Below are 461,373 nucleotides of genomic sequence, written 5' to 3'. Positions count from 1 at the left end.
CCTGACCGGCAAAAGCCGTGGTTTGAGTCGCGGTGAACCGCCGGCGCGCGGCACCACCAAGCAGCGAAGCAATCCGGGGGCTGCCCATGGAGCCCTGGGTTGCCTTCGTCGCAGGCCCCCCGCGCCATGACGAACGCAATTGCCGTTGACGTCGTTCGATCGGCGGTGGCCCCGAAAACCCACGATTAGCCAGTTCTCCGGCTTGATTTGGCGGGCGAGACGCGGCATTGCCTGACCCCAACCCATCCCGCCCTGTTGCAAGGTTCCTGACATGTCCCGCCGCCTGATTTCCACCGGATCGCCGTTCGAGAAGACCGCCGGCTACAGCCGCGCCGTGGTCGACGGCGATTTCGCCTTCGTCTCCGGCACCACCGGCTTCGACTACGCCACCATGACGCTGCCGGAGGGCGTCACCGCGCAGACACAGAATGCGTTCAAGACCATTGAAGGCGTGCTGGTCGAAGCCGGCTTCGCGCTGGCCGATCTGGTGCGGGCGACCTACTACATCACCGACCCCAAGGACGCCGATGCGGTGTTCGCGGTGTGCGGCGAGCATCTCAGCGAGATCCGTCCGGCCTGCACCATCGTCACGGTTGCGGCGCTGTTCAAGCCGGAGATGAAGATCGAGATCGAAGTCACCGCCAAGCGCCGCTCGGCCTGAGCCTCAACACCTTCCCCAATCCCGCGCGGCGACGATCGCGTCGCCGCCAAGTTAGTCCTGGAGATTTCGCCGATGCCCGCCCCCGCCGCCACAATCCACGCCAAGATTTCCGGCCCCATCGTGATGATCGGCTTCGGCTCGATCGGCAAAGGCACGCTGCCTTTGATCGAGCGGCATTTCGAATATGACAAGCAGCGCTTCGTCATCATCGATCCGCACGAGGACGGCGAACTGGCGAAGAAGCATGGCGTGCGCTTCATCAGCTCGGCGGTGACCAAGGACAATTTCCGCGAATTGCTGATCCCGCTTTTGACCGAAGGCGGCGGCCAGGGCTTCTGCGTCAACCTGTCGGTCGACACCGGCTCGGTCGACATCATGACGATGTGCCAGGAAATCGGCGCGCTCTATATCGACACCGTGGTCGAGCCGTGGCTGGGCTTCTATTTCGACAAGAGCGCCGGCCCGGAGAAGCGCTCCAACTACGCGCTGCGCGAGACCCTGCTCGCCGCCAAGGCCAAGGCCGGCGAAGGCGCCACCACCGCGGTCTCCACCTGCGGCGCCAATCCCGGCATGGTGTCGTGGTTCGTCAAGCAGGCGCTGCTCGACATCGCGAAAGACACCGGCACCGAGATCAACGAGCCGAAGAGCCGCGAAGGCTGGGGGCAATTGGCGCAGAAGCTCGGCGTCAAGGGCATCCACATCGCCGAGCGTGACACCCAGCGCTCGAAGAAGCCGAAGCCGATGAACGTGTTCGTCAACACCTGGTCGGTCGAAGGCTTCGTTTCCGAAGGCTTGCAGCCGGCCGAGCTCGGCTGGGGCACCCATGAGAAATGGATGCCGGACAACGGCCGCACCCACACCGAAGGCTGCGGTGCGGCGATCTATCTGCTGCAGCCCGGCGCCAACACCCGGGTTCGCTCCTGGTGCCCGACCCCCGGTGCGCAATACGGCTTCCTGGTCACCCACAACGAGTCGATCTCGATTGCCGACTACTTGACCGTGCGCGACGGCCAGAACGTGGTGTACCGCCCGACCTGCCACTACGCCTATCACCCGGCCAACGACGCGGTGTTGTCGTTGCACGAAATGTTCGGCGCCACCGGCAAGATGCAGCCGAAGTGGCACATTCTGGACGAGAACGAGATCGAGGACGGCATCGACGAGTTGGGCGTGCTGGTCTATGGCCACGCCAAGAACGCCTATTGGTACGGCTCGCAGCTCTCGATCGAGGAAACCCGCGAGGTCTGCCCGTATCAGAACGCCACCGGCATGCAGGTGTCGTCGGCGGTGCTCGCCGGCATGGTGTGGGCGCTGGAAAATCCCAATGCCGGCATCGTCGAAGCCGACGAATTGGACTTCCGCCGCTGCCTCGAAGTGCAGACGCCGTATCTCGGCCCGGTGAAAGGCTTCTACACCGATTGGACTCCGCTCAGCGATCGCCCCGGCCTGTTCCCGGAAGACATCGACGCCACCGATCCGTGGCAGTTCCGCAACGTGCTGGTTCGCTGAGTTCGCTCAGCTTGTATCCCGGACGCGGGGCAGCGCTCTTTGCGCTGCCCCGCGAGCCGGGACCGTTCCAAAGCCAGCACGCGACAAGCGCCGTCCGCGTAACGGCCCCGGCTCGCATCACGCCGCTTACGCGGCGCGCTGCGTCCGGGGCACGTGCAGCAGTCAGTTCGATTGATTACTTCGTTGGAATCGGATCGCCGACTTTCTCGGCCGGGGCCGGCGGCAACGCCGGCTTGGCGCCGGCGTCGATCGCCTCGGCATCGGGCCGCGCCGGCTGCGGCGCGACCTCGTGCGGGCGGCTCCCGGTAGTGCCGGGCTCGTCGGGTGCGGTCGGCTTGGTCTCGGCACCCGGCGTCGACTGCAGCGGCGGCGTGGCCTGCGCCACATTGGGCTGGCTCGCCAATTCCGCGAACGACACCGCGGAGATCGTCAGTCCCGCCGCAACCATCAGTCCGGCGAGAGCTAAATCTCGTTTCAAGGCGCGTGTCCTTTCGAGTTTCGTCATGAGCCTGCACTCGGATGTGCGGGAACAACGACCGACCAATAGCAAAGTTCCGGGCGCCGAAGCGCTCCGGGTCCACAGCTTCAGCAGGCTACAGCGTCAGCAGCCCTGCCTCGCCGTCGTCGGCGGCGAATCCCAATGTCGCGCCATTGCCGCTCCAGGCCAAGGCCGTCACCGCGCCCTTGCCGTTGCGGCGCACCAATATTTCCGCGCCGTCGGTGATCCGCACCATCAAGACGGTGCCGTCGCTATAGCCAGCGGCGAGCAAGTCCTGCTTCGGATGGCAGGCCACCGCCGAAACCCGCGCCTGCAACGGTGCCAGCATCGCCGGCTGCTTGCCCATCGGTCCGTCCTTGGCGGCGAACGGCCAGATGATCACGCTGTCGGCGCCGGAAGTCGCGAGACCCTTGCCGCCGGCGGTCCAGGAGATCGAGCGCACCCGTCCGGGATAGCCGCTCATCCGCATGTGCTGCTGATCGGCGAGCCGCCAGCCGTGCATCGCCGGCTCGTGCATGGTGGTGACCAGAAATTTGTTGTCCGGGCTGAACACCACGCCGAGATGCGAGCCGGCCCATTCCAGCATTTCGGCGTTCGCCGCCATGTTGGGGAACCACAGCGTCACGCCGTTGTAATGCGCGATCGCGAGCCGCATGCCCTTCGGGGCGAAGGCGAGGCCGCCGACCGTGGAGGGCACCTCGAAAAATTTCTCCTCGCCCTTCGGGCTCCGCACAAAGGCGAATTTACCGGCCGACCAGGCGATCGCGCCGTCGGGATGTAGCGCCACATTGTCGATCCAGCGTCGTTTCGGGTCGTTGGCGAGTGCCTGAAGTTTGCCACAAGCGTCGAGCGCGCTCAATTTGCCGTCGTCGGCGCCGATCACCACCCGCTTGCCGTCGCTGGCGGCGCTGAGAATCGCACCACTACTCACCTCGACGCGCGAGCTTTCGCCGGCGGCGTCGAGCAGCGTCACGGTTTCCTCGGCGCCGACGACCACCAGCGTGGTGCCGAGAAAATATGCGGCACTCGCCGGCCCGCCGAGGTCGATGCTACGCACCCGGTCGGTGACCGAGGCGATGGAGTCTGCCGGTCCGGCCGGGTCGAACTCGTCCATCACGCGGCGATGCATTGTTCGAAGCCGTCGCGGATCACCTGCTCGGGCAGGTCGCGACCGATGAAGACGAGCCGGCTTTGCCGTGCTTCGCCGTCCTTCCAGGCGCGCTGATGATCGCCTTCCAGCATCATGTGCACGCCCTGAAACACGTAGCGGTCGTCGTCGCCGGTGAAAGAGAGAATGCCTTTGGAGCGCAGGATCTTGCCGCCCTCGGCGGCGATCAGTTGCTGCAGCCACGGCATGAACTTGGCGGGATCGACCGGCTTGTCGCTCTTCAGCGCCAGCGATTGCATGTCCTCGTCGTGATAGTGCTTCAGGCCGCCATGGTTATGACCATGATCGTGAGCATGGTGGTGCTGATCGTGATCGTGGTGATCATGGTCGTGATCGTCGCCGGCTTCGAGAAACTGCGGTTCGATCTCGAGGATGCGGTCGAGGTCGAAGGCGCCGCGCTCCAGCACGTCGGCGAGCGCGACCTGGCAGCGCTCGGTGCGGTGCAGCTTGGCGTAGGGGTTGATGGCGCGGATCCGCGCTTCGACTTCGGCGAGTTCGGCCTTGCTGACCAGGTCGGTCTTGTTCAGCACGATGACGTCGGCGAAGGCGATCTGATTCTTCGCTTCAGGCGCGTCCTTCAGCCGTTCGCTGAGCCATTTGGCGTCGGCCACCGTCACCACGGCGTCGAGCCGCGAACTCGCCATCACGTCCTCGTCGACGAAAAAAGTCTGCGCCACCGGCGCCGGATCGGCCAATCCAGTCGTCTCGACGATGATGGCGTCGAACTTGCCTTTGCGCTTCATCAGCCCGCCGAGGATGCGCACCAGATCGCCGCGCACGGTGCAGCAGATGCAGCCGTTGTTCATCTCGAACACTTCTTCGTCGGCGCCGATGATCAGGTCGTTGTCGATGCCGATTTCGCCGAATTCGTTGACGATCACCGCGTATTTCTTGCCGTGGTTCTCCGACAGGATGCGGTTGAGGAGGGTGGTCTTGCCGGCGCCGAGATAGCCGGTCAGCACGGTGACGGGAATTTTTGCAGCGGTCGTTTCAGACATCATGACTCCGGCGGGATTCTGGTTGAGTCGCGCCGGAGCCAGGGCAGTCCCTTACTCGGTGGTCAGCGCGCTCGTCAGCGTCTTTATATTGTACCTGACCATATCAATGTAAGTGGGGGCCTCGCCCTTTTCGTCGGTCAGACTGTCGGAATACAGCGAGCCGCCGACCTTGGCGCCGGTCTCGGCTGCGATCCGGCGCATCAGCCGCGGGTCGCTGATGCTCTCCAGGAACACCGCCGGCAGCTTTTCCGCCTTCACCTGTTTGATGATGCGGGCGATGTCCTTGGCGCTGATCTCGGATTCGGTGGAGACCCCCTGCGGGGCGATGAAGGCGATGCCATAGGCCTCGGCGAAGTAGCCGAAGGCGTCGTGGGTGGAGATCACCTTGCGCCGCTCGCTCGGGATTTTCGCCACCGCGGCGCGAATCTCGCCGTCCAGCGCGTCGAGTTTGGCGAGATAGCTCTCGGCGTTGGCGCGGTAGGTGTCGGCGCCGGCGGGATCGGCGCCGCTCAAGGCGTCGCGGATGTTGGCGACGTAGATCTTAGCATTCGGGACCGACTGCCAGGCGTGCGGATCGGCGTGGCCTTCGAGCTTGCGCGGTGTGATGCCAGTGGTGGCGGTGGCGACCTGCGCCTTGCCGCCCGACGATTTCACCAGGCGCGGCAGCCAGCCCTCGAAGCCGAGGCCGTTGATGATCACCAGCTTGGCGGCGGTGATCTTCTTCGCATCCGCGGGCGTCGGCGTATAAACATGAGCGTCGCCGCCGGGGCCCACTAGGGTGGCGACCTGAACCCGATCGCCGCCGACGTTGCGGACGAAATCCGCCAGGATCGAGAAGCTGGCGACCACGTCGATGCGGTCCTGGGCATGAGCGGCGGGGATTGCCGCGGTGAGGGCGGTGAAGACGAGACTCGCGGTTTGCCAAAAGCGTCGCATGGTTTCTCCAATCAGGCTTCGAGGTGACGGCCGGGAAACAGCCGCCGGAGGATGCCGCCGGCAGAGCCGAACAGCACCGAGACGACATAAAGCAGTGCCGCCATCAGGATGATCGCCGGGCCCGATGGCACTTTGGTTTGGAACGACAGCACCAGTCCGGCGTAGCCGGAGGCCATGGCGCTGGCGACCGCGATGCAGATCATCCCGGTGATGTCGCGCGACCAGAACCGGGCGATTCCCGCGGGCAGGATCATCAGCCCGACCGCCAAGAGCGTGCCGAGCGCATGGAAGCCGTTGACCAGATTGATCACCACGAGCGCCATAAAGATCAGATGCGCCGGGCCGCCGGCCCGGCTGACGCTACGCAGGAACACCGGATCGACGCATTCGATCACCAGCGGACGGAAGATCAGCGCCAACACCAGCAGCGTCAGCGTAGCGTTGAAGGCGATCACCAAGAGGGTCTGGTCGTCCATCGCCAGGATGTTGCCGAACAGCACGTGCAACAGGTCGATGTTGCTGCCCTTGATCGACACGATGGTGACGCCGAGCGCCAGCGAGACCAGATAGAAGGTCGCCAGCGAGGCGTCTTCCTTCAATTCCGTCGCCCGCGACACCACGCCGGACAGGATCGCCACAGCGAAGCCGGCGATCAGTCCGCCGAACGTCATCGCGAACAGATTGAGGCCGGACAGCAGGAAGCCGACTGCGGCGCCGGGCAGGATGGCGTGCGCCATGGCGTCGCCGGCCAGCGACATCCGCCGCAACATCATGAAGACGCCGATCGGGGCGCCCCCCAGCGCCAGCGACAACACGCCGGCCAGAGCCCGGCGCATGAATTCGAACTCCAAGAACGGCGCGATCAACGCCTGATACAGCATGTCCATGGGTCAGGCGGCCTCGGGATGCGGGGCCGCGTCGGCGCAGGGCGCCGCGGTGTCGTCGAACGCCTCGCACATCCGCCGCGCCTTGCCGAGATTGTCCGCCGTCAGCACCTGCGGGGTCGCTCCCCAGGCCACCGCGCCGCGCGCCAGCAGCAGGGTCTCGGGGAAATGCGCCTGCACAAGGTCCATGTCGTGCAGCGCCGCCAATACGGTGCGCCGCTCATCGTGCCAGTGTCGCACCAGGCCGACGAGATCGGCCGAGGTCTTGGCGTCGATGGCGTTGAATGGCTCGTCGAGCACGATCACGCGGGCATCCTGCAACAGCACACGGGCAAACAGGATGCGCTGCATCTGGCCGCCCGACAGCGTGCCGATGGTGCGGTTTTCGAAGCCGCTGAGGCCGACCGTTGCCAGCGCATGAATGATGACATCGCGCTCGCGCCGGCCGAGACCGCCGAACATCCCGGTGTGTCGCCACAGTCCGGTGCCGACGAAGTCGAATACCGAGATCGGAAAGCTGCGGTCGATATCGGCAATCTGCGGCAGATAAGCGATATCGCGGACATCGAGGCCGCCGAGATTGATCGAGCCGGTGAGCGGCTTGAGAATGCCGACGATGCCGCGAAACAGCGTCGATTTGCCGGCACCGTTCGGTCCGACCACCGCCAGCAGCGCGCCTGGCGCGACTTCGCCGTCAAGGTGGTGCACCGCCGGATGACGATCGTAACCCAGCGTGACGTTATGAAAGGAGAGCTGCGCAGCCATGCTAGCGCATCGCCAGCAGCACGAAGGCCCACAGCAGCGCGCTGACGGCGAGCGCAATGCCGAGTCGCGACACCACCGTCATGCGCAGGATCGACCACGGCGGCGACTGCGACGGATGCGGCATGATCGCCGCGTGATGGTGGCCACCGGTATCAAGATGGAGATGGTCGTGCGGTTGCGGGGGCGTCATCAGGAACCTTTCAGCGGCGAAGCGTCCGCATGTTACATTATAACATTACAGGATGCAAAGCCGGCGTCGCCGAAAAGCCTGATGAGGGGACAAAATTGGTCAAAAAAGCAGACCCGAATACAGTTGCCCGCCTAGCAGGCAAAGCTAGTTAATGCCCGGTTCCAAGGCGTTCCCGATCTATCGCAATTAAGGCATCATTAAGGTTTGTTTAGGGCTCCATTAAGCACGAAATTTCGTGGCCCCGCATGAGGTTACTTCGAATTCCACTGTGGCGGATGGGTGACAGCATTTTTAGACAAAGGCGTTTATGCATTTCTGGGACGGAGCCAAGGACGGCTCCTCTGCAAGTGAAATTCTGGAGAAACACACTATGAAGAAGTTCCTGCTTGGTACCGTGGCCCTCGTCGCCATGGCAACGACGGTGCCGGCACTTGCCGCCGACCTCGGCGCCCGCACCTACACCAAGGCCCCGGCCTACGTCGCGGCCCCGATCTACAACTGGACCGGCTTCTACATCGGCGGTCACGTCGGCGGCGCCTTCGTTGGCGACGACAGCATCGGCACCGGCGCGACCCGCAGCAGCGACGGCACGTTCCTCGGCGGTGTGCAGGGCGGCTACGACTATCAGTTCGCCCCGAACTGGGTGCTCGGTGTTGAAGCTCAGTACAGCTGGCTCGATCAGGGCACCGATCCGGTTCTCGTCGGCCCCTACTCGTTCAGCGACAAGCAGAAGGGCCTCGGCTCGGTCACCGGCCGCATCGGCTACACCTGGGGTCCGGCGCTGCTGTACGCCAAGGGCGGTTATGCCTTCGCCGACTACGACACCACTGTCACCTTGGGTGGCGTTGGTGCTGCTGTCTCCAGCAAGAGCGACGGTTACACCGTCGGTGCCGGCTTGGAATACCTGTTCGCCCAGAACTGGTCGGGCAAGGTCGAATATCAGTACTATGACTTCGGCAACGTCGATTTCGGCGGCTTCTCGTTCAAGAACGACGAGCACGTCGTCAAGGCCGGCCTGAACTACCGCTTCAACTGGGGTGGCCCGGTCGTCGCCAAGTATTGATCTGAACTCATCGATCCTTCACCGGATCGAACAGACGGAAAGGGTCGGCCTCGCGCCGGCCCTTTTTGTTGTGACATTCCGCATCGCGGCAGATCGGCCTTTTTCTGGCCGAATGCATGGCTCCCATGCTGCCGGCCGCGTCGCGGTGCCAGCAAGAGAGCGAGTTTCGGCTGGCGCAGCCGGCGTTGCACCGCTAAGCCGGTGACGGGAGAAACCGCGATCCAAGAGAATGCATTCAAAAACTGAGCCTATCCCAGAGTCGGTCGACGCCCTGCGCTACCCCTGGGAAAGCCATCCCGGTGCAGACCAGGTGGTCGAAGTCGCGCCCGGTGTGCTGTGGCTGCGGCTCAAGCTGCCGTTTCGTCTCAACCACGTGAACATCTACCTGCTGGCCGACGGCAAAGGCTGGGCGGTGGTGGACACCGGGTTCGGCAATGAGTCGACGATCGAGGCCTGGACCGCGCTGTTTGCAGGACCGCTCGCCAAGGCGAAGATCAGCCGGGTGATCGTGACCCACGCCCATCCGGATCATCTCGGCCTCGCCGGATGGCTGGTGGAGCGGTTCCAATGCCCGTTCTACATGTCGCAGATCGAATATCTGCAAGGCGTCTATCATCAGAATCGCAGAACCGAAGAACGAGTGCAGAACTCGTTGCGGTTTTTCCGCCGCCACGGCATGGACGATTCAATCGCCATGCAGCTGGTCGGTCGCGGACAGGACTATCTGAAGAAGACCGCCGCCATGCCGGCGGCGTATCGCAGGTTGTCGCATGGCGACGAGATCGCGATCGGCTCCCGCAGCTTCCGGATCATCACCGGCGCCGGCCATTCGCCGGACCAGGTGATGCTGTATTGCGCCGCGGACAAGCTGTTCCTGTCGGCCGATCAGGTGCTGAGCAAGATCTCGCCCAATGTGAGCGTCTGGGCCCATGAGCCCGACGAAAACGCGCTCGGCGCCTATTTGCGTTCGTTGAAGAGCCTCGCCGAGACGCTGCCGGACGACGTCTTGGCGCTGCCGGGACACGGCGTGCCGTTCTACGGCGTCAAAGTCCGGATCGCGCAATTGTCCGAGCATCACCAGGAACGCTGCGATCTTATCGCGCAAGCCTGCCGCAAGACCGCGATGACCTCCGCCGATCTGGTGCCGGTGGTGTTCAACAAGCACGTCTTGGATGCGCATCAGACCGGCTTTGCGGCCGGTGAATTGATCGCGCACGTCAACCATATGCTGGCGGAAAATCGGCTAAAGGTGATCGAACGGCGAGACGGTCTGTTGCGCTTCAAGAGCGTCTGATCGCCCGATAGGCAAGGCAAATAATACCTGCTACTGCATTGATATGGGTCAAGTTTTGTCCCGCGACTAGGACAGCCCCTTGGTCGAAGTGTGCATTCCCGAGCAGCCTTTTCGGCTCGACAGCAATCGTGGAAGCGCTCTAAGAATACAAGTGCGACGCTAGGTCGCCTATGTCCCGCATCAGGTCTCATTGTGATGAATTACGAACAGTTTTTCGGTGACGCCCTTGATCGTCTACATGATGAACGTCGCTATCGCGTATTTGCCGATCTCGAGCGAGTCGCCGGCCGATTCCCGCACGCGGTTTGGCATTCACCCGGCGGTCCCCGCGATGTCGTGATCTGGTGTTCCAACGATTACCTCGGGATGGGACAGCACCCGAAGGTGGTCGGCGCGATGGTCGAGACCGCGACGCGGCTCGGCACCGGCGCCGGCGGCACCCGTAATATCGCCGGCACCCATCATCCGCTGGTGCAGTTGGAACTCGAGTTGGCCGACCTGCACGGCAAGGAAGCCGCGCTGCTGTTCACCTCGGGCTACGTTTCCAACCAGACCGGCATTTCGACGCTGACCAAGCTGATTCCGAACTGCCTGATCCTGTCAGACGCGCTCAACCATAATTCGATGATCGAGGGCATCCGGCAGTCCGGCTGCGAGCGCGTGGTCTGGCGCCATAACGATGTCGCCCATCTGGAAGAGCTGTTGAAGACCGCCGGTCCCGAGCGGCCGAAACTGATCGCCTTCGAGAGCCTGTATTCGATGGACGGCGACGTCGCGCCGATGGCGAAGATCTGCGATCTCGCCGAGAAATACGGCGCCATGACCTATTGCGACGAAGTCCATGCGGTCGGCATGTACGGTCCGCGCGGCGCCGGCGTTGCCGAGCGCGACGGCGTGATGCACCGCATCGACATTCTGGAAGGCACGCTGGCCAAGGCCTTTGGTTGCCTCGGCGGCTACATCGCCGGCAGTGCCAAGGTAGTGGACGCGGTGCGCTCCTACGCCCCCGGCTTCATCTTCACCACCGCCTTGCCACCGGCGATCTGCGCCGCTGCGACCGCCGCAATCAAGCACCTGAAGACCTCGAGCTGGGAGCGCGAGCGCCATCAGGACCGCGCCGCGCGCGTCAAGGCGATCCTCAGCGCCGCCGGCCTGCCGGTGATGCCGACCGACACCCATATCGTGCCGGTGTTCGTCGGCGACGCCGAGCGCTGCAAGAAGGCCTGCGATATTCTGATCGAAGAGCACGGCATCTATCTGCAGCCGATCAACTATCCGACCGTTGCCAAGGGCAAGGAACGGCTGCGTATCACGCCGTCGCCCTACCATGACGACGGGCTGATCGACCGCCTGGCCGAAGCGCTGGTGATGGTGTGGGAGCAGCTCGACCTGCCGCTCGGCGCCAAGTCGATGGCGGCCGAATAGGTCGTCGCGCAGCGTTTACCTTTCCCGACGTCCGCAGCTGCGGCAGGCGAAAATGCCTGTCGCCGCCGCTGGCCTGACGCGCTAGATATCATCGGCGCGGCCGAGGCGGTGCCTTGGCGGGCCGACGTCCTCCGGAGGGAGCAACGCGATGCTGCACGATTGGGGCGTGATCGCGGCCGCGTTCGGCTATATCGGCTTTCTGTTCCTGGTCGCCAGCTACGGCGATCGCCTCTCGCAGGCGCAACGCCAGCGGTTCGGCACCCTGATCTACCCGCTGTCGCTGGCGATCTACTGCACCTCGTGGACGTTCTTCGGCTCGGTCGGCGTCGCCAGCCGCTTTAGCGTCGATTTCCTGGCGATCTATATCGGCCCGATCCTGATGGTGGCGTTCGGCGCGCCGCTGCTGCGCCGGGTGATCGATCTCGCCAAATCTCAGAACATCACCTCGATCGCCGATTTCATCGCCGCGCGCTACGGCAAGAGCCAGGCGGTGGCGGCCACCGTGGCAATCATCGCCATCGTCGGCTCGGTGCCCTATATCGCGCTGCAGCTGAAAGCGGTGGCGTCCTCGCTGCAGACCATCCTGGGCGACGACCAAGTGATGTCGAGCATGCCGGTCGCCGGCGACATCGCGCTGATCGTGGCGCTGACCATGGCGCTGTTCGCGGTGCTGTTCGGCACCAGGCAGACTAACGCCACCGAACATCAGCACGGCTTGATGCTCGCGGTTGCCACCGAATCCATCGTCAAGCTGGTTGCTTTCATTGCCGCGGGTGCCTTCGTCACCTTCTGGATGTTCAGCCCGCACGAGCTGATCGAACGGGCGATGAAGACCCCGGAGGCGGTCCGCGCCATCGACTACGTGCCGTCCAGCGGCAATTTCCTCACCATGGTGCTGCTGTCGTTCTGCGCCATCATGCTGCTGCCGCGGCAATTTCACGTCAGCGTGGTGGAGAATTCCAGTAGCGCCGAGGTCAGCCGCGCCCGCTGGCTGTTCCCGCTGTATCTGATCGCGATCAATCTGTTCGTGATTCCGATCGCGCTGGCCGGATTGATCAGTTTCCCGTTCGGCGCGGTCGACAGCGACATGTACGTGCTGGCGTTGCCGCTGGAGGCCAACGCGCCCTATCTCAGCGTCGCGGTGTTCATCGGCGGGCTGTCGGCGGCGACCGCGATGGTGATCGTCGAATGCGTGGCGTTGGCGGTGATGGTGTCCAACGACCTGGTGATGCCGCTGGTGCTGAAACGCGGCGTCACCCCGCGCGACGACGAGCGCAGCTACGGTTCGTTCCTGCTCACGGTCCGCCGGGTGGCGATCTTCGCCATCCTGATCATGGCCTATCTGTATTTCCGCGCGCTCGGCAATACCCAGCTGGCGGCGATCGGGCTGTTGTCGTTCGCCGCCATCGCGCAGTTCGCGCCGGCGTTTTTCGGCGGGTTGATCTGGCGCCGGGCGACCGCGCGCGGCGCCATCGGCGGCATGCTGATCGGCTTCGCGGTCTGGGCCTATACGCTGTTCATGCCGAGCTTCCTCGACGGCAACACCGCAGGCGTGCTGTTGCTGCAGCACGGCCCATTCGGCATCGAAGCGCTGCGGCCGCGGGCGCTGTTCGGCGCCGATCTGCCGCCGCTGCTGCACGGCGTGCTGTGGAGCCTGTCGCTCAACATCCTGGCCTATGTGGTGCTGTCGCTGTGGAAGCAGCCGTCCTCGATCGAACGGCTGCAAGCCGCGGTGTTCGTGCCGGCGGCGCTGAAGCCGATGGCGCCGGCGTTTCGGCGCTGGCGCACGACGGTGACGGTGCAGGACATTCTCGGCGCGGTCGCGCAATATCTCGGGCCGGAGCGGGCCCGCGAAGCGTTTCGAACTTTCGCCGCCAGCCGCCGGATCAACATCGACCCGGCGGCGCCGGCGGATTTCGAATTGCTGCAGCATGCCGAGCACCTGATCGCATCGTCGATCGGCGCGGCGTCGTCGCGGCTGGTGCTGTCGCTGTTGTTGCGCAAGCGCACGGTGTCGGCGGAAGCGGCGCTGAAGCTGCTCGACGATTCCCACGCCGCGCTGCATTTCAACCGCGAGATCCTGCAGACCGCGCTCAACCACGTCCGCCAGGGCATCGCGGTGTTCAATCCGGATTTGCAGCTGATCTGCTCGAACCGGCAGTTCGGCGACATCCTCGGGCTGCCGCCGCATATCGTGCAGATCGGCATTCCGCTCACCGAGATCCTGGAATTCCTCTCGCTCAGCGCGCCCGGCTTCGGCGACAGCGACATGCAGACGCAAATCCGGCTGGCCGCCTATACCACCGAGGGCGCGCCCTATATCGAGCGGATGCAGGATCGCCATCTGGTGATCGAGGTCCGCGCCAACCGGATGCCCGACGGCGGCCTGGTGATCACTTTCTCCGACGTCACCCCGAGCTTCGAGGCCGCCGAGGCGCTGGAGCGGGCCAACGCCACGCTGGAAAAGCGGGTGCGCGACCGCACCGAGGAACTGACAAGGCTGAATTCGGCGCTGGCCTTGGCCAAGAGCACGGCGGAAGAGGCCAATATCTCCAAGACCCGGTTCCTCGCCGCCGCCAGCCACGACATCCTGCAGCCGCTCAATGCCGCGCGGCTCTATGTCACCAGCCTGGTCGAACGCCAGAGCGGCGGCGACGACGCCAAGCTGGTGGAGAACATCGACGAATCGCTGGAGGCGATCGAGGAGATCATCGGCGCGCTGCTGGATATCTCGCGGCTCGACGCCGGTGCGATGACCCCTTCGCTGTCCAGCTTCGTGATCGGCGATCTGATGCGCTCGCTGGAAATCGAATTCGCGCCGATCGCCCGGGCCAAGGGGCTGAAGCTGACCTTCGTGCCGTGCCTGCTGCCGGTGGAGTCCGACCGGCTGCTGTTGCGCCGGCTGATGCAGAATCTGATCTCCAACGCCATCAAATACACCCCGCAGGGCAAGGTGTTGGTGGGCTGCCGGCGTCGCGGCCAGTCGCTGCAGATCGGCATCTACGATACCGGCGTCGGCATCCCGATTCTCAAGCGCGGCGAAATCTTCAAGGAATTCCACAGGCTGGAGCAGGGCGCGCGGATCGCCCGCGGGCTGGGCCTTGGGCTCTCGATCGTCGAGCGGCTGGCGCGGGTGCTGAACCACGGCATCGCGATCGATTCCAACAAGAGCGGCGGCTCGTTCTTCTCGGTCACGGTGCAGATCGCCAACATGGTCAATCACACCGCCGCGGTGACCAGCGCCACGCCGCTGTCGCGGGCGTCGATGGCCGGGATCCTGGTGGCCTGTATCGAAAATGATCCGGCGATCCTCGACGGCATGAAGACGCTGCTCACCACCTGGGGCGCAAGCGTCATCGCGGTGGCCGATCCGGAAGCCGCCATCAAGGCGATCGAGTCCGCCGGGCGGCCGGTCACCGGTCTTCTGGTCGATTATCATCTCGATCGTGGCAACGGCATCGCCGGGATCCGGGATATCCGCCACCGCTTCGGCGAGGAGATTCCGGCGATCCTGATCACCGCCGATCGCAGCCCACGGGTCCGGGCGGCGGCGCGCGACGATAATATCTCGGTGCTGAACAAGCCGGTGAAGGCGGCGTCGCTGCGCGCGCTGCTCGGGCAATGGCGCGCGCAGCAGAACGTTGCCGCCGCGGAATAGCGCCGGCGATCAAGCTCGCTTTGGACCTTAACCGCCATTCACCCCCGTCATTCCGGGGCGCGAGAGCGCAAGCTCGAGCGAACCCGGAATCTCGCCACACGGGCCGCCACTTGCCTGCGGCAGGATTCCGGGTTCGCTCGCCGCAAAGCGGTTCGCGCCCCGGAATGACGTGGGGGAGGGTGTCTTTGCGTTAAACGAACTGAGAATTCAGCCGGCCGATTACTGCGGGGTGTCCTGGCGCCATTGGCTGCCGGAGATCTTGGCGGCGGCGATCACCGCCTGGGTCCGGCTTTCGACGCCGAGCTTCTGCAAAATCGCCGAGACGTGGGCCTTGATGGTGGCTTCCGAGACGCCGAGCTCGTAGGCGATCTGCTTGTTGAGCAGCCCTTCCGACAGCATCATCAGCACCCGGACCTGCTGCGGGGTCAGCGTGATCAGCCGGTCGCGCAGCTTGGTCATTTCCGGATCGGAGGCGGCGTTGAGGTCGATGTCCGGCGGAACCCAGACGTCTCCATCCAGCACCTTCTGGATCGCGTCCTTCAGCTTCTCCACCCCGAAGCGCTTCGGCACGAAGCCGGAGGCTCCGAAATCCAGCGAGCGGCGGATGGTGCCGACGTCGTCGCTGGCCGAGACCACCACCACCGGAATCGCCGGATACTGCGCCCGCAAGTAGATCAGTCCGGAAAATCCGCTGATTCCCGGCATCGACAGATCCAAAAGGACCAGATCGACATCGGCCTCCTGTTCTAGGATCGCCGTCAGTTCCTCGAAGGTTCCGGCCTCGCCGATCTTGGCGGTGGGGACGACGCTTGCGACCGCGTGCCGCAGGGCGTCACGAAATAGCGGATGATCATCGGCAATGATGAGGTGCGTGCTGGGTGTGGGGGTCATTTACTCTGACGGCGGTTGGGAACTGCGCTCGTCCCGCACGCAAGACGCGGGGAAAATCACATTTGTGCAATTCTCGCCTGACCGCAGACGTCTGGCAAGCAAACAATTTTCTACGCTTAACGCGCCGGTCGATGTTCGCGTCTGCAGCGCGGAATCTGTTGCACTGCATCACAACTTTCGATGGCGGTGCAGCAGGCCGAAAGTCTTATTGGGCGAATTTTGGGGAGGATGTTACCTTGCTGGCAATTCTGCGCATCACTCCGGCTGAGATCGGGCGCGCAGAAAGAGCTTTGACTCGGAATACACCAGGGGAGGACGTTCAGAGATGTCGACGATTGCTGTTGCACCAGCCCGTACGGGAGGGATGACGAAGGACGAACGTTTCGTCATTCTCGCGTCATCACTCGGCACGGTATTCGAGTGGTATGATTTTTACCTCTACGGTTCACTTGCCAGCATTATCGGCGCGCAGTTCTTCAGCGCCTATCCGCCGGCCACCCGCGACATCTTCGCGCTGCTCGCCTTCGCCGCGGGCTTCCTGGTCCGCCCGTTCGGTGCCATCGTGTTCGGCCGCATCGGCGATATCGTCGGCCGCAAATATACCTTCCTGGTCACCATCCTGATCATGGGTCTGTCGACCTTCATCGTCGGTCTGTTGCCCAACGCGGCGACCATCGGCATCGCGGCGCCGATCATCCTGATCGGTCTGCGGCTGTTGCAGGGCCTGGCGCTCGGCGGCGAATACGGCGGGGCAGCGACCTATGTCGCCGAGCACTCGCCGCCCGGCAAACGCGGTTACTACACCTCATTCATCCAGACCACGGCGACGCTCGGACTCTTTCTCTCGCTGATCGTGATCCTGTTTACCCGCACCATTCTCGGCGAGCCGGAATTCGCAGCCTGGGGCTGGCGTATTCCGTTCCTGGTGTCGGTGCTGCTGCTCGGCGTTTCGGTCTGGATCCGGCTGAAGCTGAATGAGTCGCCGGTGTTCCAGAAGATGAAGGACGAAGGCAAGAGCTCGAAAGCGCCCTTGACCGAAGCCTTTGCCAACTGGGGCAACGCCAAGATCGTGCTGATCGCCTTGATCGGCGGCACCATGGGCCAGGGCGTGGTGTGGTACACCGGCCAGTTCTACGCGCTGTTCTTCCTGCAATCGATCCTCAAGGTTGACGGCTATACCTCCAACCTGTTGATCGCCTGGTCGCTGTTGTTCGGGACCGGCTTCTTCATCTTCTTCGGCTGGCTGTCGGACAAAATCGGCCGTAAGCCGATCATTCTGACCGGCTGCTTGATCGCGGCGCTGAGCTTCTTCCCGATCTTCCGGATGATCACCTCCAACGCCAACCCGGCGTTGGAAAAGGCCATCGAGACCGTGAAGGTCGAGGTTGTGTCCGATCCTGCGCTGTGCGGCGATCTGTTCAACCCGGTCGGCACCCGCGTGTTCACCGCGCCTTGCGACACCGCGCGGGCCTATCTGGCGCAGTCCTCGGTGAAGTACTCGACCGCCTACGGTCCGGCCGGCTCCGGCGTCAAGGTCGTCGTCAACGGCACCGAGGTACCTTACGTCGACGCCAAGACCTCCAATCCGGCGGTGCTGGCGGCGGTTCAGGGCGCCGGCTATCCGAAGGCGGGTAACGCCGACATCGTCAAGATGTCGAACCCGTTCGACATCTTCAAGCCGCAGGCCGCGGCGGTGATCGGGCTGCTGTTCATCTTGGTGCTGTTCGTCACCATGGTGTACGGGCCGATCGCGGCGATGCTGGTCGAACTGTTCCCGACCAGGATCCGCTACACCTCGATGTCGCTGCCCTATCACATCGGCAACGGCTGGTTCGGCGGCTTGCTGCCGGCGACCGCCTTCGCCATCGTGGCCTCGACCGGCGATATCTATGCCGGCCTGTGGTACCCGATCATCTTCGCCTTGATCACCTTCGTCGTCGGTCTGATCTTCATGCCGGAGACCAAGAACGTCGATATCGGTCGCAGCTAAGTCTTCTCGATCCGGCGGCCCGCCGCCGGATCGCTCCATCGACTATCAACGGCCGCGGCGCAATCCGCGGCCGTTTTGCGTTGAGCGGGTGATCCTAAAATTGGCATCGCACCAGTCATTCCGGGGCGCGAGAGCGTAAGCTCGAGCGAACCCGGACTCTCGCAACTTGCGCGGCCTGTTGTCTGCGCGGCAAGATTCCGGGTTCGCTCGCAGCCAAGGCTGCTCGCGCCCCGGAATGACTGCTTGGTGTTGAATTGTAGGTCTCGCCCCCAATGACGGCGCCGCTTATCTCGCCGCGCCGACGAATTGCAGCACCACCTCGCGGCTGTGCGCGCGGCGGCGATGTTCGATCAGATAGATCGCCTGCCAGGTGCCGAGCGCGAGCCGGCCATCGAGCACCGGGATCTGCAGCGAGGTCGACGTCAGCATGGTTTTGACATGCGCCGGCATGTCGTCCGGCCCCTCGCTGTCGTGCGTCCAGTTCGCGGTCTCCGGTGCCAGCCGCTGCAGCACGGTCATCAGATCGGTGAGCACGGAGGGATCGGCGTTTTCCTGCACCGTCAGCGATGCCGAAGTGTGGCGGATGAAAAGTCCGACGACACCCTCCCGAGCCTCGGCCTCGGCGACGAATTTGGCGACTTCGCTGGTGACATCGACGAAGCCGGCCCCCGGCGTGCGTACCGTCAGCACGGTCGAGGTGACGACAGTGGCGGCGACGCGCGACAGCGGCGCGCGCGAGATGGATTTGGGTGATGACATCGAATGCCTTGCGGGCTCTGTGAGGGGCCGGCTGGTCAAATCTTGCCGTCGCCGCCGACGTCCTTCTGCATGCGGTTGGCGAGGTCGACCAGCTTGCGCCAGGCGTGTTCGATGAACGCCGTCAGCCGGTCGAGGTCGCGGTCGCTCGGCAGCGGAATTTCCAGTTTGCGTTCGCCGTCCTTCGAAGTGACGCCCGGCGTTTTCAACGAATCGGCTTTCGGCAACGCCTCGTCGGTCTTGCCGGCTGGCTCGCGCTGCGCCAGTTGGGCCTTCAGCACTTCGTTGCTCTGCCGCAGCTGTTGGTTATCGCCCTGCAAGGTCTCGAGTTCGGCCTTGAGCCGATCCGCGTCGCGCTGCAGCCGGCCGACTTCGGTATCCAGCGCGGCGCGCTCGTCCGGCATCACCAGACAGGCCCAACCATGACCCTTGTCGGAACAAATCGACGCCGTTCCGGTCCTGGTATCGAGCCGAATCACCCCGTCGCTCGCGGGCTGCAGCGTGTAGCGTCCGTTTTCAGAGTCGGGTGCCGCCTGCGCCCACGCCGCGCACGGCAGCAGCAGCGCGCAGGCCACCGCGGCGTTGTGATACTTTTTAGCCGTGGGCAACCGCGCCAGCGTCGTGTTCGCCGCCATCATCACCACCTCCGCTCGCCCCCGCTTCATCTGTGTCAGCAATCCTGCCAGCGGAAGGGGCCGCGGCCGGATTTCAAGGCGTCGGCCAACAGCTCGATGCGGTCCTGGCCCCAGAACACCTCGCCATTCAGCACATAGGCGGGCGAGCCGAACACGTCGGCGGCGATCGCATCGTGGCGGTTCTGTTCATAGATGGAGCCGATCGCCTCGCTGGCGGCGCGCTCCACCAAAGCCCCGCCAGGCAGGCCGGATTGATCGGCGAGCCGGACCAGCGTCGCCGCATCGGCCAGATCGAGCTCGGCTTCCCATATAGCCGCATAGGCGCGGCGCAGAAAAACATCGGGGTCGTGCCCGGCCTCGCACGCCGCGATCACCACGCCGTCGGCCAGCCGCGCATTGAACGGCCAGTGCTTTGGTCGCAGCTGAAAGTCCAGTCCGCGCTTGGCGCGCCAGCGTTGCAGCTCGACCATCCGGTAGCGCTGCCGGGCCGGGTGGCGCTTGGCCAGCGGCAGCCCGCCGGTTTCCGCGAACAGCTCGACCAGCACCACGGGTTTGTAATTCACCTTGAGATCGTAATCACTTACGACCTCGCGAAACGGCCCGTGGCCAAGATAGGCCCAGGGCGACGGCAACGAAAAATAGTAGTCGACGGCTTGCGACATGTGGGGATCCGGAGTGCTGCAATCGGGGCGCAAGCGCCATCGGAGCAGAGCCGCTGCCAAGGTGCAAGGCGGATACCGTCGCGGGCCAATGGTTGCAGTGCGACGTTTAGCCGGGGCCAATTTTGAATTTTCTGCAATATAATCAACGAAATCAATGCACTAACCAGAGCTCCGGGAATCTTGACTTGGCTTTATGTGGTCAGTATGGTCCGCGCGGCTTTTGAGGGTGAACGGGGCGTTACTTCCATCAACCGCCGCTAGTTTCGGGTCTCCAAAATCATGACGGACGACACGGAGCGCGGCGGCAAACACCACGATGGAAATCCCGACGATCCGTCCTCCGATGAGGCTGCGCTTTCCGCAAGGCTCGGAAGTCTGGAACAACGGTTATCCCAAACCCGGGCGAGCCGAAAAATCCAGGCGGACCAATCCGGAACAGGAAGTGAAAACGCGCAAGCCAGGGCCTCGGCCTTTGCGCGCGGCTTTCAGCTTTCCTCCGAACTGGTCGTGGGTGTTGTTGTTGGGGCTGCGATCGGGTGGGGTTTCGACCGCTTGTTGTCGACCTCGCCCTTCGGACTCATCGTGTTTTTCCTGCTCGGCTTCACCGCCGGCCTGATCAACCTGATACGGTCCGCGGGGCGCGGCTCCTGACCGGATCACGCGCCGACGGACGCGCTGCGAGACGATTGATGTCACTGTGCCGGCCTTGCCGGTGGACCGAGAGATGCCGCGCGGATGATTGATCCGATTCACCAGTTCAATATCGAAAAGATCTTCACCATCGGCCACATCGGCGGCCAGGAGATCGCCTTCACCAATTCCTCGGCTTACATGCTGGTCGCGGTGGCGGTGATCTCGTTGCTGATGATCGGCGGGGTGGCCGGGCGGCAGATGGTGCCGGGCCGCATCCAGTCGCTGGCCGAGATCTCCTACGAATTTGTCGCCGGGACGATCCGATCGACCGCTGGCGTCGAGGGCCTGAAGTTCTTCCCGCTGGTGTTCTCGCTGTTCATGTTCATCATGATCTCGAACATGGTCGGAATCATCCCCTACACCTTCACCATTACCAGCCATCTGATCGTCACTGCGGCGCTGGCGTTGCTGGTGTTCCTCACCGTGCTGATCTACGGCTTCTACAGGAACGGCCTGGGGTTTTTTAAGATTTTCGTGCCCTCCGGCGTGCCGGTGTTCATTCTGCCGCTGGTGGTGTTCATCGAGGTGTTCTCGTTCTTCCTGCGGCCGATCTCGCATTCGGTGCGTCTGTTCGCCAACATGCTGGCCGGCCATATCGCGCTGAAGGTGTTCGCAAGCTTCATTCCGCTGCTGGCGGGCCTCGGCATCGCCGGCTATTTCGGCGCCGTGCTGCCGCTCGGCATGGTGATCGCGCTGACCGCGCTCGAGCTGCTGGTCGCGTTTCTCCAGGCCTACGTCTTCGCCATCCTCACCTGCATCTATCTCAACGATGCGTTGCACGCGGGCCACTAAGCCCGATCTCTCAAGCTGAACCCAACAGGAGCGTTTCATGGATCCGATTGCCGCGAAGTACATTGGTGCTGGTATTGCCTGCATTGGCATGGGTGGCGCCGGCGCCGGCGTGGGCATCATCTTCGGCAACTACCTCGCCGCTGCGGTGCGCAATCCCTCGGCCGCGCAGGGCCAGTTCGGCAACCTGATCTTCGGCTTCGCCGTGACCGAAGCGCTCGGCATCTTCTCGCTGCTGATCGCGCTGTTGCTGCTGTTCGCCCTCTAAGCTTTTGACGGAGAGGCCCGCGAGGGTTTCGATCGTTCGGACAGGAGTATCCCGTGGCTGAAGGTCATGGCGACGCTAATGGCGCCACCGCCCACACCGCAGCGGATGGTGGCCACAAGGCCCCGTTTCCGCCGTTCCAGAAGGACACCTTTGCTTCGCAGCTGGTGTCGCTGCTGATCGCGTTCGTGGCACTTTATTTGATCGTCTCGAAGATCGCTCTGCCGCGCGTCGGCAGCGTGCTCGACGAGCGCGCCAAGCGGATCGAGGACGATTTCGCAGCCGCGCAGCGGTTGAAGGGCGAATCCGACGACGCGTTGAAGGCCTATGAGACCGAACTGGCGCAAGCTCGCGCCAGGGCGCAGGCGATCGGCGCGGAGACGCGCGAGCGCCTCAACGCGGCGTCCGAGGCCGAGCGCAAGTCTCTCGAAGAGAAGCTTGCGGTCAAACTCGCCGAAGCCGAGAAGACCATCGCGGCGACCCGTGAAACCGCGATGAGCAACGTTCGCGGCATCGCCGCCGACGCGGCAGCGGCGATCGTGCAGCAGTTGTCCGGCCTCGTGCCCGACGGCAAGGCGCTCGACCGCGCCGTCGACGCCACCTTGAAGGGATCGCAGGCATGACCGGGATTCTCGCCGAGCCGGAAACCTGGGTTGCCGTCGCCTTCGTGATCCTGATGGGCGTGTTCGCCTATTTCGGGGTGCACCGCACGGTGCTGAAGTCGCTCGACAACCGCCGTGACCGCATCAAGGCCGAACTCGACGAGGCCGCCCGCCTCAAGGAGGAAGCCGCCGCGCTGCTCGCGGAGTACAAAGCTCGCCGCGCCAGCGCCGAGCGGGAAGCGCAGGAGATCATCGCCGGCGCCAAGGACGAAGCCGAACGCATCGCCGCTGAAGCCAAGGCCAAGCTGGAAGATTTCGTCGCCCGCCGCACCAAGACCGCCGAGGGCAAGATCGCGCTCGCCGAGGCCCAGGCGGTGGCGGACGTCCGCTCCGCCGCAGCCAACGCCGCGGTCGCGGCCGCTTCGACCATTCTGTCGCAGTCGGTCAAAGGCCAGGTGGCCGAGGGCCTGCTGCAACGCGGCATCGAGGAAGTTCGCTCCAAGCTGAACTGAGCCGTCACAACTGATTTCACAACAGCCGGCGCGTCCCTCGCGCCGGCTGTTGTCGTTTGCGCCCCGCAGAACCTTCATCGCGCGTGAAAGCACATTGTCGCGGGATGATCGTACCCGCGAGGCTGGCGGTTGCCGCGCATCGTGGTTAGATTGATCCGGCGAGGCTGCGTTGCGCGTCAGGAGCCAATATCCCCGGGGCCTTATCGATCCTCACGGGAACTGTCCCTGGCCGGGTCCGTGGACCCGGTCATATGGTGCCCACCTACTTTCGTAGGGAACTCCGGGATCGAGCGCTTCAACGGCATCTGTGGCTTCGCGCTTCTCTTTCCGGTGGCGGCCCGTCGCCCTGGATTTGGGCGGCCCGAAACAGGGGCGCTGCTTTCGCGAGCGATGGCCGCATCCTATAACGGCGGATGGCTCTGTCCTCCCTCGACCCATCCAAGACCGATTTGCGCACCGCGGCGCTGGCGCGACGCCAGACGCTCGGCCCCGAGCACCGCACAGCGGCGGCGATAGCGCTGGCGGTGCGACCTTTTCCGCTTCAGATCACGCCCGGTAAGGTGGTCGCCGGCTATTTTCCGCTGCGCGGCGAATTCGATCCGCGACCGCTCTTGCAAGCCCTGGCCGGGCAGGGTGCGCGCTTGGCGCTGCCTGCGATCGTCGCGCCCGACCGGCCGCTGGCGTTCCGCGCCTGGCGCCCGGGTGACGATCTGGTGCGCGGCCGGCTCAACATTCCAGAGCCTTCAAGCGACGCTGCGACGTTAATTCCGAGCATCGTGCTGGTGCCGCTGGCGGCGTTCGACCGCGCCGGCCATCGCATCGGTTATGGCGGCGGCTATTATGATCGCAGCCTCGAAGCGTTGCGCCGCGATGGCGCCGTGACCGCGATCGGGATCGGCTTCGCGGTGCAGGAAATCCCGTTGGTTCCAGCGCTGGCGCACGACGCCCGGCTCGATCTTGTGCTAACGGAAGCCGAGACGATCGATTTCCGGAGTTGAGATCTTGCGCATTCTGTTCATCGGCGACGTGGTCGGCAAGGCCGGCCGCACCGCGATCGCCGAGTATCTGCCCGGCGCGATCCGCGACTGGAAACTCGATCTGGTGATCGTCAACGGCGAGAACGCCGCCGGCGGCTTCGGCATCACCGAGGCGATCTACAACGATTTCATCGATATCGGCGTCGACGCGGTGACGCTCGGCAACCACGCCTGGAATCAAAAAGAGGCACTGGTGTTCATCGAGCGCGCGCCGCGGTTGGTTCGTCCGGCGAATTTTCCGCGCTATACGCCGGGCCGCGGCGCCGCCCTGATCGACGCCAAGAACGGCGCCCGCGCGCTGGTGATCAACGCCATGGGCCGGGTGTTCATGGAGCCGCTCAACGATCCGTTCGCCGCGGTCGGCCGCGAGATCGAGGCCTGTCCGCTGGTCGAAGCCGCCGACGCCATCGTGCTGGATTTCCACGGCGAAGCGTCGAGCGAAAAGCAGGGCATGGGCTTCTTCTGCGACGGCCGCGTCAGCCTCGTCGTCGGCACCCACACCCATGTGCCGACCGCCGATCACCAGATCCTGCCCGGGGGCACCGGCTACATGACCGACGCCGGCATGACCGGCGATTATGATTCGGTGATCGGCATGCATAAGGACGAACCGCTGCGCCGCTTCGTCACCGGGATTCCGTCCGGCCGGTTCGAGCCGGCGAACGGGTCTGCGACGCTGAGCGGCGTCGGCGTCGAGACCGACGACGCGACCGGCCTCGCGCTGCGCATTGCGCCGGTGCGGCTCGGCGGCCGGCTGGAGCCGGCGGTGCCGGGGTTTTGGGTCGCGGAGGAGTAGCGCTGCGTCCGATTGGACGGCGGCCGCACTACAAAATTGGGTCGTCATTCCGGGGCACGAGCAGCGAAGCTGTGAGTGAGCCCGGAATCCATAACCACGGCGGGGGTTATGGATTCCGGACTTGCTCGTTCTGACGAACTCGCAATCCGGAATGACGGCCGCGGTTTTGGTCGGGCGCCTTCGGTCGAACAATTACGTCCACCTGCGCGCGGTACTCCGCGACGAAGCCTCACGCCACCGACTTCACCGTGGTCAGTTCCTTGATCTTGCGGGCGTGCTGCACCGCCTGCTGCGCCGCGGCGCTGTGGGTGAACAGCTCCAACTCCTCGGTGTCGCTGTCGTCCACCGGGGTCAGCGCGGTGTCGGTGTAGTTGAGCCGATTCGGATCGTTGCGCACCTTGCGGCGCAGCGCATCGATCCACAGCCAATGCGCGGCGCTGCGATAGAGCTTGATCGCAACCTCGACGAAAAGCTTCGGATAGAACCGCCACACCGGCTCCAGCGGCAGCGTCGAGCGGCGGTCGGTGCGCCGCTTCAGCCGCAGGATGCCGCCTTGCAGCGGGTGCACCTTCTCGATCGCCACCATCGAGGAGAACAGATAGATCATCGACGCCAGCCGCGAGATGCCGCCGCCGGTCGCGGCGGCGCGGCGCAGCATCCGCTCGACGTGTTCACGCGTGTAGTAGGCCGACCACGCCGACAGATAGGCGCCCTCCCATTCCTCGCGGCTCATGGTCGGGTGCGCGGTGACGACGTGTTCGATGTCGTAGCGGTTGAGGTCGGCATCCATCGCGACGCCCTGCTTGAACAATGTCTGGTGATCCTCCGAACCCGGCAACGGCGTCAGGCAAAAGAACTCCAGAATGTCCAGCGGCAGCTCGTTCTGGATGATGGCGATGTCCTCGGCGATCGAGGCCGGGGTGTCGTGCGGGAAGCCGAGAATGTAGCCCGCATAGGTCAGCACGCCGGCGCTCTTCCAGGCCAGCAGCATCGCTCGATACTCGGTGATCTTGTTCTGCCGCTTGTTGGCCGAGGCCAGATTCTGCGGATTGATGCTTTCCAGCCCGAGAAACACCCGCACCACGCCGGCGGCTTTCGCCTTGTCGATGAAGCCGGGGATCTTGTGGCACAGCGTATCGACCTGGATCACCAGCTTGATATCGCGGCCGCCCGCCGCGGCGGATTCGGCGCGCAGCTCGATCAACTGGTCGAGGATCGATTCCCAGTCCTTGTTGCGGGCGAAATTGTCGTCGGTCATGAAGAACCAGTTGACGCCCTGCGCCAGATTCTCGCGCACCAGTCGCGCGATGTCGTCGGTGCTGCGGCCGCGCGACTTGCGGCCCTGCACGTTGATGATGGTGCAGAACGAGCATTGATAGGGGCAGCCGCGGCCGGCGTCGAAACTGGTCTGGGTGTTGTAGGTGCGCGCGAGGAACTGCTTCGGCAGGATCGGCGACGGCGCGCCCTGCAGCGAGGGCAGATCGTTGAGGGTGTTGTAGAGCGGCTGCAATGCGCCGCGCGCGGCGTCTAACAACAGCGCGTCGCAGCGGCCTTCGAGCTCGCCGGCATACAGCGTGATGCCGAGATCGAGCGCATGCTGCAGATCCGGCTGAATCCCCGGCAGCATCGCCAGACACCCCGAGACGTGGAAGCCGCCGATCGCCACCGGCACGCCGGCCTCTCGCAACGGCCGCGCGATATCGAGCGCGCGGGGAAATTGGTTGGATTGCACGCCGACCAGAAACACCAGCCCGAAATTGTCGTGCGCGCGGAACCGCTCGATGATCGCGGCCGGTTTGATCCTGGTATTGATTTCGTCAGCCGCGGTGATGTCGATGGCGATGTCGTCGCCGATCGCGCCGCGCAGCCTCGAATCCTCGACCAGGCTAAAGACCACCGCCAGCGAGTTCGACGGCACGAACGAGCGGAACCATTGGATCACGTAGCCATCGTCGTCGTAATGCGACGGCTTGATCAGCGCGATCTGAAATCGCTTTTGAGTTGGCTTGGGGGACGCGGCGAAAGGCGGCGATGAAATCTGCGATGCGGTCAAACCAATCTCCAATCCGTTCAAAGGGCTGCAGATGTGTTGAAGTGTCGCGGGTCGTGGCCTCGTTCGGTCTTGGTCTTGATGAGTCGGTGCCGCGCGGATTACCCTGCGATCTGCCGACGTGGTCTTTCAAACCTGTTTGGTCAGTCGGACGCGACCGGAATAGATCGGCGTCATCAGCGGCGAGCAAACAGGAGCGCAATGCGGCCGGTTCCAATAGGGCCAGCTGGCACCTGTGCAATCTGACGCAAAGCCGGGAGGGTTTGCAAGCCCCCGGCATGGAGGGGCGGCGAAGGGCTGTCGCTGCGGAGCGATCTGATACGCGGCTGCAACGAGGCCAAGACGAGCGTTCGCCGCCGTGCCAGGTTAGCGACACGGCGGCGAACAGAGCGTTGTGGCCTAAGCGGCGCGTAGCGACTGCAGAAACTGGCCGACTTCGAGCTTCAGCAGGCTGCTGTCGCTCGACAGCGATTTTGCGGCGGACAGCACCTGCGCCGACGCCGAGCCGGTTTCGCTGGCGCCGTGTTGCACGTCGGTGATGTTGGAACTGACCTGCTGGGTGCCTTGCGCCGCCTGCTGCACGTTACGGGAAATCTCCTGGGTGGCGGCGCCCTGTTCTTCGACCGCCGAGGCGATGGTCGAGGAAATCTCCGACATCCGGCCGATGGTGACGCCGATCTCCTGGATCGCTCCCACCGATTCTTGGGTTGCGGCTTGGATGCCTGAGATCTGCTGGCTGATCTCGCCGGTAGCTTTGGCGGTCTGCTCGGCCAGTGCCTTGACTTCGGAGGCCACCACCGCAAAACCGCGGCCGGCGTCGCCGGCGCGGGCGGCCTCGATGGTCGCGTTCAAGGCCAGCAGGTTGGTCTGCCCGGCAATGGTATTGATCAGTTCGACGACGTCGCCGATCCGGGCTGCGGCCTTGGCCAGCTCACCGACCCGATCATTGGTCTTCTTCGCCTGGTCCACCGCCTCATTGGCGATCCGCGCGGATTCCTGCACCTGGCGGCTGATCTCGTTGACCGACGAGCTCATCTCCTCGGTCGCGGAGGCGACCGACTGCACATTGGTGGAGGCTTCTTCCGAAGCCGCCGCGACCAAAATGGTCAGTTCCTGGGCGCGGGCCGCGGTGGCGGTCAGGGTGCCGGCGGAGGCCTCGAGCTCGGTGGACGACGACGACAGCGACTCGACCAGTTCGCCGATCTGCGATTCGAATTTCTGGGTGATGGTATCGACCCGGCGACCGCGTTCGATCTTGGTGTTGGCGTCGAGCATCGCCGCCTCGTCGGCGGCCTTCTTGGCGATCAGCGCCGTTTTGAACACCTGCAACGTATCGGCCATCGAGCCGATTTCGTTGCGTTCGCCCTGATGCGGCACCTCGGCCGAAAGGTCGCCGCGACCCAGCGCCTGCATCGGTTTGACGATCGAGGCGATGCCGCTCGTGACGTCGCGCACCAGATAGATCGCCAGCGCGCCACCTGCCAGCATGGCGATGCCGAGGATGCTCAACAGCTGCATCAAGGCCGATTCATAGGCGGCGCTGGCGGCATGGCCGGCGGCATCGGCGCCCCTGTTGTTGAAGGCGATATCATTGTCCAGAATCACGTCGGCCTTCTTCGAGATCGGATAGGCCTTGGTCTCGTTGAACTCGGTGGCTTCGTGCGGAATTCGGCCGACGCTGTTGCGCGACAGCGCCAGCACCTGCGGGAGGCTGGCGTCGTAAAGCGCCCATTGTTGGCTCCATTCCTTGTAGAACGTGCGTTCCTCGGGCGAAGTGATCAGCGGCTCGTAAGCCTCACGAAACTTCCGCAGCGCTTGCGCCGAGGTTTCGATGCGCTTTTCCACTGCCGCCTTGGCCTCCGCGGTTTCGGACAGGATGTGCAGCCGCACGATGGCCCGATAGGTCACCACTTCCGCGCGCAGATTGCCCAAGGCGCGAACGCTCGGCAGCCAGTCGCTCTGGATCTCGACGGCGGCGGTGTTGATCGCCTGCATCTTGGTGACCGCCAGAAGCCCCATGCCAGTCATCGCGACCAGCAGGACTGCGACGACGACGATGATCTTGGCGCGAATGGAGAGGTGAGTAAACATCGTGAAATATCCCTCGGTCCTAGACCGTTGGTTGGCGACGCCTGGCGTGTATGGGGGACGCGGCGCAGGAACGCTCGGTCAGAACAGACTATGAACCTGGCCGGCGATGACTTTCGCCGGGCACTCTCGTCCTGCGGAATGAATTCCGAGTAAACCCGAACGGTAATTTTTGCCGGAAATGGCCGTCGCGGGCCGCTTGCGGGTCAGTCATGCAAAATCACGCCGTGCGCAGCGCCGCGAGGAATTGGCCGACTTCGCGCTTCAACAGGCCGCTGTCGCTCGACAGCGACTTTGCGGCCGATAGCACCTGCGCCGACGCCGTCTTGTCGTTGCACCGCGGAGGCGATGGTCAAGGATTGGTCGAGGATTCAGCGTGATCCCGAAAAATGCATATCGTTCGGAAAGGATCATGCCCAATCAAAAAGCCGGCGCAGAACGACGATTCGAAAGAAACGTCGTCGGGCTCTACAGCCGGTACGCGGTCCGGAAGCCGCCCCAATGCCGGCCGCGCACCCGGATCGGCACGTCGATCTCGCGCATCATCACGGTGTTGCCGTTGCCCATGTCGCGGGCGTAGCTCTGGATCAGGTAGCTGCGGGTGTTGCGGCCGGCGGCGAGCCCGGCGGGGTCGTTGAAGATCCGCCGGTTGCGGCAGTTCGCGGTGTTGAAGGCGACGTCGCCCGGGCGCTGCGGCTGCGAGTAGATCTTGTTGTGCACCGGCAGGTAGCCGTTGCGATCGATCATCGCGCAGAACGCCATCCGCGAATCCTTGACCAGGAAACTCTCCTGGAACGGCGGCAGCGCGCGATCCGCCCAGTCCAAGATTCCGGTGCGATGCTGCAGCGGATTGGAGCCGGCGATCTCGACATAGTTGTCGTCGAACATCTCCTCGATTGAAATCGCCCCGCTGGCCACGCCCTGTTCGAAGATCTTGGTCAGCGTCACGCCGGCCTGCATCGCCCGCGTGACGAATTCGGTATTCTCGTCGTGCAGCGCCCAGAGCTTGTCCTCGATCTGATCGCGGAGTGTCGCATCCGGCGCATGAAAGCGCGCCCGCACCCCGGCCGAGCTGTGCTCGCCGATCCGGATCTTGCAAGGGCCGACGCCGTCCAGCGTCGCCGCCAAGGTCTCGGACGCCGGCAGCGTCGCCGCGTCGGGCCCGGAGATCAGGATGCCCTCCATCGAGATTTCGTACACCGGCGCCTTGATCAGCACGCCGCGTTTGTCGATCTCGATGCCGAGATGGCAAGGCAGCGGCGTGCGCCCGTGATCGCTGTCGTTGCGGCCGAGCAGCACGGCGGTGCGGGTTTTCAGCTTCTCGGCGAACAGCGTGACGCTGGCGCCGGCTCTTGCGACCTCCTCGCCGTGGCTCTCGGCTTCGCGGGTGGCGCTGACGATTTCGGCGGCGCTGTCGCCGACCGAGACGATGAAGCTGGAGGCCGATGCGGCGTTCGTCGACATGTCGCTGGTGGTGCGGTTCTGTTCGGCCACCGCGCCGTTGACGTTTTCGAACACCGGGCGGATCGCCTCGATCGCCTGCGATATCCGATGCACCGCGGCGACCGAACTGGCGGCATCCTTCTGCAGCGCGTCGATCTTCTGCTTGATCTCCTCGGTCGCGGCCTGGGTCTGCACCGCCAGCGCCTTGACCTCCGTGGCCACCACCGCGAAGCCGCGGCCGGCGGCGCCGGCGCGCGCCGCTTCGATGGTCGAATTCAGCGCCAGCAGCGTGGTTTGCTTGGCGATCTTGGCGATCAGGTCGACGACGTTGCCGATCGCGGCAGAGGATTCCCGTAAGCGATCGACATCGGCGCTGGCCTCGGCGGCGGCGGCGGCGGCCTGGTCGGCCAGCGTCGAGGCTTGTCGCACCTGGGCGCCGATGCCCTCGGCGGAATGGGTGAATTTGTCGGCCGCCTGCGAAAACGTCGTCGCGGTGGATTGCGCGGCGCTGGTCCGCCCGGTCAGCGCGTCGGAGCGCTCGCGGATGGTGTGCAGCGTGGCGGCGGTGGATTGCGCCCCGCCGGCCACCGAACTTGCGGCGCGCTCCAGTTGCCGGATCAGCCCGCCGAGCTCGAGTTCCAGAAGGCCGAGGATATCGCTGGCCGAATCGGCCGCCGCGGTTTCCGGCACGGGCGCGGGCGGCGCAACGATCGATGGTGCCGGCTGGATCTGCGGCACGGGCGGGAGTTGTCGCGGCCGACGAAACACAGCAAACACCATGGCACTCTCTTGATGGGGGGCGTCGACGGTTACCCTGGCATTGCTCCGTGAAATGACGGTTAACTTTTCCCGCCTCGGGCGAGGATAAGCCTAAATACCACCCCGTTCCGGCGGCCGGCGATTTTGATTTTGCACCGGTCGCAGCCTATAACGCCGCGCCGACAATGACATTCCGACGAAACCTGTAGAGAGACCGCATGGCCGGACATTCCCAGTTCAAGAACATCATGCACCGTAAGGGCCGGCAGGATGCCCAGAAGTCCAAGCTGTTCTCCAAGCTGGCGCGGGAAATCACCGTGGCGGCCAAGCTCGGGACCCCGGATCCGGCGATGAATGCGCGGCTGCGCTCGGCGATCATCGCAGCGCGCCAGGAAAACATGCCGAAGGACAATATCGAACGCGCGATCAAGAAGGCGATCGGCAGCGACGGCGAGAACTACGACGAGATCCGCTATGAGGGCTATGGCCCCGGCGGGGTCGCGGTGATCGTCGAAGCCTTGACCGACAACCGCAACCGCGCCGCCTCCGACATCCGCTCCTATTTCACCAAATCCGGCGGCAATCTCGGCGAAACCGGCTCGGTGGCCTTCATGTTCGACCGCACCGGCATCATCGAATTCGACGCCAAGGTGGCGTCGGCCGACGACATGCTGGATGCCGCGATCGAGGCCGGCGCCGACGACGTGCTGTCGTCGGATTCCGGCCATGAGGTCTATGCCTCGCAGGATAGTTTCCGCGAGGTGGCCAAGGCGCTGGAGCAGAAGTTCGGCGAGGCTCGCAAGGCGGCACTGACCTGGAAGCCGCAAAACACCGTGCCGGTCGACGACGAGACCGGCGAGAAGCTGTTGAAGCTGATCGACCTCCTGCAAGAGCACGACGACGTGCAGAACGTCTACGCCAATTTCGAGGTGTCCGACGCCTTGATGGCGAAGATGGGCGGCTGATCAGCGTTCCATAGGGCTCGAAGCGCGGCCACATTCCAACCGTCATCGCCCGCGAAAGCGGGCGACCCAGTATTCCAGAGCGTCCGTGATAGAGCCGCACCGCTCGGCGTACTGGATCCCCCGCTTTCGCGGGGGACGACGGTTTGTTGTGGATCGAACCGCAATGCGTTGGATCGTGGGTCTCCCTAGTTCAGCTTTGGCACGCCCGGCCTTTGTTTCTGTTTCGTTCACTTTGCTGAGGCGTTATCACTCCATCATGAGTGCTCCGCCGATTCGCCAACCCATCCGTATTCTCGGCATCGACCCCGGGCTGCGTCGCACCGGCTGGGGCGTGATCGAGAGCTGTGGCAACCGGCTGGTGTTCATCGGCTGCGGCTCGGTGGAACCGGATAACGACCTGCCGCTGGCGAGCCGGCTATTGGAGATTCACCACGGGCTCGCCAAAGTGCTGGCGGAATTCGTGCCGGCCGAAGCCGCGGTGGAGCAGACCTTCGTCAACAAGGACGCCGGCGCCACGCTGAAGCTCGGCCAAGCCCGCGGCATCGCCATGCTGGCCCCCGCGTTGGTCGGCATTGCGGTGGCGGAATACGCGCCGAACCTGATCAAGAAGACCGTGATCGGCGCCGGCCACGCCGACAAGGCGCAGATCCAGATGATGCTGAAGATCCTATTGCCGAAGGCCGAGCCGAAGACCGCCGACGCCGCCGACGCGCTGGCGATCGCCATCACCCACGCGCATCACCGCGGCGGCGCATTGCTGCGGCTGAAGGCGGTGCAGGCATGATCGGCCACTCGCACGGCGCGCTCTCGCGCCCGAGGCATGGTACGCGCCCTCGCGGCGAATACAGCGCGCTCCCTCCCCCCTTGCGGGGGAGGGTTGGGGAGGGGGGTAACACGCGGCGAGGTCTTGCTTGGAGACCCCCACCCCCGACCCCTCCCCGCAAGGGGGAGGGGAGTTCGGCTGCCACCGGCGCTAGCGCTCACTCCACACCCGAAGCGCTCTGCCCCCGCAAGGTGGAGGAGAGAGTCCCCGCATTGGAGGCCCGATGATCGGTAAGCTCAAAGGCCTGATCGACAGCTACGGCGAGGACTATGTGATCCTCGACGTGCAGGGCGTCGGCTATCAGGTGCATTGCTCGGCGCGCACGCTGCAGGCGTTGCCGCAGGCCGGCGGCGCCGCGGTGCTGTCGATCGAGACGTATGTCCGCGAGGACCAGATCAAGCTGTTCGGGTTTCGCAGCGATCTGGAGCGCGAATGGTTCCGGCTCTTGCAGACCGTGCAGGGCGTCGGCGCCAAGGTGGCGCTGGCGGTGCTCTCGACCTTGCCGCCGGCCGATCTCGCCAATGCCATCGCGCTGCGCGACAAGGCCGCGGTGGCGCGCACCTCCGGCGTCGGCCCCAAGGTCGCCGAGCGCATTGTCACCGAGTTGAAAGACAAGGCGCCGGCCTTTGCCAGCGTCGATCCAGCCGTGGTGGCGCTGTCCGGCGCGCTCGACGAGCGCAGCGCGCCGCGCCCGGTGACCGACGCGATCTCCGCCCTGGTCAATCTCGGCTATGGTCAGCCGCAGGCCGCCGCCGCCATCGCGAGCGCCTCGCGCAGCGCCGGCGAGGGTGCGGAGACCGCGCAGTTGATCAAGCTCGGGCTGAAGGAGTTGTCGAAGTGAGTTTGACCGAAGCCGACCGCGCGCTGATCGAGGCGGCCGCCGCGGCGATCCGGCAGCGCTATCGCAACGACTGGCAGGAGGTCGGCGCGGCGCTGGTGACCCGCAGCGGCAAGACTTTCGCCGGGGTCAATCTCGACGCCTATCTCGGCCGCATGGCGGTGTGCGCCGAGGCGGTGGCGCTCGGCCAGATGATCACCGAACTCGGCGAGGCCGGCATCGCCACCATCGTGGCGGTGCGCCACCCGAAGCCGCAGGAGACCGACCGCAACGTTCATGTGGTGTCGCCGTGCGGCGCCTGCCGCGAATTGATCTTCGATTATGACCGCAACGCCCGCGTGCTGGTGCCCGGTCCCGACGGCGTGGTCGCGGTGACTATCGGCGAATTGCTGCCGAACAAATACAGCCGGGAGCGGAATTTGTGAGCGGCGTGACGCAAGCCTTCGCTGACGGTTGCCACATGCACGGCGCGCTCCCTCTCCCGCTTGCGGGGGAGGGTTGGGGAGGGGGCACGTCACAAGCGCAGTGCTTGCGGCTTCCCCCACCCCCGACCCCTCCCCGCAAGGGGGAGGGGAGAATAAGCGCTGCCGTTCCAGCACGTGCTATCCTGATCCGATGACCACGCCCTCCCGCATCGTCACCCCCGAGCGCCGCGTCGATGACGTCGGCGACACCGCGCTGCGCCCGCAATTGCTGTCCGAATTCGTCGGCCAGCAGCAGGCCCGCGCCAATCTGCAGATCTTCATCGACGCCGCCCGCAAGCGCGGCGAGGCGCTGGATCACGTGCTGTTCGTCGGCCCCCCCGGGCTCGGCAAGACCACGCTGGCGCAGATCGTGGCGCGCGAACTCGGCGTCGGGTTTCGCGCCACGTCCGGACCCGTCATCGCCAAGGCCGGCGATCTTGCCGCTCTCCTGACCAACCTCGAAGAACGCGACGTGCTGTTCATCGACGAGATCCACCGGCTCAGCCCGGCGGTCGAAGAAGTGCTGTATCCGGCGATGGAGGACTTTCAGCTCGACCTGATCATCGGCGAAGGCCCCGCCGCGCGCTCGGTCAAGATCGAGCTGTCGAAGTTCACCCTGGTCGGCGCCACGACGCGCGCAGGTCTGCTGACCAATCCATTGCGCGACCGCTTCGGCATTCCGGTTCGCCTGAATTTCTACACCATCGCGGAATTGGAAAGCATCGTCACCCGCGGCGCGCGGGTGCTGTCGATCGGCATCACGCCGGACGGCGCCAACGAGATCGCGCGCCGCGCCCGCGGCACGCCCCGCATTGCCGGGCGCCTGCTACGCCGGGTGCGCGACTTCGCTTCCGCTGCCGACAAGTCGGCGATCGATCGCGGCATCGCCGACCACGCGCTCTCCGCGCTGGAAGTCGACGCCGCCGGCCTCGACGCGATGGACCGCCGCTATCTCAGCACGATCGCGATGAACTACGGCGGCGGACCGGTCGGCGTGGAAACCATGGCGGCGGCGCTGTCGGAGCCGCGCGACGCCATCGAGGACATCATCGAGCCGTTCCTGATCCAGTGCGGCTATCTGCAGCGCACCCCGCGCGGCCGGCTGCTGACCAGCCACGCCTTCAAGCACCTCGGCCTTGCCGAGCCCGCGCGCGACGCGGCGCAGTTCGGGCTGTTCGGCCAGGGCGGCGAGGAGGGGTAGGCTCGCGATCGGCTCGCAAATGTGTTAAGCTAACATCATGAGTTCAGCTGCCGATAAAGCCCTCGAAGCCCTCGAACTGCTTCCCGAAGAGATGCGGGAGCCTGCGGCAGACTATTTCTTGTCGCAGGCCAGGAAATTTCGCGCGCTGAAAGATGCGGTTGATGAAGGCATCGCCGACGTCGAGGCGGGGCGCGTTCGTCCCTGGGATTTGCAGGAATTTCTGACACGGGCTCGGGCGCAAGCCAAGCGGTAGCTGCCGTGAAAGTCGTTCTCTCTTCACGCGCCGAAGCCGATCTCCTGGCCATCCACGGTTATTTCTCCGAACGAAATCCCGCTGCCGCGGATCGGATCATTACCCGGTTGTTTCATCGGTTCGAGGAACTGGTTGAATTTCCATTTCTTGGGCGGGATCGAAGCGAACTACGCGCCTCATTGCGAGCGCTCGTGGTGGATAGATATGTCGCCTTCTATTTGGTGGAGTCCGCTCAAATCGTGATCGTCCGAGTTCTGGACGGGCGGATGAATATCGATGAGGAGTTTGCCGAGTGATGGCAGGAGCCTCCCTCGCCCCGCCCGCATGGCGAGCGCCGGTTGCGGGGACCGCTGGATAACCCGTTCTTCTGAGGCATGGGATTCGGCATCGAGTGATGCTATATTTGATGCGCAGAACGGAGGTCGGCATGCGCACCACCATCGCGATCGACGACGAGCTTTTTGCAAAAGCTCAACAATATGCTGGCGTTAAAGAAAAGTCGGCGGTGATCAAGAAGGCGCTTCAGGCCTATGTCGAGAGTGAAGCCGCGCGCCGTTTAGCCCGCATGGGCGGATCCGCGCCGGATCTGGTGGCGCCGCCCAGGCGACGTTTCGAGTGATTCTGGCCGACACCTCGATCTGGGTCGATCATTTGGCTCGCGGCGATGAGCTGATGGAAGCGTTGCTGGATGCCAATGCGATCCTGATGCATCCCTTCGTGGTCGGTGAGGTCGCCCTTGGGACGCTTGCACGCCGGGAGGACACGCTCTCTGCTCTCGTCGAAATGCAAATGGCGGTGGTTGCAGAGCCTGCCGAAGTTCTATTTTTCATCCAGCGCAACGACATTTTCGGTAGCGGCATCGGCTACGTCGATGCTCATCTCCTGGTCGCGACGACGTTGACGCTGGAAGCAAGGCTCTGGACCAGGGACAAGAAATTGCGAGCGGTGGCCGAGCGGTTATCGATCGCCGCAGAAGTGGAGTGAGGCTTGACGAATTCTCTCGACGGCGCGATCGGCGACGGGCTGCATCGCATGCAGGTTCGCGTCTATTACGAAGACACCGATTTTTCCGGCATCGTCTACCACGCCAACTATCTGCGCTTCATGGAGCGCGGGCGGACCAACTATCTGCGGCTGCTCGGCGCCGAGCAGAGTGCGCTGTTCGCCGAAGCGCAGGATGAGGCGCCGGGCTTCGCCTTCGTGGTGCGGGCGATGCAGCTGGATTTTCTCAAGCCGGCGAAGATGGACGACGTGCTGGAGATCGTGACGCGGCCGCTCGAGGTGCGCGGCGCCTCGATCACCATGCATCAACAGGTCAAGCGTGGCGACGCGGTGCTGATCGAAGCCAAGGTCAAGGTCGCCTTCGTTGCGCAGGGCCGGGCGCGGCCGATCCCGAAGCCGCTGCGCGTGGCGATGGCGGCCGATCTCGGCTGAGCTACTTGCGCTTCCTTGCGGGGGGCTCCGGCTTCAGGCCCTGCGGATCGAAGCCGATATAGAACACGTAAGCGTCGCCGGCCGCCGCGGACGGCGCCGGATAGACGATGTCCTCAGCCACCAGGGTGAACGGCTCGTTGCCGTCCGCGGTCATCGTCACCCGGGTCTGATAAAGCTTGGTGAAGATCGTCTTCGGCTGCACGCCTTCCTGAACCACGGCGACGCGCAGCGGCACGTCGACGTTGCCCGGCGCGCCGGCCGGACCGGCGATCACCCGGCCCTGGATGCCGATCTTGGCCTTGACCATACCGTCGCCGAGATTGCACTCGCGCGCGGTGCGCCCGATCGTCGCTTGAAATCGCAGATCGTTGCCGGACGCCGGCTTGCCGGGCAGCCCGACCGCGTAGGTCGACGCGCCCGGGCGGATGCTGACCTCAGGGCAGGTGAGTTCGACTTCGGCTTCGGAGGCCGGCGCGGGGGCGCTGGCAGCGCCGCTCGGCGCCGGCTCGGATGAGCCGCCGAACAGACTCTTGAACCTGTCGGTGATGGATTGCGCCGCGGCCGGCGTCGCCAACAGGCTGCCACAAATGCTCAACGCCACCGCGGCGCGCAGCATTGCGCCACGCCGTGACGATGCCGCGCTGGTTGTCGTCAGAGGTTGGTCCCGCATCGAAGATCCCCGGCTTTCCGCATTGTCGTGTTTTGCCGCCGCCTTATACCAAAGCAATGGCGGCGAACCAAAGGCATCGCTGCGCCCGACCGCAGCATCACCCGCGGAAATCCTCGTGCAAGAGCCCGAACAGCAGGTGATCCTGCCAGACCCCGTTGATGCACAGATAGCGCCGCGCCAGTCCTTCGCGGGAGAAGCCGCATTTCTCCAGCACCCGGATCGAGGCGGCGTTGTTCGGAATGCAGGCGGCCTCGACGCGGTGCAGATTGAGTTCGCCGAACAGCGTCGGCAGCAGCACCCGCAACGCCGCGGTCATGTAGCCGCGCCGCGCATGGGGCTGGCCGATCCAATAGCCGATGGTGCCGGCCTGCACGATGCCGCGCCGCACATTGGCCAACGTCACGCCGCCGATCATCTCGCCGTCGGACTCGCGAAACACGATGAACGGATAGGCGCGGTCGCCGGCGATGTCCTCAGCGTAGCGCCGCAGTCGGCGCCGGAAACCCGAGCGGGTGAGGTCGTCGGATGGCCAGATCGGCTCCCACGGCGTCAGGAACGCGCGGCTTTGTTCGCGCAATTGCGCCCATTGCGGAAAATCGCCCATCTGCGGCGCACGCAGCAGCAAGCCGTTGCCGCGTGGCGCCAGTGCCGCCGGCCCGCTCGATGGCATACGAAACAGTGCCATGGACCGAAACTCCCCGTTCCATCAACAGCCCGTCGCCAAGTGTCGCGGCGGTGCTGCTCAGTGATAGCTCGGCTTGGCCTTCCCTAAAGTCAAACCTTCGGCAAAACCGACCGCGGTGTCCAGCCCGCGACCGCTCCCCAACGCCACCACCGCCGGCCGGCTGCGCGACAGCAGCGCGCGCGCCGCCTTGCTGGTCGACTCGACGCTGACGGCGTCGATCTTGGCCACCAGTTCCTCGACCGGCAACGGCCGACCATAGGCCAGCATATGCCGTGCCAGCTGCTCGGCGCGCGAGCTGCAGCTCTCCAGCGCCATCAACAGCCCGGCCTTCATCTGCGCCTTGGCACGGGAAATTTCGGCTTCGGTCAGGGTCTCGACCGCGTCGTTGATGACGTCGACGATCACCTCCATCATCTCCGGCGCGTCGGCCGGATCTGTGCCGGTGTAGAGCCCGAAGAAGCCGGTGTCGGTATAGGGGGCGTGGAAGGTGTAGATCGAGTAGCACAGCCCGCGCTTCTCGCGGACCTCCTGGAACAGCCGCGACGACATTCCGCCGCCGAGCACGTTGGTGAACACCTGCAGGCTGAACAGCGACGGGTCGGTCTGCGGCAGGCCTTCCAACGCCAGCGTCAGATGCGCCTGTTCGAGATCGCGGTGCACCACCTTGGAGCCGCCCGGGCCGAACAGCGCCGGCAATGGCGCCGGCGCCGGTGCGGCGTCGAAGCTCTTGAAGCGGTTCTGCACCTCGTCGACGATCTGCTGGTGATCGACCGCGCCGGCGGCCGCCACCACCATGTCGGGGCCGCGGTAATGTTTCGACAGGTAGCCCTGCAGGGTGTCGCGATCGAAGCCCTTCAGGGTCTGCGGCGTGCCGAGCAGCGAGCGGCCCATCGGCTGCTCCGGATAGCACAGCTCGTTGAGATGCTCGAACACCACGTCGTCCGGGGTGTCCTGCGCCGCACCGATTTCCTGCACGATCACGCTCTTTTCGCGCTCCAGTTCGTCCGGCACGAAGGAGGGGTTGGCGAGGATGTCGCTCAACACGTCGAGCGCCAGCGGCACGTCGTCCTTCATCACCCGGGCGTAATAGGCGGTGGTCTCCGTCGAGGTGCCGGCGTTGAGGTCGCCGCCGACCGCCTCGATCTCTTCGACGATCTCGCGCGAGGAGCGCTTGGTGGTGCCCTTGAACGCCATGTGTTCGAGGAGATGCGAGATGCCGTGCTCGTCGGGCTTCTCATCGCGGCCACCGACCCCGGTCCAAACGCCCAGCGCCGCGGTCTGCAGATGCGGCATGGTGTCGGTGACCACCGTCAATCCGGAGGGAAGCTTGGTGACCTCGACGCTCATCCGGCAACTCCTTGTTTCGCGGCGCGGCTGACCGCAAGCACGTAGTTTTCCACCGTCGCCTGATCGGGCTTCAGGGTGGTGATCTGCTCGGGCCTCGTCATCAGACCCTCCAGCCACAGCGGCAAGTCCGGACGCACGCCGCAGGCCGCTTCCACCGCGTCGGGGAATTTCGCCGCATGGGCGGTGGACAGCACGATGTTGGGAACGCTCGAATCGGTTTGGTCGCGGTCGGCCACCGCCAACGCCACCGCGGTGTGCGGGTCGACCAGGTCGCCGGCCTCGCGCCAGGCGGTGCGGATCGCGGCTGCGGTTTCCTCTTCGTCGGCGCGGCCGGCGTCGAATTGTTCGCGGATCGCCGCCAGCACGCGATCCGGCAGCACGTAGCGGCCGGATTGCTGCAGCGAGGCCATCAACCCGCGCACCAAGGCGGCGTCGCGGCCCGAGGCCTCGAACAGCAGCCGCTCGAAATTCGACGACACCTGGATGTCCATCGACGGCGACGCGGTGGCGTGGACCTCGCGGACCTCGTGGATCCCGGTCTTCAGGGTGCGCGCCAAAATGTCGTTGACGTTGGCGGCGATCTTCAGCTTGCGGATCGGCAGCCCCATCCGCTTTGCGACATAGCCGGCGAAGATGTCGCCGAAATTGCCGGTCGGCACGGTGAAATCGACGCCGCGCCCCGGCGCGCCGAGCGCCACCGCGCTGGTGAAGTAGTACACCACCTGGGCGATGATCCGCGCCCAGTTGATCGAATTGACGCCGGACAGCGCCACGCGATCGCGGAATTTGTGGTGGTTGAACAGCCCCTTCACGATCGCCTGGCAATCGTCGAAATTGCCTTGCAGCGCCACCGCGTGAACGTTACTCGCCGCCGACGTGGTCATCATCCGGCGTTGCACGTCGGAGATCCGGCCGTGCGGAAACAGCACGATCAGATCGACATTGTCGCGCCCGGCGAAGGCGTCGACCGCGGCGCCGCCGGTGTCGCCGGAGGTCGCGACCACGATGGTGATGCGCTGTTGGCGCTTCGCCAGCACGTGGTCCATCAGCCGCGATAATAGCTGCATCGCGACATCCTTGAACGCCAGCGTCGAGCCGTGAAACAATTCCAGCACGAATTGGCTGGGCGCGGTCTGGCGCAGCGGCACCACCGCGGGATGCCGGAACGTGGCATAGGCCTCGTTGGCCATCCGGCCGAGATCTTCGTCGGAGATCTCGCCGCCGATGAACGGGCGGATCACCTCGACGGCGACCTCCCAATACGGCCGGCCGAAAAACCCCGCGATCGCGTCGGGCGCCAATTGCGGCCAGATCTCAGGCACATAGAGCCCACCGTCGCGGGCGAGCCCGGTCAGCATGACATCGCAAAAGCCGAGCTTGGGGGCCTCGCCCCGCGTCGAAATATACTGCGTCAACACGTCCTCCAAAGGCGCGCGTTTTCGCCAAGCCCTTGATAATGTGGAAGTTCCGTCCATCCGCGAAGGATTCAAAGGCACCTTACAAGCTCGCTCGGAGCTTCACAAGGAAGCGCTGCGCAAGCCCGTGTGGATCCCTCAGGCCGAAACCGGCGCGTCGCCCGCGGAAGGCCAATGCCCTCTCCGCGTCATGGCCGGGCATGTCCCGGCCACCCACGGAAACCGGCAAGGCGTCGCTTGTGGGCGTGGATGGCCGCGACGAGCGCGGCCATGACGGGTTGGATGCCGTGCCTTATCGCCGTTGCAGTAATTCGGTTGGGCAGGGTCAGACTCAGCGGGCGATATCATCGCCGCTGCGCCGCCGCCGCTGCCCATTGAGCCAGACCGCGAAGGCGATCGCCACCGCGCCGGCCAGGCCGAACCAGGTGATGGCGTATTGCAGGTGGTCGTCCTTCAGATGCACGCCGAGCGGGCCAGGCTTGGGCACGCCGGAGGCGGGTACCGGCGTCTCCAAGTCGATGTAGAACGGCGCCACCTCGCCCCAGCCGAGCGCCGCCGCCATCGCGGCGGTGTCGCGAGCGAACCACAGCCGCTTGGCCACGTCGGGCGCCGGCGTCAGCGCGCCGCCGGCTTCGGGCAACCGCAGATAGCCGGTCAGCGCCACCGGCTCGCCGCTGCGCAGCGACGCCACCGCGCGGTCCTGCTGGGCGCGGTCCTGCATGGTGTTGGGAACGAAGCCGGCATTGATTATGAGGGTCTGCCCGCCCGGCAGCCGCGCCGGCAGCATCGCCCAGGTGCCGGGGCCGGCGATGTCGTCGCGGATCGCCGAGCCGGAGGAATACACCATCGCGTCGGGCTGGTTGGCGTAGCTCGCGGTGAAAGCGACACGGCGGAATTCGTCCTGCGCCGGAGTGAGCTTCGGCCACTCGACAGCCCGCGGCAACTCGCCGGGCGGCGCCGCCAGCCGCTCGGTCAATGCGGCGATCAGCGCGTGTTTCTGCACCCGGCGCTGCAATTGCCAGACCCCGAGCGACAGCAACACCGCCACCATCAGAGCTGCGATCACGCCGAGGCCGAGCCGGCCGCGGCTCCGCGGGAAGACATTGCTCATTTCGGCGCGCGATCCACCAATTGGCCCTCTTGCGCCTTGTGGTGGAATTGCAGCGCGATCAACAGCGCCTTCATCGACCGTAGCGGCAACAGCGTGGTGGCGAGGATCAAGGGCAGCCACAATGCGGCGTGCACCCAGAACGGCGGTTGGTACTTCACCTCGACGATCAGCGCGCAGCCGACCACGATGGCGCCGGCGATCATGATGATGAAGATCGCCGGGCCGTCGCCGCTATCGATGAAAGCGTAGTCCAGGCCGCACACCGTGCAGGACGGCGCCAATGTGAGAAAGCCGGCGTAGAGCTTGCCCTCGCCGCAGCGCGGGCAGCGGCAGGCGAGGCCGCGCAGCGCGCTCTGCAGGACGGTGGGGGTGGGAATGTCAGGCCGGTGGTCGATCATGCTGTGCGTCCTTGCTGACCTTCAATGTGTGAGTGCCCCGGACGCAGCGCAACGCGCCGCTCTTGCGGCGTGGTGCGCTGCAGATCCGGGGCCGTCACGAAGGCAGCCTATGGGACGGTCCCGGATCTGCGCGCAGCGTGAAGAACGCTGCAGCGCGTCCGGGACACGGGGAGAAAGCCCCGTCTGTATCCGCAACCTCAATGCGCGCCGTGCGCCATGGTCGAGGCGCCGTGGCCCCAGACATAGATGCTGATGAACAGGAACAGCCAGACCACGTCGACGAAATGCCAGTACCAGGCGGCGAATTCGAAGCCAAGGTGCTGGGTCGGGGTGAAGTGCCCGGCATAGGCGCGCATCAGGCAGACGGTGAGGAAGATGGTGCCGACCAGCACGTGAAAGCCGTGGAAGCCGGTGGCCATGAAGAAGGTGGCGCCGTAGATGTTGTCGGCGAAGGAGAACGCGGCATGGCTGTATTCATAGGCCTGCACGCAGCTGAAGGTGATGCCGAGCGCGATGGTGAGGATCAGTCCCCATTTCAGCCCCTTGCGGTCGTTCTGCAACAGCGCGTGATGCGCCCAGGTCACCGTGGTGCCCGAGGTCAACAGGATCAGCGTATTGAGCAGCGGCAGGTGCCAGGGATCGAAGGTTTCGATGCCCTTCGGCGGCCACACCCCGCCGAACAGCGCCTCGCGGGCGGCGTGGACCGGATCGCCGGGAAACAATGCCGAATTGAAATACGCCCAGAACCAGGCGACGAAGAACATCACCTCGGAGGCGATGAACAGGATCATGCCGTAGCGGTGGCTGATCTGCACGACCCGGGTGTGATCGCCTTTGACCTGCGCCTCGCGGATCACGTCGCCCCACCACGCCGCCATGGTGTAGAGCACGCCGATGGTGCCGGCGCCGAACAGGAACGGCGCGCCAGCGAACATGTGGTGCATCCAGGTGACGGCGCCGACCGCCATGACAAAAGCGGACAGCGAGCCCACCACCGGCCAGGGGCTCGGATCGACGAGATGATAGTCGTGGTGCTTGGCGTGCGCCGTGGCCATGGCGGTGTCTCCGTGGGCGGGGCCGGCCAGAGCCGGTGCGTGATCGGAAGCGGGCGTGGTTTGAAGCGGGGTCGGGTGATGGGACGTCGCGGAATCGGGCGCGCCAGGGGCGGCAGCGCTGAGATGGGACGGCGGAGGCGTGTCGTGATCGGTCATGAGCTCACAGCGCCCCCTTGCGGCTGTCCGGCTCGCCAGCGGCCACCGGCTTCGGCGTGGGCGCCCGGACCGGATAGAAGGTGTAGGACAGCGTGATGCTGTTGAGCCCGTCGTTCTCCGGATCGGCGGCGAGCGCCGGGTCGACGTAGAACACCACCGGCATCTCGCGGGTTTCGCCGGCGGCAAAGGTCTGCTCGGTGAAGCAGAAGCAGTTGATCTTCTGGAAATACGCCCCGACCGTCAGTGGCGCGACGTTGTAGGCGGCCTGGCCGGTGGTTTCATGCGCGGAGAGGTTGGTCACGGTATAGAACACCGTCACCACCTGGCCGATCGGGATCTCGATCTCGGTCTGTTCGGGCGTAAACTTCCACGGCAGGCCGTTGACGTTGGAATCGAACCGCACCGTGATCTTGCGCGGCAGCGGCGCAGCAATTGGTGCGGCGGTCGCGACTTGGGTGGTGCCGTTGAAGCCGGTGGCGCGGCAGAACCAGTTGTAGAACGGCACAGCGGCGTAGGACGCGCCGACCATCAGCGCCACCACCAGTCCGCAGATCGACGCCACTGTGGCATCGCGGCCAAGCCCGCGGCGCGGCACGTCGTTGCGGTTGGTCGGCTGCTCGGTCATCGCTGCGCGTGCTCCATCACATCGGCCGGACCAGCACGGCGGCGCCCTTCACCATGGTGACGGCGAAGAACAGCACCACCAGCACGCCGAGCGAAAGCGCGATCGCGATCGAACGCTCGCGCTGCGATTTCTTCTGCGCCGGGGTCAGTACCACGCCGTCGATCAACGGTGCGTTCGGGCGTTGCGAATCAATCATCGTCGCCTCCTTCACGCCAACGCGCCGATCACGCCGCGGACGATGACCTCGAGCAGCAGCACCGCGAACAGCGCGAACAGGTAGAGAATCGAGAACTTGAACAGGCTGCGGCTGGCGCGCAACGCGGCGCTGCCGTGGCGCAGCCGATACACCCGCAGCGTCAGCAGCAGCATCCAGCCGCCCAGCGCCAGCGAGGTGATGCCGTAGATCGCGTCGAAATAGCCCAGCGGCCACGGCGCGAAAGCCACAGCGACAAGCACGATGGTGTAGAGCAGGATCGAGAGCCTTGTGGCGTCGGGTCCGGCGGTCACCGGCAGCATCGGCACCCCGGCATTGGCGTAGTCGCCGGCGCGGAACAGCGCCAACGCCCAGAAATGCGGTGGCGTCCAGAAGAAGATGATGGCGAACAACAGCATCGGCTCGACCGACAGCGAGCCCGCGGCCGCGGCCCACGCCACCACCGGCGGCAGCGCGCCGGCGGCGCCGCCGATCACGATGTTCTGCGCGGTCCAGCGCTTCAGCCAGATGGTGTAGATCACGACGTAGAAGAAGATGGTGAAAGCCAGCAGGGCGGCGGCGAACCAGTTCACCAGAATGCCGAGCGTCACCACCGAGAAGAACGAAAGCACCAGGCCGAAGGTCAGCGCCTCAGGCTTGCTGACCCGGCCGCGGGGGATCGGCCGGTTGGCGGTACGGGTCATCTTGGCGTCGATGTCGTCCTCGTACCACATGTTCAGCGCCCCGGAGGCGCCCGCGCCGACCGCGATGCACAGGATGGACGTGAATGCCAGCACCGGATGGATATAGCCGGGCGCCAGCAACAGCCCGACCAAAGCGGTGAAGATCACCAGCGACATCACCCGCGGCTTCAACAGCGCGATGTAATCGGCAACGCTCGCCTCGGAGATCCGCGGCGCGGCGAACTCGATGTCGTGGCTTTCAACAACCGACAAAGCGCATCTCCCTTTTGGTTATCCGCATCCGCCGCGTCGCCGCGGTGGATGCGTCGTCTTTTTGGCTCAGCGAACCCGCGGCAGAATTTCGAACTGATGGAACGGCGGCGGCGATGACAAGGTCCATTCCAGCGTGGTGGCGCCCGGCCCCCACGGATTGTCGGCGGCCTTTTCCTTTTTGATGAACGCCAGCACCATGCCGTAGAGGAAGATCAGCACCGCGAAGCCGGAGATGTAGGAGCCGATCGAGGACACCAGATTCCAGCCGGCGAAGGCGTCTGGATAGTCGACGTAGCGCCGCGGCATGCCGGACAGGCCGAGGAAATGCTGCGGGAAGAACACCAGATTGACGCCGATGAAGGTGACCCAGAAGTGCAGCTTGCCGATGGTCTCGTTATACATGTAGCCTGTCATCTTCGGGAACCAGTAGTACCAGCCGGCGAAGATCGCGAACACCGCGCCCAGCGACAGCACGTAGTGGAAATGCGCCACCACGTAATAGGTGTCTTGCAGCACGCGATCGACGCCGGCATTGGCCAGCACCACGCCGGTGACGCCGCCGACCGTGAACAGGAAGATGAAGCCGATCGCCCACAGCATCGGCGTGCGGAATTCGATCGAGCCGCCCCACATCGTGGCGATCCAGGAGAAGATCTTCACCCCGGTCGGCACCGCGATCACCATGGTGGCGGCGACGAAGTAGGCCTGCGTCGCGCTCGACATGCCCACCGTGTACATGTGATGCGCCCAGACCACGAAGCCGATCACGCCGATCGCCACCATGGCGTAGGCCATGCCCAGATAGCCGAACACCGGCTTTTTCGAGAAGGTCGAGACGATCTGGCTGATCATGCCGAAGCCCGGCAAAATCAGGATGTAGACTTCGGGGTGGCCGAAGAACCAGAACAGATGCTGGAACAGCACCGGATCGCCGCCGCCTTCCGCGGAGAAGAACGTGGTGCCGAAATTGCGGTCGGTGAGCAGCATGGTGATGGCACCGGCCAACACCGGCAGCGCCAGCAGCAGCAGGAACACCGTGACCAGGATCGACCACACGAACAGCGGCATCTTGTGCAGCGTCATGCCGGGCGCGCGCATGTTGAAGATCGTGGTGATGAAGTTGATCGCGCCGAGGATCGAGGACGCGCCGGCGAGATGCAGCGCCAGGATCGCGAAGTCCACCGCCGGCCCGGGATGGCCGGAGGTCGACAGCGGCGCATACATCGTCCAGCCGGCGCCGACGCCGTTCGACGACGGCTCGCCCTCGACGAAGGTCGAGGTCAGCAGCAGCGCGAAGGAGGCCGGCAACAGCCAGAACGAGACGTTGTTCATCCGCGGAAACGCCATGTCGGGCGCGCCGATCATCAGCGGCACGAACCAGTTGCCGAAGCCGCCGATCATCGCCGGCATCACCATGAAGAAGATCATGATCAGGCCGTGCGAGGTGACGAACACGTTGTAGGTGTGGCTTTCGTGGAAGATCTGCACGCCGGGATACATCAGCTCGATGCGGATCGCGATCGACATCGCGCCGCCGATCAGCCCGGCGACGATCGCGAAGATCAGATACATCGTGCCGATGTCTTTGTGGTTGGTGGAATAGACGTAGCGCCGCCAGCCGGTCGGATGAGCGTGGGCGTGTTCGTCGGCGTGGTCGGAGTGAGCAACCCGTGCAGTTTCCATTACCATTGTTGTTATCCTGCCTTGCGGTCGTTCGAAACGTACGGTTCAGTCGTGCTGCGTCGCGCGGCGGACGCGGCTCATTGCGCGGCGGCGCCTGCCGAGGCGAGCGAAGATTTGGCGGCGGTGGCGGCGACCTGTTTCTTCTTCCAGGCGGCGTATTCCTCGTCGCTGACGACGCTGATCACGATCGGCATGAAGGCGTGGTCCTTGCCGCACAGTTCGGAGCACTGGCCGTAGAACTTGCCTTGCTTGGTGGCCTTGAACCAGGTCTCGTTGAGCCGGCCGGGGATGGCGTCGATCTTGATGCCGAACGAGGGGATGGCGAAGGAGTGGATCACGTCGTTGGCGGTGGTTTGCACCCGCACCACCTTGTCGACCGGCACCACCACCTCATTGTCGACCGCGAGCAGCCGCGGCGGCGTCGGCGTGATCTTGGCGCGCTCCTCGTCGGTCAGCATGATCGAGGTGAAATCGATCTTGTCGTCGGGATAGGAGAACGACCAGTTCCACTGATTGCCGGTGGCCTTGATGGTGAGGTCGGCTTTCGGAATGTCGAGCTGCTGAAACAGCAGCCGGAACGACGGCACCGCCACCGCGACCAGGATCAGCACCGGGACGATGGTCCACGCCACTTCGATCAGGGTGTTGTGGGTGGTCCGCGACGGGATCGGATTGGCCTTGGCGTTGAAACGGACCACCACGATCACCAGCAGCGCCAGCACGAACAGCGTGATGCCGGTGATCAGCCACAACAGGAAATTGTGGAACCAAATGATGTTGTCCATCACCGGACTGGCGGAGTCCTGCAGCTTGATTTCCCAAGGGGAGGGTTGGCCCAATCCGGCGAATGCGACGCCGCTGGCCGAAATTGCAATCGCTGCGAAAACCAGACTGAATACCAGCCGGCCGATCCGGCCCCTCGACATCTTCATGTCGCGCGCACTCCCTGTGATCACGTCTTCAATCTCGCTGAGCCGCGAGAGTTGCGTGTGCGCTCACAAATCGGCGATCTTTGATTATGCGAACGCTTCTTATTCCTGTTCTCAAACCATAATTTCCGTCCCCTCGCAATGCAGGATTGGACTTTAGGCGTAGGATCGCGGAGGTTTGTGCCAAGGCGGGCCGCGACATCGCGGCGCCGCCAGATCGGTACGCCGATGTGTGAACCACGCTTGACAGGCGCGCCGCCCGTTGTAGGCACTGCCCGGGATGCGTCGCCGCGGCCTGATTCGCCGTGGTCGCTATGCGTTGGCAGGTGCCTTGGTGGCGCCGTGTTTGCCGTATCAGTCCATTGACCGGATCGTCATGCCATGGGATCGACCCTGATGGGGCTTTCGAAACTTCAGCGCCAAGATAAGCGCCAGGCCAAACGCCAAGCCATCGGATCGCGCGGCGCGCCGCGTCGGCGGCTTGCCGTCGCGCTCGGTCTGGCGCTCGCCGCCGGTATTGCGGGAGGCTCCGCGGCCCAGGCCCAGGGCGCGGTGCGCTCGGTGCATGGCGATTGGCAGATCCGCTGCGACACCCCGCCCGGCGCGCAATCCGAACAATGCGCGCTGATCCAGAGCGTGGTGGCGGAAGACCGCTCCAACGCCGGCCTCACCGTGATCATTCTCAAGACCGCCGATCAGAAGAGTAAGCTGATGCGGGTGGTGGCGCCGCTCGGCGTATTGCTGCCGTCGGGGCTCGGGCTCAAGCTCGACAACGCCGATGTCGGCCGCGCCGGCTTCGTGCGCTGCCTGCCGAACGGCTGCGTCGCCGAAGTAGTGATGGACGACAAGCTCTTGGGCCAGCTGCGCACCGCCAAGACCGCAACCTTCATCATCTTCGAGACCCCGGAAGAAGGCATCGGCTTCCCGCTCAGCCTGAACGGCATCGGCGAGGGTTACGACAAGCTGCCATAAGGGCGCCGACTTCGCGTCGCCTCAACGCGTCTCGTCGTCGTTCCAGAGATGTTGAATCGTCATCCTGAGGTGCTTCGCCGCAGCGCGTCAGCGCGGCGACGAAGCCTCGAAGGATGCCGCCGCGAGGAGGGTCGTCGGAAGGCCTTGTCCGCAGCCCATCCTTCGAGACGCCGGGCTTCGCTCTGCGAGCTCAACCCGGCTCCTCAGGATGACGCGGGAATGTGTGGCCGCGGGGATGCTGCCGTCCCGCCGTGCTCACGGGGAGCTCTTGGCAACCCCTCGCAGAACGCCGGCACAGCACCTATCTTGGGAGCCAGCCATCAGGGAACAGCGAACATGACCCAATCCGCCACCACCTCGCTCCTCGACCGCGCCAAGCTCGACCGCGACGCCGTGCGCGGGGAAATCGCCCGCGGCTTGCAGGGCGCCGACGATGGCGAGCTGTTCCTGGAATATCGCCAGTCCGAAGCCCTGATGTTCGACAATGGCCGGCTGAAGCAGGCCACCTACGACACCGCACAGGGCTTCGGCCTGCGCGCCGTGAAGGACGACGCGGTGGGCTACGCGCATTCCTCCGACATGTCGCTGAAGGCGTTGATTCGCGCCGCCGACGCGGTGGCGGCGGTGCGCGGCGGCTACAGCGGCAACCTGGCCGCGGCGCCGGCGCACAGCAATGTGCGGCTCTATGGCGACGACAATCCGCTGGAAGCCCCGGGCTTCGAGGCCAAGGTCAAGCTGCTCGCCGAGATCGACGCTTACGTTCGCGAAAAGGATCCGCGGGTGCGGCAGGTTTCGGTGTCGCTCGGCGCCACCTGGCAGGTGGTGGAGATCCTGCGCCCCGACGGCGAGAGCTATCGCGACATCCGCCCCTTGGTGCGGGTCAACGTTTCCGTCGTCGCAGGCCAGGGCGACCGGCAGGAAAGCGGCAGCAAGGGCTATGGCGGCCGCGAAGGCTATGCCCGCTTCATCGACAGCAAGGCCTGGCGCGACGCCGCCGACGGCGCGATCCGCGAAGCGCTTGTCAATCTGGACTCGGTGCCGGCTCCGGCCGGCGAGATGGACGTGGTGCTCGGCCCCGGCTGGCCCGGCGTGATGCTGCACGAGGCGGTCGGCCATGGGCTCGAGGGCGATTTCAACCGCAAGCAGACCTCGGCCTTCGCGGGCCTGATGGGCCAGCAGGTCGCGGCGAAGGGCGTCACCGTGGTCGATGACGGCACCATTGCTGCAAGACGCGGCTCGCTGTCGATCGACGATGAGGGCACGCCGACCAGCCGCACCGTGCTGATCGAGGACGGCATTCTGGTCGGCTACATGCAGGACCGCCAGAACGCCCGGCTGATGAACATGCAGCCTACCGGCAACGGCCGCCGCGAAAGCTACGCGCATCTGCCGATGCCGCGGATGACCAACACCTACATGACCGAAGGTGCGCGCGATCCCGCGGAAATCCTCGCCTCGGTGAAGAACGGCATCTTTGCTGCGAATTTCGGCGGCGGCCAGGTCGATATCACCTCCGGCAAATACGTCTTCCAATGCACCGAGGCCTATCGCATCGAGAACGGCAAGCTCGGCGCGCCCTTGAAGGGCGCGATGCTGATCGGCAACGGCCCGACCGACCTGCATCGCATCTCGATGATCGGCAACGACGTGCAGCTCGATTCGGGCATCGGCACTTGCGGCAAGAACGGTCAGGGCGTGCCGGTCGGCGTCGGCCAGCCGACGCTGCGGATGGACCGCATCACCGTCGGCGGCACCGGTTAGATGAACCTGCAAGCCCACCCGATGATGGCGACGGCGCGGCGCTGGTCATCGCAGTTGGTGCAGCTCACCGCGGTGGTGGCGGTGGTGCTGGTCGCCAAGGGCGCGATCGCCGAGCCGTTCTACGTGCCGTCGGCGTCGATGGAGCCGACGCTGCTGATCGGCGACGCGCTGCTGGCGTCGAAATTTCCCTATGGCTATTCCTCGGCCTCGCTGCCGATCCACGTCGCGGTGCCGCAGACCGGACGGCTGTTCGGCGCCACGCCGCAGCGCGGCGACGTCGTGGTGTTCCGCTGGCCCGGCGACCGCTCCCAGGTCTGGGTCAAGCGCGTGATCGGGCTGCCCGGCGATCGCATCGAACTGCGCGGCGGCCAAGTCTGGATCAACGGCGTCGCTACTGCAATCAAGCCGGACGGCATCGGCGAAGCCGAGGACGACAGCGGCGGCACCGAGCCGGCGCGGCGCTATGTCGAAACGCTGCCGGGCGGCGTGTCGCACCCGGTGTTCAAGCTGTTCGACAACGGCCGGCTCGACAACACGCCGGAGATCACCGTGCCTGCGGGTCGGCTATTCGTGATGGGCGACAACCGCGACAATTCCGCCGACAGCCGGGTGCCGGTGGGCCAAGGCGGCGTCGGGCTGCTGCCGATCGACAATCTGGTTGGTCGCGTGGATTCGGTGGTCGGTTCCTGGGACCCCGGCGTGCGCAGCCAGCCGATCACCACCTGGCTATCCGGCTTCCGCGTCGCACGGTTTTTTACCGGGGTGCATTGAGCGTGGCGTTGCCTCGAAGGCCGCCTTTGTTCGACTGATTCGTTTTATTGATTGCTTCGCTCAATCAAAAACGAGGCGTCATTCCGGGGCGCGAGGGCGTAAGCCCGAGCGAGCCCGGAATCTCGCAACACAATTGGACTTGTCGTCCGCGCTCACTGTGCCCGCAGCAAGATTCCGGGTTCACTCGCAGCTTCGCTGCTCGCGCCCCGGAATGACGGCCTTCTTTGGATGAGCCGCACAGTTCCAATCAAACTCTGCTCTGGATCAACCACAGCTGATCTGCCCGAGCGCCGGATCGGAGCCGTGGATCGCCAGCAGATTGAGCCCCATCGGAAACACCTGGTAGCCGAGCTCGGTGACGAAAGCCCGCAGCTCGGTTTCGTTGGACTTGATCTTCTCGATCATCAGCTGCGGCCGGAACTGGCGCAACGACGCCGCGGCGCCGGTCAGCGCCTCGATCTCCATGCCTTCGATGTCGATCTTGATGAGATCGAGCCGCGGCAGCGCCATGCCGTCGATGCTCACCAGTTTTGTCTCGATCGTCGCCGCATCCGAGTAGTCGATCTCCTGGCCGATATATTCGGTGCTGTCGCGCTGGCGAATCTCCAGGCTGCCGAAGCTCGACGGCACCAGGTAGTTCGGCTTCGGCACCCGGATGTGGCCGTCCTGCGCGCCGACCGCTGCCCACAGCGCGCGCGCGTTCAGGCAATTGTTCAGGGTGATATTGCCGGCCAGCGCGTAGAACACCCGCTCCTGCGCTTCGATCGCGATGACCTCGCCCCAGCCCTGCATCAGCGCCGACCATTCGATGGTGTGGACGCCGATATTGGCGCCGCAGTCGATCGCCACCACGCCGTCGCCGAAATGCTTGCGCCTTGTTTCCAGCAGCCGCAGCGCGATGTCGACCTCGTCCGGGTCGAACGCCGACCGCGTCAAAAGCTGGTAGCCGACCCCGAAGCCGCCGCCCGGCGTCAGCCGATAGTCGAAGCGGTTGACCAGCATCGATCCATGCGCGGTGGACACCATCACGAAGGCGGCGGGGCGGGCGGCGGAAGCGTTCATCGGGTGCGGGACCTGGAATGAAAAGGCGAGGTGACGCCTCGCCGTCGTGACGTGGGAGCGGCGTTGTGCTCGCAGGCGTGCCGTTTCGCGCGTCGTCGATTGATTATACGCGGCGGCCGATCAAATCAGGCGTGGCGCGGGCCGCTTCGGCGGCGGGCTCTCTGCGCTGCCCCGTCTCGATCAACAACGAGGTGTCATTCCGGGCGCGAGCAGCTTTGCTGCGAGCGAACCCGGAATCTCGCAACACAACGGACCGCGGCCCGCGCCGACGGTCGCCGCAGCAAGATTCCGGGTTCGCTCGGGCTTTCGCCCTCGCGCCGCGGAATGACGGCTTTTTGTGTGCGGGGCCGATAACACGACGAAAAACAGCAAGGCGCTGCGAGCGTCGGCAGCGCAGCGAAAACCTTCAGGGCCCTCGCGCCGCTACGGGCAGGTCGGTGGGGTGTCGTCGCTCCATTCCGGCGGCGCGGCGCTGAGGTCGTCGATGCCGAGCAGTCCGATGGCGCGCAGCGCCATGTGGTCGATCATCTCGCTTAAAGTTTGCGGCCGCTGGTAGAACGCCGGCGCCAGTGGCGCGACGATCGCGCCATATTCGGTGACGGCCGCCATCGAACGCAGATGGCCGAGGTGCAGCGGGCTTTCGCGCACCAGCAGGATCAGTTTGCGGCGCTCCTTCAGTTGCACGTCGGCGGCCCGCGTCAGCAGCGTGTCGAGATTGCCGGTGGCGATCGCCGACAGCGAGCCGATCGAGCACGGCGCCACGATCATGCCGGCGGTGCGGAACGAGCCCGAGGCGATCGAGGCGCCGATGTCCCCGATGTCGTGGTGGCGGTCGACCAGGTCTGCGGCGCGTGCCAGCGCGTGGTGGCCGACCTCGTAGGCGATGGTGCGCTCCGCCGCCTTGGTGACGACGAGATGCAGTTCGCAGGCGCCGGTGGAGGCCAACAGTTCGACGATGCGGATACCGACCGCGGCGCCGGAAGCGCCGCTGATGCCGACGACGACGCGGGGAATGCTCATCGCACCATCTTACGTTGCGGCAGCGCCGGTCCCAGCCCGAGCGACGACCACATCGCATCGACCCGCTGCAACACGGCGGGATCCATGGTCAGCACCTCGCCCCATTCGCGCTGCGTCTCGGCGCCGATCTTGTTGGTGGCGTCGATGCCCAATTTGCCGCCGAGGCCTGACTTTGGCGAGGCGAAATCCAGATAATCGATCGGGGTGTCGGAGATCGACACCATGTCGCGCGAGGTGTCGCAGCGGGTGGAGACCGCCCACATCACGTCGGCCCAGTCGCGCACGTCGATGTCGTCGTCGACGATGATCAGCAATTTGGTATAGCTGAACTGCGGCAGCATCGACCACAGCCCCATCATCAGCCGACGCGCCTGGCCGGGGTAGCGTTTCTTGATCGACGCCACCGCGATCCGGTACGAGCAGGCCTCCGGCGGCAGCCAGAGGTCGACGATTTCGGGAAACTGCCGCTTCGCCACCGGCAGGAAGATGTCGTTGAACGCCTCGCCAAGCCGTGACGGCTCGTCCGGCGGCCGCCCGGTATAGGTCGACAGATAAATCGGATCTTTACGCGTGGTGATCGCGGTGACGGTCAGCACCGGAAACTGCTCGACCGAATTGTAATAGCCGGTGTGGTCGCCGTACGGCCCCTCCGGCGCGGTCTCGGTGGCCGAGACGATGCCCTCGATGACGATCTCGGCGTCCGCCGGCACTTGCAGCGGCACGCTGACGCAAGGCACCAGCACCGGCCGCTCGCCGCGCAACAGCCCGGAGAATTTGATTTCGGAAAGATCTTCCGGCAGCGGCAGCACGGCGGAGAGGATCATCGCCGGATCGGCGCCGATCACGATCGCCACCGGCATGTCGCGGCCCTGCTTCTGCCACTGGTGGTGGTGCTTGGCGCCGCCGCGATGCGCCAGCCAGCGCATGATCAGGCGGTCGCGGCCGAGCACCTGCATGCGATAGACCCCGACATTGTCGGCGCCGCCGCTGTGCTCCGGCGGTTTGGTGAACACCAGCCCCCAGGTGATCAAGGGCGCGGGCTCGTTCGGCCACGGGATCTGCACCGGGAGGCGGCCGAGATCGACGTCGGCGCCGCTCCACACCACGCTCTGCGCCGATGCGGATTTCGCAGTCTTCGGCCGCATCGCCAGGGCGGCGCGGGCCATCGGCAATTTGCTGAGCGCGTCGGACAGGCTCTGCGGCGGCACCGGCGCGCGCATTTCAGCCAGCGTCTCGCCGAGGTCGCCCAATTTGTCCGGCGTAATGCCGAACCCGCAGGCCACCCGCTCCACGGTGCCGAACAGATTCACCAGGATCGGCATTTCGGACGGCGTGCCGTCCGCCTTGATCGGGTTCTCGATCAACAGCGCCGGGCCGTTGTCGGCCAACACACGGCGGTGGATTTCGGTGAGATCGTGCACCACAGACACCGGTCTGCGGATTCTGACCAATTGACCGCGGGACTCAAGATACGCCATGAACGCGCGCAAGTCCGGGAAGGGCGGTTTAACGCGGTTCAGCATGTGGTCTCCGTGGGACAGCACTGGTCAGCACGCAGGCCAGGTGCTGTCTTTGATCTTGCGCAAAGAACTTCCTTCCCCGGCGATGGTAACGAGATCTTTCAAAGGTGGCTCATGTCGGTATCCAATTCCTCCGTCACTAGGATGCCAGTGCCGCTTGCGCTGGCGGCGCGCGTCCTGCCGTTGTTGCCATTGCAGGTGTTGCTGAACATCTGCCTCGGCGAAATCCGTTCACGGCATCCCCGCATTTTCGATCGTCTCGGTTCGCACACCAGCAAGCGGTATGGGCTCGAGCCCACCGACCTGCCGATTGCCTTCGTGCTGGAGCCGCGGCGGATGAATCCGCGAATCACCGCGGTGCGCACACTGCCGTCCAATCTTGATGCCCGGATCGCCGGGCCGCTGTCGGCGCTGATCGGCATGACCGACGGCTCCTATGACGGCGACGCGCTGTTCTTCTCGCGCGACATTCACGTCGACGGCGACATGGAGGCGGTGGTCGCGCTGCGTAACGCGATCGACGACTCCCGCGTCGATTTTCTCTCTGAATCGGTGGTCTGGCTCGGGCCGCTCGCAGCGCCGATCGAACGGCTGCTGCGGAGCATCGTCGGCTCCTCGTCGCTCCGCCATGAAATGGGCGCCGGTGGCGGAGGATAATCCATGGAATTGATCTGTCCGGCGGGCACGCCGTCGGCTCTGCGCGATGCGGTCGCGGCGGGCGCCGACGCGATCTATTGCGGCTTCAGCGACGAAACCAATGCGCGGAATTTCCCGGGGCTGAATTTCAGCCGCGCCGAAATGGCCGAATCGATCGCCCACGCCCATGACGAAGGCGCCATGGTGCTGGTGGCGATCAACACCTTCGCGCGCGCCGGCGGCTTCGAGCTGTGGCAGCGCGCGGTCGACGACGCGGTCGACGCCAAGGCCGACGCCTTGATCGTCGCCGATGTCGGCGTGATGGAATATGTGGCGCGCGCCCATCCGCAGCAGCGGCTGCACGTCTCGGTGCAGGCCGCCGCCGCCAATCCGGACGCCATCCAGTTCTATGTCGACCGCTTCAACGCCAAGCGCGTGGTGCTGCCGCGCGTGCTCAGCGTGCCGGAGATCGCGGCGATCGCCAAGGTGGTGAAGTGCGAGACCGAAGTGTTCATCTTCGGCGGGTTGTGCGTGATGGAAGAAGGCCGCTGCTCGCTGTCGTCCTACGCTACCGGCAAGTCGCCGAACATGGACGGCGTGTGTTCGCCGGCGAGCCACATCCAGTATCGCGAAGAGAACGGCATGCTGGTGTCGCGGCTCGGCGAGTTCACCATCAACAAATTCGCCAATGGCGAGGCCGCGGCCTATCCGACGTTGTGCAAGGGCCGTTACCAGACCTCGGAGGGCGCCGGCTATCTGTTCGAGGATCCTTCCAGCCTCGACGCCACCACGATGCTGCCGGAACTGAAAAAGGCCGGCGTGTCGGCGCTGAAGATCGAAGGCCGCCAGCGCGGCCGCGCCTATATCGAGCGGGTGGTGCGCACCTTCCGTCAGGCGCTGTCCGCGCTCGACCAGGGGCTGCCGATTCCGAGCGACGCCTTGCGCGGGCTCAGCGAGGGGCAGTCGACCACGGTCGGCGCCTACAAGAAGACCTGGCGATAAAGACCCGACACCCAATCCCGGCGATTTCGCCGGACCGAGATTTGAGACAATAGAACTGGCGACACGGCGATGGGCGAAGCGAACCAACACAAAGCGGGGCCGGAGATGAAGCTCACACTTGGACCGGTGCTTTACAACTGGAAGCCCGAGGCGTGGCGCGACTTCTATTTCCGGATCGCCGAGGAAGCCCCGATCGACACCGTGGTGGTCGGCGAGATCGTCTGCTCGAAGCGCTCGCCGTTCATCGCCGAGCACATTCCGGCGGTGGTGGAGCGGCTGTCGGCCTGCGGCAAGGACGTGGTGATGGGGTCGCTGACGCTGATGTCGCTGACCCGCGAGCGCAACGCGATGGCCGAACTCGCCGCAGCACCGGAACTGACCATGGAGGTCAACGACCTGTCTTGCCTCGGCATGCTTGGTGATCGGCCGCACGCCATCGGGCCGTTCGTCAACATCTACAACGAGGCCACCGCGAAGTATTTCGCCTCGCACGGCGCCAAGCGGATCTGTCTGCCGCCGGAATTGCCACTGACCGCGATCCGCACCATCGCCGCGGCGTTGCCCGACGTCATCTTCGAGGTGTTCGGCTTCGGCCGCGCGCCGCTGGCGATTTCGGCGCGCTGCTATCACGCGCGGCTCAACAAGCTGTCGAAGGACAATTGCAAGTTCGTCTGCGAACAGGATCCGGACGGGCTGGCGGTGTTCACGCTCGACAACGAGCCGTTCCTGGCGATGAACGGCGTGCAGACGCTGTCCTATGCCTGCACCAGCGTGCTCGGCGAAATCGACGATCTCACCGAGGCCGGGGTGCGCTCGCTGCGGCTGTCGCCGCAGCAATGCGACATGGTCGAGGTGGCCAAGGTGTATCGCGACGTGATCGACGGCAAGCGCAGCGTCGCCGAAGGCGCCGCGGCACTGACGACCATCTATCCGGTTCCGGTCGCCAATGGTTTTCTCTATGCCAAGCCCGGTTCGACGTTCATCACCAACGTCACCGAGGCGCAACGGACTGCCAGGGCGCTCTGATACGCCAAACGCCGCGCCGTGAGGCGGCGGCAGCGGTCGGATCCGAACCCTTGAGGGGGATTAGCGATGGCCGACCCAAGCGCAGACGGCGATTCGCTCGAACTGGTCGAGCGGATGCGGATCGTGATCCAGGGCACCAATATGGACGGCCACTGCCGGGAGATGCTGTCCTCGGCATTCGACCGCTTTCTCACCATGGAAGCGCGCCGGCTGTCGAAGCGGCTGCTGCACCGGGTGCGCGGCCAGCGCGAGCGGATCGCCGCGATCGTGACGCTGCTGTCGGAGCTCGACCAGGTCAACGAGAACGAAAGCGACCGCAGCGTGTTCGCCGAAATGGCATTGTTGTTCGACGAAATCAGCCTGACCGCGGTCGCGGGCTCGGCGGCGCTGCGCGAGATCGACCGCGTCAAGGCCGAGTTTCCGCAGGAGGACCGCGCCGAGCCGATCGAAGAGCCGATCGCGCAATGGTCGCCCGGCTGCGCCACGCCGACGAAGTAGTTCGCCGCCCGGCGGGGTGATCGCAATCACGGCCGCGCAATCGCGAGACGAATCTTGCTTGAGTTTCTTTGGTGGGGATTCGTCAGGCGTTGAGGCCAAGCTTTACAGGCAAAGCACTTCGCCTAACGCAACGGCAGCGCGCTCCCCTCCCCTTGCGGGGAGGGGTCGGGGGTGGGGGGCCGCACATCGACGCGTCGATGCCGTGACGAGACGACGTCGACACGCGTTTCACGCATTCAGCTGGGAAAAATTGGCCGGGTAGGTCGTGCCCGTTGACCCCCACCCCCGACCCCTCCCCGCAAGGGGGAGGGGAGCAAAGGGGCTCGGCGTCGTCGCAGCCGTTATTTCTCGGCGTCGTCGCAGCCGCTACTTCAGCGGCCGCAAGATCCGCGTCAGTTCGCCGTGAACGAATTCGTTGCCGCAGACCACGTTGCCGGTTTTCAATAGATCACCGCCGTCGATCTCGCCGACGGTGCCGCCGGCCTCGCGGATCATCACGATGCCGGCCGCGATGTCCCAGGCCTGCAGGTTGCGTTCCCAGTAGCCGTCGAAGCGGCCGGCGGCGACCGCCGCCATGTCCAGCGACGCCGCGCCGAAGCGGCGGAAGCCCGCCACTTTGGGCTGCAGCGCGCCCATTTCCTTTTGCGCCAGCGCGAAATCGCCGCGGCCGATATGCGGCAGCCCGCAGGCGATCACGCATTCGTTGAGCTGGCGACGGCCGGCGACGCGCAGCCGCTGGTCGTTGAGGAAGGCGCCGCCGCCGCGCTCGGCCATGTACAGCTCGTCATTGGCCGGATTGTAGATCAGCCCGGCGATGATCTGGTCGTCGCGCTGCAGGGCGATCGAGATCGCGAACTGCGGAATGCCGTGCAGGAAGTTGGTGGTGCCGTCGAGCGGGTCGACGATCCAGGTATGGCTCTTGTCGGTGCCTTCGCGGATGCCGCCTTCCTCGCCGAGGAAGCCGTAGCCGGGTCGCGCCTTGGTGAGGTCGCTGTACAGCATCTCCTCGGCGCGCTTGTCGGCCAGGGTGACGAAATTCGCCGGCCCCTTCATCGACACCTGAAGATTCTCGACCTCGCCGAGATCGCGTTTGAGGCTGCGGCCGGCGCGACGCGCGGCCTTGACCATGATGTTCATGAGGGCGGAATGCAGCATGATCTCGCTCGGGACGACCTCAAACGGCCAAATCTACAAACGGCCAGGTCTTTTCGGGGAATGGGACCGATGGGGTGCCCTGCCGGGGGGGCGGCGTCAAGGGCGCATCACTTGGTGCCGAGCCATTTGCGTGCCGCGGCGTCGACTTTGGCGCGATCCTCGGGGGTGAGCTGGGCCAACGCCTCGTCGAGCATCAGGTCGCCCTTGCCGGCGGTTTTCGAGACCACATGCCATTTCAGTCCTTCCAGGCGGTCTTCCGGCGGGCCTTTGCCGGTGAGCAGCACGCGGGCAAGACGGTTCTGCGCGATCGGGTTGTTCTGCCGGGCCGCCTTGCGCAGCAGCGCCACCGCGGCGACCTCGTTCTTCGGCGTGCCGGTGCCGTTGTACAGCGCGATGGCATATTCGACCTCGGCGTCGACGTTGCCGGACAAGGAGGCCGCCTGCAAGAGCCGCACCGCCTGATCGAGGTTCTTCTCGACGCCGGTGCCTTCCTTGTAGAACGTCGCCAGCGCGTATTGCGCCTCCGCGTTGCCGGCGTCGGCGGCCAGCCGCAGCAATTCGGCGGCGCGGCGGGTGTCCTGCGGGAAGGTCTGGCCGTCGAGATAAAGCAGCGCCAGATTATAGGCCGCCTTCGGATTGCCGAGCTTGGCGGAGGAGGCGAGCCAGCGCGCGGCGTCCTCGCGATTGGCCGGGGCGCCGCCGCGGCCGGCCAACCGCAGCATCGCCAGCGCGAACATCGCTTCGCGGTCACCCAATTCGGAGGCGCGCTGATACCACTCCGCGGCCTTGGCGTAGTCGCGCTTGACCCCGAGCCCCGAGGAGTAGAGTTCGCCGAGCATGGTCATCGCCTTGGGGTCGCTGTAGTCCTCGGCGCGGCGGGTGGCGAGATCGAACGCGGTCTTGTAATGCCCGCGCTGATAGGCGCCGAACACCAGGTCGACCCGGGATTCGTCGATCGGCTCAGCGGGCTCAGCCGGCGGCTCGCCGGGTTTCTTGGTGGCGGAGGTCGCCGGTTTCGACGGCGGCTTGGTGGCCTCGGCGGGCTTTGGCTTGGTGGGCGTCGCGACCTGCGGCTTCACCGCAGGTCTTGCCGGTGCGGGTTTCGCCGGAGCGGTCTTGGGTTTTTGCTGCGGTGCGACCGGAATCGGCGCCGGCGGCGTCAGCGAGATCTGCGCCTGCGCCGGTTGCGCCAGCAGCGCACAGCCGAGCAACATCGCCGTCCTCTGCAGCGCCGTCCGCAACCTCATTGCTGACCGACCTTGGCCGGTCCCGCGAGCGACGCCAGCAGCGATTGATAGCCTTGCGCGATCGCGGCGCGGGCGTCGCCCAGCGCGGCATCGGCGCCGCGCGGATCGTCCCAGATCATGTCGCCGACCAGCACGAAATCGGCGCCCGCGGCGGCGAAGTCCTGCGCCTCGGCGAGCGTCGCGGCGTAGCCGACGCAAGGCGGCTCGAACAATTCGGCCCACCATTGCAGCCGCTCGGCGATGGCGTCCTGCGCCGGCCGCTGGCCGTCGGCATCGGGTTCGCCGAACAGCACGTAGTCGGCGCCGGCTTCGCCCGCCAGCATCGAATCATGCCGGGTGCGCAAGCCGCCGACGCCGGCGATGCGGTCGGGCTGCAATTCCGGCAGATGCTCCTGCATCGCCTCGACGCCGGTCAGATGCGCGCCATCGGCGCCGGAGCGCGCCACCAGCTCGGGATGGCCGTCGAGCAACAGCGCCGCGCCGGCATTCTGCACCGCCGGCGCCAGCGTCTTGGCGCGCGAGATCATGCCGCGCTGATCGGTGAGTTTCAGCCGCAGCAACAGCGCGGCCACCTGATGGGTTGCGATCAGGCCGGGCAGCGTCGCGGCCAGCGCCGCGACGTCGTCGAGCATGGCAGTGGCAAGATAGAGCCGCGGAGCCGGCGGCGGTGGGGCAGGTTTGGCGGCCATCGGGGTTCAAGCAGCCTTGTTGTGTTCGAGCTCGGGCGCCCATTCGCCTTTGCTGGCGAGCGAGTTCATCCGGGCGCGATGGGTGAAGGCCTGCTGACCGGCGGCGACGTTGTCCGGCTTGCCGGACCACGCTTGTTGCGGCGCGGCCTGCAGCGCGCGGCCATAGGAGAAGGTCACGGACCACGGCAGGCCGCCGATTTTGTTGATGGCGTCAAGATGCGCGGTGGCGTCCTGGTCGGATTGCCCGCCGGACAGGAACGCGATGCCCGGCACCGCCGCCGGCACGCAAGCCTTCAACAGCCGCACGGTCTTTTCGGCGACCTCGTCGAGTGTGGCCTGTTTGGCGGATTTCTTGCCGGCCACCGCCATGTTCGGTTTCAGGATCATGCCTTCCAACGCGACTTTCTGGAAATACAGCTCCTGGAAGGTTTCCTTGAGCACGAATTGCGTCACCTCATAGCAGCGATCGATGTCGTGGTCGCCGTCCATCAGCACCTCCGGCTCGACGATCGGCACGATTTGGGCGGCCTGACACAGCGCCGCATAACGCGCCAGCGCATGAGCGTTGGCGTGGACCGCGGCATAGCTCGGAATTGCCTGGCCTGAAGAATTTTGGCCGATGTCGATCACCGCGCGCCATTTCGCGAACCGCGCGCCCTGCTTGTAATATTTCGCCAGCCGCTCGGCGAGCTTGTCGAGCCCCAGCGTGATGGTTTCTCCGGGGCAGTTCGGCAAGCCCTGGGTGCCCTCGTCGACCTTGATGCCGGGGATCGCGCCGGCCTGCTCGATCAGCTTGATCAGCGGCGTGCCGTCCTTGCCGTCCTGCCAAATGGTCTCGTCGTACAGGATCACCCCGGAAATGGCCTGTGTCATCGCCTGTTTGGAGCGGAACAGCATTTCGCGGTAGTCGCGGCGGGATTGTTCGGTCGAGGTGACGCCGATGGCGTCGAACCGCTTCTTGATCGTGCCGCCGGATTCGTCGGCGGCCAGCAGCCCCTTACCGGGCTGCACCATGGCTTGCGCCACCTTGTTGAGGTCAGAGAGATTCATTGACGTCTCCTGAAGGGTGTCATGGTCGGAAATGCGACGGATGTCAGACGAAACCCAGGAAAATCGCAAGCGCGCGATTGACCGCGGTCATCTCGGCGTCGGACAGGCGGCCGATCCGGCGCGAGACCCGTCGCAGCGCCACGGCGGTGATCTTATCGACCATCACCTGCGAGGTCTGCATCAAGCTATTGCTCGGATCCGGCTCGATCGGAATCCGCAGCGCCGGCACGTCGCGCAATTCAGTCGTCAAAGGCAGCACTGCGAGGGACGGAATATCCGCGAAGGCGTCCGCTTGAACGACCACCGCCGGCCTCGGCTTGCCAAAGTCTCCTTGCATCACGACAAGAACGATATCGCCGCGGGTCACTTCCAGCCTTCAGCGTCGTGCCAGTGCTCCAGTTCCGCGAGAATCGTCTGCTCCTGCGGATCGTCTTTGAGGCTGAGGCATTGCCGCCGAATATCCGCCTTGAACTCTGGCGAATGGACGTCAGGGACCCAAAGCGTCACCGGCTTCAGGCCCATCGCCTTCATCTTGTCGCGGTGCTTGCGGACCCGCTTGGCGGCGTCGCTGCGCTTCGCGGCCTCGGTCGGCTTGGTCTTGTCCTCCATGGCGGATCTCCCGGGAGCGTTACATGTAACATACTCCCGGGCCGACCCCGCTTCAAGACGCGCGGCTCATTGCGGCCGCAGCACCTCGACGCCGGGCAACGGCTTGCCTTCCATCCATTCCAGGAAGGCGCCGCCAGCGGTCGAGATGTAGGTGAAGTCGCCCGCGACGCCCGCTTGGTTGAGCGCTGCGACGGTGTCGCCGCCGCCCGCCACCGACACCAGCTTGTGCGCCTTGGTGCGCGCCGCGGCGTGCTGCGCGGCCGCCACGGTGCCGGCGTCGAACGGGTGCAGTTCGAAGGCGCCGACCGGGCCGTTCCAGACCAGGGTCGAGGCGTCGTCGATCGCGGCGTTGATTCGCGCCACCGAACGCGGACCGACGTCGAGGATCATGCCGTCGGCCGGGATCGAGTCGAGGCCATAGGCGAAGGCCGGGGCGTTGGGGGCGAAGTGATAGGCGACGGTGGCGTCGACCGGCAGGATGATCGCGCAATTGGCGGCCTCGGCCTTGGCGATGATGCGCAGCGCGGTCGGCGCCAGATCCTTCTCGCACAGCGACTTGCCGACATTGATGCCCTGGGCGTGCAGGAAGGTGTTGGCCATGCCGCCGCCGATCACCAGCGCGTCGACCTTGGTGACGAGGTTTTCCAACAGATCGATCTTGCTGGAGACCTTGGCGCCGCCGACGATGGCGATCACCGGGCGCTTCGGCGCTTCCAGCGCTTTGTTCAGCGCGTCGATCTCAAGCTGCATGGTGCGCCCGGCATAGGCCGGCAGCTTGTGGCCGATGCCTTCGGTCGAGGCATGGGCGCGGTGCGCGGCGGAGAACGCGTCGTTGACCCAGAGGTCGCCGAGCTTGGCCAATTCGTCGACGAAGGCGGGATCGTTCTTTTCCTCGCCTTTGTGGAAGCGGGTGTTCTCCAGGCACAGGATGTCGCCGTCCTGCAGCTTGGCGATCGCGGACGCCGCGACCTCGCCGATGCAATCCTCGGCGAACGCCACCGGGCGCTTCAGCACCTCGGCGAGGGCGGCGGCGATCGGTCGCAGCGATTCCTTGGGATCGGGGCCTTTCGGCCGGCCGAAATGCGCCAGCAGGATCACCTTGCCGCCCTTGTCGGCGATTTCCAGGATGGTCGGGGCGATGCGGTCGAGCCGGGTGGTGTCGGTGACCTTGCCGGCGTCCACCGGCACGTTGATATCGACGCGCAACAGCACGCGTTTGCCCTTCAGGTCGGCGTCATCGAGCGTGAGGAATGATTTTTTCATTTTCTGAGTACATTCAGTGCGAAGATGAGGATCCCGGAGCCGATGCCCCAGGTTGCGAAAATCATGGTGAGCATGGTCCAGGTGGTCGGCAAGCTAGAGAATCGCGCGTCGATGCCGTTGAGCCGGCCGTCAATGCCGGTGAGGCGGCCTTCGAGGCCGGTGAGCCGGCTTTCGATCTTTGCCAGGATGATTTCGATCGATCTCAAAGACGCTTTGACGTCTTTCATATCGTCTTCGAGGCGGGCAACGCGTTGCTCCAATATCGGATCCTCCGGGCCGCCGCTTCCCGGTGGACGACGTTCACCAGGAAACGCGACGACATTAGTCATCGGAAACCACAAGACCGTATTGGTCCGGAGCCGCCCCTAGCAAGGCCGCTTCGGAGAATTGCACCAAATGTCCGCAGTTGGTGCAGACCAGTGTGACTAAGGGTTGGGTCAACTTGATGCCGGCGAGCAGGCCGCTATCGACCTGCCCGCGTTCAAGGTGAGTTCGCTGTCCGGCGCTGGGCTCTTCCAGCAGTCCGAAGTCGCGATGCGCGCAAGCAGAACACTGAAGGTCAGGGACGCGCTTTCGAAGCGCCCGCGCCAATTCGCGGGCCTTCTCATCGCTGCGAACCCTGATCGACAAATCGTTCAAGCGTTGCCTCTCAGATCAGCTTGCCCATCGCCACGGCGGTGTCGGCCATGCGGTTGGAGAAGCCCCACTCGTTGTCGTACCAGGACATCACCCGCACCGAAGTACCGTTCTGCACCTTGGTCTGGTCCATGTGGAAGGTCGACGAATGCGGGTCGTGGTTGAAGTCGATCGAGACGTTCGGAAAGTCGGTGAAGCTGAGCACGCCCTTCAGCTCCTGCTGCGCCGCGCGGCGGATCGCGTCGTTGATCTCGTCCTTGGTGGTGGCGCGGTTGGCGACGATCTTGAGATCGACCACCGAGACGTTCGGGGTCGGCACCCGGATCGCCACGCCGTCGAGCTTGCCCTTCAGTTCCGGCAGCACCAGGCCGATCGCCTTGGCGGCGCCGGTCGAGGTCGGGATCATCGACATCGCCGCCGCCCGGCCGCGGTAGAGGTCCTTGTGCATGGTGTCCAGCGTCGGCTGGTCGCCGGTGTAGGAGTGGATCGTGGTCATGAAGCCGGTCTCGATGCCGACGGTGTCGTTCAGCACCTTGACCACCGGGGCCAGGCAGTTGGTGGTGCAGGAGCCGTTGGAGACCACCAGGTGATCCTTGGTCAGCTTGTCATGGTTGACGCCGAACACCACGGTGAGGTCGGCGCCGTCCGAGGGCGCCGAGACCAGCACGCGCTTGGCGCCGGCGGTCAGATGCAGCGCGGCCTTGTCGCGCGACGTGAAGATGCCGGTGCATTCCAGCGCGATGTCGACGTCGAGCTCTTTCCACGGCAGCGTCGCCGGATCCTTGACGGCACAGACCTTGATCTTGCCGCGGCCGATGTCGATGGTGTCGCCATCGACCGTCACGGTGCCGGGGAAGCGGCCATGCACCGAATCGAAGCGCAGCAGGTGGGCGTTGGTCTCGACCGGACCGAGGTCGTTGATGGCGACGACTTCGATGTCGTCGCGGCCGGACTCATAAATCGCCCGCAGCACATTGCGACCGATGCGGCCAAATCCATTGATCGCGACCCGAACTGCCATTCAACTTCTCCTCAAGGGCAAGACTAAGACTTTGTTGTTTGTAGCTGATGGGTCGGTTTCATGCCCTGAATGACGCCGGCTGGCAATGCGTCAATGTTGGCAGGGTTATTTTCCGGCCGATTTTCCGCGCCATGGCGCTAGTTCCGCTGCAGCCGTTCGGTGGCGGCCTTCACCACGGCCTCCGCGGTGATGCCGAAATGCTTGTAGAGGTCCTTCGCCGGGGCGCTGGCGCCGAACGAACTCATGCCGACGAAGCCGCCGTCCGGCCCGATCACCGCGTCCCAGCCGAACCGCACCGCGGCCTCGACCGCGACTTTGACCCGCGCCTCGCCGATGATGCCATGGCGAACCTCGTCCTTCTGCAGCAGCAGCAGGTCGAGCGAGGGTACCGAGACCACCCGGGTCGGGATGCCGCGCTCCGCCAATAGCTTCTGCGCGGCCACCGCGATTTCCACCTCGGAGCCGGAGGCGAACAGCGACACTTCGGCCGCGCCGTCGGCGGCGACCAGCTCGTAGGCGCCCTGCGCGCAGAGATTGTCCGGGTGGGAGGTGGTGCGAACCGGCTGCAGATTCTGCCGCGACAGCGCCAGCACGGTCGGGCCGGTGGTATATTCCAGCGCCAGCTGCCAGCATTCGGCGGTCTCGACCGGATCGGCCGGGCGGAACAGCCGCAGGTTCGGCATCGCCCGCAAGGACGCCAGATGCTCCACCGGCTGGTGGGTCGGGCCGTCTTCGCCGAGCCCGATGGAATCGTGGGTCATGATGTAGACCACCGGGGTGTGCGACAGCGCCGCGATCCGCATCGAAGGGCGCGCATAGTCGGTGAAACACATGAAAGTACCGCCGGCCGGAGCGAAGCCGCCATGCGCGGAGATACCGTTCATCGCCGCCGCCATGCCCATTTCGCGGATGCCGTAATGGATGTAGCGGCCGGAAAAATCCCCCGGCTTGACGTCCTTGGCGGACTTGACGCGGGTGTTGTTGGACGGCGTCAGATCGGCCGAGCCGAGCAGCAATTCCGGCATGATCGGCTCGATCGCCTCCAGCACCAGTTCGCTGGCCTTGCGGGTGGCGATGGTCTGCGGCTCGGCGACCAGCTTGTCTTTCAGCGCCCGGATGGTGTCGCCGAGCACCTCGGGGCGCTTGCGATCGACCACCCGGCGCTGGAATTCGCTGCGCTTGGTGTCTTCCATCGCCTCGAAACGCTGTCGCCAATCGGCATGGGCGCTGGCGCCTTCGCGGCCGACATTGCGCCAGGCGTGCAGCACGTCCTCGGGGATCTCGAACGGGCCGTAATTCCAGCCCAGCGCCTTCTTGGCGCCGGCCAATTCCTCAGCGCCGAGCGGCTCGCCGTGGGCCTTGGAGGTGCCGGCCTTGTGCGGCGCGCCGAATCCGATCGTGGTCTTGCAGGCGATCATCGTCGGACGATCGGAGCTCTGCGCCTGGGTGATGGCTGCGGCGATCGCCTTCTGGTCGTGGCCGTCGATCTGCACCGCGTTCCAGCCGTGCGCCTTGAAGCGGGCGACCTGGTCGACGCTGTCCGACAACGTCAGCGGACCGTCGATCGAGATGCCGTTGTCGTCGTAGAGGAAGATCAGCTTGGATAGCTTGAGGTGGCCGGCGAGCGCGATCGCCTCGTGGCTGACGCCCTCCATCAGGTCGCCGTCGGAGCACAGCACGTAGGTGTAGTGGTCGACGATGTCGTCGCCGAACTCCGCCGCCAGCAGCCGCTCGGCCAATGCAGTCCCGACCGACGACGCCACGCCCTGGCCGAGCGGGCCGGTGGTGGTCTCGACGCCGGCGGTGATGAAGTTCTCCGGATGGCCGGGAGTCTTGGAGTCGAGCTGGCGGAAATTCTTGATCTGGTCGAGCGTGACGTCCTCATTGCCGGTCAGATAGAACAGCGCGTAGAGCAGCATCGAGCCGTGCCCGGCGGACAGCACGAAGCGGTCGCGATCCGGCCAGCGCGGGTCCTCGGCGTCGAATTTCAGGAATTGGCTGAACAACACGGTGGCGATGTCGGCGGCGCCCATCGGTAATCCGGGGTGGCCGGACTTCGCCTTCTCCACGGCGTCCATCGCCAGCGCGCGGATTGCATTGGCCATACGGGAGGAATCGACCTGCGTCATGAGAGCTACCGCCTGAGTGAGAGGATCATGAACGTTGCGGCCCGCCGTACCGATCGGCTGCCATCGCATCAGATGGTGCGGCCGGGCCTATTCTGGAAGACAAGTCTCGAGTTCTGAAGCCAAGCATGGACCAGCAGGTGAATAGCATCTGCATCGGCCCGAGTCATCGGTGCAGGCCAAAGCGGCGGCTCGCGCGCGTCCGGCGATCGCCGCGGCAGACCCTGCAGGTTGCCGGTTTGCGGTGCATAGTTTTGCCATGACGTTGCGCTTGGCTGGGTTGCTGCGTAAATTTGACCCCTTAAAGGCTTGCTTAGACGCCGCTTTTATCAGGCTTTCGTAGGAAGGCGCGCGCCGCGATGACTGATCGCCCACCCGGTTCCCTGGCTCAGACGCTGTCGTCGGACATCGCGGCGGCGACGCGACGGCTGCAGGCGGCGCTCGAGGCGCTGGAAAGCGCCGCCGAGCGACGCAGCGAGGCCGATCGCGACGAGGACGAACTGGCGTCGCGGATCCACGCGCTGGGGATCGACCGCTCGCGGCTGGCCGACGAACTCGACGGCTCGCTGGTCCGCTCGCGCAAGCTGGAACGCACCAACCGCGAGATCGCCGAAAAACTCGATGCCGCGATCGGCACCATCCGTTCGGTGCTCGATGCCGAGGATCCCGCATGAGCGAGGCCACCAGCCACGTCAACGTCACGATCAACGGCCGGCAATACCGGATGGCCTGCGAGGAGGGCCAGGAGGAGCGGCTGATCCGGCTCGCCGACGACCTCGCGGCCCGCATCGTGCATCTGCGGGAAAAATTCGGCGAGATCGGCGACGCCCGGCTGATCGTGATGGCCGCGCTGATGGTCTCCGACGAGTTGCTCGACACGCAAAGCCGCGTCACCGCGCTGGAACAGGAGCGCGACGCGCTGCGCCAGGGCGGCGCCGCCGCCAAAGTGGTCGAGACCGCGGTGGTCGCGGCGTTGAATTCCGCCGCCGAGCGAATCGAGAAGACCACGCAAGTGCTCAACCGCACCATCGGCGGCGGCATCGCGATCGGCTGAGCATGATCGCTAATTCGGATCCCGGTTCTCGCAAAGGATCATGCGCGATCGGCGAGCGCCCGCGGCGGAGGGCGCTCGATTCCGCCGTCGCCATGCCGGGCGCGTGGCCTCACAGCGCCTCGGCGATGCTCAGCCCCTCGCTGCGCGCCTTGATCATCTGATGGCATTCGCAGGCGCGGGCCTTCAGCCCGGCGGGGTCGACGATCGTCAACAGGCCACGGCTGTAACGCAGGATGCCCGCCCGCTGCAGGGTGATGGCGACCGCGGACACGCTGTTGCGCTGCACCCCGAGCATATGCGCGAGACTGTCCTGGGTGAGCTGCAGGATGTCGCTGCGCGCCAGATCCCGCGCCAGCAACAGGCGCCAGCACAGCCGGGCTTGCACGCCATGCGAGGCGTTGCAGGCCGCGATCTGTTCGGACTGCATCGCCTGGGCGCGTTGCGCGTGCTGCAATGCGGCGCGTAAGCGCGGACTGCGGTTCATGACCTTATGGAAATGCGCGGCGTAGATCATCGACGCCCGTCCGGGAAATCGCACCACGCCGCCCATGGATGAAATCGCGCCGCCGAGCGTGCTGGACCCGCCGAACACGCCTTCCCGGCCGATCATCGCCACGTCGATCTTCTCACCCTCGGCGAAGCTGATGATCTTGGAGATGATGCCGCTATGCGGGAAGTACACCTTGGTCAGCAGCGTGCCGGCCTCGACCAGCACCTCGCCGAGCTTCAGGTCCACGGATCGCAGATAGGGCAGCAGCAGTTCAAAATCGTCGAGCGGGAGCGCAGCGAGGAACTCATTTGGTGACTGGTTCACCGAGCCCATTAAATCCTCCCTTGGAGCGTTCTGCCGCTCCTGATTCGTTGTTTTCATCAATCCCAGACCGCGACTATGAGGGGTAAGCTCCCTAAATCACAGATAAACCGAAAACTTTCCCCCGTTCTGTCCGATTCCGGACATCCCAAAGAAGATACGCCTGTCGCCTGCGGCCAGTTGCGCCGTACACCTCGACATAACTCGATCGTGTAGTCGCGCCGAGATCGGCGGCGAGGCTTGCCGATCAGCGCGTCTTCGCCAAAATCCAGATCGCCGTGATCCGATCGGCCGAGGAGTCCAACGATGCAGGTCAATCCTTATCTGTTCTACGCCGGCAACTGCGAGGAAGCCTTCAATTATTACGCCCGCGTGCTGGGCGGGGTGATCGAGGCGATGCTGACCCACGAGGGCACTCCCGCCGCTCAGCACGTGCCGGCGGATTGGGTGAAGAAGATCATGCACGCGCGGCTGTCGATCGACGGCGAGGTGCTGATGGCCTCCGACGCGCCGCCCGGCACGGCGGAGAGGCCCGCGGGCTTCTCGGTTTCGCTCAATGTCGAGGAGCCGGCCCGCGCCGAGCAGGTGTTCGCCGCGCTGGCGGACGGTGGAGTGATCAAGATGCCGATCGCGCCGACCTTCTGGGCCAAGCGCTTCGGCATGTGCATCGATCGCTTCGGGATTCCGTGGATGATCAACTGCGATTAGGTGCTACGCCCCGTCATCCTGCGTCGCGCGGCCTGATTCCGAATCCGCCTCCAGCGCGCCGTCATCCTGAGGAGCCCGGCGAGCGCGTAGCGCGACGCCGGGCGTCTCGAAGGATGGGCCGCGGGCACGGCGGTGCTGCAGGTCAGCTGCGGCCGCGTCGTTTGCGGCCGCATCCTTCGAGGCCCTCGCTCCGCTCGGGCGCCTCAGGATGACGGCGCTTTGCGTGATGTATCGGATCCCGGAACAGTGGTTCATTGCCAACGAGCGTTCAATTCCTTTATGCCAACGATCTATTACGACGCCTGGTGACTACGCCTGATGTCTCGCTGCGGCGTCGCGCGGCCTGATTCCGAATCCGCCTCCAGCGCGCCGTCATCCTGAGGAGCCCGGCGAGCGCGTAGCGCGACGCCGGGCGTCTCGAAGGATGGACCGCAGGCACGGCGGTACTGCAGGTCAGCGCGGCCGCGTCGTTAGCCGCCGCATCCTTCGAGGCCCTCGCTCCGCTCGGGCGCCTCAGGATGACGACTCTGTGCGAGTTAGTCAGCCGGCGTGGTGTTGAAACGATCAGTCGGCGTGCGGTGTGAGTGCGCCCCGTGTCATCACGAGCGAACGTCTCAATATCCTGACGCCGCGGTGTCACGCTTCGCGGCAAAAACTGTTCCGGTGATGGAACAGCCCTCGGGCTCGCGGCGTTGCGCTGTAGCCCGAGTATCGCCGACACAGGAACAACCGATGAGCAGCTTTGCCAGGAATGCTGTGGTGCTCGGGTTGCTGTCGGCGGTCGGACCGTTCGCCATCGACATGTATCTGCCGGCGCTGCCCTCGATCGCAGCCGATCTGAACGCCTCGACCGCCGCCGCGCAATTGTCGCTGACGGTGTACTTCCTGGCGTTCGGCGTGTTCCAGATCTTATACGGTCCAATCTCCGACATGGTCGGCCGCAAGCCGCCGCTCTATCTCGGGCTTTCGCTGTTCGCACTGGGCGCGATCGGCGGCGCGCTGGCGCCCTCGATCGGCTGGTTGATCGCCGCAAGAGTGCTGCAGGGCGTCGGCGCCGCGGCGGTCACGGTGATCCCCCGCGCCATCATCCGCGACCTGCATACCGGTGCGGAGGCCACCCGGTTGATGGCGATGGTGATGCTGGTGTTCGGCGTCTCGCCGCTATTGGCTCCGCTGTTCGGCAGCGCGTTGATCGGCTTGGTCGGCTGGCGCGCGGTGTTCGTGGCGATGACGATCGCCGCGCTGCTCGGTCTGCTGCTGGTCGGGCTGTTGCTGCCGGAGACCCGGCCGATCGCGCATCGCAGCAAGGGCGGGGTCGGACCGGTGATGGGCAACTTCGCGGTGCTGTTGCGCGACCGACAGTTCGTGGGGCTGGTGTTGATCGGCGGGTTCGGCATGGCGAGCTTCTTCAGCTTCCTGGCCGGCTCGTCGTTCATCTATATCGGCCATTTCGACCTGACGCCGACGCAATACAGCCTGGCTTTCGCGCTGAACGCGATCGGCTTCATCGGCGCCTCGCAATTCGCCGCGCCGCTCGGCGCGCGGCTTGGCATGCGCCGCGTGGTGATCATCGCGGTGTCGCTCTACGCCGGCTTCGCGCTGCTGCTGCTGGCGCTGACCTTGTCCGGGGTCGATCAGTTCGCGGTGTTGATGGCGATGTTGTTCGTGATCTTCGGCTGCCTCGGCGTGGCGTTGCCGCAGACCATGGTGCTGTCGCTGGAAAGCCACGGTCCGATCGCCGGCGCCGCTTCCGCGCTGTCGGCGACGCTGCAGATGCTGATCGGCGCCGCGTTGATCGCGTTGATCAGCCTGTTCGAAAACGGCACCGCGCTGCCGATGGTGGCAGGAATCGCGGTCGCCGCCTGCACGGCGCTCGGCGTCACGCTGGCCACGCTGCGCCGGCGTGAGCCGCTGCCGCAGCCGGCGGAGTAAGGGCCTCCATCGTTGCATCGTGCCCGGGCGAGGGGAAGCTTGTCGATGACGGGACAGGTAAGTTGAGAGGTTGTGAGGCCCGGCCATTGAGCAGGCAATCTCAAGCGGGCAGATTGCGGGCTTATAGTGGAGGGTTTTTGTCTTGCTCGAACAACCGAACCGTTCAGATGCGTTCTGAACTATCGGCCTCACCGCTCCGAACTACTCGGACAAGCTGCCGATATTCGCGGCAAGAAGCTTGGCGCCGCGTGTTACGATCGACCCAGTTCCGTAAGCGTCTCGGCCGGAGCGCTCGTCGCGCTTGCCCTTTCCGCTTGCAGCCAACAACGCAAGGGCAGTGATATGGATGAAGGCAAGAGGATGGACCACGTATTTGTTTTGATTGAGATTCAGGCGGTCGCCGGACATGAAGACCAGATCCGGGAGACCTTCGTCCACACGATCAAGACCTCGCACAAGCCGGGCATCCGCAGCGCGCAGATATTCGAGCATGCCAGTGAGCCCGGACGCTTCTACAGCCTACAGGAGTGGGAAAGCGAAGCGGCCTTCCGCGAGCACATGACCGGCAGCCGGGAGGGGCTCGACAGCCAGATGGCGATGTTGCGCGGGGCTCCTTCGCTGACCATCCTGAAATCACTGGGATGATGCGGCACGCGTCGAAGCTGCTGCCGCAGCGGGCGGAATAGCGATCGACAAGGCGTGACCTTTCCGCGCGGCTCATGTAAAAGCCCTTCACATGAGCTGGCGGAAAGAACCACGGCGCCCGGAGCGCGGCTATCATCACGGCAATCTCAAAGAAGCGCTGCTGCAGGCGGCGCTCGGGCTGATCGCCGAAAAGGGCCCGGGCGGCTTCACCTTTGCCGACGCCGCGCGGATGGCCGGGGTCAGCCCGGCGGCGCCGTATCGGCATTTCCGCGATCGCGATGAGCTGTTGTCGAGCGTGGCGCAGCGCGGCTTCGAGCAGTTCGAAGCGGTGTTGACCGCGGCCTGGGACGATGGCCGCCCGGACACCGTCTCGGCGTTCGAGCGGGTCGGCAAGGCCTATCTGGCGTTCGCCCGCAACGAGCCGGCGTTTTATTCGGCGATGTTCGAATCCGGCGTCCCGGTCGATCTCAATCCGACGCTGATGGCGGCGTCGGAGCGCGCCTTCGGCGTGATTCGCGCTGCCGCAGAACGGCTCGCGGCGCTGACCCCGCCCGGCGTGCCGCGGCCGCCGGCCTTGATGATGGCGCTGCATATCTGGTCGCTGGCGCATGGCGTGGCGTCACTGTTCGGACGTGGCGACGCGGCGCGGCGCAAACTGCCGATGACCCCGGAAGACCTGCTGGAAGCCGGCGTTTTGATCTATCTGCGCGGGCTCGGTTTCTCGCCCGAGATCGGCGCGGCGCAGCCGAAACCGCAAGACGATGACAAGCCGGCCGGGCCGTGGGGCAAGCCGGCGCGCTGATCGCCGCGCCGCTTTGCCGCAGCGCGCCGCCCGTGATCGCCATCGGATCACCATGGCCGCGCGCTTACCTCATTAAGGTCGCGGTGGGTCGTGGTCACAAGTTTTCGTGAGCAACCTGAACTGGAATCCCGCCATCTTGACAAATCCGCGAGACCGTTTAGTTATGTAAATGTTATTTACATTCACAACGGCATGGTGCCGTCATGGAGAGAGGCAAATGGCTAACGCCGCAGATCTCAATCGTTGGGGCGGATCCGCCGACGAACGCTACCCGCCGATGTCGCGGTCGCCGTGGCATCCGGGCTGGATCATCGTGACCGTGCTCGGTTTCATCATCTGGTGGCCGATCGGCCTCGCACTTCTCTTCTTCACTCTCGGGAGCAGAAAAATGGGTTGCTGGGATTCCAACCGCTTTCAGCACAAGATGGAGCGGATGCAGGACAAGATGGAGCGGATGCGCGGCCGGATGGACCGCAGCGGCTTCGGTTTCGGCCCGCCGTCCAGCGGCAACCGCGCCTTCGACGAATATCGTGAGGCCACGCTGCGCCGGCTCGAGGAAGAGCAGACCGAGTTCAAGGACTTCTTGGAGCGGCTGCGTCAGGCCAAGGACAAGGCCGAGTTCGACCAGTTCATGGCGCAGCACCGCCCGCGTCCCAACCCGTCGACCGACGGCCAGCCGCAAGCCTGAGCCGATTGCTGCTGAGCCTGCGGGGCTCGGCGCCCCCCAACGTCGAGCCTCCGCCGCCCGCCTGTCTCACAGGCGGGCGGTTTTTTGCTACGTGCCGGCGATCGACCTGCCGGACTTGGTGGGGAGACGCGCGACCTCGTCGCCGACCGCATTGGCCGCGAGGCGCAGATCGTAGGCGCTTTGCAGATTGAGCCAGAATTGCGCGCTGGTCTGAAACCAATGGCCGAGACGTAGCGCGGTATCGCCGGTGATGGCACGCTTACCCTGAATGATCTGCGAGATTCGATTCGCCGGCACCGCGATCTGTCGCGACAACTCTGTTGGCGAAACCTGCAGTTCGCTGAGTTCGTCGGCGAGGATCTCGCCGGGATGGATCGCGGGTCTTGCCATGATCGGAGCCTTCGATGTGCTCAGTGAAAATCCAGACTAGAGCAGGATGACGTTTCTTCGAATCGTCATCCTGCTCTCGTTTTTTGATTGAGCATGATCTTTTCCGAAAACCGGTATCCACTTTTCGGGATCATGCTCTAGTGATAATCCACGATCTCGACATGCGACGGGCCGCGCGCCGATGCCGCCCATTCGAAGCAAATCCGCCATTGCTGGTTGATCCGCACCGAATATTGGCCGGCGCGGTCGCCCTTCAGAGCTTCCAGACGATTGCTCGGTAACCCCGCCAAATCGGCCAGCGACATCGCGGCGTCGAGGATCTCAAGGCGTTTCCAGCCTTGCCGATCGAAACTTTGAAACTCTCGCACGAATTCGCCTTTGGCAAAGGCCGCGGTTCGTCGCGAAAGCTCAAGATCATGCCGGGGAAGTATAGAAAACCTACGCTGTACGTCAAGCGGATTTCCAGCGGAGCGCGAGGGTTCTGATTCTTCTCACATTCCTGCGATAGACTGGGCTCCGGTAACTTGGCCTTAACCAAGATTAGCGTTTGGTTAGAGCAGGGCCGACGCGTCGATAGCCCTCGTTTTGACACGTTGACAGGGGATGCACAGCACGGCTTCGGACGGGCTCTCCCCTGCGACACTCAAGGCTTTGGCACCGGCGTTTCGCCCGGCGGCCGGTCGCCGCGGAACCGGCGACCGCAAGCCGCAGCCGATCCGGCACGTGTGTTTGAGAGGACCTTTCGATGAATCCCGCCGAAGTGGCGCAGTCAGCCTTGCCGCTGGCCTCCAGCGACGTCTCGCTGATTGCTCTATTCCTGCAGGCCCATTGGGTCGTCAAGGCCGTGATGCTGGGGCTGCTCGGCTGTTCGGTCTGGGTCTGGGCGATCGCCATCGACAAGATGCTGCTCTACTCCCGCACCAAGCGGGCGATGGACCGTTTCGAGCAGGCGTTCTGGTCCGGCGAATCGATCGATGAGCTGTATCGCGCGCTGTCGGCCAAGCCGACGCAATCGATGGCGGCGTGTTTCGTGGCGGCGATGCGGGAGTGGAAACGCTCGTTCGAGAGCCAGGCGCGCTCCTTTGCCGGGTTGCAGATGCGCATCGAAAAGGTGATGAACGTCTCGATCGCCCGCGAGGTCGAACGGCTGGAGCGCCGGCTGTTGGTGCTGGCGACGGTCGGCTCGGCCGGCCCGTTCGTCGGCCTGTTCGGCACCGTCTGGGGCATCATGTCGAGCTTCCAGTCGATCGCGGCATCCAAGAATACCTCGTTGGCGGTGGTCGCCCCCGGCATCGCCGAGGCGCTGTTCGCCACCGCGATCGGCCTTATCGCCGCCATTCCGGCGACTATCTTCTATAATAAGTTCGCTTCCGAGGTGAACCGCCAGGCGCAGCGGCTGGAAGGCTTCGCCGACGAGTTTTCCGCGATCCTGTCGCGCCAGATCGACGAGCGCGCGTGATCATCCGGCGGCGACGAGCAGCGAGTAGCAGATCATGGGGATGAATTCGGCGGGATCGGGAGGCGGCGGCGGACGGCGCGGCCGGCGTCGCGCCGGGGTCATGGCCGAGATCAACGTGACGCCGATGGTCGACGTCATGCTGGTGCTGCTGATCATCTTCATGGTGTCGGCGCCGATGCTCACCGTGGGGGTGCCGCTGGATCTGCCGCAGACCCAGGCCAAGAGCCTCGACCAGGACAAGAATCCGCTGACGCTGTCGGTTAATTTGAAGGGCCAAGTATACCTCAACGAGACCGAGATCGGACTCGAAGAGCTGGTGCCGAAGCTGAAGGCGATCACCGAAGCGCGCAGCGGTCTGGACGAGCGGATCTTCGTGCGCGGCGACAAGAAGGTGGACTACGGCACGGTGATGAAGGTGATGGGCCGGCTGTCGGCGGCCGGGTTCCGGCGGGTGGCGCTGGTGACCGAAGTGGATCAGGGATAGGCCCTTGGTGAAGGTCGATAAGACACTGCTGGCGTCGGTTGCCCTGCACGTTCTCGTGATCGGGTACGGCCTCGTGTCTTTTTCGGCTCGCTCGCTGGAAGCGCCGCCGCCGGAATCGATGCCGGTGGATATCATCTCCTCCGATCAGCTGTCGCAGATCACCGCCGGCAGCAAGACCGGCGCCAAGGACAAGCCGAAGCCTTTGGTCGAGAAGATCGCCGACGCCAAGCCGGTCGACGATCCGGTCGGCAAGATCAGCGAAAAACCGCCGATCGAAACCGCGGTGGCGCCGACCCCGCCGCCGAAGCCGGCGGAAAAGCCGGTCGAGAAAAAGCCCGATCCGCCGAAGCCGGTGGCCGAGGAAAAGCCCAAGGCCGAGCCGAAGCCGATCGAGAAGAAGCCCGATCCGCCGAAGCCCGACAGCATCGCCGAGGCGCTGAAGAAGGACGAGAGCAAGAAGCCGCCGCCCAAGCCCGAGGCCAAGGCCGCGCCGGCACCGCCGCCGAAGCCGAAGCAGGAGCGCACCTTCGACCAGTCGAAGATCGCAGCCCTGCTCGACAAGCGCGATCCGACCCGGCAGGCCGCGACCGGCGCCGCCTTGAATTCGCAGGCCTCGCTTGGCTCCTCGCGCGGCACCGCGGCGACGCTGTCGCAATCCGAGCTCGACGCGCTTCGCGCCCGGCTAACGCAATTGTGGAACGTGCAGGCCGGCACCGAGCGGCCTGAAGAATTGATCGTGGACATCCGGATCCGGCTGACCCCGGAGCGGCGGCTCGCCGCCCCGCCGGAGATCGTCTCGCGCGGCTCCTCGCCGCGCTACCAGGCGGCCGCGGACGCCGCGATGCGCGCGGTGCTGCAGGGCCAGCCTTACGACATGCTGCAGGCCGGCACCTACGATCAGTGGAAAGACATGATCGTGACTTTCGATCCGCGCCAGATGTTTCGCAGCTAATGAATTTTGAAGTGAGTCAGCCATGTCCGTGATGTCGTCCCGTCTTCCCGCTCTGCCGCTGAGCCGTCGCCAGGCCTTGCTCGGCGGCGCCGGCTCCGCCGCCGCCTTGCTGCTGCCCGGTGGCGCGCAGGCGCAGACCAGGCTGCAGATCACCGAGGGCAACGTCGCCCCGATGCCGATCGCGATTCCGAATTTCGTCGCCGGCACGCCGGCCGACAACGAGGTCGGCCTTGGCGTGGCCCAGGTGATCACCAACAACCTGAAGCGCAGCGGGCTGTTCGCGCCGATCGATCAGGCGGCCTTCATCGAGCGGATCAGCAATATCGACACCCCGCCGCAGTTTCAGAGCTGGAAGACCATCAACGCCCAGGCGCTGGTGACCGGCCGCATGACCAAGCAGGGCGACGGCCGGCTGAAAGCCGAGTTCCGGCTGTGGGATGTGGCGGCCGGCCAGCAACTCACCGGCCAGCAATATTTCACCTCGCCGGAATATTGGCGGCGCATCGCCCATATCATCTCCGATCAGATCTACGAGCGGCTGACCGGCGAGAAGGGCTATTTCGACAGCCGTGTGGTGTTCATCGACGAGACCGGCTCCAAGGAACGCCGCGTCAAGCGGCTGGCCTTGATGGATCAGGACGGCGCCAATGTGCGCTATCTGACCCGCGGCGCCGATCTGGTGCTGACGCCGAGGTTCTCGCCGTCGACCCAAGAGATCACCTATATGGAATTCGGCCAGGGCGACCCCAGGGTCTATCTGTTCAACATCGAGACCGGGCAGCGCGAGATCGTCGGCAATTTTCCCGGCATGTCGTTTTCGCCGCGGTTTTCGCCGGACGGCCAGCGCGTCATCATGAGCCTGCAGCAGGGCGGCAACTCCAACCTGTTCGTGATGGATCTGCGCTCCAAGTCCACCACCCGGCTGACCGATACGCCGGCGATCGACACCTCGCCGTCCTATGCGCCGGACGGCAGCAAGATCTGCTTCGAGAGCGATCGCGGCGGCAAGCCGCAGATCTATGTGATGCCCGCCGGCGGCGGCGGCGCGCAGCGGATTTCGTTCGGCGAGGGCAGCTATTCGACCCCGGTGTGGTCGCCGCGCGGCGACTACATCGCCTTCACCAAGCAGGGCGGTGGGCAGTTTTCGATCGGCATCATGAAGCCCGACGGCTCCGGCGAGCGGCTGCTGACCTCCGGCTATCACAACGAGGGCCCGACGTTTGCGCCGAACGGCCGCGTGCTGATGTTCTTCCGCGACCCCGGCGGCAATGGCGGTCCCTCGTTGTTCACGGTCGATATCTCCGGCCGCAACGAACAGAAGGTGCCGACCCCGGGCTTCGCCTCCGACCCGGCGTGGTCGCCGCTGCTGTCCTGAACAGGTTAATAATCCGTCAACAACGAGGGGTTGAACTCGTGCAGCCGCCGCGGGAAGCGGTCGGCAAGCCTTGCCTAGTTGCCTGAAATCATAGCCGAAAACCCGGTCTACGCGACGTCCGAAAGGTTTCGGAAAGGATATTCCCTCAGAAAGGCTTCACTTGAGTTGGGTAAAAATTGACCTCTAAACGGAGGGTCGCGCACCCAATGCAGCTTGCCCCATCTAGCCGGGACATCGATCAGCAAATGTCCCCGTCGATCTACGCCGGGATGGTGGATTCGCTCTTCATGAATCCGCTGCCGATGATCTTTGGCGCGTTCGGCCCTGCAATCGCCGGGGCGGTGATCGGAGCGGTCACCGGCGACATTCCGATCTGGCTCTGCGTGCCGCTGTTCGTCGCGGTGGGCATCGCCCGCGCATTTCAGATGTACCGCTACAAGCAACGTAACGCGCCGCTGTCAGCCGCCGAGGCGGTGAACTGGGAGCAACGCTACCGGGTCGGCGCGATCGTTTACGGCATCGCCTTGGGGATTTGGAGCGCCACGGTATTGTTGCGGACCAGCGACGCCGCCGCGCACATGCTCTGCGTCACCACGGTGGTGGCCTACACCTCGGCCGGCGTCGGCCGAACGTTTGGACGGCCGCGGATCTTTCATTTGCAGGTGCTGCTCGGCTGCGGGCCGCTGATCTTGGCGCTGATGTTCGTCGGCGGCGCCTATCATTTCGCGCTGGCGCTGCTCAGCATCGTGTTCTTCGTCGCGATCCGGCATCTCACCTCGAGCCTGCAGCGGATCTACCTGAACGCCTGGATTGCCCGCGAGCGCGAGGCCGCGATCGCCACCCAGTTCGACACCGCGCTCAACAACATGCCGCACGGCCTGTGCATGTTCAGCGGCAGCGATAGCCGACTCGCGGTGATGAACCAGCGGTTCGCCGACATGATGCGGTTGCCGCACGATTTCATGCACCGCAGCGGCAGCGCCTCGGACATTCTCGCCGCTTGCGTCGCCGCCGGGACGATTTCGCCGTCGAGCGGCCGAATGATCGTGTCGGAAATCGAAAACGCCATCGCCGGCGAGATCATCACGGTGGATTCCGAAACCACCGACGCCCACGCCTTCTGCTGGACGTTCCAGCCGATGATCGACGGCGGCACCGTCGTGCTGGTCGAGGACATCACCGAGCGGCGCAGCGCCGAGGCGCGAATCATCCATCTCGCCCGCTACGACGAACTGACCGGGCTGCCCAATCGGGTGAACTTCCGCGACGAGATCGAACGGCTGCTGATGGCCGTGCACGGCCACGCCGAGACGCGGCCCTCGGCGCTGTTGTTCATCGATCTCGACCAGTTCAAGCAGGTCAACGACACGCTCGGTCATCCCTGCGGCGACCAGTTGTTGTGCGACGTGGCCGACCGGCTGCGCGAGATGCTGCGGCCGGAAGATTTCGTGGCGCGGTTCGGCGGCGACGAATTCGTCGTGTTCCAGCAACACATCGCGTCCAAGGAAGATTCCGCCTTGCTGGCCCGGCGGATCGTCGACCGGCTGAGCGAGCGTTATCTGATCGATCACCACGTGGTCGAAATCGGCGCTTCGATCGGCATCGCGGTGACCGCGCCCGGCGTCAAGGCCGACGTGCTGTTGAAGAATGCCGACATGGCGCTGTATCGCGCCAAGGCCGATGGCCGCGGCACGTTCTGTTTCTTCCGCGAGGAGATGGCGCACACCGTGGAGTCGCGGCGGATCATGGAACTCGACCTACGCCGCGCGCTGGCGAACGAAGAGTTCGAGATCTACTATCAGCCGCTGGTCAACCTGAAGACCGGCCGGATTTCCACCTGCGAAGCCTTGCTGCGCTGGAATCATCCGGTGCGCGGCACGGTGTCGCCGGTCGATATCATTCCGGTGGCCGAGGAGATGGGGCTGATCGTCGATCTCGGCCGCTGGATTCTGCGCAAGGCCTGCATGGAATGCATGCGATGGCCGGACGCCGTCAGCATCGCGGTGAACTTCTCCTCGCAGCAGTTCCATCAGCGCGACGTGATGAACGAGGTGCGCTACGCGCTCGAGGTCTCAGGCTTGCCGGCGAACCGGCTGGAAATCGAGATCACCGAATCCTCGCTGTTGCGCAACACCCAGTGGACGCTCGACGCGCTGTCGCAATTGCACGCCGCCGGGGTGCGGATCGCGCTCGACGATTTCGGCACCGGCTATTCCAGCCTGAGCTATCTGCACAATTTCCCGCTGCAGAAGGTCAAGATCGACCGTTCGTTCCTCGAAGGCATCGACGCCGATCGGCCGCTGACCTTGCTGCGCGGCGTGGCGCGGCTGTCCGCCGATCTCGGCATGTCGGTGGTGGTCGAGGGCATCGAAACCAACGAGCAGCTGGAATTGATCAGCGCCGACGGCACCGTGACCGAGGCGCAAGGCTATCTGTTCAGCCGTCCGGTGCCGGCCGCCCAGGTCCGGCAGCTGTTGGCCGCCTCGCACGGCAGCCAGAGCGACACCCACGTCCAGGCGCGGGCCGCGCGCTCGATCGCCTGAATCCCTCCGCCGCGTCTCGCCAATGATCGCCGCCGGGGACGCCGAGGTCGGCACAATTGTCTTGGTTAACCCTAATGTCTCGATGTTTTTGCCCCGACATTCATAAAGCGTTAACCTCGTAATTGTCCTAGGTTGCGTCGCGAGGAGTCCCGGAATGAGTTCCGCTCAACACAAACAAAAACCCGGCGGCCCTTCTGGCGCCCTGCAGTTGCTCGACAAGGTCGACTACCGGCTGGCCGAGAGCGACGCCGACAAAGAGGCGATCTACCGGCTGCGCTACCGCGCCTATCTGAAAGAAGGCACCATCGAGCCGAATCGCAGCGGCATCATCACCGACCGCTACGACGATCTCGACAATTCCTGGATCGTCGGCGTCTATCTGGAGGGGCAGTTGACCAGTTCGCTGCGCATCACCGTGGCGACCCGGGACAATCCGGTCTGCCCGTCGATGGATGTGTTCGCCGACCTGCTGCAACCGGAACTCGACAAGGGCCACATCATCGTCGATCCGACCCGCTTCGTCGGCGATCCGGAGCGCGCCCATCGCTTTCCCGAATTGCCCTACATGACGCTGCGGCTGGCCTATGTGGCCTGCGAGCATTTCGAGGCGCATCTTGGCTACGCCTCGGTGCGCGCCGAACATCAGGCGTTCTATCGCAAGGCCTTCATGCAGACGGTGTGCCCGCCGCGGCAATATCCCGGGCTGACCAAGCCGATCAGCCTGATGGTGATCGATTTTCCCGCGCTGCACGGCAAAGTGTTCGCGCGCTATCCGTTCCTGCGCTCGACCGCCGCCGAGCGCCGCCAGATCTTCGAACGCAGTCACAGCGCCTCGCCGTCGCTGCATCTGACGGAATTCCCGGTCGAGAGCCCTTCGATCGTCTCGCGGGCCTGATCCGCCGCGCTGCGGCCGAGCCAGCCGCCGTCGTGGCGGGTGTCGCCGCGGCGGCTGCCGCCGCAGCCGTGCGCCACGGCAACACTCGGCGCGAAAAGCCCCGGCAAGCCTGCCTTGGCCGGCCACATTCACCATCGCGCCACATTTACCTCGCATTAACCATGCGGGCGCAATTCGCTAACTGCTGGCATTTGAACGGGTCCGGCAACCACTCATCAAGGTTGACGGAACGTTCGCTTAACCATCGCCCTGTAGACCGGGGGCCAGTCGGACAAACGCGAGCGTGGAGGCTCCGGAATGAATCAGCAAATGCGAATCCTCCAGGGATTTAAACTGGCCGCGGTGCTCGCGGTGGCGCTCTCCATGGGGGCCTGCGCCAACAAGAACCCGCTGGGCGGCGGGGCCGATGGCTCGTTGGCCGGTGCGGCCACGCCGGGCAGCCAACAGGACTTCGTGGTCAACGTCGGTGACCGGGTGTTCTTCGAGAGCGACCAGACCGATCTGTCGCCGCAGGCGATCGCCACGCTGGATAAGCAGGCGCAGTGGCTGCAGAGCTACAACCGTTATTCCTTCACCATCGAAGGTCATGCCGACGAGCGCGGCACCCGCGAATACAACATCGCGCTCGGCGCGCGGCGCGCCCAGTCGGTGCGAACCTATCTCACCTCGCGCGGCATCGATTCCTCGCGGATGCGTACCATCTCCTACGGCAAGGAGCGCCCGGTCGCGGTGTGCAACGACATCTCGTGCTGGTCGCAGAACCGCCGGGCCGTCACCGTGCTCAACGCCGGTTCCTAAGGCGCTTCGCCTCGATTGAAATCTGCCGGCGCCTTCGGGCGCCGGTTTTTTTTCGACTTGGATTCGAATTTGGATTCGAACTTGGATTCGACTTGGCTTTCGGCTTTGCTCCAGTCACACTTTTGGCGTAGTCCAAACCTCAATGTGCTGCGGTTCTGATAGCACGCAAGACCCAATCGTCAGGCAACAATGTCCTCCAGATTTCCAATGTTTGCGGGCGGCGTCGCGATGGCGGCGTTGCTCGCTTTGTCGTCGCAGGCGATCGCGCAGTCCGAGGATATCGATCCGGAAATGCGGGTGCAGCAGCTGGAAAATCAGCTGCGCACGCTGACCGGTCAGAACGAGGAACTGCAGTACCGCAACCGCCGGCTCGAAGAGCAGTTGAAAGCGCTGCAGAGCGCAGCCCCAGTGCCGGGCGCGCCGCCCGCGGGCTATCCGCCGGCGAACGCGCCGCCGCCGAGCGTCGCGGCGGCGCCGCCGGCCGCACGCGCGCCGGTCTATGATCAGCAGCCCGCGCCCTTGGCGCAGGATCAGGCCGGCGTGCCTCCGGCCGCGGCGCCGGCCGGCCGCCGTCGCGGCGATGCCTTCGATCCCAGTCAAAACCCCGGCGCGCCGGGCGTGCCGCGGGCGTTGGGCACCACGCCGCAGTCGAGCCCCGTCGGGGCTCCGGGCGGCCGCGCCGCCGGCGAACCGCTCGATCTCAACACCCCGCGCGGCGCCCCATCGGTGCCGCACGGCGGCGGTCCGTCCGCCGGACTGACCACCTTGCCGCCGTCGGCGACGCCGAAGGATGAGTTCGACCTCGGCATCGGCTACATGCAGCGCAAGGACTATGCGCTGGCCGAAGAGACCATGCGCAACTTCGTCAAGAACCATCCTGGCGACCCGCTGACCGCGGATTCGCAATATTGGCTCGGCGAAAGTTTCTTCCAGCGCCAGCTCTACCGCGACGCCGCCGAAGCCTTTCTCGCCGTGACCACCAAATACGACACCTCGGCCAAGGCGCCGGACGCGCTGTTGCGACTCGGCCAATCGCTGGCGGCGCTGAAGGAGAAGGAAGCCGCCTGCGCGGCGCTCGGCGAAGTCACCCGGAAATATCCGCGGGCCTCGAGCGGCATCAAACAGGCGGTCGATCGCGAACAGAAGCGGGTCAAGTGCTGAGCCCCTGGCCGAAAATGTCCGCAACGAAATCAGGCGCTTAAGTTCGTCATTGCGAGGAGCTCTTGCGACGAGGCAATCCAGGGCCCCCTGCGATGCCCTTTAAGATTGCTTCGCTTCTCGGCCGCCGCTGCGCGCCGTCTTCGGCTCGCAATGACGGGACCTGTCAGCGCCTCGGGATGGGCCTCGAACTGTAAGCATTCTGTTGACGCTTTGTCGCCCGGCAGGCTACACTTCCCGGATGATCAAGACCTTCAAATCGAAGGCATTGGCCGATCTCTGGGCCGGGAAGGCGTCGAAAATCGGCGCCAAAATGCATTCCCGGATCATGCGCCGGCTCGACCAGTTGGACGCTGCCACCAAAGCCGATGACATGAACGTCGTCGGCTTTGCCTTTCACCCGCTCCGCGGCAAGCCGCTTCGCTATTCGGTCCACGTCAATGGACCCTGGTGCATCACTTTCGAGTTTGAGGGAGGCGACGCCTATCGCGTCGATTTCGAGCAGTACCACTGAGGCCGGCAGCCTCCGTTGAACAGGGTTACAATGATGAAGGACTATGTCGCCAAGCGCAGCAAAGATCGCTGCCCCACCCATCCCGGCGCTGTTTTGCGCGAGGACGTGATCCCCGCCGTCGCCAAGAGCAAGACGGAGATTGCCGGCTTGCTCGGGATCTCGCGGCAGCACCTGCACGATATCCTCGCCGAACGGAAGCCGCTGTCCCCCGACGTCGCGGTGCGCGTCGGCAAGCTGTTCGGCGGCGGCGCGGGCGTCTGGGTCCGGATGCAGGCAGCCTATGACACCTGGCATGCCGAGCGGAACGTCGACGTCAGCCATATCGAGCCGCTCGAAGTGGCCTAACCGGGTTCCCCGCGAATATTCCCGGCGCTCGCTCGCCGCTGCAAGATTCTGGATGTGCTCGGCCTGCGGCCTCGCGCACCGGAATGACTTATCAACGGTCAATGCAATGACAAATCCTGAAGACAAACTTGCAGTGATCAGCCGCAACCTGCTCTAGATTGCGGCCATCGCACCGGGACCGCCATGGCTGACGACGACCACACACCGATTACCGCGCAGCAGGCCAAGCAGTTGTTCGCCGACTGGCGCGACGCCAAGGCTGTCGTGCTGGCGGTGTCGGGGGGGCCGGATTCGTTGGCGTTGATGTGGCTGGCGGCGCGCTGGCGCAAAGCGCTGCGGCGCGGTCCGGCCATTTCGGTGATCACCGTCGACCACGGTCTGCGCCCGGAAGCCGCGCGTGAGGCGCGCGACGTCAAGCGCCATGCCGCCGAACTCGATCTGCCGCATCGGACGCTGCGCTGGCGCGGTGATAAGCCGAGTACGGGAGTACCAGCCGCGGCCCGCGAAGCGCGCTATCAGCTGCTGGCGCGGGCCGCCCGCGCGGCCGGGGCCAGCCACGTGATGACCGCCCACACCCGGGACGACCAAGCCGAGACCTTGCTGATGCGGATGTCGCGCGGCAGCGGCATCGCCGGCCTGGCGGCGATGGCGCGGCAGACCGAACGCTTCGGGGTGATCATCGCGCGGCCGCTGCTTGAGGTGTCAAAAGCCCAACTGGTGGCGACGCTGGACAAGGCGAAGATCGGTTTTGCCACCGACCCCAGCAATACCGATCCGCGCTATGCGCGGCCGCGGCTGCGCGGCCTGATCGCGGCTTACGCCGAGGAGGGGTTCGACGCGCGCAATCTGGCCCGGCTGGCGTCGCGACTGGCGCGCGCCAACGCCGCGCTCGAGGTTCTGGCGGACGGCGCCGAACAATTCCTGGCGCTGCGCGATAATGATTCCGCCCAGCCAGGCTGCGATGCGCGGGCGTTTGCCGCCTTGCCGGCGGAGATCAAGGTGCGTTTATTGCTACGCACCATCGATCGCCTCGGTGATGAGGGGCCTGCGGAACTCGGCAAGGTCGAGACCCTGGTGGCTGAAATTGACCGCGCGATCGCCCAAAACAGCGGCGGTCACGGCCGAATCGCGCTGAAACAGACGCTTGCAGGTGCGCTGATCACGCTGGGCCGGGACCGGTTGCGGATCGAAACGGCGCCGCCGCGCAGGCGCCGCAGCGGCTGATTCGCGCCACCTCTCCTTAACCACCGTTGAAAGACCGCAATCAGAGGGGCATTATCGAAGCGTGGTGGGCGCGATGATGCGCTAAATAGTCCTGACTGGTTCCCTTGGCAGCGGCCAATGGCACACCTAGATTGTGTCTTAAGCCAACCCAAGGACACCCCTTGTCACCCAAGGGCACGGGCCGCGATCCGCGCGGCCGAGAAGGAAGATAGATGAACGCCAATCTGCGCAATTTCGCCCTGTGGGTTATTATCGTCTTGCTGCTGCTGGCGCTCTTCACGCTCTTCCAGAATCCCGGCCAACGGGTCGCCTCGCAGGATATCTCGTTCTCGCAGCTGCTGAGCGAGGTCGATCAGAACAAGGTTCGCGACGTGGTGATCCAGGGGCCGGAAATTCACGGCACCTTCACCAACGGCTCCAGCTTCCAGACCTACGCGCCGAACGATCCGACGCTGGTTTCGCGGCTCTATAACGGCAAAGTCTCGATCACCGCGAAGCCGCCGGGCGACAACGTGCCGTGGTTCGTGTCGCTGTTGGTCTCGTGGTTGCCGTTCATCGCGCTGATCGGCGTCTGGATCTTCCTGTCGCGCCAGATGCAGGGCGGCGCCGGCAAGGCGATGGGCTTCGGCAAGTCGCGCGCCAAGATGCTGACCGAGGCGCATGGCCGGGTGACGTTCGAGGACGTCGCCGGCGTCGACGAGGCCAAGCAGGACCTGCAGGAGATCGTCGAGTTCTTGCGCGACCCCGGCAAGTATCAGCGGCTCGGCGGCCGCATCCCGCGCGGCGTGCTGCTGGTCGGCCCTCCCGGTACCGGTAAGACGCTGATCGCACGTGCGGTCGCCGGCGAAGCCAACGTGCCGTTCTTCACCATCTCGGGTTCCGACTTCGTCGAAATGTTCGTCGGCGTCGGCGCCAGCCGCGTCCGCGACATGTTCGAGCAGGCCAAGAAGAACGCGCCCTGCATCATCTTCATCGACGAAATCGACGCGGTCGGTCGCCATCGTGGCGCCGGTCTCGGCGGCGGCAATGATGAGCGTGAGCAGACCCTGAACCAGTTGCTGGTCGAGATGGACGGCTTCGAGGCCAATGAAGGCGTGATCCTGATCGCGGCCACCAACCGTCCCGACGTGCTCGATCCCGCCTTGCTGCGTCCCGGCCGGTTCGACCGCCAGGTGGTGGTGCCGAATCCGGACGTCGTCGGTCGCGAACAGATCTTGAAAGTTCACGTCCGCAAGGTGCCGCTGGCGCCGGATATCAACCTCAAGGTGATTGCGCGCGGCACGCCTGGTTTTTCGGGTGCCGACCTGATGAACCTGGTCAACGAAGCAGCCTTGACCGCCGCCCGCCGCAACAAGCGGATGGTGACCCAGGCCGAATTCGAAGAGGCCAAGGACAAGGTGATGATGGGCGCCGAGCGCAAGTCGCTGGTGATGACCGAGGAAGAGAAGATGCTGACGGCCTATCACGAGGGCGGTCACGCCATCGTCGGCCTCAACGTCATCGCCACCGACCCGATCCACAAGGCCACCATCATTCCGCGCGGACGTGCGCTCGGCATGGTGATGCAGCTGCCGGAACGCGACAAGCTGTCGATGTCGCTGGAGCAAATGACCTCGCGGCTCGCCATCATGATGGGCGGCCGGGTTGCCGAAGAGCTGATCTTCGGCCGCAACAAGGTCACCTCGGGCGCGTCGTCGGATATCGAGCAGGCCACACGGCTTGCCCGGATGATGGTGACGCGGTGGGGCCTGTCCGAAGAACTCGGCACGGTGTCCTATGGCGAGAACCAGGACGAGGTGTTCCTCGGCATGTCGGTGTCGCGCACCCAGAACGCTTCCGAGGCGACGGTCCAGAAGATCGACGCCGAGATCAAGCGGCTGGTGGAAGAAGGCTACAACGAGGCCACCAAGATCCTCACCGAGAAGCGCGCCGATCTCGAAGCGCTCGCCAAGGGCCTGCTGGAATTCGAAACCTTGAGCGGCGACGAGATCCAGGACCTGCTGAACGGCAAGAAGCCGAATCGCGAATCGGTGCTGGAGCCCGCCGGTCCGCGGACCTCGGCGGTGCCGCCGGCCGGTAAACCGCGCCCTCGTCCCGACGCCGGCTTGGAGCCGCAGCCGCAGGCGTAACGCTGCGACCGAACGATCCTATGAGACGACAAAACGCGGCGGCAACGCCGCGTTTTTTGTTGGGGGGATGATTCCCTGCATGCGTGGGCATGTCATGGGGTGAGTCGTCATCGCGAGAGCCCGACCGGGAATACAGCGAAGCCGCCCTGGCACTTCGGCTCAACGCGTCATGGCCGGGCTCGTCGCGGCCATCCACGCCCACGAGCGAAGCTTTGTCTGTTTCCGTGGATGGCCGGGACAAGCCCGGCCAAGACGCGGAGAGGGCGCTCATTATAGATAGGCCAGCAGCTTGAGGGCCGATCAAGAATTTCGGGCTGAGAGGATGACGGCGCGTTGTGGAGCGAATGACGGAGATGGGGCTGGTACTACCGCTTGCGTTTGCCGCCTTCGCGAAACTGCTCCATCACTTCGCTGCCGAGTCGCTTCGGCGCCGCGGGTTTCTCCGGCTGTGCGGCGGCGGCTTTCTTTGCGGTTTTCTTCGGCGGCGGCGAGGGATCGGACAAGTCCTCGGCGATCGCCCGCAACTGCTGGCGTTGCGACGCCGGCTTGCCTTGCTTCAACTCCGGGCAATGCTTGTCGAGCCGGGTCAAAATGCTTTTCACCTCGGAATCCTTGAGGCCGTCGAGCAACAGCGCGAACGGCTCGTCGCCGATGATCGCGCGAATGCTGCGCAGCGCCTCGACGCCGACCGACTTGGCCTTCAGGCACTTCAGCACCAGCGCGCGCGCCGCCTTGTCGGCGTCGACTCGCACCGGCGCGAACAAGTCGGGATGGGCGCCGAGCCGGCACAAAACCTCGAAACCATCAAGCGCGATCGACATCGAGTACCTCCGTGAGTTCATCGACAAGGTCCGCCAGCAGCGGCACCACGACGGGGCCCCATTTTTGGGAGAAGGTCGGAAACTTGGTGGTCTGGCCGAGCGCGTCGGCGATTGTCACGGCCTCGGGAATTTCGGTTTCGAATGTCGCGAAGGCCGGCTGCTCCGCGGTCGCCTCGTTGCGCAGCTGCGCGGCGGTTTCGGCGTGGATCTTGATCTGGCGGCGCCGCGTGATCAGCACATAAGGCGGCCGCGATGGGCGTTTCAGCTGCTCCGACAGCCCGCGGCTCGCCATCGTGATGCAGAAATTCTGCAGCCCGAAGGTCGACAGGAAATCGGCGATGGTCGGCACGATGATCAGGTCGGCGAGCCTGATGCTGACCTCGGTCAGCGCGGAAATTCCCGGCGCGCAGTCGATCAGCACGAAGTCGTAGGTCTTGCGGGCTTTGGCGAGATGCGTGCTCATCACCGCGGTGAGGCTTTTGACGATGTCGGCCCAGCTCATCTTGGCCTGGGTCAGCTCATAGATCAGCATCTGCTCGAAATTGCGCAGCTCCGGGCTCGACGGCAACAGCGAGATCGCGAGCTGCTTGTTGAGATGCGAGACGTTGCTGATGTTGTTGCGGATGCAGTCACCGAGACTCATCTGCCGCTTGCCGAGCAGCCGGTCGTGCAGAAATCCCTCGATCGTCGCCTGCCGCGCCATCAGCATCGCCAGCATGGAATCCCCGGCGAGGCAGATCGAGGCGTTGGCCTGGGCGTCGAGATCGATCACCAGCACGCGATAGCCGCTGGCGGCGAGCGCTTCTGCGAGCGAAACCACGGTTGCGGTCTTGCCGACGCCGCCCTTCATATTGGCGACCGCGATGATTTTCGCGCTCATGCTGCGGTCCCCGCCAACGCGCTCCGCAGCAGCTTCTGCTCGTCTTCGGACAACCGCCGCTCCAGGAAACTGTCGACCGCGGCCGGCGGCGTCGGCTTGCGGATCGGATCGAGCACGGTCTCGAAGCCGTCGTCGGTGGCCGGCTCATGGACGCGGATCAGCCCGATGCCGTGCTGACCACACTGCCCGGTGATGTCCGGAAGCCGCGCTCCGGCCGGCGATCCCTCCGGCAGATGCCAGACCAGATAGCCGAAATGGGTGAAGCGGGTCTGCGCCAGCGCCTCATAGACCGCGAGGTCAGTGGCGCCGTATTCGGCTTTCAGCTCGAAGGAATAGACGTCGAGCTGCGCGCCAGGCATCACCCGAAACCGCATCGCGGTCAGAAGCACGAAGTCCGGCCGCGCCCAGCGCCCGCGCGGCGGTCCCATCTGCGACGTATCCTTGACCAGCCATTCGCCATGGGCCGGGATGTCGAGCTCCTTGCGAAATGCGGTTTTCAGATAGCGCCCGAGATGCGGCATCAGCTCGCTCTCGGATAGTTTCGAGCCGGCATCGGAGGCTGTTGGTTCGGCGACGCCGCCATTGTCGCTCTTGGCGAGAAACACTTGCCCGCCCTGGCCGCGTAGCCGGCCGATCTGCCCCGAGGCGAACAGGCTGTCGCGCGCTTGCTCGTAGAGCGCGTCGCTGATTGACTGGCCGAAATCCCGCGACAGCATCAGCCGCAGCACCCGGTTGAGCACCGGCGTGCCGTCCGGCGGCAGCAAGGCTTTCAGTCGCTCGGTCACGGACCGGACGGATGGCGGCGGCGGCATTCAGGATTCCCAAGCCCGCGCAACTATAACGCGAGTTCGTAGCGGCGGCAATCCGCCGCCGCCGCATGGCACCCAGCGCTTGACCTCGTCGTGCAACGCCCGCATGAGCTTCAGCGGTAAACACGGACGGATGATGACCTCCCATATTCCAAAAGCCCCAGCCTATTGGGCGCGCGACGGCATTTTGCCCGGCGTGATCGCGATCGGGCCGCTGCTGCCCGGGACGCTGGCCTTCGGCATGGCGTTCGGCGCCTTGTGCGCGCAGAAGCATTTCACCTTGGCCGAGGTCGAGGTGATGATGATCAGCGTCTATGGCGGGCTGTCGCAATTCGTCGCGGTGCAGGCCTGGCCGGACCGGCTGACGCCGTCGTCGATCGCCGCCTTGGCGCTGCTCACCACCACAGTCAACATCCGCTTCGTGCTGATGACGGCCACGATGCAGCCGTGGTTCGGCAATCTGCCGCCGTGGCAGGCTTATTCCTCGATGCTGCTGGTCACCGATGGCGGCTGGCTCGCCGCGATGCGCTACCGCGAGCACGGCGGCGCCAATGCCTGGTTCTATGTCGGCGGCGGCCTGGTGCTGTACGCGCTGTGGGTGGTGGCGGCGATCCCGGGATTCCTGCTCGCCGAACAGCTTGCCGATCCGAAGAAATACGGCGTCGACCTGGTGATGCCGGCGTTCTTCGCCGCCATGCTGGTACCGGCCTGGAAGGGGCCGCGGAAGGCGCTGCCTTGGGCGGTCTCCGGCGCCGTCGCGGTGGCGGTGCACGCGCTGGTACCCGGCTGGTGGTTCATCATCGCCGGCGCATTGTCGGGCGCGATCAGCGCCGGGCTGATGGACGATCCGCCGCCGCGCCACGGACATCCGGCATGAGCGAGTTTCTGCGCAGCGACGTCATGCTGGCGTTTGCGGTGATGACCGCGGTGACCGTGGCGTCGCGGCTCGGTGGCTATTGGCTGATGGGATACGTGACCGTGACGCCGCGGATTCGGCGGATGCTCGATGCGCTGCCGGGCTCGATCATCGTCGCCGCGGCGCTGCCGGTCGCGGTCAATGGCGGCCCGGTGGTGATGGTGGCGATCGCCGCCGCGATGGCGGTCACCATCATCCGGCGCAACGACTTCCTCGCGGTGATCACCGGGATGACGGTGGCCGCCTTGGCCCGCGCGATGGGCGTCGCCGGGTAGTTGCTGCAGGTGGTGGCGTTGTGGAAATGCCACTTGTCAGGGTGTCTGAATTGGTGTTCAGTTCTTTGGCAACTTGAGTGAACGATCTTTTGGATTCTTAGCCGTTCGCTCCAAGCCTTGAAAAATCGGCGGTTTGTGCCGCGGCCGACTGAGAGGGAAGAGACCGCCATGGTTTACCGGCGCACCCAGCAAGTCGTCAAACGTCTTGCAGCTCGCCGCCAGGCGATTCTCTCCGCCGCGCGAGAGACCGCCGCCGAAGGCGGTATGGCGGCCGTGCAGATCGCCCCGGTCGCGACCCGGGCGCGCGTCGCCGCCGGCACTGTGTACCGTTACTTTCCCTGCAAGGCCGACCTGATCTCCGAACTGATCGCCGAGGTGTCGCGCGACGAACTGGCGGCGATCCGCCGCGCCGCCGATGCAGCACCCGGACCGTCCTCGGCGCTCGCCGCCGCGGTCACCACGGTGGCGGTACATGTGCTGTCGCATCGCAAATTGGCCTGGGGCATTTTGGCCGAGCCGGTCGACGTCGACGTCACCGCGTCCAGGCTCGCCAGCCGCCGCGAAATCGCCGGCGAGATCGAATTGCGCATTGTCGCCGCGGTGCGCGCCGGGCATCTGCCGGCGCAGGATACGGCACTCGCCGCCACCGCGCTGCTCGGCGCGCTGCATGAATCGCTGGTCGGGCCGCTGGCGCCGGACAATCTCGACGACGCCGGCCGGCTGCGCGACGCGGTGCAGACCGTGACGCTGTTGGCGCTGCGCGCGGTCGGCGTGATGGACGCCCGCGCCCGCGGCCTGGTGGTACAGGCGGTGATGCCGGCGCGGATTCTGGTCGGCGCCTGACGACGAGAACGGCTACTCACGACAAAAGAGTGCGGCGATAGCCCGCGCCAAGCCTGGAGGACGCAGCATGTCGATCAAGATGCCGGAGCCGGATCAGGCCGTGCTGGCGCGCCGCGACGAGATCGTCGCCGCCTTGCGCAAGATCGTGCCGGGCGAGGGGGTGATCTCCTCGGCCGCCGAGATGATCCCTTACGAGTCCGACGGGCTGATGGCGTATCGGCAGCCGCCGATGCTGGTGGTGCTGCCGGACACCACCAAACAGGTCTCGCAGGTGCTGAAATATTGCCACGCCAACGGCATCCGCGTGGTGCCGCGCGGCTCCGGCACCTCGCTGTCCGGCGGTGCGCTGCCGCTCGCCGACGGCGTGCTGCTGGGCTTAAGCAAATTCAAGCGGATCCGCGAGATCGATTTCGACAACCGCGCCGTGGTGGTGGAGCCCGGCGTCACCAACCTCGCGATCAGCCAGGCGGTCGATCACCGCGGCTTCTACTACGCGCCGGACCCGTCGTCGCAGATCGCCTGTTCGATCGGCGGCAACATCGCGGAGAATTCCGGCGGCGTGCATTGCCTGAAATACGGCATGACCACCAACAACGTGCTCGGCTGCGAGATCGTGCTGATCAGCGGCGAGATCATCAAGGTCGGCGGCAAGACCGCTGAGACTTGCGGATACGACGTGATGGGCATCATCACCGGCTCCGAGGGCCTGCTCGGCGTCATCACCGAGGTCACGGTGCGGATTCTGCAAAAGCCCGAAACCGCGCGCGCGCTGATGGTCGGCTTCGCCGATGTCGAGGCCGCCGGCGAATGCGTGGCGCGGGTCATCGGCGCCGGCATCATTCCGGGCGGCATGGAGATGATGGATCGGCCTGCGATCCACGCCGCCGAAGCTTTTGTCCACGCCGGCTATCCGCTGGATGTGGAGGCGCTGCTGATCATCGAACTCGATGGTCCCGGCGTCGAGGTCGACGAGCTGATCAGCCGGGTCGAGAGCATCGCGCTGTCCTGCGGCTCGACCACCTGCCAGATCTCGATCTCGGAGAAGGAGCGGCTGCTGTTCTGGGCCGGCCGCAAAGCGGCGTTCCCGGCGGTCGGGCGGATTTCGCCAGACTATCTGTGCATGGACGGCACCATCCCGCGCAAGCAATTGCCGCTGGTGTTGCGCCGGATGAAAGAGATGTCGGAAAAATACGGCCTCGGCGTCGCCAACGTATTTCACGCCGGCGACGGCAACCTGCACCCGCTGATTTTGTACGACGCCAACAAGCCCGGCGAGATGGACAAGGCGGAAGCGTTCGGCGCCGACATCTTGCGGCTTTGCGTCGAGGTCGGCGGCGTGCTGACCGGCGAGCACGGCGTCGGCATCGAGAAGCGCGACCTGATGCCGGAGATGTTTTCCGAGATCGACCTCAACCAGCAGCAGCGGCTGAAATGCGCCTTCGACAAGGACGGCCTGCTCAACCCCGGCAAGGTGTTTCCGACGCTGCATCGCTGCGCCGAATTGGGCCGCGTCCACGTCCATGGCGGCAGACTGGCGTTCCCGGACATTCCGCGGTTTTGAAACGTCCAGGCCTGCCGCGCGTTCACACCTCTCACAGCAAAGATCTGATCGTGGAAACTCTGAAGCCCCGCGACGCCAAGGATGTCGAAGACGCGGTGCGCGCGGCGATCGCCGGCGAGCAGCCGCTGGAAATCGTCGGTCACGGCACCAAGCGCGCGATTGGCCAGCCGATGGCGACCAATGCGCTGCTCGACCTGTCGTCGCTCAACGCGGTCAAAGACTATGAGCCGAACGAGTTGATCATCACCGTGCAGGCCGGCGCGCCGCTTGCGGACGTCAAGTCGCTGATCGATTCCAAGAACCAGCAATTCGCCTTCGAGCCGATCGACACCTCCGGCCTGCTCGGCACCGCGGCGGACGAAGGCACCATCGGTGGCATGATCGCCGCGGGGCTTGCCGGGCCGCGGCGGATCAAGGCCGGCGGCGCGCGCGACCATCTGCTCGGCGCCCACGCGGTGTCCGGCTTCGGCGACAGCTTCAAGGCCGGCGGCCGCGTGGTGAAGAACGTCACCGGCTATGACCTGTGCAAGCTGCTGGCGGGCTCCTGGGGCACGCTGGCGGTGATGACCGAGGTGACGCTGAAGGTGATGCCGCGCCCGGAGAGCGAACGCACGCTGCTGCTGCGCGGGCTCGACGACCTCAAAGCCAACGCGGCGATGACGCAGGCCCTGGGTTCGCCCTATGACGTCTCCGGCGCCGCGCATCTGCCGGGCTCGGTGCTGCGCACCACCGCCGCGCCGCTCGGCGAGATCGGCGCGCCGGATCAGGCGCTGACCTTGATCCGGCTGGAAGGCATCACCGCATCAGTCGTGCATCGCGCGGCGTCGCTGGCCGCGCGGCTGGCCTCGTTCGGCACGGCCGAGATTCTGGAAGATGCCGCGTCAAGCGCGGCTTGGGCGGCGATCCGCGACGTCGCGCCGTTCGCAGCCAGTGGCCCGCGCGCGCTGTGGCCGGTGTGGCGGATCGTCTGCCCGCCGGCATCCGGCGGCAAGTTCGGCCAGACTCTGGCGCGGGAGAGCCAGGGTGAGGTGGTTTATGACTGGGCCGGCGGGCTGATCTGGGCGGCGCTGCCGCCCTCGGTCGATGCCAACGCCAAGATCCTGCGGCAGCGCGTCGAGGCGATCGGCGGCCACGCCACGCTGATCCGCGCGCCGGAGCCGGTGCGCCAGGCGGTCGACGTGTTTCATCCGCAGGCGGCGGGCCTGGCCGCGCTCGGCCAGCGGGTGCGCGCCAGTTTCGATCCGAAAAACATCCTCAATCGCGGCCGGATGCTGCGCGGAGCCGCGACATGAAAACCGAGTTCAACCTGGCGCAGCTGGCTGATCCGGACATCGCGGTGGCCGACGGCATCCTGCGCGCCTGCGTGCATTGCGGCTTCTGCACCGCGACCTGTCCGACCTATGTGCTGCTCGGCGACGAGCTCGACAGTCCGCGCGGCCGCATCGTGCTGATCAAGGAGATGCTGGAGAAGAACGCGCCGCCGACCGCCGAGGTGGTGAAACATATCGATCGTTGCCTGTCCTGCCTGGCCTGCATGACCACCTGCCCGTCCGGCGTGAACTACATGCATCTGGTCGATCAGGCGCGCGCCCGGATCGAAAAGGACTACACCCGGCCATGGCCGGATCGGCTGGTGCGCGCCGCTTTGGCCTGGCTGATGCCGCGGCCGGCGCTGTTTCGGCTCGGCATGGTGGTGGGGCGTTTGGTGCGCCCGCTGGTCAATCTGCTGCCCCTGCCGCACGATCTGCGCAAGCCGACATTGCTGAACCGGGTCAAGGCGATGCTGGCGCTGGCGCCGGCTCATCTGCCGCCCGCAGGGCCGTCCTCGGGCACTGTGTTTCCGGCGCTCGGACCGCGGCGGGGCCGCGTCGCGCTGCTGCACGGCTGCGCCCAGCAGGTGCTGGCGCCGCGCATCAACACCGCGGCGATCCGGCTGCTCACCCGCCACGGCATCGAGGTGGTGCTGGTGCCCGACGAGCAGTGCTGCGGCGCCTTGATCCATCATCTCGGCCGCGACGTGCAGACGCTGGCCTATGCGCGGGCCAACATCACAGTCTGGATGAAAGAGGCCGAGCGCGGCGGGCTCGACGCCATTCTGGTGACGACGTCGGGCTGCGGCACGGTGATCAAGGACTACGGCTTCATGCTGCGCGAAGACGCCGAATTCGCCGCATCGGCTGCCAAGGTGTCGGCACTCGCGCAAGATATCAGCGAATATGTCGCCGCGCTCGAATTGCAAAACCCCCTGCAGCGCAGCGATCTTGTGATCGCGTACCACTCCGCCTGCTCGTTGCAGCACGGCCAGAAAATCCGCGAGCTTCCCAAAGAATTGCTTTCCAAGTCCGGATTCGTGGTGAAAGATGTGCCGGAGAGTCATCTGTGTTGTGGTTCGGCGGGCACGTACAACATTCTCCAGCCTGACATTGCGGGAAAACTTCGCGACCGAAAGGTCGCCAACATCGCAACCGTCAAGCCGGACATGATCGCCGCGGGCAATATCGGCTGCATGGTGCAGATTGCCAGCGGAACGTCGGTCCCTGTGGTGCACACGATTGAACTTCTCGATTGGGCGACCGGCGGCCCGCGTCCAGGATTGAACTGATCCACAGGGGTCCGTGCTGGACGCGCCTTGCTTGAACGCTCGCTGGCCGGCGCCAGCGCAACAGAGTGATCAGCGCAACAGGAGGACCACGATGGCAAAGAGCAAAAAAGACAAGAAGGGGAAAAAGGACAAACAGCAAAAGAAGGACAAGAAAGCCGCCAAGCTTTTGCTAGCGAAGAAGTCCGCCAAGAAGTCCGCCAAGAAGACCTCCGAGAAGGCCTCCAAGAAGGCCGCGAAGAAAGCCGCCGGCAAGACCGTCAAGAAAGCCTCCAAGAAGGCTGCGAAGAGTTCGGCGAAGACGTCTGCGAAGCGACCGGCCAAGGCCTCGGCCGCCAAGCCGGCCAAGAAGGCCGCAAAGTCGGCCGCCAAGCCCGCCAAGCAGGCTTCCAAGGCGCTTTCCACCGCGGCTTCCAAGTCGATCACCAAGGCGACCAACAGGACGACCAGCAAGGCTTCGGCACCGCCGAGCGCGCCGGCCCCCGTTGCCAAGGCGGCCAAATCGCTGGCCAAGTCGCTGGCCAACTCGCTCGTCGGTTCGGTGACAAAGTCGGCCGCCAAGACCGTCGCCGAGACCGTTGCCAAAACGATCGCCAAGCCGGTCGCAAAGCCGGTCGCAAAGTCGGCGGCCGAGCCGGCCGCGCCGGCTGCTGCGTCGGCGCCGCCGAGGGTGGCGGCGAAGCCATCCCCGCCGCGCAAGCCCCGCCCCCGCAAGCCCGCGACGGTGGCCATCCCGGTCACCGAAGCGCCGTCGGCGGACTGGACTTCGGAGCCGGCCGCCGCCGCCGCGCCGCCGCCCGCCTTCGAGGATGACAGTACCAGCACGGCCACGCCGGACAGTGAAACAGTGCCGGCCAGCGAACCCGCGCCCGATAGTCCGCCGCCGTCCGGCGAGTCTTCGGACGACGAAGAGACCGCCGAGCCTGGCCGTCGGTCGGCGGCCGGCGTGCGCGACGAGACCGATATCGCGCTGGAGTGACATCGCGCTGCAGTGACATTGCACTGCAGTGACACTGCAATCACTCCGCCGAATTGCTCACGCCAAAAGGCCGCGCATCGCGCGGCCTTTTGCGCGACTTGGTCGGCTCTGGCCGCCGGCGATTCGCCTCCGGCTGCGTCCGGTCGGCTAAGCCGATTGGAGCTGCGACTTTCGGGTTACGGACACCGGAGTAACGACTGGCAAGTGCGGTTAGTTTTGTTGTCATAATGCAACACCGCAGGACAACCTTCTTTGAAACGTTCAAAATGCTCAAAAAGTCGGCAGCTGCTTGAGTTTTTCGCTTCACGGATCGCCCGGGCCAAAGCAGATTGGCGTCAAGTTTACGCAATGTGCAGCAGTCGATTGTCGGTCGGGCCTTGGGGCACCGGAATTGGACTGTCTTTCAAGTGATGGGGATCGTCATGAACAAAACTATGTTGTCGGTCGCAGCGGTGCTGGCGATTGGGGTTGGCTCGGCTCAGGCTGCTGATCTTCCCGCGAAGGTCTACACCAAGGCGCCGCCGGTCGTTGCGTTCGACCCGTGGGATGTCGCCTTCGGCGGCGCGATCATGAGCGACTACGTGTTCCGCGGCATCAGCCAGTCCAACCAGAAGCCGTCGGTCACTGCCTATTTCGAGCCGCGCTACAACATCAACCCGAACCTGCAGCTCTACGTAGGCTCCTCGTTCGAGAGCATCTCCTTCACCAACCGCGCCGCTGCTGAAGTCGACATCTACGGCGGTATCCGCCCGACCTTCGGCCCCGTCGCGTTCGACTTCGGCGTCTGGGGCTACCTGTATCCGGGTGGAAAGTGCGCGGACTCGCTGATCGCCCCCGGCGCCTGCCCGCTGGCTCTCGATACCGTTTATGTCGCCAACGGCAACATCATGAAGAAAGACGTGAGCTTCTACGAAGCTTACGGCAAGGTGAACTACACCTTCAACGACACCTTCTCGCTGGGTGCCACCGCGTTCTATTCGCCGAACTTCCTGAACTTCGGCACCGAAGGCACCTACGCCTCGGTGGTCGGCAAGGTGATCGTGCCCCCGACCTGGTTCGGGACCAGCGGGATCGGCGCCTTCGTGTCGGGTGAGTTCGGCCGCCAGTGGCTGGGCCGCACCGATGGGTTCTACGGCAACATCGTGCTGCCGGATTACAACACTTGGAACGTCGGCCTTGGCTTCACCTACAAGGTGTTCACCCTCGACCTGCGCTACACCGATACCGACCTGTCGAAGGGCAATTGCCAGGCGATCACCAGCGATTTCGGTTCCAACGGTGTGGAGTCGAACTGGTGCGGCGAGCGCTTCACCGCCAAGCTGTCGGCTGACGTGACCCTGCAGGCGGTCAAGTAAGTTTCCTCCCGAGACTTCTCAGAAGGGCGGCAGCAATCTGCCGCCCTTTTTGTTGTGTGCCGTCGTCATTGCGGAGCTTGATCCGGTCCGCGGGCTTGCTCGACGCGCCGGAGCCGTCGTCTGAGAACGTGGGTTTCCATCTCTGAGCTTGTCCTATGCGGTCACCCGTGTCCCGGGCCCGATGCGGCACGCAGTGCCGCTTCGCAGAACCGGGACCGTTCCGAGCGCTGCGTTCCGTAACGGCCCCGGCTCTGCAGCGCACCACGCCGCAAGAGCGGCGCGTTGAGCTGCGTCCGGGGCACGCCTTCCATCGACTTCATCTACCGCGGTCGGCCAAAGATCGGCCGCGCTGGCAACGACGAACTCCAACGCCCGCACGCGATGCGCGCATGATGCGGCAGCGTCTTCCCTTCAGCTACACTCTCACGCCGGCAGCCTGACCTGATCCTTCAGCGCGAAGTGGCTGCCGTCGCGGGCCAGCGTCATGTCGCGCTGATGGAAGGCGTTGAGCGTCGAGCGATGCCCGATCGAGACCACGGTGGTGCCCGGCAGCCGCTCTGCCAGCAGCCGGTAGAGCGCGGCTTCCGACGGCTCGTCCAGCGAGGCGGTGGCCTCGTCGAGGAACAGATAGTCCGGCTTGTGCAGCAGGGCGCGGGCGAGGCCGAGCCGTTGCTGTTCGCCAAGCGACAGCATCCGGTTCCAATGGGCGTGTTGCTCGAGCCGCGAAGCCAGCGCCGGCAGCCCGACCGCGGTGATCGCCTCGCTCAGTTGCGCCGCGGCGTAGCTGCCGGTTTCCGCCGGGTAGCTGACCGCCGCGTCGAGCGGCCCGACCGGAAAATACGGCCGCTGCGGCAGCATCATCAGCGTGGCGCCGGTCGGCACCACGACGCGGCCGGAGCCGAACGGCCAGATCCCGGCGATGGCGCGGAACAGCGTTGATTTGCCAGAGCCCGACGGGCCGGTGATCAGCGTGCGCTGGTCGCCGCGCAATTGCACGCCGTCGGCGCTGACCAGCGCGGTGCCGTCCGGCAGCTTGACCGCCAGCTTGTTGAAGGCGATGCCGGAGCTCTCGGCGGTGGCGACGTGAACCAGATCGGCCTCGGCGGCCAGCGCGGTCACGGTCTCGATCGAGCGCTCGAACCCATCGAGCCGCGCCACCACCGCCTGCCATTCCGCCAGCGTGCGGTAGGCGGTGATGAAGAACGACAGCGCGTCCTGCACGCTGCCGAAGGCGGAGGCGGTCTGCATCATCCCGCCGAGCTGCACCTTGCCGGCGAAATACGCCGGCGCCACTAGGATGTAGGGGAAGATGATCGAGGCCTGCGAGTAGCTCGCGGTGAACGCCGTCAGCTTCTTGGTGCGGGTCATGATGCCGAGCCAGTTTTCCACCACCCGGGAAAATCGCACCGCCAGCCGCTCGCGTTCGGCGGGCTCGCCGCGCAACAGCGCGATCTGTTCGGAGTTTTCGCGGGCGCGCACCAGGTTGAAGCGGAAATCCGCCTCGAAGCGCTGCTGTTGGAAGTTCAGTCCGACCAGCGGCCAGCCGATCAGGTGGGTCAGCCAGGTGCCGATGATGGCGTAGATCAAGGCACCCCACACCAGATAGCCGGGAATCGGAATGTCGCGGCCGAACACATGCAGCGGCGCCGCCTCCGACAGCCCCCACAGGATCACCACGAACGAGCCCAGCGTCACGATCGAGCTCAGCAGCCCGACGCCGAGCGCCAGCGTGCGTTCGACGAACAGCTGGGTGTCCTCGGCGATGCGCTGATCCGGGTTGTCGGCGGCGTCGCCCAAGAGCTGCATCTGGTAATGCCGGGCGTCGTGCAGCCAGCCGCCGAGATAGCGCTCGGTCATGAAGCGGCGCCAGCGGATCTGCAGCCACTGGTTCAGATAGAGCTGGTAGACCTTGAGCGCGATGAAGATCGCCGCCAGCACGCAGAAATACCCGATCTGATAGGTGAAGACGTCGAAGTTCTTCTCCTGCAGCGCGTTGTAGAACACGTTGTTCCAGCGGTTGAACAACACCATCAGGCCGACCACGGCGAGTTCGATGGCGATCACCGCCGACAACAGCCCCCAGGCCATCCATTTGTCGTCGGAACGGTAATACGGCGCCGCGATCCGCCAGACGGTCGCGAGGGTGGAGCGGATATTGTTCACCAGGGGCTCTCCGGAAGGGCGGGGGCGAAGCCGCGAATTATAGACGAAAGTCGTACGTATTTTGACGGACGCCAGCTTGTCGCAGGCTTCGACTCAACCCTACCATGCCGGTAACGGCGAGGGGCGGGAGCCTTCCCAATTCGCGAGCTTGTGAGCGGCGCTCGGCACCTGCCGAGATCCCAAGCAAACGTGTCTTGCTGCTCCCCCACCCTGCCACGTCGCCGAACCGGCAAACGGTCGGCGCGCTCAAAAAAGACCATGGGGAGGCCTGCGATGTGGAACCAGCTCTATAATCCGCTCGGCAATGCCGCGTTGTCGACCATTGTGGCGGCGATCCCGGTCGTCACGCTGCTGGTGTTGATCGCCAGCGGCAAGGTCAAGGCGCATCTGGCCGCGATCATCGCGCTGATCCTGGCCAATCTGGTGGCCATCTTCGTCTTCACCATGCCGGCCAACATGTCGATCCGGGCCTCATTGCTCGGCGTCGTCACCGGGTTCTTCCCGATCGGCTGGATCGTGCTCAACGTCATCTTCCTCTACCGGATCACGGTGGAGGCCGGCCGGTTCCAATTGCTGCAGCGGGCGATCGGCGGCGTCACCACCGACCGTCGGCTGCAATTGCTGCTGATCGCCTTTGCGTTCGGCGCGTTCTTCGAAGGCGCCTCGGGCTTCGGCACCCCGGTGGCGATCACCGCGGCGATCCTGATCGGGCTCGGTTTCTCGCCGCTGGCGGCGTCGGGCCTGTCGCTGATCGCCAACACCGCGCCGGTGGCTTACGGCGCGCTCGGCACGCCGATCCAGGGGTTGGCCTCGGTGACCGGCATCGATCCCTATATCCTCGGCGCGATGGTGGGGCGGCAATTGCCGTTCTTCTCGCTCTTGGTGCCGTTCTGGCTGATCTGTGCGTTTGCCGGCTGGCGCGGCATGATCGCGATCTGGCCGGCGATCCTGGTCACCGGACTGTCGTTCGCGATCCCGCAATTCGTGATTTCGAACTACATCAATCCGTGGATCGTCGACATCGGCGCCTCGCTGATCTCGATGGGCTGCCTGATCCTGTTCCTGAAAGTCTGGCAGCCGAGGGAATTGTGGCTGTCGGCAAAGCTGCGCGGCAAGGACGAATCCGCCGCCACCATGGCGGCGCCGAAGCCGATGGACATCACGCCGCTGACCAGCGCGCAATTGTGGGGCGCGCTGCTGCCGTGGATCATCGTCTGCATCGTGATGCTGATCTGGGGCAACGGCGCGTTCAAGACCTGGGCGAATTCGATCTTCACCTTCGCCTATCCGGTGCCGGAACTGCACAACATGATCAACAAGGTGCCGCCGGTGGCGGCGCGGCCGACGCCGGAGGGCGCGGTGTTCGCCTTCACCTATCTGTCGTTCACCGGCACCGGGATGCTGATCGCGGCGATCATCTCCGGCGTGCTGATGGGCTTCTCGCCGTTGAAGATGATCAAGGAATACGGCCGCACCATCCGGCTCTGTGCGATCTCGCTGATCACCATCTCGGCGATGTTGGCGATCGGCACGCTGACCAGGCTGTCCGGCGTCGACGCCACCTTGGGTTTGGCGTTCGCCGCCACCGGCGTGCTGTATCCGTTCTTCGGCACGCTGCTCGGCTGGCTCGGCGTGGCGCTGACCGGATCGGACACCGCCTCCAACGTGCTGTTCGGCAATCTGCAGAAGATCACCGCCGAGCAGCTCGGGCTGTCGCCGATCCTGATGGCGGCGGCCAATTCGTCGGGCGGCGTGATGGGCAAGATGATCGACGCGCAATCCATCGTGGTGGCCTCCACCGCCACCAATTGGTACGGCCACGAGGGTTCGATCCTGCGCTACGTGTTCCTGCACTCGATCGCGCTGGCCTGTCTGGTCGGTGGCTTGGTGACGCTGCAGGCCTACGTCTATCCGTTCACCGCGATGGTGTTGAAATAGTAGATGACGCGGCTGCCGATTGCTTGGTGCGCATCATAGATGCAAAGCTGTCATCCCGGGGCACGAGCGGCGCAAGCCGCGAGTGAGCCCGGGATCCATAACCCCCGCAGGGGATATAGATTCCGGACTTGCTCGTTCTTGCGAACTCGCAATCCGGAATGACGGCTTCGGCGTGGGGTCGCGGCATCGCACCCTCGACGTTCACGCGCAATGCGCTGATCGAATGCTCCCGCGCTAGCCAAGTCCGCCCGCGCTCGGTAGAACGACCGCCCATCGTAAATTGCTTCGAGAGGTCGAATGCCGTCCATCATCACGTCTTTGCAGGCGCTGTCCGTTGCCGCGATCGTCGCGTTGGCGGCGCTGCCGGCGCAGGCCCAGCAAGAGTTCCCGTTCGGCCTGGAGATGACGCTCGAGGCTGCCCCGCAGCCGGGATCGAAGCGGCTGCCTAGCCTGGAGATCGGCGACAATGGCGAGGTCCGGCTGGAACTGTGGTGCAAGGGCGGCAAGGGGCAGTTCTCGGTCGCCGGCAACACCGTGATCTTCGTGCCCGGCCCGCTCGAGCAGCGCGATTGCCCGCCGCCGCGCGCCGCGCTCGACGACGCGCTGGTCGCGGCACTCTCCGAGGTCGCGACCTGGACCCGGCAGGGCGATATCGTCACCTTGCAGGGCGCGCAGCCGCTACGGTTCCGCATCAACACCAACTGACGCCGCGCGCTAACGCGGCTGCGACACCAGGTCGGCGCACAGCGCTGCCGATTGCACCACGCCGCTATAGCCGCCGAACCCCGCATAGGCCGAGGCGAGATACAGCCCCGGCACCACGGTGCGCGGCGAGCGGTCGGCGCCGCTCCCCGGCAGCGGCGCAAAGCCATAGACCGCGCCCTGCGGCGCGTTGAGATATTGCTGCACCGACAGCGCGGTGTTGAACGAGGAATGCGTCACCGCGGCGGCAAGGCCGGGATACTGTGCGTCGAGCGCGGCGACGATGGCAGCCTGCCAGCGCGCCCGCCTGGCGCGATAGGCGTCGGCATCCTGCGCGCTCCAATTCGCGACATCATCCGGGCCGACCACCGACAGCACGTAAGGCGGCGCCGGCACGCCGGAGTCGATCGCGGCGTAATCGACGATCGCCAGCGGCGGCAATTTGCCGGCCGGCTCCCCGGCCATCAGCGCGGTGCCCTGCGCGTAGTCGGCCAGCGACGTCATCCAGTCCGGCAGCAATTGCGTTGAATAGGCGCTGACGCCGAAGTCGCGTGGTGGCTTTGACAGCCCCAGCGTCAGCGCGAACAGCGAGATCGATGACGGTTGCAGGGCGTAGCTTTGTGTCAATTGCTCCCCGGCGTCGGCCGGCAGCATCGCGGCCAATGCGGACGGCGCGGCGTTGCCGATCACTTGCGCGGCCTCGACGGTCTGCGGATCGCTGCCGTCGCGCGCGGTGTGGACCACGCCACTGACCGCGCCGTTCGCATCCAACGTGATGGCGCTGACGACGCGGCGCAACAGCACCTCGCTGCCGGCGCGCATGATGACACGCGCCAGCGCGCTCGATAGCCGTTGCGAGCCGCCCTGCACATAGCGCGCGCCGCTGCGCAGGAAGGCGGCTTGGGCGCCCGCGAATTGCCGCCAGCCCAGCGTCGCCGGGTCATCGTGATAGTAGCCGAGATTAGCCGCGACCGCGCATTTCACCGCCTCGTCGGCGCCGAACAGCTGATCAAGCTTCTGCGCCAGCGACAGCGAGGGGTCGGCTTCGGCTTCGGTTTCGAGTTCGTTGAACAGTTGTTCGATGCCGGCGCGCGCTTCGGGAAAACCCGCCAGCAAAGCGGCGCGGGCCGCGGCCAGATTGTCCGGCAGCACGAACGGCTGCTTGAACGGGCCGCCGCGCACCTCGTAGAACGAACCGGCCGGAACCCATTGCACGGCGTCGAGCACGCCCGCGCGGCTCAGCGCATCATGCTTCGGGTCGCGGGGCTCGTGCGGGTCGGAGGTGGCGTGCAGCGAGCCTTCGACGAACAGGTCGCCGACCTTGTAGCTCGAGGCGGCGCCGCCGACCGAATTGCCGCGCTCGATCACCACGACCTTGCGGCCCTCGCGCGCCAGAATAGCACCCGCCGTCAGGCCGCCCAGCCCGGCGCCAATTACCACAACGTCCATGCGCGCCATCAAACGGAAAACCCTGCCAAGAAGCCTGCCAGGCTCTCTGTCGAGAACGCTGCCGAGACATGTCCAATTTGCAGCGTTCATTGCCGCTCAGCCGCGGCATGTCAAACAGGCAGAATCCGGCGCCGTCGACTTGCGTGATTGCCGTTCACTTCCAGGCGGATTTGTCCGGGTCCCAGCGCTGGCCGCGCAGGTCCCTGGCCAAGGCATCGAGCGAGCCGTTGTCGTCCTTCGGCTCGGCTTCCTCGTCGCTGCTGGTGGCATCGGTGAGCCCGAGTTTCGGCCCTTCGGTTTCGTCGGCGGTGGCGATCGAGGGGCTGGAGACCCACAGCATCATGTGATCGGTGGCGCCCGGCTTGTCGGGTCCGGCCAGCGCGGTGACTTCGATGGTTTCGGTCAATCCCAGCGCCGGCATCACCTGGCTCGGCCGCTTGAAGCTCAGCGTCAGCTTGCCGGTGTCGTCGCTCCACACCGAGGATGCCAGTTTCGCCGACAGCGTCTTGCTCAGCACGTCGGAGATCGCGGTGGAGAGCTTGTCGCGATTGAGCTTGTCGGCGTCGCGCCACTCGGCGGCGGGAAACCGGATGGCGCGGCCCATGTCGATGATGCCGCTGGTCCAGCCGGCCGCGACCACGCCCGGCGTGGCCTTGGCGCGGGCGATCAGCGCCGCGGCGCGGTCGGGGTCGACGCTGATGTTGATCACCTGTTCGCCGGCGCGCAGCGCGTCGCAGCCGACCGTGAGGCTGGCCAGCGACACCGCGACGTTCTGGCCCTTCAGGGCTTTCAGGAACTCCACCACCGTGCCGAGCTTGACCCGCACCGCGATGGCCTCCGGCGAGACCTCGGTGAAGTCGCGCGGCGCCACCGCGATGCTGTCGTCGGTGGCCTGGTTGTCCTGGTATTCCTTTTCGCTGAGATCGGCATTGTCGGTCGACGACACCTCGGTGACGGTCTTGCCGATGCCGACCTGGCCCTTGAACTCGAAAGTATCGCCGGTCGGCTTGCGGGTGAGCTTGATGGTGACCGGCAGCTTGTCGCCGAGGCTTTGGGTGGAACCGGTGAGGGTCTGGCCGCTCACCGCGAGGTCGGCGACGAAGCGGTCCTTGCGGTCGCTGCCCTTCTCGGCGGGATAGCAGACGTCGAGCGTGGCCGCGGTGACGGTCTTGCCCTGGCGGGTTTCCTTGAGGATGACGTCGGCATTGCCGTCCATCAGCCCGTCGAGCGAGGTGAAATACCGCGTCTCGGTGGTCGGCGCCGCCGCCTTGGGTGTGGCCTTGGTCTGCGCCAGCGCGATCTCGGAGGCGGGCATCAGGCAGATCAAACCGAAAACAAGCGCGCGCATGGGACATCCTCGCAGGCTAAAATCAAACCGGGCGGTGGGCGTTGGTGGCGCTGAATGAATCAGACCAACGCCCTCCTACCAAATCCGCTGCGTCAATGGCGAAAAAACCGGCGGCAAAAAAGAAGGCCGCCCGGAGGCGGCCTTCGATCGATCGGGGTTGTGAACGGCGGGGCTTAGAAGCCCATGCCGCCCATGCCACCCATTCCGCCCATGCCGCCGCCGCCGCCCGGCATCGCCGGGGCCGCGTCGCGCGGCATTTCCGCGACCATGCATTCGGTGGTCACCAGCAAGGCCGCGACCGAGGAGGCGTCCTGCAGCGCGGTACGCACCACCTTGGCCGGGTCGACGATGCCCTTGGCGAGCATGTCGACATATTCCTCGGTCTGGGCGTCGAAGCCGAAGGTCTCCGACTTGTTCTCGAGGATCTTGCCGACCACGATCGAGCCTTCGACGCCGGCGTTCTCGGCGATCTGGCGGATCGGAGCTTCCAGCGCCTTCAGCACGATGTTGATGCCGGCCTGGACGTCGGGATTGTCGTTGCTGATACGGCCGACTGCCTTCTTGGCGCGCAGCAGGGCGACGCCGCCGCCGGGGACGATGCCTTCCTGCACCGCGGCGCGGGTGGCGTTGAGCGCGTCTTCGACGCGGTCCTTCTTTTCCTTCACCTCGACCTCGGTGGCGCCGCCGACGCGGATCACCGCGACGCCGCCGGCCAGCTTGGCGAGCCGTTCCTGCAGCTTCTCGCGGTCGTAGTCCGAGGTGGTTTCCTCGATCTGCGCCTTGATCTGGCCGACCCGGGTTTCGATATCGGCCTTCTTGCCGGCGCCGCCGACGATGGTGGTGTTCTCCTTGTCGATCACCAGCTTCTTGGCGCGACCCAGCATCTTCAGCGTGACGTTCTCGAGCTTCATGCCGAGGTCGTCGGAGATCAGCTGACCGCCGGTCAGGATCGCGAGGTCTTCCAGCATCGCCTTGCGGCGATCGCCGAAGCCCGGCGCCTTGACGGCGGCGACCTTGAGGCCGCCACGCAGCCGGTTGACCACCAGGGTGGCCAGCGCCTCGCCTTCGACGTCCTCGGCGATGATCACCAGCGGCTTGCCGGACTGCACCACGGCTTCGAGCAGCGGCAGCATCGACTGCAGGCCCGACACCTTCTTCTCATGCAGCAGCACATAGGCGTCGTCGAACTCGACGGCCATCTTTTCGGCGTTGGTGACGAAGTACGGGCTGAGGTAGCCGCGATCGAACTTCATGCCTTCGACGATGTCGACTTCGGTGGTCAGCGACTTGTTCTCTTCGACGGTGATGACGCCTTCGTTGCCGACCTTCTGCATCGCCTGGGCGATCATCTTGCCGATCGCGGCGTCGCCGTTCGACGAGATGGTGCCGACCTGGGCGATCTCGGCGGAGGAGGCCACCGGCTTGGCGCGCTTGACGAGGTCCTTGATCACCGCGGCGACGGCGATCTCGATGCCGCGCTTGAGGTCCATCGGGTTCATGCCGGCGGCGACCGACTTGGCGCCTTCGCGCACGATCGCCTGCGCCAGCACGGTGGCGGTGGTGGTGCCGTCACCGGCGAGGTCGTTGGTCTTGGAGGCGACCTCGCGCAGCATCTGCGCGCCCATGTTCTCGAACTTGTCCTCGAGCTCGATCTCCTTGGCGACGGTGACGCCGTCCTTGGTGATGCGGGCGGCGCCGAACGAGCGCTCGATCAAGACGTTGCGGCCCTTCGGACCGAGCGTCACCTTGACCGCGTTGGCGAGAATGTCGACGCCGCGCAACATGCGATCGCGCGCGTCGCCGGCAAATTTAACGTCCTTGGCTGCCATTTGAATGTCTGCTCCAGATGCGCCTCATCCCGAGGAGCGGGGCTTGCCCGTGTCTCGAAGGATAAGGCTGAGAAAAGGTTGGGATGTCACCCTCGGAGCCGGCAGCTACGCCGCCGCTCCGGGGTGGGCAGGGCTGCTTAGCTCAGCACGCCCATGATGTCGGACTCTTTCATGATCAACAGCTCTTCGCCGTCGAGCTTGATCTCGGTGCCGCTCCACTTGCCGAACAGCACGCGGTCGCCGGTCTTGATGTCGATCGGGATCAGCTTGCCGGCTTCGTCGCGGCCGCCGGGACCGACGGCGACCACCTGGCCCTCCTGCGGCTTTTCCTTGGCGCTATCCGGGATGATGATGCCGCCCTTGGTCTTGGACTCGGCATCGATACGCTTGACCACGACGCGGTCATGCAGGGGGCGGAAATTGGTCTTGGCCATGGGGCTTCCTTTAAGGCTTGCTTTTGACAAACTCGACTGAGATCGAATGCCGCTCAGTGGATCGGGTCCAATCGACGACCTACCGGTCCGCATTTCTCTTAGCAATCGGGCTGCAAGAGTGCTAATTGCGTCCCGGGAATATGGCTTGAGGCCGATCCTGTCAAGCAACGGCTTAAGAGCTTGGTGAGGTCGGTGTAGGATGTTCGCAGCGCGTCGGGGCGGGACGCCGTCTTAACATACCGCATTGCTCCGGCAGGAGTTTTGCGCTTGTCTGCGACCGCGGGGCGGGCAGCAGGTTTTGGTCGGGGATAAGAATGGTCATTAAAGGCAACGCACGCGCAGTTTTCAATCTTGGGGCCGCTTCGGTTCTGGCGGTCTCGCTGGCAGCGTGCGGGTCGTTCGGCGGTTTCGGTTCCTCGGAACAGACCGTGGCGGAGCCGCCGCCGCCGCCGGAACTGCCCGCCAGCATCCGCGCCGACGAGATCGTCGGCCGCTGGGGTCTCGCCTCGTACATGAATCCGAACGACCGGGTGCGCACTGAAAACGCCGCGCGCGGCCAATGCAAGAACCCCTACGTGATCGGCGCCGGCTCCTCGGGAGGGGTGATCATGCATCTGGCCGACCAGGCGACGCCGCAGGAATTGCGGCTGAAGGGCTCGCCGAGCGGCAAGAACTATATCGGCCCGGCAGGTCCCGCCGGCGGCGAACAGGACCGCGAGATCGTGTCGTTCGACGGGCGCGTGCTGGTCACCCGCTTCATCGACAAGGACGCCGCCACCCGCTACGGCAACATGGTCTATGTGCGCTGCGCGCCGCGCGCGTAGCGTCTCAGGAGCTTTGCGCTGCTTGGGATTGAAGCATCGAACCCAAATGCAGCCGTCATTGCGGGCTCGCTCGCAGCCGTGGCGCGTCGAAGACGCGTGTGAACGCGCTTCTGGCTCGCGCCTCGGAATGACAGTCTGGGAATCTTGAAGCGCAAGCGCCCACGGGACTGGGGATTGCGGCGATCAGCTTGCCGCCGGGCGTCGCCACCCGGCGTTAACGATGGTGATCAGTTGAACAAGGCGTCGATATCGTCCTGCGAGGCGTGGCCCTCGTCGTCGAGTTTCGGCCCGTTGAGCAGCTTGTCGTCGCCTTCGCGGGTGTCGACGATCGGCGGCGCGTGCGCCTTGATGGCGTCGACGCCGCCCCAGATGTCCATCATCGCCATGATGTGATTTTCGATGAATTTCATCGTGGTCATCACCTTGCTGATGCGCTGGCCGGTGAGATCCTGGAAATTGCAGGCCTCGAAGATCGAGATCACCCGCTCCTGGATTTCCTCGCTGATCAATTTCTGCTGGTCCGGCGAGTTGACCTTGGTCAGCGCGCTGGCGGCCTGATCGATCGCCTCGGCGGCTTCGAGGATCAGCTGGGTGGCTTCCTCGGTGCCGCCGACCACGGCGCCGAGTTCGCCGTTGACCTTGGCCATCTCTTCGCCGTCGAAGCTCTTGCCGTGCAGCACCGCGATCTCGCGCTTGGTGCGGCTGATGGCGTCGTGGATCAGGTCGAGTTCGATCTTCAGCTTTTCGCACTGCTCGATCTGCGCACGGTAGCTCTGCAACAGCGCGTTGGCTTCGGCGATCTGTCGCTCGTTGGACGCTGATAGCTCGCTGGTCACGACGTTGCTGGCTCCCTGCGCAATCGGCTTGGCCATCTGCTCGCGAATCGCCCGCAGCTCGCTCATGATCTCGCTGTGCTTGGGAGCCTGTTCGCTCTCCACGCTGAACGAATCAGGCGAGACGCCCAAACTGGTTTCTTCAATGCGGAAGCGCTTGCGCTGAACGGCCATCGTATTGTCTCACCCTCATTCACTATCATGTTGTTAGCGCGATCTGTTTAACGACGCGTTCACAGCCGTGGCATCGCTGCATGGTCGGTGCCGGTAACTCACCGCGGCACGAAGACCTTTGCCGCGCGACGATGCCGGAACGGCGATACCCGCGGTTAACCATGCGCTCGGCGCGTTCATCGAAAATAAACGCTGCCGCAAGGAACGCGGCGAGTTGCGCGACGTGGTGAATCCAAACCCCGGCTCTGTTTACCAAAGCGATGCGATTTTGTTTCTAACTGATCGCGTTCACGCAAGCGCTCCTTCAGGCGCGTTCCCGACGAAACAGTGCAGAGTACGTCGATGTTGAAAAAAGCCACTCTCGCCTTGCTCACCGGCGCGTCATGTCTCGGCGCCGGCTTGTCCCCCGCCGCGGCGATCGAAATCGAAATGCCCGGCGCGCCCTCGGTGATCTACGCCGACGAGCCGCCGCCGCCGATGCGGATGGCGTCGTCGCAACGCCCGCGGATGGGAGGCGGCTTCATCGAATTCCTGTTCAGCGACGGTCCCGCGCAGCCCGGTTACGGCGAGCCGGCGCCGCGCTATCAGGTGCCGCCGGATGACTACGAGCCGCGGCAGCGGATGTTGCTGCCGGCCGAGCCGCAGCAGAGCCTGCGGCCGGACGAGCAGGCGGTCGACCCGCAGCAGCAGCCGTTCGATCCGAAATACGAAAAGCAGCTGGTGGCGTATCACGGCAAGGAAACCCCGGGCACCATCGTGATCGACACCCCGAACAAGTTCTTGTTCTTGGTGCAGGGCGACGGCACGGCGTTGCGTTACGGCATCGGCGTCGGCCGGCCGGGCTTCACCTGGAGCGGCGTCAAGCAGATCTCGGCGAAGAAGGAATGGCCGGCCTGGACGCCGCCGCCGGAAATGCTGGCGCGCCGCCCCGACCTGCCGCGGCACATGGAAGGCGGCCCGCAAAATCCGCTCGGGGCGCGGGCGATGTATCTCGGCTCCACGCTGTATCGCATCCACGGCTCCAACGAACCCTGGACCATCGGCACCAACGTCTCCTCGGGCTGCATCCGGATGCGCAACGAAGACGTCATCGACCTCTACGGCCGCGTCAATGTCGGCGCTCGGGTGATCGTGATCTAGACACTCTTCGAGTTGGATTGCTGCGCTTCAAGAGTCCCCCGGCTGTCATTCCGGGGCGCGAGCAGCTTTAGCTGCGAGCGAGCCCGGAATCCATAACCCCCGCAGGGGATATGGATTCCGGACTTGCTCGTTCTTGCGAACTCGCAATCCGGAATGACGGCTGCATTTGGGTTCGATGCTTCAATCTCAACCGAAAATGCTCCTAGCAAAACGGCCGCCCTTGCGGGGCGGCCGTTGTCGTAGTCGGGAGGTGGCGAAGTGAGGATGACGCCGGTCGAAAGCTCACGCGTAGTCGCTGTCGCCGCCGTCGTCGAAATCGTCGGAATCCATGTCCATGTCGTCGTGATCAGTATCGTCGTTCGACGCCTGATCGAACATGCCCTGGCGGGAGGAGCTGTCGTCGGCGCGCTGTCCGGATGATCCGACGTCGTTCAGCCCGGCGTCCTTGGCGAGATCGCCGCCGGATTGATCGCTGCTCCACGGGCTGCGGGTCTCGCCGCCGTCCTTGCCGAGCCCGGCTTGGTCGCCGAAGCTCTGCTGGCTGCCGCTGCCGCCCATCATGCCGCGAATGCTGGACAGCAGCATCGAGCCGCCGACCACGCCGGCGGCCGCGGCCGCCGCGGTGCCGAGAAACGATCCGCCGCCGCCGCCGAATGCCGGCTGCTGCCCGCCAAAGCCGGGTTGGGCGTAGGGCTGCTGATTGGGTTGGCCCTGGCCATAGGGTTCGCGGTTAAATCCGCCGGCCTGCGGCAGCACCTGCCCGGTGTTCCAGGCCGGGCGACCCGCCGGCTCCGGCGGTCGCACATTCGGCACCGAGCCGCGCGGCTGCTCGTTGCCGAACAGCGCGCCGCGCATCGAATCGAGGAAGCTGCCCGGCCGCTCCGGCTCGTGCGCGGCGCCGCCTTCCAATTCCTGAATCCGGGCATCGGCGCGCTTCAGCGCCTCGTCCTGCACCAGCACGGTCTGCACCAGCGCATAGACCGCGTTGGGGGCGCGGCGCAGCCCTTGCGCAATCGCGTCGGCGGCATTCGGATCGCGCGGCGCGGTTTCGACGCGGGCGAGCCGATCAAACAGATCGTCGACCAACTGGCGTTCTTGCGGTGTCATGATGTTCTCCACGGCAGCGTATCACCCCACCCGCGGGCGCTCGTTTGCGGCCTCGCGGTGGGTGCCGGAGATGTAAGCGGCGTTTATGTCGCAATAAGTGTCGCGGCGGATTAAATTTCGGTATGCGACAAACTGACCGGCGGTGCCGGCGGCGCGAGGCGCTGCAGCGTGACCTGCTGCGTCGCGATCAGCTCGACGAACGCCTCGCTGTGCAGAAACATCCGTTCGCGCTCGCGCTGATCGGTCAACGGATCGAGCGCGATCAGGGTGTCGTCGACATAGCCGGGATGGCACATCACCAGCCCGCCATCGGGCAGGCCGTCGAGAAAGCCGCGCATCAGGCCGGCGAAATCGCTCTGCTTGAGAAAATCATAGGCGCCGGCAAATCCCGGGTTGAAGGCGATGTCGGCGCGCGATGCGCGAGCGCGAAACGGCGTGCTCAACACATCCAGCAGCAGCGCCTTCGGCATCGCGACGCGCTGCGACAGCGGCTGCATGCGGCCGCATTGCCGGACCCAGGCGTCCGGCGTGGCATCCGCGACGGCTTCCAGGAAGGCGTCGCGGATCTGCGGAAACAGCTGCACGTGCTGGTGGCCGTCGACATAATCCGGGGCGCGGCCGAACAGATTGCCGAACGCGGCGAACTGCGCGGCAAGCTCGGTGCGAAAGAAGCCGCGGTCGAGCCGTCGCAGCAGGCTCTGCTGCAACAGCTGCGCAAGCGGCAGGAACAGCCCGCCGTCCAGCGGCCGGAACTGCAGCGTCAGCGGCGAGAACGGCGCGGTCAGCGTGGCGTGCAGCCCGATCGCGCAATCCGGATTGTCGGCGACCACCGCTTTAAGCGCCTCGGCCTCGTCGCGCCCGATCGAAGGTCCCACCATCATCACCGAGGTGGCGTTGATGCGTCGCGCCGCGATCAGTTCGCGGATCGCCCGGTTGACGCCGGGGCTGAGGCCGTAATCGTCGGCGCACAGCCAGATCCGGCGCGGCGCGGCGCTACTCATTCGGCGGCGGTCCGTTCGCCGGTGTTGGTGGTGGTGTCGGCGCGCTTGACGCTGTGTTCGGCGACGAAATAGATCGGCCGCGCCTTCAATTCGGAGAGGATCTTGCCGATATACTCGCCGACGATGCCGATCATGATCAGCTGCACGCCGCCGATCGTCATCAGTCCGACCACCAGCGACGGATAGCCCGGCACCGATTTGCCGCTGACCATGGTCTCCCACAGGATCGACAGCCCGAACAGGAACGCCACGAAGGCGAGCAACAGGCCGAGCAGGCTGGCGATGCGCAACGGCGCCACCGAAAACGAGGTCAGGCCCTCGATCGACAGCCCGACCAGCCGTGCGGCGTTGAACGAGGTGATGCCGTGCGAGCGCGGCTCCGGCTCATAGTCGACGCGGATCTGGCGAAACCCGATCCAGCTCGCCAGTCCCTTGAAGAAGCGGTTGCGCTCCGGCAATTGCCGCAACGCCGCGGCGGCGCGCGGCGACAGCAGCCGGAAATCGCCGGCGTCTTCCGGGATCTTCTGCCGCGCGCCCCAATTGATCAGCATGTAGAAGCCGCGCACCGCGGTGCGGCGCAGCCAGGTTTCGTTGTCGCGGTGCGCCTTGGCGGTGTAGACCACGTCGTAGCTGTCGACGATCCAGTGCTGCACCAATTGTTCGACCAGCGCCGGCGGATGCTGGCCGTCGCCGTCCATGAACAGCACCGCGCCGTTTCCGGCATGGTCGAGCCCGGCCATCAAGGCGGCTTCCTTGCCGAAATTGCGCGACAGCGACACCACCTGGACGTCGAGCGTCGGCGCCGACAGACCGCGCGCCACGCTCAGCGTGGCGTCGGCGCTGCCGTCGTCGACATAGATCACTTCGCAGCCAAGCCCGTAGCGCTGCCGCAGCGTGGCGGCGAGCGCCACCAGCCGGTCGTGCAGCTGCGGCAGGCCCGCCGCCTCATTGAACAGCGGCACCACCAGTGACAGCGTTTTCGCAGCGGCAGCGCCGTTGCCGGCGGCGAGGGCGGACAGGTCAGAACCAAGAATCATCGATCGGTTTCCAAGCGCGCAGTCTGTGCCGCGAACATATGGCACTTGTCGCGCGCTGTCGCCACGGGGCCGAAGCGGTCCCGCGTCGGATTATTGCCGCAGAAAACTCTCCAGCTTGGCGAACAGCGGGTTCTCGCGGTCGAGCACGTAGTCCAACGAGGCGATCGACACGGTGTCGGCGCCGTGGTCGCGCAGGAAACTGCCGAGCGCGTAGAGCTGCGCCGGCGGGCAGTGCAGCGTGATCATGCCGGACGAGGTCGGGCCGCCGAACGGCGACACCACGCCGAAGCGGTTGTGCGCCTCGGTCAGCAATGATGCGTCGCAACCGGCAAAGCGGGTGCGGACTTCCTTGTATTTGTTGGCGCGGGCGCGCGCGGCGATGCGGTCGAGGATGACGCGGGCGGTTTCCAGCGCGTCGGCCGACCAGTCGGCGGCGCGCGACGCCACCAGATTGGCCTGGCTGCGCAGGATCACGCCGTCGTCGAGCACCTTGAGGCCGTTGGCGACCAGCGTGGCGCCGCTCGAGGTGATGTCGACGATCATCTCCGCGGTGCCGACCGCGGGCGCGCCCTCGGTGGCGCCGGCGCTCTCGACGATGCGATAGTCGACCACGCCGTGCGCGGCGAAGAAATTCCGCGTCAGGTTGATGTATTTGGTCGCCACCCGCATCCGGCGATTGTGCTGGGCGCGAAAGCCGGTGGTGACGTCGTCGAGGTCGGCCATGGTGCGGACGTCGATCCAGGCCTGCGGCACCGCGACCACCACATTGGCGCCGCCGAAGCCGAGCCCCTCGATCAGCGCCACCTTCTTGTCGGCGTCGGCGATGCTCTCGCGGATCAGGTCCTCGCCGGTGATGCCGAGATGCACCGTGCCGCGGGCGAGTTGCGCGGCGATCTCGCTGGCCGACAGGTAGGCGATCTCGACATTGTCGAGGCCGGCGATGGTGCCGCGATAATCGCGGGCGCCGCCGAGCTTCGACAGCGTCAGGCCGGCGCGGGCGAAGAACGCCTCGGCGTTTTCCTGCAGCCGGCCCTTGGACGGCACGGCGAGAACGAATGGCGTGGTCATGTCGCGCTCCCGGCGCTGCTGTTTGCGGGGTGGGCGAGGTCGGTGAAGGCTTCGATCCACACCGAGAAGCCGACCGCGGCGATTGGTGCTGTGGCGCCGAGCTGCGACAACAGCCCGTCATAGCGGCCGCCGGCGACCAGCGGCTCGTCGCCATTGTCCTTGCGGTGCAGTTCGAATTCGAAGCCGGTGTAGTAATCGACGCCGCGGCCGAACGAGGTGGAAAACCGCGTCGCCGAGAGGTCGATGCCGCGCGCGGCCATGAAGCCGATCCTGGCTTCGAACTCGTCGATCGCAGCAACAATGTCGAGCTTGGCGTCGGCGGCCAGCGCGCGCAGCTGCAACAGCGCATCGCCGGGGCTGCCGGAGATGGCGAGGAAGCGCTTGATCTTGTCCAGCGCGTCGCGCGGCAGCGCGCCACCCTTCAGCGTCGACTGCTCGAGGAAGCGGTCGGCGATTTCCGCCACCGAGCGGCCGCCGACATTGCTGGCGCCGGCGATCGACATCAGGTCGGTAACCAGCGCCAGCGCCGCCTTGCGGTCGGAGCCGGCCAAGGCGGCCAGCACGCCCTCATATTCGTTGCGCGGGGTCGCGGTCGCCAGCGTCAGCTGTTCCAGATCCTGCGCCAGATCGGATTTGCGGTTGAAGTCCTTGATCAGCCGCCGCCGCCACACCGGGTAGAGGTCGAGCGCGTCGATCAGCGCGGTGAACAGCGCCACGTCGCCGGTGCGGATGTCGAGTTCGGCGACGCCGAACGCCGCGGTGGCTCCCAAAGCCAGCGCCAGCATTTCGGCGTCGGCGGCGGCGCGATCCTTTCGGCCGAAGGATTCGATGCCGGCCTGCAGGAATTCGCTGCGCTTGCCGCCGCGCTGCCGGAACACCGGGCCGAGATAGCAGAACCCGGCGGGTTTTCCGGCGCTGCTTGAGGCCAGATAATCCCGCGCCACCGGAATGGTGAGGTCGGGCCGCAGGCACAATTCCTCGCCGCCGGCGTCGGTGGTGAGATAGAGGCTCTTGCGGATGTCCTCGCCGGACAGATCGAGGAACGGCTCCGCCGGCTGCAGGATCGCCGGTTCGGCCTTGGCGTAGCCGGCCTGCCCGAACGAGGCCAGCAGGGCGTCCGCCCATCCGGCGGACACGGTCGCAGGAGCGGCGGTGTTGGTCATCTTGAAGTCTCGGCTAAGGTGTTTGTGAAGTCGGCGCAGCCCTTAGCATGGCGGCATGACAGATTCGACCGTCGAGTGGGCTAGGGCTGAACCGCGACAGCGATACAACCCTGCCGTGTCATGCCGCTCCGCCCCAATCCCCCAGCACGGTCTGCACCAGGGTCAACGCCGCCACCGCGGCGGTGTCGGCGCGCATGATCCGCGGTCCCAGCGCCAGCCGCAGGATATTGGGCTGGCGCAGCAGCAGCGCGCGCTCCTCCTCGGCAAAGCCGCCCTCCGGGCCGATCACCACGTCGATGCCGGCGGAGGCTCGCTCGCGGGCGCCGCCGAGCGCCGCCACCGGGTCCGCCACTTCGGCGGCCTCGTCGCAGAACACCAGCAACCGCCCGGTGTCGCGGGTCGAAAGGTAGCGCTCAAGCTTCAACGGCTCCTCGACCGCGGCGATCGACAGGATGCCGCATTGCTCGGCGGCCTCGATCACGTTGGCGCGCATCCGTTCGGTATTGACCCGCGTCACCTGGGTGAAGCGGGTCAGCACCGGCTGCAGCGCGCAGGCGCCCATCTCGATCGCCTTCTGCACCATGTAGTCGAGCCGGGCGTGCTTCAGCGGCGCGAACACGTAAGTCACGTCGGGCAAGCCATCCTGCGCGCGGGCCCGCGACAGGATGTCGAGCCGGTCGACCCGTTTGCCGGCGCCGATCATCGCCTGCCATTCGCCGTCGCGGCCGTTGAACACCAGCACGGCGGCGCCGGCGGAAAGTCGCAGCACGTTGCCGAGGTAATTGCCCTGCTCGCGGGTCAGCGGCACTTGCAGGCCGGCTGAGAGGTCGGCGTCGACATAGAGCCGGGGGCTGCGGAATTCGATCTGGGGCATGGTCGGTCCGTCTGGCGGGATGCGGGACGCTGTTCAACCCCAGCAATGGATCGCGATCAACCGCAATCGTTGAGCGGCTCTGCGGCGTCGAAGCGGATACGCCAGCCGCCGGGCTCGCGGCGCAGCCGCAGCTTGCGGTGCGTGACCAGGTAAACCAGCGCCACAAGGGCTGCGGCAAAGCCCGCGGCGGCGCCGACGCCGAGCGCCCAGCGCGGGCCGAAACTATCCGCGACCCAGCCGACGATCGGCGCGCCGATCGGGGTGCCGCCGAGCGCCAGCGCCAGCAGGATCGCCACCACCCGGCCGCGCATCGCAGGCTCGGTCGACAATTGCACGGTGCTGTTGGCGGTGGTGGTGAAGGTCTGCGCCGCCATGCCGACCACGATCAGCGCCACGCCGAACAGCCAGAATTCCGGCATCACCGCCGCCAGCGCCAGGCCCAAGCCGAACATTGCGGCGCCGGTCAGCAATAGACCGATGCCGGGCTTGTCGCGCCGCGTCGCCAGCAGCGCGCCGCCGACCGAGCCGATCGCCATCATCGAACTCAACAGCCCGAACTGGCTGGCGCCGGCGTGAAACACCGTCACCGACATGGTGGAAATGAAGATCGCGAAATTGGCGCCGAAGGTGCCGATCAGAAAAAACATCACCAGCACGACCTTGAGATCGGCGCGGCGCCAGACGTAGCGAAAGCCGTCGATGAAGCCGCCACGGCCGCGCCCGGCCTTGGCGCTGCGATGCAATTGGTCGCGGCGCAGCAGGCTGAGCGAGCCGAGCACGGCGACGAACGAGGCGGCGTTGATCAGGAACACAAAGCCGGTGCCGACGCCGGCGATCAGCAGGCCGGCGAGCGCCGGGCCGATCAGCCGTGCGGCGTTGAACGAGGTGGAATTCAACGCCACCGCGTTGGACAGATCGGCCTCGCCGACCAGTTCGGAGACGAAGGTCTGCCGCGCGGTGGAATCGAACGCGGTGACGCAGCCCTGCAGGAAAGCGAACACATAGACCTGCCAGAGCTGCACCTGCCCGCTGATGGTCAAGAGGCCGAGTCCGAGCGCCAGCAGCCCCATCGCCGCCTGGGTGGCGAGCAACAGCTTGCGGCGGTCGAAATGGTCGGAGGCATAGCCGCTCAGCGGCAGCAACAACAGCAACGGGCCGAATTGCAGCGCCATCACGATGCCGACCGCGGTGGCGTTGTTGGGCGTGAGCTCGGTCAGCACCAGCCAGTCCTGCGCGGTGCGCTGCATCCAGGTGCCGACGTTGGAGACGATCGCGCCGCCGGCCCAGACCCGGTAGTTGAAGCCCCGCAATGAGCGGAACGTGCCGTTCCCCGCGTCGCTCACGAGGCGGCGGCAGACGGCGTGCCGTCGAGCAGCGCGATGATCTGCGCAATGCTGCCGGTTTCGCCCAGCCGCGGAAAGATCCGGCCGACGCTGTTGGCGTGCGCGTCCGAGTTAGTGTCGGTCATGGCGTCGATCGCCAGCGTAACGTTGAAGCCGAGCTCGTAGGCCTGCCGCGCGGTGGTCTCGACGCCGATGCTGGTGGAGACCCCGGCGATCACCAGCTGGGTGACGCCTTGGGCTTTCAGATAGCCGTCGAGGTCGGTGGCGGTGAAGGCGCCCCAGCTGTGCTTGGTGACGACGTGGTCGGTGGGCTGCCGGTTCAGCTCCGGCACCAGGTCGGTCCAGCCCGGCGGCAACTCGCCGAGCCGGCGCGATTGTTCGGTGCGGCCGGGCGCGATGCCTGCGACATTGACCAGCACCACCGGCAGGCGATGGCGACGGAACGCCTCGGCCAGCGCCGCGGCGCGCTGCACGATCGGGGCGACAGGCGCAGCGGTCGGCATCGCCACGATGCCGTTCTGCAGGTCGATGACGACGAGCGCAGAGCGCGGGTCGAGTGCGGTGAGGGCCATTATGTATCCTTCCGTTGCCAGGAGGCGATCCGACGATGCGGGTGGTGCGCGGTCATGACGCCGCCAGGCGCTTCAGCAGCGCGACGGCGCCGGCCAGTTGGGCGGTCTCCTCGGCCGACAGCGTGGTCTGGATCGCCCGCAGCAGCCAATCTTCGCGGGCGGCGCGGCCGGCCTTGATCAGGTCGCGGCAGGCCGCGGTCAGCGACAGGATGGTCTGCCGCCCGTCATCGGGGTCCGGCGCGCCGCCGACCAGGCCGGCCGCCTCCAGCACAGCCACCGTCGCGCCCATCGATTGCGGACGCACCCCCTCGGCCCGCGCCAGCGCCGTGACCGTGGCCGGCCCCTGGCGGTCGAGATGCCCGAGCACCGAGACCTGCGACCAGGTCAGATCGCCGAGATAGGCCTGTTCGCGCAGCCGGCGCTTCAATTGGCCGATCACCAATCTGAGGTCGTGGGCCAGCGCCAGAGCGTCGGTGTCGTCATGTTGGTCCGGATCCAGGCTCATGAGGCGAGCTTAATAGATACGAAGGCAAACTACAAAGCCAAACTTCACACATTATTCGCGAGCGCCGCGACCCCGCGCCGCGCTACCGCCCCATTCGGCGGGTTGTTAAGGCCATCCAGGAATCGTAAAAGGTCTCGATCGCGTTCCGCATCGCGTCGTGTAGGCCGTGCCCGCGTGAGTTTCAGGGCTCAGCCGTGGGGTCAAATTCTGGGGGCCATTCGAACTTTGCCGGAGGACCAGCCTTGATCGCCCGTCGTTTCATCGTGCCGTTGACCGTGGCCGGCTGCGTTCTGCAGGCGGCGTCCGCCTTGGCGCAGGGCGCTTTTCCGGCGCCGCTGCCCAACCAATCGTCGACCCCCAGCGCATCGCCGTTCCCTCCGGTCAACGGGGCGCCCGCCGCCGCGATCGGGGCGCCGAGCGCGTTTTCCACCGGGGCGCCGCCGGTGTCCGGCGGCTTCGCGCCGCCGCAGCCGCAGCAGCAGGCGGGGCCGCCCGACGACTGCATGAAAAAATTCGTGCCGTTGCGCGAGGACGCCGAGAAGCGCGGCAAGGCGATCCAGGCCGCCGGCCAGCGCCGCGCGCCGCCCGACGAGGCCTGCAAGCTGATCGGCAATTTCTCCCAGGCCGAGGTCAAGATGATCAAATTCATCGAGGCCAACAGCCAGAAATGCGGCATTCCCGCCCAAGTGGCGGACCAGCTCAAGACCGGCCACAAGCGCACCGAGCAGATGCAAGCCAAAGTTTGTTCGGTGGCGCAGCAGCAGCAGCAGCGCGCACCGGCCGGACCGAGCCTCAGCGACGTGCTGGGGTCGTCGACCGCGATCCCGGAGGCCACCACCGCCAAGCGCAGCGGCGGCAGCACCTTCGACACCCTCAACGGCAATGTGCTCGCGCGGTGAGTGACGCAACATGAATCTCGCGACAGCGCGGGTCGCGGATGCGACCGGCAACTGGGTTGATAGCTGGGCTCCGTTGTGGTCGCGGCCCTACCTGCGGCTGGCGCGGTTCGACCGGCCGATCGGCTCCTGGCTGCTGTTGCTGCCGTGCTGGTGGTCGGCGGCGCTGGCCGCCGGCGTCGCCCGCGACGTCAGCCAATTGCCGTGGTTCGCGCTGTTGTTCTTCATCGGCGCCTTCGCGATGCGCGGCGCCGGCTGCACCTGGAACGACATCACCGACCGCGATCTCGACGACAAGGTCGAGCGCACGCGGTCGCGGCCGATTCCGGCCGGCCAGGTCACCGCCAAGCAGGCCGCGGCGTTCATGGTGCTGCAGTCGCTGGTCGGCCTCGCGGTGCTGCTGCAGTTCAATGGCTTTGCGATCGCAACCGGCATCGCCTCCTTGATCATCGTCGCCGCCTATCCGTTCATGAAGCGGATCACCTATTGGCCGCAGCTGGTGCTCGGCCTGGCATTCTCCTGGGGCGCCTTGATGGGCTTTGCGGTGACGCTCGGCCGCATCGATCCGGCGGCGCTGTTTCTCTATGCGGGTTCGATCGTCTGGGTGATCGGCTACGACACCATGTATGCGCATCAGGACGCCGAGGACGACCTGATGATCGGCATCAAATCCACCGCGCTGTTGTTCGGCGAACGCACCCACCTGGCCTTGAGCGTGCTGTACGCTCTGGCGGTGGCGCTGATCGGCGTCGCGTTGCTGCTTGGCGAGGTGCGCTGGCCGGCTTGGCTCGGGCTCGCCGCTTTCGCGGCGCATCTGGCGCAGCAGATCGTCCGGCTGCGGATCAAGGATTCGCCGTTGTGCCTGCGGCTGTTCAAGTCCAATCGCGAGGCGGGGCTGTTGCTGACCGCGGGGCTGTTGCTCGACGCAGTGCTGCGGGCGGGCTGAACGGCCTGCGCGACCCGCGCTGTTTGAGCGGTCCTGTTAAGGCCTAGTGAAGATCCGCGGCGTAGGCTGCTTTTTCTTACAGTAAATCGCGTTCCGAAGGACAGCTCATGTCCACCATCAGCAGCAGCAAATCATCCTCGTCCCAGGCGTTGGCGCAGGCGCGGGCCAAGCTCGCCGCCGACCAGGCAGCCAAGGCCGCCGCGGCCACCATCAAGGCCGACCAGGACGCCGTCGCCGCCGCGCAAGCGGCCAGCGCGAAGACCACGAATTCGTCGCAGAGCGCGAATTTGGTCGATATCACGGTGTAGCTGGCCCTTGGCCCGAGCGAAAACCTGGCATTGCGAAACGTCGGCTGCATCATTGCGAGCCGAGGACGGCGCGCAGCGCCGCCCGCAAACGAAATAATCCAGGGCCATCACTTGACGCATCAGGATTGCTTCGTCGCGAAGTGCTCCTCGCAACGACGAACTCAAATGCCTGAATTCGTCGGGTGAGTGAGCGTTCGACGCTTCGACTCGCATGCGAAAATCAATCCCTTGCGATGATCTCGTCTTCGCCCTGGTAGTTGCCGGCTTCGTTGAGCAGGTCGCCGGCCTTGCGGCGCGCCAGGAATTTCGGTCGCCGGTCCTTGATCACGTTGTGGCGGCGACGGCGTTGTGCCGGCTCGCGGGTCTTGTCTTCCGGCAGTTGCGGCAGCGCGAAAATCGCGCTCCATTGCGACGCCGCGGCTTCGATCTCGTCGAAATCGGCGCCGACGCACAACGGAATCGACAGCGACGGATCGCGATGCTGCAACAGTAGCATCTTGCCGTTATCGGTGTTCCGCGATGCGATGCCGATGAAGTCGCAGACCCGGACGTTGACCGCCATCCGCATGCCGCCCACTTCGCGGCGCAAGATCACGCGTTCGCGATGCAATTCGATTTGTCGGATGCCGCCGTCGGCGCGGTTGTCTTGCGCGTCGAACCGGATCGGCAGTGAGAGGGGGTCGAGCCGCAGGCTGCGGCTCGACCCGACGGGAATGATCCCGCTTGTTGCTGTTTGACGCCTCACGATTTTATCTCCCCGCCGGAATTATGCTCCCGGTCGATGTGTGAGAGAGTGCCAGAGCGAGCTCCCAATTCGCTTAAAAAGCCTGGTTAATCGAATCCGACCGGGCTTCGATCGGCCCACATGATTGACAGACCCTTGGCCGACATGATTGACGAGACCTTGCGCAGCGCCGAACAATCCTCGCGAATTTCCCCGCGGATCGGTGCGTCGGTGCTTGAAGTTCGCGTCAAACGCGCACATCTGACAGGGCAGCTGATTTCCCCTCCAAGCATCAGGATTCGTTCGTGAACGCTTCACCGCACACGCTGTCGGCCAACACCCCGTCCACCTCCTCGGATTTGTTCGATCAGTCCGCGCTCTGCGAACTCGCGCAGCGGCTGGTGGACGCCGCCAAGCGCGCCGGCGCCGATGCCGCCGACGCTGTGGCGGTGCGTAGCGTGTCGCAATCGGTCGAAGTCCGCGACGGCCGTGTCGAAGAGTCCGAGCGCTCGGAAAGCGACGATGTCGGTCTGCGGGTGCTGGTGGGACGCCGGCAGGCGGTGGTCTCGACCAACGACATTCACGGCGACAACGCCGCCCAACTCGCCGAGCGCGCGGTGGCGATGGCGCGCGTCGCACCCGACGACAAATACGTCGGGCTGGCCGACCCGGCGCTGTTGGCCCGCGACTTTCCCGATCTCGACCTGCTCGATTCGGCGGTCCCAACGACCGCCGAGCTGGAGCGCCGCGCGATCGCCGCGGAGGCCGCCGCCTTGGCGGTGAAGGGCGTCAGCAAGTCCGGCAGCGCGTCGGCATCGTCCGGCATCGGCGGCATGGTGCTGGTGACCTCGACCGGCTTTCACGGCTCCTATCTGCGCTCCAGCCACGGCGTCTCGATGACCGCGATCGTCGGCGACGGCACCACGATGGAGCGCGATTACGATTACAGCTCGGCGCCGCACGCCGCCGATCTCGATTCGCCCGACAAGGTCGGCCGCACCGCCGGCGAACGCGCGGTGGCGCGCGCCAATCCGCGCAAGGTGGCGACCTGCAAGGTGCCGGTGCTGTTCGATCCGCGCGTCGCCGGTTCGCTGATCAGTCATCTGATCAACGCCGCGAACGGCGCCTCGATCGCCCGCAAGACCAGCTTCCTGAAGGACCGGCTCGGCGAGCGCCTGTTCGACAACGACATCCGCATCATCGACGACCCGCTGCGCAAGCGCGGCTTGCGCTCGCAGACCTTCGACGCCGAGGGCGTCGCGGTTGAGCGCCGTGCCATCGTCGAGGACGGCGTGCTGACGACCTGGTTGCTGGATTCCGCGACCGCGCGCGAACTCGGCCTTTCCACCACCGGCCATGCCCATCGCGGGGTGTCGTCGTCGCCGTCGCCCGGCCCCTACAATCTTCATCTCGAGGGCGGCACCGTCACGCCCGCCGAGTTGATGTCGGATATCAAAGAAGGCTTCTACGTCACCGATCTGATCGGCTCCGGCGTCAACGGCGTCACCGGCGACTACAGCCGCGGCGCCGCCGGGTTCTGGATCGAAAACGGCGAATGCACTTACGCGGTCAGCGAAGTCACCATCGCCGGCCACCTGATCGAGATGTACAAGCATCTGTCGGCGGCCAACGATCTGGAATTCCGCCACGGCACCAACGCGCCGACGCTGCGCATCGAGGGGCTGACGATTGCCGGACGCTAGCACCGAGATCGCGCATCACAATCTGTCGCGCGATATCGCGTTGCTGACAAAGACCGTGCGCGAGGCCGGCGCGCTCGGCCTGTCGATGTTTCGCACCGAGCTGCGCAACTGGACCAAGGGCGCCTCCTCGCCGGTCTCCGAAGCCGACATTGCGGTCAACGACCTGATCCGCGCGCGGTTGCAGGCGCTGACGCCGGATTACGGCTGGCTGTCGGAAGAGAGCGCGGATGATTCATCGCGGCTCGGCAAGGATCTGGTCTGGATCATCGATCCGATCGACGGCACCCGCGGCTACCTGGCCGGCCGCGAAGACTGGTGCGTCAGCGCCGCCCTGGTGGCCGGCGATGCGCCGCTGCTGGCGGCGGTGTTCGCGCCTGCCACCGACGAGTTCTTTTTTGCCGCGCGCGGGCAGGGCGCCTCGCTCAATGGTGTCGTCGTCACCGCCACCGCCGGCACGGCGCTCGATCTGTCGCGGATGGCGGGGCCGAAGCCCTTGGTCGAGCGGCTCGGCCTCGCCGACTCCTCCGTTGCGCCGTACCCGCGAATCGGGTCGTTGGCGCTGCGGTTGTGCCGGGTCGCCGATCGGCGACTCGACGTTGCATTTGCGGGTGGGCAGAGCCGCGATTGGGACCTTGCGGCGGCGGATTTGATCGTGCACGAAGCCAATGGTAGGCTGACCACGCTTGCGGGAGATGCCATCGTCTACAATCGCCCGGAAGTGACGCATGGAGTGCTGGTGGCTGCGGGGCGCGATCGCCATGCACATATCGTTGAACGTTTCCGGAACAGATCGGTCTAGCGTTCGCGATCTCCGTCGGCCGGCGGTAGGGAAAACATAAATGCCAGACAACGAGCAGTTGCTTCACCTCGTCCTCGGGGGCGAGTTGACCAACCTTGAAGGCAATACGTTCAAGGATCTCAGCCAGGTGGAATTCGTCGGGGTGTTTCCCAACTACGCGACTGCCTACGCGGCCTGGAAGGCCAAGGCGCACCAGACCGTCGACAACGCCCATATGCGCTATTTCGTGGTGCACCTGCACCGGCTGCTCGATCCCGATCAAGATCCGAAGTCAGCACGTTGACCATGCGCGTCCGCAGTTTGCCGCGTTCCTTGCGGGACGCCTCCGTGGTTTGCCGTCCGCTGCCGAGGATGTCGCGGTTCGCCGCGCGGGGTGGGGCGATCGAGGCGCCTCATGGCTAGTCGTCTGCCGCTGACGCTTCGCGTCTATCAGAAGCTATCCGCCGCGGCGACGCCGTTGTCGCGGCTGCTGATTGCCCGGCGGTTGCGGCAGGGCAAGGAAGATTCCGCCCGCGTCCACGAGCGCCGCGGCCTCAGCCAAGTGGAGCGACCGCACGGCCCGCTGGTCTGGATCCATGGCGCCAGCGTCGGCGAAGTGCTGGCCGGCGCGGCGCTGATCGAGCGGCTGCGCACGCTGAATATTCGCATTCTACTGACCTCCGGCACCGTGACCTCCGCCGCGGTGGTGGCGCGGCGTTTTCCCCCCGACATCATCCACCAGTTCATTCCCTATGACGCGCCGCGCTATGTCGGGCGGTTTCTCGATCACTGGCAGCCGAGCCTGGCGCTGTTCATCGAGTCCGACCTGTGGCCGAATCTGATCCTGGCCGGCGCGTCGCGACGGTTGCCGATGCTGCTGATCAACGGCCGGATGTCGCACCGCTCGTTTCCGCGCTGGCAGCGCGCCTCGGCGACCATCGCGGCCTTGCTCGGCCGCTTCGACATTTGCATGGCGCAGTCCAGCGTCGACGCCGAACGATTCGCGGCGCTCGGCAGCCGCCGCGTCGTCACCACCGGCAATCTCAAGCTCGACGTGCAGCCGCCGCCGGCCGACGCCGCCAAGCTGGAGCGGCTGCAGGCGGCGACGCGCGGCCGGCCGGTGATCGTGGCGTCCTCGACGCACAACGGCGAAGAGGCGCTTCTGATCGAAGTCCACCGCGCGGTGGCGAGATTTTTCCCCGATGTCTTGACGGTGATCGTGCCGCGGCATCCGGACCGCGGCGAAGGCGTCGCCTGCATGGTGGCCGCCGCGGAGTTGAAGGTCGCGCTACGCTCGCGCGACGAAATGCCGGAGCCCGGCACCGAGATCTACGTCGCCGATACGATCGGCGAACTCGGGCTGTTCTATCGGCTGGCGCCGGTGGTGTTCATGGGCGGCTCGCTGGTCGAACATGGCGGCCAGAATCCGATCGAGGCGATCAAGCTCGGCGCGGCGATCCTGCACGGCCCGCACGTCGCCAATTTCACCGACGTTTACGAGGCGCTCGACAGCGCCGGCGGCGCGATCCAAGTCGATAGCGCCGAGATGCTGGCGCGGCAGTTCATTCGGTTGCTCGGCGACGCGCAGGCGCGGCTCCACGCGGTGGAGGCCTCGACGGCGGTGGTCGGCCGGCTCGGCGGCGCGCTGGAGCGGACGCTCGGCGTGCTCGAGCCCTATCTGATGCAGTTGCGGATCGAAAAGGGCGCCGCCGATGCGTGAGCCGGGCTTCTGGTACCGGCCGCCGTCCCTGCTTTCCAGCCTGTTGCGGCCGCTCGGCGCGATCTACGGCGCCGTCGCCGCGCACCGCATGGCGCAGCCGGGCACCGCGGTCGGTGTTCCGGTGCTGTGCATCGGCAATTTCCACGGCGGCGGCGCCGGCAAGACCCCGACCGCCCTGGCGTTGGCGCGGCTGTTGCTCGAACTCGGCGAGCGTCCGGTGGTGCTCAGCCGCGGCTATGGCGGCAGGCTGCATGGTCCGGTCAGCGTCGATCCCGGCCGGCACGGCGCCGCCGATGTCGGCGACGAGCCGCTGATGATGGCGCGCGACATCCCGGTCGTGGTGGCGCGCGACCGCGTCGCCGGCGCGGCGCTGGCGCGATCGCGCGGCGCCAGCGTGATCTTGATGGATGACGGCTTCCAGAACCCGGCGGTCGCCAAGGATGCCGCGCTGATCGTGATCGACGGCGATCGCGGGCTCGGCAATGGCTACGTCATTCCGGCGGGCCCGTTGCGGGCGCCGCTGCCGCCGCAACTGGCGCGCACCGATGCGCTGATCGTGGTCGGACGCGGCCGCGCGGCGGACCCGGTCGCCGCCGCCGTCAAAGACAACGGCGGGTTGCTGCTGCGGGCGCGGTTTCTGCCCGCCGAGGCGTCGCTGGCCGCATTGTGCGACAGGCCGGTGCTGGCGTTTGCCGGGATCGGCGATCCGGCGCGGTTTTTCGCCACGCTGCGCACCGCCGGCATCAACGTCGCCGCCGAGCGGGTGTTTGCCGATCACCATCCTTATGCCAAGCAGGATCTGGCGGGGCTGACCGAGATCGCCGGGCGCGACGGCTTCACTTTGGTGACCACCGAGAAGGATTTGGCGCGGCTGCGCAGCGATCCGGCGCATGCCGCATTCGCCCGATCGGTGGTGCCGTTCGCAGTCACGCTGGAGTTCGACGATGCCAAGGCGCTGCGGGACTTTGTGATCGAGAAACTGACCCAGGCCCGCGACAAGCATCGCCGCGCCGGACGGTCTTGACCGCGTCAGCCTTTGAGGGCGGCCGGAAAATGCCGCTGCAGCACGGCGGCCGGCGAGGCGTAGGCTTCCTTAAGATCCACGCTCCAGTATTTCAGTTCATCGAGCGGGATCTGCACCCCGGTCACGGCGCATTTTACGTAAGTGCCCGGTGAGGTGACGCGGAAGTCGCCGTCAAGATACTGCACCTGGGCTTCGCCAAGGCCCGAGGGGCCAAATTTATTCAGCACGTCCGGTCTCCTCGTTTAAAATAGTCTATCATAAATGTGACGCTCTGGCGCAAATTCAAACCACCGAGTTGTGATGATTTCCGCGTTCCGCGCCGGCTGGCGTCGCGATCAAATACGGCAGACACTCGTCGGCACAACCCGGCTCGAGAGCTGCCCGACCATGGCCCCCGCGCGCTGCATTCGCAACTCCGGCTCCCGCATGGGCGGACCGCGTGGCCCCCGATCGGGTGTTGCGCTGCTGGCTGTTGCGGCGATGACCTGGTTCGCCGCACCGGCGGCCGCCGCCAATTCGACGCCGGCGGCGCAGACCATCGACCTGCCACGGACGGACGGCGTGCTGCATGCGCTGCTCTACAAGCCGGCGGGCGCCGGCCCGTTCCCGACGGTGATTGCGCTGCACGGCTGCGGCGGGCTATCCGGCGGCGCCGAGCCGCTGCGGGCCCGTTATGTCGACTGGGTCAATCACCTGCTGAAGGCCGGCAGCGCGGTGCTGCTGCCGGACAGTTACGGCTCGCGCGAACTCGGCCCGCAATGCCGGCTCAAGGAACGCCGGGTGTTTGCCAGGCGCGAGCGGGTCGCCGACATTGCCGCGGCGCGGCAATGGCTGCTGCAGCAGCCCTGGGTGGCCAAGCAGCGCATCAGCCTGCTGGGCTGGGCCAACGGCGCCAGCGCCTTGCTGTGGGCGGTGCGGCCGCAATCGGCGTTCTCGAACACCGAGCCGGATTTCCGCGCCGCGGTGGCGTTCTATCCGGACTGCCGGCTGTCGTCCGGGCTCGGCTGGAGCGCGCGGGTGCCGACGCTGCTGCTGATCGGCGGCAGCGACGATCTCAGTTCGCCCTCCGCCTGCCGGCAGATGATCGAGGGCGCGCGTGGCCGCAGCGCGCTGGCCAAGATGGTGGTGTATCCCGGCGCCACCCACAGCTTCGACCGCGTCAACGTGCCGTTGCACGACACCCACGCCAGCGCCAGCACCGACGAGCCGGACAACGGTCATATCGGCTCCGATCCCGCCGCCCGCGCCGACGCGCAAAAACGCGTCGCGGGATGGCTCGGGCGGTAGCGCGTTTGGGCGATCGTGTGGCGCAATGCGTTGACAAATACGAGGCCGTCATTCCGGGGCGCGAGGCCGCAGGCCGAGCGAACCCGGAATCCAGTACTCACCGCCCTGGAATACTGGATTCCGGGTTCACTCGCAGCTTCGCTGCTCGTGCCCCGGAATGACGGGCTGAAATGTTAGCGCCGCGCCGCCTTGTCGGCAGTGTCGCGTAGCATCGCCGCGTCTGCCTCGCCCGCATCGAGCCCGCCCGCTGCTGCCCCGTTCGCATCGAGCCCGCCCGCGTCGTCCATGTTGTCGATCGCCAGCAGCAGCGACGAGACGCGGTGCGCCGAGGAGCGCCAGTCGGCCAGCCGTTGATAGTTGTCGACCAGCCAGTTGATCGCGCCCTGCACCGTGACGAACGCCGCGGCACTCTGCGTCACCTCGCCGAGCGTCATCCCGCCGCTGGCGTATTTCGGCACGCACAGAATGTAGGCGGCGATCGGCGCGAACAAGAAGTTGGTCTGCGACACCAGCGTGGTACGCGCCAATTGCCAGCACAGCTCGCGCCAGCTCGCCAGCACCTTGCCGAGCCGTTGCAGCAGCGTCGCCTTCTTGGCCTGAGCCACGCCGTCGGTGTCGGCGCGGTCGCCGCGCATGATTTCCGCGGCGGCGCGGAATTCCGCTTCGGCCTGGTTCTTGGTTTCGATCACGCCCGGCATCCGCCGCCCCAACAGCAGCATCAGGCTGGTCATCAGCGTCGAATACATCACCACGCCGATCACCAGATAGCCGGGGATCTCATGGTGTTTGCCGAACAGCTGAAACTCGATGCTGCCGCCGACCGTCCACAGCACGCCGAAGAAGGTCGCCGCGGTCAGCCCCGATGAGATGAAGGCGAGGCTGAGGTCGACCGGCGCGTCGGTGGCGACGCGGACGTCCTCGGCGATGCGGTATTCCGGATTCTCCGCGCCGTCGAGGCCGCCCTCGATCTCGCCGTCGTGATTCTTGGCGGCCCAGGTCTCGATGATGTCGCGCGTCATCGCCTCGCGCCATTTGCGCTGCGTGGTCATGCGGCCCCACACCGAGGTGGCGGCGAGCAGGACCGAGGCGGCGGCGAGCGGAAAGAACAGCTCGGCCTGCGCCCACATCGCGTAGCCGTCGCGGCGCTCCAGCGCGTCGAAGAAATTCCTGTTCCACAGATTGAGCGAGACCTGCACCAGCAATTGCAGCAGCACCACGCCGAGCAACATCGCCGCCAGCGCGGTCACCGACCAGCGGCCGCCGAGCCAGAAGCGCCGGGACAATTGCCAGAACAGCACCAGGCGGCGGCCGTTCGATCCGGTGGTTGGAAACAGGCTCATTTACGTTCGACTCAAAGGTGACGCGAATCCGATATTCGCCGCGACATGGCTACGCTGCAAAGCTGAACAGAGCTTTCCCACCACCCTAAATGTCCTGCCGTTCGCTGTGAACTGCACAGTCCGTCTAATCGCAAGGCGCGGCTCGCGGCGTCGTCGGTTTCGTTAATCGCGCGCCCGGGCGCACCGTCCGTCGCATTCGCGGCATCAAGAAAACGTCCGCGTTGCAATACACTTAGCCGCGTTGCGTAGACATTGCCGCAAATCCGCCCGGTAATCGCACGAGGCCTCAATTTAATTTTCGCGTAACACCGCCTTGCTCTACTGCCGGTGAACAAGGAGATCATCCGATGCTGACGCTCGAGACCACCGACCTGAAAGAAGCCCGACGCTCGCGCATCGCGCAATTCAGTGGCCGCAGCGCGACGCTGAGCCTCGGCGGAAAATCCGTCACCGGTCTGGTGCGCGCGGTGCGCGAGGACAAGTCCAGCGCGGTGCCGCGTTGGCTGATCACCATCGTCGCCGACAAGCCGAAGACCAGCACCAAGCCGAACATCATCAGGGCCGAGCCGATCGAAAACCGGGCGCGCGCTTAGTCGCGATCGGGATCGTCGCTGCGACGGTCGCGGCGACTGATCGTCTCGATCGCGCAGGAACGTTTCCGAAAGTCGGTCGGCACCGGGGCCGATCATCCGCTAATGCTTCGCCACGAGGCCCGCCGGCGGCACGAAATACCAGGCGTTGTTGCCGAGCGCGAGCCTGGCCTTGGCGAGTTCGGCGCGCGACACCACGCGCAGATGCACTTCGTCCGGCCCGTCGAGAAACCGCATCGCGCGGCCCCAGGTCCACAGATAGGACAGCGGCGTATCCGGCGTCAGCCCCATCGCGCCGAACACCTGCATGGCGCGGTCGACCACCCGGGTCTGCAGCCGCGCCACCACCACCTTGATCGCCGAGACGTCGATTCGCGCCGCCGCATTGCCGGCGCGGTCCATGCGGTGCGCGGCCTGCAACACCAACAGCCTGGCCTGGTCGATCTCCAACCGGGAGTCGGCGATCCAGTCCTGCAGATTGCCGAACTCGGCGAGATGCTTGCCGAATGCCTTGCGCTCCAGCGCGCGCTCGCACATCAATTCGAGCGCGAGCTCGCATTGCCCGATGCTGCGCATGCAATGATGCACCCGGCCGGGGCCGAGCCGGTCCTGCGCCAGCTTGAAACCCTTGCCCTCGGCGCCGAGCAGATTGGCCACCGGCACCCGGACGTCGCGAAACAGCAATTCGCAATGCCCCTCCGGCGAATGGTAGTGCATGATCGGGATGTTGCGCACGATGCTAAGCCCCGGGGCGTCCATCGGCACCAGCACCATCGAATGCCGCTCGGTCGACCCCGGTTCGAGATCCTCGCCGGTGACGCCCATCACGATCGCCACTTTGCAGTTCGGATGCAGCGCCCCGGTGATGAACCATTTGCGGCCGTTGATGACGTAGTGATCGCCGTCGCGTCGGATCGTGGTGCGGATGTTGCGGGCGTCGGAGGAGGCGGCGTCCGGCTCGCTCATCGCAAAGCAGGAGCGGATTTCGCCGAGCAACAGCGGCTCCAGCCATTGCGCGCGTTGCGCGGGCGTGGCGAACAGCTGCAGCAACTCCATGTTGCCGGTGTCCGGCGCGCTGCAGTTGAACACTTCCGGGGCCCAGTGATTGCGCCCCATGATCTCGGCGAGCGGCGCGTAGTCCAGATTGCTGAGCCGCTGCCCGGGATCGTCGGGGCGAAGCCCCGGCAGAAACAGATTCCACAAATCTTCGGAGAACGCCCGCGACTTCAGCCGCTCGATCAGTTGCAGCGGATAGCGCCCGGCGGCGATCTCGCGGTGCCAGGCGTGGTTGGCCGGCTCGACATGGAAACGCATGAAATCGGCAAGCTGCGCCCGCAGCCGTTCGACCTTGTCGCTGAACTCGAAATCCATCCCGCGGTATCCGTTCCGATCAGGCGAGGGGCCGGCCGATCAGTTGCGCTTCAAGCCGAGGATGTATTGCACGATTTCGTCGGTGTCGCTCGACTCGATGATGAAATTCGGCATCGACGGATGGTTGGAGCGCAGAAACACCTTCAGCGACAGCGCGGTGGTCGAGGGCAGCGCGGCGATGGCGCGAAAACTCGGCGCGTCGTTGCGTCCGCGGCGCATCGCATGAGCGTCGATCGCATGGCATTCGCCGCACCAGGCGGCGGCGAGCCGCTGGCCCTTGCCGGCGTCCGGCAACGCTTTGCCGGAGGCCTGCGGCATCCGCGGCAGCAGCAGCGCGACCGCGATCATGATCGCGGTCACGCTCACACGCCCCCATGCCGCGCCCGACATCGGCGTCACATCAGGGCAGCGCCGGCGCCGGCACTGCGTCGCGATGGGCATCCTGCTCCAGCGCGTCGAGCGTGACGGCGTTGCCGCAATACGCCTCGTAGTGCTCTTTCAACGTGCCGTCGGCGATGTCGTGGTCGCATTCGCTCTTGTGTTTGCACAGCGCGCAGACCCGCTCCAGGTCGCGCATCACCAGCGGCTGGGCGCGGGCGATGGCGGCTTCGTCGATCCCGAGCGCCTTCAACAGATACGGCAGCTCTTCGATCTTGTGCGGTCCCTGGCGGACCAACTCGTCGAGATCGGAGGACGTCACCCCGAGGTCGTGCGCGATGCGGCCGAATTCGGCGGCGTCGAATTGGCACATCTCGGTGATTTCCTGGCGGTGCTTGAGCCAGTCGCCGAACATCTCGATCAGCTTGTCGACGAATGGATATGGCTTGGTATGGGCAGGCATAGCGCCCTCCGGCGTTGGCTGATTGATGCCGGTATCATGACCCATCGCAGCGGGTGCCACATTGCGATAGATCAAGCGCCGCACCGCCGATAACGCTGTGATTTCAGCTATTTACCGCCCTCCGGAATACCCCTGAGGCGGCGCTGGCGAGGGTTAGCGGCGCTGCCCGCTGCTTCGGATCACGCTGGCGCGCGCCGGCTCCGGCAGCCGCGCCGGCGGCGCGGTTCGGGTCTCGCGGCTGATCGCATGCGTCGCCTTCAACTCTTCGAGGAAGATCGGCCGCGAGAAGTAGTAGCCCTGCGCGTAGCGGATCCGCGTCGCCGCCTGCAGGTAGGCGAGTTCCTCGAAGGTTTCGAGGCCTTCGGCGATCACCGTCATGCCGAGCGCCTCGCTCAACGATTCGATCGCCTTGAGGATACCCTGGCTGCGCGGCCGCTTGTGGATGTCGGTGATGAACGAGCGGTCGATCTTGATCTCGTCGGCGGTGATATCGGCCAGCGCCGACAGCGAGGAGTAGCCGATGCCGAAATCGTCGATCGAGATGCCGACGCCGAGCCGGCGCAGCATCGGCAGGATCTCGGTCTGGAAGTGCGATTTCGCCACAAAGGCGTCTTCGGTGACTTCGACGATGAAGCGCTCCGGGCAGCCGGTCGCTTCCAGCGCCTCGCTGAACGAGCGCATGAAGGTCGGATTGCCGGCCTGCTTGGCGGCGACGTTGATGCTGATGCTGACGCCGGCGCCGAAGGTGTCGTTGATCAGGTCGATCGACTTCATGATTTCGGACAGCACCAGGTGGGTGAGTTCGTCGATCAGCCCGAGTTCGACGGCGAGGTCGACGAAGGTGCCCGGCGCCTGGATCACGCCGTTATCGTCGCGCAGCCGGACTAGCGCCTCGATGCCCTTGACCTCGCGGCTGCGGATGTCGACCTTGGGCTGGAACGCGCAGCAGAACCGCTTGTCGAGAATCGCCAGCCGCAGCGCCTGCTCGACCTTCGTCCGCGCTAAGGCCTCGCGCTCCATCGCGACGTCGAACATCGCGGCGCCGCCCTTGGTGGCGTTCTTGATCTGATACATCGCGATGTCGGCGTTCTGCCGCAGCGTCTCGAAGCTGCGGCCGTGTTCGGGATACAGGCTGATGCCGATCGAGGCCGAGGCGAAGATTTCCGAGCCGTCGATGTAGAACGGCGCACGCAGCCGCTGCTGCAGGAATTCGATGTCGTCGATGACTTCGCTCTGGCTCTGCACCGGAGTGAGCAGCATCAGGAATTCGTCGCCGCTGATCCGCGACAGCGTGTCGGAGGCGCGCAGCTGCAGCCCGAGCCGCTTGGCGACCCCGATCAACAGCGCGTCGCCGACGGCGTGGCCGTAATAGTCGTTGATGTGCTTGAAATTGTCGATGTCGAGGAACGCCAGCGCGAAGCCCGCGTCGGGATCGTTCTGCAGCAGCGCGTTGGCGCGGGTCTCGATCACGCCGCGGATCGGCAGGCCGGTGAGCTCGTCGAAATAAGCCCGCTGGAACAGCGCCTGCTCGACCTGCTTCTGGTCGGTGATGTCGACCGAGCTCGACAGCAGCAGGCCGGCGCCGGCGATGTCGAGCCGCCGATGCGCGGTGCGGAAAATCCGCAAGCCGTAGCCGTCGCCGATGTTCTCTTCGCATACTAGGCTTTCGCCGCTGTTCAGCAGGTCGATCGCCAGGCTGCGGCGCTGCTCGAGCGCGTCGGTCGGCAGCGCGGCGGATGGCGACCACGCGCGCAATTGTGCGGCGGAGAGGCCGAATTGCGCCGCGGCGGCGTCGTTCGCCAGCAGGAAGCGGCCTTGCGCATCCTGCAGCGTGACGGCGGCGGGTAGGGCCTGCATGATGTCCCGCAGCGCCGCCAGTTCAGCGCCGGGCGCGGCATCGCCGCCGTACCACGCCTGGCGACGAGCCACTTCGTCTGCGACGTCGGTGGGAGCGGACAACAGCATGCTAGGAGACCGCGCTTGACATGGTGCGGCAGCCTCGCATGCTCTGTTGTAATCTTAGTTAAGTCGCCGCGCCGAACGTCGGCAGACGGCGCCCGCGTCGTATTTGGCGTTGCGCAGTCCCGGAATGTCATTAACAGAGTCTCAACGGCGACGCAGAATGCCGTCGCGCTGCAGGGGGAGAGACGGATGGGACGGTTGGACGGCAAGGTTGCGGTGATTACCGGCGCGACCAGCGGCATCGGGTTGCGCACCGCGGAGGTTTTCGTCGCCGAAGGTGCCAAGGTGGTGATCGCCGGGCGCCGCGTCGCCGAAGGCCAGGCGCTTGCCGCGCAACTCGGCGCGGCCTGCCGGTTCCGCCAGACCGACGTCACCGACGAGGATCAGATGCGGGCGCTGATCGATGAGGCGGTGACCCGGTTCGGCCGGCTCGACTGTCTGTTCAACAATGCCGGCGGCCCGGCGCAGACCGGCGGCATCGAAGGCCTCGAAGTGGCGCGGTTCGATGCGGCGATGGCCACGCTGCTGCGCAGCGTGATGCTCGGCATGAAGCACGCCGCTCCGGTGATGCGCCGGCAAGGCTCCGGCAGCATCATCAACAACGGCTCGATCGCCGGAAGTCTGGCCGGCTTTTCGTCGTCGCTGGTCTATGGCGCGGCGAAGGCCGCGGTGATCCATCTCACCAAATGCGTGGCGATGGAGCTCGGCGAGGCCGGCATCCGGGTCAACAGCATTTCGCCGGGCGCGATCGCCACCGGGATCTTCGGCAAGGCGCTTGGGTTGTCGGTGGAGGCGGCGGAACAGACCGCTTCGACGATGCGCGAGGTCTACAAGACCGCGCAGCCGATCCCGCGCGCCGGCGTGCCCGAGGACATCGCCTACGCCGCGGTGTTTCTCGCTAGCGACGAATCCGGCTTCATCAACGGCCATGATCTGGTGATCGACGGCGCCATCACCGGCGGACGCAATTGGAGCGCCCAGCAGCAGGGCCTCGCGGCGCTGAAGCAGGCGTTCGACAAAGCGGCGGGGTAGCCAGGAGCGGTCGCGCATTCCGCGCGGCGCGCAGCGAGCGAGCGATGAACCCGCGGCTTGAACTGAAAGTACGGGCACTTGCGATCATGCTCACCGGCGGCCTGCTCGGCGGCCTGGTGTTCGTGATCTCGCGCGGCCACACCACGTCCGGCGAGCTGCGCGCCGGGATCGCCTATGGGCTGTTGATCAGCAGCGCCATCGGGGTGTTCGAGCTGTTCGTCGCCAACGGCGTGCTGCGGGAGCAGCTGGGACGGCTGCCGTTCACCCTCAACGTGCTGGTGCGCAGCGCGATCTACGCGGCGATCATCATCCCGATCCAGTACTACGAGTTGGGCGCGGTGCTGGCTGGCCTGCCGGTGGACGACGACCGCGCGTCGTTCTGGAGTGCGACGATCTACTCCGGGCTGTTCTCGATCGCGATGAACCTGCTGCTGGCGATCACCAACCTGATCGGCACCCGCGCCTTGTCCAATTTCATCACCGGGCGCTATCATTCGCCGGTCGCGGAAAACCGTTTCATCCTGTTCGTCGATATCGCCGGCTCCACCGGGCTTGCCGAGCGGCTCGGCGGCATCGCCATCCATCGGCTGCTCGATCGCACCTTCCGGCTGCTGACGCAGGCGGTGGCCGATCATCGCGGCGAGGTGTTGAACTACGTCGGCGACGAGGTGATCGTGACCTGGCCGGAGCGGGCCGGCGCCATCGATTGCCGGCCGCTGCGCTGTTTTCTGGCGATGCGAGAGCGGCTGGCGCGCGCCGCGCCGCAATTCGCGCGCGAGTTCGGCGCCGCGCCGCAGATCCGCGGCAGCTTGCATTTCGGCACCGTGATCGTCGGCGAGATCGGCGACATCAAGCGCGCCATCGTGTTCAACGGCGACGTGATGAACATTGCGTCGCGGCTGGAGCAATCCAGCCGCGACATCGCCGGCGGCTTTCTGGCGTCGCGCGCAGCCTTGCAGCGGTTCGATGCGCCGCCGCCGGTCGAGCTGCGCGACCTCGGCCTGCTGCCGATCCGCGGCCGCGCCGACGGCATCGACGTGCTCGGGCTGGCGGAGCCGGCGGAGTGAGGCGTCAGAGCGCGGGCGGGCGGCGCGCGCGCCGGCATGTTCGGTTGCCGGACTGATAGCTTGCGACAAGAGTGAGACCCGTTGTGTGGACCCCCACCCCCGACCCCTCCCCGCAAGGGGGAGGGGCGATGCGCGGCGGCCTCGCGGTTTGCTGGAAGCGTTGTCCCTGCAGGATGCGCTGAATGGCAACGTCCGAGGATGTGCGTCACGCCTCATGTGTATCACGCCTCACGTGCGTCACGCCGCTTTGGGGTGGTGCGTCGCCACAGCTCTGCTCCCCTCCCCCTTGCGGGGAGGGGTCGGGGGTGGGGGTCCCCAGACGGCAGGCTCGATCATTCTGATCAATCCGCGGCTGTGCCAGCAGCGCCAACCGGTCAGACAAACTAGAGCATTTTCGGTTAGGATTGAATCGTCCGACCAAAATGTCGTCGTCATTCCGGATTGCGAGTTCGAAGAACGAGCAAGTCCGGAATCCCTACTCCCTGCGGGGGCTATGGATTCCGGGCTCACTCGCAGCTGACGCTGCTCGTGCCCCGGAATGACGGCCCGGGACTCTTGAACCGCATCAATCCTAACCGAAAATGCTCTAATCGCGCCGCGGCGTCAGCGTCAGCTTGAGGCCGTCCTTGGGTTTCGGGATCGGCCACATCTGCCACTCCGGCGCGTAGCCGGGCGCCAACGAAACCTCGAGGTTCTGCACGAAATGCCGGGTGAAGCACTTCGCCTGCATGTAGGCGAAGTGCAGCCCGAGGCACATATGCGCGCCGCCGCCGAACGGCACGAAGGCGAAGCGATGCCGCGCCTTCTGCGCCTCCTCGGTGAAGCGCAGCGGATCGAACTTTTCCGGCTCCGGCCAGATCTGCGGCATATGGTGGCTGAACAGCGGATTGACCGCGACCAACGTGCCGGCCGGGATCGCAAAGCCCTGGAAGCTGAAATCCCGCACCGCGCGGCGCGGGATCGACGGCACCGGCGGCTTCAGCCGCATCGCCTCCTTGAACGCCATCTCGGTCAGCGGCATCGCATCGAGCTTGTCGAACGGCAGCGTCTGTCCGTCAGGCACGTCGAGCGCGGCCACCTCGTCGCGCAGCTTGCGCTGCCATTCGGGATTGGCGGCGAGCAGTGCGACGAACGAGGTCAGCGACGAGGTCAGGGTGTCGTGCGCCGCCATCATCAAAAAACTCATATGGTCGATGATGTCCTGGGTCGACAGCAGCGCGCCGTCCTCGTGGGTCGCCTGGCACAGTTGCGAGAACAGGTCGTCGCCGCCCTTGGCGCGGCGGATCGGGATCTGCTCGGAGAAATACCCCACGATGCGCCGCCGGCCGCGCACGCCCTTCGCCATCGCGGTGCCCGGCCACGGCCTGCGGATCGGCGCCACCGCGGCCGCCACCATGTCGACGAAGGCGCGGGTGATGTCGTCGACTTCCGGCCCGATTTCGGCGCCGAGGAACGAGGTGGCGGCGAGGTCGAGCGTCAATTGCTTCATCGCCGGATAGAACAGCATCTCGCCGGGCTCATTGCGCCACTGCGCCACCCGCGTGGCGATACCGGCGTCGAGCGCCGCGAGATAGGATTGCATCGGCCCGGCCTTGAACGCCACCGACAGCGCGCGGCGATGCAGCCGGTGCTCGTCGAAATCCAGCATCATCAACCCGCGCGGAAATAACAGGCCGAGGATCGGCCCCCAGCCGTGCGTCGAGGAGAAATTCTTGGCCTGGTCGAACAGCACCAGCTCGTTGGCTTCCGGGCCGAGCAGCGTAATGCTGGTCTCGCCGAGCACCCGGCTGCGATAGGCAAGGCCATAGGTCGCGGCCATCCGCTCGACCTCGCCCTTGGGGTCGGCCAGCACCTGCAAGGTGCGGCCGATGATCGGCCAGCCCTCGTCGCCGGGAATGTGATTGAGCGCACCGCGCTTCGGCGGCGCCAGCGAAGGACGGCCGGAGCCGTCTGCGATCTGGAGCGACATGGCGGGATCCTTGGCGTTTCCTGGGTCGGCGGTTTGCTGTGCCCGGTCGTTGCCGCGGGATCGCCGCGGCTGCCGCGCTTGTCCCGGAGCGTGTCGCTTTGTGCCGGCGTTGGCAAGACCGCGGCGGCACTGATTGGCAGTCGCAGCCGGCCGCCGGTTACCGCGACGCGCTGCCGCAGCGCGGCATCTTGAGCGCCGATCGTCCGATCACCACCTGTGGAGTGCAGCGCGGAGGATCAACATCCCGCGAGCTGCAGGAGAGGACGATGAGCTATTTCAAGACCGCAATTCTGCTGGCCGGGCTGACCGCGCTGTTCATGGGCGTCGGCTATCTGATCGGCGGGGCCTCGGGCGCCGCGATCGCGCTCGTGGTCGCCGCGGCCACCAACATCTTCGCCTATTGGAACTCGGACAAGATGGTGCTGTCGATGTACGGCGCCCAACAGGTCGACGCGCGCAACGCGCCGGATCTGCTGCGGCTGGTCGCCGACCTCGCCAGCAACGCGCAATTGCCGATGCCGCGGGTGTTCATCATGGACAATCCGCAGCCGAATGCGTTTGCGACAGGGCGCAATCCGGAGAACGCCGCAGTCGCGGTGACCACCGGCCTGATGCAGCAGTTGTCCCGCGAAGAACTCGCCGGCGTGATCGCCCATGAACTCGCGCATGTGAAGAACCACGACACCCTGCTGATGACCGTCACCGCGACCATCGCCGGCGCAATCTCGATGCTGGCGCAGTTCGGCATGTTCTTCGGCGGCAACCGCGACAACAACAATGGCGGGCTCGGCATCATCGGCTCGATCGTGATGATGATCGTGGCGCCGTTGGCCGCGATGCTGGTGCAGATGGCGATCAGCCGCAGCCGCGAATACGCCGCCGACGATCTCGGCGCGCGGATCTGCGGCGAGCCGCGCTGGCTGGCTTCGGCGCTGGCCAAGATCGACAACGCCGCGCATCAGGTGCCGAACTACGAGGCCGAACGGGCGCCCGCCACCGCGCATATGTTCATCATCAACCCGCTCACCGGCCAGGGCATGGACAATCTGTTCGCCACCCACCCCTCGACCGAAAACCGCATCGCCGCGCTGACGCGGCTTGCCGGCGAACTCGCGCCGCGCGGACCGGCGCGCGCCGCCACCGCCGCGCCGCGCGGGCCGTGGAGCGGCCAGCCGCGTAGCCGCGGGCCGTGGGGTTAGTCCGCCTAGGGGGGTGCTCCGCGCGTTGTCCGCAGGGTTAATGAGAGAGCGATCGCCGCTCGGCGTTGTGTCGTTCAATAGGCACGAGGCGGTGCCCCATCGCTCCCTCCCCCTTGCGGGGAGGGGTCGGGGGTGGGGGTCCCCGAGTGCGGCGCCGATGACCATCACGCAGCGCGGGTGACGATGATAGTCTGCCGGTCGCTAAGTCGCGGTCATGGCAAGACCTGTTCACGTCCTCTTATTCAGCACGCGTTGACCCCCACCCCCGACCCCTCCCCGCAAGGGGGAGGGGAGGCCGCGCGGCGACGCGGCCTTAGGTAGCAAATGCACCAAGCCGCGCGAATGCAGCGGCGGTATTATTGCACCTCAAGCGCCGGATCAATATTAGAGGTCCGATATTTACTGAAAAGAAGAAATTATCTACGCGCCAGGCTTCTTGCCGCTACGGTCGCCTGGGTAGCTTGTCTCATGCCAGTTGTACTCTTCGCCGCCGTCAATGACGAAGGCGGTGGCGTTAGGCAGGCCTCTCATCAGGAAGCTGTCGGTATGGCGCGCGCCCGTGGGGTCGTCGTATTCAAGGATGCCGTAGAGCACCAGATTGGTGGCGCGAGCACCTTGGAAGTGATCCCCAACGGGGGCATCGCAAACCCGAATGAATCGGAAGTCTTTGGCAGCAGAGCCGGGCCAAATAATCTCATAGGTTGGTTCGGTTGTAGCCATTGTGCTCTTGAGCGGGAATTCCGGGCTGTTCAGGAGACCAATGGAGATGGAGTGCAAAATAGCCGGCAGCTTACCGTGGTTCCAAAGTTGGTACTGGATGCCAGGTGGAGCCTTGTAGCTGGCGGTTTGGCGGAGCAGAGTGGTTTCCGTGATTTTGATGTACAGGTACGGCCGCTCAAGGCGCCTGAAGGCTTCCTCGGCAACTACGGCGGAACTGTTAGCCGCCTTAGCGGCGACGATCGCGGCCCTAGTCGAGTTTCGAGCGTAAAGGACCGTGAGAGCGAGCCCGAGAACCGTAGCAACGGAAAGGGCGATTTGCCATCTGCTGTAGGAAAGCGTGACGTCAGCAGCATCGGCTACTCTGATTTGTTGGCAAAGGTCTGCTTCATCGTGGGACTTTGGGGTCTTGCAATTTGGCTCATCCCACGCGGTCTCGACACTATTTTCCCGCTCGATTTGGATAGGGTTGGCGATAGTTACAGAAACCGGATTGCTGGTCTCGCTCCGCTCCTTGCGGGCATAATTTGCGTCGGAATCGTTATCGCGGTCATCCTGTTGGGGTGTTGAGGGGAGTGCCAGCAAGAGGGCTAGACATCCTCCAATCGCAATGATGAGCAACCGACTGCTGTAAGACATGGATCAGAAACGCCGCTGTAAACCCGCCGCGGCTGATCTTAATAGCGATATTCCGTTCTGTCTCTGGAATCCCGATGGCAGTTAGTCGCTCTGCAAGTGCTCGGTATGCGACGCTATGGCGCACCAGGTTTCGCGGCGGCGGAAGGGGTATTGGCAGCGTGCGAACTAGCCTGACCAGAAACCAAACATGCGGTTACTATTTCCTGCTGTTGAGTTGTGATGTCGAGGCTTATCAATGCGCAGTCCTGCAGCGGACGAAGTATAGTGTTTTCTATAGTGCAAAGAGGCTTGATCTTCCCATCAAACCTCTTTTTCAGCATATCGCGCGGGCAGAGTTCGTAGAACTCATTTAGACAAACCCAAGTTGATTTTTTGAAATAGCACGACTTTGGCGGAAGGTAGAAGTTATGGAATCTGTCTTTCTCTTGACATCCGTAAGTCGTGCCGCGCCCGTTTTGCTGCGACGTCGTTTTAGCGACTACTGAAATCGACCCGACTGTGCCAAGGACAAGAAATAGTTTTTCTCCTGTCTCGCCATCATGAAATGCGAACTCTTCGTCAAAGAATACCGACCCGGGATTCACATTAGCTTCTCCAGCAGTTCGGCGCGGTCCCTGGCGATCTTCATCATTTGCTCTCGCTCATCGAGTCGGAGCGCTAGTTCGTAAGGAATTTCCTGCTGTTTCTTCCCATCCTTGTTATAGATCTGATCCCAAGGAAGATTTTCGAGATGTGTTGCCTCGATCATGCTATCGGCATCTGCGTCCCGATACTCGGCGGCGAGGTGTTCCAGAATGGCGATTTCACGCTTCGTGAAATGCCGGTCTGAGAACGGTATCTTCGGATTGACGACAAGCATCCAACCGTCGCTAATATCTCGCTTCCCCAACTCAAGGGCTTCAGTCATATCGTCTTTTGGCTGCACGATCTCATTATGAAGGCTCACGGGAACCGGCCCCATTGGCCAAGCGAAATAAGTCAGCCCCGTCACATTTCGACCGGTCTGTTTGAAATGTTCAAAGTCCAAAAAGTATAGAAGTTTGAATAGCTTGACCTTGCCAAGCTTTTTTGTGTTCCGGGCAAAATAGTTGATCGCATGAATCAACTTTTCGCGCTCGTGCGTGACAAGCATTCACCGATCCCCATTCTGTTGGGAGCGACTCTATCAGAGTTCGCGCGGAAATAGAATCCAGCGAGTGTCAACAATTTTATTGACCGGCTTGGAGTCGGGCAAATGGTACAGATGCGGTTACGGGTTAGGCGGGGAGCGCCCATTTGGCGGTAGCCCTATCGCCTATTTTGGCAACAGCCATTTCGCTTGCTCGCCAGATACGTCAGGTTTGCTCGAACCCGCCTTGCCAGCGCCGGCAGCGCCTCAGCCCGTATCCCTTGGTCTCGACAATCGCCGCCGCGATCTCTTGATTTGACAGCGGTCGCCCCTCGGTCCGCCTCAAGGCGTCCAGAATGAGCCGGTTAAGTTGCCCACCGCAGCGTTCTTCCCGGTAGCGAATGCCTTCTTTCATCTTGAGGACTTCCCCCGCCAGCGTGGCGCGTCGATCCTCCAAGGCGTGGATAGCGTAGCGATTTGCGTTCTCGGTCATGCCGACAAGCTCGCAAAATCAGGCCGAAACGGCCATATTCCAGTTGGTGCATTTGCCAACTAGGGCCGCGGCGACGTATACTCCTGCTGATCGTCAGCGCCTGTGGGTGTCAATGCCGAGTGTCGCGTCGCCGCCTGTCAGCGGCAACCTTCACGCCCCCACGCTATCCCCCAAATAATCGATCGCGGCCTCGGTGCCGTGGCCGTGCGGGATTTGCAGCGCGCGCAGTCCCATCTCGATCACGCCGAGCGTGCCGAGGATCATCGGCGCGTTGACGTGGCCCATATGGGCGATCCGGAAGGCGCGGCCGGCGAGGTCGCCGATTCCAGTGCCGAGCACCACGCCGCATTTCTGCTTGCAATAGCGCGCCAGCGCCAACGGATCGGCGCCGTCGATCAGCACCGTGGTGACGGTGTCGGAGCGCTGTTCCGGCGCCGCGATGTTGAAACTGAGCGCGCCGCCCATCGCCCAGCCGGCGACCGCGCGGCGCACCGCCTCGCCGAGCAGCTTGTGGCGCAGGAACGACCCCTCCAGCGTCTCCTCGAACAGCATGTCGATCGCCTGGCGCAGCGCGAACAACAGATGCACCGGCGCGGTGCCGGCATATTTCATGTAGTGCTCGGGGCCTTCGCGCAGCGTCCAGTCCCAATAGGGCGAGCGCAATCCGGCGCTCTGGTGCATCGCGCGGGCGCGCGGCCCGGCGGCGACGAACGACAGCCCGGGCGGCGTCATCAGCCCCTTCTGCGAACTCGCCATCGCGAGGTCGACGCCCCAGCCGTCCATCTGGAACGGCATGCAGCCCAACGAGGCCACCGCATCGACCATGAACAGCGCGGGATGCCCGGCGGCCTTGATGGCGGCGCCGAGCGCTGCGATGTCGTTGACCACACCGGAGGCGGTGTCGATCTGTACCACCACGATGGCCTTGATCTGATGCGCACTGTCCTGTCGCAGCCTGGCTTCGAGTTCGTCCGGCCGGACCGCGCGGCGCCAGTCGCCCTTGAGGATTTCCACCTCGATGCCCATGCCCGACGCGGTGGTGCCCCATCCCAGCGCGAAGCGGCCGCTCTCCAAGACCAGGATCTTGTCGCCGCGCGACAGCACGTTGCTGAGTGCTGCTTCCCAGGCGCCGTGGCCGTTGGCGATGTAGATGTAGCAGTGACCTTGGGTGGCAAACAATCGGCCGAGATCGCGCAGGATGCCGTCGGTGAGCTCGACCATGGCGTCGGAATAAATGTCGAGCGCCGGGCGATGCATCGCCTGCAGCACCGCGTCGGGCATCGTGGTGGGGCCGGGAATCGCCAGAAATTCCCGTCCGGCGCGTACGACCATGGTGTTTGTCCTTGGGCTGAGAGCGGTGGTGACTAAGAGCGATGGCGCGACTCGCGGGCGAGCCGGCGGTGCCCGATGGATGCCGCGCCAGCCGGACGAATTCAAGCAAATCCGGCGCTCTCGCCGAGCCTGGCGGTCAAAGATGTTTGACCGGAGATGGTCGAAGCGGCACAGCCGGCGGGCCGAGCGGAGGCGATGGCGGCGATGTGTGCCCGGCGGTCGAATTGCAGGGCGCGGTGTGCTGCGGACGCGGTGGCCATAAGAGGCAAGTCTGTATCAAGCGGTGGAAGATTCTCAACGAGAACAGGACCCCGCCTCAATGCTCCCCTCCCCCTTGCGGGGAGGGGAGTACCGCCTCGTTGCGGTGATGCTTCAGGGCGACCGGGTAGTTCAGCGCAGGCTCGCTGCGCAAGAGATGTGTTGCCGTCCCCGCGGATGCTGAGCGCGGCCCTCCCCCTTGCGGGGAGGGGTCGGGGGCGGGGGTCTCCGGTGACTGAGGCCGGCTTAATGCCTGACCCTGCTACGATAGCGGCCGGCGGTTCACGCCGCCGCGCCTTACCGCCTGGTCTCGCGGCATCCCGCGGCTTCGGCCTCTTCGACCGAACAGAACCAGCGGGTGCCCTTGCTGACGTGCATCTGGATCTTGGCGTACCAGCGGCTTTGCGGGCGATGATAGATGCAATGCCCGGAGCGGTTGACGTTGCCCTTGATGGTGCACTCCGGCGACGGCGCCACCGGGCCCGACGCCGAGGCCAGCAGGATGGCGTTGGCGGTCGGCGGCGGCTTGACGGCGCCGAGGATGGTGGTGGCCTTGTTGCGCACCCGCCAATCCCACGGCGCGATGAAGGCGCCGGCCCACAACCCGGCCTTGGCGTCGCGCGCCACCTTCTGGTCGGCGTCGTAGTCGTGCGAGATCTTCGCATAGGCCAGCGCCCAGCCGCTCTGCACCAGCCATTTCTGGATGTCCTCGCCTTCGACCTCGCAGCGCCCCACCGAACGGCCGAAGCGGTCGGTGCGCTGGATGTGGCAGCTCCACGACTTGCTGCCGGCGTGGCGCACCAGCTCGTCGCGCGCCGCCACGCCGCAACTCCAGCGCTCGCCCTTCGGGTTGAGGCAGAGCTGATCCAGCGAGGGGGCGTCGATGCCGCCGAGCCGGATGCGGCTGCTGCCGATGGTCACCTGATCGCCTTCGCGGATCTTCGGCACGCCGCTGACGTCGGCGGCCTCGGCCAACACCGGCGACAGCAGCAGCGCGATCGCCAACCCAAATCTCGTCACCATCTCGGCTCACCGTCATTTCAACGCGAGCATCACCACGATCTCGGATTGTGGTGGGAGTTGGGCCGCAGCACCAGCATTGATTTCTGGAGGCAATTCAATTCCCCGGGACTCGTTGCTAATTAGCAGCGGATCGCGGCGTCGTCGCACGGCGCGCCAGCGCCAGCCCCATCAGCGCGAAGGCCGACGTCACTTCGGGCCCGCCGACCAGAATGCGGGTCGGGGTCTTCATCTTATTCCACTCATAGGCCTTGAACGGCGCGCCGCGCGGCCCCTCGCCGAGCGCGTTGAGGATGCAATGGAGCGGCGCCTTGAAGCTGTCCGGCTCGGCGCCGAGATGGCCGAGCGCGATCAGCGCGAGAGCGGCGTCGAACGGATTGATCTCGTGGGTGATCAGCTGCTGCTGCACATAACCCAGCACGGCGTCGCGCATCTCGGCGAACGCGTCGTCGGGATCGATGGCGCGCTGGGCCGACTCCGGCAGCGCCCGCAGCGCGGCGGTGCAGCGGCCGAAATAGGCGCAATACAGTTCAGGCAGATAGTAGATATGCGATTTCTGATCGGTGAATTGGCCGCTGGCGATCAGCCTGCGATGAAAGCCGATGAGCCGCTGCACGGTGTCGAGCCGCGCCGGGGTTTCGATCACCCGCCAGCGCGCGCAATTGCGCAACGTCACCTCGAGCACGTCGAGATTGAGCGTGGGATCGAGATCGTTGCCGAACGGCCGCTCGCCGGACAGGCTGTCGATCCAGGTGACGATGCCGCCGTCGTAATCGATGTGGTCGTTCAGCGGCATGGTGATCGTGGGCGCGCGGCCGCCGTCGCGGATCTGCAGGCCGGCGAACACGTCGATCAGCGGTTGGCGCAGCATCGGGTCGTCGCAGCCGGCCTGGGTCGCGACCGAGACCGCGCTGGCGGTGGTGTCGCAATCCGGCACATAGACGTCGAAGCCGAGCCGCTGTTTGATCTGCCAGAACAACCGGCTGAACCGCGGATGCGGCAGCGGCGCCAGCGCGGTGACGACGTCGACGGTGCCGCCGTCGGGGCCGCGCACGGTCTCGCGGCTGGTATCGAGACAGAACGCGATCATCGCATCGACGGCGTGGCGCGCTGCCGCGCTCTCCTCGGGCGTGGCGAGGCCGCAGCCGAGAAAGCCGAGCAGCGCTTCGCTGAAGAACGCGTCGTAATAAGCCGAGCGATGTCGGATCTGCACCGGCTGCCACATCGGCTCGGCGATCCCGATCCATGGCGGATTGATCAGCCGACCGACCGCGGAGCGGGCGATGAACGCCCGCGCCAGATTGAACATCAGCGTCGAGTTCTTGTAGCCGCGGGCGTTCAGTCCGTTCAGCGCCATCAGCAGTTCGCGACCGCCGCAGTCCGGATCGCCGATCAGGTTGAAGGCGGCGTAGGTCGGAATGAATCCGTTGCGCTCGAACGAGCCCAACAGGTGATTGCCGCAGGCGCGGATCGCGGCGTCGACATCGGCGGGCCGCGGCAGATGCAGCGGCGGGGTCACCCGCTTCGGCTTCGGGTGAGCGAGTTGGATAGTGTCGACGAGATCGGCGACCGGCCGGCCGATTGCGGCCCAGTCCGGCGCGTCCTCGTCGCAGGCCGCGGTCAGCGCGTCGCGCAGCGCGCGAAACCGCACCGGGTCGCGCAATTCCGGCAGTCCGGCGCGGCGCAGCAGCAGGCGCAGCGCGGGATTATTGAGCGCGGTCTGGTAGAATTTCGCCAGATGGGAGTTGCCACAGCTTTGCCGCAAGAATACCGGATCGCAAACATCGTACAGCGAGGGGCCGTCCTTGGCGGCGGTCAGCGCGCGATAGAAGGCGCCGGCCATATAGTGAAGATCCATCGGCGAACTTTCCAAGCGGTATTATCTTCAGGCTCTGCCAAACCACCCCATCGGGGCATCCAAGCAGTATCCGCAAGTCGTTGAGAAATCGCACCAAACTCGGGGAAATACAATTCCGCCAGAGGTCGGGGATGTGGCTGAAGAACTCCTGCGGGCCTGGTTGCCGTGTTGATCGTATAGTTGCGCGGCGGCGAAGCAAAACCACAATGTAACCAGCCACGAAACGCTGGCATTGAGGACAACCGGTTGCTGGGTTGCTGGAAAAGCCGCCGCTCGGTAATGCTGCAGCGCCGCAAATTCAGCGTAATCGCCCGGCAATGCCTGCCTGTTCCAGCAAACCTCTTTCGATCTGCCGCGACATACTTTCGTGCGTCAAGGATGACCAAATGAATTTCGGGCTGTTTCGAATTTCCCGCCGTTCGATGACCACCGCCGCCGCTCTGGTCGGTCTGGTGTCGTTGGGGCTGGGCGCCCATGCCGCGCTGAACAAGCGCGCGCTCGATGTGCCGCCGCCGCCGGCGGCCGACCAACCGGCCGATGCCAAGGGCAACGCTTCGCGGCTCGCGCTGGTGATCGGCAACGGCCATTATCCGGACGCCGGCGCACCATTGGCGCAGCCGATCAATGATGCGCGCGCGCTGACCGCCGCGCTGCGCCGCGACGGCTTCGATGTCGACGTGGTGGAAGACGCTACGCGCAACGACATGGACCGCGCGATCGCGCGGCTGAAGGCGCGGATCACGCCGGAGTCGGTGGTGATGCTGTATTTCGGCGGCTTCGCCATTCAGGCCGGCCGCGAGAGCTACATGGTCCCGGTCGACGCCACGATCTGGAAGGAGGCCGACGTGCGCCGCAACGGCGTCAGCGTCGAATCCGTGCTGACGGCGATGCAAGCGCAGGGCGCCCGCGCCAAGCTTGCGGTGATCGATGCGTCGCGACGTAATCCCTATGAGCGCCGCTTTCGCGGTTACTCGCACGGCTTGGCGCCGATCGATGTGCCGGACAATGCGCTGGTGCTGTCGGCGGCGACGCCCGGCAAGGTCGCCGACGATTCTAACGCCGCGAACAGCGTGCTGATGGCCGAGTTGCTCACCGCGCTGGCCTCGCCGGTCGCCGCCGAAGCCGCCTTCCTCACCACCAAGACCGCGGTGGTGCGCGCCTCCGAGGGCACGCAGGTGCCGGCGCTGTCGTCGTCGCTGCACAGCGACGTCGCGTTCGGCCGCGTCGGGGCGTCTGCCGAAAAGCCCGGCGAATAGCCGACACCTCTATTTCGCCTTCGCGTCCGTTGCGGTCACCGGCCTGACCGGATCGCCTTCGCGCAGCAGCGCGCCGGCCCGCGCCACCACGACGTCGCCCTCGGCAAGCCCTTCGCGAATCTCGATCTGTCCGCCGGACATTAGCCCGGTCTCCACCCGCCGGGTTTCGACCAGCTGCCGCCGCACCACCTGAACCACGGTGCCGGCGCTGCCATACAGCACCGCGGTCAGCGGCACCGAGACGCCGCAGCTTTCGCCGGTCGTGATCATCGCCCGTCCGGACGAATTCGCCAGCAGTCGCTTGCTGGCGTTGACGGTGATGTACACTTGGCCGAGCTGGCTAGGGGGATCGACCGTCGCCGACACCCGTCGGACCTTGCCGGTCAATTCGTCGGCGCCGACGATCTTGATCGTGGCGGTCTGATTGATGGCGAGCTTCGACAGATCGCGCACCGGCACTTGGCCGACCAGATCGAACTTGTTGCGGGCGATGATGCTGAACAGCGGCTCGCCCTTGGCTGAGGCCACCGCGCCGATCACCGCCGACGAAGCGCTCACCACCCCGGCGATCGGCGCCTGCACCAGCGTGGTGCCGCCCTCGGGGAGGTTGAGTCTGGCCAGCGGCTGCCCGGCGGTCACTGTCTCGCCGGGATCGACCGAGATCTCGGCGACCTTCAAACCCGGGCGATCCGGCCGCACCGAGACTTCCTCGCGCGGCAGCAGCAGCCCGAACACCTCGACAATCGCGAAAAAGCAGGCCTTGCCGGCATTGACCACCGTGACGGTGGCGCCTTTGAAGTCCGGCGCCTCGGCCGCGAGACCGGGCGGTGCGATCAGAGCCAACGTCGCGGTGACGATGGCGATCAGGCCCGCATGACGCCGCCGCCGCGCCGCGCGGGCTTCTGCGTGAACCGTGCGCCAAGCCTGGTTCGGGTCTGAACGCGTCATCGGATGTTCCGTATTCCACTGGGTCGGTGTTTCCCGACTCTATTGAAGCTGCGTCAGCGCGCCAAGAGCGCTGTTTCGATGCCGCAGGCCAGGCGCACCGAGCGCCGGCCGCAACGCCAGCGTTATAACCAAAACGATATAGCCAGGTATTCTCGCGGAATCCGTTCGCCGACTTTGCCGCGCGACCGACTTCGTACCAAGAGGTGAGAAATCTCCTGCGAAAATGACATCGCGGTCGAAACGCCGCGGCGTCGCGCACGAAAAACTCTGCAAATTCGCTGATTTTCGCGGTTTTCGTCGGCCGCGCGCGGCTGGCACGGGCCCTGCAATACCAATGCTGAGCTCGCAGCGTTCGCCCGAGCCCGCATCGCGCTGTGAGGCGAACGACGACTATCCATCTGATCAACCCCGGAGGGTTTCAAAGTGACACGCAAGATTGCGATCTACGGCAAGGGCGGCATTGGCAAATCGACCACCACCCAGAACACCGCGGCGGCGCTGGCGCATTTCCACGACAAGCACGTCTTCATCCATGGCTGCGACCCGAAGGCCGATTCCACGCGTTTGATCCTCGGCGGCCTGCCGCAAGCGACCGTGATGGACACGCTGCGCGTCGAGGGCGCCGAGAAGGTGACGCTCGATAAGGTGGTGAAGACCGGCTTCAAGGACATCCGCTGCGTCGAGTCCGGCGGTCCGGAGCCCGGCGTCGGCTGCGCCGGCCGCGGCGTCATCACCGCCATCGACCTGATGGAAGAGAACGAAGCCTACACCGAAGACCTCGATTTCGTGTTCTTCGACGTGCTCGGCGACGTGGTGTGCGGCGGCTTCGCGATGCCGATCCGCGACGGCAAGGCGCAGGAAGTCTACATCGTCGCCTCCGGCGAAATGATGGCGATCTACGCCGCCAACAACATCTGCAAGGGTCTCACCAAATACGCCAAGCAGAGCGGCGTCCGGCTTGGCGGCATCATCTGCAACAGCCGCAACGTCGATGGCGAAAAGGAATTTTTGGCCGAATTTACCAAGGCGATCGGCAGCAAGATGATCCATTTCGTGCCGCGCGACAACATCGTGCAGAAGGCCGAATTCAACAAGAAGACGGTCACCGAATTCCAGCCCGACGCCAACCAGGCGCATGAATACAAGGAGCTCGGCCGCAAGATCATCGAGAACACCGATTTCGTGATCCCGAAGCCGATGGCGATGGACGAACTCGAAGCCATGGTCGTGAAATACGGCCTGATGGACTGAGCCCCCACGCGCGCCGGTCGCCCCGGCGCGCGGTCCCCCAACCCTTTCATGGAGCGAGGCCCATGCCCTATCATGAGTTCGAAGTCAGCAAATGCATCCCCGAGCGCAAGCAGCACGCGGTCGTCAAGGGCCCGGGGGAGGATCTGACCTCCTGCCTGCCGAAGGGATATCTCAACACCATCCCTGGCTCGATCTCCGAACGCGGCTGCGCCTATTGCGGCGCCAAGCACGTCATCGGCACGCCGATGAAGGACGTGATCCATCTCAGTCACGGCCCGGTCGGCTGCACCTACGACACCTGGCAGACCAAACGCTATATCAGCGATAATAACGACTATCAGCTGAAATACACCTTCGCTTCCGACGTGAAGGAGAAGCACATCGTATTCGGCGCCGAGAAGCTGTTGAAGCAGAACATCCTCGAGGCGTTCAAAGCGTTTCCGACTATGAAGCGCATGACCATCTACCAGACCTGCGCCACCGCCTTGATCGGCGACGACGTCAACGCCATCGCCGCCGAGGTGATGGAGGAACTGCCCGACGTCGATATCTTCGTCTGCAACTCGCCGGGTTTCGCAGGCCCCAGCCAATCCGGCGGCCATCACAAGATCAACATCGCTTGGCTGAACCAAAAGGTCGGCACCGTCGAGCCGAAGATCACCGGCGACTACGTCATCAATTACGTCGGCGAGTACAACATCCAAGGTGACCAGGAAGTCATGATCGACTTCTTCAAGCGTATGGGCATCCAGGTGCTGTCGACCTTCACCGGCAACGGCTCCTACGACGATCTGCGCAGCATGCACGGCGCCCATCTCAACGTGCTGGAATGCGCCCGCTCGGCCGAATACATCTGCGACGAATTGCGGATGCGCTACGGCATTCCGCGGCTCGACATCGACGGCTTCGGCCACAAGGCGCTCGGCGACAGCTTGCGCAAGGTCGGCCTGTTCTTCGGGATCGAAGACCGCGCCGAGGCGATCATCGCCGAGGAGACCGCCAAATGGGGTCCCGAACTCGCCTGGTACAAGGAGCGCCTGCAAGGCAAGAAGGTGTGCCTGTGGCCGGGCGGCTCCAAGCTCTGGCACTGGGCCCATGCCATCCAGGAAGAAATGGGCGTCCAGGTGGTCTCGGTCTACACCAAGTTCGGCCATCAGGGCGACATGGAAAAGGGCGTCTCGCGTTGCGGCGAAGGCGCGCTGGCGATCGATGACCCCAACGAACTCGAAAATCAGGAAGCGCTGAAGACCCTGAAGCCGGACGTGATCTTCACCGGCAAGCGGCCGGGCGAAGTCGCCAAGAAGATGCGGGTGCCCTATCTCAACGCCCATGCTTACCACAACGGCCCCTACAAGGGCTGGGAGGGCTGGGTGCGCTTTGCCCGCGACATCTACAATGCGATCTATTCGCCGATGCATCAGCTGTCGGCGATCGACATCTCCAAGGACGACTACGCGACCGACAAGGGCTTCACCACCCGGCGCATGCTGTCCGATGCCAATCTCTCCGACGAGTCAAAGGCGTCGCCGATGACCGGCTATTCCGGCAAGTTCGACCCGATCGCCGCCATCCGCGCCAAGACCGCCGCCGACTATCCGGTGTTTCCGCGTCGTAGCGTCACCGAAGCCGCCGAGTAGGGAGGACCCCATGGCCAAGATCAAGAAACAGAAAGACGTCGCGCGCGCCAATTACCCCAAGCTCTACGACCACGATCCGCTCGCGGACATGGACGCAGAGACCAGGGCGAAGGTGTCGGAGCTGGAGAACTACATCATGAAGAACTGCCTGTGGCAGTTCAACTCCCGCGGCTGGGACCGGCGCAAGCAGAGCGCCGGCGTGCTCGGCAAGACCGCCCAGATCCTGGTTGGCGAGGAGGTGGATAATCCGACCCCGCTCGACAAGTGCTACTGGGTCGACGCGGTGTTGCTGGCCCGCAACTTCACCGAGCGCTGCGCCTGGCTCTCCGACATGGGCAAGGACGAGATCCGAGCCCTGATCGCCAAGCTGCACGCCCGCATCGATTGGCTCACCATCGACGGCTCGCTCAATGAAGAGCTGACGGTCCAGAACTACTGAGGAGATTCCTATGAATTGCCAAGTCAAAGTCAAGGACCGCGTCGGCACCATCAACCCGATCTTCACCTGCCAGCCGGCCGGCGCTCAGTTCGCCTCGATCGGCATCAAGGACTGCATCGGCATCGTGCATGGCGGTCAGGGCTGCGTGATGTTCGTCCGGCTTTTGATCTCCCAGCACCTCAAGGAGAGCTTCGAGATCGCCTCGTCCTCAGTGCACGAGGACGGCGCGGTGTTCGGCGCGCTCGACCGGGTCGAGACCGCGGTCGACGTGCTGTTGATGCGCTATCCGCATGTCAAGGTGGTGCCGATCATCACCACCTGCTCGACCGAAGTGATCGGCGACGACGTCGATGGCCTGATCACTAAGCTGGAGGAGGGCCTGCTCGCCGAGAAATATGCCGACCGCGAAGTGCATCTGCTGGCCATCCATTCGCCGAGCTTCGTCGGCTCGATGGTGTCGGGCTATGACGTCGCGGTGCGCGACTTCGTCAAGAAGTTCGCCAAGAAGGGTGAACCGTCGGGCAGGATCAACCTGTTGACCGGCTGGGTGAACCCGGGCGACGTCAAGGAGCTCAAACACCTGGTCTCCGAACTCGGCATCGAGGCCAACGTGCTGTTCGAGATCGAGAGCTTCGACAGCCCGCTGATGCCCGACGGCGCCGGCATCTCGCATGGCAACACCACCGTCGCCGACCTCGAAGCCACCGGCTCGGCGATCCACACCTTCGCGCTGAACCGCTACGAGGGCGGCAAGGCGGCGCAACTTCTGGAAAAGAAGTTCAAAATCCCCTCGACCATCGGCCCGACCCCGATCGGCATCCGCAACACCGACGCGCTGTTGAAGAAGCTCTCGCAGGTCACCGGCAAGCCGATCCCTGCGAGCCTGGTCAAGGAACGCGGCATCGCGCTCGACGCCATCTCTGACGTCGCGCACATGTTCCTCGCCGATAAGAAGGTGGCGATCTACGGCAATGCGGATCTGGTGATCGGATTGGCGGAATTCTGCCTCGACCTGGAGATGAAGCCGCAGCTGTTGCTGCTCGGCGACGACAATGCCGGCTATGTCAACGATCCCCGCATCAAGGCGCTGCAGGAGAACGTCGATTATCCGATGGAGATCATCACCAACGCCGACTTCTGGGAGCTGGAAAACCGGATCAAGAATGAGGGACTCGAGCTCGATCTGATCCTCGGTCACTCCAAGGGCCGCTTCATCTCGATCGACTACAATATCCCGATGGTGCGGGTGGGCTTCCCGACCTACGACCGCGCCGGGCTCTATCGTCACCCGGTCGTCGGCTATGGCGGCGCCACTTGGCTCGCCGAACAGATGGCCAATGCGCTGTTCACCGACATGGAGCACAAGAAGAACAAGGAATGGCTGCTGAACGTGTGGTGATGTCATGGGCGGTTGTTCCTCATCCTGCGGCGGAGCCTCCGCGCTCCGCCGCGCCCCGGCCCCCGACGGCAAGCTGCGGATCGCAGCCTTCGTCGATGCCGCGGGCGACCTGATCAGCTTCTTCGAGCCGGGCTTCGTTCGGGTCTATGAGCGGGCCGACGGACAATGGACCAGCATCAGCGAAACGCCGCTGGCGCTGCAACGCGATCTCGGCCTCGCGCACCTGAAGAGCCAATTGAAAGGCGCGCTAGCCGATCTCGAGCACTGCGGCATCTTCATCGGCCAGCGATTGCGCGGCATCCACAACGTGCTGCTCGAGGACATGGGCTTCCACAATTGGGAAGGCGAGGGGCCGGTGCTGGCCAAGCTCGACGCCGTGGCGGAGCGCGAGGCGGAAGCCGCTCGGAAGGCCGCGGCGGCCTGCGGTCCTTGCGCGCTCGCCGAGGTAACGGCGCCGATCGACGCCGCGCCGGTCAAGGTCGGCGACGCTCACTTCCGGCTTCACCTCACCGCGGTGCTGAAGAGCCACCCAGAGTTGAATTCGCGTCAGCTGCTGATCCCGTTCCTCAACGCCGGCGGCTTCGAGAGGCTCGACATCGTCTGCGATCATCAGCCGCGCTGGCTAGCGCAGGAGCTGGACCGCCTGCAGCTCGCCGCCGTCGCAGAACCGCTGCTGCAGGGTCGGCGCGAATTCACCATCAGCATCGGCCGGCGTGGTGAGAGCGGTGGCCGCGGCGAGCAACTCAAAGGATGATGACATGCTGGCTTTTGGCGAAAAATCGCATCATCTCTACTTCGTCTATGGCGCCGACATGAACAGCACGCAGATCGCGCTGCGCTGTTACAACCCGATGGCGGTCGCGGTGGCGAGGCTGCCGAACTATCGCATCGGCTTCTACGGCCAATCCAGCAAATGGGGCGGCGGCGAGGAGACCTTTGTCGAAGCCAGCGGCGAAGATCTCTGGGGCGTGGTGTATCGGCTGTCGTTCTACGACGGCGAGCGGTTGGACCGCTGCCACGACGTCCGGCTCGACGGCAACGGCGCCTATTTTCTCTGGCCGTCCGAGGTGACCGACGGCGAGGGGACGAGCTATCCGGTCCTCCTATATAAGAGGGCGCTGCTCGGCATCCAGGAGCCGCCGACCGACGCCTATCTCGCGCACATCGTCAGCGGTGCAATCTGCAATGGGCTGCCGGCCGATTACGTCGAGCAATTGCGGGCCATCCCGACGATCCCGTCCGAAGCCGGCATGCCGTTGAACGACCCGGTGCAGCGGGAGATCAGCTTCGGCGCAGCTTGCGGGAGCTGCGGCTGATTCGCTGCGGTTGATGACGCGCGTGCCGTCTCACTGAGTTCTTGCGGCGAGGCAGCGTTCGACAAAGGCTGTAAATCGCCCGATCAGTTAACCGCGGCCGAAATGCAGAGCTGCATTCGCTCAAAGCATGGCGTCGTATCGACGTCATGTTGCCGTCATCGGCTCAGCGCCGTCCGTTCTGACGACGGCCGGCGCCTCATATTAGAATAGTATTATCAATGATTGCCTGCCGGCTTGAGCCGGAATCATTTGCCTTGCATCGGCTGCGATCCGGCCGTTGCGCGACCCGCTGACGCGCATTGCCCGCGTGGTTCGGCCGTCCCGTAAATCTACGGGTACGAAAATTAACGCGGTTGCAGCACTCTGAGACTACCAGTCGAAGACTACGAGGCGACGGTCGGATCGGATCTCACGCTTTGCCAGTGTGCTTCGCCTTTCCCTTGAATCGTTTTATGCGCGATTAACCCGTCAAAGTTGAATTGGGGTGTTAACGGGACCAAAGAACTACGTAGTTATACCTGTGGCCACTGCGCCGTTCTGCGCGTGTTCAAGACCCTCTCTTCGTTCGACTTGTCCGTGTCATCAACTGGTCATGAGTTCAAAAAATGGAAATCAAGTCGCCGCAGCCTTCGCTTCGCCTTCCCGCGGACTGCAGCATTGCCGGCATCCGCGCGGTCTATGATCTGATCCGTAGTCTGCTCAGCCAGCAACGCGATCTACAGGTCGACTGCTCGGCGGTCGACAAGGCCGACGTCACCTCGGTGCAGCTGTTGCTGTCGGCGACGCGCACCGCGGACGAACAGGGGGGCCGGCTGGACCTGACCGATTTGTCGCAAAATCTCAGGACCACGTTTCAACGTGCCGGCGTGTCCAGTAGCGCGTTCTCCGAGCGGACCGACGCAGAACAGAGCGAGACGAAGTAAATGGCCACCATCCTCACCGTCGACGATTCCCCAAGCATCCGGCAGATGATCAAGGTGGCGCTGGCGCCGCTCGGTCATAATGTCATCGAGGCGGGCGACGGCGCCCAGGGCCTGGAAAAAGCCAAGGCGAGCCGGCCCCACCTGGTGATCACCGATCTCAACATGCCGGTGATGAACGGCATGGAGCTGATCAAGGCGCTGCGGGCGACTCCGGCTTTGACCGGGTTGCCGATCGTGTTCCTGACCACCGAATCCAATGACGCGGTCAAGCAGGAGGCCAAGAAGGCCGGTGCCACCGGCTGGATCACCAAGCCGTTCAGCCAGGATCAGCTGCAGGCCGTCGTCAACAAGCTGGTGCGGTCATGAGTGGGCTGGATCCGGTCGAGGTCTTCCGTCAAGAGGCCAGCGATTTGTTCGAGGCGCTGGAAGGCGCGCTGCTCGATCTCGGATCGCGTCCCGACGACCGCGAACTGATCGACACCACGTTTCGCGCTCTGCACACCATCAAGGGCTCGGGTGCGATGTTTGGCTTCGACAAGGTCGCGACCTTCACCCATGAATTCGAGACCGCGTTCGACCAGGTGCGCAAGGGCGAGATCAAGGCCAGCCAGGACCTGATCTCGGTGGCGCTTTCCGCCAAGGATTACATCCGCGCGCTGATCGAGGCGCCGGAGAGCACCGATTCGATCATCGGCGATGCAATTCTCGACGAACTGCGCCGCTTCGTCGCCCCGACCGCGGATCGCGGGCCGGACGAGGAGCATAGCATCGCATCCGCCGTTACCACCGCGCCGCCTGCGCCCGCCACCGCGGGGCGGGGCTGGCAACTGCACATCGAATTCGATCGCGACGTATTGCGAAACGGCTCGAACCCGCTCGATTATCTCGACGATCTACGCAAGCTCGGCACCGCGTTCGCCACCGCGTTGACCGAGGATGTGCCGCTGCTCGACGAGCTCGAGCCCGAGCTGTGCTTCTTGAAATGGGACGTGACGTTGAACAGCGATTGCGATCGCGCCGCGATCGACGACGTCTTCATGTTCGTGCAGGACGAGATGGTGCTGAGCTGCGAGCCGCTGCCGGAAACGGCCGTGGTCGCACCGCAGCCGATGATCGCCTCGCCGTCGCTTGCCCCGAATCCGACCGTCGCCACCGCACCGCGGCGTGCCGAGCCGGAAGCCGACAAGCCGGCGACCGCCGCGACCAAATCCAAGGGCGACGAACAACGTCGTTTCGACGACAAGGGCATGCCGACCGTACGCGTGCAGGCGCAACGGCTCGATGAATTGATGGACCGGGTCGGCGAGCTGGTGATCGCCCAGGCCAGGCTCAGCCAATTGGCCGCCGCCACCGACGACATTTCCATCAAGGCGATCGCCGAGGAAATCGAACGCCTCGCCGCCGGCTTGCGCGATACCACGATGGGCGCGCGGATGGTGCCGATCGGCTCGCTGTTCGGCCGCTTCCGCCGCCTGGTGCACGACCTGTCGCGCGATCTCGGCAAGCCGGTGGACTTCGTCACCTCCGGTGAAGATACCGAACTCGACAAGACCATGATCGAGCGGCTGGCCGATCCCCTGGTCCATCTGATCCGCAACGCGATCGACCATGGCATCGAAGACACGGCGAGCCGTGCCGCCGCCGGCAAGACCGAGATCGGACGCATCGAAATCGCCGCGATCCACTCCGGCGCCCAGGTGCTGGTCACGGTGCGCGACAATGGCGCCGGTCTCAACGCCGCCCGGATCCGCGCCAAGGCGGAAGAACAGGGCTTGATTCAGCCGGGCGCGGTGTTGTCCGACGACGACGTGCATCAGCTGTTGTTTCAGCCCGGTTTCTCCACCGCGCAGACCATCTCCACGCTGTCCGGCCGCGGCGTCGGGATGGACGTGGTCAAGCGCACCATCGACGCGATGCGCGGTTCGATCGACATCTCGACCCAGCACGGCCGCGGCACCACGGTGACGTTGCGGCTGCCGTTGACGCTGGCGATCATCGAAGGCCTGCTGATCCGCGTCGGCGAAGGCCGCTACATCATCCCGCTGGCGGCGGTCGAGGAATGCGCCGAACTATCCGCCGAAGAGGAGCGGGTGCGCGGTCGCGACTTCCTCAACATGCGCGGCGATCTTGTGCCGTTCCTGCGGCTGCGCGATCTGTTCGAAGTCGGCGGCCAGCCGGATCGTCACCAGAAGATCATCATCGCCTCGTCGGGCGAGACCCGCGTCGGCCTGATCGCCGACCAGATCATCGGCAGCCACCAATCGGTGATCAAGTCGCTGTCGAAGCTGCATTCCGACGTCACCATGTTCTCCGGCGCCACCATCCTCGGCGACGGCTCTGCTGCTCTGATTCTCGACGTCGCGCAGCTGCTGGCGATCGGCCAGTCGCTCGGCGACGGCAAACTCACCAATGAGGCGGCGTGATGGATCAGGTTCTGGAGAAGCGGCCGGAGGCCGAGGTCGAAGACGATCTGATGCAGGCGGTGATGCTTGGGATCGGCGACGAAGTATTCGCGCTCAACACCAAGCTGGTGCGTGAGATCATCGATCCGGTGCCGGCCACGCGGGTCGCCGGGGCGCGGCCCTATCTACCCTGCGTCGTCAACGTGCGCGGCAACGTCATTCCGCTGGCCGATCTGCGCTCGCGGTTCGGCATGGCGAAGACCGCCGACACCGCCGACACCCGGATCGTGGTGCTCGAGATCGAAATCGATCGCGACCCGGTGCTGGTCGGTGTGGTCGCCGACAAGGTCCACGAGGTGACGCAGATCTCGCGCGCCGACGCGCAGCCGACCCCGCGGGTCGGGATGCGCTGGAATCCGGAATTCATCAGCTTCATCACCAAATGGCGCGACGAATTCGTGATCGTTCCGAACATGGAACGTATCTTAAGCTGACGCCAATTGCGAAATTGCGAGAAAATGAGGAACTAAGAGATGCGCTTCACTGTGAAGGCCAAGCTGGCAAGTGCGTTCGGTGTCGTCATTGCGCTGTCGATGGTTACGGGCTTCATCGCCTACAGCAAGCTTACCTTGCTGGATACCTCGCAGCTGCGGCTGGTGGCGCAGGCGGAACGCATGAAGAAGACCGCGAACCTGATGAACAGCATTCAGGGCCAGCTTCGCGCCGAAACTCGGATGATCCTCTCGCTTTCGGACAAGGATTCCGCCGAACAGCAAAAGCTGATGATGGAGCGGCGCGACGCTAGCCTGAAGCTCAAGGACGGCATTTACGGCGCTGCGTCCGAAGCCGGAAAACGGCTGATCGATCAGGCCGCGGTGAAGTTGCAGCGGCTGAACGAGTTGCAGGAACAGGTCGGCAAACTTTCGCAACTGCGGTCGGACACTCGTTCCGCGGAGTTGTGGGCCTCCGAAGGACTGCCGACGCTTCGCGAATTCAACACGGCGGTCGACAATGCCGTCGCCGAAATCGGCAAGGCGCAACCGACGCTGGAGGGGCAGCGCGCGATCACCTCGTTGCAGACCTCGAAATATGAAGCCGCTCGGCTTGCGCGCTTCGCGACCACCACCTTCGGTGCCAGTACGATCGACGAACTCGATGCCGAATACAAAGCCACGCAGCCGGTGAAAGTCGCCTTCAAGGCCGGCGTGACTCAGACCTCGACCCAACTTGCGGCGCTCGGAGTCGCTTCCAGCGCGCTCAATGCGCAGGCCGATCGCTTTGTGCGCTCCGCCGAGAAAGTCATCGATACCGCGCATGAGGGCGGCAAGATCAAGGCGGTCGCGATCACCAATAATGAGGGCCGCAAGGCGTTCAATGAAGCCCAGACGGCACTCGAAGCGTACATCAAGCTCACCGACGACCAGATGGGCGAGCTTGCCGCCTCCGGCTCGGAAGAAGCGAGCGTCGCCAAGACGCTGCTGATCGGCATCATCATCGCCTCGCTGCTGGCCGCAATCGCCTCGGCGACGTGGATCGCTGTCAACATCAGCCGTGGCCTCAGCCGCGCGGTCGGTCTCGCCGACGCGGTCGCGATCGGCGATCTCAGCCAGCGGATCGAGGTTTCCAGCAACGACGAGATCGGCGATCTGGTGAAATCGCTCAACAGCATGACGGTGAACCTCAACGCCACCGCGAACATCGCGGATTCGATCGCATCCGGCGATCTCACCGTCAACGCCAAGCCGCAGTCCGCAAAGGACACGCTTGGCATCGCGCTGGAACGCATGGTCGAGAAGCTGCGGAACGTGGTCACCGACGCGGTCACCGCGGCACAGAACGTCTCCGCCGGCAGCCAGGAATTGTCGGCCAGCGCCGAGCAGCTGTCGCAGGGCGCCACCGAGCAGGCCTCGGCCGCCGAAGAAGCGTCGTCCTCGATGGAAGAGATGGCGGCGAATGTGAAGCAGAACGCCGAGAACGCCGGTCAGACCGAGAAGATCGCGCATCAGTCGGCCAAGGACGCCGAGGCCAGTGGGGCCGCGGTCGGCCGCGCCGTCGAAGCGATGCAGACCATCGCCGGCAAGATCACCATCGTGCAGGAGATCGCCCGGCAGACCGATCTGTTGGCGCTGAACGCCGCGGTGGAAGCTGCGCGCGCCGGCGAACACGGCAAGGGCTTCGCGGTGGTGGCTTCGGAAGTGCGCAAGCTCGCCGAACGCAGCCAGACCGCGGCCGCCGAAATCGGCGCGCTGTCGAGCGAGACCGTCAAGGCGGCGCAGGAAGCCGGCTCGATGCTGTCGCGGCTGGTGCCGGACATCAAGAAGACCGCGCAATTGGTCGAAGAGATCACCGCCGCCTGCCGCGAGCAGGACGTCGGATCGTCGCAGATCAACCAGGCGATCCAGCAGCTCGACAAGGTCGGCCAGCAGAACGCCGCGGCCTCCGAACAGGTGTCCTCGACCTCCGAAGAACTCGCCTCACAGGCCGAACAGCTGCAATCGACCATCGCCTACTTCAAGATCAACCGTCCGAAGGACGGCGAACAGCCCGCGGCGCTCGATAAGGCGGTGGCCCAGCTGCGCAACAAGTCCGCGGCGATGGCGTCGTCGTCCCGCGGAGCCAAGAGCGCAGCTACGCGCCCGGCGCGCGCGCTGAAGGCCGCCGGCGGCGGCGGCTTTGCCCTCGAGATGAGCGACGCGGCCGATGATCGCGACGACGAGTTTCATCGCCGAAATGCCTGAGGCCTTGCCCCGCGGCAAGGCCGGTTCGCAACGCGACGCGTAGCCGGATCGGCTCCATCAATGCAGCAGGGTTCGTCACAACTCCAAGATTCAGCAAACAACTAACTCGATCCGGTTTCGGAATAAGAGGACCAAGAAATGCGTTTCACTGTGAAAGCCAAACTTGCCGCGACGTTCGGCATCGTGATCTTGCTCTCATTGATCGCGGGCGGCGTGGCCTACATGAAGCTCAGCGAAATGGTCGCGACGGCTGAAAACATCGTGTCGGCCGCGGATCGTGGGACGAAGGCCAACGAGATCCAACAGGGCATCCTGCTGCAGATTCGGGCTGAGAAGAACGTCTTGCTGGCTGGCTCCGAAACCCAGGCCGATCAGTACGCTGCCGATGTCATGGAATTGCGGGCTGGCGTGTTAAAGGCCAAGGACGAAGTTTACGCCGCCGCGACCGAAACGGGGAAGCGACTGCTCGAGCGCTTCTCCACCGCCTACGCCGCCATGAACACGGCGCAGGAGCAGTCGATCAAACTCGCAAAGGTCGATCGGGCAAAGGCCATTGAGTTTTCGACGACGGAAGTTCGCAAGGCCGTCGCCGGGGTTACGAGCGCCGCAAAGGAATACCAGGTCTACATCAAGAAATTGATGTCCGACCGGGCCGAACAGGCGCGGGAAGACGGCGCCCGCGCGCAGTTGCTGCTGCTGGTGCTGGTCATCGCGTCCTTGGTGATTGCGCTGGGATCCGCGATCTGGATCGCCTTCAATATCAGCCGCGGGCTCGGCCGCGCGGTCGATCTCGCCGACGCCGTCGCGATCGGCGATCTCAGCAAGAAGATCGAAGTGTCCAGCAACGACGAAATCGGCGACCTGGTGAAATCGCTGAACGCCATGACGGTCAACCTCAACGCCACCGCCATGATCACCGATACGATCGCCAATGGCGATCTCTCCACCGATATCAAGCCGTTGTCGGACAAGGATAGGCTCGGTCTCGCCATGAAGAGGATGGCGGCGAATCTGAAGGCCACGGCAATAGTCGCCGATACCATCGCCAATGGCGACCTCACCGTCGATGCCAAGCCGCTGTCGGACAAGGATACGCTCGGCCTGGCGCTGGAGCGCATGGTCGAGAAGCTGCGCGGCGTCGTGACCGACTCGGTCACCGCGGCGCAGAACGTCTCCGCCGGCAGCCAGGAATTGTCCGCCAGCGCCGAGCAGCTGTCGCAGGGCGCTACCGAGCAGGCCTCCGCCGCGGAAGAAGCCTCGTCCTCGATGGAAGAGATGGCGGCCAACGTCAAGCAGAACGCCGAGAACGCCGGGCAGACCGAGAAGATCGCGCACCAATCGGCCAAGGACGCCGAGGCCAGCGGCGTCGCGGTCGGCCGTGCGGTGGAGGCGATGCAGACGATCGCCGGCAAGATCACCATCGTGCAGGAGATCGCTCGCCAAACCGATCTGTTGGCGCTGAACGCCGCGGTGGAAGCCGCGCGCGCCGGCGAACACGGCAAGGGGTTTGCCGTGGTCGCCTCCGAAGTGCGCAAGCTCGCCGAGCGCAGCCAGACCGCCGCGGCCGAGATCGGCGCGCTATCGACCGAGACCGTCAAGGCGGCGCAGGAAGCCGGCTCGATGTTGTCGAAGCTGGTGCCCGACATCAAGAGAACCGCGCAACTGGTCGAGGAGATCACCGCCGCCTGCCGCGAGCAGGACCTCGGCTCGTCGCAGATCAATCAGGCGATCCAGCAGCTCGACAAGGTCGGCCAGCAGAATGCCGCGGCGTCCGAGCAGGTGTCGTCGACCTCCGAGGAACTCGCCTCGCAGGCCGAGCAACTGCAGTCGACCATCGCCTACTTCAAGATCGATCGTCCGAAGGACGCCGCACAGCCGGCCACACTCGACAAGGCGGTGGCGCAGCTGCGCGGCAAGGCCGCGGCGATGGTGTCGCCGCCCCGCGCTGCCAAGAGCGTCGCGACCCGGCCGACGCGTGCGGTGAAGGTTGCTGGTGCCGGCGGCTTCGCGCTGGAGATGCACGACGCGGCGGACGATCGCGACGCCGAGTTTCATCGCTAACAACACAGGCGGCGCCGTCATGGGCGAGGCGACACTTCGTCCAGCCGTCGCCGCCACCACCATCCCGCAAATGGGATCAAGAGGCTACCCATGAGATTTTCAGTCAAGGCAAAGCTTGCCACTACGTTCGGCGCCGTCACTATCCTGTCGCTTATCACCGGAGGGGTGGCTTATCTGAAATTGGCCTCGCTGGAGAGCGCGCAGCAAGGGCTGGTCCAGCAGGGGCTGCGGATGGAGAAGACCGCGGACGTGATGGGCGAAATCCAGCAGGCGCAACGCGCCGAAACCCGGCTGATCAACGCCGGCTCCGAAAAGGACGCGGCGGACAACTTTCGAGCGATGCTCGAACGCCAGGACAAGGCGTTGAAGATCAAGGACGAACTGGCCGCGATCGCCAGCGAGGAAGGCAAGCGCCAGCTCGGCTTGGCCACTGACAAGCTCAAGCACATGAACGACTTGCAGAAGCAGTCCGGCAAATTCGCCCTGCTCAATTCCAATAACCGCGCGACGCAGCTCTGGGAATCGGACGGACTGACCGCCGCGCGCGAGTTCAACGCCAGCGTCGATGCAGTCTTCACCGACCTCAACAAAGCGCCGGATCGGATCGAAAACGTCCGTGCGCTATTGGCCCTGCAGAGTGCGCGCCTCGAAGCCGCGCGTCTCGCACGGCTGGTGGTGACGACGTTCTCGGCCGCCTCGGTGGAGCAGCTCGAGACCGAATATAAGGGAGCTGTCGCACAGGCGACCGATCTGAAAACCAGCATCGCGCAGGCGACCAACCAGCTCGGCGTGCTCGGCGTGGCGGTGAATAACATCAACCGCGACTACGAGCGGTTTGCCGGCATCGTCGACAAGATTCTCTCCACCGCCCGGGAGGCCGGCAATATCAAGGCGCTGGCGATCACCAACGGCGAAGGGCTCAAGGCGTTTAACATCAGTCTCGATGCCTTCGAGGAGTACATCACGCTGATCAAGAAGCGGATGAACGACTTGGCGGCTGCGGGCGCCGAAGAAGCCGCCTCCGCAAAGACCCTGCTGGCCGCCATCATCGCCGCTTCGCTGCTGATCGCGATCGGCTCGGCGACTTGGATCGCTATCAACATCAGTCGCAGCCTCGGCCGCGCCGTCAAGCTCGCCGATGCGGTTGCGTCGGGCGACCTGACCCAGACCACCACGGTCAGCAGCAACGACGAGGTCGGTGACCTGATCGTCTCGCTCAACGGCACCGTGGAGCGGCTTCGCGGCGTGGTCGCCGACGCGGTCTCCGCCTCGCAGAACGTCTCGGCGGGCAGCCAGGAACTGTCGGCCAGCGCCGAGCAACTGTCGCAGGGCGCCACCGAGCAGGCCTCCGCTGCGGAGGAAGCGTCGTCCTCGATGGAAGAAATGGCCGCCAATGTGAAGCAGAACGCCGAGAACGCCGGCCAGACCGAGAAGATCGCGCACCAATCGGCCAAGGACGCCGAGGCCAGCGGCGTGGCGGTCGGTCGCGCGGTGGAGGCGATGCAGACCATCGCCGGCAAGATCACCATCGTGCAGGAGATCGCCCGGCAGACCGATCTGCTGGCGCTCAACGCCGCGGTGGAAGCCGCGCGTGCCGGCGAACACGGCAAGGGCTTTGCCGTGGTGGCGTCGGAGGTGCGCAAGCTCGCCGAGCGCAGCCAGACTGCCGCGGCCGAGATCGGCGAATTGTCGACCGAGACCGTCAAGGCAGCGCAGCAAGCCGGCTCGATGTTGCTGAAACTGGTGCCGGACATCAAGAAGACTGCGGAACTGGTCGGTGAGATCACCGCCGCCTGCCGCGAACAGGACGTCGGCTCGTCGCAGATCAACCAGGCGATCCAGCAGCTCGACAAGGTCGGCCAGCAGAATGCCGCGGCTTCTGAACAGGTCTCGTCGACTTCCGAGGAGCTCGCGTCGCAAGCCGAACAGCTGCAATCGACCATCGCCTACTTCAAGATCAACCGGCCGAAAGACGGCCAAGCCGATGCGCCGATTGCGATCGACAAGGCGGTGGCGCACTTGCGCAGCAAAGCGGCCGCCATGGCGGCGCCGGACCGGGCGGCGCACAAGCCGGCCGCCCGGCCGGCCCGCGCGCTCAAGGTTGCGGGCGGCGGCTTTGCGTTGGAGATGCATGACGCCGCGGACGAACGCGACGCCGAGTTTCAGCGCTAACTCGGGAGCGGCCTCGCCGTCGCCGGCGAGGCCGTTTTCGCCCCTTACAGGCTCGTTGCGAAAATCCCCGACGCTCTCGTACTTCTCCGTAGTGCGGAATTAACCGGACGTAGAAGGGATCACTCCAAGTTTAAGAACCAGGCGAGGCGTTTCATTTGCGGATCGATCAATTCGGATCCGGGTAGTGAGGCTGACGACTCCGCCACGGTTCCGGCTAGGAACGCACGATATCCGATCCAAATTGAGCTCATGGGGTCCCAATGCGATTTTCCGTCAAGGCGAAATTGGCCTGCACCTTCGGTGCGGTGACGCTGCTGTCCCTGCTCACCGGCGGGATTGCCTACAACAAGCTGACGACGTTGGCTGCATCGCAGGACGATCTTGTCCACCAGGGCGGTCGCATGAAGATGGCTGCCGATTTGATGAATGACATCCAAGGCCAGCAGCGCTCCGAGGCGCGGATGATCCTTTCGGTGTCGGAAAAAGAAACCGCCGAAAATTATCGGCTGTTGATCGAGCGTCAGAACGCGGTGCTCAAGTTGCGTGACGAGATCCACGCCATCGCGACCGAGGCCGGTAAGCGGGTGCTCGATCAGGCAGCGGTCAAGCTCAAGCATTTGAACGAGCTGCAGCAGCAGGCCGGCAAGGTCGGTCTGCTCAATTCCAGCAACCGTGCCGCCGAGCTCTGGCGCGCGGAAGGTTTGCCGGCGCTGCTCGAATTCAATGCTTCGCTGGATGCTGTGGCCCAGGATCTCAACAAGGCGCCGAATCAGCCGGAGTATTTGCGCGCCATGGTGGCGCTGCAGACGACCCGATTCGAGGCGGCCCGGCTCGGTCGCCAGGTGCTGTCGACGTTCACCGCGTCGTCGACGGACGAATTGGAGATTTCGTATAAGGCCGCCGCGGCGCAAGTCACGAGCCTCAAGTCCACCGTGGCTCAGGCCGTTGCCCAACTGAATAGCGTCGCTGTTCCGGCGACCACGATCAGCCAGCTCCATCAAAGATATGCTAACAACGCCGATAAGATCATCAGCATCGCCCGCGAGGGAGGCAACATCAAGGCGCTGGCGATCAGCAACGGCGAAGGTCGCAAGGCGTTCAACGAAACCCTCGAAGCGTTCGAAGACTTCGTCAAACTCGCGAACCAGCGGATGGTCGACCTCGGCACTGCCGCAACAGCGGAGGCGGCGTTCGCCAAGCTGCTGCTGATCAGTATCATCGCCGCATCGTTGCTGATCGCGATCGGCTCGGCGACTTGGATCGCCATCAATATCAGCCGCAGCCTCGGCCGCGCGGTCAAGCTCGCGGACGCGGTTGCTGGCGGCGATCTGACCCAAACCACGGCGGCCACCAGCAACGACGAGGTCGGGGATCTCATCATCTCGCTGAACGGCACGGTGGAGCGGCTGCGCAGTGTGGTGGCCGACGCGGTCACCGCGGCGCAGAATGTCTCCGCCGGCAGCCAGGAATTGTCGGCCAGCGCCGAGCAACTGTCGCAGGGCGCCACCGAGCAGGCCTCCGCCGCGGAGGAAGCCTCCTCTTCGATGGAAGAGATGGCCGCCAACGTCAAGCAGAACGCCGAGAACGCCGGCCAGACCGAGAAGATCGCGCATCAGTCGGCCAAGGATGCCGAGGCCAGCGGTGTCGCGGTCGGCCGTGCGGTCGAGGCGATGCAGACGATTGCCGGCAAGATCACCATCGTGCAGGAAATCGCCCGCCAGACCGATCTGCTGGCGCTCAACGCCGCGGTGGAAGCCGCGCGCGCCGGCGAACACGGCAAGGGCTTCGCGGTGGTCGCCTCCGAAGTGCGCAAACTGGCGGAGCGCAGCCAGACCGCCGCCGCAGAGATCGGCGCGCTGTCGACCGAGACCGTCAAGGCGGCCCAGGAAGCCGGCTCGATGCTGTCGCGGCTGGTGCCGGACATCAAGAAAACCGCGCAATTGGTCGAGGAGATCACCGCCGCCTGCCGCGAGCAGGACGTCGGCTCCTCGCAAATCAACCAGGCGATCCAGCAGCTCGACAAGGTCGGCCAGCAGAACGCCGCGGCCTCCGAGCAGGTGTCGTCCACTTCCGAGGAACTCGCCTCGCAGGCCGAACAGCTGCAATCGACCATCGCCTACTTCAAGATCGATCGTCCGAAAGACGGCGCGCAACCGATTGCCTTGGACAAGGCGGTGGCGCAACTGCGCGGTAAGGGTTCGGCAATGGCTAGCGTGCATCGTGCGAAGAAGCCTGCGGTCCGATCGGCCCGCGCACTCAAGGTTGCCAACGGCGGCGGCTTCGCGCTGGAGATGCACGACGCTGCCGATGCGCGCGACGCCGAGTTTGGTCGCTGATCACGTCGGTCGCGCCGGGTCGGCGCGTCCGAACTTCGCTGCAAAAGAGTATTTTGAGGAGTAAATCATGGCCGAAACGACGCAATATCTGACGCTGGGTCTGGACGGTGAGACCTTCGGCATCGGCATTCGCAACGTCCGTGAGATTCTCGACATGCGGCCGATCTCGAAACTGCCGCACGCGCCGAATTTCCTACTCGGCATGATCGACGTGCGCGGCTCGAGCTATCCGATCGTCGATCTGCGGATCAAGCTCGACCTGCCCAGTGTGCCGGCGACCGAGGCGACCCGCATCATCATCCTCGATGTCCCGATGGGGAATCAATTCGTCGGCGTCGGCTTCGTCGCCGATTGCGTGTTCGAGGTCACCGGGATCGACGAAAGCCAGATCGAGCCGCCGCCGACCGTCGGCGGGCGTTGGAAGTCGGATTATCTCGCCGGGATCGGCAAGAAGGGCGAGAATTTCGTCATCATCTTCGATCTGGCGAAGCTCATGACGTCCGGCGAAATATTGCAGAGCGGTTCGGCGGAAGCCGAGGCGGCCTGAGCCGATGCAGCCTTTGATGATCGAACCGTTACCGCGGCTGTCCGACCGGCACTTTCGCGCGATCGCCGAATTGGTCGAGCAGCAAGTCGGGATTCGGCTGCCCGAAAACAAACGGTTGATGCTCGAAGGCCGATTGCAGAAGCGCGTCCGCGCGCTGGGCTATGACGATATCAACGAGTATGTCGATCGGCTGTTCGACGAGGATCTGTTCGATGCCGAACTGATCCATCTGATCGATTGCGTGACGACCAACAAGACCGATTTCTTCCGCGAACCGTTCCATTTCGACTTCCTGTGCGACACCGCGGTGCCGGAGTTGTTGCGCAAGATCCGGGGCAGGCCGCTGAAGATCTGGAGCGCGGCCTGCTCGACCGGCATGGAGGCCTATACCATCGCCATCGTGCTCGACGACCTGCAACGAAACGGTGGCCCCAGCTTCCAATTCCGCATTCTCGGCACCGACATTTCCACCGGGGTGTTGCAGCTCGCCGAGGAAGGCATCTACACCAAGGAAATGATCGCGCCGGTGCCGGAGGCGATGGCCAAGCGCTACTTCTTGTCCTCCAAGGACAAGTCGCGTAGCGAAGTTCGGATCGTGCCCGAGCTGCGCCGCTCGGTGGCGTTCATGCGCATGAACCTGATGGACGCGGTGTATCCGGTGGATCGCGACGTCGACGTGATCTTCTGTCGCAACGTGCTGATCTATTTCGACAAGCCGACCCAGTGCAAGGTCGTCGAACGATTGTGTAGCCATTTGCGGCCCGGCGGTTATCTGATCGTCGGGCATTCCGAATCGATGATTCAGAACCAGTCGATCAAGCTGAAACAGGTGCAGCCGACGATTTTCAAGGTCTAGACGGTCATGACAAATCCAATGCTGAGGCCAAAGATTCGTGTGCTGATCGTCGACGATTCCGCATCGGTGCGTCAGATCCTGACCACAATCCTGAACGCTGACCCGGATATCGAGGTGATGGCCTCGGCCGCCGATCCATTCGCGGCGGCGCGCCGGTTGCAGGACGAGATCCCCGACGTCATCATTCTCGATATCGAGATGCCGCGGATGGACGGCATCACCTTCCTGCGCAAGATCATGGCGCAGCGGCCGATCCCGGTGATCATCTGCTCGACGCTGACCGAAGAGCGCTCCGACGTGATGTTCGAGGCGTTCGAGGCCGGCGCCTTCGATATCGTGCCGAAACCGCGGATCGATACCACCCATGCGCTGCTCGAAGCCTCCGCGCGGATGTGCGATGCGGTCAAAGCCGCGGCGCGCGCGCGAATTCGACCGCGGCGTCCGCCGCGGATGGTCGTGGAAGCCAAGCTGACGGCGGATGCGATCATGCCGCCGCCGGTCAGCGGACGCGCCCGCCCGACCACCGAGCGGCTGGTCTGCATCGGGGTATCGACCGGCGGTACCGAGGCGTTGCGTGATGTGCTGGAATGCCTGCCCGCCAAGGCGCCGGCGATTCTGATCGTGCAGCATATGCCGCAGGGATTCACCGCGGCATTCGCCAAGCGGCTCGACAGCCTGTGCGAGATCGAGGTCCGCGAGGCCCAGGACGGCGACGTCGTGGTGCAGGGCTGCGCCTACATCGCACCGGGTGGTCGCCACATGCTGCTGCAACGCACCGGCCAGCGCTATCATATTGCGATCAAGGACGGTCCGCCGGTGTCCAGGCATCGGCCCTCGGCGGATGTGTTGTTCCGCTCGGCGGCGCAATATGCCGGTCCCAACGCGCTCGGCATCATCATGACCGGGATGGGCGACGACGGCGCGCGCGGTCTGCTGGAGATGCATAAGCTCGGCGCCACCACGCGCGCGCAGGACGAAGAAAGCTGCGTGGTGTTCGGGATGCCGAAGGAAGCCATTGCGCTCGGCGGTGTCGACAAGGTGGTGCCGCTGGCGCAGATCCCGCGCGAAATCATGCTCTGGCAGGATGCCAAACAACCGGTTCCGACGGTCTGAGCCCATGGCTGGAGCGCTTCCCGCAACGATCGAAACCGAAGCCATCACGTCGATCGAGAATGTCGGCAGTCGGATCGAGGACGTGTTCGCACGGGTCGGCGCCGATCTTGGACGGGCGCATAGCATCTTCGATGGATTGAACTCCGACCTCGGCTTGCTCGGCGGAGAATTGTCCGGCGCCAACATCGCCAACGCGTCGAAGGCGTGCAGGGACATCGCCTCGCGCTTGCGCAGCCTGGCCGATGCGTTGCCGGCGGAAACCGGTCTGCTCGGCGAGATCTCCGGCAGCGCGACCAAGGCTTCGGTCTATCTCAAGGATATTCTCAAGCATATCGACATGATCACCATCATCGCGCGCAGTTCTCGCATCGAGGCGGCGTCGCTGGATGGCGACCGCGGCGGATTTTTGAGCTTCACCCGGGAGGCGTCGGAGCTCGCCAAATCGGTGCAGCGCTCGATCGTGGCCTGCGCCAAGGACCAGGAACAGCTGGCCGGCGCGATCGCCGCGGCGCTGAAAGGCCAATCGAATTTCGAGGCGCATTACCGGGGCCAGCTGCTCACCGCCAGCGCCGAGCTGATGTCGGCCTGCGGCGAGATCACCGACCGCCAGGCCGAGAGCACGCGGCTCGCCGCTTTGGCGAGAGCCAGCGCCGGCAACATCGGCGCCGCCGTCGGCAACGCGATCGTGTCGCTGCAGGCCGGCGACAGCACGCGGCAACGGCTGGAACACGTTTGCCGGGCGTTGTGCCAGGTGCAGCCGAACGGCGGCATCGCCCCCGCCGCCGGACGCGACGCCGGCGATCTGGCGATGGTGGCGCCGTTCGTACACGCCCTGCAGGCTGTGCAGCTCAAGGACGCGATCACCGGATTCGCCCAGGACGTCAGCACCATCGAGCGATCATTGACCGCGCTCGGGCTCGACGCCGCCAAGATGGTCGGCCACGGTCGCACGCTGTGCGGCGGTCAGGGCGACGACATGAGTTCGTTCCTGGCGGTGATGAAGACCAGGCTCAGCACCGCGCTGTCGCTGATCGCCGCCTGCGGCTGCGCCAAGATGGCGGTCGATCAGTCGATCTCGGTGCTGGAAAACATGCTCAGGGAATTCCGCGCCGCGATCTCCTCACTCGGCGACACGGTGATCGACATCACCCTGATCGGCATGAACGCCGGATTGAAGGCGAGTCATCTCGGCGAACGCGGCCGCGCCTTCGTGGTGATCGCCAACGAACTGAAGACCACGGCCGATCGGATCTCGGCCGCCGCGAAATTTCTCTGTCCGGTGGTCGACGCGATCGAACAGGCCGCCGATCGGCTGAAGGCACTGCGCGAAGCCGAAGAGGCGCTGCACGTCGATGAGATGCAAGGCTCGATCGGCCAAGCGCTCGAAGAGATCGAGGCCGGCAACGGTCACCTCGCGACGCTGATGGACAACCTCACCCGCGAGAGCGCGGTGTTCGAAACATTGGTGGTCGGCGCCAAGGGCGCGATGGCGGAGCTCGGTGTGAAATTCGCCTCGCTCTCAGAGGTCGCGCTGCGGCTCGAAGAACGGCGCCCGCGCAGCGAGCAGTTGTCGGGGGAGATCGGCGAGGCCGTGGACACGCTGTTCGACGATTTGTATTTGCAATACACCATGGTCAAGGAACGCGACGTGCACCGCAAATTTGCCGAACGCTTTGGCTTCCTGAAGGCTCAGGCCAGCGTCGCCGAACCGTGCGCGCAAAGCACCGACGACATCTTCTTCTGAGTTGATGCGGCGGCGGTCAGCCGGCGCGGGTGGCGTCGCATTGCGATGCAGTCTCGGCATCGATCATGCTGTCGATCGCCGTCCGGATCAGGGTCTGCAACTCGCCGCCTTCGGCCTCTTGCAGAGCCGCCACCCCGAGCACGCTACGCAGAATGCCGACGCCGGCCAGCAACGCGGCGATCAGCGCCGCCCGGCTCGCCGCCGGCGATCCTAGTCTGCCGGCAATCGGCTCGATGAAATCCTTCAGCATCACCGCGCGCAACACCCGCGACGCCTCGGGACTGGACAGCGAGTGGATCACGATGTCGAGCGGCCCGGTCTGATCGGGGCCCTGGCTCGCCTGGTTTGCCAACGCCTGCTGCGACAGCGTCGCGGCAAGATCGTCGCCAGGGCCGGCGAGGAATCGCTCGGGCTTGATGGCGGCTTGCACGGCTGCGGCGAACAGCCGCTCCTTCGAGCCAAAGCAGCGGTGCACATAGGCGACGTCGACGCCGACATCGGCGGCGATATCGCGCAGCCCGGTCGCCTCATAGGAATGCCGGGAGAACCGCGCAATCGCCGCTTCGAGGATCCGGTCGCGGGTGAGCGGTTTGGTCCGCGATCCGGTTTCGCGACGCATCGAGCCTCCCGATCGCTCCAATCAAGCCGAGCGACATTCTGGTGGTGCAATGGTCAACAGTCGTTGATCAAAATCAAGGTCGATGCCAGGCCAAAGCCGTTAGTCTCGACGCCAGCGCCAGCAGACCGGCGGGAGACCATGGTTCGATGACACAGACTTGGAATCGCTGGCTGATCGCCGCGCTGGTGGTGGCCGCCGCCGGCGGCGGTTATTTCGCTTGGAAGGTTTTGGGAAAGAGTGATCTGCCGCCGGGGATCGCCAGCGGCAACGGTCGCATCGAGGCCACCGAGATCGATATCTCGACCAAGTCGCCCGGGCGCATCCGGGAGATCCTCGTCGCCGAGGGCGATTACGTCACCGCCGGTCAGGTGCTGGCGCGGATGGACACCGACCAGCTGGAAGCGCAACGCCGCCAAGCCACCGCGCAACTGCGCCGAGCCGCGATCGGCGTCGACACCGCGAAGAGCCTCGTCACCCAGCGCGAGGCCGAGCGCACCGCGGCGGTCGCGGTGATCGCGCAGCGCGAGGCGCAGCTCGATGCGCTGGAGCGCAAGCTGGCGCGCGCCGAGACCTTGATCAAGACCAGCGCGGTGTCGCAGCAGGTGCTCGACGACGATCGCGCCAACGAGCAGGGCGCCAAAGCCGCGGTCGCCGCGGCGCAGGCGCAACTCGCCGCCACCGAGGCGGCGATCAGCGCCGCCAAGGCGCAGGTGATCGATGCCGGCGCGGCGGTCGACGCCGCGCAGGCCGCGATCGAGAGCATCAGCGTCGAGATCAACGACAGTACCTTGAAATCGCCGCGCGACGGCCGCGTGCAATATCGCGTGGCGCAGCCCGGCGAAGTGATCGCCGCCGGCGGCCGGGTGCTCAACCTTGTCGATCTCGGCGATGTCTACATGACCTTCTTCCTGCCGACCGCGCAGGCCGGACAGATTGCGATCGGCAGCGATGTGCGGCTCGTGCTCGACGCCGTGCCGCAATACGTCATTCCGGCGAAGGCCACCTTCGTCGCCGACGTCGCGCAGTTCACGCCGAAGACGGTGGAGACCGAGGAAGAGCGGCAGAAGCTGATGTTCCGGGTGAAAGCGCATATTCCGCCGGAGCTGCTGCGCAAATACATCCAGCGGGTCAAGACCGGGCTGCCCGGCATGGCCTACATCCGGCTCGATCCGAAGGCCGAATGGCCGGCGCGGCTCAACGGAACGCTGGTGCAATGAGCGAGCCCGCGGGTCCGGCCGCGGCGCCCGTGGTGCGGCTGCAAGGCGTCGGGCTGCGTTATGGCAAAGCTGTGGCACTCGACGACGTCACGCTGGACCTGCCGGCGGGCTGCATGATCGGGCTGATCGGCCCGGACGGCGTCGGCAAGTCGAGTCTGCTGTCGCTGATCGCCGGCGCCCGCGCCGTGCAGCAGGGTCATGTCGTGGTGTTCGGCGGCCAGATGTCGGACCCCACCCATCGGCGGCTCGCCTGTCCGCGGATCGCCTACATGCCGCAGGGGCTCGGCAAGAATCTCTACCCGACGCTGTCGGTGTTCGAGAACGTCGACTTCTTCGGCCGGCTGTTCGGCCAGGGCGCGCGCGAGCGGGCGCGGCGGATCGGGCAGTTGTTGCAGGACACCGGGCTGGCGCCGTTCGCGAACCGCCCGGCGGGCAAACTCTCCGGCGGCATGAAGCAGAAGCTCGGCCTGTGCTGCGCGCTGATCCACGATCCCGATCTGTTGATTCTCGACGAGCCGACCACCGGCGTCGATCCTTTGTCGCGGCGGCAGTTCTGGGAACTGATCGACGACATCCGCGGCCATCGTCCCGGCATGAGCGTGATCGTCGCCACCGCCTATATGGAAGAGGCGGCGCGGTTCGACCATCTGGTGGCGATGAATGCCGGCAAAGTGCTGGCGGCCGGCTCTCCCGCCGAACTGCTACAAAAGACCGGCGCGGCGACGCTGGACGCCGCCTTCATCGCGCTGTTGCCGGAGGCCGAACGCCGCGGCTATCGCGAGGTGGTGATTCCGCCGCGCGTAGCTGCGGGCGTCGACGACGTCGCCATCGAGGCCGAGCATCTCACCATGCGGTTCGACGATTTCACCGCGGTCGACGACGTCTCGTTCCGGATCGGGCGCGGCGAAATCTTCGGCTTCCTCGGCTCCAACGGCTGCGGCAAGACCACCACGATGAAGATGCTGACCGGATTGCTGGCGGCGAGCCAGGGCAAGGCCCGGCTGTTCGGCAACGAGGTCGATCCCAACGACATGGCGGTACGCCGCCGCGTCGGCTACATGTCGCAGGCATTCTCGCTGTATTCCGAACTCACCGTGCGGCAGAATCTCGATCTGCACGCCAGGCTGTTCAGCATGGCGCCGGCGGCGATTCCGGCACGGATTGCCGAGATGGAGCAGCGCTTCGATCTCGCCGAGGTGAGCGATCAACTGCCCGATGCGTTGCCGCTCGGCATCCGGCAGCGGCTGTCGCTGGCGGTGGCGATGATCCACTCGCCGGATATTCTGATTCTCGACGAGCCGACCTCCGGCGTCGATCCGGTGGCGCGCGACGGGTTCTGGCAAATTCTCTCCGACCTGTCGCGCAAGGACAACGTCACCATCTTCGTCTCGACCCATTTCATGAACGAGGCGGAGCGCTGCGACCGCATCTCGCTGATGCATGCCGGGAAGGTGTTGATCAGCGACACCCCGCGCGCCATCGTGCAGCGGCGCAACGCGCCCAATCTCGAAGACGCCTTCGTCGCCTATCTGGAGGACGCGATCGGCCCAGCCTCTGCGGATGCGGCGCCGGCGATCGCGTCGCAACCGGCGGTCACGACGGCCAGCGCGCCAGCACTCGGCGACGTCGCGCCGCGCAAGCCGTCGCATCGCTGGTTCGATCCGCGGCGGATGTTCGCCTATACGCGGCGCGAGGCGCTGGAGTTGCGCCGCGATCCGATCCGCGCCACCATGGCGATGCTCGGCAGCGTGCTGCTGATGTTCGTGCTCGGCTACGGCATCAATCTCGACGTCGAGAAGCTGTCGTTCGCGGCGCTCGACCGCGACGATACCACGATCAGCCGCGACTACGTCCTGCAGATCGCCGGGTCGCGCTATTTTCAGGAGCAACCGCCGATCGCCGACTACGCCGATCTCGATCGTCGGATGCGCGGCGGCGAATTGACCTTGGCGATCGAGATTCCGCCCGGCTTCGGCCGTGACGTCGCCCGCGGCCGCAATGTCGAGATCGGCGCCTGGATCGACGGCGCGATGCCGGCGCGGGCGGAGACCGCGCGCGGCTATGTGCAGGCCATGCATCTGAGCTGGCTGACGCAGAAGGCGCGCGAACTGTACGGCGCCGCCGCGGTCGCCGGCAAGTTCCAGATCGAGTTGCGCTACCGCTACAACCCCGACATCAAGAGCCTGGTGGCGATGGCGCCAGCGGTGATTCCGCTGCTGCTGCTGATGATCCCGGCGATGCTGGCGGTGCTGAGCGTGGTGCGCGAAAAGGAGCTGGGCTCGATCATCAACTTCTACGCCACCCCGACCACGCGGCTGGAATTCCTGATCGGCAAGCAAATTCCTTACGTCGCGCTGGCGATGCTGAATTGCGTGCTGCTGACCGCCTTTGCGATTTTCGTGTTTCAGGTGCCGTTCACCGGCAGCTTCCTCACTTTGGCCTGCGGCACCTTCCTTTACGTCGTGATCGCCACCGCGATCGGGCTGTTGCTGTCGACCTTCATGAGCAGCCAGATCGCCGCCATTTTCGGTACCGCGCTGATCACCTTGATCCCCGCGATCCAGTTCTCCGGATTGATCGACCCGGTGTCGTCGCTGCAGGGCTTCGGCGCTCTGATCGGCCGGATCTATCCCACCACCTATTTCGTCAACATCACCCGCGGCACCTTCTCCAAGGGCCTCGACTTCGTCGAGCTGTGGAATTCGTTCGTGCCGTTGCTGATCGCGGTGCCGCTATTGCTCGGGCTCGGCGCGGCTCTTCTCAAGAAACAGGCGAACTGAGATGCGCCTGAGCAACATCCTGCAGCTCGGCGTCAAGGAACTGCGCGGCCTGCTGCGCGATCCGATGCTGCTGGTGCTGATCGCCTACGCCTTCACGCTGTCGATCTACACCGGCTCCAAGGCGATCCCGGAGACGCTCAACCAAGCGGCGATTTCGGTGGTCGACGAAGATCGCTCGCCGGTGTCGTCACGCATCGTCGCGGCGTTCAACCCGCCGTATTTTTCGATCCCGAAGCTGATCACCCCGCGCGAGATGGACACCAGGATGGACGCCGGGCTGGATACTTTTGCGCTCGACATTCCACCGCAATTCCAGAGCGACCTGTTGGCCGGCAAGTCGCCGACCATCCAGCTCAATATCGACGCCACGCGGATGACCCAGGCGTTCAGCGGCGGCGGTTATATCCAGTCGATCGTCAGCGGCGAGGTCAACGAATTTCTCAGCCACCATCGCACGCCGGCCGTCGTGCCGGTCGATTTGGCGATGCGGGTGCGGTTCAATCCGCAGCTCAACAAAGGTTGGTTCGGCGCGATCCATGAGCTGATCATCGCCATCACCATGCTGTCGATCATCCTCACCGGCGCCGCGTTGATCCGCGAGCGCGAGCACGGCACCGTCGAACATCTGTTGGTGATGCCGGTGACGCCGTTCGAGATCATGGCGAGCAAGATCTGGTCGATGGGGCTGGTGGTGCTTTTGGCCTCCAGTGCTTCGCTGGCGCTGGTGGTACAAGGTTGGCTGGCGGTGCCGATCCAGGGCTCGCTGTTGCTGTTTCTGCTGGGCACCATGCTGCATCTGTTCGCCACCACCTGCATGGGCATCTATTTGGCGACGGTGGCGGGAAGCATGCCGCAGTTCGGGCTGCTGCTGATGTTGATCCTGATTCCGCTGCAGGCGCTGTCCGGCGGGCTGACGCCGCGGGAGAGTATGCCGGAGCTCATCCAGACCATCATGCTGGCGGCGCCTAATACCCATTTCGTGATACTCGCGCAGTCGATCCTGTTTCGCGGCGCCGGCCTCGACGTGGTCTGGCCGCAGCTCGCGGCCTTGCTGGGCATCGGATCGCTGCTGTTCGTGCTGGCGCTGCGTCGATTTCGGCAGTTTCTGCGTTAGTTCTCGTGCAGCGCCCGCCGATTGCAACCGACGGTGACGGATTTCATGTCACGGTTGTGCAGGTCCATCGCCGGCGCGCAACGAATTATGAGAGGTAATTGCAAGTAACAGCTTTGAACGTAACATAGAGAAATGGTGTTGTTGCGGCTTTCTTAACGAAGCCGATCGTAAGAATGCGGCGATTGTTCTCCAATCGGAATATCCGTCGTGTCAGCTGCGGTCATGCCAACAAACGTCGAATTGTTCTTCGACGCCGACGACATCATCGTCTCCAAGACCGACCTCAAGGGCCGGATCACCTATGCCAACAGGGTGTTCTGTGACCTCGCCGGCTACAGCGAGGCCGAGTTGCTCGGCCAGCCGCACAGCATCATCCGCCATCCTGACATGCCGCGCTGCGTCTTCAAGCTGTTGTGGGACAGCTTGAACGAGGGCCGCGAGATCTTTGCTTATGTCAAGAACATGTCGCGACGCGGCGACTTCTACTGGGTGTTCGCCCACGTCACGCCGTCGTTCGATGCTAAAGGCCGCGTTGTCGGCTTTCATTCCAATCGCCGCGTCCCCGAACGTCGGGTGATCGCCGTGCTGCAGCCGGTCTACGCCGCGCTGCTGCGCGAGGAGCAGGGCCATCGCAACGCCAAGGACGGGCTGGCCGCGGGCTATCGCCACCTGACCGACTTCGTCACCGCAAAGAACATGCCCTATGATCAACTCGTCTTCTCTCTTTAGAGCCGCGCTCGGGCTCGGCGTCGCAGCGGCGGCGCTGCTCATCGCACTCGCCGGCGTGCTGGTTGAATCCCACGCGGTGGCGCTTGGTGGGTCGCTGACGGCGCTGCTGGCGCTTGGCGTTCTCGGCGTGGCGCTGGCACGGCTGAACGGCGTGGTGGACGATCTCACCCAGGTCTGCCGGCGGCTGCGTGATGGTGATTTCGAGGCGCGGGTTCTGAACATCCGCGAGCGCGGCGCGATCGGCGCGCTGCAGCACGAATTCAATGACATGACCGACCGCTGCGACGCCTTTGTCCGCGAGGCCAGCGCGGCGATGGGAGCGATCCGCGACGACAAATATTATCGCCACATCCTGCCGCAGGGGCTGCGCGGCTCGCTGCTGATCGCCAGCCAAACCATCAACGAGGCGATGGAGGCGATCGAGCGGCGCGTCGCGGCGTTCAACGCCAACACCGCGCATTTCGAAGGCGCGGTCAACGCCGTAATCGAGACGGTGTCGTCGGCGTCCGGCAACATGGGCGAAACCGCGGGCAGCCTCGGCCGCGGCGCCACCGCCACCCGTGAACGCGCGAACGCGGTCTCCGCGGCCTCGCATCAGGCCTCCGCCAACATGGAAACGGTGGCCGCGGCCACCACCGAATTGACCGCCTCGGCCAACGAGATTGCGCAGAACGTCGCCCGTTCGGCCGCGATCGCCAAGACCGCGGTGGCGCGGGTCGAAGAAGCCCGGCTCACGGTGGCAAGCCTCTCGACCGCCACCGAGCGGATCGGCACCATCGTGCAACTGATCGATGAGATCGCCGCGCAGACCAATCTGTTGGCGCTCAACGCCACCATCGAGGCGGCGCGCGCCGGCGACGCCGGCCGCGGCTTTTCGGTGGTGGCGCAGGAGGTCAAGTCGTTGGCGGCGCAGACCGCGCGAGCGACCCACGATATCTCGCTGAGCATTGCCGAGGTGCAGTCGACCACCAAGGCGGCGGTGGAAGCCATATCGACCATCGGCGGTGCGATCGGCGAGGTCGACGAGATCACCAGCAACGTCTCGCTCGGCGTGCAGGCGCAGACCGCCGCCACCGGCGAGGTGGCGCGTAACATCGAGCAGGCGTTCGCCGGAATGCGCGACATCTCCGGTAACATTCACGTGGTCAGCGCCGACGCTGGCCAGACCGAAAAGCACGCAGACACGACATTGCGCGCCTCCAGCACGCTGGCCGAGCAATCGGCGACGCTGGGCCATACGGTGCGCGAGTTCCTGCAGTCGTTGCGGCGCGGCCAGCTCGAGCGCCGCGCGGCGTAGCCGCGGCTTTCCCGGTGCGGTTGATCTCGATCAAGATCGACGCCGCCGAACCCCGGCAAGCTGCGGAGGCCGCCAGGGCTTTGCAAATCCGGCGCGTTATGAGAAACTGACCGCGTGAACAGCTTTGTCACCATCCGTTGGCTGCTGGCGATCGTCATGATCGTCGGCATCGCTATGGCGCCGCTGTCCCGGCCGGCGATGGCCGATGCGTCGTCGCACGGCGCTATCCACGCCCAGTCGATGGTCGCAGATCACCCCGCTGCCGCGCTTCGCGGCCAGGACCTCGCCATGGATACGATCGCCATGGATACGGTGGCCCTCGACACGGTCGCCACCGCCGAAATGGCGAGCGAAATGCCCTGCTGCCCGTCGCAGGCGCCGGAGCCATCGGGCTGCGACAAATGCGTCGCGATGATCAACTGCATGTCGTCGGGGTTCATTGCGATGCCGGTTGCGCTGCTGCAGCCGGATTTCGTGATGCCCGGCAATGTGCTGCCGCGCCACGCCGATGCCCACGCCAACGGCATGGGCGATTCCCCTCCGGAACATCCGCCTCGAACCCTGGTCTGAACGGCCTTTTTCGCCGTGTGCTGCCGCGCGAGCTGATCGCGCGGTCCGACATGCCGCTTTGCGGCTCGACCATCATTTCGAGGATTTTCAGATGACCACGCTTCGCTCGCGCGCGCTCGCCGCCGCGCTCATCGGCCTTGGCCTGTTCGCCACCGCAGGCTTCGCCCGCGCCGACGTCAAGGACTACGAATTCAAGCTGCTCGATCCCGTCATCACCGCCGGCAAGGACAAGATCGTCGCCGTCAAGCTGGTGAACAAGACCACCGGCCAGCCGGTGTCCGACGCGGTGATCTTCGCCACCCGGCTCGACATGGCGCCGGAAGGCATGGCCGAGATGGCGACCAAGATCGCGCTGCAGCCGGGCAGCACCGAGCCCGGGGTATACAAGTTCAAGGCCACCTTCGGCATGGAAGGCAAGTGGCTGCTGTCGCTCGGCGCCAAGCTGCAGGGCGAGACCGGCACGGTCGAAGGCAAGCTCGTCATCTCGGCGAACAAGTGAGCCGCGCAGGCCTCGCCTGCGCCACCGCCGCCGCTGTGATAGCGGCGGCGGGGGGCGCGCTGTCCGGTGGCACCGGACATCTAACCCATGCACGCGACATCGTCGCCACGTTGGTGTCGCCGGCGGCGGCGCAGAGCGCCGAGGAGCCGATCTATTACCAGGACCCCGACGGCAAGCCGGTGTATTCGCCGACGCCGAAGACCACCGCCGACGGCCGGGCGTTTCGCGCGGTGCCGCCCTCCGCCGATCTCAATTTCGACGACGTCGAGGAGGCCGCGGCGCCTGCCGCGCCGGCGCCGACGCCCGCGACCGCGAGCGGTGAGCGCAAGATTAAATTCTATCGCAATCCGATGGGGCTGCCCGATACGTCGCCTGTGCCGAAAAAAGATCCGATGGGGATGAACTACATCCCGGTCTATGAGGGCGAGGAGAGCGACGACGGCTCGGTGTCGCTGTCGCCGCAGAAGATCCAGCGCACGGGGGTCAAATCCGAGCGCGCGGCGATGCGGCTGATCCGCACGACGATCCGCGCGCCGGGCGCGATCCAGCTCGATGAGCGCAGGGTCTCGGTGATCGCGATGCGTTCGGAGAGCTTCATCCAGAGCGTGGCCAACGTCACCACCGGCAGCAAAGTCGCCAAGGGCGAGCCGTTGATGCAGGTCTATTCGCCGACGGTGTCGTCGGCGGCGGCCGAATACGTCGCCACCATCAACTCCAAGACCGTCGGCGGCGTCGCCACCTACGGCCGCGGTTCGCGGCAGCGGCTGGTCAATCTCGACGTCCCGGAAGCCGCAATCGTCGCGATAGAAAAAGGCGGCCCGGTGCCGACCGTGCTGCAATGGTCGGCGCCGCGCGACGGCATCGTGCTGGAGCGCAACGTCATCGAGGGCGCCCGCGCCAATCCCGGCGACGTGCTGTTTCGGATCGCCGATATCTCCCAGGTGTGGGCGCTGGTCGACGTCGCCGAGCGCGACCTCGGCGCGCTGTCGGTCGGCCAGGCGGTGAGCGTGCGCGCGCGCGGCTATCCCGGCCGGGTGTTCGAAGGCCGCGTCAGCGTGATCTATCCGCAGGTCAATCGCGACACCCGCACCGCGCGGCTTCGCATCGAACTGCCGAATCCGGACATGGCGCTGTTGCCCGAGATGTATCTCGACGCCGAGATCGACACCGGCAATCCGCAGCCGGTGCTGGCAGTGCCGGACAGCGCGGTGCTGGATTCCGGCGAGCGCCAGGTTGTGCTGGTGCAGCAGGGCGAGGGCCGCTTCGCGCCGCGCGAGGTCAAGCTCGGCCATCGCGGCGGCGGCTATGTTGAAGTTCGCCAAGGCGTCAGTGACGGCGAGGCCGTGGTGGTCTCGGCGAATTTCCTGATCGATGCCGAAAGCAATCTGAAGGCCGCGCTGAAAAGCTTCTCCGACGCCGGAGCGATGAAATGATCGCCCGTCTGATCGCCTGGTCGGCGCGGAACTTGTTGCTGGTGCTGTTCGGGGCCGGTTTCGCCGCCGCTGCCGGGCTCTATGCGCTGGTGCATCTGCCGCTCGATGCCATTCCGGATCTCTCCGATACCCAAGTCATCGTCTACACCGAATATTCCGGCCAGGCGCCGCAGGTGATCGAGGATCAGGTCACCTATCCGCTCACCACCGCGATGCTGACGGTGCCGAAATCCAAGGTGGTGCGCGGCTTCTCGTTCTTCGGCGTGTCGTTCGTCTATGTGATCTTCGAAGACGGCACCGACATCTATTGGGCGCGCTCGCGGGTGCTGGAATTCCTCAACGGCGCCGCCTCGCGGCTGCCGGCCGGCGTCACCCCGACCATCGGCCCGGACGCCACCGGGGTCGGCTGGGTCTATCAATATGCGGTGATGTCGAAGGAGTTGAACCTCGCCGACACCCGCACGCTGCAGGACTGGAATCTGAAATTCGCGCTGGCCAAGGCCGAAGGCGTCGCCGAGGTCGCGAGCGTCGGCGGCTTCGTCCGGCAGTATAACGTCGTTCTTGATCCGCAGCGGATGCGCGACCTCGGCATTCCGATGCAGAAGCTGCGCGACGCGATCCGCGCCAGCAACGCCGACGTCGGCGGCCGCACCGTCGAACTCTCGGAGTTCGAATATGTCGTGCGCGGCAAGGGCTATCTGAAGAACATCAACGACCTCGGCAATGTGGTGCTGAAAAGTGCCGGCGGCACGCCGGTGCTGCTGCGCGACGTCGCCCGCGTCGAGTTAGGCCCCGACGAGCGCCGCGGCCTCACCGAATTGAACGGCGAGGGCGAGGTGGCGAGCGGCATCGTGCTGCAGCGCTTCGGAGTCAACGCGCTCGACGTCATCGACAACGTCAAGCAGCGCTTCAAGGAGATCGCCTCAAGCTTGCCGGCCTCGGTCGACATCGTCGCGGTCTATGACCGCTCCAACCTGATCAAGGCCGCGATCGCCACGCTGAAGCACACGCTGATCGAAGAAAGCATCGTGGTGGCGCTGGTTTGCATCGTGTTCCTGCTGCATGTGCGCAGCGCCTTGGTGGCGATCATCATGCTGCCGGTCGGCATCCTGATGGCGTTCGCCACCATGAAGCTCTTAGGCCTCGGCGCCAACATCATGAGTCTGGGCGGCATCGCCATCGCCATCGGCGCGATGATCGACGCTGCGATCGTGATGATCGAGAACGCCCACAAGCATCTGGAGCGCGCGCCGCCCGACAAACCGCGCATCGAGGTGCTGATCGAGGCCGCGGCCGAGGTCGGGCCGGCGCTGTTCTTTAGTCTCCTGATCATCACCGTGTCGTTCATGCCGATCTTCACGCTGGAATCGCAGGAAGGCCGGCTGTTCAGCCCGCTGGCTTTTACCAAGACCTTCTCGATGGCGGCGGCGGCGATCTTGTCGGTGACGCTGGTGCCGGCCTTGATGGTGCTGTGCGTGCGCGGCAAAATCATTCCGGAGCACAAGAACCCGATCAACCGGCTGCTGATCTGGATCTATCGCCCGGCGATCAAGGCCGTGCTCAAGGCCAAGGTGCTGGTGATCGTTTTGGCGCTTGCGGTGCTGGCGGTGACGGTGTGGCCGGCGCGGCAGCTCGGCACCGAATTCATGCCGGCACTGGACGAGGGCACGCTGCTGTACATGCCGACCACGCTGCCGGGGATTTCCGTCACCAAGGCGGCCGAGCTGTTGCAGACCCAGGACAAGATCATCCGCTCGTTCCAGGAAGTCGCGTCGGTCTACGGCAAGGCCGGCCGCGCCTCGACCGCCACCGATCCGGCGCCGCTGGAGATGTTCGAGACCATCATCAACCTGAAACCCAAGGAGCAATGGCGCCCCGGCGTGACGCTCGACAGCCTGACCGCGGAGATGGACCGCGCGCTGCAGTTTCCCGGCGTTTCCAACGCCTGGACCATGCCGATCAAGTCGCGGATCGACATGCTGTCGACCGGGATCCGCACCCCGATCGGCGTCAAGGTGATGGGCAGCGATCTGGTCGAAATCGACAAGCTCGCCAAGCAGATCGAGCAGGTGCTCAAAACCGTGCCCGGCACCTCGTCGGCCTATGCCGAGCGTGCGCTTGGCGGCTACTATCTCGACGTGGTGCCGGATCGCGCGGCGCTGGCGCGTTACGGCATTGCGGTGCAGGACGTGCAGGACGTCATCGCCACCGCGCTCGGCGGCCAGACCGTGACCACCACGGTGGAAGGTCGCCAGCGTTTCAGCGTCAACATGCGCTATCCGCGCGACCTGCGTAGTAGCGCCCAGGCCATCGGCAGCGACGTGCTGGTGGCGATGCCGGCCGGCGGCGCGGTGCCGCTCGGCGAGATCGCCAGCATCACGCCGTCGCGCGGCCCGACCGCGATCCGCACCGAGAACGGCCAGCTCGCGGTCTATATCTATGTCGACATCCGCGACCGCGACCTCGGCGGCTATGTCGCCGACGCTAAGGCCGCGGTGCAGGCCTCGATCGCGTTTCCGGCCGGCACCTATGTGATGTGGAGCGGGCAATACGAATATCTCGAACGCGCCGCGGCGCGCTTGAAGGTCGTGGTGCCGGTGACGCTGACCATCATCTTCCTGCTGCTGTATCTCAACTTCCGGGCGATTTCCGACACCCTGATCGTGATGGCGTCGCTGCCGTTCGCATTGGTCGGCGGGATCTGGCTGATGTGGGCGCTCGGCTTCAACCTCTCGGTGGCGGTGGTGGTCGGCTTCATCGCGCTGGCCGGGGTCGCGGCCGAAACCGGCGTGGTGATGCTGATCTATCTCAATCACGCGCTGGCCGAGATCACCGCGCAGCGCGCCGCGGAGGGAACGGCGCTGAGCCGACAGGATCTCACCGACGCCATCATGAAGGGGGCGGTAGAGCGGGTGCGGCCGAAAATGATGACGGTGGTGGCGATCATGGCCGGCCTGCTGCCAATCCTGTGGAGCACCGGCACCGGCTCGGAAATCATGCAGCGGATCGCGGTGCCGATGATCGGCGGAATGATGTCCTCGACGCTGCTGACGCTGATCGTGATTCCCGCGATCTACGGACTGATCAAAGGCGCCCGGTTGCACCACGCCGAGGATGCGACCAAACAGCGCACAGCGGCGGAACTACGCGCCTGACGGCACGTGGTTGCCGCTGTTGCGTGCCATGTGCAATTTCCTGTCATGACTTGGCCAGATGCCCATGGCATAAAATCGCCAAAGCCAACTTCATGCTCGGGAAATCTCATGACCACCATCGACTCCACCGGCAAAGCCTCCGTCGGTTATGACGGCGTGTCCGTCGCGCTACACTGGATCATCGCGCTGTTCATCGTCGTGTTGTTCGTCGGCGGCGAATGGCACGAAGCGGTGCCGCAGGCGCAACGCGGCATGGTGATGGATTGGCACAAGGCCGGCGGCGTCGTCGTGCTGGCGCTGGTGCTGCTGCGCACACTGTGGCGCGTCACCCATCCGGCGCCGGAACTGATCCACACCTCGCGGCTGCTCGACATCACCGCCAAGGCGGTGCACGGCCTGCTGTATCTGCTCTTGATCGCGATGCCGGTGACCGGCCTTGCGATGGTGATCGCCGCCGGCCGCGGCGTCACCCTGCTCGGCATTCCGCCGCTGATGGAGAAGTCGCCCGAGCTCGCCAAGGCGTTCAGCAACGCGCACGGCGTGATCATCAACGCGATCCTGGCGCTGGTGCTGCTGCACGTCGCCGCCGCATTGTGGCACCAATACTTCCGTCACGACGGCACGCTCGCCCGGATGGCGCCGTGGCTACGCGTGCGCAGCTGAACTCTCGGCGGGATCAGGCTCTTGCCGACTCCCGCCTTCGGTTCTGCGTCGATGGTCCGGAGGCTGCGTTTGCGTCCGGACCTTGGGCTGGCAGACCGTGCGCCCGTAAGGCTACGAGCGGGCAAATTAACTGGTGAATAGCAAAGCCGCGCCACACTGCGGGGGCGCGTGCCGGAGCGACGCCCGAAGCCGTCGGGCGCCCGATCGAGGCGGTGCGCGAGCGCCTCAGAAAGGGAGCCAGCCGATGATCAGCATCAATCTCGTGGTCGGATTTTCCGCGGTTCGCTCTGCCGCCGCGGCGATCGTCGACGCCACGGTGGATCGGCTGCTCGACGCCGCAGCGACGGCGCTGCGGCTGATGGACGAATACCGATGGCTCGCCGCGGCCGCCGCAGCCGCAATTCCGCTGCCCGGCCATCGCAGGGTCGGCGGCGCGCTGCAGGTCGTCCGCATCCGCCGTAAGCCTTGATCACAACGACGTTTTTTGCTGGATTTGGGCTTCCCGCGGCGATCGCGTAAGCTGTCGGCAGGCGGTAGGAAACATCGGGAAACCAAAAACCCCTTTGCATGCGGCGCGAAATCGCGAAAAGGGAACGAATGGTTGCCATTCCCAATATCCTGGTGGTCGAAGACGATCGCGAAACCCGGGCGCTGATTGCGAAATATCTTCGCGCCAACGGCTGCCACGTCACCGCGGCGGCGGACGGCCACGAGATGCACAAGGTGATGGCCGATCGCCGCGTCGATCTGATGATCATGGACGTGATGCTGCCGGACGAGGACGGCCTCAGCCTGTGCCGCAAGGTGCGCGCCAAATCCCAGCTGCCGATCATCATGCTGACCGCGCGCGGCGAGGACGTCGACCGCATCGTCGGCCTCGAGATGGGCGCCGACGACTACATGGTCAAGCCGTTCAATCCGCGCGAGCTATTGGCCCGCATCAACGCCGTGCTGCGCCGCCAGGCCTCGGCGCTGAACGCCAGCTCGGCCGCGACCGCCGCCGCCACGGCGTTCGCCTTCGACGGCTGGCGGATCGATTTCCGGCTGCGCGAACTGCGCAATCCGGCCGGCGCCCGGGTGGCGCTGACCAGCGCCGAATTCGATCTGTTGCGCGCCTTCTGCGAGCGCGCCGGCCGGGTGCTGTCGCGCGAGGTGCTGCTCGACCTGACGCAAGGCCGCAATTCCGGTTCGTTCGACCGCAGCATCGACGTGCTGGTCAGCCGGATCCGCCGCAAGATCGAGATCGATCCGCAGGACGCCATGCTGATCAAGACGATTCGCTCCGGCGGTTACATGTTCACGCCGGTGGTCGAGCCGCTGCTCGCAGCCCCCACCGCGGAGCCATGAGACGGCTCGGCTGGATCGTCCCAAAGCGGATCAGCGGCCAGATCGCCGCGATCGTGGTGATCTCGATCATCGTGATCCACGCCATCATCGCGGTGACGTTTTTCGTCAATCGGCCGGGCGAGCAGGAACCGTTCGCGCACGGCCGCGGCGAACTCACCGCGCTGGTTCAGATATTGGGCAAAGCGTCAGCCGACGAGCGCCCGGCGCTGCTGGCGGGGATGGCGCGGTCGTTTCCACAGTTCGAGATCGTGCCCGGCGCGCCCGGCCCGCTCGTCGCGATCGAACCCGGCGCAGGGCCGTCGCCGTCGCCGCCGCTGCGTCATCTCGGCCGGGACTACCGTCAGCTGCGTCTCGAGGGGACCAGCGACGAGCGCATCGGCGTGGCGCTGCCTGACGGCGAAACGATTTCGGTGCGGGTACCGGAGGACTGGCGGCCGCCGTTCTTTCTCGGCGGGCCGGGCATGATCACGCTCTTGTTCGTGGTGGTCAGCCTGACCCTGCTGGGGCTGTGGGCGGCGCGGGCGCTGTCGGCGCCGCTGTCGTCCTTCGCCAAGGCGGCGGAGAATTTCCGGCTGGACAATGCCGCGGCTTCGCTGCCGGAGCGCGGCCCGGAGGAAATCCGCTCGGTCGCCCGCGCGCTCAACCACATGCGTGCCCGCATCGCCGCCCTGGTCGACGACCGCACCAAGATGTTGGCCGCGATCAGCCACGATCTGCGCACGCCGATCACCAGGTTGCGGCTGCGCTGCGAATTCATCGAGGACGAGGCCTGCCGCAACCACATGCTGGGCGACCTCGACCAGATGCGCTCGATGCTGGAGTCGGTGCTGTCGTTCCTGCGCAACGGGCGCAACCGGGAGGCGATGACGCTGACCGACGTCGCGACTACGCTGCAACTGATCGCCGACCAGTTCACCGATGCCGGCCAGACCGTGAGCTATCATGGGCCGGCGCACGCCACGGTGATGGCGCGCCCCGACGACCTGCACCGCGCGGTGACCAACCTCGTGGAAAACGCCGTGCGGTTCGGCGCCGAAACCTCGATCGGTCTCGCCGTCACGCCGGATGCGGTGAAGATCGACGTCGCCGACGATGGTCCCGGGATTTCCGACGCGCAGAAAAGCGCGATGCTGGAGCCGTTCGTGCGCGGCGACGACGCCCGCAACATGGACGAGGCCTCCGGCTTCGGGCTCGGATTGTCGATCGCCCAGGCGGTGGCGCTCGCGCATGGCGGCGCGCTGTCGCTCAACGACCGCAAGCCGCACGGCTTGATCGTCCGCATCACGCTTCCGTCGCCGTCGCGGCGCGCGCAACCCGGCGCCGCGAGCGCAAGCTGAGATCGTCCGGGACGATCGGCTTCGCCATGCTGACACTGCGGCGGTCCCGCAAGAAATAGACCCCGTAGCATAGCTGAATACCGGCGCCCTCCTCACCAAAGCATGTCTCGGTATTTCTATCAGCTTGTGCCGACTGCCGGATCACGCATCGCTCAGCTGCGGCGAACAGGGGTGATTCGGCATGCTCAGCATCACGGCTATTCGGGTCGTTCGGCGACGCGGCGACCGGCGCGGCGGCGTCACGACACCGCGTGTCAAACGCGCCGCGGCGGCCACGGCAGTAGCGGTGCTGTCACTCGGCGCAACGCTCGGTTCGGCGCAGGCGCAGTTCACGCGCGTCTATGGCTTCGGCGACAGCTATGCGGATACCGGCACCGCGCCGGGCGGCGCGTTTCGGCTCGGTCACGAGCCCTGTGTTTATCCGGGCGTTTGCTCCTTCACCGGCAGCACCACCTTCGTGCAGACGCTGCAATCGCTGTATGCCGCGCCGGAGATGGTGAATTATGCGATCGGCGGCGCGCGGACCAGCAACTCCAACACCCTTGGCTTTCTCGGCAGCAATTACGGCTTCCCGTATGAACTCGCCCGGCTGGCCCATGACGGCGTCCGGTTCACCGATCGCGACCTGATCGCGCTGTCGATCGGCGGCAATGATTCATCGCAGCTCGTCAACGACGTCGGCGCCGCCAGGACGTTGGGAACACAGGCCGCGGCGCGCGCCGTCAACGGCACCGGCGTCGGCACTATCACCGGCACCTTCGATGGGGTCACCTACAACGACGTCGCGACCTATGGCGTGCAGCAGCTGGTCGCCGCCGGGGCCCGCAACATCGCCTGGTTCAGCGCCGGCAATTCGAAGTATTTTCCCGAACCGGAGGGCGGTGCTGCGGTTCAGGCCCCGGCGCGCGACGCGTTTGCGCATACCTATTATCAGGAACTGCAGACCTTGCTGCGGCCGATGGCGCAGGCCGGCGTCCGCATCTTCCTGTTCAACTATGAAATCCTGCAGCGGCGGATCTTCGAGAATGCGGCGATCTACGGTTTCAGCGCCGTGCCGGGCTGCGAGGCCAATGGCGGCGGCTCCATCCCTCAGGTCACAGGCTGCTTCTACGAAAACTCGGTGCATCCGACCGGCGCGGCGATGGCGCTGATCGCCAGCTATATGGCCAACCAGATCGACGCGCCGACCACCGTGGTGCCGCAGGGCAGCATCTCCACCGCGCTGGCGACGGGCTTCACCGGGTCGGTGTTCGGCCGGCTCGACGCCCAGCGTAGCCTCGCGCCGTTCGGCTTGGGCTCCGCGCTGGCCTATGCGGGACCGCCGAAAGCGGCGCCAGCGGCCAACCCGGCGGATCGTTGGTCGATCTATGGCGCGGCCAGCTACGCCAACGGCAGCCGCGACCGGCAATTCTACGGCTCCGGCTACGACTACAATTCGGTCGGCGGTATCTTCGGGGCGGAGTATCGCCTCGACCAGAACTGGCGGGTGGGCGGGGTGTTCGGCTATTCGCAGCCGGACGTCGAACTCGGCGTGCAGAACGCGCGAGAGCGCATCGATGCCTATCAGTTCGCCGGCTACGCCTCCTACGCCGACGCGCATTGGTTCGCCGACGGCCTGCTCGGCTACGGCCGCCATGACTTCGCGCTGCAGCGGCAAGGCATCATCGATACCATTCGGGGCAATACCAGGGCCGACGTGTTCACCGTCGCCGGAAAGGCCGGATACCTGTTCGATGTCGGCCAGCTCCGCGTCGGGCCGCTCGCCAGCCTGACTTATAGCAACGCGCAGATCGACGGCTACACGGAAACCGGCGACGTGCTGCTGACGATGACGGTCGATCGCCAGCGCGTCGAAGCGCTGACCGGCGATACCGGCGTGCAGCTGCGCTACCCGCTGCTGATCGGCGGCGGGATCTACAGCCCGTTCGTCAACCTTACCGCCGCGCATGATTTCATCGGCGAGGGCCGCACCATCACCACCATGCTGGTGTCGGCGCCGCTATTGCCGATCCTGACCCCGGTTGCGGGCGATGGCCGAACCTATGGCAGGGTCGCTGCGGGTGTCTCGGCGTTGGTGTCCGGCAATGTCTCGGCGACGCTGACGGTCGGGTCGACCTTCGCGCGCAGCGGCGGCGACGATCTGGCGCTCAGCGGTGGCGTCAAGCTGGCGTTCTAGCCGCGCCGCCGCTCGGAACTACGCAGCGGGCAATTATGACGGTTAGATGACAGTGATGTGCGTCGCCGCGCATATCACGGTCGGTCCATCGCCGATCCCAGCAGATCCTTGAAAATTATCCCCAACCGGTGATAATTGATATCGGCGGCGGGTATCTGGCCCGGTGGTAACCACCGGCCGAAGGTATTCGCGTCGTCGATATCTGGCGTGCGGCTGAGTTGCCGGCCATTGGTGATGATCGTGACGAGATGGCTAAGGCGACCGTAGGCCGTGCACCCAAATCCAACGGCAGGGTTGCGCCCCGCCGTGCGGCCGTGGTGTTCAAATCGAGCGAGGCCAGCAAGGCCGAGAAGATTGTGCTGCCGCGCGGCATCGCCACGGTCGATGCCTTTCGCATGATCGCGAGGTCGGTGCTGCGCCACGTCGTCGGCAACGAGGCCGCGGTGCGCGTCGCCAATCCCGATGGCGTGCACCAGATGCGGATCGGGCTGCGGCGGCTGCGCGCCGCCATCGCGACGTTCGGCGAATTGTTGCAGGACGCCGAAACCGAGCGGCTCAAGCGCGAGTTGAAATGGCTGACCGGCCGGCTGGGGCCGGCGCGCGACCTGCATCTGCTGGAACTGCGGATCAAGCGCCAGCGCACGGCGGATCGCGCCGAATGGCTCGCCGAGATCGCCGCGCGGCGGAGCCGGGCGTTCGCCGGGGCCAAGGCGGCGATGCAGTCGGCGCGTTACCGCGCCTTGCTGCACGACATCCGGCACTGGATCGAGGCCGGGCCGTGGGCGGAGCGGCCAACGCTGAGGCCGGCGCACCGAGAAGCCGTGGACTTCGCCGCTGATGTGGTGGCGCGGCGCGCCCGCAAAGTAATGCGCAAGGCCGAACGGCTGCACGACCTCAATGTGGAGCAGCGCCACCGGCTGCGGATTTCAGCCAAGAAGCTGTACTACGCGATCGGCTTCTTCGAGACGCTGTTCGAGGGCCGCAAGGCGCGCGATCGGTTGGGCACGTTCCAGTCGACGTTGAAGGAATTGCTGGATCGGTTGGGGGCGCTGAACGATATTGCCGTGCAGCAGCGGTTGGCGATTTCGGTGGCGGCGCCGAACGGCAAGCGCCCGCATGGCGCCGCGACGCAGCTGCCGCCACCACCGCCGCGCGATCGCATCAAGATCGATCATTTGCTGCAATCCGCCGTCGCGACCGGCGCCGAACTCGCAACCGCCAAGCGATTCTGGGATTGAACGGTGGTCAGTGCGTATTCGGCTGATTGAGCGCGTCCAGCCAACCAAAGCGTCATTCCCGGGGCGAGCCTGGAACCGATAGCGTGTCGCGGGCGCGGAGCCGCGCCTTGGCGCTGGTCCGCAGAACCGGGACCGTTACGAATGCTGCGTTCCGTAACGGGCCCCGGCTCTGCAGCGCACCACGCCGCAAGAGCGGCATAGTGCGCTGCGTCCGGGGCGCAGCTTCCTTCGATTTAACCGGCGCAGGTCGGCTAACGGGCCGGCGATGAGCTCGCGCCCCGGAATGACGGCGTCGATCGGATCGACCGGTGTCCGCGCCTACTAGCCGAGATCGCGGATTGCCTGGTTCGCCGCCTTCACCGCATCTTCTTCGGTGTCGCAATCCTCGGCGGTGACGAAGCCGAGCATGGTCTTGCTGTGCCGGGGCCCATTGGGCGCCGCCAAAGGCGTGACATTGGCGCGCCAACGCCCCGGTTTGCGCTGAAAGGTCAGAATGCTGTAGTCGGACGCCTTCGCCACTACTTGCTCGCTTTGGCGATCTTCTTTTCCAGATGCCCCGGTCCATGGTCATGCCGCAGCTGGCTCAACGATGTCTCGTTGAGTTCGAGGAGGATCTCGCTGAGCTTGGCCGAATCCGGATGCCCCGCGGCGAAGCCGCGGCCATAGATCTTGCGCAGCGTGCCGACCAAGGTGTTGCCGTGTTTCTTGGAGATTTCGCCGTCCTGATCGCGGTGGCGACCGTCGAGATCGTGTTTCATCTGCCCCTCCGTGCCGTCTGCGCGCGCTCAGCTTGCGCCGAACGGCCGGCCTTGGCAACGGGCTGCAAAACCCGCGGCGGCCGAGCGGCCGTCGTCCGCAACCCGAGCGCGACGCTGAGCCTCACCGCTGTGCGCTGCAGCGCGGCGCCCTCAAGTCTTACTTCTTCTTGCCGGATCCCAAAGTCGGCTGCCAGCTGCCGCCGCTGCCCTTTTGGCTCGGCGCCGCGGCGATGGTCTTGACCTTCTCCTTCTTGGGCTTCTTGGTTTCCCGATTGCCCTTTTGCTCGCCCTTGGCCATGTCGTTCTCCTGTTGTTGTTATGCGCACGCTAGCACGCATTGCCATCGCCCCGCACGGCTTATCCCTGGCCGATGCCGGTTGGACGCTGAAATCGATGTGAGACGGCGTTTCGGGCCGGCCGCTGTCAAGCCGTCTTGACGACGAGCTTTGCAGCGGCCCGCACCGGACGGCATCAGGTCACCAGCGCCGCGGCGCAGCGATCGCGATAGAAAATAGCCGGCCGGTGAAATACAGTTCGATCCAAAGCAGCGCCTTCAACTAATCAAAAAACAGCCGGGGCAGGAATTGATCGACAAGCTCGAATTGTTATTGGCGCTGGCCAAGGAGCGCCATTTCGGCCGGGCCGCGGAATCCTGCGGCGTCACCCAACCGACGATGTCGACCAGCCTGAAGCAGCTCGAAGAGATTCTCGGCGTGATGCTGGTGCAGCGCGGCTCACGCTTTCAGGGCTTCACTCCAGAAGGCGAGCGCACGCTGGATTGGGCGCGGCGCATCGTCGGCGACGTCCGCTCGATGCGCCAGGAGATCAAGACGCTGAAGGACGGGCTGTCCGGCGAAATCCGCATCGCCGCGATCCCGACCGTGCTCGGCATGGTGGCGGCTTTGACCACGCCGTTTCGCGCCCGCCATCCCGACGTCAAGTTCCGCATCGTGTCCTGCACCTCGGCGGAAGTGCTCGGGCTGTTGGAAAATCTCGAGGTCGACGCCGGCCTGACCTACATCGAAAACGAGCCGCTCGGCAAAGTGCGCTCGGTCCCGCTGTATCATGAGAGCTACCGGTTGCTGACCTCGCCGGATGGTTTGTTCGGTGACCGCGACGAAGTGACTTGGCGTGAGGTCGGCCAAGTGCCGCTCTGCCTGCTGACGCCGGATATGCAGAACCGCCGCATCATCGATCGCGCGTTGAAGGCGGTGGGCACCGAGGCCAAGCCGACGCTGACCTCGAATTCGATCATCGTGCTCTATACCCATGTCAAGACCGGCCGCTGGGCCAGCGTGATGCCGGCAAAACTGGCGGAAACGCTGGGGTTTTCCGATGCGGTGCGGAGCATCCCGATCGTCGATCCGGTGGTGAGCTACTCGATCGGCCTAGTGGTTCCGCCGCGCGAGCCGCTGACCCCGCTGATCGCCGCGCTGGTGCAGGTCGCCCGCGAAGTGGCGCCGACGCTGGAGAGCTGAGTGGAGGGCCGGTTGCGGCCTCGTGTCCCGGACGCCGAGCAGCGCTCTTGCGCTGCGAGGTGAACCGGGACCATTACGAAGGCAGCATTTGTAACGGCCCCGGCTCTGCAGCGCACCACGCCGCAAACGCGGCGTGCTGCGCTGCGTCCGGGGCAGGCCTCCCCTCATTTCACCTCCGGCCCGGCGCGCCCCGGCTGACGATACGGTTTCCGTATCGCAGCATCGGACAGCTTTATTGACCTTTGGATAGATTCTCATTTTGATGGCTTCAAAATACCAATCGAGGAAGCGTCGGGAGAGCAATGGCCTTGGCCTATGAAGCATGGGATTCCGAGCGCGCGGCGGAAATCATCGCCGAACTGAAGAGCCACGAGGGCGCCACGCTGGTGATCCTGCACGCGTTGCAGGAGGCGTTCGGCTACGTGCCGCAGGACGCGATCCCGATGATCGCATTGGCGCTCAACCTGTCGCGCGCCGAAGTCCATGGCGTGTTCACCTTCTACCACGATTTCCGCAAAGTCCCGGCCGGCCGCCACGTGCTGAAGCTGTGCTTGGCCGAAGCCTGCCAGTCGGCCGGCGGCGATGCGTTGGCGGCGCGGGCGGAGACGACGCTCGGCATGGCGGTGGGCGAGACCCGTGGCGACGGCGTGGTCAGCCTGGAGCCGGTGTATTGCCTCGGGTTATGCGCGACCGCGCCATCGGCGATGTTGGACGGCCGGCTGATCGGCCGGCTCGACGCGACGCGGCTCGATGCCTTGCTGGCGGAGGCGCAGCGATGAAGCTCAAGATCTTCATTCCGCGCGATGCCGGCGCGATTGCGGTCGGCGCCGACGAGGTCGCGCTGGAGCTGGAACTCTGCGCCCGCAAGCGCGGCGTCAGCCTTGAGGTGGTGCGTACCGGATCGCGCGGGCTGTATTGGCTGGAGCCGATGCTGGAGGTTTCAACCGGCGCCGGACGGATCGCATTCGGGCCGCTGACGCCGGGCGACGTGGGCTCGGTGCTCGACGCCATCGCGGCGGATGGGCCGCATCCGCTGCGGCTCGGCCTCACCGAGCAGATCCCCTGGCTGAAGCGGCAGACCCGGCTGACGTTTGCGCGCTGCGGCGTGATCGATCCGCGCTCGGTCGAGGATTATCGCGCCCATGGCGGCTATGAGGGGCTGGAGCGGGCGCTGGCGCTGACCTCCGAGGCGATCATCGACGACGTCATCAAGTCCGGGCTGCGCGGCCGCGGCGGCGCCGGTTTCCCGACCGGCATCAAGTGGCGCACGGTCGCGCAAGCCGCCGCTGCGCAGAAGTATATCTGCTGCAATGCCGACGAGGGCGATAGCGGCACCTTTGCCGACCGCATGATCATGGAAGGCGATCCCTATATGGTGATCGAGGGCATGACCATCGCCGGCATCGCGGTGGGTGCCACCCGCGGCTACATCTACATCCGCTCGGAATATCCGCATGCGGTGGAGGCGATCAACGCGGCGATCGCCGGCGCGCGGCGCGCCGGCTATCTCGGCCCCGGCATCGGCCGCTCGCGGCACGATTTCGACATCGAGGTGCGGGTCGGCGCGGGGGCTTACATCTGCGGCGAAGAGACCGCGATGCTGGAGAGCATCGAGGGCAAGCGCGGCGTGGTGCGCGCCAAGCCGCCGCTGCCGGCGCATAAGGGGCTGTTCGGCCAGCCCACCGTGATCAACAACGTGCTGAGCTTCGCGGCAATTCCCTTCATCCTCGCCGGCGGCGCGCAGGCCTATGCGGATTGCGGCATGGGCCGTTCGCGCGGCACCAAGCCGATCCAGCTCGGCGGCAATATCAAGCACGGCGGGCTGTTCGAGGTGGCGTTCGGCATCACGCTCGGCGAACTGGTCGACGACATCGGCGGCGGCACCGCCTCGGGGCGGCCGGTGCGCGCGGTGCAGGTCGGCGGCCCGCTCGGCGCTTACTTCCCGCGCGAACTGTTCGACACGCCGTTCGATTACGAAGCCTTCGCGGCGCGCAGCGGTTTGGTCGGCCATGGCGGCGTGGTGGTGTTCGACGACACCGTCGATATGGCCAAGCAGGCGCGTTTTGCGATGCAGTTTTGCGCCATCGAGTCCTGCGGCAAGTGCACGCCGTGCCGGATCGGCTCGCAGCGCGGCGTCGAGACCATCGACAAGATCATCAATGGCGATCGCGCCCCGCAGAACATCGCGCTGTTGGAAGACCTCTGCCAGACCATGAAGCTCGGCTCGCTGTGTGCGCTCGGCGGCTTCGTGCCGTACCCGGTGCTGAGCGCGCTGACGCATTTCCCGGAAGACTTTGGACTAGCGCCGCCGCGTCTGCAGGCTGCGGAATAGGAGCCCATCATGTCGCTGATTCACGAAATCGATTTCGGCACGCCGCGCTCCACCTCAACGACCATGGTGACGCTGTCGATCGACGGCCAGAGCGTCACGGTGCCGGAAGGCACCTCGATCATGCGCGCGGCGATGCAGATCGGGACGCAAATTCCGAAACTCTGCGCCACCGACATGATGGACGCGTTCGGCTCCTGCCGGCTCTGCCTCGTCGAAGTCGAGGGACGCAATGGCACGCCGGCGTCCTGCACCACGCCGGTGGCGGAAGGAATTTCCGTCCGCACCCAGACCGAGCGGCTGAAGGCGCTGCGCAAGGGCGTGATGGAGCTCTACATCTCCGATCATCCGCTGGACTGCCTGACCTGTTCGGCCAATGGCGATTGCGAATTGCAGGACATGGCGGGCGCGGTCGGCCTGCGCGACGTGCGCTACGGCTACAAGGGTGAGACCCATCCCAATCCGGGCGTCGACGACTCCAATCCCTATTTCACCTTTGACGCCTCGAAATGCATCGTCTGCTCGCGCTGCGTGCGCGCCTGTGAGGACGTGCAGGGCACCTTCGCGTTGACCATCGCCGGCCGCGGCTTCGGCTCGGTGGTGTCTGCCGGGATGCAGGAAAGCTTCCTCGGCTCGGAATGCGTGTCCTGCGGCGCCTGCGTGCAGGCCTGCCCGACCGCGACGCTGAACGAAAAGTCGATCATCGAGATCGGCACCCCGGAACATTCGGTGGTGACGACCTGCGCCTATTGCGGCGTCGGCTGCTCGTTCAAGGCGGAGATGCGCGGCGAGGAAGTGGTGCGCATGCTGCCCTACAAGGACGGCAAGGCCAATCGCGGCCATTCCTGCGTCAAAGGCCGCTTCGCCTGGGGCTACGCCACCCACAAGGAACGCATCCTCAACCCGATGATCCGCGACAAGATCACCGACCCGTGGCGCGAAGTGTCGTGGGACGAGGCGTTCTCCTACGCCGCGTCGGAGTTCAAGCGCATCCAGGCCAAATACGGCCGCGACTCGGTCGGCGGCATCACCTCGTCGCGCTGCACCAATGAAGAGACTTTCCTGGTGCAGAAGCTGATCCGCGCCGGCTTCGGCAACAACAACGTCGATACTTGCGCGCGGGTCTGCCACTCGCCGACCGGCTACGGGCTGTCCACCACCTTCGGCACCTCGGCGGGCACGCAGGATTTCGACTCCGTCGAGCACACCGACGTGGTGCTGATCATCGGCGCCAATCCGACCGACGGCCATCCGGTGTTCGCCTCGCGCTTGAAGAAGCGGTTGCGCGCCGGCGCCAAGCTGATCGTGGTCGATCCGCGCCGCACCGACATCGTGCGCTCGGCGCGGGTCGAGGCGGCGCATCACCTGCCGCTGCAGCCCGGCACCAACGTCGCGGTGCTGACCGCGATGGCGCATGTCATCGTCACCGAAGGGCTGGTCGACGAGGCGTTTGTGCGCGAGCGCTGCGACTGGGACGAATATGAGGGCTGGGCGAGTTTCGTGGCGCTGCCGCAGAACAGCCCGGAGCAGACGCAAAGTGCGACCGGCGTCGATCCGACCGAATTGCGGCAGGCGGCGCGACTGTTCGCCACCGGCGGCAACGGCGCGATCTATTACGGGCTCGGCGTCACCGAGCACAGCCAAGGCTCGACCACCGTGATGGCGATCGCCAATTTGGCGATGGCCACCGGCAATATCGGCCGGCCGGGCGTCGGCGTGAACCCGCTGCGCGGCCAGAACAACGTGCAGGGCGCCTGCGACATGGGCTCGTTCCCGCACGAATTGCCGGGCTATCGGCATATCGGCACCGATTCGGTGCGTGAGAGTTTCGAGGCGCTGTGGGGCGTGCATCTCAACAAGGAGCCGGGCCTGCGGATTCCGAACATGCTGGATGCCGCGGTCGACGGTTCGTTCAAGGCGCTCTACGTGCAGGGCGAAGACATCCTGCAATCCGACCCCAACACCAAGCACGTCGCCGCCGGGCTTGAGGCGATGGAATGCGTCATCGTCCACGACCTGTTCCTCAACGAGACCGCGAACTACGCGCATATCTTCCTGCCGGGCTCCACCTTCCTGGAGAAGAACGGCACCTTCACCAATGCCGAGCGCCGCATCCAGCGGGTGCGCAAGGTGATGACACCGCGCAACGGCTTGGAGGACTGGCAGGTCACGCTGGGGCTGGCCAAGGCGATGGGCTATCCGATGAGCTATGAGCATCCCTCGCAGATCATGGATGAGATCGCGGCGTTGACGCCGACCTTCGCCGGCGTGTCCTACGCCAAGCTCGACGAACTCGGCTCGATCCAGTGGCCGTGCAACGACAACGCGCCGGAGGGCACCCCGGTGATGCACATCGATCACTTCGTCCGCGGCAAGGGCAAATTCGTCATCACCGAATATGTCGCCACCGACGAGCGCACCGGGCCGCGCTATCCGCTATTGCTGACCACCGGGCGAATCCTCAGCCAGTACAATGTCGGCGCGCAGACCAGGCGCACCGCCAATGTGGTGTGGCACGACGAGGATCGGCTCGAGATCCATCCGCACGACGCCGAGCAGCGCGGAGTGAGGGATGGCGATTGGGTGCGGCTGGCGAGCCGCGCCGGCGAAACCACGCTGCGCGCGCTGATCACCGAGCGCGTCGCGCCGGGCGTGGTCTATACCACCTTCCACCATCCGGATACGCAGGCGAACGTGATCACCACCGACTATTCCGACTGGGCAACCAATTGCCCGGAATACAAGGTCACCGCGGTGCAGGTGGCGCCGTCGAACGGCCCGTCGGAATGGCAGAAGGCCTATGACGAGCAGGCCCGCCAGGCGCGCCGCATCGCCTCCACCATCGAAGCCGCGGAGTAATTGGTGCACGATCCCGTTCAACACGTCTCCCGACAGATCTGGCGCGAGGCCGGCTTCAGCCAAGGCAGCCGCGCGGTGCCGGAAGAGACCGCGGTGGCGTTGACCTACAACGCCGGCAGCTACGCGGTGATGATGGCAACGCCGCGCGATCTGGAAGACTTCGCTGTCGGCTTCAGCCTGAGCGAAGGCATTGTGAGCTCGGCTTCGGAGATCACCTCGCGGGAAGTCGTCGAGCTCGACAACGGCATCGAACTGCGGATGTGGCTCGCGGGCGAGATCGCGCAGCGGCTCAGCGCGCGGCGGCGCAATATCGCCGGCCCCACCGGCTGCGGGCTGTGCGGCATCGACTCGATCACCCAGGCGCTGCGGCCGGCGGCGATCGTGGCAACGCAGCGGCAGTTCTCACCGCACGAGATCATGGCGGCGATGCAGGCGATGCCGCCGCTGCAAGCGCTCAACACCGAGACTCGCGCGGTGCACGCCGCAGCGTTCTGGTCGCCGGCGCGCGGCATTGCAGCATTGCGCGAGGATGTCGGCCGCCACAATGCGCTCGACAAACTCGCCGGCGCGATGGCGCGGCAGAATATCGCCGCCGCCAACGGCATGGTGGTCTTGACCAGCCGGGTATCCGTTGAGATGGTACAGAAAACCGCGGCGATCGGCGCGCCGGTGATTGTCTCGGTCTCGGCGCCGACGGCGCTGGCGATCCGGATGGCGGAGAGCGCCGGCATCACGCTCGCCGCGATCGCCCGGTCCGACGGGTTCGAGGTGTTCACGCATCACGACCGCATTGCGACGGGAGAAGCCGCCGATGTCGCCTGATCGACTGGTCACTATGGCCAACCAGATTGGCACGTTCTTTCGCAGCCAGGGCCACGACATGGCGGTGGCGGGCACCGCCGAACACATCCGGAAATTCTGGGATCCGCGGATGCGCCAGGCGATCCTCAAGCACCTGGAGGCCGGCGGCGTCGGCTTGGATCCGCTGGTGCGCGACGCGGTGGAGGCTTTGAAGCCGCCACCGACCTAACGACGAACAACAGACCGGCCCATCAAGGGCGGCTGCAGGGGAGGGGTTACATGACGACGATCGAAGGTGCCGGCAAAATTTCCGGCGTAAGGCCGGGACTACTCGACCGCGAACGCATCATCGCGCAGGCCGGCTACAATCGCTGGCTGGTGCCGCCGGCGGCGCTGTGCATCCATCTGTGCATCGGCATGGCCTATGGCTTCAGCGTGTTCTGGCTGCCGCTGTCGCGCGCGGTCGGCATCAACGCGCCGAAGGTCTGCACCGACATGAGCATCTTCCAGGAGCTGGTCACCACCAGCTGCGACTGGCGGGTGGCGAGTCTGGGCTGGATGTACACGCTGTTCTTCGTGCTGCTCGGGGTCTCCGCGGCGATCTGGGGCGGCTGGCTGGAGCGTTCCGGCCCGCGCAAGGCCGGCTTCGTCTCGGCGATTTGCTGGTGCGGCGGCTTGGTGCTGGGCGCGATCGGCATCTACACCCATCAATTGTGGCTGCTGTGGCTCGGCTCCGGCGTGCTCGGCGGCATTGGGCTCGGGCTCGGCTACATCTCGCCGGTGTCGACGCTGGTGCGCTGGTTTCCGGACCGCCGCGGCATGGCCACCGGCATGGCGATCATGGGCTTCGGCGGCGGCGCGATGATCGGCGCCCCGCTCGCCAACATGCTGCTGAATTACTTCAAGTCGCCGACCGACGTCGGGGTCTGGCAGACCTTCCTGGCGATGGCGGCGATCTACTTCGTGTTCATGATGATCGGTGCGTTCAGCTACCGGATCACGCCGGCGAACTGGCGCCCCGACGGCTGGACCCCGCCGGAAAAAGCCAACGCCTACATCACCGCGCATCAGGTGCATCTGCGCGACGCCCACAAGACCCGGCAGTTCTGGATGATCTGGGCGGTGCTGTGCCTCAACGTCTCGGCCGGCATCGGCGTGATCGGCATGGCGTCGCCTATGCTGCAGGAGATTTTTGCCGGCAAGCTGATCGGATTGCCGGACCTGAGTTTCAACCAGCTCTCGGTCGAACAGAAGACCGCGATCGCGGCGATCGCCGCCGGCTTCACCGGGCTGTTGTCGCTGTTCAACATCGCCGGAAGATTCTTCTGGGCCTCGCTGTCCGATCATATCGGCCGCAAGAACACCTACTACACCTTCTTCGTGCTCGGCATCCTGCTCTATGCGGCGATTCCAACGTTTGCGGCGATGGGCAGCAAGGTGCTGTTCGTAGCTGCCTTCGCGGTGATCCTGTCGATGTATGGCGGCGGCTTCGCCACGGTGCCGGCCTATCTCGCCGATATCTTCGGCACCCAGTTCGTCGGCGCCATCCACGGCCGGCTGCTGACCGCCTGGGCGACCGCCGGCATTATCGGCCCGGTGGTGGTGAACTACATCCGCGAGGCGCAGATCAGTGCCGGCGTGGAGCGCGCCCAGGTCTACGACTTCACCATGTACATCCTCGCCGGGATGCTGGTGCTGGGGCTGATCTGCAATGCGCTGGTACGGCCGCTCGCCGACAAGTGGTTCATGAAGCCGGAAGAGGTGCTGGCGCTGCAGGCCAAGGGCGCAACCGTTGCCAGCGGCGGCTCGCATGGCATCGGCAAGGGCGGCTTCGATGCCCGCGCCGCTGCGTTCTGGGCCTTCGTTGGCCTTCCGCTGGCCTGGGGCGTCTGGATCACGCTGCAGAACGCGATCAAGATCTTCTGATCGGAGCGAGACGGCCGGGCCGGCGGCAGCGCTGGCCCGGCGCGACGGCAGCCGGCAACTCAATCATAAGCCAGACTCCAACCCGGGGCGCGGACCCAGCAGCGCTGGTCCGGGATCTCGTCGGATCGATGGAGCCTGGTTATTCTGGCAAGATCGCCGCTCTCGAAGCCGCCGTTCTCGAAAGCGACCCTGAGCGCCTTCTCGGAGGCTTCGTCCCGCAGGCCCGCGCAAGGGTAAATATGCACGCCGGACACACAACGCGCCGCGTACCCGCTGCGATCGCGGGTAATCAGAAAGACCGCGCCGCGCGTCATCGCATGTCCTTGTTCGGTGATATACCTCACGGTCAAAGGCAGGATCATGCGACCGCCGGGCCTCAAGGCGTCGAGCCAAATTCCGGCCGGGCGCGACGCCCCCGCGTTCACAAAGATCACATCGGCAGGCTGCAGCGGCGCCGTCGAACCATCTCCTTCGATGATATCGACATTGCAAAATCCGGCGAGATTGGCGCGTGCGCGCGCGGCCAATTCGGGTTCGAATTCGATCCCGATGACCTGTCCGCTTCGACCGGCCAAACGGCTCATCACAGCCGTGTAGTAGCCGGTGCCGGTGCCGATATGCACCGCGCGCTCTCCCTCACGCAATGCGCCGACCGAAACAAGCGACGTCAGGAACGAGGGTTGGCCGTTGTTGAGCCCTTTCGCGGGGATGATGGCCACCGGCACATCTTGATAGAGATAGACCGGGTCGTCGTCCGGGGTCATCTGATAACCGCCGGGAAAGCGCATCAATTCCCAAGGCCCGAGGCCAAGAAAATCCTCTCGGCGCAGTTTAGCCAACGCGTCCTCGAGCCGAGGATCGCTTGCCCGGGCGGCATGGACGATTTGCTTGGCATAGGCGCGACGTAGAATTTCAAGCTCGTCTTCTCGCGGCATCGCGTTCAACATCTTTGCTCGATCGCCGCCAAAGCGGCCTGCCGTATTTGGAAACGAGCCTTTTGATTACATGATTACAACCCCAAGCCGGCGGATCGCAAGGCCAAGCCGGCGTTCGAGGCGACCGCGAAGCTCATGCCAAAAGCTTGTCGAGCGTAATCGGCAGATCTCGGACCCGTGTTCCGGTCGCATTATACACGGCATTTGCGACGGCAGCAGCTGTGCCGGTGATCCCGATTTCGCCGACGCCGCGCGCGCCCATCGGGGTGTGCGGATCGGGAATGTCGGTCCACATCACCTCGATCTGCGGCACATCCATGTGCACCGGGAGGTGATACTCCGCGAGGCTCGGATTCATAATTCGCCCGTTGCGCTCGTCGAACTGCGTCTCCTCCATCAGCGCCAGCCCGAGCCCCATGATGATGCCGCCGCGAAACTGGCTGGCCGCGGTCTTGGCGTTCATGATCCGCCCGCAGTCGAACGATCCCAGAAACCGGCTGACCCGGATCTCGCCGGTGATCGCGCTGACGCGAACTTCCGCGAACATCGCCCCATGGCTGTGCATCGACCAATGCATCGTCTCCAACGGATCCGGCGGCGTGGCCTCGACGCGAACCTCGTCGCGGTGGGCGCGGCCGAGGATCGACACGTAGCTTTCGAACCGGTCCGGCTCGTCAAGCTTGCACAGCCCGCCGTCGCGGCTGGCGATCTCGTCGGGCTTGAGGCCGGCCAGCGGACTGTCGTTGCCGGCAAGCTTCAGCAATTCCGCGACCAGCGCGCGATGCGCCGCGATCACCGAGGCGCCGATCGCGGCGGTCTGCTGCGACCCGCCGGCAAGCACCACGCCGGGCAAGGTGGAATCGCCATAGTTGAAGCTGATCGCATCCAGCGGCAACCCGAGCCGCTCGGCGGAAATCTGAGTTTGCGCCGTCGCGGTGCCCATACCCATTTCATGCGCGGCAATGTCGATCGTCGCCTTGCCGTCCGCGCTCAGCGTGATCCGCGCTGCGCCGCCGGGCATGCGGTAGTATGGATAAGTCGCGGTGGCACAGCCAAGGCCGACCAGCCATTCGCCGTCGTGTCGGGCGCGTGGCGTCGCCTTGCGTCGGTCCCAGCCGAATTTCGCGGCACCGGCGCGCCATGCTTGATCGATATGGCGAGCGGAGAACGGCAGACCCGACAAAGGATCGTTCTCCGGCTCGTTGAGCAGACGCAACTCGATCGGATCGATGCCCAGTTGCTCGGCGAGTTCGTCGATGGCGCATTCCAGCGCAAAGGTGCCGACCGCTTCACCGGGCGCGCGCATGAAGGTGTTGGCGAGCATGTCGAGTTCGACCGCCTGCACGTCGAGCAGCAAGGTCTCGGAGGCGTAGGCGCTGCGTGTCGGCAGGATGAACGGCTCGGGCATCAGATTGCCGTCGGTCTTGGCCGTCGTCCCGCTGTGAATTAGCGCGGCCAGCCTGCCGTCGGCTGCTGCCCCGAGCGCCACCCGCTGTTCGGTGAGGCTGCGGCCGCCGACCAGACGGTAGACACCCTCGCGCGACAGCACCAGCCGTACCGGTCGGCCCACCAGCTTGGCGGCCGCCGCGGCGAGCACCTGATGTTGCCACAGACACTTGCCGCCGAAGCCGCCGCCGACGAACGGCGAGGTAACGATCACCTGCTGCTCGTTCAGCCCGAACATCTGCGCGATCGACCAGGCGGTGTGCGCGACGAGCTGCGAAGCGTCGTGGATCCGCAGCGTGTCGCCTTGCCACGCGACGGTGACACCGTGGAGCTCGATCGCATTATGGTTGTGCCGCGGGGTCGTATAGAGGGAGTCGATGCTGGTCGCAGCGGCAGCCAGCGCCGCTTCGGCATCGCCCTTCTCGTTGTGCAGCGGTCCGCCCATGAACTGCGCCGACTTCGTTCCCTTGGCGATCGCCGCGGCGAACGAGGTCAGCGCCTCCGCTTGCTCGTAGCGCACCGCGACCAGCGACGCGGCGTGGTCTGCCTGCTCCTGGGTCTCGGCGAGGACCACCGCGACCGGCTCGCCGTTCCAGCGCACGGTGGCATCCTGCATCACCGGCCAGTCGTCGCCGCCGGCGGCTTTGGCCGCCGACATGAACACCGGCGGCGGCTTGAGCCGCGGCGCATTCTCGTGGGTCATCACCGCGACCACACCGGTCGCGGCTTCGGCGTCGGTCGTATCGATTCCGGCAATCTTGCCCTTGGCGATGCTGGAATGAACGAGCGCCGCGTAAACCATACCGTCGATCGGAAACTCGGCTGCGAAGCGCGCTTTCCCGGCGACCTTGAGAGGCCCGTCGATGCGCGACAGCGGCTTGCCGATATGGCCGTGCTGGTGGCGGATCAGCGGGTCGGGCTCGCCGCCGGGAAGCCAACTGTCCGGCGCCAGCGCCACGGCCTTGGCCACCGCGCCTTGCACCAGTCCTTTCATCGCCAGCTTGGCGTCGTCGACGATGCTCATGGCTGCGCTCCCGAGGCGTGCGCGAGATCGGCCAGCACCGCGGCAATGCTGCGCTTGGCCAGTTCGACCTTGAAGGCGTTGAGCGGCAGCGGAACCGCTTCCGCAAGTTCAGCATCGGCTGCGGTACGGAAGCTGACCTCGCTCGGCGGCCGGCCGATCAGCGCGGCTTCCGCCTTTGCGGCGCGCCACGGCTTGTGCGCGACGCCGCCCAAAGCGAGCCGGACATCGGTGATACGGCCGTGCTTCACCTCGAGCGCGGCGGCAACGGAAATCACCGCGAACGCATAACTCGCCCGATCGCGAACCTTGCGATAAGCCGAGTTGCGGGCCAGCGGCAGCGGCGGCAATTCGATCGCAGCGATCAGTTCGCCGGGCTCAAGCACCGTCTCGATGTCCGGTCGCTCGCCCGGCAGCAGATGCAGATCGCTCAGCGCGATCGATCGCGCTCCGCCGCGGCCCTGCAAATGCACCACCGCGTCGAGCGCGGCCAGCGCGACCGCCATATCCGATGGATGGGTCGCGATGCACTGCTCCGACGCACCGAGGATCGCGTGATAGCGATGGAATCCGTCGCGGGCGCCGCAACCCTGACCGGGCGACCGCTTATTGCACGCCGATCCGGCATCGTCGTAGAAATAGGTGCAGCGCGTACGCTGCAGCAGGTTGCCGCCGACCGTGGCCATGTTGCGGATCTGCGCGCTCGCACCGGCGAGGATCGCGCGGGTCAGCATCGGATAGTTCGCGCGCACCCGCCGATCGGCCGCCAATGCCGAATTCCGGACCGCCGCGCCGATGTAGAGGCCGCCATCGTCGGTGTCGAAGATGCGAGCGTCCAGGGCCGTCACATCGACCAGCGCCACCGGACGCTCGATCGTCTCGCGCATCAGGTCGACCAGGTTGGTCCCCCCGCCGAGATATTTCGCACCAGGACCAGCGCCAAGGCGAACGGCGTCGCCGGCATTGGCCGCGCGGTTGTAACTGAACGGCGTCATGCGGCTGTCTCCACGGCCAGGGGATCCTGCGTTTGCGCTTCGTCCGCATAGGTCGCCCGGATCGCCGCGATGATGCCGTTATGCGCGCCGCATCGGCACAGGTTGCCGCTCATCCGCTCGCGCAACTCGTCGTGGCTGAGCGCGAAATGGTCGGCCAACAGATCGTCGGACACGTGGCTCGGCATGCCGGCGCGGGCTTCTTCGACCATCGCCACCGCCGAGCAGATCTGGCCGGGGGTGCAGTAGCCGCACTGAAATCCGTCATGCTCGACGAACGCCTGCTGCAGCGGATGCAGATCGGTTGCGGTGCCGATCCCCTCGATGGTCGTGATCTGTTGGCCATCATACTGGACCGCGAGTGCAAGGCAGGACAGGATGCGCTGGCCGCCGGCCAGCACGGTACAGGCCCCGCAGGCGCCTTGATCGCAGCCTTTCTTGGTGCCGCTGAGATGCAGCGTCTCGCGCAGATGGTCGAGCAGCGACACCCGCGGGTCATCAGGCAATGCGACGTCGGCGCCGTTGACGGTGATAGCCATGGATCCTCGCTTTCGAGCCGGCCGCTGCACGCTTTGACGAAGGACAGGCCCGCTGACGTAACTCCACACCGGGAGATTTGTGCCAGCTCGTAGCAGTCGACGGCACATCGGCAGCGATCAATCATCAATCGATTGCGCGGCGTCGCCGAGGCAGAAATTTGTCGTTTGACAGCGTCGCACTTGACCGACCGCTACCGCGGGAATTTGGCCGAGACCGGGACGGCGACTTCAAGTTTGCGTGACGTGCGCATCATCGGCAGTTCGGGGCGAACGGTTGCGTGCGGGGCGCTAACGTTGCGAAGCTCAGAGCATGATCGCGAAAAATGCATCCTGGGTTTCGGAACACAGCGTCCGCGATCAAAGCCGAGGGCGGGTCCGCGGGCGCCCTCGCCAGCGTCTGCCCTGGCCTTCATAGAGGTCTGCTGCTCGGTGCGCCGATCGCTGCCGCAGACCCAGGGCGGTATCACGAAAAACCAGTTGATTTCGTCCCAGCGATCCGGATCCGGATCGAACCGATGGCGCGCTCTTGCTAGACTGCGTTGGGTCGTGCGCGATGCGGCCGCCACATGAACCCAAGACGCGGGCAGGAAAAATGGGTAGCAAGCATTTGCTCGAAGGACTGGTAAAGCTATCGACGCGTGAGCCGTGGGTCGACCGCTTCGAGGAGGTTCTGCAAGACCATCTGATACCCGCCTGCGACGAAACCGGCCTTGAGATCGACGATGTCCTCGCCACAATCGGCGAAGAATTGTTCATGAGCATGGTTTGGGCCTGCGCTTTCGAGGACTTTCTGACCCGGGAATTCGACGACGGCGAAAACGCGATCGACAGCTATCTGAAGCGCCGGGGGTGGAAAGAATCTGCGTCGGTTCGGGCCTACATGGCGGCACTGCGACCCTCGACAATGAGCCTCTATGAAGTGAGCGATATTGTCCCCGGCACCTCGTTTCGGGCGCGCGACCTGATCCGCGGCGGCGAGCCGGTGCTGATCAGCGAGCGGAGCGCGACCCTAAGCCTCAGGCCCTGGGATCACCTTGCCGCCCGTGTCGTTCAGATCGGGTCGCGAATGCAGATCGCCGGTGGCGCGCTGGCATTCAACCGCGAGACGTCGGAAGCTTTTATTGAAGCCGTGCAGGAGCTCGACTCGCTCAGCATCGAGGAAAAGCGGGAGATCATGGAAGCGGAGGGACTGGAATTCGACGAGGTGAGCGTCTCGGCGCAGTCTCCGACCGAGAGGCTTCGCGCGATCACTCCGATGTTCACCACCTTTTGGCTCGTCGATGTGATTCATCGACTCCAAGCACCGGACACTCCCGAATTGCACAACTCCGAAGGCGATGAACTGATGTTTTGCGAGGCGTGGTATCCGCTCGCCGCTGGGGCCACCGGTGACGACATCGGAGCCATTCTGCAGGCGCGACCGGAGCTTCGGCAGACGGGCACGATGTCGTGGAGTTGGATCGACCTGGGAAATCCGGCGGCGGCGGGATCGGAGGACGACGAGCCGTCGGAGCAAGCGCTGGCCGTCGAAACCTGGCTGAACGGCGCGCTCGTGCTCGGCGATATCCGGTTGGAGGACCAGTCACTGGTGCTCAGTGTCAACTCGCGGCAACGTGCCGACCGTGGGTTCGCGCTGCTGGCCGACATCCTCGGCCTGCGCCTCGGTCCACCTTTGGTCAAGGCGGAATCGATCGAGCAAATCATGGCGTCACACGACCCCGGCATGCTGGACCCGCCCGATATTCCCGAGCAGCAGCAATGCGCCATCATCCATGGCTACATGGACCGGCACTATCGCGAGGCGCTCGATCTGCCGGTTAGCATGCTTGGAGGAGAAACGCCGCGCGCCGCGGTCAAGACTGACAGCGGACGGAGCAAAGTCGTCGAATGGTTGAAGACGATGGAGAACCAGGCCGCGAAATCCGCTGACCCAAACAACCCGATAGCCAAGTACAATTTCGGTTGGCTGTGGACGGAACTTGGAGTGAGCGACCTGCGCCGGTGAGCTACGAGGGCAGACGACCTGAGATGGTGACCAGGTTTCACGATCCCGCAGCGCGTCGGCTAATGCCCGCGGCTCGAACAGCACATCTTGTCCCGGCATCTGCCGAATTCGCAGCTTCATTCTGAATGGGGGAGTCCTACCGGCATCCTTGTGGGGATTCGCGCGGCAACACCATGCTCGGCGCCCGTGTCGTCTCCGGCTCTGCCGGTCAATGATCGGGCGGCTGTGGTGGAGACCGGCTCAAGGTGGCGGACATCGTGTCGCACTTTAGGCGTTGCGCCTGTTGGAACCGACGCGATCGGTTCAGGTTGCCTGATTATCGCGCGTACCTTTCGCAGACGTTGCTACACGCGTCGGGCCAATCCGTTGGCTGATCTTGGTGGGGTCCGGCAGCTTGAAGGTCGTTGGTGCGAATGAAATCAGCCGGTTTGGTCTTTGCCCTCATCGTTGCACTTGCACTCGGCGCCGCAGGCTATTTCTATTTCGGCGATCCGCAGCAAGTCGCGCAAAAGGCCGCCCCCCCGCCGGTCGAGGTAGCGGTGATCGAATTGCGCCGCGCAGACGTGCCCTTGCCGCTGACCAATGCCGGCCGCGTCGCCGGATTCCGCAATGTCGAGGTGCGGGCGCAGGTCGGCGGCACCATCCTGAAGCGCGAATTCGTCGAAGGCGCCACCGTCAAGCAGGGCGACGTGCTGTTTCGCATCGATCCGCGCAGCTACCAGGCCGCGCTCGACCGCGCCAATGCGCAGGCGCTGCAGGCCCGTGCCACGCTGGTGCAGGCCGAGGAGAATTTCGACCGCATTGAGCAACTGGCGCAGCGCCAGGTCGCGACCGACAAGCAGCTGGAGGACGCCCGCGCGGCGCGCGATCTGGCCCGTGCCGCGCTGCTGAGCGCGCAAGCCGACATCGAGACCGCCAAGCTCAATCTTGAATTCACCACCGTCACCGCGCCGGTGTCCGGGCCGACCAGCCTGTCGTCGCCGCCGGAAGGCGCGCTGGCGCAGGCGCAGCAGACCGTGCTCACCACCATCACCCAGCTCGATCCGGCCTATGTGAATTTTTCGCTCAGCGAATCCGAATTCGTCGAGCTGCGCGGCATCAATCAGGCACGCGACCAGCCGCTGAAACGCTCCGACATTGACGTCACGCTGCAGTTCGGCGACGGCTCGCTCTATCCGGCAAAGGGCCAGATCAACGAGGCCGCCTCGGTGGTCGATCCGCGCACCGGCACCCTGCAGATCCGCGCGATCTTCCCCAATCCCGACGGCGCGCTGCTGCCGAACCAGTTCGTCCGCGTCAGGCTCTCCGGCGTGGTGCTGCAAGGCGTTTTCGTGGTGCCGGAACGGGCGGTGTCGCAGGGGCCGCAAGGCGCCTTCGTGTATGTGCTCAATTCCGGCAATGCCAGCGTCATGTCACGGCCGATCAAGCTCGACCGCAAGGTCGAGGGCGGCTGGGCGGTGAAGGAGGGATTGAACGACGGCGAGAAGCTGGTGGTCGACGGACTGCTGCGAATTCACCCCGGCGCCAAGGTCAAGCCGGTGCCGGTGAATCCCGACGGCGAAGCCAATGGTCGGACCCGGGCAGAAGCGGCGGAGCCGGCCGCGTCGTCCGGCCAGGCGAAGTAATGTTTTCGCGCTTCTTCATCGACCGGCCGGTGTTCGCCGCGGTCATCTCGATCGGCATCGTGCTGGTCGGGTTGATCTCGATGCGCGCGTTGCCGATCGCGCAATATCCGGCGATCGTGCCGCCGGAGGTGCGGATCAGCGCGACCTATCCCGGGGCTTCCGCCGAAACCATCGCCGAGACGGTGGCCGCGCCGCTGGAGCAGCAGATCAACGGCGTCGAGAACATGCTCTATATGCGCTCGACCTCGACGGGGTCGGGCACGCTGTCGATCTCGGTGACGTTTGCGATCGGCACCGATCCCGACCAGGCCACGATCAACGTCAACAATCGGGTGCAGCGCGCGACGCCGCTGCTGCCGGCCGAAGTGGCGCGCCAGGGCGTCGTGGTGCAGAAGCGCTCCAGCGATATCCTGCAGGTGCTGACGATGTCATCGCCGGGTGAGCGCTACGATACCGTCTTCATCGGCAACTATGCGCTGATCAACGTCATCGATGAATTGCGCCGCACGCCCGGCGTCGGCGATGCGTCGCTGTTCGGCGCGTCCGACTATTCGATGCGGATCTGGCTGCGTCCGGATAAGCTGGCGCAGTTCAGCCTGACGCCGGGCGACATCGCCGCGGCGATCCGCGAGCAGAACGCCCAATTCGCCGCCGGCCGGTTCGGCGAGGAACCGCAGACCAAACCGAACGCCTTCACCTATTCGGTGACGACGCAGGGCCGCTTCGCCGATCCTGCCGAATTCGAGAATATCATCATCCGCTCCGACGAATTCGGCGGCGCACTGCGGGTCAAGGATGTCGCCCGGGTCGAGCTCGGCGCGCTGAACTACAGTTTCGCGGCGACCTATAACGGTGCGCCGACGGTGCCGATCGGGGTCTATCTGCAGCCCGGCGCCAACGCGCTCGAGGTCTCGGCCAACGTGCTTGCGACGATGGACCGGCTGCAGGCCCGGTTCCCCGAAGGTCTCGAATATCGCAATCCGTTCAACACCACGCGCTTTGTCGAGGCATCGATCGAACGGGTGGTCCGAACCTTCATCGAGGCGATCGTGCTGGTGACCTCGGTCGTGTTCCTGTTCATGCAGAACCTGCGGGCGACGCTGATCCCGGTGATCGCCGTGCCGGTTTCGGTGATCGGCACCTTTGCCGGCATGTACGCGCTGGGGTTCTCGATCAACCTGCTGACGCTGTTCGGGCTGGTGCTGTCGATCGGCATCGTCGTCGACGACGCCATCGTCGTGCTGGAGAACATCGAGCGCATCATGCGCACCGAAAAGAGATCGCCCCGCGACGCGGCGATCAAGGCGATGGACGAGGTGAGCGGGCCGGTCATCGCGACCTCGCTGTCGCTGTGCGCGGTGTTCGTTCCGGTGTCGTTTCTCGGCGGACTTGCCGGCGAATTGTACCGCCAGTTCGCGGTGACGATCGCGGTGTCGGTGGTGATTTCCAGCATCGTGGCGCTGACGCTGACGCCGGCGCTCGCTGCGCTGATCCTGAAGCCGCAGCATCAGGAGCCGGCGCGGCCGTTCCGGATTTTCAACCGCGGCTTCGAATGGCTGACCGACCGATACGGCGCCATGGTCGCGTTCTTCATGCGGCGGGTGGTGGTCTCGCTGGCCGTCGTCGGCGTGATGCTCGCCGCGACCGCCGTGCTGTTCAACACGGTGCCGGGCAGTCTGGTGCCGGAGGAGGACCAGGGCCGCGTGCTGATGGTGACGTCGCTGCCGCCGGCCGCGTCGCTCAGCCGGACCCGCGAGATCGGCCAGATCACAGCCAACACCATCAAGGACATGCCCGAAGTATCGGGCGTCGTCACGATGTCCGGCTACGACATCCTGTCGAGCGCGCAGAAGACCAATGCCGGGGTCTCCTTCATCACCCTGAAGGACTGGGCGGAGCGCACCACGCCAGAGTCGGATGCCCGGCAGTTCGCGCCGGCGCTGAGCCGGCTCAATGCCCTGTTTCGCGACGGCGTCGTGATCGGTTTCAATCCGCCGGCAATCCAGGGCATCAGCACCACCGGCGGGTTCGAATTGTATTTGCAAAATCGTTCCGGCGTCTCGCTGCAGGAATTAGCCGATGCGGCTAACCGGGTGGTCGCCGAGGCGGCCAAGCGACCGGAACTGGCCGGGGTGCGCTCGCAATTTTCCACCTCGGTCCCGCAATACCGGATCGACGTCGATCGCGACAAGGCGAAGACGCTCGGGGTGCCGATCGACAGCATCTTCCAAACCATGCAGAGCGGGTTCGGCAGCCTCTACGTCAACGATTTCACGTTGTTCGGACGCACCTACCGGGTCAGCCTGTCGTCGGAATCCGACTTCCGCAGCGAGCCGGGCGACCTGCGGTTCATCTACGCCCGCTCGGAGACCGGCGCGATGATTCCGCTGGATGCGGTGGTCAAGGTCAAGCGCGTGCTCGGCCCGGACTCGGTCGATCGCTTCAACATCTTCCCCTCAGCCAAGATTCTCGGCAATCCGGCGCCGGGATTTTCTTCGGGGCAAGCGCTGGCCGCGATGCGGGAGGTGGTTAGCAATACGCTCGGGTCGGACTATTCGATCGGCTGGACCGGCTCGGCCTACCAGGAGATCTCGACCGAGGGCACCGGCTATCAGGGGTTTCTGTTCGGCCTGCTGATGGTGTTCCTGATCCTGGCCGCGCAATACGAGCGCTGGTCGCTGCCCTTGGCGGTGCTGACCGCGGTGCCGTTTGCGCTGTTCGGTGCCATCTTGGCGATCTGGCTGCGCGGTCTGGAGAACAACATCTATTTCCAGATCGGGCTGGTGACGCTGATCGGACTGTCAGCCAAGAACGCGATTCTGATCGTGGAGTTTGCCGCGCGGCGTCACCGCGAGGGACTGTCGGTGGTGGACGCGGCATTGGAAGCCGCGCGGCTGCGGTTCCGGCCGATCATCATGACGTCGTTGACGTTCATTCTCGGCGTGATGCCGCTGGCGATCGCGAACGGCGCCGGCTCCGCCAGCCAGCACTCGATCGGCACCGGCGTGATCGGCGGCATGATCGCCGCCACCGCGCTCGCCATCATCTTTGTGCCGCTGTTCTTCCGCCTGTTGACCCGGAGCAGGGTGAAGGCCGAAGTGATTGCGACCACAGAGAACAAGGTGCCGACCAAATCACTCTAAAATTGTCATGCTGCCGCATTCGAAATCAGTAGGCGCACGCCGAAGGCGCCGGTGAGCACCACCGGATCGTCTGCGGACGCGCAGTCGGAAGAGTCCACGATCGGAGTTCGGTCCATGAAAGTCGCGGTGTTCAATACCAAGCCCTACGATCGGCGGTTTCTGACCGCGGCCAATACCAAGGACGGCGACAGGCATGATCTGCATTTCCTCGAGCCGCGCCTGGGGCCGGACACAGCGCAGCTGAGCGGCCAGGCCGAGGCGATCTGCGCGTTCGTCAACGATGGGCTCGACCGATCCGTGCTGCGAATGCTGAAGGCCAACGGCGTGCGACTTGTGGCGTTGCGTTGCGCCGGCTTCAACAATGTGGATCTGATGGCCGCGCGCGATCTTGGAATCGCGGTGGCGCGCGTGCCGGCCTATTCGCCGGCAGCCGTGGCGGAGCACACGGTCGCGCTGATCCTGTCCCTCAACCGGAAGATCCATCGCGCTTACGCGCGGGTCCGCGAAGGTAACTTCGCTCTGGAAGGATTGCTCGGGTTCGATCTCAAAGGGCGTTGCATCGGAATTGTCGGCACCGGAAATATCGGTCTGTCGGTCGCCGGCATCATGGCCGGATTCGGCTGTCGCGTGCTGGGTTTTGATCCTCACCCCAATCCCGCCTTCGCGGCGCTCGGAGCACGCTATGTCGGCCTGCAGGAGTTGCTGTCGCAGTCCGACATCGTCACGTTGCATTGCCCACTGACCCCGAACACCCATCACGTGATCAATGCGACGGCGATCGCTGCGATGAAGCCGGGCGTGATGCTGATCAATACCGGACGCGGCGCGCTCATCGATACGCGGGACGTGATCCAGGGATTGAAGAGCAAGACGATCGGCTATTTGGGTCTCGACGTCTATGAGGAGGAAAGCGAGCTCTTCTTCGAGAACCTGTCCGGGCAGATCATTCAAGACGATGATTTTGCCCGACTGCTGACGTTCCCCAACGTTCTGATCACCGCTCACCAAGCCTTCTTCACGCAAGAGGCGTTGACGGCCATCGCCGAGACCACCATCCGCAATATCTCGCAGTTCGAATCGGCCGGCGAGGCGGCGCATCCGGTCGCCTTGGAATGGCGCGGCTGAGCGTGGCAGAGCGCCTTGCGCTGTTTCCGATCTTTGATCCTGCCGTCTTGCATGATCGTCTTCAGGGAAACGGACAGCCTGCGGACAAGCCGCCGGCGGCTTCCGGTGCCCTTGCCGAGAGCTGGGCTGAAGGCAGCAAGTCGTTGTTTTTATTGGTGCACCCGTCGCGATTCGAACGCGAGACCTTTGCCTTCGGAGGGCAACGCTCTATCCAGCTGAGCTACGGGTGCTTCGCTGGTTGATGTAGCCGATTGGGCGGGCGTCGGCAACGGCCGGCCGGGGCGATTTGGGCGATAAATCGCTCGTTTGGCGGTGGCGCGGCCTGCCGTCAGGCGCGGGTCGCAATTGCACGGCCGTCGGGCGGCCGAAGCCGGTGCCGGGTGTGCCGTTGCCAGGGCGGCCCGGCGTCGCCGATTCAAGGCGGGCGCACCGCCGCAGCAGCGACCGTCAGGCCTGAACGATGACCTTGCCGATCGGCCAGAGCGCAATTCCGGCCAGCTTCAGATGCGCCCAGGCAAACGGGATGCCGATAATCGTCACGGCAAGCAGCACCGCCGTGATCAGGTGTCCGAGCGCCAGCCACCAGCCGGCGAACAGCAGCCAGATGATGTTGCCGAGCATCCCCAACGGGCCGGTGCCAAGGTCCTCGCGTCCGGTCAGGGCGTCGCGCGGAACGGCCATTTGGCCGAACGGAAACAACGTGTAGGCGGCGATGTTGAAGGATGCGCGCGCCCACGGCAGACCGATGATCGTGATCGCCATGATGACCGCGGCAATCACCCACCCCGCGGCCATCCAGAAGCCGCCCAGGGCGATCCACAAAATGTTCAGCAGCAACGACACCGGCGACATGGCACTTCTTTCCTGTGAGGTTCGGGCAGGTTATCACCGAGTAGAGAAAGAGTCGCCGTTGTCACGGCCAATCATGAGCCTTCGTAGGCCCTCCTCAGCAGCGGTTGCGCCTTGGCGAAATCGTCCATCGTCTTCAACGACAGCTCGAGATTGCCGGTGCCGACAGCGCCAAGCTTGGTGCGGTCGCGGGACGAAACTCCGCCGGCTCACGCCTCGCGTCCATAATGCGCCAGCCGGGCCTGCAGCGTCTGCAGCATCTCGTCGCGCATCGGATCGCGGGTGCCGCGGGTCCAGGCCGCCGCCAGCGGCAGTCGGTTCATGTCGGAGGTCGCAAGCCGCACGTAGCGCACGCCGCGCGTCGCCATCCGCGAGGTCCATTTCGGCACGATCGCGACGCCGAGTTCGGCCGACACCAGGTTGACGATGGTCTGCTTCTCGTCGGCGATCTGCGCGATGTGCGGCTCCAGCCCGGCTTCGGCGAACAGCTTGGCGGTGAGATCGTGGCTGTGCGGTCGCGAGCGGCGATCCGGCACGATCAAGCGCTGCTCCGCCAGATCGGCGATCGTCACCCGCTTGCGCGCGGCGAGCGGATGCCGATCGGACACCGCGACCACCGCGGTCTCGTGCAACAGAAACAGAAGCTCCAGCCGTTTGTCGGGATGCTCCGGCGGCCGCACGATCGCCAGATCGAGCCGGCCGGACAACAACCGCGGCAACAGCCGGATGGTCTTGTCCTCGATCAGTTGCACGGTGACGTCCGGACAGCGCTGGCGAAAATCCTGCAGCAGCATCGGCACCAGGCCCGCGGCGGCGCTGTCGATGGCGCCGAGCCGGACGGTGGCGGCCTGCTTGCGCCCCGAAGAGCGGAATTTGGCGGCGAGGTTGTCAGCCTGGGCCAAGAGGCCACGCGCTTCCCTCAGCAGCAAGGCGCCGTCGTCGGTCAGCGTCACGCTGCGGGTGGTGCGCGCCATCAGCCGTGTGCCGAGATCGTCTTCCAACAGCCGGATGAAACGGCCGAGCGCCGAGGGCAGCATCTGCAGCCGCTGCGCCGCCTTGCCGAAATGCAGCTCTTCGGCCGCCGCCACGAAACAGCGCAATTGGTGAAGGTCCATCGGGCGCTCCTCGCCCGGCATTATATCATTTTTTTGTATAAACCAACGTCCCTTGAGCCCGCCCCTGCGCCGGTCGAGGGTGCCGCGGTCAAAAACGTCGGGGCTGACGTTCCAATCAAAAGCAAATCAAATCTGGGCGAGGAGCCTTCCATAATGAGTGCCGAACTGGAAAAACGGACGCTGCGCAAGGTGTCGATGCGCATCGTGCCGTTCGTGATGCTGCTGTATTTCGTCGCCTTCATCGACCGCGTGAACATCGGCTTCGCCGCGCTGACGATGAACAAGGACCTCGGCTTCTCGCCGACGGTCTTCGGCTTCGGCGCCGGCATCTTCTTTTTCGGTTATTTCCTATTTGAAGTGCCGTCCAACCTGATCCTCAACAAGGTCGGCGCCCGGATCTGGATTGCCCGGGTGATGATCACCTGGGGCTTGATCTCCGGCGCGATGGCTTTCGTGCAGGGCTCCACCAGCTTCTACACGCTGCGTTTTCTGCTCGGCGCCGCCGAAGCCGGGTTCTTCCCAGGCATCATTCTGTATCTCAGCTTCTGGTTTCCGGCGCGCCAGCGCGCCGCGATGACCGCGATCTTCATGGCGGCGGCGCCGCTGTCGACCGTGCTCGGCTCGCCGGTGTCGGGCGCGCTGCTGGAGATGCACGGCCTGATGGGCCTCAGCGGCTGGCAATGGATGTTCATCATCGAGGCGATTCCGGCGCTGATCCTCGGCGTGGTGGTGCTGTTCTACATGACCGACCGCCCCGAGCAGGCGAAATGGCTGAAGGATGACGAGCGCAATTGGCTGGTCGGCACCATGGACGCCGAAACCGCCAAGAAGGCCGGCACCGCCAGCCATAGCATCTGGCGCGGGCTCGCCGATCTGCGGGTGATCGCCTTGGCGATGGTGTATTTCGGCACCTCGGCCGGGCTCTACACGCTCGGGATCTGGGCGCCGCAGATCATCAAGGAATTCGGCCTCACGTCGATGCAGGTCGGCTTCCTCAACGCCATTCCGGGCGTGGTCGCGGTGATCGCCATGGTGCTGTGGGCGCGACATTCCGATCGCAGCGGCGAACGCACCTGGCACGTGGTCGGCGCCTGCCTGCTGGCGGCGGGCGGTCTGGTGCTGGCCGGGTTCGCCGGCACGGTGATCGCGGTGCTATTGGCGCTGTCGCTGGTCAATATCGGCATCAGCTCGGCGAAGCCACCGCTGTGGAGCATGCCGACCATGTTCCTGTCCGGCTCCGCCGCCGCAGCCGGCATCGCCACCATCAACTCGATCGGCAATCTCGGCGGCTTCGCCGGCCCGGCGATGATCGGCTGGATCAAGGATCTCACCGGCAGCTTCAAGGGCGGGCTGTTCTTCGTCGCCGCTCTGCTGGTGCTGTCGGCGCTGCTGACGCTGATCCTGGCGCGCTCGCAGCGCAACACCGCGAAGGCCGAAGCCGCTGCCGCAGCGGCGGCTCATCGCTAAACTCAACAATCAGTTCGGAGACTTCAGATGCGTGAATATTCAATCGCGGCGATCCCGGCAGACGGGATCGGCCCCGAAGTGATTGCCGCCGGCACCACGGTGATGGCCGCCCTGCAGAAGCGGCTCGGCGACGTCAAATTCAACGTCGAGACCTTCGACTGGGGCTCGGACTATTATCGCAAGCACGGCGTGATGATGCCGGCCGACGGACTTGAGACTTTGAAGAAATTCGACGCGATCTATTTCGGCGCGGTCGGCGACCCGGTGGTGCCCGACCACATCACGCTGTGGGGGCTGCGGCTGCCGATCTGCCAGGGCTTCGATCAATACGCCAATGTGCGGCCGACCAAGATCCTGCCCGGCATCACCTCGCCGCTGCGCAATGTCGGGATCGGCGATCTCGACTGGGTGATCGTGCGCGAGAACTCCGAAGGTGAATATGCCGGCTGCGGCGGCCGCGTGCATCGCGGGTTGCCCGAGGAAGTCGGCACCGAGCTCGCGGTGTTTACGAGGGTCGGCGTCGAGCGTATCATGCGCTACGCCTTCAAGCTGGCGCAGTCGCGGCCGCGCAAGTTCTTGACCGTGGTCACCAAGTCGAACGCGCAGCGCCACGGCATGGTGATGTGGGATGAGATCGCCGCGGAAGTCTCCAAGGATTTTCCCGATGTCAGTTGGGACAAGATGCTGGTCGATGCGATGACGGTGCGGATGACGTTGAAGCCGCAAAGCCTCGACACCATCGTCGCCACCAATCTGCACGCCGACATTCTGTCGGATCTGGCCGGCGCCTTGGCCGGCAGCCTCGGCGTGGCGCCGACCGCGAACATCAATCCGGAGCGGCGCTTCCCGTCGATGTTCGAGCCGATCCACGGTTCGGCCTTCGACATCACCGGCAAGGGCATCGCCAACCCGGTCGCCAGCTTCTGGACCGCGGCGCAGATGCTCGATCATCTCGGCGAGGCCGATGCTTCGGCGCGGCTGATGCGCGCGGTGGAACAAGTCACCGGCGCCGGCATCGTCACGCCCGACGTCGGCGGCACCGCGACGACGCAGCAGGTCACCGACGCCGTGGTGGAGGCGATCCATAGCTCGAATGTCTGACACCGCGTCAGCCCTACACTGGACCGAGGCCGAAGCGCGCAACGCGCTTCGGCGGATGTTTGACGCCGCCGTCGCCAGCGCCGAGCCGGGTGCTGCGGTGCTGCGGCATCTGCCCGAGAAGCCAAAAGGCCGCTGCGTGGTGGTCGGTGCCGGCAAGGCCGCGGCGGCGATGGCGGCCGCGGTCGACGCGGCGTGGCCCGACGTCGCGCTCTCGGGCGTCGTCGTTACCCGCCATGGCCAAGGCCTGCAGCAGGGCGCCGCGCGCGGCCGCATCACGGTGCTCGAAGCCGCGCATCCGACGCCCGATGCAGGAAGCGAACAGGCCGCGCGGAAAATCCTGGCGGCGGTGCAGGGGCTCGGCCCCGACGATCTGGTCATCGCGCTGATCTCCGGCGGCGGTTCGGCGCTGATGGTGCTGCCCGGCGGCGCGATGACGCTGGCCGAGAAGCAATCGGTCAACAAGAGTCTGCTGGCCAGCGGCGCGGCCATCGTCGAGATCAACGCGGTGCGCAAACATCTGTCGGCGATCAAGGGCGGAAGGCTGGCACTCGCCGCGCATCCGGCGCGGGTGGTGACGTTGGCGATCAGCGACATCCCCGGCGACGATCCCGCGGCGATCGCGTCCGGCCCGACGGTGGCCGATCCCAGCACGCTGGCGGAGGTGCGCGACATCATCGCGCGCTACCAACTCGATCTGCCGGCCAGCGCCTTGGCGATCCTCGACGCCGGCACCGAGACGCCGAAGATGCTTGCCGCGCAGAACAGCGTGCAGGTCATCGCGGCGCCGTCGCTGGCGCTCGCCGCTGCGGCCGAAGCCGCAACCCAAGCGGGGCTGACGCCGCTGATCCTCGGCGATGCGATCGAGGGCGAAAGCCGCGAACTCGGCATCGTGATGGCCGGCATCGCCCGCTCGGTGCGGCTGCACGGGCATCCGCTCAAGGCGCCGGCGGTGCTGCTGTCCGGCGGCGAAACCACGGTGACGATCGGCAAGGGACCGGCGGGACGCGGCGGCCGCAACACCGAATTCCTGCTCGGCTTTGCCATCGCGATGGCCGGCGAAGCCGAGGTGTTTGCGCTGGCCGGCGACAGCGACGGCATCGACGGCACCGAGGACGCCGCCGGCGCCATCGTCACGCCCGATACGCTGGCACGGGCCCGTGCCGCGGGCTTTCAGCCGCGCGTCGTGCTCGCCGCGCATGACAGCTTCAGCCTGTTCGACGCGATCGGCGACCTCGTCCGCACCGGCCCGACCGGCACCAACGTCAACGACATCCGGGCTGTACTGATCGGACGGGGTTCTCGACCGGCCGAATGAGGCTGCAACCGCGGGCCGCGGTGCTCGGCAGCAATCCGCCCCGCTTGGTGCCCGAAGGGAATATGCGCGTTCGCAGTTGCACAATTTCTTGATTGGCAGCCTCCCGGTTGAACCCCCACTTCGGACGGATGTCTCACTGTCGAGCGGCTCACCCGAAGCCGGACCGCAGTGCATGCATGGCGCCGGCCAATGTCGGATGCCGTGATGGGCATCGGGTGGAACTCAGAAGGGAAAGCAGCAATGGCGACCTCCGTGAAGTCATCGAGCGCTTGGATCTCGGCATTTCAGGCCGGCCCCAGTCCAACTCCTACCACTGCAAACGGCTTCGACCGTTCACGCGCAAGTCGGCTTGCCCATGTCCTGGAGCGGAGCGGCCTGGCGATGATGGGAGCGGCGGGCGGCCTGTTCGTCGCGGCGCATCTCGGCCGCGCCAGCGTCGAGATCCTCACCTTTCCGGTGGTGATTTTGGCGATGATGATCTACGCGATCGTCGGCTTCTACCTGGGAATCGATCTGCCGCCCGAGGCCGCGCAAAGCGCCGACAGCCGGGCGACGTCCCGCGTGAAATGGATCGAGCGGCTCAGCGCCACCGGCACGTTCTTTGCGGCGCTGGCGGTGTTCGTGTCGGTCTGGAATATCATTCTGGACGGACACCCGCATCCGTTATGGACGCTGCTGGTGGGCGGCGGGTTTGTGGCCGGCGTGACCATGCAGATTGCCGCGGGCTCGATCGCCCGGGCGCGCGCGTGACGGCACTGACCGCCCACCCCGGGGCGCATTCAGCCGCTTAGAGCGTGATCCCGAAAAGTGGTCCCGGTTTTCGGAACCGATCATGCTCAATCAAAAAGCCAGAGCAGGATGACGATTTGCGGACATGTCGTCCTGCTCTAGCGCAACGTGTCGTGACCGGACACGTCGGGCTGCGACGCAGAGCGGTGGGCGCGTTATCGGCGGAAAGCCTGCGAAACGCCGAGGGCATTGTGAATCAAACCAACTAACTCGGCGCGGCGCCCGGGATGGTGAAGCGGAAAGCGGTGCCGCCACCGGGTTGAGGTTCGGCCTGAATGCCGCCGCCATGGGCCGTCACGATGGTGCGACATAACGAGAGTCCGACGCCCATGCCGGTGGACTTGGTGGTCATGAACGGCAAAAACAATCGGTCCGCCAGTTCCGGATCGATGCCCGGGCCATTATCGGCGACGGTGACTTCGATCATGCCGTCGTCGCAGCGCGTGCTGGAAATCTTCAGCTCTCTGGGAGTCTGGTGCTCCATGGCCTCGAGCGCGTTGCGGATCAGATTGAGCAGCAATTGCTGGATCTGCACCTTGTCGACCAGCACGTGCTGCGCGGACGGATCGAGGCTGAGCGAGACCGCGACCGCGCGATCCTTGGCGACCACCAGTGCCAGCGCCAAGGCGTCGTCGACGATGCGATCGAGTCGCTCGTTGGACTTTTCGGTTTCGCCGCGGGAGACGAATTGACGCAAACGCTGGATCACCTCGCCGGCGCGCAGCGCCTGCTCGGCGGCTTTGTCGAGCGCGTTGCGGATGCGCTCGGCGGACTTGTCGGAACTGTCCTGCAACAGCCGACGCGACCCCTTCAGATAGTTGGCGATCGCGGCCAACGGCTGGTTGAGCTCGTGGGCGAGCGCCGCCGACATTTCTCCCATGGTGCCGAGCCTGGCGACGTGGAGCAACTCGGTCTGCAGTTCGCGAAGCCGATTGTCGCTCGCCTGTTGCCGCGCCATGGTGCGCTGGCGCTCGATCAGGAATGCCCCGACGCACCCGGAAGCCAGCGCCAGAATGACCAGGCAGGTGGCGACCGCCGCGGCGGTGAAGTTCGAGCGCTCGAAGTTGCGCTGACGCTCCTTGAGCAGCGCCTGCTCGAGCTTCGTCATCGTCGAAAGACCTTGCTCGATCCGCTGGGTCAGCAGATCGACGCGCGCCTGTTCGAGAATGGCCAGGGAGGTTTGCAGATCGTCCTGCGCCAGTTCGACGACGCGCTGCAACTGGGCGAGCCGCATCTCGATGCTGCTGCGCACCGTCGCCAGGTTGTGCTGTTGCTCGTCATTGTCGCCGATCACCGTGGCGAGTTCGTCAATCGCGTGCGGCAGCGCGGCCTTCGCGTTTTCGTAGGCCTCGCGATATTCGCCCACATGGGTCAGCAAGTAGCCTCGTTCGCCGGATTCCGCCTGCAGAACGGCGCGTTCGATCCCGGCAATCAGCCGCAGCACATCGTTGGTGTGCCGTACCCAAGAGGAATTGTCGCGGATCTGCATCAGGCTGTAGGCCAGCGCGACGGTCGCGACCACGCACATCGCGAGCGCGGCCGCGAGCAGCCAGGCCGCCCATCCGGTCGCAGTGTGGGACCTTAGACGCATGGACTTGAAACGATCTCCGCTGTTCAGATTGGCTGAGCAGATCGCCGTCGCTCTTTCAAGTCCGCTCGGGTGCAACTCGCGAAAGAATGTTGCGACGCGTTATGTTGTCCCCGATCGAATCGGCGCCGTCGCAGCGCGAATCAACCACGTGTGATCGGCATCGGAACCAGCCTTACAGGGCTGCGGCGACCATCGCCAAATTGCCTCGTTGCCGGCGAATTGCAGCCAACACCATGGGCCACAACGCTTGGTCGATCGATCTGGAGTCGGAAAGTTTGGCCTATAAAATCACCGCGCAACGCGACAACGAGACCATGCGAAGCAGCCGAATCAGCGCGCTGATCGCCATCGCCAAGGCACGGATCTGGGCGAGCGAGGGCTGGCGCGTGGTCATTACCGACGAGCAGGGGCGCGACTACATTCCGTCGCAATTCGAGGAACTGGCGCCGGCGCCGCGGCGAGCGGGGGCTGCGGCCTCGACATGAGCGGTTCGCTCATCGCCGAGCTCGGTCGGCGCGCGATCGCCGCGATCCGGCGGCATTGCCGCCCCCCGCGAACAGCTGCCTGACCGTGTCGGGGGCGATCGCCGGGCTGAACAGATAGCCCTGCATATGCGTGCAGCCCAAGCCGCGCAGCAGGTCGCGTTGCTCGGCGGTTTCGACGCCCTCCGCGGTGGTGGTCATGTGGCGCGCGGTCGCGATGTTGACCACCGCCTGCACGATGGCCGAGGCGCCGTCCGGCCTGGCGATGCCGTCGATGAAGCAGCGGTCGATCTTGATCTTGTCGAACGGAAAGCGCTGCAGATAGCTGAGCGACGAATAGCCGGTGCCGAAATCGTCCAACGCGATGCGAACGCCGAGCGTCTTCAGTTCATGCAGCACGCTCAGTGCCGTTTCGTCGTCGTCGATCAGCACCGCCTCGGTGATCTCGAGCTCCAATCGGCTCGCGGGTAGTCCGGAGGCGGCTAGCGCTGCCGCGACCTTGAGGGGCAGGGTTCGTGATTTGAACTGCACCGGCGACACATTGACGGCGACGCTCATCTCCGCCGGCCAGTTCGCCGCCTCGGCGCACGCCGTGCGCAACACCCATTCGCCGAGCTCGTTGATCAGCCCGGTCGCTTCGGCCACCGGGATGAACTTGGCCGGCGAGATCATGCCGCGCTGCGGATGGCGCCAGCGCAGCAAGGCTTCGCAGCCGATCACGTCGCCGTTCCGAAGCTCGACGATCGGTTGGTAGTAAATCTCGAAAGCGCAATCTGCGATCGCTTTCCGCAGCTCGAGCTCCAGGGTGCGGCGCTCCTTGGCGCTGGCCTCCATCCGCGGTTCGAAGAAGCGGCAGGTCCGGCGTCCGTCCGCCTTGGCTTGGTACATCGCAAGATCGGCGTTCTTGATCAATTGATCGGTGTCGGTGCCGTGGGGCGGCGCCAAAGCGATGCCGATGCTGGCGTCGGTGGAGATCTGGTGCCCGAGGCATTCGCACGGGGCACGAATTGTTTCGAACAGCCGCGCCACCAACTCGGTGACCTCCTGGACATCGCGGGGCGCGGTTTGCAGAATGGCGAATTCGTCGCCGCCCAGTCGCGCCACGAAGTCGGTTTCGCGAAGGCAGGCCTTCAGCCGCGCGGCCACGATCTTGAGCAACGCGTCGCCGACCGGGTGGCCCAACGAGTCGTTGATGGCCTTGAATTCGTCGATGTCGATGTAGAGCAGCGCCAGCGTGCCGCCGCGCGCGACACGCTCGAACTCGTCCTCGATCCGCTCCCGAAACGAGGTGCGATTGGGCAGGCTGGTCAGTTCGTCGTAATGCGCCAGATAGGCGATGCGCTCTTCGGAGCGTCGCCGGTCGGTGATGTCTTCGTGGGTGGCAACCCAGCCCCCCTCGGGGGCGGGCTCGGTTGCGATCTGAATCGAACGGCCGTCCGGGGTCACGGCGACCGTGACATTGCGGGCCGCGACGTGGCTCAGCGTGTCGGCGCAATAAGCGTCGATGTCGCCTTCGAAAGAACCGGCGGCCTTGCGTTCGGCCAGGATCTGTCGAAGCGAGCAGCCCGGCTTCACCACCTCAGCCGACAGCCCGTACATCTCCATGTAGCGTTGATTGCAGACCACCAGCCGCGCCGACGAATCGAACAGCAAGAGCCCTTGCGTCATATTGTTGATCGCCGTGCTGAGACGTTGCTTGTCGCGCGTCAGCTGGCGTTGCGTGGCACGGTGCTGCCGGGTCAGCTGCCTTATGATCAGGAACAGAATGGCCGCGATGATCATGGTCGAGCCGGCGGCGACGATAATCAGGAAGCGGGTCTGTCGATACCAGTCGGCGAGCGACGAGGAGACCGTGGTGGTGACCACCATCAGGAGCGGGAAGTCGGTCAAAGCGTGCGAGGCCACCAGCCGCTCCTGACCATCGATCGGGCTCGGCAGTCGCGCGAGCCCCGGCGTTTCGAACAGCCGCCTTTGGTCCTCCCGCCCGGTCTTGAAATTCTTCCCGAGCAACTCTTCGACGTGGGGATGGCGAGCCAGCAAGGTGCCGTCGCGATGATGCATCACGACCGCGGAGTCCTTGGCGAGCGCCACCGAGGCGAAGAACTGCTCGAAGCGGTCGGGTGACATGCCGCGGGTGAGCAACCCGACGAATTCGCCGTTCGGGCCGTTCAATCGGCGCGACAGCACCAAGGACCACCCCTGCGACAACCGGCCTTGCACCAGTTCGATGGCCGACTGCTCGCGCGTCTCGCCGGATGCGAGGGTCCCGAAATACGCCCGGTCGGCGATCGAAACGTCCGGCACCGGCCAGCGCTCCGAGGAATTGATCAAGATGCCGCGGGCGTCGAACAGATTGATGCCGGAGACGTCATGTGCTCCGCTCAACTTGGCGCGCAGCAGCTCGTGGGCGTTCAGTGTGCCCATTCCGGCAAACCCGCCCGGCGAGCTTAACTGAAGCTGTGTGGCGATGTCGTCTTGGACCGCCGCCACATCGTCGAGCTCGCGATCGAAATGGCGTGCCAGCAGCAGCGCCGTATTGCTGAGTTCGCGTTCGCTGTTCTGCAGCGCGCGCTCCCGGAATTGATCGATGATCAGCGCGGTCGCAATCACGATCGAGGAGATCAACAGAACGCCGCACAGCATCAGCCATCGGGTCGGATCGCGGCGGGTGATTGAGTTCGGGTCGATCGATTGGTCGTCGCACGGGGCGATTGCGTCTTTGCCAAGATGAATCGTCGGATGCGAAAATATCGATGGCATGCCGGTCCTCCCGTCCGGACAGTGACCCGCAATAGATGGAAGGCCAGTTAGTAAACGGAGTTAGGGATGGTTTAAGAGCCGCAATTTCCGGTTGCGGAACTCGCGGTCGTTTCATTGTCCTCGTAGCGCTACGGTGATCGCCAAGCTATCTGACGTCGCCGCCGTCCTACGCCGCGGGTGACCCGCAGGCGGATCCGTCAAGCCGCCGGTCGCGCCGCCACGGCCTTGCGATGGATGCTCTCCGCCGCCGCATTCAACCGGCTCATCGATGCCGTGAGTTCCGGATAGACCTCGTCTTTGATCGTCACCGTGCCGTAATTGCAGTCCTCGCCGTCGAAGCGGCCTTCGGCCGGCTGATCGGCATGCTCGAACCAGTGGTAGCCGACCAGATTCGGCTTGATCAGCGCCGCGGCGACATAGCGCTCGAAGGCGTGGGCGCGGTCGGCCTGGGTGGCGACCCGCGGACCGCCGCCGCAACTGTTCGGCAGGCCTGCATCGTCGCCGCGAAACGAAAACTCCGTGATCAGGCAGGGCTTGCCGGTCACCGCATAGGCGTCGAGCAAGGCCGATGGGTCGAAGCCGTAGCAATTGAACGAAATCACGTCGAGATGGCGGCCGGCGGCGGCGACCACGCCGTCGTGCGGCAGCGCGCCGAGCCTTGCGCCGAGCACCAGATGGTTGGGATCGGCGGCCTTGATCGCCGCCGTGCAGAGTTCGAAATAGCGGTCGGCCACCACCGCGGCAAAGGCGTCGCAATCGGCGGCGAACGCCGCGCGCCGCGGGTTGCGGTTGGCCTCCGCTTCGAGCACGGCATAATCGCCGCCCGGCGCCGCGCGCACAAACGGCGCCGCGATGGTCTCGAGCGCATGCAGTGCCTCCCAGGACCGCACCGGCGTGTGCCAGATCACGTTGAAGTGGGCGAACTCGCCATAGTGCTGCTGCAGCGCGGTGATCGCGGTGACGCGGCCGGCGCGTCCGGGCGGAAAATTCAAGAACGTGGTCAGCAACTCGTCGTGGCCGCGCCAGTCAGGCGACCAGTACAGCTCGTTGTCGATGAAGGTGCCGAGCAATTCCGGAGCATTGCGGCGCGGCGTGCACAGGTCCTTGGCGCGTTGCCGGATGTGATTGTCGAATTCGGCGTCGAACACGTCGGGAAAGCGCTGGCCGTGACGATGCAGCCAGAACGAAGCGCCGAGGTCGACGATCGGCGCGGTGGCCAGCGGCAAGGCGCCTGCGCCGGCGACGATCTCATCCGACCAGCAGCCCAGCGTGTTGAAATCCCAGCCGGTCAATCGCTCCGCCGCCGCGCGACGCCATTCGTTGCGGCTGCCGTATTTCGCCAGGCAGGCCTCGGCATAGGGCGTCCGATCGGTGCCGCGAATCTGATCCGGAGCGAACTGGACGTTGTTGACGCCCTTGGACAGAAACCGGCCGCCATCGGGATCGACGAACCAGAATACGCCATCGTCCTGCTCCACCCGAAAGAAGCCGCTGGGTTCGAAACAGCCATCGGCAAGGCCGCCCCATTTGGTTCGTCGCACCCATCTATCTCCTTGTTCACAGCGCATCTTCGCAGTCGCGGTCGGCAAGATCTTTGATATAACACAACACCTTATTGGGTCCGCGGGACTATCGAGAAGCTCCGCATTGGAACAGCCGGAGGACGACAGATTGGCGGTATCGATCCCTGAGGCGACAACCACCGGGGCGTCATGCAACCGGCTCTCCCGGAGCGCGCTGAAGCAGGATACTCCGAAAACCTCATGCTGCGGCGAGGCTTTCAAGGCGGCGCGGCAGGGATGACGGCACAGCTGCAAGCCGCTGGCCAGCCGGTGCTGCTGGCCGACATCGGCGGCACCAATGCGCGGTTCGCGCTGCTGCGCGGCGGCGCGATCGGTGCCGTCATGCATCTGGTGGTCAGCGATTATCCGAGTTTTGCCGAGGCCATGGCGGCCTATCTGCGCAAGCAGTCGGATCTCGGCACGATCGGTGCCGCGCATCTCGCGGTCGCCGGCACGGTGGAGAACGGCCGCTGCGTGATGACCAATTCGCCATGGGTGATCGACGCCGCCGAACTCAGCGCGGCGTTCGCGATTCCTGCGGTGCGGGTGATCAACGATTTCGCGGCGGTGGGATGGTCGCTGTCGGCGATCCCTAAGGCGCGGCTGCGCCAGCTTGGCGGTGGCCACCCGGTCCCGGGCGCGCCGTTGTTCGCGCTGGGCCCCGGCACCGGGCTAGGCATGACCACCAACGTGCCGCTGCCGCACGGCCGCGCGGTGCTGCCGAGTGAAGGCGGCCATGCCACGCTCGCCGGCGTCAATCCGCGTGAGGATGCGGTGATCGGCGTGCTGCGGCGCAAGTTCGGTCACGTCTCCGCCGAGCGCGCGCTGTCCGGCAGCGGGCTGGAAAATCTCTACGACGCGCTGGTGTCGCTCGATGGTCTTTCGCTGCCGCCGCGCGCCGCGCCGCAGATCACCAAGGCCGGGGTCGAAGGTTCGTGCGCGACCTGCCGCGAAGCGGTCGACATGTTCTGCGCGCTGCTCGGCAGCGTCGCCGGCAATCTGGCGCTGGTGCTCGGCGCCAAGGGCGGCATCTATGTCGCCGGCGGCATCATCCATCACATGATGGAGCACCTGGCGGGGTCGCAATTCCGCGCCCGGTTCGAGGACAAGGGCCGATTTCGCAGCTACCTCGCGGCGATCCCGGTCTATCTGGTGCTGGAAGAGGACGTCGCTTTCATCGGGCTGAAGCAGTTCACCGAGGTGGTGGGGGTGGGCTAGACTCGCACGGTCGTGCTGTTCGCGCGCAACCGAATACGACGCTGTCATTCCGGATTGCGAGTTCGCAAGAACGAGCAAGTCCGGAATCCATATGTGGACGGCCCCCGAGCCACAAGAGTTTTTGATGTCGGATCGGATCGCTTGCATCCATATGTCCGGCCTGTTGATGCGGTCGCTTTGGACCGCTGGCCAAGATGGTTTCCGCGACGCGAGCTCCACACATAGTCACGACCTTTACGTGCCAATGGATTCCACGGACTGTCTCGCCTCTCGGATCGATCGATCGCGCCATCTGTCTCCTCTTGCAGCTCCGGCCCGGCCGGCGGGCGAATGCCTGCCGGCCGATCTCTCAGGCGGCGTGCGGCGATGCGTTCAGCATCCGCGCGCCGTCGTAATTTTCTCCGGTCAGCATCAGCTTCCAGGCGATCCGGGCGATCTTGTTGGCGAGCGCTACCGCCGCGAGCTTGGGCGGCTTGCGCGCCAGCAGCGCCAGCAACCACGGCGACGCCCGGCCGCGGCCACGGCGCACCTGCTGGATCACCGCGGTCGCTCCCGCCACCAACAGGCTGCGTAGCAGTTCATCGCCGGCGCGGGTGATGGTGCCGAGCCGAAGCTTGCCGGCGGTGGAATGATCCTTCGGCGTCAAGCCGAGCCAGGCCGCAAAGGCCCTGGCCGAGGCGAAGGTCTGCGGCACCGGCGTTTTCATCACCAGCGCACTGGCGCCGATCGGTCCTACTCCGGGAATCTGCGCCAGCCGCCGGCTGCAGGCGTCGGCGCGATGCCAGGCCAACAGCTTGGCGTCGATCACCTTCAGCTCATTCTGCAGTCGCGCGTAGTCCTGGCCCTGCAGCGCGAACAGCTCGCGCGCCAGCGTCGGCACGGTGTCGTCCTGCGCGATCCGCAACAGCAGCGGCTCGATCTTGTCGAGACCTCTCGGCGAGATCAGGCCGAATTCCGCGGCATAACCGCGAATCGCATTGCTCAGCTGGGTACGCCTTGCGATCAGCTGCTGCCGCAGTCCCATCAGCATCAGCGCCGCCTGCTGCTCCGCGGTCTTCACCGGCACGAACTCCATCGTCGGCCGGCTCATCGCCTCGCACAACGCCTCGGCGTCGCGCCCGTCGTTCTTGTTGCGCTTGACGTAAGGCTTGACGTGCTGCGGCGCCAACAGCTTCACCACGTGGCCGAGTTTGCCCAGCTCCCGCGCCAGGTAGTGCGCCGCACCGCAGGCCTCGATCCCGATCGGCGTCGGCGGCAGCTTGGCGAAGAACGCCAGCATCTCCTTGCGCCGCAGCTTCTTGCGCAGCACCGGCTTCTCGGCGGCATCGACCCCGTGCAGCTGGAAAAAATGCTTCGACGTATCCATCCCAATGCGGATAATCTGCTCCATGGACGGCTCCCATGTTTGAGTTTGCGACAACCTCATTCTGGCACAAAGCGATGCCGTAGGGGGCCGTCCACACCATCATAACCCCTGCGGTGGTTATGGATTCCGGGCTCACTCGCAGCTTACGCTGCTCGTGCCCCGGAATGACGGCCTCTTAATTGTGAGGCACTCCGACCCGACGATAGATCCCGTCTCTAAAACAAACTGCCCTGATCGACCGATTTCGACACTCGCTTCGCCGTCGTCGTGCTGGCCGGCTTCGCCGTCGCCGGCTTTGCCGCGGGCTTACTACGCGGCGCAGCCGCGCTCTCGCCATCCGCGGTGGCGCCGATCCGGCCGTCGGCAAACTCCAGGCTGAGCCTCGCGCCGGGATCGATTGCCGCCGCGGCATGCACCGCCAGCCCCTGCGCATCGCGCACCAGCGCGAAGCCGCGTGCCAGCACGCCGCGATACGACAGCGCACCAAGCAACTGTCCGCACGACGCCACCCGGGCCTGCTGGCGCTGCAACGCAATCAGCAGCGCGCGGCGTGCCCGCTCGGCGAGCCGCTGCGTGCGTTCGCGGTCGCGCGCCAAGGCTTTGCGCTGCGCCTGCACATTGGCCAGCTTCGACGCCTTGAAGCGGGCATCGAGCGCCGCGAACCGATCGCGGCGATGCCGCAGCCCGGCCCGCGCGCAATGCTTCAGCCGTTCGCCATTGACGGCGAGCCGCTGCGTGGCGTGCGCGACCTGGGCGCGCAACACCTTCAGCGTCAGCCCGGCGCAGGCGGTTGCGAAGCGGCGGTGATGCGCATGGCTGTTGGCGCGCAACGCGCGTGGCAGCGCCGCCGCCGCTCCATCAAGACGCTGTCGCGGAATGGCCAGCAGTGCCGCGGCCGACGGCAGCGCCCTTGTGGCGGCGCGCAGCTCGCTGCGGCGCCGCTCCTGGCCGCGCTGGAAACAAAGCATGGCGCGGTGGCCGAGCTGGCCGACCTCGACGAACAATTCGGCGCGCACCGGCACCGCCATTTCGGCCGCCGCGGTCGGCGTCGGCGCGCGCTTGTCGGCGGCGAAATCGATCAGCGTGATGTCGGTCTCGTGGCCGACAGCCGAAATCAGCGGGATCATGCTGTCGGCGGCGGCGCGGACCACGATCTCCTCGTTGAACGACCACAGATCCTCCAGCGAGCCGCCGCCGCGCGCCACGATCAACAGATCGGGCCGCGGGATCGATCCGCCTTCCGGCAGCGCGTTGAAGCCGTGGATCGCGGCGGCGATTTGTTCGGCCGAGCCGTCGCCCTGCACCTTGACCGGCCACACCAGCACGCGGCGCGGGAAGCGGTCCTGCAACCGATGCAAAATGTCGCGGATCACCGCGCCGGTCGGCGAGGTGACGACGCCGATCACCTCCGGCAGATACGGCAACAGCTGCTTGCGGGCCTCGTCGAACAGCCCTTCGGCGCCGAGCTTGCGCTTGCGCTCTTCCATCAAGGCCATCAGCGCGCCGATCCCGGCGGGCTCGATGGCTTCGATCACGATCTGATATTTCGACGAGCCGGGATAGGTGGTCAGCTTGCCGGTGGCGATGACCTCGAGGCCTTCCTGCGGCTTGAAACGCATCCGGCCATGCACGCCCTTCCAGATCACCGCCTCGATCTTGGCGCCTTCATCCTTCAGCGCGAAATAGCAGTGTCCGGAGGAATGCGGGCCGCGAAACCCGGAAATCTCGCCGCGCACCCGGACATGACCGTAGGCGTCCTCGACCGTCCGCTTCAGCGCGGAGGAGAGTTCGGTGACGGTGAATTCCGGCGAGTTCGGCAGCGCGGCTGTCGTTGGCGGCATCGAATCTGATCTCTGGTGTGGACCAAAGGTAAGGACTTCGGCGGCCAACGCCAAACGGCAATTTCGCGGCGCTTGAGTTCTCAGGCTTTCTCGGTCTGGGCGCCGAACAGTTCCAAAAAGCTGCTCCAGCCGCCGTCCATCGGCGCGCGCATGAAATGCGCGTTGGCGCCGTAGTTTTCCAGCAGCCGATGTTCGAACTCGATTCTCGTTTGCTTGGCGCCGACCGGCACGAAGCGGACGTCGACCTCGGTGACCAGGGCGTCGTCGTGCTTCCAGTCGCCGTTGATTTCCCAGGTCATCACCAGATGCTGCGGCGGCTCCCACACCAGCACCCGGCCCCAGAGATGTTCGGTGCCGTCGGTCGAGCGCTCGAACCAGCGGCCGCCGGCCTTCGGCTCGATGATCGCGGTTTCCGCCGGCTTGTCGCCGACGTGATGGGTCTCGAGCGGCCACCAGGCGCCGTGCTGCTCGGTGAACACCCGGAACGCGCGGTCGGGTGGGGTGTCGACGACAATCTGCTTGCGGATCGGTTCGATGCTGGTCACGGGAGCCTCGTTACGCCCAGAATACTCTCGCCGTCGGTTAAGTCAGCCCCAACGTTAAGTCAAACCGGACCAATGGGCCAGAACCGGGCTTGAGCGGCCCGATCAGGGGCCTTAAACAAGCGATCTTTGCGGGCCAGGATTCTCACAGCGTGAACATTCTCCTTCTCGGTTCCGGCGGGCGCGAACACGCGCTGGCCTGGAAAATCGCGGCGTCGCATCTTGTGGCAAACTTGTGGTGCGCGCCGGGCAATGCCGGCATCGCCAAAATCGCCGAATGCGCAGCGCTCGACCTTGCCGACCACGCCGCGGTGATCGGATTTTGCCAGGCGAACGGCGTGGATTTCGTCGTGGTCGGCCCGGAGGCGCCGCTCGCCGCCGGCATCGTCGACGATCTGGCTGCCGCCGGCATCAAGGCGTTCGGTCCGAGCAAGGCCGCGGCGCGGCTCGAGGGGTCCAAGAGCTTCACCAAGCAAATCTGCGCCGCGCAAAATATCCCGACCGCGGCCTATGGCCATTTCCGCGACATCTTGGCTGCGAAAGCGCATCTCGCCGCCCACGGCGCGCCGATCGTGATCAAGGCCGATGGGCTGGCCGCCGGCAAGGGCGTGGTGGTGGCGATGACGCTTGCCGAGGCGGAAGCCGCGCTCGAGATGATGTTCGAGGGCGGATTCGGCCAAGCCGGCGCCGAGGTGGTGATCGAGGAATTCATGCAGGGCGAGGAGGCCTCGTTCTTCGTGTTGTGCGACGGCGCGCACGCGCTGCCGCTCGCCGCGGCGCAGGACCACAAGCGCGCCTACGATGGCGACCAGGGGCCGAACACCGGCGGCATGGGCGCCTATTCGCCGGCGCCGGTGATGGACGAGGCGATGATCGCCCGCACCATGGACGAGATCATCAATCCGACGTTGCGGGAAATGGCCGCGCGCGGCACGCCGTATAAAGGCGTGCTGTTCGCAGGCTTGATGATCACCGCGCAAGGCCCGAAGCTGATCGAATACAATGTGCGGTTCGGCGATCCGGAATGCCAGGTGTTGATGCTGCGGCTCGCCTCCGACCTGGTGCCGGCGCTGCTGGCGTCCTGCGACGGCGGGCTCGATCGCATCGCACTGAATTGGAGCGCCGATCCGGCGCTCACCGTGGTGATGGCGGCCAACGGTTATCCCGGCGACTATGCCAAGGGCAGCGTGATCGAAGGGCTCGATGACGCCGCGCAAGTCGAAGGCGTGCAGATCTTCCACGCCGGCACCAAGGCCGATGGCGAAAAAATTCTCGCCAATGGCGGGAGGGTGCTCAACGTCACCGCGTCGGGCAAGACGGTGGCCGAGGCGCAACGCCGCGCCTATGCGGCGGTCGATTTGATCCGCTGGCCGCAGGGGTTCTGCCGCCGCGACATCGGCTGGCAGGCGATCCGGCGCGAGCAGGCGGAGGATTGAACCGGGCGGCGCAGCTACGCGCGGCGCATCCTTCGAGACACCCGGCTTCGCTACGCTACGCCGGGTTCCTCAGGATGACGGCGATTGCGGAGCGGGCGCCGGATAGCTGCTGCGGATAGATCGCTGCGATACCCCGCGCCGTCATCCTGAGGTGCGAGCCGAGCCACGGCAGGGGCGCTACGCTGTAGGCGAAGGCGAGCCTCGAAGGATGACGCCGCAAGGCCGAGCGTCGAACGTTGCGGCGTTCCCCTGCATTAGCTAGCAAACGCCACCAGCCATGCGATCAGCACAGCGCCTCGGAGCCGCCGATTCATAGAATTGACTCCCGGTCTCGGCGGCATAGCGGACGTGGCCGGCTTGTCGCCGATCAACGTCGGTCGCGAATGGCCCACAACGGTCATCGGTCGGATAGTCCCTCGCGGCTTGCCCGAGGCTGCATCTGCGTAGACTTGCCGCCGCTCACTGTGCCGAGCGCGATGCCGCCGATGATCAAGGCCATTGCTATGAAGAGCGATGGCTCAAGGGTCTCATTCAGGACGATGGCGGCGCTGACGATCCCAAGGACCGGCGTGGCAAGTAATCCTAGCGATGTGGTCACCGCTGGCAGGCTGCGATTGACCATCGACATTGCCCAATGGGCAAGCGCCGTACAGATGACCCCGCTATAGAGCAACAATCCGACGAGACGCTGGCTCCACTCGATGTGGGGCACCCCTTCGGTGGACATCGCAAGGATCGACAATACAATTGCTGCAATGAGCACCTGCCAGAACACGAGCTGGAACGGCGTCGAAATCCACTTGTGCGCCCTGACATAGACGATATTTGCGGCCCAGCAAAACGCCGCCGTGAGGATCAGGCTGCTTCCAAGCAGTGATTTGCGGTCGCCCCAATCCAGCGCTCTGGAATCGAATATCACCGCTAATCCGGCGAGGCCGATGGCAATGCCGATGGCGCGCCTCGTCGTGATAGCTTCTGACAAAAAGATCCGCGCGCCGACCGCAACCCAAATCGGCGTGGTGTAGCCGAGAACAATTGCTCGGCCGGCCGGCACGAACTGCAGACCCGCTGCGACCAAGGCAGAAAACGCCACCATATGCAGCAGTGCCGTGCAAAACACGACCGGAACATCTCCGCGTTTGGGAATTATGAAATTCCCTTGCGCCCAAAGCAGCGGCCCCAGGGTCGCCGCAGCAATCCCGCAGCGCAGCGCCGTCGACCAGACCGGCGACATGTCTTGCACGATCAGCTTCGTCACCGGCCAATTCGTTCCCCATGCCACGACAACGATCGCGAGGAGCGCAACTGCGCTGCGTGGTGATAGGCCTTGATGCATCTGGAAACTTCGGGTTCTGGAAGCACATTGATGGGTATTGCCTACGTCACCATCTGGATCTAACTAAAGATCCAAATCTTAAAAAATCGCAGAGCCAGTTGATGGGCGACCTTCTATCCGGTTTGATCAAATTGTCGCCGGACAGCGACGAGACATTGTTGCGACAGCTCACGCAACAATTGAGATCACTCATCACGAGCGGACGTTTGGCACCAGCTCAGCGCTTGCCTTCAAGTCGCGATCTGGCTCAATCACTGAGTGTCGGCCGCAACACAGTCTCGTTTGCGATAGAGCAGCTTGCAGCCGAGGGTTATTTGACGACTTCGCCTGGCCGACGGGCAGTCGTGTCAATTGGAGCCTCGCTTGATGCAAGGAAGCCGCAGCGAATAAAGACCGATCAGCGTACCGTGGAACTCAGGGTGTCGCCTTGGGCACGCAGTCTCCATAACGCGAGTTGGCCGCCAATCTATAGGGGGCGACCGCGCGCGTTTCAGCCGGGATTGGCTGACGAGCGGGAGTTTCCTCACGATATCTGGGCCCGCTGTCTGCGGCGTGCAGCCCGTAGCGCCCGTGTACGCGGAGACAGTTCCCACAACAGCGCCGCACTGCGGAAAGCATTGCAGCAGCATCTGGCGGAGCATAGGGGCGTCAAGGCGACACCTGACCAAATCATGATTGTGCCTTCCGCACAGGCGGGGATTGCGTTGATCGCCAAAGTGATGATCGGTACGGGCGATCTCGCCTGGATTGAAAGTCCAGGGTATGGCGGGGCGTTCGCCGCATTGCAAAGCGCCGGCGCTATCGTCGCTGGAGTGCCGCTCGATGAGTTTGGTATGGCTTTGGGCGAACGCAAGGACATTCCTCGCCTGATTTTTGTAACCCCGTCCCATCAGTACCCGACGGGACGGCTGATGCCTGCCGGTCGTCGGCTGGAGTTGCTCCGATTCGCAGCATCCGTTGGGGCTTCGATCGTCGAGGATGACTACGACAGCGAATTTCATTATGAGGCGCGCCCAGTGTCTGCATTACAGGGGATGGGTCTTTCGACAACAGTCCTTTACGTCGGCACGTTTTCGAAATCGATGTTTGCGGATATTCGGATTGGCTACATCATCGTTCCCGAAAGACTCATCGAGATATTCGAATTAGCGCAGCGCCATATGGGATTGTCGGCAGCGATACCGATGCAGGACGCGTTGGCCGAGTTCATTCGTAATGGAATGTACCTCGCTCACGTCCGAAAAATGACCCGCCTCTACAAGGAACGGCGCGACCAATTGCTGAAGGCCCTCGCATCCGAGACGGGCGATCGGCTGTCGATCGAGATCCCAGCGGGGGGGATGCAACTCTTGGCTCGATGTGGTGCTTTTGCGAGAGACGATCAGCTATCGGCGCGGCTTCTTGAAGCGGGAGTCGTCGCCCGCCCCTTGTCGAGCATGGTCTTTCACAAGACTAAGGCGCAGGGGCTCTTTCTCGGCTTCGCCGCGTGGAATGACGTCGAGATCGAGCGGGCTGCTCGCATCCTTGGCAGGATTGTCCGTTGATGGCACGAAACGTAAGTCCCGGAACGGAGGAGATATTTCTACTCGGTGGCGCCGTCAGCGCATCTAGGACCGTCTGGGTGCTCGCAGCCCATCCTTCGAGACACTCGGCTTCGCCCTGCGGGCTACGCCGGGTTCCTCAGGATGACGGTGATTGTGGAGCGGACGTTGGATTAAATTGGCAAATAGAGGCCAAAAGCCGAGCAGCGGCTCACGCCCCAAGTAGCAAGCCGCATCGCCTCACCCCTTGGAGTCCTGCTTCTCCGAGGCGGTGGCGGGCTTGGCTGACTTTGGCCCGGACACCACGCGCACCGGGTCGCCGTCGTTGATGCCGTCCGGCGGCGCGGTGATGATGCGATCCTCAGAAGCCAGCCCCGAGGCGATCTCGATGTCGCGGCCGAGATCGCGGGCGATCGCCACTTTCTTGAACAGTACCCGGTCGTCGGGGCCGACGGTGGCGACCCGCAGGCCGTTGCGGCCGAACACCAGGGCGCTCGCCGGAATGTGCAGCGGCGCGCCGTCGTGCGACAGGTTGAGCCGCACATTGGCATAGCCGCCCGGCATCAACTCGCCGCGGGAATTGTCCAGCGCCAATTGCATCCGCGTGGTGCCGGAGCCGACATCGACGGCCTGCGAAGAGGCTTCCAGCGTCGCGGTGAAGGCGCGGTTGGGATAGTCCGGCAGCGTCAGCTCGGCCTTGGCGCCGATCTTGATCGCCGGCACGTAGCTCTGCGGTACGTTGACATAGACCCTGAGCTTGGTGATGTCGGACACCACGAACATCGCGGGGCCAGTGCCGGCGCCGCCGGAGATCAGCGCGCCGACGTCGGTGTTGCGCTCGGTGATCACGCCGTCGAACGGCACGGTGATGTTCTTGTAGCCGGCCAACGCCTCCAGCCGTTCGACATTGGCCTGGCCGGAATTCACCGCCGCCTTCTTGTTGGCGAGGTCGGCGGTGCGCTCGTCGATTTCCTGCGCCGAGACGAAGTTCGACGCCACCAGCGTCTTGCGGCGGTTCAAGGTGGCTTCGGAGAGCCGCGCGGAAGCTTGCTGGCTGGCGAGATCGGCGCGGGCCTGCAGCAATTGCTGATCGAGATCCGGCGCCTCGATCTCGGCGATCACCTGGCCGGCCTTCACTTTGGCGCCGATATCGGCGCTCCAGCTTTTCAGATAGCCCGAAACCCGGGCGAAGATCGGGGCGCGCGAATACGCCTCCAGCCGGCCGGGCAAATCGAGCGTGGCGGTGAGCAGCTTGGCGTCCGGCAACGCCACCGCGACGCTGGGGATCGCCTGGGCGTCGGTCCAATCGCGCAACTCGGCGTTGCTCTTGTCGCGCGCCATGATCCCGGTGACCACGATCACCGCGGCGACGCTCACCCCGAGCAGCCCGGCGAGGCCGAGCTTGCGGCGCGACACCCGCGGCGGCGGCGCGTCCGGCTCGGGCGCGATCAGCTCCGGCTCGCGCGGCTCGGGCTCAATGGACATGCGACATCTCCGGCGAGGACTGCGGCGCGGTGGCGGGTTGTTTGTTGTGGACCATGCTGAACAGCACCGGGACGAACATCAGCGTGGCGATGGTGGCGAAGATCAGTCCGCCGATCACGGCGCGGCCGAGCGGCGCGTTCTGCTCGCCGCCTTCGCCGAGACCCAGCGCCATCGGCGCCATGCCGATGATCATCGCCAGCGCGGTCATGATCACCGGGCGGAAGCGCACGAAGCCGGCTTCCAGCGCCGCCTTGATCGGATCGCCGAGCACGGCGTAGCGTTCGCGCGCGAACGAGATCACCAGCACGCTGTTGGCGGTGGCGACGCCCATGCACATGATGGCGCCGGTCAACGCCGGCACCGACATGGTGGTCTTGGTGGTGAACAGCATCCAGACGATGCCGGCGAGCGCCGCCGGCAGGGCGGCGATGATCACGAACGGATCGGCCCAGGACTGGAAGTTGACCACGATCAACAGATAGATCAGCACGATCGCGGCGAGTAGCCCGAACAGCAGCCCGGCGAAGGCGCTGTTCATGGTCTGCACCTGGCCGAGCAGCACCACCGAAGAGCCCTTCGGCACCTCCTTGGCGGTCTCGTCGATCAGTTTGCGGATGTCGGCCGCCACCGCGCCGAGGTCGCGGCCTTGCGGCGTGGCGAAAATCTGCACCATCGACTGGATGTCGTATTGCGAGACCACGGCGTTGCCGGCGCCGCGGGTGATGTCGGCAATGCCGCCGAGGATCGCCTGCGACGTGGAATTCACCGCGGTGATCGGCAGGGTCTGCAGCGCGCCCAGCGAATCCATCTGATATTGCGGCGTCTGCATCACGACCGAATACGACACGCCGTTGTCGGGGTTGAGATAATAGGTCGGCGCCACCTGCGAGGATCCCGCCAGATTCACCACCAGGCTGTTGGTGACGTCGCGCGCGGTGACGCCGACATATTGCGCGCGGGTGCGGTCGACGTCGATGTTGAAGGCCGGGCTGTTCGGCGATTGCTGGATCCGCGCATCGGCGACGCCGGGGATGCGGCGGACCTTGGCGAGCAGCCGGTTGGCGTAGGTGAAGTTCTCCGCCAGATTGGCGCCGCGGATCTGCAGGTCGATCGGCGCCGGCGCGCCGAAATTCAGGATCTGGCTGACGATGTCGGCCGGCAGAAACGCGAAGCTGACGCCGGGAAACAGCCGCGGCAACTGCTCGCGCAGCGCCTGCACGTAGTGTTCGGTTGGCCGGTGGCCTTCCTTCAGCTTGATCTGGATGTCGGCGTCCTGGGTGCCGATCACCCCGGTGTTGTTGTAGGTCAGATTGATGCCGGAGATCGGCATGCCGATATTGTCGGCCACGGTCTCGATTTCTTGCGGCGGGATGATCTTGCGGATCGCCTTCTGCACCTCGGCGAACTGATTGGCGCTCTCCTCGATCCTGGTGCCGACCTGGGTGCGGGCGTGCAGCAGGATCTGGCCGGCGTCGACCGCCGGGAAGAAGTTGCGGCCGAGATACGGCACCAGCGCGAAGGAAATCCCGACGAAGCAGAGGAAGCCGATCACAAACACTGGCCGCCGCGCCATCGCCAGCGTCAGCAATTCGCTGTAGCCCCAGCGGATCCGCGCGAACACCGCCTCGAAGCCGTGCTGGAACGCGACCAAAGGATTGCGCGAGCGGCGCTTGCCGGCCGGCGAATGCTCTTCGTGCGGATGCAGCAGATATTTCGCCATCGTCGGCACCAGCGTGCGCGACAACAGGAACGACCAGGCCATCGCGAACATCACCGCCTCGGCCATCGGCACGAACAGGAAGCGGGCGATGCCCTGCAGGAAGAACATCGGCACGAACACGATGCAGATGCACAGCAGCGACACGAAGGCCGGCGTCACGATCTGGTTGGCGCCGTCCATGATCGCGGTCTCGACGTCCTTGCCCTGCTCCAGATGCCAGTTGATGTTCTCGATCGTCACGGTGGCGTCGTCGACCAGGATGCCGACCGCGAGCGCCAAGCCGCCCAGCGTCATGATGTTCAGGGTTTCGCCGATCAGCGACAGCATCACGATGGCGCCGAGCACCGACAGCGGGATCGACACCGCGATGATCACGGTGGAACGCCAGCTGCCGAGGAACAACAGGATCATCACGCTGGTCAGCAATGCTGCGATGATGCCCTCATAGGCGACGCCGGTGATGGCGCCGCGCACGAACACCGACTGGTCGCCGATGAAGTTGATCTTCAAGGCGTCGGGCAGCGACGCCTTGACGTCGATCACCTTCTGCTTGATGCCGGAGATGATATCCAGCGTCGACACCGCGCCGGCCTTCAGCACCATCATCAGCACCGAGCGGTTGCCGTCGACATGGACGATGTTGGTCTGCGGCGGGTTGCCATCGCGGACCTGGGCGACGTCGCGGACATAGACCATCGCGCCGTTCACGGTCTTGATCGGCAGGTCGCCGAGCTCTTCCATCTTCAACGGCGAGTTGTTGAGGTTGATGGTGTATTCGAAGCCGCCGATTTTCTGGGTGCCGACCGGGGTGATCAGGTTCTGCGCCGCCAGCGCGTTGGCGACGTCCTGCCCGGACAGACCGCGGGCCTGCAAAGCCTGCGAGTTGAGGTCGATCTGCACCTGGCGCTGCTTGCCGCCGAACGGATAGGGGATCGCCGCGCCCGGCACCGTCACCAGCGGGGTGCGCAACTGGTTGATGCCGATGTCGGCGAGGTTCTGCTCGGTCAGCCCGTCGCCGGACAGCGCCAGCTGGATGATCGGCACGGTGGAGGCCGAGTAGTTCAGGATCAACGGCGGCGTGGCGCCTGCCGGCATCTGCTTCAACAGGGTCTGCGAGATCGCTGTGACCTGGGCGTTGGCAGTGCGGATGTCGACATTGGGCTGGAAGAAGATCTTGACGATGCCGAAGCCAGCATAGGAATTCGCCGCGATGTGCTCGATGTCGTTGACCGTGGTGGTCAGCGCGCGCTGGAACGGCGTGGTGATGCGGCCGGACATCTGGTCCGCCGGCAGGCCAGTATATTGCCAGATCACCCCGATCACCGGAATGCGGATTTCCGGGAAGATGTCGGTCGGAGTTCGCAGCGCGGCGAGCGGCCCGACGATCAACAGCAGCAGGGCCAGCACCACGAACGTGTACGGTCGGCTCAACGCAATGCGAACCAACGCGATCATGGAATAGGGTTTCCTCCGGCAACGATTCGAGAGCAGCCGATTGCAGCAGCCAACGGATCGCCGCCTGCCATGGTCTTGGCAACAGCCAGCCCGCGGTGCACGCCACGGATGACACGGTCGGTTCTAGCCGTTGTTGCACTGCAATTGAAGCGCTGCCGCCATCACCTGTGTGTGACAGTGCGGGTTACAAAAAATTAACCTCACCGACGTCGTTCATTGGCGCCGGCGCTCTGGGCGATGTTGCTAACGAAATCGCCGATCAGCACGCGCAACTCGCCGAACGACGGGATGTCCATCACCAGCGCGACATAGCCGCTGATCGGCTTGTGGCTGATCTCGAAATTGATGTGGAGGAACAGGATCAGGCTATCCGGTCGGCCGGGACTGTCGAACATCTGTCGGCCGTCGCCGCGCACCACCACCGGCAGCGACATCCGCAGCGCGCGTTTCAATATGTTGGCGATCGTCGCCACCCAACTGTTGAGGATGATGTTGCCGGTCTCGGCGAGCGCTTCGTCCTCGAGATCGACGATGTCTTCCAGCGTCATCTTCGGTCCGACCACCGCGCGAACCAGTTCGAGGCTGTTGGCCTCGGAAAAGATCAGCAGCGCACGGCCGGAAAACGCGCCGCTGAAATCCTGCCGCACCGCGACCAGGCTGGCGCGCTCCGGCATGGCGACGATTTTGGCCGCGGCCGCCTGGGTCAGCACCTCCACCGCCGGCACCGACAGCAGCACCTGATGCTGCACCATCTGCCGCAGACTGGAGGCGGCGCGGGCCATGGCGATGTTGGACAGTTCGGCGAGCGCATCGCGCTCGAGGTCGGTCAGCGGATTGAAGTCGTCGCTCGCCATCGACGTGATCTTTCCGAGTCGTGGATCTTTCCGAGTCGTGGTCTTCTGAGTCGTGGTCTTTCTGATCTGGCCGTGGCGGCGCCCCGGCAGTGACCGAGCCCCGCATCCGAGGCAGCGCCGCGACCGCTATCAGAGCGATTATTACTGCGGTCGTCCATGTCTTTGTGTCCGCGCACCCTTGCACGTCAATTCTTTATTGTGTCTTCTCTGCCGACGAAGTTTCGGCCTGTCAGCAAGGCCACCGCGGCCCTCGGCCGTGGTTTACTCGATGGGTACGTGTCGATGCGGAAGAACGGCAATGGCAGCAAGCGTCGGGGTCATGTCGGGGATGTGACGGGGCGGGGGCGGGCCAGGACGCCGGTCGGCGCGGGGAGCCTGGCCGCTGCCGGTGACCCTGCGACGCAGCCGTCCGCCCGGCCGGTGCCGTCGCCGGGGCCGAAATCGCTGATGAAAACCGCCGATCTCGCCACCAAGGGCGCGCCGCGGCGCGGCGCGGCGTCGCAAGTGGCCGACGTCGTCTCTGCCAAGACCCCCGCCGCGCGGCCGGGTGGACGCAAGCCGGCGCCCGCCGACACCGCCAGCCGTAAGCAGAAGATCGAGGAGCGCATCGCGGCCGCCAGCGAGGAGCTCGCCGGGGGCATCGTCGAGGCCACCTCGGCGGCGGAGGAATTGCGCCGCGCCATGGAGCAGATCGCCAGCGGCGCCGAGGAGGCGGCCAGCGCCTCGCAGGAGACCTTGGCGGTAGCGAATTCCGCCACCGCGGCGCTGCAGCAGGCCCGCGAGCGGGCCGACACCACCCGCCGCGGCACCGAGCGGCTGCAGAGCGTGCTCAGCGATGCATCCAGCCAGATCGCGCTGTGGGCCGGCAATATCAAGCATAATGGCGAGCGGCAGGCCGGCTCGGTGGCGGTGATCGAGCAGCTCAGCGAGCAGGCGGTCAGCATCGGCGACGTCACCAAGACCGTCGGCCACGTCTCCGACCAGACCAACCTATTGGCGCTCAACGCCGCGATCGAGGCGGCGCGGGCCGGCGACCATGGCCGCGGCTTCGCGGTGGTCGCCGACGAGGTGCGGGCGCTGGCCGAAACCTCGGAGAAGAGCGCGCTCGACGTGCAGGAGCTTGCCGGCCAGATCCACGAGCAGGTCAAGCTGATCGCCAGCATGATCAAGGGCGCCGCCGACGGCGCCGCCGCCGAAGCGCAACGCAGCCAGACCGTGATCCTGGCGCTCGGCGACCTGCGCAAGGAGGTCGGCACGCTGGCCGACAGCAGCCAGTCGATCGCCGCCGCGGCGGCGCAGGCCGAGACCTCGTCGCGCGAGGCGCAGAAGGGCGCCGAGATCATCGCCTCCGCGGCCGAAGAACAGGCGGCGGCCGCCGCCGAAGCGCTGCGTAGCGTCGAACAGCAGACCGCCGCGCTGGAGCAAAGCCACGTCGCCACCCAGGCGGTGGCGGCGCTTGCCAGCGAGGCGCTGTCGGGCACCGGCAAGGCGGCCGAACTCGCCTCCTCGGCGGAAGAACTGTCTACCGCGGTGCAGGAAATCTCCGGCGCCGCGGCGCAGATCATGATTGCGCTCGACGAGATCAGCCGCGGCGCCCAGCAGCAGGCCGCAGCGACCCAAGAGGCGAGCGCGGCGATGACCCAGATCGAGGCCACGGCGCTGGCCGCCAAGGCCCAGGCCGCGAACTCGCTGGAGCGCACGCTGCGGATGCGCGACATGCTGGGCGAAATCCGCACCACGATCGGCGAGCTGTCGAACGGGGTGGCGCGCTCGCTGCAGACCACCCGCAAGAGCCGCGAGATGATCGGCGGGCTGGAGAGCGTGAGCCGCCGCGTCGACAAGATCGTCGACGGCATCGGCATGGTGTCGATCCAGACCAACATGCTGGCGGTCAACGGTTCGATCGAAGCAGCGCGCGCCGGCGAATTCGGCCGCGGCTTCGCCGTGGTATCGCAGGACATCCGCAACCTGGCGCGGGATTCCGGCGACAATGCCGGCCGCATCAAGGATACGGTGCAGGCGATCCAGGATCAGATCAAGGCGGTGCGGGCCGAACTGGAGCAGATCGTCGCCGCCGCCGAAGCGGAAAACCAGAAGACCGCCGCGGTGCTGGCCGGCATCGGCGTGGTGGAGACCGACATGACCGAGGTCGCCGCCAGCACGCGGCAGATCGTCGCCAATGCCGAGGCCATCCTGTCGTCGATGCAGGAGGCTTCGCGCGGCGCCCAGCAGGTCGCCAGCGTCGCCGAACAGGCGGGCAGCGCCGCGGCGCAGGCGGCGTCGGCCGCCAAGCAACAGGCCCGCGGCGCCGAGGATCTGGCGGCGGCGATCGAGGAAATCGCTTCGCTCGCCGAAGACATCCAGCGCCAGCATGGCTAAGCGCGCGCAGCACGCCGCCGCCACCAGCAGCAGCGCCGCGCCGGCGGCCGCTCCGGCCGGCGATGCCGCGCGAGCGCCGAGCGCGTCGCATGTGGTGGTGTTCGGCGTCGCCGCGGAACGGCTCGGGCTGCGGCTCGAGCAGGTCGCCGAGATTATCCGCCCGCCGAAGCTGGCAAAGATGCCGATGGCGCCGCCGAGCCTGCTCGGCCTCGCCAATCTGCGCGGCACGGTGCTGCCGGTGCTGTCGTTGCGCCGGTTGCTCGGCTGGCCGGACGCATCCGCCGGCGACACCGCGCGCGTCATCGTGATCGATCGCGCCGCGCCGTTCGGGTTGTTGGTCGACCGCATCGATCGGCTGCTGCGGGTGGCCGACGACGCGATCGCGCAGGACGATGCCGGCGCCGGGCAGCTCGATCCCGGGCTGCTGGAGGGCGTGATCAAGGGCGGCGAAGGCCGCGACACCATCAAAGTCGTGCATCCCGATCGGCTGTTGCGCGATCAGTTCGCCCGGCTGAGTAGCGCCGGTCCGCGCGCGGCCGCCGGGGTCGCGGTGATCGCCGGCGCGGCGGGGCGCAACGAAGCGGCTCAGCACCGCCTGGCGCTGCTCAGCTTCGATCTCGGCGCGCAGGAATACGCGCTGCCGCTCGAGCGGGTGCTGGAAATCATCGCGCTGCCGCCGCATGTCTCCGAAGTGCCGCGCCCGGAAACCGCGGTGCTCGGCGTGGTGACGCTGCGCGACCGGCTGCTGCCTCTGGTGTCGCTGCGCACATTGCTCGGATTTCCCGACGATCTCGTTCGCGACGGCCGCGCCAAGGTGATCGTGCTGTCGCTCGGGCAGGGCGCGGTCGGCGTCGTGGTGGATCGCACCCGCGACATCCTGCGGGTCGATCCGGCGCTGATCGACCCGGCGCCGGCGCTGTTGACCCGCGGCGAGGGCGACGCCGAGATCGCCGCGATCTGCCGGCTCGACCATGGCCGGCGGCTGGTCGGGCTGCTCAGCGCCGACCGCCTGTTCCGCTCCGAACTGGTCAGTCGGGTGTTGTCGCAACAGCAGGAGCAGGGCAGTGTGGCGGGGCATCAAGCCGGCGGGGATGCGGTGGCCGACGAACAGTTCATTGTCTTCAGGCTGGGCGAGCAGGATTACGGCGTGCCGGTGGCGGCGATCGACGAGGTCGCGCGGGCGCCCGAGCGGGTGACGCGGCTGCCGAAGGCGCCGGCCTTCATCGACGGGGTGATGAATCTGCGCGGCCGGGTGATGCCGATCGTCGATCTGCGGCGGCGGTTCGAACTGGCGGCGAACCAGGCCAAGACCGCGCAGCGCGTCTTGGTGCTCGACAGCGGCGGCGGCAAGACCGGCTTCCTTGTCGACAGCGTGTCGGAACTCATCAGACTGCCGGCGCACGCCATCAGCGCCGCGCCGGAGGTCTCCGCCGACCAGGCCCGGCTGATCCACCGCGTCGCCAATCTCGAGGCGGACGGCCGCATCATCCTGTTGATCGATCCCGCGCAATTGCTGGATCGGGTCGAGGCCGACGTGCTGGCCAAATTCGCTCGCAGCAGGCCCGACGCAGCGTTGCCGGCATCGTGATCAGGCTGCTGATCGCCGACGATTCCGCTTTGGTGCGCAAACTGCTCGAAGGCGTCTTCCTGGAGGAAGGCGATTTCGAGATCCGCACCGCGCGCACCGGCCTCGAGGCGCTCGACATGGTGCGCGCCTTCGATCCGCATGTGGTGACGCTCGACGTGCAGATGCCCGGCATGGACGGGCTGACCTGCCTCGGTCGGATCATGCTCGAAGCGCCGCGCCCGGTGGTGATGATCTCCTCGCTCACCGAGCAGAACGCCGACGCCACGCTGTCGGCGATGGCGCTCGGCGCGGTCGACGTCATCGCCAAGCCCGGCGGCACGTTCTCGCTGGAACTCGACCGGCTGCGGCCGCTGCTGGTGGCGACGATCCGCAGCGCCGCGCAGGCCAAGATCCGCCCGACCCACCGGCTTGCCGACCGGATCCGGCATCAGTTCCGCGACGCCGCGTCGAGCCCGCGGGCCAAGGCGGCGCGGCGCGGCGCGGCGCGGCAGCGCGCCAAAGCGGAGCCGGCGCCCGGCCTGGTGCTGATCGGAACCTCGACCGGCGGGCCGGCGGCGCTCAATATTTTGTTGCCGCAGCTGCCGGCGGATTTCCCCTGGCCGGTGTTGATCGCCCAGCACCTGCCGGCGACCTTCACCGGCGCCTTCGCCAAGCGGCTCGACCGCGAATGCGCGTTGAACGTGGTCGAGGTCGACGTGCCGCGGCAGCTGGAGCCGGGGACGGTGTATATCGGCCGCGGCGACGCCGACGTCATCGTGGCGCCGCGGCCGTCCGGGCTGATCGCGCTGTCGGTGCCGGCGCGCCGCGACTATCCGTGGCATCCGAGCGTCGAGCGGATGGTCGATAGCGCGCTCGAGCATTATGACGGTAAGAGATTGCTGGGGGTGCTGATGACCGGAATGGGCGACGACGGCGCCACCGCGATGACCCGGCTGCAGGCGCTGGGCGGACGCACCATCGCCGAGGCGGAGTCCACCGCGGTGGTCTGGGGCATGCCCGGCGAATTGGTCAGGCAGGGCGGCGCCACGCTGGTGCTGCCGGTAGAGGAGATCGCCGCCGCGGTGATCGAATGGGGGAACGCCGATGCCGCTGATTAGACGCGACGATCCCAAGCCGGCCGCGGCGCGCCAGCCCGCCGCGGATCTCGCGGCGTTGACCGCAGCGCTCGGCGATCCCGATCCGGATCGCCGCTGGCAGGCGGCGCGCGGGCTCGGCAGCGACCCCGGCGCGGTGCCGCAGCTGGCGGCGGCGTTCGCCGCCGAGCAGGTGCCGCAGGTCCGCGAAGCCATCATGACGGCGTTGCTGCGGATCGGCGACGCCGGCGCGGTGGCGGCGCTGCTGCCGGCGCTGCGGGTGCAGGACGCCGCCTTGCGGGCGTCGGCGATCGAGGCGCTGCAGGCGATGCCGGAGGCGACCTTGCCGTTCATGACGGCGCTGCTCGCCGACGCCGATTCCGACGTGCGCATTCTGGCCACCGAACTGGTTCGCAACATGCCGGCCGAGACCGCCACCGCGCTGCTGAGCGATCTGTTGGCGCGCGAGCCGCATCCCAACGTCTGCGGCGCCGCGATCGACGTGCTGGCCGAAGTCGGCACGCCGGCGGCGATCCCGGCGCTGCAGGCCTGCGCCGCCCGGTTCGCCGACGTCGCGTTCCTGCGCTTCGCGGCGTCGGTGGCGATCGATCAGATTTCCGGCGCCGAGGGTTGAGCCGGCCATGACTCGAGCGGACGGCGAACCGAGCGTTGCGATCAGCCAGCAGGACGTCCGCCGGCTGTGCGAATTCCTCTATCGCCGCACCGGCATGTCGTTCGCCGACAACAAGCGCTACTACATCGACCGCAGGCTGGCGCAGCGGATCGCCGCCACCGGCTGCGGATCGTTCGCGGCTTACTTCGCGATGCTGCGCGCCGACGCCGAGCACGAGATCGAGCATCTGGTGAATTCCTTCACCGTCAACGAGACCTATTTCGATCGCGAAGAGCATCAGCTGCGCTGCATGACGCAGAGCCTGCTCGGCGAATTGCTGACCCGGAAGGGCCCGGACGAGGCCTTGCGGATCTGGTCGGTGCCGTGTTCGACCGGCGAGGAGCCGTATTCGATCGCGATCTGGCTGATGGAGCATTGGCGCGAGGTCGACAAGTACAACATCGAGATCGTCGGCTCCGACATCGACACCCGCGCGCTGCAGCAGGCCGAACAGGGCATCTATGGCGAGCGCGCCTTGATGCGGCTTTCCCGCGACGTGGTGGCGCGCTACTTCAAGCCGCTCGCTGCCGGCCAGCACCAGATCGATCCCGGCTTGCGGGAGTCGATCCGCTTCACCCGCGCCAACCTGGTCGACGCCGCCGACATGGCGCAGTATCGCGATTTCGACATCGTGTTCTGCCGCAACGTGCTGATCTATTTCGACGACGCCTCGCGGCGCATCGCCGCTGAAAATCTCTACGACTGCCTGCGCCCCGGCGGCTTCATCTGTCTCGGGCATTCCGAAACCATGAGCCGGATCTCGCCGCTGTTCCGGATCCGCCGGTTTCCCGACGCCATCATCTATCAAAAGCCCGAGGCCGATCATGACGAGCAACGTTGAGAGCGACGTGTCGGCGCTGCGACGGATCCTGGTGGTCGACGACTCCTCGCTGGTGCGGCTGTATTACCGCGCCGCGCTGGAGAAGGCCGGCTTCGCGGTCGAACAGGCGATCAACGGCCTCGAGGCGATGGAGAAGTGCCTGGCGCAGCGCTTCGACCTGGTGATCGTCGACGTCAACATGCCGCGGATGGACGGGCTGTCGTTCCTGCGCGCGCTGCGCGGCTCGGCCGCCGAAATCGCCTCGCTGCCGGCGCTGATGATTTCCACCGAAGCCGGCCAGCAGGACCGCGACGACGCCCGCGCCGCCGGCGCCAATTTCTATCTGGTCAAGCCGGTCTCGGAAGCCGATCTGCTCAGCCACGTCGCGTTGCTCGCCGGAGCGCCGTGATGAATGCGCTGCACGAGCAATTCGTCCTCGAGGCCCGCGAACTGGTGCAGCAGGCCGGCGACGACCTGATCGCGCTGGAGCGCGACGGCGGCTCGGCGCCGCGGATCGAAGCGGTGTTTCGTGCCTTCCACACCTTGAAGGGCGCCGCCGGCCTGGTCGATCTGCCGGCGATGGGATTGGCGATGCACGCCGCCGAGGATCTGTTGGCCGAGGTGCAGGCCGGCCGGCTCGGCGTCACGCCGGCGATCATCGACGGCGCGCTGCAGTGCCTCGACCAGGTGTCGCGCTGGGTCGATGCGTTCGAGGCCGAGGGCGCGCTGCCCGACGACGCCGGCGAGGCGGCGCGGCTGCTGGCGGAAGCGTTGCGTTCGCTGCTGGCGCCGAGCGGCGCGGCGGCGGCGGGCGTGTCAGCGAGCGCGCTGCCGGACTGGGTGGCGGGGCTGCTCGACGATGCCCGCGCCGATTTGCCCGACGCGCCGATCGCGACATTGTCGGCGGTGGACTACCAGCCGCATCCCGGCTGCTTCTTCAATGGCGACGATCCGCTCGGGCTGATGCGCAAGATCCCGCAGCTGTTGGCGTTGCGAATCATGCCGCGCGAGCCGTGGCCGGCGCTCGCCGAAATCGATCCGTATGCCTGCAACCTGCGGCTGCAAGCGGTCGCGGCGGTCGACCGCGCGACGCTGGCGGCGCTGTTTCGGCTGCAGCCGGATCAGGTGCGGATTGTCGCGCTTTCGCCGCAGATGCTGGTGCCGGCGGCGCCGAGCCAAGGCGCCACCCGGGTCTCCGATCTGGTGCGCGGCATGATCGAGGAACAAGCCCGCGTGCTGGCTGCGCCCGCCGAGGCCGCCGATCTGGTCGGCCGGATCGGGGCGGCGTCGCGGGTCGCCGCCAATGCGCTGCGCCATGACGGCTTGGGCGACGCCGCCGCGCAGGTTGAAGCGGCCGCGGCGGAGGCCGCCGCGCAAGCCGACGCCGCGCCGCTGCAGCGCTGCCTCGCCCGGTTTCTCGCCGCCGATACGGCGCCCGCGGCGGCCGCTGCGTCTCAGCCCGAGCCGGTCGGCGAGAGCGCCGCCGGCGGCCGCGGCAGCCGCACGCTGCGGATCGACGAGGCGCGGATCGACGCGCTGGTCAATCTCGCCGGCGAACTCACCTTGGTGAAGAATGGCTTTGCGCATCTCGCCAAGCGCGCCGCGACCGCGAGCGGCACCGAGACCGCGCGGCTGCTGCGCCACCAGGTCGAGGCGTTCGAGCGGCTCGACGCCGAGCTGCGCTCTGCCATTCTGCAATTGCGCATGGTGCCGGTGGCGCAATTGTTTCGCGCGTTTCCGCGGCTGGTGCGCGATCTGGCGCAACGGCTCGGCAAGTCGGTGACGCTGATGACCGAAGGCGAGACCACCGAATCCGACAAGACCATCGTCGACCTGTTGTTCGAGCCGATGCTGCATCTGGTGCGCAACGCGCTCGACCACGGCATCGAGGCGCCGGAGCAGCGCGTGGCCTCCGGCAAACCGCAGGCCGCGACGCTGACGCTGCGGGCGTCGCGATCCAGCGACCGCTTCGTCGTCGAGGTGATCGACGACGGCCGCGGCATCGACCCCGCGATGGTGCGCCGCCGCGCCGCCGACAAGGCGTTGCTCGGCGCCGCCGAATTGGCCGCCCTGACGGAAGCCCAGGTGATCGACCTGGTGTTTGCCGCCGGGTTCTCCACCGCGTCGGCGGTCTCCGACATTTCCGGCCGCGGCGTCGGGATGGATATCGTGCGCTCGACCATCGCGCCGATCGGCGGCCGGGTGTCGCTGCAAAGCCGGGTCGGGGCCGGCACCACGGTGCGGCTCGATCTGCCGTCCTCGATCGCGATGCTGCGGATCATGGTGGTGGAGGCCGGCAACCAGCAGTTCGGCATTCCGATGGATGCGGTGTGCCGGACGGTGCAATTGCCGCCGGAGCGGATCACCCGGTTCAAGGCCAATGACGGCTTCGTCCTCGACGACCATGTGGTGCCGATCTGCGAATTGGCCGAGCTGATGCATCTGCCGGCCAAGCCGCAGGCCGCGTCCGGCGACCGGCTGGTGGTTGTCGCCGAGGTCGGCGGCAAGCTCGCCGGGCTCGCCGTCGACGCCATCCGCGACCGGCTGGAGGTGGTGCTGAAGCCGATGCAGGGCGTGCTGGCCACGGCGCGGGGCTTTGCCGGAACCACGCTGCTGGGCGATGGCGGGGTGTTGCTGGTGCTGGATCTGCAGGAGATCGTGCCGTGAGCGTGGTGCGCAACGCGGCAGGAACCATCGTGCTGTCCGGGGCTTGCCCCGTGGACGAAGCCGAAGCGCTGCTGCGGCTGCTGCAGGAAACCCCCCAGGCTGCGCTCGATTGGACGCAGTCCAGCCATCTGCACTCCGCCGTCCTGCAACTCATCCTGGCCACCGGGCCCGACTTGGTCGGGACCTGCGGCGATCCCTTCGTGGCCCGGTGGTTCCACAAGGCTTTGTGAAAAGGCCGAAAACCGTGCTATTTCGAACCCAAGGTTTCCGTGGGAGGTCACTCAGGCGGGCCCGGGAACCAGAATGCGGCCGCGCGCCGCGCGAGATCGAGCGACATGCAACACAAGGTTCTGATCGTAGACGACAGCAAGCTCGCCCGAATGGTGATGGCGAGCGCCTTCCGCAGGTTGCGGCCGGACTGGGACCTCGTCGAGGCGGGCAATGCCGAGGCGGCGCTGCAGGCGCTGTCCGACGCGGCACCCGACATCGTGCTGGTGGACTTCAACATGCCCGGAACCGACGGGCTGGAATTGCTGGCCCGGATCCGCGTGGCGCAGCCGGGGATGCCCGCCGCGGTGGTGTCGGCCAATGCGCAAGACGAAATTATTGCGCGAACGCGGGAACTTAATGCTGCCTTTATCGCTAAACCCCTGACCGACGAGACGCTCGATGCGTTTCTCGCGGGGGCAGCGCTGCGACTGAAAACGAAGGCGAAATGAGCATCGAACGCGGCGAACTTACCGACATCGAACAAGACGCGCTCGCGGAGATCGCCAATCTCGGTGTCAGCCGTGCCGCCGCGAGTCTCCGCCAGATGGTTGGCGAACAGGTGCTGCTGTCAGTGCCGGCGGTCCGCATCGTCGCGCGGGACATTGCCGCCCAGCTGGTCGAAGGTGACAACGCCCAGCAGTTGGTGGCGGTGAAGCAGTCGTTCGACGGACCGTTCGCCGGTAAAGCGCTACTGATCTTTCCCCAGGCGCAGAGCCTGGAACTGGTGCGCTCGATCGTCGGTCATGAGCATAGCCTGGAGGACGTGATCGACCTCGAGCAGGAAGCGCTCGCCGAAACCGGAAATGTGATCCTCAATGCCTGTCTGGCGACCATCGCCAACCTGTTACGGCGCACCATGCGGATGTCGTTACCGTCAGTGATCCGTGGCGACGGCAAGACGCTGTTCGAGGTTGACGGCTCGGCCGACGATGGCAACCTAGTGCTGTTCCTTTATATCGACTTCACCATCAAAAATCGCGACATTCGCGGCTTCATCGCGCTACTAATGGATCTGCCGTCGATTACCGCGCTGAAGCACATCGTCGGTGAGTTCATAGAGGGCGTCGAGAACCAAACCGCGTAACAATGTCAGAAGGCAACTCCGAATTCGACGTCGCGGCTGTGGTCGATGCCCTTGACGTCGGCGTTATCGTGCTGGACGAGCGCAGCGGCATCGTCGGTTGGAACGATTGGATCGCCCGGGTCAGCAAGCTGCCGCGGTCCGATGCGCTCGGAAGCAACCTGATCGCGCTGTTTCCCAATCTCGGCGGCACCCGGCTGCCCTCGGTGATCGCGGATTGCCTGCAGACCGGTAGCTCCAGCATTCTCACCCATTCGCTCAACAAGTTGCTGCCGTTGCAGAACGAGAGCGGCGAAGAACTGCTGCACAACATCGTGGTGCGACCGGTGTGGTCGAACGGCGCGCCGCGTTGCATGTTGCAGATCAACGATGTCAGCGTTCCGGTGGCCCGCGAGCGGGTGCTGCGCGAGCGGCAGAACGCGCGCTACCACGCCATCGTCGATTCCGCGCCGGATGCGATCATCACCATCGGGCTCGACCGCACCATCCAATGGGCCAACGGCGCGGCCGAACAAGTGTTCGGCTACGAACTCTCCGAGCTGTTGGACCACAAGCTCGATATGCTGCTGGAGCACGATGATGATGGGCTGGTGCAGGCCTTCGTCGACCTGCAGCATTCGAACTCCTGCACGCTGCAGGTCAACGGCCGCCGCAAGTACGGCGAGTTGTGCCAGTTCGAGGTGTCGCTCGGTCGCTGGAAGGCCGACGAGCGGGTTTTCATCACCACGATCTGGCGCGACGTCACCGAACGCACCACCGCGGAAGCCGCCTTGCGCGACAGCGAAGGCCGCCACCGCGCGCTGCTGGAGGCGTTGCCGCAGCTGGTGTGGACCTGCGACCAGCACGGCGAATGCGATTACTTCAATCCGCAATGGCAAGCCTACACCGGCGCGCCTTTCGGCGAGCATCTGGGCTCCGGCTGGCTCAAGGCCATCCACAAGGACGACAGCGCCGCGTTCACCGAATCCTGGGCCGCGGCGCTGGCCGATGGCGGGGTATTCGACGTCGACGCCAGGCTTTGCCGCAAGGACGGCAGCCACCGCTGGTTCAAGCTGCGCTCGATCCCGGTGCTGACGCCGGACGGCAGCATCAGCCGTTGGTTCGGCACCGCGACCGACATCACCGACCACGTCGAGGCTCGCGAGTCGCTCCGCCGCAGCAACGAAGAGCTCGAGGCGCTGGTGCAGGAACGCACCCGCGAGCGCGAATTGGCGCTGAACCAGCTGCACGAAGCGCAGAAGATGGAGACCATCGGCCAGCTCACCGGCGGCGTCGCGCACGATTTCAACAATCTGCTGGCGGTGATCCTCGGTAGCCTGTCGCTGCTGAAGAAATGGCTGCCGGACGATCCGCGCACCTCGCGGCTGCTCGACGGCGCGCTGCAGGGCGCCGAACGCGGCGCCACGCTGACCAAGCGGCTATTGGCGTTCGCGCGGCGCCAGGAGCTGAAGCTCGAAGCGGTGGAAATCCAGAAGCTGATCCCCGACATGATGGACTTCCTGCGCCAATCGCTGGGACCGAACATCAACATCAGCATCGACATCCCCCCCGACGTCGAGCCGGTCAAGATCGACGCCAACCAGCTCGAACTGGCGTTGATGAATCTGGCGGTGAACGCCCGCGACGCGATGCCGTCCGGCGGCGCGCTGGTGATCACCTGCCGCAACGACGGCGCCGCCTCCAGCGAACGGCCGAAGGGACTGCCGGACGGCGACTACGTCTGCATCAGCGTTGCCGATACCGGCGAGGGGATGGATCAGACCACGCTGGCCAAGGCGATGGAGCCGTTCTTCACCACCAAGGGATTGGGCAAGGGCACCGGGCTCGGGCTATCGATGGTGCAAGGCCTGACCGCGCAGTCCGGCGGCGCGATGACGATGAGCAGCGAACTCGGCGACGGCACGGTGGTGAACCTGTGGCTGCCGCGGGCGCGGCGCGAGGACATGATTCATCCGGCGACCGCGCTGGCGCCGCTGGCCCGCGATGCCGCCAGCCAACAATTGCGCATCCTGCTGGTCGACGACGACCCATTGGTGCGGATGAACACCGCCTATCTGTTGATGGATCTCGGCCACAGCGTGATGGAGGCGCAGTCCGGCGCCCAGGCGCTGCAGCTGCTCGGTTCCGACGCCCGGTTCGACGTGCTGCTCACCGACTACGCGATGCCGGGCATGACCGGGCTCGACCTGGCGACCAGGGTGAAGATCGTCAAGCCGAAGCTCCCGATCGTGCTGGCCACCGGCTATGCCGAATTGCCGCCGGACGCGCTGCTCGGTTTCCCGCGGCTCGGCAAGCCCTACACCCAGGAGCAACTGGCGGAATCGCTGGAAGCCGCGATCCGCGAGCGGGTGAACTAAGCGGCTTCGGTGGGTCGATGCGGTCGCTGCTCTCTCTCACTGTCATTCCGGGGCACGAGCGGCGTGAGCCGCGAGTGAACCTGGAATCTCGCCACGCGGGCAAGTGCCGAACTTGCCGCGAGATTCCGGGTTCGCTCGTTCTGACGAACTCGCGCCCCGGAATGACGTAGTCTTGTAACCGAAGCGTGCCCCGGACGCGGTGCAACGCGCCGCTGTTGCGGCGTGGTGCGCTGCAGATCCGGGGCCGTTCCGACGGCAGCGCTTGGAACGGTCCCGGCTCGCGGAGCAGCGTAAGAACGCTGCTCGCGTCCGGGACACGAAGCCCAGGGCGACCAAGCTCACGACGAGCGAGCTACCCCTCGCCATGCGCGGTCTTGACCGCGGCGCGGTCGATCGCGCCGGTCGCGGTTTTCGGCAGGCTGTTCACGAACACCACGTGTTTCGGCTTCTTGAACCGGGCGATTTGCCCGGCGACGAAATCGGCGATCTCCGCGGCTGAGGGAGCGGCGCCGGCGCGGCGGACGCAGACCGCCTTGATCGCCTCGCTCCATTGCGGATCCGGCACCCCGATCACCACCACCTCGGCGATCCCCGGATGGGCGCGGATCGCGCTCTCGACCTCGGCCGGATAGACGTTCTCGCCGCCGGTCTTGATCAGTTCCTTCTCCGGCGCGCGGCCGGCGTACCACAGATAACCATCCGCATCGAACCGGCCGATGTCGCCGGTGTGATGCCAGCCGTTGCGCAAGACGTGCGCGGTGGCGGCCTCGTTGTTCCAGTAGCCTTTGAACACGGTCGGGCCGCGCAGCACGATCTCGCCGGTCTCGCCGCAGGGCAGCGGCCGGTCGTCGGCGTCGACCACCGTCATGCGGCGCCAGAACAGCGGCCGGCCGGCCGATTTCGGCCGTTCGCGATAGCGCGACAAAGTCGCGAGCCCCGCGGTTTCGGATTGCCCGAAGGTCGACCAGAACCGCGCGTGAGGGCAGGCGGCCTCGAAGCGTTCAATGGTTTCCGGGCTGTCGAGCCCGGTGACCGCGCGCAGGCTGGCGAGCTGATCGCCGCCGGCGTGATCCAGGATATTGGCCAGCATCGGCGCGAAACTCGCCAGCAGGGTCACCTGTTCGGCGGCGATGTCGCGGACGGCCTGCGCCGGATCGAACTTGGCGGCGAGGACGCTCGCGCCGCCGACCTGTTGCGCCGTCAGCACCAGGCCGAGGCCGGTGATGTGGAACAGCGGCAACACGCCGAGATTGACGTCGCGCTCGCCCAGGTCCCAGGCCTGGATCAGCGAACTCTGCGCGATCAGCAGATTGCGCTGCGACAAAACCGCGCCGCGTGGCCGGCCGCCGACCGCGGCGGTGTGGATGATGACGAAGCCGGCGTCGGCATCGACGTCACGCTCGGGCGCCGGGCCCGCGGGGTGGCGAAGTTCGGCGAACGGCGAGAACGGCGGGGCGGCGTCGCCGAGGCCGAACCAGCGCCGCACCGAGGGCAGCGACGGCATCAGCGATGCGGCGAGTTCCTGATAGTCGCGGCCGACGATCAGCACCACCGGCGCGCCATCCGCCAGCACATAGCCGATCTCCTCAGCCCCGAGCCGGAAATTGACCGGCAGCAGGGTGGCGCCAAGCCATGCCACCGCGCCGATCAGTTCGATCACGTCCAGCGCGTTCTGCGCCAGGACGGCGACGCGGTCACCCGGCGCGACGCCTTCGCCGGCCAGCCCGGCGGCCAGCCGCTCGACCCGCCGGAGATAGTCGAGATGGCTGACGCGCTGGCCCTCGTGCAGGAAGGCGGTGCGCTCAGGGAACAGCGCGGCATTGCGGCGGTAAACGTCGGCGAGGGTGAAGTCATCGAGCGCCATGGCAAGGTCCTATTCGCTGCAGGAGGCTCAGTATTGCGGAGCGCTGCGCAAGGTCCAGTCGCCGTGTCGATGCGCGATCACGATCCGCCCGCCAGTGCCAGAAACCGCTTGGTTCACGGAACATAGCCGAACTTGCCGAGTTCACATGCACGCCTTCCAATCAACACGGAGTCCACCGATGGCCCAAGCCGATTCTCGATCCTTGGAAGAGATACGTCGCGACGCCGAACTCGCGCGGGCGGGCCTGACTGCGACCGTCGATCAGCTGAAATCCACGGTGACGGACACCGCGCAGGATTTCCGCGAACGCTACTCGCCGGACGCCATCAAGGCCGAGGTCTCCGGCTACATCAAGAGCCGCGGCGAAGCCATGATCGACAGCGTGACCGACGCGATCCGCAATAACCCGCTGCAGGCGCTGGCGATCGGCGCCAGCATCGCGGTGCCGCTGCTGCGCGTGGTGAGGACGATTCCCGCGCCGGTGCTGATGGTCGGCGCCGGGCTTTATCTGGCCGGGACCAAGCGCGGCCAGGATGTGGCGCGTCAGGCCAATGACGCCGCCATGGAGCTGGCCGGCGAAGTCGGTCGCCGCGCCCGCGACATCGGCGCCGAGGTCGGCGAGGCTGCGGCCGCCACCCGCGATTACGCCGCCGATCGCTACGCCGCCGCCAGCGAGGCGGTTGCGGTCGGCACCGAACAGCTCAAGGGCAAGGCCGCGGAACTCGGTGCGACGATCTCGTCCACCGTCGACGGGCTGCGTCACCAGGCCAACGACGCCGGCGACCGGATTTCCGACGAGGTGTCGGAGTTGTCGGAGCGCGGCTCGCGCAGCGCCGCCGAGGCGGTCGACTCGGTCCGCGACTCCGCCTCGACGGTGCGGCAGGCCGCCGCGTCGATGCGCGAAACCGCCGCCGAAGCCGCGGCGCGTTTGCGGCAGACGGCCTCGGCTTCGGTCGACGCCGGTCGCGACGCCGCAGCCATTGCACGGGATCGCGCCGCGGATCTGGCGCATCGCGCGGCCCGAGCCGGCGATCGGGCCGGGCGCACGCTGATGGACACGGCGACGCAGAACCCGCTTCTGGTCGCCGGCATCGGTCTGGTGCTGGGTGGACTGATTGCCAGTGCGTTACCGCGCTCGCGGATCGAAGATCGGCTGGTCGGCGGCACCGCCCGCGGCCTCAAGGAGCGGGCGCGCGATGTCGCGGCGCAGAGCGTCGAAGGCGTCAAGGAGGCGGTGAGCGGCGCTTATCAGGAAGTCAGCCGCGCTGCCGAGCAGGAAGGGCTGACTCCGGACGGTGTTGCCGGGGCCGCCGGCGATCTCGGGCAGCGGGCCCGCAAGGTGGCGGAGGCCGCGACCGGTTCGTTCGACCGACCATCGTCGCACAACAAGCATTGAACCAGACAGCGTTGAACAGACAGCGAAACATCTAAATCCGGGAAGGAAAGATAATGGCTGAACAGAGCTTCAAGAGCACCACTCCGTCGAATTCCAGCGTCGGCAACTCGACGAAGCAGTCAGGCTCGGCGCCGCAGAGTCTGCGCGGCGTCACCGAGCAGACCGTGGCCGCCGGCCGGGATCTCAAGGAGGCCGGCAAGGACGCCGGTCGCGACATCAAGGACAAGGCCGGCGACTTCAAGGACAAGGTCAGCGAGCTGGCCGGCTCTTCGGCCGAGACCATCAAGCATCAGGCCGCCGAGTTCACCGAAGCGGCGAAGGATTTCGCCGCGCAGGCCGGCGACAAGATCAAGGAACGCGTGCACGACCAGCAGGGCGTCGGCGCCGACTATGTCGGCAATCTCGCCGAAACCATGCGGCGCGCCGCCCGCGAGTTCGATCAGGATCTGCCGTTCGCCGCGAGCTACATCCGCAAGGCCGCGTCCAAGGTGGAAGGCGTGTCCGACAGCGTCCGCAACGGCGATCTGCAGGACTTGGTCGCCGGCGCGCAATCCTTCGCGCGGCGCCAGCCGACCGCATTCCTCGGCCTCGCGGTGCTCGCCGGCTTCGGCGTGGTGCGGTTCCTGAAGAGTTCGGGCGATAACGCCGGCGGCTCGGCCGACACCGGCCGGGGCACCTCGCAGCGCGCGACGTCCGACGACAACAGGGGGTATCGCGATGAATTCACCAGCTAATCGGTCGATACCCGAACTGTTCAGCGACGCCTTCGGCCAGCTCGCCAAACTGCTGAGCAACGAAATCGATCTGGCGCGCGCCGAATTCTCCGAAAAGCTCGGCCAGATCGGCCGGGCCGGCGCGATGATCGGCGCCGGCGCGGTGATCTTCATGCCGGCATTGGTGCTGATCTTGTTCTCGATCGCGGCGGCGTTGACGCAGGCCGGCTTCACCCCGGCGATGTCCTATCTGATCACCGGCGGCGGCGCGGGCGTGCTGGCGCTGATCCTGATCAGCATCGGCATCAGCCGGCTGTCCGGCGACGCCTTGAAGCCAACCGTGATGATCCAGGAAATCGAGCGCGACAAGATCGCCGCCAAGGAGATGGTACGATGAGCGTAAACTCGGCCTACGAAACCATGGGCGCGGATTTCGTCCGCAATCTCGGCCAGGCGGTGCGCCGCAATCCGGTTTCCACCGCATTGATCGGGATGGGCGTGCTGTGGCTGTTCAGCGGCGGCAAGACCGTCGACGCCGCGCAGCGGCTGGCCCGCCGCGGCGGTCTCGACCGCTTGCCGGACGCCGCCGCCGACGCGTTGTCGTCCGGTCGCGCTGCGGTGCAGAGCCGCGTCAATGCGATCGGAGAGCAATTGTCGGAGGCCGGCGAAAGCGCCGGCGCGATGGTCGGGGCGGCGTCGCAGACGGTTCGCGACACCGCGTCAGGCGCGCTCGACCGCGCCTCGCGGCTCGGCTCCGAGGTGGCGGAATCGGCGTCCGGATTGGCGCATGCGATTCCGGAGCGCAGCGCCGATCTGTTGGCTTCGGCGCGGTCGCGGCTCAGCGACATGTTCGAAGAGCAGCCGTTGCTGCTCGGCGCCGTCGGTCTGGCAATCGGCGCCGGCATCGCGGCGTCGTTGCCGACCACCAGGCTCGAGGCGGAGTATTTCGGCGACAGCAGCGACGAGCTCAAAGCCCGCGCCTCGGAGTTCGTCGGCGAGCAGGCCGGCCGGGTGCAGGAATTCGCCAGCGATGCGGTCGATGCGGCCGGCGACGAAGCCCGTCGCCAGGGGCTGACCCCGGAGCAGCTGAAGGCCGAGGCCGGCGAGGTCGGGGACAAGATCAAGCGGGCCGCGGATCATGCGGGCAGCCGGATCCAGTCTGCGGAGCAACGTTGATCATGGCTGACAATTCAGATTCCGGCACCAAGCACGATCCGCACACCAAGCACGATCAGCAGAAGAGCGGGACCGACAAGCCATGGCAAGACCCCGGCCAGAGCGCTCAGAGCCCCAATCAGAAGCCGACCAAGCCGGATCTGGAGCGTTGGCAGGACTCCGAGACTCATTAGCCGACGATCCGCCGCCCCGCCGGGCGGCGGATCACCAAACCGCGCCCGATGGGCCGGCCTCGCTGCGGTCGTGGGCCGCCTGGAAGACCATCCTCGTCACGCTCTATCACCGCACCAACGACGACCGGCTGCTGGCGGTCGCGGCCGGCACGGTGTTCTACGGGCTGCTGGCGCTGTTTCCGGCGATCACCGCGCTGGTGTCGTCCTACGCGCTGTTCTCCGACGGCAACACCATCAATCAACACCTGTCGCTGCTCGCCGGCTTGGTGCCCGCGGGCGCCTTCAGCATCATTCAGGACCAGGTCGGCCGGGTGCTGGCCAAGGGCGACGTCAAACTCGGCACCGCCTTCCTGTTCAGCATGGCGCTGGCGCTGTGGAGCGCCAATGGCGGCATGAAGGCGATCATCGATTCGCTCAACGTGGTCTATGGCGAGCAGGAGAAGCGCGGCTTCTTCAAGCTCAACGCGGTGTCGCTGGCGTTCACCTTGGGCAGCCTGGCGGCGGTGTTGGCGGCGATCGGGCTGGTGGTGGCCGCGCCGATCGTGCTGTCGATGGTCGGCCTCGGCGCCACCGCCGACGCGCTGATCCGCTACGGCCGGTGGCCGGCGCTCGCCGTGCTGGTACTGTTCGGACTGGCGGTGCTGTATCGCTACGGGCCGAGCCTCACCGCGCCGCAATGGCGCTGGATTTCGCCGGGCAGCGTCGCCGCGGCGCTGAGCTGGCTCGCGGGGTCGGCGGCGCTGTCTTATTACCTGGCCAATTTCGCCAACTACGACGCCACCTACGGCTCGCTCGGCGCCGCGATCGGCCTGATGGTGTGGATGTGGATGACCACCATCGTGGTGCTGCTCGGCGCGCAGCTGAATTCCGCGATCGACCAGCAGCTCGGCACGCCCGGCGCCCGCCGCGGCGCCTCCCCGAAGACAATCCGCCGGGACCCGCAATTGGTCGGCCGGAACAGCTAGGATCCATGCCCATGACCGCCGCTGCTCCCGACCACGTCGACTGCCTGATCGTGGGCGGCGGCCCCGCCGGGCTGACCGCGGCGATCTATCTGGCGCGTTATCGCCGCAACATCGTGGTGGTCGACGACGGCTGCAGCCGCGCCGCGCTGATCCCGGAGAGCCACAACTATCCGGGCTTTCCGGATGGCGTCTCGGGCCGCGGGCTGTTGGCCAATCTGCGGCGACAGGCCGAGCATTATCGGGTGCCGATCATCGCCGAGCGGGTGAGCGACCTCGCGCGCGACGGCGACGGCTTCGTGGCGCGCACGCCGGGCCGGCGGATCGCCGCCCGCATCGTGCTGTTGGCCACCGGCATCGTCGACGACGGTCCCGAGCTGCCGGGGCTCGACGACGCGGTGCTGGAGGGCAGCGTCCGCTATTGCCCGGTGTGCGACGGCTACGAGGTCACCGACCAGCGCATCGCCGTGCTCGGCCATGGCAACGACGCCGCCGCCAAGGCCAAATTCCTGCGCAGCTACTCCAAGGACGTCACGTTGCTGACTATCGACGGCAAGGCGGCGTCGGAGCAATGCCGGGTGGAGCTCGACGCCGCCGGCATCGCGGTCGCCGGACCTTTGATCGGGCTGGAGCGCGACCAGGGGCGGATCCGCGCGCGGCTGGCGGACCGCGCGCTGCCGTCGTTCGACGTGGTGTATCCGGCGCTGGGCTGCGAGGTGCGCTCCGATCTCGCCGCCGCATTGGGCGCGGCCACCAATCCGGTCGGCTGCCTAAAGGTGGATGACCATCAGCGCACCACCGTGCCCGGTATCTATGCCGCGGGCGACGTGGTGTCGGATCTGCACCAGATCGCGGTCGGCACCGGACATGCGGCGATCGCCGCGACCCACATCCACAAGACGCTCGATCACAATTTTCGCTGAGCGAATGCGGCCCCGCATCTGCGGGCGAAACGAGCTCGGCGTCATGCTGAGTGTCTGACCGAAGCGATCAATGAAGTCCGGCGTCAGCGCGTCATTGCGAGCCGCTCTTGCGACGAAGCAATCCGGGGCTACGCACTCCGCAAAAAAAACGCGGATAGCAATCCCCGCTTTTGCGACGTCGCTTATGATCACTCCGTCCTCGCTCACGAGGGGCGCTTCTCGAGGGCGCTCATGAGGCGGAGCGAGGATGCGGTGTCCTGCGCGCGCGGTTCGCACCCGCAAGCCCGGGACGCCCCGGGTCGCCGTCCGGGCCTACTACGAGGCTCTGCCACTTGCTGGTTGGCTGGACGCGGGACAGGTGAAGGCGGGGAAAGCCCGCCGGATCGGCGGTGCGGAGTGCATCGCGCCTGTCCCCGGAAGCACGGTCCTGGGGTCGACAAATCCCGCGATGGAGCGCCGCAAGGCGTGCGCGGCCTTTCGCTGCTTGCGAGCAGCGCCGGGCAGCGCCACTCAATCACGGTTGCGCCTTGCGGCGCTCCGTCCCCCTCACCTGGCGAGGGGGGAAACTACCGGCTCCACTCGCGCAAGGCGTTGCGCGAGAGCGATGGCGCGTGGGCGGATCGTTATCGGACGTGGCTGTTTGACAATTTGCATGGCGATGGATGGCGCGCGAGACGCGTCGCAACCCCGTCATTGCGAGGAGCTGTTGCGACGAAGCAATCCAGGGCCACGCAAGAAGCCCCTGGATTGCTTCGCTCTTCGGCCAGCGCACCGCGCTGTCCTCGGCTCGCAATGAAGACGATATCCCTGATTTGGCTCGCTGCTCGTTCGGTCAGCCTCTGAGGAGCCGGGCAGCTCAGGATGACGGCGTCGCGGTGTCGTTCTATCAATCAGGCGAGGCGCGCCTTCCCTCGAACGCATCGCGTGCAAAAGGACTCACCGCTTGATGAAGTCCGACATTACGCGCGCCGCGCGGATGAAGGCCAGCGCGGCGGGATGGTCGATCCCGTCGCGATGCGCCAGCGCCACCTCGGAAGGGCGGATGCCCTGCAGATCGCGGATCACCAGATTCGGCAGCCGATAGTTCTGCAGCGAGGCCGGCGCAATGGCGATGCCGACCCCGGCGGAGACCAGCGAGATCAGCGAGTACATATCGCTGGCCTCATGGGTGGCGGCCGGCCTGATCCCGGCCTGCAGCATCACCGTGGCCAGCGTCTCGGCGAAGCCCGGCGCATTCAGCTTCGAATAGGTGACGAATTCGGCGCCGTCGAGATCCTGCAGCTCGAGCCGGGCCTGCGAAGCCAGCGGATGCGTTGCCGGCAGGAACAGCTTGTACGGTTCTTCGTGAACCAGAATGGTCGACAAGCCGCGCGGCTCGCGCAGCGGAATACGCAGGAAGCCGATATCGAGTTCGCCGCCGCACAGCAGGTTGACCTGCTGGGCGGTCAGATAGTGGCGCAGGTCGAGTTCGACATTCGGCGCCTGCTTGCGGAAGTCGGAGACCAGCTGCGGGATGACGTAGGCCGCCGCGGTGGAGATGAAGCCGATCCGCAGCCGACCGATCTGGCCGGCCGCCGCCTGCCGCGCCCGCTCGACCGCGCGGCTGCCGAGTGCGAGGATCTTTCGAGCCTCCTCGCGATACAGCGTGCCGGAATAGGTCAGCGTGGTCTTCTTGTGCGAGCGCTCGAACAGATCGACGCCGAGCTCACGTTCGAGCTTCTCGATCTGGGTGCTGAGCGCGGGTTGGCTGAGATGCAGCCGCTCCGCCGCACGGGTGAAATGCAGCGTCTCCGCCACTTCGAGAAAGCACCGCAACTGGCTGGATTCCACGACCTCACTCCTTTTCCGCGGCGTCGCGCCGCGTCAACGCCGCCGCGGCAGGCGAACTCGGATCGGTCGGCGCCTCGTCCTCGCTGGCGGCTTCATTCTCCCGTCGGGTGCGCAACGCAAGATCGATGAACAGCCGGCTTGCCGGTCTGCTGTCGTCCTTGCGGAAGGCGAGACCGATCTCGGCGGCCGGCAACCAGCTGGCCTCGCGAAGGACCACCCCCGGAAGATTGTAGTTGCGCGCGGAAATCGGCGCGACGGCGATGCCGATGCCGGCCGCCACCAGCGCCACCAGGGTGTACATCTCGCCGACCTCCTGGGCGATCGTCGGGTTGATGCCGTTGCTGTTGAGGGTGCGCATGATCAGGTCGTGATATCCGGGCGCGTTGCGCCGCGAATACATGATGAACGGCGCATTCTGCAGATCGCGGACCCGCAGCGAGGGCTGTTGCGTCAGCGGATGGTCGGCCGGCAACAGCAGCACGTGGCGTTCCTTGTACACGCTGGCGATTTCGACCCGATGCGGCGTCACCAGCGGCAATCGGATGAAGGCGACATCGAGCGCCGCCGACTCGATCATCGCCAGCAGGTCGACGTTGACGTGGTTCTGCAGACCGAGCTCGACCTGAGGATGAATCCGGCGAAACTCGCTGATCAGCCGCGGCATGAAACGCGCCGTGGTGGCGGTCGAGATGAATCCGATCTTGAGATAGTTGAACATGCCGGCGGAGGCGCGGCGGACGCGCTCGGCGGCCTGTTCGGCGCTCGCCAGCATCTCGGTGATATCGCCGCGGAACACCTCGCCGGCGAATGTCAGCTTGGTGTCGTGGCGGTCGCGCTGCAACAGCGGCACGCCGATCTCCTCCTCGAGCGCCTGGATCGCCAAAGTCAGCGCCGGCTGGGTCAGCCCAAGCCGCTCCGCCGCCTTGCGAAAATGCAAGTCCTCGGCGACCGCCAGGAAGGCTCTGATCTGTCGGATTTTCATCGCTCAAAGTCCTCGGGCGGCGTTCGATCGCCGCGTCTGCCGAATGACTAGCTGAAAATTGTTCATTTGTCAGATTTATCAAGACTCGCATGATTGCAGATCAATCAGTCATACTTTTACGTTCATGCGCTATTTTACCTTCCATCAGAGGATGTATTTCAGAAACTCAATTTGAAAAACTAATCAAGCAAAGGAAAAAATACGATTTCTCAATTGGCTGTGACGAGCGCAGGTTCCCGCCGTCATCAGTTGCGCGGCGCAGTCGGTGCAGGTCGCGCAATCCTTCCAATGGAGAGATCAACGATGGACGTCGCAACAAGCGAAGTGGCCGGTGCTCGGTCCTGGGCAACACGCCGCGAAGGCAAACAGCGTCGCATGGCACTCGTCAGCCCATGGATGAACGGCAAATTCCTGCCGCAAAAGAAGATCGTCGAAGCGCTCGAGACCCTCTTGGTCCCCGGCGATCGGGTGATCATCGAAAGCGTGCAGAAGCAGGCGGATTTTCTGTCCCGCTCGCTCGCCAAGGTGAACCCGAAGAAGATTCATGACCTCAAGGCGGTGATCTGGGCGATCGCGCGTCCCGATCACATGGAGATCTTCGAGCTCGGCATCGCCAGCGAAGTCGACTTCAGCTTCGCCGGTCCGCAGAGCCTGCGGTTGGCGCAGATGCTCGACGACGGCCAGATCAAGGTCAATTCGATCAACACCTATGTCGAGCTGTCGGCCCGGATGTTCGTCGATCTGATCCCGAACGCGGTGCTGGTCTGCGCCGACATGGCCGACCGCGAGGGCAACCTCTACACCGGTGCCAACACCGAAGACACGCCGTCGATGGTGGAAGCCGCGGCGTTCCGCGACGGCATCGTCATCGTCCAGGTCAACCAGATCGTCGACAAGCTGCCGCGCATCGACATTCCGGGCGGCTGGATCGACGTCATCGTCGAGGGCGATCGTCCCTACGCCAAGGAGCCGATCCAGACCCGCGACCCGAAGGACATCAAGGAGCTGCAGATCCTCACCGCGATGATGGTGATCCGCGGCGTCTACGAGCGGCATCAGGTGACCTCGCTCAACCACGGCGTCGGCTTCGACACCGCGGCGATCGAGCTCTTGCTGCCGACCTATGGCGGCAAGCTCGGGCTGAAGGGCAAGATCTGCCGCAACTGGATTCTCAACCCGCAGCCGACCTTGATCCCGGCGATCGAGAGCGGTTGGGTCGAGAGCATCCACAGCTTCGGCAACGAAGACGGCATGGAGAAGTACGTCGCGGCGCGCCCCGACATCTACTTCACCGGTGCGGACGGCAGCCTGCGCTCCAATCGGGTGTTCGCGCAGCTCGCCGGCCACTACGCGGTCGATTTGTTCGCGGGCTCGACCCTGCAGATCGACGCCCAGGGCAACTCCTCGACGGTCACCAAAGGACGTATTGCCGGCTTCGGCGGCGCCCCCAACCTCGGCAGCGACGCGCGCGGCCGCAGGCATCCGTCGGCCGCCTGGTTGTCGCTGATCACCTCCGACGACGCCATCGTGCGCGGCCAAAAGCTCTGCGTGCAGGTGGTGGAGACCTTCAAGGCCGGCGGCGTGCCGCTGTTCGTCGAAACCCTCGACGCGGTCCAGGTCGGCAAGGACGCCAAGCTGCCGATCGCGCCGGTGATGATCTACGGTGAAGACGTCACCCACGTCGCCACCGAAGAAGGCATCGCCTACCTCTACAAGGCAGACGGCATCGAAGAGCGCCGCGCCGCGGTCGCAGCGGTCGCCGGCGTCACCAAGGTCGGCCTCAAGTCCACCGCCAAGCAGGTCAAGGCGCTGCGCGAAAAGGGCGTGGTGGCTTATCCGGAAGATCTCGGCGTGCGTCGCACCGACGCCAACCGTTCGTTGCTGTCGGCGCGCAGCATGAAGGATCTGGTGACCTGGTCCGGTGGACTTTACGAGCCGCCGGCACGCTTCAGGAGCTGGTGATGCACTCAGCTCTTGCACAACCTGCGCAGCAGGCAAGAAGTCGCGAGGAGTCGTCGTTCTCGGCGCCGATCTACGCGCTACCGACGCGGATCGCCACCTTGGCGGTGCAGTCGATGATCGCAGAAGCCAGCCTGACGCCCAAGCCAGGGCTGGTCGATGCTCGCGGACCCGGCGCCCATGCCGACCTCGACATCGCGCTGATGCATCGCTCGGCACGTTCGCTGTTTCCCTGCTTCAGGGACATGGCCCGCGCGGTCGCAGGCGCTGCACCGAGCCGGCAAGTTCGTGAAAAACTTGCCGCGATCGGCCGGGAAGGCGAAGCCGCGATGTTCGCGGCGACCGCCGGGGTCAACACCCACAAGGGTGCGATCTGGTCGCTCGGTCTGCTGGTCGGGGGGGCAGTGATGTCGTCCCATCCCGCGGATGCGGTGGAGATCGCGTCGATCGCCGGAAGTATCGCGCGCTACAGCGATAGCCGGATGCCGACCGACGCAACCAACGGCAGTCGGGTGGTCGAGCGCTACGGCGTGCCCGGCGCCCGAGGGGAGGCTCAAGACGGCTTTCCTCACGTCGTCGGCGTCGGCTTGCCGGCGCTGCAGCAGGCACGCTCACGCGGCGTCGCCGAGACCTTCGCCAGACTGGACGCTCTGTTGGCGATCATGGCGGCACTCGACGACACCTGCCTGCTTCACCGCGGCGGCCATAAGGCACTCGAGACCGCCAAGAGCGGCGCTGCCGAAATCCTGCGACTGGGCGGCACCTCGACCAAAGCCGGTCTCGATGCCCTCGATCAGTTGGACATCGATCTGCTCGAGCTGAACGCCTCTCCAGGTGGCAGCGGGGATTTGTTCGCCGCCACCCTGTTCCTGGACTCTCTCAATCAACTGTCGTCGGGCGCGCCTGTCGACATCGATCAAAATGGAGATTTTTCGCAATGGAAATCCTGAACTTCGAATTCCCTTCATCGAAGGTGAAAGCGCGACGCGCCCATGTCGGGGTGGTCGGGTCCGGCGATCTCGAGATCCTGATGGAGCCGTCGGTGGACGGCGAGACCCGCGTCACCATCCAGACCAGCGTCACCGGCTTCGTCGACACTTGGAAAGCGGTCATCGAGCGCTTTCTGCAGCAGCATCCGGAAGCTGCAAACATCGAAATCCACGATTTCGGCGCCACTCCGGGAACCGTGGCGCTGCGTCTTCAGCAAGCTGTTGAGGTGAGCAAGTCATGACCTTCGAAACAACACTTTCCGACGAAGTGCTCGCGCTCGCCGCGCGCCGCAGCTACATCGAGCTCAACGCCCGTGCGCGCGCTCAGCAGCTGCTCGACCAGGGCAGCTTCCACGAATTGCTCGGTCCGTTCGACCGGGTGGAGTCGCCCTGGTTGCCGATGCAGGGCATCGTCACCCAATCCGACGACGGCTGCGTCGTCGCCAAGGGCAAGATCGACGGCAAGCCGGCCGTGGTGATCGCCATGGAGGGCAAATTCCAAGGCGGCTCGATCGGCGAAGTCTGCGGCATGAAGATGGCCGAAGCCTTCCGGCTGGCCCGGCTCGACAACGAGAAGGGCATTCCGACCCGCGCGGTGTTGTCGCTCGAGAGCGGCGGCGTGCGGCTGCAGGAAGCCAACATGGGCGAGCTGGTGATCGCCGAGATCTACGCGGAGATGGTGGCGCTGCGCAAGCACACCCCGCTGATCGTGGTGATCACCGGACCGACCGGCTGCTTCGGCGGCATGTCGCTCGCCGCGGGTCTGGCCTCCTACGTGGTGATGACGCGGCAGGCCCGCCTCAGCATGAACGGTCCCGAAGTCATCGAGCTGGAAGCCGGCAAGGATGAATTCGTGGCTGCCGACAAGCCGTTCGTCTGGGGCGTCAATGGCGGCGCGCAGCGTTTCGCCACCGACTTCGCCGACGTGCTGCTCGAGGACGATGCGGATGCGGTGACCAAGGCCGTGACCGACCTGTTCCGCAAGGGCCAGCCCGCGCAATTGCGGACCGACAAGTACGAACTCTTCATCAAACGCCTGAAGTTTTTGGACCCCTCCAAGCAGTGGGTCGCCGAAGACATCCGTAACGCATGGAAGGCAGTAGCGAAATGACCGATCCCCTGAACAATCGCGGCCGCAAGTGGTTCGAAGCCCTCACGGGTAGCAACGGCAAGGTCGACGGCAATCCCGGCTCGCTGATGGTGGCCGAGGCCGTGCTCGGCGGCGAGAAGGCGGTGTTCGTCGGCGTGGCGCCCGACGCCAATGCCCGCTTTCCGCGCACCGGCCACACCGAGGTCGGGCTGGAAGAAGGCTGGTACGGCACCAAGAACCTGCGCGCCGTGATCGAAGCCGACAAGAACGGCACCAAACGTCCGATCATCACGGTGTGCGATACCAAGAGCCAGGCCTACGGCCGTCGCGAGGAGCTGTTCGGCATCCACGTCGCCGCCGCCGCGATCATCGCCGCTTACGCCGATGCCCGCACGGCCGGTCATCCGGTGATCGCGTTGATCGTCGGGCGTTGCGTGTCCGGGGCGTTCCTGGCGCTCGCCGGCCAGGCCAACCGGATGATCGCGTTCGACGATCCGGAAGTGCTGATCCACGCGATGTACAAGGACGCCGCCGCGCGCATCACCAAGCGCAGCGTCGCCGAACTCGACAAGCTCGGCGAGACCATCGTGCCGATGGCCTACGATATCGGCTCGTTCAACAAGCTCGGCGGTCTGCACAAGCTGCTGAAGATCGCCGGTCCGGACACCCCGACGCCGGCGACCATCGATCAGGTGAAGTCGACCTTGATCGAAGCCATCGCGGATGCCCGCAAGTCGTCGCGCACCCTCGACGTGCGGCTCGAATCCGATGGCGCCAAGGCGTTCCGCAAGGCCTCGATCAAAGTCCGCAAGATGATGACCGAGCAGTGGGCGGCCTGCTGATTTCGACAACGCGCTCGCCCGCCGCAAGGTCGGGCGAGCGCAACTTCCCCCCGCGTTCAAAGGACGCCCTCGCGTCTGGCGTGCATCATGTCCGATCCCCTCATTCCGCTGCCGCTTCGTCCGCACGACCTGTTGTGGATCGATGAACCGCGGACCCTCATTTCAGATTCGTCGACGCCGGCATGGGTGTTCGCCGCGCTCGACGCCGCGCCCGTCGTGGTGGTGCGCCGCGGCCGCGCCGCAGCCGGGTTGATTCCGGTCGGCATTCGCGGCGCCGCGCGCTGCGAACGATTTGCCGGCGCGATTTCGGTCGGCTCTGTCACCAAGCGCATCAACCCGAGTGATTTGCTGATCGCCCGGCACGAGCCGTCGGCGGCGCGGTTCGCCGCGATCCCGGCGTTGCGCGGCTTCAGCGCGGTCGAAGCCGCCTGGTCCGAACTGCGATTGCCGTGGGGCCCGGTCGGCAGCGTCGGCTTCGAACTGGCCACCGGAATTCCGGCCGCGACGGTTTCCAGCGATCTCGATCTCGTCATCTACGCCGTGTCGCCGCTCTCGGAGCGCGACGGCGGCGCGTTGCTGCAAAGCGTCGACGCGGTCGATGGCGTCGCCGACATCCAGGTCGAGACCCCGCAGGGATGCTTTTCGCTGCGCGAATATTGCGACGGCCGCTCGCTGCGCCGTCGGCTGAAGACCTGCGACGGATCACGACTGGTTCGCGACCCGTGGAGCATCACAGAGGGAGACCTGCAATGAGCATCGCCTTTCTATTCCCGGGCCAAGGATCGCAGCGCGCCGGCATGCTGCACGAATTGCCGGCGCATCCCAGCGTCGCGCTGACGATCGACGAGGCAAGCCAGGTGCTCGGCCGCAACGTGCTCGAGCTCGACGAAGAGAAGATCCTCGAATCGACGGTGTCAACGCAGGTGGCGATCTACGTCGCCGGCGTCGCTGTGGCGCGGGCGCTCGCCGCGGAGGGGGCGTTACCCAGCGCCGTCGCCGGTCTCTCGGTGGGCGCCTACGCCGCGGCCACGGCCTGCGGCGCGCTGGCGTTCCCCGACGGGCTGCGTCTGGTGCATCTGCGCGCCTCGTTGATGGAGCAGCAATTCACCACCGGCTACGGGCTCGCCGCCATCGTCGGGCTCGACGAGGAGCAGGTCACGGCGCTGGTGGCCAAGGCCACCACCGAGCAATTTCCGGTCTATGTCGGCAATCTCAACGCGCCGCGCCAGATCGTCGTCGCCGGCGCGCTGCCCGGCGTCGACCGGGTGGTCGAATTGGCGATCGCAACCGGCTGCAAGAAGGCGGAGCGGCTCGCGGTCAGGGTGCCGTCGCATTGCCCGCTGCTGCAGGGCGTCGCCGACGTGCTGCTCGACAAGCTGAAGACGCTCGAACCGGGAACGGTGCGGGCGCAGTACATGACCAATCGGCGGGCGCGCCCGACCAGGGTGCTGGACCGGATCCGCGAAGACGTCGCCACCAACATCGCGCATCCGGTGCGCTGGCACGATTCCACCGAGATCCTGGTGGGCCTGGGCACCACCTTGTTCGTTGAAATCAATCCCGGGCAAGTGCTGTCCAAACTGACGACGGAGGCGTTTCCGCAAGTGCCATCGATCGCCATGGTGGCGATGCCGTTCGACTACGCGGTGCGTCAGATCCGCGACGCCATGGAGGTGCTCGACTGACCGATGCGGCCTCGCCGGCTTACTGAATTTTCCCGCCTCCCCTATCCCTCATCCAACACCCCAAACGGAGACTGACATGGCCATTTTCGAATCCCTCAGTGGGGTCTTCAGCTGCATGCTGATGATCCTGCTCGGCTACTACCTCACTCAGATCAAGTGGTTCAACAAAGAAATTGGACAGCTGTTCTCCAAGTTCGCGATGACGGTGACGATCCCTCTCTACATGATCGTCAGCATGATGAAGTCCTACAAGAAAGAAGATCTGCTGCAGCTCGGCGTCGCGGTGATCGTGCCGCTGTGCTCGATGTTCACGCTGTGGCTCATCGGCATCGTCGTCTCCAAGCTGTTCAAGGTTCCGGATTATCGCCGCGGCGCGTTCCGCGCGATGTTCTTCGTCTCCAACAGCGCCTTCATCGGCTTCCCGGTGAACATCGCGCTGTTCGGCGACAAGGCGCTGCCGATCGCGGTGATGTACTATCTGGTGCAGTCGCTGCTGTTCTGGACCATCGGCGCTTACGGCCTCAGCATTGACGGACCGAAGTTCGCGCGGCTCGAGGGCGGCGACAACGCCGACGTCAGCGTGCCGAAGGTGCTGAGCCTGAAGACCATCAAGAACATCATGTCGCCGCCGCTGATCGGCGCCGTGGTCGCCATCTCGCTGATCTTGCTCAGCGTCAAATTGCCGACCTTCGCCACCAGCACCATGACCTACCTCGGCAGCATGACCACGCCGTTGGCGATGTTGTTCATCGGTATCGCGATCTACATCGCCAACCTGCGCAGCGTGCGGATTACCTTGGACATGGGAATCCTGATCGCGGCACGCTTCCTGATCGCGCCGGCGGTGACGGTCCTGGCTTGCTACCTGTTCGAAGTTCCGAGCTTCATGCGCAACGTCCTGATCATCGAATCGTCGATGCCGGTGATGACCCAGGTCTCGATTGCGGCCCGGGCCTACAAAGCCGACGCCAACTACGTGGCGGTCATGACGGCACTCACCACGGTGCTCGCGCTGTTCACGATCCCGACCTACTTTATCCTTCTGACCTTCGGCATTCTCTGATCAACCATCGAAAGGCCGGCACCGCATCGGTGCCGGCCTTTCACTTCTGGAAAGACATTGACGACCGTCCAAGCCCCGGATTTCGCGTCCGCGGATCCCAGGTTCGGACCCGAGCATCACCAAGAACCTTTAGGAGAAGCAAGTGACCGAACAAGCAACGGCTCTCCGACCGACTCACTGGAGTAAATCGATCTTCTCGGCGCCGAATGTGGTCCTCGGCCTGCTGTGTATTCTGTATTTCTCGGCCTACGTCGATCGCGTCAACATCAGCACCACCGCCAGCATGATGCGCAAGGAGTTCGACATTTCCAATGTCGAGATGGGCGTGGTGTTCTCGGCGTTCGCCTACCCTTACGTGCTGTTCATGGTGTTCGGCGGCTGGTTGGCCGATCGCTTCGGCGCCAGGCGGGTGTTGATGGTCTGCGTCACGGTCGCGGCGGTGGCGACGTTCTGCACCAGCCTCGTCAGCGGCGTCGTCGGCCTGTTCATGTGCCGGCTGCTGCTCGGCTTCGGCGAGAGCGTGATGTTTCCCTCCGCCACCCGCGGCATGCAGGCCTGGATCCCCTCCGACCGCTACGGTTTCGTGCAGGGCATTACCCATTCCTTCTCGCGGCTCGGCAATGCGGTGACGCCGCCGATCGTCGCCGCGCTGGTGATCCTGTGGGGCTGGCGCGGCTCGTTCGCCGTGATGGGCGTGCTGACGCTCGCCTGGGTCGGCTTCTGGGTCTACTACTATCGCGACGACCCGCGTGACCATCCGAAGATTCGCCCGGAGGACCTGATCGGGCTGCCGGAACGCGCGCCGGCCAAGGCGCGGAAGATCCCGTGGCTGCGGCTCGGTTGGCGCATGGCGCCGGTGACGTTCACCTATTTCTGCTACGGCTGGTCGGCCTGGGTCTACCTGAATTGGCTGCCGTCGTTCTTCCTCGAAGGCCAGGGTTTCGATCTGAAGAAATCCGCGGCGTTCGCCTCCGGCGTGTTCTTCGCCGGCGTGGTCGGCGACACCGTCGGCGGACTGATGAGCGACGCGATCAAGCGGCGGACCGGCAACGTCAAGCTCGCCAGGCTGTCGGTGCTGTGGATCGGTATGCTCGGGTCCGCGGTGTGCCTGACGGCGATGATGTATCTGCACGACATCATGTGGATCACGCTGGCCTTGGCCGCCGGGTTCTTCTTCCTCGAGTTGGTGATCGCGCCGGCCTGGGCGGTCCCGATGGACATCGCTCCGCAATATGCCGGCACCGCCAGCGCGATGATGAACATCGGCTTCGCCTTGGCCGGCATCCTGTCGTCGGTCACCTTCGGCTGGATCCTCGATCTCACCGGCAATTGGTATCTGCCGTTCCTGTGTTCGATCGCGCTGATGCTCGCCGGCACGTTGACCAGCCTGTTGATGCACCCGGAGCGACAATTCGTCGACCAACCGACCTGATCCAGCGCTGCGCGCGCGGTCCCGCTCGGCGGGATCGCGCGGCGCGGCCGAGCCGCATCGCAGTGGAAACAGCCGTCAACATTTGAGGTTTCGACATGTCACGGAAGAAGATCGTCCTGGCCGGTGCCGGCCAAATCGGCGGAACGCTCGCCCACCTGGCGATGCTGCACCGGCTCGGCGACGTCACGCTGCTCGACGTCAACGCCAATCCGCCGAAGGGCAAGGCGCTGGATCTGTCGCATGCCGCCGCGGTGGAGGGATGCGACGCGGTGCTGACCGGCACCGCCGATCAGGCCGATATCGCCGGCGCCGACGTCGTGATCGTCACCGCCGGCGTGCCGCGCCGGCCCGGCGTCGACCGCGATGCGCTGCTGGCGATCAACCTGCCGGTGATGGAATCGATCGGCACCGCGATCGGCCGCTATTGTCCCGACGCGTTCGTGATCTGCATCACCAACCCGCTGGATGCGATGGTCTGGGCGCTGCGGCGGTTCTCCGGCCTGCCGCCCGCGCGCGTCGTCGGGATGGGCGGCGTGCTCGACAGCGCGCGGCTGCGCAGCTTTCTGGCCGAAGCGCTCGGCGTCTCGGTGACCGAGGTGCAGGCGATGACGCTCGGCGGCCACGGCGACGACATGGTGCCGCTGGTGCGCCAGGCCACCGTCGGCGGGGTGCCGTTGCCGGCGTTGGTGAAGATGGGCTGGATCACCCAGCAAGCCATCGACGACATCGTGCAGCGGACCCGCACCGGCGGCGCCGAGGTGGTCAACCTGCTGTGGACCAGTTCGGCCTACTACGCGCCGGCGAGCGCCGCCATCGCCATGGCGACGAGCTATCTCGGCGATCAGAAGCGGGTGTTCGCGGCCTCGGCGGCGCTGAGCGGCCAATACGGCGTCGACGGTCTCCATGTCGGCGTCCCGGTGATGATCGGCGCCGGCGGCATCGAAAAAATCATCGAGCTGGAATTCGACGACGAGGAACAGCGTCAGTTCACGCGGTCGGTCGCCGCCGTCGCCGCCCTGGTCGAGGACTGCAAGCGGCTGCATCGCGGGCTGGCGTGATGGGGAGCGCGGCAATGCCGACCTCGTGGCCGCGTGAAGGTGGACATCCAACGATGTGGACAGGGCCGATGAGCGACGCCGACGAACGCGTCTTCCTGCTGAGCAGCCTGATCGGCCGCCCCGTCGTCGTCGGCGACCTGCGCTGCGGCCGGCTCGCCGACCTCACGGTTCTCAAAGTCGGCACCCGGCTGTGGGTCGACGGCGTGATGGTCCATACCGCGGAGGGCCTCAAGGCGGTGGCGTGCGGCGATGCCGAGACGCTCGATGCCAAAGCGCTGGTGTTCGCCGCGAGCCGCGGCTCGCGGCCCGAGATCGCGCCGCATCCGGATCGGTTTCATCTCGGGCAGTTGGTGTTCGGCAAGCGGATGCTGGATCGCCGGAGCGGCAGCGTGCGGGTCGCCCGCGATGCCCGGCTGGCGCTGCGCGGCGGCGAATTGACCGTGGCGGCGTTCGATTTCGACGCGCTGGAGCAGCCGTTTCGCAACGTCGTCGACTTCGTCGAAACCCGGCTGAAACGTCTGGTGCATCCGTCGGCGCTGCGCTGCAGCGTCAGCATCGAAGACATCGTCGTGCCGCGCTTGTTTGCGCATAATCATCAGGTCGGCGACGACGAGATGCCGGCGGTCGATCTCGCCGAGATTCTGTCGGAAATGGAGCCGGCCGAACGCATCGCGGAGTTCAGCCGGCTCGGCGCGTCCGATGCCGCCGCGGTGCTGGAATATGAGACGCCGCTGTTTCGACGCGAGCTGATCTCGGCGATCGGCAGCGCCCGCATGGCGCAACTGATCGCCGTGTTGACGCCGGCGCGCGCCGCCAGCCTGTTGTGGGGACTGCCGCTGTCGGAAATCCAATCGGTTCTGGAAAACCTCGGCCGGCCAGAGGTCGAACGGGTGAGCACGCTCCTGTGGAACAAGACCGACGAACTGGCGCACTTTGCGACGCCGTGCCGGATCGAGCGTCGCGCATCCGATACGGTCGAACAGGCGATCGCCGACTTTCGCGGGGTCGACGGCAAGGCCAGCCGGGTGTCGTTCGTCTACGTGGTCGATGCCGAGCGGCACCTGCTCGGCGTGGTGTCGCCGTCGGCGTTGATCCGCGGCCGCGCCGAGGCGCAGCTGTCCGACGTCATGACCGCGCAGCCGGCCCGGCTGCAGCAGTCCGATCTGGTGCAGACCGCGGCGCGGATGTTTCAACGCTATCCGTTCCCCGCGCTTCCGATCGTCGATGGCTCCGATCGGCTGGTCGGCCAGATCGCCCGCGAAGAAGTCGAATTCATTCTCGGCAGGTTCAAGGAGCTACGCAATCAGTACTGACGACCCGCCGCCGGCCGGCGCCGGGCGAGAGCCCGAAGGAGGATAGACCTGATCGATCAATTTCACCGGCGCTGCCGCCCGGTCGGGATGCGCATTGGTCCCCCGGGTGTCGCTTTGCGCCTGGCTGCTCGGCGCGACGAGGTCGGGCAGTCCGGCGTCGCGCGCGGCGAGCAGGCCGAGCGCGGACCAATCGAGATCGGCCCAGCCATGCGCCACCATTGCGACCAGGCGATCACGCACCAGACTGGTGGCCGGCATCGGCACGCTGTTGGTCTCGGCTTCCGCCAGCGCCAGCCGCAGGTCCTTGACCGCGAGCGGCACCGTCATGCCGGGCGGGCTGTAGCGCTCGTCGACGATCTTGCCGCCATAGGTCCGATGCACCCGGGAGTCGAACAGCGAATTGGTGAAGATGTCGAAGCCGACGCGCGGATCGATGCCGCTCTTGCGCAGCAGCGCCAGCACTTCGCCCATGCTCTGCAGCGTCAGCGCGGTCAGCACATTGCCGGCGAGCTTGACGAGGTTGGCGGCCGCGGCGTCTTCGCCGATCACAAACAGCTTCTGGCCGAGCCGATCGAGCAGCGGCCGCGCCTTCTGCATCGCGGCGTCGGGGCCGGCGGCGAGAATGAACAGCGTGCGCGCGCGCGCCAGATCCGGATTGCCGAGCACCGGGGCGGCCACATAGCCCTGGCCGCATTCGCCATGCCAGGCGGCGAGACGGCGCGACATCGTCGGGCTGATGGTGCTCATCGAGATATGGACCGCGCCGGCCTTCATGATTTTCACCAGCCCGCCGGCTCCGGCGGCGACGGCGGTCACCGCCTCGTCGTCGGGCAGCGAGGAAAACACCACGTCGCACTCGGCGAGATCGGCGAGCTTGGTCGCCGCCACCACGCCCGGCCGCGCCATGGCGTCGATCTGCGTCTGGAATGCGTCCCACACCACGATCGGATGGCCGTCGGCGAGCAGGTTCTCGGCGAAGGCGCGGCCCATTCGGCCAAGTCCGACGACGCCGACAAGGCATCGAGGCGACGGCGTCGCGGGCGAAGTTTCGGGCGCGGAGGCGGCGGGGGCGGAGGTCATGGCGTTTCTCGCAACGTCGAAGTGAATTGACGAGATGATGATGGCGCCAAAATCGCAGCCGGCGAAAGCGCTTCGGCGGCAAATGACTTTTGCGCAGATGGGAAGTAGGCGATGGACTATCTGATGGCGATGCGCGCCTTCATCCGCACCGTCGAGCTCGGCAGTTTTTCGCTGGCGGCGACCGAACTCGACGTCAAAGTGTCGACGATCTCGCGGCATATCACCGCGCTTGAGAGCGACCTCGGCGCGGCGCTGCTCAACCGCTCGACGCGGCGGCTGCATCTGACCGAGGCCGGCACGCTGTTCTTCGACCGCGCCACGCAGATCCTGCTCGCCGTGGAAGAGGCCCGGGCGGCGACCGCGTCGCTGAACGAGAGCCCGCGCGGGGTGTTGCGGATCAGCATGCCGACCGCGTTCGGGCGGCTGCACGTAATGCCGCATATCAAGGATTTCGTCGCGGAGTATCCCGAGATCCGCATCGCCGCCACGCTGACCGACGCGACCGTGGACCTGATCGAGACCGGCGACGACGTCGCGGTCCGGATCGGTTCGCTCACCGATTCCAGCCTGGTGGCGCGGCGGCTGGCGTCGCATCGCCGCATCCTGGTCGCCAGTCCGGGCTTTCTGCGGCAGTGCGAACCAATCAGTCGTCCGCGCGATGTCGCGCGCCAGCAATGCCTGATCTTCACCCTGCAATCCGGCGACTGCTGGTATGCGCGGCGCAGCGACGATTCCAGCACAGAGCCGTTGCAGATCGCGGTGAGCGGCAACATGCGCGCCAACGATTCCGAAGCTCTGCAGGGCGCGGCGCTGGCCGGGCTCGGCATCGCGCTGCTGCCGTCGTGGCTGGTCGGCGACGATCTGCGCGCCGGGCGCCTGGTCGTGCCGTTGGCGGGCTGGGATTGGTTCGCCGCGCGCGGTCCCGAGCCGGCGATCTGGGGTGTCTATCCGCCAAAGAAGATCGTCTCGCCGAAGGTGCGAAGCTTCATCGATTTTCTGGCGCGCCGATACGGTAGTCCGGCCTATTGGGATCGTCGGAGCGAGGCCGCGGTCGGCTGATCGCCGAAAGTCATCTGCGCTGTTTGTTGCGCTGGACGCAAAGCATATTTGCGAGCTGCAAACTTAATACTTCGGCAAGTTGCGCGGACCTAACAATTGATGCCGCGATACGATCGTAGGCCGCCCCGATCTGGCGAGCGCCACCGCTTGCCATGGTTGCTTCCAAGGATCTTCAACATGCTGACAAACCTATCCATCCGCGCCAAGATCACGATCGTGGTCTCGTTCTTGCTGATCACCTCGACGGCGATGGGCATTCTCGCCGTCATGAAGATGAGTTCGATCAACGCCAGCACCGTGGAGATCCAGAGCGTCTGGCTGCCGAGCGTGCGCGCGCTCGGTGACCTGCGCGCCGCCGCCGCCAGCTATCGTGGCATCGTGCGACTGCACGTCTTGAGCGAAACGATTGAGACCAAGGCCGCCGCGGCGAAGCGACTGGAGGCCGCCTCGAAGGCGATGACGGACATTCGCGAGAATTATCTGAAGTTGATCCAGGCGGAGGACGAGCGCACGCTGTTCAAGAACTGGACGCAACAATGGAATAACTACGAAGACGCCGTGCAGCAGGTGCTGGTGCTGTCGCGCGAGGGCGCCGGCCGGGTGCCGCACGAGGCGTTCGAATTCAACGAGACCAAAGCCTACCCGATCGGCAAGACCGCAGATCTGACCCTGGATCGCGCGATCAACATCAACAAAGGCGCGGCGGATGCCGCCGGGGTCTCCAGCGCCGAACATTTCAACGCGGCGTTTTTGCTCATCGCGGCGATCTTGGCAGGCTCGGCGGCGATCGGGATCGGCCTGGCGATCTATCTGGTGCGCAGCGTGTCGAGCGGGATCGGCTCGATCGTCTCGCCGATGCAGGCGCTGGGCAAGGGTGACCTCGGTGTGATGGTGCCGCATCAGGGCGAGCGCACCGAGATCGGCGTGATGGCCGACACCTTGCAGGTGTTCAAGCAGGCGCTGATCGACAAGCAGGCAACCGACGAGGCGGCGGCGCGCGAGGCCGAAGCCAAGATTCTGCGCGGCCAGCGGGTCGACAGCATCACCCGGGATTTCGAGGCGATGATCGGCGAGATCGTCGAGACGGTGTCGTCGGCCTCCACCGAGCTGGAAGCCTCGGCGAGCACGCTGACCTCGGCGGCCGAGCGCGCGCATCAACTGACCAACACCGTCGCGGCGGCGTCGGGCGAAGCGTCCAGCAACGTGCAATCGGTGGCCTCGGCCACCGAGGAATTGAGCTCCTCGGTCAACGAGATCGGCCGTCAGGTGCAGGACTCGGCACGGATCGCCAACGCCGCCGTTAACCAGGCGCAAAAGACCAATCATCGCGTCGGAGAGCTGGCCAAGGCCGCAGCCCGGATCGGCGACGTTGTCGAACTGATCAACACCATCGCCGGACAGACCAATCTGTTGGCGCTGAACGCCACCATCGAAGCCGCCCGCGCCGGCGACGCCGGCCGTGGCTTCGCGGTGGTGGCCTCGGAAGTGAAGGCTTTGGCCGAACAGACCGGCAAGGCGACCGGCGAGATCAGCCAGCAGATCAACGGCATTCAGATCGCCACCCAGGAGTCGGTCGACGCCATCAAGGAGATCGGCGAAACCATCGGGCAGATGGCGGAGATCGCATCGACGATCGCCTCGGCGGTGGAGCAGCAGGGCGCGGCCACCCAGGAAATCTCCCGCAACGTTCAGCAGGCCGCGCGCGGCACCGAGCAGGTGAGTGCCAATATCGGGCAAGTGCAGCGCGGCGCCAGCGAAACCGGTTCGGCCTCCTCACAAGTGCTGTCGGCGGCGCAGTCGCTGTCGCACGACAGCACCAGGCTGAAGGACGAGGTCGGCAAATTCCTGACCTCGGTGCGGAGCGCCTGATCGGCGGCGCGGAGACGGCGCCCGTGCAGAAGAACCAGTCCCGGTTCGGTGCCGGCCGCAAGGCTGAGCACCGGCCTAGCGCAGTTTCGATTAGGATTGAATCATCCAACCAAAATGTCGTCGTCATTCCGGATTGCGAGTTCGAAGAACTGGCAAGTCCGGAATCCATACTCCCTGCGGTGGTTATGGATTCCGGGTTCACTCGCAGCTGACGCTGCTCGTGCCCCGGAATGACGGCCCGGGACTCTTGAACCGCATCGATCCTAACAAAGCTCTAGCGCAGCATAACTGATTTTTTGAGTGAGTATGACCGGGTTCCGAAAGCCGGAATCGCCTCTTTGGGATCATGCGACGGGCGAGCGTCGCGTCGGATCAAGCGGCTTGGCCGGTGATCTCCATCTCGACGAGGCGCATCTGGGTGCCGCCCGCGGCGTCAAGTCGTGCGCTGCCGCAGGACGGGCAAACGTCGGTGCGGCTGGAAACCGCGGCTTCGGCGCCGCAGTCCAGGCATTTCGCCTGGCCGGGCGGTCGGTCGATCTCGAGGATCACACCGTCGAGGAAGGTTTCCCGGGTGGTGATTTCAAAGGCATAGCGCAGTGCGTCGGGGTCGAGGCAGCTCAACAGCCCGATTTCGAGACGCAGCCGTTTTACCATGTCGAAACCGCGGCGGCGACGCTCGTCCTCGAGCTGGCTGACGATCGCTTCGCAAATGGTCATTTCATGCATGGCGCACTCCCTGGCAGTGGTGGAAACCGCGGCCACCGGGACATCCGATGCTTTGTCTGCATCGGACGCCCCGGCGGTCGAGGCTCAGGAGGTAGCTTTCAACTTAGGCCGGCTGAACCACCTTCGCGGCGACCGGATTGGCCGCCGCGGCAAGGCGCTTCTTCAGGTTGGTATAGTCCTGCTGAACGTGCGACTCGGCCCACACCTGATCGGCGATGGCCTCGACACGCACGGCGGCGAACTTGTATTCCGGCGTCTTCGAGATCGGATCGACGTGATGGATGGTCAGTTCGTTGCACGCGCCGATCCACCACTGGTAGGTCATATAGACCACCCCGAGGTTGGTCCGCTCGGTGATCTTCGCACGCGAGATCACCTTGCCGCGACGTGATGCGACATAGACCAGCTGCTCGTCCTTGATTCCGAGCTTGGCGGCGTCGACCGGGTTCATGGTGACGTAGCCCGGCTCATCCGCAAGCGCGGTGAGGGCGGAGCAGTTGCCGGTCATCGAACGGCAGGAGTAATGCCCGACTTCGCGAACCGTGCAGAGACCGAGCGGGTATTCCGCATCGACCTTCTCCAACGGCGGACGCCATTCGGACGCGAACAACAGGCCCTTGCCGCTCTTGGTCTGGAACTTGTTGCCTTCGTAGAGGTAGGGCGTGCCGGGATGGCCTTCTTCCGGGCAGGGCCACTGAATGTAGCCGAGGCCCGACAGACGCTCGTAGGTCGCTCCCTTGTAGAGGTCGCACAGCGAGATCAGCTCCGCCCAGATTTCGTCGGTGCTGCTGTACTTCATGGGATAGCCCATCGCGGTGGCGAGCAGGCCGTAAATCTCCCAATCGTGCTTGACGTCGCCCTTGGCATTCACCGCCTTGTAGAAGCGCTGGAAGCCGCGGTCGGCCGACGAGAACACGCCGTCATGTTCGCCCCACGAGGTCGCCGGCAGGATGACGTCGGCATACATCGCCGTCTTCGTCATGAAGATGTCCTGCACGATGATGAAGTCGAGCGCCGCAAAGCCCTTGCGCACCGAGTCGAGGTCGGGCTCGGTCTGAGCCGGATCTTCGCCGAAGATGTACATCGCCTTCAGCTTGCCTTCTTCGGCAGCGTGCGGCACGTCGGTGATCGACATGCCGATCTTGTCCGGCAGGCTCGGCACGCCCCAGGCCTTGGCGAACTTCTTGCGGGCTTCCGGATCGGTGACGTACTCGTAACCCGGGAACACGTTCGGCAGTGCACCCATATCGCAGGCGCCCTGAACGTTGTTCTGGCCGCGCACCGGGCCGACGCCGACGTTCGGACGGCCGAGGTTGCCGGTCAGCAGTGCCAGGCCGGACAGACCCTTCACCACGTCGACCGCCTGACCCCACTGCGTCACGCCCATGCCCCACAGGATCGTCGCCGACTTGGCGGCGGCATAGACGTGCATCGCTTCACGGATCTGCGAAGCCTTCAGGCCGGTGATGCTTTCAACGTATTCGGGAGTGTATTTCGCAACAGTTGCTTTGTATTCTTCAAAGCCTTCAGTGTATTTCTCGACGAAATCACGGTCATAAAGGCCTTCGGTGATCAATACATTGGCGAAAGCATTGACCAGCGCCATGTTGGAGCCGTTCTTCAACGAGAGCCACATGTCGGAAATACGGGCGGTTTCGATGAAGCGCGGGTCGCAGGTGATGATCTTGGCGCCCTTTTCTTTGGCCTTCAAGATCCGGCGCGCGACGATCGGATGGCTGTCCGCGGCGTTGTAGCCGAAGCACAGGATGCAGTCGGTGTCTTCGATCTCGCAGATCGAGTTGCTCATCGCGCCGTTGCCGAGCGTGACCATCAGTCCCGAAACCGACGGGCCATGGCAGACCCGGGCGCAGCAATCGACGTTGTTGGTTCCGATCACCGCGCGGGCGAACTTCTGCGCGATGTAATTGGATTCGTTGCCGGTGCCGCGCGAGGAGCCGGTCAGCATGATCGAGTCGGGGCCATGCTTCTTCTTGATGTCGCCGAGCCGCTTGGCGGTGAAAGCGATCGCCTCGTCCCAAGACACCGTCTCGAATTCCGATGTGCGGGTGCGGCGAATCATCGGCTGACGCAGACGCGGGGTGAGGATCTTGGTGTCGTTGATGAAATCCCAGCCGTAGTAGCCCTTCAGGCAGAGCTCGCCCTGGTTGGTGACGCCGTTCAGCGGCTCGGCGCCGACTACCTTGTCGTTCTCGACGAGCAGGTTGAGCTTACAGCCCGATCCGCAGTACGGACATACAGAGATGTGTTTTTCCATGATTTTACCTCGTAAGTGACTTCGGTTAAGCTGTTAGTTGGCGTTGATGATGTCGCCGGCGGTGCCGGTCAATCCGCCGCTGACGGCGGAACGCAGCCGCCGCTCGCGCTGCAGCTCGGCCATCTTGGCTTCGTCCATGACGTGCAAGGCGGCGGTCGGGCAGACCTCGACACAGGCCGGGCCCTTTTCACGGTTGATGCAGAGGTCGCATTTGTGGGCTTCGGCCTTGAGGCCGTCGGCCACCGTGACGCCGGCAAAGGTGCGGTAGGTCGGATGGGTAATCACTTCCATCACGCCGAACGGGCAGGCGACGACGCAGGTCTTGCAACCCAAACAATGCGACTGATCGACCTGGACGGTGCCGGCTTTATAATAGATGGCGCCGCTCGGGCAGGCTTTCAGGCACGGCGCTTCTTCGCAATGGTGACAGGTCACGGGGGTCGACACCGTGAGGGTCTGCATCAGCCGAATGCGCGGCGCGAAGTTTGAGGGCGTGAGCGCGTCCACGCTCTGCGACGCCTCGTGCGCAAGCGCGCACGCCACCTCGCAAGTATGACACCCAATACACTTGTTGGGTTCGCTGACGATGAATCGATTCATTCTCCACATCTCCACTTAGGCGACGTCCGCAGGTGAAGGCCGCGCGGTGAAGTCCGCGTGGCCCGCTTCGCGTGGCGGCTCGGTTGCCCGCACGTCACCCCGCCCATCATCATGATTGGTTATCGCTCAATAAAACCAAGATATGGGCGCGTGTGTTGCAGGTAAACGGCATGTACATCGCGTCTTACAACAATAGAACTGATCTAGATCAAAAAAACAAAACATGAGAGCTGCGCAAAAATAGCTGATCAAGATTCCGTTTTTCGGTGTAGGTGTCCTACAGAGACAGCGAATACTTCGATTTACTTCTCTTGTTAGGTCATTCTTCTTGGATCATCAGTTCTGCTTATCGAAATCCCCAGGACCTGACGCACCGTCAGGCCGTGGCACGCGGTGGAGCCATTCACCGTCGGGGCCAGCCATCAACGTGGAGAGATGGACATGAACCGTTTTGTCATCGCAGACCCGGGGCGATGCATCGGCTGCAATACCTGTATGGCCGCATGCTCGACGGTCCATCGTGCCGTGGGGTTGCAGGCGCACCCGCGGCTGACAGTGACTCGCACCTACGAGATCACCGCGCCGGTGCAGTGTCGGCACTGCGAGGACGCGCCGTGCGCCCGGGTCTGCCCGGTCGACGCGATCAAGCTCACCGACGGTCAGGTGGTGCTCAACGAACAGACCTGCATCGGCTGCAAGATGTGCGCGATCGCCTGTCCGTTCGGCGCGATCACGCCCTCCGGCACGCCGATCGAAGGCGTCGCCGGCATTAGGGTCGGCCACCCCACCGAATCCGCCGCGCTCGATCCGCTGCTCGCTTGGAGCCTCGGGGTGCGCTCGGTCGCGGTGAAATGCGATCTGTGCAGCTTCCAAGAGGCCGGCCCCGAATGCGTCCGCGTCTGTCCCACCGCTGCTCTGCATGTGGTGAACGCGCAGTCGCTCGACAGCGCCAATGCCGCGAAGCGTCTGGCCAGTGCAACGGCCAGCGCCACGCTCAACACGGTCGGCTTTGACGCTCCGTCACAAGCCAACACTCCATCGATTGAGGAGCGCGACTGACATGACCCCGATCCAGCTTCTATGTGCCTCGCTCGCCTGCTCCGTCGTTGCCGCGTTCGGCAGCCTGTTGCTGTCGCGCGCTGAAAACTGGGCGATCCGTTTCGCCGGCCTCGGCGGCCTGGTGGCCGCGGTGCTCGGCGGCGTCGCCGGCGCTTCGGTGCTGAGCGGCGCGCCGCTCGTGCTCGACGTCGCCGGGCCGTTTTCCTTCGCCCACTTCATCATCCGGCTCGACGCCTTGTCGGGCCTGATGGTGTTGGTGATCTCCACGCTCGCCGCCGTCGCCTCGATCTACTCATTCTCTTACGTGCGTGAGTATGGCGGGCGCGGCGTCGGGCCGATGGGCTTCTTCTTCAACCTCTTCGTCGCCTCGATGGTGTTGGTGGTGGTCGCGGACAACGCCTTCTGGTTCCTGGTGTTCTTCGAAATGATGTCGCTCGCCTCGTACTTCCTGGTGATCTTCGACCAGGACGAGGAAGCGGTGTCGGCCGGGTTCATCTACTTCCTGGTGGCGCACGCCGGGTCGGTGGCGATCATGGCGGGCTTCTTCCTGATGGCCAACGCCGCAGGCTCGCTCGACTTCGCCGCGTTCCGCGCCACGCATCCCTCAGGGCTGGTGGCGTCGATCGTGTTCGTGCTGTCGCTGCTCGGGTTCGGCGCCAAGGCCGGCATGATCCCGCTGCACGTCTGGCTGCCGCGCGCCCATCCGGCCGCGCCGTCACATGCATCCGCGCTGATGTCCGGCGTGATGATCAAGATCGGCGTGTTCGGTATCCTCAAGGTCAGCGTCGATCTGCTCGGCGGCGACGTGTTGTGGTGGGGCATCGCGGTGCTGGCACTCGGCGCGATCTCGTCGGTGCTCGGCGTGATCTACGCGTTGGCCGAACACGACATCAAGCGGCTGTTGGCCTACCACTCGGTGGAGAACATCGGCATCATCATGCTGGGTATCGGTACCGGCATGATCGGCATCGCTACGCATCATCCGCTGGTCGCGATGCTCGGCCTGCTGGCCGGTCTCTATCACCTGGTCAACCACGCGATCTTCAAGGGCCTGTTGTTCCTCGGCGCCGGCGCCGTGATCTTCCGGATGCACACCAAGGACATGGACAAGATGGGCGGGCTCGCCCGCACCATGCCGTGGACCTCGGCCTGCTTCCTGGTCGGCGCGCTGGCGATCTCCGCGATCCCGCCGCTCAACGGCTTCGTCTCGGAGTGGTTCACCTATCAGGCGCTGTTCGCCGCCGCGCTCGACGGCACCTTCCTGGTGCAGTTCTCGACGCCGATCGCCGCCACCGCGCTGGCCCTGACCGGCGCGCTGGCCGTGATGTGCTTCGTCAAGGCCTATGGCGAGATGTTCTCCGGCCTGCCGCGCAGCAAGAAGGCCGAGCAGACCACCGAAGTGCCGGTGCCGATGATCATCGGCATGGTGCTGCTCGCCGCGGCCTGCGTCGGCCTCGGGCTTGCGGCGCCGTTGGTGGTGCCGGTGATCGGCGGCATCGCCGCTGCGATCCTGCACATGCCGCCGGCGGTGTTCGCCAACGGCAGCATGGTTCTGCCCGGCGATCCCGCCCACACCCTGCTGTCGACGCCGTTGCTGGCCATGCTGCTGGTCGGACTTGCGACGGTGCCGCTGGCGATCAGCGCGGCGTTCTCCGGATCCCGCGCCAACCGCCGCCAGGCCGCCGAACCGTGGGCCTGCGGCTATCTGCCCGACGCCCACATGACCGTCACGGCGCACTCCTTCGCGCAGCCGATCCGGATGTTCTTCGCACCTCTCTATGCGGTGCGCCGGACCGCCGCGGCGGCCTCGGAGGGCATCGAGCGGCAATTCGTCAAGCTCGTCTCGCTGGCCCGTCGCGGTGAGCCGATGCTCGACCGCGCGCTGGTCGGTCCGTCGATCGACTTCGTCGGCGGCGTCGGCAAGCGCCTGCAGGTTCTGCAAAGCGGCGCGCTGTCGACCTACTGCCTCTACATCGTCGCGGCGCTCGCGATCCTCCTCCTCATTACGCTTCGCTAGGAGAGAAACAGTCGTGCCCACTCTCACCCAAGTCTCATTGGCATTCGTGCAAGCCCTGTTGCTGCTCGCTGCCGCACCGTTGTTCTCCGGCATTACCCGCGTGATGCGCGCCAAGATGCACACCCGGCGCGGGCCGGGCGTGCTGCAGGACTACCGCGACGTCATCAAGCTGCTACGGAGGCAGAATCTGCAGCCGCCGGCCGCCGGCTTCGCGTTCCGCGCGATGCCGACGGTGATGATCGCCGCGCTGTTGACCATCGCCATGGCGGTGCCGGTCTTGACCCGCGCGGTGCCGATCCCCGGCCTCGGCGATCTGATCACCGTGATCTACCTGTTCGCCATCGTGCGGTTCTTCTTCTCGCTGTCGGGCCTCGACTCCGGTTCGTCGTTCGCCGGGATCGGCGGCAGCCGCGAACTGACGCTGGGCGTGCTGGTCGAACCGACCTTGGTGCTGTCGTTGATGGTGTGCGCGCTGCTGGCGGGCACCACCGACATCGGCGCGATGGGCGAAGCGATCGCCACCGGGCATGTCCGCTCGGCGGGGGCGGTGCTGCTGGCCGGTGCGGCGGCGATCTTCGCCTGCTACTTCGAACTCGGCAAACTGCCCTACGACATGGCGGAAGCCGAGCAGGAACTGCAGGAAGGCCCGCTGTCGGAATATTCCGGTCCGTCGCTGGCGCTGCTCAAGGTCGCGATGGGGTTCAAGCAACTGCTGATCCTGGCCTTCGTGTTCGCGATCTTCGCGCCGTTCGGCAGCTCGTCGGACACCAGTCTGCTCGGGCTCTCGATCGGCCTCGTCGCCTTCGTCGCCAAGATCGGCGTGGTCGCCGTGGTGCTCGGCGTCGTCGAGAACAGCGTGGCCCGGGCGCGTTTCCGCCTGACGCCGCGGCACAGCTGGTTCGGGCTCGGCATCGCCTCGCTCGCCTTCGTCTTTTACATCTCTGGCCTGTGAGCCGAGGAGCAAAGCCATGATCGCCCTTGCGCTAGCAAGCATCCTACTTCCCACCGTCGGAGCCGCTCTCATCGCGCTCTCGCCGCGGTCGGCCTCGAAACGCCTCGGCCAGGTCTTCGCTGGCCTCGCCACCGCCGTGCTGCTCGTGCTCGCCTACCAGTTCGCCATCGGCGGCAAGGTGGCGAGCGAATATTCGGTAATCAACTTCGGCGGCGTCGAGATCCTCGGCTTCGGCGTCGACACCGTGTCGGTATTGGTCGCCTGCGCGGTGGTCGGCATCGGCTTCCTGATCTCGATCTACTCCGGCGGCTATCTCGACGCCGGCAATCGCGAGCATCCGGATATCGTGCGGCGGCGCTACTTCGCCTTCCTTTCGCTGTTCATCGGCGCGATGGCGGGCCTGGTGTTCTCCACCACGGTGATCGGCCAGCTGGTGTTCTTCGAAATCAGCGGCGTCTGCTCCTGGGCGCTGATCGGTTACTACGAAAAGCCGAAGTCGCTGTATTCCGCCGCCAAGGCGCTGATCATCACCCATATCGCCTCGCTCGGGCTGTATGTCGCGGCCAGCGTCATGTTCCTGGAGACGCACACGTTCGCGCTGTCGGCGATCGGCGGGCTGTCGGACAGCGCCAAGACCATCGTGCTGCTGGCGATTCTGGTCGCCGCCTGGGGCAAGTCGGCGCAGCTGCCGTTCCACATGTGGCTGCCCGACGCCATGGAAGCGCCGACCCCGGTCAGCGCCTACCTGCACGCCGCCTCGATGGTCAAAGTCGGCGTCTACATCTTCGCCCGCGCGCTGATGTCGTCGAACGGCGCGCCGGAACTGGTCGGCTACGTCTGCACCATCATGGCGACCATCACCCTGGTGTACGGCTTCATCATGTATCTGCCGCAGTGTGACATGAAGCGGCTCTTGGCCTACTCCACCATCACCCAGCTCTCCTACATGTTCCTCGGTCTCGGGCTGTCGGTGTTCGGTTCGCAGATGGCCTTCAACGGCGCCATCGCTCACTTGTTCAACCATGCCTTCGCCAAGACGCTGTTCTTCTTGGTCGCCGGCGCACTGAGTTACACCACCGGAACGCGCATGTTGCCGCTGTTGCGCGGCGTCCTGTCGAAATCGCCGTTGCTCGGCATCGCCTTCGTGGTGGCGGCCTTGGCGATCGCCGGCGTCCCGCCGTTCAACGGCTTCTTCTCGAAGTTCGCGATCTTCGCCGGCGGCTTTGAGGTCGCTCAACAGCACCCCTTGCTGATGGTGCTGTTGGTGATCGCGTTGCTTGAATCGGTCGGCAGCTTCGCCTGGTTCCTGAAATGGGTCGGTTGGACAGTGCCGGGTCGTCCGTCGGAGGCGGTGGCCGCAGCGTCCCCGGTTCCGCTCTCCATGCAGATCGTGCTGATCACGTTGATCGTCATGGCGGTCTGCTCAAGCTTCATCGCCGCTAGCTGGCTCGGTTGAGGACAACAAGATGTCTGGATTACAGATCGTAAATGGGCTTGCGGGCCTGCTGATAGTCACCTCGCTGCTGGTGGTGGTGGCGCGCAAGCCCTCACAATCGGCCAAGTTCTACGCGCTTCAATCGTTGGTGCTGGTGGCGGTGTTCGTCGCCCTCGGCTCGGCCACCAACGCGCCGCAACTCTATATCTGGGCCGCGGTGGCGTTCGTCACCAAGGTGGTGCTGGTGCCGGTGATCATGGCGCGCAGCTTCGGCCGGCTGTCGGACGAACGGCTCGGAACCGGCGAGCGGATCTCGCCCGCCGTCACCGTGTTGCTCGCCGCCGTCGTCGTCCTGCTCTGCACGCTGATCATCTCCGGCGTGACGCTGCCGGCGGCCGCGGGGATCAAGCCCGCGCTCGCCATCTCGCTCGCCCACTTCTTCTTCGGGCTGGCCTGCATCGTGACCCAGCGCAACATCCTCAAGCAGGTGTTCGGCTATTGCCTGATGGAGAACGGCTCGCACCTGACGCTCGCCCTGCTGGCGGGCAGCGCTCCCGAACTGGTCGAGATCGGCATCACCACCGACGCCGTCTTCGCCGTCGTCATCATGGTCATCCTGGCCACGCAGATTAACCGCAAGCTGGCAACGCTCGACGCCGACCAGCTCACCACCTTGAAGGGATGATCGCCATGGTCGCCTCGGACCTGCCTCCCCTCCTGCTGATCTCCCCTCTGGTCGCCGCGATGCTGATCTTCGCGATGCCCATCAGCGGACGAACTGCCAGGCGTATCGAACTGCTGCACCTTGCCTCGCTCGTCGTCGTGTTGGTGCTGGCTCTTATGACCGTCGGTCATGTGTTGTCGTCCGGCAACCTGATGGCGTTCGGCGACTGGCTGATGGTCGATCCGTTGGCCGCGATCTTCGTCGGTCTGATCGGCGTCGTCGGCTGCCTCACCGGATTTTACTCGATCGGTTATATCCGGCACGACGTCGCGCACGGCGAACTGACGCCGTGGAAGCAAAAGCTGTATTACGGCTTCTTCAACCTGTTCCTGTTCACCATGCTGCTGGTGGTCACCGCCAACAACATCGTGATGATGTGGGTCGGGATCGAAGCGACGACCTTGGGGTCGGCGTTCCTGGTCGGCATCTACGGCAAGGGCACCTCGCTGGAAGCCGCCTGGAAATACCTGATCATCTGCTCGGTCGGTGTCGCCTTCGGCCTCTACGGCACGGTGTTGACCTTCGCCAATGCCGCGGCCTCGATCGATCCGCACCAGGCCGTGCTGTGGACCAGCATCATGGCCCACGCCCAGGAGCTCGATCCGACGCTGATCAAGATCGCCTTCGTGTTCGTGCTGATCGGCTTCGGCACCAAGGCCGGCATCTTCCCGATGCACGCCTGGCTGCCCGACGCGCATTCCGAAGCGCCGAGCCCGGTTTCGGGTCTGCTGTCCGGCGTGTTGCTGAAGTGCGGTCTGTTCGTCATCATTCGTTACTACGCCGTCACCATCAAGGCGATCGGCCCGGAGTTTCCGCAGTCGATGCTGCTGGTGCTCGGCGTGCTGACGGTGGCGATCTCGGCCTTCCTGGTGTTCGTCCAGCACGACTTCAAGCGCAAGCTCGCCTACCACTCGATCGAGCACGTCGGCCTGATCGTGATCGGTCTCGGCGTCGGCGGCCCGCTCGGCATCGCCGCGGCGCTGCTGCACACCATCAACCACAGCTTCACCAAGGCGCTGCTGTTCTGCGGCTCGGGCAACGTACTGCAGAAATACGGCACCCGCGATCTGCGCTCAGTGAAGGGCATCCTGCGCACCGCGCCGGTGACCGGGCTGTTCATCATGGCGGGTGCGCTCGCGCTGGCCGGCTTCCCGCCGTTCAACGTGTTCGTCTCGGAGTTCATGGTGTTCGCCGCCGGCCTCGACGCCGGATATCCGAAGCTGATGATCCTGGTCGCGCTGCTGTTCACCATCACGGTTGCGGCGCTGGTCGACATCATCGCGCATTCGGTGCTCGGCAAGGCGCCCGAGAACATGGAGAAGAGCGACTCCAGCTGGCTGTCGCTGGCGCCGATGGGGGTGCTGCTGGCGCTCATCATGGTGTTCGGCGTCGCGATGCCTCGCCCGGTCGGCGAGATCCTGCGCCAGGCCACCGGCATCGTCATGGATCAAGGACATGCGACGGCGACCGCCACGCCGATCGAACACGTCGCGGCGAAGAAATAGCCGCCGGCCCCAACGGAGAACTGACATGAACATCAATGTAGCAGACCGGGTCGGCGCCTCGCATATCGAATATTTGCGCCAGAAGTTGCCGCATGCCGTGCTCGAAGAGCGCTGGCAGACGGACAAGCAGGTCACCGTCACCGTCAAGCTGAACCAACTCCCCGAGGCCGTCTCGACGCTGTATTACGGGCGCGAAGGCTGGCTCTCGGTGGTGGTCGGCAACGACGAGCGTTCGCTCAACGACAGCTTCGGCCTGTACTACGTGCTGTCGATGGAAGGCGAGGAGAAGTGCCACGTCGTCGTCCACGCCGCGGTGCCGAGCGACAACGAGGAATTCCCCTCGGTGACGCCGAAGGTTCCGGGCTGCGTCTGGGGCGAGCGCGAAATCCGCGACATGTACGGCCTGCGCCCGGTCGGTCTGCCGGACGAGCGCCGCCTGGTGCTGCCGGACGATTGGCCGGACGGGTTGCACCCGCTGCGCAAGGACTCGATGGACTATCGGCTGCGTCCGCCGCCGACCAGCGACAAAGAGAACTACCAGTTCCGCAACGACGCGGCCGGCGAGACCACCGTGGTGCCGCTCGGGCCGTTGCACATCACCTCGGACGAACCCGGCCATTTCCGGCTGTTCGTCGACGGTGAAGACATCGTCGACGCCGACTACCGGATGTTCTACGTGCATCGCGGCATGGAGAAGCTCGCCGAAACCCGGATGGGCTACAACGAGGTGACGTTCCTCGCCGACCGGGTCTGCGGCATTTGCGGCTACGCCCACTCGGTGGCCTATGCCAACTCCGTCGAAAACGCGCTCGGCATCATCGTGCCGCAGCGCGCCCAGGCGATCCGCTCGCTGCTGCTGGAAACCGAGCGGTTGCACAGCCACATGCTGAACCTCGGCCTGGTCTGCCATTTCGTCGGCTTCGACTCCGGCTTCATGCAGTTCTTCCGGGTCCGCGAAAAGGCGATGACGCTGGCGGAGATGCTGACCGGCGCCCGCAAGACCTATGCGATCAACCTGATCGGTGGCGTGCGCCGCGATATCCTCGGCGAGCAGCGCACCCGCACCCTGCAATTGGTCGGCGAACTGCGCGAAGAAGTGCAGCGGCTGTTGGAAATGCTGTTGGCGACGCCGAACTTCGGCCCGCGCGTGGCCGGCGTCGGCCTGCTCGATCGCAAGATCGCGCGCGATTATTCGCCGGTCGGTCCGTTGGTGCGCGGCAGCGGCTTTAAACGCGACACCCGCGTCGACCACGCCTTCGCCGGCTATAAGAACGTCAAGCTCGGCGTTCACACCGGCGACGGCTGCGACGTGCTGTCGCGAACCATGGTTCGTGCCGCCGAGATCTTCGACAGCCTCTCGCTGATCGAGCAGTTGCTCGAAGGCACCCCGGAAGGCCCGATCATCAACGAGGACTTCACCTACAAGCCCCACCAGTTCGCGCTCGGCTTCACCGAAGCCCCCCGCGGCGAGGACATCCACTGGTCGATGACCGGCGACAACCAGAAGCTCTATCGCTGGCGCTGCCGGGCCTCGACCTACGCCAACTGGCCGGTGCTTCGCTACATGCTGCGCGGCAACACGGTGTCCGATGCGCCACTCATCGTAGGTTCGATCGACCCTTGCTACTCCTGCACCGACCGCGTCACCGTGGTCGATGTCAAGAAGGAGACCAGCAAGACGATTCCCTACAAGGAAATGGAACGCTATTGCCGCGAGCGCAAAGACTCGCCGTTGAAGTAGGGAAGACGTCAATGTTCAAACTGCTAAAGGAAGTCTTCCGCACGGGCGAAGCCACGGTGAAATATCCGTTCGCGCCGCTGGAAATCTCCAAGGATTTTCGCGGCAAGCCCGAGCACAACGCGGAACAGTGCATCGCCTGCGCGGCGTGCACCGTCGCCTGTCCGGCCAACGCCTTGACGATGGAAACCGACCTTGTTGCGGGCACGCGCACCTGGTCGATCTCGTACGGCCGCTGCGTGTTCTGCGGCCGCTGCGAGGAGGTCTGTCCGACCCAGGCGATCAAGCTGACGCCGGACTTCGAGCTTGCGGTCGCCAACAAGGCGGACCTCACGGTCAAGGCGGTGTTCAAGCTCGCCAACTGCGTCTGCTGCGGCGAGCCGTTCGCGCCCGCCAAGGAGATCGCCTACGTCACCGCGCTGATCGAGGCGGCCACCGTCAAGGACGGCGCCGAAGTCACGGCGACGGCGTCCGCGGAAATCGAGCGCCGGCGTCGGATGCTGGCAACTTGCCCGAGCTGCAAGCGCGTCAATGACCTGGTGCAGATCGCCCGCATCACCGATCAGCAGGAGAAACGTCGATGAAAATGGACACCCCCGCCGACATCAAGCGGATGAAATCCTCGCTGCTGTCGAATATCCGCCGCTCCGCTTATGTGTATCGGGTCGACTGCGGCGGCTGCAACGGCTGCGAGATCGAGATCTTCGCCGCCATCACGCCGATCTTCGACGCCGAACGGTTCGGCATCAAGGTGGTCGCCTCGCCGCGTCACGCCGACATTCTGCTGTTCACCGGCGCGGTGACCCGCGCGATGCGGATGCCGGCGCTGCGCGCCTACGAGGCCGCTCCGGATCCGAAGATCGTGGTGTCGTACGGCGCCTGCGGTTGCACCGGCGGCATCTTCCACGATCTGTACTGCGTCTGGGGCGGCACCGATCAGGTGGTCCCGGTCGACGTCTACATTCCGGGCTGCCCGCCGACGCCGCCGGCCACGATCTATGGCTTCGCCGTCGCGCTCGGCCTGTTGGATCAGAAGCTGAAGGCCAAGACCCACATCGAAGGCGAGGACGAGCAGGCCGGAATCAACCACGCGGCGATTCCTTATAACTTGCGCGTTCACGTCGAGCGCGAGGCCCGCCGCATGGCCGGCTACCGCCAGGGCCGCGATATCGCCGATCGTTTCCTCGCCATGATCGAACTCGGCGGCACCACGCCGCTGCATCAGCGCATCGCCAGCTTCGCGGCCGCCGAGAGCGACCCGCGGCAGGCCGAGATCTTCCTGCGGCTCGGCGAAGCATTGGTGCAAACGGAGTTGCGGTGATGAGCGGCGACGTCATCTTCTACCGCCTCAATGCCAAGATCATGGAGCGCGACGGCGACATCCCGGATGACGCCAAGCAGGTGATCTACTACTCGCTGGCGATCGGACATCACGTCGGGGTGTTCGATTGCTTCAAGCCGGTGCTTCGCTGCAAAGCCGAATTCTTCGAACGGCTGGTCGCGGCGATGCCCGAGGGCGAGGCGAGGCGCAAGCTCGACGGCCTGCATCGCTTCGGTGAGATCACCATCGACCGTTCGCACACCGAGCTGCTCGGCGCTGCGATCGATCAAGTCTCGCCGTCGCTGGACAGCGAATCCGCCGATTGGCTGCGCGAACTCGGGGTCTCGCTGGCGGCGATCGAGGCGGAGCCCGCCATCTATCTGATGGGACGACGGCTATGACCGGAATGGTGCTGACGGTCGGCAACACGCTGATGGGCGACGACGGGGCAGGGCCGCTGCTTGCGGAGCTGCTCGAAGCCAATCCGGCGACGGGTTGGAGCGTGCTCGACGGCGGCGCCACGCCGGAGAACGTCACTTATGTGGTCCGCGCCGAGGCGCCCGAGCGGGTGCTGTTGGTCGACGCGGCCGACATGCAGCTTCCCCCCGGCACGGTGTGCCGGATCGAAGAGGCCGACGTCGCCAAGCAATTCCTGATCACCACTCACGCTATCCCGCTCGACGTGCTGATCGCCTCGCTGCGGGAGACCGTGCCGCGGGTGACGTTCGTCGGCATTCAGCCGGCCGTGGTGACGTTCTACGGCGACATGACGCCGGCGGTTAAGGCTGCGGTGGAGGGTCTGCACCGAAGCCTCTTATTGGGTACGGACCCTGACGATCTGCCGACCGTGGCCGAACGCCACGACCAGACAGCAATGACTTAGTGACTCAGTGACTTAGTGACTTAGTGCCACATTGAAGGAGACACGCCGTGGCTGATAACGCAATATTGGGCTCAGACGCCTACTCTCCAGCTGAAATTCAAGACAAGGTCGAAAAGCTCGGCGTCAAGAAGGCGCGGATGCCCTTCCTGCCCGAGTTCATGCTGTCGATGATCGCCGGCGGCTCCATCGGGATCGGCGGCATGTTCTTTATCATCGTGCTGGCGGATCCGACGCTCGGCTTCGCGCCACAGCGCTTCCTCGGTGGCATCGCCTTCTCGCTGGGGCTCAGCATCGTGATGATCGGCGGCGCCGAGCTGTTCACCGGCAACTGTTTGATCGTTATGGCGTGGTGGAACGGTCAGATCCGAACCGGCGAGGTGTTTCGTAACTGGACCGTCGTATGGGTCGGCAATCTCGTCGGCGCTCTTGGCCTGGTCTTCATGTTGTACATGGCCCACTTCGCCGATCTCAACAACGGCGCGGTCGGGACCGCGATCCTCAAGCTTGCGGCGAGCAAGATCCAACCCGACATGGTGACGATCTTCTTCAAGGGCATTCTGTGTAACTTGCTGGTCTGCCTCGGCGTCTGGCTTGCTTATGCGGGTCGCTCGGTCGCCGACAAGATGGCCGGCATGGTGCTGCCGGTCGCGGCATTCGTTGCTGCCGGGTTCGAGCATTGCGTCGCCAACATGTTCTTCCTGCCGATGGCTTGGGTGCTGGTGGAAACCGGCCATGTGCCGGCCGGCATGGATGTCTCCGTGATCACCACGCTCGGCATCGTGCATAACCTGATCCCCGCGACGCTGGGCAACATCGTCGGCGGCGCCGGCTTTGTCGGTTTCATCTACTGGGCGATCTACCGCAAGGGTCTCGGTGGCTTGACGCCGCTGCCGCCGCGCGCCGCCAAGCAGGTGGCGCCCTCCAATGGCAAGCGGGCGATGCCGGCTGAGTAATCCACACACGGCCGTCCGTGGCCGGCAGCGTCGGCCACGGACGGATACTTACGATGAGATCCAGTACTTCCGGGGAATCTCCCATGTCCATCCGTCACGACGTTTCTACTCGCGGCACGCTGATCGACCCACACGGTCGCCACATCGACAGGCTGCGGGTCTCGGTGACCGATCGCTGTAATTTCCGCTGCAGTTATTGCCTGGGCGCCCATCCGGTATTTGCGCCGCGCGCCGAACTGCTCACGCTCGACGAACTTGATCGGCTGTGTTCGGCCTTCGTCGGCTGCGGCGTGCGCCGCGTCCGTCTGACCGGCGGCGAACCGCTGGTCCGCCGCAACCTGATGTCCTTCGTGCGCGCGCTGTCGCGGCACCTGGTCTCCGGCGCGCTCGACGAAATCACCATGACCACCAACGGCGCGCTGCTCGGCCGCTACGCCCGCGAACTCGCCGATGCCGGGCTGAGCCGCATCAACGTCTCGGTCGACACGCTCGATCCGGTTGAATTCAAGTCGATCACGATGGGCGGCGACGTCGACGTGGTGCTGGACGGCATCGCGGCGGCGCGCGCCGCCGGATTGCCGGTGAAACTCAACACCGTGGTGCAGGCCGGGGTGAACGAAGCTGCGATCCCGGCGCTGATCGAATACGCCCACGCCCGCAACATGGATCTGACGCTGATCGAAGTCATGCCGATGGGGCTGTACGCCGGCAAGCGCCCGGCGTCGTTCGTGTCGCTGCAGAAGATCCGTGCCGATCTCGAGACCCGCTTCACGCTGACCGATCTGCTGGATCGCTCCAGCGGTCCCGCGCGCTATGTGCGGGTGGCGCAGACCGGCGGCCGGGTCGGCTTCATCACGCCGATGAGCCGCGGCTTTTGCGAGTCATGCAACCGGGTCCGCATCACCTCGACCGGCCAGTTGGTGCCCTGCCTCGGCCATGTCGAAGGCCTCGATCTGCGCGCCGCGCTGCGCAGCAGCGAAAGCGAGGCGCCGCTGATCGATGCGATCCATGCCGCGGTCGCGCACAAGCCCGACGGCCACGATTTCGCGACCGCCAACCGTTTCCCGGTGACGGTCGAGCGCAGCATGAATGTGACAGGCGGCTGATCGTGGCAGACCCGCTGCAGCCCGGTTGCGTCCGCATCACGGCCGATGTGGCGGACGCACGGGTGGTCGCGCGCAGCGTGTTGAGCGATCGACCGCGCGGCCTTGCGGCCGCGATTGCACGGCACCGGCCGGTCGCCATTCCCGATCTGACGCGGCGGCTGTTTGCGTTGTGCGGCACCTCGCATTGGCTCGCCGCGATCAATGCGCTGGCGATGGCGGGCGCTGCGATGGAGGCGCCGTCGCCGGACACCGCGGTTCGCATGCTGGCCGCCGAGCGCGTCGTCGCGCATCTGCAGGCGACGTTCATCGATTGGGGCAGCACGGTGCGGCCGACGCCGATCGAGGCTGCGGCGCTGTCGTCGGCGTTGACCTTGGCCAAGGGGTCGCACATCGACGGCGAGGCCTTGCTCGGCGCCGTCGGCGCGCTCGGCATGGCGACCCGGGATCGCAACACAACCGCGGCCGGCTCCTGGGTCGAGCGGCTGCTGATCACCGCCGGCGCCGATAGCATCGGAGCGCCGACCGTCGACGTTCTCACGGCGAACGACGATGAGCAGGTGCTGGCTGCGCTCGACGATCAGGAAGAGACATTCGCCGCGGCGCCGTGGCTGCCGGGGCGACGTCCGGAGACCGGACCCGCGGCGCGCGCCGCGTTGCGCGGGCTGCGCCCTGCCTCGCCGGCGGAGCGACTCTGCGCGCGGCTCGCCGAGGTGGCCGAAGCGGCCGATCTGATTGCCGGCACGCAGCGGGCCGACGGTTCGGAATGGCTCTCCACCGCCTCGCTTGGCCCGGGCGTCGGGTTCTGTGCGGTGGAAACGCCGCGTGGGCGGCTGCATCATCTGGTGCGGCTGGCCCCGCAAGGAACCGTGCAGCGCTATCTGATCCTGGCGCCGACCGAATGGAATTTCGCCGCCGACGGTCCGTTCGCCGCCGCGCTCGACAAGTTTCCGGTCGGCGAGGACGGCGACGCGGCGAAATCCGCCATCGCACGGCTCGCGTCGCTCTACGATCCCTGCGTCGGTTGCGCCATCGAAGTGCGCCAGCTTGCGGACCGCCCCGCCCCGCATCAGCGCGGGATTTCGGCTGATGCAATCCGCGGCGCGCCGTAACGGCAGGCGCCAGTTGGGAGATCGCGATGTTGGACAATTCGGGATTGGAACTGCTGCCGGCGTCGGTGCGCACGTCGTGTGAAATCGCGGTGCAGCCGCTCGGTCGCGGCAAGTCAACGGCGATGGTCGCCGAGGAGGTGCCGATCGGCGTGTTGTACAGCGGCATCCCGCACGCGGTGATGATGGCGTCGCCGGCCGATCTCGAGGATTTCGCGATCGGCTTTTCGGTGACCGAGGGCATCATCAAGGCGGCATCCGACGTTCGCGAGATCTCCGTGCAGCAAACCTGCGACGGCGTCGAAATCAATCTGGTGCTGGTGCCGGAGCGGTTTCAGGACTTTCTCTCGCGGCGTCGCACGCGCAATCTGCGCGGCCACACCAGTTGCGGTCTGTGCGGCGTCGAGGAAGTTGCCGACACCCGCGCCGACACGCCGCAGGCGCCCGCCGGGCAGCCGTTTTCGCAGGCCGCCGTGCGCCGCGCGTTGGCTGCGCTGACGAACCACCAAGAGTTGCATCGGCTGACCCGCGCCGCGCACGCCGCGGCATGGGTTGCAATCGAAGGCGACATCCTGCTGGTGCGCGAAGACGTCGGCCGGCATAACGCGCTTGATAAGTTGATCGGCGCGGCAATGCGTCAGGGCTTCGATCTCGGCGCCGGCTTCTGCCTGATCACCAGCCGCTGTTCATACGAGATGGTGCAGAAAGCGTTGATGGCGTCGATGCCTGCAATTGTCGCTATTTCCGCACCGACCGGGCTCGCTGTGCGAACGGCAGCGGCCGCCGGACTGACGCTCGTCGCGCTGGCGCGAGACGAGGGACAGAACGTCTATGCAGGCGCGCACAGGATCGACGGCCCGTAGCCGAAACCGGCCGCTAATCGTCAAGCTTCTTGATTTGGATCAAGTCTAAAGACGGGCTACAAGTATTCGTACGAGCGTCGGTTTGCTGGAGATTGCGACCATGTTTCGTGCTCTGAACTGGATCGCAGCCGTTGCAATCGTCGAATTCACAACCTGCGTTTACCTCCTTCTCAAGCCGCTGCCGTCATCGGCCGCGGATGAACAGGGGAATATTCACGCCATTACCTGATCGTCGCCATGTGCATCGCTCTACCATGTAAGATTGTGGCCGTTGCCGATTCCGCGCTGATGCTTGTCGCCGTGGCTGCCGAAGGAGAGTCCGCGCATGAGATCGTCTCGGCCGCCCTTCTGGTGAGCCCGCAGCGACCGGTCGAGGATTTGGTCGGCGCATTCGTTCTGATCCACGCAGGATTCGCCATTTCTCGGATCGACGAGGCCGAGGCGCGATCGCGCCAGCAGGTCTTCGCGGCGCTGAGAGGCGGAACGGACGCCATCGATCTGGACGATTTCTACGCATCCACGACGGATGCTCCGGCTCTGCCCGGATTTTGCGCTGAGAGACGCCCGCTCCCCGACACTGCCTCGTGATTGTTCCGTAGGGTCTTTGCAGCATGTACGAGAAGTTCGAATATCTCCTGGCGCTCGGACGCGAGAAACACTTTGGCCGCGCCGCGCAAGTCTGTGGCGTTTCGCAGCCCAACCTCTCGGCGGCCATCAAGCAACTGGAGATTCAGTTCGGCGTGATCCTGGTCGATCGCGGCGCGCGTTTCATGGGCTTCACGCCCGAAGGCGAGCGGGTGCTGGATTGGGCGCGCAGCATCGTCGGCGATTTTCGCGCGATGACCGCCGAAATCGAATCGATGAAACAGGGCTACGCGGGGAATTTGCGGATCGCGGCGATTCCGACGTCGTTGCCGATCCTGTCGCGGCTGACCGCGTCGTATTGGGAGCGGCATCCCGGCGTGCACGTCTCGATCTCGTCGTGCAATTCCGCCGAGATCCTGGCCCGGCTGGAGAATCTCGAGACCGATATCGGCATCACCTATTTCGATCGGGAATCGCTCGGCCGCAACGCCGAAGTGCCGCTGTATCATGAGCGTTATTGCCTGATCGCCTGCCGCGACATGCCGCTGATGGACCGCCCGACGGTGACCTGGGAAGAGGTGGCGACGCTGCCGTTGTGCCTGCCCTCGACCGACATGCAGAATCGCCGGATCTATGATCGCATCTTCAAGGAGGTCGGCGTCACCGTGCAGCCGGCGATGGAGTCCAACGACTTCATCGTCCGCATCGCGCATCTGCGCGCCGGACGGCTGGCCACGGTGATGCCGCGGATCATGGCGGAAGACTGGTCGGTGCCGCCGGAATTGGTGTCGATCCCGATCGTCGCGCCCGAAGTGAGCGCTCTGGTCGGCTTGCTCTACCCCAAGCGCGATCCGATTCCGCCGTTGACCGCGGCGCTGATCCACGAAGCCCGCCAGTTGGTCCCGGTGCTGACCGCGATGGCCTGAGACGGCGGCTTGCAGACCCTAACCGATGCCAGGCGGTCGCCGTGGCGAATGGAGACGACGTGATGTGTACCACATGCGGATGCGGCGGAACCGAAGCCACCATCGAGGGCGCCGATGCCCATGGGCATGCGCACCACCATCCGCATGATCACGACCATGCCCACGACCACGACCATCACGACCACGATCATGCCCATGGTCACGGCGGCGAACACGGCCACGCCCATGACCATGCCCACGACGGTCATCATCATGATCACCATCATCATCACGACCATGCCGCATCGGTGGCGCCGCCGGCGCCCGGCGCCGTCAGCTCGCGAACCATCGTGCTGGAGCGCGATATTCTCGCCGAGAACGATCGCCTCGCGGCCCGCAACCGCGCCCGCTTTGCCGAGGCCGGCGTGCTGGCGCTGAATCTGGTTTCGAGTCCCGGCTCCGGCAAGACCACGCTGTTGACCCGCACCATCGCAGCGCTCGCCGGCAGCGTGCCGGTCGGCGTCATCGAGGGCGACCAGCAGACCAGCAACGACGCCGACCGGATTCGCGCCGCCGGCGCGCCGGCGGTGCAGATCAACACCGGCAAGGGCTGCCATCTCGACGCGCATATGGTGGGCCACGCTTGCGATCAGCTCGAGCTTGCCCGCGGCGGCGTGTTGTTCATCGAGAACGTCGGCAACTTGGTTTGTCCCGCGGCATTCGATCTCGGCGAAGCCGCCAAGGTCGCTATCGTCTCGGTCACCGAGGGCGACGACAAGCCGCTGAAATATCCCGATATGTTCGCCGCCGCGCGCTTGGTGCTGGTGAACAAGATCGATCTGTTGCCTTACGTCGATTCCGATATCGCCGTGCTCACCGCCAACGCCAGGCGCGTCAATCCTGCGGTCGAGGTGCTGGTGCTGTCGGCGCGCAGCGGCGAAGGCATGGATGCCTGGATCGCCTGGTTGAAATCCCGATTGGCCACATAGGACGGACGCATCATGTGCCTCGGCATTCCCGTACAAATCATCGCCGTCACCGATGCGGACAAGATGCTGGCGCTCGCCGAGGTCAAGGGCGTGCGCCGCGAGATCAACGTGATGCTGGTCAGCGATCCCGCTGAACCGATCGCGGCGTTGATCGGGCGCTGGGTGCTGCTGCATGTCGGCTTTGCGGTGTCGCGGATCGACGAGGACGAGGCGCGGATCACGCTCGACCTGCTCGACGCCACCGGCGCCGTGGAAGAAGAACTCGCCGTGATGGCGCCGCAATGACCGCGACCCAAGCCAAGAACTTTGCCGACGAATTCCGCGATCCGGCGCATGCCCGCGCCGAATTGACGCGGATCGCAAGGCTCGCCGCCGCGCTCGGCGCCACCCACGACAAGCCGGTCTCGATCATGGAGATCTGCGGCGGCCATACGCACACGATTTTTCGCCATGGCCTCGATCGCTTGATCGATGACGGCATCGAATTCGTCCATGGCCCGGGCTGCCCGGTCTGCGTGCTGCCGCAGGCGCGGATCGACGAATGCATCGAGATCGCCAGCCGTCCCGGCGTGGTGCTGGCAACCTTCGGCGACGCGGTGCGGGTGCCGGGCACGCAGGGTTCGCTGCTGGTCGCTAAGGCCAAGGGCGCCGACGTGCGCATCGTCTATTCGCCGCTCGATGCGCTGGCGCTGGCGCGCAAGCTGCCGGACCGCGAAGTGGTGTTCTTCGCCATCGGTTTCGAGACCACGATGCCGGCCACCGCGCTGACGCTGCTGCAGGCCGAACGCGAGGGCATCAAGAATTTCTCGCTGTTCTGCAATCACATCACGGTGCCGCAGCCGCTGCGCGTGCTGCTGCAGGACCCGATGATGCAGATCCACGGCTTCGTCGGCCCCGGCCATGTCAGCATGGTGATCGGGCTGGAGCCGTATGAGTTCATCGCCGAACAATTCCACCGCCCGGTGGTGGTCGCGGGCTTCGAGCCGGTCGATCTGTTGCAATCGGTGGCGATGGTGCTGACGCAACTGGTCGAAGGCCGCGCCGAGGTGGAAAATCAGTACGCGCGGGTGGTGCGCAAGGCCGGCAATCCGCAGGCGCTGGCGGCGATCGACGCGGTGTTCGAGCCGCGCGCCAGCTTCGAATGGCGCGGCCTCGGCGAGATCGAATGGTCGGGCATGAAGATTCGCGGCCGCTACGCCGCGTTCGACGCCGAGCAGAAATTCGGCGTCGGCTATGGCGGCACGCGGGCGGCGACCGCGCCCGAACTGGCGGATTGCCGCTGCGGTGAAGTGGTGAAGGGCGCGGTGAAGCCGCCGGATTGTCCGCTGTTCGGCACGGTGTGCCGGCCGGAAACGCCGGTCGGCGCGCTGATGGTGTCGTCGGAAGGGTCTTGCGCGGCGTATTGGCAATATGCCGGGCGGCGCGTCGCCACGGCGGAGGCTGCGGTATGAGCAAGTTGATTGGGACGGTGGTGACGCTGGCGCATGGCGGCGGCGGCAAGGCGATGCGCGACCTCGTCGCCGAAGTGTTCATGCCGGCGTTCGACAATCCGATTCTCGGCGTCATGGAAGATCAGGCGCGGCTCGAGCTCGGCGCACTGTCGGTGCCTGGCGCGCGGCTCGCCTTCACCACCGACGGCTTCGTGGTGCGACCGCTGGAATTTCCCGGCGGCGATATCGGCAAGCTCGCGGTGTGCGGCACGGTGAACGATCTCGCAGTCGGCGGCGCCACGCCGCTGTGGCTGTCCTGCGCGGTGGTGATCGAGGAAGGTTTTGAATTCGAAAAGCTGCGCCGCATCGTGGCGTCGATGCGGGCCTCGGCGGCCGAGGCCGGCGTGCTGATCGTCACCGGCGACACCAAGGTGGTGGAGCGCGGCGCGGCCGACGGATTGTTCATTACCACCGCCGGCGTCGGGGTGTTTCCGCCGGGGCGCAATCTCGCCGCGGTGAATGTGCGGCCGGGCGACGTGGTGCTGGTCAATGGCCCGATCGGCGATCACGGCGCCGCGGTGATGGCCGCGCGCGGCGATCTATTGCTGGAAACCAAGTTGATCAGCGATTGCCGTCCGCTCAACGGCCTGATGAATGCGCTGCTTGAGGCCGCGCCCGCCACGCGTTGCGCGCGCGATGCGACCCGCGGCGGCGTCGCCGCGGTGCTGAACGAAATCGCGGCGGCCGCCAAGATCGGCGTCGCGATCGACGAGGCGAAGATTCCGGTGCGTCCCGAAGTCGACGGCGTCTGCGAAATTTTGGGCCTCGATCCCTTGTATCTCGCCAATGAAGGCACCTTGGTCGCGGTGGTGCCGGCCGATCAGGCCGACGCCGCGCTGGCGGCGTGGCGTGCCCGCGCCGATGGAACTGATGCTTGCGCGATCGGCGAGATCACCGCGGGGCCGTCCGGCGACGTGGTGATGCGCACCCGGTTCGGCAGCGAGCGACTGGTCGATCTGATGATCGGCGATCAATTGCCGCGGATTTGCTGAGAGCTTCCGTCGGAATCGGTCCTACCAGTTCAAGCACCCGCAATACGCCAGCGTGCCCCGGACGCGGCGCAGCGCGCCGCGCTTGCGGCGTGGTGCGCTGCAGAGCCGGAGCCGTTACGGAATGCAGCGCTTGGAACGGTCCCGGCTCGCGCAGCAGCGTGAAGAACGCTGCAGCGCGTCCGGGACACGGGCCGCATTGCTTTGACAACGCGGCGCCAGCCGAACGCGCTACGCCAGCGCCCGCGCGGCGGCGATGATCGCCTGGCCGTAAGCCAGCCCGCCGTCATTGGCGGGGATTTGTGCCGGCGACAGCACCGGCAGCGAACTTGCACTGAGCCGCGCGAGACAAGCCTGAAGTAACAGACCGTTCTGGAACACGCCGCCGCCGAGCGCGATCGCTTGCGCGTCGTTGGCCTTGGCGATCTTTAGCGCGCAATCACAGAATGCGTCGGCGAGCCCGAAGTGAAACCGTGCCGCGATAGCGGCGATCGGCACGCCGGCCGCAAGGTCGTCTAACAGCGCCCGCCACATCGGCGCCGGATCGATGCTCCAGGGCGTCGTCGCGGTGTCGAGCGCAAACGGATAGCCGCGCGTATCAGCGCTGCCGCTGGCCAACGCCTCCAGCGCCATCGCCGCTTCGCCCTCGAAGCTTAGTTGCGCCGGCGCCAGCGCGAGGGCTGCAGCGACCGCATCGAATAGCCGGCCGCAGGACGACGACGGCGGCGAATTGATGCCGCGCGCCATCGCCTGCCGCAGCACGCCAAGTTGTTGCGCGGCGAGGATCGCGCCGCCCGGCAATGCCGGCAGGCACGCCGCGGTGCCCTCAGTGCCGAACGCCGCGTCGAGCTGCGCCAGCAGATTGCGCCACGGCTGCGTCACCGCGCGGGCGCCGCCCGGCAGCGGCACCGGTTTCAAGTGCGCCATCCGGGTGAAGTCCATGTAGTCGCACAGCAGAATCTCGCCGCCCCACACCGTGCCGTCGCTGCCATAGCCGATGCCGTCGAGCGCGATGCCGACGACGCGGCCGCCGTCGCGCGGCCAGCCCCGCTCCGCCATCGCGGACGCGATATGCGCGTGATGATGCTGCACGCGCGCAAGCGGCAGAGCACGCTCGGCGGCGGCTTGCTCGGCCCAGGCTGAGCTGCGATAGGCCGGGTGCAGATCGGCCGCGAGCAGAGAAGGGCGATGGTCGAACAGCTGCGCGTAGTCGTCGATGGCGCGGACGAATTCGCGATAGGTCAACGGCTCTTCGAGATCGCCGAGGTGATGCGACAGCAGCGCCTCGTCGTTGCGCGTGAGACAAATCGCGCCTTTCATTTCGCCGCCCAGCGCCAGCACCGGCGGCGCCGCAGCGAACCCCGGCGGCAGCGTGCGCGGCGCCGGCGCGTAGCCGCGGGCGTGGCGCAACAGCCGCGTTTCGCCGCCGACCACGCGCGCCACCGAATCGTCGAGCCGCCGCGCGATCCGCCGGTCGTGCATCAGGAAACAGTCGGCGAAGCCGCCGAGCTTGCGCTGCGCGTCGGCATTGTCGATCACTTGAGGTTCGCCGGAGACGTTGCCGCTGGTCATCACCAGCGCGCCGCCGAATTCATTCAGCAGCAGATGATGCAGCGGCGTGGTCGGCAGCATGAAGCCGAGTAGCGACTGGTTCGGCGCCACCGCGGCGGCCAGCCCCTCATGGTGTCGCCACGGCAGCAGCACGATCGGCGCCGCCGGGCTCAAAAGCAGCGCGGCTTCCTGCGCATCGGCCCGGCAGAAGCGCCGGATAGCTTCGAGATCCGCCGCCATCAGCGCGAAGGGTTTGGCGGGGCGACGTTTTCGCGCGCGCAAGGCGTCGACCGCGGCTTCGCTGCCGGCGTCGCAGGCCAAGTGAAATCCGCCGAGGCCTTTCAGCGCGAGGATTTTTCCCTGCCGCAAGGCGTCGACGGCGGCGGTGAGTGGATCGTCGGCGGCCACCCGCGCGCCGGCGGCGTTCTCCAGCCACAGCTGCGGGCCGCAATCCGGGCAGGCGATCGGCTGGGCGTGGAAGCGGCGGTCGGCCGGGGAGTCGTATTCGCTGCGGCATGGCGCGCACAGCGCGAAGTCGCGCATCGTGGTGTTGGGTCGGTCGTAGGGGATCGCGTCGATGATCGAGAACCGCGGACCGCACGCGGTGCAACTGGCAAACGCATAGCGATAGCGGCGCTCGCCGGGCGTGTCGATTTCGGCGGCGCAGGCGGCGCAGATCCGCGCATCCGGCACCACGCCCGCGGTGTTGCGACCACCGTGCTCGGCCGGCGAGGACGCGATCGCAAATGTCACGAGGCCAGAGGGCGCGCTCCACGGCGCGCGCTCGATCGTGACCACATGGGCCAGTGCCGGCGCCTCATCGCTGATCGCCGCGACCAACGCCTCGATTGCGGCGCGTTCGCCGGCGACGTGAATCAGCACGCCTTCGCTGTCGTTGTGCACCGAGCCCAGAAGCGCCAGGCGCTGCGCCAGCGCGTGCACGAAGGGGCGGAAGCCGACTCCCTGCACCAGGCCGCGGACGCGGATGCGTTCGCCCACGCTCAGCGGCGCATCGCGGTCGCCGCGATCTATCGTCATTTCGGCCGGAATGCGGCAATCACCGAGGCGTCGGTTTCGATCCGCCCGGCGCCCATCAGGTCGAGACAATACGGCACCGCGGCGAACACCGCTTCCAGGCACACCGCGATCGAGGCCGGCTTGCCGGGCATGTTGATGATCAGCGTCTTGCCGCGGGTGCCGGCGAGTTGCCGCGACAGGATCGCGGTCGGCACGTGTTGCAGGCTGGCGAGCCGCATCGCTTCGCCGAAGCCGGGCATCAGCCGTTCGATCACCGCCTCGGTGGCTTCCGGGGTGCAGTCGCGCGGCGACGGGCCGGTGCCGCCGGTGGTCAACAGCAGGTCGACCTTGTCGACGTCGCACAGCGCGATCAGCGCCTCGCGCACGCTGTCGACGCCGTCCGGAATGACGCGGCCGACCGCCTCCCAGGGGCTGGTGATGGCGCGGCTGAGCCAGGCGACCACGGCGGGGCCGCCGAGATCCTCATATTCGCCGCGTGCGGCACGGTCGGAGACGGTCAGAACGCCGATGCGCACCATACGCCAATTCCCACTCTCGAGATGTCAGCCGCCGAAGTCCGACGGTTTGCTGCCGGCGATGATAGCACGGGGCTTTTGCGCGGCATCAGCGAATGTTGACTTCGATGTCGTCGTCGCGGTTTCAGCCGCGGAAATCACCAACAGACGGTCTCGGTGGCGGTGCGCAGCGCCACACCCCGCTTATTGTCCGCACAACGGGCGGCGAATTGCGCCGCTGCAATCCTGCGTGGTGCGCGGGTGTCGCTGCATCTGCGTCGTTGCGTAAGGCGGCCCGGACAGCGATCAACGGTTGCTGCAGCGCCGGCGCGGTGACGTCATCATCCCAATTGCCGACATGGCGGGGCTCTCGCGCATGTTATGTTTGGCGCGAAGCAAGGGAACACGAGATGAGTTGGTACGTAGACGCGATCGTCGTCGGGGTCATTCTGCCGTGGATCATCATGACCTATCGGCTGATCGCGGCGTTTCGCCGGGGCATTGCGGCCGGGCTGCTGAAATGGCTCACCTATTGCGCGATCAGCGTGCCGGCGATGCTGCTGATCATGTGGGCGATCCAGTTCACGCGATAACGCGAACGCTCGTTCTCAGCCCCGGTTCGGCGCAACGCAGCAATCCGCGGTCGGAGGGTCGATCGGATCGAGGCTGCCCGAGCCTTGTTCCGCCGCGGTCGACTGCGGAAGGCGATCAGCCGGGGCGCCGGGTGCCGACAGCAACGATTTTCCGCCTTCGATGATCACGAAGTTGCGTTGCGGCCGCGCCGAGCGCTGACGCTCGGAGTCGGGCGCCGCAGGGGACGCCGGCGAATTCGCGACGGCTGTTGTGTCGGCCATCTCAGCCGAGGCCTCGGCGGTGGGCACGGCAGAGCGCGGCGCGTCGACGTTTACAACCTCAATGGTCGACAGCAGTTCGCGGCCGGCAGCGGTCACTTCCCAGCCGTGGGCATTCCGAACCACGAGGCGTTGACCGAAGATGTCGAGCTGCGGGGCGCGCGCCAACATCTGATTCATCCGGTCGGTCCAGTCTTTGCCGCTGGCGCCCAGAATCGCGAGGTCGGCTTTGAGCATGTCAACGGTCGCGCATCCGTTGGGATAGCTCGACAACACCTTCAGAATGGCCACTTGCAACGACACGATTACGCTCCGACTCAGCCGACTCAAAAGACCGGGTCCCGCCCATTATCGCTTCGGGATGACGGCTGTCCAGCAAACCACCAGTTATCCCCAGTCTCGCCGGCGAGGCGGCGCGGGGCTTGCTGTTTGGAGTAGTAGGATACGGTCTAGCGGCGATGGATCGCGGAATCGGCGGCCGCCTTCGACCGGCGGTGCTTGGCATCACGCGCGGTTGGCGACCATGCGGCCTTCGCGGAAGAACCAGCGGCCGCGATGTTTGCGAAACTCCGATCGCTCGTGGTGCTTTTGCTCGGGGCCGGTGCCTTGCCGGAACCAGGCGATGAATTCCACCTCGCCGCGGCTGCCCTGCTGCGAACTGCTCAAGATATCCAGCCCGGTGAAAGTCGAGCCGTCCATCCAGGCGCGATTGGCGTCGTGGTCGAGTTCGTCGCGGACCTGCGGATCGGTGGAGTTGAGGATATAGTCGAAGTCCTTTCGGACATAGGCCGCATAGCGCGACCGCATCAGCGCTTCCGGAGTTGCCGCCGGCGTGGTCCCGGCGAGCAGCGGCCCGCAACATTGATCGAACGGTTTGTCGGCGCAGCACAGGCACTTCATTAGGCGAACCCCGTCTTTCCGTGAACGGCGAGAGGCATAGCGCTATCGCCGGCGCGAAGCCAAGGCCGCAATTGGGGGCCGCAATTGGGCGGCGTCGGTTCCGCAGGCCGGCCTTTATGAGATTCCTATAAGTCCGCTGCCGCTGCCGCCTCGAAAACCTATGCCGGCAGGCGCACCTGATCACTCGGCCGGGATCTGATCCGCCGGCCAAGATCACCGCGCAACGGAGCATCTCATGCTGGACATTCTCATGCTGGGCCTCGGGCTTGGATTCTTCGCGCTGTCGGTCGGCTACGCCTACGGCTGCGACCGGCTTTGAGGAGCACACCCATGACATTCGATCTCACCCTCGCCGGCATCGTGACAGTCGGGCTCTTGATCTACCTGACCTACGCCTTGCTGCGGCCTGAGCGTTTCTGAAGGGCGAACACCATGACACTCATCGGCTGGATTCAAATCGCATTGTACTGTGCCATCGTGGTCGCGCTGGCCAAGCCGCTCGGCTGGTACATGACGCGGGTGTTCACCGGCGAATGGACGCCGCTGTCGCCGCTGCTGCGGCCGGTCGAGGCCGGGCTGTACTGGCTCGGCGGCGTCGACGCCAAGCGCGAGCAGCATTGGCTCACCTATACGGTGGCGATGCTATTGTTTCACGTCGGCGGCTTTCTCATTCTCTATGCCGTGCTGCGACTGCAGGCGGTGTTGCCGTTCAATCCGCAGGAGCAGTCGGCGGTGGCGCCGGATCTCGCGTTCAACACCGCGATCAGTTTCCTCACCAATACCAACTGGCAGAACTACGGCGGCGAGAGCACGCTGTCCTATCTGTCGCAGATGCTCGGCCTGACGACTCAGAATTTCCTCTCGGCGGCGACCGGCATCGCGTTGGCGGTCGCCCTCATTCGCGGCTTCGCGCGTTCCTCGATGCGCACCATCGGCAATTTCTGGGTCGACGTCACCCGCTGCGTGCTCTACGTGCTGCTGCCGATCTGCGTCGTCTACGCGCTGTTCCTGGTGTGGCAGGGCATGCCGCAAACGCTGAATGCCTATGTCGACGCCACTACGCTGGAAGGCGCCAAGCAAACCATCGCGGTCGGCCCGGTGGCGTCGCAGGTGGCGATCAAGATGCTCGGCACCAATGGCGGCGGCTTCTTTAACGCCAACGCGTCGCATCCGTTCGAGAACCCGACCGCGCTGTCGAATTTCGTGCAGATGCTGTCGATCTTCGCGCTCGGCGCCGGCTTCACCAACGTGTTCGGTCGCATGGTCGGCAATCAGCGGCAGGGCTGGGCGATCCTCGGCGTGATGGGCGTGCTGTTCATCGCCGGCGTGGCGATCACCTATTGGGCTGAAGCCAGCGGCACCACCGGCCTCAACGCGCTGCGGCTCGCCGGCGGCAACATGGAAGGCAAGGAAGTCCGCTTCGGCATCGTCGCCTCCAGCCTGTTCGCGGTGATCACCACTGCCGCGTCGTGCGGCGCGGTCAACGCCATGCACGACTCGTTCACCGCGCTCGGCGGCATGATCCCGCTGATCAACATGCAGCTCGGCGAGATCATCGTCGGCGGCGTCGGCGCCGGGCTCTACGGCATGCTGTTGTTCGTGGTGCTGGCGATCTTCGTCGCAGGCTTGATGGTCGGCCGAACGCCGGAATATGTCGGCAAGAAGATCGAGGCCCGCGAGGTCAAGATGGCGATGCTGGCGATCCTGGTGCTGCCGTTGATGTATCTCGGCTGGACCGCGGTGGCGGTGGTGCTGCCGTCCGCGGTGGCGTCGATCGCCAATCCCGGCCCGCACGGCTTCAGCGAGGTGCTGTACGCCTTCACCTCGGCGACTGGCAACAACGGCTCGGCGTTCGGCGGGCTCACCGGCAACACGCTGTTCTACAATCTGACGCTCGCCACCTCGATGTTGGTCGGCCGCTTCTTCATGATCGTGCCGGCGATGGCGCTGGCCGGATCATTGGCGGCGAAGAAATCGATCCCGGCCTCGGCCGGCACGCTGCCGACCACCGGCGGGCTGTTCATCGGCCTGGTCGTCGGCGTCATCCTGATCATCGGCGGTCTCACCTTCTTTCCGGCGCTGGCGCTCGGCCCGATCGTCGAGCACCTCGCGATGACCGCCAACACCCTGTTCTGATCGACCACATTCGGAGTGACCTCAATGGATAAACTCAAAACCAGCAGGCGGGCCAGCCGCTCGGCGATGATCGATCCGGCGATCATGCTGCCGGCGGTCGGTCAGGCCTTCGTCAAGCTCGATCCGCGGCTGATGATCAAGAACCCGGTGATGTTCGTGGTCGAAGTCGTCGCGGCGTTGACCACGGTGATCTTCGCCAAAAACGTGGTGCAGGGTGGCGCCGATCTCGGCTTCACCTTCCAGATCATCCTGTGGCTGTGGTTCACCGTATTGTTCGCCAACTTTGCCGAAGCGGTCGCCGAAGGCCGCGGCAAGGCGCAGGCCGACACGCTGCGGCAGACCCGCTCCAACACCAAGGCCAAGCGGCTGCTGATCGAGGACAACTTCGAACTCTACGAAGGCGTCGCCGCGGAGCAGCTGGAGCAAGGCGATCTGGTGCTGGTCGAAGCCGGCGATATCATTCCCGGCGACGGCGAAGTGATCCGCGGCGTGGCCTCGGTCAACGAGGCGGCGATCACTGGCGAATCCGCCCCGGTGATCCGCGAATCCGGCGGCGACCGTTCGGCGGTGACCGGCGGCACGCTGGTGATTTCCGATCGCATCGTGGTGCGGATCACCGCATCGAAGGGCACCTCGTTCCTCGATCGCATGATCGGCCTGATCGAAGGCGCGGCGCGGCAGAAGACACCGAACGAGATCGCGCTGAACATTCTGCTGATCGGCCTCACCATCATCTTCATCTTCGCCACCGTGACGATCCCGAGCTACGCCGCCTATGCGGGCGGTTCGATCTCGGTGGTGGTGCTGGTGGCGCTGTTCGTGACGTTGATCCCGACCACGATCGGCGCGCTGTTGTCGGCGATCGGCATCGCCGGCATGGACCGGCTGGTGCGCTTCAACGTGCTGGCGATGAGTGGCCGCGCGGTGGAGGCCGCCGGCGACGTCGACACCTTGCTGCTCGACAAGACCGGCACCATCACGCTCGGCAATCGCGAGGCCACCGAATTCCGCCCGGTGCACGGCGTCAGCGAACTTGAACTGGCTGATGCGGCGCAGCTGGCCTCGCTGGCCGACGAGACGCCGGAAGGTCGCTCCATCGTGGTGCTGGCGAAAGAGAAGCACGGCCTGCGCAGCCGCGACATGGCGGAGCTCAACGCCGCCTTCATTCCGTTCACCGCGCAGACAAGGATGAGCGGCGTCGATGCCGGCGCGTCCTGGGTGCGTAAGGGCGCGGTGGATGCGATCCTCAACCATGTCGAAGGCGGTGGGCGGTCGCGCGCCATCGCATCAGGCAACGCGGCGCGCGCGATGGCGTCGATGTCGGAGCCGGCGCGGGAGATCTTCGCGATCGCCGACGAGGTGGCCAAGGCCGGCGGCACGCCTTTGGCGGTCGCCAAGGACGGCCGGCTGCTCGGCGTTGTTCACCTCAAGGACATCGTCAAGGGCGGCATTCGCGAGCGCTTCGCCGAATTGCGGCGGATGGGCATCCGCACCGTGATGATCACCGGCGACAATCCGATGACCGCAGCGGCGATCGCCGCCGAAGCCGGGGTCGACGACTTCCTGGCGCAGGCCACGCCGGAGGACAAATTGAAACTGATCCGCGACGAACAGGCCAAAGGAAAACTGGTAGCGATGTGCGGTGACGGCACCAACGACGCCCCGGCGCTCGCGCAGGCCGACGTCGGTGTGGCGATGAACACAGGAACGCAGGCGGCGCGCGAAGCCGGCAACATGGTCGACCTGGATTCCAACCCGACCAAGCTGATCGAGGTGGTGGAAATCGGCAAGCAGCTGTTGATGACGCGCGGCGCGCTGACCACGTTTTCGATCGCCAACGACGTGGCGAAGTACTTCGCCATCATCCCGGCGATCTTCCTCGCCTTCTATCCGCAGCTGCAGGCGCTCAACGTCATGCAGCTGGCGAGCCCGCAGAGCGCGATCCTGTCGGCGATCATCTTCAACGCGCTGATCATCATCGCGCTGATCCCGCTGGCCTTGAAGGGCGTCGCCTACCGCGCCATCGGCGCCGGCGCGCTGCTGCGCCGCAACCTGCTGGTCTATGGGCTCGGTGGCTTGATTATCCCGTTCGTCGGCATCAAGGCGATCGACCTTGCGGTCAACGCTTTGCATCTGGTTTGAGGAGAACGATCATGTTGAAAGAAATCCGGCCCGCCATCGTGCTGTTGCTGGCGCTGACGCTGCTCACCGGCCTGGCTTACCCCTTGGCGATGACCGCGCTCGCCGGCGTGATCTTCCCGAAGCAGGCGCAAGGCAGTCTGATCGAACAGGACGGCCAGGTGATCGGCTCGGCGCTGATCGGCCAGCCGTTCACCGAAGACAAGTATTTCCATGGCCGCCCCTCGGCGACCACGGCCGCCGATCCGCAGGATTCCAGCAAGACGGTGCCGGCGCCGTATAATGCGGCGAACTCCGCCGGCTCCAATCTCGGCCCGACCAACAAGGCGCTGATCGACCGGGTCAAGGACGATGTCGACAAGCTGAAGGCGGAGAATCCCTCCGCCGCGGTGCCGGTCGATCTGGTCACCACCTCGGCGAGCGGGCTTGACCCCGACATCTCGCCGGAGGCCGCGCTGTTCCAGGTGCCGCGCGTCGCCAAAGCGCGGGGACTGTCAGAGGAGCGGCTGCGCCAGCTGGTGAGCGATCACAGCAAAGCCCGGCTGGCCGGGCTGCTCGGCGAGCCGCGGGTCAACGTGCTGGCGCTCAATCTGGCGCTCGATGCGGCGAAGTAGCCAACACTAGGCCGGCCGCCGGGCAGAGGCTATGATGCGATATGGCCGATCACCGCCGCAACGCTGACCAACGACCCTCGCCCGACGCGCTGCTCGACGCCGCGCGTCGCGAGGACGATGGCCGCGGCCGGCTGAAGATCTTCGTCGGCGCCGCGCCCGGCGTCGGCAAGACCTTCGAGATGCTGCAAAGCGCCCACGCCAAGCGCAAGGCCGGCGTCGACGTCGTGGTCGGCGTGGTCGAGACCCACGGTCGCTCCGAGACCGAGGCGCTGCTCGCAGGCCTCGAAGTGATCCCGCGCCGCCGGCTCGACTACAAGGATCACGTGCTCGACGAGATGGATCTCGACGCGCTGATCGCGCGGCGCCCGCGATTGGCGCTGGTCGACGAATTGGCGCACAGCAACGCGCCCGGCAGCCGCCATCCCAAGCGCTATCTCGACGTCGAGGAACTGCTCAGCCACGGCATCGACGTCTACACCGCGGTGAACATCCAGCACATCGAAAGCCTCAACGACGTGGTGGCGCAGATCACCCACGTCCGTGTCCGCGAGACCGTGCCGGATTCGATCTTCGACCGCGCCGACGCCATCGAGCTGGTCGATCTCACCCCGGACGATCTGATCCAGCGGCTGCGCGAGGGCAAGGTCTATGTGCCGAAGCAAGCCGAGCGCGCGCTGGAGCACTACTTCTCGCCGGGCAATCTGACGGCGCTGCGCGAATTGGCGCTGCGCCGCACCGCCGAGCGGGTCGACGAGCAGTTGCTCAACCACATGCAGGCCAACGCGATCGCCGGGCCGTGGGCGGCCGGCGAGCGCATCCTGGTCTGCATCAACGAGGACACCCGCTCCGCCGGCCTGGTACGCTACACGCGACGGCTGGCGGACCGGCTGCACGCGCCGTGGAGCGCGATCTGCGTCGAGACCAGGAGCGCGCAGCGGCTGACCGAGGTCGAACGCGACCGGCTCGCCGACACCTTGCGGTTGGCCGAGGCGCTGGGCGGCGAGGGGATGACGATCCCGGGCAGCGGCCGCCACGTCGCCGACGACGTCATCAGCTTCGCCCACAACAACAACGTCACTCAGATCGTGGTCGGCAAATCCACCCGCTCGCTATGGGTGGAATTGTTGCGCGGCTCGGTGGTGCACGATCTGATCCGGCGTGCCGGCAATATCAGCGTCCACGTCATCGCCGGCGAGGAACTTGCCGCCGATCCGGTGGCCCGCAAGACCGTGAAGACGCTGGAGCGGAACGACTCGTTCGATCCAAGACCTTATCTGATGGCGGTGCTGATGGTCGCAGCCGCGCTCGGCCTCGCTATCTTGATCGAGCCGACCTTCGGCGTCGTCAACGTCGATCTGGTGTTTCTCACCGCAGTGGTCAGCGTCGCGGTGCGCTACGGTCTTCTTCCGTCGCTGCTGGCCAGCGTCACCGCGTCGTTGTGCTACAACTTCTTCTTTCTGCCGCCGTTCTATACCTTCACGATCGCCGAGCCGACCAATATCGCGGCGTTCCTGTTCTTCATGCTGATTGCGCTATTGGTCTCCAATCTCGCCGGCCGGGTGCGCAGCCAGGCGGTGTCGGCGATCGGCCGGGTGCGCACCACGGAATCGCTGTACGCCTTCAGCCGCAAGCTCGCCGGCACCGCGGCGCTCGACGACGTATTATGGGCCACCGCCTATCAGGCGGCGTTGATGCTGCACGTCCGCGTGGTGCTGTTGTTGCCGGAGGACGGCCGCATCGTGGTGAAGGCCGGCTATCCGCCCGAGGACCAGCTCGACGACGCCGACCTCGCGGCGGCGAATTGGGCGTGGAGCAATGATCGGCCGGCGGGACGCGGCTCCGAGACGCTGCCCGGCGCCAAGCGGCTGTTTCTGCCGATGCGCACCGGCCGCGGCCCGATCGGCGTGATCGGCATCGACGACGATCGCAGCGGGCCGCTGCTGACGCCGGACCAGCGCCGGCTGCTCGACGCGCTGGTCGATCAGGGCGCGCTGGCGATCGAGCGGGTGCAATTGGTCGAGGACATGGACCGGGTCAAGCGCTCGGCGGAATCCGATCGGCTGCGCCAGGCGCTGCTGACCTCGATCTCGCACGACCTGAAGACGCCGCTCGCCGCCGTGCTCGGCGCCGCCTCGACGTTGCGCGATCTGTCGCCGAAACTGTCGGATGCGCAGCGCGCCGAACTAATCGGCAGCATCGTCGAAGAATCCGAGCGGCTCAACCGCTTCATCGCCAACCTGTTGGACATGACGCGGCTCGAAGCCGGCGCGGTGGTGCCGAATGCGGCGCTGCACGACCTCGGCGACGTGGTCGGCAGCGCGCTGCGCCGCGCCGCGACGATTCTCGCGCACCACAACGTCCAACTCGATCTCGAGGCCGAGCTGCCGATGCTGCAGATCGACGCCGTGTTGTTCGAGCAGGCGATCTTCAATCTGTTGGACAATGCCGCCAAATATGCGCCGCTCGGCACCACCATCACCGTCCGGGCGGCGCGCCATGGCGACGCGGTGCTGCTGCAGATCATCGACGAGGGCGAGGGCATTCCGCCGGAGGATTTGGAAACGGTGTTCGACAAATTCTATCGGGTGCGTAAATCCGATCAGGTGCGCGCCGGCACCGGGCTTGGGCTCGCCATCTCGCGCGGCTTCATCGAGGCGATGCAGGGCTCGATGACGGCGGCCAATCGCAGCGATCGCAGCGGCGCGGTGCTGAGCATCCGGCTGCCGGTGCCGCCGGCGCGCGCAGCATTGGACACCGCGGCATGAGCGGCGTTCCGATCAAGGTGCTGGTGATCGACGACGAGCCGCCGATCCGCAAATTGCTGCGGATGGGGCTCGGCACCCAGGGCTACGACATTCTCGAAGCCAGCAACGGCAAGCTCGCGCTGGAGCTGTTGGCGCAACAGCCGGCCTTGATCATTCTCGATCTCGGCCTGCCGGACATCCAGGGTCACGAATTGCTGCGCATCATCCGCGCCCGCGACGCCCACGTGCCGGTCGTGGTGCTGTCGAGCCGCGGCGACGAGGCCGGCAAGGTGCAGGCGCTCGATCTCGGCGCCGACGATTATCTCACCAAGCCGTTCGGTATGGAGGAATTGCTGGCGCGGATGCGCGCGGCGCTGCGCCATCAATTGCAGGTGCAGGGCGAACGCCCGGTGTTTCACGCAGGCTCGCTGTCGGTCGATCTGGTGCGCCGCCTCGTCAAGGTCGGCGAGAAAGATATCAAGCTGTCGCCGAAGGAATACGACTTGCTGCGGGTGCTGGTGCAGCACGCCGGCAAGGTTCTGACCCATCGTTTTCTGCTGAAGGAATTATGGAACGAACTCACCGACGCGCAATATTTGCGGGTCTATGTCCGGCAGCTGCGGCAGAAGATCGAACCCGACCCGGAGCGGCCGCAATTCCTGCTCACCGAAACCGGCATCGGCTATCGGTTGCGGGCGCCGGATTAGTTTGTATCGGGCAAGACGCCTGTTGGTGGATCGGCGCGCCTGGAAATTGGTTGATCGGTGCGCCGGCAAAATAACAGGCCTTCATTCCGGGGCGCGAGGGCGTCAGCCCGAGCGAACCCGGAATCTCGCAACAGCTGCGGCGCTGCGCGGCCGCTTGGCCGTGCGGCAAGATTCCGGGTTCGCTCGCAGCTTCGCTGCTCGCGCCCCGGAATGACGGGAGAGGCGTGGTGCGACCTCTCAATGCGTCGTCCCTGCGAACGCAGCGACGACGGGCGCTCGCTCAATGCCGCGAGAACAGGTCGCGCAGGCGGCACAGCGTGGTGGTGATGTCGAAGCGCTGATCGGGCAAGGCTTCGCCGGCGATCAGGCGGTTGATCGCGAGCACCGGATCGGTCTCGCCGGTCAGCAGCACGTCGGCGCCGCGCTTCTTCATGTGGCGGATGAAGCCGTCGCCGGCGCTGCCCGCCAGCATGATCTCGACGCCGTCGAGCGGATGCGGGCCGTCGTCCTTGAAATAATGCGGCAGCTGCTCTTTGGTCAATTCGACGCGGGCGGGGGCCGGCAGCGCCTGGCCGGCGGACTGGTCGGTCAGATCATAGACCAGCCAGCAGTGCGACTGCCCGGCGTGGCCGCTGACGGTAGCCCAGTCTTTGGTGGGGACGGCGATCTTCATGTCCAGTCTTTCCAACGCATTCAGACTGGCTCGCATACAACATCAGGCGGCGTCGCGGTCAAGCCGGAGCCGCTCTGGCGGCGTGACCGAACGAGCAGCGACGAGCGTCGTCATTGCGAGCCGCGGGCGGCGCGTAGCGTCGGCCGAGCAGCGAAGCAATCCATCAGCCTCGCGGGGGAGCCCTGGATGGATTCGTCGCAAGAGGTCCTGCAACGACGGCTGAAGCGCCTGACGCGTGGCGTTACAGCGGCTCGGCGGCGTCGGACGACGGCGCGCGGCGCGACGGATTCCACCGCGACACGGTCCACCACAACGGCGCCACCACAGCGGCTGCAATTAGCAAGATCAATACCAGGAACATCGCCGATCGCTCCAGGAAGGCGATACCGGGGACGGCCAGCGCCAGCAGCACCCCGACCAAGCCGATCTTCCAGGCCTTGAGGTGGACGCCCGCGGTGAACGTGCCGAGCGCCAGCACCGTGAGCACCGACAGCGCGCCGGCTTCGGCGGTCATGATCCGGGTCACGTCGGAGACATAGACCAATTCCATCGCCAGCAGCACCGCAATCCAATGTAGCGCCTGGGTCCAGATCAACCGCACCCGGTCTTGCCGGCTGGCGGCATCGCCCCAGCCGGCGGCGACGCAGATCGCGCCCACCAGCGGCGTCAGCACCATCCAATAGGCACGGATCGGCTCGTCGGATAGGCCGGTGTAGGCCACTCCGAACAGTACCAGCACCAGCATCGACAAATACTGCCATTCCTGCCGTACGAAGCCGAAAATGCTTGATCGCCAGCTCGCCGCGGGGGCGACCTCCGGCGCGGCTGCGATCGCCGGGTCCGCCGCGATCTCGGATCGCAATGGAGTCACAGGATCGGGGGACTCGGGAGAAAAGTCGGCGGCGTCCGGCGGCAATCCGGCAGCGCCGCGACGCAGTTCGGCGGGGTCCGGGCGCTGCTCGGCCGGATGCAGATCGACATCGTGCGGCGGCAGCTTGTCGTTATCGTGCGGGAGGCTGGTCATGGGATCGCTCGCCATCGTCAGGGAACCTAAAATAAGCGGCAGGGAACAGTTTGGTTCCCGCGACCCGCTCGGCCACGGTGTTTGTGATTAGGATACCGTCGGCGAATGGCCGATCGATGATGCGAGCGAGCTGCGCTCGGGCCCAAGCCGCATCGCATGCGCGGTCACCTCGTGGCGGAATTCGCGCGCGAGCAATTCGAACAGCGCAAAGGCTTCGATCTGGAATTCGGCGATCAGCTTGTGCTGCGGCAGCCGGCGGTCGCCGATCCGCCGCTTCAGATGCTCCAGCCGCCGGCCTTGGCGATGATACGGGCCTCGTCTGCGTGGTGGCGAGCGTGCAGCACGGTGAAGGTTCTTTCGCCATCGCCTTGGCTCCAGCCGTGCGCGGCAAAATACGCCGCCACCGCGTCGCAGTGCTCGATCGAGGGCGTGCCGATCAGCACCGGTTGGCCGCGTCTGTGCGCCTCTTCCACCGCCACCACCAAGGTTGCGGTCAGCGTCTTGCCCTCTCCGGTCTGCATCTCGGCGACGCAACCGTCGCGCAACGCCAAGCCGCCGATCAGCTGCTCGGCGACGTGGGCTTCCGCCAGCGTGCGCCGCGCCGCCTCGCGCACCAGCGCGAACATTGGCAGCGCGAGTTCGTCGAGCGGCGTGCCGGCCGCGCGCTGGCGCAGGCATTGTGCACGCTCGCGCGAGGCCGCGTCGGACAGCATTGCGTGCTCTGGGCCAAGGCTGATGATCTGCTGGCCACGGCGCGATAGCGCGCCAGCCTGCGGCCGGCGCGCGAGCCGAACGCGGCGCGGGCCAGCCGCGGCATCATTTCAATTGGAACAGGATCGGCACCGAGAACGCGAACTGGGGGCCGCCGACCTCGGCGGGCGGCACCGGCAACGGCTGCGCGCGCTGTAACAGCGCCAGCGTCTCGCGGTCGAGCGCCTCCGAGCCGCTGCCCTTGACGATCGAACTCGACATCACGCGGCCCTGGCGGTCGACCACGAACGACACCTTGGCGACGCCGCTCTCGCGCCGCGCCTGGGCGTCCGGCGGGTAGCGCTTGTTGCGCTGCAGATGCAGCGCCAGCTGCCGCTTCCAGCTCACCAGCATCGCAGTGCGCGCGGCCGACGCCGTTGGCGCCGTGGTGGCGGAGGCCGCGACCACCGGCGGCGCCGCGTTCGGAGTCTTCTCGGCGTCGTCTTTCTTTTCTTCTTCTTTCTTTTTCTCCGGCGGCGCCGCGGTGTCGAGCGCGACGTCGGGCTCGGCCACCGCCGGCAACGGCGGCGTCGCTATCGGTTCGTCGGGCGTCGGCTGCGGATCCTTGACCGGCTCGGTCTTGTCCTCGGCCTTGAGTTCGGCCTTCTCCATCGGCGGCGGAGCGGCGTCGGTCTGCATCTGCTCCTCGCCGGGAGCGACGTCGCGGGCTTGGGAGTCCTTGAAGGATTCGGTGGTGAAATCGACATCGATCGCGGTGACGGAATCCTGCGTATCGCCTTCCGCTGGCGGCTTGGCCAGCAGCGCCGCGGCGACCGCGCCGTGCAGGCTCAGCGTCACCACAAAGCAGAGCCCCCAGCGCGCAAAATCCTTGCGGGTGACGCCGCGATAGGAGGCCACACTCATGGCGTGGCGCTCTCCAGCCCGACCAGCGCGATCTTCAGATAGCCGGCGCCGCGCAGATCGTTCATCAGCGTCATCACGTCGCCATAGGGGATGGTCTTGTCGGCGCGCACGAACAGCCGCTTGGTGCGGTCCGACGACGTCACCTGATCGAGCGCCGCCGCGAGGCTGTCGCGCGACAGCGGATTTTCGCCGACCGCCAATGAGCGATCCGCCTTCATGGTGACGAAGATCGGCTTCTCCGGCCGCGGCTGCCGCTTCATCGTCGAGGCAGGAAGATCCACGGCGATATCGACGGTGGCGAGCGGGGCTGCGATCATGAAGATGATCAACAGCACCAGGATCACGTCGATGAACGGCGTGACGTTGATTTCGCTGAGCTGCTGCATCTCGTCGTCGGCAGATGCGGTCTGAAGCTGTCCGGCCACGCGCTCTTCCCCCGGCTATTCGGCGGCGTGCCGACGCGGCATGTAGGAGACGCGGTCGAGGTCGCGGCTCACCATGCGCATCAGTTCGGCCGAGCCGTCATTCAACAGGCCGCGATAGCCCATGATGGAGCGCGCAAACATGTTGTAGATCACCACCGCGGGGATCGCCGCGACCAGGCCGAGCGCGGTGGCGAGCAGCGCCTCGGCGATGCCCGGCGCCACCACCGCCAGATTGGTGGTCTGCGATTTCGAAATCCCGATGAAAGCGTTCATGATGCCCCACACGGTGCCGAACAGCCCGACAAACGGGCCGATCGAGCCGATGGTCGCCAGGATGCCGGTGCCGCGCGTCATCCGCCGCGCCGCGCCTGCCTCGATGCGGCTGAACAGCGAGCCGACGCGTTCCTTGATGCCGTCGTGATTGGCGGTGTCCTGCGAGCGTTGCAATTCGCCGGCCGCGGCGCGCGCCAGCACCGCGATGTCGCTGTCGGCGTCCTGCAGCTTGGCGCAGGCCTCGCGCAGCGTCTGCGAGGCTTCGACGATGCCGAGATCGCGGCCTAAACGGCGGCGCGCGGTGGCGAGTTCGATGGTCTTGGTGAGCCACACCGACCAGGTCAGGACCGACGCCAGCGCCAGACCGATCATCACCATCTTGACGATGGAATCGGCGGCCATGAACATCCCGATCGGCGTCAGATCGTGCGGCAGCACCGGCGCCAATTCGGAGGCCGTGGCAAGCTCGGTGGCGGGCGGCGGCGATGCGGAGTCGGAGACTGCGGGCGGCTGGGGCGCCGGCGCCTGCGCCATCATCAGAGTCGGGGTGAGACAAAGCGTTGCCGCCAACAGCAGCGCCGCGATCCGGGATCGGCCAGCGCGATCGCGCGAGCGCGGCATGCGTCCGTGAAGTGAACTCACTAACATACGTTGGTTTCTTTTGTCGTTGTTGGCCGAGCGACGTCCGCGCAATCCAGCGCGCCGAAGGCATCAGCCGCGCCCCTTGAGTGGTCTATCGCTACCGCTTCGCGATTGAAAGAAACAAGCCGTGTGTCATTTTAGAATCGCTAAAAGACACGATTTGGAATCTCTCTAGAGTGCGCGGCGACCGCTGTCGTATTCCAGACATGGCCCTGAAGCGCGCCGCGCATCGGGTGTCCTTCATGCAGCATTCAACGAGAGATTTATAAGTCTGTGGTTGCGGGGGACTGTTGCGACGAAGTAATCCAGGGCCGCCGGTGTGGCGCTGGCTTGCTTCGCTTTCACGCGGCGCTGCGCCGAACTCCGCTCGCCATCACGAACTTGAACGACGAAGCCGCCGGACCAACCGCTGGCGCTTGGCAGCAAATACGCCCCGTGAACGCAGCAAGATTAGAACATCTATAAACCCGCGTGTTGAGCGCTTTGATCCGTTGCAGCGACGTAGTCGCAAAGCCAAGAGAAAATTGGGGCGTCGCCTGCGTGTCCTCTGCAAGTTCGCGGCAAATCATCGCGAGCGGGGGAGTTCGGGCTGATGAGCATCATTTCGCTGGGGCAGGCGGCGTCAGAACATCTAATGGCGTGCTGTCACGCGGCCCTTCCAAGCTGGCCTGGAGCAAGACCACGATCGGCATCGCCTCGGTGATGCTGATGCCAGACTCCGCGGATGCCCAGCCGGTGTCGAGCAGCGATGATCTACCCCAAGTGGCGTCACCGCGCCGAAACGCCAGCAGGCCAAGGCGCATGGCCATTGTTACAGATGGAGATATTGGAGCGGTAATCAGCGGCCGCTGGGTCGCGTAACCACATCGATCCAAGTTTCGCTACAGTTGCAATTTTGGTTCGCTCCAAACTTCGCCAGACGAAGTCATCGCGCGTCGGTCGGTCGCGGCGCGCTGTTGAAATTGTGGAGGCTTACAATGAGTGCGTGCCCCGGACGCAATGCGAAGCGCCGCACTCGCGGCGTGGTGTTGCAGATCCGGGGCCATGACGACGCTGCCTCTGCGCCGGTCCCGGATCTGCGGAGCAGCGCGACGCGCTGCGCCGCGTCCGCGACCGGATGGCGCAACTACGGAGAGCCTGTTACTTGCCGGCCGCGCTGCGCCGGGCGATCGCGGCGTCGATCGCGAGCATCAATTTCTGATTGACGTCGTTCATGCCGTCGAGGAAGGCTTCGGCGGGAAGCTGGCCGTCGACCAGCGTGGCCTCGTCGACCTCGTCCTCGACCACGTCGGTCTTCAGCGCGGCGGGGTCGGGGTGGGTATTGATGAGCAGCACGACGATATTGAACAGCGCCTTGAGTTGGCCGTCGATGAATTCGAGCTTCTGGTCGGTCATTGCAAAGGCTCTCGCGGATCGTGGCGGAAACTAACTGCGCGGCAAATTAGATGTGGCCCCTCGACGGTGCAAGGCGTCCTGCGAGACGCATCGTTGTGGATCCTGAGGCGCGACGTCGCAGGCGATCCGATGCGAAGGCCTCGCAAAAGCCGCGGACAAATGCCGCCTCGCGCGAGCGCGGCCTATCCGGCGAGGAATTTGTAGGCGGCGATCAGCGCGACCATACCGGCGAAGATCAGCAGCGCCGGGATCGGGCGCTTGGCCGCACTGGGAGCCGCGGCTTTGGCCGGCTTCTCCGGCTTGCGCGGCTTCTGAAACTTGACGACGTTGTCGTCGGTCGCCGATTTCGACACCGGTCGCTGCTCCGGCTCCGGCGCCGTGCCGGTGCCGCCCATCTCTCTATAGTACGTCAGATAGATTTCGCTGACCGCGACGGTCTTGGATTTGGCTTCGCTCATCTCGCCGAACCGCGCCCGATAGCGCGACAGGAACTCCTGGGCGTTGGCGGGCAGATCCTCGAAGCTGCCGAGCTTGGCCATCATCAGCCAAGTGGCAAAATCCGCCTCGGCTTTGGCGCGCGCCTTCTTGGCAATGTTGGCGTTGGTCTTGGCCATGGTTTTCCAATTGCTTCAGTGATTCATTCACCTGGGCCTGAGCGGATGATCATCACAGTCGCCTGGGTGAAGCCGTTTTATGTCCCCTTGCCGCGCCGCGCCACAACAACAGCATTGCTCTGTTAATATAGCGATGGCGGCTGCGCAAATGTTGGGCAAATGCCCCAGCGGCCGCCGTTCCGAACAACCGGCCGCCGCGACGGCATCCGGAAAGCGGTTTCATTTCAACGGTTGCCAGCATGGCACGGCTCCTGCATTATGCAGCTGGAGTTGGCTGCTAGGGTTCCGGCCTTGCGTGATGCAGGGTGCTGGTCCGAGAGCGGCCGCTTGCGGGGGAGACATCCTCGCAGGACACGGCGGGACAAAAGCCCGGGAGACCTCGTTGGCCAAGGGATTGGCGAAGCGATGGTCTATCGCCATTCCCTTTTTGTATTTTTTACAAGAGGGATCGCAATGAACAAACTCAGCTCCATTCTCCGAAACATGGCTCTGGCGTCGGCAATGATCGCCGTAGCCGTGTCGAGTGCCGACGCCGCGCCGAAGAAGGATTTCAAGGTCGCTTGGTCGATCTATGTCGGCTGGATGCCGTGGGGCTATGCCGCCGACACCGGCATCGTCAAGAAATGGGCCGACAAATACGGCATCACCATCGAGGTCAAGCAGTTCAACGACTACGTCGAATCGATCAACCAATACACCGCCGGCTCCTATGACGCGGTGACCATCACCAACATGGACGCGCTGTCGATCCCCGCCGCCGGCGGCGTCGACACCACCGCGCTGGTGATGGGCGACTTTTCCAACGGCAACGACGCGGTGATCCTGAAGGGCAAGTCGGATCTCGCCGCGATCAAGGGCCAGAAGGTCAACCTGGTCGAGTTCTCGGTGTCGCATTATCTCTTGGCGCGCGCGCTGGAGACCAAGAAGCTCGCCGAAAAGGACATCAAGGTCGTCAACACCTCCGACGCCGATCTCGCCGCCGCCTACAAGACCCCCGAAGTCACCGCGGTGGTGACCTGGAATCCGATCGTCGCCGAAATCCTCACCGCGCCGGACGCCAAGAAGGTGTTCGATTCCTCGCAGATCCCCGGCGAGATCATCGACCTGATGGTCGCCAACACCGCGGTGGTGAAGGACAATCCGGACTTCGCCAAGGCGCTGGTCGGGATCTGGTACGAGACCATCGCCAAGATGACCGCGGCCGGCGCCGACGGCAAGGCCGCCAAGGAAGCGATGGCCAAGGCCTCCGGCACCGATCTCGCCGGCTTCGACAGCCAGCTCGCCTCGACCAAATTGTTCGACAAGCCGGCCGACGCCGAAGCCTTCACCAAGAGCGCCACGGTCGGCAAGACCATGGACCGGGTGCGCAAATTCCTGTTCGAGAAGGAACTGCTCGGCAAGGGCGCGAAGTCGGCCGATGCGGTCGGCATCGAGCTCGGCGACAAGACCGTGCTCGGCGACAAGGCCAATGTGAAGCTGCGCTTCGACGCCAGCTACATGGACCTCGCCGCCAAGGGCAAGCTGTAAGCGGCGCGACCAGACTCGGAGCACGGCGATGCGCCTCATCAACATCAGACCCGGCAGGCAACTGGCCCTCTACATGGCCGCGCTGCCGTTCGTGCTGGTGGCGATCGGCTATGTGCTGGGCTCCGAGGCGCGGCTTGCGGAAAACCCTAACGACAAATTGCTGCCTGCGTTGTCCAGCATGGCGCAGGCGGTGAAACAGATGGCGTTCCAACTCGACGCCCGGACCGGCAGTTATCTGATGCTGTCGGATACGTTGGCGAGCCTCGGCCGCTTGCTGTCGGCGTTGGCGATCTCGACCACGGCGGCGCTGCTGTTCGGCATCGTGATCGGGCTGTTGCCAGCGGCGAACGCGATGCTCGGTTCGTTCGTCTCGGTGACGTCGATGGTGCCGCCCTTGGCGCTGCTGCCGATCCTTTTCATCGTGATGGGGCTCGGCGAAAATTCCAAGATCGCGCTGATCGTGATCGGCACGCTGCCTTGCCTGATCCGCGATTTGTCGATGAAAGTTCTGGAGTTGCCGCGCGAACAATTGATCAAAGCGCAGACGCTCGGCGCCTCGAGCTGGCAGATCGCGCTGCGCGTGGTGCTGCCGCAGATCCTGCCACGGCTGATCGATTCGCTGCGGCTGCAGCTCGGCCCGGCGTGGCTGTTCCTGATCGCCGCCGAGGCGATCGCTTCCGATTCCGGGCTCGGCTATCGGATCTTCCTGGTGCGGCGTTATCTCGCGATGGACATCATCATTCCCTACGTGATCTGGATCACGCTGTTGGCCTTCCTGATGGATTTCGCGCTGCGGCTGCTGCAGCGCAAGGCGTTCCCCTGGTTCGCGTCGGTGAGGGCGGAATGAGCGCAATCCGCTTCGACGACGTCTGGAAGGAATACGACGCGCATATCGTGCTGGAGCGGATCACGCTCGAGGTGGCGCCGCGCGCCTTCCTGGCGCTGGTCGGCCCTTCCGGCTGCGGCAAGACCACCTTCCTGCGCATGCTGCTCGGCGAGGAGCGCCCGACCCGCGGCCAGATCCTGATCGACGGCGTGCCTTTGCAGCCGGAGCCCGACGCCGATCGCGGCGTGGTGTTTCAACGCTATTCGGTGTTTCCGCATCTCACCGTGCTGCAGAATGTGCTGCTCGGCCGCGAATTGCAGCATTCGAAATTTCTCGGTCGGCTGTTCGGCGCGGCGAAGCGCGCCGCCACCGACGAGGCGATGGCCCTGCTCAACGAAGTCGGCCTCAAGGGCCATGAGGACAAATATCCGGCCGCGCTGTCCGGCGGCATGCAGCAGCGCCTGGCGCTGGCGCAGGCGATCATGCGCGGCCCGAAGATTCTGTTGCTCGACGAGCCGTTCGGCGCGCTCGATCCCGGCATCCGCGCCGATATCCACGTGTTGATGAAGCGGTTGTGGAACGAGACCGAACTCACCGTGGTGATGGTGACGCACGATCTTTCTGAGGCGTTTCGGCTCGCCACCCGGGTCATCGCTTTTGAGCGCAACCGCGATCGCCCGGAGGAGCGCGAGCGCTACGGCGCCACCATCTCCCGCGATTTGGAAATCTATCCGCGGCGTACCGCACAGGCGCGCGCGCACGCCCCCATTCGCTCCGGCCGGGACGACCCGGCCGAACAAGGAGCATGAGCCGGGACGGCCCGGCGCATTGTCTTTCAGAAAGGGCAATCCATGATCCTCACCGCGGAGCAACAGGCCGAAATCGCCGCCAACCGGCAGCGCTACGACCAGCACAAGGCGCTCGGCCAGCAGCAGGCGCCGAAGGCGCTGCCGCCGCCGACGCCGCGCGACGGCGCGCCGATCGCGGCCTCGTCGATCATCCATCGCGAGACCGTGCCGGGCGGCTGGTACTTCGTCACCAAGCTCAACCGCGGCGAGGCGCTGCGCATCGTCAACAGCTCCGGTAAGTCCTGCGTCAGCCTGCTGGCCTGGAACGCAGCTGATACCAGCGAGCGGCTGAACCACGCCGACACCATCAAGGTGCAATGGGCGGCTTCGTTGCGCAAAGGCCGCGTGATCCTCTCCGACATGGGCCGCGCGCTGCTCAGCATCGTTGAAGACACCAGCGGCGCGCATGACACGCTGGCGGGCTGCTCCAACGCCGCCACCAACGCCGCGCGCTATGGCGAAGGCTTCCGCAACAGCCGCGACAATTTCCTGCTCGCCGCCGGCAAGCTTGGCCTCGCGCGCCGCGACGTCCACCCCTGCGTGGCGTTCTTCGCGCCGGTCAGCGTCGATGCCGACGGCCGTTTCGAATGGCACGGCGAACGTCGCACCGCCGGCGATTTCGTCGATCTGCGCGCTGAGATGGATCTGTTGCTTGCGCTGTCGAACTGCCCGCATCCGCTCGACCCGTCACCTGCTTACGCGCCCGGCGATGTCGAACTCATCCGCACCCAGGCGCCGCCTGTTGCCGCCGACGATCTGTGCCGCAGCGCCAGCCTCGAAGCCAAGCGCGCGTTTGAAAACAACGCCACCTGGCTCAACTCAAGCGTGGCGGGGTGAACGTCATGACCGATTCAATTCCCGCATCCGCCCGTATCGTGCTGCAGACCGCGATCGCCGCGCGTGTGCCGTGGTCGGCGATCATCCGCAAGGGCCAGCGTCTACGCATCATCGACAGCCACGGCCAGCAGGCGGTCGATACGCTGTTCTACGCCGCCGACGATTTTCAAGAGCGCTACAGCGGTCAGGACACGCTGCGCGCGCAGGGCTCGGCCTATGTGTCGACCGGCACGCGACTGATGTCGAGCGAGGGCCGGGTGATGCTGCGCGTCACCGCGGATAGTTGCGGCCTGCACGACACTTCCGCCGGCGCCTGCTCCTGCGAGAGCAACACCGTGCGGTTCGGCCATGCGACCAAATTTCTGCACGCCTGCCGCGAGAATTTTCTGATCGAGGCCGGCAAATACGGCCTCACCAAGCGCGACATCGTGCCGAACCTGAACTTCTTCATGAACGTGCCGATCGATCCTTCGGGAAATTTCACCGTGGTCGATGGCGTCTCCAAGCCCGGCGACTATGTCGAGATGGTCGCCGAGATCGACGTGCTGTGCCTGATCTCCAACTGCCCGCAGATCAACAATCCCTGCAACGGCTTCTTCCCGACGCCGATCGAAGTGGTGATTTACGAGACGGCAGAGGGCTAGCGCATGTTCGACAAGGTCTTGATTGCCAACCGCGGCGAAATCGCCTCGCGGATCGGCAAAACGTTGCGCCGCATCGGCATCGCTTCGGTGGCGGTGTATTCCGACGCCGACCGCTTCACCCGCGCGGTGCTCGACGCCGACCAGGCGGTGCGGGTCGGCGCTTCGCCTGCGGCGGAGAGCTATCTCAACATCGATGCGATCATCAAAGCGTGTCGAGAGACCGGCGCGCAGGCGGTGCATCCTGGCTACGGCTTTCTCTCCGAGAACCGCGGCTTTGCCGAGCGCCTGGCCTCGCACGGCATCGTCTTCATCGGGCCGCGGCCGGAGCATCTCGATGCCTTTGGCTTGAAACACAAGGCGCGCGAATTGGCGCAGCACAGCAACGTGCCGCTGCTGCCGGGCTCCGGCCTGTTGGAGACGATCGATGAGGCGATGCGCGAGGCCGAGCGCATCGGCTTTCCCCTGATGCTGAAGAGCACCGCGGGCGGCGGCGGCATCGGCATGCAGCTGTGCCACGACGCCGACACGCTGCGCGAGCGCTTCGCCACCGTGCAGCGCACCGCAAAGGCGAGCTTCGGCGACGCCCGAGTCTATCTGGAGCGTTTCGTCGCCGAGGCGCGCCACATCGAGGTGCAGATATTCGGCGACGGTCAGGGCAAAGTGATCGCGCTCGGCGAGCGCGACTGCTCGCTGCAGCGGCGCAACCAGAAAGTGATCGAGGAGACCCCGGCGCCGGGCCTCAGTGACGAACTCCGTACGCGGCTGCATCGCGCTGCGGTGGCGTTGGGCGAGAGCGTCGCCTATCAGTCCGCCGGCACCGTCGAATTCATCTACGACGTCGCGCGCGAGGACTTCTATTTTCTCGAGGTGAACACAAGGCTGCAGGTCGAGCATCCGGTGACCGAAGCGGTGTTCGGCGTCGATCTGGTGGAATGGATGGTGCGGCAGGCGGCTGGCGACAGCCCGCTTGCGAACTACACGCCGCGCCCGCCGCAGGGCGCCGCGATCGAGGTGCGGCTCTACGCGGAAAATCCCAACGCCGGCTTTCGCCCCAGCGCCGGCCGGCTGACGGATGTGGAATTTCCGGACGGCGTGCGGGTCGATGGTTGGATCGAGACCGGCGTCGAGGTGACGCCGTTCTACGATCCGATGCTGGCCAAGCTGATCGTGCATGCCGACAGCCGCGATCAGGCGATTGATAAACTACGCGACGCGCTGCAGCAATCCCGCGTCGCCGGCATCGAGACCAATCTGGACTATCTGCGCGCCATCGCCGGCTCCGAGCTGTTTCGCTCTGGCCGCGTCGCCACCAATGTACTTGCGAGTTTCGCGTTCGCACCCCGCACCATCGACGTGCTGGCGCCCGGCGCGCAGTCCGGCTTGCAGGAATTGCCGGGGCGGCTGCATCTGTGGCACGTCGGCGTGCCGCCGTCGGGGCCGATGGACGAGCGCTCGTTCCGGCTTGCTAATATCATTGTCGGCAATCCCGAGGTCACCGCCGCGCTCGAACTCACCGTCAACGGGCCGACGCTGCGTTTCAACACCGACGCGGTGATCGGGCTGGCGGGCGCCCACATGCTGGCGAAGCTCGACGGCGTCGCGATCGCGCATCACGCGCCGGTAGCTGTGAAAGCGGGGCAGACGCTGCAAATCGGCAAGATCGACGGCGCCGGGCAGCGCTGTTACCTCGCGGTTCGCGGCGGCTTCGACGCGCCGCAGATTCTTGGCTCACGCGCGGTGTTCATGCTGGGCGCGTTCGGCGGCCATTCGACCGGTGCGCTGAAACCCGGCGACGTGCTGCATATCGTTGCGGAGAGCGACGCTCTCGCCGCACCCCGCGCGGCTACGCCTGACGAGATCCCGCCGTTCACCCGCGCCTGGCAGATCGGCGTGATCTACGGCCCGCACGGCGCGCCGGATTTCTTCCGCGACGACGATATCGCGACGTTGTTTTCCACCGACTACGAGGTGCATTTCAATTCCGCGCGCACCGGCGTCCGGCTGATCGGGCCGAAGCCGCAATGGGCGCGCGCCGACGGCGGCGAGGCGGGCCTGCATCCCTCGAATATTCACGACAACGCCTATGCGGTCGGCTCGCTGGATTTCACCGGCGACATGCCGATCATTCTCGGTCCCGATGGCCCGAGCCTCGGCGGCTTCGTCTGCCCTGCGGTGGTGGCGCGTGACGAATTGTGGAAGATCGGCCAGCTCAAGCCTGGCGACAAGGTTCGCTTCGTGCCGCTGCCGCGCGATGACGACCCGGTCGCCGGCCCGACGGTGCTCGCCGGGCCGCGCGAGCTTGGCTCGGCGATCGTGGCGGGGCGCGACGACGGCGCCATGCCAGTGGTCTATCGCCGCGCCGGCGACGACAATCTATTGGTCGAATACGGCCCGATGGAATTGGACATCGCGCTGCGGTTGCGGGTGCAGCTGTTGGCCGACGCGGTGGCCGCGGCGAAATTGCCCGGGCTGATCGATCTCACCCCAGGTATCCGCTCGTTGCAGATCCATTACGACGGCGCCACGCTATCGCGCCGCAAACTGCTCGACGCGCTGGCCGCCATCGAAGGCGAACTGCCGGCGGTCGATGCCATGCGCGTGCCGAGCCGCGTCGTGCATCTGCCGCTGTCGTGGAACGACCCGCAGGCGGTCAAGGCGATGCACAAATATCAGGAACTGGTGCGGCCTGATGCGCCGTGGTGCCCGTCGAACATCGATTTCATCCGGCGCATCAACGGGCTCGACGATGAGGCCGCGGTGCAGCGCATCGTGTTCGACGCCAGCTATTTGGTGCTTGGCCTCGGCGACGTCTATCTCGGCGCGCCGGTGGCGACCCCGGTCGATCCGCGGCATCGGCTGGTGACCACGAAGTACAATCCAGCGCGGACCTGGACGCCGGAAAACGCCGTCGGCATCGGCGGCGCCTATATGTGCATCTACGGCATGGAAGGGCCGGGCGGTTATCAACTGTTCGGCCGCACCATCCAGATGTGGAATTCCTGGCGCTCGACGCCGGAATTCACCCCCGGCCATCCGTGGCTGTTGCGGTTCTTCGACCAGATCAGATTCTTCCCGGTCAGCGCCTCCGAATTGCTGGAGGCCCGCGAGGCGTTTCCGCACGGCCAATATCCCCTGCGCATCGAGGAAACGGTGTTTTCCTATGCGGACTACGCCAAGGGGCTGGCGCGGGATCAGGATAGCATCGCGGCGTTCAAGCAGCGCCAGCAGGCGGCGTTCGAGGCCGAGCGGCAGCGCTGGAAACAATTGCGGCTCGACGCGGTTCAGGATGATGAGTCGGCCGGTGCAGAAGCCGCGCCCGACGACATCCCCGACGGTGCGACCGGGGTGTTTTCCGAAGTGCCGGGCAACGTCTGGAAGATTCTGGTCGACGAAGGCGCCATGGTCGCGGCCGGCGACACGCTGGCGATCATCGAATCGATGAAGATGGAGATCAGCGTGCCGGCGCCGGTCGCCGGACGCTTGGCGTCGATCCGCATCAAGCCGGGGCAGACGCTGCGCGCCGGAGACGTGGTGGCGGTGATTGCGGAGGGGTGAGTTGTCGACGCGTTCGATACCCAAGAGGCCGTCATTCCGGATTGCGAGTTCGTAAGAACGAGCAAGTCCGGAATCCATAATCCCTGCGGTGGTTATGGATTCCGGGCTCACTCGCAGCTAAAGCTGCTCGTGCCCCGGAATGACGGCTTATTTGTTGAATCGCAGTCGTGCTTCACCCCGCCGCGGTCACCGCGCGCTGCGCCATCACCTTGATCAGATTGGCGCGATAGTCCGAGGTGCCGTGGATGTCGGCCATCAGCCCTTCTTCGGAGATGGTGATGCCGTCGAGCGCCGCGGCCGACCAGTCGTTGCTGAGCGCCTGTTCGATCACCGGCACCCGCATCACGCCGTCCTGCGAGGCGCCGGTGGCGGCGACGCGGATTTCGCCGGATTTCAGCTTGGCGACGAACACCGCGGTCAGCGCGAAGCGCGACGCTGGGTTGCGCATCTTGGCGTAGCCGGCGATCTGCGGAATCGGAAACGCGATCGCGGTGATGATCTCGTCGTTCTCCAGCGCGGTGGTGAACAGCCCTTTGAAGAACTGGTCGGCGGGAATCTCGCGCTTGTTGGTCTTCACCGTAGCGTTCAGCGCCAGCACCGCGGCCGGATAGTCCGCGGTCGGATCGTTGGTGGCGACCGAGCCGCCGATGGTGCCGCGATAGCGCACCGCTGGATCGCCCAGCACCGAGGTCAGATGCGCGACCGCCGGGATCGTCCGCTTGACGTCGGCGCTGCTGAGGATGTCGTAATAGGTGGTGGCGGCCTTGATGGTCAGCGTGTCGGCGCTGGCCTCGATGCCGATCAGCGTCGGAATCCGCGCGATGTCGATGACGTCGCTGGGCGCGGCGAGCCGCTGCTTCATCACCGGAAGCAGGGTGTGGCCGCCGGCGAGATATTTGGCGTCGCTGCCCTTGGCGAACAGCGCCACCGCTTCGTCGACCGTGGCCGGGCGGTGATAATTGGTGGAATACATCGCGGGTCTCCCTCAGAGATGAATTTGATTTCGGGGCATGGTGTCCCGGGCAAAGTGCGGCGCTCTTGGCGCTGCGACGCCGACCCGGGACCGTTCCAGGTGCCGCGTTTCGTAACGGCCCCGGCTCTGCAGCGCAGCACGCCGCAAGAGCGGCGTGCTGCGCTGCGTCCGGGGCACGGCGCTCATCAGCGACACCGCGACCATGGGCCTCGCTTGATGCGTCGCCCTCGTCATCACTACTCCGCCGCCTGCTGCAGCGATGCCTGCATCGCGTGCCAGACCCGGTCCGGGGTCGCCGGCATGTCGAGTTTGTTGTTGCCGATCGCGTCGGTGATGGCGTTGATCACCGCCGCCGAGGCGCCGATCGCGCCGGCCTCGCCGCAGCCCTTGACGCCGAGCGGATTGCCCGGGCACAGCGTCGTGGTGTGCGAGATGTCGAAGCTCGGCACGTCGTCGGCGCGCGGCATCGCGTAGTCCATGAACGACGCGGTGATCAACTGCCCGGTGTCGTCATAGATCGCCTGCTCGAGAATCGCCTGGCCGATGCCCTGCGCCAGCCCGCCATGGACTTGGCCATCGACGATCATCGGGTTGATTAGCCGGCCGAAATCGTCGACCGCGACGAACTTGATGATAGTGCTCTTGCCGGTGCCTTTGTCGACTTCGATTTCACAGATGTAGCTGCCGGCCGGGAAGGTGAAGTTGGTCGGGTCGTAGAACGCGCCTTCCTTGAGGCCCGGCTCCATGCCGTCGGGCAGGTTGTGCGCGGTGTAGGCGGCCAGCGCCACCATCGGCAGCGCGATCGACTTGTCGGTGCCGGTGACCTTAAACTCGCCGTTCTCGATCACGATGTCGTCTTCCGAGGCTTCCAGCTGATGCGCGGCGATCTTCTTGGCCTTCTTCTCGACCTTCTCCATCGCCTTGAAGATTGCCGACATGCCGACGGCGGCCGAGCGCGAGCCGTAGGTGCCCATGCCGAACTGCACCTTGTCGGTGTCGCCGTGGACGATCGAGACCTGGCTGATCGGAATGCCAAGGCGATCGGCGACCAGTTGCGCGAACGTGGTCTCGTGGCCCTGGCCGTGGCTGTGCGAGCCGGTGAGGATCTCGATGGTGCCGACCGGATTGACCCGCACCTCGGCGGATTCCCACAAACCGACGCCGGAGCCGAGCGAGCCCACCGCCTTTGACGGCGCGATGCCGCAGGCCTCGATGTAGCAGGAGAAGCCGAGCCCGCGCAGCTTGCCTTCGCTCTTTGCCTTCTCGCGGCGCGCCGGGAAGCCGGCATAATCGATCGCCTTCAAGGCGGCGTCGAGCGAGGCGCCGAAATCGCCGATGTCATAGGCCATGATCACCGGGGTCTGGTGCGGGAAGCTGGTGATGAAGTTCTTGCGGCGCAATTCCGCCGGATCGACCTTGAGCTGCCGCGCCGCGGTCTCCATCAGCCGCTCCAACAGGTAGCAGGCCTCCGGCCGCCCGGCGCCGCGATAGGCGTCGACCGGCGTGGTGTTGGTATAGACGCCGATCACCTCGGCATAGATCGCCGGGATGTTGTACTGGCCGGACAACAGCGTGGCGTACAGATAGGTCGGCACCGAGGAGGAGAACAGCGACATATAGGCGCCGAAATTGGCGTGGGTCTTCACCCTGAGCCCGAGGATCTTGTTGTCGGCGTCGAACGCCATCTCGGCTTTGGAGATATGATCGCGGCCATGGGCGTCGGTCAGGAACGCTTCGTTGCGGTCGCCGGTCCACTTCACCGGGCGGCGGACTTTCTTCGACGCCCACAAAGCCACCATCTCTTCCGGATAGATGAAGATCTTGGAACCGAAGCCGCCGCCGACGTCCGGCGCCACTACCCGCAGCTTGTGTTCCGGCGCGATGTTGTAGAACGCCGACAGCACTAGGCGCGCGACATGCGGGTTCTGCGAGGTGGTGTGCAGCGTGAAGTGTTCTTCGGCCTCGTTGTATTCGGCGAGTGCGGCGCGCGGCTCCATCGCGTTCGGCACCAGGCGGTTATTGACCAGCTCGAACGTCACCACATTGGCGGCCTTGGCAAACGCCTCGTCGACCGCCTTCTCCTCGCCGATCGACCAGTCGTACACGATGTTGCCGGGCGCCTCGGGATGCAGCTGCGGCGCGCCGGGCGCGATCGCCATCGCGATGTGGTGGGCGCTCGGCAGTTCTTCGTAATGCACCACCACGGCTTCGGCGGCGTCGCGCGCCAGGTTCCGGCTCTCGGCGATCACCACCGCGACCGCTTGGCCGACGAAGCGCACGGTCTCCGGCGCCATCGCCGGCCAGGCGCCCATCTTCATCGCCGAGCCGTCCTTGGAATGCACCGCCCAGCCGCAGATCAGATTGCCGACCTTGTCGTCGACGATCTGCTGGCCGGTCAACACGTCGACCACGCCGGGCATCGCCTTGGCGGCTTCGACGTCGATGCTGATCACCTTGGCGTGGGCGTGCGGGCTGCGGACGAAATAGGCGTGGGTCATGCCCATCACCTTGATGTCGTCGACATAGCGGCCGCGCCCGGTGATGAAACGGCGGTCTTCCTTGCGCACCACGCTCGCGCCAATGCCTTCAACGCCCATGACATCTCTCCCTGTCGGTCTGCGCGCGCGAATTCTTTGACGACGCGGATCGCAGCCTGTTATTTGGTTCGCGGTAGTCGGAGCGCGGAAGTACTATTCCGCCGCCTGCGCCAGCTTCATCCGTGAGGCCGCGTCGAGCACCGATTTGACGATGTTGTGATAGCCGGTGCAGCGGCAGATGTTGCCTTCGAGTTCGTGCCGCACGGTGTCCTCGTCGAGGTCGGCGCCGTAGCGGTTGACGATGTCGATCGCCGACATGATCATGCCGGGCGTGCAATAGCCGCATTGCAGGCCGTGATTGTCGCGGAACGCCGCCTGCATCGGATGCAGTTCGTCGCCCCTGGAAATGCCTTCGATGGTGGTGATGGTCGCGCCGTCGACCTGGCCGACCAGCGTGGTGCAGGATTTCACCGCGCGGCCGTCGATATGGACGATGCAGGCGCCGCACTGGCTGGTGTCGCAGCCGACATGGGTTCCGGTCAGCCCCAGGTGATCGCGCAACAATTGGACGAGGAGCGTCCTGTCCTCGACGTCGGCGGACACCGCCTTGCCATTGACCGTTAATCTGACGTTAGCCACCCGAACCTCCCGCTACTTTTTAATTAGTCTGATTAGAAGCACTGCGCGGCGACTTTGCAACTGGGATTTTTCCCCGGCGCCGTCGCAGCGGCGTCATCAAGGCTTGCTCCGGGCTTGGCCCCGGAGGCGAGCAGGGACGTCGCCGACAGTGCAGAAAGCGTAACGGGCGGTATTGCGTTGCCCGCGGTGAATCGACGCCGGTGCGATTCCTCGCCCACAGGGCGCCGACGCTTCGCAGCGCAACCTGCGCTTTACGACCCTTTAGCCATTGTCACCTAACGTTGCGCCGATACTCCGGTCGTTTCCGGAGATGACGACTGCTGGGAACCGGGGAGCGCGACGTGACGGAGCAACATCTGGGCGGTGCCGCGAGGTCCGCGATGCTTCCGACGCTGCGGTTTCGCGGCAAGGTCACGCTCGGCTTTGCGGTGGTGCTCGGCATCACCGCCATCAGCATGGGCCTCGCCTATCTCGGCTTCGAGCGGGTCTCCGCGGTGGTGGTCGGCTATCGCACCAGCGTGCAGGAGTCCGATCTCGCCCGCAACATCGATCGCGAACTGATCTCCTACCAGGCGCTGGCGCGGTATTACGTGGTCACCGGCAAGGACGACGACGCCAAGGCGGCGCTGGCCGCGGAAGTCGCGTTGAAGGACGCCATCGACGCCTCGCTGAAGGCCACCAGCGACGCCGCGCGACGCGACAAGGTGACCAGGCTATCGGCCGAGTTCGCCACCTTCACCAAGGTGTTCGCCGACATTCTCGCGGTCAAGACCGATAGCGCGAGCGTGACGCAGAACCAATTGACCCGCGGCGGCACCAGCCTGCGCTACAAGCTCGACGATCTGGCCAGCATCGCCGCCGACGAGGATCTGCCGGCGATCGAACTCGGCGCCAAGCAGGTGTCCGGGCAATATCTCGCGGCCACCACGCTGGCGAACACTTTCGTGATCAATTCCGACCGCACGGTGGCCGATAGCGCGGTAGCGCGGCTGAAATTCGTCGAGAATTCGCTGCGCGCGATCTCTACCAACAACCAGTCCGTCATCGACAAGCTGAAGGAAATCACCGAGCTGCTCGACGGTTACAAGCAGGCGCTGGCCAAGCTGATCGAGAACTCCAAATCGATCGACGCGCTGCTGGCCAAGATGGTGGCCTCGGCGAGCGCGATCACCCAAAGCTCGGCGGCAATGAAGGCCGACCTGCTGGCGGATCAGCAGCGCTTGGAAACGGAGTCCGATGCCAGCGTCAGTTCCACCGAGCGGCTGGTGGCGATGCTCGGCATCGGCGGTTTCCTGCTCGGCGGCGTGCTGGCGATCCTGCTCGGCCGCGGCATCTCCCGGCCGATGACGGCGATGTGCGTGGCGATGCGCAAGCTCGCCGGCGGCGATTTCGAGGTGGTGCTGCCGGGGCTCGGCCGCAACGACGAGATCGGCGAGATGGCCGCCGCGGTCGAGGAGTTCAAGGTCCAGGCGGTCAGCAAGGCCGCGCGCGACGCCGAGGCTCAGGAAGCCCAGAGCACGGCCGCCGCCGCGGCGCGGCGCGCCGAACTGATCCGGTTCGCCGACGAATTCGAATCCGCGGTCGGCGCCATCGTGGCGCACGTCTCGGCCTCCGCCGAGCAACTGGAGACCGCGGCCGGCACCTTGACCCGCACCGCGGAAACCACGCAGAGCCTGTCCGGCGAGGTCGCCGGCGCGTCGTCGGAGGCGTCCTCCAACATGCAGTCGGTCGCCACCGCCACCGAACAATTGTCCGCCTCGGTCGGCGAGATCGGCCGCCAGGTCACCGAATCCAGCCGGATCGCCGACGGCGCGGTGAGCCAGGCCCGCGAGACCGACAGCCGGATCGGCAAATTGAGCCACGCCGCGCAGCAGATCGGCGACGTGGTGAAACTGATCACCGCGATCGCCGAGCAGACCAATCTGCTGGCCTTGAATGCAACCATCGAGGCCGCCCGCGCCGGCGAGTCCGGACGCGGCTTCGCCGTGGTGGCCTCCGAAGTGAAGTCGCTGGCCAGCCAGACCGCCAAGGCCACCGAGGAGATCTCCGCGCAAGTCGCCGAAATGCAGAGCGCGACGCAGGAATCGGTGGCGGCGATCAAACAGATCGGCGACACCATCGGACAGATTTCGACCATCGCCTCGACCATCGCCAGCGCGGTGACCGAGCAGGGCACCGCGACCCGCGAGATCGCCTCGAGCGTGCACAGCGTGGCGCAAGGCACCCAGCAGGTCGCCGGCAACATCACCGCGGTCAACCGCGGCGCCGCCGAGACCGGCGCCGCCTCGGCGCAGGTGCTGAATTCGGCGCAGAGCCTGTCGGCGGAAAGCGCGCGGCTGCGCGCCGAGCTCGACCGCTTCATGGCCACGATCCGCGCGGCGTAGTTGCCTGTCGCGGCGCTCAGGAGGGCTCACTCCTGGTTGCGTGGCTACGGGTGTGGCGAACCTATCGGGCACTGCCTCCAACACGTCATGGCCGCGCTTGTCGCGGCCATCCACGCCCACAAGCCGCGCCGTATCCGTGTCCGTAGATGGCCGGGACGAGCCCGGCCATGACGCGGAGAGGGCGGTGGCCTACTTCAGTTCGGAATGTGTTGAGATGCTGTCGCCCGGACGAAGTTTGTAGTTTGTAGCCTGGATGGAGCGAAGCGAAATCCGGGAATCACGAGGGAGCGTCTCGTCGTGGTTTGGCTCTGTTCCCGGGTATCGCTGCGCTCACCCGGGCTACTTCGTTGAGCCGCCGCAATCGAGGCGAGTGGCCTACTTCAATTCGGAATGTGTTGAAAGGCTGTCGCCCGGACGAAGCCTGTAGCCTGTAGCCTGGATGAAGCGAAGCGAAATCCGGGAATCGCGAGGGAGCGCCTCGTCGTGGCTTGGCTCCGTTCCCGGGTGTCGCTGCGCTCACCCGGGCTACAGCTTGTGGCTGTTACTCCCGGCCGAACTGCCGCTTCAATTCGTCCTTGGCGCGCTCCAGCCGTTCACGCTGCGTCTTGGGCAGCGTCTTGCCGGCGCGGTTGACGTAGAACGTCAGCATCGACAGCGCCGAGCGGTAGGCGCCGGTCTTGCGCCGCGAACTCTGTTCCGCCGAGCGCTTCAACGACGCCGCGATCTTTCTCGGGTCGTGCAGCGTGAACACGCCTTGCTTCAAGTCCAGCGCATCGCTCTCCTCGGTGACGTGTTGCGACCAACGCTTTGGGGTCGCCGTCTTGCGCTTCGCCGTCTTGCGCGCCGAGGATTTCTTCGCAGTGGTCTTGCGTGCGGTCTTCTTGGTCGCTCCGGATGCCGTTGTTCGCGCCATGACGTATCTCCAGGTTTTATCGGGCAACGGCTGCAGATAGAGTGCGTTCCTCGGATGAGCGTGCCCGGACGCTGCTCAATGGATGAGCGTGCCCCGGACGCAGCGCAGCGCGCCGCGCTTGCGGCGTGGTGCGCTGCAGATCCGGGGCCGTTACGGAACGCAGCGCTCCCGGCTCGCGACGCCGCGTGAAGAACGCGGCCTCGCGTCCGGGACACAAGGCTTCACCTTATGGTACGGGGAACCGATGCCGGCCCGCCCGGTTGACCGTCCATCAGCTGCGACAGGACGGCCTGCGCATCGCTGGCGCTCTCGGGGGTGAGGTCGAATGGCCGGAGTGAGCAGCGTCGCAGGCGCCGAGCCGGTCGGCACGCCGGTCCCGGCTGAGGGCGCCGATCGCATCATCGAGACCGATATTCCGGCGCGGCTCGACCGGCTGCGCTGGGGCACCTTTCACACCCGCGTCGTGGTGGCGCTCGGCATCACCTGGATTCTCGACGGCCTCGAAGTCACGTTGGCGGGTGCGCTGTCCGGCGCGCTGAAAGAGAGCCCATCGTTGCAGTTTTCCAATTTCGACGTCGGGCTTGCCAACAGCGCCTATCTCGCCGGCGCGGTGCTGGGCGCGCTCGGCTTCGGCTGGCTGACCGACCGTATCGGCCGCAAGAAACTGTTCTTCATCACGTTGGCCTTGTATCTCACCGCCACCGCCGCCACCGCCTTTTCCTGGAGCGTCGGCAGCTACGCGCTGTTTCGCTTTCTCACCGGCGCCGGCATCGGCGGCGAATACACCGCGATCAATTCGACAATCCAGGAGCTGGTGCCGGCGCGCTACCGCGGCTTCACCGATCTCGTGATCAACGGCAGCTTCTGGGTCGGCGCGGCACTCGGCGCGGTGGCGGCGATCGTGCTGCTCGATCCGGCGGTGATCGGCCCCGACTACGGCTGGCGGCTGGCTTATCTCACCGGAGCGGTGCTCGGCCTGGCGGTGTTGTTCATGCGGCTGTGGATCCCGGAGAGCCCGCGCTGGCTGATGATCCACGGCCAGCCCGAGCGCGCCAACGCGATCATCGCCGACATCGAGCGCACCGCGCAGGCGCCGCCGGTGACGACGCTGCTGCCGACCATCCGGCTGCGGATGCGCAGCCATACCCCGCTGCGCGAGGTCGCCCATACGCTGCTCACGCTGTATCGGCAGCGCTCGCTGGTCGGGCTGTCGCTGATGACCGCGCAGGCGTTCTTCTACAACGCGATCTTCTTCACCTATGCGCTGGTGCTGACCGATTTCTTCGGCATCGCCTCCAATCAGGTCGGCTGGTACATTTTGCCGTTCGCCGCCGGCAATTTCCTCGGCCCGCTGCTGCTCGGGCGGCTGTTCGATACGTTGGGCCGCCGGGTGATGATCCCGCTGACTTATGGAACCTCCGGCGTGCTGCTGGCTTTATCCGGGTATCTGTTTTCGATCGGCGCGCTCAGCGCCCAAACCCAGACCATCGCCTGGATGGTGATCTTCTTCTTCGCCTCGCCGGCGGCCAGCGCTGCCTATCTCACCGTCAGCGAAACCTTTCCGCTCGAAGTCAGGGCGTTGGCGATCGCGCTGTTCTATGCCATCGGAACTGGGATCGGCGGCGTCGCCGGTCCGGCGCTGTTTGGCGCGCTGGTCGATACCGGCTCGCGCAACAGCGTGTTCGCGGGCTATCTTCTCGGCGCGGGCCTGATGATCGCTGCGGCGGTGATCGCGCGTCGCTACGGCATCGCCGCCGAACGAAAATCGCTTGAGTCAGTGGCGCGCCCGCTGGCCACCGTGGAGTAGTGTGAATGAAGCAAGATCTCGCCCAAAAAGACCTCGCGCAGCAAGAGCCCGCCGCGCAGGCGCGTTCGCAGGACAATGTCGACGCGCTGCGGTTCGATCCGGTGCCGTATTCGCTGCTGCCGCAGCTGTCGGACTGCGCGATCCTGCTCGACATCGACGGCACGCTGCTCGATCTTGCGCCGACGCCGCGCGAAGTCTGGGTTCCGCCGGGGCTCGAAGCGACGCTCACCGGGCTGAAAGCGCGCACCGGCGGCGCGATGGCGCTGGTCAGCGGCCGCTCCCTGAACGACATCGATCTGATTTTTGCGCCGGTGCGGTTTCCCGCGGTCGGCGGCCACGGCGCCGAGATGCGGCTGACCGGGGACGGCGATCTGGTGGCAGTGCAGGCGCCGCCGTTGGATAAGGATCTCAAAGGCCGGCTCGCCGCGATCGCCAAGCTCAGCCCCGGCATTCTCCTGGAAGACAAGGGTTACTCGCTGGCGCTGCATTATCGGCTGGCGCCGCATGCCGAGCAGGCGATCTACGAGGCGGTGGCGCTGATCCGTGCCGAACTGCCGAGCGCGCCGATCGAGGTGCTGCCCGGCAAATCGGTGTGCGAGATCAAACACGCCGGTTTCACCAAGGCGACCGGCGTGCTGGAACTGATGCAGCACGCCCCCTTCAAGGGCCGCCACCCGGTGTTCATCGGCGACGACGTCACCGACGAAACCGTGTTCAACATCATGCCCGATCTCGGCGGCCTGGCATTCTCGGTCGGCCGCCACAGCCGCGGCGTCGCCGGGCATTTCGAGCAGCCGCGCGACGTGCGGGCCTGGCTCGCCGGCCTGTTGGGAGCGTCATAGCTGAAACTATTCAGCGAATTGTCGCGCCTGACGCATCAATCTTTCCGGTTCCCGCCGGAATCGAGACTTGAACCCGCCGCAATGCCTCGCGAAGTTCCCGGAACGATATTGATGAACGGCTGTTTATCTTTCCGAACTCTACTGTGTTACGGAAGGCCGGGAGGGGACCCCTGTGAAGCTCATCGTCGTTTCGAATCGGGTAGCGCGCGCTGCGGCCAACGAGCCGATGACCGGCGGGCTGGCCGCGGCGCTGCTTCCAGTCGTTGAAAAATCCGGCGCGATCTGGGTCGGTTCCAGCGGGCGGGTGCGGGACGGCGCCCACAAGGATCCCTTCGCCGAGGTCGAAGCGCTCGGCACCGGCGCCCTCGCCATGGTCGATCTGCCGTCGGCGCATTACGCCGGTTATTACGAGGGCTTCGCCAATTCGGCGCTGTGGCCGGCGCTGCATTCCAGGCTCGATCTGGTCCGCGTGACGCAGGACGATTACCAATCCTATCGCGAAGTGAACGCCTTCATGGCCCGCGCGCTGCTCCGGTTCCGCAAACCGGACGCGGCGTTCTGGGTGCAGGATTATCACTTCCTGGCGCTCGGCGCCGAACTGCGCGACCTCGGCGTCACCGAGCCGATCGGTTTTTTTCTGCATACGCCATGGCCCGCCGCCACCATCATGAGCGGCGTGCCGCACCACCGCGAACTGATCGAAGCCATGCTGGCCTACGATCTGCTCGGCTTTCAGACCGAGGACGATCTCGACAATTTCATCGGCTATGTCGGCACCGAACTCGGGCTTGACGTCACCGGCCGCGCCATCACCTCGAGCAACGGCACCACGCGCTGCGGCGTGTTCCCGATCGGCATCGACGTCGACAAATTCGCCCAGCAGGCCGCCAAGGCGGCGTCGCATCCCGACGTCTCGCGGCTGCGCAAGAGCCTGAACGGCGAGAAGCTGATCATCGGGGTCGACCGGCTGGACTACTCCAAAGGCCTGGTCAACCGCGTCACCGCGTTCGACAAGATGCTGACCAGCCATCCGGCGATGCTGCGTGCGGTGTCGCTGCTGCAGATCGCCACCCCGTCGCGCGGCACCATCGAAGCCTATGGCACGTTGCAAAGCGAACTCGCCCGGCTGGTCAGCGATGTCAACGGCCGCCACGGCGAGGTCGATTGGACCCCGATCCGCTATCTCAACAAGGGCTTCAATCAGACCGTGCTGGCCGGCCTCTATCGCACCGCGCAGGTCGGCCTGGTGACCCCGATGCAGGACGGCATGAATCTGGTCGCCAAGGAATACGTCGCGGCGCAGAACCCGGGCGATCCCGGCGTGCTGGTGCTGTCGAAATTCGCCGGCGCCGCCGACGAACTCGACACCGCGCTGCAGGTCAACCCGCACGACGTCGAAGGCATGGCCCGGGCGCTGGCGACGGCGCTGTCGATGCCGCTGATCGAACGGCGGATGCGCTGGGAAGCGATGATGGAGAAGCTGCGCACCGGCTCGATCCACAACTGGTTCGCGGACTTCCTCGCCGCCTTGCAGAGTTCGCATGCCGTCAACGAACAGGCCGGCCGGGCGATCGAAGTGGTTGACCCGGATCTATGGCCGGTGCGCTCGATCGGCGGTCACGACATCATCCGCTATCATTAGCTCGGTTTCGCTCGGCCCCGGTCGCTCGGTCTCGCCCGAAACGATCGGCAGGCCGCGCCGGCGGTGGCGCAGGCCGCCCGGCCGCTGCGCAACGCTCGCAGGGAATCGCCGTGCATTGCGGCGATGATGCCCGGCGGCCGCCGGGCACCTCCCGGAGGGAGCCGAGACGGTCGCCCGCAGAGCCCGGATTTTAACGATAAACCATAGGCTTATGGAAAACCGCGCGATCCCGGTCGGCATCCCTTGCCAAAATCGCCGCGCCCCGTCATGAGAAGGCGCACGGAGAGATGGCCGAGTGGCTTAAGGCGCACGCTTGGAAAGCGTGTGTGCGGGAAACCGTACCGTGGGTTCGAATCCCACTCTCTCCGCCAAAACACTGTTTCAGAACGTTCCATTTAATCCAATTTCCGCCATAAAGCGCAGTAGTATCAGCCATATACAGCGGGTTTGGCGTGCCACTCCGCTCCACCTTGTATCGCCAAATCTCACGCCTAAGTGTATGTAAAGGTGTATGTAGCTAAGGTGCCAGCTTATGGCGCGGGGATTCGGAAAACTGACCGTCAAAACGGTCGAGCATTTGTCTCGGCGAGGAATGCACGCTGACGGCGGCGGGCTTTATCTGCAGATCGCCGAGGGCGGCTCAAAAAGCTGGCTGTTTCGATACAAGCTCCACGGCCGCACACATTGGCATGGCTTGGGTTCGCTGCGTGACGTGGGCCTTGAAGAGGCGCGAGAGAAGGCGACCGGAGCGCGCAAGGTCCGCCGCAATGGCGGCGACCCCATCCAGGCAAAGCGCCAAGCGGAAGCCGCCGCCCGCATCGAAGCGGCCAAGGCGATCACGTTCGGAGAGGCGGCCAAGCGGTTCATCAAAGCCAATCGGTCAGGCTGGAAAAACGCCAAGCACGCCGACCAATGGGTGATGACGTTGCTCGGCATCGACCAGAAGGGCAAGCCGAGCAAGAACGACTACTGCAAGACCATCCGTGATCTTCCCATCGGCGCGATTGATACGACGCTGGTCCTGCGGATCATCGAGCCGATCTGGGCGAGCAAGACCGAAACGGCCACCCGTATTCGCAGTCGCATCGAGTTGGTGATCGACGCCGCCAAGGCGAAGGGCGAGTTCAACGGCGAAAACCCGGCACGTTGGAAGGGGCATCTCGATAACCTGCTCCCAGCCACCTCGAAGGTTCGCAAGGTCCGCAATCATCCGGCGCTGCCTTACAGACAATTGCCCGACTTCATGCGCAAGCTCCGCGAGCGTGACGGTGCCGCTGCGGCGGCTCTTGAGTTTCAAATCTTGACGGCCGTCAGGCCGGGCAACGCAGTAGCGGCAAAATGGGACCAGATCGATCGGCGGACATCAGTCTGGACCATTCCGTCCGCACTCATGAAGAGCGATGCCGAACACAGAGTGCCATTGAGCAAGGCAGCGCTCGCCGTGCTTGATCGCATGGAAGCCACGAAGGATGACAGCGAGTACATCTTCCCCAACACCAAGGGCAAGCCGCTGAGTGACGCTTCGATGGCCGCGGTGATCGACAGGATGAATGAGCTGAAGCGGCACTGGATCGATCCCAAGCTTGACCGCGGAATCGTTCCTCACGGATTCAGGTCGTCGTTCCGCGATTGGGCTGCAGAGCACGGCTATGACGATCCCGTCGCCGAAGCTGCGCTCGCGCACAAGGTCAGCGACGAAGTGGTCGCGGCCTATCGGCGCACGACGTTCCTCGACCTGCGCAACCGGATGATGGAGGACTGGGCCGACTATTGCGCCCGACCTTTCAGCAGCGGTGACATCGTCGTGGCGTTCCGGGCGTAGTCATGAAACCGGAGAAGCAGGGCGTCAGATAGAACGCGGCGATTTGGTTTGGTTGCGGAGTCTGAAGGGCCTGCGAGGACATGGTACAACCACCGACCTCACCGGGCATCGTCGAACTCGTGTTTCGGCCGCCACGCCACGGGGTCTGCGATCCATCGGTTGATGTCGGATTCCCGCCAGCCTGCGCCGTTGACGCTGATCCTGATCTGGGCCGGGAATGTCCCCTCGGTGATCTTGCGGTAGATGGTGGACCGGGACAGGCCGGTCCGGGACAGAACGGTTTTCAGGCGGATGATACGATCTGGTTCTGGCATCGTTGCGCCGCTTCCTGCTGACTGCTCCTGATCCAGTCAGAGCAAGCAGTCGCGCGCGTGCAAGAGTATTTTTTGCGTCGTCGTAGTGGGGTGTACAATCGGCGGCAAATACTTCTGATCGGCGGACTCGAAGCGTGCCAGTCAAAAGGCTTGGCGAGGTTTTGGGACAACGACATGCAGCAAAATCAGAGCCCGATGCCCCGGCCTTTGCCGAGATCGATGCCGTGGGTGAATGCCAATTCCTGGCCGAGCCGGCGGCCTGTTTCGAACGCGATGCCGAGCTGCTGCTTGCGGCCTGCTAGAATGGATTCAAGCTGCGGATCGCGCTCTAAGCTCTTGGCCATGGAGCCCATGGCCGCTCGCGTGGATTTGTAGCCCGACATGTCGCCCGCCTGATACTGGCGCTGGCTGGTCCGGTCGAGCTTCTGCCAACGCTCTACGAAGCGGTCGGCGCGCCGGGCGGGGTCGGTGCGCAGCTCGGTTTCAAGTTGGAGGGCGCGGATCGCGCGGGCGGGATTGCCCGAAGCGGCTAGCTCTACGAGTTCCGGGTTCGTCTTGTAGGCGGCTTCAGCGTCGTGCGAGCCATAAGGCCGTACCCCCTCGAATTCCTTGCGGGCCTCCTGCAATTCCTTCACCTGCTCCGAGCTGGCCTTGCCGCCCTGCTGCTGCATCTCGAAGATCGCATTCACGGCGCGGGCGTGGCGGATGAGCGCCTTGGTGCGAGCTTGACGCAGTGCCACGTCCGTGTCCGCTGCCACGGTCCTTTCCGGCGCATCCGTCCTTCGCCGGACCGCCGCCGTGGCGCTTTCCCTTTCCGGCGTTTCCCGCTCCGGCCTCCGTCCACCATCGTGGCCGGGCACATCTCCAGGAAAGCGCAGGCCGTCAAACATACCGCGCAGCTTCTCCGGCACGATTTTCTGGACGATTTCGGCGACACGCTCGCGGAAAGTGATGCCGCGCCGCTCGGCGTAGCGCTGCACCGGATCGGCGCGATCGTAATCCGACGCCATGTCCTTGGCCCGGTCGCGCGACAGGGTGCGAACCAGCCGGTCCTGACCGGCGAAGTCCTCACGGCCATAATGCAAGTCGGTGCCGTCGCGATGCCGCGACAGCGCGACATAGCTGCTATGGGCGTCCATGCCCGGCGTCGCCAGCACATGGGTCCGGTCCACCGTCATGCCCTGCGCCTTGTGGATGGTCGCGGCATAGCCGTGGTCGATGCGGTTGTAATCCTTCAGGTCGAATTCAACGGAACGGCCATCGTCAATGCGCGCCGACATGGACAGCGCGCTGACCCGTTCGATGGTGCCGAGTGTGCCGTTCTTCACGCCGAGACTGCGCTCGTTTTGCAGGAACATGATGCGGTCCCCGCTGGCGAAGCTGCGCGCGCCGCGTTCGACCGTGACACGTACATCCTCGCCCAGATCGCCCGCCGCCCGCATCCGTTCCCGCGCGGCGGCGTTGAGCGCATGAACCTCGTCATTGGTGTGGGTGAGGATAATGCGGCTGTGGTCCGGCGATGCCTGTCGGTCGCGATCCCAGCGGTCGATCAGATCGACGCGCGCCTGCTCGCGGGAAGCCGCCACATGCACCATGCCGCCTCTCGCATAGGCTTGGATCGCTGCGCCGGTCTTGCCGGTCGCCAGGTCGCGCGTGGCGTCGCGCTGCCAATCCTCGCGTTGGCGGCGCACCTCGCCGATCGCGACGCCGCCGTGGCGCTCATGGATCGACCGAAACGCCGCGCCGGCTTCTATTGCTTGCAACTGTTGCGGATCGCCGACCAGCACGACCTTGGCGCCGGCCTCGGCAGCATGGGACAGCACGCGCTCCAATTGCCGCGTGCCGACCATGCCGGCCTCGTCGATCACCAACACATCGCGCGCGCTGAGCAGGTCGCGGCCTTGGCCCCAGCCATGTTCCATGCTGGCGATGGTGCGTGACGCAATGCCCGATCCGCTCTCCAGATTCTCGGCGGCAATGCCGGACAACGCCGCGCCCCGGACCTCGTAACCCGCCGCCTCCCATGCCTCCCGCGCCACGCCCAGCATCGCGCTCTTGCCAGTTCCGGCATGGCCAACCACGATCCCAAGATCGCGCCCGTCCGTGACATGCGCCAGCGCATCGGCCTGCTCGCCGGACAGGACAAGGCCGCGCTGTTCGGCGCGAGCCAAGGCAGCTTCGCGATCTGCGTCCTCCACGGCATGGCGTTCCCGCTCGGCCATGAGTTGGGCCGCGCGGTGCAGCCGCTGTTCGGTTTGGATCATGTCGCGGGTGGTGAAGCGGTCCTCGCCGCGAGCGTCCTGTCCGAGTTCGACCAGATCGGGCGCGCCGCGCATCGCGCCCATCACGGCGTTGAACTGGTCAATCCCGTCGCTGTGCCGGTGCGCGAACTTCGCCATGTCGCGCGGCGTGAAGGTCGATTGCTGATGCGTGATCGCGTCCAGTGCGATGGAAGGATCGGCGATGATCCTTTCGCCGTTGTTTCGCGCGATCTCGCGGTGCATCTCGGCGCGGTCGGCGGCCTCGACCCCTTCGCCTTCGATGCGCTGCGCGGAGGCGCCGATCTGGCTTTGCGGCTCCAGCCCGATGCCCTGCGCCTCAAAGTTGCGATGGTCGATGTGTGCGTCGATGTCGAGCTCAGCCAGACGTTCGTTGGCAAGCTCAGCCCAACGTTCGCGCCAGCGCTCGACCATCTGCGTGCGGTTCCAAGCCCGCACCTTGGGGCCGAAGCCATTCTCGTCAACTGACCGCATCGTCAGCATGACATGGGCATGAGGTTTGGGCATGCCGTCCTTGCCGATATCCCAATGCACATTGAGATCGGCGATCATGCCCCGACCCACGAACTCCGACTGCGCGAAGTCGCGGGCCAGTTCGATGCCCTGCGCCTGCGTCATCTCGCGCGGAATGGCGAACTCCACCTCGCGGGCAAGCTGCGCATCCTTGCGGATCTCGAAGGCCTCGACATCGTTCCAGAGGCGCTCACGGTCGCTCCATGCCTGCGGCGCATTTTCCGGCAGCATCACCTCCGAATGAACGACGCCGCGCTTGGCGGAGAAGTCATGGCTGCGATCGAGGCGCTCGTCGCGCAACCGCGAGCCCGAGCGGTAGGCGGCCGCCGCCACCACGCTGGAGCCGGATTTGCGGCCAATGACTTTGACGTGAAGATGATAGATCGCCATCGCGACCGGATCATTGACGCGGCGAAGCGCACGTCGGAACGACGTATAAGCGCGCCCTCCCTCGAAAATTTCTCGTACGGGACTATGCCGTCTCAAACCGTCCCGGCGAGCTTACAGCTTTGTGCCCACGGCTCAACTATCATCAATCCATCAACATTGCTGGAGGACATGATGCGCAAGCCGCGGGACTTTGATGCTGAACTGAAAGCGCTTCAGGACAAGGCGCGAGAACTGAAAACCCGCAAGGTGCAGCAACTCGGTGAGCTGGTCATCGCCACCGGGGCGGACGAGCTCAGCGCCGACGAACTGGCCGGCGCGCTAATCGTGCTGGCGGAAACAAAAGATGCCGGAAAGAGGGAGGCATGGGCCAAGCGCGGGGCCGCGTTCTTTCAGAGCCGGGCGCGGCGAAATGCACCATCAACTGACCGCAACACGGACGGCGCTCCTGCGCAGCCGAGCGGCGCGTAACCGGCATCAGGCCGCAAGGGCGCGACATGACATGCGCACTTGGCAGGTCGAGCGCCGCAAGCGCACGCGGCATCTGATCGAACTCGGCGGCCTTATCGCCAAGGCCGGGATTGTGGAGCTGACCGGCGACGACCGCGCCACGATTTACGGCGCGCTGCTCTGGATGGCAGACAAGCTGCAAAGCGATCAGGGCGAACACGCGCGCGAGCTATGGGCCGCAAAGGGAAAGCAGGCATTCGCTGTGGAACGAGCCACAGACGCGCCCACCATCTCGCAGGAAAGGCCATGGGATCGGGCTTGACTGATGGCGGACGGCGCGGAGACTCCAAATGTCGTAGCGCTGCCCGCCATCGCACGGCTTGGCACGTGTGAATCGGCACGCCGGCGTCGATCGGCACGTTAAGCTATTTGAGTCAATTTGCGGTGGTCACTCTCGGGGCTTATTCACACTCAAGCGTCCTGACAGAACCTCCCCCGTGACGACCGGAGAATTCCGCCTGGGGGATATCCGATTTATTATCGCCGATTCGTCGAAGCTGCGTACGCTGGTTGACTGGAAACCGATCGTCGGGTTCGAGGATGGGATACGGGAATTGACCAGTGCAACTACAATCTCGGCGCTACCAGCCGTTTGGCTCAACTGACCGACCTTGCGGCGGTGCTTCGCATGCCGGCTCGCGTAACGCATTGCACGTGCTTGCGGCGCAATGCGATCATGGCGCCTCGCCGAGTCCCCGACACCGAACGGCGCACGGCCCGATGAAGGGGTCAAGTTAGCGAATTTACCAGCTTCGGCAGATCAGCCAGGCTCTTGATACGGTAATCGGGTTCGAGCCCAAGCTCATCCATCTGCATCCGGATTGCCAGCACCGAAGTGGAACTCCGCAATTCCTCAGTATAAATCGTTGAATTAACTGAGAAAGATCGCATTTGGCAGGGGGGCCGATCGGCGCCGATCGGGACCCCTGCTCAAACGAATTGTCACTCAGAAATCAACTACTTAGTCGGACCTACGAGAGGGGCACACTTCGGTGCTGATTTGCATTCGGTTGCGGCGAGGATGTTGAGGATGACGTCGGCGGAATGAACGCCGTGTTCAATGGCCTCGGCGCAGCCGGCTTCAACCGCCGGCAGCCCGTCGATCAGCACCGCATTGAGGATGTCGACCATCTGCCGATTGCCGTGAACGCGGTCGGACGCCCGGTCGAGGCGCATGCCTATTCTGACCGCATCGTCATCCGCCAGGGCGGCCTTGGCGCGCCAGCGTGACCCCACGCCGCCAGCCAACATCCTCACGCCGGCCGCGCTGATACTGCGCCACGCGCCGATTGCCGATTGTGCCCGTTACGACAACTGCGGAGAACCGTCTGATGGAACGCACTCCACTGTTCGACCTGATGGGCGAGCTCAAACTTTACGGCATGAAGGTCGCCGGAGCCTGTGCTGGGGCGGGCGAAGCCCTGCCCGGGCACGAGATCATGACCACGGCGGTCAAGCGTCAGCATGGACCTCAACGTATCGTCGGTGATTTGCTCAGCGCCGAGATCAACGAGAAGCACGCCCGCTCGATCAAATACCAACTCACCATCGCCAAATTACCGCTCGACTGTCGCGGACGATGCTATGTAAGAGCGTAGCTATTATTGTCCGCGGCAGTAAGGTGCCAACAATTGTTCAGAGCCGCTCTCGATCGGACTTGCCGATTTTCATCGTAGCAACACCTGGGTAAATTACTAGTTGCGCGCTGTGCCATGCCGGCGTTTACGCTTGATCAACGCGTCCATGGGAGTTCTTTGACCGGGTCGGATGTCACACTTCGGCTTCCGCAAACTCATGGGGTGCGCAGTGTTCGGGTTTAACAGCAAGAGAGTGAAGCACGCGCTGGCGGAGGTCGAGGCACTCGACCGCTTGCAGGCTGTCATCGAATTCGACCTCGATGGTACCATCCTGAACGCCAACGAGAACCTCCTGAAGATGAGCGGCTACACGCTCGCGGAGATCAAGGGCAAGCATCACAGCATCTTCGTCAGCCCGGCCGAGCGCGAGAGCGCCCGCTATCGCGACTTTTGGAAGAGCCTGAACCGCGGCGAATTCCAGACCACCCAATACAAGCGCTTCGGCAAAGACGGCAAGGAAGTCTGGGTCCACGCCTCCTATGCGCCGCTGCGCGACGAGACCGGCAAGGTCGTCAGCTTCATCAAGTTCGCGACCGACATCACGGCGTACAAGCTTAGGACCATGGAGGACGCCGGCAAGATTGCCGCGATCAACCGTGCCCAGGCTGTGATCGAGTTCGAGATGGACGGCACCGTCATCACCGCCAACGAGAATTTCCTGGGCGTGATGGGCTATTCGCTCGCCGAGATTCAAGGCAAGCACCACAGCATGTTCGTGACGGTCGAGGATCGCGCGAGCGCCGGCTATGCCGAATTCTGGGCGCGGCTCAACCGCGGTGAGTTCATGGCCGCCGAATACAAACGGATCGCAAAGGGCGGCGGCGAAATCTGGATTCTCGCGACCTACAACCCGATCCTCGACGAGACCGGCAAGCCGCTAAAGGTGGTGAAGTTCGCAACGGACGTCACCGCGCAGAAGATGAAGGCGGCGGACAGCGACGGCCAGCTCGCCGCGATCCAGAAGTCGCAGGCCGTGATCGAGTTCAACATGGACGGCACGATCCGTACAGCGAACCAGAACTTTTTGAATGCGATGGGTTATTCGCTCGCGGAGATCAAGGGCCAACACCACAGCATGTTCGTCGAGCTACGCGATAAGAACTCGGCCGCCTACCGCCAATTCTGGGAAGCGCTCAATCGCGGCGAATACCAGGCCGCCGAATACAAACGGATCGCCAAGGGCGGCCGGGAGATATGGATCCAGGCCTCCTACAATCCGATCTTGGATCTCAACGGAAAGCCCTACAAGGTGGTGAAGTACGCCACCGACATCACCGCGCAAGCGATCGGCCGCAAGAAGGCGGACAATGCGCGTGGGCTCATCGAGGCGGTTGCGGCCGGCAGCGAGCAGATGAGCGCATCGATTCGCGAGATCTCCGAAACCATGGCGAAGTCGCGCGAGACCTCGAAGGGCGCGACCGCCCGGGTCGACGCTGCCGACGGCCAAGCGCAAAGGCTGAACGCGGCCGCGCAGGCGATGAGCGGCATCGTCGAGATGATCGCCGGCATTACCAGCCAGATCAATTTGCTCGCGCTCAACGCCACGATCGAATCCGCGCGCGCGGGCGAATCCGGTCGCGGCTTTGCGGTGGTCGCCTCCGAGGTGAAAAACCTCGCCGGTCAGGCCAAGCAGGCGACCGACACGATTACGGCGGAAATCGAAGCGCTGAACGCCGTCTCCAGCGGAGTCGCGAGCTCGCTGACCGCGATCAAGGCCGCGATCGCCGATGTCAACGAATTCATCGCCTCCACCGCCGCAGCGGTCGAGGAACAGAGCGCAGTGACGGCGGACATGTCGGCCAACATGCAGCGCGCATCGGCGGAACTGGCTTAGGTCCTTCGCCGCTCTTTGCGCGGGAGCTTCCTGTCGGCAGCCAATATTGGGCAGTACCCGGCACGAAATGTTCTGGGCTGCGCGGCCATGCGCGGGCCGCAACTGCGGCTGCGCTCTTGTCCGCGCATCTTTGTTCCGAGGCATTCGGTCGCAGGCCGTCGGAAGGGCAGCAACATCCAGGGCAATAGCTTCGCCAGGGTGATCGAGCGGCAACAAATTGGTCGCCGGACAAACTAATCAAAATGCCCGCATCAGGCGTCCAAAACTTCTCGAAAAGTAGTTGTTCTAAAGATGCGCTCAATTGCTGCGCGGCTTGGTCTGCGAGGTCAGTAACGTCTGCTCTGCGAGCCAAGTAACTGGTGAATCTACGAGGTCAAAAGTAGCGAGCGATCAAGGGTTAATTAGCGAATGGTCGATTAACGTCGTCGCAATGATGAGACGTTCGTTCGTTTTGGAGGTTCGCCATTTTTAGAAAAGAGAACGTCACGACCGCGCCGACGGTGTGTCGCCGAACTGCACCGCAGCGCAAAAGAGGCGGATTTCTACTAAATCGGCGCCGCGTCGCGAGACATGGCGAAACTTAATCACAGAAGAAACGTAAGCCAACAGGAAGATAGAATTAGGCCTCTGAGCAGGTTCACAGGAGCGTTTCGAGATGGCTGCTGAAAATCAAACGACGACGTCTATGTTGGACTCGAAATTGTACGAGGCGTTCGATCAGTTCTCCGGTCTCGGTCCGGCGGATGCCGTATCCAAGACGACAATGCCGCAGGTCAATTCGGTTCAGGATACGACGCCCAATGGATCGCGTATCTTGACCGGAGACAATCTCATCGGCGCAACGGGCTCGCTTGCTAACAGCGTTCAGACACAAACGAATCTGTTTTCTTCCTCGGTTGATCCAGGCGTCGTCGCCGGTGACAGTGAATCCAGCCTGAGCACGGGCTCGCTGGGGCGCACGGCGCAGGTGCCGGTGAATCCGGAGGCCGCCGACGCCAACCTGACAGCGGCGTCCACTGCCGCGCAAGGGGCGGGTGTGGCGACAGGCGGTGTGGGTGGCGCTGCGACAGCGCCCCAGGTGGTGGCGCCACAAGCGGCCGCGGCACCGCAAGGCGCAGCGGCGCCGGCCGCCGCTCCGACAGATGCCGGCGCGGCCGTGCCGACCAACAGCGGCGGCGTGACCACCGGCGGTGGCATTATCACAACGCCGGCACCCATCGTGAACCCCGCCACCACTGCCCCGGTGACACCTGGCGGCACGCCGGACACGCCGGACACGTCGGGAGCGACGGGCTCTGTCGTCCCGACCGGCACAACGACCGATCCGGGGTCCCCGGGGGCCGGAGGGCAAACCAATTCCACTGGCGGTTCGACCACCCCGCCGGCCGGGCCGGCGACGCCGGACACCGATCTCAACGTCGCGCTCGGTGCGGCCAACGTGCCGCTGCTGAACACGGTCGGCTCGACTGCCGCCGTCTCGCTCGATCCGGTGGAGACGCTGCTCGGGCGCGATATCGACATCGATCTCGGCGCTGCGATCGATCTGGCCCCGGTGACCGCGACCGTGGCCAATATCGGCAACGGTCTCGGCGATGTTGTCGGCAACCTCGACAACCTCGGCAATCTCGTCGGAAGTAATCTCCCGACAACGCCGCCGGCCGGGCCGGCGACGCCGGACACCGACCTCAACGTTGCGCTGGCTGCGACCAATGTGCCGCTGCTGAACACGCTCGGCGCCGCCGTTGCGGTGCCGCTCGATCCGGTGGAGTCGTTGCTCGGCCGCGACATCGACATTGATCTCGGTGCCGCGATCGATCTGGCGCCGGTGACCGCGGCCGTGGCGAGTCTCGGCGATGTTGTCGGCAGCTTGGGCAACCTCGTCGGCGGCAATCTCCCGACCCCGCCGCCGGCCGGGCCGTCGACGCCGGACACCGACCTCAATGTTGCGCTGGCTGCGACCAACGTGCCGCTGCTGAACACGCTCGGCGCCGCCGTTGCGGTGCCGCTCGATCCGGTGGAGTCGTTCCTCGGCCGCGACATCGACATTGATCTCGGTGCCGCGATCGATCTGGCGCCGGTGAATGCGACCGTGGCGAATGTCGGCGATGTTGTCGGCAGCTTGGGCAACCTCCTCGGCGGCGGCAATCTCGCGAACACCCCGCCGGCCGGGCCGTCGCCGTCGGACACCGACCTCAACCTCTCGCTCGGCGCGACCAACGTGCCGCTGCTGAACACGCTCGGCGCCGCCGTTGCGGTGCCGCTCGATCCGGTGGAGTCTTTGCTCGGCCGCGACATCAACATTGATCTCGGTGCCGCGATCGATCTGGCGCCGGTGACTGCGACCGTGGCGAATGTCGGCGATGTTGTCGGCAGCTTGGGCAACCTCCTCGTCGGCGGCAATCTCGCGAACACCCCGCCGGCCGGGCCGTCGCCGTCGGACACCGACCTCAACCTCTCGCTCGGCGCGACCAACGTGCCGCTGCTGAACACGCTCGGCGCCGCCGTTGCGGTGCCGCTCGATCCGGTGGAGTCGTTGCTCGGCCGCGACATCGACATTGATCTCGGTGCCGCGATCGATCTGGCGCCGGTGACCGCGGCCGTGGCGAGTCTCGGCGATGTTGTCGGCAACCTCCTCGGCGGCGGCAATCTCCCGACCACCGCGCCGGCCGGTCCGTCGACGCCGGACACCGACCTCAATGTTGCGCTGGGTGCGACCAACGTGCCGCTGCTGAATACGCTCGGCACCGCCGTTGCGGTGCCGCTCGATCCGGTGGAGTCGTTGCTCGGCCGCGACATCGACATTGATCTCGCTGCCGCGATCGATCTGGCGCCGGTGAATGCGACCGTGGCGAATGTCGGCGATGTTGTCGGCAGCTTGGGCAACCTCCTCGGCGGCGGCAATCTCGCGAACACCCCGCCGGCCGGGCCGTCGCCGTCGGACACCGACCTCAACCTCTCGCTCGGCGCGACCAACGTGCCGCTGCTGAACACGCTCGGCGCCGCCGTTGCGGTGCCGCTCGATCCGGTGGAGTCTTTGCTCGGCCGCGACATCGACATTGATCTCGGTGCCGCGATCGATCTGGCGCCGGTGACTGCGACCGTGGCGAATGTCGGCGATGTTGTCGGCAGCTTGGGCAACCTCCTCGGCGGCGGCAATCTCGCGAACACCCCGCCGGCCGGGCCGTCGCCGTCGGACACCGACCTCAACCTCTCGCTCGGCGCGACCAACGTGCCGCTGCTGAATACGCTCGGCGCCGCCGTTGCGGTGCCGCTCGATCCGGTGGAGTCGTTGCTCGGCCGCGACATCGACATTGATATCGCTGCCGCGATCGATCTGGCGCCGGTGAATGCGACCGTGGCGAATATCGGCGATGGTCTCGGCGATGTTGTAGGCCGCCTCGTCGGCGGCAATCTCGCGAACACCCCGCCGGCCGGGCCGTCGCCGTCGGACACCGACCTCAACCTCTCGCTCGGCGCGACCAACGTGCCGCTGCTGAACACGCTCGGCTCGACTGCCGCGGTCTCGCTCGATCCGGTGGAAACGCTGCTCGGGCGCGACATCGACATCGATCTCGGCGCTGCACTCAACTTGGCGCCGGTGACCGGGACCGTGGCCAATATCGGCAACGGCCTCGGCGATGTTGTCGGCAATCTCGGCAACCTCGACAACCTTGTCGGCGGCAATCTGCCGGCCGGTCCTTCGGCCCCGGACACCGACCTCAACGTTGCGCTCGGTGCGACCAACGTGCCGCTGCTGAATACGCTCGGCGCCGCCGTTGCGGTGCCGCTCGATCCGGTGGAGACTCTGCTCGGGCGCGATATCGACATCGATGTCGGCGCTGCGAGCGATCTGGCGCCGGTGACGGCCGCCGTGGCGAGTGTTGGCGATGGTCTCGGCGGTCTGGTCGACAACCTGGGCAGCCTCGGTGGCAGCACCCCGCCGGCCGGTCCGTCATCGCCGGACACCGACCTCAACGTTGCGCTCGGTGCGACCAACGTGCCGCTGCTGAACACGGTGGGCTCGACTGCTGCGGTGTCGCTCGATCCGGTGGAGACGCTGCTCGGGCGCGATATCGACATCGATGTCGGCGCTGCGATCGATCTGGCCCCGGTGACCGCGACCGTGGCCAATATCGGCAACGGTCTCGGCGATGTTGTCGGCAACCTCCTCGGCGGCGGCAATCTCCCGACCACCGCGCCGGCCGGTCCGTCGACGCCGGACACCGACCTCAATGTTGCGCTGGGTGCGACCAACGTGCCGCTGCTGAATACGCTCGGCGCCGCCGTTGCGGTGCCGCTCGATCCGGTGGAGTCGTTGCTCGGCCGCGACATCAACATTGATCTCGGTGCCGCGATCGATCTGGCGCCGGTGAATGCGACCGTGGCGAATGTCGGCGATGTTGTCGGCAGCTTGGGCAACCTCGTCGGCGGCAATCTCGCGAACACCCCGCCGGCCGGGCCATCGCCGTCGGACACCGACCTCAACCTCTCGCTCGGCGCGACCAACGTGCCGTTGCTGAACACGCTCGGCGCCGCCGTCGCGGTGCCGCTCGATCCGGTGGAGTCGCTGCTCGGCCGCGACATCGACATCGATGTCGGCCTTCTTGCCAATCTCGATGTGCTGTCTTCTGGCCTCATTCCCTCTTCAGCCGCGGCGATCTCCGCGGCCGACTTGGATTCTTCCGCGACCATGGCCGCCACCAGCGTCCCAGTCGCAGCCCCGCTGCTCGCCACGGCTGCCGCACCGATTGCAAGCATCGTCGATATCGCAAGCGGACTGACGTCGGCCACACCGTCGTCGGCCGGCATCGGTGCGGTGACGCCTGCAGCCACATCGACGATCGCCTCGTCGGTCCTAACCAGCATCGCGCCGATGTCACCGTTCGCGGCAACGTCCTCCGCGACGACCGCAACGACTGACGTGCTCGCGAAGGTCGTCTCCGGAGCGATCGAGACCATGAGTGCGATCGACAGTCACGTGGCGAGCACGACAAGCGTCTTGTCGTCGTCGCTGTCGAGCACGCTCTCGACCCTGAACGGAGGCAATTTCTCCATTTCGGGGTTGTCCCTCGTGGCGCCGTCGATCTCGACGCCGTCGGCGATTGCAACGACGGACACGCATTCCGTTCTGGGAAGCAGCTCGGTGATTGCGGCCAGTACCAGCCTGCTGACGAGCAGCCACAGCCCCACCACGTCGACGCCAAGCGTGTCGGTGGCGCCGGTCATCTCGATGCCCACCGCTCCGACGCCGACAGGATCGACGTCGCTGCTCGCTGCACTGACCGCGAAGACGGTGAGCAGTTTCGGTTTTCACTTCTGATGGGATGAAGCCCGAGTGACATGATCAGCGCCCACACCAAGGAAAGGAGAGTCATCGGAATTTATTCGACGCTCATCGCAACGACGTTGGCGCTGAACGTCCTCGGACTATGCGTGCCGTTGACGGCGCAGATCATCTTCAACCGGATCTTGCCGGCGCCGAACACGACCACCCTGCCGGTGATCGTGTTCGTGGCGCTCGCGGTCACGTTGCTCGAGGCCTCGCTACGATTTGCCCGCAATATCCTGTCTATCGAAGAGACGCTCAAGTATAATCAAACGCTTATCACGCCGGTGTTCGAACAGCTCGTCCGTGGCGGAGCCGCCGGATCAGCCAAGGCCGGGGCGGCGCAGGCGATCGTCTATTTCGGTCGGGTCGGCCAGGTCGCCGAGGATCTCGGCGGCAAGACCGTCATCGCGCTTGCTGAACTTTCGTTCGTTCCCGTGGTCCTTGGGCTCATCTTCTTTATATCGCCGCTCTCCGGGGTGGCGGTCACGGTGAGCGTCGCCATTGGACTTGCCATGACCATGGCAGACGGATGGAAGATGAACCGGCTGGCGCGGATCGTTTCGCGAAAGACCGAGCGCCGTTACAGTTTTCTTCTCAGCGTGCTGGGTGCGATCCACTCCATCAAGGCGCTCGGCGTCGAGGGACGGGTGGCGCGCCAATACGAGGTGTTCCAGGCCGACCTCGCGCGATGCAACTACAGAATGGCGATAGCCATGGGACGCCTGATGAACGAGGTGGCGGTCTCCAATCAATGGCTCACCATCGTCGCCCTGCTGTGCGGCGCCTATGGCGTCGCTGCCGGGTCGATGTCGATTGGCGCGGTTGCGGCGGTGATTTTGCTGTCGGGCCGCCTGATGGCGCCCCTGCAGCGGGCAGTCTTCTTGTACATTCAAGCCAAGGATCTATGCGAGAGCCGCGACGTCGTCGCCGAACTGCTGGGCAGGGAGGCGGGACGATCTGTCGCCGAGGGGCCGGAGCTGTCTCGCGACGGCAAACTGGACGCGGTGGGACTGTCGTTCCAGATCGAGAGCCGGCTGTCGACCGAGCGCTACACGGGTCTGGACCTGCAGTTGCGGAAAGGCGATTTCGTCGCCATTGCCGGCTCTTCGGAAAAGGCGTTGACCCACCTGATGCGCATCCTCGCCGGCGTCGAGAAACCCGCCTCGGGTCATGTGGCGTTGGAGGGAATACCGGCTGAACAAATCTCCTGCCGCGCTCTCAATGCGGGCGTCGCATTGGTGACGTCGACCGCGATCATGTTCAAGGGCACGATCCGGGACAACATCACGCGCTTCGGCGAGGTCACGATCGATCAGGCGCTTGCCGTCGCTGCGATGCTTGGCGTCGAAGCCCAGATCAATCAACTCCCTCAAGGGGTCGAGACCGCGGTCTCCGGCGACGTCGTGGAATCCATCTCGGCTTCGCTCTGCCAGCAGATCGCCATCGTCCGAGCTCTGGCTCATCGCCCGCGGGTCATTCTTCTCGACAACGCCGACCGCGGGCTCGACCAGCTTGCTTACGCAAATCTCCATCGATTTCTTGCGCAGGTGCGGGGCAGGGCCACGGTGGTCATCGTGTCCGAAGATCGCAATCTCACCGGCGGCGCCTCGCGTCACTACGTGCTGCGGCCGGACGGTCTGCAATTGGATCGGTCACAGGCCTCCGAAGAGCTCACGACCTACCGCGGACTGAAGCTATGACAGCGCGGGATTTGCTGAAGCGCCTGGAAACGTTTGCGGCCTCGGATGACCCGAAGAAGGGGGGCGTCGAGCCAGCGACGCCGGCCCCCTCAAGCATCCGCGAGAAGTGCGCAGTCAGCGTTGCCGCCGCGGCGATCATTGCGCGCAACGGCGTCGACATCCAGACGGCCGAAGTCTTTGCTTCGCTGGTCATATTCAGCGGCCAGGAGTTTCCGCTCAAGAACGTCCTCGGGGCATTGCCGCGCAATTTGCCGTCGGAAGCCCAAACGGTCGTCACCATCGGGATGGCAAATCTCGGATTTTTCGTGGTCGATCGGCTGGCGTCGCGGGATGCCATCGAAAACGGCGGGCCGGCTGTTCTCGTCAACGACCGTGGCGGGAAGTATGTCGTCGTGACCGATAGTCGGACCGGACAGCTGTTCCAACTGACGGCGAATGCCGAGCCGGTTCCATACGACCTGAAACGGCTCTCGTCATATGCGCGGGTCGCGACGTTCGAATATCGCAGCGCGATTGATCCGTTGTCGGCAACGCGACGCGGGCATACCGGGCTGCGCTGGATCGCCGCGCTGTCGAGCCGTTTTCAAGGCGTTTGGCTGACGCTTGCCGGCATCAGCTTTCTGCTCGCCGTGCTCGGCGTGCTCTCCGCCGCGGCCATATCGACGATTTTCTCGGAGGTGATCACGCGGGCCGCGCTCGGCACCTTGCCGCTGCTCGCGGTCGGTCTGATCCTGATCGTCGTCGCCGACGCCAAGCTCTCCGACCTGCGGTCGAACATCTTGTCGTGGGTCGCCAACCGGCTGGAGTTCATCGTCAACGCCGCCTCATTCGAACACATCCTGAGGCTTCCGCCGTCTCTGTCGGAGCGGGCGTCGCCAGCGGCGCAGGCGGCGCGCATGCGCTCATTCGAGGGGATTCGGGATTTTCTCGTCAGTCCCGCCTGTCCGGCGGCGATGGATATCGTGCTGGCGCCGTTCTACGCTGTGATCGTCGCCTTGATCGACTGGCGCAGCGCGCTGGTCCTGGTTGGCGCGATGTTGGTGTTCGCACTGGTGTTCCTGATCGGCCTGCGCGCCGCGAGGATCTACATCTCGGTGGTGGCGGACGCGGCAACCGAAGCGCAGCGCATCGCCATCGAAACCTTCGACCGATTGCAGACGATTAGCGACGTCGGGCTCCAGCATGTCTGGGCGACGCGGCTCAGCGCCAGCCTGGTGCGCGATCAGGCCGCGCAGGCCCAATTGCAGAAGCTCGGCGCAGCCATCGAAGCCGTCTCATCGAGCGTGTTTTCCGGGTCGATCATCATTCTGATGGTGATGCGAGGGCTCGCCGTTCAGTCGAGCATTACCGGTGGGGTCGAGGTTCTGGCGATGACGATCCTCGGCCTGCGGTGTCTGCTGCCCTTCCACACGTTCTGTCTCTCGATCCTGCGCATCGAGCAGATCCGCAAGAGCGTGGCTCAGGTCAACGAGCTCAAGGAAATGCCGACCGAACTCGAGAGGCTGAAGGGCCGCGAGCGGATGGAGGATCTTGCGGGCGCGCTCAGTCTCGTCAACGTCGGATTTCGCTCGGCGGATACCAGGCCGGTGTTCGTCGCCCTCGATCTCGATGTGCGACCGGGCGAGGTCATCGCCTTGTATGGGCCGGCAGGAACCGGCAAATCGATCATCCTCAAGATGATTCTCGGGATGATGGAGATCGGCCTCGGGGTGATCCGGCTCGATGGGGTCGATATCAGGCAGTTCTCGGTCGAGGAGCTGCGCAGGCGCGTGTCCTATGTGCCGCAGCAGCCGGCGCTGCTCCCTGGCACGCTTCGCGAGAACCTGTTGCTGGCCAATCCGCTGGCTTCCGACGCGAGCCTGCAGGAGATACTGAAGGTCGTAGGCCTCGATGAAGATGTCAGGCAACTGCCGAACGGATTGGACTATCACATCGCGGCCGACGAGGCTCGCGGCTTCAATGACGAATTTCGTCTGCGCGTCGCGTTCGCGCGGGCGTTCCTCACCAACAGCAAGCTCATTCTGATCGACGAGCTTCCCAACAGCCTGATGGAGGGCTCACTCGGCGAGCTGTTGCGGCGCATCATCTCCGACTTCCGCGGCGAGCGGACGATCGTCTTCGTGTCGCACCGGGCGGACTTCCTGAGCCAGGCGGATCGGATGGTTGAACTTTCCTATGGCGGCGTTCCCCGGATCGTGGCGGTCAGTCGAGCGAAAAGCGAGAAGCGCGCATGAAATTCGCGGCAGGCATTCAGAGTTTCAGGCTCGCCTTCGAACGCGACAAGCGTCTGATGGATGCAATCACCCTGCCGCCGATGGGCAGGGAGAGCGCGGCGTTTCGATTTGCCCGAAGCTTCGGCCTGATTGCATCGGCAGGGACTGCGGCTGCGATCATCTGGGCCAGCTTCGCCGAACTGAACGAAGTCACGCAAGCCGTCGGAAGCTTCACGCCGGTCGGATCGGAACAGGTGGTTCAGCATCTCGAGGGCGGCTTGGTCGAGCGCATCGCGGTTCGCGAGGGGGCGACGGTTCAGAAAGGGGATACGCTCATCGTGCTTCGCGACGCCGGAACGGCGGAGGACGACGTCGCGCTGGAACGGCAAAGGGTCGATCTGTTGGCGCAGATCGAGACCCAAGTGGCTCTGTTCGAGGGACGCGAGCCGGCTTTCACGAGTTCAAACGGCCGCTATGCGGTCGAGGAAATCGCCAACACCAATGCCTTCGCTGCCGCCAAGACCCTTGAGAAGAACGAGTATTCCCGCCTTTCGAGCCAGATCGCGCAGGCCAGATACAATCGCGAGGCCACTGCCATCCAGTTGAAGGGAGCGCTCGACGAGGTCGAGAACGCCGAGCGCGTGTCGAAGCGCTTCGCGGATTTGATGCGGATCGGCGTGGCGACGGGGCTGCAAGCCGAGGAGCGCCGTCAGGCGGTGGTCCGCGCGCGGTCGGCGGCGGACGCTGCGGCGTCGCGCGAGCAGGGAGCGATCGAACGCCTGGGCGAGGTCGAAAAGCAACTGGTGAGCTACGGAGCGGAATTGCGCTCGAATCGGGCCCAGAAGGTTCGCGATCTCGAGGCCAGTCTCAATGTCGTCGATGCCAACATCGCGAAGAAGAACCAACGCAAGCAGCGCCTCACCATCACCGCGCCCGTCGCCGCGCTGGTGAAATCGATCGAGGTCAATTCCATCGGTCAGGTGGTCGGGTCCGGCCAGGCGCTGGCGACGCTGGTCCCTCTCAATACGCCGCTGGTCGCCGAAACCAGCGTTCGCTCGTCAGAGATCGGTTATCTCCGCGTGGGACAATCGGCGCAGATCCGCGTCGGCGCTTACAATTTCACACGCTTTGGAAGCCTCGAAGGCGTCGTCGAGTCCATTTCGCCCTCGTCCTTCCAGATTGGCGGCCAGTATTATTATCGCGTCAAGATCAAGCCGGTCGACATCCGAATGCCCAAGGCTCCTGGAGCGGTGATCCAGCCGGGCATGGAGGTGACCTGCGAGATCATCACCGGGCGCAAGACGGTCATGGAATATATTCTTACCCCCTTGCAAAGGACGTTGGGCTCTGCCTTCAACGAACGGTGATCAATGCCACATCCTGCCGTTCAAACCGGCTCAGCGCCGACACGGCTGCTGATCGTCGACGACGACCGGTTCTCGCTTGCGATTTTCGAAAAGATGGCGTCGTCGCTGGGGTTCATTACCGAGACCTCGAGCGACGGCGCCGAAGCCTTCGCCATGCTCCGCGAAAATCCCGGCCGCGCCGACGTCGTCATCACAGACCGGATGATGCCGGTGATGGACGGCTTCGCGCTGACCCGGCGATTGAAGCGCGAGCCGTCGACCCGCGGCATCCCGGTTATCCTGCTTACCGGCTCCAACGTCGCGGAAGACATCGCCGCCGGTCTCGACGCCGGAGCATTCTACTATCTGACCAAGCCGCCCTCGGTCGACCTCGTGCGTTCGGTGGTGGACTCCGCGCGCAAGGAAGTCGACCGTCAGCGCAACGTAGCCTCCAAGCTCTCGGTCCATCAGTCCGCGTTTGTCAACGTGACGGTGTTGCGCACGTTGCTCAAGCGGCCGGACGAGGTCGAAGGCGTCTGCAGCCTGCTCGCCAGCCTGCACGCCGAACCCGAGACGATCATCCAGGGCATTTACGAGCTGGTTCAGAATGCCGTCGAGCACGGCGTTCTGGGCTTCGGCCTCGAACAGAAGGCCGCCTTGCTCGCGGCCGGCCGCTGGCAGGAGCAACTCTCCAGTCGCTGTGCCGATGCGGCCTACAAGGGCGAGGTGGAGGCGACGATGGTTCGCCGCGAGGGGCATCTGGTGCTCTCGGTCAAGGACACCGGGGCCGGCTTCGACTGGCGTCCGTTCCTCGCTGCCGATCCGTCGCGCGCCGGCGCGCTCAATGGGCGCGGCATCTCGCGCGCCAACAGCTATGCATTCAGCAAGCTCGCCTACAATGAGGCGGGAAACGAGGTTGTCGGCGTCATTCAAACGACGCGAACGGTCGGGTGGTAATGATGTTGATCGTTCACAAAGACAAGACCATCCGCGTCCCGCTGGCATGGATCATCGGCGCGATTTTCGCGTTGACGAGCGGCCTGATCTATTTCTACGCCGCAAGCTCGATCGAACTCAATCACCAGAACTTCAAGCTGGAATCCGATGGCATCGCACGCCTCGCTTCCGCGGAGGGCGATGTGGCGCTCGTCCGCATCAAGGACCTCATCGGCCTGGTGGCGAGCGGCGGGGAGGCGCTGATCGATGGCAAATTGAGGAGGGCCGCCAAGAAATCGGCGAACATAAGGGAAATTGGCTACGTCCGCCTCGGCGGCGATTTCAGCCAGAAATATTTCCTGACGGATCGGACCGCGCTTTCGATCGACAGACAAGAGATGGCCTCGCTCAACCTCGAGCTCAAGCGCAATTTAGCGCTGACCCGCGGCGTCGTGACGTCCGCTTATCCGCGCACATTCGCAGCGATATCAAAGGATCTCGTCGTCTTCGTTCAGGGCGTTCCCGACGATACTGGGCCGGACCAGGACTTCATCGCCTACGTGATTCTGGATTTGAAAACGGCCGTCTCACAGGCCGCCTCGAACTTTGCAACCAGCACCCTCGTCACCGCAATTCGGGTCTATATCGACGGCAAGGTATCGGAGCTGTCGGTCGATGCCGTCGTACAAAAGGCGGGACTGATCGTCGAGCCTCATACGTCGAGCCGAACGGTGACGCTCAGCAGCGATGTCGAGCTCGAAATCGAATTCGCCGAACAATTTCCGGCGACGCGAAGCCTCATCATCTTCGCGTTGGGCTTGATCGGGATCTTCGTGATTTCCTGCACTCTGTTTACGATGTTTGCGCGGTCCGCGCGAGCGCAGAACAGGATTCTGAAACACGCCGTCAGGCGTGCCGAGGCCGCCAATGAGGCGAAGAGCGAATTTCTCGCCAACATGAGCCATGAGATCCGGACACCCTTGAACGGCGTTCTCGGAATGGCCGACGTGCTGATGCGGACCGATCTGACGCCGGTTCAGCGCAACTACGCCCAGTTGATCGTGACATCCGGGTCGTTGCTGATGACGATCCTGAACGACGTCTTGGACATGGCAAAGCTCGACAGCGGGCAATTGGCGATCAAGCCCTGCAAGGTGGAATTGCAGTTGCAGCTCAAGGAGGCGGCCAGCTTCTATTTCGCCCAGGCACGTGAGAAAGACCTGGAGCTGGTTCTGGATGTAGCGCCGGATGTGCCGCGCCATGTGCAGCTCGATCCGATGCGGTTAAGGCAGATCCTGGGCAACCTGATCGGCAACGCCCTCAAATTCACGTCGAAGGGTGGCGTCGCCGTCATCGTGTCGTACCAACACCAGGACGAGAAGTCGGGACGGCTTCACATCTCGGTCGTGGACACCGGCATCGGACTGACCGAGGAACAGCAGGGAAAGTTGTTCGGTCGATTCGTTCAGGCGGAGGACGACGGACAGAGGCATCGCGAAGGGACCGGCCTCGGGCTGGCGATTTGCAAGAAGCTCTGCAACGCGATGGGGGGCGAGATCGGGGTCACGAGTGAGAAGGGCGTCGGCTCGACATTCTCGTTCTGGATTCCGGTCATCGAGGAGCGAGCCGACAGCGAGGACGATGCGCGGGGCCAGTGCATCGGCGTGGTGACGGGATCGGAGGCGCAGTTCAAGGCCATCGTCCATGCGCTTTCGGATGCTGGAGTCCATTGCCGGAAATTCGAATACGGTCCGGATTGCTTGCCGCGCATCCTGGCCGCGATGAAGGCTGCGCCGATGCGCGCGCTGATCTTCGACGAGGACCGGAATATTCAGCGCGCAAGCGACCAGTGGCAGGCCCTGCAAGCGGAGATCGGTCCGGGCCTCCCGGCGTTGATTCTGGGCGAGTCGCAATTCAGTCCGCATTACGAGAAGTTCAGTGGCTTCCTGGTGAAGCCGTTCATCGCGGTGGATCTGATTGACGAACTCCGGTCGATCAGTGCGGAGGCGGCGGCACCGCCGCTGCCGTCGGGCGGCGTCTTGCGCGGGGCGTCCGCCGAGGCGATGGAGCTGCCGAAATTTTCCGGCTCTTCCGTTCTTCTGGTCGATGACAACCAGATCAATCTGATCATCCTCGAAGAGATCATGAAAGAGTTCGGCTTCGCGGTCGAGGCGACGACGGAAGGGGCAAGCTCGATCCGGATGGCTGAGGCGGGGTCGTTCGATCTCATGCTGATCGATTGCCAAATGCCGGTCATGAATGGGTTCGTTGTCACCGGCAAAATGCGCGAGCTGATGGCGGCGGGCGAGATCAAGAGTTGCCCGATCGTGGCGGTGACGGCGAACGCGCTCAAAGGCGACCGTGAGGCCTGCATCGAGGCCGGCATGGATGATGTCGTGTTCAAGCCGATCTCGATCCGAATTATCGCCGATGCGCTGGATCAACTCGTCAAGTCCGGGCTGCTCAAGGCGCCGTCGGCTCTCGGTTCGGAGCGGGCGACGGCGGCGAGCCGCGCGACCGCCGCGGTGCCGCGACCTGCGGTGCTCGATCTGGCGCAACACGACGCGCCGGCGGCTCCGGCGCCGGTGGTTGCGGCGCCGCTGGTTCCGCCGCCGCCCGTCGTCGCGGCGCAGCCCGTTGCTCCCGCGCCGAACGTCCCTGCTGCGGCAACGGCCAAGCCGAATCCGCCGGCTCCCGAAACCCCGGCAGGCAAGGTGCCGCTGATGGATCTGGCCGTGTTGAAGCAGACCCGCGACCTCGTTCGAAACTTGGATACCCTGCTATCGCTCTACCGCGCCGACACCCGAAACTATCTGAACGTGCTGCGCGAGCAGATCGACGAGGATGAGCTCGACGAGGCCGTGCTGCCAGCCCACACCATCAAGAGCTCCAGCAAGATACTGGGTGCCTCCGGCATGGCGGCGCTCGCTGGCTTGATGGAGACGCGGCTCAGAACCGGTGAAGGCTGTTCTCCCGCGGAATTGCGAAAGCTGCTGCAGAGGATGGAGGACATTTTCGCGCACACGCTCCGACAGCTGGATGCGCTCGAAGCTCAGGGGCTGCTCAAGCAGCCGGTCGCGGCGGCTTCTTGACGGTCGTCGGTTGCGGAGCCGGCGAGCCGTCGCGCTGCGCGACGTTCGCAGCGGGAGCAGCGGGCGTCGTCGCAGCGACAACCGGCACCGGAGCCGATACCGGCGCGTCGGCGCCTGCTCCGATCGCAATTTGCAGCGATATCTGAAACCGGGCGAGCTGGCGCTGGCTCTGCGCCAGTGCCAGGCGGGACCGATTGAGCGAGCGCTGGGCGTCGATCACGCCGAGTAGGATTCCAGTGCCGCCGGTCATTGCGGCGCGGGTCAGGCTGAGGCTCTTTTCGTTGGCGGCGACGCTGTCGCGCAATGACGCGAGTTCACGCTGGCCGCGCTTGATCGAGGTGAGCAGGTTCTCGACTTCCTCGACCGCCACCAGCACGTTCTGCCTCCAGTCCAGATAGCGCAGGTGGCAGTCGGCTTGGGCGAGCCGGATCGTCGCCTGACGCCGCTCGCCGTCGAACACCGGGGCGAGGATGGAAGAGGCGAACGCCCAGGTGCCGCCACCGAGCATCCCGTAGATCGTCGGCGACAGCGCCGCATTGATCGTCCCGTTCAACGTCACGCTGGGCAGCAGATCCGCCCGCGCCACACCGATGCGCTCTGCGGCCGCGTAGAGCAGTTGTTCTTTGACGCGGATATCGGGCCGGTTGCGGATGAGATCCGCGGGAATTCCAGCTCCAACATCGGCGGAGAGAAGCGGCTCAAGACTCCGGCTTCCCTGTAGCGTCAGGCTGCCCGCAGCGACGCCGATCAACGTCGCGATGTGATTGGCTGCGATGGTCCTGTCGCGCTGTAGTGCGGGCAGCGAGGCACGCAACGTCGCGAGATCGGCTTGGGCCTGGGCGATGTCGAGTTCGCTGGACGTCCCCAATTCCTTCATGTTGCGAACCAGCGTTACGGTGTCCTCGGCGTTCTTGATCGATCCCTCGGTTACCGCGATCGTCCGCGCGAAGTAGTTCATGTCGATATAGGTTGCGATCAGATCGGCCAGATAGGCCAACCGGACATTGGCGAAGTCGTAACCCGCGGCCCGCAGCTCGGCTTCCGAAGCCGACTTCTGCTTGGCGATCTTGCCGTTGAAGTCGAGCAGCCAGGAGACGTTCAGGCCGGCGGAATGAGTTGATGTGGTCCCGGTCACGCCGGCAGGTATGGTACCGAACGATTGCGTTGTCGCTCCGACGCCGACCTGAGGGAAAGCGTCGGCGCCGGCGATCGTCACGCGTTGACTTGCCACGTTGATGCGGTCGACGGCTCTTGCGATATCAAGGTTGTTGGCGAGGCCGCGCTCGATCAGTTGGCTCAGTTCGTGGTTTCCGACCCGCCGCCACCACGTCTGGTACGGGTTCGGCACAGGATTGACCGACCCGGTGGTGAAGCGATCAGGCAGTCGGAACTCCGGAGGATGACGTCCGTCGCTGGTCTTGCACGCCGCGAGTGCGCAGACGGTTAGCAGCGACAGATGACGAAATCTCCTGATGTTGAGACGCGACATGTGATACCTTGAAGCATTGTTACTCTCCCTAAGAGATGCTGGCTTATAGTTAAAATTGCGTTTTGAATGCGTGACTCGGCTGCAGTCGATAGGAAGTGCTTTGCGCGAAAACGCTCTGTAATGCGGATTATTCGCGGGAATCTTCGCGCCACAATTTGCGGCATCCGTAGTCTTACGAGTTCGACTCGATGGCATTTGTCGCCGTCTTCGCCGCATGAACGGCTCCCAGTGAAATCGTATTAGTACGGATCAGGCGACGGTCGCCAATTTCGACCTCCCGGCACGCATCAGCAGCAAGGACCAAAGGGGGCGCCTGATTGGAATGGTGGCGGTCTCCATGCGGGGGGGCATGGCAAGGGAAATGCCGCAGCAAAAATACTGCCTGTTGCGGGGTTGTCGCGTGCGACGAAAATGATGCCGCATCCGTCGCTGATGCTGCCGCGGGAAAGACTTTTTCGCCTCTCCCAATTATAATACGTAGTTGGTCCGCGGAGCTCGCATGTGTGGATCAGCACCGAATTAACTGAGAAAGATCGCATTTGGCAAGGGTCCCGATCGGCGCCGATCGGGGCCCCTGCTCAAACGAATTGTCAATGAGAAATGAGTCGCGCCGAGGTGCGAGCGCTTCAGCTTGATGGCTTGCGCCGCGTTCCTGCAGCCAGCGACAGCAGCCGCCGGCTTTGGTTGTTGTCCTTCTTGGGTGCATCTCTCAACAATCTCAGTATTGGTGCCAGTCGTCAGTCAACGATTGGGTCTCCTGCGATTTCGAGTTGGGGGCGTTTGGCGGTCAACGGAACGTTGTCGCTGCCGACGCAGGTATATGACGCGCTCGCTAGCATAACCAGGAGGCCCCCCCGGCTCTGCCGGGGAGGCAGCAAAAGTTTGACATTTACGGCGGTCGCCCATTGCCGAAACTTCTGATCGTGAGCCACCACGCACACGAGAGGAAGTTTGACGATGGACGAGTACGAGAGCCTAAGCCACAGCAAATGGGAGTGCAAATATCATGTTGTGTTCATTCCCAAATGCCGGAGAAAGACGCTTTATGGGGAGTTGCGACGTCACCTTGGGGAGTTGTTTCGCAAGCTGGCGCAGCAGAAGGAAAGCCGGATCCAAGAAGGTCACTTGATGCCGGACCATGTCCACATGATGATTTCGATTCCACCGAAATATGCGGTGTCGCAGGTGGTCGGGTTTATCAAGGGCAAGAGTGCCATCCACCTGGCCCGTGTCTATGGAGAGAAGAAGCGCAATTTTGTAGGGCAGCACTTCTGGGCGAGAGGGTACTTCGTCTCGACCATAGGTCGGGACGAAGCGGTGATCCGGGAGTACATCAGACAGGAGGACAGGCGCCTGGAGCAATTGAATTTGTGGCGTTGACTGCCACCTTCAGGTGGCCAAATGACCGCAGGGTCGCGTCAGCTTCCCTGGAAGCCGCTTCGAGCGGCCCAATCCCTAAAGCCCCCGGCTCTGCCGGGGGATATTTACCTTGTCGAGCTCTGGCTTTCTGGTGTTTCGTCCATTCGAGGATGGTGGCGCATGGTGTATGTGTAGGTGTATGTAGCCAAAATTCGTGCACTTTCGATAGCCGTAAAACGGACGTTTCTCTCATTTCTGGGCGGACACTCTCTCCGCCACTGAAGCAGTAAGGCTTTCATATCCTTACGCTTTTCCGAGCGCGAAGCTGGCCGTTTCCGACCCCTGGTACAGAATCTGGACCAGCGGAGCGCCATTTTGCAGCTTCTTCCTCGACTCGTCCGTCGTGACGCGATCTTCTATTTCCGGATGGCGGTGCCGCGCCAACTCGTACCGCGCGTGCGGCGGAGCGAGATCAAAGCGTCACTCCGGACCAGCGACCCTTTGACCGCCAAAGTGCGCAGCCGCCTCCTGTGCAATACCTTCGACGTGCTCTCAAAGACGCTGGGGGGCCATGCCGCAATTTACCACGGCGACGATCAATGAGCTCGCGCGGGGCTATTTAGGCAGACCTCATCTTCGAGATCGCAACCCGGATCGGCGGGCAGACGCATCGCCTGCTCCAGCGACTTGTTGAGACAGACCTAGAGCAGGCATGGAGCCTACCGGCCGTCCTCCCATCATCGGCGAGGCGCCCCACGTAGCTCCGCAGCAGCCCTCGCCAAAGGAGGTTGGCGAGCTCTATTGCGCATTCAAAGCCAAGAGCGATTGGGCAAACAAGACCGCGACTGACGTCAGGCACGTGCTGAGCTTGGCCGAGGAGGCCATAGGGGCCAGCAAACCAATGCGATCCCTTGATGTCGACGACGTCAAAGCTGTCCGCGATCTCATCTCGGAGCTCCCGCCAAACTATGCCAAGTGCAAGGAAAATAGCGGAATGACGGCAAAGGCCGCGGCTGCAAAACGCTCGAACGGCCCGACGCTCTCGATCAAGACGCAGGACAAATACTTCAAGCTGTTCAAATCATTCCTGCGCTGGGCAACGAACGAGAACTATCTCGACAAGCCGCCGGGGCCGAACATCAATGTCGCGGGTGCAGCCAAGCTGACACCGTTCGACAGACGCCTGCCCTATTCAGCAGATCAGCTGAAGGCCAGACGGTTCTCCGCAGGTTGTCCGAACGGGTGCAATCGGCAATCGGCGCGTGGCGCAATGGACTGCTCACGTGCCGAGCCGCCTGATTCTCGACCTGGCCCTTTCTCCCAGCCCGACGCCGATGTGCAAGCCACCGGCTCACTGCGCTGCTCGACCGCGCCTCCCGATAATTTCCGATTTGTCCGCTGTCTGACGGAATTGACCGCCCATTCGGCCTATTCACCGCCGATCCCTGCGCGGCAGGCAAGAAGGACGGATGCGGTCCATGGCTCATATTTCACTTCTCGGCTGGCTTGGACTGTTGCTGACTCTGGCTGGCGAGGTCACCGCGCTGATGCAGATCCGCGACCTCAAGCGGATGCTGATCGCCTCCTGCATCGCCGAACTCGGCTATGTTCTCATGGGGTTCGGGGTTGGAACCTTGACCGGCGACACCGGCGCGGTGATGCACCTCGGTTACCAGATGGTGATGCGCGCGCTGCTGCTGCTGGCGGCCTGGCATCTGATCCGGCGCACCGGATCGTCGAAGCTCGACGATCTGGTCGGCAGCGTCGAACGGTTCCCGTTCGTGTCGCTGATGTTCGGCTTCGGCATGTTCTCGGTGATGGGGCTGTCGCCGTTCAAGGGCGCGTTCTCCAAATTCATTATTCTCTATGCCGCGATCGAAAACGGCGACTGGCTGCTCGCGGTCGGCGGCACCATCGCCAGCATCATCGCCGCGGTTTACTTCATCCGCACCGTGCAGGTGGTGTGCTTCCAGCGCCAGAGCCACGGCATTCTGAAGGACAAGCCGATCTCGTTCTTCGCCATCACGCCGCGCGACGCGCCGATGGTGGTGCTGGCGCTCGCCACCATCGTGATGAGCCTGTATCCCGACCCGTTCCTGGCGATGGCGGCGACCGCGGCCGGCATGGCCGATCACTCCGCGCTGCCGGAATTCGAGACCGCTTGGAGCGCGCCGGTGCTGCTGCCTTACGTCGGCGGCTTCCTGCTGTTCGTGCTCGGCCGGTTCTCCCCCTCGCTGCGCAGCGTCGGCGCCGCGGTGATCGCGGCTGCGACCTTCGCGCTGGTGGCCTTCACCTTGAAGAGCGGCGACGTCGGCGATTATTTCGCGCTGATCTTCGCCGGCATCGGCCTCGCCGTCACGGTCTATTCGATCCGCTACATCGCGCATTCGCACGCCATCAACCGCTATTTCTTCTTCCTGTTCGTGATGATCGGCTCCCTGATCGGCGTCGCCACAGCGAACCATCTCGGTAATTTCTATCTGTTCTGGGAGCTGATGACCTGGAGCTCGTATCTCCTGGTGATCCACGAGCAGACCGACAAGGCGCTCAAGGCCGGGATGAAGTACTTCCTGATCTGCAGCTCCGGCGCTTACGTGATGCATCTCGGCATCCTGTTGCTGCACACCCAGCTAGGCACCTTCGAACTCAGCGAAATCGCCGAGCGCGCGCCGCAATTGTCGCCGGCGATGGGCTGGCTGATCGCCGCGACCTTCCTGGTCGGGCTGGGCGCCAAGGCCGGGCTGTTTCCGCTGCACAGCTGGCTGCCGGATGCCCATCCGGTGGCGCCGTCGTCGATCTCGGCGCCGATGTCCGGGATCCTGACCAAGGCCGGCATTCTCGGCATTGTGAAGCTGTTGTTCGCGGTATTCGGCGCGGCGAGCTTCGTCCACCTCGATGTGTTCGGCGGGCTGACCGCGCCCGGCGTGGTACTGATCGTGCTGGGCAGCGTCACCTTCCTGATCGGCGAGATCCAGGCCTATCGGCAGACCGACATCAAGCGGCTATTGGCCTATTCGACGTTGGCGCAGGTCGGCGAGATCACCATGGTGATCGGCGTCGGCACCTATCTGGCGCTGGCCGGCGCGCTGGTCCACGTCGCCAACCACGCCATCATGAAAACGCTGCTGTTCTTCTGCGCCGGCGCGCTGATCATGCGCGCCAAGGGCCAGACGCTCGACGCCTTGAAGGGCATCGGCCGCAAGATGCCGTTCACCGCGTTCTGCATGGGCATCGGCCTTTTGGCGATCATGAGCGTACCGCCGTTCGGCGGCTTCGTCGGCAAGTTCTTGATGATCTATGCCTGCGTCGAGGCCGGCCAAATCCCGGTGGCGATCGTGATGCTGCTCGGCGGCGTGATCGGCGCGATGTATTACGCCCGCATCCTGCGCGTGGTGTTCTTCGCGCCCTATAGCGGACCCGCAATCGCCGAGGCGCCGTTGTCGATGCGGATCGTGCTCGGCGCGCTCGCGGCACTCTGCGTGGTCAACGGGCTGTATCCGGACGCCGTGCTGCACTTCGCGCTGCCGGTGGTGGATCGTCTGGCTGCGCACAGCGAGCTGGCGCGTGCGGCATTGCCGCCGTTGACGATGCAATGGTCGCTCGCCGCCGCGATCGCCGCGCTCGGCGCCATCGCGGTCTATCTGCTCGGCCGCGGCCGTCCGCTGCGCGCCGGCGTGTTGTCGGTCGGCGTGATGGCGGCGGCGTTGGCCGGCGTGCTGCTGCAGGCGGCGAGCTACGATGCGCTGTCGTTCTGGTATGCCGCGGCGATCGTGGCGATGGCTGGCGTCAACCTGTGCTACTCGATCGGCTACATGGCGCATGGCCATGCGCAGAACCGGTTCTTCTTCTACTTCCTGGCGATGATCGCCGGATTGCTCGGCGTCGCCGCCAGCGGCAACCTGTTCTCGTTCTTCGCGTTCTGGGAGCTGATGAGCAGTTGGACGCTGTATCTGGTGATCAGCCACGACGAGACCGCCGAGGCGCTGCGCGAAGGCACCAAATATTTCATCTTCAATTTCGTCGGCGCCAGCGTGCTGTTTCTTGGCGTCACCATGCTGGCGGCGACGACCGGCACGTTCCAGATTGCCGAATTGGCCGCAGCCGTCGGCAAGCTGCAACCTGCCGCGCTGCTGGTTCCGATCAGCCTGATCTTTGCCGGCTTCCTGATGAAGGCCGCGCAATTGCCGCTGCGGATCGACTACCAGATGCACACCGTGCCGGCGCCGACCCCGGTCTCCGGTTATATTTCGGCGGTGCTGTTGAAGGTCGGCCCCTACGGTATTCTGAAATTCTTCGTGGTGCTCGGGGCAGGGACGACCTTCGCAAAGCTCGCCGCCATTTCGCCGTGGATGCCGAACCTGATGCAGGTGGTCGCGGTGGTCGCCGCGATCACGCTGCTCTATGCCGGCGCGATGGCGGTGGTGCAGACCGGGATCAAGCGGCTGTTGATCTACAGCACCGTCAGCCAGCTCGGTTACATCCTGCTGGGGATTTCGCTCGGCAGCTCGCTCGGCGTCGCCGGCGGATTGATGCACGCCGCCAACCACATGATGCTGAAGGACCTCTTGTTCCTGGTCGCCGGCTGCATCCTGGCGCAGGCCCATATCACCAGCCTCGACGAACTGGGCGGCTTGGGACGGAAAATGCCGATCACCTTCGGCATCTTCCTGTTCGCCGGGCTGTCGCTGGCCGGGATTCCGCCGCTCAACGGCTTCGGCTCGAAATGGCTGATCTATCAGGCGGCGTTCGACAGCGGGCACTATCTGCTGGCGCTGGCGGCGCTGATGTCGAGCCTGTTCACCTTGGCCGCGGTGCTGAAATTCGCCCACACCGCTTTCATGGGGCAGTTGTCGCCGGTCGCGGCCGGGATGAAGGAAGCCCCCGCGGTGATGCTGGCGCCGATGCTGCTGCTGGTCGCAGCGAGCGTCGCGGTCGGGGTGTTTCCAGGCCTGTTATTGGTGCCGATCGCGGGGATTCAGGCGAGCCTCGGGCTCGAGCCGATCGCGGCGAGCTGGCTTGGCGGGCTGCCGGGATCGAGCCCGTTCAATCCGCTGGTGCTCAGCCTTGCGCTTGTCGCCGTCGGCCTGATCGGCTGGCTGTACTACCGGGTCGCCGGCAGCACCAAGGTCGCGAGCTACGTCCACACCGGCGGCGTGATGAATATCCCGAACGCTCGGATGCACATGCCGGCGTCGGCACTCTACGAGACGCCGGAGCGCCTGATCCGGCTGGCGCTTCGGGCCGAACCCGCGATTGAAAGTCCCCGCCATGATTAAGGACACGCTCTGGACTCTGCTCGCCGTCGTGGTGTTTCCCGGCGGGTTGTTCGCGATGGCCTTGGGTCTGGCGCTGAAAGGCGTCGAGCGCCGCGCCATCGCCCGGTTGCAGCGCCGGGTCGGGCCGCCGCTGGTGCAGCCGTTCTACGATCTGGTCAAGCTGATGCGCAAACGCACCCTCATTCCGGACACTGCCAACCGCTTCGTATTCCTGACGGTGCCGCTGATCGGGCTCGCCGCGATGGGCGTCGCCGCGGCGATGATCCCGATCCCCGGCTTCTACCAGCCGAGCCCGCTGCTCGGCGACCTGATCGTACTGTTCTATCTGGTCTCGGTGCCGGCGGTGGCGCTGATGCTGGCCGGCTCGGCCTCGGGCTCGCCCTATGGCGCGATCGGCTTCTCCCGCGAGATGGCGATCGTGCTGGCCTATGAGGGGCCGATCCTGCTGTCGCTGGTCGCGGTGGCGCTGCACGCCGGCGCCGCGATGGGCCAGCCGATCGCGCTCAGCCTGTCCGACATCGTCAACTATCAGCAGAGCCACGGCGCGTTCCTGTTCGATCCGTGGCTGCTGCCGGCATTCCTGACCTATCTGAGCTTCATCCCGGCCAATCTCGGCATCGCGCCTTTCGACATTCCGGAGGCCGAGGCCGAGGTGCTGGAAGGTCCGCTGGTGGAATATTCCGGGCCGCCGCTCGGGCTGTTGAAGCTGACCTCGGCGATCAAGAGCGTGGTGGTGATCGGGCTCGGCGTTGCGCTGTTCTTCCCCAACGGCCCGGATGGTATCGCCGGCCTCGTGGTGTTCGCGCTGAAATGCGTGGTGATGGTGCTGGCCGGGGCGCTGCTGAAGGCCGCGGTCGGCCGGATGCGGATCGATCAGGCGGTGCTGTTCTATCTGAAGTGGCCGGAGCTGCTCGGCATCACCGGGTTGGTCCTCGTCGCGGCGCGGCTTTAGGGAGCGATGGTGATGAACTTCTTTTCGACCGCGGCGAAGAAATCGCCCTGGCTCTATCGGATCAACGCCGGGTCCTGCAACGGCTGCGACGTCGAGCTCGCCACCACCGCCTGCATTCCGCGCTACGACGTCGAGCGGCTCGGCTGCCAGTATTGCGGCAGCCCGAAGCACGCCGACATCGTGCTGATCACCGGCCCGCTGACGGCGCGGGTCAAGGACCGGGTGCTGCGGGTGTTCGACGAGATCCCCGATCCCAAAGTCACCGTCGCGATCGGGATCTGCCCGATCTCCGGCGGCGTGTTCCGCGAAAGCTACGCGATCGAGGGGCCGATCGATCGCTATCTGCCGGTGGACGTCAACGTCCCCGGCTGTCCGCCGCGGCCGCAGGCGATCATCGAAGGCATCGCCATGGCCATCGAAATCTGGGCCAAGCGGACATAGGAGTTCATCGTGACGTTCCTCAAGATCCTCTGGGACAATCTGCGCAAGGGCCCTTCGACCGAAGCGTTTCCATTCGGCGAGGCAACCACGCCGGCCGGTTATCGCGGCAAGGTGACGTTCGACGAAGCCACCTGCGTCGGCTGCAACATGTGCGAGCACGTCTGCGCCGCCGGGGCGATCCGCTTCGCAGAGGCCGACGATGGCCTGCATTTCGTGATCTGGCACAACACCTGCGTGTCCTGCGGGCTGTGCGCCTATTACTGCCCGACCAAGGCGATCAAGCTCAGCAACGACTGGCACCTGTCGCATCTGCAGCAGGACAAATACACCCAGCTCGATCACGGGGTGGTCGCCTACAAGCGCTGCACCTCGTGCGGCGACAAACTGCTGCCGACCGGCAGCGTGCTGACGCAGCTCGCCTACAAGGGGCCGAATCCGCGCGCCGAGCGGCTGATGGATCTGTGCCCGGAGTGCCGGCGCAAGGCGAGCTACAGAGGAGAGGCGATATGACCGACGCGTCCACCATCAAGGATCGGGTGATGTCCATCGCCCGCATGATCCGCGGCGAATTCTCGATCAGCGAGAATCGGCACGGCCGGGTCACCGCCTGGATCACGCTGGCCGACAAGGACGACCTGGTCGCCACCTGCCGTGCGCTGAAAGCCTTCGAGGCAAGGCTGAGCATGATCACCGCGCTGGCCGATCGGAACGCCGGCTTCAACCTGCTCGCCTATCATTTCGACATCGAGGGCAGCACCGTCACCGTCAAGGTGAAACTCGCCAGCGGCGCCAGCGTCGACACCATCGTGCCGATCTTCCGCAATGCCGACTGGCACGAGCGCGAATTCATGGAGTTCTACGACATCAAGACCAACGGCCGGACCGACAACCGCCGGCTGTTCCTCGACGAAAGCGTCGACGGCAGGGTGATGGAGCGGCTGATTCCGCTCTCCGTGATTTCCAACGCCGCCAGCACCAATATGCTGTTCGAGCGGCTGATTACCGATCGGGAGAAGCTGTGATGAAATCCTTCAACATGCCGGTCGGCCCGCTGCACGTCTCGCTCGAAGAGCCGATGTATTTCCGCATCGACGTCGAGGGCGAGAAGGTCGCGGGGCTTGAAATCACCGCAGGCCACGTGCATCGCGGTATCGAATATCTCACCGCCAAGCGCAACATCTACCAGAACCTGGCGCTGATCGAGCGGGTCTGCTCGCTGTGCTCGAACAGCCATCCGGAAGCCTATTGCATGGCGCTGGAGACCATCGCCGGCATCGAGGTGCCGGAGCGCGCGCAGTATCTGCGGGTGTTCGCCGACGAGATCAAGCGCGTCGCCTCGCACATGTTCAACGTCGCGATCCTGGCGCATGTCGTCGGCTTCGAATCGCTGTTCATGCACGTCATGGAAGCCCGCGAGATCATGCAGGACACCAAGGAGACCGTGTTCGGCAACCGCATGGATCTTGCCGCCAACATCATCGGCGGGGTGAAATACGATATCGACGCCACGCAGTCGGCCTACATCATCAGCCAGCTCGACCGGCTGGAGCCGCTGCTGTTGAACGAGATCATTCCGGTCTACGAGACCAATGCCACGATCCAGTCGCGCACCCGCGGCATCGGCCGGATCAGCCGCGAGCACTGCATCGAATACGGCCTGATGGGCCCGGTGGCGCGCGGCGCCGGGCACGGCTATGACGTACGCACCGCGGCGCCCTACGCGGTCTATGACCGGATGGACGTCGAAGTGATCACCTATCCGGACGGCGACGTCTGGTCGCGCGCCATGGTGCGGCTGAAGGAGGTGGCGGCCTCGATCCGGCTGCTGCGGCAGTGCCTGCGCGATCTGCCGGATGGTGCGACCGACGCCGGCCCGCTGCCGTTCATTCCGGCCGGCGAGGCGGTGACCAAGGTCGAGGCGCCGCGCGGCGAACTCGTCTACTACGTCAACACCGACGGCACCGACATTCCGGCGCGGGTGAAATGGCGGGTGCCGAGCTACATGAACTGGGACGTGCTGCATCTGATGATGGTCGGCGAGGGGATCTCCGACATTCCGTTGATCGTCAACAGCATCGATCCCTGCATTTCATGCACCGAGCGTTGAGGCACTGCGATCGAAGATCGCTTCAGAGCTCGGCTCAGAATGTGTTCAACGAAACCAGGCACAAAGCTCGGCATCGCGACGACGCAGTCCAGGGGCACCAAGAGGCCATGGATTGCTTCGCTGTTCGGCTAGCGCAGCGCGCCGTCGTCGGCTCGCAATGACGAGGAGGCACTGCGTTTCGGCGATTTCGCAGCGTTCTAAATCTTTTTCAGAATTGTCATTTGGCGGACAGAACCACCCACGGCTTCGGCCTAATCCACCGCCACGAGATGGCTCTGGGGTCCCCGAGATGCACGAGATCACGATCACTTGTGCCCTCATGCGGGTGGTGAATGAGGAAGTCCTGCGCCGCGGTGGCGGCAAGGTTTCCGAGATCACGATGACGATCGGAGGCCTCCAGGGCATCGAACCCCGCGTGCTGGAATCATCGTTCAACCTGCTGGCCGAAGACACCAACATGGCCGGCGCGCTGCTCAAGATCAACCGTCGCCCTGTGCGGGTGTTCTGCAGGGATTGCGAAGACGAGCGGGTGGCCGACCACCGCTTCCGATGCGGCTCCTGCCAAGGGAGCGACGTCAGCGTGCTGCCGTCACAAGGAATGACCGTCGATGAGATCGTGGTCTGCGCCTAGCGGCGCGCAGCCAGCGTAACAGGCCTGGAGGCCGACAGATGTCGCAAACACACGCTAAAGAAAACGTCATCATCTATGCCGAGCCGGATCGCTGCTTGGCCTGCCATTCCTGCGAACTGGCCTGCGCCGTCGCGCACGGCGACGGCCACGACATCATCAGCGCGGTCGCCGCGCACCTGCCGTTACACGCGCGCAACCAGGTGGTGTCGGTCGACGGCGCCACCATGCCGATGCAGTGCCGGCAATGCGAGGACGCGCCTTGCACCATGGTCTGCCCGACCGGCTCCTGCCGCCAGGCCAACGGCCAGATCGAGATCGTCGAGCAGCAATGCATCGGCTGCAAGCTCTGCGTCATGGTCTGCCCGTTCGGCGCCATCACGGTGCGCTCCGAGGCCAAGCTCGGCCCGTCCTCGATCACCAACCGCGGCGTCGCCAAGAAGTGCGACCTGTGCAGCGATTGGCGCGCCGCAAACGGCAAGGCCGACCCCGCCTGTGTCGAGGCCTGCCCGACCAAGGCGATCAAGATGGTCGATCTGATCGCCTACCGCGATGCTTTGCGATTGGCCCGCGCCCGCGAGCTCGCCCAAGCCCACCGTTCACTCCGTATTTCGCTCTAATTGAAGAGGTTCTCCTGTGGCCTGCCTCGATTGTAACACCTGCTCGTCCGATCCGGCCGCCGTCCAGATGCTGGCGGTGGCCGAAGCCAACAACATCGGCACGGCATGGAGCCGTCATGCTCAGCAGCAGCCGCAATGCGGCTTCGGCACCACCGGGCTGTGTTGCCGGATCTGTCTGAAGGGACCGTGCCGGATCGATCCGTTCGGCCAGGGCCCGCAATTCGGCATCTGCGGCGCCGACCGCGACACCATCGTCGCGCGCCACCTGGTCCGCATGATGGCCGCCGGCGCCGCGGCGCATTCCGAGCACGGCCGCCACATCGCGCTGGCGATGCTGCATCTCAGCCAGGGCCACCTGCACGACTATTCGATCCGCGACGAAGAGAAATTGTTGGTGGTCGCCAAGCGGCTTGGCGTCGCGACCGAGGGCCGCGATCTGATGACCATCGTGCGCGAACTCGCCGATCTCACGCTGCACGATTTCCAGAATCAGAACTACGACGAGCCGTGCCATTGGCTGGCGGCGTCGCTGCCGGCGCCGCGGCTAAAGAAGCTCGGCGATCTCGGACTGTTGCCGCACAATATCGATGCGGCGGTGGCGCAGTCGATGTCGCGCACCCATCTCGGCTGCGACGCCGATCCGACCAATTTGATCCTCGGCGGCTTGCGCGTGGCTTTGGCCGACCTCGACGGCGAGATGCTGGCGACCGAACTGTCGGACGCCTTGTTCGGCACGCCGAAGCCGATCGTCACCACGTCGAATCTCGGTGTCATTAAGCGCGACGCCGTCAACGTCGCGGTCAATGGCCACAACCCGCTGTTGTCCGACATCATCTGCGACATCGCCGCCGATCTGAACGACGAAGCGATCGCCGCCGGCGCCAAGGACGGCATCAACATCATCGGCATTTGCTGTACCGGCAACGAGGTGATGGTGCGCCACGGCATTCCGCTCGCCACCAACTATCTGTCGCAGGAACTGCCGATCCTGACCGGCGCGCTCGACGCCATGGTGCTGGACGTGCAGTGCATCATGCCGTCGCTTCCGCGGGTTGCGGAATGCTTCCACACCAAGATCATCACCACTGACAAGCAGAACAAGATCGCCGGCGCAACGCATATGGATTTCCAGGAAGCCAAGGCCTCGGAAAACGCCAAGTCGATCGTGCGGATGGCGATCGAGGCGTTCAAGCACCGCGATCCGCGGCGGATCCAGATCCCCAACATCACCCAGCAGGCGATCGTCGGATTCAGCACCGAGGCGATCGTGGCGGCGCTCGCCACCATCAACGCCGCCGATCCGCTGCAGCCTTTGGTCGACAACATCGTCAACGGCAATATCCAGGGCGTGGTGCTGTTCGCCGGCTGCAACAACACCAAGACCCAGCAGGACAGCGCCTATATCGCGATCGCCCGCTCGCTGGCCAAACGTAACGTACTGGTGCTGGCGACCGGCTGCGCCGCCGGCGCCTATGCCAAGGCCGGCATGATGACGCAGGATGCCACCCGGCAATATGCCGGCGAGGGCCTGAAGAGCGTGCTGACCGCGATCGGCGAATCCGCCGGCCTCGGCGGGCCGCTGCCGCTGGTGCTGCATATGGGCTCCTGCGTCGACAACAGCCGCGCCGTGGCGCTGGCCACCGCGCTCGCCAACAAGCTCGGCGTTGATATTTCCGATCTGCCGCTGGTGGCCTCGGCGCCGGAAGCGATGACCGAAAAGGCCGTGGTGATCGGCAGCTGGGCGGTCGCGCTCGGCATCCCGACCCATCTCGGCACGGTGCCGCCGATCGTCGGCTCCGACGTCGTCAGCCAGCTCGTCACCACCACGGCGCGCGACCTGCTTGGCGGCTACTTCATCGTCGAGACCGATCCGGAACTCGCCGCGGACAAGATGTTCGCCGCGATCCAGGAGCGTCGCGACGGCCTCGGCATCCAGACCCTGGCGGTGGCGCCGATCGCCGCGCTGGCCGCAGCGAAGCGCCCGGTGCTGCCTGCGAGGTTGACATGAAGATCGCGGTCACCGGAAAAGGCGGCGTCGGCAAATCCACCATCGTCGGCATGCTGGCCCGCGCGCTCGCCGACGACGGCTGGAAAGTGCTGGCGATCGACGCCGATCCCGACGCCAATCTGGCTTCGGCGATCGGGGTGTCGCAGGACCGGCTGGCCGGCGTCACCCCGATCTCGAAGATGATCGATCTGGCGCGCGAACGCACCGGCGCCCACGCCGGGATGGGCAGCCACTTCATCCTCAACCCGAAGGTCGACGATATTCCCGATCAGTTCTGCGTCGAGCACGCCGGCGTCAAGATGCTGCTGATGGGGACCGTGGACCATGCCGGCACCGGCTGCGTCTGTCCGGAGCACGCGCTGGTGCGCACCTTGCTGCGGCACATCCTGACCCGGCGCAAGGAATGCGTGCTGATCGACATGGAGGCCGGCATCGAGCATTTCGGTCGCGGCACCGTCGAGGCGGTGGACATGCTGATCATCGTCGTCGAGCCCGGCGCGCGCAGCTTCCAGACCGCGCGGCAGATCGAGCGACTGGCCGGCGAGCTCGGCATCAAGCAGATCTGCTACGTCGCCAACAAGGTGGCTTCGGACCAGGATCGCGCTTTCATTGCCGAGCAATCGCGGCGCTGCGATCTGTTGGCCTCGTTGCCATTCGACGCCGCGGTGCAGGCCGCCGACCAGGCCGGCGTGTCGTTCTACGATCTGGCCGAGGTGGGACGCGAACGCGCGCATGCCCTGGAGCTGACGCTGCTCGATCGCATCGCGCCCGAGCAGCCGAAGGAGCAAATGCAATGTGCCTAGGAACCGTCGTCGTCACGCGCACCGCCTCGGCCAGCGCGGTCGAAGTCAAGGACGTCACCGCGATCAGCTTCGAGCCCGGCGCAGTGCGGGTCTCGACCCTGTTCGGGGACGAGCAGTTGTTTTCGGGCGTCTCGATCCAGCGGATCGATATGCAAAAAGGCGTAATCGTCACTCTCATCGAGGAGAACATCACATGACGCCGCAGGACCAGGCCAAGGCGCGGCTGCGCGCTTATCTGGCGCATTTCATCGATCATGCGCAGGACCATGTCGCCGAGATCGAAGCGCAGCGCGGCGCCATCGGCGCCAGCGCCAGGCTCGATCAGCTGCTCGACCAGGCGGTGGCCGACGTGCAACTGGCGCGTCGCTCGCTCGAAGCCGCGCTGGAAGCGATCGGCGGCAGCCCGGCCCGCGATGTATTCTCGCAGCACGCGCATTCGCATCAACCACACCTTCACCACTCCCACGAAAGTGTAGTGACACCCGGCGGCGCTGATGTGACTGAGCACCATAAAGCTAACATTGGAGGGCCGCGCCCAACCGCGTGACGACTGGACTCGACCCGCGTTCGATCGGCGCGGTCAGAGCCCAATGTCGGACAACTGGCGCCCGAGGCCCCTTTGCGTGAGGGAAACGAAATGCCGCCGCGCTTCAATATCGCCGATGTCTTGACCAGCCCTTCGGGAGAGGGATTCTTCAATGGCTTCAACGTGCGCAAGCACGACAAGGGAAGCATGATCTGCACCGGCGAGGGCGACGAGAACGGCGTCTTCGTGGTGATGGGCGGCAGGCTGAAAGTCTATCTGGTCGGCGACGAGCGGGAAATGACGCTGTTCTACCTGGTCCCGGGCGACATCTTCTGCATGCATTCCGGCTGCCTGATCGAGGCCGTCGAGAAGAGCGAATTGCGCTTCACCGATATCCGCACCTTCAGCAAGAAACTGGAGCAGTGCCCGGCGATCGCCTTCGGACTGGTTTCGATTCTCGGTCGCGCGATCATGTCCTGCATGCGCACCATCGAGGACCTGATGTTTCACGATATCAAGCAACGGATCGCGTGGTTCTTCGTCGACCGTGCTTCGAGCGAGGGAAAGGCCACCGGAGCCGGGATCACGCTGTCGGTCGAACTCACCATCGAGGAGATCGCCAACCTGATCGGGTCCTCGCGCCAGACCACCTCGACCGCGCTGAACAGCTTGATCAAGGAGGGCTACATCAGCCGCAAGGGTCGTACCGACTACACGATCCTCGACATGCCGCGGCTGACCACCGCGGCGGCCGGCCGGTTGCCGGCGGAGGAGTGGTCGAGCGTGGGCAAGAAGATCCGCCCGGTCTAGAGCGTCACAGCGAACAGGAGACGGGCCATGTGTGCGGTTTGCGGTTGCGGTCAGGGGACCGTCGAAGGACAGCCTCTTCACGACCATGACGACCTCGACGAGGCCGCGCACGCCGCGCTGCATGCCGCCGGCACGCCGCATGGCCATCATCACGAACATCCGCACGACCATCATCATGCCGATCACGATCATCACGATCATGCGGCCGTGCATTACGGCGTCGGCGAAGCCGGGGTCTCGGTGCCGGGATTGGACCAGCGCCAGATCATCAAGCTGGAGCGCGCGGTGCTGGCGCACAATGACGGTCTTGCCGAAGCCAATCGCGCGCGCTTTGCGCAGGCCGGAATTCTCACGCTGAACTTGCTGTCGAGCCCAGGCTCCGGCAAGACTACGCTGCTCTGCGCCACGATCACCGCGCTGGCCGGCCGATTGCCGGTGGCGGTGATCGAAGGCGATCAGCAGACCAGCTTCGACGCCGACCGGATTCGCGAATCCGGCGCGCCGGCGATCCAGGTCAACACCGGCAAAGGTTGCCATCTCGACGCCGCGATGGTGGCCGACGCCTTCGCGCGGCTCGATCTGGCCGCGGGTGGCGTGTTGTTCGTGGAGAACGTCGGCAATCTGGTCTGCCCTGCCGCCTTCGATCTCGGCGAGGCTGCCAAGGTGGTGATCCTCTCGGTCACCGAGGGCGAGGACAAGCCGCTCAAATATCCCGACATGTTCGCCGCCGCCGACCTGATGATCCTGAACAAGATCGATCTGGCGCCCTATGTCAGCTTCAATGTCGAACGCTGTCTGGAACTGGCGCACCGGGTCAACCCCCGCCTGTCGGTGCTGCAGCTGTCCGCCACCACCGGCGAGGGACTTGCGGCCTGGGTGCAATGGATCGAAGCCCGGCAGCGCGCCATCGCAGCGAGCGTCGCGTCATAGCGGCCACGTCGCTCAAGCCGACCCGATTGAGGATCAAACGGAGTCTTCAATGCCATACGAGTTCGCAGTTTTGTTCTGAATGGCGTACCCGACACGATTCGAACGTGTGACCTTTGCCTTCGGAGGGCAAGACTCTACGGCACCAATCGCGGAGCACCAGCACTGCTGGTGTTTGTCTGAGGCGAAACCCGATTCTCCGGCCGTTGGTCAAACGGTGGGTCTTGGTCTAGGAAAGTCGGAAATGCTTTCCCTTTCAATAGGGATTGACTGACACTCTCTCCGCCAGCCTGCTGTTAATTGGAGATTATATATATTTTACAGAAGCTTAGATGCGCATGGCAGTTGGCCGTCTGACCACGTTCTGACCAAAGTTCTGACCAGCGCAACAGCATGCTTTAGACTTCCATGGTTGGCAGGCAGAGCGCGTGCCGGGAGGCGCTGTTGGGGGATATCTGACCATCCCTCAGCGGGGCAGACCAGGGCTTTGCTTTAGAGGCCGGGCTTGATCGCGCCGACATCAGCTAGGTGGACCGCGGGAAGCGGAACGTTACGGTGATCGTGCTGGCTCGCATTGCGGGTGCCCTGAAGACGACCCCGGACAAGCTGTTGATTGCCCCGCGCAAGGCCCGAAGTTAGCCCCCGGATCGCGAACAGCCTAACGATGGCCGCTCATTGGGACAAAGTAGGCAGACCACGGAATGGCTTACATCATTCACGGAATGTACGGTAAGTCGGAAATCGGATATTCCGAGGACGACCGGAAGGTTCTGCGTGCGTTTTTCGACCGGACCGATGCCTATCCCGGCACGATCACTAGTGCATCCTGGGTTACCGGAACCTGGATTCCGCCCGAGGTAGTGCCCCGCCGGGTGCGCCTCACCCGGGCTAAAACAATGTGCGACTGGATGCTGTTGCTTGGCGGCGGAAATCTGGTCAGTTCGCGGCTCAGGGACGCGGTCGAGGAGCTCGACCCCGGGCGGCATCAATTTTTCCCGGTCGTTGCCGAGGACAAAAACGGCGTCGCCAAGCCCGGCGATTTCTTCATCTTCAATGTCGTCGGGCGGATCGATTCGATTATTGAAGACCGGAGTAATCTCAGGGCGAGTGGGCGCGGCGATATCCAAAACTGGAGTTACGAGCGCCGCGTCGGGCCTTGGCAATGCGCGCTGGACGCGGCTGTCATCGGCGGTAGGGCGTGCTGGGTCGAACATCGCTATAGCGGGTGCTGGTTCATTTCCGACCGGTTGGCTGCGTTGCTGCAAAAGCGCAAGCTGAACGCGTACCGGCTGGACCATCATTGCGACGAAGTCTCACTCTGATTCCGGGATAGGGGTCTCTGACATGAGCAACAATGTCCGTTACTGGCCCAACACGAACCTGCCGTCCCTTAGCCATTGAATCGGGTCCGGTATCTGCCAGGTCACTTCAAACGCCTGACTTCAAGCCCATCCCTGAAGTCACTGCGATGCTGGCGCTAGGAAGCTCGTTGAGTCCGGTGATGATGTTGGGCATCAATCCCCATCGCTACCGAAAGAGCGCATGGTGGCCCCGCTGAGAGTCATGGAGGCGGGCTTTAAGCGGTGCAGTCGGGTCCCCGCATGGAATTGCACATCGCACCTCTTTGCAGCCACCCCACCGTCTGCTGGAACCTTAAGTTTCAACGCTTCTAGGAGCAAAAACATTCAGCGTTGAACCGGGACGATAAGCATCTTCGCTTCCTTCGGTCGTTCGTCAAGGAGCCTAGCGCTAGCAAGCAGCTTTTCGCCAATGCGCGCCAAGTGTTTGCAGCTCTATTTAGGAGGGCCATAGAGGGCTATGGAGTAGACGTAGTTCTCCGTTTCTTCGTTCTCGGCCCGCCAGCCACTTCCCGACCCATGATTGCTTGTAGAGTGACAATTACGATGGCCGGTCGGCGACAACTAGGATGGCCGGTTTTGGCGGTCGCCTCTGAAGCGATTTGAGGGTGCAAGGAGTTGAGCAACGACGCAAGATCTAATTGGCGCGATTGCGACGATTAGATCGTTTTGGTTACAGGCTTTTGCTTTGAGTTTTCCGAGGCCTTCCGATCGGTCATTCGCGTGACTGCGGCCTTGCGACGATAACTGTCGGTGTTCATTTCCAGAATGACGGCGTGGTGCACGAGGCGGTCGATGGCGGCCACGGTCATTGCCTTGTCGGGGAAGATTTCCTCCCAGCCCCCGAATGGCTGATTAGCTGTAATGAGCAAGCTGCGACGCTCGTAACGGGCGGAGATGAGTTCGAAGAGCACGCTGGTTTCGGCCTGATCCTTGCGGACGTAAGAGAGGTCATCGAGGATGAGCAGGTCGTATTTGTCGAGCTTTTCCATGACGTTTTGCAGCGTTAGATCGCGGCGAGCGGCCTGAAGTCGTTGCACCATGTCGGTCGTGCGGGTGAACAGAACACGATAGCCGTTTTCGATGAGAGCCTGGCCGAGAGCTGCGCCGAGATGCGACTTGCCAACGCCTGGCGGGCCAAAGGCCAATAGATTGGCGCCTTTGTCGAGCCAAGAACCGCCGGCCGCGAGCGCGGTGATCTGGCTCTTGTTGATCATCGGGACGGCGGCGAAGTCGAAGGTGGCGAAGCTCTTCCCCGCCGGCAGGTGAGCGTCCTGCATGTTGCGCTGGATTCGACGTTGATAGCGTTCGGCAAGCTCGTGCTCGAGCAAGGCCGCAAGATAGCGAGCGGCCGGCCAGCCTTCGCGGTCTGAACGCTCGGCGAGGTCCGCCCACATTTGGCCGATGGTCGGCAGCCGCAGGGAGGTCAGCAGCATCGGCAGGCGAGCGAGATCGACCGTGATGGGCGCTGGTGTGTTGTCGCGCGTCAGCATGACGACACCTCGCCGTGGACGCTGGACAGCAGCACGTCGTAGATCAACGCGGCCGGCATCGTGACGGCCACCGTGGGCAATGCCGCCCCGCCGTTTTGAGCCGCGGCATCGCGGCTGAACACAGCCCGCAGGGCGTTGGGATCCGGCAGGTGGCCGAGATCGAGCACGCTGTCGATATGCGCGGCGAGTTCTGCTTCGCAACCGCTGCAATAGGCGATGTCGAGCAACGCCACCATGGTGCGACAAGCCCGGTCGATCGGGCCTCGCTCGACCAGCGTGTCCCAGGCCCGGCGGAACGCCGGCCGCGGGAACAGCGCGTCACGCCATACCAGGTTGCGCAAGGCCTGGGGTTTGCGCCGAAGGCTCGGCAGCACGTGCCGGTAGTCGGCGACGTGTCCGCGTTGGGCCCCCCGCGGCACCCGGCCGCGCGGCAGCACGAGCACCTGCGTCGAGCCGAGGAAGCAGTCGAGCCGATCGTCGTAGAGGTGCACCTTGAGGCGATGGCCGATCAAACGCGACGGCACCGTGTAGAACACCTTGCGCAGACAGAACATGCTGGAGGACGTGACCACCACGGCAGCCTCGCTGAAGTCCGTGGTGCGGCGCGGCGGCAGCGCCCGCAGGGCGGCGCGGTCGGCTGCGAAGGCCTGGTCGCGGGCGGCATTGCGTTGGCCGACGATGTCGTCGGTGAATGCCTGATAGGCCACCCGAGTATCGAAGTCACGGCTACCGCGCAGCGTCAGCGCCTGATCGAGCGCCTTCTTGAGGTGGCGATTCGGGCTTTCGATCGAGCCGTTCTCATGACTGACACCGCGATTGTTGCGGGTCGCCGCCATGCCGTAATGGTCACAAAGTTCACGATAGGCGCGCGTGAAGTCCTCCTCCTCCGAGAGGTTCTTGAACGCAGCCGAGAGGCTGTCGGTGCGATGCTCGCGCGGGGCCCCCCCGAGCAGCCAGAGCGCGTTCTGGAGCCCCTCGGCAAGCGCCGAGAAGCTTTCCCCGCCCTCGACCACGCGGGCGTACTCCCACTGCGAATGGGCCAGCGCGAAGTGATAGAAGCGATGCGGAAAGGCGAGCCCAACCATCGTCACACCAAGCTCGCCCGCATCGGTGAAGTCGGAAAGGCCCTGCGCACCGGGCGGATGCTCCTGACGGAAGATGACGTCGCGCTCGGGGCCGGCGAGTGCGCTCCACCGCCGCATGTGGCGCTGCAGGGTTCGCAAATGGCTGTCGGGAAAGCGGCCGGGATGACGCCGCTGCAGCTCGCGCAAAATGGTGATGGCCTGCAGCGACGGCATCGATTGCAGCAGCGGCACGATATCGGCTTCCCAAACGCCGTCGAACGGGTTGGGACGGGTCCGATAACCTCGGGGTGTCTTGCGCTGCGATGGCAAGGTTGGATCGCGATCGATCCGACGAGCCGAGCGTTCGCTGATTCCCGCTTTGGCGGCGGCAGTGTGCTGAGGATGGGTTCGACGATGGTCCATGTACGTTCTCACCTGGTGGTCGTTGAGGTGGCTGCCTGGCACGAACGGCCCTTTCCATTGAGGAAAGAACCGCTTGCACCACCTCAGAAACGACCGCCAGTGACGTCAAATGACCCCACAAAACGGCGCAGCCGGTGTGGCCGGACTCTGGTCGGGCTACGCCCTCCCGCCGTCCGGCCACACCGGCCAAGCTAGTTGTCGTCCGCCGGCCAAGATAATTGTCGTCACACAATTGCTGTTCTAACGGGGCGACCCTGCGCCGCCATACGCGTGCGCCTCTTCCAATGACATGGCACCGTTATCTCCAAACGAGACGAGAGCAGGCCGGCCCAGATTTCGGATGCGCATCGATCGGGTCTGGAAAGGCTGCGGCGAGCGGCGCGCGCTGGTCCGATGATTGCCGATGTGAGGAGTGAGATTTCCGGCGCAGGAAGATAGCCATTTTGCGCCTGGCGCGTTTCACGGCTGGCCGAGTTCAGCCGAGCCAAAGCCGACTGACAGATCAAATGAATCCCCCCGTCACGTTTCCGTAACGGGGGTAATCCTTCGTAACGAAAACCGAGGTTTCCGTTACTTGCCGTGGCTTTCCTACCGATTTCCCACCGCATGATTGCCGAAATACACAAGACGGTCAATAATCGATTTTTGATTGTGTGCAATCTTGGTGGCGTGATGAGTGAGCGTGTTGTCCGGCGTATTCTCGGAATTGACCTCGGTATAGCATCGTGCGGATGGGGGGTCGTCGACATAAGCGGGGCCGGGGGAGGTATCATCGCTACCGGCGTCCGCTGTTTCGACGCCCCTCTGATCGACAAGACCGGCGAGCCAAAGAGCGCAACGCGCCGCACCGCGCGTGGGCAGCGGCGGATCGTTCGCCGCCGCCGGCAGCGCATGAATGGCGTCCGCCGCTTGCTTTGCGAGTTTGGTCTGCTTCCCGATCCGCGACCGGACGCTCTCAATCAGGCGATGCGCCGAATTTCGACAGCTTCGGCAGCAGCGCAAGTCACGCCGTGGACGCTTCGCGCCGCCGCACATCAGCGTCTTTTGAGCAACGAAGAACTCGCGGTCGTTCTTGGTCATATCGCTCGGCATCGCGGCTTTCGGTCGAACGCCAAGAACGAGGCCGGCGCGAATGCCGCGGACGAAACCTCCAAGATGAAAAAGGCGATGGAGGCCACGCGCGAGGGGCTCGCAAAGTATCATGCTTTCGGCGACATGATCGCCAACGATCCAAAGTTCGCGAACCGCAAGCGCAATCGCGACAAGGACTACTCGCACACCGCGAAACGCTCCGATCTCGAGGACGAGGTTCGCGCAATCCTTCGCGCTCAGCTTCGATTTGGCAGCGCGGCCGCTACCGAGACGCTGGCGCAAACATTTGCGGACGTCGCATTCTTTCAGCGTCCGCTGCAGGACAGCGAAGACAGGGTGGGCGATTGCCCGTTTGAACCGGGACAGAAGCGCGCCGCGCGGCGCGCACCTTCGTTCGAGCTGTTCCGTTTTCTCTCCCGACTGGCGAATCTCAAATTGGCCGTGGGCCGATCGCCGGAGCGGCGACTGACCGCGGAGGAAATCGCGTTGGCCGCCAAGGGCTTCGGCGAAACCAAGAAGACCATCACGTTCAAATCGCTGCGCGAGGCGCTCGACCTCGATCCGAACGCGCGGTTTTCCGGCATCGGCAAGGACAAGGAAGCATCGCTCGACGTCGTCGCGCGGACCGGCGGTGCAGCCTATGGAACGAAGACGTTGAAGGATGCGCTGGGTGATGCGCCGTGGCGATCGCTGTCGCGAACGCCAGAAACACTCGATCGTATCGCCGAAATCCTGTCGTTCCGCGAGGACATCACATCGATCCGCAATGGGCTTGAAGACCTCGGTCTCGATAGCCTCGTCGTCGAGGCCCTGATGCAGGCGGCGGCCAATGGCGATTTCAAGGAGTTCACCCGGGCCGGGCACATCTCGGCGCGCGCGGCACGCAATATCATCCCCGGACTTCGCGAAGGGTTGGTCTATTCGGAGGCCTGCGCGCGCGTTGGCTACGATCATGCCGCGCGGTTGTCGGTCCCGCTCGATCAGGTTGGCAGCCCGGTGACTCGGAAGGCGCTGAGCGAGGCTCTTAAGCAAGTGAGAGCGGTGGCGCGCGAATACGGACCGATCGACTACTTTCATATTGAACTCGCGCGCTCGGTCGGAAAAAGCGCCGAGGAGCGCAAGCAGCTCACGGATGGCATCGAAGCGAGAAACGTCGAGAAGGCGAAGCGGCGCAAGCAAGCTGAGGAACACCTCGGCCGCGCCCCCAGCGACGACGAGCTCTTGCGATACGAACTCGCCAAGGAACAGAACTTCAAGTGCATCTATTCCGGCGATGCGATCGATCCCGCAGGGGTCGCGGCCAACGATACCCGCTATCAGGTCGACCACATCCTGCCGTGGAGCCGGTTCGGCGACGATTCGTATCTGAACAAGACGCTCTGCACCGCGAGGTCCAATCAGAACAAGCGCGGGCGCACGCCGTTCGAGTGGTTCGAGGCCGACAAAACCGACGTCGAATGGATGGAGTACGTTGCGCGCGTCGAAAACCTCCAGGAGGTCAAGGGGCGCAAGAAGCGAAACTACAGCATCAAGGATGCGGCGGCGATCGAGGACAAATTCAAGGCCCGCAACCTCACCGATACGCAATGGGCCACTCGGCTGCTCGCCGACGAACTCTCGCGAATGTTCCCGCCGCGCGAGTGCGAGCGGGCGATTTGCGGTCGGGCGGACGGCGGCAACGACGGATTGACGATCGTGGAGGAGCGGCGGGTGTTCACCCGACCGGGGGCCATCACCTCCAAACTGCGGCGGGCCTGGGGCCTGGAGGGCCTGAAGAAGCAGGATGGCAAGCGGGTCGAGGACGACCGGCATCACGCCGTCGATGCGCTGGTGCTGGCCGCCACCACCGAGAGCCTGCTGCAGCGCCTGACGGTCGAAGTCCAAAGGCGCGAGCGCGAGGGCCGCCCGGACGACATCTTTCATTGCGCCGAGCCCTGGCGGGGCTTCCGCGCCGATGTTCGACGCACGGTCTATGGGTCGGAGACCATGCCCGGGATTTTCGTCTCGCGCGCCGAGCGTCGGCGCGCGCGCGGCAAGGCGCACGACGCCACCATCAAACAGATTCGCGAAATCGAAGGCGAGAGGCTGGTGTTCGAGCGTAAGCCGGTCGAAAAACTGACGGACAAGGACCTGGAGAAGATTCCGATTCCGAAGCCGTACGGGCAGGTGAGCGATCCCAAGCGGTTGCGGGATGAACTGGTGGAAAGTCTGCGCGCGTGGATCGCGGCCGGCAAGCCGAAAGACAGGCCGCCGCTGTCTCCGAAGGGCGATGTCATTCGCAAGGTTCGGATACAGACCAACGACAAAGTATCAGTCGAGATCAATGGCGGCACCGTCGATCGCGGCGACATGGCGCGCGTGGATGTTTTCAGGAAGAAAAACAAGAAAGCTGTTTGGGAATATTATGTTGTGCCGATCTATCCGCATCAGATCGTTGCACTGAACGATCCGCCGGACCGCGCCGTGATCGCTTATGCGGAGGACAAGGATTGGAAAGAGATCGACAGCAGTTATGAGTTTCTTTGGTCGCTGTTCGGGTTGTCCTATGTCGAAATATCGAAAGCGAACGGGGAGTGCATCGACGGTTACTTTCGTGGTCTTCATCGCGGCACGGGAGCAGCAAGCGTCTGCAAGCATATCTCGCTCGGCAAAGATGCAACGGTCAGCGGAATCGGACTGAAAACCCTTGCATCGTTCAAAAAATTCACCATCGACCGGCTCGGACGAAAATTTGAAATTCCGCGCGAGGTGCGTACATGGCGTGGCGAGGCCTGCACCTGACGCAGGCGGCAAGGCTGTCGCTTGCCGACGGTCAGGTTTGCGTCAGACAGGATGCGGGCGAAGTGCGGCTCGCACTGGAAGATATTGCCTGGATCGTGATCGACACGCCGCAGGCGACGCTGTCGAGCGCGCTGATGAGTGCGTGCATGGACGCCGGCGTCGTGCTGATCTTTACCGACGAGCGGCACACGCCATCGGGCGTTGCCTTGCCGTTTCATCGTCACCATCGCCAGGGCGCGATCGCGAAGCTTCAGTTCGACGCCAAGGACGGCGTGAAGCGGCGGCTGTGGCAAGCCATCATTCGCCGCAAGATTCTCAATCAGGCGGCTTCGCTCTCGGTTCTTAACCGCCAGAATTCAGAGACTCTCGCGGAGATTGCGCGTCATGTCGAGCCGGGCGATCCGGAGAACGTCGAGGCCCGCGCGGCGCGCTTCTATTGGGGCCGTCTGTTTGGGGATTTCGTGCGCGACGACGAGGGTGATCTTCGCAACAAAATGCTGAACTACGGTTATGCCGTCATGCGCGCCGGCGTTGCGCGGGCGCTGGTCGCCTGCGGATTTCTTCCGGCGTTCGGTTTGAAGCACGAGAGCGCGGCCAATGCTTTCAACCTCGCGGACGATATCGTCGAGCCGTTCCGGCCGTTTGTCGATGGTCTCGCATGGACGACTCTCGGTGATCGCGTGGCCAAGAACGGCGATCTCACGCTGGATGACCGTCGCGCCATGGCCGGCGTGCTGCTGATGAATGGCCGGGTCGGGGACGCCAAGGTGTCGCTTCTGGTTGCCGCGGAAATGGCCTCCGCCAGCCTCTGCCGTGCGCTGGAGTTCGAAAAGCCGGCGTTGCTCGAATTGCCGGAATTGGAGCGCATTTCATGAAAAGCGAGGAGGTCCGATTCGTGTGGATGTTCGTCTTTTTCGATCTTCCGGTGGGCACGAAGACCGATCGCCGTCACGCGACGCGGTTTCGGAAATTCCTGAAAGACGATGGATTCATGATGCTGCAATGGTCGGTGTACTCCCGAGTTTGTCGGGGCGACGACGCCGCGGATAAACATGGTCATCGCGTAGTTAAAAACTTGCCGCCGCGCGGCAGTGTCCGTACCCTTCAGGTCACGGATCGCCAGTACGCGCGTATGAGGCTGTTGCTTGGGGAAGCAACGTTCAATGAGAAGAAAGCACCGCAACAACTGGTCCTGCTCTGATTTCCGCCTCGCGGTTCAGGCGGAAATCAGAGCATTTTCAGTCGTTTGTGCCGCTCGTAGCCTACCACGGGGAAATCGGTAGGGAAGCCACGGCGGTCGGTGACGGCGGCTCGCAGCATCGCGAAGCCTACCACGGGGAAATCGGTAGGGAAGCCACGGCGTCTCTCTTACGAACGTGCGGGTAAACACCAGCCTACCACGGGGAAATCGGTAGGGAAGCCACGGCGCGACCGATAGCCTATCGGTGCCCCCGCAAAGCCTACCACGGGGAAATCGGTAGGGAAGCCACGGCACGGTTTGCGAGCCGTCAACAGATTGGCTGAGCCTACCACGGGGAAATCGGTAGGGAAGCCACGGCTGGTGTAGCCGAGCAGCGCCAGGTCATCGGAGCCTACCACGGGGAAATCGGTAGGGAAGCCACGGCTTCCGCTGTTATTGCTCGCTGCAACACGCCAGCCTACCACGGGGAAATCGGTAGGGAAGCCACGGCGATCGCCGTTGGCGTAGCGGCTTATTCGTTAGCCTACCACGGGGAAATCGGTAGGGAAGCCACGGCCCGCGCGCTGCAGCCCGGTCTGTTCGGGCTAGCCTACCACGGGGAAATCGGTAGGGAAGCCACGGCAAGCTTAGCCATGGTGGTTCCCTTTGAGCTAGCCTACCACGGGGAAATCGGTAGGGAAGCCACGGCTACAAGTCAGCCGGTATGAAGCCCAGCGCCAGCCTACCACGGGGAAATCGGTAGGGAAGCCACGGCCCGTTGCCGTCGTGGCAACGATACTGCCATAGCCTACCACGGGGAAATCGGTAGGGAAGCCACGGCACTCAGAGCGATCACGTCGACGCCGTCGGTAGCCTACCACGGGGAAATCGGTAGGGAAGCCACGGCCCAAAACGTAAACACGAACGCGAAGTCATTAGCCTACCACGGGGAAATCGGTAGGGAAGCCACGGCCGTTATCGCGATTTCGGAAATGACCGGGTGAGCCTACCACGGGGAAATCGGTAGGGAAGCCACGGCCTTGATCAGAGAGCACCGCCACATCTTGCGAGCCTACCACGGGGAAATCGGTAGGGAAGCCACGGCGGGCGGTGCTGCAGTGCTTCGCGACCAAACAGCCTACCACGGGGAAATCGGTAGGGAAGCCACGGCGCGAAACGCATGCACCCCGGTGAAGGTCGAAGCCTACCACGGGGAAATCGGTAGGGAAGCCACGGCCCACTCTCAGCGGCATCGCCGGCATTCTGAAGCCTACCACGGGGAAATCGGTAGGGAAGCCACGGCCCCAGTCATGGTCATCCAGTCACCGAATCGAGCCTACCACGGGGAAATCGGTAGGGAAGCCACGGCTGCCCACCTCATGTACGACGCATGGGGCGCCAGCGATCCGAAGCGCCGGATCGCATTGGCGAAAAAAGCGCTCGGACTATCTCCGCTCTGCGCCGACGCTTATGTCCTGCTGGCGCAGGAAACCGCCAGCAACTTGGATCAAGCAATCGAGCTCTATCGCCAAGGCGTCGAGGCCGGCGAAATGGCGCTCGGGAAGGCCGCGTTCCGCGACGACGTCGGGCATTTCTGGGGCTTGCTGGAAACCCGTCCGTATATGCGCGCTCGCCACGGTCTTGCGCAGACATCTGGGAGAAAGGCCTGCGTGACGAGGCCGTGACGCATTTCAAAGGGCCGACGCCGCCCGCTTCTTCCCGAAGTCGTTGCGCGGGCGGCGGATGCTGTGCGGCTCTGGAACCGAATTAGTGCGCAACCAGACCGCGAAATCCGGGCGACAACGTTGCTTTTGAAAGTCGTTTGCGTTCACCGGCCGCCATGATAAGCGAGGTCTGGGGGGCGCTGTGGGCAAATCGCGACAAACGCATGCGGTGGGACTGACGGCCAGCTTCATCGCGGCCTATGCGTTGGTGCTCAATGTCGTGCTGTCCAGCCTGTTGCTGGCAGCGCTGTCGCCCACCGCGCAAGTTGCGAGCGCCGCGATTTGCGTCACTCATCCCGATCAAACGACGGGGGTGCCGGGCGACGACAAGCCGACCGGCATCGCCGTCGTGCATTGTCCGGCCTGTATCGGAAATCATGCGCCGGGTGCACCGCCGGCGATCGCGTCGTTCGCCATCACGCGTATTGCCGTCGCCATCGAAGCGGTGGTTCCCGCCGCCAACGATCGTCGCCCGCGGCAGGTCGCTGCCGGACACCGCGCCCGAGCCCCGCCGCAGCTGAGCTGATTGTCGCGTTCTCCCGCTTCTCAGTTCAAAATGGTGGACTCTCCCATGCGATCCGTCTCATCACGGCTGCGCCGCGCTCTGCTGGCATCCGCGGCCACGCTCGTCACCGGCGCAGCGTCGGCGCAATCAGCTTCAACGTCGCTGCCAACCATCACGGTGGAGTCCGCGGCGCCGCAGCGCACGGTCAGCGCGCGCAAACCGCGGCAAGTCACGGGCGGCGGCCGCTCGGCACGCCAAGTCACACCAGCGGCGCCGTCGCCCAATTCGGCGGGGCAGGGAACGCGCGCGCCTGGCTCTCTCACGGTTCCGACCGCGCAGCAGGCGCTGAAAGAAATCGATCGGACTCCGGGCGCGGTCGCCGTGGTGCCCGATACGGCGTTCAAGAACGGCCCGGCCAACACCGTGAAGGACATCCTCGGCTGGGTGCCGGGGGTGTTGATTCAGACCCGATGGGGGCCAGACGGCCGGGTATCGATCCGCGGCTCGGGTCTGTCCAGGAACTACGGCAATCGCGGCATCAACATCTTCATGGACGGTCTGCCGCTCAACACCTCGGACGGGCTGTTCGACCTGTTCGAGGTGGATCCCAGCGTCTATCGCTACGTCGAAGTGTTCAAGGGCGCCAACGCGCTGCGCTATGGCGCCAATTCGCTCGGCGGCGCGATCAATTTCGTGATGCCGACGGGACGCGACGCGCCGGCGTTCGACGCGCGTGTCGATGGCGGCAGCTTCGGCTATGTCAAGACCCAGAGCAGCATCGCCGGCGTCAATGGCCCGGCCGACTATTTCATCACCGCCTCGGCGCAGCGCGAGGACGGCTACCGCGAGCACAGCCGAACCGATACCGAGCGGCTCAACGCCAATTTCGGCTATCAATTTTCTCCCGATGCCGAGACGCGGTTTTATCTGAACGCCGGGCGGTGGCGGGCGGAGTTGCCGGGCGAAGTGACCAAGCAGGCGGCGCTGAACTCGCCGCGCGCCGCCGACAGCGAATTCCTGCGGCAGGATCAGCAGCGCAATATCGACACGGTCCGGATCGCCAACAAGACCACGCTCAGGTTCGACGACACCACCGTGGATCTCGGCGTCTTCGGCCTCGCCCGCCACGTGATGCATCCGATCTATCAATGGCTGGACTTCACCGCGCAAGACTATGGCGGCTTCGTGCGCGCCACCGACGAACGCTCGCTCGGCGGCTTGCGCAACCGGCTGACCGCTGGCGTCAACGTGCTCAACGGCACCATTGATATCAACCAGTATCAAAACCTCACCGGCGCGGTGAAGGGCGCGCTGGCGTCGTCCAACCTGTGGAAATCCGACAACGTGACCGCCTATGCGGAGAACTCGCTCTATGTGCTGCCGAACGTCGCCTTGATCGCCGGCGCCCAGTTCCTCCACGCCTCGCGCGAACAGCAGGACCGTTTCCTGTCCGACGGCAATCAGTCCGGCACCCGAAACTGGGACCTGGTCAGTCCGAAGGTCGGCGTGCTGTGGGACGTCGATCCGACATGGCAGGTGTACGGCAACATCTCGCGCAACGCCGAGGTGCCGACCTTCGACGTCAACAGCTTCTCGTCGCCAGCGAGTTCGAACGTCGAGGCGCAGACCGGCACCACCTACGAGATCGGCACGCGCGGCCGCCGGCCGGACGTCACCTGGGACCTGTCGGCGTATCGCACCGATCTGCGCAACGAGTTTCAGTGCCTGACCACGTCGCCGTTCAGTCCCTGCACCGTGGTCAATGCCGACCGCACCGTGCATCAGGGCGTCGAAGCCGGCCTCGGCGTGGCGTTGCTGAAATCCAGTTTCGCGCAGGATGACCGCTTCTGGTTCAACGTCGCCTACACCTACAGCGACTTCCGCTTCGACCGCGACGCGACCTGGGGCAACAACCGGCTGCCGGGTCTGCCGCCGCACTACCTCCGCGCGGAAATTCTCTACAAGCATCAGAACGGCTTCTATGCCGGCCCGAACGTCGAATGGATGCCGCAGGCGTTCTTCGCCGACAACGCCAACAGCCTGACCATCGACCCCTACGCGCTGTTGAACTTCAAGGTCGGCTACGACCACGGCATCGGCTGGTCGGGCTATGTCGAAGGGCGGAACCTGCTCGACACCCGCTACATCTCCAGCACCATCACCGCCGGCGTGGCGACGGCGACGTCGGCGTTGTTCAACCCAGGCATGGGGCGCGCGATCTATGGCGGCATCCGCTATCGGATGTGAGGTACGGAGTCTGGACCGGCGCGATCACCTCGCGGGCAGTCGCGGGGACGATACTGCCGATCTTCGGACTCTCCATCGCGGGGATTGCCGGGCTGACATGGCTGCGTCGGCGGCCTCTTGGTGCGCCCGCCATCCACCGGTGAGGGCCGATTGCCACGGCGTTTGGCGGCGCGTGCTGCGCCTGGACCCGACCATGACGACCTCCGCGCTTAATGCCGCAGCGGCTTGCGGAATTTCAGCACGAAATTGTCGGCTTCGCCGATCGCCGCGTATGTGTCGCGGTCGACATCGCCGAGCGAGAAGGTCGGCGGCAGCGTCCAGACGCCTTTCGGCCAATTCGCGGTGTCCTTCGGGTTGGCGTTGATCTCGGAGGAAGCCACGAATTCAAAGCCGGCGCGTTGCACCAAGGCGATCGCGTAGTCCTGCCGGACATAGCCGTCCAGCGCGCGCGGGTCCTGCGCGACGTCGCGCTGGCCGCGATGATCCTCCAACCCCAAGATGCCGCCAGGCTTCAGCGCGCGATAGAACGTCGCCAGCGCCTGGTCGGCGTTGCCCTGTTTCAGCCAGTTGTGCAGGTTGCGAAAGGTGAGAATGACATCGGCCGAGCCATCGGGGGCGATCGGCGCAGGATTTTTTGGCGCAAATTCGGTGAGCTTGACGGCGCCATAGAGCGCCTTGTCGGCGTCGAGCTTGATTTGAAACGGCGTCTTGGCGTCGGGCGAGGTTTCGCTGCCGGCACTGCGCGGCTCGATCGCGGCGTAGTACGTGCCATGGTCGTGCAGATAGGGCGCGAGAATTTCCGTCCAGTAGCCGGCGCCGGGCCAGATCTCGATCACCGTGGCGCGCGGCGTGATCTCGAAGAAGGTCAATTCCTGCGCCGGGTGCCGCACCGCGTCGCGCGCGATGAAGCGGGCGCTGCGCTGCGGTCCATCGATCGCGGCCTGCAGCGCGGCGGCGTCGCCCGGCTGCGGTTCGGCGGCGTCCGCGCGTGAGGCCAACGTCACGCCGATCAAGCAGGCGGCTCCGAGCAGAAAAAACCGTGCAGTCGTTCGCGGCATTGAGCGCCTTCGGTTGGATGGCAACGGAACCCGGCGCGTCGCGCCAAGCGAAGCGTGCTGCGCAAGCTAGCGCGAATCCACAGCGCCGGCCATGGCCGCTCGACGCGCCGCCTCCTGGTTGATAAGCCCGCTCTCCGCAGGGAGGTTTTGAGTCGACATGACGGTTGCGATCGAGATGGGACACACCGCGGCAGGGGCCGCGGCGACGCTGGACCTTGAGGAACTGCTGGCCACCCGGCTGTTGGTGCAGGGCAATTCCGGTTCCGGGAAATCCCATCTGCTGCGCCGGCTGTTGGAGCAGAGCGCGCCCTGGGTGCAGCAGACCATCATCGATCCGGAGGGCGACTTCGTGTCGCTGGCCGACAGCTTCGGCCATCTGGTGATCGACGCCGAGGTGCATACCGAACGTGGCCTGCAGGTCGCCGGCGAGCGCGCCCGCATCCATCGCGTCTCCACGGTGCTCAATCTCGAGGGGTTGGATGCCGAGAACCAGATGCGGCGCGCCGCGGCCTTCCTCAACGGACTGTTCGAGGTCGGGCGCGATCACTGGTATCCGATGTTGGTGGTGGTGGACGAGGCGCAGTTGTTCGCGCCCGCCGTCGCCGGCGAAGTCTCCGACGAGGCGCGCAAACTCTCGCTCGGCGCCATGACCAATCTGATGTGCCGCGGCCGCAAACGTGGCCTCGCCGGCATCATCGCCACTCAGCGCCTCGCCAAGCTCGCCAAGAATGTTGCCGCGGAAGCGTCGAATTTTCTGATGGGCCGCACCTTCCTGGACATCGACATGGCGCGCGCCGCCGATCTGCTGGGCATGGAGCGGCGGCAGGCCGACGCGTTCCGCGATCTGGAGCGCGGCCAATTCATCGCGCTCGGCCCCGCGCTGTCGCGCCGCTCTTTGGCGCTGCGCATCGGTCCCACCGCCACCCAGCCGCGCAACGCCACGCCGCGATTGATGCCGCTGCCGGAAGCCTCCAGCGAAGCCCACGCTATCATCCTCGCCGCGCCGCCGCCCGAGCCGCAGCGGCCGCAGCGCCGCTCCCAGCCCGACCTGCTCGGGCAATTGATGGCGGCGAAGTCCGCGGCGCTGGAAAGCCGCGCCGAGGCGGCGGAGCAGCCGGTCAGCGCCGAGCAATTGGCGGAGCGGCAGGAGCGCGTCGACCGCGTGCTGCGCGCGGTGATGGCCGAACCCGACGCCGGGTTCCGCCCGATCGGCGTGCTGTATCAGGAGTTCGTGGTGCGCTGCCGGATCGACGGTCTGGGGTCGGACGTGCCGGATCTGGCCGGCTTCCGCCACATGCTGACGCGCGCCCGCGCCGGGCTCGGCTCCGACATCGCGGACGACGATGCCTGGCAGGACGTTGCGGTCCGCGCCTCGATCCTGCCGGAGGAAATGCAGGGCGTGTTCATGATGATCGCGCGCGCCGCGAAAGAAGGCTGGCCGTGCCCGGGCGACGCGGCGATCGCGCGGGCCTATGGCTCGCACTCGCTGCGCCGGGCGAGGCGGCTGTTGAGCTACATCGAGGAGCAGGGGCTGATCGTGTGCCAGCTCGACGGCACCGGCCGGCGCATCGTGACGCTGGTCGAATTGGCCTGGGCCACGGCGCCGGGCGATCCCAATGCCGACGAGCCCGCGGCGGAGCAAGGCTGCGACGCCCCCTCGGTGTGATGCGATCTTGATGTCGCCGTCATCCAGGGTGTGAAATGCCAACGCCCGGCGATGGATCGCCGGGCGTTGAATTCTTTGCGGCCTTGCAAGGGGCCGAGGGCCTTCGGCTATTCCGCGGCGTTCGCCGTCGCCACCGACAATGTCACGACCTCGTCTTCCTCGTGCGCCTCGCTGAAGGCACGGCCGTAATAGCTGTCGAGCAGGATAGTCTTCAGTTCCGAGACCAGCGGGAAGCGCGGGTTGGCGCCGGTGCACTGGTCGTCGAACGCTTCCACCGCGATGTTATCGACCTTGGCCAGGAAGTCGGCCTCGGACACGCCGGCTTCCCGGATCGACGCCGGGATGTCGAGTTCGCGCTTCAATCCTTCGAGCCACTCCAGCAGCCGATCGATGCGGGCGGCGGTGTTGACGCCGTCCAGCCCCAGCGCGATGGCGATCTCGCCGTAGCGATGCCGCGACTTCGGCCGGTCGTATTGCGAGAACGCGGTCTGCTTGGTCGGATTGTCGTTGGCGTTGTAGCGGATCACGTTGCAGATCAACAGCGCGTTGGACAGGCCATGCGGGATGTGGAACGCGGCACCCAGCTTGTGCGCCATCGAGTGGCAGACGCCGAGGAACGCATTGGCAAACGCGATGCCGGCGATGGTGGCGCCGCTATGCACCCGTTCGCGCGCCACCGGATCCTTGGCGCCGTTGACATAGGCCGACGGCAGATTCTCTTTCAACAGCTTCAGCGCCTGCAGCGCCTGGCCGTCGGTGAACTCGCTGGCCATGATCGACACATAGGCTTCCAGCGCGTGCACCACCGCGTCGATGCCGCCGAACGCCGTCAACGACTTCGGCAGATGCATCACGAAGTTGGCATCGACGATCGCCATGCTGGGGGTCAGTTCGTAGTCGGCGATCGGGTACTTGATGCCGGAGGCGTCGTCGGTCACCACCGCGAACGGGGTCACTTCGGAGCCGGTGCCCGAGGTGGTGGGAATCGCCACCAGCTCCGCCTTCTGGCCGAGCTTGGGGAATTTGTAGATCCGCTTGCGGATGTCCATGAAGCGCAGCGCCAGATCTTCGAATTGCACGTCGGGGTGCTCGTACAACACCCAGATCAGCTTGGCGGCATCCATCGGCGAGCCGCCGCCGAACGCCACGATCACGTCGGGCTTGAAGGCGTGTGCGATCTCGACGCCCTTGTTGATGATCGACAGCGTGGGATCGGCTTCAACCTGGAAGAAGGTTTCGACCTCCATGCCGTTCTTTTTCAAGAGCCGGATGACGTCGTCGGTGTAGCCCTTGCTGAACAGGAAGCCGTCGGTGACGACCAGCGCCCGCTTCTTGCCGGCGAGATCCTTCAGCGCCTCGCTGGTGGCGCCGCGGCGGAAATAGATCGATTTCGGCAGCTTGTGCCACAGCATGTTCTCGGCTCGCTTCGCGACGGTTTTCTTGTTGATCAGGTGCTTGGGTCCGACATTCTCGGAGATCGAATTGCCGCCCCACGATCCGCAGCCCAGCGTCAGCGACGGCGCCAGGCTGAAATTGTACAGATCACCGAGGCCGCCATGCGACGACGGGGTGTTGATCAGGATCCGCGCGGTCTTCATCTTGGTGCCGAAATCGGCGACGCGCTCCGGCTGCAGGTCCTGGTCGGTGTACAACGCCGAGGTGTGGCCGATGCCGCCCAGCGCCACCAGCTCCACCGCCGCCGCCACCGCCTGCGTGTAGTCGGCGCGACGATACATCGCCAGCGTCGGCGACAGCTTTTCATGCGCGAAGGGTTCCGAGGTGTGGGTGAGTTCGACCTCGCCGATCAGGATCTTGGTGTCGTGCGGCACCGAGATGCCGGCGAGTTCGGCGATGCGTGCGGCCGATTGCCCGACGATATCGACATTGACGTTGCCGTTGACCAGCAACACCCGGCGCACCGCGTCCAATTCCGCGGGCTTCAGCATGTAGCCGCCATGGGTGGCGAAACGCTGGCGCACCGCGTCGTACACTTCGTCGACGACGATGATCGATTGCTCCGAGGCGCAGACCACGCCGTTGTCGAAAGTCTTCGACATCAGGATCGACGCTACCGCCCGCTTGATATCCGCGGTTTCGTCGATCACTACCGGGGTGTTGCCGGCACCGACGCCGATCGCCGGTTTGCCTGAAGAATAGGCGGCCTTCACCATGGCGGGACCACCGGTGGCGAGGATCAAGTTGACGGCTGGGTGGTGCATCAGCGCGTTGGACAGTTCCAGCGTCGGCTTTTCGATCCAGCCGATGATATCCGGCGGCGCGCCGGCGGCGACGGCGGCGTCCAGCACCAGCTTGGCGGCGGCGTTGGTCGAGCGCGCGGCACGCGGATGCGGGCTGAAGATGATACCGTTGCGGGTCTTCAGGCAGATCAGCGCCTTAAAGATCGCGGTCGAGGTCGGGTTGGTGGTCGGCACGATGCCGCAGATCAGTCCGATCGGCTCGGCGACGACCATGATGCCGGCTTCGTCGTTTACTTCGATGATGCCGCAGGTCTTATCGTCCTTATAGGCATTGTAGATGTATTCGGAGGCAAAGTGATTCTTGATCACCTTGTCCTCGACGACGCCCATTCCGGTTTCCGCGGTGGCCATCTGCGCCAGCGAGATCCGGGCGTCGGAGGCCGCCAAAGCGGCGCTGCGGAAAATCAGGTCCACCTGTTCCTGAGAATAGGTAGCGAAGATCAATTGGGCGGCTTTGACGCGCGCTACCAATTTGTCGAGGTCGGACGGGGTAGATAAGGTCACGGTCAACCGCCATTGTGATTGCAGGGAAGAGTGAATACGAATCTGGAACTTGGTCCAGGATGATTGTCACACTTGTTATATAACAAAATGACGTTTCGGTTATGATTGAATTCTAGACGCCTTCTCGACGGCGGAATTGATCGAAGTCAATCGGGCGGCCTCGGGATACCACTCCTCGGATGGCCAGCGGTAATTCCGTGGCCTAGCCGCACAGCAGCGGCGACGCGAGCAGGCGCTGCTCGAGAAATCGTGAGGATTGCCGCCGCGCCAGATCGAGCGCCTGAGCCATGATCGCCGCGGGCGGCTCGGCACCGGCCGCGCCATCCAGCGCGCGGGCCGAGGCCAACAGCCGCAGCAATTCCGGGATCCACCAAGTCTCGCCCTTGCGCTGCGCGGTGGCGATGGCCTGGCGCGCAATGGTTTCCGCGCCGACGGCGTCATGGTCGCGCAGATGCGCCTCGATCAGCAGTGAGGTGTAATACGCATGAAAGGCGATCGCGCCGAGCCGTTCCCAGCTGTCGACCGCTTGGGTCATCATCTGAATACCTGCGGCGCGGTCGGTTCCGGTGGCATGCAGCCACCAGCCCTGCATGATCAGGCCGCCGGTCTGCCAGAATGGAAAGCGATAATGCGCGGTCAGCGCGCTGACTCGCTCCGCCAGCGTCTTCACGTCGTCGGTCCGTCCGGCCAGTTGCAGCTGCACCAGCGCGTAGTTCAACGCCCAGCACAGCGTGAACGGATGGCCGAGTTCCTCGCTCTTGGCGACGCCGCGGGCATTCAATTGCGTGGCAGTGCCGGCGTCGCCGAGCAGCAGCGCGTTCATCGCCGCCATCGACGAGGCGCCGACGAACGGATCGACGCCGAAGGTGTGGCGATGCGACGCATGCTGCCGATCGTCGTACAGGCTGAGGCTGATGTCGAAATGGTTGGCGGCGCGGCGGAACTCGGCCTTCTGGAACGCGCAGTTGGCCGCTGCGCGATGGGCCTCCAGCCGCAGGCCGGGATCGCCGCTGGTCTCGGCGATCGACAGCAGTTCAACGGCGAGTTCGGAGGCGTCGTCGAGATCGGCGCGGACGAAATAGTAGCGGTACAGCCCGTGCAACGCCGGGAATAGCCCGACCGACAGATCCAGCCCGCGGCTGAGTTCGCGCGCCTGCTCGAAGCTGTGACCGACCTCCGGCGAGGCATAGCCGCCGAGCGCGGTCTGCACTACGCCGGCCTGCAACAGCAGCTGCAGTTTCTGCGCCGCGGTCTGCGTGCTCGCCGGCATCGCGGCGACGATCTTCAGCGCCGCGTTGAGGTGATGCGCCGCTTCGCGGTGCGCCGAGCGCTGGATCGCCTGTTCGGCGGCCTTGCGCAGGAACGGGAAGGCGTTGGCCTGCATCCGCGCTTCAAGATAATGGTGCGCCAGAATTTCCGGATTGTCGGCGGCGATCGCCGGCAGCCGGGCCTCGATCGCGGCGGCGATCTTGGCGTGCGCCGCGCGGCGGTGCGCCGAGAGCCCGAACTCGTAGATCTTCTCCTGGATCAGCGCGTGGCGGAACAGCCATTTGCGCCGCGGCGGTAGGCCCGAGGGCTCCAGAATGCCGGCCTCGGTCAGCTTGTCGAGTTCGGACGACAGCAACCGCGGATCGCCGTCCCACACCGCGGCGATCATGTCATGGTCGAACTCGCGGCCGATGGTAGCGCACAGCCGCAGGATTTCGCGGTTGGCGCCGGCGCGGTCGATCCGGGCGTTGAGCGATTGCTGCAGCGTCGCCGGCAACGTCAACGGCAGCGGCTGTTTGCCCTCCGCGGCCTCGGCGAGCTCGCTCTCCACCACCAGCCGGGTCATCTCCTCGATGAACAACGGCACGCCGTCGGTTCGTGCGCTCAGCGTTTCCAGCATTTCGCTGCTGAGCGAGCGGCCGTGCGCGATCTCCAGGATCAGGTCCGTGGTCTGGTGCGGGTCGAGCCGTTGCAGCGGGATCAGCCGCGGCTGCAGCCGGTCGATCCAGGTGCGGTCGCAATCGTCGCGGAACGTCATGATCGCGCAGGTGCGGGCGTTGTTCAGCTTGGGCAGGATCGCCGTCAGCAATTCGATCGACGACGGATCGGCCCAGTGCATATCCTCGACCACCAGCAGCACCGGCTGGGATTCGGTCTCGCGCAGCAGCCAGGCGGTGAGGATTTCCTGGAACCGGGCCTTCTCCTGCTGCGGCGTATAATCCCGCGCCGGCACATAGCCTTCCGGCAGCGGCACCGACAGCACGTTGGCCAGGATGGCGATGTGCTCGGACGGGTCGGCGAAGCGCAGCCGCAAGGCGCCCGTCAGTCGATCGAACTTTTCGGCGCGAGGCACCCGCGACAGGCCGAGCGTGTCGGTGAGGTAGTGCACGAACGGATGCAGCGCGGACTGCTGATAGAGCTGCGAACATTTCAGCACGATGCTGAGGAATTTCTGGTCGCCGAGCGCGGCGAACAATTCCCGCAGCAAGCGCGATTTGCCGACGCCGGCTTCTCCGGCCACCACCACCAAGGTGCTTTCGCCGGTCAGCGTGCGCTGCCACAGGTGTTCCAGCCGGGCGATTTCCTTTTCGCGGCCGATCATGCGGCCGGGCGCCGGGCCGCGCCGCAGCTCTTCGCCGGCTTCGGCGACGTGCACTTCGTAAATCTTGATCGGGCGTTCGACGCCTTTGAGGGCCGGCGCGCCGAGATAGCGGCAATCGAACCGGGCGCCGACCAGATCGTAAGTGTCCTGGCTGATGATGGTGGAGCCGGGATTGGCAAGGCTCTGCAGTCGCGCGGCGATGTTGGCGGCCTCGCCGACGATCGCCATCTGTTCGCGCGTGGTTTCCGACTGGATGTCGCCGGCGATCACCGTGCCGGTGTGCACGGCGATGCGGATCTGAAAGAAGTCGCCGGCGCCGATCGGCCGGTAGCGCTCGTTGAGCACGCCGACCGCCTCCTGCAGATCGAGCCCGCTTTGCACCGCGCGGAACGCGTCGTCCTCGCGCGCGATCGGAAAGCCGAAATGGATCATCATGCCGTCGCCCTCGAAGCGGGCGAGCTGGCCTTGATACTGGTTGACGATCCGCGCGGTGATCTCGCGGAAGCTGCGCAACAATTCGCGATAGGTCTCGGCGCCCAGCGTCGCCGTCAAGGTGGTCGAGCCGACGATGTCGGAGAAGATCAGCGTCAGCTGCCGGTGTTCGGCAATGTCCGGCGTCGCGGCGGGTCTGGCCGCCGGTTTGGCTGCGGACAGCGCGATCCCGCAATTGGCGCAGAACCGCTGCGTGGGCTGCACGGTCACGGCACAGTCTGGACAAGTCAGCATGTCGAAACGGCTCCGGCCTGGCGCGCAACGCACCAGGGTCGCTCAGGCGTCTGTTCGAACGATGGACAGGTTCAATGATGCACCGGCTTCGCGTCGCGCGGGTTCCGCCGATCGTCGGTGCGGTTCAGGCTTTGACGGCGTTCTTCTCGGCAAACTCCCTGAGTTGTTCGCGGATGTGGGCGACGTCGCCGCTGGAATAGCCGAGGATCGCTTCGATTTTCAAAGCCTCGCCCATCGACTTGCCGACCACTTCGAGCACGGTCTCCTTGATCGAATGCAGCGCGACCTGACTCTTTTCGACCAGTCTGGCGGCGTAAGCCTGCGCGGTCGCCAGCAGTTCGCCTGGCGGCACCAGCTGCGCCACCAGGCCGATGGCGTGGGCTTCCTGCGCGCTGACTTCGCGGCCGGTGTAGAGAAGATCCATGGTGCGTGACACGCCGATGCTGGCGACCAGCCGCACGATGCCGCCGTCGCCGTGATGAAAGCCGCGGTGAATCTCGAAGCTGCCGAACCGCGCGGTGGCGCTGGCGATGCGGACGTCGCAGGCCAGCGCCAGTTCGAAGCCGCCGGCCAGCGCCCAGCCGTTGACCGCGGCGATCACCGGCTTCTTCACCCGGATGCCGCGGGTGATGCCGCCGAGCCCGTCATCGACATTGTCGCGGATGTCCTGAAACGACCGCGTCAGCCATTGCGGGATGTACTCCTTGAGATCCGCGCCGGCGCAGAACGCGTCCGGCCCGGCGCCGGTCAGGATCGCCACGTCGAGTTCGGGATCGTGATCGAACGCCGGCCAGAACGCCTTCAACTCCTGATGCATCGCGCCGTTGATGGCGTTGCGCGCTTCCGGCCGGTTGAGCGTGACCGTGGCAATTCTGCCGGAGCGCGTGACCAGGATCGTATCCATCGGTGCTCCTTGGCGGTCCCTGCGATTAGTCTCTGGCCGCGATGCTGTGGCTATGATGCGCGCGGGTCCACAGGCTGGTGCGCAGTCCGAGCGGTGTCAACACCGCTCGTCGGCGCGCCAGGCGGGCGATGTGCGCCGGATCGAGCACGCTGCCGACAGCGTAGTCCTGCTTCTGCTGCATGGTCAAAGCTTTCGAACGCGCCACCCGGTAACGTTTGACGTCGGCGCGTGTGGTGCAGATGGCGCGCTCGAGCAGAATCCAGAGCGGCCGCCAGCGAAACCGCCGCGCCACCGGCGAGCCGGCAAAGGCTTGGCGCAACGCATGAAACGACAGGTTCTCGCGCACGGTGTGGAAGAACGACTTGCCGCTGCGCTGCTCGGCGCGGTCGTCGACCAGGATGCTCGACAGGTTCCAGTCGTGGTAGAACATGTCCTTGGAGACGGTGTCGGCCTCGGCGTGCTGCGCGAACAGGGCGCTGCCGCGCAGCGCCACCAGGTCGGCGGTGAACTGATAGTCGCAGACGATCCCGGTCGGCTTGACGTAGCGCGCCTTGCCGCGTTGTGCCGGGATGATGAACAGCCCGACCACGAAGATGCCCTGCGCCCGCAGCGTCCGGTAGATCTTGTTGTACATGGCGATCGCATCATGGGCGCGCACGCCCTTGCGATGGCTCTTCAGCCATTCGGCATCGAGGGTTTCGATTCCCATCATGCAGAACCGCATCCCGGCCTGGTGCGCGAGGCGGGCGAAATCCGGGTTGCGATGCACGGTGTCGCCGCGCAGGAAACAGCCGAACCGCAAATCGAGCCGGTGGGCGATCATCTCCTTGAGCAGCGCCACGGTCTTGCGCTCGTCGCCGCCGAAATTGTCGTCGGTGAAGATGAACTCGCCGACGCCGGCCGCTTTCAGCGCCTGCAGTTCGGCGATCACCTTGTCGACCGACTTGTAGCGCTGCTTGTAGTTCCAGAAGGTGTTGATGTTGCAGAAATCGCAGCGATGCGGGCAGCCGCGGGAAATCTCCACCGCGGCGCCGAACCCATTGCTCATGCCCAGGCCATAAGGCCGCAGGTCAAAACCGCTCCAGTCCGGCATCGGCGCGGCTTCGAGGTCGGTCGGCTCGGCCTTCAGCGGCGAGCGCCGGCACACGTCGCCGTCGCGCCAGCACAGGTTGGGGACGGCGTCGAACGCAGCAGCCCCGACGATCAGCGCCTCGATCAGCGCCCGGAACGCGGCTTCGCCTTCGCCGGTCACCACGAAATCGACACCGGCGTCGATCCAACGGTCCGGCCAGGCGGTGGCGTGATTGCCGCCGACCACGATTTTCACCGCGGGATTGACCTCGCGCGCCAGCTTGATGGTGAGTTCGGTATCGAGCGCCTTCAGCGGCGACATGCAGGAAATCGCGATCACGTCGGCCCAGCGCAGCCGCGCGCGATACTCCGGCAGCGAGATCCGCGCCACATAGCCGTCGAGGAATTTTGTCTCGACCGCGAGATCCTTGATGGTGGCGGCGAGCACCGGATAGACCGCGCTGGGAAACTTGACGATTTCGCCCAACGTGTCGATCGGGACCGGCCAGGAATCCACCAGCGTCTTCGGATGCAGGAACAGGATTTTCAGCGGCTGTGCGGCCCCGACCTGCGGCCGCGGCTCCGCCTTGCCGAAACCGGCAGTGACGCTCCCCCCCATGGCGAACTCTCTTTATGACGCCTTATGACGCCAACTGCTGCGGTCTGTTAGCAGACACTGACGATAGCGTAGCATAGCGCCGCGCGGCTGCAAGTCGCTTGCAATCTGTCGGTACCGGCGGTTTGTCGGTTCCACCCGCCTACCGTGGTAATAAATAGCAGTGATACGCGAAGTCGGCGGTCAGACCGCGGGATGCGAAGCGGCGGCGGCGATCAGGGCGCGGGGCCGTTCGCTGCGCAGCTGCACGGCGTCCAGCACCGCCTTGGCAATGCTCCGTCCGCGCTCGTCGATCCCGGTCCATTGCGCGTGGCGGCCGCGCGGATCGATCTCCAGCAGCCGGGCCCCGGCCGGCACGTCGCTGTCGTCGCGGATCAAGCCGCGCACCACGCCATCGCATGGCGCGCGATGCGGGTTGCCTGTCAGCAGGCCGAGCACGGCGCCGCGCAGCACCGGCGCACCGATCTCCACCGCGGTGCGCCAGCGGCCGGCGCTCGGCGCATATCCGAAGCGTTGGTTCGCAGCCTCGGCGGCGTCGGCCGAGGTGGCGCCCGCGGTCCAGCCGTCATGCAGCACCCCGGCGCAGCGCTCGGGCGGGGCGTCGACCGCGACGTCGCAATTGGTGCTGCCCGAAAAGCCGGCGCCGATTCCGATCGTCAATTTTGCCAGCCGATGCAGGTCGGGGGTGGTGCGGTGCTGCTGCAGCCGGGCGTCGACCAGGACGTCCATGGCGCCGACCGGCAGCAGGTCAGCGAGGCCGAGCCGGGTCACCGATACGCGGTCGAATGTGCGCAGACCCTTGAATACCTGCATACCGTCGTCGGCCCGCTCACCGCGGACCTCCTCGACCTTGACGTCGTCGCGATACAGCGCATCCGCGAAGGCCATCTTGCGACGGATCACCGGAAAGTCCGGGTCGTTGGACAGCACCACGCCGAAATCCGCGCGATGCAGGTACACCGCCACGGCGGAGGCGACCTCATTGGTCCCGAGGACGATGGCGAAGCGCTTTTTTCTGTGGTCGGCTGGTCGATGCATTCGCGTCACCCAAGGCCCATTCCAACTTCCGCAGCGCTCAAAGCAAGACACGGACCAGCCGTCACAGGACCGTCAAGATGCCCCCGGGGGCCGCCCAGCACCTTTCCGGCCGAACGGCGCGGCGAATTTGTCGAGAAAGCAACGCCGGCAATGTTTCGGACGCGCCACTGACTGTCGAACAGACGACATTGCAGGCGCTGTGATTGCGACAATCAGTCTGAACAGGCCTGGCCCATTTCCTGCAAGCCCGATGTGGCCATCCAAGCCCGATGGCGATGGAGACTTTCATTGCGAAGCGTCAGCGGGTCTTCGACGTCACAGTTGCACCATCCCGGGTCTGCGGAGTTCGGCCACCCGGGATCTGCGGAGCTTCAGCACCCCGGTGCGACCGAGCTGCGCCACCCCGGCGCGCCGCCGGCCGCAGGGATCGGGGCTTGCCCGTTCCATAACGATCAGCGCGACAGTCGCAGCGGCAAGCAGAAGACCCTGGTGCTGACCGGCGCCTCGCGCGGCATCGGCCACGCCACCGGCAAATTGTTTTCGGAGGCCGGCTGGCGGATCGTTACCTGTTCGCGGCAGCCCTTCAACGACGAGCGCTGTCCGTGGGCGACCGGCGTCGAGGATCACGTCGAGATCGAGCTCGGCGATTACCGCGCCTTGCCGCGGGCGATCGCCGCGCTGAAGGAGCGGCTCGGCGGCGCGCCGCTGCACGCGCTGATCAACAACGCCGCGATTTCGCCGAAAGGTCTGGAAGGCGAGCGGCTGACCTCGCTGAACACCCCGGTCGAGACCTGGATGGGCGTGTTCCACGTCAATCTGCTGGCGCCGATCCTGTTGGCGCAGGGGCTGTTCGACGAGCTACGCGCCGGTTCCGGCTCGATCGTCAACGTCACTTCGATCGTCGGCTCCCGGGTGCACCCGTTTGCCGGCACCGCTTATGCGACGTCGAAAGCCGCTTTGGCCTGTCTGACCCGGGAGATGGCCCACGACTACGCGCCTTATGGTATCCGGGTGAACGCGATCGCGCCGGGCGAGATCAAGACCGATATCCTGTCGCCGGAAACCGAGGCGCGGCTGGCGCCGACCATCCCGATGCGGCGGATTGGTACTCCCGACGAAGTCGCCAAGGTGATGTTCTTCCTGTGCTCGGATGCTGCGAGCTATGTCACCGGCGAGGAGATCCACATCAATGGCGGGCAGCACGTGTGACGTTTTGCTCCTAGTGAGTGGTAATAGAACGCCGGCGCTTATTTGCTCGTGAATATTTGCGCTAAATCAATGCGTTCCAAAACCCGTGTCGCGCACTACGTGTTTTCATTGTGCTGCAGCACGCTCCGGTTGGGTAAATAGTGGGCATGTAGCGCTGTGAACTTCCTCAGCATTGCGGTCAAGTTGTGCACGACATCTGCTTGAACCCAAGGCACTATCCATTAAAAGCTCCTACTTAATAGGCGGGGAAGGTCCGGAGCATGGAGACAGCACGATGGTCTATCGCGAAGCGCACGTCGCCGATGCCGAGGAATCGCGCCCGACCACTCTGATACCTCTGAGCGAAATTGCTCTGACTGGTATCTTTGAGATCTCGAAGATCCTCACCGCGCCGGCGCGTCTCGAAACCACGCTCGCCAATGTCGTCAATCTGCTGCAGTCGTTCATGCAGATGCGGCATGGCACGGTGTCGCTGCTGGCCGACGATGGGGTGCCTGATATTACCGTCGGCGCCGGCTGGAACGAAGGCACCGACGACCGCTACCGCGCCCGCCTGCCGGCCAAGGCGATCGACCAGATCGTCGCGACCTCGGTGCCGCTGGTGGTCGAGAACGTTTCTTCGCATCCGATGTTTTCGCGCGCCGATGCCGACGCGCTCGGGGCCTCGCCCGAGGTCCGCGTTTCGTTCATCGGCGTGCCGATCCGGATCGATTCCCGGGTGGTCGGTACGCTGACCATCGACCGCGTCCGCGACGGCCGCTCGATCTTCCGGCTCGACGCCGACGTCCGCTTCCTCACCATGATCGCCAATCTGATCGGCCAGACCGTCAAGCTGCACCGCGTGGTGGCGCGCGACCGCGAGCGGCTGATGGCCGAGAGCCACCGGCTGCAGAAGCAATTGTCCGAGCTGAAACCGCCGCGCGAGCGCAAGAAGGTCCGCGTCGACGGCATCATCGGCGAAAGCCAGGCGATCCGCGGGCTGCTCGCCAAGGTCGGCATCATCGCCAAATCGCATTCGCCGGTGCTGCTGCGCGGCGAGTCCGGCACCGGCAAGGAGCTGATCGCCAAGGCGATCCACGAATTGTCGTCGCGCGCCAACGGCCCGTTCATCAAGATCAACTGCGCGGCGTTGCCCGAATCGGTGCTGGAATCCGAATTGTTCGGCCACGAGAAGGGCGCCTTCACCGGCGCCATCGCGTCGCGCAAGGGACGCTTCGAACTCGCCGACAAGGGCACGCTGTTCCTCGACGAGATCGGCGAAATCTCGCCGTCGTTCCAGGCCAAGCTGTTGCGGGTGTTGCAAGAGCAGGAGTTCGAGCGGGTCGGCGGCAACCACACCATCAAGGTCAATGTCCGCGTGGTGGCGGCCACCAACCGCAATCTCGAGGAGGCGGTGGCGCGCAACGAATTCCGCGCCGACCTGTACTATCGCATCAATGTGGTGCCGATGATGCTGCCGCCGCTGCGTGATCGCGCCAGCGACATTCCGCTGTTGGCCAGCGAGTTCCTGAAGAACTTCAACAGGGAAAACGAGCGCGACCTGGAGTTCGATCCGGCCTCGATGGAGCTGCTGCAGGGGTGTTCGTTCCCCGGCAACGTGCGCGAGCTGGAAAACTGCGTGCGCCGCACCGCGACGCTGGCGCCCGGTCCGGCGATTCACCAGGACGACTTCGCCTGCCATCATGACGAGTGCCTGTCGTCGATTCTTTGGAAGAGCCATTCGGAGCGCACCGCGCAGCGTCCGCCGCCGGAAATTCCGCTTGCAGTCGCACCGATCGGCCGGGCCGACGGCCCCCGCGGCAACGTTGCAGCACCGGCGCCCACCGTGCCGACGCCGCAGCCGCCCGCCCGCGTCGAAGCGGCCTCCGACGCGCAGATGTCCGAGCGCGAGCGGCTGGTCGACGCCATGGAACGCTCGGGCTGGGTGCAGGCCAAGGCGGCGCGCATCCTCGGGCTGACGCCGCGGCAGATCGGCTACGCGCTGAAGAAGTACGACATCGAGGTCAAGCACTTCTGAGCGGCTGCGACGCGCGCGGCTTATCTGGGAGTTGCGCCCTCTCCGCGTCATGGCCGGGCTCGTCCCGGCCATCCACGGAAACAGGGAAGACATCGCTTGCGGGCGTGGATGGCCGCGACGAGCGCGGCCATGACGCGTTGGGGCGAAGTGCCAGATCGCGTCACATCATTTGCGGCCGGATCTTACGAACGACGCATTGCTGCCGGGATTCAGCGCCGACGCATTGCTGCCGGTACGCAGCGTCGACGCGTTCCTGCCGGGACGCAGCGGCGATGCATTCCTGCCGCAACGGAGTGCCGTTGCAAATCACTCGCGTAGTCCGCCCGAATGATCGCGACGCGGCTTGTCTCAGTTGCGACGCGATGTCAGCGGCAACACTTGCCCCGCGGCTTGGGACATCGCGCAAAATTGCGTTAGATCAAATATTTGCCGATTGGCACAAGGTTTGAAAGGCGTGGCATCATCCGCCAGCTAAGGAGTTCTCTATGGCCTACAAAATTGTCGCCTCGCAGTGTTCGGTGTGTGGTGCGTGCGAGTTCGAATGTCCGAACGCCGCGATCGTCCTGAAGCGCGATATGTACATCATCGAAGCCGCCAAATGCACCGAGTGCGAAGGCCAGTTCGACAAGCCGCAATGCGCCTCGGTCTGCCCGGTCGAGAACACCTGCGTTCCGGCCTAAATCTCTGCCCTGGCGCGCTATTGCCGCCAGCCACACCGACACCACCGGCGACCGCGGCGACGCCGAGGTCCGCATCGTTGATCCGAGCTCAGCAACGCGCATCACCTTGACGATGCGCAGTTGCGGCTCGTGAAGTTCTGCATCGCCTGCCCGGCGTCCCGCGATGCGATTCAGCACCACCGCGTGCGCTATTCGCCGCTTTGCACGTTCCGGAAATCCGACATTGCCGCGCGCGTACAATGTCACCTTTGTAACAGCGCCGGATCGCGTGGCCCCCGCCGTTGTCGGCATCGTGACACCCGGCGCGCCTTCGAAATCATCATATTTTCAAAGCGCTACTGCTTGCCCACGGGCTGGCACGTTAGTTGCGTAACTGTCGTGGCGGAAGGCTAGGCTGCGGCCCGGCCTGATGCATCGAGACACACCGGCGCGCCCGCACCATCATCGCGCGGCAAACAGCGAGGACGACATGCAGAAGCTGGTACAACTGCTGGAGTTTGGGGCGCCCGGCGCGAAGTCGCTCGAGGAAATTCGGCAGCAGGTCGCCAGCGCAGGCTGCAGTTCGAAGGGCGGCAGCGGCAAGTCGAGCTGCGGCTCGGCAGCCGGGCAGGGCGATCTCGCCCCCGAGGTCTGGGAGAAGGTCAAGAACCATCCCTGCTACAGCGAACAGGCGCATCATCACTTCGCCCGCATGCATGTCGCGGTGGCGCCGGCCTGCAACATCCAGTGCAACTACTGTAATCGCAAATACGATTGCGCCAACGAATCGCGCCCCGGCGTGGTCAGCGAGAAGCTGACTCCCGAACAGGCGGCGAAGAAGGTGCTGGCGGTCGCCTCCAGCGTGCCGCAGATGACCGTGCTCGGCGTCGCCGGCCCCGGCGATCCGTTGGCCAATCCGCAAAAGACCTTCAAGACCTTCGAACTGGTGTCGGCGACTGCGCCGGACATCAAGCTGTGCCTGTCCACCAACGGCCTGATGCTGCCCGACCACGTCGATCGCATCCAGGCGATGAACGTCGACCACGTCACCATCACCATCAACATGATCGACCCGGAAATCGGCGCCAAGATCTATCCGTGGATCTTCTACAACCACCGCCGCTACGAGGGCGTCGAGGCGTCGAAGATCCTCAGCGAGCGGCAATTGCTTGGGCTCGAAATGCTCACCGCGCGGGGCATCCTGGTCAAAGTCAATTCGGTGATGATCCCCGGCGTTAACGACAAGCACCTGGTCGAGGTCAACAAGGCGGTGAAGTCGCGCGGCGCCTTCCTGCACAACATCATGCCGCTGATCTCCGAGCCGGAGCATGGCACGGTGTACGGCCTGTCCGGGCTGCGTGGCCCGTCGGCGCAGGAATTGAAAGCGCTGCAGGACGCCTGCGAAGGCGAGATGAACATGATGCGGCATTGCCGGCAGTGCCGCGCCGACGCCGTCGGCCTGCTTGGCGAGGACCGCAGCGACGAATTCTCCAACGAGAAGGTCGCGGCGATGGAGGTCACCTACGACCTCGAAGCCCGCAAGGCCTATCAGGCCAAGGTCGAGCTGGAGCGCGAGGCGATCGCCAAGGCCAAGACCGCCGAGCTGGTGAAACTCGCCGACGAGACCAGCGCCATCAAGATCCAGGTGGCGATCGCCACCAAGGGCGGTGGCCGGGTCAACGAGCATTTCGGCCACGCCCACGAATTCCAGATCTACGAGGTCTCCACCGCCGGCGCCAAATTCGTCGGCCACCGCCGCGTCGATCTGTATTGCGAAGGCGGCTACGCCTCCGCCGACGGTGCCGCCACCATCATCCGCGCCTTGAACGACTGCACCGCGGTGCTGGTCGCCAAGATCGGCATCTGCCCGAAGGATTCGCTCGCCGCGGCTGGCATCGAGGCGGTGGAAACCTACGCCTTCGAGTTCATCGAGACCTCGGTGATCGCCTACTTCAAGGACTACCTGCAGCGCGTCGAGAAGAAGGAAATCAGCCACGTCGCCAAGGGTGACGCCGACATTCGTCAGGGGGCATTCACCGAGGCCTGAACCGGGCCTTAGCATTTGGTTCGCCGATTTCGACCAGTCGCCGCGCGGATGTTCCGCTCGGCCGTGAAGGATGGAAGACGAAGGACGGAAATAGCATGGCTTACAAGATCATCTCCTCCCAGTGCACCTCGTGTTCGGCCTGCGAGCCGGAATGCCCCAATGTGGCGATCTTCGAAAAGGGCGGCACCTTCCACATCAATCCGAAGAAATGCACCGAATGCCTCGGGCATTTCGACATGGCGCAGTGCGTCGCGGTGTGCCCGGTCGAAGGCACCTGCGTGATCGACAATTCGGTGCCGCGCTATCAGGCGCCGGCGTAAGGGAGGCGCGCATGAGCTTCACGCTGACGCCTTCCGCCGAAAAGTTCATCCGCCGCATGTTGCGCTTCAGCCCCGGCGCCGGCGGCTTCCGCCTCAATGTGAGCGCCGGCGGCTGTGCCGGCCTGTCGGCCGAATTCGACGTCGAGCCCGCGGTGCGCCCGGGCGAGGTGGTCGAAACCATCGGCGACATCTCGTTCTATCTGCCAGTGGCGAGTCAGAAGCTGCTCGACGGCGTGGTGGTCGACTTCGTCGAAACCCCGACCTCGAGCGGCTTCGTGTTCCACGATCCGAAGCGCAGCGCCTGCGGTTGCGCCACCGACAGCACGCCGCAGCCGACCGTCACCCTGCACCAGTTGCGGGAGATCTGACATGGCGCCGGCCGCGGGCAACGAACCGCCGATGTTCGGAGCGGAGCCGTCGTTGCTTGCGGACGCGTTGCTCGGCGCCGGCCTGCCGGCCGCGGCGGAGCGCCATCTCGATCAGGCGGCGTCGCTGTATCACCGCGCCGAACTCGCCGAACAGCATTTGTACGAGGCCAAGGCGTTGGCGCCGGATCACGCCGCGGTGCTGATCGGGCTGTATCGGTTCTACTTCTACAAGGGCCGGCTCGAAGAGGCGCTGGACGTCGCCTGCCATTGCCTCGGCAAGGCCGCGCGCGACAACAGCCTCGTCGCCGACTGGCATTGCGTGAAGCCAGGCGACGCTGATTTCAGCAACTACGCCGCGGTGCTGCCGCGGTTCTATCTGTTCACGCTGAAGGCCTACGCCTATCTGCAGATGCGGCTCGGCGACGTCGACGAAGGCCACGCCGCGGTGCAGAAGCTGCTCGAACTCGACCCCACCGACAAGGTCAATGCCGGGCTGTTGCTCGGCGTCTGGCAACGCATCGGAAAATCCGATGACGATTGATATCAGCATGACGATGGAGAGACGCCGATGAGCAAGATCAGCCGCGACAGCGACATCGTCGAGCTCGACGGCCCGCCGGAGTTTGAGTACGGCGAGAAGGTGCGCTCGCGGCTCAACATCCGCAACGACGGCACCTTTCCCGGCAAGGAGATCGGCGAGGTGCTGGTGAAGAAGGGCGACGAGGGCTACGTGGTCTCGATCGGCACCTTCCTGCAGCAGTTCTACATCTACGGCGTGGATTTCGTATCGCAGGGCCGCAAGGTCGGCATGAAGGGCAGGGAGATCGAGCCGGTGGAACAGGCCGAGTCGGTGATCGAGAAGGACGTGGCGTGATGGCTGAGCCGAAATATCAATGGGGTCAAAGGGTCAAGGCCGCGATCGACCTGTTCAACGACGGCTCGTTTCCGGAGCAGCCGGAGGGCGCCTTGTTGGTGCAGACCGGCGATGCCGGCGAGATCGTCAAGATCGGCAGCCATGTCGAAACCGACACGCCGGTCTATCTGGTGGAATTCGGGCCGAGCCGCGTGGTCGGCTGTCTGGAAGATGAAATCGCAAGCTTCTAGCCGCCGCCTTCGGCGGCCAATCAAGGAATCGAAATTATGAAGATCATGATCCGCAAGGGATCGCAGGGACAGCTCTCGGCCTATGTTCCGAAGAAGGATCTGGAAGAGCCGATCGTGTCGATGGAAAAGCCGGAAATGTGGGGCGGCCACATCACGCTGGCCAATGGCTGGCAGTTGGAATTGCCGGCGCTGGCCGCCGACACCAAGCTGCCGATCACCGTCGAAGCACGGAAGATGTAGCCATGGCGCTGTCGGCAGAGGAGCTCAGTGAAATCGGCGCGCTGCTCGGCGCGCCCGAGGCCGACCCGCAGATCGTGGCGGAGCTGCGCCGGCAGTTTCCGAAACTGTCGCTGACCCGCTGCGACGCGTCCGACATGGCCGACGAGACCGCGTTTCGCGAATATCCGCTGTTCGACCTCTATCTGGTCGACGGCATGGAGCATTGCTGGAAGCTGACATCCGATCCCGCGCGCGCCACCGGTCTGGTGGTGGTGCCGCACAGACTGGCGGCGTAATCGCGCAGCCGGCACAACGAGGTTGAAACCATGACGGAAGCGACCTTCGCAGACATCAAAGCCCGGTTCGGTGCCGGCCAGGTGATCCCCTATCTCGGTCCCGGCGTGCTGGCGCTCGCCGGCGAGGCCTGCGCGGTGCCGGACTCGCCGCTGGCGCTGGTCGGTAAGCTCACCGCCAAGATCAAGGTGCCGCACAAGGTCCGCAACAACGTCACCGGCGCCGCGCAATACATCGAGAACTTCAAGCATCGTTCGACGCTGACCAAGGCGATGATCGAGGCGTTCCGCTCCGACATGCAGCCGACCGCGCTGCATCGCTTTCTGGCGGCGCAGCCGAAGCTGCCGCTGTGGGTCAACGCCTGGTACGACGACCTCGCGATGAAGGCGCTGGCGGGCCGCGCCGATTGGGGCATGGCGCAGGGCGTCAGCCAGACCGAGCATTTCGGCCGCTGGGTGCATTACTTCCGCGCCGACGGCGCGCTGGTGCCGGAAGACACCCCGAGCATCGTCGCCGAGCCGGCTGAGATGCCGCTGTTCGCACCGGCGCCGGCCGAGGCCGCCGCATGGTCGACGCTGCTGTATCAGCCGCTCGGCTCGGTGGCGCCGGCGGCGAATTTTTTGGTGTCGGACAGCGACTTTGTCGAAGTGCTGACCGAAATCGACATTCAGACCCCGCTGCCGGAGCCGGTGCAGAAGATCCGCAGCGGCCGCAACTTCCTGTTCCTCGGCTGCCGCTTCGCCGAACAGCTCGACCGGCTGTTCGCTCGCCAGATCATGAAGCGCTCGTCGGATCGGCATTGGGCGGTGCTGCCCGATCCCTTGACCAAGAACGAAGCCAAGTTTCTCGAAGAACAGAACATCACCCGGATCGACCTGCCGCTGTCGGAGTTCTGCGCCGCGCTGGCGCAGCCCCAGCCCGAGCCGGCGACGGCGTAACAAGGCGCTGGCGAATAGCCAACGAACTGAGGCCGGCGCTAAGCTTCGTCGCTATTCCTCTCAAACAAATCGGCGTTGCTCGAAGGTCTCGTGTCCCGGACGCGGGCCGCGTTCCTCACGCGGCGCCGTGAGCCGGGGCCGTTCCAGACGCCGCGCTCTGTAACGGCCCCGATCTGCAGCGCACCACGCGCAAGCGCTTGGAGCGCTTTCGTCCGGGGCACGATGCTCCCCTGGTCGCGGCGAAACATCGAACACCGTCGCTTCGAAAGCGCAGTCCGATTTCGGCTGTCGCAACGCATTCTCACGACATGCAGTTGTCGCACAGCGCGCCGCGCCGCATCGGTTGTTTTGTTTCATACAGGAGCGGCCGCCGATGTCGGCCCGAACCATTCGATGTCGGGTTTGAAACAACACCCGGGTAGCGCCGGACGAACGCGTTATCTCCAGGTAATCAAAGAGTTTTTCTTATTCTAAACGCGTTGGCACGGTCGTTGCAAAACACTGGTCAGCAAGGCGATGGGTTGTTGTCTGAGCAGTGAATGCAAGGAGCAACGTCCGCATCTGAGCCGTGCGACGGTTTTTGGACGGAAACTCACTGCGCAGCCGCGCACATCGATCAAACGGTTCAAGGCAACGGAGAGAAAACATGGCGGCACTTCGGCAAATCGCGTTCTACGGCAAGGGCGGCATCGGCAAGTCCACCACTTCACAGAACACGCTCGCGGCACTGGTCGAGATGGGTCAGAAGATTCTGATCGTCGGCTGCGACCCCAAGGCGGACTCCACCCGTCTGATCCTCAACACCAAGATGCAGGACACCGTGCTCAGCCTCGCCGCTGAAGCCGGCTCGGTGGAAGACCTCGAACTCGAAGACGTGATGAAGATCGGCTACAAGGGCATCAAGTGCACCGAAGCCGGCGGCCCGGAGCCCGGCGTCGGTTGCGCCGGCCGCGGCGTCATCACCGCGATCAACTTCCTGGAAGAGAACGGCGCCTATGAAGACGTCGATTACGTCTCCTACGACGTGCTCGGCGACGTGGTCTGCGGCGGCTTCGCGATGCCGATCCGCGAGAACAAGGCGCAGGAAATCTACATCGTGATGTCCGGCGAGATGATGGCGCTGTACGCCGCCAACAACATCGCCAAGGGCATTCTGAAGTACGCCTCCTCGGGCGGCGTCCGCCTCGGCGGCCTGATCTGCAACGAACGCCAGACCGACCGCGAGCTCGACCTCGCCGAAGCGCTGGCCGCCCGCCTCAACTCCAAGCTGATCCACTTCGTGCCGCGCGCCAACATCGTGCAGCACGCCGAGCTGCGCCGCCAGACCGTGATCGAATACGCGCCGGACAGCCAGCAGGCCAAGGAATATCGCGCGCTGGCCGAGAAGATCCATGCCAACTCCGGCAAGGGCACCATCCCGACCCCGATCACCATGGAAGAGCTGGAAGGCATGCTGCTCGACTTCGGCATCATGAAGACCGACGAGCAGGCGCTCGCCGAACTCGCGGCCAAGGAAGCGGCGAAGGCCGCCGCCGAAGCCACGGCCTGATTAACACGCGTCTGACGGGGCCGGCTGCCTCATGGCAGTCGGCGCCCAGATCAGCGGTCCCGCGAAACGAGGTATGACCATGAGCTCTGCGATCGCAGCCACCACCGAAGACACCAAGGCGCGCAACAAGGAATTGATCGGGGAGGTCCTCAAGGCCTATCCGGAAAAGTTCGCCAAGCGTCGCGCCAAGCACCTCGGCACCTACGAGTCCGAGAAATCCGAATGCGGCGTCAAGTCCAACATCAAATCGATCCCGGGCGTGATGACGATCCGTGGTTGCGCCTACGCCGGCTCGAAGGGCGTGGTGTGGGGCCCGATCAAGGACATGGTCCACATCAGCCACGGCCCGGTCGGCTGCGGCCAGTATTCCTGGGGGTCGCGCCGTAACTATTACGTCGGCACCACCGGCGTCGACAGCTTCGTCACCATGCAGTTCACCTCCGATTTCCAGGAAAAGGACATCGTGTTCGGTGGCGACAAGAAGCTCGGCAAGCTGATCGACGAAATCGAAGTGCTGTTCCCGCTCAACAAGGGCATCTCGATCCAGTCGGAATGCCCGATCGGTCTGATCGGTGACGACATCGAGGCGGTCTCCAAGGCCAAGTCGAAGCAGTATGACGGCAAAACCATCGTGCCGGTGCGTTGCGAAGGCTTCCGCGGCGTCTCGCAGTCGCTCGGCCACCACATCGCCAACGACGCGGTGCGGGACTGGGTGTTCGACAAGTCGGCCGACAAGCCGGCGCGGTTCGAGCAGACCCCGTACGACGTCGCGATCATCGGCGACTACAACATCGGCGGCGACGCCTGGTCGTCGCGCATCCTGCTCGAAGAAATGGGTCTGCGGGTCATCGCGCAGTGGTCCGGCGACGGCTCGGTGGCCGAACTCGAAGCCACCCCGAAGGCCAAGCTGAACATCCTGCACTGCTACCGCTCGATGAACTACATCACCCGCCACATGGAAGAGAAGTTCGGCATTCCGTGGGTCGAATACAACTTCTTCGGTCCGTCGAAGATCTCGTCGAGTCTGCGCGAAATCGCCAGCCATTTCGACGACAAGATCAAGGAAGGCGCCGAGCGCGTCATCGCGAAATATACCCCGCGGATGGAAGCGGTCATCGCCCAGTACAAGCCTCGCCTGCAGGGCAAGAAGGTGATGCTCTATGTCGGCGGCTTGCGTCCGCGCCACGTCATCGGCGCCTACGAAGATCTCGGCATGGAAGTGGTCGGCACCGGCTATGAATTCGGCCACAACGACGACTATCAGCGCACCACGCATTACGTGAAGGACTCCACGCTGATTTACGACGACGTCACCGGCTACGAGTTCGAGAAGTTCGTCGAGAAGGTGCAGCCCGACCTGGTCGGTTCCGGCATCAAGGAGAAGTACATCTTCCAGAAGATGGGTGTGCCGTTCCGGCAGATGCATTCCTGGGATTACTCCGGTCCGTACCACGGCTACGACGGTTTTGCGATCTTCGCCCGCGACATGGACATCGCGATCAACGCACCGGTCTGGAAACTGAACAAGGCTCCCTGGAGCTAACGTTAGAGCTCCCGGTCAAGCCGCTTCTCATTGTTCCCGCGACTTGCCGGGAGCCCAGAACTCTTCGGAAAGAAAATGTCATGAGCCAGAACGCAGAAAAGATCCTCGACCACTTCGACCTGTTCGCCAAGCCAGACTACAAGGAAATGCTGGAAGGCAAGCGCAAGAACTTCGAAAATCCGGTCTCGGACGCCGAACTCGACCGCGTGCGCGAATGGACCAAGACGCCGGAATATCAGGAAAAGAACTTCGCCCGTGAAGCCCTGGTGATCAACCCGGCCAAGGCCTGTCAGCCGCTCGGCGCCGTGTTCGCCGCGGTCGGCTTCGAGAAGACCTTGCCGTTCGTGCACGGCTCGCAGGGCTGCGTCGCTTACTATCGCAGCCACTTCTCCCGCCACTTCAAGGAGCCGACCTCGTGCGTCTCCTCGTCGATGACGGAAGACGCCGCGGTGTTCGGTGGCCTCAACAACATGGTCGACGGCCTGGCCAACGCGCACGCGCTGTACAAGCCGAAGATGATCGCGGTCTCCACCACCTGCATGGCCGAAGTGATCGGCGACGACCTCAACGCCTTCATCAAGGGCGCCAAGGAAAAGGGCTCGGTCCCGGCCGATTTCGACGTCACCTTCGCCCACACCCCGGCCTTCGTCGGCAGCCACATCACCGGCTACGACAACGCGATGAAGGGCATCGTCGAGCATTTCTGGGACGGCAAGGCCGGCACCGCGCCGAAGCTCGAGCGTCAGCCCAACGGTTCGATCAACTTCATCGGCGGCTTCGACGGCTACACCGTCGGCAACATGCGCGAGATCAAGCGTCTGTTCGACCTGATGGGGATCAAGTACACCATCTTCGGCGACAACAGCGACGTCTGGGATACCCCTGCGGACGGTGAATTCCGGATGTATGACGGCGGCACCACGCTGGAAGACGCCGCCAACGCCATCCACGCCGTCGGCACCATCTCGATGCAGGAATTCTGCACCGAAAAGACCCTGGCGACCATCGCCGCCCACGGCCAGGAAGTCGCCGCCTTCAACCATCCGATCGGCCTGTCCGGCACCGACAAGTTCCTGCAGGAAGTCTCGCGGCTGACCGGCGTGTCGATCCCCGACGCGATCACCAAGGAGCGTGGCCGGCTGGTCGACGCCATCGGCGACTCCAGCGCCCACATCCACGGCAAGAAGTTCGCGATCTTCGGCGATCCGGATCTCTGCCTCGGTCTGGCGGCGTTCCTGCTCGAACTCGGCGCCGAACCGACCCACATCGTCGCCACCAACGGCAACAAGGCGTGGGAAGAAAAGGTCAAGCAGCTGCTCGCCTCCTCGCCGTTCGGCGCCAACTGCAAGGCCTATCCGGGCAAGGATCTGTGGCACCTGCGCTCGCTGCTGTTCACCGAACCGGTCGACTTCATGATCGGCTCGACCTACGGCAAGTATCTCGAGCGCGACACCAATACCCCGCTGATCCGCATCGGCTTCCCGATCGCCGATCGTCACCATCACCACCGCTACCCGGTGTGGGGTTATCAGGGCTCGCTCAACGTGCTGGTCAAGATCCTCGATAAGATCTTCGACGAAATCGACAAGAACGTCGTCGCCGGCAAGAACGACATCAGCTTCGACATCATCCGCTGAGGTCTCTGAGATAGGACGCACGAAAATGAGCAGCCTGGCCGACAAGATCCAAGACGTCTTCAACGAGCCAGGCTGCTCCACCAACACCGGCAAAGCCGCCAAGGAGCGCAAGAAGGGCTGCAGCAAACCGCTGCAGCCCGGCGCCGCTGCCGGCGGCTGTGCCTTTGACGGCGCCAAGATCGCGCTGCAGCCGGTCACCGACGTCGCCCATCTGGTGCACGGCCCGATCGCCTGCGAAGGCAGTTCGTGGGACAACCGCGGCGTCAAGTCGTCGGGCTCCAAGCTCTATCGCACCAGCTTCACCACCGACATGAGCGAGAACGACGTGGTGTTCGGCGGCGAGAAGCGGCTGTTCAAGTCGATCCGCGAAATCATCGAGAAATACGATCCGCCGGCGGTGTTCGTCTATCAGACCTGCGTGCCGGCGATGATGGGCGACGACATCGCCGCGGTCTGCAAGGTGGCGAGCGAGAAGTTCGGCAAGCCGTGCATCCCGATCATCTCCCCGGGCTTCGTCGGGCCGAAGAATCTCGGCAACAAGCTCGCCGGCGAGGCGATGCTGGATTACGTGATCGGCACCCAAGAGCCAGATTACACCACGCCCTACGACATCAACATCATCGGCGAATACAACGTCGCCGGCGAACTCTGGCAGGTCAAGCCGCTGCTCGACGAACTCGGCATCCGCATCCTGTCGTGCCTGTCGGGCGACGCCCGCTACCACGAGATCGCCCGCTCGCACCGCGCCCGCGCCGCGATGATGGTGTGCTCGACCGCGATGATCAACGTCGCCCGCAAGATGGAAGAGCGCTACGGCATTCCGTATTTCGAAGGCTCGTTCTACGGCATCACCGACACCTCGGATTCGCTGCGGCAGATCGCCAGGCTCTTGATCGCGCGCGGCGCCGACGCCGAGTTGATGGACCGCGTCGAAGCGGTGATCGCCCGCGAGGAAGCCCGCGCTTGGGAGGCGCTCAAGGCGTTCACGCCGCGCCTGCAAGGCAAGAAGGTTTTGTTGATCACCGGCGGCGTCAAATCCTGGTCGGTGGTGGCGGCGCTGCAGGAGGCCGGGCTCAGCATCGTGGGCTCAAGCGTCAAGAAGTCGACCAAGGAGGACAAGGAGCGGCTCAAGGAGATGAGCCCCGACGTCCACCAGATCGACGACCTGCGGCCGCGCGAAATGTACAAGATGCTGAAAGAGGCCAAGGCCGACATCATGCTGTCCGGCGGCCGCTCGCAATTCGTGGCGCTGAAGGCCAAGATGCCCTGGCTCGATATCAACCAGGAGCGGCACTACGCCTATGCGGGCTATGTCGGCATCATCGAGATGGTTCGGCAGATCGATAAGGCGTTGTCCAATCCGGTGTGGCAGCAGGTCCGCATGGCGCCGCCGTGGGACGAGGTCAGCTGGGAAGACCGCGCCGACGCCGCCAATGCGGCGGATGCAGCAGCGCTCGCCGCCGATCCGGAGCGCGCCGAGGCCGAGCGCCGGGCGACCATCGTTTGCAAATGCAAGGAGATCAGCGTCGGCACCATCGAGGATGCGATCCGCAGCCACGACCTCACCGTGATCGCGCAAGTCACCCAGCTCACCCAGGCCGGCGGTGGGTGCGGTTCTTGCAAGGAGACCATCGCGGCGATGCTGGCGCGCGAAGCGGCGACCGCCACGGGCGCGCCCTCCGTTCAGGTCGCATGAGGTCGGCAATGGCAAAGATCAAGACGTCCACCAAATCCTGCACCGTCAACTCGCTGAAAATGAGCCAGCCGCTCGGCGGCGCCCTGGCGTTCATGGGCGTGCGCAACTGCATGCCGCTGCTGCACGGTTCACAAGGATGTACTTCGTTCGGTTTGGTACTGTTCGTGCGTCACTTCCGGGAATCCATCCCGCTGCAGACCACCGCGATGAGCGAAGTCGCCACTGTGCTCGGCGGCTACGACAATGTCGAACAGGCGATTGTCAACATTGTCGGACGTACCAAACCCGACATCATCGGCATCTGTTCGACCGGCGTCACCGAGATCAAGGGCGACGACGTCGACAGCTTCATCAAGACCATCCGCGGCAAGCATCCTGAACTCGCCGACGTGGCGCTGGTCAATGTCGCCACACCTGACTTCAAGGACGCCTTCGAGGACGGCTGGTCGAAAGCCACCACGCGGCTGGTCGAAGCTTTGGTGCTGCGGCCGGCGTCCGGCACCTCGCGCCGCCAGGGCCGGCTCAACGTGCTGCCGGGCAGCCATCTCACCCCGGGCGATCTCGACGAACTGCGCGATATCATCGAGGCGTTCGGGCTGCAGCCGACCTTCCTGCCGGATATCTCCGGCTCGCTCGACGGCCACGTGCCCGACGATTTCACGCCGACCACCCATGGCGGCGTCTCGGTGTCGCAGATCGCCGCGATGGGCTCGGCGATCCACACCATCGCGATCGGCGAACAGATGCGCCCCGCGGCCGAAGCGATGGAAGCCCGCACCGGCATCCCGTTCACGCTGTTCCGCCGCCTGACTGGCTTGGCGCCGAACGACGAATTCATCGCTTGCCTTGCCAAGATCAGCGGCAAGCCGGTGCCGGCGAAATATCGCCGCCAGCGCAGCCAGCTGATCGACGCCATGCTGGACGGCCATTTCTACTTCGGCGGCAAGCAGGTTGCGATCGGCGCCGAGCCCGACATGCTGCTGAACATCGGCGGCTGGCTCGCCGATATGGGCTGCCGGATCACCGCGGCGGTGACCACCACCACCTCGCCGGTGCTCGACCAGATTCCCTGCGACGAGGTGCTGATCGGCGACCTCGAGGATCTCGAGGCCGGCGCCGAGGGCTGCGATCTCCTGGTGTCGCATTCGCACGGCCGCCAGGCCGCCGCGCGGCTCGCGGTGCCGTTCCACCGCATCGGGCTGCCGATCTTCGATCGGCTCGGCGCCGCGCATCAATTGTCGGTCGGCTATCGCGGCACCCGCGACCTGATCTTCACCGTCGGCAATCTGTTCATCGCCGACCTCCATGAACCGGATGTCGGCACCTGGCGACAGCCGGCCACACCCACGGATTCCGTCAGTGCGACGCCTGCGACTCATTAAGAGTCCAGCAGGCGGCACACTGGATGCCAAGCAAAGGAGAGCCAGCATGAAGGTCGCGTTCGCCACCCAGGACATGAAGCGCGTCGACGCGCATTTCGGCTGGGCCAAGAATATTGCGATCTACGAGATCGCGCCGGAGGGCTCGCGCTTCCTCGAAGCGGTGCAATTCGGCGACGACATCGAAGACGGCAACGAAGACAAGCTCACCGCGCGGATCGACGCGATCCGCGATTGCGCGATCCTCTACGTCGCCGCGATCGGCGGCTCCGGCGCCGCCCGCGTGGTGGCCGCCAACGTCCATCCGATGAAGGTCGCCGAGCCGCAGCCGATCGCCGAGCTGTTGGAAAAGCTCTGCGCCGTGCTGAAGGGCAATCCGCCGCCGTGGCTGCGCAAGGCGTTGCTGAAGGGCGAGGAGCGCAAGTTCGATTTCGCCGAGGAGGTGGAGCATGGTTGAGGCATCGGTCGCCGAACGCGATCCCGCGCTGGACTCGGTCTTCGTCAAGGAACTGATCAAGCAGTGGCGCGCCCAGGACACCCACGGCGCCTGGGAGGGCAAGAGTGACTTCACCCTGATCGAGCCCTACATCATCACCAAGGAGATGCGCCGCGAGATTCCGATCGTCGGCGATCCGGATCCGGAAACGCTGTGGCGGCTGGAGCTGTTCTACAACGCGGTGTGCCTGGCGATCGAACGCGAGACCGGCCTGATGGTGTCGCCGATGATGAAGATGCACCACGAGGGCTTTGGCCGGATGATCCTCGCCGCCGGGCGGCTGATCGTCGTCAACAAGCAGCTGCGCGACGTGCATCGTTTCGGCTTCGACAGCCTCGCCAAGTTGGCCGAGGAGGGCGACAAATTCGTCACTTCCGGCATCGAGATGATCCGCAAATATCCCGAAGTCGCCGCGTATTGAAGCCAGCCGGAGCCCGCTGATGTCCGACATCGAGACGCTGAAAGCCGAAATCAAGAAACTGTCCTCGCGCGCCATCAACGCGAAGATGAATCTGCACGATCTGTCGGAGGAACTGCCGGTGAACTGGCAGACCATCATGGCCGTCGCGCAGGACACCCACGACGCCTATGCGGCGCTGGAAGCCGCCCGCAAGACCTTGAAAGAGCTGGAAGCCAAGGCCGCCTGAGCGGCGGACTGGCCCCACAGGCATGGATTTCGCGCAGCCCAAGAAAGGCTGCGCCGCAGGAGAACGAGATGAGCATATTTTCCACCCGCGACGGTCAGGCGTGGGAGCCGACCTACATCACCGCGATCGACGGCACCAAATGCATCGGCTGCGGCCGCTGCCACAAGGTCTGTTCGCGCGACGTCATGCACCTGATGGGCGTCAACGAGGACGGCGAGCTGGTCGGCTGCTCGCTGGAGAACGACGACGATGACGACGAGGAATTCGTCCGCAAGGTGATGGTGCTGGACAAGGCCGGCAATTGCATCGGCTGTTCGGCCTGCAACCGGGTCTGCCCGAAGGATTGCCAGACCCACGTCAAGGCCAGCGAACTCGGACTCTGAAGGAGTTTTGCCGTGATCGGCGTAGCATCCCAGCACAATTCGGTCGCCCCGGTGCGGCTCGCGCCGCAGCTGGTCGTCATCGATGATTGCGACGAGGTGTCGCCGGCGGCCGCGATCTATCGCGTGCTGACCGGGCGCGACGCGGCGAATGCCCGGATCGACGACGATCGCGACTTCGACCGCCACGTCCTGGCGTCGATCCTCGCGGTAGCGTTGACCGAACGGGGGGCGGTCACCGAGCGCAGCGGTGTTGCGGCGGACGATCTGGTCGTGCTGCTGGGGCGCTGGTTTCCGCATATCGCCAAACTGTTCATCCCCTCGATCGCCGGCGAACCGCTCGACGACGACGAGGCCGGCATGGTGCGCGACTTGCTCCTCGCCAATCGCTCCAGCGACGGCGATATCGGCCGTTGGCTGGCGGCGATGGTGGCGCGCCGCGCCATGGAGCCGAACCATCTGTGGGAAGACCTCGGGCTGCGCGACCGCAGCGAATTGTCGCGGCTGCTGACCCGGCATTTCGGCCCGTTGGCGCTGAGCAACACCGGCAACATGCGCTGGAAGCGGTTCTTCTATCGCAAGCTCTGCGAGGACGACGGCATCGTGATGTGCTCGACGCCGGTGTGTACGCATTGCGGCGATTTCAGCCGCTGCTTCGGCGACGAGAGCGGCGAAAGCCGAATGGCCGACCGCCGCCGCACCGCCGCGCTGCAGGCGTCGTAGTTCCTACTCGTACAAACCAACACCAAGCCGTCATTCCGGGGCGCGAGCCAGAAGCGCGTTCACGCGCGTCTTCGACGCGCTCTGGCTGCGAGCGAGCCCGGAATCTATAACCCCTGTGTTGGCGGCTGTTCGCAGACGGCAACACCGGGCCTTATTCCGGAGGCCGGGCGTATGGATTCCGGGCTCACTCGCCGCTCACGCGGCTCGCGACCCGGAATGACGCTCATTGAAAACCGTCGTCATTGCCCCGTCGTCTTTGCGACGCTGTCGCAATCAGCTCACCTTGTCGCAATCCCGACATTCCGGCCGACAGCGAAAAACCCCCGCGTTTCGTAGGCTTATGGGCCTGCGGCCGCGATGGCACGGCTGTTGCTTAGTGATGGTCACAAGCGATGCAGAGGAGCGTGCGACATGATCACCCTGAGCGAAGAAGCCGGTAACGCCGTCAAGGCTGCGATGTCCCGCGCCGGCAAGTCCGACGGCGGCTTGCGCGTCATGGTCGAGACCGGCGGCTGCGCCGGCTTCAAATATCTGATCGGGCTCGACACCGAGCCGCGCGCCGACGACGCCGTGATCGACGCCGGCGGAGTGAAAGTGTTCCTCGATCCGGACTCCCAGCCGCTCTTGACCGGACTGAAGATCGGCTTCGTCGAAAGCCTGGAAGGCTCCGGCTTCACCTTCGACAATCCCAACGCCGGCACCAAATGCGGCTGCGGCAAATCCTTCGGCTAACTGAGCGCGAGGCCGCCTGATGCCGACGATGCAGCACGACAGGTTCGGCGAACATTTTGCCAACCCGCGCAATGTCGGCGTGCTGGCGCAGGCCAATGCGGTCGGCTCGGTCGGCACCATGGGGTGGGGCGACGCAGTCAAGCTGATGCTGCAGATCGATCCGGTCACCGACCGGATCGAGCAGGCCCGGTTCCAGACCTTCGGCTGCTCATCGGCGATCGCCTCGTCCTCGGCGATCACCGAGCTGATCACCGGCAAGACCACCGACGAGGCGCTGGAGATCTCCGCCGCTGACGTCGTTGAATTCCTCGGCGGGCTACCGGCGGAGCGGATGTACTGTTCGGTGATGACGTACGAAGCCGTACAAAATGCCATCGCCGACTATCGCCGGCACGGCGCGCCGGCCCCCGCCACGGACTCCGCGGTGATCTGCAAATGCTTCGGCGTCACCCAGGCGATGGCCGAGCGCACCATCCGCATCAATCATCTCACCGATCCGCACCAGGTGACGTTTCATACCAAGGCCGGCGGCGGCTGTTTCAGTTGCTACAAGCAGATCGAAACCGTGCTGGCGCGGGTCAATGCCGACATGGTCGCCGAAGGCCATCTTTCGCCGCGGCAGGCCTACCGGCTGGGCTCGGTGCCGCCGTCGAGCGAAGCATTGAAGCCGCGCGGCGACGCGCCGCCTCCCTTGGGCTCCGGCGCCCGCGCCAATATTCCCGGCCATATCGCGATTCCGCCGCGCCCGGCGCCGACTTCGGCAGCACCCCGCCCGGTGCTGCCGCCGTCGGAAAATCGCGACCGCGGCACGCCCGAACAATTCGAACTGATCAAGCAGGCGGTCGAAGCGTTGCGCCCGCATCTGCAGCGCGACGGCGGCGATTGCGAGCTGGTCGATGTCGACGGCAACACCATCTATCTGCGGCTGTCGGGCAATTGCGTCGATTGTCAGTTGGCGTCGGTGACGCTGTCCGGCGTGCAGGCGCAGCTCGCCGAGAAGCTGCAGCGCCCGGTGCGCGTGGTGCCGGTGTCATGAGCGGAGTAGCCCCCATGGTCTATCTCGACGCCAACGCCACCACCGCGGTCGATCCGCGCGTGGTCGAAAAGATGCTGCCGCTGTTCACCGAAACTTACGGCAATCCGTCGTCGAAGCACGGCTTCGGCGAGGCCGCAGGCGTCGCGTTGCGGCGCGCCCGCGAGCAGGTGAAATCGCTGCTCGGCGCCGAACAGGCCGCCGAGATCGTGTTCAATTCCGGCGGCACCGAAGGCGCTAATGCTGCGATCATGTCGGCGCTGGAAGCCTCGCCGCGACGGCGCGAGATCATCATCAGCGCGGTCGAGCATCCCGCGGTGCTGGCGCTGTGCGCCTGGCTGGAAAAGAACAAAGGCATCCGCATCCACATCATCCCGGTGGACCGCGAAGGCTGGCTGGATCTTGCCGCCTACAAGGCGGCGCTGTCGGAGCGGGTCGCGGTGGTGTCGATCATGTGGGCCAACAACGAGACCGGGGTGATCTTCCCGGTGCCGGAATTGGCCGAGCAGGCCAAGGAATTCGGCGCGCTGTTTCACACCGACGCGGTGCAGGCGGTCGGCAAGCTGCCGATCGACCTGAAGTCGACCGAGATCGACATGCTGTCGCTGTCCGGCCACAAGTTTCATGCGCCGAAAGGCATCGGCGCGCTGTATCTGCGCAACAGCGTGCGGTTCAAGCCGCAGCTGAAGGGCGGCCATCAGGAACGCGGCCGCCGCCCCGGCACCGAGAACATGCCGGGCATCGTCGGCCTCGGCGCCGCCGCGGAGTTGGCCGCGGCGCATCTGGAAGAGGAAAACATCCGGGTCCGCGCGCTGCGCGACCGGCTGGAGCAAAGCATCCTCTCGCAGGTCGGCAATTGCGTTGCGGTGGGTAGCGGCGCCGAGCGGCTGCCGAATACGTCGACCATCGCGTTCTCCTACATCGAGGGCGAAAGCATCGTGCTGTTGCTCGATCGCGCCGGCATCGCGGTGTCGATGGGTTCGGCCTGTTCGGTCGGCTCGTTCGAGCCGTCGCACGTACTGACCGCGATGCACGTCGCCAAGGAAGCGGTGCGCGGCGCGGTGCGGTTCTCGCTGTCGCGCGACACTACCGATGCGGACATCGACCGGGCGATCGCCGCGGTGCCGCCGATCGTCGCCAAGCTGCGGGCGATTTCGCCGTTCGGATCACAGGGGGGGGCGCCGCAGGCGCTCGATCAGGCGCATGTTTAGAGATTTCGGCTTTGACGTGCCGCGCACCCGTCCGGCGGCGAACGTTGTCCCCGCGACGCCGCTTCCCGCCATCGTGCTGAACGACACCACGCTGCGCGACGGCGAGCAGGCGCCGGGCGTCGCCTTCACCACCGCCGAAAAGCTCGCCATCGCCCGCGCCTTGGCGCTGGCCGGTGTGCCGGAAATCGAAGCCGGCACCCCGGCGATGGGCCGCGAAGAGATCACCGCGATCCGCGCCATCGTCGAGGACGGCTTGCCGCTGACCACCATCGCCTGGTGCCGGATGCGCACCGAGGACGTCGACGCAGCACTCGCCGCCGGCGTGGCGATGGTCAATCTGTCGGTGCCGGTGTCCGACGTGCAGATCGCCGCCAAGCTCGGCGGCAAGCGCTCTAACGCCATCGAAATGTTGAAGCGCGTGGTCGGCTACGCCCGCGACAAGGGGCTCGCGGTCGCGGTCGGCGGCGAGGATTCCTCGCGCGCCGATGTCGGCTTTCTCACCGAGATCATCGCCGAAGCCAAAGCCGCCGGCGCCCGCCGCTTCCGCATCGCCGATACGCTCAGCGTGCTCGATCCCGACGCCGCCTTCCAGCTGATGGCGGCGCTGCGCCGCTCCACCGATCTCGAACTCGAATTCCACGGCCACGACGATCTCGGCCTTGCCACCGCCAACACCCTGGCGGCGATCAAGGCCGGCGCCAGCCACGCTTCGGTCACGGTGATCGGGCTCGGCGAACGCGCCGGCAACGCGCCGCTCGAGGAGGTCGCGGTGGCTTTGAAGCAGCTCTACGGCCGCGACACCGGCGTGGTGCTGTCGGAACTCGGCCGCGTCGCCGCGATCGTGGCGGCGGCGGCGTCGCGCACCATCCCGCTCAACAAGGCGATCGTCGGCGAGCACGTCTTCACTCACGAGTCCGGCATCCACGTCGACGGCCTGCTGAAAGATCACCGCACCTACCAATCGCTCGACCCGCGGCTGTTCGGTCGTTCCAACCGCATCGTGATCGGCAAGCATTCCGGGCTGTCGGCGATCACCTCGACGCTGGCGGCGCTGAACCTGCCGGCCACGCCGACCGAGTTGCAGGGCATTCTGGCCCGGGTGCGCGAACACGCCGTCGCCAACAAGGGGCCGGTCGAGGCCGAGACGCTGGCGGCGATTTGGCGCGAGGTCTGCGACCAACCATTGCCGAATTGCGCCTGAGGCCGCGCCGCGGTCCACCGCCAACAGAAGGACGCCGAAATATGTGCTCGCCCACCCAACCCACTCTCGCCGCCGGCAACGTGGTCGACCAGCTCAAGCGCGCCGGCTCGGCGGAGGAGTTCTTCACCCTGCTCGGGGTCTGCTTCGATCCCAAGGTGCTCGACGTCGCGCGGCTGCACATCCTGAAGCGGATGGGACAATACCTCGCCAGCGAAGATCTCGAAGCGATGCCGAATTCGGTCGCCGCGGCGCGCTGCAAGGCGGTGCTGGAACGCGCCTATGAGGACTTCCTCACCTCGACGCCGCTCGATCAGCGGGTGTTCAAGGTGTTGAAGGACGCGGTGGCGCCGAAGAAAACCCATTTCGTCCCGCTCGAGACCCTGAAGTAACATCTTCGCGATCGTACCCGCGCGAACAGCGGGTTCGGTTTCTGACCTGAATGAACAGCCACGAGCGGCGCGGCAACGCGCCGCTCGTGGCGTTTCGGCGCACGACGTGCGGCCCGCACGGTCCGAGAAACCCTGCCGCAGCGCTGGTTGATTGTCCCCATTCCCCCGCGGCGCTGTCATCTTCCCGACAAGTGTCGGACTTGCGTTGTCGCAGGTCATTTTGTTGCGCGCCGGCCGGCGCCTCGACGTTTCGGTAAGTCATTGTCTCGGCGTGATAAATCGGTCCGAGGAAAAGTTGGTATGAGGCTTGCTGTTAGCAAGCCAGATGAAAGCTTCGGAGCCGCACATGCATATCGTCGTATGTATCAAGCAAGTCCCGGATTCGGCGCAGATCCGCGTCCATCCGGTCACCAACACGATCATGCGCCAAGGGGTGCCGACGATCATCAACCCGTATGATCTGTTCGCCCTCGAAGAGGCGATGCGGCTGCGCGACAAGTTCGGCGGCGAGGTCACGGTGCTGACGATGGGCCCGCCCTCGGCCGAGGACTCGCTTCGCAAGGCGCTGACCTTCGGCGCCGACCGCGCCGTGCTGTTGACCGACCGGTTCTTCGCCGGCGCCGACACTTTGGCGACCAGCTATGCGCTCGCCGCCGCGGTGCGCAAGATCGGCTCGAGCATCGCTCCGGTCGATATCGTGTTCACCGGCAAGCAGACCATCGACGGCGACACCGCCCAGGTCGGCCCCGGCGTCTGCAAGCGGCTCGGCTTCCTGCAGCTCACTTACGTCTCCAAGGTCGTCAACCTCGACCTGCAGGGCCGTAGTATCGAAGTGGAGCGTCGCTCCGAAGGCGGCGTGCAGGTGCTGCGCTCGACGCTGCCGGTGCTGATCACCATGCTGGAGGGCACCAACGAGGTGCGTCGCGGCTCGATGGTCAACGCGCTGAGTGCGGCGCGCGCCGAAATCGTCAAATGGAGCGCGCAGGATGCCGGCGTCGAGGATATCGGCAAATGCGGCCTGCGCGGTTCGCCGACCGTGGTGAAGCGCGTGTTCGCGCCGACCCCGCGGGCGGAGAAGGCGGCGCTGGTCGATCCGGCCGGCCGTCCGCCCGCCGACGCGCTGATCGAGGAGATCTTCAAGCTCAGGCCGAAGCTCGAAGACGACATGTTCCAACTCGCCCGCGGTTTCTGAAACACCAACGAAAGCTGCTTCCGATGGCACAGCCGACCAAAACCCCGACCCCTGCACCCGCCGGCCGCGCGGCTGCGAAGAAGGAGCTGTCCGAGCACTTCAAGCAGTACAAGCACGTCTGGGTGTTCATCGAGCAAGAGCGCGGTCACGTTCATCCGGTCTCCTGGGAGCTGATGGGCTCCGGCCGCAAGCTCGCCGACAAGCTCGGCGTCGATCTCGCCGCGGTGCTGATCGGCGCGCCCGGCGAGGCCTTGAACGCCGCGGTCGCCGAATCGTTCTGCTACGGCGCTGATCTCGCTTATGTCTGCGCCGACCCGGTGCTGCAGGATTATCGCAACGAGCCCTACAGCAAGGCTTTGACCGACATGGTCAACACCTACAAGCCGGAAGTGCTGCTGCTCGGCGCCTCGACGCTCGGCCGCGACCTGGCCGGCGCGGTGGCGACCACGCTGTTGACCGGCCTCACCGCCGACTGCACCGAGCTCGAAGTCGACACCGACGGCTCGCTGGCGGCGACCCGGCCGACCTTCGGCGGCTCGCTGTTGTGCACCATCTACACGCTGAACTTCCGGCCGCAGATGGCGACCGTGCGTCCGCGCGTGATGCCGATGCCGGATCGCGTCGAAAAGCCGATCGCCCGCGTCATCGAGCACACCCTCGGCATGGTCGAGGCCGACATCGTCACCAAGATCCTGGCCTTCGTGCCGGACCGCGACAAGGCGACCTCCAATCTCGCATTCGCCGACGTCGTCGTCTCCGGCGGCCTCGGCCTCGGCTCGCTGGAAAACTTCCAGCTGGTGAAGCAACTCGCCAGCGTGCTCGGCGCCGAATATGGCTGCTCGCGGCCGCTGGTGCAGAAGGGCTGGGTCGCCGCCGATCGCCAGATCGGCCAGACCGGCAAGACCATCCGGCCGAAGCTGTACATCGCCGCCGGCATCTCCGGCGCGATCCAGCATCGCGTTGGCGTCGACGGCGCCGATCTGATCGTGGCGATCAACACCGACAAGAACGCGCCGATCTTCGACTTCGCCCATCTCGCCCTTGTCACCGACGCCATCCGGCTGTTGCCGGCGCTGACGGAAGCCTTCCGCAAGCGGCTGTCGCCGCACACCCGCGACCGGATCGCAAGCTAAAGGAGATCGCCATGATTGACGAACGTTTCGACGCGATCGTTGTCGGTGCCGGCATGGCCGGCAACGCCGCCGCGCTCACCATGGCCAAGCGTGGCTTGAAAGTGCTGCAGATCGAGCGCGGCGAATACCCCGGCTCGAAGAACGTGCAGGGCGCCATCCTGTACGCCGACATGCTGGAAAAGCTGGTGCCGAACTTCCGCGAGGACGCACCGCTGGAGCGCCACCTCGTCGAGCAGCGGTTCTGGATCATGGACGAGCGCGCCCACACCGGGCTGCATTATCGCTCCGACGATTTCAACGAAGAGAAGCCGAACCGCTACACCATCATCCGGGCGCAGTTCGACCGCTGGTTCTCCTCCAAGGTGCGCGAAGCCGGCGCCATCGTGCTGTGCGAAACCACCGTCAAGGAACTCGTGAAGGACGCCTATGGCAAGGTGATCGGGGTGTTGACCGATCGCGAAGGCGGCCAGGTCCATGCCGACGTGGTGGTGCTGGCCGAGGGCGTCAACGGCCTGCTCGGCACCCGCGCCGAATTGCGCGATCGTCCGACCCCGCAGAACGTGGCGCTGGCGGTCAAGGAAATGCACTTCCTGCCGCGCGAGACCATCGAAGCGCGGTTCAACCTCAAGGGCGACGAAGGCGTGGTGATCGAGGCCGCCGGCACCATCTCGCGCGGCATGACCGGCATGGGCTTCATCTATGCCAACAAGGAATCGGTGTCGCTCGGCATCGGCTGTCTGGTGGCGGATTTCCAGAAGACCGGGGAGACGCCGTACGATCTGCTCGACCGCTTCAAGAAGCACCCGTCGGTGGCGCCGCTGATCGAAGGCTCGGAAGTCAAGGAATATGCCGGCCATCTGATTCCGGAAGGCGGCTACAACGCCATCCCGAAACTGTTCGGCGACGGCTGGGTGGTGGTCGGCGACGCCGCCCAACTCAACAACGCGATGCACCGCGAGGGCTCGAATCTCGCGATGACCTCGGGGCGTTTGGCGGGCGAGGCGATCTTCCAGATCAAGTCGCGTAAGGATCCGATGACCGCGGCCAACCTCGCGCTCTACAAGAAGATGATCGACGACTCCTTCGTGATCAAGGATCTGAAGAAGTACAAGGATATGCCGGGTCTGTTGCACATCCAGTCGCAGAACTTCTTCCTGACCTATCCGCAACTGGTGTCGAAGGCGCTGCAGAACTTCGTCCGCGTCGACGGCACGCCGAAGGCGGAGAAGGAAAAGCTGACGCTGAAGTCGTTCGTGGCGGCGCGGTCCTGGACCGGGCTGTTCGGCGATGCCATCCGCTTCGCCCGGGCGTGGCGCTGAGTCGCGTCGCAAGCGCAACTGATTGATCGAATTATTCGGAGGTCGAAACCATGACAACGGAACCGGGCGTGCGGGTCGAGGACAAGCTGTTCCAGAATCGCTATCTGGTCGACGCCGGCCAGGCGCATATCAAGGTCAAGCCGCATACCAAGCCGTCGGCGGCCTTGCTGACGCTGCTCAAGGTCTGCCCGGCGCATTGCTACGATCTCAACAGCAACGGCCAGGTCGAGGTCGCCCCCGACGGCTGCGTCGAATGCGGCACCTGCCGGGTGATCGCCGAAGGCAGCGGCGAGATCGAGTGGAACTACCCGCGCGGCGGCTACGGCGTGCTGTTCAAATTCGGCTGAGCGGGTTGGCGCTGGTAAGCATTGGCGCGGTGACTCGTGTCCCGGGCGCGGTGCAGCGCGAAGCGCTGCGCCGCAGAACCGGGACCGTTACGAGTGATGCCATGAGAAGCCGCGGTCCGTAACGGCCCCGGCTCTCAGCGCACCACGCCGCAAGTGCGGCGCGCTGCGCTTTCGTCCGGGGCACGTCGCGTCGCAGATTTCGTACGCGCTTCTCACCAAATACAAGGCCGTCATTCCGGGGCGCGAGAGCGATAGCTCGAGCGAACCCGGAATCTCGCAACGCGCCGCGGACTCCTGCATCCGCAGCAAGATTCCGGGTTCGCTCGCAAGTGCTCGCGCCCCGGAATGACGGCGCGTAGTGTGACGGTTGCAATTGCGGTCGATCGCTCCGTATCAAAGAAAAAGCCTCCCGGCATCGCTGCCGGGAGGCTTTTGAGTGACATAGGTTACGTGTTTCGGACTATTCCGCCGCCATCGCCAGATCAGCGGCGCCGGCCTCGATCGACACCGCGACCGATTGGATGATCGCGGCGAACCGCACCGCGGTCTGGATCGCCGCCGTGCTCACCCCGGCCGCAAGCAGCACCTTTTCATGCGAATCGATGCACATGCCGCAACCGTTGATCGCCGACACCGCCAGCGACCACAATTCGAAGTCGGCCTTGTCGACGCCGGGATTGGCGATCACGTTCATCCGCAGCCGCGCCGGCATCGTGGCGTAGTCCTTGTTCGACGCCAGATGCACGAAGCGATAATAGACGTTGTTCATCGCCATGATCGCCGCTGCGGATTTCGCCGCCGCGATCACCGCAGGCGCGACGTTGTCGCGCGCCACAGCCTGCATCGCCGCGATCACGTCGGGGTTGCGCGTCGCCACCGCGGCGGCGACGAACAAGCCGTATTTGGTCTGCGGCGCCAGCGTTTCGTCGCTCGCCATCGATGAGAGGTTGAGCCTCACATCCTTGGCGAAGTCCGGAATCCGCTCCTTCAATGCATCGATCGACATGCCGCGTTACGCCACCTTGAGGGTTTCGCCGCCGACTTCGCGGTTGCACGGGCACAATTCGTCGGTCTGCAACGCGTCGAGCACCCGCAAGGTGTCCTTCGGGCTGCGGCCGACATTGAGGTTGTTGCCGTAGACGTGCTGGATGACGTTGTCGGGATCGACGATGAACGTGTAGCGATAGGCGACGCCGTCGGGCGAGCGCACGCCGAGGCCATCGACCAGCGAGCCCTTGGAATCGCCGAACTGCCAGATCGCCAGCTTGTGCAGATCCTTGTGGTCGCGCCGCCACGCCAGTTTGCAGAATTCGTTGTCGGTCGAGCCGCCCAGCACGACCGCGTCGCGATCGGCGAAATCCTTCGACAGCCGGGCGAATTCGGCGATTTCAGTCGGGCACACGAAGGTGAAATCTTTCGGATAGAAGAAGATCACCTTCCACTTCCCTGGAAAGCTGGTCTCCGTCAGCGTCTCGAACGCGCTTTGTCCGTTTTCCTCCTGCACATGAAAGCCGGGCTTCACGCCGACGACTTCGAAGGACGGCAGGTGGTCACCAATTCCGAGCATTTTATCGATTCCTTGTGGTTCTGTATCCGGCAATAACGACGCCGCTCAGCTAGATGCAAGCGATATGCCATTGCAACAAGACGAAAAGCCCAGATGCCGGCGTTGTAAATGGCCTGTCAGCATCGCCGCTATGCATGTGACGGCGTCAGCACAGATATCCCTTGCAGACTTGGACTTCGCGGTACGATTCGTGTAGTAACGCGATCCCCAGGGAAAACCATTCCCGCAGCCATGGATTTCAGATGAAGCTGAGTGCTCGCAATATTCTTCCCGGTAAAGTTGTGGCGGTTACCAAGGGATCGACCACCGCGCACGTCAAGGTCGAGCTCGCCTCCGGCCTGACCATCATGTCGGCGATCACCAACGAAGCCGTCGACGATCTCGCCATCAAGGTCGGCGATACGGTGTCGGCCGTGGTCAAGTCGTCCGACGTGATGATCGGCAAGTAGGATTTCCGCCATCAATGCTCTGGATCGCGTCGGTTGCTTCCGGCGCGGATCGGGCAGGGAGGCTATTCTGTCATTGCGCGCCGAGATCGGCGCGCCGCGCCGAGCGAACTGCGAAGCGATCCAGGGGCGTCGCGCGTGATGCCCTGGATGGCTTCGTCGCAACAGTCCTCGCATGACGGACTGCGAGGTTCGGTCTCGTTGCGGCAATGCACCGAGACTGGAAACGCGGCTCAGCCGGTGGCGCGAATCGTCGGCATCGCTGGCGCCACCGCGATCTCGCAATCCAGGATCATGCGGTGCGCGGCGAGCCATTGGTAGAGACGCGTCGAGCCGATCGAGATTTCTTCCGCGAGACCTTTGGTAAAGGCGCGCCACGGCGCCAGGTTGCGCCGCGGCACTCCGGCGATCAGCGGCGTGCCGAGCAGGATCGCCTCGGCGATGATTTCGCGCAATCCGCCGCCCTCGGCCTCGAGCCGTCCGAACTTGTTCAGAATCACCACGTCGGGGTTCTTGCGCAGCGCGGCTGCGATGAGCGCGGCGGCTTCGGCCAGCGCTTCGGGATCGATCCGGCATCCGAACGGCTGATCGGCTTCGTCCTCGGACAATTGCAGCACGAATCGCGAGCTCAGCTCCTCGACCTCGATGGCGCAACGGCTTGGCCGCGGCAGCGAAGATTTGTACTGCACGATTCCGGCGACGGACGTGCCGACCTCACGAAGTCGGTAGCCGAGTTCGGCGATGTAAGGGCTGGCGACCCCGCCGTCCGTATAGACGATGGCGAGGATCTTGGGAGTGGCCGAGATCCTGTTCACGCGAAACATTCGCTGTATCCGTTGCAGACCCGCGACATATTCTTACGGATTTGTGTCAGACCGCGAGGCTTTATGCTTTGCGGCAAATCAATCTCAATATCGCAGCGCGATCACGCGGCCATCGGAGGCCGTCAACTGGCCGCGGTGAGGAGCGATGTGTTCTGGCGGTGCAGCAACTGAGCTTTGGCGGAGAATGACGTCGCGGCCGCCGAGATCGCGCAGCAAACGACGCTAGAGCATTTTCGGTTAGGACCGATGCGGTTCAAGAGTCCCGGGCCGTCATTCCGGGGCACGAGCAGCGTCAGCTGCGAGTGAGCCCGGAATCCATAACCACCGCAGGGAGTATGATGGTGTGGACGGCCCCCTACGGCATCGCTTTGTGCCAGAATGAGGTTGTCGCAAACTCAAACATGGGAGCCGTCCATGGAGCAGATTATCCGCATTGGGATGGATACGTCGAAGCATTTTTTCCAGCTGCACGGGGTCGATGCCGCCGAGAAGCCGGTGCTGCGCAAGAAGCTGCGGCGCAAGGAGATGCTGGCGTTCTTCGCCAAGCTGCCGCCGACGCCGATCGGGATCGAGGCCTGCGGTGCGGCGCACTACCTGGCGCGGGAGCTGGGCAAACTCGGCCACGTGGTGAAGCTGTTGGCGCCGCAGCACGTCAAGCCTTACGTCAAGCGCAACAAGAACGACGGGCGCGACGCCGAGGCGTTGTGCGAGGCGATGAGCCGGCCGACGATGGAGTTCGTGCCGGTGAAGACCGCGGAGCAGCAGGCGGCGCTGATGCTGATGGGACTGCGGCAGCAGCTGATCGCAAGGCGTACCCAGCTGAGCAATGCGATTCGCGGTTATGCCGCGGAATTCGGCCTGATCTCGCCGAGAGGTCTCGACAAGATCGAGCCGCTGCTGTTGCGGATCGCGCAGGACGACACCGTGCCGACGCTGGCGCGCGAGCTGTTCGCGCTGCAGGGCCAGGACTACGCGCGACTGCAGAATGAGCTGAAGGTGATCGACGCCAAGCTGTTGGCCTGGCATCGCGCCGACGCCTGCAGCCGGCGGCTGGCGCAGATTCCCGGAGTAGGACCGATCGGCGCCAGTGCGCTGGTGATGAAAACGCCGGTGCCGCAGACCTTCGCCTCGGCCAGGGCCTTTGCGGCCTGGCTCGGCTTGACGCCGAAGGATCATTCCACCGCCGGCAAGCTTCGGCTCGGCACCATCACCCGCGCCGGCGATGAACTGCTACGCAGCCTGTTGGTGGCGGGAGCGACCGCGGTGATCCAGCAGGTGCGCCGTGGCCGCGGCCGGGCGTCGCCGTGGTTGCTGGCGCTGCTGGCGCGCAAGCCGCCCAAGCTCGCGGCGGTAGCGCTCGCCAACAAGATCGCCCGGATCGCCTGGAAGCTGATGCTGACCGGAGAAAATTACGACGGCGCGCGGATGCTGAACGCATCGCCGCACGCCGCCTGAGAGATCGGCCGGCAGGCATTCGCCCGCCGGCCGGGCCGGAGCTGCAAGAGGAGACAGATGGCGCGATCGATCGATCCGAGAGGCGAGACAGTCCGTGGAATCCATTGGCACGTAAAGGTCGTGACTATGTGTGGAGCTCGCGTCGCGGAAACCATCTTGGCCAGCGGTCCAAAGCGACCGCATCAACAGGCCGGACATATGGATGCAAGCGATCCGATCCGACATCAAAAACTCTTGTGGCTCGGGGGCCGTCCACATATGGATTCCGGACTTGCTCGTTCTTCGAACTCGCAATCCGGAATGACGACGACATTTTGGTTGGATGACTCAATCCTAACCGAAAATGCTCTAGTCGATTGCCGACGGCAAGCGACGTTCCCAGTCCAAGGCGTGGCGGACGATGGTCTCGAGATCGTTATAGCGCGGGGTCCAGCCGAGCCGCGAGATCGCCCGCTGGTTCGAGGCCACCAGGCTGGCGGGATCGCCGGCGCGCCGCTCGCGCAGCCGCACCTCGAAATCGACGCCGGACACGCGCTTCACGGTATCGATCACTTCGAGCACCGAGAAGCCCTGCTGATAGCCGATATTGCAGGCCAGGCTGGGTTTGCCGCCGCGCAAGTAGCGCAACGCATCGAGATGGGCCTGCGCCAGATCGGCGACGTGCACATAGTCGCGGATGCAGGAGCCGTCCGGCGTCGGATAGTCGGTGCCGAACACGTCCATGCCGGCGCGCTTGCCGAGCGCCGCCTGCACGGCGATCTTGATCAGGTGGGTGGCGTTGCGCGCCGATTGGCCGGCGCGGCCCTGCGGGTCGGCGCCGGCGACGTTGAAGTAGCGCAATGCCGCGTAGCTGATCGGATGGGCTTTCGCAGTATCTTCCAGTATCCACTCCACCATCAGCTTGGAGCGGCCGTAGGGATTGATCGGCGCGGTCGGTTGCTGCTCGTCGATCGGCACGCGGTCGGGCTCGCCATAGACCGCCGCGGTCGAGGAGAACACGATATGCGGCACGCCATGCTCGACCGCGCAGGCGATCAGCGCGCGGGCGTTCACCGTGTTGTTGGCGTAGTAGGCCAAGGGGTGCAGCACGGAGTCCGGCACCACGATGCTGGCGGCGAAGTGGATGATCGCCTCGATCTGGTAGCGCGCGATCAGGCCGCCGATCAGCGCGGCGTCGCCGCTGCTGCCTTCGAACAGCGGCACCCCGGCCGGCACCGCGGAGCGAAACCCGGTGGACAGGTCGTCGACCACGATCGGCCGTTCGCCGGCCTCAAGCAGCGCCAGCACCATGTGGCTGCCGATATAGCCGGCGCCGCCGCTCACCAGGATGTGTCGTGGTTCGCTCATCTGACGATTGCCTCGGCGTGTTGCGCGCGCGCTCGCGCTGTCATGTCGTGGGTGCGGCCGCGCGAAAGCCGCTGCTGACCACCGCCAGTCCCCAGGTCAAGCCGAGCAGCATGAAATAGTGCCGCCAGTGGTCGGTGTCGATGATGAAGCTCTCCAGCATCGTCACCAGCAGCGTCGAGATGACCAGGATGTAGGCTTTTTGCCAGGGCGTTCGGACGAAGGCGAAACGCAGTCCGTAGCCCGCGGTGGTGAAGATCAGCGCCGGATAGAGGGTGCCGCTGATCCAGCCGCCGGACATGAAGGCGTTGAGAAACGAATTATGGGTGTCTTCCGGGAAGAACCGCCTGAACTGCAACGGGCCGATGCCGGTCGGATAATCGAGCGCCATGCCGGCGCCGAGCAGATGGCGGCCGAACCGGCCGAACCGGCCGCTGTCATAGGGCTGGTGGAAACTGGCGCGCTCCTTGAACAAGGCCGCGACCTGGTCGAGCGACAGCAGCACGGCGATCGCCGCGGCCGCCAGCAGCAGCGCGACCACCGCCAGCATCACGATGCGCAAGCGCGCCTGCTGCGACGGCGCGGTGATGAACATCAGCGCCACCATCAACAACGCGGCGCCGCCGAAAGTGCCCCAGGCGGCGCGCGAAAACGCCAGAAAGATCGCCAGACTGAGGATGCCGAACGCCACGCCGTTGCGCAGCGCGCTCCAGAACGAGCCTTCGATGATCCGCAGCAGCGTGTAGAGCGCCGGCAGCACCAGGAAGGCGCCGAGCACGTTGGGGTCCTTGAAGGTGCCGCGGGCCCGGCCGGCAAAGGTCAAAAGCTCGTCGGCGCCGGGGATCACCCCGAAATAGCCGGCGATGCCGGCCAGCGCCGCGACGATCGCGCCGAACAGATAGCCGCGCAATAGCGCGTCGATGCGCGCACTGGTGTCCTGCAGCGCCAGCATCGCGAAGAACATCGCGGTGGTCGCCATGTACCAGGAGGTCAACAGCCAGGTCAGAATCTCGGGATCGTCGATCAGGTCGATGGCCCCGATCGCGTAACCCAGGCAGATGCCGATCAGCAGCGTCAGCGGCACCAACAGTGGCGGCGCCATCCGCAATCCGGTGGCGGCGAACACCACCACCGCGATCACGATGGCGATCTCATAGGGGCTCGGTTCGATGAACACGATGGCGCCGCAGGCGCCGACCAGCCACAACAGCCGCAGCTGCAGCGCTTTCAAGCCGGGCGCCGCCGTTGCCGGCAATTCGGGACGCGCCGCAAGGGCAAAATCGGTCATGGTCGAACCCTGCGTCGCCGATGCGCCGCCGCCCCCGCGCTGCCCTGATGATGGTCGGCGGATGGTACGAAAACGAGATTAACAGGGCATTATCGCCGTTTGCGCGAGTTCCCGCGCCGCATCGCGGCGTCGGCGACGGGGATCCATCGCGCGCGGACTGCGTTTTAACTTCGGTGCAGGGTTTCTCCGTGCAGGCCGGATCCGGGGGACGAAGGAGCGTTGCGGCGCAAATGTCGTCCCACTGTCATAAACCTGGCGTAGCTGCAGTGAAGGAGCCAGCGGGTCGCCAGGCGACAGGACCGGCGGGCTCGCAGCGACGGTGGTTTCAAGTGCGGTTTGCCGGACATGCAATCGGCAAGTGAGATCCTCTGAAAAGCGCGATGGAAATTCTGGCGCCGGGTTTGTTCGTCGGGTTTATCTGCATGCCGACCCTCCGCGACTGGATCGGCAAGCTCAGGGACTGAGACCATTTGGCCAGGATGAGGTCATGCGCCGCATGATGCTCGCTGGCTCGATGGAATGGAGGTCGATCGCATGAAAATGTTCGATATCGAATGCCAGTGCGGCGCGCAGTATCGCTGCGCCGAGTCCGAGACTCTGGCCGGCCGGCCGGGCAGCTTCGTCTGCACCACCTGCGGACAGACCGTCGAGCGATGGCAGACCGCCACCACGCGGGTCTATCGCTGCATGCTCAGCCCGGACCGCGCGTATATGAAGGTGGCGCCGCCGCCGGCGCCGTGAGTCGTCGTCGATCCCGCTGACCCGACCCGTCATCCGTCGCAATTCGCTTTGCTCTGCCGCGACGCAGAGCGCATCATGGCGGCCAATGCGGACGGCACAGGGTCATGAAATCGGATCGGCGAAATTTGGCGGAGCCGTCGTTGGCGGCAGGCGGCATCGTGCTGCAAAGCTGCGCCGTGCCCCGGCTCGCGATCGTGCGGCTGCGCAAGCGCAACCAATGGGTGTTGCCGAAGGGCAAACTCGACGCCGGCGAAACGCCGCGTCAGGCGGCCGAACGCGAGGTGCTGGAAGAGACCGGCCACCGCGTGTTGGTGCACGAGTTCATCGGCACGCTGGCCTACAACACCGGCGGACGCTCCAAGGTGGTGCATTTCTGGCGCATGGAAGCCACCGCGGAGCCCACGCTGCCGTTGATGGACGACGTCAAAGAAGTGGCGTGGCTGCCGCTGGAGGTCGCGGTCGAGCGGCTGTCGCGCGGCCATGAGCAGGCGTTCCTTACACACGTCGGGCCGCTGGCGCTGCAGGCCGCGGCCGACGCCGCCGGCGATCGCGATGGCCCGCGGCGCGAACCGCCCGCGCCGGTTTCGCCCGCCCGGATGCCGCTAACTGCGCTGCAACGCTTCTGGCGCTGGCTCAGGCGAGCCTGAGTTCCGGTCCGCAGCCGATCGCAGCGCGAATTCTCCGATCACCTCAAACCGCTCCGCGGCGTCGCACTGGCGAAACAGCGCGATGCGGTCGATCGCAAGCTCCGACAACGCCAACGTCGCAAAGCGCTGCTGCAGCAGCGCGAGGATCGGCTCCTGCCGATTCGCCGGCAGCCGGCCGGTCAGCGTCATGTGGAAACGGAATTGCTCGAACACGTAAGGATAGCCCCAACGGTCGAGATAGCCGACTTGCGCCGGCGACAGCGCCGCCGGGTTGCGCCGCGCGCGATCCTGCTCGGTCAACGGCGCGCGGAAGCCATCGAACGTGGTAACGCAGGCCTGCGCCAATGCGATGAGCGCTGGCGACGGCACAGCCGGCACCACGGCGATGAAGCCGCTGATTGCCGCGACCGTGGGCTTGATCACAGGGATCGGCGGCGCGGTGGCGACAAAATCTTCGCAGGCCTTGCGCAGCGCCGCTTCGGTGGCGCCGGGCGCCAGCGAGAACGGCGCCTTGAGCGTGGCGTGGAAGCCATAAGCCCGCGGGTCCGCGGTCAGTTCGCGCCAGTCGTCGACGAGGGATGCGAGATCCGCGGGGAATTCGACATCGCCGCCGCGATGGACGTCGTAACCGAGCAGCGCGGCGCCGAAGCAGGCAAGTGCGCTGTCGGCGGCCGGCACATAATAGATGGCGTAACGGGGAAAGCGGGACATGGCTGCAGAATAGCTCGCTCTCACGCCGCTGCAAACGCCGTGCGCAACGCCGGCTGTTCGCCGCTGAGACGTTCGGCCTCGCGGAGATAGACCAGCCGGCCGGCGGCGATCGCCGCGACCAGCCGCGGCCGCAGCGCCACCGCGTCGTCGACCAGGATCAGATCGGCGCGGCGGCCTTCGGCGATCACGCCGCGGTCGGTGAGGCCGACCGCCTTGGCCGGCGCCGACGACACCAGCGTCCACGCCTCGGCCAACGGCAGAACGCCGTCGGCGACCAGCCGGAACGCCGCCAACAGCGGTGCCGGATAGTAGTAATCCGACGCCAGAATCGAGCACAGCCCGTTGGCGATCATGTCGGCGGCCTTGGTCCAGCCGGTGTGGCTGCCGCCGCGCACCACATTCGGCGCGCCGAACACGGTGACGTCGCCGCCGTCGATCGCCGCCCGCGCGGTCGGTTCGTTGACCGGGAATTCGGCGATCGCCACGCCCTGGTCGCGAAACGCTTGCCGCAGCTCGGGGGTGTCGTCGTCATGCGACAGCATCTTCAGCTGCACCGCGCGCGCGGTTTCCGCCAGCCGTGCGATCGAGCCAGGCACCTCGTGATGCCGCGCCACGACGTGCGAGACGATCCTGTCGAACTCGTCATGGCTGACGCCGGAGCGCTCCACCATGCGGTTGCGCTTGGCCGGCTTGTCGAGAGCCGCGACGGTGGACTCGGTGTGATCGTTGAACGCCAACAGATCGATCCGGCCGGCGGCGATCCAATGCTTGATAGTGTGTTCGGCGTCGAGATTGTAGGTCTCATGGCGCAGGTGGAAGCGGGTGTCGGCGGCGAGCTGTGGCCGCAGCGTCTCGATCGCGTTGAGCAGCCGCTCGGCGTTGGCGCCGCTGCGCAAGCCCGGCTCCCACGACCAGGTCGCGGCGTGAAACACCGTGGTGATGCCGTTGCCGATCGCCTGGCGGTCGCTTTCGCACAGCGCAATGTCGATCGGGAAATCGACGCCCGGCCGCGGCATCATCTGCCGCTCGAAGGCGTCGCCGTGGATATCGACGATGCCGGGCAACAGCTTCAGCCCGCGCGCGTCGAGCGTCGCGCCGGCGGCGGCCTTCAGGTCGATGGCCGCGATCCGGCCGTCGCCGAGTTTGACGCTGACATCGTGGAATTGATCGCCCAGCAGCACGCTGCCGCCTTCGATGCTCAATGCGCTCATGCGTGCTGGCTCCGCTCGTTGTTGTCTTGCGCCGGCGCCCCGGCGTGATGTTGATACGTGTCGAGAAAGTCTTCGATCGCAAGATTGCGAAAATCCGGCAGCGCGCGGCGCAACGCGGCGTGATCCCAGTCCCACCAGGCGAGCTCGATCAGCCGTTCCGCGATGGCTTCCGAGAATCGTTGCCGGATCGGCTTAGCCGGATTGCCGCCGACGATGCTGTAGGGCGCGACGTCCTTGGTGACCACCGCGCCGGCCGCGATCACCGCGCCTGTGCCGACGTTGCGGCCCGGCAGCAGAATCGCCCCATGGCCGATCCAGACATCGTGGCCGATCGTCACGTGATGCTGCCGCCGCCACGCGAAGAACTCAGCGTCGTCGGGCTCGCCGTCGAAGTAAGCGCTGGCGCGGTAGGTGAAATGTGCTTGTGCAGCGCGCTGCATCGGGTGATTGCCGGGATTGATCCGGGTCATCGCCGCGATCGAGCAGAACTTGCCGATCGTCGCATAGGCGATCTGGCTGTCGTTGACGACATAGGAGTAATCGCCCATCGCCACTTCCAGCAGCGAAGTGCGCGCGCCCACCTCGCAATAAGCGCCGAGCGTGCAATCGTGCACGCTGGCGGATGCGGCGATGCAAGGAACCAAGGAGAGATTTTTGTCAGCCATCAGCACATCCATTGCGGATGCACGCGCATCCAGTTGAGGTCGGCCTTCCTTCGATAGGTTTCGTGACGAATGAATGACGCGCCTGCGATGAGCTGCTCTGCGGTGCGTCGTCGAACAACCGTCACACGACTGTAAATGAGCGGCGGTACCGATGTGCCGTCTTATCAGGAGTTACTCATGCTGGTTGTCGAAGGGCTCACATGCCGTTTCGGAACGAAGGCCGCCGTCGATGATGCGTCGTTTGCGGTTGCGCCAGGCGGATTTGTCGGCGTCATCGGCCGCTCCGGCGCCGGAAAATCCACGCTGCTGCGGATGATCAACCGGCTTGCGGAACCGACCGCGGGTCGCATCCTGTTCGAAGGCCAGGACGTCACCGCGTTGCGCGGCCGCGAGCTGCGGCAATGGCGCGCCCGCTCGGCGATGATCTTTCAGCAGTTCAACCTGGTCGGCCGGCTCGACGTCTTGACCAACGTGCTGATGGGCCGGCTCGCCGAGATGCCGCCGTGGCGCTCGCTGGTGCAGGCCTGGCCGGAGCGCGATCGCGCGCTGGCGATGTCGGCGCTGGAACAGTTCGACATGGGCGGCGTCGCGGCGCAGCGCGCCGACTCGCTGTCCGGCGGCCAGCAGCAGCGCGTCGCCATTGCGCGCGCGCTGGTGCAGCAGCCCGACATCATCCTCGCCGACGAGCCGATCGCCTCGCTGGATCCGCGCAACACCCGAATCGTGATGGATGCGCTGCTGCGCATCAACAAGCATTTCGGCATCACCGTTTTGTGCAACCTGCACTCGCTCGATCTGGCGCGCACCTATTGCGACCGGCTGATCGGCATGTCGAGCGGCCGGATCGTGTTCGACGGCGCGCCGGCGTCGCTCACCGAAAACATCGCGCGCGAACTCTACGATCTCGAAGCCAACGAGGTGATGGGGGCGGCTTCGGCGCCGCAGCCCGCAGGGCGGATGCTGCCGGCGCTCGGCACCGCAGCCGCGGCGTAAGCCGCGTCACGCAGACGATGGTTGCCAACGCGCAACCGAACACACCACAACCACAGGGATGTCACCATGATCAACCGTCGTTCGATGCTTCTGGCCGCCGCCGCGCTGGCGATCACCGCCTCCGCCGCCGCGGCGCAGGACTACAAGACCAAATATCCCGAACTGACCTTCGCGGTGGTCCCCGCCGAAAACGCCTCCGGCGTCACCGAGCGCTGGACGCCGTTCGTCGCTTATTTGTCCAAGGAACTCGGCGTGAAGGTCAATCTGCGGATCGCCAACGACTACGCCGCGGTGATCGAGGGCCAGCGCTCCGGCAACATCCAGCTCGCCAGCTATGGTTCGGCGTCGTTCGCCCGCGCCCGGCTGACCGGCGTCAAGACCGACGCCTTCGCCAACGACATCAATGTCGACGGCTCCACCGGCTATTACTCGGTGTTCTTCGTCAACGCCAAGACGCCGTTCAAGAGCATCGACGATCTCAAGGGCAAGAACCTCGGCCTGGTCGATCCGAACTCCACCTCCGGCAACAACGTGCCGCGCTTCGAGCTCGACAAGCTGGGCATCTCCGACGCCGAAGCTTACTTCGGCAAAGTGGTGTTCACCGGCAGCCATGAAAACGCGCTGTTGGCGCTGGCGCAGGGCACCGTCGAGGTCGCCGCCAACCAGTGGACCAATGAAGACGACTCGACGTTGGCCCAGATGCTGCACAAAAACATGCTGAAGCACGCCGACGGCACCCCGTTCAAGAAGGATGAGTTCCGCATCATCCACAAGTCGGCGCCGATCATCAACGGCCCCTATGCCTACAACTCGGATCTGCCGGCCGATCTCAAGGCGGCGATCGCCAAGGCGTTCATGGATGCGCCGAGCAAGGACAAGGCCGCGTTCGACCGGCTGTCGGACGGCCAGAAGAAGGGCTTCCACACAGCCACCACCAAGGATTGGGACGGCACCATCGAGTTGATCAAGTTCGTCGACGCCCTGCGCAAGAAGAAGGCGTCGTAACGCCGCGCGCCACCAGGGAGCCGGGTCGCAAGATCCGGCTCCCTTTTTTTGCAACGTAGAAAGTCGGATCTGATGGCGGTTGCGGTTTCCGTTCTGCCCGAGCAGCAGCTCGCAGCGCTGAACGACGCCTATCGCCACGCGGTGGCGCGCAAGCGGCTGCGCTTCGCGATCGGCGCCGCGATCGCGGTCGCCGCTCTGCTGGCGGCCGCGGTCGGCGCCGAGGTCAATCTTTCCACCTTCATTGCCAAGATCGGCAATTTCGTCAGCTATTTCGATCGCATCTTCACGCTGGAGAGCGGCGCCCGGGTGTGGTCCGATCCCGGCGAATGGTTCTGGGGTTTTCATAAGTGGCTGGCGCTGCTCGGCGAGACCGTGCTGATCAGCTATGTCGGCACGCTGAGCGGCGCGGTGCTGGCGCTGCTGTTGAACTTCGTCGCCGCCAAGAACACCGCGCCGCAGCCATGGCTGCGCATCGTCGCGATGCGCTACCTGGAATTCTGCCGCACCGTGCCGGACATCGTGTTCGCGCTGATCTTCGTCATTGCGTTTGGATTGGGGCCGATGGCCGGCGTGCTGGCGATCGCGATCCATTCCACCGGGGCGCTCGGCAAGCAGTTTTCCGAGATCGTCGAGAACGTCGACATGAAGCCGGTCGAGGGCGTCCGCGCCACCGGCGCCGGTTGGTTCTCCTGCATGCGCTTTGCGGTGCTGCCGCAGGTCGCCGCGGGCTTCGCCGGCTACGCGCTGTTGCGCTTCGAGATGAATGTGCGCGGTGCCTCGGTGATGGGCTTCGTCGGCGCCGGCGGCATCGGCCAGGAGCTGGTGGTGGCGATCCGCAAATTCTATTACTCCGACGTCAGCGCGATCCTGCTGTTGATCATCGCCACCGTGTTCGTGATCGACATCGGCACCGGCGTCGTGCGCGGCCGATTGTTCGGCGGACAACGCGCATGAGCGAGTTTCCGAATTCCGATCTGCGCGGGTTGAAAGCGCGCTATCCGGCGGTGTTCGCGCGCCCGGCGTCGTCGCGGCTCGGCCCGCCGACGCTGATCCTTGCGGCATTGGCGCTGTTCATCTTCGGCCTCAACGAGCTGGAATTCTCGCCGCAGCGGATGTGGGCGGGGCTCAACCAGCTCGGCTGGTTCGTGCTGTTGATGATCCCGCCGGATCCGGGATCGTCGCTCATGACGTACCTCGCGGCGATGGGCGAGACGCTGTCAATCGCGCTGCTCGGCACCACGCTCGCGGCCGTTCTGGCGCTGCCGGTCAGTCTGCTCGCCGCGCGCAACATCGTGCCGACCAATTTCGTGCGGTTTCCGGTGCGCCGCTTTCTGGATTCGATCCGCGGCGTCGATACGCTGATCTGGGCGCTGGTCTGGATCAACGTGGTCGGGCTCGGCCCGTTCGCCGGCGTCTTGGCGATCGCGCTGTCGGATTTCGGCGCGTTCGGCAAATTGTTCTCCGAGGCGTTCGAGAGCGCCGATCGCAAGCAGGTTGAGGGCGTCCGCGCCTCCGGCGGCAATGCGCTGCACGAGATCCGCTTCGGGCTGTTGCCGCAGGTGTTGCCGGTGATCGCCGGGCAGCTGTTGTACTTCATCGAGTCCAACACCCGCTCGGCCACCATCATCGGCATCGTCGGCGCCGGCGGCATCGGCCTGCAGCTCGCCGAACAGATCCGGGTGCTGGAATGGCAGAAGGTGTCGTTCCTGATCCTGATGATCATGGTCGCGGTGGCGGCGATCGACGCCATCTCCAGCCGGCTGCGCTTCGCCATCATCGGCCGCCGCGCGGTGGTGTGAGGGAAGGGGAGCTCCTTGCAACCTTCCTTCCGGCGAAGCCCGGAGTCGCGAGCCGCGTCAGGCCCCATGCCTAACGAACTCTGCTAGCTGTCCTAACTCATCGCTCAAGATTAAACCGCAGAGCCTGCAACAACGGCGGCGCGCTCCCCTCCCCCTTGCGGGGAGGGGTTGGGGGTGGGGGTAGCTGCGGGATCCGCGCCGTCAGGATCATCCAGGGCGAACCACACTCAGGCCATCTGCAAGTGGTGAGCGAACCCGAACGCCGTGCTTGTTGACCCCCACCCCCGACCCCTCCCCGCAAGGGGGAGGGGAGAGGCTCGCAGCAACGCGCCTCGGCCCCGAATCACACCGAGGCCGCCTGCGCGCGCATGACACGATTGCGCAGAATATTTGCGTAAACTGCGCAAAGATGCTTGCGATTTGCGCATCCTAAGCATAAATAGCCCCATCAGGCGCGGTTGCCGACATAAAATTGCGCAAACTGATCAAAAAAGCGCGGGGCGCGGGAAGGTCACAACATGCAGATTCCGATTAAGCGAGCGATCGAGAAAGTGCCCGGCGGGATGATGACGGTGCCGCTGTTGATCGGCGCGTTGATCACCACCTTCTTCCCCGGCACCCCGCAATTCTTCGGCTCCTTCACCGGGGCGCTGTTCTCCGGCGCCCTGACCATTCTGGCGGTGTTTTACGTCTGCATGGGCGCCAGCATCGATTTCCGCTCCACCCCCTACATCGTCAAGAAGGGCGGCACGCTGCTGTTCGTGAAGGTCGGCGTCGCGGTGATCCTCGGCGTGGTGTTCGGCCGCATTCTCGGCGAGAGCCCGGTCACCGGCGGCATGTTCGCCGGGATTTCGACGCTCGCCATCGTCGCGGCGATGAACGACACCAATGGCGGCCTCTACATGGCGCTGATGGGCCAATACGGCCGTCCGAAGGACGTCGGCGCCTATACCATCATGACGCTGGAGAGCGGCCCGTTCCTCACCATGGTGACGCTCGGCGTCGCCGGGCTGTCGGCGTTCCCCTGGCAGACCCTGGTCGGCGCCATCCTGCCGCTGATCGTCGGCATGATCATCGGCAATCTCGACCGCGAGATGCGCGCGTTTCTCAGCCGCGCCGTGCCGGTGATGATCCCGTTCTTCGCCTTCGCGCTCGGCACCGGCCTTGACCTCACCAAGGTGTGGCAGGCCGGCCTGCTCGGCCTCGGCATGGGTGTCGCCGTCGTGGTGGTGACCGGCATTCCGCTGTTCTTCGCCGATCGTCTCACCGGCGGCACCGGCATCGCCGGCGTTGCCGCGGCCTCGACCGCGGGCAATGCCGCCGCCGTCCCGGCGATCGTCGCCGCGGCCAATCCGGCCTATGCCGACGCCGCGCGGCCCGCGACCATTCTGGTTGCGGCCTGCGTCGTGGTCACCGCGATCCTGACCCCGATCGTCACCGCCTGGCTCGCCGGCATTGTCGGCCGCGGCGCCGACGAACCGGAAGAGGCGTTGGTGGTGGCCGACGACATCGCGCCCACCGCGCCGGTGGCCCCCGTCGCGCCCGTGACCGGCCGCTGACCATGGCGCATGGCTGGTTGATCCTCGCGGACGATCTCACCGGTGCCGCGGACTGCGCGATCGCCTTCGGTCGAAGGGGACGCGCGGCTGCGGTGACCTGGGGAGAAGCCGACGCCGCGCAGGATCACCAGCTGCCGGTGCTGGCCTATGACGCAGCGAGCCGCGGCCTCAGCGCCGCGGACGCCGCCCGCCGCCACGCCGAGGTGCTGACGCAGTTGGCCGCGGCGGAGCGTATCCTGTTCAAGAAGATCGACTCGACGTTGCGCGGCCAGCCCGCCGCGGAAACCGCGGCGACGCTGTCCTATCTGAAGTCCCGCCTGGGCGGCGCGTTCGGCGTGTTCGCGCCGGCGTTTCCGGCCACCGGCCGCACCACGATCGACGGCCGTATCGTGGTCGGCGGCCAGCCGCTCGAGCAGGCCGAAGTCTGGCAGCGCGATCACTCCTATCCGACTGCCGATCTGGTCGACGTGCTGGCGAGTGCCGGCGTGCGCGGCGAGAAAGTAACGTTGGCTGCCATCCGCGGCGGCGAGCTGCGCGCGGTGTTCGCGAAGCTTTCGCGCCAGGGCGACGTCGTCGCGGTGTGCGATGCCGAGACCGACCAAGATCTGCATCTGATCGCGGACGCGAGCCTGCCGGCGTCGCCATCCACCTTCTTCATCGGCAGCGGCGGGCTGGCGCACGCGCTGGCCGGGCTCGAGGCCGAGCATGCGGTTGCGCCGTTGCGAATCCCGACCAGCGCCCACGGCACCCTGA

415 protein-coding genes, 3 tRNA genes, 1 other RNA gene, 1 pseudogene, 1 CRISPR repeat array and 1 riboswitch (2 of these 422 cut by a window edge) are annotated in these 461,373 nt (G+C 65.1%); of the genes and pseudogenes, 278 read left to right on the top strand and 142 right to left on the bottom strand.

All coding sequences use genetic code 11. From position 1 onward, the window contains the following. From RPC_RS24255 to RPC_RS24245, 3 genes are all read left to right on the top strand, one after another. Positions 1 to 5 carry the final stretch of a hypothetical protein gene (locus tag RPC_RS24255; RefSeq protein WP_041802244.1) on the top strand. Its footprint begins 181 nt before the window's first position, so only the last 5 of its 186 coding nucleotides appear in the window; its start codon lies off the left edge, out of view; the stop codon is at positions 3 to 5. Between the two features lie 266 nt (positions 6 to 271). Further along, the gene (locus RPC_RS24250; RefSeq protein WP_011475233.1) at positions 272 to 661 is read left to right on the top strand and encodes a RidA family protein; all 390 of its coding nucleotides are present in this window, start codon (positions 272 to 274) and stop codon (positions 659 to 661) included. Between the two features lie 72 nt (positions 662 to 733). After that, positions 734 to 2,170, top strand: a complete 1,437-nt coding sequence (locus RPC_RS24245) for a homospermidine synthase (protein WP_011475232.1) — start codon at positions 734 to 736, stop codon at positions 2,168 to 2,170. Between the two features lie 175 nt (positions 2,171 to 2,345). On the opposite strand, the gene RPC_RS24240 is transcribed toward RPC_RS24245, so the two are convergent. From RPC_RS24240 to RPC_RS24210, 7 genes are all read right to left on the bottom strand, one after another. Beyond that, positions 2,346 to 2,675 (bottom strand): hypothetical protein, encoded by a 330-nt coding sequence (locus RPC_RS24240; protein ID WP_011475231.1) that lies wholly within the window; start codon positions 2,673 to 2,675, stop codon positions 2,346 to 2,348. A gap of 88 nt (positions 2,676 to 2,763) precedes the next feature. Next, a complete protein-coding gene (locus RPC_RS24235) occupies positions 2,764 to 3,783 on the bottom strand; it encodes a WD40 repeat domain-containing protein (protein WP_041803275.1) in 1,020 nt (339 codons plus the stop codon). Further along, on the bottom strand, positions 3,783 to 4,835 hold the full coding sequence (locus RPC_RS24230; protein WP_011475229.1) for a CobW family GTP-binding protein: 1,053 nt from the start codon (positions 4,833 to 4,835) through the stop codon (positions 3,783 to 3,785). The genes RPC_RS24235 and RPC_RS24230 overlap by 1 nt, the downstream gene beginning before the upstream one ends. A gap of 51 nt (positions 4,836 to 4,886) precedes the next feature. Then, positions 4,887 to 5,771 (bottom strand): metal ABC transporter substrate-binding protein, encoded by an 885-nt coding sequence (locus RPC_RS24225; protein WP_011475228.1) that lies wholly within the window; start codon positions 5,769 to 5,771, stop codon positions 4,887 to 4,889. A gap of 11 nt (positions 5,772 to 5,782) precedes the next feature. Further along, entirely contained in the window at positions 5,783 to 6,652 is an 870-nt protein-coding gene (locus tag RPC_RS24220; protein WP_041803274.1) for a metal ABC transporter permease, read from the bottom strand. A gap of 9 nt (positions 6,653 to 6,661) precedes the next feature. Beyond that, positions 6,662 to 7,420, bottom strand: coding sequence for a metal ABC transporter ATP-binding protein (locus RPC_RS24215; RefSeq protein WP_011475226.1), 759 nt, complete (start codon positions 7,418 to 7,420; stop codon positions 6,662 to 6,664). A gap of 1 nt (position 7,421) precedes the next feature. Then, positions 7,422 to 7,610: a hypothetical protein gene (locus RPC_RS24210; protein WP_011475225.1), complete on the bottom strand. Its 189-nt coding sequence runs from the start codon at positions 7,608 to 7,610 to the stop codon at positions 7,422 to 7,424. A 370-nt stretch (positions 7,611 to 7,980) separates the two neighbouring features. Between RPC_RS24210 and RPC_RS24205 the strand changes: the two genes are divergently transcribed. The 4 genes from RPC_RS24205 (at position 7,981) to RPC_RS24190 (ending at position 15,050) form a co-directional block, all read left to right on the top strand. Further along, the gene (locus tag RPC_RS24205) at positions 7,981 to 8,673 is read left to right on the top strand and encodes an outer membrane protein (RefSeq protein ID WP_041802243.1); all 693 of its coding nucleotides are present in this window, start codon (positions 7,981 to 7,983) and stop codon (positions 8,671 to 8,673) included. A 229-nt stretch (positions 8,674 to 8,902) separates the two neighbouring features. Beyond that, complete coding sequence (locus RPC_RS24200) at positions 8,903 to 9,967, top strand: MBL fold metallo-hydrolase (RefSeq protein ID WP_011475223.1); 1,065 nt, start codon at positions 8,903 to 8,905, stop codon at positions 9,965 to 9,967. A 195-nt stretch (positions 9,968 to 10,162) separates the two neighbouring features. Next, positions 10,163 to 11,392, top strand: coding sequence for a 5-aminolevulinate synthase (gene hemA / locus RPC_RS24195; RefSeq protein WP_011475222.1), 1,230 nt, complete (start codon positions 10,163 to 10,165; stop codon positions 11,390 to 11,392). A gap of 148 nt (positions 11,393 to 11,540) precedes the next feature. Beyond that, a complete protein-coding gene (locus RPC_RS24190) occupies positions 11,541 to 15,050 on the top strand; it encodes a PAS domain-containing hybrid sensor histidine kinase/response regulator (RefSeq protein ID WP_011475221.1) in 3,510 nt (1,169 codons plus the stop codon). 219 nt (positions 15,051 to 15,269) lie between these two features. On the opposite strand, the gene RPC_RS24185 is transcribed toward RPC_RS24190, so the two are convergent. After that, on the bottom strand, positions 15,270 to 15,941 hold the full coding sequence (locus RPC_RS24185; RefSeq protein ID WP_011475220.1) for a response regulator: 672 nt from the start codon (positions 15,939 to 15,941) through the stop codon (positions 15,270 to 15,272). A 325-nt stretch (positions 15,942 to 16,266) separates the two neighbouring features. Between RPC_RS24185 and RPC_RS24180 the strand changes: the two genes are divergently transcribed. Further along, positions 16,267 to 17,931 carry an MFS transporter gene (locus RPC_RS24180; protein ID WP_011475219.1) on the top strand — a complete coding sequence of 555 codons (1,665 nt, stop codon included), beginning with the start codon at positions 16,267 to 16,269 and terminating at the stop codon, positions 17,929 to 17,931. Between the two features lie 285 nt (positions 17,932 to 18,216). On the opposite strand, the gene RPC_RS24175 is transcribed toward RPC_RS24180, so the two are convergent. The 3 genes from RPC_RS24175 to RPC_RS24165 are packed head-to-tail and all read right to left on the bottom strand — an operon-like array spanning position 18,217 to position 19,984. Then, entirely contained in the window at positions 18,217 to 18,690 is a 474-nt protein-coding gene (locus RPC_RS24175) for a secondary thiamine-phosphate synthase enzyme YjbQ (protein ID WP_011475218.1), read from the bottom strand. A gap of 35 nt (positions 18,691 to 18,725) precedes the next feature. Beyond that, positions 18,726 to 19,352 carry a hypothetical protein gene (locus tag RPC_RS24170; protein ID WP_415914772.1) on the bottom strand — a complete coding sequence of 209 codons (627 nt, stop codon included), beginning with the start codon at positions 19,350 to 19,352 and terminating at the stop codon, positions 18,726 to 18,728. Positions 19,353 to 19,357: 5 nt separating this feature from the next. Next, a complete protein-coding gene (locus RPC_RS24165) occupies positions 19,358 to 19,984 on the bottom strand; it encodes a 2-hydroxychromene-2-carboxylate isomerase (protein WP_011475216.1) in 627 nt (208 codons plus the stop codon). A gap of 279 nt (positions 19,985 to 20,263) precedes the next feature. Here RPC_RS24165 and RPC_RS24160 point away from each other — a divergent pair, with 279 nt between their 5' ends. The 8 genes from RPC_RS24160 (at position 20,264) to RPC_RS24130 (ending at position 24,678) form a co-directional block, all read left to right on the top strand. Then, positions 20,264 to 20,635, top strand: a complete 372-nt coding sequence (locus RPC_RS24160) for an AtpZ/AtpI family protein (RefSeq protein ID WP_011475215.1) — start codon at positions 20,264 to 20,266, stop codon at positions 20,633 to 20,635. 84 nt (positions 20,636 to 20,719) lie between these two features. After that, the gene (locus RPC_RS24155; protein ID WP_011475214.1) at positions 20,720 to 21,469 is read left to right on the top strand and encodes a F0F1 ATP synthase subunit A; all 750 of its coding nucleotides are present in this window, start codon (positions 20,720 to 20,722) and stop codon (positions 21,467 to 21,469) included. A gap of 37 nt (positions 21,470 to 21,506) precedes the next feature. Next, positions 21,507 to 21,734: a F0F1 ATP synthase subunit C gene (locus tag RPC_RS24150; RefSeq protein WP_009796340.1), complete on the top strand. Its 228-nt coding sequence runs from the start codon at positions 21,507 to 21,509 to the stop codon at positions 21,732 to 21,734. Between the two features lie 53 nt (positions 21,735 to 21,787). Further along, positions 21,788 to 22,354, top strand: coding sequence for an ATP synthase subunit b 2 (locus RPC_RS24145; protein WP_011475213.1), 567 nt, complete (start codon positions 21,788 to 21,790; stop codon positions 22,352 to 22,354). After that, the gene (locus RPC_RS24140; protein ID WP_011475212.1) at positions 22,351 to 22,845 is read left to right on the top strand and encodes an ATP synthase subunit b 1; all 495 of its coding nucleotides are present in this window, start codon (positions 22,351 to 22,353) and stop codon (positions 22,843 to 22,845) included. The genes RPC_RS24145 and RPC_RS24140 overlap by 4 nt, the downstream gene beginning before the upstream one ends. Positions 22,846 to 23,003: 158 nt before the next feature. Beyond that, a non-coding RNA gene (gene ssrS / locus RPC_RS25760) (6S RNA) lies at positions 23,004 to 23,163 on the top strand. Between the two features lie 95 nt (positions 23,164 to 23,258). Next, positions 23,259 to 23,843, top strand: a complete 585-nt coding sequence (locus RPC_RS24135; protein ID WP_011475211.1) for a 5-formyltetrahydrofolate cyclo-ligase — start codon at positions 23,259 to 23,261, stop codon at positions 23,841 to 23,843. 4 nt (positions 23,844 to 23,847) lie between these two features. Continuing rightward, positions 23,848 to 24,678 carry a TIGR00282 family metallophosphoesterase gene (locus tag RPC_RS24130; RefSeq protein ID WP_011475210.1) on the top strand — a complete coding sequence of 277 codons (831 nt, stop codon included), beginning with the start codon at positions 23,848 to 23,850 and terminating at the stop codon, positions 24,676 to 24,678. A gap of 229 nt (positions 24,679 to 24,907) precedes the next feature. Here the strand turns inward: RPC_RS24130 and RPC_RS24125 are convergent, their stop codons facing one another. The 3 genes from RPC_RS24125 to RPC_RS24115 form a co-directional block, all read right to left on the bottom strand. Beyond that, complete coding sequence (locus RPC_RS24125) at positions 24,908 to 26,731, bottom strand: B12-binding domain-containing radical SAM protein (protein WP_011475209.1); 1,824 nt, start codon at positions 26,729 to 26,731, stop codon at positions 24,908 to 24,910. Between the two features lie 396 nt (positions 26,732 to 27,127). Continuing rightward, the gene (locus RPC_RS24120; RefSeq protein WP_011475208.1) at positions 27,128 to 28,819 is read right to left on the bottom strand and encodes a methyl-accepting chemotaxis protein; all 1,692 of its coding nucleotides are present in this window, start codon (positions 28,817 to 28,819) and stop codon (positions 27,128 to 27,130) included. A gap of 465 nt (positions 28,820 to 29,284) precedes the next feature. Next, positions 29,285 to 31,039, bottom strand: coding sequence for a methyl-accepting chemotaxis protein (locus RPC_RS24115; RefSeq protein ID WP_011475207.1), 1,755 nt, complete (start codon positions 31,037 to 31,039; stop codon positions 29,285 to 29,287). 197 nt (positions 31,040 to 31,236) lie between these two features. Between RPC_RS24115 and RPC_RS24110 the strand changes: the two genes are divergently transcribed. The 10 genes from RPC_RS24110 to ybgC all read left to right on the top strand — a co-directional run bounded on the left by RPC_RS24110 (position 31,237) and on the right by ybgC (position 36,996). After that, a complete protein-coding gene (locus tag RPC_RS24110; RefSeq protein ID WP_011475206.1) occupies positions 31,237 to 31,983 on the top strand; it encodes a YebC/PmpR family DNA-binding transcriptional regulator in 747 nt (248 codons plus the stop codon). A 256-nt stretch (positions 31,984 to 32,239) separates the two neighbouring features. After that, complete coding sequence (ruvC, locus tag RPC_RS24105; RefSeq protein ID WP_011475205.1) at positions 32,240 to 32,767, top strand: crossover junction endodeoxyribonuclease RuvC; 528 nt, start codon at positions 32,240 to 32,242, stop codon at positions 32,765 to 32,767. A gap of 262 nt (positions 32,768 to 33,029) precedes the next feature. Then, entirely contained in the window at positions 33,030 to 33,647 is a 618-nt protein-coding gene (gene ruvA / locus RPC_RS24100) for a Holliday junction branch migration protein RuvA (RefSeq protein ID WP_011475204.1), read from the top strand. Beyond that, complete coding sequence (locus RPC_RS24095) at positions 33,644 to 34,069, top strand: cytidine deaminase (protein WP_011475203.1); 426 nt, start codon at positions 33,644 to 33,646, stop codon at positions 34,067 to 34,069. Before ruvA ends, RPC_RS24095 begins: the two co-directional genes overlap by 4 nt. A gap of 190 nt (positions 34,070 to 34,259) precedes the next feature. Continuing rightward, complete coding sequence (ruvB, locus tag RPC_RS24090) at positions 34,260 to 35,309, top strand: Holliday junction branch migration DNA helicase RuvB (RefSeq protein ID WP_011475202.1); 1,050 nt, start codon at positions 34,260 to 34,262, stop codon at positions 35,307 to 35,309. A 37-nt stretch (positions 35,310 to 35,346) separates the two neighbouring features. After that, on the top strand, positions 35,347 to 35,562 hold the full coding sequence (locus tag RPC_RS24085; protein WP_041802242.1) for a hypothetical protein: 216 nt from the start codon (positions 35,347 to 35,349) through the stop codon (positions 35,560 to 35,562). Positions 35,563 to 35,567: 5 nt separating this feature from the next. Next, positions 35,568 to 35,858 (top strand): type II toxin-antitoxin system RelE/ParE family toxin, encoded by a 291-nt coding sequence (locus tag RPC_RS24080; protein WP_011475201.1) that lies wholly within the window; start codon positions 35,568 to 35,570, stop codon positions 35,856 to 35,858. Between the two features lie 131 nt (positions 35,859 to 35,989). Further along, positions 35,990 to 36,181, top strand: coding sequence for a type II toxin-antitoxin system VapB family antitoxin (locus RPC_RS24075; RefSeq protein WP_041803271.1), 192 nt, complete (start codon positions 35,990 to 35,992; stop codon positions 36,179 to 36,181). After that, complete coding sequence (locus RPC_RS24070; protein ID WP_041802241.1) at positions 36,178 to 36,546, top strand: type II toxin-antitoxin system VapC family toxin; 369 nt, start codon at positions 36,178 to 36,180, stop codon at positions 36,544 to 36,546. Before RPC_RS24075 ends, RPC_RS24070 begins: the two co-directional genes overlap by 4 nt. A 48-nt stretch (positions 36,547 to 36,594) precedes the next feature. Continuing rightward, positions 36,595 to 36,996 carry a tol-pal system-associated acyl-CoA thioesterase gene (gene ybgC, locus RPC_RS24065; RefSeq protein ID WP_049766233.1) on the top strand — a complete coding sequence of 134 codons (402 nt, stop codon included), beginning with the start codon at positions 36,595 to 36,597 and terminating at the stop codon, positions 36,994 to 36,996. Between the two features lies 1 nt (position 36,997). Here ybgC and RPC_RS24060 read toward each other — a convergent pair whose 3' ends face one another. The 12 genes from RPC_RS24060 to coxB form a co-directional block, all read right to left on the bottom strand. Next, complete coding sequence (locus RPC_RS24060) at positions 36,998 to 37,612, bottom strand: hypothetical protein (protein WP_041802240.1); 615 nt, start codon at positions 37,610 to 37,612, stop codon at positions 36,998 to 37,000. A 151-nt stretch (positions 37,613 to 37,763) separates the two neighbouring features. Beyond that, positions 37,764 to 38,351, bottom strand: coding sequence for a GNAT family N-acetyltransferase (locus tag RPC_RS24055; protein ID WP_011475196.1), 588 nt, complete (start codon positions 38,349 to 38,351; stop codon positions 37,764 to 37,766). A gap of 57 nt (positions 38,352 to 38,408) precedes the next feature. Continuing rightward, on the bottom strand, positions 38,409 to 39,698 hold the full coding sequence (locus RPC_RS24050) for a M16 family metallopeptidase (protein WP_011475195.1): 1,290 nt from the start codon (positions 39,696 to 39,698) through the stop codon (positions 38,409 to 38,411). Further along, positions 39,695 to 41,113: a threonine synthase gene (thrC, locus tag RPC_RS24045; protein ID WP_041803270.1), complete on the bottom strand. Its 1,419-nt coding sequence runs from the start codon at positions 41,111 to 41,113 to the stop codon at positions 39,695 to 39,697. Before thrC ends, RPC_RS24050 begins: the two co-directional genes overlap by 4 nt. A gap of 331 nt (positions 41,114 to 41,444) precedes the next feature. Further along, a complete protein-coding gene (locus RPC_RS24040; protein ID WP_011475193.1) occupies positions 41,445 to 42,224 on the bottom strand; it encodes an SURF1 family protein in 780 nt (259 codons plus the stop codon). Then, positions 42,221 to 42,622: a DUF983 domain-containing protein gene (locus RPC_RS24035; RefSeq protein WP_011475192.1), complete on the bottom strand. Its 402-nt coding sequence runs from the start codon at positions 42,620 to 42,622 to the stop codon at positions 42,221 to 42,223. Before RPC_RS24035 ends, RPC_RS24040 begins: the two co-directional genes overlap by 4 nt. Positions 42,623 to 42,819: 197 nt before the next feature. Continuing rightward, positions 42,820 to 43,677: a cytochrome c oxidase subunit 3 gene (locus RPC_RS24030; protein WP_011475191.1), complete on the bottom strand. Its 858-nt coding sequence runs from the start codon at positions 43,675 to 43,677 to the stop codon at positions 42,820 to 42,822. Positions 43,678 to 43,837: 160 nt separating this feature from the next. Next, positions 43,838 to 44,458 carry a cytochrome c oxidase assembly protein gene (locus RPC_RS24025; RefSeq protein ID WP_011475190.1) on the bottom strand — a complete coding sequence of 207 codons (621 nt, stop codon included), beginning with the start codon at positions 44,456 to 44,458 and terminating at the stop codon, positions 43,838 to 43,840. A 16-nt stretch (positions 44,459 to 44,474) separates the two neighbouring features. After that, positions 44,475 to 44,654 carry a hypothetical protein gene (locus tag RPC_RS24020; RefSeq protein WP_011475189.1) on the bottom strand — a complete coding sequence of 60 codons (180 nt, stop codon included), beginning with the start codon at positions 44,652 to 44,654 and terminating at the stop codon, positions 44,475 to 44,477. Between the two features lie 11 nt (positions 44,655 to 44,665). Next, a complete protein-coding gene (locus RPC_RS24015) occupies positions 44,666 to 45,607 on the bottom strand; it encodes a heme o synthase (protein ID WP_011475188.1) in 942 nt (313 codons plus the stop codon). A 66-nt stretch (positions 45,608 to 45,673) separates the two neighbouring features. Next, a complete protein-coding gene (gene ctaD, locus RPC_RS24010) occupies positions 45,674 to 47,290 on the bottom strand; it encodes a cytochrome c oxidase subunit I (protein ID WP_041802239.1) in 1,617 nt (538 codons plus the stop codon). 77 nt (positions 47,291 to 47,367) lie between these two features. Further along, the gene (gene coxB / locus RPC_RS24005; RefSeq protein ID WP_011475186.1) at positions 47,368 to 48,222 is read right to left on the bottom strand and encodes a cytochrome c oxidase subunit II; all 855 of its coding nucleotides are present in this window, start codon (positions 48,220 to 48,222) and stop codon (positions 47,368 to 47,370) included. 393 nt (positions 48,223 to 48,615) lie between these two features. Between coxB and RPC_RS24000 the strand changes: the two genes are divergently transcribed. The 3 genes from RPC_RS24000 (at position 48,616) to lepB (ending at position 51,723) form a co-directional block, all read left to right on the top strand. Next, complete coding sequence (locus tag RPC_RS24000) at positions 48,616 to 49,191, top strand: invasion associated locus B family protein (protein WP_011475185.1); 576 nt, start codon at positions 48,616 to 48,618, stop codon at positions 49,189 to 49,191. 336 nt (positions 49,192 to 49,527) lie between these two features. Further along, positions 49,528 to 50,952: a metalloprotease TldD gene (tldD, locus tag RPC_RS23995; protein WP_011475184.1), complete on the top strand. Its 1,425-nt coding sequence runs from the start codon at positions 49,528 to 49,530 to the stop codon at positions 50,950 to 50,952. Then, positions 50,953 to 51,723, top strand: a complete 771-nt coding sequence (gene lepB / locus RPC_RS23990) for a signal peptidase I (RefSeq protein WP_011475183.1) — start codon at positions 50,953 to 50,955, stop codon at positions 51,721 to 51,723. 264 nt (positions 51,724 to 51,987) lie between these two features. Here lepB and RPC_RS23985 read toward each other — a convergent pair whose 3' ends face one another. From RPC_RS23985 to RPC_RS23975, 3 genes are all read right to left on the bottom strand, one after another. Beyond that, the gene (locus tag RPC_RS23985; protein WP_011475182.1) at positions 51,988 to 52,785 is read right to left on the bottom strand and encodes an FkbM family methyltransferase; all 798 of its coding nucleotides are present in this window, start codon (positions 52,783 to 52,785) and stop codon (positions 51,988 to 51,990) included. Positions 52,786 to 53,208: 423 nt separating this feature from the next. Further along, positions 53,209 to 53,805, bottom strand: a complete 597-nt coding sequence (locus RPC_RS23980; RefSeq protein ID WP_011475181.1) for a UbiX family flavin prenyltransferase — start codon at positions 53,803 to 53,805, stop codon at positions 53,209 to 53,211. Then, complete coding sequence (locus RPC_RS23975) at positions 53,802 to 55,328, bottom strand: UbiD family decarboxylase (protein ID WP_011475180.1); 1,527 nt, start codon at positions 55,326 to 55,328, stop codon at positions 53,802 to 53,804. Before RPC_RS23975 ends, RPC_RS23980 begins: the two co-directional genes overlap by 4 nt. A gap of 111 nt (positions 55,329 to 55,439) precedes the next feature. Between RPC_RS23975 and ubiT the strand changes: the two genes are divergently transcribed. From ubiT to RPC_RS23955, 4 genes are all read left to right on the top strand, one after another. Beyond that, entirely contained in the window at positions 55,440 to 55,982 is a 543-nt protein-coding gene (ubiT, locus tag RPC_RS23970) for a ubiquinone anaerobic biosynthesis accessory factor UbiT (RefSeq protein ID WP_011475179.1), read from the top strand. Between the two features lie 3 nt (positions 55,983 to 55,985). After that, entirely contained in the window at positions 55,986 to 56,963 is a 978-nt protein-coding gene (gene ubiU / locus RPC_RS23965) for a ubiquinone anaerobic biosynthesis protein UbiU (protein WP_011475178.1), read from the top strand. A 105-nt stretch (positions 56,964 to 57,068) separates the two neighbouring features. Next, positions 57,069 to 57,989, top strand: a complete 921-nt coding sequence (locus RPC_RS23960; protein ID WP_011475177.1) for a U32 family peptidase — start codon at positions 57,069 to 57,071, stop codon at positions 57,987 to 57,989. 66 nt (positions 57,990 to 58,055) lie between these two features. Continuing rightward, positions 58,056 to 58,487 carry a hypothetical protein gene (locus tag RPC_RS23955; protein ID WP_011475176.1) on the top strand — a complete coding sequence of 144 codons (432 nt, stop codon included), beginning with the start codon at positions 58,056 to 58,058 and terminating at the stop codon, positions 58,485 to 58,487. A 366-nt stretch (positions 58,488 to 58,853) separates the two neighbouring features. On the opposite strand, the gene RPC_RS23950 is transcribed toward RPC_RS23955, so the two are convergent. The 11 genes from RPC_RS23950 to tkt all read right to left on the bottom strand — a co-directional run bounded on the left by RPC_RS23950 (position 58,854) and on the right by tkt (position 68,286). Beyond that, positions 58,854 to 59,642: an inositol monophosphatase family protein gene (locus RPC_RS23950; RefSeq protein ID WP_011475175.1), complete on the bottom strand. Its 789-nt coding sequence runs from the start codon at positions 59,640 to 59,642 to the stop codon at positions 58,854 to 58,856. A gap of 107 nt (positions 59,643 to 59,749) precedes the next feature. Further along, positions 59,750 to 60,889 carry a Sel1 repeat protein gene (locus RPC_RS23945; protein ID WP_041802238.1) on the bottom strand — a complete coding sequence of 380 codons (1,140 nt, stop codon included), beginning with the start codon at positions 60,887 to 60,889 and terminating at the stop codon, positions 59,750 to 59,752. After that, complete coding sequence (locus RPC_RS23940; protein ID WP_011475173.1) at positions 60,886 to 61,578, bottom strand: thiamine phosphate synthase; 693 nt, start codon at positions 61,576 to 61,578, stop codon at positions 60,886 to 60,888. The genes RPC_RS23945 and RPC_RS23940 overlap by 4 nt, the downstream gene beginning before the upstream one ends. A gap of 6 nt (positions 61,579 to 61,584) precedes the next feature. After that, complete coding sequence (locus tag RPC_RS23935; protein WP_011475172.1) at positions 61,585 to 62,628, bottom strand: class I fructose-bisphosphate aldolase; 1,044 nt, start codon at positions 62,626 to 62,628, stop codon at positions 61,585 to 61,587. Between the two features lie 43 nt (positions 62,629 to 62,671). Further along, entirely contained in the window at positions 62,672 to 62,995 is a 324-nt protein-coding gene (locus RPC_RS23930) for a type II toxin-antitoxin system PemK/MazF family toxin (RefSeq protein ID WP_041802237.1), read from the bottom strand. Further along, the gene (locus tag RPC_RS23925; RefSeq protein ID WP_011475170.1) at positions 62,992 to 63,237 is read right to left on the bottom strand and encodes an antitoxin MazE family protein; all 246 of its coding nucleotides are present in this window, start codon (positions 63,235 to 63,237) and stop codon (positions 62,992 to 62,994) included. The genes RPC_RS23930 and RPC_RS23925 overlap by 4 nt, the downstream gene beginning before the upstream one ends. Before the next feature lie 66 nt (positions 63,238 to 63,303). Continuing rightward, the gene (locus tag RPC_RS23920) at positions 63,304 to 64,500 is read right to left on the bottom strand and encodes a phosphoglycerate kinase (protein WP_011475169.1); all 1,197 of its coding nucleotides are present in this window, start codon (positions 64,498 to 64,500) and stop codon (positions 63,304 to 63,306) included. Further along, complete coding sequence (locus RPC_RS26645) at positions 64,497 to 64,829, bottom strand: hypothetical protein (protein WP_011475168.1); 333 nt, start codon at positions 64,827 to 64,829, stop codon at positions 64,497 to 64,499. Before RPC_RS26645 ends, RPC_RS23920 begins: the two co-directional genes overlap by 4 nt. Next, complete coding sequence (locus RPC_RS23910; protein WP_011475167.1) at positions 64,822 to 65,139, bottom strand: hypothetical protein; 318 nt, start codon at positions 65,137 to 65,139, stop codon at positions 64,822 to 64,824. The genes RPC_RS26645 and RPC_RS23910 overlap by 8 nt, the downstream gene beginning before the upstream one ends. A 10-nt stretch (positions 65,140 to 65,149) precedes the next feature. Further along, on the bottom strand, positions 65,150 to 66,157 hold the full coding sequence (gene gap / locus RPC_RS23905) for a type I glyceraldehyde-3-phosphate dehydrogenase (RefSeq protein WP_011475166.1): 1,008 nt from the start codon (positions 66,155 to 66,157) through the stop codon (positions 65,150 to 65,152). A 137-nt stretch (positions 66,158 to 66,294) separates the two neighbouring features. Further along, complete coding sequence (gene tkt / locus RPC_RS23900) at positions 66,295 to 68,286, bottom strand: transketolase (protein WP_041802236.1); 1,992 nt, start codon at positions 68,284 to 68,286, stop codon at positions 66,295 to 66,297. Between the two features lie 356 nt (positions 68,287 to 68,642). Here tkt and RPC_RS23895 point away from each other — a divergent pair, with 356 nt between their 5' ends. Continuing rightward, the gene (locus RPC_RS23895; protein ID WP_011475164.1) at positions 68,643 to 68,957 is read left to right on the top strand and encodes a DUF4164 domain-containing protein; all 315 of its coding nucleotides are present in this window, start codon (positions 68,643 to 68,645) and stop codon (positions 68,955 to 68,957) included. Then, a complete protein-coding gene (locus tag RPC_RS23890) occupies positions 68,954 to 69,337 on the top strand; it encodes a cell division protein ZapA (RefSeq protein ID WP_011475163.1) in 384 nt (127 codons plus the stop codon). The genes RPC_RS23895 and RPC_RS23890 overlap by 4 nt, the downstream gene beginning before the upstream one ends. A 109-nt stretch (positions 69,338 to 69,446) precedes the next feature. Here the strand turns inward: RPC_RS23890 and RPC_RS23885 are convergent, their stop codons facing one another. After that, the gene (locus tag RPC_RS23885) at positions 69,447 to 70,160 is read right to left on the bottom strand and encodes a Crp/Fnr family transcriptional regulator (RefSeq protein WP_011475162.1); all 714 of its coding nucleotides are present in this window, start codon (positions 70,158 to 70,160) and stop codon (positions 69,447 to 69,449) included. Positions 70,161 to 70,454: 294 nt separating this feature from the next. On the opposite strand from RPC_RS23885, the gene RPC_RS23880 reads away from it, so the two are divergent. The 5 genes from RPC_RS23880 to RPC_RS23855 all read left to right on the top strand — a co-directional run bounded on the left by RPC_RS23880 (position 70,455) and on the right by RPC_RS23855 (position 74,923). Continuing rightward, a complete protein-coding gene (locus tag RPC_RS23880) occupies positions 70,455 to 70,856 on the top strand; it encodes a VOC family protein (protein WP_011475161.1) in 402 nt (133 codons plus the stop codon). Between the two features lie 732 nt (positions 70,857 to 71,588). Next, positions 71,589 to 72,788 (top strand): multidrug effflux MFS transporter, encoded by a 1,200-nt coding sequence (locus RPC_RS23870; RefSeq protein WP_011475159.1) that lies wholly within the window; start codon positions 71,589 to 71,591, stop codon positions 72,786 to 72,788. A gap of 342 nt (positions 72,789 to 73,130) precedes the next feature. Next, positions 73,131 to 73,433, top strand: coding sequence for a putative quinol monooxygenase (locus RPC_RS23865; RefSeq protein ID WP_011475158.1), 303 nt, complete (start codon positions 73,131 to 73,133; stop codon positions 73,431 to 73,433). Between the two features lie 91 nt (positions 73,434 to 73,524). Then, on the top strand, positions 73,525 to 74,235 hold the full coding sequence (locus tag RPC_RS23860; RefSeq protein WP_011475157.1) for a TetR/AcrR family transcriptional regulator: 711 nt from the start codon (positions 73,525 to 73,527) through the stop codon (positions 74,233 to 74,235). Positions 74,236 to 74,452: 217 nt separating this feature from the next. Next, positions 74,453 to 74,923, top strand: a complete 471-nt coding sequence (locus RPC_RS23855) for a DUF2852 domain-containing protein (RefSeq protein WP_011475156.1) — start codon at positions 74,453 to 74,455, stop codon at positions 74,921 to 74,923. A gap of 87 nt (positions 74,924 to 75,010) precedes the next feature. Here RPC_RS23855 and RPC_RS23850 read toward each other — a convergent pair whose 3' ends face one another. Together RPC_RS23850 and RPC_RS23845 are read right to left on the bottom strand one after the other, a co-directional pair. Next, positions 75,011 to 75,313 (bottom strand): HigA family addiction module antitoxin, encoded by a 303-nt coding sequence (locus RPC_RS23850; RefSeq protein WP_011475155.1) that lies wholly within the window; start codon positions 75,311 to 75,313, stop codon positions 75,011 to 75,013. Between the two features lie 137 nt (positions 75,314 to 75,450). Continuing rightward, complete coding sequence (locus tag RPC_RS23845; protein WP_011475154.1) at positions 75,451 to 75,681, bottom strand: type II toxin-antitoxin system RelE/ParE family toxin; 231 nt, start codon at positions 75,679 to 75,681, stop codon at positions 75,451 to 75,453. Positions 75,682 to 76,058: 377 nt separating this feature from the next. Between RPC_RS23845 and tolQ the strand changes: the two genes are divergently transcribed. From tolQ to ftsH, 12 genes are all read left to right on the top strand, one after another. Beyond that, positions 76,059 to 76,772: a protein TolQ gene (gene tolQ, locus RPC_RS23840; RefSeq protein WP_011475153.1), complete on the top strand. Its 714-nt coding sequence runs from the start codon at positions 76,059 to 76,061 to the stop codon at positions 76,770 to 76,772. 34 nt (positions 76,773 to 76,806) lie between these two features. Beyond that, positions 76,807 to 77,256, top strand: a complete 450-nt coding sequence (gene tolR, locus RPC_RS23835) for a protein TolR (RefSeq protein WP_011475152.1) — start codon at positions 76,807 to 76,809, stop codon at positions 77,254 to 77,256. Between the two features lie 7 nt (positions 77,257 to 77,263). Continuing rightward, positions 77,264 to 78,208, top strand: a complete 945-nt coding sequence (locus RPC_RS23830; RefSeq protein WP_011475151.1) for a hypothetical protein — start codon at positions 77,264 to 77,266, stop codon at positions 78,206 to 78,208. Between the two features lie 31 nt (positions 78,209 to 78,239). Further along, on the top strand, positions 78,240 to 79,583 hold the full coding sequence (tolB, locus tag RPC_RS23825) for a Tol-Pal system beta propeller repeat protein TolB (RefSeq protein ID WP_041803268.1): 1,344 nt from the start codon (positions 78,240 to 78,242) through the stop codon (positions 79,581 to 79,583). 206 nt (positions 79,584 to 79,789) lie between these two features. Beyond that, complete coding sequence (locus RPC_RS23820; protein WP_011475149.1) at positions 79,790 to 82,126, top strand: putative bifunctional diguanylate cyclase/phosphodiesterase; 2,337 nt, start codon at positions 79,790 to 79,792, stop codon at positions 82,124 to 82,126. Between the two features lie 154 nt (positions 82,127 to 82,280). Next, positions 82,281 to 83,021, top strand: coding sequence for an N-acyl amino acid synthase FeeM domain-containing protein (locus RPC_RS23815; RefSeq protein ID WP_011475148.1), 741 nt, complete (start codon positions 82,281 to 82,283; stop codon positions 83,019 to 83,021). A 297-nt stretch (positions 83,022 to 83,318) separates the two neighbouring features. Beyond that, positions 83,319 to 83,819 carry a peptidoglycan-associated lipoprotein Pal gene (pal, locus tag RPC_RS23810; protein ID WP_011475147.1) on the top strand — a complete coding sequence of 167 codons (501 nt, stop codon included), beginning with the start codon at positions 83,319 to 83,321 and terminating at the stop codon, positions 83,817 to 83,819. 189 nt (positions 83,820 to 84,008) lie between these two features. Then, positions 84,009 to 84,980: a tol-pal system protein YbgF gene (ybgF, locus tag RPC_RS23805; protein ID WP_011475146.1), complete on the top strand. Its 972-nt coding sequence runs from the start codon at positions 84,009 to 84,011 to the stop codon at positions 84,978 to 84,980. Between the two features lie 238 nt (positions 84,981 to 85,218). After that, positions 85,219 to 85,491, top strand: coding sequence for a type II toxin-antitoxin system RelE/ParE family toxin (locus RPC_RS23800; RefSeq protein WP_011475145.1), 273 nt, complete (start codon positions 85,219 to 85,221; stop codon positions 85,489 to 85,491). Positions 85,492 to 85,524: 33 nt separating this feature from the next. Then, positions 85,525 to 85,836 (top strand): HigA family addiction module antitoxin, encoded by a 312-nt coding sequence (locus tag RPC_RS23795; RefSeq protein WP_041802234.1) that lies wholly within the window; start codon positions 85,525 to 85,527, stop codon positions 85,834 to 85,836. Positions 85,837 to 86,019: 183 nt separating this feature from the next. After that, on the top strand, positions 86,020 to 87,060 hold the full coding sequence (gene tilS, locus RPC_RS23790) for a tRNA lysidine(34) synthetase TilS (RefSeq protein ID WP_011475143.1): 1,041 nt from the start codon (positions 86,020 to 86,022) through the stop codon (positions 87,058 to 87,060). A gap of 212 nt (positions 87,061 to 87,272) precedes the next feature. After that, complete coding sequence (gene ftsH / locus RPC_RS23785; protein WP_011475142.1) at positions 87,273 to 89,189, top strand: ATP-dependent zinc metalloprotease FtsH; 1,917 nt, start codon at positions 87,273 to 87,275, stop codon at positions 89,187 to 89,189. Between the two features lie 365 nt (positions 89,190 to 89,554). Here the strand turns inward: ftsH and RPC_RS23780 are convergent, their stop codons facing one another. Genes RPC_RS23780 through RPC_RS23770 form a run of 3 tightly spaced genes read right to left on the bottom strand, consistent with a single transcriptional unit; the run spans position 89,555 to position 91,675 of the window. Next, positions 89,555 to 90,010 (bottom strand): hypothetical protein, encoded by a 456-nt coding sequence (locus tag RPC_RS23780; RefSeq protein WP_011475141.1) that lies wholly within the window; start codon positions 90,008 to 90,010, stop codon positions 89,555 to 89,557. Next, a complete protein-coding gene (locus RPC_RS23775; RefSeq protein ID WP_011475140.1) occupies positions 89,994 to 90,890 on the bottom strand; it encodes a ParA family protein in 897 nt (298 codons plus the stop codon). The genes RPC_RS23780 and RPC_RS23775 overlap by 17 nt, the downstream gene beginning before the upstream one ends. After that, positions 90,887 to 91,675 (bottom strand): hypothetical protein, encoded by a 789-nt coding sequence (locus RPC_RS23770; protein ID WP_415914771.1) that lies wholly within the window; start codon positions 91,673 to 91,675, stop codon positions 90,887 to 90,889. Before RPC_RS23770 ends, RPC_RS23775 begins: the two co-directional genes overlap by 4 nt. A 160-nt stretch (positions 91,676 to 91,835) precedes the next feature. On the opposite strand from RPC_RS23770, the gene RPC_RS23765 reads away from it, so the two are divergent. The 8 genes from RPC_RS23765 (at position 91,836) to RPC_RS23730 (ending at position 100,227) form a co-directional block, all read left to right on the top strand. Further along, entirely contained in the window at positions 91,836 to 92,576 is a 741-nt protein-coding gene (locus tag RPC_RS23765; RefSeq protein WP_011475138.1) for an AzlC family ABC transporter permease, read from the top strand. Next, positions 92,573 to 92,890 carry an AzlD family protein gene (locus RPC_RS23760; RefSeq protein ID WP_011475137.1) on the top strand — a complete coding sequence of 106 codons (318 nt, stop codon included), beginning with the start codon at positions 92,573 to 92,575 and terminating at the stop codon, positions 92,888 to 92,890. The genes RPC_RS23765 and RPC_RS23760 overlap by 4 nt, the downstream gene beginning before the upstream one ends. 168 nt (positions 92,891 to 93,058) lie before the next feature. After that, the gene (locus RPC_RS23755) at positions 93,059 to 93,733 is read left to right on the top strand and encodes a TetR/AcrR family transcriptional regulator (protein WP_011475136.1); all 675 of its coding nucleotides are present in this window, start codon (positions 93,059 to 93,061) and stop codon (positions 93,731 to 93,733) included. A gap of 67 nt (positions 93,734 to 93,800) precedes the next feature. After that, entirely contained in the window at positions 93,801 to 95,294 is a 1,494-nt protein-coding gene (locus RPC_RS23750) for an FAD-linked oxidase C-terminal domain-containing protein (protein WP_011475135.1), read from the top strand. Between the two features lie 50 nt (positions 95,295 to 95,344). Next, positions 95,345 to 96,586, top strand: coding sequence for an FAD-binding protein (locus RPC_RS23745; RefSeq protein WP_011475134.1), 1,242 nt, complete (start codon positions 95,345 to 95,347; stop codon positions 96,584 to 96,586). After that, a complete protein-coding gene (glcF, locus tag RPC_RS23740; RefSeq protein ID WP_011475133.1) occupies positions 96,583 to 97,896 on the top strand; it encodes a glycolate oxidase subunit GlcF in 1,314 nt (437 codons plus the stop codon). The genes RPC_RS23745 and glcF overlap by 4 nt, the downstream gene beginning before the upstream one ends. Before the next feature lie 91 nt (positions 97,897 to 97,987). Then, entirely contained in the window at positions 97,988 to 98,872 is an 885-nt protein-coding gene (locus RPC_RS26405) for a hypothetical protein (RefSeq protein ID WP_011475132.1), read from the top strand. A gap of 422 nt (positions 98,873 to 99,294) precedes the next feature. Beyond that, complete coding sequence (locus RPC_RS23730; RefSeq protein WP_011475131.1) at positions 99,295 to 100,227, top strand: TorF family putative porin; 933 nt, start codon at positions 99,295 to 99,297, stop codon at positions 100,225 to 100,227. 423 nt (positions 100,228 to 100,650) lie between these two features. Here the strand turns inward: RPC_RS23730 and RPC_RS23725 are convergent, their stop codons facing one another. Then, the gene (locus tag RPC_RS23725; RefSeq protein ID WP_011475130.1) at positions 100,651 to 102,390 is read right to left on the bottom strand and encodes an ABC transporter ATP-binding protein/permease; all 1,740 of its coding nucleotides are present in this window, start codon (positions 102,388 to 102,390) and stop codon (positions 100,651 to 100,653) included. 273 nt (positions 102,391 to 102,663) lie between these two features. Between RPC_RS23725 and RPC_RS23720 the strand changes: the two genes are divergently transcribed. Together RPC_RS23720 and RPC_RS23715 are read left to right on the top strand one after the other, a co-directional pair. Beyond that, entirely contained in the window at positions 102,664 to 104,328 is a 1,665-nt protein-coding gene (locus RPC_RS23720; RefSeq protein ID WP_011475129.1) for an L-lactate permease, read from the top strand. A 297-nt stretch (positions 104,329 to 104,625) separates the two neighbouring features. Then, complete coding sequence (locus RPC_RS23715; protein ID WP_011475128.1) at positions 104,626 to 105,033, top strand: META domain-containing protein; 408 nt, start codon at positions 104,626 to 104,628, stop codon at positions 105,031 to 105,033. Between the two features lie 9 nt (positions 105,034 to 105,042). Here the strand turns inward: RPC_RS23715 and RPC_RS23710 are convergent, their stop codons facing one another. The 4 genes from RPC_RS23710 to RPC_RS23695 all read right to left on the bottom strand — a co-directional run bounded on the left by RPC_RS23710 (position 105,043) and on the right by RPC_RS23695 (position 110,090). Continuing rightward, positions 105,043 to 106,488 carry a phytoene desaturase family protein gene (locus tag RPC_RS23710; protein ID WP_011475127.1) on the bottom strand — a complete coding sequence of 482 codons (1,446 nt, stop codon included), beginning with the start codon at positions 106,486 to 106,488 and terminating at the stop codon, positions 105,043 to 105,045. A gap of 145 nt (positions 106,489 to 106,633) precedes the next feature. After that, positions 106,634 to 107,827 carry a hypothetical protein gene (locus RPC_RS23705; protein WP_011475126.1) on the bottom strand — a complete coding sequence of 398 codons (1,194 nt, stop codon included), beginning with the start codon at positions 107,825 to 107,827 and terminating at the stop codon, positions 106,634 to 106,636. A 173-nt stretch (positions 107,828 to 108,000) separates the two neighbouring features. Next, positions 108,001 to 109,656: a chaperonin GroEL gene (groL, locus tag RPC_RS23700; RefSeq protein ID WP_011475125.1), complete on the bottom strand. Its 1,656-nt coding sequence runs from the start codon at positions 109,654 to 109,656 to the stop codon at positions 108,001 to 108,003. Between the two features lie 137 nt (positions 109,657 to 109,793). Further along, on the bottom strand, positions 109,794 to 110,090 hold the full coding sequence (locus tag RPC_RS23695) for a co-chaperone GroES (RefSeq protein ID WP_011475124.1): 297 nt from the start codon (positions 110,088 to 110,090) through the stop codon (positions 109,794 to 109,796). Between the two features lie 314 nt (positions 110,091 to 110,404). Between RPC_RS23695 and RPC_RS23690 the strand changes: the two genes are divergently transcribed. Further along, positions 110,405 to 110,914: a hypothetical protein gene (locus RPC_RS23690; protein ID WP_011475123.1), complete on the top strand. Its 510-nt coding sequence runs from the start codon at positions 110,405 to 110,407 to the stop codon at positions 110,912 to 110,914. Positions 110,915 to 111,141: 227 nt separating this feature from the next. Here RPC_RS23690 and RPC_RS23685 read toward each other — a convergent pair whose 3' ends face one another. After that, positions 111,142 to 111,921: a protein phosphatase CheZ gene (locus RPC_RS23685; RefSeq protein WP_011475122.1), complete on the bottom strand. Its 780-nt coding sequence runs from the start codon at positions 111,919 to 111,921 to the stop codon at positions 111,142 to 111,144. Positions 111,922 to 112,263: 342 nt separating this feature from the next. Here RPC_RS23685 and RPC_RS23680 point away from each other — a divergent pair, with 342 nt between their 5' ends. Next, positions 112,264 to 113,061: a L,D-transpeptidase gene (locus RPC_RS23680; RefSeq protein WP_011475121.1), complete on the top strand. Its 798-nt coding sequence runs from the start codon at positions 112,264 to 112,266 to the stop codon at positions 113,059 to 113,061. Positions 113,062 to 113,343: 282 nt separating this feature from the next. Here RPC_RS23680 and RPC_RS23675 read toward each other — a convergent pair whose 3' ends face one another. The 9 genes from RPC_RS23675 to RPC_RS23635 form a co-directional block, all read right to left on the bottom strand. Beyond that, the gene (locus RPC_RS23675) at positions 113,344 to 114,168 is read right to left on the bottom strand and encodes a DUF2076 domain-containing protein (protein WP_011475120.1); all 825 of its coding nucleotides are present in this window, start codon (positions 114,166 to 114,168) and stop codon (positions 113,344 to 113,346) included. 110 nt (positions 114,169 to 114,278) lie between these two features. Continuing rightward, positions 114,279 to 115,169, bottom strand: coding sequence for a ChbG/HpnK family deacetylase (locus tag RPC_RS23670; RefSeq protein ID WP_011475119.1), 891 nt, complete (start codon positions 115,167 to 115,169; stop codon positions 114,279 to 114,281). Beyond that, positions 115,166 to 116,206: a glycosyltransferase family 2 protein gene (locus tag RPC_RS23665; protein ID WP_011475118.1), complete on the bottom strand. Its 1,041-nt coding sequence runs from the start codon at positions 116,204 to 116,206 to the stop codon at positions 115,166 to 115,168. Before RPC_RS23665 ends, RPC_RS23670 begins: the two co-directional genes overlap by 4 nt. A 90-nt stretch (positions 116,207 to 116,296) precedes the next feature. After that, complete coding sequence (gene hisG, locus RPC_RS23660) at positions 116,297 to 117,274, bottom strand: ATP phosphoribosyltransferase (protein ID WP_011475117.1); 978 nt, start codon at positions 117,272 to 117,274, stop codon at positions 116,297 to 116,299. Beyond that, positions 117,271 to 118,437 (bottom strand): ATP phosphoribosyltransferase regulatory subunit, encoded by a 1,167-nt coding sequence (locus RPC_RS23655; RefSeq protein WP_011475116.1) that lies wholly within the window; start codon positions 118,435 to 118,437, stop codon positions 117,271 to 117,273. The genes hisG and RPC_RS23655 overlap by 4 nt, the downstream gene beginning before the upstream one ends. A 118-nt stretch (positions 118,438 to 118,555) precedes the next feature. Next, positions 118,556 to 119,311 (bottom strand): 16S rRNA (uracil(1498)-N(3))-methyltransferase, encoded by a 756-nt coding sequence (locus tag RPC_RS23650; protein ID WP_011475115.1) that lies wholly within the window; start codon positions 119,309 to 119,311, stop codon positions 118,556 to 118,558. 56 nt (positions 119,312 to 119,367) lie between these two features. Next, positions 119,368 to 120,654, bottom strand: a complete 1,287-nt coding sequence (locus RPC_RS23645) for an MFS transporter (RefSeq protein WP_011475114.1) — start codon at positions 120,652 to 120,654, stop codon at positions 119,368 to 119,370. Beyond that, positions 120,651 to 121,226 (bottom strand): isochorismatase family protein, encoded by a 576-nt coding sequence (locus RPC_RS23640; protein WP_011475113.1) that lies wholly within the window; start codon positions 121,224 to 121,226, stop codon positions 120,651 to 120,653. Before RPC_RS23640 ends, RPC_RS23645 begins: the two co-directional genes overlap by 4 nt. Before the next feature lie 52 nt (positions 121,227 to 121,278). Continuing rightward, the gene (locus RPC_RS23635) at positions 121,279 to 121,731 is read right to left on the bottom strand and encodes a MarR family winged helix-turn-helix transcriptional regulator (RefSeq protein WP_011475112.1); all 453 of its coding nucleotides are present in this window, start codon (positions 121,729 to 121,731) and stop codon (positions 121,279 to 121,281) included. Positions 121,732 to 121,973: 242 nt separating this feature from the next. On the opposite strand from RPC_RS23635, the gene RPC_RS23630 reads away from it, so the two are divergent. The 3 genes from RPC_RS23630 (at position 121,974) to RPC_RS23620 (ending at position 123,881) form a co-directional block, all read left to right on the top strand. After that, positions 121,974 to 122,630 carry a hypothetical protein gene (locus RPC_RS23630; RefSeq protein ID WP_041802232.1) on the top strand — a complete coding sequence of 219 codons (657 nt, stop codon included), beginning with the start codon at positions 121,974 to 121,976 and terminating at the stop codon, positions 122,628 to 122,630. A gap of 10 nt (positions 122,631 to 122,640) precedes the next feature. Next, positions 122,641 to 123,573: a 4-hydroxybenzoate octaprenyltransferase gene (ubiA, locus tag RPC_RS23625; protein WP_011475110.1), complete on the top strand. Its 933-nt coding sequence runs from the start codon at positions 122,641 to 122,643 to the stop codon at positions 123,571 to 123,573. 107 nt (positions 123,574 to 123,680) lie between these two features. After that, positions 123,681 to 123,881 (top strand): hypothetical protein, encoded by a 201-nt coding sequence (locus RPC_RS23620; RefSeq protein WP_041802231.1) that lies wholly within the window; start codon positions 123,681 to 123,683, stop codon positions 123,879 to 123,881. A gap of 220 nt (positions 123,882 to 124,101) precedes the next feature. Here RPC_RS23620 and RPC_RS23615 read toward each other — a convergent pair whose 3' ends face one another. Then, positions 124,102 to 124,626 (bottom strand): DUF6101 family protein, encoded by a 525-nt coding sequence (locus RPC_RS23615; protein WP_011475108.1) that lies wholly within the window; start codon positions 124,624 to 124,626, stop codon positions 124,102 to 124,104. 284 nt (positions 124,627 to 124,910) lie between these two features. On the opposite strand from RPC_RS23615, the gene RPC_RS23610 reads away from it, so the two are divergent. The 5 genes from RPC_RS23610 to lpxK all read left to right on the top strand — a co-directional run bounded on the left by RPC_RS23610 (position 124,911) and on the right by lpxK (position 129,830). Beyond that, on the top strand, positions 124,911 to 126,308 hold the full coding sequence (locus tag RPC_RS23610) for a TldD/PmbA family protein (RefSeq protein WP_011475107.1): 1,398 nt from the start codon (positions 124,911 to 124,913) through the stop codon (positions 126,306 to 126,308). Then, entirely contained in the window at positions 126,295 to 127,107 is an 813-nt protein-coding gene (locus RPC_RS23605) for a 3'(2'),5'-bisphosphate nucleotidase CysQ (RefSeq protein WP_011475106.1), read from the top strand. Before RPC_RS23610 ends, RPC_RS23605 begins: the two co-directional genes overlap by 14 nt. Positions 127,108 to 127,147: 40 nt before the next feature. After that, entirely contained in the window at positions 127,148 to 127,390 is a 243-nt protein-coding gene (locus RPC_RS23600; RefSeq protein ID WP_011475105.1) for a DUF4170 domain-containing protein, read from the top strand. A gap of 111 nt (positions 127,391 to 127,501) precedes the next feature. Then, a complete protein-coding gene (locus RPC_RS23595) occupies positions 127,502 to 128,806 on the top strand; it encodes a 3-deoxy-D-manno-octulosonic acid transferase (protein ID WP_011475104.1) in 1,305 nt (434 codons plus the stop codon). After that, positions 128,799 to 129,830, top strand: coding sequence for a tetraacyldisaccharide 4'-kinase (lpxK, locus tag RPC_RS23590; RefSeq protein WP_011475103.1), 1,032 nt, complete (start codon positions 128,799 to 128,801; stop codon positions 129,828 to 129,830). Before RPC_RS23595 ends, lpxK begins: the two co-directional genes overlap by 8 nt. Positions 129,831 to 129,835: 5 nt before the next feature. Here lpxK and RPC_RS23585 read toward each other — a convergent pair whose 3' ends face one another. Next, the gene (locus RPC_RS23585) at positions 129,836 to 130,057 is read right to left on the bottom strand and encodes a DUF2093 domain-containing protein (protein ID WP_011475102.1); all 222 of its coding nucleotides are present in this window, start codon (positions 130,055 to 130,057) and stop codon (positions 129,836 to 129,838) included. A 253-nt stretch (positions 130,058 to 130,310) separates the two neighbouring features. Here RPC_RS23585 and RPC_RS23580 point away from each other — a divergent pair, with 253 nt between their 5' ends. Beyond that, complete coding sequence (locus tag RPC_RS23580; RefSeq protein WP_041802230.1) at positions 130,311 to 131,117, top strand: dienelactone hydrolase family protein; 807 nt, start codon at positions 130,311 to 130,313, stop codon at positions 131,115 to 131,117. 173 nt (positions 131,118 to 131,290) lie between these two features. Here RPC_RS23580 and RPC_RS23575 read toward each other — a convergent pair whose 3' ends face one another. Continuing rightward, entirely contained in the window at positions 131,291 to 132,457 is a 1,167-nt protein-coding gene (locus tag RPC_RS23575) for an SbmA/BacA-like family transporter (RefSeq protein ID WP_011475100.1), read from the bottom strand. Between the two features lie 347 nt (positions 132,458 to 132,804). On the opposite strand from RPC_RS23575, the gene RPC_RS23570 reads away from it, so the two are divergent. Continuing rightward, entirely contained in the window at positions 132,805 to 133,050 is a 246-nt protein-coding gene (locus RPC_RS23570) for a hypothetical protein (protein ID WP_011475099.1), read from the top strand. Positions 133,051 to 133,149: 99 nt separating this feature from the next. Here RPC_RS23570 and RPC_RS23565 read toward each other — a convergent pair whose 3' ends face one another. From RPC_RS23565 to RPC_RS23550, 4 genes are all read right to left on the bottom strand, one after another. Next, on the bottom strand, positions 133,150 to 134,418 hold the full coding sequence (locus RPC_RS23565) for an acyl-CoA dehydrogenase family protein (RefSeq protein WP_011475098.1): 1,269 nt from the start codon (positions 134,416 to 134,418) through the stop codon (positions 133,150 to 133,152). Positions 134,419 to 134,457: 39 nt separating this feature from the next. Further along, positions 134,458 to 134,778 (bottom strand): cytochrome c, encoded by a 321-nt coding sequence (locus RPC_RS23560; protein ID WP_415914770.1) that lies wholly within the window; start codon positions 134,776 to 134,778, stop codon positions 134,458 to 134,460. 40 nt (positions 134,779 to 134,818) lie between these two features. Next, complete coding sequence (locus RPC_RS23555; protein ID WP_011475096.1) at positions 134,819 to 135,259, bottom strand: hypothetical protein; 441 nt, start codon at positions 135,257 to 135,259, stop codon at positions 134,819 to 134,821. A 153-nt stretch (positions 135,260 to 135,412) separates the two neighbouring features. Further along, positions 135,413 to 137,224, bottom strand: coding sequence for a putative bifunctional diguanylate cyclase/phosphodiesterase (locus RPC_RS23550; protein ID WP_011475095.1), 1,812 nt, complete (start codon positions 137,222 to 137,224; stop codon positions 135,413 to 135,415). A 186-nt stretch (positions 137,225 to 137,410) separates the two neighbouring features. Here RPC_RS23550 and RPC_RS23545 point away from each other — a divergent pair, with 186 nt between their 5' ends. Both RPC_RS23545 and RPC_RS23540 read left to right on the top strand, forming a co-directional pair. Then, positions 137,411 to 138,253, top strand: coding sequence for an SDR family NAD(P)-dependent oxidoreductase (locus RPC_RS23545; RefSeq protein ID WP_011475094.1), 843 nt, complete (start codon positions 137,411 to 137,413; stop codon positions 138,251 to 138,253). 44 nt (positions 138,254 to 138,297) lie between these two features. Beyond that, positions 138,298 to 139,320 carry an adenylate/guanylate cyclase domain-containing protein gene (locus tag RPC_RS23540; RefSeq protein WP_011475093.1) on the top strand — a complete coding sequence of 341 codons (1,023 nt, stop codon included), beginning with the start codon at positions 138,298 to 138,300 and terminating at the stop codon, positions 139,318 to 139,320. A 586-nt stretch (positions 139,321 to 139,906) separates the two neighbouring features. Here the strand turns inward: RPC_RS23540 and RPC_RS23535 are convergent. Further along, positions 139,907 to 141,289, bottom strand: a complete 1,383-nt coding sequence (locus RPC_RS23535; RefSeq protein WP_011475092.1) for a cytochrome P450 — start codon at positions 141,287 to 141,289, stop codon at positions 139,907 to 139,909. Positions 141,290 to 141,555: 266 nt separating this feature from the next. On the opposite strand from RPC_RS23535, the gene htpX reads away from it, so the two are divergent. Next, a complete protein-coding gene (gene htpX / locus RPC_RS23530) occupies positions 141,556 to 142,488 on the top strand; it encodes a zinc metalloprotease HtpX (RefSeq protein WP_011475091.1) in 933 nt (310 codons plus the stop codon). Positions 142,489 to 142,908: 420 nt separating this feature from the next. Here the strand turns inward: htpX and RPC_RS23525 are convergent, their stop codons facing one another. The 8 genes from RPC_RS23525 to RPC_RS23500 all read right to left on the bottom strand — a co-directional run bounded on the left by RPC_RS23525 (position 142,909) and on the right by RPC_RS23500 (position 149,913). Further along, positions 142,909 to 143,790: a hypothetical protein gene (locus tag RPC_RS23525; protein ID WP_080507378.1), complete on the bottom strand. Its 882-nt coding sequence runs from the start codon at positions 143,788 to 143,790 to the stop codon at positions 142,909 to 142,911. After that, complete coding sequence (locus RPC_RS26960) at positions 143,756 to 143,968, bottom strand: DUF6471 domain-containing protein (protein WP_415914769.1); 213 nt, start codon at positions 143,966 to 143,968, stop codon at positions 143,756 to 143,758. The genes RPC_RS23525 and RPC_RS26960 overlap by 35 nt, the downstream gene beginning before the upstream one ends. After that, on the bottom strand, positions 143,958 to 144,428 hold the full coding sequence (locus tag RPC_RS25745; RefSeq protein ID WP_208855627.1) for a hypothetical protein: 471 nt from the start codon (positions 144,426 to 144,428) through the stop codon (positions 143,958 to 143,960). The genes RPC_RS26960 and RPC_RS25745 overlap by 11 nt, the downstream gene beginning before the upstream one ends. After that, the gene (locus tag RPC_RS23520; RefSeq protein WP_011475089.1) at positions 144,425 to 144,976 is read right to left on the bottom strand and encodes a Panacea domain-containing protein; all 552 of its coding nucleotides are present in this window, start codon (positions 144,974 to 144,976) and stop codon (positions 144,425 to 144,427) included. Before RPC_RS23520 ends, RPC_RS25745 begins: the two co-directional genes overlap by 4 nt. 202 nt (positions 144,977 to 145,178) lie before the next feature. Further along, the gene (locus RPC_RS23515; RefSeq protein WP_041802229.1) at positions 145,179 to 145,445 is read right to left on the bottom strand and encodes a hypothetical protein; all 267 of its coding nucleotides are present in this window, start codon (positions 145,443 to 145,445) and stop codon (positions 145,179 to 145,181) included. A 150-nt stretch (positions 145,446 to 145,595) separates the two neighbouring features. Continuing rightward, the gene (locus tag RPC_RS23510) at positions 145,596 to 146,777 is read right to left on the bottom strand and encodes a pyridoxal-phosphate-dependent aminotransferase family protein (RefSeq protein ID WP_011475088.1); all 1,182 of its coding nucleotides are present in this window, start codon (positions 146,775 to 146,777) and stop codon (positions 145,596 to 145,598) included. Between the two features lie 555 nt (positions 146,778 to 147,332). Next, positions 147,333 to 148,058, bottom strand: a complete 726-nt coding sequence (locus RPC_RS23505; RefSeq protein ID WP_011475087.1) for a thermonuclease family protein — start codon at positions 148,056 to 148,058, stop codon at positions 147,333 to 147,335. A gap of 115 nt (positions 148,059 to 148,173) precedes the next feature. Beyond that, positions 148,174 to 149,913, bottom strand: a complete 1,740-nt coding sequence (locus RPC_RS23500) for a hypothetical protein (RefSeq protein ID WP_011475086.1) — start codon at positions 149,911 to 149,913, stop codon at positions 148,174 to 148,176. 386 nt (positions 149,914 to 150,299) lie between these two features. Here RPC_RS23500 and RPC_RS23495 point away from each other — a divergent pair, with 386 nt between their 5' ends. Next, the gene (locus tag RPC_RS23495) at positions 150,300 to 151,169 is read left to right on the top strand and encodes a caspase family protein (RefSeq protein WP_011475085.1); all 870 of its coding nucleotides are present in this window, start codon (positions 150,300 to 150,302) and stop codon (positions 151,167 to 151,169) included. A 9-nt stretch (positions 151,170 to 151,178) separates the two neighbouring features. Here RPC_RS23495 and RPC_RS23490 read toward each other — a convergent pair whose 3' ends face one another. Beyond that, positions 151,179 to 152,117: an efflux RND transporter periplasmic adaptor subunit gene (locus RPC_RS23490; protein WP_011475084.1), complete on the bottom strand. Its 939-nt coding sequence runs from the start codon at positions 152,115 to 152,117 to the stop codon at positions 151,179 to 151,181. Between the two features lie 423 nt (positions 152,118 to 152,540). Between RPC_RS23490 and nifH (RPC_RS23485) the strand changes: the two genes are divergently transcribed. The 18 genes from nifH (RPC_RS23485) to RPC_RS23400 all read left to right on the top strand — a co-directional run bounded on the left by nifH (RPC_RS23485) (position 152,541) and on the right by RPC_RS23400 (position 175,051). Then, the gene (nifH, locus tag RPC_RS23485; RefSeq protein WP_011475083.1) at positions 152,541 to 153,368 is read left to right on the top strand and encodes a nitrogenase iron protein; all 828 of its coding nucleotides are present in this window, start codon (positions 152,541 to 152,543) and stop codon (positions 153,366 to 153,368) included. Positions 153,369 to 153,430: 62 nt separating this feature from the next. Further along, on the top strand, positions 153,431 to 155,005 hold the full coding sequence (gene anfD, locus RPC_RS23480) for a nitrogenase iron-iron protein, alpha chain (protein WP_011475082.1): 1,575 nt from the start codon (positions 153,431 to 153,433) through the stop codon (positions 155,003 to 155,005). A gap of 10 nt (positions 155,006 to 155,015) precedes the next feature. Next, entirely contained in the window at positions 155,016 to 155,444 is a 429-nt protein-coding gene (gene anfG, locus RPC_RS23475) for a Fe-only nitrogenase subunit delta (RefSeq protein ID WP_011475081.1), read from the top strand. 10 nt (positions 155,445 to 155,454) lie between these two features. Further along, entirely contained in the window at positions 155,455 to 156,843 is a 1,389-nt protein-coding gene (anfK, locus tag RPC_RS23470; protein ID WP_011475080.1) for a Fe-only nitrogenase subunit beta, read from the top strand. Positions 156,844 to 156,847: 4 nt separating this feature from the next. Then, positions 156,848 to 157,597 carry a Fe-only nitrogenase accessory protein AnfO gene (gene anfO / locus RPC_RS23465; RefSeq protein WP_011475079.1) on the top strand — a complete coding sequence of 250 codons (750 nt, stop codon included), beginning with the start codon at positions 156,848 to 156,850 and terminating at the stop codon, positions 157,595 to 157,597. A gap of 4 nt (positions 157,598 to 157,601) precedes the next feature. Then, positions 157,602 to 158,159, top strand: coding sequence for a gamma-glutamylcyclotransferase family protein (locus tag RPC_RS23460; protein WP_011475078.1), 558 nt, complete (start codon positions 157,602 to 157,604; stop codon positions 158,157 to 158,159). A gap of 605 nt (positions 158,160 to 158,764) precedes the next feature. Further along, positions 158,765 to 159,082 carry an STAS domain-containing protein gene (locus tag RPC_RS23455; protein WP_011475077.1) on the top strand — a complete coding sequence of 106 codons (318 nt, stop codon included), beginning with the start codon at positions 158,765 to 158,767 and terminating at the stop codon, positions 159,080 to 159,082. Then, positions 159,083 to 159,448, top strand: coding sequence for a response regulator (locus tag RPC_RS23450; RefSeq protein ID WP_011475076.1), 366 nt, complete (start codon positions 159,083 to 159,085; stop codon positions 159,446 to 159,448). Then, complete coding sequence (locus tag RPC_RS23445) at positions 159,445 to 161,505, top strand: chemotaxis protein CheA (protein ID WP_011475075.1); 2,061 nt, start codon at positions 159,445 to 159,447, stop codon at positions 161,503 to 161,505. Before RPC_RS23450 ends, RPC_RS23445 begins: the two co-directional genes overlap by 4 nt. Beyond that, positions 161,505 to 161,978, top strand: coding sequence for a chemotaxis protein CheW (locus RPC_RS23440; RefSeq protein ID WP_011475074.1), 474 nt, complete (start codon positions 161,505 to 161,507; stop codon positions 161,976 to 161,978). Before RPC_RS23445 ends, RPC_RS23440 begins: the two co-directional genes overlap by 1 nt. 39 nt (positions 161,979 to 162,017) lie before the next feature. Further along, a complete protein-coding gene (locus tag RPC_RS23435; protein WP_011475073.1) occupies positions 162,018 to 164,222 on the top strand; it encodes a methyl-accepting chemotaxis protein in 2,205 nt (734 codons plus the stop codon). A gap of 138 nt (positions 164,223 to 164,360) precedes the next feature. Next, positions 164,361 to 166,283 carry a methyl-accepting chemotaxis protein gene (locus RPC_RS23430; protein ID WP_011475072.1) on the top strand — a complete coding sequence of 641 codons (1,923 nt, stop codon included), beginning with the start codon at positions 164,361 to 164,363 and terminating at the stop codon, positions 166,281 to 166,283. Positions 166,284 to 166,373: 90 nt separating this feature from the next. After that, positions 166,374 to 168,455, top strand: coding sequence for a methyl-accepting chemotaxis protein (locus RPC_RS23425; RefSeq protein WP_011475071.1), 2,082 nt, complete (start codon positions 166,374 to 166,376; stop codon positions 168,453 to 168,455). 260 nt (positions 168,456 to 168,715) lie between these two features. Continuing rightward, positions 168,716 to 170,791, top strand: coding sequence for a methyl-accepting chemotaxis protein (locus tag RPC_RS23420; RefSeq protein ID WP_011475070.1), 2,076 nt, complete (start codon positions 168,716 to 168,718; stop codon positions 170,789 to 170,791). A 67-nt stretch (positions 170,792 to 170,858) separates the two neighbouring features. Beyond that, positions 170,859 to 171,338 (top strand): chemotaxis protein CheW, encoded by a 480-nt coding sequence (locus RPC_RS23415; protein ID WP_011475069.1) that lies wholly within the window; start codon positions 170,859 to 170,861, stop codon positions 171,336 to 171,338. Between the two features lie 16 nt (positions 171,339 to 171,354). After that, entirely contained in the window at positions 171,355 to 172,194 is an 840-nt protein-coding gene (locus RPC_RS23410) for a CheR family methyltransferase (RefSeq protein ID WP_415914768.1), read from the top strand. A gap of 18 nt (positions 172,195 to 172,212) precedes the next feature. Continuing rightward, positions 172,213 to 173,307, top strand: a complete 1,095-nt coding sequence (locus RPC_RS23405) for a protein-glutamate methylesterase/protein-glutamine glutaminase (protein ID WP_041802228.1) — start codon at positions 172,213 to 172,215, stop codon at positions 173,305 to 173,307. A gap of 4 nt (positions 173,308 to 173,311) precedes the next feature. After that, on the top strand, positions 173,312 to 175,051 hold the full coding sequence (locus RPC_RS23400; protein WP_041802227.1) for a chemotaxis protein: 1,740 nt from the start codon (positions 173,312 to 173,314) through the stop codon (positions 175,049 to 175,051). 16 nt (positions 175,052 to 175,067) lie between these two features. On the opposite strand, the gene RPC_RS23395 is transcribed toward RPC_RS23400, so the two are convergent. After that, on the bottom strand, positions 175,068 to 175,670 hold the full coding sequence (locus RPC_RS23395) for a TetR/AcrR family transcriptional regulator (RefSeq protein WP_011475065.1): 603 nt from the start codon (positions 175,668 to 175,670) through the stop codon (positions 175,068 to 175,070). A 146-nt stretch (positions 175,671 to 175,816) separates the two neighbouring features. Here RPC_RS23395 and RPC_RS23390 point away from each other — a divergent pair, with 146 nt between their 5' ends. The 15 genes from RPC_RS23390 (at position 175,817) to RPC_RS23320 (ending at position 195,225) form a co-directional block, all read left to right on the top strand. Next, complete coding sequence (locus tag RPC_RS23390; protein ID WP_011475064.1) at positions 175,817 to 176,887, top strand: HlyD family secretion protein; 1,071 nt, start codon at positions 175,817 to 175,819, stop codon at positions 176,885 to 176,887. Then, positions 176,884 to 179,667 carry a ribosome-associated ATPase/putative transporter RbbA gene (rbbA, locus tag RPC_RS23385; protein WP_011475063.1) on the top strand — a complete coding sequence of 928 codons (2,784 nt, stop codon included), beginning with the start codon at positions 176,884 to 176,886 and terminating at the stop codon, positions 179,665 to 179,667. The genes RPC_RS23390 and rbbA overlap by 4 nt, the downstream gene beginning before the upstream one ends. 1 nt (position 179,668) lies before the next feature. After that, positions 179,669 to 180,781 carry an ABC transporter permease gene (locus tag RPC_RS23380; RefSeq protein WP_011475062.1) on the top strand — a complete coding sequence of 371 codons (1,113 nt, stop codon included), beginning with the start codon at positions 179,669 to 179,671 and terminating at the stop codon, positions 180,779 to 180,781. 222 nt (positions 180,782 to 181,003) lie between these two features. After that, entirely contained in the window at positions 181,004 to 181,510 is a 507-nt protein-coding gene (locus RPC_RS23375) for a PAS domain-containing protein (protein ID WP_011475061.1), read from the top strand. Continuing rightward, complete coding sequence (locus RPC_RS23370; RefSeq protein WP_011475060.1) at positions 181,485 to 182,807, top strand: methyl-accepting chemotaxis protein; 1,323 nt, start codon at positions 181,485 to 181,487, stop codon at positions 182,805 to 182,807. The genes RPC_RS23375 and RPC_RS23370 overlap by 26 nt, the downstream gene beginning before the upstream one ends. 114 nt (positions 182,808 to 182,921) lie before the next feature. Then, complete coding sequence (locus RPC_RS23365) at positions 182,922 to 183,377, top strand: hypothetical protein (protein ID WP_011475059.1); 456 nt, start codon at positions 182,922 to 182,924, stop codon at positions 183,375 to 183,377. A 91-nt stretch (positions 183,378 to 183,468) separates the two neighbouring features. Further along, entirely contained in the window at positions 183,469 to 183,876 is a 408-nt protein-coding gene (locus tag RPC_RS23360; RefSeq protein ID WP_011475058.1) for a FixH family protein, read from the top strand. Then, positions 183,873 to 185,309 (top strand): efflux RND transporter periplasmic adaptor subunit, encoded by a 1,437-nt coding sequence (locus RPC_RS23355; protein ID WP_011475057.1) that lies wholly within the window; start codon positions 183,873 to 183,875, stop codon positions 185,307 to 185,309. Before RPC_RS23360 ends, RPC_RS23355 begins: the two co-directional genes overlap by 4 nt. Continuing rightward, positions 185,306 to 188,464, top strand: a complete 3,159-nt coding sequence (locus RPC_RS23350; protein WP_011475056.1) for an efflux RND transporter permease subunit — start codon at positions 185,306 to 185,308, stop codon at positions 188,462 to 188,464. Before RPC_RS23355 ends, RPC_RS23350 begins: the two co-directional genes overlap by 4 nt. 108 nt (positions 188,465 to 188,572) lie before the next feature. Then, positions 188,573 to 189,127 carry a cytochrome b gene (locus tag RPC_RS23345; protein ID WP_011475055.1) on the top strand — a complete coding sequence of 185 codons (555 nt, stop codon included), beginning with the start codon at positions 188,573 to 188,575 and terminating at the stop codon, positions 189,125 to 189,127. Between the two features lie 244 nt (positions 189,128 to 189,371). Beyond that, positions 189,372 to 189,596 (top strand): hypothetical protein, encoded by a 225-nt coding sequence (locus RPC_RS23340; protein WP_041802225.1) that lies wholly within the window; start codon positions 189,372 to 189,374, stop codon positions 189,594 to 189,596. A 128-nt stretch (positions 189,597 to 189,724) separates the two neighbouring features. Then, positions 189,725 to 190,474: a response regulator gene (locus RPC_RS23335; RefSeq protein ID WP_011475053.1), complete on the top strand. Its 750-nt coding sequence runs from the start codon at positions 189,725 to 189,727 to the stop codon at positions 190,472 to 190,474. After that, entirely contained in the window at positions 190,471 to 191,811 is a 1,341-nt protein-coding gene (locus RPC_RS23330; protein WP_011475052.1) for an ATP-binding protein, read from the top strand. The genes RPC_RS23335 and RPC_RS23330 overlap by 4 nt, the downstream gene beginning before the upstream one ends. Before the next feature lie 286 nt (positions 191,812 to 192,097). Beyond that, positions 192,098 to 193,987, top strand: coding sequence for an autotransporter domain-containing protein (locus tag RPC_RS23325; protein WP_415914767.1), 1,890 nt, complete (start codon positions 192,098 to 192,100; stop codon positions 193,985 to 193,987). 248 nt (positions 193,988 to 194,235) lie between these two features. Continuing rightward, entirely contained in the window at positions 194,236 to 195,225 is a 990-nt protein-coding gene (locus RPC_RS23320; RefSeq protein WP_011475050.1) for a CHAD domain-containing protein, read from the top strand. Between the two features lie 321 nt (positions 195,226 to 195,546). Here RPC_RS23320 and RPC_RS23315 read toward each other — a convergent pair whose 3' ends face one another. The 3 genes from RPC_RS23315 to RPC_RS26585 form a co-directional block, all read right to left on the bottom strand. After that, the gene (locus RPC_RS23315; RefSeq protein WP_041802224.1) at positions 195,547 to 195,744 is read right to left on the bottom strand and encodes a hypothetical protein; all 198 of its coding nucleotides are present in this window, start codon (positions 195,742 to 195,744) and stop codon (positions 195,547 to 195,549) included. Beyond that, complete coding sequence (locus RPC_RS23310) at positions 195,744 to 195,983, bottom strand: hypothetical protein (RefSeq protein ID WP_011475049.1); 240 nt, start codon at positions 195,981 to 195,983, stop codon at positions 195,744 to 195,746. The genes RPC_RS23315 and RPC_RS23310 overlap by 1 nt, the downstream gene beginning before the upstream one ends. Before the next feature lie 157 nt (positions 195,984 to 196,140). Continuing rightward, positions 196,141 to 196,281: a hypothetical protein gene (locus RPC_RS26585; RefSeq protein ID WP_011475048.1), complete on the bottom strand. Its 141-nt coding sequence runs from the start codon at positions 196,279 to 196,281 to the stop codon at positions 196,141 to 196,143. Between the two features lie 286 nt (positions 196,282 to 196,567). Between RPC_RS26585 and RPC_RS23305 the strand changes: the two genes are divergently transcribed. The 7 genes from RPC_RS23305 to RPC_RS23275 all read left to right on the top strand — a co-directional run bounded on the left by RPC_RS23305 (position 196,568) and on the right by RPC_RS23275 (position 205,376). After that, positions 196,568 to 197,461: a LysR family transcriptional regulator gene (locus RPC_RS23305; protein ID WP_011475047.1), complete on the top strand. Its 894-nt coding sequence runs from the start codon at positions 196,568 to 196,570 to the stop codon at positions 197,459 to 197,461. A gap of 302 nt (positions 197,462 to 197,763) precedes the next feature. Then, a complete protein-coding gene (locus RPC_RS23300) occupies positions 197,764 to 198,240 on the top strand; it encodes a formate dehydrogenase subunit gamma (protein ID WP_011475046.1) in 477 nt (158 codons plus the stop codon). Further along, complete coding sequence (locus RPC_RS23295; protein WP_011475045.1) at positions 198,237 to 199,793, top strand: formate dehydrogenase beta subunit; 1,557 nt, start codon at positions 198,237 to 198,239, stop codon at positions 199,791 to 199,793. Before RPC_RS23300 ends, RPC_RS23295 begins: the two co-directional genes overlap by 4 nt. Before the next feature lie 9 nt (positions 199,794 to 199,802). Continuing rightward, the gene (gene fdhF, locus RPC_RS23290; RefSeq protein ID WP_011475044.1) at positions 199,803 to 202,649 is read left to right on the top strand and encodes a formate dehydrogenase subunit alpha; all 2,847 of its coding nucleotides are present in this window, start codon (positions 199,803 to 199,805) and stop codon (positions 202,647 to 202,649) included. 3 nt (positions 202,650 to 202,652) lie between these two features. Beyond that, the gene (gene fdhD, locus RPC_RS23285) at positions 202,653 to 203,471 is read left to right on the top strand and encodes a formate dehydrogenase accessory sulfurtransferase FdhD (RefSeq protein ID WP_011475043.1); all 819 of its coding nucleotides are present in this window, start codon (positions 202,653 to 202,655) and stop codon (positions 203,469 to 203,471) included. Then, a complete protein-coding gene (locus tag RPC_RS23280; protein WP_011475042.1) occupies positions 203,461 to 203,679 on the top strand; it encodes a formate dehydrogenase subunit delta in 219 nt (72 codons plus the stop codon). The genes fdhD (RPC_RS23285) and RPC_RS23280 overlap by 11 nt, the downstream gene beginning before the upstream one ends. 50 nt (positions 203,680 to 203,729) lie before the next feature. Beyond that, positions 203,730 to 205,376 (top strand): OFA family MFS transporter, encoded by a 1,647-nt coding sequence (locus tag RPC_RS23275; RefSeq protein ID WP_011475041.1) that lies wholly within the window; start codon positions 203,730 to 203,732, stop codon positions 205,374 to 205,376. A 59-nt stretch (positions 205,377 to 205,435) separates the two neighbouring features. Here RPC_RS23275 and RPC_RS23270 read toward each other — a convergent pair whose 3' ends face one another. From RPC_RS23270 to RPC_RS23255, 4 genes are all read right to left on the bottom strand, one after another. Next, positions 205,436 to 206,323 (bottom strand): protein-L-isoaspartate O-methyltransferase family protein, encoded by an 888-nt coding sequence (locus tag RPC_RS23270; RefSeq protein ID WP_011475040.1) that lies wholly within the window; start codon positions 206,321 to 206,323, stop codon positions 205,436 to 205,438. Positions 206,324 to 206,444: 121 nt separating this feature from the next. Beyond that, positions 206,445 to 208,751 carry a xanthine dehydrogenase family protein molybdopterin-binding subunit gene (locus RPC_RS23265; protein WP_415914851.1) on the bottom strand — a complete coding sequence of 769 codons (2,307 nt, stop codon included), beginning with the start codon at positions 208,749 to 208,751 and terminating at the stop codon, positions 206,445 to 206,447. Positions 208,752 to 208,777: 26 nt separating this feature from the next. Beyond that, positions 208,778 to 209,773, bottom strand: a complete 996-nt coding sequence (locus RPC_RS23260; RefSeq protein WP_011475038.1) for an FAD binding domain-containing protein — start codon at positions 209,771 to 209,773, stop codon at positions 208,778 to 208,780. Further along, entirely contained in the window at positions 209,770 to 210,309 is a 540-nt protein-coding gene (locus RPC_RS23255; RefSeq protein WP_011475037.1) for a 2Fe-2S iron-sulfur cluster-binding protein, read from the bottom strand. The genes RPC_RS23260 and RPC_RS23255 overlap by 4 nt, the downstream gene beginning before the upstream one ends. 592 nt (positions 210,310 to 210,901) lie before the next feature. Between RPC_RS23255 and RPC_RS23250 the strand changes: the two genes are divergently transcribed. From RPC_RS23250 to RPC_RS23235, 4 genes are all read left to right on the top strand, one after another. After that, entirely contained in the window at positions 210,902 to 212,314 is a 1,413-nt protein-coding gene (locus RPC_RS23250) for a hypothetical protein (RefSeq protein WP_041802222.1), read from the top strand. Between the two features lie 413 nt (positions 212,315 to 212,727). Next, positions 212,728 to 213,939 (top strand): efflux RND transporter periplasmic adaptor subunit, encoded by a 1,212-nt coding sequence (locus tag RPC_RS23245; protein WP_011475035.1) that lies wholly within the window; start codon positions 212,728 to 212,730, stop codon positions 213,937 to 213,939. Beyond that, positions 213,939 to 217,082, top strand: coding sequence for an efflux RND transporter permease subunit (locus RPC_RS23240; protein ID WP_011475034.1), 3,144 nt, complete (start codon positions 213,939 to 213,941; stop codon positions 217,080 to 217,082). The genes RPC_RS23245 and RPC_RS23240 overlap by 1 nt, the downstream gene beginning before the upstream one ends. 114 nt (positions 217,083 to 217,196) lie before the next feature. After that, positions 217,197 to 218,207, top strand: coding sequence for a 2-hydroxyacid dehydrogenase (locus RPC_RS23235; protein ID WP_011475033.1), 1,011 nt, complete (start codon positions 217,197 to 217,199; stop codon positions 218,205 to 218,207). Between the two features lie 153 nt (positions 218,208 to 218,360). Here the strand turns inward: RPC_RS23235 and RPC_RS23230 are convergent. The 3 genes from RPC_RS23230 to RPC_RS23220 all read right to left on the bottom strand — a co-directional run bounded on the left by RPC_RS23230 (position 218,361) and on the right by RPC_RS23220 (position 220,171). Beyond that, positions 218,361 to 218,437, bottom strand: a tRNA-Arg gene (locus tag RPC_RS23230). 217 nt (positions 218,438 to 218,654) lie between these two features. Further along, positions 218,655 to 219,059, bottom strand: a complete 405-nt coding sequence (locus tag RPC_RS23225) for a YccF domain-containing protein (RefSeq protein WP_011475032.1) — start codon at positions 219,057 to 219,059, stop codon at positions 218,655 to 218,657. A gap of 206 nt (positions 219,060 to 219,265) precedes the next feature. Further along, positions 219,266 to 220,171: a LysR family transcriptional regulator gene (locus RPC_RS23220; RefSeq protein ID WP_011475031.1), complete on the bottom strand. Its 906-nt coding sequence runs from the start codon at positions 220,169 to 220,171 to the stop codon at positions 219,266 to 219,268. Positions 220,172 to 220,324: 153 nt separating this feature from the next. Here RPC_RS23220 and RPC_RS23215 point away from each other — a divergent pair, with 153 nt between their 5' ends. From RPC_RS23215 to RPC_RS23200, 4 genes are all read left to right on the top strand, one after another. Next, positions 220,325 to 221,638: an MFS transporter gene (locus tag RPC_RS23215; RefSeq protein ID WP_011475030.1), complete on the top strand. Its 1,314-nt coding sequence runs from the start codon at positions 220,325 to 220,327 to the stop codon at positions 221,636 to 221,638. 27 nt (positions 221,639 to 221,665) lie between these two features. Then, a complete protein-coding gene (locus RPC_RS23210) occupies positions 221,666 to 222,739 on the top strand; it encodes a tartrate dehydrogenase (protein ID WP_011475029.1) in 1,074 nt (357 codons plus the stop codon). Beyond that, entirely contained in the window at positions 222,732 to 224,054 is a 1,323-nt protein-coding gene (locus RPC_RS23205; protein ID WP_011475028.1) for a glycerate kinase type-2 family protein, read from the top strand. The genes RPC_RS23210 and RPC_RS23205 overlap by 8 nt, the downstream gene beginning before the upstream one ends. A 189-nt stretch (positions 224,055 to 224,243) precedes the next feature. Next, positions 224,244 to 224,804, top strand: coding sequence for a hypothetical protein (locus tag RPC_RS23200; protein WP_415914766.1), 561 nt, complete (start codon positions 224,244 to 224,246; stop codon positions 224,802 to 224,804). A 244-nt stretch (positions 224,805 to 225,048) separates the two neighbouring features. Here the strand turns inward: RPC_RS23200 and RPC_RS23195 are convergent, their stop codons facing one another. Further along, complete coding sequence (locus tag RPC_RS23195) at positions 225,049 to 226,434, bottom strand: sensor histidine kinase (RefSeq protein ID WP_011475026.1); 1,386 nt, start codon at positions 226,432 to 226,434, stop codon at positions 225,049 to 225,051. A 233-nt stretch (positions 226,435 to 226,667) separates the two neighbouring features. On the opposite strand from RPC_RS23195, the gene RPC_RS23190 reads away from it, so the two are divergent. Continuing rightward, the gene (locus RPC_RS23190) at positions 226,668 to 226,919 is read left to right on the top strand and encodes a hypothetical protein (protein WP_049766158.1); all 252 of its coding nucleotides are present in this window, start codon (positions 226,668 to 226,670) and stop codon (positions 226,917 to 226,919) included. 9 nt (positions 226,920 to 226,928) lie between these two features. On the opposite strand, the gene RPC_RS23185 is transcribed toward RPC_RS23190, so the two are convergent. After that, the gene (locus RPC_RS23185) at positions 226,929 to 229,676 is read right to left on the bottom strand and encodes a bifunctional diguanylate cyclase/phosphodiesterase (protein WP_011475024.1); all 2,748 of its coding nucleotides are present in this window, start codon (positions 229,674 to 229,676) and stop codon (positions 226,929 to 226,931) included. A gap of 197 nt (positions 229,677 to 229,873) precedes the next feature. Further along, positions 229,874 to 231,217: an agarase gene (locus RPC_RS23180; protein WP_157043281.1), complete on the bottom strand. Its 1,344-nt coding sequence runs from the start codon at positions 231,215 to 231,217 to the stop codon at positions 229,874 to 229,876. A gap of 258 nt (positions 231,218 to 231,475) precedes the next feature. Here RPC_RS23180 and glk point away from each other — a divergent pair, with 258 nt between their 5' ends. Further along, positions 231,476 to 232,456, top strand: a complete 981-nt coding sequence (glk, locus tag RPC_RS23175; protein WP_011475022.1) for a glucokinase — start codon at positions 231,476 to 231,478, stop codon at positions 232,454 to 232,456. Positions 232,457 to 232,805: 349 nt separating this feature from the next. Here glk and RPC_RS23170 read toward each other — a convergent pair whose 3' ends face one another. The 3 genes from RPC_RS23170 to RPC_RS23160 all read right to left on the bottom strand — a co-directional run bounded on the left by RPC_RS23170 (position 232,806) and on the right by RPC_RS23160 (position 236,208). Beyond that, positions 232,806 to 233,846 (bottom strand): IS110 family transposase, encoded by a 1,041-nt coding sequence (locus RPC_RS23170; protein WP_011471442.1) that lies wholly within the window; start codon positions 233,844 to 233,846, stop codon positions 232,806 to 232,808. A 191-nt stretch (positions 233,847 to 234,037) separates the two neighbouring features. Beyond that, positions 234,038 to 235,663, bottom strand: a complete 1,626-nt coding sequence (gene xseA / locus RPC_RS23165) for an exodeoxyribonuclease VII large subunit (RefSeq protein WP_011475021.1) — start codon at positions 235,661 to 235,663, stop codon at positions 234,038 to 234,040. Between the two features lie 80 nt (positions 235,664 to 235,743). After that, the gene (locus RPC_RS23160) at positions 235,744 to 236,208 is read right to left on the bottom strand and encodes an SRPBCC family protein (protein WP_011475020.1); all 465 of its coding nucleotides are present in this window, start codon (positions 236,206 to 236,208) and stop codon (positions 235,744 to 235,746) included. A gap of 149 nt (positions 236,209 to 236,357) precedes the next feature. Between RPC_RS23160 and purD the strand changes: the two genes are divergently transcribed. Further along, positions 236,358 to 237,641: a phosphoribosylamine--glycine ligase gene (gene purD, locus RPC_RS23155; RefSeq protein WP_011475019.1), complete on the top strand. Its 1,284-nt coding sequence runs from the start codon at positions 236,358 to 236,360 to the stop codon at positions 237,639 to 237,641. A gap of 397 nt (positions 237,642 to 238,038) precedes the next feature. Here the strand turns inward: purD and RPC_RS23150 are convergent, their stop codons facing one another. After that, positions 238,039 to 238,977 (bottom strand): DMT family transporter, encoded by a 939-nt coding sequence (locus RPC_RS23150; RefSeq protein WP_041802221.1) that lies wholly within the window; start codon positions 238,975 to 238,977, stop codon positions 238,039 to 238,041. On the opposite strand from RPC_RS23150, the gene RPC_RS23145 reads away from it, so the two are divergent. Further along, positions 238,956 to 240,521: a PLP-dependent aminotransferase family protein gene (locus RPC_RS23145; protein ID WP_415914765.1), complete on the top strand. Its 1,566-nt coding sequence runs from the start codon at positions 238,956 to 238,958 to the stop codon at positions 240,519 to 240,521. The two genes, RPC_RS23150 and RPC_RS23145, sit on opposite strands and share 22 nt — an antisense overlap. 237 nt (positions 240,522 to 240,758) lie before the next feature. Here the strand turns inward: RPC_RS23145 and RPC_RS23140 are convergent, their stop codons facing one another. From RPC_RS23140 to RPC_RS23130, 3 genes are all read right to left on the bottom strand, one after another. Then, positions 240,759 to 242,003 carry an efflux RND transporter periplasmic adaptor subunit gene (locus tag RPC_RS23140; protein ID WP_011475016.1) on the bottom strand — a complete coding sequence of 415 codons (1,245 nt, stop codon included), beginning with the start codon at positions 242,001 to 242,003 and terminating at the stop codon, positions 240,759 to 240,761. Further along, complete coding sequence (locus RPC_RS23135) at positions 241,993 to 245,178, bottom strand: efflux RND transporter permease subunit (RefSeq protein WP_011475015.1); 3,186 nt, start codon at positions 245,176 to 245,178, stop codon at positions 241,993 to 241,995. The genes RPC_RS23140 and RPC_RS23135 overlap by 11 nt, the downstream gene beginning before the upstream one ends. A 200-nt stretch (positions 245,179 to 245,378) precedes the next feature. Then, on the bottom strand, positions 245,379 to 246,032 hold the full coding sequence (locus RPC_RS23130) for a chemotaxis protein CheC (RefSeq protein WP_011475014.1): 654 nt from the start codon (positions 246,030 to 246,032) through the stop codon (positions 245,379 to 245,381). 447 nt (positions 246,033 to 246,479) lie between these two features. On the opposite strand from RPC_RS23130, the gene RPC_RS23125 reads away from it, so the two are divergent. From RPC_RS23125 to RPC_RS23075, 11 genes are all read left to right on the top strand, one after another. After that, positions 246,480 to 248,411: a methyl-accepting chemotaxis protein gene (locus RPC_RS23125; protein ID WP_415914764.1), complete on the top strand. Its 1,932-nt coding sequence runs from the start codon at positions 246,480 to 246,482 to the stop codon at positions 248,409 to 248,411. After that, complete coding sequence (locus tag RPC_RS23120; protein ID WP_011475012.1) at positions 248,404 to 249,999, top strand: chemotaxis protein CheW; 1,596 nt, start codon at positions 248,404 to 248,406, stop codon at positions 249,997 to 249,999. The genes RPC_RS23125 and RPC_RS23120 overlap by 8 nt, the downstream gene beginning before the upstream one ends. Then, a complete protein-coding gene (gene cheB / locus RPC_RS23115; RefSeq protein ID WP_011475011.1) occupies positions 249,996 to 251,096 on the top strand; it encodes a chemotaxis-specific protein-glutamate methyltransferase CheB in 1,101 nt (366 codons plus the stop codon). Before RPC_RS23120 ends, cheB begins: the two co-directional genes overlap by 4 nt. Next, complete coding sequence (locus RPC_RS23110; RefSeq protein WP_011475010.1) at positions 251,083 to 251,706, top strand: HEAT repeat domain-containing protein; 624 nt, start codon at positions 251,083 to 251,085, stop codon at positions 251,704 to 251,706. The genes cheB and RPC_RS23110 overlap by 14 nt, the downstream gene beginning before the upstream one ends. Positions 251,707 to 251,713: 7 nt before the next feature. Beyond that, on the top strand, positions 251,714 to 252,586 hold the full coding sequence (locus tag RPC_RS23105) for a CheR family methyltransferase (RefSeq protein ID WP_011475009.1): 873 nt from the start codon (positions 251,714 to 251,716) through the stop codon (positions 252,584 to 252,586). After that, positions 252,570 to 252,974 carry a response regulator gene (locus tag RPC_RS23100; RefSeq protein WP_011475008.1) on the top strand — a complete coding sequence of 135 codons (405 nt, stop codon included), beginning with the start codon at positions 252,570 to 252,572 and terminating at the stop codon, positions 252,972 to 252,974. Before RPC_RS23105 ends, RPC_RS23100 begins: the two co-directional genes overlap by 17 nt. Next, on the top strand, positions 252,974 to 255,232 hold the full coding sequence (locus RPC_RS23095; protein ID WP_011475007.1) for a chemotaxis protein CheA: 2,259 nt from the start codon (positions 252,974 to 252,976) through the stop codon (positions 255,230 to 255,232). Before RPC_RS23100 ends, RPC_RS23095 begins: the two co-directional genes overlap by 1 nt. After that, complete coding sequence (locus tag RPC_RS23090) at positions 255,229 to 255,462, top strand: hypothetical protein (protein ID WP_011475006.1); 234 nt, start codon at positions 255,229 to 255,231, stop codon at positions 255,460 to 255,462. Before RPC_RS23095 ends, RPC_RS23090 begins: the two co-directional genes overlap by 4 nt. 105 nt (positions 255,463 to 255,567) lie before the next feature. Beyond that, positions 255,568 to 255,951 (top strand): response regulator transcription factor, encoded by a 384-nt coding sequence (locus RPC_RS23085; RefSeq protein ID WP_041802220.1) that lies wholly within the window; start codon positions 255,568 to 255,570, stop codon positions 255,949 to 255,951. Beyond that, positions 255,948 to 256,586, top strand: coding sequence for a chemotaxis protein CheX (locus RPC_RS23080; protein WP_011475004.1), 639 nt, complete (start codon positions 255,948 to 255,950; stop codon positions 256,584 to 256,586). The genes RPC_RS23085 and RPC_RS23080 overlap by 4 nt, the downstream gene beginning before the upstream one ends. A 2-nt stretch (positions 256,587 to 256,588) precedes the next feature. Next, on the top strand, positions 256,589 to 258,940 hold the full coding sequence (locus RPC_RS23075) for a PAS domain S-box protein (protein WP_011475003.1): 2,352 nt from the start codon (positions 256,589 to 256,591) through the stop codon (positions 258,938 to 258,940). Positions 258,941 to 259,292: 352 nt separating this feature from the next. Here RPC_RS23075 and RPC_RS23070 read toward each other — a convergent pair whose 3' ends face one another. Then, complete coding sequence (locus tag RPC_RS23070) at positions 259,293 to 260,804, bottom strand: AMP-binding protein (RefSeq protein ID WP_011475002.1); 1,512 nt, start codon at positions 260,802 to 260,804, stop codon at positions 259,293 to 259,295. Between the two features lie 178 nt (positions 260,805 to 260,982). Here RPC_RS23070 and RPC_RS23065 point away from each other — a divergent pair, with 178 nt between their 5' ends. The 7 genes from RPC_RS23065 to RPC_RS23040 are packed head-to-tail and all read left to right on the top strand — an operon-like array spanning position 260,983 to position 266,147. Continuing rightward, complete coding sequence (locus RPC_RS23065) at positions 260,983 to 262,200, top strand: late embryogenesis abundant protein (protein ID WP_011475001.1); 1,218 nt, start codon at positions 260,983 to 260,985, stop codon at positions 262,198 to 262,200. 53 nt (positions 262,201 to 262,253) lie between these two features. Beyond that, positions 262,254 to 262,934, top strand: a complete 681-nt coding sequence (locus RPC_RS23060) for a YtxH domain-containing protein (RefSeq protein ID WP_011475000.1) — start codon at positions 262,254 to 262,256, stop codon at positions 262,932 to 262,934. After that, a complete protein-coding gene (locus RPC_RS23055) occupies positions 262,918 to 263,310 on the top strand; it encodes a phage holin family protein (protein ID WP_011474999.1) in 393 nt (130 codons plus the stop codon). The genes RPC_RS23060 and RPC_RS23055 overlap by 17 nt, the downstream gene beginning before the upstream one ends. Further along, positions 263,307 to 264,089 (top strand): hypothetical protein, encoded by a 783-nt coding sequence (locus tag RPC_RS23050; RefSeq protein WP_011474998.1) that lies wholly within the window; start codon positions 263,307 to 263,309, stop codon positions 264,087 to 264,089. The genes RPC_RS23055 and RPC_RS23050 overlap by 4 nt, the downstream gene beginning before the upstream one ends. A 2-nt stretch (positions 264,090 to 264,091) precedes the next feature. Continuing rightward, positions 264,092 to 264,262 (top strand): hypothetical protein, encoded by a 171-nt coding sequence (locus RPC_RS26955; RefSeq protein ID WP_415914763.1) that lies wholly within the window; start codon positions 264,092 to 264,094, stop codon positions 264,260 to 264,262. Further along, positions 264,238 to 265,227 carry a YihY/virulence factor BrkB family protein gene (locus RPC_RS23045; protein WP_415914762.1) on the top strand — a complete coding sequence of 330 codons (990 nt, stop codon included), beginning with the start codon at positions 264,238 to 264,240 and terminating at the stop codon, positions 265,225 to 265,227. Before RPC_RS26955 ends, RPC_RS23045 begins: the two co-directional genes overlap by 25 nt. Positions 265,228 to 265,238: 11 nt before the next feature. After that, positions 265,239 to 266,147: an NAD(P)/FAD-dependent oxidoreductase gene (locus tag RPC_RS23040; protein ID WP_011474996.1), complete on the top strand. Its 909-nt coding sequence runs from the start codon at positions 265,239 to 265,241 to the stop codon at positions 266,145 to 266,147. Positions 266,148 to 267,083: 936 nt separating this feature from the next. Here the strand turns inward: RPC_RS23040 and RPC_RS23035 are convergent. After that, positions 267,084 to 267,977, bottom strand: a complete 894-nt coding sequence (locus tag RPC_RS23035; protein WP_011474995.1) for a LysR family transcriptional regulator — start codon at positions 267,975 to 267,977, stop codon at positions 267,084 to 267,086. 4 nt (positions 267,978 to 267,981) lie between these two features. Continuing rightward, the gene (locus RPC_RS23030) at positions 267,982 to 268,959 is read right to left on the bottom strand and encodes a LysR family transcriptional regulator (protein WP_011474994.1); all 978 of its coding nucleotides are present in this window, start codon (positions 268,957 to 268,959) and stop codon (positions 267,982 to 267,984) included. A gap of 303 nt (positions 268,960 to 269,262) precedes the next feature. On the opposite strand from RPC_RS23030, the gene mdcA reads away from it, so the two are divergent. The 11 genes from mdcA to RPC_RS22975 all read left to right on the top strand — a co-directional run bounded on the left by mdcA (position 269,263) and on the right by RPC_RS22975 (position 280,390). After that, positions 269,263 to 270,921 carry a malonate decarboxylase subunit alpha gene (gene mdcA / locus RPC_RS23025; protein ID WP_011474993.1) on the top strand — a complete coding sequence of 553 codons (1,659 nt, stop codon included), beginning with the start codon at positions 269,263 to 269,265 and terminating at the stop codon, positions 270,919 to 270,921. Further along, complete coding sequence (locus RPC_RS23020) at positions 270,921 to 271,868, top strand: triphosphoribosyl-dephospho-CoA synthase (RefSeq protein ID WP_011474992.1); 948 nt, start codon at positions 270,921 to 270,923, stop codon at positions 271,866 to 271,868. The genes mdcA and RPC_RS23020 overlap by 1 nt, the downstream gene beginning before the upstream one ends. After that, positions 271,856 to 272,149, top strand: a complete 294-nt coding sequence (locus RPC_RS23015) for a malonate decarboxylase subunit delta (protein ID WP_011474991.1) — start codon at positions 271,856 to 271,858, stop codon at positions 272,147 to 272,149. Before RPC_RS23020 ends, RPC_RS23015 begins: the two co-directional genes overlap by 13 nt. Next, positions 272,146 to 273,018, top strand: a complete 873-nt coding sequence (mdcD, locus tag RPC_RS23010; protein ID WP_011474990.1) for a biotin-independent malonate decarboxylase subunit beta — start codon at positions 272,146 to 272,148, stop codon at positions 273,016 to 273,018. The genes RPC_RS23015 and mdcD overlap by 4 nt, the downstream gene beginning before the upstream one ends. Beyond that, positions 273,015 to 273,839: a biotin-independent malonate decarboxylase subunit gamma gene (gene mdcE, locus RPC_RS23005; protein ID WP_041802218.1), complete on the top strand. Its 825-nt coding sequence runs from the start codon at positions 273,015 to 273,017 to the stop codon at positions 273,837 to 273,839. Before mdcD ends, mdcE begins: the two co-directional genes overlap by 4 nt. Before the next feature lie 87 nt (positions 273,840 to 273,926). Then, the gene (locus RPC_RS23000) at positions 273,927 to 274,592 is read left to right on the top strand and encodes a malonate decarboxylase holo-ACP synthase (protein WP_011474988.1); all 666 of its coding nucleotides are present in this window, start codon (positions 273,927 to 273,929) and stop codon (positions 274,590 to 274,592) included. Then, entirely contained in the window at positions 274,589 to 275,524 is a 936-nt protein-coding gene (gene mdcH / locus RPC_RS22995) for a malonate decarboxylase subunit epsilon (protein ID WP_011474987.1), read from the top strand. The genes RPC_RS23000 and mdcH overlap by 4 nt, the downstream gene beginning before the upstream one ends. A 76-nt stretch (positions 275,525 to 275,600) precedes the next feature. Next, a complete protein-coding gene (locus RPC_RS22990) occupies positions 275,601 to 276,587 on the top strand; it encodes an AEC family transporter (RefSeq protein ID WP_011474986.1) in 987 nt (328 codons plus the stop codon). A gap of 142 nt (positions 276,588 to 276,729) precedes the next feature. Further along, entirely contained in the window at positions 276,730 to 278,019 is a 1,290-nt protein-coding gene (locus RPC_RS22985) for an MFS transporter (protein ID WP_011474985.1), read from the top strand. Positions 278,020 to 278,114: 95 nt separating this feature from the next. Beyond that, the gene (mdh, locus tag RPC_RS22980) at positions 278,115 to 279,077 is read left to right on the top strand and encodes a malate dehydrogenase (protein ID WP_011474984.1); all 963 of its coding nucleotides are present in this window, start codon (positions 278,115 to 278,117) and stop codon (positions 279,075 to 279,077) included. A 68-nt stretch (positions 279,078 to 279,145) separates the two neighbouring features. After that, on the top strand, positions 279,146 to 280,390 hold the full coding sequence (locus RPC_RS22975) for a magnesium transporter MgtE N-terminal domain-containing protein (RefSeq protein WP_041802217.1): 1,245 nt from the start codon (positions 279,146 to 279,148) through the stop codon (positions 280,388 to 280,390). Here the strand turns inward: RPC_RS22975 and RPC_RS22970 are convergent. Beyond that, a complete protein-coding gene (locus RPC_RS22970; protein ID WP_011474982.1) occupies positions 280,373 to 281,470 on the bottom strand; it encodes an NAD(P)-dependent oxidoreductase in 1,098 nt (365 codons plus the stop codon). The two genes, RPC_RS22975 and RPC_RS22970, sit on opposite strands and share 18 nt — an antisense overlap. A 111-nt stretch (positions 281,471 to 281,581) precedes the next feature. Here RPC_RS22970 and RPC_RS22965 point away from each other — a divergent pair, with 111 nt between their 5' ends. Then, the gene (locus RPC_RS22965; RefSeq protein WP_011474981.1) at positions 281,582 to 282,529 is read left to right on the top strand and encodes a LysR family transcriptional regulator; all 948 of its coding nucleotides are present in this window, start codon (positions 281,582 to 281,584) and stop codon (positions 282,527 to 282,529) included. A gap of 177 nt (positions 282,530 to 282,706) precedes the next feature. Continuing rightward, positions 282,707 to 284,398 carry a methyl-accepting chemotaxis protein gene (locus tag RPC_RS22960; protein ID WP_011474980.1) on the top strand — a complete coding sequence of 564 codons (1,692 nt, stop codon included), beginning with the start codon at positions 282,707 to 282,709 and terminating at the stop codon, positions 284,396 to 284,398. 372 nt (positions 284,399 to 284,770) lie between these two features. On the opposite strand, the gene hypA is transcribed toward RPC_RS22960, so the two are convergent. The 3 genes from hypA to RPC_RS22945 form a co-directional block, all read right to left on the bottom strand. Beyond that, positions 284,771 to 285,160: a hydrogenase maturation nickel metallochaperone HypA gene (gene hypA / locus RPC_RS22955; RefSeq protein WP_208855626.1), complete on the bottom strand. Its 390-nt coding sequence runs from the start codon at positions 285,158 to 285,160 to the stop codon at positions 284,771 to 284,773. A gap of 67 nt (positions 285,161 to 285,227) precedes the next feature. Next, complete coding sequence (gene fdhF, locus RPC_RS22950; RefSeq protein WP_011474978.1) at positions 285,228 to 287,399, bottom strand: formate dehydrogenase subunit alpha; 2,172 nt, start codon at positions 287,397 to 287,399, stop codon at positions 285,228 to 285,230. 33 nt (positions 287,400 to 287,432) lie between these two features. Next, positions 287,433 to 287,999: a 4Fe-4S dicluster domain-containing protein gene (locus RPC_RS22945; RefSeq protein WP_011474977.1), complete on the bottom strand. Its 567-nt coding sequence runs from the start codon at positions 287,997 to 287,999 to the stop codon at positions 287,433 to 287,435. 441 nt (positions 288,000 to 288,440) lie between these two features. On the opposite strand from RPC_RS22945, the gene RPC_RS22940 reads away from it, so the two are divergent. From RPC_RS22940 to hypE, 22 genes are all read left to right on the top strand, one after another. Then, positions 288,441 to 289,058, top strand: a complete 618-nt coding sequence (locus RPC_RS22940; protein ID WP_011474976.1) for a 4Fe-4S dicluster domain-containing protein — start codon at positions 288,441 to 288,443, stop codon at positions 289,056 to 289,058. Position 289,059: 1 nt separating this feature from the next. Next, the gene (gene hyfB / locus RPC_RS22935) at positions 289,060 to 291,075 is read left to right on the top strand and encodes a hydrogenase 4 subunit B (RefSeq protein ID WP_011474975.1); all 2,016 of its coding nucleotides are present in this window, start codon (positions 289,060 to 289,062) and stop codon (positions 291,073 to 291,075) included. A gap of 13 nt (positions 291,076 to 291,088) precedes the next feature. Continuing rightward, on the top strand, positions 291,089 to 292,027 hold the full coding sequence (locus RPC_RS22930; protein ID WP_011474974.1) for a respiratory chain complex I subunit 1 family protein: 939 nt from the start codon (positions 291,089 to 291,091) through the stop codon (positions 292,025 to 292,027). A 16-nt stretch (positions 292,028 to 292,043) separates the two neighbouring features. Further along, positions 292,044 to 293,483 carry a hydrogenase 4 subunit D gene (locus tag RPC_RS22925; protein WP_011474973.1) on the top strand — a complete coding sequence of 480 codons (1,440 nt, stop codon included), beginning with the start codon at positions 292,044 to 292,046 and terminating at the stop codon, positions 293,481 to 293,483. A 10-nt stretch (positions 293,484 to 293,493) separates the two neighbouring features. Continuing rightward, complete coding sequence (hyfE, locus tag RPC_RS22920) at positions 293,494 to 294,147, top strand: hydrogenase 4 membrane subunit (protein WP_011474972.1); 654 nt, start codon at positions 293,494 to 293,496, stop codon at positions 294,145 to 294,147. Positions 294,148 to 294,152: 5 nt separating this feature from the next. Next, positions 294,153 to 295,691: a hydrogenase 4 subunit F gene (locus tag RPC_RS22915; RefSeq protein WP_011474971.1), complete on the top strand. Its 1,539-nt coding sequence runs from the start codon at positions 294,153 to 294,155 to the stop codon at positions 295,689 to 295,691. A 25-nt stretch (positions 295,692 to 295,716) separates the two neighbouring features. Next, positions 295,717 to 297,432: an NADH-quinone oxidoreductase subunit C gene (locus RPC_RS22910; RefSeq protein WP_011474970.1), complete on the top strand. Its 1,716-nt coding sequence runs from the start codon at positions 295,717 to 295,719 to the stop codon at positions 297,430 to 297,432. 11 nt (positions 297,433 to 297,443) lie between these two features. Continuing rightward, positions 297,444 to 298,013, top strand: coding sequence for a formate hydrogenlyase complex iron-sulfur subunit (locus RPC_RS22905; RefSeq protein ID WP_011474969.1), 570 nt, complete (start codon positions 297,444 to 297,446; stop codon positions 298,011 to 298,013). Continuing rightward, a complete protein-coding gene (locus RPC_RS22900) occupies positions 298,010 to 298,750 on the top strand; it encodes an NADH-quinone oxidoreductase subunit B family protein (protein ID WP_011474968.1) in 741 nt (246 codons plus the stop codon). The genes RPC_RS22905 and RPC_RS22900 overlap by 4 nt, the downstream gene beginning before the upstream one ends. After that, positions 298,750 to 299,151 carry a formate hydrogenlyase maturation HycH family protein gene (locus RPC_RS22895; RefSeq protein WP_011474967.1) on the top strand — a complete coding sequence of 134 codons (402 nt, stop codon included), beginning with the start codon at positions 298,750 to 298,752 and terminating at the stop codon, positions 299,149 to 299,151. The genes RPC_RS22900 and RPC_RS22895 overlap by 1 nt, the downstream gene beginning before the upstream one ends. Next, on the top strand, positions 299,148 to 299,633 hold the full coding sequence (hycI, locus tag RPC_RS22890; RefSeq protein ID WP_011474966.1) for a hydrogenase maturation peptidase HycI: 486 nt from the start codon (positions 299,148 to 299,150) through the stop codon (positions 299,631 to 299,633). Before RPC_RS22895 ends, hycI begins: the two co-directional genes overlap by 4 nt. Before the next feature lie 47 nt (positions 299,634 to 299,680). Further along, a complete protein-coding gene (locus RPC_RS22885; RefSeq protein ID WP_011474965.1) occupies positions 299,681 to 300,586 on the top strand; it encodes a formate/nitrite transporter family protein in 906 nt (301 codons plus the stop codon). 83 nt (positions 300,587 to 300,669) lie between these two features. Beyond that, positions 300,670 to 301,692, top strand: a complete 1,023-nt coding sequence (gene moaA / locus RPC_RS22880) for a GTP 3',8-cyclase MoaA (RefSeq protein WP_011474964.1) — start codon at positions 300,670 to 300,672, stop codon at positions 301,690 to 301,692. Positions 301,693 to 301,694: 2 nt separating this feature from the next. Further along, complete coding sequence (locus RPC_RS25205; RefSeq protein WP_011474963.1) at positions 301,695 to 302,801, top strand: nickel-dependent hydrogenase large subunit; 1,107 nt, start codon at positions 301,695 to 301,697, stop codon at positions 302,799 to 302,801. A 26-nt stretch (positions 302,802 to 302,827) separates the two neighbouring features. After that, positions 302,828 to 303,661 (top strand): formate dehydrogenase accessory sulfurtransferase FdhD, encoded by an 834-nt coding sequence (gene fdhD / locus RPC_RS22870; protein ID WP_011474962.1) that lies wholly within the window; start codon positions 302,828 to 302,830, stop codon positions 303,659 to 303,661. 82 nt (positions 303,662 to 303,743) lie between these two features. After that, positions 303,744 to 303,890, top strand: coding sequence for a hypothetical protein (locus tag RPC_RS26580; protein WP_167532091.1), 147 nt, complete (start codon positions 303,744 to 303,746; stop codon positions 303,888 to 303,890). Between the two features lie 8 nt (positions 303,891 to 303,898). Then, positions 303,899 to 304,249 (top strand): HypC/HybG/HupF family hydrogenase formation chaperone, encoded by a 351-nt coding sequence (locus RPC_RS25200; RefSeq protein WP_011474961.1) that lies wholly within the window; start codon positions 303,899 to 303,901, stop codon positions 304,247 to 304,249. Between the two features lie 23 nt (positions 304,250 to 304,272). Continuing rightward, positions 304,273 to 305,172: a LysR family transcriptional regulator gene (locus RPC_RS22860; protein ID WP_011474960.1), complete on the top strand. Its 900-nt coding sequence runs from the start codon at positions 304,273 to 304,275 to the stop codon at positions 305,170 to 305,172. Positions 305,173 to 305,234: 62 nt separating this feature from the next. After that, complete coding sequence (gene hypB / locus RPC_RS22855) at positions 305,235 to 306,140, top strand: hydrogenase nickel incorporation protein HypB (protein ID WP_011474959.1); 906 nt, start codon at positions 305,235 to 305,237, stop codon at positions 306,138 to 306,140. 12 nt (positions 306,141 to 306,152) lie between these two features. Then, positions 306,153 to 306,425, top strand: a complete 273-nt coding sequence (locus RPC_RS22850; protein ID WP_011474958.1) for a HypC/HybG/HupF family hydrogenase formation chaperone — start codon at positions 306,153 to 306,155, stop codon at positions 306,423 to 306,425. Continuing rightward, positions 306,422 to 307,591: a hydrogenase formation protein HypD gene (gene hypD, locus RPC_RS22845; protein ID WP_011474957.1), complete on the top strand. Its 1,170-nt coding sequence runs from the start codon at positions 306,422 to 306,424 to the stop codon at positions 307,589 to 307,591. The genes RPC_RS22850 and hypD overlap by 4 nt, the downstream gene beginning before the upstream one ends. Continuing rightward, on the top strand, positions 307,588 to 308,622 hold the full coding sequence (gene hypE, locus RPC_RS22840; protein WP_011474956.1) for a hydrogenase expression/formation protein HypE: 1,035 nt from the start codon (positions 307,588 to 307,590) through the stop codon (positions 308,620 to 308,622). The genes hypD and hypE overlap by 4 nt, the downstream gene beginning before the upstream one ends. Positions 308,623 to 308,850: 228 nt before the next feature. Here the strand turns inward: hypE and hypF are convergent, their stop codons facing one another. After that, positions 308,851 to 311,208: a carbamoyltransferase HypF gene (gene hypF, locus RPC_RS22835; RefSeq protein WP_011474955.1), complete on the bottom strand. Its 2,358-nt coding sequence runs from the start codon at positions 311,206 to 311,208 to the stop codon at positions 308,851 to 308,853. Next, entirely contained in the window at positions 311,205 to 311,723 is a 519-nt protein-coding gene (gene mog / locus RPC_RS22830; RefSeq protein WP_041803228.1) for a molybdopterin adenylyltransferase, read from the bottom strand. The genes hypF and mog overlap by 4 nt, the downstream gene beginning before the upstream one ends. Positions 311,724 to 312,112: 389 nt before the next feature. Here mog and RPC_RS22825 point away from each other — a divergent pair, with 389 nt between their 5' ends. Beyond that, positions 312,113 to 312,295 (top strand): hypothetical protein, encoded by a 183-nt coding sequence (locus tag RPC_RS22825; RefSeq protein ID WP_011474953.1) that lies wholly within the window; start codon positions 312,113 to 312,115, stop codon positions 312,293 to 312,295. Positions 312,296 to 312,310: 15 nt separating this feature from the next. Here the strand turns inward: RPC_RS22825 and RPC_RS25195 are convergent, their stop codons facing one another. Together RPC_RS25195 and RPC_RS22815 are read right to left on the bottom strand one after the other, a co-directional pair. Next, positions 312,311 to 312,856 carry a hypothetical protein gene (locus RPC_RS25195; RefSeq protein ID WP_157043278.1) on the bottom strand — a complete coding sequence of 182 codons (546 nt, stop codon included), beginning with the start codon at positions 312,854 to 312,856 and terminating at the stop codon, positions 312,311 to 312,313. Between the two features lie 201 nt (positions 312,857 to 313,057). Further along, on the bottom strand, positions 313,058 to 313,453 hold the full coding sequence (locus RPC_RS22815) for a YchJ family protein (RefSeq protein ID WP_011474951.1): 396 nt from the start codon (positions 313,451 to 313,453) through the stop codon (positions 313,058 to 313,060). A 330-nt stretch (positions 313,454 to 313,783) separates the two neighbouring features. On the opposite strand from RPC_RS22815, the gene RPC_RS25740 reads away from it, so the two are divergent. From RPC_RS25740 to RPC_RS22790, 6 genes are read left to right on the top strand one after another with little or no spacing between them, the layout of a single operon-like run. Next, positions 313,784 to 313,873: a K(+)-transporting ATPase subunit F gene (locus tag RPC_RS25740; RefSeq protein WP_080507376.1), complete on the top strand. Its 90-nt coding sequence runs from the start codon at positions 313,784 to 313,786 to the stop codon at positions 313,871 to 313,873. A gap of 12 nt (positions 313,874 to 313,885) precedes the next feature. Next, entirely contained in the window at positions 313,886 to 315,589 is a 1,704-nt protein-coding gene (gene kdpA / locus RPC_RS22810) for a potassium-transporting ATPase subunit KdpA (protein WP_011474950.1), read from the top strand. Positions 315,590 to 315,613: 24 nt separating this feature from the next. Further along, a complete protein-coding gene (kdpB, locus tag RPC_RS22805) occupies positions 315,614 to 317,731 on the top strand; it encodes a potassium-transporting ATPase subunit KdpB (RefSeq protein ID WP_011474949.1) in 2,118 nt (705 codons plus the stop codon). 11 nt (positions 317,732 to 317,742) lie between these two features. Continuing rightward, complete coding sequence (locus RPC_RS22800; protein ID WP_011474948.1) at positions 317,743 to 318,342, top strand: K(+)-transporting ATPase subunit C; 600 nt, start codon at positions 317,743 to 317,745, stop codon at positions 318,340 to 318,342. 41 nt (positions 318,343 to 318,383) lie between these two features. Beyond that, positions 318,384 to 321,107: a DUF4118 domain-containing protein gene (locus RPC_RS22795; RefSeq protein ID WP_011474947.1), complete on the top strand. Its 2,724-nt coding sequence runs from the start codon at positions 318,384 to 318,386 to the stop codon at positions 321,105 to 321,107. Further along, positions 321,104 to 321,793 carry a response regulator gene (locus RPC_RS22790; protein ID WP_011474946.1) on the top strand — a complete coding sequence of 230 codons (690 nt, stop codon included), beginning with the start codon at positions 321,104 to 321,106 and terminating at the stop codon, positions 321,791 to 321,793. Before RPC_RS22795 ends, RPC_RS22790 begins: the two co-directional genes overlap by 4 nt. Positions 321,794 to 322,073: 280 nt before the next feature. On the opposite strand, the gene RPC_RS22785 is transcribed toward RPC_RS22790, so the two are convergent. From RPC_RS22785 to RPC_RS22745, 8 genes are all read right to left on the bottom strand, one after another. Next, complete coding sequence (locus RPC_RS22785; protein ID WP_041802216.1) at positions 322,074 to 322,466, bottom strand: NifB/NifX family molybdenum-iron cluster-binding protein; 393 nt, start codon at positions 322,464 to 322,466, stop codon at positions 322,074 to 322,076. 241 nt (positions 322,467 to 322,707) lie between these two features. Further along, complete coding sequence (locus tag RPC_RS22780; RefSeq protein ID WP_208855625.1) at positions 322,708 to 323,490, bottom strand: hypothetical protein; 783 nt, start codon at positions 323,488 to 323,490, stop codon at positions 322,708 to 322,710. A 275-nt stretch (positions 323,491 to 323,765) separates the two neighbouring features. Then, complete coding sequence (locus RPC_RS22775) at positions 323,766 to 324,203, bottom strand: preprotein translocase subunit SecA (ATPase RNA helicase)-like (protein ID WP_011474943.1); 438 nt, start codon at positions 324,201 to 324,203, stop codon at positions 323,766 to 323,768. A 103-nt stretch (positions 324,204 to 324,306) separates the two neighbouring features. After that, the gene (locus RPC_RS22770; protein WP_011474942.1) at positions 324,307 to 325,104 is read right to left on the bottom strand and encodes an energy transducer TonB family protein; all 798 of its coding nucleotides are present in this window, start codon (positions 325,102 to 325,104) and stop codon (positions 324,307 to 324,309) included. Continuing rightward, positions 325,101 to 325,529, bottom strand: a complete 429-nt coding sequence (gene exbD / locus RPC_RS22765; protein ID WP_011474941.1) for a TonB system transport protein ExbD — start codon at positions 325,527 to 325,529, stop codon at positions 325,101 to 325,103. The genes RPC_RS22770 and exbD overlap by 4 nt, the downstream gene beginning before the upstream one ends. A 15-nt stretch (positions 325,530 to 325,544) precedes the next feature. Further along, the gene (gene exbB / locus RPC_RS22760; protein WP_157043277.1) at positions 325,545 to 326,423 is read right to left on the bottom strand and encodes a tonB-system energizer ExbB; all 879 of its coding nucleotides are present in this window, start codon (positions 326,421 to 326,423) and stop codon (positions 325,545 to 325,547) included. 1,161 nt (positions 326,424 to 327,584) lie between these two features. After that, entirely contained in the window at positions 327,585 to 327,839 is a 255-nt protein-coding gene (locus RPC_RS22750; protein ID WP_011474938.1) for a hypothetical protein, read from the bottom strand. Between the two features lie 182 nt (positions 327,840 to 328,021). Further along, on the bottom strand, positions 328,022 to 328,453 hold the full coding sequence (locus RPC_RS22745; RefSeq protein WP_011474937.1) for a hypothetical protein: 432 nt from the start codon (positions 328,451 to 328,453) through the stop codon (positions 328,022 to 328,024). A gap of 266 nt (positions 328,454 to 328,719) precedes the next feature. Beyond that, positions 328,720 to 328,831: riboswitch (guanidine-I (ykkC/yxkD leader) on the top strand. 123 nt (positions 328,832 to 328,954) lie between these two features. On the opposite strand from RPC_RS22745, the gene RPC_RS22740 reads away from it, so the two are divergent. Genes RPC_RS22740 through uca form a run of 6 tightly spaced genes read left to right on the top strand, consistent with a single transcriptional unit; the run spans position 328,955 to position 336,690 of the window. Beyond that, positions 328,955 to 329,980 (top strand): putative urea ABC transporter substrate-binding protein, encoded by a 1,026-nt coding sequence (locus tag RPC_RS22740; protein WP_415914761.1) that lies wholly within the window; start codon positions 328,955 to 328,957, stop codon positions 329,978 to 329,980. Between the two features lie 28 nt (positions 329,981 to 330,008). Continuing rightward, the gene (locus RPC_RS22735) at positions 330,009 to 330,827 is read left to right on the top strand and encodes an ABC transporter permease (RefSeq protein ID WP_011474935.1); all 819 of its coding nucleotides are present in this window, start codon (positions 330,009 to 330,011) and stop codon (positions 330,825 to 330,827) included. After that, on the top strand, positions 330,824 to 331,615 hold the full coding sequence (locus RPC_RS22730; protein ID WP_011474934.1) for an ABC transporter ATP-binding protein: 792 nt from the start codon (positions 330,824 to 330,826) through the stop codon (positions 331,613 to 331,615). The genes RPC_RS22735 and RPC_RS22730 overlap by 4 nt, the downstream gene beginning before the upstream one ends. 42 nt (positions 331,616 to 331,657) lie before the next feature. Continuing rightward, positions 331,658 to 332,491: an urea amidolyase associated protein UAAP1 gene (locus RPC_RS22725; protein WP_011474933.1), complete on the top strand. Its 834-nt coding sequence runs from the start codon at positions 331,658 to 331,660 to the stop codon at positions 332,489 to 332,491. A gap of 5 nt (positions 332,492 to 332,496) precedes the next feature. Next, entirely contained in the window at positions 332,497 to 333,135 is a 639-nt protein-coding gene (locus tag RPC_RS22720; RefSeq protein WP_011474932.1) for an urea amidolyase associated protein UAAP2, read from the top strand. A 3-nt stretch (positions 333,136 to 333,138) separates the two neighbouring features. Continuing rightward, positions 333,139 to 336,690: an urea carboxylase gene (gene uca, locus RPC_RS22715; RefSeq protein ID WP_011474931.1), complete on the top strand. Its 3,552-nt coding sequence runs from the start codon at positions 333,139 to 333,141 to the stop codon at positions 336,688 to 336,690. Between the two features lie 172 nt (positions 336,691 to 336,862). Here uca and RPC_RS22710 read toward each other — a convergent pair whose 3' ends face one another. The 3 genes from RPC_RS22710 to RPC_RS22695 form a co-directional block, all read right to left on the bottom strand. Further along, positions 336,863 to 337,663, bottom strand: coding sequence for an FAD binding domain-containing protein (locus RPC_RS22710; RefSeq protein WP_011474930.1), 801 nt, complete (start codon positions 337,661 to 337,663; stop codon positions 336,863 to 336,865). A gap of 236 nt (positions 337,664 to 337,899) precedes the next feature. Beyond that, positions 337,900 to 340,260 (bottom strand): xanthine dehydrogenase family protein molybdopterin-binding subunit, encoded by a 2,361-nt coding sequence (locus RPC_RS22700; RefSeq protein WP_011474929.1) that lies wholly within the window; start codon positions 340,258 to 340,260, stop codon positions 337,900 to 337,902. A gap of 93 nt (positions 340,261 to 340,353) precedes the next feature. Continuing rightward, the gene (locus RPC_RS22695; RefSeq protein ID WP_011474928.1) at positions 340,354 to 340,839 is read right to left on the bottom strand and encodes a (2Fe-2S)-binding protein; all 486 of its coding nucleotides are present in this window, start codon (positions 340,837 to 340,839) and stop codon (positions 340,354 to 340,356) included. 380 nt (positions 340,840 to 341,219) lie between these two features. Here RPC_RS22695 and RPC_RS22690 point away from each other — a divergent pair, with 380 nt between their 5' ends. Further along, a complete protein-coding gene (locus tag RPC_RS22690; RefSeq protein WP_011474927.1) occupies positions 341,220 to 343,223 on the top strand; it encodes a methyl-accepting chemotaxis protein in 2,004 nt (667 codons plus the stop codon). Between the two features lie 541 nt (positions 343,224 to 343,764). On the opposite strand, the gene RPC_RS25735 is transcribed toward RPC_RS22690, so the two are convergent. Beyond that, positions 343,765 to 344,136, bottom strand: a complete 372-nt coding sequence (locus tag RPC_RS25735) for a DUF3175 domain-containing protein (protein ID WP_011474926.1) — start codon at positions 344,134 to 344,136, stop codon at positions 343,765 to 343,767. Positions 344,137 to 344,461: 325 nt separating this feature from the next. Here RPC_RS25735 and RPC_RS22680 point away from each other — a divergent pair, with 325 nt between their 5' ends. From RPC_RS22680 to RPC_RS22660, 5 genes are all read left to right on the top strand, one after another. Next, positions 344,462 to 345,943, top strand: a complete 1,482-nt coding sequence (locus RPC_RS22680) for an MFS transporter (RefSeq protein ID WP_011474925.1) — start codon at positions 344,462 to 344,464, stop codon at positions 345,941 to 345,943. A 5-nt stretch (positions 345,944 to 345,948) separates the two neighbouring features. Next, entirely contained in the window at positions 345,949 to 346,785 is an 837-nt protein-coding gene (gene otsB / locus RPC_RS22675) for a trehalose-phosphatase (RefSeq protein WP_011474924.1), read from the top strand. Between the two features lie 172 nt (positions 346,786 to 346,957). Continuing rightward, a complete protein-coding gene (gene otsA, locus RPC_RS22670) occupies positions 346,958 to 348,427 on the top strand; it encodes an alpha,alpha-trehalose-phosphate synthase (UDP-forming) (protein ID WP_011474923.1) in 1,470 nt (489 codons plus the stop codon). A gap of 281 nt (positions 348,428 to 348,708) precedes the next feature. Continuing rightward, positions 348,709 to 348,798 (top strand) — tRNA-Ser (locus tag RPC_RS22665). Between the two features lie 161 nt (positions 348,799 to 348,959). Further along, positions 348,960 to 350,249, top strand: a complete 1,290-nt coding sequence (locus tag RPC_RS22660) for a tyrosine-type recombinase/integrase (protein WP_011474922.1) — start codon at positions 348,960 to 348,962, stop codon at positions 350,247 to 350,249. Positions 350,250 to 350,347: 98 nt separating this feature from the next. Here the strand turns inward: RPC_RS22660 and RPC_RS22655 are convergent, their stop codons facing one another. Both RPC_RS22655 and traA read right to left on the bottom strand, forming a co-directional pair. After that, entirely contained in the window at positions 350,348 to 350,563 is a 216-nt protein-coding gene (locus RPC_RS22655; RefSeq protein ID WP_011474921.1) for a helix-turn-helix transcriptional regulator, read from the bottom strand. Between the two features lie 185 nt (positions 350,564 to 350,748). Then, positions 350,749 to 353,745: a Ti-type conjugative transfer relaxase TraA gene (gene traA / locus RPC_RS22650; protein WP_011474920.1), complete on the bottom strand. Its 2,997-nt coding sequence runs from the start codon at positions 353,743 to 353,745 to the stop codon at positions 350,749 to 350,751. A 171-nt stretch (positions 353,746 to 353,916) separates the two neighbouring features. On the opposite strand from traA, the gene RPC_RS22645 reads away from it, so the two are divergent. The 11 genes and pseudogenes from RPC_RS22645 to RPC_RS22595 all read left to right on the top strand — a co-directional run bounded on the left by RPC_RS22645 (position 353,917) and on the right by RPC_RS22595 (position 372,339). Then, the gene (locus tag RPC_RS22645) at positions 353,917 to 354,213 is read left to right on the top strand and encodes a conjugal transfer protein TraD (protein WP_041803216.1); all 297 of its coding nucleotides are present in this window, start codon (positions 353,917 to 353,919) and stop codon (positions 354,211 to 354,213) included. Positions 354,214 to 354,244: 31 nt separating this feature from the next. Next, the gene (locus RPC_RS22640; RefSeq protein ID WP_011474918.1) at positions 354,245 to 354,514 is read left to right on the top strand and encodes a conjugal transfer protein TraD; all 270 of its coding nucleotides are present in this window, start codon (positions 354,245 to 354,247) and stop codon (positions 354,512 to 354,514) included. A 782-nt stretch (positions 354,515 to 355,296) separates the two neighbouring features. Continuing rightward, positions 355,297 to 355,482, top strand: a complete 186-nt coding sequence (locus RPC_RS26950; protein WP_041802212.1) for a hypothetical protein — start codon at positions 355,297 to 355,299, stop codon at positions 355,480 to 355,482. A gap of 101 nt (positions 355,483 to 355,583) precedes the next feature. Next, positions 355,584 to 355,817 (top strand): annotated as a pseudogene (locus RPC_RS22630) (ATP-binding protein); the annotation flags it as partial. Between the two features lie 241 nt (positions 355,818 to 356,058). Continuing rightward, the gene (locus RPC_RS22625; protein ID WP_011474916.1) at positions 356,059 to 357,723 is read left to right on the top strand and encodes a methyl-accepting chemotaxis protein; all 1,665 of its coding nucleotides are present in this window, start codon (positions 356,059 to 356,061) and stop codon (positions 357,721 to 357,723) included. A 1,156-nt stretch (positions 357,724 to 358,879) separates the two neighbouring features. Next, entirely contained in the window at positions 358,880 to 363,043 is a 4,164-nt protein-coding gene (locus RPC_RS22620; protein ID WP_157043276.1) for a beta strand repeat-containing protein, read from the top strand. 20 nt (positions 363,044 to 363,063) lie between these two features. After that, a complete protein-coding gene (locus RPC_RS22615; RefSeq protein WP_011474914.1) occupies positions 363,064 to 364,752 on the top strand; it encodes an ATP-binding cassette domain-containing protein in 1,689 nt (562 codons plus the stop codon). After that, positions 364,749 to 366,986, top strand: coding sequence for an ATP-binding cassette domain-containing protein (locus RPC_RS22610; RefSeq protein ID WP_011474913.1), 2,238 nt, complete (start codon positions 364,749 to 364,751; stop codon positions 366,984 to 366,986). Before RPC_RS22615 ends, RPC_RS22610 begins: the two co-directional genes overlap by 4 nt. Further along, positions 366,983 to 368,332 carry an HlyD family type I secretion periplasmic adaptor subunit gene (locus tag RPC_RS22605; protein ID WP_011474912.1) on the top strand — a complete coding sequence of 450 codons (1,350 nt, stop codon included), beginning with the start codon at positions 366,983 to 366,985 and terminating at the stop codon, positions 368,330 to 368,332. Before RPC_RS22610 ends, RPC_RS22605 begins: the two co-directional genes overlap by 4 nt. Before the next feature lie 3 nt (positions 368,333 to 368,335). Next, the gene (locus RPC_RS22600; protein WP_011474911.1) at positions 368,336 to 369,268 is read left to right on the top strand and encodes a response regulator; all 933 of its coding nucleotides are present in this window, start codon (positions 368,336 to 368,338) and stop codon (positions 369,266 to 369,268) included. A 2-nt stretch (positions 369,269 to 369,270) separates the two neighbouring features. Further along, on the top strand, positions 369,271 to 372,339 hold the full coding sequence (locus tag RPC_RS22595; protein WP_011474910.1) for a hybrid sensor histidine kinase/response regulator: 3,069 nt from the start codon (positions 369,271 to 369,273) through the stop codon (positions 372,337 to 372,339). Here the strand turns inward: RPC_RS22595 and RPC_RS22590 are convergent. Next, complete coding sequence (locus tag RPC_RS22590) at positions 372,311 to 373,828, bottom strand: efflux transporter outer membrane subunit (protein ID WP_011474909.1); 1,518 nt, start codon at positions 373,826 to 373,828, stop codon at positions 372,311 to 372,313. The two genes, RPC_RS22595 and RPC_RS22590, sit on opposite strands and share 29 nt — an antisense overlap. Positions 373,829 to 374,785: 957 nt before the next feature. Between RPC_RS22590 and tnpA the strand changes: the two genes are divergently transcribed. From tnpA to hypB (RPC_RS22515), 16 genes are all read left to right on the top strand, one after another. Next, the gene (gene tnpA, locus RPC_RS22585; protein WP_011474908.1) at positions 374,786 to 375,208 is read left to right on the top strand and encodes an IS200/IS605 family transposase; all 423 of its coding nucleotides are present in this window, start codon (positions 374,786 to 374,788) and stop codon (positions 375,206 to 375,208) included. Between the two features lie 354 nt (positions 375,209 to 375,562). Beyond that, positions 375,563 to 375,790, top strand: coding sequence for a DUF6538 domain-containing protein (locus tag RPC_RS26395; protein ID WP_157043275.1), 228 nt, complete (start codon positions 375,563 to 375,565; stop codon positions 375,788 to 375,790). Between the two features lie 875 nt (positions 375,791 to 376,665). Next, positions 376,666 to 380,463, top strand: coding sequence for a proton-conducting transporter membrane subunit (locus RPC_RS22580; RefSeq protein ID WP_011474907.1), 3,798 nt, complete (start codon positions 376,666 to 376,668; stop codon positions 380,461 to 380,463). Continuing rightward, on the top strand, positions 380,456 to 381,415 hold the full coding sequence (locus RPC_RS22575) for a respiratory chain complex I subunit 1 family protein (protein ID WP_011474906.1): 960 nt from the start codon (positions 380,456 to 380,458) through the stop codon (positions 381,413 to 381,415). Before RPC_RS22580 ends, RPC_RS22575 begins: the two co-directional genes overlap by 8 nt. Before the next feature lie 12 nt (positions 381,416 to 381,427). Further along, entirely contained in the window at positions 381,428 to 381,856 is a 429-nt protein-coding gene (locus tag RPC_RS22570; protein WP_041802210.1) for an NADH-quinone oxidoreductase subunit B family protein, read from the top strand. Between the two features lie 9 nt (positions 381,857 to 381,865). Continuing rightward, entirely contained in the window at positions 381,866 to 382,366 is a 501-nt protein-coding gene (locus tag RPC_RS22565) for a 4Fe-4S dicluster domain-containing protein (protein ID WP_011474904.1), read from the top strand. Next, positions 382,363 to 382,878 carry an NADH-quinone oxidoreductase subunit C gene (locus RPC_RS22560; protein ID WP_011474903.1) on the top strand — a complete coding sequence of 172 codons (516 nt, stop codon included), beginning with the start codon at positions 382,363 to 382,365 and terminating at the stop codon, positions 382,876 to 382,878. Before RPC_RS22565 ends, RPC_RS22560 begins: the two co-directional genes overlap by 4 nt. Continuing rightward, positions 382,878 to 383,963, top strand: coding sequence for a nickel-dependent hydrogenase large subunit (locus RPC_RS22555; RefSeq protein WP_011474902.1), 1,086 nt, complete (start codon positions 382,878 to 382,880; stop codon positions 383,961 to 383,963). The genes RPC_RS22560 and RPC_RS22555 overlap by 1 nt, the downstream gene beginning before the upstream one ends. A gap of 289 nt (positions 383,964 to 384,252) precedes the next feature. Next, positions 384,253 to 384,594 carry a hydrogenase maturation nickel metallochaperone HypA gene (locus tag RPC_RS22550; RefSeq protein ID WP_011474901.1) on the top strand — a complete coding sequence of 114 codons (342 nt, stop codon included), beginning with the start codon at positions 384,253 to 384,255 and terminating at the stop codon, positions 384,592 to 384,594. 38 nt (positions 384,595 to 384,632) lie between these two features. Then, positions 384,633 to 385,211: a 4Fe-4S dicluster domain-containing protein gene (locus RPC_RS22545; protein WP_011474900.1), complete on the top strand. Its 579-nt coding sequence runs from the start codon at positions 384,633 to 384,635 to the stop codon at positions 385,209 to 385,211. Positions 385,212 to 385,227: 16 nt separating this feature from the next. Next, positions 385,228 to 387,219, top strand: coding sequence for an anaerobic carbon-monoxide dehydrogenase catalytic subunit (gene cooS / locus RPC_RS22540; RefSeq protein WP_011474899.1), 1,992 nt, complete (start codon positions 385,228 to 385,230; stop codon positions 387,217 to 387,219). Then, entirely contained in the window at positions 387,216 to 388,022 is an 807-nt protein-coding gene (locus RPC_RS22535; protein WP_011474898.1) for a carbon monoxide dehydrogenase accessory protein CooC, read from the top strand. Before cooS ends, RPC_RS22535 begins: the two co-directional genes overlap by 4 nt. Beyond that, entirely contained in the window at positions 388,013 to 388,219 is a 207-nt protein-coding gene (locus tag RPC_RS22530) for a CooT family nickel-binding protein (RefSeq protein ID WP_011474897.1), read from the top strand. Before RPC_RS22535 ends, RPC_RS22530 begins: the two co-directional genes overlap by 10 nt. Further along, positions 388,216 to 388,569: a hypothetical protein gene (locus RPC_RS25185; RefSeq protein ID WP_011474896.1), complete on the top strand. Its 354-nt coding sequence runs from the start codon at positions 388,216 to 388,218 to the stop codon at positions 388,567 to 388,569. Before RPC_RS22530 ends, RPC_RS25185 begins: the two co-directional genes overlap by 4 nt. Positions 388,570 to 388,659: 90 nt before the next feature. Then, positions 388,660 to 389,358: a Crp/Fnr family transcriptional regulator gene (locus RPC_RS22520; RefSeq protein ID WP_011474895.1), complete on the top strand. Its 699-nt coding sequence runs from the start codon at positions 388,660 to 388,662 to the stop codon at positions 389,356 to 389,358. A 27-nt stretch (positions 389,359 to 389,385) separates the two neighbouring features. Further along, positions 389,386 to 390,288, top strand: a complete 903-nt coding sequence (gene hypB, locus RPC_RS22515) for a hydrogenase nickel incorporation protein HypB (protein WP_011474894.1) — start codon at positions 389,386 to 389,388, stop codon at positions 390,286 to 390,288. Positions 390,289 to 390,368: 80 nt separating this feature from the next. Here the strand turns inward: hypB (RPC_RS22515) and RPC_RS26390 are convergent. Then, positions 390,369 to 390,451 (bottom strand) — tRNA-Arg (locus tag RPC_RS26390). A 535-nt stretch (positions 390,452 to 390,986) separates the two neighbouring features. On the opposite strand from RPC_RS26390, the gene RPC_RS22510 reads away from it, so the two are divergent. Next, entirely contained in the window at positions 390,987 to 391,607 is a 621-nt protein-coding gene (locus tag RPC_RS22510) for an imm11 family protein (RefSeq protein WP_011474893.1), read from the top strand. 695 nt (positions 391,608 to 392,302) lie between these two features. Here the strand turns inward: RPC_RS22510 and istB are convergent. After that, positions 392,303 to 393,136: an IS21-like element helper ATPase IstB gene (gene istB, locus RPC_RS22505; protein ID WP_011471086.1), complete on the bottom strand. Its 834-nt coding sequence runs from the start codon at positions 393,134 to 393,136 to the stop codon at positions 392,303 to 392,305. Then, the gene (gene istA / locus RPC_RS22500; RefSeq protein ID WP_011471085.1) at positions 393,130 to 394,623 is read right to left on the bottom strand and encodes an IS21 family transposase; all 1,494 of its coding nucleotides are present in this window, start codon (positions 394,621 to 394,623) and stop codon (positions 393,130 to 393,132) included. Before istA ends, istB begins: the two co-directional genes overlap by 7 nt. Before the next feature lie 606 nt (positions 394,624 to 395,229). Between istA and cas9 the strand changes: the two genes are divergently transcribed. From cas9 to RPC_RS22470, 6 genes are all read left to right on the top strand, one after another. Then, complete coding sequence (gene cas9 / locus RPC_RS22495; RefSeq protein WP_415914760.1) at positions 395,230 to 398,496, top strand: type II CRISPR RNA-guided endonuclease Cas9; 3,267 nt, start codon at positions 395,230 to 395,232, stop codon at positions 398,494 to 398,496. Beyond that, complete coding sequence (gene cas1 / locus RPC_RS22490) at positions 398,472 to 399,371, top strand: type II CRISPR-associated endonuclease Cas1 (protein ID WP_011474891.1); 900 nt, start codon at positions 398,472 to 398,474, stop codon at positions 399,369 to 399,371. Before cas9 ends, cas1 begins: the two co-directional genes overlap by 25 nt. Next, entirely contained in the window at positions 399,368 to 399,697 is a 330-nt protein-coding gene (gene cas2 / locus RPC_RS22485) for a CRISPR-associated endonuclease Cas2 (protein ID WP_011474890.1), read from the top strand. Before cas1 ends, cas2 begins: the two co-directional genes overlap by 4 nt. Before the next feature lie 58 nt (positions 399,698 to 399,755). Next, positions 399,756 to 401,045: direct repeats of the CRISPR family, unit length 36 nt; unit sequence AGCCTACCACGGGGAAATCGGTAGGGAAGCCACGGC. A gap of 55 nt (positions 401,046 to 401,100) precedes the next feature. Next, entirely contained in the window at positions 401,101 to 401,361 is a 261-nt protein-coding gene (locus RPC_RS25725; RefSeq protein ID WP_167532089.1) for a hypothetical protein, read from the top strand. Between the two features lie 181 nt (positions 401,362 to 401,542). After that, positions 401,543 to 401,926, top strand: coding sequence for a DUF2946 family protein (locus RPC_RS22475; protein WP_011474888.1), 384 nt, complete (start codon positions 401,543 to 401,545; stop codon positions 401,924 to 401,926). A gap of 45 nt (positions 401,927 to 401,971) precedes the next feature. Further along, the gene (locus tag RPC_RS22470; protein WP_011474887.1) at positions 401,972 to 404,152 is read left to right on the top strand and encodes a TonB-dependent receptor family protein; all 2,181 of its coding nucleotides are present in this window, start codon (positions 401,972 to 401,974) and stop codon (positions 404,150 to 404,152) included. Positions 404,153 to 404,361: 209 nt separating this feature from the next. Here RPC_RS22470 and RPC_RS22465 read toward each other — a convergent pair whose 3' ends face one another. Further along, entirely contained in the window at positions 404,362 to 405,210 is an 849-nt protein-coding gene (locus RPC_RS22465) for a class I SAM-dependent methyltransferase (protein ID WP_049766153.1), read from the bottom strand. A 157-nt stretch (positions 405,211 to 405,367) separates the two neighbouring features. On the opposite strand from RPC_RS22465, the gene RPC_RS22460 reads away from it, so the two are divergent. Further along, positions 405,368 to 406,876, top strand: coding sequence for a helicase HerA domain-containing protein (locus RPC_RS22460; protein WP_011474885.1), 1,509 nt, complete (start codon positions 405,368 to 405,370; stop codon positions 406,874 to 406,876). A 107-nt stretch (positions 406,877 to 406,983) separates the two neighbouring features. Here RPC_RS22460 and adhE read toward each other — a convergent pair whose 3' ends face one another. From adhE to RPC_RS22435, 5 genes are all read right to left on the bottom strand, one after another. Then, entirely contained in the window at positions 406,984 to 409,638 is a 2,655-nt protein-coding gene (adhE, locus tag RPC_RS22455; RefSeq protein ID WP_011474884.1) for a bifunctional acetaldehyde-CoA/alcohol dehydrogenase, read from the bottom strand. Positions 409,639 to 409,840: 202 nt separating this feature from the next. Next, entirely contained in the window at positions 409,841 to 412,954 is a 3,114-nt protein-coding gene (locus tag RPC_RS22450) for an ATP-binding protein (protein WP_011474883.1), read from the bottom strand. Between the two features lie 124 nt (positions 412,955 to 413,078). Continuing rightward, the gene (locus tag RPC_RS22445; RefSeq protein WP_011474882.1) at positions 413,079 to 413,858 is read right to left on the bottom strand and encodes an enoyl-CoA hydratase/isomerase family protein; all 780 of its coding nucleotides are present in this window, start codon (positions 413,856 to 413,858) and stop codon (positions 413,079 to 413,081) included. A 25-nt stretch (positions 413,859 to 413,883) separates the two neighbouring features. Further along, positions 413,884 to 415,548, bottom strand: a complete 1,665-nt coding sequence (locus RPC_RS22440; protein ID WP_011474881.1) for a B12-binding domain-containing radical SAM protein — start codon at positions 415,546 to 415,548, stop codon at positions 413,884 to 413,886. A 180-nt stretch (positions 415,549 to 415,728) separates the two neighbouring features. Next, complete coding sequence (locus RPC_RS22435) at positions 415,729 to 416,583, bottom strand: xanthine dehydrogenase (RefSeq protein WP_011474880.1); 855 nt, start codon at positions 416,581 to 416,583, stop codon at positions 415,729 to 415,731. A 393-nt stretch (positions 416,584 to 416,976) separates the two neighbouring features. Between RPC_RS22435 and RPC_RS22430 the strand changes: the two genes are divergently transcribed. The 31 genes from RPC_RS22430 (at position 416,977) to RPC_RS22275 (ending at position 444,365) form a co-directional block, all read left to right on the top strand. After that, entirely contained in the window at positions 416,977 to 417,792 is an 816-nt protein-coding gene (locus tag RPC_RS22430) for an SDR family NAD(P)-dependent oxidoreductase (protein WP_041803205.1), read from the top strand. A 274-nt stretch (positions 417,793 to 418,066) separates the two neighbouring features. Next, a complete protein-coding gene (nifA, locus tag RPC_RS22425; RefSeq protein ID WP_011474878.1) occupies positions 418,067 to 419,809 on the top strand; it encodes a nif-specific transcriptional activator NifA in 1,743 nt (580 codons plus the stop codon). A gap of 485 nt (positions 419,810 to 420,294) precedes the next feature. Then, positions 420,295 to 420,489: a 4Fe-4S binding protein gene (locus RPC_RS22420; RefSeq protein WP_011474876.1), complete on the top strand. Its 195-nt coding sequence runs from the start codon at positions 420,295 to 420,297 to the stop codon at positions 420,487 to 420,489. Positions 420,490 to 420,958: 469 nt separating this feature from the next. Then, positions 420,959 to 422,515, top strand: a complete 1,557-nt coding sequence (nifB, locus tag RPC_RS22415; protein ID WP_011474875.1) for a nitrogenase cofactor biosynthesis protein NifB — start codon at positions 420,959 to 420,961, stop codon at positions 422,513 to 422,515. Positions 422,516 to 422,610: 95 nt separating this feature from the next. Beyond that, a complete protein-coding gene (locus RPC_RS22410; RefSeq protein WP_011474874.1) occupies positions 422,611 to 422,835 on the top strand; it encodes a 4Fe-4S binding protein in 225 nt (74 codons plus the stop codon). Between the two features lie 11 nt (positions 422,836 to 422,846). After that, positions 422,847 to 423,203 carry a HesB/IscA family protein gene (locus RPC_RS22405; protein WP_011474873.1) on the top strand — a complete coding sequence of 119 codons (357 nt, stop codon included), beginning with the start codon at positions 422,847 to 422,849 and terminating at the stop codon, positions 423,201 to 423,203. Between the two features lies 1 nt (position 423,204). Beyond that, the gene (locus RPC_RS22400; RefSeq protein WP_011474872.1) at positions 423,205 to 423,744 is read left to right on the top strand and encodes a hypothetical protein; all 540 of its coding nucleotides are present in this window, start codon (positions 423,205 to 423,207) and stop codon (positions 423,742 to 423,744) included. Between the two features lie 27 nt (positions 423,745 to 423,771). Further along, positions 423,772 to 424,077 carry a nitrogen fixation protein NifZ gene (locus RPC_RS22395; protein ID WP_011474871.1) on the top strand — a complete coding sequence of 102 codons (306 nt, stop codon included), beginning with the start codon at positions 423,772 to 423,774 and terminating at the stop codon, positions 424,075 to 424,077. Further along, positions 424,077 to 424,307, top strand: coding sequence for a nitrogen fixation protein NifZ (locus tag RPC_RS22390; RefSeq protein ID WP_011474870.1), 231 nt, complete (start codon positions 424,077 to 424,079; stop codon positions 424,305 to 424,307). Before RPC_RS22395 ends, RPC_RS22390 begins: the two co-directional genes overlap by 1 nt. 36 nt (positions 424,308 to 424,343) lie before the next feature. Then, positions 424,344 to 424,547, top strand: a complete 204-nt coding sequence (nifT, locus tag RPC_RS22385; RefSeq protein WP_011474869.1) for a putative nitrogen fixation protein NifT — start codon at positions 424,344 to 424,346, stop codon at positions 424,545 to 424,547. A 2-nt stretch (positions 424,548 to 424,549) separates the two neighbouring features. After that, the gene (locus RPC_RS22380; protein WP_011474868.1) at positions 424,550 to 424,822 is read left to right on the top strand and encodes a hypothetical protein; all 273 of its coding nucleotides are present in this window, start codon (positions 424,550 to 424,552) and stop codon (positions 424,820 to 424,822) included. A gap of 30 nt (positions 424,823 to 424,852) precedes the next feature. Continuing rightward, positions 424,853 to 425,758, top strand: a complete 906-nt coding sequence (locus RPC_RS22375) for an SIR2 family NAD-dependent protein deacylase (protein ID WP_011474867.1) — start codon at positions 424,853 to 424,855, stop codon at positions 425,756 to 425,758. Positions 425,759 to 426,404: 646 nt separating this feature from the next. Continuing rightward, a complete protein-coding gene (gene nifH, locus RPC_RS22365; protein ID WP_011474866.1) occupies positions 426,405 to 427,307 on the top strand; it encodes a nitrogenase iron protein in 903 nt (300 codons plus the stop codon). Between the two features lie 79 nt (positions 427,308 to 427,386). Beyond that, complete coding sequence (gene nifD, locus RPC_RS22360; protein WP_041803202.1) at positions 427,387 to 428,850, top strand: nitrogenase molybdenum-iron protein alpha chain; 1,464 nt, start codon at positions 427,387 to 427,389, stop codon at positions 428,848 to 428,850. Between the two features lie 80 nt (positions 428,851 to 428,930). Next, on the top strand, positions 428,931 to 430,487 hold the full coding sequence (gene nifK, locus RPC_RS22355) for a nitrogenase molybdenum-iron protein subunit beta (RefSeq protein ID WP_011474864.1): 1,557 nt from the start codon (positions 428,931 to 428,933) through the stop codon (positions 430,485 to 430,487). A gap of 25 nt (positions 430,488 to 430,512) precedes the next feature. After that, positions 430,513 to 432,183, top strand: coding sequence for a nitrogenase iron-molybdenum cofactor biosynthesis protein NifE (nifE, locus tag RPC_RS22350; RefSeq protein ID WP_011474863.1), 1,671 nt, complete (start codon positions 430,513 to 430,515; stop codon positions 432,181 to 432,183). A gap of 8 nt (positions 432,184 to 432,191) precedes the next feature. After that, a complete protein-coding gene (nifN, locus tag RPC_RS22345; protein ID WP_011474862.1) occupies positions 432,192 to 433,565 on the top strand; it encodes a nitrogenase iron-molybdenum cofactor biosynthesis protein NifN in 1,374 nt (457 codons plus the stop codon). A gap of 46 nt (positions 433,566 to 433,611) precedes the next feature. After that, entirely contained in the window at positions 433,612 to 434,019 is a 408-nt protein-coding gene (gene nifX, locus RPC_RS22340) for a nitrogen fixation protein NifX (RefSeq protein WP_011474861.1), read from the top strand. Continuing rightward, the gene (locus tag RPC_RS22335; protein ID WP_011474860.1) at positions 434,012 to 434,479 is read left to right on the top strand and encodes a NifX-associated nitrogen fixation protein; all 468 of its coding nucleotides are present in this window, start codon (positions 434,012 to 434,014) and stop codon (positions 434,477 to 434,479) included. Before nifX ends, RPC_RS22335 begins: the two co-directional genes overlap by 8 nt. A gap of 19 nt (positions 434,480 to 434,498) precedes the next feature. Continuing rightward, the gene (locus tag RPC_RS22330) at positions 434,499 to 434,705 is read left to right on the top strand and encodes a CCE_0567 family metalloprotein (protein WP_011474859.1); all 207 of its coding nucleotides are present in this window, start codon (positions 434,499 to 434,501) and stop codon (positions 434,703 to 434,705) included. A 68-nt stretch (positions 434,706 to 434,773) separates the two neighbouring features. Next, the gene (gene fdxB / locus RPC_RS22325; protein ID WP_011474858.1) at positions 434,774 to 435,088 is read left to right on the top strand and encodes a ferredoxin III, nif-specific; all 315 of its coding nucleotides are present in this window, start codon (positions 434,774 to 434,776) and stop codon (positions 435,086 to 435,088) included. Between the two features lie 69 nt (positions 435,089 to 435,157). Then, a complete protein-coding gene (locus tag RPC_RS22320; RefSeq protein ID WP_415914850.1) occupies positions 435,158 to 435,808 on the top strand; it encodes a nitrogen fixation protein NifQ in 651 nt (216 codons plus the stop codon). Positions 435,809 to 436,219: 411 nt separating this feature from the next. Then, positions 436,220 to 436,540 carry a HesB/IscA family protein gene (locus RPC_RS22315; RefSeq protein ID WP_011474856.1) on the top strand — a complete coding sequence of 107 codons (321 nt, stop codon included), beginning with the start codon at positions 436,220 to 436,222 and terminating at the stop codon, positions 436,538 to 436,540. A 19-nt stretch (positions 436,541 to 436,559) separates the two neighbouring features. Then, positions 436,560 to 437,576 (top strand): iron-sulfur cluster assembly scaffold protein NifU, encoded by a 1,017-nt coding sequence (locus RPC_RS22310; protein ID WP_011474855.1) that lies wholly within the window; start codon positions 436,560 to 436,562, stop codon positions 437,574 to 437,576. Next, on the top strand, positions 437,573 to 438,784 hold the full coding sequence (gene nifS, locus RPC_RS22305; RefSeq protein ID WP_041802206.1) for a cysteine desulfurase NifS: 1,212 nt from the start codon (positions 437,573 to 437,575) through the stop codon (positions 438,782 to 438,784). The genes RPC_RS22310 and nifS overlap by 4 nt, the downstream gene beginning before the upstream one ends. Then, positions 438,777 to 439,985 (top strand): homocitrate synthase, encoded by a 1,209-nt coding sequence (gene nifV, locus RPC_RS22300; protein ID WP_011474853.1) that lies wholly within the window; start codon positions 438,777 to 438,779, stop codon positions 439,983 to 439,985. Before nifS ends, nifV begins: the two co-directional genes overlap by 8 nt. 41 nt (positions 439,986 to 440,026) lie before the next feature. Further along, positions 440,027 to 440,374: a nitrogenase stabilizing/protective protein NifW gene (nifW, locus tag RPC_RS22295; RefSeq protein ID WP_011474852.1), complete on the top strand. Its 348-nt coding sequence runs from the start codon at positions 440,027 to 440,029 to the stop codon at positions 440,372 to 440,374. Positions 440,375 to 440,720: 346 nt separating this feature from the next. Beyond that, positions 440,721 to 441,566, top strand: coding sequence for an electron transfer flavoprotein subunit beta/FixA family protein (locus RPC_RS22290; RefSeq protein ID WP_041803198.1), 846 nt, complete (start codon positions 440,721 to 440,723; stop codon positions 441,564 to 441,566). 23 nt (positions 441,567 to 441,589) lie between these two features. Continuing rightward, entirely contained in the window at positions 441,590 to 442,699 is a 1,110-nt protein-coding gene (locus RPC_RS22285) for an electron transfer flavoprotein subunit alpha/FixB family protein (RefSeq protein ID WP_011474850.1), read from the top strand. Positions 442,700 to 442,710: 11 nt separating this feature from the next. Beyond that, on the top strand, positions 442,711 to 444,018 hold the full coding sequence (locus tag RPC_RS22280; RefSeq protein WP_011474849.1) for an FAD-dependent oxidoreductase: 1,308 nt from the start codon (positions 442,711 to 442,713) through the stop codon (positions 444,016 to 444,018). A 50-nt stretch (positions 444,019 to 444,068) separates the two neighbouring features. Then, positions 444,069 to 444,365, top strand: coding sequence for a ferredoxin family protein (locus tag RPC_RS22275; RefSeq protein WP_011474848.1), 297 nt, complete (start codon positions 444,069 to 444,071; stop codon positions 444,363 to 444,365). Positions 444,366 to 444,825: 460 nt separating this feature from the next. Here RPC_RS22275 and RPC_RS22270 read toward each other — a convergent pair whose 3' ends face one another. Continuing rightward, a complete protein-coding gene (locus RPC_RS22270) occupies positions 444,826 to 445,371 on the bottom strand; it encodes a carboxymuconolactone decarboxylase family protein (RefSeq protein ID WP_011474847.1) in 546 nt (181 codons plus the stop codon). 6 nt (positions 445,372 to 445,377) lie between these two features. Continuing rightward, positions 445,378 to 445,932 carry a peroxiredoxin gene (locus RPC_RS22265; RefSeq protein ID WP_011474846.1) on the bottom strand — a complete coding sequence of 185 codons (555 nt, stop codon included), beginning with the start codon at positions 445,930 to 445,932 and terminating at the stop codon, positions 445,378 to 445,380. Between the two features lie 242 nt (positions 445,933 to 446,174). Here RPC_RS22265 and RPC_RS22260 point away from each other — a divergent pair, with 242 nt between their 5' ends. Further along, positions 446,175 to 446,381, top strand: coding sequence for a TOBE domain-containing protein (locus tag RPC_RS22260; protein ID WP_011474845.1), 207 nt, complete (start codon positions 446,175 to 446,177; stop codon positions 446,379 to 446,381). Positions 446,382 to 446,611: 230 nt separating this feature from the next. On the opposite strand, the gene RPC_RS22255 is transcribed toward RPC_RS22260, so the two are convergent. Then, complete coding sequence (locus tag RPC_RS22255; protein WP_011474844.1) at positions 446,612 to 447,202, bottom strand: DUF2478 domain-containing protein; 591 nt, start codon at positions 447,200 to 447,202, stop codon at positions 446,612 to 446,614. Positions 447,203 to 447,616: 414 nt separating this feature from the next. On the opposite strand from RPC_RS22255, the gene RPC_RS22250 reads away from it, so the two are divergent. Further along, the gene (locus tag RPC_RS22250) at positions 447,617 to 448,657 is read left to right on the top strand and encodes an IS110 family transposase (RefSeq protein ID WP_011471442.1); all 1,041 of its coding nucleotides are present in this window, start codon (positions 447,617 to 447,619) and stop codon (positions 448,655 to 448,657) included. Between the two features lie 348 nt (positions 448,658 to 449,005). Here RPC_RS22250 and galE read toward each other — a convergent pair whose 3' ends face one another. Together galE and RPC_RS22240 are read right to left on the bottom strand one after the other, a co-directional pair. After that, positions 449,006 to 450,004 carry a UDP-glucose 4-epimerase GalE gene (gene galE / locus RPC_RS22245; RefSeq protein ID WP_011474843.1) on the bottom strand — a complete coding sequence of 333 codons (999 nt, stop codon included), beginning with the start codon at positions 450,002 to 450,004 and terminating at the stop codon, positions 449,006 to 449,008. Positions 450,005 to 450,044: 40 nt separating this feature from the next. Beyond that, positions 450,045 to 451,289, bottom strand: a complete 1,245-nt coding sequence (locus RPC_RS22240) for an O-antigen ligase family protein (RefSeq protein ID WP_011474842.1) — start codon at positions 451,287 to 451,289, stop codon at positions 450,045 to 450,047. Positions 451,290 to 451,823: 534 nt separating this feature from the next. Between RPC_RS22240 and RPC_RS22235 the strand changes: the two genes are divergently transcribed. After that, a complete protein-coding gene (locus RPC_RS22235) occupies positions 451,824 to 452,030 on the top strand; it encodes a hypothetical protein (RefSeq protein ID WP_011474841.1) in 207 nt (68 codons plus the stop codon). A 140-nt stretch (positions 452,031 to 452,170) separates the two neighbouring features. After that, entirely contained in the window at positions 452,171 to 452,677 is a 507-nt protein-coding gene (locus tag RPC_RS22230; RefSeq protein WP_415914759.1) for an NUDIX hydrolase, read from the top strand. Here RPC_RS22230 and RPC_RS22225 read toward each other — a convergent pair. The 3 genes from RPC_RS22225 to RPC_RS22215 are packed head-to-tail and all read right to left on the bottom strand — an operon-like array spanning position 452,633 to position 455,264. Then, the gene (locus RPC_RS22225) at positions 452,633 to 453,388 is read right to left on the bottom strand and encodes a DUF1045 domain-containing protein (RefSeq protein ID WP_011474839.1); all 756 of its coding nucleotides are present in this window, start codon (positions 453,386 to 453,388) and stop codon (positions 452,633 to 452,635) included. The two genes, RPC_RS22230 and RPC_RS22225, sit on opposite strands and share 45 nt — an antisense overlap. A 20-nt stretch (positions 453,389 to 453,408) precedes the next feature. Next, positions 453,409 to 454,599 carry an alpha-D-ribose 1-methylphosphonate 5-triphosphate diphosphatase gene (locus RPC_RS22220; protein ID WP_011474838.1) on the bottom strand — a complete coding sequence of 397 codons (1,191 nt, stop codon included), beginning with the start codon at positions 454,597 to 454,599 and terminating at the stop codon, positions 453,409 to 453,411. Further along, complete coding sequence (locus tag RPC_RS22215) at positions 454,596 to 455,264, bottom strand: DapH/DapD/GlmU-related protein (protein WP_041803194.1); 669 nt, start codon at positions 455,262 to 455,264, stop codon at positions 454,596 to 454,598. Before RPC_RS22215 ends, RPC_RS22220 begins: the two co-directional genes overlap by 4 nt. A 177-nt stretch (positions 455,265 to 455,441) precedes the next feature. Here RPC_RS22215 and phnC point away from each other — a divergent pair, with 177 nt between their 5' ends. The 6 genes from phnC to RPC_RS22185 all read left to right on the top strand — a co-directional run. Next, positions 455,442 to 456,257 (top strand): phosphonate ABC transporter ATP-binding protein, encoded by an 816-nt coding sequence (phnC, locus tag RPC_RS22210; RefSeq protein ID WP_011474836.1) that lies wholly within the window; start codon positions 455,442 to 455,444, stop codon positions 456,255 to 456,257. Positions 456,258 to 456,323: 66 nt separating this feature from the next. Further along, positions 456,324 to 457,262 (top strand): phosphonate ABC transporter substrate-binding protein, encoded by a 939-nt coding sequence (gene phnD, locus RPC_RS22205; RefSeq protein ID WP_011474835.1) that lies wholly within the window; start codon positions 456,324 to 456,326, stop codon positions 457,260 to 457,262. Between the two features lie 72 nt (positions 457,263 to 457,334). After that, entirely contained in the window at positions 457,335 to 458,216 is an 882-nt protein-coding gene (phnE, locus tag RPC_RS22200) for a phosphonate ABC transporter, permease protein PhnE (protein WP_011474834.1), read from the top strand. Then, the gene (phnE, locus tag RPC_RS22195) at positions 458,213 to 459,061 is read left to right on the top strand and encodes a phosphonate ABC transporter, permease protein PhnE (protein WP_011474833.1); all 849 of its coding nucleotides are present in this window, start codon (positions 458,213 to 458,215) and stop codon (positions 459,059 to 459,061) included. Before phnE (RPC_RS22200) ends, phnE (RPC_RS22195) begins: the two co-directional genes overlap by 4 nt. A gap of 518 nt (positions 459,062 to 459,579) precedes the next feature. Next, entirely contained in the window at positions 459,580 to 460,620 is a 1,041-nt protein-coding gene (locus RPC_RS22190) for a 2-keto-3-deoxygluconate permease (protein WP_011474832.1), read from the top strand. A gap of 2 nt (positions 460,621 to 460,622) precedes the next feature. Beyond that, positions 460,623 to 461,373: the 5' portion of a four-carbon acid sugar kinase family protein gene (locus RPC_RS22185; RefSeq protein ID WP_011474831.1), read on the top strand. Its footprint extends 500 nt past the window's final position; the window shows 751 of its 1,251 coding nt (coding positions 1-751); its start codon is at positions 460,623 to 460,625; the stop codon falls past the right edge of the window.

This window comes from Rhodopseudomonas palustris BisB18, assembly GCF_000013745.1.
Classification (GTDB): domain Bacteria; phylum Pseudomonadota; class Alphaproteobacteria; order Rhizobiales; family Xanthobacteraceae; genus Rhodopseudomonas_A; species Rhodopseudomonas_A palustris_F.
The sequence above is the reverse complement of the archived record's forward strand: the minus strand, read 5'-3'. Positions and strand labels throughout refer to the sequence as shown.

Coding starts and splice junctions, on each gene's coding strand:
- RPC_RS23500 (WP_011475086.1), bottom strand. CDS start 149,913: ATGGATCTTCACTATATGGCCGGCGCCTTCTATCGCGCGCTGACCGCC.
- RPC_RS24055 (WP_011475196.1), bottom strand. CDS start 38,351: ATGGCACTGTTTCGTATGCCATCGAGCGGGCCGGCGGCACTGGCGCCA.
- RPC_RS22265 (WP_011474846.1), bottom strand. CDS start 445,932: ATGCTCGGAATTGGTGACCACCTGCCGTCCTTCGAAGTCGTCGGCGTG.
- nifX (WP_011474861.1), top strand. CDS start 433,612: ATGAAGGTCGCGTTCGCCACCCAGGACATGAAGCGCGTCGACGCGCAT.
- RPC_RS22190 (WP_011474832.1), top strand. CDS start 459,580: ATGCAGATTCCGATTAAGCGAGCGATCGAGAAAGTGCCCGGCGGGATG.
- RPC_RS22690 (WP_011474927.1), top strand. CDS start 341,220: ATGCTTCCGACGCTGCGGTTTCGCGGCAAGGTCACGCTCGGCTTTGCG.
- RPC_RS24225 (WP_011475228.1), bottom strand. CDS start 5,771: ATGCGACGCTTTTGGCAAACCGCGAGTCTCGTCTTCACCGCCCTCACC.
- RPC_RS23650 (WP_011475115.1), bottom strand. CDS start 119,311: ATGCCCCAGATCGAATTCCGCAGCCCCCGGCTCTATGTCGACGCCGAC.
- RPC_RS23370 (WP_011475060.1), top strand. CDS start 181,485: ATGATCAACTCGTCTTCTCTCTTTAGAGCCGCGCTCGGGCTCGGCGTC.
- RPC_RS23935 (WP_011475172.1), bottom strand. CDS start 62,628: ATGAATCTCTCTGACCTCAACAAGGTGGCGCAAGCCATGGTGCAGCCC.
- RPC_RS22395 (WP_011474871.1), top strand. CDS start 423,772: ATGAGCAAGATCAGCCGCGACAGCGACATCGTCGAGCTCGACGGCCCG.
- RPC_RS22545 (WP_011474900.1), top strand. CDS start 384,633: ATGTCGCAAACACACGCTAAAGAAAACGTCATCATCTATGCCGAGCCG.
- RPC_RS23895 (WP_011475164.1), top strand. CDS start 68,643: ATGACTGATCGCCCACCCGGTTCCCTGGCTCAGACGCTGTCGTCGGAC.
- RPC_RS23670 (WP_011475119.1), bottom strand. CDS start 115,169: ATGAGTAGCGCCGCGCCGCGCCGGATCTGGCTGTGCGCCGACGATTAC.
- RPC_RS23580 (WP_041802230.1), top strand. CDS start 130,311: ATGACCTGGTTCGCCGCACCGGCGGCCGCCGCCAATTCGACGCCGGCG.
- RPC_RS23150 (WP_041802221.1), bottom strand. CDS start 238,977: ATGCATCAAGGCCTATCACCACGCAGCGCAGTTGCGCTCCTCGCGATC.
- RPC_RS23300 (WP_011475046.1), top strand. CDS start 197,764: ATGGCCTTGGCCTATGAAGCATGGGATTCCGAGCGCGCGGCGGAAATC.
- RPC_RS22590 (WP_011474909.1), bottom strand. CDS start 373,828: ATGTCGCGTCTCAACATCAGGAGATTTCGTCATCTGTCGCTGCTAACC.
- RPC_RS22290 (WP_041803198.1), top strand. CDS start 440,721: ATGCATATCGTCGTATGTATCAAGCAAGTCCCGGATTCGGCGCAGATC.
- RPC_RS23225 (WP_011475032.1), bottom strand. CDS start 219,059: ATGTCGCCGGTGTCGTTGCTGCTGAACATTTTGTGGATCGCCCTGGGC.
- RPC_RS22530 (WP_011474897.1), top strand. CDS start 388,013: ATGTGCCTAGGAACCGTCGTCGTCACGCGCACCGCCTCGGCCAGCGCG.
- RPC_RS24180 (WP_011475219.1), top strand. CDS start 16,267: ATGTCGACGATTGCTGTTGCACCAGCCCGTACGGGAGGGATGACGAAG.
- ybgF (WP_011475146.1), top strand. CDS start 84,009: ATGTCCTCCAGATTTCCAATGTTTGCGGGCGGCGTCGCGATGGCGGCG.
- RPC_RS22595 (WP_011474910.1), top strand. CDS start 369,271: ATGTTGATCGTTCACAAAGACAAGACCATCCGCGTCCCGCTGGCATGG.
- RPC_RS23850 (WP_011475155.1), bottom strand. CDS start 75,313: ATGGCAAGACCCGCGATCCATCCCGGCGAGATCCTCGCCGACGAACTC.
- RPC_RS23170 (WP_011471442.1), bottom strand. CDS start 233,846: ATGGAGCAGATTATCCGCATTGGGATGGATACGTCGAAGCATTTTTTC.
- RPC_RS23425 (WP_011475071.1), top strand. CDS start 166,374: ATGAGATTTTCAGTCAAGGCAAAGCTTGCCACTACGTTCGGCGCCGTC.
- RPC_RS22240 (WP_011474842.1), bottom strand. CDS start 451,289: ATGACCGATTTTGCCCTTGCGGCGCGTCCCGAATTGCCGGCAACGGCG.
- RPC_RS23715 (WP_011475128.1), top strand. CDS start 104,626: ATGCCGTCCATCATCACGTCTTTGCAGGCGCTGTCCGTTGCCGCGATC.
- RPC_RS22725 (WP_011474933.1), top strand. CDS start 331,658: ATGATCCTCACCGCGGAGCAACAGGCCGAAATCGCCGCCAACCGGCAG.
- RPC_RS23820 (WP_011475149.1), top strand. CDS start 79,790: ATGCAGCTTGCCCCATCTAGCCGGGACATCGATCAGCAAATGTCCCCG.
- ubiT (WP_011475179.1), top strand. CDS start 55,440: ATGTCGGTATCCAATTCCTCCGTCACTAGGATGCCAGTGCCGCTTGCG.
- RPC_RS23695 (WP_011475124.1), bottom strand. CDS start 110,090: ATGGCCAAGACCAATTTCCGCCCCCTGCATGACCGCGTCGTGGTCAAG.
- xseA (WP_011475021.1), bottom strand. CDS start 235,663: ATGCCGCCAACGACAGCCGCGCTGCCGAACTCGCCGGAATTCACCGTC.
- RPC_RS23920 (WP_011475169.1), bottom strand. CDS start 64,500: ATGAAAAAATCATTCCTCACGCTCGATGACGCCGACCTGAAGGGCAAA.
- RPC_RS23375 (WP_011475061.1), top strand. CDS start 181,004: ATGCCAACAAACGTCGAATTGTTCTTCGACGCCGACGACATCATCGTC.
- hypF (WP_011474955.1), bottom strand. CDS start 311,208: ATGACGATAGATCGCGGCGACCGCGATGCGCCGCTGAGCGTGGGCGAA.
- RPC_RS23540 (WP_011475093.1), top strand. CDS start 138,298: ATGAACCCGCGGCTTGAACTGAAAGTACGGGCACTTGCGATCATGCTC.
- RPC_RS23450 (WP_011475076.1), top strand. CDS start 159,083: ATGGCCACCATCCTCACCGTCGACGATTCCCCAAGCATCCGGCAGATG.
- RPC_RS23925 (WP_011475170.1), bottom strand. CDS start 63,237: ATGGAGGACAAGACCAAGCCGACCGAGGCCGCGAAGCGCAGCGACGCC.
- RPC_RS22390 (WP_011474870.1), top strand. CDS start 424,077: ATGGCTGAGCCGAAATATCAATGGGGTCAAAGGGTCAAGGCCGCGATC.
- RPC_RS22825 (WP_011474953.1), top strand. CDS start 312,113: ATGAGTTGGTACGTAGACGCGATCGTCGTCGGGGTCATTCTGCCGTGG.
- RPC_RS24050 (WP_011475195.1), bottom strand. CDS start 39,698: ATGAGCGTCGAGGTCACCAAGCTTCCCTCCGGATTGACGGTGGTCACC.
- RPC_RS23565 (WP_011475098.1), bottom strand. CDS start 134,418: ATGGATTTCGAGTTCAGCGACAAGGTCGAACGGCTGCGGGCGCAGCTT.
- RPC_RS25740 (WP_080507376.1), top strand. CDS start 313,784: ATGACATTCGATCTCACCCTCGCCGGCATCGTGACAGTCGGGCTCTTG.
- cas1 (WP_011474891.1), top strand. CDS start 398,472: ATGGCGTGGCGAGGCCTGCACCTGACGCAGGCGGCAAGGCTGTCGCTT.
- RPC_RS22575 (WP_011474906.1), top strand. CDS start 380,456: ATGATTAAGGACACGCTCTGGACTCTGCTCGCCGTCGTGGTGTTTCCC.
- RPC_RS23870 (WP_011475159.1), top strand. CDS start 71,589: ATGAGCAGCTTTGCCAGGAATGCTGTGGTGCTCGGGTTGCTGTCGGCG.
- RPC_RS24250 (WP_011475233.1), top strand. CDS start 272: ATGTCCCGCCGCCTGATTTCCACCGGATCGCCGTTCGAGAAGACCGCC.
- RPC_RS23070 (WP_011475002.1), bottom strand. CDS start 260,804: ATGGCGCTCGATGACTTCACCCTCGCCGACGTTTACCGCCGCAATGCC.
- RPC_RS23945 (WP_041802238.1), bottom strand. CDS start 60,889: ATGAGGTTGCGGACGGCGCTGCAGAGGACGGCGATGTTGCTCGGCTGT.
- RPC_RS22915 (WP_011474971.1), top strand. CDS start 294,153: ATGGTCGCCTCGGACCTGCCTCCCCTCCTGCTGATCTCCCCTCTGGTC.
- RPC_RS23040 (WP_011474996.1), top strand. CDS start 265,239: ATGACCGCCGCTGCTCCCGACCACGTCGACTGCCTGATCGTGGGCGGC.
- RPC_RS22745 (WP_011474937.1), bottom strand. CDS start 328,453: ATGGCCAAGACCAACGCCAACATTGCCAAGAAGGCGCGCGCCAAAGCC.
- phnD (WP_011474835.1), top strand. CDS start 456,324: ATGATCAACCGTCGTTCGATGCTTCTGGCCGCCGCCGCGCTGGCGATC.
- RPC_RS22570 (WP_041802210.1), top strand. CDS start 381,428: ATGAACTTCTTTTCGACCGCGGCGAAGAAATCGCCCTGGCTCTATCGG.
- rbbA (WP_011475063.1), top strand. CDS start 176,884: ATGAGCGAGCCCGCGGGTCCGGCCGCGGCGCCCGTGGTGCGGCTGCAA.
- RPC_RS24170 (WP_415914772.1), bottom strand. CDS start 19,352: ATGAAGCGGGGGCGAGCGGAGGTGGTGATGATGGCGGCGAACACGACG.
- RPC_RS22610 (WP_011474913.1), top strand. CDS start 364,749: ATGACAGCGCGGGATTTGCTGAAGCGCCTGGAAACGTTTGCGGCCTCG.
- phnE (WP_011474833.1), top strand. CDS start 458,213: ATGAGCGAGTTTCCGAATTCCGATCTGCGCGGGTTGAAAGCGCGCTAT.
- htpX (WP_011475091.1), top strand. CDS start 141,556: ATGAGCTATTTCAAGACCGCAATTCTGCTGGCCGGGCTGACCGCGCTG.
- RPC_RS23120 (WP_011475012.1), top strand. CDS start 248,404: ATGGCTAAGCGCGCGCAGCACGCCGCCGCCACCAGCAGCAGCGCCGCG.
- anfO (WP_011475079.1), top strand. CDS start 156,848: ATGGGCGGTTGTTCCTCATCCTGCGGCGGAGCCTCCGCGCTCCGCCGC.
- RPC_RS25185 (WP_011474896.1), top strand. CDS start 388,216: ATGACGCCGCAGGACCAGGCCAAGGCGCGGCTGCGCGCTTATCTGGCG.
- RPC_RS22660 (WP_011474922.1), top strand. CDS start 348,960: ATGGCGCGGGGATTCGGAAAACTGACCGTCAAAACGGTCGAGCATTTG.
- RPC_RS22285 (WP_011474850.1), top strand. CDS start 441,590: ATGGCACAGCCGACCAAAACCCCGACCCCTGCACCCGCCGGCCGCGCG.
- RPC_RS23250 (WP_041802222.1), top strand. CDS start 210,902: ATGGGTAGCAAGCATTTGCTCGAAGGACTGGTAAAGCTATCGACGCGT.
- RPC_RS22460 (WP_011474885.1), top strand. CDS start 405,368: ATGACGGTTGCGATCGAGATGGGACACACCGCGGCAGGGGCCGCGGCG.
- RPC_RS22655 (WP_011474921.1), bottom strand. CDS start 350,563: ATGCCAGAACCAGATCGTATCATCCGCCTGAAAACCGTTCTGTCCCGG.
- RPC_RS23100 (WP_011475008.1), top strand. CDS start 252,570: ATGACGAGCAACGTTGAGAGCGACGTGTCGGCGCTGCGACGGATCCTG.
- RPC_RS23955 (WP_011475176.1), top strand. CDS start 58,056: ATGGCCGACCCAAGCGCAGACGGCGATTCGCTCGAACTGGTCGAGCGG.
- RPC_RS23980 (WP_011475181.1), bottom strand. CDS start 53,805: ATGAGCATTCCCCGCGTCGTCGTCGGCATCAGCGGCGCTTCCGGCGCC.
- kdpB (WP_011474949.1), top strand. CDS start 315,614: ATGGATAAACTCAAAACCAGCAGGCGGGCCAGCCGCTCGGCGATGATC.
- nifW (WP_011474852.1), top strand. CDS start 440,027: ATGTGCTCGCCCACCCAACCCACTCTCGCCGCCGGCAACGTGGTCGAC.
- RPC_RS26405 (WP_011475132.1), top strand. CDS start 97,988: ATGGCAAAGAGCAAAAAAGACAAGAAGGGGAAAAAGGACAAACAGCAA.
- RPC_RS22580 (WP_011474907.1), top strand. CDS start 376,666: ATGGCTCATATTTCACTTCTCGGCTGGCTTGGACTGTTGCTGACTCTG.
- RPC_RS23885 (WP_011475162.1), bottom strand. CDS start 70,160: ATGGGCTCGGTGAACCAGTCACCAAATGAGTTCCTCGCTGCGCTCCCG.
- RPC_RS24165 (WP_011475216.1), bottom strand. CDS start 19,984: ATGTCGCAAGCCGTCGACTACTATTTTTCGTTGCCGTCGCCCTGGGCC.
- RPC_RS24175 (WP_011475218.1), bottom strand. CDS start 18,690: ATGTCATCACCCAAATCCATCTCGCGCGCGCCGCTGTCGCGCGTCGCC.
- RPC_RS22910 (WP_011474970.1), top strand. CDS start 295,717: ATGAACATCAATGTAGCAGACCGGGTCGGCGCCTCGCATATCGAATAT.
- RPC_RS22895 (WP_011474967.1), top strand. CDS start 298,750: ATGAGCGGCGACGTCATCTTCTACCGCCTCAATGCCAAGATCATGGAG.
- anfD (WP_011475082.1), top strand. CDS start 153,431: ATGCCCTATCATGAGTTCGAAGTCAGCAAATGCATCCCCGAGCGCAAG.
- RPC_RS23720 (WP_011475129.1), top strand. CDS start 102,664: ATGTGGAACCAGCTCTATAATCCGCTCGGCAATGCCGCGTTGTCGACC.
- RPC_RS23330 (WP_011475052.1), top strand. CDS start 190,471: ATGAGACGGCTCGGCTGGATCGTCCCAAAGCGGATCAGCGGCCAGATC.
- nifH (WP_011474866.1), top strand. CDS start 426,405: ATGGCGGCACTTCGGCAAATCGCGTTCTACGGCAAGGGCGGCATCGGC.
- hypD (WP_011474957.1), top strand. CDS start 306,422: ATGACCGCGACCCAAGCCAAGAACTTTGCCGACGAATTCCGCGATCCG.
- RPC_RS22645 (WP_041803216.1), top strand. CDS start 353,917: ATGCGCAAGCCGCGGGACTTTGATGCTGAACTGAAAGCGCTTCAGGAC.
- RPC_RS23430 (WP_011475072.1), top strand. CDS start 164,361: ATGCGTTTCACTGTGAAAGCCAAACTTGCCGCGACGTTCGGCATCGTG.
- RPC_RS22560 (WP_011474903.1), top strand. CDS start 382,363: ATGACCGACGCGTCCACCATCAAGGATCGGGTGATGTCCATCGCCCGC.
- RPC_RS26950 (WP_041802212.1), top strand. CDS start 355,297: ATGAACGCCGTGTTCAATGGCCTCGGCGCAGCCGGCTTCAACCGCCGG.
- RPC_RS23085 (WP_041802220.1), top strand. CDS start 255,568: ATGCAACACAAGGTTCTGATCGTAGACGACAGCAAGCTCGCCCGAATG.
- RPC_RS23775 (WP_011475140.1), bottom strand. CDS start 90,890: ATGAGCGCGAAAATCATCGCGGTCGCCAATATGAAGGGCGGCGTCGGC.
- RPC_RS26955 (WP_415914763.1), top strand. CDS start 264,092: ATGGCTGACAATTCAGATTCCGGCACCAAGCACGATCCGCACACCAAG.
- groL (WP_011475125.1), bottom strand. CDS start 109,656: ATGGCAGCCAAGGACGTTAAATTTGCCGGCGACGCGCGCGATCGCATG.
- RPC_RS23345 (WP_011475055.1), top strand. CDS start 188,573: ATGACCACCATCGACTCCACCGGCAAAGCCTCCGTCGGTTATGACGGC.
- RPC_RS23545 (WP_011475094.1), top strand. CDS start 137,411: ATGGGACGGTTGGACGGCAAGGTTGCGGTGATTACCGGCGCGACCAGC.
- RPC_RS22615 (WP_011474914.1), top strand. CDS start 363,064: ATGATCAGCGCCCACACCAAGGAAAGGAGAGTCATCGGAATTTATTCG.
- RPC_RS24210 (WP_011475225.1), bottom strand. CDS start 7,610: ATGACGCCCCCGCAACCGCACGACCATCTCCATCTTGATACCGGTGGC.
- RPC_RS24060 (WP_041802240.1), bottom strand. CDS start 37,612: ATGCTGCGCGCCGCGGTGGCGTTGAGCATTTGTGGCAGCCTGTTGGCG.
- RPC_RS23190 (WP_049766158.1), top strand. CDS start 226,668: ATGGGCCACAACGCTTGGTCGATCGATCTGGAGTCGGAAAGTTTGGCC.
- RPC_RS23060 (WP_011475000.1), top strand. CDS start 262,254: ATGGCTGAACAGAGCTTCAAGAGCACCACTCCGTCGAATTCCAGCGTC.
- RPC_RS23780 (WP_011475141.1), bottom strand. CDS start 90,010: ATGTCGATCGCGCTTGATGGTTTCGAGGTTTTGTGCCGGCTCGGCGCC.
- phnC (WP_011474836.1), top strand. CDS start 455,442: ATGCTGGTTGTCGAAGGGCTCACATGCCGTTTCGGAACGAAGGCCGCC.
- RPC_RS23765 (WP_011475138.1), top strand. CDS start 91,836: ATGACCTCCCATATTCCAAAAGCCCCAGCCTATTGGGCGCGCGACGGC.
- RPC_RS22550 (WP_011474901.1), top strand. CDS start 384,253: ATGCACGAGATCACGATCACTTGTGCCCTCATGCGGGTGGTGAATGAG.
- RPC_RS22815 (WP_011474951.1), bottom strand. CDS start 313,453: ATGAAGTGCCTGTGCTGCGCCGACAAACCGTTCGATCAATGTTGCGGG.
- RPC_RS22785 (WP_041802216.1), bottom strand. CDS start 322,466: ATGAAGATCGCCGTCCCCACCAAAGACTGGGCTACCGTCAGCGGCCAC.
- RPC_RS23080 (WP_011475004.1), top strand. CDS start 255,948: ATGAGCATCGAACGCGGCGAACTTACCGACATCGAACAAGACGCGCTC.
- RPC_RS23395 (WP_011475065.1), bottom strand. CDS start 175,670: ATGCGTCGCGAAACCGGATCGCGGACCAAACCGCTCACCCGCGACCGG.
- RPC_RS23440 (WP_011475074.1), top strand. CDS start 161,505: ATGGATCAGGTTCTGGAGAAGCGGCCGGAGGCCGAGGTCGAAGACGAT.
- hyfE (WP_011474972.1), top strand. CDS start 293,494: ATGTCTGGATTACAGATCGTAAATGGGCTTGCGGGCCTGCTGATAGTC.
- RPC_RS22990 (WP_011474986.1), top strand. CDS start 275,601: ATGGCCATTTTCGAATCCCTCAGTGGGGTCTTCAGCTGCATGCTGATG.
- RPC_RS26585 (WP_011475048.1), bottom strand. CDS start 196,281: ATGGCCAAGGGCGAGCAAAAGGGCAATCGGGAAACCAAGAAGCCCAAG.
- RPC_RS23350 (WP_011475056.1), top strand. CDS start 185,306: ATGATCGCCCGTCTGATCGCCTGGTCGGCGCGGAACTTGTTGCTGGTG.
- ftsH (WP_011475142.1), top strand. CDS start 87,273: ATGAACGCCAATCTGCGCAATTTCGCCCTGTGGGTTATTATCGTCTTG.
- RPC_RS22800 (WP_011474948.1), top strand. CDS start 317,743: ATGTTGAAAGAAATCCGGCCCGCCATCGTGCTGTTGCTGGCGCTGACG.
- RPC_RS24185 (WP_011475220.1), bottom strand. CDS start 15,941: ATGACCCCCACACCCAGCACGCACCTCATCATTGCCGATGATCATCCG.
- RPC_RS23030 (WP_011474994.1), bottom strand. CDS start 268,959: ATGAAAATCCGACAGATCAGAGCCTTCCTGGCGGTCGCCGAGGACTTG.
- RPC_RS23195 (WP_011475026.1), bottom strand. CDS start 226,434: ATGCGTCTAAGGTCCCACACTGCGACCGGATGGGCGGCCTGGCTGCTC.
- RPC_RS24040 (WP_011475193.1), bottom strand. CDS start 42,224: ATGAGCAATGTCTTCCCGCGGAGCCGCGGCCGGCTCGGCCTCGGCGTG.
- RPC_RS23690 (WP_011475123.1), top strand. CDS start 110,405: ATGGTCATTAAAGGCAACGCACGCGCAGTTTTCAATCTTGGGGCCGCT.
- RPC_RS23000 (WP_011474988.1), top strand. CDS start 273,927: ATGTCCGATCCCCTCATTCCGCTGCCGCTTCGTCCGCACGACCTGTTG.
- RPC_RS23515 (WP_041802229.1), bottom strand. CDS start 145,445: ATGACCGAGAACGCAAATCGCTACGCTATCCACGCCTTGGAGGATCGA.
- gap (WP_011475166.1), bottom strand. CDS start 66,157: ATGGCAGTTCGGGTCGCGATCAATGGATTTGGCCGCATCGGTCGCAAT.
- RPC_RS22600 (WP_011474911.1), top strand. CDS start 368,336: ATGCCACATCCTGCCGTTCAAACCGGCTCAGCGCCGACACGGCTGCTG.
- nifB (WP_011474875.1), top strand. CDS start 420,959: ATGCAGAAGCTGGTACAACTGCTGGAGTTTGGGGCGCCCGGCGCGAAG.
- RPC_RS23570 (WP_011475099.1), top strand. CDS start 132,805: ATGCTGACGCTCGAGACCACCGACCTGAAAGAAGCCCGACGCTCGCGC.
- tnpA (WP_011474908.1), top strand. CDS start 374,786: ATGGACGAGTACGAGAGCCTAAGCCACAGCAAATGGGAGTGCAAATAT.
- RPC_RS23295 (WP_011475045.1), top strand. CDS start 198,237: ATGAAGCTCAAGATCTTCATTCCGCGCGATGCCGGCGCGATTGCGGTC.
- nifN (WP_011474862.1), top strand. CDS start 432,192: ATGGCAAAGATCAAGACGTCCACCAAATCCTGCACCGTCAACTCGCTG.
- RPC_RS23640 (WP_011475113.1), bottom strand. CDS start 121,226: ATGGCCCTCACCGCACTCGACCCGCGCTCTGCGCTCGTCGTCATCGAC.
- RPC_RS23280 (WP_011475042.1), top strand. CDS start 203,461: ATGTCGCCTGATCGACTGGTCACTATGGCCAACCAGATTGGCACGTTC.
- RPC_RS22465 (WP_049766153.1), bottom strand. CDS start 405,210: ATGCCGCGAACGACTGCACGGTTTTTTCTGCTCGGAGCCGCCTGCTTG.
- RPC_RS22330 (WP_011474859.1), top strand. CDS start 434,499: ATGTCCGACATCGAGACGCTGAAAGCCGAAATCAAGAAACTGTCCTCG.
- RPC_RS23620 (WP_041802231.1), top strand. CDS start 123,681: ATGTCCACCATCAGCAGCAGCAAATCATCCTCGTCCCAGGCGTTGGCG.
- RPC_RS22640 (WP_011474918.1), top strand. CDS start 354,245: ATGCGCACTTGGCAGGTCGAGCGCCGCAAGCGCACGCGGCATCTGATC.
- RPC_RS22510 (WP_011474893.1), top strand. CDS start 390,987: ATGGCTTACATCATTCACGGAATGTACGGTAAGTCGGAAATCGGATAT.
- RPC_RS23510 (WP_011475088.1), bottom strand. CDS start 146,777: ATGGTCGTACGCGCCGGACGGGAATTTCTGGCGATTCCCGGCCCCACC.
- RPC_RS22235 (WP_011474841.1), top strand. CDS start 451,824: ATGAAAATGTTCGATATCGAATGCCAGTGCGGCGCGCAGTATCGCTGC.
- RPC_RS22440 (WP_011474881.1), bottom strand. CDS start 415,548: ATGGGGGGGAGCGTCACTGCCGGTTTCGGCAAGGCGGAGCCGCGGCCG.
- RPC_RS23505 (WP_011475087.1), bottom strand. CDS start 148,058: ATGGTGACGAGATTTGGGTTGGCGATCGCGCTGCTGCTGTCGCCGGTG.
- RPC_RS22470 (WP_011474887.1), top strand. CDS start 401,972: ATGCGATCCGTCTCATCACGGCTGCGCCGCGCTCTGCTGGCATCCGCG.
- fdxB (WP_011474858.1), top strand. CDS start 434,774: ATGAGCATATTTTCCACCCGCGACGGTCAGGCGTGGGAGCCGACCTAC.
- mdcE (WP_041802218.1), top strand. CDS start 273,015: ATGACCGATCCCCTGAACAATCGCGGCCGCAAGTGGTTCGAAGCCCTC.
- RPC_RS23520 (WP_011475089.1), bottom strand. CDS start 144,976: ATGCTTGTCACGCACGAGCGCGAAAAGTTGATTCATGCGATCAACTAT.
- pal (WP_011475147.1), top strand. CDS start 83,319: ATGAATCAGCAAATGCGAATCCTCCAGGGATTTAAACTGGCCGCGGTG.
- RPC_RS23595 (WP_011475104.1), top strand. CDS start 127,502: ATGGCTAGTCGTCTGCCGCTGACGCTTCGCGTCTATCAGAAGCTATCC.
- fdhF (WP_011474978.1), bottom strand. CDS start 287,399: ATGGAAAAACACATCTCTGTATGTCCGTACTGCGGATCGGGCTGTAAG.
- RPC_RS23095 (WP_011475007.1), top strand. CDS start 252,974: ATGAATGCGCTGCACGAGCAATTCGTCCTCGAGGCCCGCGAACTGGTG.
- glk (WP_011475022.1), top strand. CDS start 231,476: ATGACGGCACAGCTGCAAGCCGCTGGCCAGCCGGTGCTGCTGGCCGAC.
- RPC_RS24030 (WP_011475191.1), bottom strand. CDS start 43,677: ATGGCCACGGCGCACGCCAAGCACCACGACTATCATCTCGTCGATCCG.
- RPC_RS22775 (WP_011474943.1), bottom strand. CDS start 324,203: ATGCTGTCCGACGCGGCCTCGCGCGAGCGTGCACAATGCCTGCGCCAG.
- RPC_RS24135 (WP_011475211.1), top strand. CDS start 23,259: ATGGCTCTGTCCTCCCTCGACCCATCCAAGACCGATTTGCGCACCGCG.
- RPC_RS22790 (WP_011474946.1), top strand. CDS start 321,104: ATGAGCGGCGTTCCGATCAAGGTGCTGGTGATCGACGACGAGCCGCCG.
- RPC_RS23795 (WP_041802234.1), top strand. CDS start 85,525: ATGAAGGACTATGTCGCCAAGCGCAGCAAAGATCGCTGCCCCACCCAT.
- cas9 (WP_415914760.1), top strand. CDS start 395,230: ATGATTGCCGAAATACACAAGACGGTCAATAATCGATTTTTGATTGTG.
- RPC_RS22255 (WP_011474844.1), bottom strand. CDS start 447,202: ATGTTTCGCGTGAACAGGATCTCGGCCACTCCCAAGATCCTCGCCATC.
- RPC_RS22735 (WP_011474935.1), top strand. CDS start 330,009: ATGCGCCTCATCAACATCAGACCCGGCAGGCAACTGGCCCTCTACATG.
- RPC_RS22520 (WP_011474895.1), top strand. CDS start 388,660: ATGCCGCCGCGCTTCAATATCGCCGATGTCTTGACCAGCCCTTCGGGA.
- RPC_RS23675 (WP_011475120.1), bottom strand. CDS start 114,168: ATGACACCGCAAGAACGCCAGTTGGTCGACGATCTGTTTGATCGGCTC.
- cas2 (WP_011474890.1), top strand. CDS start 399,368: ATGAAAAGCGAGGAGGTCCGATTCGTGTGGATGTTCGTCTTTTTCGAT.
- ubiU (WP_011475178.1), top strand. CDS start 55,986: ATGGAATTGATCTGTCCGGCGGGCACGCCGTCGGCTCTGCGCGATGCG.
- nifE (WP_011474863.1), top strand. CDS start 430,513: ATGAGCAGCCTGGCCGACAAGATCCAAGACGTCTTCAACGAGCCAGGC.
- RPC_RS23750 (WP_011475135.1), top strand. CDS start 93,801: ATGTCGATCAAGATGCCGGAGCCGGATCAGGCCGTGCTGGCGCGCCGC.
- nifA (WP_011474878.1), top strand. CDS start 418,067: ATGGTCTATCGCGAAGCGCACGTCGCCGATGCCGAGGAATCGCGCCCG.
- RPC_RS23490 (WP_011475084.1), bottom strand. CDS start 152,117: ATGACGCGTTCAGACCCGAACCAGGCTTGGCGCACGGTTCACGCAGAA.
- RPC_RS22335 (WP_011474860.1), top strand. CDS start 434,012: ATGGTTGAGGCATCGGTCGCCGAACGCGATCCCGCGCTGGACTCGGTC.
- RPC_RS24115 (WP_011475207.1), bottom strand. CDS start 31,039: ATGGTGTTTGCTGTGTTTCGTCGGCCGCGACAACTCCCGCCCGTGCCG.
- RPC_RS22435 (WP_011474880.1), bottom strand. CDS start 416,583: ATGCATCGACCAGCCGACCACAGAAAAAAGCGCTTCGCCATCGTCCTC.
- RPC_RS23455 (WP_011475077.1), top strand. CDS start 158,765: ATGGAAATCAAGTCGCCGCAGCCTTCGCTTCGCCTTCCCGCGGACTGC.
- RPC_RS24085 (WP_041802242.1), top strand. CDS start 35,347: ATGAGTTCAGCTGCCGATAAAGCCCTCGAAGCCCTCGAACTGCTTCCC.
- RPC_RS23405 (WP_041802228.1), top strand. CDS start 172,213: ATGCTGAGGCCAAAGATTCGTGTGCTGATCGTCGACGATTCCGCATCG.
- RPC_RS23655 (WP_011475116.1), bottom strand. CDS start 118,437: ATGACCAACACCGCCGCTCCTGCGACCGTGTCCGCCGGATGGGCGGAC.
- uca (WP_011474931.1), top strand. CDS start 333,139: ATGTTCGACAAGGTCTTGATTGCCAACCGCGGCGAAATCGCCTCGCGG.
- RPC_RS24025 (WP_011475190.1), bottom strand. CDS start 44,458: ATGACCGAGCAGCCGACCAACCGCAACGACGTGCCGCGCCGCGGGCTT.
- RPC_RS23245 (WP_011475035.1), top strand. CDS start 212,728: ATGAAATCAGCCGGTTTGGTCTTTGCCCTCATCGTTGCACTTGCACTC.
- RPC_RS26645 (WP_011475168.1), bottom strand. CDS start 64,829: ATGACTAATGTCGTCGCGTTTCCTGGTGAACGTCGTCCACCGGGAAGC.
- ubiA (WP_011475110.1), top strand. CDS start 122,641: ATGAATCTCGCGACAGCGCGGGTCGCGGATGCGACCGGCAACTGGGTT.
- RPC_RS23380 (WP_011475062.1), top strand. CDS start 179,669: ATGCGCCTGAGCAACATCCTGCAGCTCGGCGTCAAGGAACTGCGCGGC.
- RPC_RS23880 (WP_011475161.1), top strand. CDS start 70,455: ATGCAGGTCAATCCTTATCTGTTCTACGCCGGCAACTGCGAGGAAGCC.
- exbB (WP_157043277.1), bottom strand. CDS start 326,423: ATGCCGCGCTCGCGCGATCGCGCTGGCCGATCCCGGATCGCGGCGCTG.
- RPC_RS23985 (WP_011475182.1), bottom strand. CDS start 52,785: ATGAACGCTTCCGCCGCCCGCCCCGCCGCCTTCGTGATGGTGTCCACC.
- phnE (WP_011474834.1), top strand. CDS start 457,335: ATGGCGGTTGCGGTTTCCGTTCTGCCCGAGCAGCAGCTCGCAGCGCTG.
- RPC_RS23200 (WP_415914766.1), top strand. CDS start 224,244: ATGTCGGATGCCGTGATGGGCATCGGGTGGAACTCAGAAGGGAAAGCA.
- RPC_RS24120 (WP_011475208.1), bottom strand. CDS start 28,819: ATGTTTACTCACCTCTCCATTCGCGCCAAGATCATCGTCGTCGTCGCA.
- RPC_RS22260 (WP_011474845.1), top strand. CDS start 446,175: ATGAAGCTGAGTGCTCGCAATATTCTTCCCGGTAAAGTTGTGGCGGTT.
- RPC_RS22405 (WP_011474873.1), top strand. CDS start 422,847: ATGAGCTTCACGCTGACGCCTTCCGCCGAAAAGTTCATCCGCCGCATG.
- RPC_RS24240 (WP_011475231.1), bottom strand. CDS start 2,675: ATGACGAAACTCGAAAGGACACGCGCCTTGAAACGAGATTTAGCTCTC.
- RPC_RS23815 (WP_011475148.1), top strand. CDS start 82,281: ATGAGTTCCGCTCAACACAAACAAAAACCCGGCGGCCCTTCTGGCGCC.
- RPC_RS22750 (WP_011474938.1), bottom strand. CDS start 327,839: ATGACCGACCAGAAGCTCGAATTCATCGACGGCCAACTCAAGGCGCTG.
- RPC_RS23265 (WP_415914851.1), bottom strand. CDS start 208,751: ATGAAAGGACTGGTGCAAGGCGCGGTGGCCAAGGCCGTGGCGCTGGCG.
- tolR (WP_011475152.1), top strand. CDS start 76,807: ATGGGGATGAATTCGGCGGGATCGGGAGGCGGCGGCGGACGGCGCGGC.
- istB (WP_011471086.1), bottom strand. CDS start 393,136: ATGCTGACGCGCGACAACACACCAGCGCCCATCACGGTCGATCTCGCT.
- RPC_RS22680 (WP_011474925.1), top strand. CDS start 344,462: ATGGCCGGAGTGAGCAGCGTCGCAGGCGCCGAGCCGGTCGGCACGCCG.
- hyfB (WP_011474975.1), top strand. CDS start 289,060: ATGACCCCGATCCAGCTTCTATGTGCCTCGCTCGCCTGCTCCGTCGTT.
- RPC_RS23800 (WP_011475145.1), top strand. CDS start 85,219: ATGATCAAGACCTTCAAATCGAAGGCATTGGCCGATCTCTGGGCCGGG.
- RPC_RS23125 (WP_415914764.1), top strand. CDS start 246,480: ATGAAAACCGCCGATCTCGCCACCAAGGGCGCGCCGCGGCGCGGCGCG.
- coxB (WP_011475186.1), bottom strand. CDS start 48,222: ATGAAGATGTCGAGGGGCCGGATCGGCCGGCTGGTATTCAGTCTGGTT.
- RPC_RS23020 (WP_011474992.1), top strand. CDS start 270,921: ATGCACTCAGCTCTTGCACAACCTGCGCAGCAGGCAAGAAGTCGCGAG.
- RPC_RS23685 (WP_011475122.1), bottom strand. CDS start 111,921: ATGGCCGTTCAGCGCAAGCGCTTCCGCATTGAAGAAACCAGTTTGGGC.
- RPC_RS22770 (WP_011474942.1), bottom strand. CDS start 325,104: ATGAGTGTGGCCTCCTATCGCGGCGTCACCCGCAAGGATTTTGCGCGC.
- RPC_RS22315 (WP_011474856.1), top strand. CDS start 436,220: ATGATCACCCTGAGCGAAGAAGCCGGTAACGCCGTCAAGGCTGCGATG.
- RPC_RS23975 (WP_011475180.1), bottom strand. CDS start 55,328: ATGCTGAACCGCGTTAAACCGCCCTTCCCGGACTTGCGCGCGTTCATG.
- RPC_RS23445 (WP_011475075.1), top strand. CDS start 159,445: ATGAGTGGGCTGGATCCGGTCGAGGTCTTCCGTCAAGAGGCCAGCGAT.
- RPC_RS22420 (WP_011474876.1), top strand. CDS start 420,295: ATGGCCTACAAAATTGTCGCCTCGCAGTGTTCGGTGTGTGGTGCGTGC.
- RPC_RS24075 (WP_041803271.1), top strand. CDS start 35,990: ATGCGCACCACCATCGCGATCGACGACGAGCTTTTTGCAAAAGCTCAA.
- anfG (WP_011475081.1), top strand. CDS start 155,016: ATGGCCAAGATCAAGAAACAGAAAGACGTCGCGCGCGCCAATTACCCC.
- RPC_RS23105 (WP_011475009.1), top strand. CDS start 251,714: ATGACTCGAGCGGACGGCGAACCGAGCGTTGCGATCAGCCAGCAGGAC.
- RPC_RS23940 (WP_011475173.1), bottom strand. CDS start 61,578: ATGGCCGCCAAACCTGCCCCACCGCCGCCGGCTCCGCGGCTCTATCTT.
- mdh (WP_011474984.1), top strand. CDS start 278,115: ATGTCACGGAAGAAGATCGTCCTGGCCGGTGCCGGCCAAATCGGCGGA.
- RPC_RS23555 (WP_011475096.1), bottom strand. CDS start 135,259: ATGCCTGCCCATACCAAGCCATATCCATTCGTCGACAAGCTGATCGAG.
- tldD (WP_011475184.1), top strand. CDS start 49,528: ATGACCCAATCCGCCACCACCTCGCTCCTCGACCGCGCCAAGCTCGAC.
- fdhD (WP_011474962.1), top strand. CDS start 302,828: ATGTTGGACAATTCGGGATTGGAACTGCTGCCGGCGTCGGTGCGCACG.
- nifD (WP_041803202.1), top strand. CDS start 427,387: ATGAGCTCTGCGATCGCAGCCACCACCGAAGACACCAAGGCGCGCAAC.
- RPC_RS23340 (WP_041802225.1), top strand. CDS start 189,372: ATGATCAGCATCAATCTCGTGGTCGGATTTTCCGCGGTTCGCTCTGCC.
- RPC_RS22270 (WP_011474847.1), bottom strand. CDS start 445,371: ATGTCGATCGATGCATTGAAGGAGCGGATTCCGGACTTCGCCAAGGAT.
- RPC_RS23705 (WP_011475126.1), bottom strand. CDS start 107,827: ATGCGCGCGCTTGTTTTCGGTTTGATCTGCCTGATGCCCGCCTCCGAG.
- RPC_RS22970 (WP_011474982.1), bottom strand. CDS start 281,470: ATGACCTCCGCCCCCGCCGCCTCCGCGCCCGAAACTTCGCCCGCGACG.
- RPC_RS22700 (WP_011474929.1), bottom strand. CDS start 340,260: ATGGGCGTTGAAGGCATTGGCGCGAGCGTGGTGCGCAAGGAAGACCGC.
- hemA (WP_011475222.1), top strand. CDS start 10,163: ATGAATTACGAACAGTTTTTCGGTGACGCCCTTGATCGTCTACATGAT.
- RPC_RS23050 (WP_011474998.1), top strand. CDS start 263,307: ATGAGCGTAAACTCGGCCTACGAAACCATGGGCGCGGATTTCGTCCGC.
- RPC_RS23600 (WP_011475105.1), top strand. CDS start 127,148: ATGCCAGACAACGAGCAGTTGCTTCACCTCGTCCTCGGGGGCGAGTTG.
- RPC_RS22375 (WP_011474867.1), top strand. CDS start 424,853: ATGACGGAAGCGACCTTCGCAGACATCAAAGCCCGGTTCGGTGCCGGC.
- traA (WP_011474920.1), bottom strand. CDS start 353,745: ATGGCGATCTATCATCTTCACGTCAAAGTCATTGGCCGCAAATCCGGC.
- RPC_RS23075 (WP_011475003.1), top strand. CDS start 256,589: ATGTCAGAAGGCAACTCCGAATTCGACGTCGCGGCTGTGGTCGATGCC.
- ruvB (WP_011475202.1), top strand. CDS start 34,260: ATGACCACGCCCTCCCGCATCGTCACCCCCGAGCGCCGCGTCGATGAC.
- nifT (WP_011474869.1), top strand. CDS start 424,344: ATGAAGATCATGATCCGCAAGGGATCGCAGGGACAGCTCTCGGCCTAT.
- otsB (WP_011474924.1), top strand. CDS start 345,949: ATGAAGCAAGATCTCGCCCAAAAAGACCTCGCGCAGCAAGAGCCCGCC.
- RPC_RS23415 (WP_011475069.1), top strand. CDS start 170,859: ATGGCCGAAACGACGCAATATCTGACGCTGGGTCTGGACGGTGAGACC.
- istA (WP_011471085.1), bottom strand. CDS start 394,623: ATGGACCATCGTCGAACCCATCCTCAGCACACTGCCGCCGCCAAAGCG.
- tkt (WP_041802236.1), bottom strand. CDS start 68,286: ATGACGCAGGTCGATTCCTCCCGTATGGCCAATGCAATCCGCGCGCTG.
- moaA (WP_011474964.1), top strand. CDS start 300,670: ATGTCCATCCGTCACGACGTTTCTACTCGCGGCACGCTGATCGACCCA.
- RPC_RS23495 (WP_011475085.1), top strand. CDS start 150,300: ATGAATTTCGGGCTGTTTCGAATTTCCCGCCGTTCGATGACCACCGCC.
- RPC_RS23760 (WP_011475137.1), top strand. CDS start 92,573: ATGAGCGAGTTTCTGCGCAGCGACGTCATGCTGGCGTTTGCGGTGATG.
- lepB (WP_011475183.1), top strand. CDS start 50,953: ATGAACCTGCAAGCCCACCCGATGATGGCGACGGCGCGGCGCTGGTCA.
- RPC_RS22275 (WP_011474848.1), top strand. CDS start 444,069: ATGACAACGGAACCGGGCGTGCGGGTCGAGGACAAGCTGTTCCAGAAT.
- anfK (WP_011475080.1), top strand. CDS start 155,455: ATGAATTGCCAAGTCAAAGTCAAGGACCGCGTCGGCACCATCAACCCG.
- RPC_RS22280 (WP_011474849.1), top strand. CDS start 442,711: ATGATTGACGAACGTTTCGACGCGATCGTTGTCGGTGCCGGCATGGCC.
- RPC_RS24150 (WP_009796340.1), top strand. CDS start 21,507: ATGGATCCGATTGCCGCGAAGTACATTGGTGCTGGTATTGCCTGCATT.
- RPC_RS22780 (WP_208855625.1), bottom strand. CDS start 323,490: ATGACCAGCCTCCCGCACGATAACGACAAGCTGCCGCCGCACGATGTC.
- ctaD (WP_041802239.1), bottom strand. CDS start 47,290: ATGGAAACTGCACGGGTTGCTCACTCCGACCACGCCGACGAACACGCC.
- RPC_RS24200 (WP_011475223.1), top strand. CDS start 8,903: ATGCATTCAAAAACTGAGCCTATCCCAGAGTCGGTCGACGCCCTGCGC.
- glcF (WP_011475133.1), top strand. CDS start 96,583: ATGAAAACCGAGTTCAACCTGGCGCAGCTGGCTGATCCGGACATCGCG.
- RPC_RS24245 (WP_011475232.1), top strand. CDS start 734: ATGCCCGCCCCCGCCGCCACAATCCACGCCAAGATTTCCGGCCCCATC.
- RPC_RS23320 (WP_011475050.1), top strand. CDS start 194,236: ATGGCTAAGGCGACCGTAGGCCGTGCACCCAAATCCAACGGCAGGGTT.
- RPC_RS24220 (WP_041803274.1), bottom strand. CDS start 6,652: ATGCTGTATCAGGCGTTGATCGCGCCGTTCTTGGAGTTCGAATTCATG.
- tolB (WP_041803268.1), top strand. CDS start 78,240: ATGTCGTCCCGTCTTCCCGCTCTGCCGCTGAGCCGTCGCCAGGCCTTG.
- RPC_RS23335 (WP_011475053.1), top strand. CDS start 189,725: ATGGTTGCCATTCCCAATATCCTGGTGGTCGAAGACGATCGCGAAACC.
- RPC_RS23130 (WP_011475014.1), bottom strand. CDS start 246,032: ATGGCGAGCGACGACTTCAATCCGCTGACCGACCTCGAGCGCGATGCG.
- RPC_RS23575 (WP_011475100.1), bottom strand. CDS start 132,457: ATGAGCCTGTTTCCAACCACCGGATCGAACGGCCGCCGCCTGGTGCTG.
- RPC_RS23960 (WP_011475177.1), top strand. CDS start 57,069: ATGAAGCTCACACTTGGACCGGTGCTTTACAACTGGAAGCCCGAGGCG.
- RPC_RS23055 (WP_011474999.1), top strand. CDS start 262,918: ATGAATTCACCAGCTAATCGGTCGATACCCGAACTGTTCAGCGACGCC.
- RPC_RS23360 (WP_011475058.1), top strand. CDS start 183,469: ATGACCACGCTTCGCTCGCGCGCGCTCGCCGCCGCGCTCATCGGCCTT.
- RPC_RS22940 (WP_011474976.1), top strand. CDS start 288,441: ATGAACCGTTTTGTCATCGCAGACCCGGGGCGATGCATCGGCTGCAAT.
- RPC_RS23730 (WP_011475131.1), top strand. CDS start 99,295: ATGAACAAAACTATGTTGTCGGTCGCAGCGGTGCTGGCGATTGGGGTT.
- RPC_RS23710 (WP_011475127.1), bottom strand. CDS start 106,488: ATGGCGCGCATGGACGTTGTGGTAATTGGCGCCGGGCTGGGCGGCCTG.
- RPC_RS23550 (WP_011475095.1), bottom strand. CDS start 137,224: ATGCTGTTGTCCGCTCCCACCGACGTCGCAGACGAAGTGGCTCGTCGC.
- RPC_RS22740 (WP_415914761.1), top strand. CDS start 328,955: ATGATCGCCGTAGCCGTGTCGAGTGCCGACGCCGCGCCGAAGAAGGAT.
- RPC_RS23270 (WP_011475040.1), bottom strand. CDS start 206,323: ATGTTGAACGCGATGCCGCGAGAAGACGAGCTTGAAATTCTACGTCGC.
- RPC_RS22215 (WP_041803194.1), bottom strand. CDS start 455,264: ATGGCTGACAAAAATCTCTCCTTGGTTCCTTGCATCGCCGCATCCGCC.
- RPC_RS23460 (WP_011475078.1), top strand. CDS start 157,602: ATGCTGGCTTTTGGCGAAAAATCGCATCATCTCTACTTCGTCTATGGC.
- RPC_RS22310 (WP_011474855.1), top strand. CDS start 436,560: ATGCCGACGATGCAGCACGACAGGTTCGGCGAACATTTTGCCAACCCG.
- hypB (WP_011474894.1), top strand. CDS start 389,386: ATGTGTGCGGTTTGCGGTTGCGGTCAGGGGACCGTCGAAGGACAGCCT.
- RPC_RS23140 (WP_011475016.1), bottom strand. CDS start 242,003: ATGTCCATTGAGCCCGAGCCGCGCGAGCCGGAGCTGATCGCGCCCGAG.
- RPC_RS23680 (WP_011475121.1), top strand. CDS start 112,264: ATGTTGAAAAAAGCCACTCTCGCCTTGCTCACCGGCGCGTCATGTCTC.
- RPC_RS22730 (WP_011474934.1), top strand. CDS start 330,824: ATGAGCGCAATCCGCTTCGACGACGTCTGGAAGGAATACGACGCGCAT.
- RPC_RS23950 (WP_011475175.1), bottom strand. CDS start 59,642: ATGCTGCATTCCGCCCTCATGAACATCATGGTCAAGGCCGCGCGTCGC.
- RPC_RS24205 (WP_041802243.1), top strand. CDS start 7,981: ATGAAGAAGTTCCTGCTTGGTACCGTGGCCCTCGTCGCCATGGCAACG.
- RPC_RS23865 (WP_011475158.1), top strand. CDS start 73,131: ATGGATGAAGGCAAGAGGATGGACCACGTATTTGTTTTGATTGAGATT.
- RPC_RS23400 (WP_041802227.1), top strand. CDS start 173,312: ATGGCTGGAGCGCTTCCCGCAACGATCGAAACCGAAGCCATCACGTCG.
- mdcH (WP_011474987.1), top strand. CDS start 274,589: ATGAGCATCGCCTTTCTATTCCCGGGCCAAGGATCGCAGCGCGCCGGC.
- RPC_RS22250 (WP_011471442.1), top strand. CDS start 447,617: ATGGAGCAGATTATCCGCATTGGGATGGATACGTCGAAGCATTTTTTC.
- RPC_RS22605 (WP_011474912.1), top strand. CDS start 366,983: ATGAAATTCGCGGCAGGCATTCAGAGTTTCAGGCTCGCCTTCGAACGC.
- mdcA (WP_011474993.1), top strand. CDS start 269,263: ATGGACGTCGCAACAAGCGAAGTGGCCGGTGCTCGGTCCTGGGCAACA.
- mdcD (WP_011474990.1), top strand. CDS start 272,146: ATGACCTTCGAAACAACACTTTCCGACGAAGTGCTCGCGCTCGCCGCG.
- RPC_RS23015 (WP_011474991.1), top strand. CDS start 271,856: ATGGAAATCCTGAACTTCGAATTCCCTTCATCGAAGGTGAAAGCGCGA.
- RPC_RS22555 (WP_011474902.1), top strand. CDS start 382,878: ATGAAATCCTTCAACATGCCGGTCGGCCCGCTGCACGTCTCGCTCGAA.
- RPC_RS23235 (WP_011475033.1), top strand. CDS start 217,197: ATGAAAGTCGCGGTGTTCAATACCAAGCCCTACGATCGGCGGTTTCTG.
- kdpA (WP_011474950.1), top strand. CDS start 313,886: ATGACACTCATCGGCTGGATTCAAATCGCATTGTACTGTGCCATCGTG.
- ruvA (WP_011475204.1), top strand. CDS start 33,030: ATGATCGGTAAGCTCAAAGGCCTGATCGACAGCTACGGCGAGGACTAT.
- RPC_RS23860 (WP_011475157.1), top strand. CDS start 73,525: ATGAGCTGGCGGAAAGAACCACGGCGCCCGGAGCGCGGCTATCATCAC.
- ybgC (WP_049766233.1), top strand. CDS start 36,595: ATGCAGGTTCGCGTCTATTACGAAGACACCGATTTTTCCGGCATCGTC.
- galE (WP_011474843.1), bottom strand. CDS start 450,004: ATGAGCGAACCACGACACATCCTGGTGAGCGGCGGCGCCGGCTATATC.
- RPC_RS23420 (WP_011475070.1), top strand. CDS start 168,716: ATGCGATTTTCCGTCAAGGCGAAATTGGCCTGCACCTTCGGTGCGGTG.
- hisG (WP_011475117.1), bottom strand. CDS start 117,274: ATGACCACGCCATTCGTTCTCGCCGTGCCGTCCAAGGGCCGGCTGCAG.
- RPC_RS23635 (WP_011475112.1), bottom strand. CDS start 121,731: ATGAGCCTGGATCCGGACCAACATGACGACACCGACGCTCTGGCGCTG.
- RPC_RS23855 (WP_011475156.1), top strand. CDS start 74,453: ATGGCTAACGCCGCAGATCTCAATCGTTGGGGCGGATCCGCCGACGAA.
- RPC_RS22975 (WP_041802217.1), top strand. CDS start 279,146: ATGAGCGACGCCGACGAACGCGTCTTCCTGCTGAGCAGCCTGATCGGC.
- RPC_RS22445 (WP_011474882.1), bottom strand. CDS start 413,858: ATGGATACGATCCTGGTCACGCGCTCCGGCAGAATTGCCACGGTCACG.
- RPC_RS23260 (WP_011475038.1), bottom strand. CDS start 209,773: ATGACGCCGTTCAGTTACAACCGCGCGGCCAATGCCGGCGACGCCGTT.
- RPC_RS23665 (WP_011475118.1), bottom strand. CDS start 116,206: ATGATTCTTGGTTCTGACCTGTCCGCCCTCGCCGCCGGCAACGGCGCT.
- RPC_RS23210 (WP_011475029.1), top strand. CDS start 221,666: ATGCGTGAATATTCAATCGCGGCGATCCCGGCAGACGGGATCGGCCCC.
- nifV (WP_011474853.1), top strand. CDS start 438,777: ATGTTTAGAGATTTCGGCTTTGACGTGCCGCGCACCCGTCCGGCGGCG.
- RPC_RS24230 (WP_011475229.1), bottom strand. CDS start 4,835: ATGTCTGAAACGACCGCTGCAAAAATTCCCGTCACCGTGCTGACCGGC.
- RPC_RS22900 (WP_011474968.1), top strand. CDS start 298,010: ATGAAAATGGACACCCCCGCCGACATCAAGCGGATGAAATCCTCGCTG.
- RPC_RS24160 (WP_011475215.1), top strand. CDS start 20,264: ATGACGGACGACACGGAGCGCGGCGGCAAACACCACGATGGAAATCCC.
- RPC_RS24035 (WP_011475192.1), bottom strand. CDS start 42,622: ATGATCGACCACCGGCCTGACATTCCCACCCCCACCGTCCTGCAGAGC.
- RPC_RS24235 (WP_041803275.1), bottom strand. CDS start 3,783: ATGGACGAGTTCGACCCGGCCGGACCGGCAGACTCCATCGCCTCGGTC.
- RPC_RS23205 (WP_011475028.1), top strand. CDS start 222,732: ATGTCTGACACCGCGTCAGCCCTACACTGGACCGAGGCCGAAGCGCGC.
- RPC_RS22410 (WP_011474874.1), top strand. CDS start 422,611: ATGGCTTACAAGATCATCTCCTCCCAGTGCACCTCGTGTTCGGCCTGC.
- RPC_RS25735 (WP_011474926.1), bottom strand. CDS start 344,136: ATGGCGCGAACAACGGCATCCGGAGCGACCAAGAAGACCGCACGCAAG.
- RPC_RS24140 (WP_011475212.1), top strand. CDS start 22,351: ATGACCGGGATTCTCGCCGAGCCGGAAACCTGGGTTGCCGTCGCCTTC.
- RPC_RS22905 (WP_011474969.1), top strand. CDS start 297,444: ATGTTCAAACTGCTAAAGGAAGTCTTCCGCACGGGCGAAGCCACGGTG.
- RPC_RS23390 (WP_011475064.1), top strand. CDS start 175,817: ATGACACAGACTTGGAATCGCTGGCTGATCGCCGCGCTGGTGGTGGCC.
- RPC_RS22535 (WP_011474898.1), top strand. CDS start 387,216: ATGAAGATCGCGGTCACCGGAAAAGGCGGCGTCGGCAAATCCACCATC.
- RPC_RS23065 (WP_011475001.1), top strand. CDS start 260,983: ATGGCCCAAGCCGATTCTCGATCCTTGGAAGAGATACGTCGCGACGCC.
- fdhF (WP_011475044.1), top strand. CDS start 199,803: ATGTCGCTGATTCACGAAATCGATTTCGGCACGCCGCGCTCCACCTCA.
- RPC_RS23135 (WP_011475015.1), bottom strand. CDS start 245,178: ATGATCGCGTTGGTTCGCATTGCGTTGAGCCGACCGTACACGTTCGTG.
- RPC_RS22795 (WP_011474947.1), top strand. CDS start 318,384: ATGGCCGATCACCGCCGCAACGCTGACCAACGACCCTCGCCCGACGCG.
- RPC_RS22225 (WP_011474839.1), bottom strand. CDS start 453,388: ATGTCCCGCTTTCCCCGTTACGCCATCTATTATGTGCCGGCCGCCGAC.
- tolQ (WP_011475153.1), top strand. CDS start 76,059: ATGAATCCCGCCGAAGTGGCGCAGTCAGCCTTGCCGCTGGCCTCCAGC.
- RPC_RS22860 (WP_011474960.1), top strand. CDS start 304,273: ATGTACGAGAAGTTCGAATATCTCCTGGCGCTCGGACGCGAGAAACAC.
- RPC_RS23410 (WP_415914768.1), top strand. CDS start 171,355: ATGATCGAACCGTTACCGCGGCTGTCCGACCGGCACTTTCGCGCGATC.
- RPC_RS22925 (WP_011474973.1), top strand. CDS start 292,044: ATGATCGCCCTTGCGCTAGCAAGCATCCTACTTCCCACCGTCGGAGCC.
- RPC_RS22965 (WP_011474981.1), top strand. CDS start 281,582: ATGGACTATCTGATGGCGATGCGCGCCTTCATCCGCACCGTCGAGCTC.
- RPC_RS23185 (WP_011475024.1), bottom strand. CDS start 229,676: ATGCCATCGATATTTTCGCATCCGACGATTCATCTTGGCAAAGACGCA.
- RPC_RS24155 (WP_011475214.1), top strand. CDS start 20,720: ATGATTGATCCGATTCACCAGTTCAATATCGAAAAGATCTTCACCATC.
- lpxK (WP_011475103.1), top strand. CDS start 128,799: ATGCGTGAGCCGGGCTTCTGGTACCGGCCGCCGTCCCTGCTTTCCAGC.
- RPC_RS22945 (WP_011474977.1), bottom strand. CDS start 287,999: ATGAATCGATTCATCGTCAGCGAACCCAACAAGTGTATTGGGTGTCAT.
- hypB (WP_011474959.1), top strand. CDS start 305,235: ATGTGTACCACATGCGGATGCGGCGGAACCGAAGCCACCATCGAGGGC.
- RPC_RS23535 (WP_011475092.1), bottom strand. CDS start 141,289: ATGTCGCTCCAGATCGCAGACGGCTCCGGCCGTCCTTCGCTGGCGCCG.
- RPC_RS23240 (WP_011475034.1), top strand. CDS start 213,939: ATGTTTTCGCGCTTCTTCATCGACCGGCCGGTGTTCGCCGCGGTCATC.
- RPC_RS23220 (WP_011475031.1), bottom strand. CDS start 220,171: ATGGACCTTCACCAATTGCGCTGTTTCGTGGCGGCGGCCGAAGAGCTG.
- RPC_RS24190 (WP_011475221.1), top strand. CDS start 11,541: ATGCTGCACGATTGGGGCGTGATCGCGGCCGCGTTCGGCTATATCGGC.
- RPC_RS22220 (WP_011474838.1), bottom strand. CDS start 454,599: ATGAGCGCATTGAGCATCGAAGGCGGCAGCGTGCTGCTGGGCGATCAA.
- hypE (WP_011474956.1), top strand. CDS start 307,588: ATGAGCAAGTTGATTGGGACGGTGGTGACGCTGGCGCATGGCGGCGGC.
- RPC_RS23755 (WP_011475136.1), top strand. CDS start 93,059: ATGGTTTACCGGCGCACCCAGCAAGTCGTCAAACGTCTTGCAGCTCGC.
- RPC_RS25200 (WP_011474961.1), top strand. CDS start 303,899: ATGTGCATCGCTCTACCATGTAAGATTGTGGCCGTTGCCGATTCCGCG.
- RPC_RS24215 (WP_011475226.1), bottom strand. CDS start 7,420: ATGGCTGCGCAGCTCTCCTTTCATAACGTCACGCTGGGTTACGATCGT.
- RPC_RS23310 (WP_011475049.1), bottom strand. CDS start 195,983: ATGAAACACGATCTCGACGGTCGCCACCGCGATCAGGACGGCGAAATC.
- hycI (WP_011474966.1), top strand. CDS start 299,148: ATGACCGGAATGGTGCTGACGGTCGGCAACACGCTGATGGGCGACGAC.
- ruvC (WP_011475205.1), top strand. CDS start 32,240: ATGAGTGCTCCGCCGATTCGCCAACCCATCCGTATTCTCGGCATCGAC.
- RPC_RS22710 (WP_011474930.1), bottom strand. CDS start 337,663: ATGTATTCCACCAATTATCACCGCCCGGCCACGGTCGACGAAGCGGTG.
- RPC_RS24020 (WP_011475189.1), bottom strand. CDS start 44,654: ATGATTGATTCGCAACGCCCGAACGCACCGTTGATCGACGGCGTGGTA.
- RPC_RS23255 (WP_011475037.1), bottom strand. CDS start 210,309: ATGGCTATCACCGTCAACGGCGCCGACGTCGCATTGCCTGATGACCCG.
- RPC_RS23110 (WP_011475010.1), top strand. CDS start 251,083: ATGCCGCTGATTAGACGCGACGATCCCAAGCCGGCCGCGGCGCGCCAG.
- RPC_RS23215 (WP_011475030.1), top strand. CDS start 220,325: ATGAGTGCCGAACTGGAAAAACGGACGCTGCGCAAGGTGTCGATGCGC.
- RPC_RS23890 (WP_011475163.1), top strand. CDS start 68,954: ATGAGCGAGGCCACCAGCCACGTCAACGTCACGATCAACGGCCGGCAA.
- RPC_RS22960 (WP_011474980.1), top strand. CDS start 282,707: ATGCTGACAAACCTATCCATCCGCGCCAAGATCACGATCGTGGTCTCG.
- RPC_RS24000 (WP_011475185.1), top strand. CDS start 48,616: ATGGGGCTTTCGAAACTTCAGCGCCAAGATAAGCGCCAGGCCAAACGC.
- RPC_RS22400 (WP_011474872.1), top strand. CDS start 423,205: ATGGCGCCGGCCGCGGGCAACGAACCGCCGATGTTCGGAGCGGAGCCG.
- tilS (WP_011475143.1), top strand. CDS start 86,020: ATGGCTGACGACGACCACACACCGATTACCGCGCAGCAGGCCAAGCAG.
- RPC_RS24110 (WP_011475206.1), top strand. CDS start 31,237: ATGGCCGGACATTCCCAGTTCAAGAACATCATGCACCGTAAGGGCCGG.
- RPC_RS22720 (WP_011474932.1), top strand. CDS start 332,497: ATGACCGATTCAATTCCCGCATCCGCCCGTATCGTGCTGCAGACCGCG.
- RPC_RS22450 (WP_011474883.1), bottom strand. CDS start 412,954: ATGCTGACTTGTCCAGACTGTGCCGTGACCGTGCAGCCCACGCAGCGG.
- nifS (WP_041802206.1), top strand. CDS start 437,573: ATGAGCGGAGTAGCCCCCATGGTCTATCTCGACGCCAACGCCACCACC.
- nifK (WP_011474864.1), top strand. CDS start 428,931: ATGAGCCAGAACGCAGAAAAGATCCTCGACCACTTCGACCTGTTCGCC.
- RPC_RS23435 (WP_011475073.1), top strand. CDS start 162,018: ATGCGCTTCACTGTGAAGGCCAAGCTGGCAAGTGCGTTCGGTGTCGTC.
- RPC_RS22380 (WP_011474868.1), top strand. CDS start 424,550: ATGGCGCTGTCGGCAGAGGAGCTCAGTGAAATCGGCGCGCTGCTCGGC.
- RPC_RS22850 (WP_011474958.1), top strand. CDS start 306,153: ATGTGCCTCGGCATTCCCGTACAAATCATCGCCGTCACCGATGCGGAC.
- RPC_RS23275 (WP_011475041.1), top strand. CDS start 203,730: ATGACGACGATCGAAGGTGCCGGCAAAATTTCCGGCGTAAGGCCGGGA.